General features: G+C 32.5%; 387 protein-coding genes, 6 tRNA genes and 1 riboswitch (1 of these 394 running past the window's edge). Of the genes, 206 read left to right on the forward strand and 187 right to left on the reverse strand.

Annotated elements, in window-relative coordinates; genetic code table 11:
• The 21 genes from mutS to BT107_RS08865 form a co-directional block, all read left to right on the forward strand.
• Window positions 1-511: the final stretch of a DNA mismatch repair protein MutS gene (gene mutS / locus BT107_RS08765; RefSeq protein ID WP_072303789.1), read on the forward strand. Its footprint begins 2,066 nt before the window's first position; 511 of the gene's 2,577 nt are visible here — the last part of the coding sequence; its start codon lies beyond the left edge, outside the window; the stop codon is at window positions 509-511.
• A gap of 150 nt (window positions 512-661) precedes the next feature.
• Window positions 662-733 (forward strand) — tRNA-Gly (locus tag BT107_RS08770).
• Between the two features lie 45 nt (window positions 734-778).
• A tRNA-Leu gene (locus BT107_RS08775) sits at window positions 779-862 on the forward strand.
• Between the two features lie 239 nt (window positions 863-1,101).
• Window positions 1,102-1,443, forward strand: a complete 342-nt coding sequence (locus tag BT107_RS08780) for a hypothetical protein (protein ID WP_072303410.1) — start codon at window positions 1,102-1,104, stop codon at window positions 1,441-1,443.
• Between the two features lie 82 nt (window positions 1,444-1,525).
• Window positions 1,526-2,266 (forward strand): YoaK family protein, encoded by a 741-nt coding sequence (locus tag BT107_RS08785; protein WP_072303411.1) that lies wholly within the window; start codon window positions 1,526-1,528, stop codon window positions 2,264-2,266.
• Between the two features lie 11 nt (window positions 2,267-2,277).
• Window positions 2,278-2,463, forward strand: a complete 186-nt coding sequence (locus tag BT107_RS08790; protein ID WP_072303412.1) for a hypothetical protein — start codon at window positions 2,278-2,280, stop codon at window positions 2,461-2,463.
• Between the two features lie 148 nt (window positions 2,464-2,611).
• Window positions 2,612-3,532, forward strand: a complete 921-nt coding sequence (locus BT107_RS08795; protein ID WP_139254299.1) for a hypothetical protein — start codon at window positions 2,612-2,614, stop codon at window positions 3,530-3,532.
• A gap of 11 nt (window positions 3,533-3,543) precedes the next feature.
• Entirely contained in the window at window positions 3,544-3,942 is a 399-nt protein-coding gene (locus BT107_RS08800; protein WP_072303414.1) for a hypothetical protein, read from the forward strand.
• A 16-nt stretch (window positions 3,943-3,958) separates the two neighbouring features.
• A complete protein-coding gene (locus BT107_RS08805; protein ID WP_072303415.1) occupies window positions 3,959-4,687 on the forward strand; it encodes a hypothetical protein in 729 nt (242 codons plus the stop codon).
• Between the two features lie 2 nt (window positions 4,688-4,689).
• Window positions 4,690-5,067 (forward strand): DUF5071 domain-containing protein, encoded by a 378-nt coding sequence (locus BT107_RS08810; RefSeq protein ID WP_072303416.1) that lies wholly within the window; start codon window positions 4,690-4,692, stop codon window positions 5,065-5,067.
• 10 nt (window positions 5,068-5,077) lie between these two features.
• The gene (locus BT107_RS08815) at window positions 5,078-5,767 is read left to right on the forward strand and encodes a hypothetical protein (protein WP_139254300.1); all 690 of its coding nucleotides are present in this window, start codon (window positions 5,078-5,080) and stop codon (window positions 5,765-5,767) included.
• A gap of 310 nt (window positions 5,768-6,077) precedes the next feature.
• Window positions 6,078-6,536 carry a hypothetical protein gene (locus BT107_RS08820; RefSeq protein WP_072303418.1) on the forward strand — a complete coding sequence of 153 codons (459 nt, stop codon included), beginning with the start codon at window positions 6,078-6,080 and terminating at the stop codon, window positions 6,534-6,536.
• Between the two features lie 39 nt (window positions 6,537-6,575).
• Window positions 6,576-7,223 (forward strand): suppressor of fused domain protein, encoded by a 648-nt coding sequence (locus BT107_RS08825; protein WP_072303419.1) that lies wholly within the window; start codon window positions 6,576-6,578, stop codon window positions 7,221-7,223.
• 99 nt (window positions 7,224-7,322) lie between these two features.
• A complete protein-coding gene (locus tag BT107_RS08830; protein WP_072303420.1) occupies window positions 7,323-7,805 on the forward strand; it encodes a SecDF P1 head subdomain-containing protein in 483 nt (160 codons plus the stop codon).
• Between the two features lie 103 nt (window positions 7,806-7,908).
• Window positions 7,909-8,733, forward strand: a complete 825-nt coding sequence (locus BT107_RS08835; RefSeq protein ID WP_072303421.1) for a class I SAM-dependent methyltransferase — start codon at window positions 7,909-7,911, stop codon at window positions 8,731-8,733.
• Between the two features lie 4 nt (window positions 8,734-8,737).
• Entirely contained in the window at window positions 8,738-9,643 is a 906-nt protein-coding gene (locus BT107_RS08840; protein WP_139254301.1) for a pepsin/retropepsin-like aspartic protease family protein, read from the forward strand.
• Between the two features lie 16 nt (window positions 9,644-9,659).
• Entirely contained in the window at window positions 9,660-9,977 is a 318-nt protein-coding gene (locus tag BT107_RS08845) for a helix-turn-helix domain-containing protein (protein ID WP_072303423.1), read from the forward strand.
• A 69-nt stretch (window positions 9,978-10,046) separates the two neighbouring features.
• Window positions 10,047-10,607, forward strand: a complete 561-nt coding sequence (locus BT107_RS08850; protein WP_072303424.1) for a carboxymuconolactone decarboxylase family protein — start codon at window positions 10,047-10,049, stop codon at window positions 10,605-10,607.
• A gap of 114 nt (window positions 10,608-10,721) precedes the next feature.
• Complete coding sequence (locus tag BT107_RS08855) at window positions 10,722-12,128, forward strand: pyridoxal phosphate-dependent decarboxylase family protein (RefSeq protein WP_072303425.1); 1,407 nt, start codon at window positions 10,722-10,724, stop codon at window positions 12,126-12,128.
• A 51-nt stretch (window positions 12,129-12,179) separates the two neighbouring features.
• A complete protein-coding gene (locus tag BT107_RS08860) occupies window positions 12,180-13,265 on the forward strand; it encodes an SGNH/GDSL hydrolase family protein (protein WP_072303426.1) in 1,086 nt (361 codons plus the stop codon).
• A gap of 165 nt (window positions 13,266-13,430) precedes the next feature.
• Window positions 13,431-14,249: a 3-keto-disaccharide hydrolase gene (locus tag BT107_RS08865; protein WP_072303427.1), complete on the forward strand. Its 819-nt coding sequence runs from the start codon at window positions 13,431-13,433 to the stop codon at window positions 14,247-14,249.
• Between the two features lie 62 nt (window positions 14,250-14,311).
• Here BT107_RS08865 and metE read toward each other — a convergent pair whose 3' ends face one another.
• Window positions 14,312-16,630, reverse strand: a complete 2,319-nt coding sequence (gene metE / locus BT107_RS08870; protein ID WP_072303428.1) for a 5-methyltetrahydropteroyltriglutamate--homocysteine S-methyltransferase — start codon at window positions 16,628-16,630, stop codon at window positions 14,312-14,314.
• A gap of 157 nt (window positions 16,631-16,787) precedes the next feature.
• Between metE and BT107_RS08875 the strand changes: the two genes are divergently transcribed.
• On the forward strand, window positions 16,788-17,249 hold the full coding sequence (locus BT107_RS08875) for an Lrp/AsnC family transcriptional regulator (RefSeq protein WP_072303429.1): 462 nt from the start codon (window positions 16,788-16,790) through the stop codon (window positions 17,247-17,249).
• 26 nt (window positions 17,250-17,275) lie between these two features.
• Here BT107_RS08875 and BT107_RS08880 read toward each other — a convergent pair whose 3' ends face one another.
• Together BT107_RS08880 and BT107_RS08885 are read right to left on the reverse strand one after the other, a co-directional pair.
• A complete protein-coding gene (locus tag BT107_RS08880; protein WP_072303430.1) occupies window positions 17,276-17,791 on the reverse strand; it encodes an outer membrane beta-barrel protein in 516 nt (171 codons plus the stop codon).
• A 116-nt stretch (window positions 17,792-17,907) separates the two neighbouring features.
• A complete protein-coding gene (locus BT107_RS08885) occupies window positions 17,908-19,500 on the reverse strand; it encodes a S41 family peptidase (protein ID WP_072303431.1) in 1,593 nt (530 codons plus the stop codon).
• Between the two features lie 158 nt (window positions 19,501-19,658).
• On the opposite strand from BT107_RS08885, the gene BT107_RS08890 reads away from it, so the two are divergent.
• Window positions 19,659-20,294, forward strand: coding sequence for a SanA/YdcF family protein (locus tag BT107_RS08890; RefSeq protein ID WP_072303432.1), 636 nt, complete (start codon window positions 19,659-19,661; stop codon window positions 20,292-20,294).
• A gap of 10 nt (window positions 20,295-20,304) precedes the next feature.
• Window positions 20,305-21,570 (forward strand): NRAMP family divalent metal transporter, encoded by a 1,266-nt coding sequence (locus BT107_RS08895; RefSeq protein WP_072303433.1) that lies wholly within the window; start codon window positions 20,305-20,307, stop codon window positions 21,568-21,570.
• Between the two features lie 59 nt (window positions 21,571-21,629).
• Here BT107_RS08895 and acs read toward each other — a convergent pair whose 3' ends face one another.
• The 8 genes from acs to BT107_RS08935 form a co-directional block, all read right to left on the reverse strand.
• Window positions 21,630-23,537, reverse strand: coding sequence for an acetate--CoA ligase (gene acs / locus BT107_RS08900; RefSeq protein ID WP_072303434.1), 1,908 nt, complete (start codon window positions 23,535-23,537; stop codon window positions 21,630-21,632).
• A 294-nt stretch (window positions 23,538-23,831) separates the two neighbouring features.
• Entirely contained in the window at window positions 23,832-25,757 is a 1,926-nt protein-coding gene (locus BT107_RS08905; protein WP_072303435.1) for an OmpA family protein, read from the reverse strand.
• 11 nt (window positions 25,758-25,768) lie between these two features.
• A complete protein-coding gene (locus BT107_RS08910; protein ID WP_342039454.1) occupies window positions 25,769-26,758 on the reverse strand; it encodes a PorP/SprF family type IX secretion system membrane protein in 990 nt (329 codons plus the stop codon).
• A complete protein-coding gene (locus BT107_RS08915) occupies window positions 26,755-29,010 on the reverse strand; it encodes a T9SS type B sorting domain-containing protein (protein WP_072303436.1) in 2,256 nt (751 codons plus the stop codon). Before BT107_RS08915 ends, BT107_RS08910 begins: the two co-directional genes overlap by 4 nt.
• Before the next feature lie 159 nt (window positions 29,011-29,169).
• Window positions 29,170-30,054: an ACP S-malonyltransferase gene (gene fabD, locus BT107_RS08920; protein ID WP_072303437.1), complete on the reverse strand. Its 885-nt coding sequence runs from the start codon at window positions 30,052-30,054 to the stop codon at window positions 29,170-29,172.
• A 72-nt stretch (window positions 30,055-30,126) separates the two neighbouring features.
• Window positions 30,127-30,645, reverse strand: coding sequence for a gamma carbonic anhydrase family protein (locus tag BT107_RS08925; RefSeq protein WP_072303438.1), 519 nt, complete (start codon window positions 30,643-30,645; stop codon window positions 30,127-30,129).
• Window positions 30,646-30,667: 22 nt separating this feature from the next.
• Complete coding sequence (locus BT107_RS08930; RefSeq protein ID WP_072303439.1) at window positions 30,668-31,399, reverse strand: LytR/AlgR family response regulator transcription factor; 732 nt, start codon at window positions 31,397-31,399, stop codon at window positions 30,668-30,670.
• A gap of 30 nt (window positions 31,400-31,429) precedes the next feature.
• The gene (locus BT107_RS08935; RefSeq protein WP_072303440.1) at window positions 31,430-33,616 is read right to left on the reverse strand and encodes a tetratricopeptide repeat-containing sensor histidine kinase; all 2,187 of its coding nucleotides are present in this window, start codon (window positions 33,614-33,616) and stop codon (window positions 31,430-31,432) included.
• Window positions 33,617-33,825: 209 nt separating this feature from the next.
• Between BT107_RS08935 and BT107_RS08940 the strand changes: the two genes are divergently transcribed.
• Window positions 33,826-35,019 carry a vWA domain-containing protein gene (locus tag BT107_RS08940; RefSeq protein WP_072303441.1) on the forward strand — a complete coding sequence of 398 codons (1,194 nt, stop codon included), beginning with the start codon at window positions 33,826-33,828 and terminating at the stop codon, window positions 35,017-35,019.
• A 67-nt stretch (window positions 35,020-35,086) separates the two neighbouring features.
• On the opposite strand, the gene BT107_RS08945 is transcribed toward BT107_RS08940, so the two are convergent.
• A complete protein-coding gene (locus BT107_RS08945) occupies window positions 35,087-36,112 on the reverse strand; it encodes a PorP/SprF family type IX secretion system membrane protein (RefSeq protein WP_072303442.1) in 1,026 nt (341 codons plus the stop codon).
• A 118-nt stretch (window positions 36,113-36,230) separates the two neighbouring features.
• Between BT107_RS08945 and BT107_RS08950 the strand changes: the two genes are divergently transcribed.
• The 3 genes from BT107_RS08950 (at window position 36,231) to BT107_RS08960 (ending at window position 38,540) form a co-directional block, all read left to right on the forward strand.
• Entirely contained in the window at window positions 36,231-37,133 is a 903-nt protein-coding gene (locus tag BT107_RS08950; RefSeq protein WP_072303443.1) for a NifU family protein, read from the forward strand.
• A 60-nt stretch (window positions 37,134-37,193) separates the two neighbouring features.
• Window positions 37,194-37,394: a dodecin family protein gene (locus tag BT107_RS08955; protein ID WP_072303444.1), complete on the forward strand. Its 201-nt coding sequence runs from the start codon at window positions 37,194-37,196 to the stop codon at window positions 37,392-37,394.
• 324 nt (window positions 37,395-37,718) lie between these two features.
• Complete coding sequence (locus BT107_RS08960; RefSeq protein ID WP_072303445.1) at window positions 37,719-38,540, forward strand: mechanosensitive ion channel family protein; 822 nt, start codon at window positions 37,719-37,721, stop codon at window positions 38,538-38,540.
• A 59-nt stretch (window positions 38,541-38,599) separates the two neighbouring features.
• Here the strand turns inward: BT107_RS08960 and tsaB are convergent, their stop codons facing one another.
• The 22 genes from tsaB to queG all read right to left on the reverse strand — a co-directional run bounded on the left by tsaB (window position 38,600) and on the right by queG (window position 64,528).
• Window positions 38,600-39,283, reverse strand: coding sequence for a tRNA (adenosine(37)-N6)-threonylcarbamoyltransferase complex dimerization subunit type 1 TsaB (gene tsaB / locus BT107_RS08965; protein ID WP_072303446.1), 684 nt, complete (start codon window positions 39,281-39,283; stop codon window positions 38,600-38,602).
• A 113-nt stretch (window positions 39,284-39,396) separates the two neighbouring features.
• Window positions 39,397-40,728 (reverse strand): TolC family protein, encoded by a 1,332-nt coding sequence (locus tag BT107_RS08970; protein WP_072303447.1) that lies wholly within the window; start codon window positions 40,726-40,728, stop codon window positions 39,397-39,399.
• A gap of 33 nt (window positions 40,729-40,761) precedes the next feature.
• On the reverse strand, window positions 40,762-41,895 hold the full coding sequence (locus tag BT107_RS08975) for an efflux RND transporter periplasmic adaptor subunit (protein ID WP_072303448.1): 1,134 nt from the start codon (window positions 41,893-41,895) through the stop codon (window positions 40,762-40,764).
• A gap of 36 nt (window positions 41,896-41,931) precedes the next feature.
• Window positions 41,932-43,194, reverse strand: coding sequence for an ABC transporter permease (locus BT107_RS08980; protein WP_072303449.1), 1,263 nt, complete (start codon window positions 43,192-43,194; stop codon window positions 41,932-41,934).
• A 1-nt stretch (window position 43,195) separates the two neighbouring features.
• Window positions 43,196-44,425, reverse strand: coding sequence for an ABC transporter permease (locus BT107_RS08985; protein ID WP_072303450.1), 1,230 nt, complete (start codon window positions 44,423-44,425; stop codon window positions 43,196-43,198).
• Window positions 44,418-45,119 carry an ABC transporter ATP-binding protein gene (locus tag BT107_RS08990; protein WP_072303791.1) on the reverse strand — a complete coding sequence of 234 codons (702 nt, stop codon included), beginning with the start codon at window positions 45,117-45,119 and terminating at the stop codon, window positions 44,418-44,420. Before BT107_RS08990 ends, BT107_RS08985 begins: the two co-directional genes overlap by 8 nt.
• Before the next feature lie 235 nt (window positions 45,120-45,354).
• Window positions 45,355-45,567, reverse strand: coding sequence for a hypothetical protein (locus BT107_RS08995; RefSeq protein ID WP_072303451.1), 213 nt, complete (start codon window positions 45,565-45,567; stop codon window positions 45,355-45,357).
• Window positions 45,568-45,578: 11 nt separating this feature from the next.
• Window positions 45,579-46,118 (reverse strand): DUF420 domain-containing protein, encoded by a 540-nt coding sequence (locus BT107_RS09000; RefSeq protein WP_072303452.1) that lies wholly within the window; start codon window positions 46,116-46,118, stop codon window positions 45,579-45,581.
• On the reverse strand, window positions 46,111-46,839 hold the full coding sequence (locus BT107_RS09005; RefSeq protein WP_072303453.1) for an SCO family protein: 729 nt from the start codon (window positions 46,837-46,839) through the stop codon (window positions 46,111-46,113). Before BT107_RS09005 ends, BT107_RS09000 begins: the two co-directional genes overlap by 8 nt.
• An 18-nt stretch (window positions 46,840-46,857) precedes the next feature.
• Window positions 46,858-47,487: a hypothetical protein gene (locus BT107_RS09010; RefSeq protein WP_072303454.1), complete on the reverse strand. Its 630-nt coding sequence runs from the start codon at window positions 47,485-47,487 to the stop codon at window positions 46,858-46,860.
• 66 nt (window positions 47,488-47,553) lie between these two features.
• Window positions 47,554-47,994 (reverse strand): cytochrome C oxidase subunit IV family protein, encoded by a 441-nt coding sequence (locus tag BT107_RS09015; protein ID WP_072303455.1) that lies wholly within the window; start codon window positions 47,992-47,994, stop codon window positions 47,554-47,556.
• A gap of 48 nt (window positions 47,995-48,042) precedes the next feature.
• A complete protein-coding gene (locus tag BT107_RS09020; protein ID WP_072303456.1) occupies window positions 48,043-49,023 on the reverse strand; it encodes a cytochrome c oxidase subunit 3 in 981 nt (326 codons plus the stop codon).
• A gap of 160 nt (window positions 49,024-49,183) precedes the next feature.
• On the reverse strand, window positions 49,184-49,765 hold the full coding sequence (locus BT107_RS09025; RefSeq protein ID WP_072303457.1) for a cytochrome c oxidase subunit 3: 582 nt from the start codon (window positions 49,763-49,765) through the stop codon (window positions 49,184-49,186).
• A gap of 55 nt (window positions 49,766-49,820) precedes the next feature.
• On the reverse strand, window positions 49,821-50,720 hold the full coding sequence (gene cyoE, locus BT107_RS09030; protein ID WP_072303458.1) for a heme o synthase: 900 nt from the start codon (window positions 50,718-50,720) through the stop codon (window positions 49,821-49,823).
• Window positions 50,721-50,877: 157 nt separating this feature from the next.
• Complete coding sequence (locus BT107_RS09035; RefSeq protein ID WP_084639195.1) at window positions 50,878-51,678, reverse strand: energy transducer TonB; 801 nt, start codon at window positions 51,676-51,678, stop codon at window positions 50,878-50,880.
• A gap of 155 nt (window positions 51,679-51,833) precedes the next feature.
• Window positions 51,834-52,556, reverse strand: a complete 723-nt coding sequence (locus BT107_RS09040) for an energy transducer TonB (protein ID WP_072303459.1) — start codon at window positions 52,554-52,556, stop codon at window positions 51,834-51,836.
• 61 nt (window positions 52,557-52,617) lie between these two features.
• Entirely contained in the window at window positions 52,618-52,977 is a 360-nt protein-coding gene (locus BT107_RS09045; protein WP_139254302.1) for a VanZ family protein, read from the reverse strand.
• 25 nt (window positions 52,978-53,002) lie between these two features.
• Window positions 53,003-53,383 carry a glycine cleavage system protein GcvH gene (gcvH, locus tag BT107_RS09050; protein ID WP_072303461.1) on the reverse strand — a complete coding sequence of 127 codons (381 nt, stop codon included), beginning with the start codon at window positions 53,381-53,383 and terminating at the stop codon, window positions 53,003-53,005.
• Window positions 53,384-53,504: 121 nt separating this feature from the next.
• A complete protein-coding gene (gene sov, locus BT107_RS09055; RefSeq protein WP_072303462.1) occupies window positions 53,505-60,632 on the reverse strand; it encodes a T9SS outer membrane translocon Sov/SprA in 7,128 nt (2,375 codons plus the stop codon).
• Between the two features lie 5 nt (window positions 60,633-60,637).
• A complete protein-coding gene (ruvA, locus tag BT107_RS09060) occupies window positions 60,638-61,219 on the reverse strand; it encodes a Holliday junction branch migration protein RuvA (protein WP_072303463.1) in 582 nt (193 codons plus the stop codon).
• A 26-nt stretch (window positions 61,220-61,245) separates the two neighbouring features.
• A complete protein-coding gene (locus tag BT107_RS09065) occupies window positions 61,246-63,543 on the reverse strand; it encodes an NADP-dependent malic enzyme (RefSeq protein ID WP_072303464.1) in 2,298 nt (765 codons plus the stop codon).
• 55 nt (window positions 63,544-63,598) lie between these two features.
• Window positions 63,599-64,528 (reverse strand): tRNA epoxyqueuosine(34) reductase QueG, encoded by a 930-nt coding sequence (queG, locus tag BT107_RS09070; RefSeq protein WP_072303465.1) that lies wholly within the window; start codon window positions 64,526-64,528, stop codon window positions 63,599-63,601.
• Window positions 64,529-64,615: 87 nt separating this feature from the next.
• Window positions 64,616-64,709: riboswitch (TPP riboswitch) on the forward strand.
• Between the two features lie 112 nt (window positions 64,710-64,821).
• Here queG and thiS point away from each other — a divergent pair.
• From thiS to thiH, 6 genes are all read left to right on the forward strand, one after another.
• On the forward strand, window positions 64,822-65,025 hold the full coding sequence (thiS, locus tag BT107_RS09075) for a sulfur carrier protein ThiS (protein WP_072303466.1): 204 nt from the start codon (window positions 64,822-64,824) through the stop codon (window positions 65,023-65,025).
• A gap of 24 nt (window positions 65,026-65,049) precedes the next feature.
• The gene (thiC, locus tag BT107_RS09080; RefSeq protein WP_072303467.1) at window positions 65,050-66,909 is read left to right on the forward strand and encodes a phosphomethylpyrimidine synthase ThiC; all 1,860 of its coding nucleotides are present in this window, start codon (window positions 65,050-65,052) and stop codon (window positions 66,907-66,909) included.
• A gap of 247 nt (window positions 66,910-67,156) precedes the next feature.
• Window positions 67,157-67,768 carry a thiamine phosphate synthase gene (locus BT107_RS09085; protein WP_072303793.1) on the forward strand — a complete coding sequence of 204 codons (612 nt, stop codon included), beginning with the start codon at window positions 67,157-67,159 and terminating at the stop codon, window positions 67,766-67,768.
• Window positions 67,765-68,424 carry a thiamine phosphate synthase gene (gene thiE / locus BT107_RS09090; protein ID WP_072303468.1) on the forward strand — a complete coding sequence of 220 codons (660 nt, stop codon included), beginning with the start codon at window positions 67,765-67,767 and terminating at the stop codon, window positions 68,422-68,424. The genes BT107_RS09085 and thiE overlap by 4 nt, the downstream gene beginning before the upstream one ends.
• The gene (locus tag BT107_RS09095) at window positions 68,417-69,190 is read left to right on the forward strand and encodes a thiazole synthase (protein WP_072303469.1); all 774 of its coding nucleotides are present in this window, start codon (window positions 68,417-68,419) and stop codon (window positions 69,188-69,190) included. Before thiE ends, BT107_RS09095 begins: the two co-directional genes overlap by 8 nt.
• Window positions 69,183-70,292, forward strand: coding sequence for a 2-iminoacetate synthase ThiH (thiH, locus tag BT107_RS09100; RefSeq protein ID WP_072303470.1), 1,110 nt, complete (start codon window positions 69,183-69,185; stop codon window positions 70,290-70,292). Before BT107_RS09095 ends, thiH begins: the two co-directional genes overlap by 8 nt.
• Here thiH and ruvB read toward each other — a convergent pair whose 3' ends face one another.
• From ruvB to BT107_RS09150, 10 genes are all read right to left on the reverse strand, one after another.
• On the reverse strand, window positions 70,293-71,315 hold the full coding sequence (gene ruvB, locus BT107_RS09105) for a Holliday junction branch migration DNA helicase RuvB (RefSeq protein ID WP_072303471.1): 1,023 nt from the start codon (window positions 71,313-71,315) through the stop codon (window positions 70,293-70,295). It lies immediately after the preceding gene.
• Between the two features lie 64 nt (window positions 71,316-71,379).
• Window positions 71,380-72,201, reverse strand: a complete 822-nt coding sequence (locus tag BT107_RS09110; protein WP_170854722.1) for a GIN domain-containing protein — start codon at window positions 72,199-72,201, stop codon at window positions 71,380-71,382.
• A gap of 143 nt (window positions 72,202-72,344) precedes the next feature.
• Complete coding sequence (locus tag BT107_RS09115) at window positions 72,345-74,150, reverse strand: cytochrome c oxidase subunit I (RefSeq protein ID WP_072303473.1); 1,806 nt, start codon at window positions 74,148-74,150, stop codon at window positions 72,345-72,347.
• 47 nt (window positions 74,151-74,197) lie between these two features.
• Window positions 74,198-75,265 (reverse strand): cytochrome c oxidase subunit II, encoded by a 1,068-nt coding sequence (locus BT107_RS09120; RefSeq protein ID WP_072303474.1) that lies wholly within the window; start codon window positions 75,263-75,265, stop codon window positions 74,198-74,200.
• A gap of 36 nt (window positions 75,266-75,301) precedes the next feature.
• Entirely contained in the window at window positions 75,302-76,624 is a 1,323-nt protein-coding gene (locus tag BT107_RS09125) for a quinol:cytochrome C oxidoreductase (protein ID WP_072303475.1), read from the reverse strand.
• 16 nt (window positions 76,625-76,640) lie between these two features.
• The gene (locus BT107_RS09130; RefSeq protein WP_072303476.1) at window positions 76,641-77,201 is read right to left on the reverse strand and encodes a c-type cytochrome; all 561 of its coding nucleotides are present in this window, start codon (window positions 77,199-77,201) and stop codon (window positions 76,641-76,643) included.
• A gap of 11 nt (window positions 77,202-77,212) precedes the next feature.
• Entirely contained in the window at window positions 77,213-77,734 is a 522-nt protein-coding gene (locus tag BT107_RS09135) for a DUF3341 domain-containing protein (RefSeq protein ID WP_072303477.1), read from the reverse strand.
• Window positions 77,735-77,736: 2 nt separating this feature from the next.
• A complete protein-coding gene (nrfD, locus tag BT107_RS09140; RefSeq protein WP_072303478.1) occupies window positions 77,737-79,479 on the reverse strand; it encodes an NrfD/PsrC family molybdoenzyme membrane anchor subunit in 1,743 nt (580 codons plus the stop codon).
• A 32-nt stretch (window positions 79,480-79,511) separates the two neighbouring features.
• Entirely contained in the window at window positions 79,512-82,634 is a 3,123-nt protein-coding gene (locus BT107_RS09145; protein WP_072303479.1) for a TAT-variant-translocated molybdopterin oxidoreductase, read from the reverse strand.
• Window positions 82,635-82,669: 35 nt separating this feature from the next.
• Window positions 82,670-83,998, reverse strand: coding sequence for a c-type cytochrome (locus BT107_RS09150; RefSeq protein ID WP_072303480.1), 1,329 nt, complete (start codon window positions 83,996-83,998; stop codon window positions 82,670-82,672).
• Window positions 83,999-84,228: 230 nt separating this feature from the next.
• Between BT107_RS09150 and BT107_RS09155 the strand changes: the two genes are divergently transcribed.
• Together BT107_RS09155 and BT107_RS09160 are read left to right on the forward strand one after the other, a co-directional pair.
• The gene (locus tag BT107_RS09155) at window positions 84,229-84,603 is read left to right on the forward strand and encodes an SPOR domain-containing protein (protein ID WP_072303481.1); all 375 of its coding nucleotides are present in this window, start codon (window positions 84,229-84,231) and stop codon (window positions 84,601-84,603) included.
• A gap of 133 nt (window positions 84,604-84,736) precedes the next feature.
• Window positions 84,737-85,102, forward strand: coding sequence for an SPOR domain-containing protein (locus BT107_RS09160; protein ID WP_072303482.1), 366 nt, complete (start codon window positions 84,737-84,739; stop codon window positions 85,100-85,102).
• A 72-nt stretch (window positions 85,103-85,174) separates the two neighbouring features.
• Here BT107_RS09160 and infB read toward each other — a convergent pair whose 3' ends face one another.
• From infB to rimP, 3 genes are read right to left on the reverse strand one after another with little or no spacing between them, the layout of a single operon-like run.
• Window positions 85,175-88,048: a translation initiation factor IF-2 gene (infB, locus tag BT107_RS09165; RefSeq protein ID WP_072303483.1), complete on the reverse strand. Its 2,874-nt coding sequence runs from the start codon at window positions 88,046-88,048 to the stop codon at window positions 85,175-85,177.
• A 41-nt stretch (window positions 88,049-88,089) separates the two neighbouring features.
• Window positions 88,090-89,322, reverse strand: coding sequence for a transcription termination factor NusA (gene nusA / locus BT107_RS09170; protein ID WP_072303484.1), 1,233 nt, complete (start codon window positions 89,320-89,322; stop codon window positions 88,090-88,092).
• A 13-nt stretch (window positions 89,323-89,335) separates the two neighbouring features.
• Window positions 89,336-89,800, reverse strand: a complete 465-nt coding sequence (rimP, locus tag BT107_RS09175) for a ribosome assembly cofactor RimP (RefSeq protein WP_072303485.1) — start codon at window positions 89,798-89,800, stop codon at window positions 89,336-89,338.
• 200 nt (window positions 89,801-90,000) lie between these two features.
• On the opposite strand from rimP, the gene BT107_RS09180 reads away from it, so the two are divergent.
• The gene (locus BT107_RS09180) at window positions 90,001-91,347 is read left to right on the forward strand and encodes a cation:proton antiporter domain-containing protein (protein WP_072303486.1); all 1,347 of its coding nucleotides are present in this window, start codon (window positions 90,001-90,003) and stop codon (window positions 91,345-91,347) included.
• A 49-nt stretch (window positions 91,348-91,396) separates the two neighbouring features.
• Here the strand turns inward: BT107_RS09180 and BT107_RS09185 are convergent.
• Window positions 91,397-91,468: transfer RNA gene (locus BT107_RS09185), tRNA-Gln, on the reverse strand.
• Window positions 91,469-91,623: 155 nt separating this feature from the next.
• Between BT107_RS09185 and BT107_RS09190 the strand changes: the two genes are divergently transcribed.
• Window positions 91,624-94,980 (forward strand): protein O-mannosyl-transferase family, encoded by a 3,357-nt coding sequence (locus BT107_RS09190; protein WP_072303487.1) that lies wholly within the window; start codon window positions 91,624-91,626, stop codon window positions 94,978-94,980.
• Between the two features lie 46 nt (window positions 94,981-95,026).
• Here the strand turns inward: BT107_RS09190 and BT107_RS09195 are convergent, their stop codons facing one another.
• From BT107_RS09195 to BT107_RS09205, 3 genes are all read right to left on the reverse strand, one after another.
• Complete coding sequence (locus BT107_RS09195) at window positions 95,027-95,323, reverse strand: thioredoxin family protein (protein WP_072303488.1); 297 nt, start codon at window positions 95,321-95,323, stop codon at window positions 95,027-95,029.
• Window positions 95,324-95,415: 92 nt separating this feature from the next.
• Entirely contained in the window at window positions 95,416-96,642 is a 1,227-nt protein-coding gene (locus BT107_RS09200) for a metallophosphoesterase (RefSeq protein ID WP_072303489.1), read from the reverse strand.
• Window positions 96,643-96,692: 50 nt separating this feature from the next.
• On the reverse strand, window positions 96,693-97,421 hold the full coding sequence (locus tag BT107_RS09205) for a copper homeostasis protein CutC (protein ID WP_072303490.1): 729 nt from the start codon (window positions 97,419-97,421) through the stop codon (window positions 96,693-96,695).
• 41 nt (window positions 97,422-97,462) lie between these two features.
• Between BT107_RS09205 and BT107_RS09210 the strand changes: the two genes are divergently transcribed.
• Entirely contained in the window at window positions 97,463-98,455 is a 993-nt protein-coding gene (locus tag BT107_RS09210; RefSeq protein WP_072303491.1) for an isoaspartyl peptidase/L-asparaginase family protein, read from the forward strand.
• A 48-nt stretch (window positions 98,456-98,503) separates the two neighbouring features.
• Window positions 98,504-101,347, forward strand: coding sequence for a DNA polymerase I (polA, locus tag BT107_RS09215; protein WP_072303492.1), 2,844 nt, complete (start codon window positions 98,504-98,506; stop codon window positions 101,345-101,347).
• A gap of 73 nt (window positions 101,348-101,420) precedes the next feature.
• On the opposite strand, the gene BT107_RS09220 is transcribed toward polA, so the two are convergent.
• Both BT107_RS09220 and BT107_RS09225 read right to left on the reverse strand, forming a co-directional pair.
• Window positions 101,421-101,906 (reverse strand): lipocalin family protein, encoded by a 486-nt coding sequence (locus tag BT107_RS09220; protein ID WP_072303493.1) that lies wholly within the window; start codon window positions 101,904-101,906, stop codon window positions 101,421-101,423.
• A gap of 70 nt (window positions 101,907-101,976) precedes the next feature.
• Window positions 101,977-104,601, reverse strand: a complete 2,625-nt coding sequence (locus tag BT107_RS09225; RefSeq protein ID WP_072303494.1) for a DUF5916 domain-containing protein — start codon at window positions 104,599-104,601, stop codon at window positions 101,977-101,979.
• A 241-nt stretch (window positions 104,602-104,842) separates the two neighbouring features.
• Between BT107_RS09225 and rplM the strand changes: the two genes are divergently transcribed.
• From rplM to BT107_RS09280, 10 genes are all read left to right on the forward strand, one after another.
• Window positions 104,843-105,295: a 50S ribosomal protein L13 gene (rplM, locus tag BT107_RS09230; RefSeq protein WP_072303495.1), complete on the forward strand. Its 453-nt coding sequence runs from the start codon at window positions 104,843-104,845 to the stop codon at window positions 105,293-105,295.
• The gene (rpsI, locus tag BT107_RS09235; protein ID WP_072303496.1) at window positions 105,295-105,681 is read left to right on the forward strand and encodes a 30S ribosomal protein S9; all 387 of its coding nucleotides are present in this window, start codon (window positions 105,295-105,297) and stop codon (window positions 105,679-105,681) included. The genes rplM and rpsI overlap by 1 nt, the downstream gene beginning before the upstream one ends.
• A 253-nt stretch (window positions 105,682-105,934) precedes the next feature.
• Window positions 105,935-106,975, forward strand: a complete 1,041-nt coding sequence (gene rpsB / locus BT107_RS09240) for a 30S ribosomal protein S2 (RefSeq protein ID WP_072303497.1) — start codon at window positions 105,935-105,937, stop codon at window positions 106,973-106,975.
• A gap of 98 nt (window positions 106,976-107,073) precedes the next feature.
• Window positions 107,074-108,039 (forward strand): translation elongation factor Ts, encoded by a 966-nt coding sequence (gene tsf, locus BT107_RS09245; RefSeq protein WP_072303498.1) that lies wholly within the window; start codon window positions 107,074-107,076, stop codon window positions 108,037-108,039.
• A 166-nt stretch (window positions 108,040-108,205) separates the two neighbouring features.
• Window positions 108,206-108,913 (forward strand): UMP kinase, encoded by a 708-nt coding sequence (pyrH, locus tag BT107_RS09250; RefSeq protein ID WP_072303499.1) that lies wholly within the window; start codon window positions 108,206-108,208, stop codon window positions 108,911-108,913.
• Window positions 108,914-108,953: 40 nt separating this feature from the next.
• Window positions 108,954-109,511 (forward strand): ribosome recycling factor, encoded by a 558-nt coding sequence (gene frr / locus BT107_RS09255; protein ID WP_072303500.1) that lies wholly within the window; start codon window positions 108,954-108,956, stop codon window positions 109,509-109,511.
• A 505-nt stretch (window positions 109,512-110,016) separates the two neighbouring features.
• Window positions 110,017-112,434 carry an efflux RND transporter permease subunit gene (locus BT107_RS09265; protein WP_072303502.1) on the forward strand — a complete coding sequence of 806 codons (2,418 nt, stop codon included), beginning with the start codon at window positions 110,017-110,019 and terminating at the stop codon, window positions 112,432-112,434.
• 71 nt (window positions 112,435-112,505) lie between these two features.
• Window positions 112,506-113,939, forward strand: coding sequence for an asparagine--tRNA ligase (gene asnS / locus BT107_RS09270; protein WP_072303503.1), 1,434 nt, complete (start codon window positions 112,506-112,508; stop codon window positions 113,937-113,939).
• A 42-nt stretch (window positions 113,940-113,981) separates the two neighbouring features.
• Complete coding sequence (rpoN, locus tag BT107_RS09275; protein WP_072303504.1) at window positions 113,982-115,433, forward strand: RNA polymerase factor sigma-54; 1,452 nt, start codon at window positions 113,982-113,984, stop codon at window positions 115,431-115,433.
• Window positions 115,433-116,038: a hypothetical protein gene (locus BT107_RS09280; protein ID WP_072303505.1), complete on the forward strand. Its 606-nt coding sequence runs from the start codon at window positions 115,433-115,435 to the stop codon at window positions 116,036-116,038. The genes rpoN and BT107_RS09280 overlap by 1 nt, the downstream gene beginning before the upstream one ends.
• Here BT107_RS09280 and BT107_RS09285 read toward each other — a convergent pair.
• The 8 genes from BT107_RS09285 to BT107_RS09320 all read right to left on the reverse strand — a co-directional run bounded on the left by BT107_RS09285 (window position 116,033) and on the right by BT107_RS09320 (window position 121,194).
• On the reverse strand, window positions 116,033-116,707 hold the full coding sequence (locus tag BT107_RS09285; protein ID WP_072303506.1) for a porin family protein: 675 nt from the start codon (window positions 116,705-116,707) through the stop codon (window positions 116,033-116,035). The genes BT107_RS09280 and BT107_RS09285 overlap by 6 nt on opposite strands.
• 86 nt (window positions 116,708-116,793) lie before the next feature.
• Window positions 116,794-117,276: an ExbD/TolR family protein gene (locus BT107_RS09290; protein ID WP_072303507.1), complete on the reverse strand. Its 483-nt coding sequence runs from the start codon at window positions 117,274-117,276 to the stop codon at window positions 116,794-116,796.
• A 21-nt stretch (window positions 117,277-117,297) separates the two neighbouring features.
• The gene (locus tag BT107_RS09295; protein WP_072303508.1) at window positions 117,298-117,924 is read right to left on the reverse strand and encodes an ExbD/TolR family protein; all 627 of its coding nucleotides are present in this window, start codon (window positions 117,922-117,924) and stop codon (window positions 117,298-117,300) included.
• 12 nt (window positions 117,925-117,936) lie between these two features.
• Window positions 117,937-118,386 carry a hypothetical protein gene (locus BT107_RS09300; protein WP_072303509.1) on the reverse strand — a complete coding sequence of 150 codons (450 nt, stop codon included), beginning with the start codon at window positions 118,384-118,386 and terminating at the stop codon, window positions 117,937-117,939.
• 24 nt (window positions 118,387-118,410) lie between these two features.
• Window positions 118,411-119,148 carry a MotA/TolQ/ExbB proton channel family protein gene (locus tag BT107_RS09305; protein WP_072303510.1) on the reverse strand — a complete coding sequence of 246 codons (738 nt, stop codon included), beginning with the start codon at window positions 119,146-119,148 and terminating at the stop codon, window positions 118,411-118,413.
• Window positions 119,149-119,228: 80 nt separating this feature from the next.
• A tRNA-Ser gene (locus BT107_RS09310) sits at window positions 119,229-119,316 on the reverse strand.
• A 67-nt stretch (window positions 119,317-119,383) separates the two neighbouring features.
• On the reverse strand, window positions 119,384-120,412 hold the full coding sequence (locus BT107_RS09315) for an asparaginase (protein ID WP_072303794.1): 1,029 nt from the start codon (window positions 120,410-120,412) through the stop codon (window positions 119,384-119,386).
• A gap of 14 nt (window positions 120,413-120,426) precedes the next feature.
• A complete protein-coding gene (locus tag BT107_RS09320; RefSeq protein WP_072303511.1) occupies window positions 120,427-121,194 on the reverse strand; it encodes a TatD family hydrolase in 768 nt (255 codons plus the stop codon).
• Between the two features lie 108 nt (window positions 121,195-121,302).
• Here BT107_RS09320 and BT107_RS09325 point away from each other — a divergent pair, with 108 nt between their 5' ends.
• From BT107_RS09325 to BT107_RS17685, 3 genes are all read left to right on the forward strand, one after another.
• Window positions 121,303-121,743 carry a retropepsin-like aspartic protease family protein gene (locus BT107_RS09325; RefSeq protein WP_072303512.1) on the forward strand — a complete coding sequence of 147 codons (441 nt, stop codon included), beginning with the start codon at window positions 121,303-121,305 and terminating at the stop codon, window positions 121,741-121,743.
• A 91-nt stretch (window positions 121,744-121,834) separates the two neighbouring features.
• Window positions 121,835-122,851 (forward strand): cytochrome-c peroxidase, encoded by a 1,017-nt coding sequence (locus BT107_RS09330; protein WP_244543110.1) that lies wholly within the window; start codon window positions 121,835-121,837, stop codon window positions 122,849-122,851.
• Window positions 122,805-123,179: a hypothetical protein gene (locus BT107_RS17685; RefSeq protein WP_244543111.1), complete on the forward strand. Its 375-nt coding sequence runs from the start codon at window positions 122,805-122,807 to the stop codon at window positions 123,177-123,179. Before BT107_RS09330 ends, BT107_RS17685 begins: the two co-directional genes overlap by 47 nt.
• A gap of 83 nt (window positions 123,180-123,262) precedes the next feature.
• On the opposite strand, the gene odhB is transcribed toward BT107_RS17685, so the two are convergent.
• Entirely contained in the window at window positions 123,263-124,480 is a 1,218-nt protein-coding gene (odhB, locus tag BT107_RS09335) for a 2-oxoglutarate dehydrogenase complex dihydrolipoyllysine-residue succinyltransferase (protein WP_072303513.1), read from the reverse strand.
• Between the two features lie 27 nt (window positions 124,481-124,507).
• Window positions 124,508-127,276, reverse strand: a complete 2,769-nt coding sequence (locus tag BT107_RS09340) for a 2-oxoglutarate dehydrogenase E1 component (RefSeq protein WP_072303514.1) — start codon at window positions 127,274-127,276, stop codon at window positions 124,508-124,510.
• Between the two features lie 102 nt (window positions 127,277-127,378).
• Here BT107_RS09340 and BT107_RS09345 point away from each other — a divergent pair, with 102 nt between their 5' ends.
• The gene (locus BT107_RS09345) at window positions 127,379-127,915 is read left to right on the forward strand and encodes an alpha-ketoglutarate decarboxylase (protein ID WP_072303515.1); all 537 of its coding nucleotides are present in this window, start codon (window positions 127,379-127,381) and stop codon (window positions 127,913-127,915) included.
• Here the strand turns inward: BT107_RS09345 and BT107_RS09350 are convergent.
• From BT107_RS09350 to BT107_RS09385, 8 genes are read right to left on the reverse strand one after another with little or no spacing between them, the layout of a single operon-like run.
• Window positions 127,912-129,684, reverse strand: a complete 1,773-nt coding sequence (locus BT107_RS09350; RefSeq protein ID WP_072303516.1) for a MutS-related protein — start codon at window positions 129,682-129,684, stop codon at window positions 127,912-127,914. The genes BT107_RS09345 and BT107_RS09350 overlap by 4 nt on opposite strands.
• A gap of 48 nt (window positions 129,685-129,732) precedes the next feature.
• Complete coding sequence (locus tag BT107_RS09355) at window positions 129,733-130,092, reverse strand: MmcQ/YjbR family DNA-binding protein (RefSeq protein WP_072303517.1); 360 nt, start codon at window positions 130,090-130,092, stop codon at window positions 129,733-129,735.
• 13 nt (window positions 130,093-130,105) lie between these two features.
• Window positions 130,106-130,441: a Dabb family protein gene (locus tag BT107_RS09360; RefSeq protein ID WP_072303518.1), complete on the reverse strand. Its 336-nt coding sequence runs from the start codon at window positions 130,439-130,441 to the stop codon at window positions 130,106-130,108.
• 9 nt (window positions 130,442-130,450) lie between these two features.
• On the reverse strand, window positions 130,451-131,089 hold the full coding sequence (locus BT107_RS09365) for a DUF4230 domain-containing protein (RefSeq protein ID WP_072303519.1): 639 nt from the start codon (window positions 131,087-131,089) through the stop codon (window positions 130,451-130,453).
• A gap of 38 nt (window positions 131,090-131,127) precedes the next feature.
• Window positions 131,128-131,877, reverse strand: coding sequence for a cyclase family protein (locus BT107_RS09370; protein WP_072303520.1), 750 nt, complete (start codon window positions 131,875-131,877; stop codon window positions 131,128-131,130).
• A 22-nt stretch (window positions 131,878-131,899) separates the two neighbouring features.
• Window positions 131,900-133,030 carry a radical SAM family heme chaperone HemW gene (hemW, locus tag BT107_RS09375; RefSeq protein ID WP_072303521.1) on the reverse strand — a complete coding sequence of 377 codons (1,131 nt, stop codon included), beginning with the start codon at window positions 133,028-133,030 and terminating at the stop codon, window positions 131,900-131,902.
• Between the two features lie 7 nt (window positions 133,031-133,037).
• Window positions 133,038-133,592, reverse strand: a complete 555-nt coding sequence (gene ruvC, locus BT107_RS09380; protein WP_072303522.1) for a crossover junction endodeoxyribonuclease RuvC — start codon at window positions 133,590-133,592, stop codon at window positions 133,038-133,040.
• Between the two features lie 6 nt (window positions 133,593-133,598).
• Window positions 133,599-134,051, reverse strand: a complete 453-nt coding sequence (locus BT107_RS09385) for a hypothetical protein (RefSeq protein WP_244543112.1) — start codon at window positions 134,049-134,051, stop codon at window positions 133,599-133,601.
• Between the two features lie 284 nt (window positions 134,052-134,335).
• Between BT107_RS09385 and BT107_RS09390 the strand changes: the two genes are divergently transcribed.
• From BT107_RS09390 to BT107_RS09440, 11 genes are all read left to right on the forward strand, one after another.
• A complete protein-coding gene (locus BT107_RS09390; protein WP_072303524.1) occupies window positions 134,336-135,220 on the forward strand; it encodes an AraC family transcriptional regulator in 885 nt (294 codons plus the stop codon).
• Window positions 135,221-135,343: 123 nt separating this feature from the next.
• Entirely contained in the window at window positions 135,344-136,648 is a 1,305-nt protein-coding gene (locus BT107_RS09395; RefSeq protein ID WP_072303525.1) for a GntP family permease, read from the forward strand.
• Window positions 136,649-136,811: 163 nt separating this feature from the next.
• Window positions 136,812-137,822 carry an L-rhamnose/proton symporter RhaT gene (locus tag BT107_RS09400; protein WP_072303526.1) on the forward strand — a complete coding sequence of 337 codons (1,011 nt, stop codon included), beginning with the start codon at window positions 136,812-136,814 and terminating at the stop codon, window positions 137,820-137,822.
• An 86-nt stretch (window positions 137,823-137,908) separates the two neighbouring features.
• The gene (locus BT107_RS09405; protein ID WP_072303527.1) at window positions 137,909-139,075 is read left to right on the forward strand and encodes a mandelate racemase/muconate lactonizing enzyme family protein; all 1,167 of its coding nucleotides are present in this window, start codon (window positions 137,909-137,911) and stop codon (window positions 139,073-139,075) included.
• Window positions 139,050-140,498, forward strand: coding sequence for an aldehyde dehydrogenase family protein (locus BT107_RS09410; RefSeq protein WP_072303528.1), 1,449 nt, complete (start codon window positions 139,050-139,052; stop codon window positions 140,496-140,498). Before BT107_RS09405 ends, BT107_RS09410 begins: the two co-directional genes overlap by 26 nt.
• Window positions 140,499-141,458 (forward strand): 2-dehydro-3-deoxygalactonokinase, encoded by a 960-nt coding sequence (locus BT107_RS09415; RefSeq protein WP_072303529.1) that lies wholly within the window; start codon window positions 140,499-140,501, stop codon window positions 141,456-141,458. It abuts the gene before it with no gap.
• Window positions 141,436-142,080, forward strand: a complete 645-nt coding sequence (locus BT107_RS09420) for a bifunctional 4-hydroxy-2-oxoglutarate aldolase/2-dehydro-3-deoxy-phosphogluconate aldolase (protein WP_072303530.1) — start codon at window positions 141,436-141,438, stop codon at window positions 142,078-142,080. The genes BT107_RS09415 and BT107_RS09420 overlap by 23 nt, the downstream gene beginning before the upstream one ends.
• A gap of 165 nt (window positions 142,081-142,245) precedes the next feature.
• Complete coding sequence (locus tag BT107_RS09425) at window positions 142,246-145,473, forward strand: glycoside hydrolase family 2 TIM barrel-domain containing protein (RefSeq protein WP_072303531.1); 3,228 nt, start codon at window positions 142,246-142,248, stop codon at window positions 145,471-145,473.
• 17 nt (window positions 145,474-145,490) lie between these two features.
• Window positions 145,491-145,820 carry a VOC family protein gene (locus tag BT107_RS09430; protein ID WP_072303532.1) on the forward strand — a complete coding sequence of 110 codons (330 nt, stop codon included), beginning with the start codon at window positions 145,491-145,493 and terminating at the stop codon, window positions 145,818-145,820.
• 143 nt (window positions 145,821-145,963) lie between these two features.
• On the forward strand, window positions 145,964-147,418 hold the full coding sequence (locus tag BT107_RS09435; protein ID WP_072303533.1) for a sulfatase: 1,455 nt from the start codon (window positions 145,964-145,966) through the stop codon (window positions 147,416-147,418).
• A 19-nt stretch (window positions 147,419-147,437) separates the two neighbouring features.
• Window positions 147,438-149,543, forward strand: coding sequence for a glycoside hydrolase family 127 protein (locus BT107_RS09440; protein ID WP_072303534.1), 2,106 nt, complete (start codon window positions 147,438-147,440; stop codon window positions 149,541-149,543).
• An 80-nt stretch (window positions 149,544-149,623) separates the two neighbouring features.
• On the opposite strand, the gene BT107_RS09445 is transcribed toward BT107_RS09440, so the two are convergent.
• Both BT107_RS09445 and BT107_RS09450 read right to left on the reverse strand, forming a co-directional pair.
• Window positions 149,624-151,804, reverse strand: a complete 2,181-nt coding sequence (locus BT107_RS09445) for a xanthine dehydrogenase family protein molybdopterin-binding subunit (protein WP_072303535.1) — start codon at window positions 151,802-151,804, stop codon at window positions 149,624-149,626.
• A 1-nt stretch (window position 151,805) separates the two neighbouring features.
• On the reverse strand, window positions 151,806-152,264 hold the full coding sequence (locus BT107_RS09450) for a (2Fe-2S)-binding protein (protein ID WP_072303536.1): 459 nt from the start codon (window positions 152,262-152,264) through the stop codon (window positions 151,806-151,808).
• 293 nt (window positions 152,265-152,557) lie between these two features.
• On the opposite strand from BT107_RS09450, the gene BT107_RS09455 reads away from it, so the two are divergent.
• The 20 genes from BT107_RS09455 (at window position 152,558) to BT107_RS09555 (ending at window position 176,268) form a co-directional block, all read left to right on the forward strand.
• Window positions 152,558-154,210, forward strand: a complete 1,653-nt coding sequence (locus BT107_RS09455; RefSeq protein ID WP_072303537.1) for a sulfatase — start codon at window positions 152,558-152,560, stop codon at window positions 154,208-154,210.
• A 12-nt stretch (window positions 154,211-154,222) separates the two neighbouring features.
• On the forward strand, window positions 154,223-155,707 hold the full coding sequence (locus BT107_RS09460) for a sulfatase-like hydrolase/transferase (RefSeq protein WP_072303538.1): 1,485 nt from the start codon (window positions 154,223-154,225) through the stop codon (window positions 155,705-155,707).
• Between the two features lie 401 nt (window positions 155,708-156,108).
• The gene (locus BT107_RS09465) at window positions 156,109-159,279 is read left to right on the forward strand and encodes a SusC/RagA family TonB-linked outer membrane protein (RefSeq protein ID WP_072303539.1); all 3,171 of its coding nucleotides are present in this window, start codon (window positions 156,109-156,111) and stop codon (window positions 159,277-159,279) included.
• 17 nt (window positions 159,280-159,296) lie between these two features.
• Window positions 159,297-161,033, forward strand: coding sequence for a RagB/SusD family nutrient uptake outer membrane protein (locus tag BT107_RS09470; protein ID WP_072303540.1), 1,737 nt, complete (start codon window positions 159,297-159,299; stop codon window positions 161,031-161,033).
• Window positions 161,034-161,175: 142 nt separating this feature from the next.
• The gene (locus BT107_RS09475; protein WP_072303541.1) at window positions 161,176-161,757 is read left to right on the forward strand and encodes a Crp/Fnr family transcriptional regulator; all 582 of its coding nucleotides are present in this window, start codon (window positions 161,176-161,178) and stop codon (window positions 161,755-161,757) included.
• Between the two features lie 91 nt (window positions 161,758-161,848).
• A complete protein-coding gene (locus BT107_RS09480; protein ID WP_072303542.1) occupies window positions 161,849-162,733 on the forward strand; it encodes an MBL fold metallo-hydrolase in 885 nt (294 codons plus the stop codon).
• Window positions 162,734-162,798: 65 nt separating this feature from the next.
• Complete coding sequence (locus BT107_RS09485) at window positions 162,799-163,191, forward strand: nuclear transport factor 2 family protein (RefSeq protein ID WP_072303795.1); 393 nt, start codon at window positions 162,799-162,801, stop codon at window positions 163,189-163,191.
• 379 nt (window positions 163,192-163,570) lie between these two features.
• Complete coding sequence (locus tag BT107_RS09490) at window positions 163,571-164,200, forward strand: tetratricopeptide repeat protein (protein ID WP_072303543.1); 630 nt, start codon at window positions 163,571-163,573, stop codon at window positions 164,198-164,200.
• 165 nt (window positions 164,201-164,365) lie between these two features.
• The gene (locus BT107_RS09495) at window positions 164,366-165,568 is read left to right on the forward strand and encodes a GAF domain-containing sensor histidine kinase (protein WP_072303544.1); all 1,203 of its coding nucleotides are present in this window, start codon (window positions 164,366-164,368) and stop codon (window positions 165,566-165,568) included.
• A 743-nt stretch (window positions 165,569-166,311) separates the two neighbouring features.
• Complete coding sequence (locus BT107_RS09500; protein ID WP_072303545.1) at window positions 166,312-167,100, forward strand: hypothetical protein; 789 nt, start codon at window positions 166,312-166,314, stop codon at window positions 167,098-167,100.
• A 181-nt stretch (window positions 167,101-167,281) separates the two neighbouring features.
• The gene (locus BT107_RS09505; RefSeq protein WP_072303546.1) at window positions 167,282-168,412 is read left to right on the forward strand and encodes a helix-turn-helix domain-containing protein; all 1,131 of its coding nucleotides are present in this window, start codon (window positions 167,282-167,284) and stop codon (window positions 168,410-168,412) included.
• 366 nt (window positions 168,413-168,778) lie between these two features.
• A complete protein-coding gene (locus tag BT107_RS09515; RefSeq protein WP_072303548.1) occupies window positions 168,779-169,543 on the forward strand; it encodes a hypothetical protein in 765 nt (254 codons plus the stop codon).
• A 187-nt stretch (window positions 169,544-169,730) separates the two neighbouring features.
• Window positions 169,731-170,303: a hypothetical protein gene (locus BT107_RS09520; RefSeq protein ID WP_139254303.1), complete on the forward strand. Its 573-nt coding sequence runs from the start codon at window positions 169,731-169,733 to the stop codon at window positions 170,301-170,303.
• 313 nt (window positions 170,304-170,616) lie between these two features.
• Window positions 170,617-171,492 (forward strand): alpha/beta fold hydrolase, encoded by an 876-nt coding sequence (locus BT107_RS09525; protein ID WP_072303550.1) that lies wholly within the window; start codon window positions 170,617-170,619, stop codon window positions 171,490-171,492.
• Window positions 171,482-171,976, forward strand: a complete 495-nt coding sequence (locus tag BT107_RS09530) for an RNA polymerase sigma factor (RefSeq protein ID WP_072303551.1) — start codon at window positions 171,482-171,484, stop codon at window positions 171,974-171,976. Before BT107_RS09525 ends, BT107_RS09530 begins: the two co-directional genes overlap by 11 nt.
• 2 nt (window positions 171,977-171,978) lie before the next feature.
• A complete protein-coding gene (locus BT107_RS09535) occupies window positions 171,979-172,557 on the forward strand; it encodes a hypothetical protein (protein WP_072303552.1) in 579 nt (192 codons plus the stop codon).
• Between the two features lie 167 nt (window positions 172,558-172,724).
• On the forward strand, window positions 172,725-173,381 hold the full coding sequence (locus BT107_RS09540) for a hypothetical protein (protein ID WP_072303553.1): 657 nt from the start codon (window positions 172,725-172,727) through the stop codon (window positions 173,379-173,381).
• Window positions 173,382-173,557: 176 nt separating this feature from the next.
• Complete coding sequence (locus BT107_RS09545; RefSeq protein ID WP_244543113.1) at window positions 173,558-174,061, forward strand: YdcF family protein; 504 nt, start codon at window positions 173,558-173,560, stop codon at window positions 174,059-174,061.
• A 217-nt stretch (window positions 174,062-174,278) separates the two neighbouring features.
• Complete coding sequence (locus BT107_RS09550; protein WP_072303554.1) at window positions 174,279-175,316, forward strand: dienelactone hydrolase family protein; 1,038 nt, start codon at window positions 174,279-174,281, stop codon at window positions 175,314-175,316.
• A 121-nt stretch (window positions 175,317-175,437) separates the two neighbouring features.
• Entirely contained in the window at window positions 175,438-176,268 is an 831-nt protein-coding gene (locus BT107_RS09555; RefSeq protein WP_139254304.1) for a hypothetical protein, read from the forward strand.
• Window positions 176,269-176,329: 61 nt separating this feature from the next.
• Here the strand turns inward: BT107_RS09555 and BT107_RS09560 are convergent, their stop codons facing one another.
• The 3 genes from BT107_RS09560 to BT107_RS09570 form a co-directional block, all read right to left on the reverse strand.
• Entirely contained in the window at window positions 176,330-176,821 is a 492-nt protein-coding gene (locus BT107_RS09560; protein ID WP_072303556.1) for a hypothetical protein, read from the reverse strand.
• A gap of 11 nt (window positions 176,822-176,832) precedes the next feature.
• Window positions 176,833-177,093: a YodC family protein gene (locus BT107_RS09565; protein ID WP_072303557.1), complete on the reverse strand. Its 261-nt coding sequence runs from the start codon at window positions 177,091-177,093 to the stop codon at window positions 176,833-176,835.
• A 106-nt stretch (window positions 177,094-177,199) separates the two neighbouring features.
• On the reverse strand, window positions 177,200-177,676 hold the full coding sequence (locus BT107_RS09570; RefSeq protein ID WP_084639201.1) for an Hsp20/alpha crystallin family protein: 477 nt from the start codon (window positions 177,674-177,676) through the stop codon (window positions 177,200-177,202).
• Between the two features lie 453 nt (window positions 177,677-178,129).
• Between BT107_RS09570 and BT107_RS09575 the strand changes: the two genes are divergently transcribed.
• The 11 genes from BT107_RS09575 (at window position 178,130) to BT107_RS09630 (ending at window position 187,497) form a co-directional block, all read left to right on the forward strand.
• Window positions 178,130-178,642: a hypothetical protein gene (locus BT107_RS09575; RefSeq protein ID WP_072303558.1), complete on the forward strand. Its 513-nt coding sequence runs from the start codon at window positions 178,130-178,132 to the stop codon at window positions 178,640-178,642.
• Window positions 178,643-178,691: 49 nt separating this feature from the next.
• The gene (locus tag BT107_RS09580; RefSeq protein WP_072303559.1) at window positions 178,692-179,219 is read left to right on the forward strand and encodes a hypothetical protein; all 528 of its coding nucleotides are present in this window, start codon (window positions 178,692-178,694) and stop codon (window positions 179,217-179,219) included.
• 76 nt (window positions 179,220-179,295) lie between these two features.
• Complete coding sequence (locus BT107_RS09585) at window positions 179,296-179,715, forward strand: OsmC family protein (protein WP_072303560.1); 420 nt, start codon at window positions 179,296-179,298, stop codon at window positions 179,713-179,715.
• Between the two features lie 90 nt (window positions 179,716-179,805).
• Window positions 179,806-180,477 carry a hypothetical protein gene (locus BT107_RS09590; RefSeq protein WP_072303561.1) on the forward strand — a complete coding sequence of 224 codons (672 nt, stop codon included), beginning with the start codon at window positions 179,806-179,808 and terminating at the stop codon, window positions 180,475-180,477.
• Window positions 180,478-180,686: 209 nt separating this feature from the next.
• Window positions 180,687-181,475 (forward strand): hypothetical protein, encoded by a 789-nt coding sequence (locus BT107_RS09595; RefSeq protein ID WP_072303562.1) that lies wholly within the window; start codon window positions 180,687-180,689, stop codon window positions 181,473-181,475.
• Window positions 181,472-182,050 carry a hypothetical protein gene (locus BT107_RS09600; protein ID WP_072303563.1) on the forward strand — a complete coding sequence of 193 codons (579 nt, stop codon included), beginning with the start codon at window positions 181,472-181,474 and terminating at the stop codon, window positions 182,048-182,050. Before BT107_RS09595 ends, BT107_RS09600 begins: the two co-directional genes overlap by 4 nt.
• A gap of 259 nt (window positions 182,051-182,309) precedes the next feature.
• Window positions 182,310-182,939, forward strand: a complete 630-nt coding sequence (locus tag BT107_RS09605) for a hypothetical protein (RefSeq protein ID WP_072303564.1) — start codon at window positions 182,310-182,312, stop codon at window positions 182,937-182,939.
• Window positions 182,940-183,750: 811 nt separating this feature from the next.
• Entirely contained in the window at window positions 183,751-184,224 is a 474-nt protein-coding gene (locus BT107_RS09615; RefSeq protein WP_139254305.1) for a hypothetical protein, read from the forward strand.
• A gap of 371 nt (window positions 184,225-184,595) precedes the next feature.
• Window positions 184,596-184,826 (forward strand): hypothetical protein, encoded by a 231-nt coding sequence (locus BT107_RS09620; protein ID WP_072303567.1) that lies wholly within the window; start codon window positions 184,596-184,598, stop codon window positions 184,824-184,826.
• A 465-nt stretch (window positions 184,827-185,291) separates the two neighbouring features.
• A complete protein-coding gene (locus BT107_RS09625) occupies window positions 185,292-186,944 on the forward strand; it encodes a DUF3137 domain-containing protein (protein ID WP_072303568.1) in 1,653 nt (550 codons plus the stop codon).
• Between the two features lies 1 nt (window position 186,945).
• Window positions 186,946-187,497, forward strand: a complete 552-nt coding sequence (locus tag BT107_RS09630) for a LemA family protein (protein ID WP_072303569.1) — start codon at window positions 186,946-186,948, stop codon at window positions 187,495-187,497.
• 104 nt (window positions 187,498-187,601) lie between these two features.
• Here BT107_RS09630 and BT107_RS09635 read toward each other — a convergent pair whose 3' ends face one another.
• Entirely contained in the window at window positions 187,602-188,057 is a 456-nt protein-coding gene (locus tag BT107_RS09635) for a ferritin-like domain-containing protein (RefSeq protein WP_072303798.1), read from the reverse strand.
• A gap of 274 nt (window positions 188,058-188,331) precedes the next feature.
• On the opposite strand from BT107_RS09635, the gene BT107_RS09640 reads away from it, so the two are divergent.
• The 10 genes from BT107_RS09640 to BT107_RS09680 all read left to right on the forward strand — a co-directional run bounded on the left by BT107_RS09640 (window position 188,332) and on the right by BT107_RS09680 (window position 196,951).
• On the forward strand, window positions 188,332-188,847 hold the full coding sequence (locus tag BT107_RS09640; RefSeq protein WP_072303570.1) for a 30S ribosomal protein S16: 516 nt from the start codon (window positions 188,332-188,334) through the stop codon (window positions 188,845-188,847).
• 18 nt (window positions 188,848-188,865) lie between these two features.
• Complete coding sequence (gene rimM, locus BT107_RS09645) at window positions 188,866-189,393, forward strand: ribosome maturation factor RimM (RefSeq protein WP_072303571.1); 528 nt, start codon at window positions 188,866-188,868, stop codon at window positions 189,391-189,393.
• Between the two features lie 3 nt (window positions 189,394-189,396).
• Complete coding sequence (locus BT107_RS09650) at window positions 189,397-189,726, forward strand: DMT family transporter (protein WP_072303572.1); 330 nt, start codon at window positions 189,397-189,399, stop codon at window positions 189,724-189,726.
• An 84-nt stretch (window positions 189,727-189,810) separates the two neighbouring features.
• Window positions 189,811-190,503, forward strand: coding sequence for an NUDIX hydrolase (locus BT107_RS09655; protein ID WP_072303573.1), 693 nt, complete (start codon window positions 189,811-189,813; stop codon window positions 190,501-190,503).
• Window positions 190,504-190,566: 63 nt separating this feature from the next.
• Window positions 190,567-191,409, forward strand: coding sequence for a ribose-phosphate diphosphokinase (gene prs / locus BT107_RS09660; protein WP_072303574.1), 843 nt, complete (start codon window positions 190,567-190,569; stop codon window positions 191,407-191,409).
• A 26-nt stretch (window positions 191,410-191,435) separates the two neighbouring features.
• A complete protein-coding gene (locus tag BT107_RS09665) occupies window positions 191,436-192,884 on the forward strand; it encodes a nicotinate phosphoribosyltransferase (protein ID WP_072303575.1) in 1,449 nt (482 codons plus the stop codon).
• A gap of 71 nt (window positions 192,885-192,955) precedes the next feature.
• Window positions 192,956-193,693, forward strand: coding sequence for a tRNA1(Val) (adenine(37)-N6)-methyltransferase (locus BT107_RS09670; protein ID WP_072303576.1), 738 nt, complete (start codon window positions 192,956-192,958; stop codon window positions 193,691-193,693).
• 64 nt (window positions 193,694-193,757) lie between these two features.
• Complete coding sequence (locus tag BT107_RS09675; protein ID WP_072303577.1) at window positions 193,758-194,936, forward strand: acyl-CoA dehydrogenase family protein; 1,179 nt, start codon at window positions 193,758-193,760, stop codon at window positions 194,934-194,936.
• Window positions 194,937-195,011: 75 nt separating this feature from the next.
• On the forward strand, window positions 195,012-195,158 hold the full coding sequence (locus tag BT107_RS17525) for a hypothetical protein (protein ID WP_170854723.1): 147 nt from the start codon (window positions 195,012-195,014) through the stop codon (window positions 195,156-195,158).
• 233 nt (window positions 195,159-195,391) lie between these two features.
• Complete coding sequence (locus BT107_RS09680; protein WP_244543114.1) at window positions 195,392-196,951, forward strand: carboxypeptidase-like regulatory domain-containing protein; 1,560 nt, start codon at window positions 195,392-195,394, stop codon at window positions 196,949-196,951.
• 9 nt (window positions 196,952-196,960) lie between these two features.
• Here the strand turns inward: BT107_RS09680 and BT107_RS09685 are convergent, their stop codons facing one another.
• Genes BT107_RS09685 through BT107_RS09715 form a run of 7 tightly spaced genes read right to left on the reverse strand, consistent with a single transcriptional unit; the run spans window position 196,961 to window position 202,484 of the window.
• Window positions 196,961-197,341: a DUF423 domain-containing protein gene (locus BT107_RS09685; RefSeq protein ID WP_072303578.1), complete on the reverse strand. Its 381-nt coding sequence runs from the start codon at window positions 197,339-197,341 to the stop codon at window positions 196,961-196,963.
• 24 nt (window positions 197,342-197,365) lie between these two features.
• Window positions 197,366-197,797 (reverse strand): hypothetical protein, encoded by a 432-nt coding sequence (locus tag BT107_RS09690; protein WP_072303579.1) that lies wholly within the window; start codon window positions 197,795-197,797, stop codon window positions 197,366-197,368.
• A gap of 53 nt (window positions 197,798-197,850) precedes the next feature.
• Window positions 197,851-199,011 (reverse strand): metal ABC transporter permease, encoded by a 1,161-nt coding sequence (locus tag BT107_RS09695; protein ID WP_072303580.1) that lies wholly within the window; start codon window positions 199,009-199,011, stop codon window positions 197,851-197,853.
• Window positions 199,004-200,128: a metal ABC transporter permease gene (locus tag BT107_RS09700; RefSeq protein WP_072303581.1), complete on the reverse strand. Its 1,125-nt coding sequence runs from the start codon at window positions 200,126-200,128 to the stop codon at window positions 199,004-199,006. Before BT107_RS09700 ends, BT107_RS09695 begins: the two co-directional genes overlap by 8 nt.
• A gap of 23 nt (window positions 200,129-200,151) precedes the next feature.
• Entirely contained in the window at window positions 200,152-200,889 is a 738-nt protein-coding gene (locus tag BT107_RS09705) for a metal ABC transporter ATP-binding protein (protein ID WP_072303582.1), read from the reverse strand.
• Window positions 200,890-200,895: 6 nt separating this feature from the next.
• A complete protein-coding gene (locus BT107_RS09710) occupies window positions 200,896-201,819 on the reverse strand; it encodes a metal ABC transporter solute-binding protein, Zn/Mn family (protein WP_072303583.1) in 924 nt (307 codons plus the stop codon).
• Window positions 201,820-201,827: 8 nt separating this feature from the next.
• Entirely contained in the window at window positions 201,828-202,484 is a 657-nt protein-coding gene (locus tag BT107_RS09715; protein ID WP_072303584.1) for a metal-dependent transcriptional regulator, read from the reverse strand.
• Window positions 202,485-202,563: 79 nt separating this feature from the next.
• Here BT107_RS09715 and BT107_RS09720 point away from each other — a divergent pair, with 79 nt between their 5' ends.
• The 3 genes from BT107_RS09720 to BT107_RS09730 are packed head-to-tail and all read left to right on the forward strand — an operon-like array spanning window position 202,564 to window position 206,393.
• The gene (locus BT107_RS09720; RefSeq protein ID WP_072303585.1) at window positions 202,564-204,861 is read left to right on the forward strand and encodes a TonB-dependent receptor; all 2,298 of its coding nucleotides are present in this window, start codon (window positions 202,564-202,566) and stop codon (window positions 204,859-204,861) included.
• Window positions 204,862-204,865: 4 nt separating this feature from the next.
• Window positions 204,866-205,345, forward strand: coding sequence for a thioredoxin family protein (locus BT107_RS09725; RefSeq protein ID WP_072303586.1), 480 nt, complete (start codon window positions 204,866-204,868; stop codon window positions 205,343-205,345).
• 52 nt (window positions 205,346-205,397) lie between these two features.
• Complete coding sequence (locus tag BT107_RS09730) at window positions 205,398-206,393, forward strand: hypothetical protein (protein ID WP_072303587.1); 996 nt, start codon at window positions 205,398-205,400, stop codon at window positions 206,391-206,393.
• A 5-nt stretch (window positions 206,394-206,398) separates the two neighbouring features.
• Here the strand turns inward: BT107_RS09730 and BT107_RS09735 are convergent, their stop codons facing one another.
• Window positions 206,399-207,373 carry a polyprenyl synthetase family protein gene (locus BT107_RS09735; RefSeq protein ID WP_072303588.1) on the reverse strand — a complete coding sequence of 325 codons (975 nt, stop codon included), beginning with the start codon at window positions 207,371-207,373 and terminating at the stop codon, window positions 206,399-206,401.
• Between the two features lie 144 nt (window positions 207,374-207,517).
• Here BT107_RS09735 and BT107_RS09740 point away from each other — a divergent pair, with 144 nt between their 5' ends.
• The 4 genes from BT107_RS09740 to BT107_RS09755 are packed head-to-tail and all read left to right on the forward strand — an operon-like array spanning window position 207,518 to window position 214,143.
• A complete protein-coding gene (locus BT107_RS09740; protein ID WP_072303589.1) occupies window positions 207,518-208,123 on the forward strand; it encodes a TetR/AcrR family transcriptional regulator in 606 nt (201 codons plus the stop codon).
• Window positions 208,124-209,458 (forward strand): TolC family protein, encoded by a 1,335-nt coding sequence (locus tag BT107_RS09745; protein WP_072303590.1) that lies wholly within the window; start codon window positions 208,124-208,126, stop codon window positions 209,456-209,458.
• 31 nt (window positions 209,459-209,489) lie between these two features.
• Complete coding sequence (locus BT107_RS09750; protein ID WP_072303591.1) at window positions 209,490-210,659, forward strand: efflux RND transporter periplasmic adaptor subunit; 1,170 nt, start codon at window positions 209,490-209,492, stop codon at window positions 210,657-210,659.
• A 4-nt stretch (window positions 210,660-210,663) separates the two neighbouring features.
• Complete coding sequence (locus BT107_RS09755; protein WP_072303592.1) at window positions 210,664-214,143, forward strand: efflux RND transporter permease subunit; 3,480 nt, start codon at window positions 210,664-210,666, stop codon at window positions 214,141-214,143.
• Window positions 214,144-214,217: 74 nt separating this feature from the next.
• Here the strand turns inward: BT107_RS09755 and BT107_RS09760 are convergent, their stop codons facing one another.
• Window positions 214,218-214,418 carry a hypothetical protein gene (locus BT107_RS09760; RefSeq protein ID WP_072303593.1) on the reverse strand — a complete coding sequence of 67 codons (201 nt, stop codon included), beginning with the start codon at window positions 214,416-214,418 and terminating at the stop codon, window positions 214,218-214,220.
• A 12-nt stretch (window positions 214,419-214,430) separates the two neighbouring features.
• Window positions 214,431-215,012 carry a MarC family protein gene (locus BT107_RS09765; RefSeq protein ID WP_072303594.1) on the reverse strand — a complete coding sequence of 194 codons (582 nt, stop codon included), beginning with the start codon at window positions 215,010-215,012 and terminating at the stop codon, window positions 214,431-214,433.
• Between the two features lie 123 nt (window positions 215,013-215,135).
• Between BT107_RS09765 and BT107_RS09770 the strand changes: the two genes are divergently transcribed.
• The gene (locus tag BT107_RS09770) at window positions 215,136-215,723 is read left to right on the forward strand and encodes a DUF3109 family protein (protein WP_072303595.1); all 588 of its coding nucleotides are present in this window, start codon (window positions 215,136-215,138) and stop codon (window positions 215,721-215,723) included.
• On the opposite strand, the gene BT107_RS09775 is transcribed toward BT107_RS09770, so the two are convergent.
• Window positions 215,703-217,559 carry a tetratricopeptide repeat-containing sensor histidine kinase gene (locus BT107_RS09775; protein ID WP_244543115.1) on the reverse strand — a complete coding sequence of 619 codons (1,857 nt, stop codon included), beginning with the start codon at window positions 217,557-217,559 and terminating at the stop codon, window positions 215,703-215,705. The genes BT107_RS09770 and BT107_RS09775 overlap by 21 nt on opposite strands.
• A gap of 118 nt (window positions 217,560-217,677) precedes the next feature.
• The gene (locus BT107_RS09780) at window positions 217,678-218,412 is read right to left on the reverse strand and encodes a LytR/AlgR family response regulator transcription factor (RefSeq protein ID WP_072303597.1); all 735 of its coding nucleotides are present in this window, start codon (window positions 218,410-218,412) and stop codon (window positions 217,678-217,680) included.
• A 236-nt stretch (window positions 218,413-218,648) separates the two neighbouring features.
• Between BT107_RS09780 and BT107_RS17530 the strand changes: the two genes are divergently transcribed.
• The 3 genes from BT107_RS17530 to BT107_RS09790 all read left to right on the forward strand — a co-directional run bounded on the left by BT107_RS17530 (window position 218,649) and on the right by BT107_RS09790 (window position 222,881).
• Window positions 218,649-218,801, forward strand: a complete 153-nt coding sequence (locus BT107_RS17530; RefSeq protein WP_170854724.1) for a hypothetical protein — start codon at window positions 218,649-218,651, stop codon at window positions 218,799-218,801.
• 499 nt (window positions 218,802-219,300) lie between these two features.
• A complete protein-coding gene (locus BT107_RS09785; protein ID WP_072303598.1) occupies window positions 219,301-220,287 on the forward strand; it encodes a ribonucleotide-diphosphate reductase subunit beta in 987 nt (328 codons plus the stop codon).
• A gap of 116 nt (window positions 220,288-220,403) precedes the next feature.
• Window positions 220,404-222,881: a ribonucleoside-diphosphate reductase subunit alpha gene (locus tag BT107_RS09790; protein ID WP_072303599.1), complete on the forward strand. Its 2,478-nt coding sequence runs from the start codon at window positions 220,404-220,406 to the stop codon at window positions 222,879-222,881.
• A gap of 529 nt (window positions 222,882-223,410) precedes the next feature.
• Here the strand turns inward: BT107_RS09790 and BT107_RS09795 are convergent.
• The 3 genes from BT107_RS09795 to BT107_RS09805 are packed head-to-tail and all read right to left on the reverse strand — an operon-like array spanning window position 223,411 to window position 226,709.
• The gene (locus BT107_RS09795) at window positions 223,411-224,328 is read right to left on the reverse strand and encodes a hydroxypyruvate isomerase family protein (RefSeq protein WP_072303600.1); all 918 of its coding nucleotides are present in this window, start codon (window positions 224,326-224,328) and stop codon (window positions 223,411-223,413) included.
• 15 nt (window positions 224,329-224,343) lie between these two features.
• Window positions 224,344-224,991 carry a gluconate 2-dehydrogenase subunit 3 family protein gene (locus BT107_RS09800; protein WP_072303601.1) on the reverse strand — a complete coding sequence of 216 codons (648 nt, stop codon included), beginning with the start codon at window positions 224,989-224,991 and terminating at the stop codon, window positions 224,344-224,346.
• Window positions 224,991-226,709 carry a GMC oxidoreductase gene (locus BT107_RS09805; RefSeq protein ID WP_072303602.1) on the reverse strand — a complete coding sequence of 573 codons (1,719 nt, stop codon included), beginning with the start codon at window positions 226,707-226,709 and terminating at the stop codon, window positions 224,991-224,993. Before BT107_RS09805 ends, BT107_RS09800 begins: the two co-directional genes overlap by 1 nt.
• A 133-nt stretch (window positions 226,710-226,842) precedes the next feature.
• On the opposite strand from BT107_RS09805, the gene BT107_RS09810 reads away from it, so the two are divergent.
• Both BT107_RS09810 and BT107_RS09815 read left to right on the forward strand, forming a co-directional pair.
• Complete coding sequence (locus tag BT107_RS09810; RefSeq protein WP_072303603.1) at window positions 226,843-227,832, forward strand: sugar phosphate isomerase/epimerase family protein; 990 nt, start codon at window positions 226,843-226,845, stop codon at window positions 227,830-227,832.
• Window positions 227,833-227,855: 23 nt separating this feature from the next.
• Window positions 227,856-228,992: a Gfo/Idh/MocA family protein gene (locus BT107_RS09815; protein ID WP_072303604.1), complete on the forward strand. Its 1,137-nt coding sequence runs from the start codon at window positions 227,856-227,858 to the stop codon at window positions 228,990-228,992.
• A gap of 73 nt (window positions 228,993-229,065) precedes the next feature.
• Here BT107_RS09815 and BT107_RS09820 read toward each other — a convergent pair whose 3' ends face one another.
• On the reverse strand, window positions 229,066-229,527 hold the full coding sequence (locus tag BT107_RS09820; RefSeq protein WP_072303605.1) for an ASCH domain-containing protein: 462 nt from the start codon (window positions 229,525-229,527) through the stop codon (window positions 229,066-229,068).
• A 191-nt stretch (window positions 229,528-229,718) separates the two neighbouring features.
• Between BT107_RS09820 and BT107_RS09825 the strand changes: the two genes are divergently transcribed.
• The 6 genes from BT107_RS09825 (at window position 229,719) to nadD (ending at window position 234,569) form a co-directional block, all read left to right on the forward strand.
• Window positions 229,719-230,771, forward strand: coding sequence for a sugar phosphate isomerase/epimerase family protein (locus BT107_RS09825; protein WP_072303606.1), 1,053 nt, complete (start codon window positions 229,719-229,721; stop codon window positions 230,769-230,771).
• 24 nt (window positions 230,772-230,795) lie between these two features.
• On the forward strand, window positions 230,796-231,554 hold the full coding sequence (locus BT107_RS09830) for a 3-keto-disaccharide hydrolase (RefSeq protein ID WP_072303607.1): 759 nt from the start codon (window positions 230,796-230,798) through the stop codon (window positions 231,552-231,554).
• 2 nt (window positions 231,555-231,556) lie between these two features.
• A complete protein-coding gene (locus BT107_RS09835; protein WP_072303608.1) occupies window positions 231,557-232,366 on the forward strand; it encodes a 3-keto-disaccharide hydrolase in 810 nt (269 codons plus the stop codon).
• Between the two features lie 163 nt (window positions 232,367-232,529).
• The gene (locus tag BT107_RS09840) at window positions 232,530-233,387 is read left to right on the forward strand and encodes a YicC/YloC family endoribonuclease (protein WP_072303609.1); all 858 of its coding nucleotides are present in this window, start codon (window positions 232,530-232,532) and stop codon (window positions 233,385-233,387) included.
• Window positions 233,387-233,980: a guanylate kinase gene (gene gmk, locus BT107_RS09845; protein WP_072303610.1), complete on the forward strand. Its 594-nt coding sequence runs from the start codon at window positions 233,387-233,389 to the stop codon at window positions 233,978-233,980. The genes BT107_RS09840 and gmk overlap by 1 nt, the downstream gene beginning before the upstream one ends.
• A 1-nt stretch (window position 233,981) precedes the next feature.
• Entirely contained in the window at window positions 233,982-234,569 is a 588-nt protein-coding gene (gene nadD / locus BT107_RS09850) for a nicotinate (nicotinamide) nucleotide adenylyltransferase (protein ID WP_072303611.1), read from the forward strand.
• A gap of 4 nt (window positions 234,570-234,573) precedes the next feature.
• Here nadD and BT107_RS09855 read toward each other — a convergent pair whose 3' ends face one another.
• Window positions 234,574-235,602 (reverse strand): DUF3829 domain-containing protein, encoded by a 1,029-nt coding sequence (locus tag BT107_RS09855; protein ID WP_072303612.1) that lies wholly within the window; start codon window positions 235,600-235,602, stop codon window positions 234,574-234,576.
• Between the two features lie 164 nt (window positions 235,603-235,766).
• Here BT107_RS09855 and BT107_RS09860 point away from each other — a divergent pair, with 164 nt between their 5' ends.
• Window positions 235,767-238,223, forward strand: a complete 2,457-nt coding sequence (locus tag BT107_RS09860; RefSeq protein WP_072303613.1) for a zinc-dependent metalloprotease — start codon at window positions 235,767-235,769, stop codon at window positions 238,221-238,223.
• Window positions 238,224-238,290: 67 nt separating this feature from the next.
• Here the strand turns inward: BT107_RS09860 and BT107_RS09865 are convergent, their stop codons facing one another.
• From BT107_RS09865 to BT107_RS09875, 3 genes are all read right to left on the reverse strand, one after another.
• On the reverse strand, window positions 238,291-239,004 hold the full coding sequence (locus BT107_RS09865; RefSeq protein WP_072303614.1) for a DUF6503 family protein: 714 nt from the start codon (window positions 239,002-239,004) through the stop codon (window positions 238,291-238,293).
• 121 nt (window positions 239,005-239,125) lie between these two features.
• The gene (locus BT107_RS09870; protein WP_072303615.1) at window positions 239,126-241,417 is read right to left on the reverse strand and encodes an inorganic phosphate transporter; all 2,292 of its coding nucleotides are present in this window, start codon (window positions 241,415-241,417) and stop codon (window positions 239,126-239,128) included.
• Window positions 241,418-241,492: 75 nt separating this feature from the next.
• A complete protein-coding gene (locus BT107_RS09875; protein ID WP_072303616.1) occupies window positions 241,493-242,698 on the reverse strand; it encodes a porin in 1,206 nt (401 codons plus the stop codon).
• A gap of 314 nt (window positions 242,699-243,012) precedes the next feature.
• Between BT107_RS09875 and BT107_RS09880 the strand changes: the two genes are divergently transcribed.
• Window positions 243,013-244,356: a deoxyguanosinetriphosphate triphosphohydrolase gene (locus BT107_RS09880; RefSeq protein WP_072303617.1), complete on the forward strand. Its 1,344-nt coding sequence runs from the start codon at window positions 243,013-243,015 to the stop codon at window positions 244,354-244,356.
• Here the strand turns inward: BT107_RS09880 and BT107_RS09885 are convergent.
• Together BT107_RS09885 and BT107_RS09890 are read right to left on the reverse strand one after the other, a co-directional pair.
• Window positions 244,353-245,453 carry a DUF3078 domain-containing protein gene (locus tag BT107_RS09885; protein WP_084639217.1) on the reverse strand — a complete coding sequence of 367 codons (1,101 nt, stop codon included), beginning with the start codon at window positions 245,451-245,453 and terminating at the stop codon, window positions 244,353-244,355. The two genes, BT107_RS09880 and BT107_RS09885, sit on opposite strands and share 4 nt — an antisense overlap.
• Before the next feature lie 4 nt (window positions 245,454-245,457).
• Window positions 245,458-247,227, reverse strand: a complete 1,770-nt coding sequence (locus tag BT107_RS09890) for a 1-deoxy-D-xylulose-5-phosphate synthase (RefSeq protein ID WP_072303619.1) — start codon at window positions 247,225-247,227, stop codon at window positions 245,458-245,460.
• Between the two features lie 168 nt (window positions 247,228-247,395).
• Between BT107_RS09890 and BT107_RS09895 the strand changes: the two genes are divergently transcribed.
• On the forward strand, window positions 247,396-247,845 hold the full coding sequence (locus BT107_RS09895; protein WP_072303620.1) for a nucleoside deaminase: 450 nt from the start codon (window positions 247,396-247,398) through the stop codon (window positions 247,843-247,845).
• 69 nt (window positions 247,846-247,914) lie between these two features.
• Here BT107_RS09895 and BT107_RS09900 read toward each other — a convergent pair whose 3' ends face one another.
• From BT107_RS09900 to aspS, 4 genes are all read right to left on the reverse strand, one after another.
• Window positions 247,915-248,106 carry a cold-shock protein gene (locus tag BT107_RS09900; RefSeq protein ID WP_072303621.1) on the reverse strand — a complete coding sequence of 64 codons (192 nt, stop codon included), beginning with the start codon at window positions 248,104-248,106 and terminating at the stop codon, window positions 247,915-247,917.
• Window positions 248,107-248,192: 86 nt separating this feature from the next.
• On the reverse strand, window positions 248,193-248,447 hold the full coding sequence (locus BT107_RS09905; RefSeq protein ID WP_342039455.1) for a hypothetical protein: 255 nt from the start codon (window positions 248,445-248,447) through the stop codon (window positions 248,193-248,195).
• A gap of 5 nt (window positions 248,448-248,452) precedes the next feature.
• The gene (locus BT107_RS09910) at window positions 248,453-250,240 is read right to left on the reverse strand and encodes a chloride channel protein (protein WP_072303622.1); all 1,788 of its coding nucleotides are present in this window, start codon (window positions 250,238-250,240) and stop codon (window positions 248,453-248,455) included.
• A 24-nt stretch (window positions 250,241-250,264) separates the two neighbouring features.
• Complete coding sequence (aspS, locus tag BT107_RS09915; protein WP_072303623.1) at window positions 250,265-252,016, reverse strand: aspartate--tRNA ligase; 1,752 nt, start codon at window positions 252,014-252,016, stop codon at window positions 250,265-250,267.
• Window positions 252,017-252,231: 215 nt separating this feature from the next.
• On the opposite strand from aspS, the gene BT107_RS09920 reads away from it, so the two are divergent.
• A complete protein-coding gene (locus BT107_RS09920; protein ID WP_072303624.1) occupies window positions 252,232-254,916 on the forward strand; it encodes a TonB-dependent receptor in 2,685 nt (894 codons plus the stop codon).
• A 209-nt stretch (window positions 254,917-255,125) separates the two neighbouring features.
• Entirely contained in the window at window positions 255,126-255,476 is a 351-nt protein-coding gene (locus tag BT107_RS09925; RefSeq protein WP_072303625.1) for a toxin-antitoxin system YwqK family antitoxin, read from the forward strand.
• Between the two features lie 80 nt (window positions 255,477-255,556).
• Here the strand turns inward: BT107_RS09925 and BT107_RS09930 are convergent, their stop codons facing one another.
• From BT107_RS09930 to BT107_RS09945, 4 genes are all read right to left on the reverse strand, one after another.
• Window positions 255,557-255,748, reverse strand: a complete 192-nt coding sequence (locus BT107_RS09930) for a hypothetical protein (protein WP_072303626.1) — start codon at window positions 255,746-255,748, stop codon at window positions 255,557-255,559.
• Window positions 255,749-255,974: 226 nt separating this feature from the next.
• Window positions 255,975-257,420, reverse strand: a complete 1,446-nt coding sequence (locus BT107_RS09935) for a SusD/RagB family nutrient-binding outer membrane lipoprotein (protein ID WP_072303627.1) — start codon at window positions 257,418-257,420, stop codon at window positions 255,975-255,977.
• A gap of 15 nt (window positions 257,421-257,435) precedes the next feature.
• Window positions 257,436-260,528 carry a SusC/RagA family TonB-linked outer membrane protein gene (locus BT107_RS09940; protein WP_072303628.1) on the reverse strand — a complete coding sequence of 1,031 codons (3,093 nt, stop codon included), beginning with the start codon at window positions 260,526-260,528 and terminating at the stop codon, window positions 257,436-257,438.
• Between the two features lie 28 nt (window positions 260,529-260,556).
• Window positions 260,557-261,813 carry an alkaline phosphatase family protein gene (locus tag BT107_RS09945; protein WP_084639205.1) on the reverse strand — a complete coding sequence of 419 codons (1,257 nt, stop codon included), beginning with the start codon at window positions 261,811-261,813 and terminating at the stop codon, window positions 260,557-260,559.
• Between the two features lie 170 nt (window positions 261,814-261,983).
• Between BT107_RS09945 and BT107_RS09950 the strand changes: the two genes are divergently transcribed.
• Complete coding sequence (locus BT107_RS09950) at window positions 261,984-262,586, forward strand: TetR family transcriptional regulator (protein ID WP_072303630.1); 603 nt, start codon at window positions 261,984-261,986, stop codon at window positions 262,584-262,586.
• Window positions 262,587-262,593: 7 nt separating this feature from the next.
• Here the strand turns inward: BT107_RS09950 and BT107_RS09955 are convergent, their stop codons facing one another.
• From BT107_RS09955 to rseP, 3 genes are all read right to left on the reverse strand, one after another.
• Entirely contained in the window at window positions 262,594-262,821 is a 228-nt protein-coding gene (locus BT107_RS09955) for a CBU_0592 family membrane protein (protein WP_072303631.1), read from the reverse strand.
• A gap of 116 nt (window positions 262,822-262,937) precedes the next feature.
• Window positions 262,938-263,011, reverse strand: a tRNA-Asn gene (locus BT107_RS09960).
• A gap of 78 nt (window positions 263,012-263,089) precedes the next feature.
• Window positions 263,090-264,406, reverse strand: coding sequence for an RIP metalloprotease RseP (gene rseP, locus BT107_RS09965; RefSeq protein ID WP_072303801.1), 1,317 nt, complete (start codon window positions 264,404-264,406; stop codon window positions 263,090-263,092).
• A 153-nt stretch (window positions 264,407-264,559) separates the two neighbouring features.
• Here rseP and BT107_RS09970 point away from each other — a divergent pair, with 153 nt between their 5' ends.
• The 3 genes from BT107_RS09970 (at window position 264,560) to feoB (ending at window position 267,800) form a co-directional block, all read left to right on the forward strand.
• Window positions 264,560-265,231, forward strand: a complete 672-nt coding sequence (locus BT107_RS09970; protein WP_072303632.1) for an SCO family protein — start codon at window positions 264,560-264,562, stop codon at window positions 265,229-265,231.
• A gap of 100 nt (window positions 265,232-265,331) precedes the next feature.
• Window positions 265,332-265,562 (forward strand): FeoA family protein, encoded by a 231-nt coding sequence (locus BT107_RS09975; RefSeq protein ID WP_072303633.1) that lies wholly within the window; start codon window positions 265,332-265,334, stop codon window positions 265,560-265,562.
• Between the two features lie 12 nt (window positions 265,563-265,574).
• On the forward strand, window positions 265,575-267,800 hold the full coding sequence (feoB, locus tag BT107_RS09980; RefSeq protein WP_072303634.1) for a ferrous iron transport protein B: 2,226 nt from the start codon (window positions 265,575-265,577) through the stop codon (window positions 267,798-267,800).
• A gap of 1 nt (window position 267,801) precedes the next feature.
• Here feoB and BT107_RS09985 read toward each other — a convergent pair whose 3' ends face one another.
• Genes BT107_RS09985 through BT107_RS10000 form a run of 4 tightly spaced genes read right to left on the reverse strand, consistent with a single transcriptional unit; the run spans window position 267,802 to window position 271,365 of the window.
• Window positions 267,802-268,455: a hypothetical protein gene (locus BT107_RS09985; RefSeq protein WP_072303635.1), complete on the reverse strand. Its 654-nt coding sequence runs from the start codon at window positions 268,453-268,455 to the stop codon at window positions 267,802-267,804.
• Between the two features lie 58 nt (window positions 268,456-268,513).
• Window positions 268,514-269,758: a DNA cytosine methyltransferase gene (locus BT107_RS09990; protein WP_072303636.1), complete on the reverse strand. Its 1,245-nt coding sequence runs from the start codon at window positions 269,756-269,758 to the stop codon at window positions 268,514-268,516.
• A gap of 8 nt (window positions 269,759-269,766) precedes the next feature.
• A complete protein-coding gene (locus tag BT107_RS09995) occupies window positions 269,767-270,414 on the reverse strand; it encodes a hypothetical protein (RefSeq protein ID WP_072303637.1) in 648 nt (215 codons plus the stop codon).
• Window positions 270,415-270,462: 48 nt separating this feature from the next.
• The gene (locus tag BT107_RS10000; protein ID WP_072303638.1) at window positions 270,463-271,365 is read right to left on the reverse strand and encodes a metallophosphoesterase; all 903 of its coding nucleotides are present in this window, start codon (window positions 271,363-271,365) and stop codon (window positions 270,463-270,465) included.
• A gap of 115 nt (window positions 271,366-271,480) precedes the next feature.
• Here BT107_RS10000 and BT107_RS10005 point away from each other — a divergent pair, with 115 nt between their 5' ends.
• On the forward strand, window positions 271,481-273,853 hold the full coding sequence (locus BT107_RS10005; protein ID WP_072303639.1) for a GAF domain-containing protein: 2,373 nt from the start codon (window positions 271,481-271,483) through the stop codon (window positions 273,851-273,853).
• 60 nt (window positions 273,854-273,913) lie between these two features.
• Here BT107_RS10005 and BT107_RS10010 read toward each other — a convergent pair whose 3' ends face one another.
• Window positions 273,914-275,122, reverse strand: a complete 1,209-nt coding sequence (locus tag BT107_RS10010; protein WP_072303640.1) for a Pycsar system effector family protein — start codon at window positions 275,120-275,122, stop codon at window positions 273,914-273,916.
• Window positions 275,123-275,166: 44 nt separating this feature from the next.
• On the opposite strand from BT107_RS10010, the gene BT107_RS10015 reads away from it, so the two are divergent.
• On the forward strand, window positions 275,167-278,883 hold the full coding sequence (locus BT107_RS10015) for a metallophosphoesterase (protein ID WP_072303641.1): 3,717 nt from the start codon (window positions 275,167-275,169) through the stop codon (window positions 278,881-278,883).
• Window positions 278,884-278,886: 3 nt separating this feature from the next.
• On the opposite strand, the gene BT107_RS10020 is transcribed toward BT107_RS10015, so the two are convergent.
• From BT107_RS10020 to BT107_RS10045, 6 genes are all read right to left on the reverse strand, one after another.
• Window positions 278,887-279,738 (reverse strand): hypothetical protein, encoded by an 852-nt coding sequence (locus BT107_RS10020; RefSeq protein ID WP_072303642.1) that lies wholly within the window; start codon window positions 279,736-279,738, stop codon window positions 278,887-278,889.
• 4 nt (window positions 279,739-279,742) lie between these two features.
• On the reverse strand, window positions 279,743-280,519 hold the full coding sequence (locus BT107_RS10025; RefSeq protein ID WP_072303643.1) for an enoyl-CoA hydratase/isomerase family protein: 777 nt from the start codon (window positions 280,517-280,519) through the stop codon (window positions 279,743-279,745).
• Window positions 280,520-280,530: 11 nt separating this feature from the next.
• Window positions 280,531-281,961, reverse strand: a complete 1,431-nt coding sequence (locus tag BT107_RS10030; protein ID WP_072303644.1) for a sensor histidine kinase — start codon at window positions 281,959-281,961, stop codon at window positions 280,531-280,533.
• Window positions 281,962-282,083: 122 nt separating this feature from the next.
• On the reverse strand, window positions 282,084-282,449 hold the full coding sequence (locus tag BT107_RS10035; protein WP_072303645.1) for a hypothetical protein: 366 nt from the start codon (window positions 282,447-282,449) through the stop codon (window positions 282,084-282,086).
• 66 nt (window positions 282,450-282,515) lie between these two features.
• Window positions 282,516-283,532 carry a UDP-glucose 4-epimerase GalE gene (galE, locus tag BT107_RS10040; RefSeq protein ID WP_072303646.1) on the reverse strand — a complete coding sequence of 339 codons (1,017 nt, stop codon included), beginning with the start codon at window positions 283,530-283,532 and terminating at the stop codon, window positions 282,516-282,518.
• Window positions 283,533-283,548: 16 nt separating this feature from the next.
• Window positions 283,549-284,703 carry a DegT/DnrJ/EryC1/StrS family aminotransferase gene (locus tag BT107_RS10045; protein WP_072303647.1) on the reverse strand — a complete coding sequence of 385 codons (1,155 nt, stop codon included), beginning with the start codon at window positions 284,701-284,703 and terminating at the stop codon, window positions 283,549-283,551.
• A gap of 92 nt (window positions 284,704-284,795) precedes the next feature.
• Here BT107_RS10045 and BT107_RS10050 point away from each other — a divergent pair, with 92 nt between their 5' ends.
• Window positions 284,796-286,037, forward strand: coding sequence for a 3-deoxy-D-manno-octulosonic acid transferase (locus BT107_RS10050; RefSeq protein ID WP_072303648.1), 1,242 nt, complete (start codon window positions 284,796-284,798; stop codon window positions 286,035-286,037).
• An 18-nt stretch (window positions 286,038-286,055) separates the two neighbouring features.
• Entirely contained in the window at window positions 286,056-286,280 is a 225-nt protein-coding gene (locus BT107_RS10055) for a hypothetical protein (RefSeq protein ID WP_072303649.1), read from the forward strand.
• Window positions 286,281-286,654: 374 nt separating this feature from the next.
• On the opposite strand, the gene BT107_RS10060 is transcribed toward BT107_RS10055, so the two are convergent.
• The 4 genes from BT107_RS10060 to BT107_RS10075 form a co-directional block, all read right to left on the reverse strand.
• Window positions 286,655-288,100 carry a TolC family protein gene (locus BT107_RS10060; RefSeq protein ID WP_072303650.1) on the reverse strand — a complete coding sequence of 482 codons (1,446 nt, stop codon included), beginning with the start codon at window positions 288,098-288,100 and terminating at the stop codon, window positions 286,655-286,657.
• Window positions 288,093-291,344 (reverse strand): efflux RND transporter permease subunit, encoded by a 3,252-nt coding sequence (locus BT107_RS10065; protein WP_072303651.1) that lies wholly within the window; start codon window positions 291,342-291,344, stop codon window positions 288,093-288,095. The genes BT107_RS10060 and BT107_RS10065 overlap by 8 nt, the downstream gene beginning before the upstream one ends.
• A 23-nt stretch (window positions 291,345-291,367) precedes the next feature.
• Window positions 291,368-292,450, reverse strand: coding sequence for an efflux RND transporter periplasmic adaptor subunit (locus tag BT107_RS10070; protein WP_072303652.1), 1,083 nt, complete (start codon window positions 292,448-292,450; stop codon window positions 291,368-291,370).
• Window positions 292,451-292,600: 150 nt separating this feature from the next.
• Window positions 292,601-293,092, reverse strand: a complete 492-nt coding sequence (locus BT107_RS10075; protein ID WP_072303653.1) for a hypothetical protein — start codon at window positions 293,090-293,092, stop codon at window positions 292,601-292,603.
• A gap of 71 nt (window positions 293,093-293,163) precedes the next feature.
• Here BT107_RS10075 and BT107_RS10080 point away from each other — a divergent pair, with 71 nt between their 5' ends.
• Entirely contained in the window at window positions 293,164-293,766 is a 603-nt protein-coding gene (locus BT107_RS10080) for an alpha-ketoglutarate-dependent dioxygenase AlkB family protein (RefSeq protein ID WP_072303654.1), read from the forward strand.
• 69 nt (window positions 293,767-293,835) lie between these two features.
• On the opposite strand, the gene BT107_RS10085 is transcribed toward BT107_RS10080, so the two are convergent.
• Together BT107_RS10085 and BT107_RS10090 are read right to left on the reverse strand one after the other, a co-directional pair.
• A complete protein-coding gene (locus BT107_RS10085) occupies window positions 293,836-295,041 on the reverse strand; it encodes a thioredoxin family protein (protein WP_072303655.1) in 1,206 nt (401 codons plus the stop codon).
• A gap of 215 nt (window positions 295,042-295,256) precedes the next feature.
• Window positions 295,257-295,338, reverse strand: a tRNA-Leu gene (locus BT107_RS10090).
• 118 nt (window positions 295,339-295,456) lie between these two features.
• Between BT107_RS10090 and BT107_RS10095 the strand changes: the two genes are divergently transcribed.
• From BT107_RS10095 to BT107_RS10115, 5 genes are all read left to right on the forward strand, one after another.
• On the forward strand, window positions 295,457-296,845 hold the full coding sequence (locus BT107_RS10095; RefSeq protein ID WP_072303656.1) for a dipeptidase: 1,389 nt from the start codon (window positions 295,457-295,459) through the stop codon (window positions 296,843-296,845).
• 214 nt (window positions 296,846-297,059) lie between these two features.
• On the forward strand, window positions 297,060-297,509 hold the full coding sequence (locus BT107_RS10100) for a hypothetical protein (RefSeq protein WP_072303657.1): 450 nt from the start codon (window positions 297,060-297,062) through the stop codon (window positions 297,507-297,509).
• Between the two features lie 213 nt (window positions 297,510-297,722).
• Entirely contained in the window at window positions 297,723-298,088 is a 366-nt protein-coding gene (locus BT107_RS10105; RefSeq protein ID WP_038505687.1) for a BlaI/MecI/CopY family transcriptional regulator, read from the forward strand.
• Window positions 298,089-298,090: 2 nt separating this feature from the next.
• Window positions 298,091-300,445, forward strand: a complete 2,355-nt coding sequence (locus tag BT107_RS10110) for a M56 family metallopeptidase (protein ID WP_072303658.1) — start codon at window positions 298,091-298,093, stop codon at window positions 300,443-300,445.
• Window positions 300,446-300,563: 118 nt separating this feature from the next.
• A complete protein-coding gene (locus BT107_RS10115) occupies window positions 300,564-301,664 on the forward strand; it encodes a DUF4407 domain-containing protein (RefSeq protein ID WP_072303659.1) in 1,101 nt (366 codons plus the stop codon).
• Window positions 301,665-301,720: 56 nt separating this feature from the next.
• On the opposite strand, the gene BT107_RS10120 is transcribed toward BT107_RS10115, so the two are convergent.
• Window positions 301,721-303,373, reverse strand: a complete 1,653-nt coding sequence (locus BT107_RS10120) for a solute:sodium symporter family transporter (RefSeq protein WP_072303802.1) — start codon at window positions 303,371-303,373, stop codon at window positions 301,721-301,723.
• Window positions 303,374-303,610: 237 nt separating this feature from the next.
• Between BT107_RS10120 and BT107_RS10125 the strand changes: the two genes are divergently transcribed.
• The 8 genes from BT107_RS10125 (at window position 303,611) to BT107_RS10160 (ending at window position 309,416) form a co-directional block, all read left to right on the forward strand.
• Window positions 303,611-305,155, forward strand: a complete 1,545-nt coding sequence (locus tag BT107_RS10125) for a hypothetical protein (RefSeq protein ID WP_072303660.1) — start codon at window positions 303,611-303,613, stop codon at window positions 305,153-305,155.
• A 181-nt stretch (window positions 305,156-305,336) separates the two neighbouring features.
• Window positions 305,337-305,828 carry a hypothetical protein gene (locus BT107_RS10130; RefSeq protein ID WP_072303661.1) on the forward strand — a complete coding sequence of 164 codons (492 nt, stop codon included), beginning with the start codon at window positions 305,337-305,339 and terminating at the stop codon, window positions 305,826-305,828.
• A gap of 147 nt (window positions 305,829-305,975) precedes the next feature.
• On the forward strand, window positions 305,976-306,320 hold the full coding sequence (locus BT107_RS10135) for a hypothetical protein (protein WP_072303662.1): 345 nt from the start codon (window positions 305,976-305,978) through the stop codon (window positions 306,318-306,320).
• Between the two features lie 11 nt (window positions 306,321-306,331).
• Window positions 306,332-306,988, forward strand: coding sequence for an imm11 family protein (locus BT107_RS10140; protein ID WP_072303663.1), 657 nt, complete (start codon window positions 306,332-306,334; stop codon window positions 306,986-306,988).
• A gap of 59 nt (window positions 306,989-307,047) precedes the next feature.
• On the forward strand, window positions 307,048-307,314 hold the full coding sequence (locus BT107_RS10145) for a hypothetical protein (protein WP_072303664.1): 267 nt from the start codon (window positions 307,048-307,050) through the stop codon (window positions 307,312-307,314).
• A gap of 85 nt (window positions 307,315-307,399) precedes the next feature.
• Window positions 307,400-307,741, forward strand: coding sequence for a hypothetical protein (locus tag BT107_RS10150; protein ID WP_072303665.1), 342 nt, complete (start codon window positions 307,400-307,402; stop codon window positions 307,739-307,741).
• 20 nt (window positions 307,742-307,761) lie between these two features.
• Window positions 307,762-308,643, forward strand: a complete 882-nt coding sequence (locus BT107_RS10155) for a hypothetical protein (protein WP_072303666.1) — start codon at window positions 307,762-307,764, stop codon at window positions 308,641-308,643.
• Window positions 308,644-308,711: 68 nt separating this feature from the next.
• Window positions 308,712-309,416, forward strand: a complete 705-nt coding sequence (locus BT107_RS10160; protein WP_072303667.1) for a DsbA family oxidoreductase — start codon at window positions 308,712-308,714, stop codon at window positions 309,414-309,416.
• A 72-nt stretch (window positions 309,417-309,488) separates the two neighbouring features.
• Here the strand turns inward: BT107_RS10160 and BT107_RS10165 are convergent, their stop codons facing one another.
• The 4 genes from BT107_RS10165 to BT107_RS10180 all read right to left on the reverse strand — a co-directional run bounded on the left by BT107_RS10165 (window position 309,489) and on the right by BT107_RS10180 (window position 312,903).
• Window positions 309,489-310,916: a Gfo/Idh/MocA family protein gene (locus BT107_RS10165; protein ID WP_072303668.1), complete on the reverse strand. Its 1,428-nt coding sequence runs from the start codon at window positions 310,914-310,916 to the stop codon at window positions 309,489-309,491.
• Window positions 310,917-311,020: 104 nt separating this feature from the next.
• Window positions 311,021-311,692, reverse strand: a complete 672-nt coding sequence (locus BT107_RS10170) for an HD domain-containing protein (RefSeq protein WP_072303669.1) — start codon at window positions 311,690-311,692, stop codon at window positions 311,021-311,023.
• The gene (locus BT107_RS10175; protein WP_072303670.1) at window positions 311,689-312,426 is read right to left on the reverse strand and encodes a lysophospholipid acyltransferase family protein; all 738 of its coding nucleotides are present in this window, start codon (window positions 312,424-312,426) and stop codon (window positions 311,689-311,691) included. Before BT107_RS10175 ends, BT107_RS10170 begins: the two co-directional genes overlap by 4 nt.
• Window positions 312,427-312,492: 66 nt before the next feature.
• Window positions 312,493-312,903, reverse strand: coding sequence for a BrxA/BrxB family bacilliredoxin (locus BT107_RS10180; RefSeq protein ID WP_072303671.1), 411 nt, complete (start codon window positions 312,901-312,903; stop codon window positions 312,493-312,495).
• 122 nt (window positions 312,904-313,025) lie between these two features.
• Here BT107_RS10180 and BT107_RS10185 point away from each other — a divergent pair, with 122 nt between their 5' ends.
• The 5 genes from BT107_RS10185 to BT107_RS10205 all read left to right on the forward strand — a co-directional run bounded on the left by BT107_RS10185 (window position 313,026) and on the right by BT107_RS10205 (window position 317,945).
• Window positions 313,026-313,769 (forward strand): TerB family tellurite resistance protein, encoded by a 744-nt coding sequence (locus tag BT107_RS10185; protein WP_072303672.1) that lies wholly within the window; start codon window positions 313,026-313,028, stop codon window positions 313,767-313,769.
• 43 nt (window positions 313,770-313,812) lie between these two features.
• Window positions 313,813-314,397 (forward strand): HupE/UreJ family protein, encoded by a 585-nt coding sequence (locus tag BT107_RS10190; protein WP_072303673.1) that lies wholly within the window; start codon window positions 313,813-313,815, stop codon window positions 314,395-314,397.
• Window positions 314,398-314,473: 76 nt separating this feature from the next.
• The gene (locus tag BT107_RS10195; RefSeq protein ID WP_072303674.1) at window positions 314,474-314,896 is read left to right on the forward strand and encodes a deoxycytidylate deaminase; all 423 of its coding nucleotides are present in this window, start codon (window positions 314,474-314,476) and stop codon (window positions 314,894-314,896) included.
• Between the two features lie 7 nt (window positions 314,897-314,903).
• Window positions 314,904-316,532, forward strand: coding sequence for a S41 family peptidase (locus BT107_RS10200; protein WP_072303675.1), 1,629 nt, complete (start codon window positions 314,904-314,906; stop codon window positions 316,530-316,532).
• Window positions 316,533-316,577: 45 nt separating this feature from the next.
• Entirely contained in the window at window positions 316,578-317,945 is a 1,368-nt protein-coding gene (locus BT107_RS10205; RefSeq protein WP_072303676.1) for an aldehyde dehydrogenase, read from the forward strand.
• A gap of 54 nt (window positions 317,946-317,999) precedes the next feature.
• On the opposite strand, the gene BT107_RS10210 is transcribed toward BT107_RS10205, so the two are convergent.
• The 3 genes from BT107_RS10210 to BT107_RS10220 all read right to left on the reverse strand — a co-directional run bounded on the left by BT107_RS10210 (window position 318,000) and on the right by BT107_RS10220 (window position 318,970).
• Entirely contained in the window at window positions 318,000-318,470 is a 471-nt protein-coding gene (locus BT107_RS10210) for a hypothetical protein (RefSeq protein ID WP_072303677.1), read from the reverse strand.
• A gap of 94 nt (window positions 318,471-318,564) precedes the next feature.
• Entirely contained in the window at window positions 318,565-318,750 is a 186-nt protein-coding gene (locus BT107_RS10215; RefSeq protein ID WP_072303678.1) for a hypothetical protein, read from the reverse strand.
• Between the two features lie 55 nt (window positions 318,751-318,805).
• Window positions 318,806-318,970 carry a DUF1328 family protein gene (locus tag BT107_RS10220; protein WP_072303679.1) on the reverse strand — a complete coding sequence of 55 codons (165 nt, stop codon included), beginning with the start codon at window positions 318,968-318,970 and terminating at the stop codon, window positions 318,806-318,808.
• Between the two features lie 300 nt (window positions 318,971-319,270).
• On the opposite strand from BT107_RS10220, the gene BT107_RS10225 reads away from it, so the two are divergent.
• From BT107_RS10225 to BT107_RS10270, 10 genes are all read left to right on the forward strand, one after another.
• Window positions 319,271-319,780, forward strand: coding sequence for a Dps family protein (locus BT107_RS10225; protein WP_072303803.1), 510 nt, complete (start codon window positions 319,271-319,273; stop codon window positions 319,778-319,780).
• Window positions 319,781-319,822: 42 nt separating this feature from the next.
• Complete coding sequence (locus BT107_RS10230) at window positions 319,823-320,722, forward strand: mechanosensitive ion channel family protein (RefSeq protein ID WP_072303680.1); 900 nt, start codon at window positions 319,823-319,825, stop codon at window positions 320,720-320,722.
• 251 nt (window positions 320,723-320,973) lie between these two features.
• Window positions 320,974-322,008 carry a helix-turn-helix transcriptional regulator gene (locus BT107_RS10235; protein ID WP_072303804.1) on the forward strand — a complete coding sequence of 345 codons (1,035 nt, stop codon included), beginning with the start codon at window positions 320,974-320,976 and terminating at the stop codon, window positions 322,006-322,008.
• Window positions 322,009-322,097: 89 nt separating this feature from the next.
• The gene (locus BT107_RS10240) at window positions 322,098-322,724 is read left to right on the forward strand and encodes an ABC transporter ATP-binding protein (protein WP_072303681.1); all 627 of its coding nucleotides are present in this window, start codon (window positions 322,098-322,100) and stop codon (window positions 322,722-322,724) included.
• Complete coding sequence (locus BT107_RS10245; protein ID WP_072303682.1) at window positions 322,721-323,911, forward strand: ABC transporter permease; 1,191 nt, start codon at window positions 322,721-322,723, stop codon at window positions 323,909-323,911. Before BT107_RS10240 ends, BT107_RS10245 begins: the two co-directional genes overlap by 4 nt.
• 52 nt (window positions 323,912-323,963) lie before the next feature.
• Window positions 323,964-324,410, forward strand: coding sequence for a hypothetical protein (locus BT107_RS10250; RefSeq protein WP_072303805.1), 447 nt, complete (start codon window positions 323,964-323,966; stop codon window positions 324,408-324,410).
• 161 nt (window positions 324,411-324,571) lie between these two features.
• Window positions 324,572-326,131: an AsmA family protein gene (locus tag BT107_RS10255; protein WP_072303683.1), complete on the forward strand. Its 1,560-nt coding sequence runs from the start codon at window positions 324,572-324,574 to the stop codon at window positions 326,129-326,131.
• A gap of 41 nt (window positions 326,132-326,172) precedes the next feature.
• The gene (locus tag BT107_RS10260) at window positions 326,173-326,574 is read left to right on the forward strand and encodes a hypothetical protein (protein WP_072303684.1); all 402 of its coding nucleotides are present in this window, start codon (window positions 326,173-326,175) and stop codon (window positions 326,572-326,574) included.
• Window positions 326,575-326,577: 3 nt separating this feature from the next.
• A complete protein-coding gene (locus BT107_RS10265; protein WP_072303685.1) occupies window positions 326,578-327,678 on the forward strand; it encodes an AsmA family protein in 1,101 nt (366 codons plus the stop codon).
• A 102-nt stretch (window positions 327,679-327,780) separates the two neighbouring features.
• Window positions 327,781-329,142 carry an NAD-dependent succinate-semialdehyde dehydrogenase gene (locus BT107_RS10270; RefSeq protein WP_072303686.1) on the forward strand — a complete coding sequence of 454 codons (1,362 nt, stop codon included), beginning with the start codon at window positions 327,781-327,783 and terminating at the stop codon, window positions 329,140-329,142.
• Window positions 329,143-329,219: 77 nt separating this feature from the next.
• On the opposite strand, the gene BT107_RS10275 is transcribed toward BT107_RS10270, so the two are convergent.
• From BT107_RS10275 to BT107_RS10295, 5 genes are all read right to left on the reverse strand, one after another.
• Window positions 329,220-330,050 carry a TlpA family protein disulfide reductase gene (locus BT107_RS10275; protein ID WP_072303687.1) on the reverse strand — a complete coding sequence of 277 codons (831 nt, stop codon included), beginning with the start codon at window positions 330,048-330,050 and terminating at the stop codon, window positions 329,220-329,222.
• A 3-nt stretch (window positions 330,051-330,053) separates the two neighbouring features.
• On the reverse strand, window positions 330,054-330,638 hold the full coding sequence (locus BT107_RS10280) for a TonB-dependent receptor plug domain-containing protein (protein WP_170854725.1): 585 nt from the start codon (window positions 330,636-330,638) through the stop codon (window positions 330,054-330,056).
• A 45-nt stretch (window positions 330,639-330,683) separates the two neighbouring features.
• Window positions 330,684-332,012 carry a M56 family metallopeptidase gene (locus BT107_RS10285; protein WP_072303689.1) on the reverse strand — a complete coding sequence of 443 codons (1,329 nt, stop codon included), beginning with the start codon at window positions 332,010-332,012 and terminating at the stop codon, window positions 330,684-330,686.
• Window positions 332,012-332,371, reverse strand: coding sequence for a BlaI/MecI/CopY family transcriptional regulator (locus BT107_RS10290; protein ID WP_072303690.1), 360 nt, complete (start codon window positions 332,369-332,371; stop codon window positions 332,012-332,014). Before BT107_RS10290 ends, BT107_RS10285 begins: the two co-directional genes overlap by 1 nt.
• A 180-nt stretch (window positions 332,372-332,551) precedes the next feature.
• Window positions 332,552-334,636 (reverse strand): M13 family metallopeptidase, encoded by a 2,085-nt coding sequence (locus tag BT107_RS10295; RefSeq protein ID WP_072303691.1) that lies wholly within the window; start codon window positions 334,634-334,636, stop codon window positions 332,552-332,554.
• 247 nt (window positions 334,637-334,883) lie between these two features.
• On the opposite strand from BT107_RS10295, the gene BT107_RS10300 reads away from it, so the two are divergent.
• From BT107_RS10300 to BT107_RS10310, 3 genes are all read left to right on the forward strand, one after another.
• Window positions 334,884-335,327: a molybdenum cofactor biosynthesis protein MoaE gene (locus BT107_RS10300; protein ID WP_072303692.1), complete on the forward strand. Its 444-nt coding sequence runs from the start codon at window positions 334,884-334,886 to the stop codon at window positions 335,325-335,327.
• A gap of 2 nt (window positions 335,328-335,329) precedes the next feature.
• Entirely contained in the window at window positions 335,330-335,758 is a 429-nt protein-coding gene (gene moaC, locus BT107_RS10305; protein ID WP_072303693.1) for a cyclic pyranopterin monophosphate synthase MoaC, read from the forward strand.
• A gap of 118 nt (window positions 335,759-335,876) precedes the next feature.
• On the forward strand, window positions 335,877-336,179 hold the full coding sequence (locus BT107_RS10310) for a hypothetical protein (RefSeq protein ID WP_072303694.1): 303 nt from the start codon (window positions 335,877-335,879) through the stop codon (window positions 336,177-336,179).
• A gap of 1 nt (window position 336,180) precedes the next feature.
• Here the strand turns inward: BT107_RS10310 and BT107_RS10315 are convergent, their stop codons facing one another.
• Window positions 336,181-337,122: an NAD-dependent epimerase/dehydratase family protein gene (locus tag BT107_RS10315; RefSeq protein ID WP_072303695.1), complete on the reverse strand. Its 942-nt coding sequence runs from the start codon at window positions 337,120-337,122 to the stop codon at window positions 336,181-336,183.
• A 152-nt stretch (window positions 337,123-337,274) separates the two neighbouring features.
• Between BT107_RS10315 and BT107_RS10320 the strand changes: the two genes are divergently transcribed.
• Both BT107_RS10320 and BT107_RS10325 read left to right on the forward strand, forming a co-directional pair.
• Entirely contained in the window at window positions 337,275-337,778 is a 504-nt protein-coding gene (locus BT107_RS10320; protein ID WP_139254307.1) for a hypothetical protein, read from the forward strand.
• Window positions 337,771-338,259: a nuclear transport factor 2 family protein gene (locus BT107_RS10325; protein ID WP_072303697.1), complete on the forward strand. Its 489-nt coding sequence runs from the start codon at window positions 337,771-337,773 to the stop codon at window positions 338,257-338,259. The genes BT107_RS10320 and BT107_RS10325 overlap by 8 nt, the downstream gene beginning before the upstream one ends.
• A gap of 47 nt (window positions 338,260-338,306) precedes the next feature.
• On the opposite strand, the gene BT107_RS10330 is transcribed toward BT107_RS10325, so the two are convergent.
• Both BT107_RS10330 and hflX read right to left on the reverse strand, forming a co-directional pair.
• Entirely contained in the window at window positions 338,307-339,005 is a 699-nt protein-coding gene (locus BT107_RS10330; protein ID WP_072303698.1) for a hypothetical protein, read from the reverse strand.
• 384 nt (window positions 339,006-339,389) lie between these two features.
• Complete coding sequence (gene hflX / locus BT107_RS10335; RefSeq protein WP_072303699.1) at window positions 339,390-340,601, reverse strand: GTPase HflX; 1,212 nt, start codon at window positions 340,599-340,601, stop codon at window positions 339,390-339,392.
• Between the two features lie 118 nt (window positions 340,602-340,719).
• On the opposite strand from hflX, the gene BT107_RS10340 reads away from it, so the two are divergent.
• Entirely contained in the window at window positions 340,720-341,655 is a 936-nt protein-coding gene (locus tag BT107_RS10340; protein ID WP_072303700.1) for an endonuclease/exonuclease/phosphatase family protein, read from the forward strand.
• An 8-nt stretch (window positions 341,656-341,663) separates the two neighbouring features.
• On the opposite strand, the gene BT107_RS10345 is transcribed toward BT107_RS10340, so the two are convergent.
• Window positions 341,664-342,377, reverse strand: a complete 714-nt coding sequence (locus tag BT107_RS10345; RefSeq protein WP_072303701.1) for a 3'-5' exonuclease — start codon at window positions 342,375-342,377, stop codon at window positions 341,664-341,666.
• Between the two features lie 122 nt (window positions 342,378-342,499).
• Here BT107_RS10345 and BT107_RS10350 point away from each other — a divergent pair, with 122 nt between their 5' ends.
• Complete coding sequence (locus tag BT107_RS10350) at window positions 342,500-343,240, forward strand: hypothetical protein (protein ID WP_072303702.1); 741 nt, start codon at window positions 342,500-342,502, stop codon at window positions 343,238-343,240.
• Window positions 343,241-343,299: 59 nt separating this feature from the next.
• On the opposite strand, the gene BT107_RS10355 is transcribed toward BT107_RS10350, so the two are convergent.
• The 10 genes from BT107_RS10355 to nfsB form a co-directional block, all read right to left on the reverse strand.
• Complete coding sequence (locus BT107_RS10355) at window positions 343,300-343,770, reverse strand: methylated-DNA--[protein]-cysteine S-methyltransferase (RefSeq protein ID WP_072303806.1); 471 nt, start codon at window positions 343,768-343,770, stop codon at window positions 343,300-343,302.
• Window positions 343,770-344,933, reverse strand: a complete 1,164-nt coding sequence (locus tag BT107_RS10360) for a CNNM domain-containing protein (protein ID WP_072303703.1) — start codon at window positions 344,931-344,933, stop codon at window positions 343,770-343,772. Before BT107_RS10360 ends, BT107_RS10355 begins: the two co-directional genes overlap by 1 nt.
• A gap of 195 nt (window positions 344,934-345,128) precedes the next feature.
• Entirely contained in the window at window positions 345,129-346,619 is a 1,491-nt protein-coding gene (locus tag BT107_RS10365; RefSeq protein WP_072303704.1) for an aldehyde dehydrogenase family protein, read from the reverse strand.
• Between the two features lie 25 nt (window positions 346,620-346,644).
• Window positions 346,645-347,586, reverse strand: coding sequence for an NADP-dependent oxidoreductase (locus BT107_RS10370; RefSeq protein WP_072303807.1), 942 nt, complete (start codon window positions 347,584-347,586; stop codon window positions 346,645-346,647).
• Window positions 347,587-347,605: 19 nt separating this feature from the next.
• On the reverse strand, window positions 347,606-349,168 hold the full coding sequence (locus BT107_RS10375) for a carboxymuconolactone decarboxylase family protein (RefSeq protein WP_084639209.1): 1,563 nt from the start codon (window positions 349,166-349,168) through the stop codon (window positions 347,606-347,608).
• 7 nt (window positions 349,169-349,175) lie between these two features.
• Window positions 349,176-350,033 carry an acetolactate decarboxylase gene (gene budA, locus BT107_RS10380; protein ID WP_072303706.1) on the reverse strand — a complete coding sequence of 286 codons (858 nt, stop codon included), beginning with the start codon at window positions 350,031-350,033 and terminating at the stop codon, window positions 349,176-349,178.
• Between the two features lie 32 nt (window positions 350,034-350,065).
• Entirely contained in the window at window positions 350,066-350,689 is a 624-nt protein-coding gene (locus tag BT107_RS10385) for a putative quinol monooxygenase (protein WP_072303707.1), read from the reverse strand.
• Between the two features lie 24 nt (window positions 350,690-350,713).
• A complete protein-coding gene (locus BT107_RS10390; RefSeq protein ID WP_072303708.1) occupies window positions 350,714-351,562 on the reverse strand; it encodes a hypothetical protein in 849 nt (282 codons plus the stop codon).
• Between the two features lie 3 nt (window positions 351,563-351,565).
• Complete coding sequence (locus tag BT107_RS10395) at window positions 351,566-352,450, reverse strand: alpha/beta fold hydrolase (RefSeq protein WP_170854726.1); 885 nt, start codon at window positions 352,448-352,450, stop codon at window positions 351,566-351,568.
• A 68-nt stretch (window positions 352,451-352,518) separates the two neighbouring features.
• Window positions 352,519-353,172, reverse strand: a complete 654-nt coding sequence (nfsB, locus tag BT107_RS10400; protein WP_072303710.1) for an oxygen-insensitive NAD(P)H nitroreductase — start codon at window positions 353,170-353,172, stop codon at window positions 352,519-352,521.
• A gap of 225 nt (window positions 353,173-353,397) precedes the next feature.
• Here nfsB and BT107_RS10405 point away from each other — a divergent pair, with 225 nt between their 5' ends.
• Entirely contained in the window at window positions 353,398-353,781 is a 384-nt protein-coding gene (locus BT107_RS10405; RefSeq protein ID WP_072303711.1) for a winged helix-turn-helix transcriptional regulator, read from the forward strand.
• 135 nt (window positions 353,782-353,916) lie between these two features.
• Here BT107_RS10405 and BT107_RS10410 read toward each other — a convergent pair whose 3' ends face one another.
• The 7 genes from BT107_RS10410 to hemB form a co-directional block, all read right to left on the reverse strand.
• Window positions 353,917-354,801: a nuclear transport factor 2 family protein gene (locus tag BT107_RS10410; protein WP_084639210.1), complete on the reverse strand. Its 885-nt coding sequence runs from the start codon at window positions 354,799-354,801 to the stop codon at window positions 353,917-353,919.
• Between the two features lie 127 nt (window positions 354,802-354,928).
• Window positions 354,929-355,198 carry a CBU_0592 family membrane protein gene (locus tag BT107_RS10415; RefSeq protein WP_072303712.1) on the reverse strand — a complete coding sequence of 90 codons (270 nt, stop codon included), beginning with the start codon at window positions 355,196-355,198 and terminating at the stop codon, window positions 354,929-354,931.
• A gap of 114 nt (window positions 355,199-355,312) precedes the next feature.
• A complete protein-coding gene (locus tag BT107_RS10420; protein WP_072303713.1) occupies window positions 355,313-356,182 on the reverse strand; it encodes a helix-turn-helix domain-containing protein in 870 nt (289 codons plus the stop codon).
• An 85-nt stretch (window positions 356,183-356,267) separates the two neighbouring features.
• Window positions 356,268-357,176, reverse strand: a complete 909-nt coding sequence (locus BT107_RS10425) for a sialate O-acetylesterase (RefSeq protein WP_072303714.1) — start codon at window positions 357,174-357,176, stop codon at window positions 356,268-356,270.
• Window positions 357,177-357,353: 177 nt separating this feature from the next.
• On the reverse strand, window positions 357,354-358,661 hold the full coding sequence (locus tag BT107_RS10430; RefSeq protein ID WP_072303715.1) for a short-chain dehydrogenase: 1,308 nt from the start codon (window positions 358,659-358,661) through the stop codon (window positions 357,354-357,356).
• An 81-nt stretch (window positions 358,662-358,742) separates the two neighbouring features.
• The gene (locus BT107_RS10435; protein ID WP_072303716.1) at window positions 358,743-359,501 is read right to left on the reverse strand and encodes a hypothetical protein; all 759 of its coding nucleotides are present in this window, start codon (window positions 359,499-359,501) and stop codon (window positions 358,743-358,745) included.
• 194 nt (window positions 359,502-359,695) lie between these two features.
• Window positions 359,696-360,685 carry a porphobilinogen synthase gene (gene hemB, locus BT107_RS10440; RefSeq protein ID WP_072303809.1) on the reverse strand — a complete coding sequence of 330 codons (990 nt, stop codon included), beginning with the start codon at window positions 360,683-360,685 and terminating at the stop codon, window positions 359,696-359,698.
• Window positions 360,686-360,755: 70 nt separating this feature from the next.
• Between hemB and BT107_RS10445 the strand changes: the two genes are divergently transcribed.
• From BT107_RS10445 to BT107_RS10460, 4 genes are all read left to right on the forward strand, one after another.
• The gene (locus BT107_RS10445) at window positions 360,756-363,401 is read left to right on the forward strand and encodes a DEAD/DEAH box helicase family protein (RefSeq protein WP_072303810.1); all 2,646 of its coding nucleotides are present in this window, start codon (window positions 360,756-360,758) and stop codon (window positions 363,399-363,401) included.
• Window positions 363,402-363,506: 105 nt separating this feature from the next.
• Window positions 363,507-364,388 (forward strand): ABC transporter ATP-binding protein, encoded by an 882-nt coding sequence (locus BT107_RS10450; protein WP_072303717.1) that lies wholly within the window; start codon window positions 363,507-363,509, stop codon window positions 364,386-364,388.
• 2 nt (window positions 364,389-364,390) lie between these two features.
• The gene (locus BT107_RS10455; protein ID WP_072303718.1) at window positions 364,391-367,996 is read left to right on the forward strand and encodes a M1 family aminopeptidase; all 3,606 of its coding nucleotides are present in this window, start codon (window positions 364,391-364,393) and stop codon (window positions 367,994-367,996) included.
• A 328-nt stretch (window positions 367,997-368,324) separates the two neighbouring features.
• Window positions 368,325-368,903: a fasciclin domain-containing protein gene (locus BT107_RS10460; RefSeq protein ID WP_072303719.1), complete on the forward strand. Its 579-nt coding sequence runs from the start codon at window positions 368,325-368,327 to the stop codon at window positions 368,901-368,903.
• Between the two features lie 82 nt (window positions 368,904-368,985).
• Here BT107_RS10460 and hemF read toward each other — a convergent pair whose 3' ends face one another.
• The 7 genes from hemF to hemA all read right to left on the reverse strand — a co-directional run bounded on the left by hemF (window position 368,986) and on the right by hemA (window position 376,431).
• On the reverse strand, window positions 368,986-369,888 hold the full coding sequence (gene hemF, locus BT107_RS10465) for an oxygen-dependent coproporphyrinogen oxidase (RefSeq protein ID WP_072303720.1): 903 nt from the start codon (window positions 369,886-369,888) through the stop codon (window positions 368,986-368,988).
• Between the two features lie 2 nt (window positions 369,889-369,890).
• On the reverse strand, window positions 369,891-371,180 hold the full coding sequence (gene nhaA, locus BT107_RS10470; protein ID WP_072303721.1) for a Na+/H+ antiporter NhaA: 1,290 nt from the start codon (window positions 371,178-371,180) through the stop codon (window positions 369,891-369,893).
• A gap of 3 nt (window positions 371,181-371,183) precedes the next feature.
• Window positions 371,184-371,939 (reverse strand): EI24 domain-containing protein, encoded by a 756-nt coding sequence (locus tag BT107_RS10475; RefSeq protein ID WP_072303722.1) that lies wholly within the window; start codon window positions 371,937-371,939, stop codon window positions 371,184-371,186.
• A 26-nt stretch (window positions 371,940-371,965) separates the two neighbouring features.
• On the reverse strand, window positions 371,966-372,454 hold the full coding sequence (locus tag BT107_RS10480) for a DUF6973 domain-containing protein (RefSeq protein WP_425291840.1): 489 nt from the start codon (window positions 372,452-372,454) through the stop codon (window positions 371,966-371,968).
• Window positions 372,454-373,482 carry a uroporphyrinogen decarboxylase gene (gene hemE, locus BT107_RS10485; RefSeq protein WP_072303724.1) on the reverse strand — a complete coding sequence of 343 codons (1,029 nt, stop codon included), beginning with the start codon at window positions 373,480-373,482 and terminating at the stop codon, window positions 372,454-372,456. Before hemE ends, BT107_RS10480 begins: the two co-directional genes overlap by 1 nt.
• Window positions 373,483-373,597: 115 nt before the next feature.
• Window positions 373,598-375,175, reverse strand: a complete 1,578-nt coding sequence (gene hemC, locus BT107_RS10490) for a hydroxymethylbilane synthase (protein ID WP_072303725.1) — start codon at window positions 375,173-375,175, stop codon at window positions 373,598-373,600.
• Entirely contained in the window at window positions 375,172-376,431 is a 1,260-nt protein-coding gene (gene hemA / locus BT107_RS10495; protein WP_072303726.1) for a glutamyl-tRNA reductase, read from the reverse strand. Before hemA ends, hemC begins: the two co-directional genes overlap by 4 nt.
• A 206-nt stretch (window positions 376,432-376,637) precedes the next feature.
• Between hemA and BT107_RS10500 the strand changes: the two genes are divergently transcribed.
• The gene (locus BT107_RS10500; RefSeq protein WP_072303727.1) at window positions 376,638-377,528 is read left to right on the forward strand and encodes an AraC family transcriptional regulator; all 891 of its coding nucleotides are present in this window, start codon (window positions 376,638-376,640) and stop codon (window positions 377,526-377,528) included.
• Between the two features lie 9 nt (window positions 377,529-377,537).
• Here BT107_RS10500 and BT107_RS10505 read toward each other — a convergent pair whose 3' ends face one another.
• Complete coding sequence (locus BT107_RS10505; protein WP_072303728.1) at window positions 377,538-378,380, reverse strand: N-acetylmuramoyl-L-alanine amidase-like domain-containing protein; 843 nt, start codon at window positions 378,378-378,380, stop codon at window positions 377,538-377,540.
• A gap of 22 nt (window positions 378,381-378,402) precedes the next feature.
• A complete protein-coding gene (locus BT107_RS10510) occupies window positions 378,403-381,918 on the reverse strand; it encodes a TraB/GumN family protein (protein ID WP_072303811.1) in 3,516 nt (1,171 codons plus the stop codon).
• A 207-nt stretch (window positions 381,919-382,125) separates the two neighbouring features.
• On the opposite strand from BT107_RS10510, the gene hemH reads away from it, so the two are divergent.
• The 15 genes from hemH (at window position 382,126) to BT107_RS10585 (ending at window position 397,924) form a co-directional block, all read left to right on the forward strand.
• A complete protein-coding gene (gene hemH, locus BT107_RS10515; protein WP_072303729.1) occupies window positions 382,126-383,157 on the forward strand; it encodes a ferrochelatase in 1,032 nt (343 codons plus the stop codon).
• A 20-nt stretch (window positions 383,158-383,177) separates the two neighbouring features.
• Window positions 383,178-383,729: a CopD family protein gene (locus tag BT107_RS10520; protein ID WP_072303730.1), complete on the forward strand. Its 552-nt coding sequence runs from the start codon at window positions 383,178-383,180 to the stop codon at window positions 383,727-383,729.
• 75 nt (window positions 383,730-383,804) lie between these two features.
• Window positions 383,805-386,939: a WD40/YVTN/BNR-like repeat-containing protein gene (locus tag BT107_RS10525; protein WP_072303731.1), complete on the forward strand. Its 3,135-nt coding sequence runs from the start codon at window positions 383,805-383,807 to the stop codon at window positions 386,937-386,939.
• A gap of 275 nt (window positions 386,940-387,214) precedes the next feature.
• Complete coding sequence (locus BT107_RS10530) at window positions 387,215-389,923, forward strand: TrlF family AAA-like ATPase (RefSeq protein WP_072303732.1); 2,709 nt, start codon at window positions 387,215-387,217, stop codon at window positions 389,921-389,923.
• A gap of 220 nt (window positions 389,924-390,143) precedes the next feature.
• Window positions 390,144-390,341 carry a hypothetical protein gene (locus tag BT107_RS10535; protein WP_072303733.1) on the forward strand — a complete coding sequence of 66 codons (198 nt, stop codon included), beginning with the start codon at window positions 390,144-390,146 and terminating at the stop codon, window positions 390,339-390,341.
• A gap of 465 nt (window positions 390,342-390,806) precedes the next feature.
• The gene (locus BT107_RS10540; protein WP_170854727.1) at window positions 390,807-391,292 is read left to right on the forward strand and encodes a hypothetical protein; all 486 of its coding nucleotides are present in this window, start codon (window positions 390,807-390,809) and stop codon (window positions 391,290-391,292) included.
• A 92-nt stretch (window positions 391,293-391,384) separates the two neighbouring features.
• Complete coding sequence (locus BT107_RS10545; RefSeq protein WP_072303735.1) at window positions 391,385-392,089, forward strand: hypothetical protein; 705 nt, start codon at window positions 391,385-391,387, stop codon at window positions 392,087-392,089.
• 396 nt (window positions 392,090-392,485) lie between these two features.
• Window positions 392,486-393,322 carry an SH3 domain-containing protein gene (locus BT107_RS10550; RefSeq protein ID WP_072303736.1) on the forward strand — a complete coding sequence of 279 codons (837 nt, stop codon included), beginning with the start codon at window positions 392,486-392,488 and terminating at the stop codon, window positions 393,320-393,322.
• A gap of 45 nt (window positions 393,323-393,367) precedes the next feature.
• Window positions 393,368-394,273: a hypothetical protein gene (locus BT107_RS10555; RefSeq protein ID WP_072303737.1), complete on the forward strand. Its 906-nt coding sequence runs from the start codon at window positions 393,368-393,370 to the stop codon at window positions 394,271-394,273.
• A gap of 104 nt (window positions 394,274-394,377) precedes the next feature.
• Window positions 394,378-395,271 (forward strand): carboxypeptidase-like regulatory domain-containing protein, encoded by an 894-nt coding sequence (locus BT107_RS10560; RefSeq protein ID WP_072303738.1) that lies wholly within the window; start codon window positions 394,378-394,380, stop codon window positions 395,269-395,271.
• 149 nt (window positions 395,272-395,420) lie between these two features.
• Window positions 395,421-395,675, forward strand: a complete 255-nt coding sequence (locus tag BT107_RS10565; protein ID WP_072303739.1) for a hypothetical protein — start codon at window positions 395,421-395,423, stop codon at window positions 395,673-395,675.
• 91 nt (window positions 395,676-395,766) lie between these two features.
• A complete protein-coding gene (locus tag BT107_RS10570) occupies window positions 395,767-396,324 on the forward strand; it encodes a hypothetical protein (RefSeq protein WP_072303740.1) in 558 nt (185 codons plus the stop codon).
• Complete coding sequence (locus tag BT107_RS10575) at window positions 396,317-396,862, forward strand: hypothetical protein (RefSeq protein WP_072303741.1); 546 nt, start codon at window positions 396,317-396,319, stop codon at window positions 396,860-396,862. Before BT107_RS10570 ends, BT107_RS10575 begins: the two co-directional genes overlap by 8 nt.
• Before the next feature lie 76 nt (window positions 396,863-396,938).
• Window positions 396,939-397,508 (forward strand): pentapeptide repeat-containing protein, encoded by a 570-nt coding sequence (locus BT107_RS10580; protein WP_072303742.1) that lies wholly within the window; start codon window positions 396,939-396,941, stop codon window positions 397,506-397,508.
• Between the two features lie 65 nt (window positions 397,509-397,573).
• Window positions 397,574-397,924, forward strand: coding sequence for a hypothetical protein (locus tag BT107_RS10585; protein WP_072303743.1), 351 nt, complete (start codon window positions 397,574-397,576; stop codon window positions 397,922-397,924).
• 2 nt (window positions 397,925-397,926) lie between these two features.
• On the opposite strand, the gene BT107_RS10590 is transcribed toward BT107_RS10585, so the two are convergent.
• The 6 genes from BT107_RS10590 to BT107_RS10615 form a co-directional block, all read right to left on the reverse strand.
• Complete coding sequence (locus BT107_RS10590) at window positions 397,927-399,780, reverse strand: DUF3413 domain-containing protein (protein WP_072303744.1); 1,854 nt, start codon at window positions 399,778-399,780, stop codon at window positions 397,927-397,929.
• Window positions 399,781-399,986: 206 nt separating this feature from the next.
• Complete coding sequence (locus BT107_RS10595; protein ID WP_072303745.1) at window positions 399,987-401,417, reverse strand: DUF3526 domain-containing protein; 1,431 nt, start codon at window positions 401,415-401,417, stop codon at window positions 399,987-399,989.
• A gap of 1 nt (window position 401,418) precedes the next feature.
• Window positions 401,419-402,822, reverse strand: a complete 1,404-nt coding sequence (locus BT107_RS10600) for a DUF3526 domain-containing protein (protein WP_072303746.1) — start codon at window positions 402,820-402,822, stop codon at window positions 401,419-401,421.
• Window positions 402,819-403,535: an ABC transporter ATP-binding protein gene (locus BT107_RS10605; RefSeq protein WP_072303747.1), complete on the reverse strand. Its 717-nt coding sequence runs from the start codon at window positions 403,533-403,535 to the stop codon at window positions 402,819-402,821. The genes BT107_RS10600 and BT107_RS10605 overlap by 4 nt, the downstream gene beginning before the upstream one ends.
• Before the next feature lie 198 nt (window positions 403,536-403,733).
• A complete protein-coding gene (locus BT107_RS10610) occupies window positions 403,734-404,105 on the reverse strand; it encodes a hypothetical protein (protein WP_139254309.1) in 372 nt (123 codons plus the stop codon).
• Between the two features lie 321 nt (window positions 404,106-404,426).
• Window positions 404,427-404,891, reverse strand: coding sequence for a CBS domain-containing protein (locus BT107_RS10615; RefSeq protein ID WP_072303749.1), 465 nt, complete (start codon window positions 404,889-404,891; stop codon window positions 404,427-404,429).
• Window positions 404,892-405,011: 120 nt separating this feature from the next.
• Here BT107_RS10615 and BT107_RS10620 point away from each other — a divergent pair, with 120 nt between their 5' ends.
• From BT107_RS10620 to BT107_RS10630, 3 genes are all read left to right on the forward strand, one after another.
• Window positions 405,012-407,291: a M28 family peptidase gene (locus tag BT107_RS10620; protein WP_072303750.1), complete on the forward strand. Its 2,280-nt coding sequence runs from the start codon at window positions 405,012-405,014 to the stop codon at window positions 407,289-407,291.
• Window positions 407,288-408,091 carry an SDR family oxidoreductase gene (locus BT107_RS10625; protein WP_072303751.1) on the forward strand — a complete coding sequence of 268 codons (804 nt, stop codon included), beginning with the start codon at window positions 407,288-407,290 and terminating at the stop codon, window positions 408,089-408,091. Before BT107_RS10620 ends, BT107_RS10625 begins: the two co-directional genes overlap by 4 nt.
• 130 nt (window positions 408,092-408,221) lie before the next feature.
• Window positions 408,222-408,602 carry a hypothetical protein gene (locus BT107_RS10630; protein WP_072303752.1) on the forward strand — a complete coding sequence of 127 codons (381 nt, stop codon included), beginning with the start codon at window positions 408,222-408,224 and terminating at the stop codon, window positions 408,600-408,602.
• Between the two features lie 60 nt (window positions 408,603-408,662).
• On the opposite strand, the gene BT107_RS10635 is transcribed toward BT107_RS10630, so the two are convergent.
• The 9 genes from BT107_RS10635 to BT107_RS10675 form a co-directional block, all read right to left on the reverse strand.
• Window positions 408,663-409,589: a DUF3078 domain-containing protein gene (locus BT107_RS10635; RefSeq protein WP_072303753.1), complete on the reverse strand. Its 927-nt coding sequence runs from the start codon at window positions 409,587-409,589 to the stop codon at window positions 408,663-408,665.
• A 69-nt stretch (window positions 409,590-409,658) separates the two neighbouring features.
• Window positions 409,659-410,171, reverse strand: a complete 513-nt coding sequence (locus BT107_RS10640; protein ID WP_072303754.1) for a DUF2480 family protein — start codon at window positions 410,169-410,171, stop codon at window positions 409,659-409,661.
• 37 nt (window positions 410,172-410,208) lie between these two features.
• Window positions 410,209-410,532, reverse strand: a complete 324-nt coding sequence (locus tag BT107_RS10645; RefSeq protein WP_072303755.1) for a DUF59 domain-containing protein — start codon at window positions 410,530-410,532, stop codon at window positions 410,209-410,211.
• 53 nt (window positions 410,533-410,585) lie between these two features.
• Window positions 410,586-411,008: a SufE family protein gene (locus BT107_RS10650; protein ID WP_072303756.1), complete on the reverse strand. Its 423-nt coding sequence runs from the start codon at window positions 411,006-411,008 to the stop codon at window positions 410,586-410,588.
• Window positions 411,009-411,102: 94 nt separating this feature from the next.
• On the reverse strand, window positions 411,103-412,329 hold the full coding sequence (locus BT107_RS10655; RefSeq protein ID WP_072303757.1) for an aminotransferase class V-fold PLP-dependent enzyme: 1,227 nt from the start codon (window positions 412,327-412,329) through the stop codon (window positions 411,103-411,105).
• Window positions 412,330-412,358: 29 nt separating this feature from the next.
• Window positions 412,359-413,675: a Fe-S cluster assembly protein SufD gene (gene sufD / locus BT107_RS10660; protein ID WP_072303758.1), complete on the reverse strand. Its 1,317-nt coding sequence runs from the start codon at window positions 413,673-413,675 to the stop codon at window positions 412,359-412,361.
• Window positions 413,676-413,752: 77 nt separating this feature from the next.
• On the reverse strand, window positions 413,753-414,505 hold the full coding sequence (sufC, locus tag BT107_RS10665) for a Fe-S cluster assembly ATPase SufC (RefSeq protein WP_072303812.1): 753 nt from the start codon (window positions 414,503-414,505) through the stop codon (window positions 413,753-413,755).
• A 101-nt stretch (window positions 414,506-414,606) separates the two neighbouring features.
• A complete protein-coding gene (gene sufB, locus BT107_RS10670) occupies window positions 414,607-416,052 on the reverse strand; it encodes a Fe-S cluster assembly protein SufB (protein ID WP_072303759.1) in 1,446 nt (481 codons plus the stop codon).
• Between the two features lie 74 nt (window positions 416,053-416,126).
• The gene (locus BT107_RS10675) at window positions 416,127-416,456 is read right to left on the reverse strand and encodes a HesB/IscA family protein (RefSeq protein WP_072303760.1); all 330 of its coding nucleotides are present in this window, start codon (window positions 416,454-416,456) and stop codon (window positions 416,127-416,129) included.
• A gap of 222 nt (window positions 416,457-416,678) precedes the next feature.
• On the opposite strand from BT107_RS10675, the gene thiL reads away from it, so the two are divergent.
• Window positions 416,679-417,734 (forward strand): thiamine-phosphate kinase, encoded by a 1,056-nt coding sequence (thiL, locus tag BT107_RS10680; protein WP_072303761.1) that lies wholly within the window; start codon window positions 416,679-416,681, stop codon window positions 417,732-417,734.
• Window positions 417,735-417,737: 3 nt separating this feature from the next.
• On the opposite strand, the gene BT107_RS10685 is transcribed toward thiL, so the two are convergent.
• Window positions 417,738-417,995 (reverse strand): hypothetical protein, encoded by a 258-nt coding sequence (locus BT107_RS10685; protein WP_072303762.1) that lies wholly within the window; start codon window positions 417,993-417,995, stop codon window positions 417,738-417,740.
• A gap of 253 nt (window positions 417,996-418,248) precedes the next feature.
• Here BT107_RS10685 and brnQ point away from each other — a divergent pair, with 253 nt between their 5' ends.
• From brnQ to BT107_RS10705, 4 genes are all read left to right on the forward strand, one after another.
• The gene (gene brnQ / locus BT107_RS10690; protein ID WP_072303763.1) at window positions 418,249-419,529 is read left to right on the forward strand and encodes a branched-chain amino acid transport system II carrier protein; all 1,281 of its coding nucleotides are present in this window, start codon (window positions 418,249-418,251) and stop codon (window positions 419,527-419,529) included.
• A gap of 100 nt (window positions 419,530-419,629) precedes the next feature.
• The gene (locus BT107_RS10695; protein ID WP_170854728.1) at window positions 419,630-420,577 is read left to right on the forward strand and encodes a tetratricopeptide repeat protein; all 948 of its coding nucleotides are present in this window, start codon (window positions 419,630-419,632) and stop codon (window positions 420,575-420,577) included.
• A 3-nt stretch (window positions 420,578-420,580) separates the two neighbouring features.
• Window positions 420,581-421,369 carry a lipoprotein insertase outer membrane protein LolB1 gene (gene lolB1, locus BT107_RS10700; protein WP_072303765.1) on the forward strand — a complete coding sequence of 263 codons (789 nt, stop codon included), beginning with the start codon at window positions 420,581-420,583 and terminating at the stop codon, window positions 421,367-421,369.
• 13 nt (window positions 421,370-421,382) lie between these two features.
• Window positions 421,383-422,612, forward strand: coding sequence for a murein hydrolase activator EnvC family protein (locus tag BT107_RS10705; protein ID WP_072303766.1), 1,230 nt, complete (start codon window positions 421,383-421,385; stop codon window positions 422,610-422,612).
• Between the two features lie 67 nt (window positions 422,613-422,679).
• Here BT107_RS10705 and BT107_RS10710 read toward each other — a convergent pair whose 3' ends face one another.
• A complete protein-coding gene (locus BT107_RS10710) occupies window positions 422,680-423,087 on the reverse strand; it encodes a hypothetical protein (RefSeq protein ID WP_139254310.1) in 408 nt (135 codons plus the stop codon).
• 82 nt (window positions 423,088-423,169) lie between these two features.
• On the opposite strand from BT107_RS10710, the gene BT107_RS10715 reads away from it, so the two are divergent.
• From BT107_RS10715 to BT107_RS10725, 3 genes are all read left to right on the forward strand, one after another.
• The gene (locus BT107_RS10715; protein WP_072303767.1) at window positions 423,170-424,063 is read left to right on the forward strand and encodes a tyrosine-type recombinase/integrase; all 894 of its coding nucleotides are present in this window, start codon (window positions 423,170-423,172) and stop codon (window positions 424,061-424,063) included.
• A gap of 71 nt (window positions 424,064-424,134) precedes the next feature.
• A complete protein-coding gene (locus BT107_RS10720) occupies window positions 424,135-424,704 on the forward strand; it encodes a Crp/Fnr family transcriptional regulator (protein ID WP_072303768.1) in 570 nt (189 codons plus the stop codon).
• A 61-nt stretch (window positions 424,705-424,765) separates the two neighbouring features.
• Window positions 424,766-425,779 (forward strand): NAD-dependent epimerase/dehydratase family protein, encoded by a 1,014-nt coding sequence (locus BT107_RS10725; RefSeq protein ID WP_170854729.1) that lies wholly within the window; start codon window positions 424,766-424,768, stop codon window positions 425,777-425,779.
• The last annotated feature ends 605 nt before the right edge of the window (window positions 425,780-426,384 follow it).

Below are 426,384 nucleotides of genomic sequence, written 5' to 3' on the forward strand. Positions count from 1 at the left end.
TGGTACAAGTACCTATGATGGTATTTCTATAGCTTGGGCAATATCTGAGTATTTACACCAACACCCAACACAGGCTAAAACTTTATTTGCTACGCACTACCACGAGTTAAATGAGATGACAGCAACTTTTAGCCGCATAAAGAACTACAACGTATCTGTAAAAGAACTAAAAGACAATGTGCTCTTTTTACGTAAACTTACTCCTGGCGGTAGCGAGCATAGTTTTGGTATACACGTAGCAAAAATGGCAGGTATGCCACAGCAAGTAATCTCCAAAGCAAATAAAATACTTAAAAAATTAGAGAAATCGCACTCTAGTGAAGAGCTTACCACAAAACTAACAGATGCCCAAAACGAAATGCAATTAAGCTTTTTTAATATGGACGATCCGTTATTAATAGAACTAAAAGAAGAGATAATAGACCTAGACATAAACACGCTAACACCCGTAGAGGCACTAATGAAGCTTAATGAAATAAAAAGATTACTATCTGCACAAAAAAAAGAGTAGCCGTAAACTGCTCATTTTATGACAATTGAAACGAGTAAAATAAAACACAAAAAAAATATTAATATTTTTTTTAAAAATGGCTTTGTGATTTAGAAAATTGTCTTAAATTTGCACCCGCATCTAACAAAGATGTAACGTTCATTAAAAATTGCGAAAGTAGCTCAGGGGTAGAGCATCACCTTGCCAAGGTGGAGGTCGAGGGTTCGAATCCCTTTTTTCGCTCAGAAAAAATTATACCAATTGCCTGTTAGTAATAACAGCTAATTTGCTCGAGTGGTGGAATTGGTAGACACGTTGGACTTAAAATCCAATGGACATTAGTCCGTATGGGTTCAAGTCCCATCTCGAGTACAAAACCCTTGTTAATCTAACGATTTTCAAGGGTTTTTGCTTTTTAATAACTTTTATCTTTCCCTCTCTCCTATTTAGTTACTCTTCTATAACTTTATTTTTTTTACATACAGATACTATTTATACGTACTATTTCACTTCCTTTGTTTTATTAAAAAAAAGACACATTACTACTAAACTAAAACAACTACACACTTAAGAAAACATTGTTTACTTTAGAGCTAGATAACACATTTTTTATGAGTGAATTAGTACCACGGAACCAAGAACAAAACCAACAACACAACCAAGAGCAACCAATACAAGCGCAACCAATTATTATAAACCAAAATAACAATAGCAACTCTAACGGTATGGGTGTAGCTGGGTTTATAATATCTATAATTGCTTACATATTATACTGCATTCCTATAATTGGACATTTAATCTGGATCTTAGGTCTTATTTTCTCTATAATAGGTCTTTTTAAACGTCCTCGTGGTTTTGCCATTGCTGGCGTAGTAATTTCTTTAATATGGATTGCTTTTTACGCTATGGTTTTGTTAGGCATTATATTTTTAGGTGCTGCTGCCGAACAATAAAAAAGCACAACAGTACTAGATCTAAAAATATCTTTAAAGGAAGACACACTCCATAGATTATCTATGACTAAATAAAGAGTATATGTTTAGACACCAAGGAAAAAACAGAACATTAAAACATAATTTACAAATTGCTACGGTATTATCATTTGTTGCCGGTATTGTAAATGTTACTGGTTTTTTATCTTTTAAACAATTAACCACCAATGTTACAGGGCATTTTGCATTATTTATGTACGATGTTACTAATTTTAAATTCTGGAAAGGAACCATATACTTTCTCTATATATTCTCTTTTCTGCTAGGTTCTTTTTTATCTAGTTTTTTAATTGAAAAGTACAGAGAAAACAAAAAACTAAATGTTTTTGTATTACCCACGGTATTAGAATCGGTAATTTTAATAGCCATTGCTATGCTTGGCAATTTTACCTCTATAAAGTATCCAGATTTAATTGCCTGCTTACTACTTTTGTCTATGGGACTACAGAATTCTTATGTAACAAAAATTTCTAATGCAGTCGTTAGAACAACACACTTAACAGGGCTTTTTACCGATTTAGGAATTGAAATTTCTCAACTATTTTTTCCAAAAGTCCACACTCAAAGAGACAAACTAAAATCGACTATTAAACTTAGAATTTATATTATACTATTCTTTTTTACTGGCGGATTAGTCGGAGGTCTACTCTACTCTAAAATAGATTTAAAACTAAACACCTTAATTGTTGCCGCTGTACTCTTATTAGTAAGTCTATTTTATGATGATTTTAGATACAAAGTGATAAAGACAAAAAGGAAATACAATCAAAGAAAAAATAAATAAAAGTAGCTATTATGAGAAAGACAATTTTAATTATTGGAGGTATACTTGCCTTAGCAAATGTTGCATACAGTTTTTTTAGAGATACAGAAACAGTGTTCTTTTTTGGAAAAGATGTAAATATTTGGCTGTATAGACTAATATGGCTATTTATGGCTGTTCTTATACTAAATGCTTATAGAAAAGAAGTAAAAAAATAACACATCTTATGTACACATTTAACGATTTCAAATTTATCTTTAACTAGCTACTATTTTACTACGATAATAAACCTACCTGCTACAAATAAACATTGAAGCTTTACAATCTTTATTGTATTTTATAATTTGTGCTTATAATTAAAGTAAGATGCGCAATAATTCAAAAAATACAACCGTAACAAGCAGATTCAATTTGCTGTACGTATTCTTGTTGTTTTTTTTAGTTGCTGTATTGTTTTTTCTTTATATCCTTTTAGTTACCAAAGAAGAGATTATACTATTTTTAATTGCTTTTATGGCTTTTGTATTGTACGGATTTTATATAATAGCAAAGAGCCTAGTTTTTTTTAGAGCTAATTCTAAAAATATTAGAGTAGGCCCATTTAAAACATATAACTACAATGATGTACTTAATCTAGATCTTTACAGTTCTGTACCTTCTAAATTTATGTTCTTTACTATTTATGAAAAAGGACTAACCATACACTTAAAAAACAACAAAAAAATACATCTAAAAGAAACATACTACTCCAACTTTTGGAAGATACGTTTGTTCCTTGATAATAAACTTGGTAAAAAACAAGTACAAGAAAGCAAACCAATAGAGAACAGCAGAATTAATATTACCAACAAAACTACACCCATACCATTTTATATTTTTGGCATTAGAATACTAATGGCAACGGCAGTAATAACTACTCTTATACTACTAATAGACCTATGTACCACCAACTATTTAGACCCAGGTTATTTTTTGTTTAGTATAGGTACATTTTTTTTTACGCTTCTTTTCACTTTTAATATGGGATATATAGAAAGTTCTAAAGATTATATTGTAATTAAAAAATTAATTAATCCGTTTATCAAAACTGTAATACCAATAGAAGATATAACATATGCCTCTAAAGAAATTATAAGAGGCGGAAGAAGCAGAACTACACTAATAATTATACATACTATCTACCACAAAGACTTTAAAATACCTATAGATTTTATAAGCCTTAAAAGAGAAAAAAATATAATTAAACAGCTTAAAAAACTAGACATTCCCTACAACGATTACTCCTAACAACATATAGAATGAAAACAATAAACATTAATTTAAAGTCAAAAATTAACCAGCCCATTACTCTTTTTTTAGACAATAAAGAACTGGGTATACTTACAAATAAAATGGAAGTAGAATTAACAGAGAACTCTAAAACCATTTATGTCAAATATGGAGATAAAAAAAGCAATGTTTTTCCAATAAAAATTCTAGGAAAAAATGATTTCAATATTGAAGTTATTAAAACATCAGATATGATTAGCTCATCAATGTGGCACGTACTACGCATTCTATTTTTTCTGTTTTTAACATCGTTCTGTATACACAAGGCAATAGGTATTGGTTATTATGTTTTTAGTCTTGGCTTAATTGGCATAACCGTTATGTTTGCCTTAAAGTGGAAAAACATAATTATTAGAAAAGCGAGCTAACAATAAAACAAAAGCAATGAAGCAACTTAAAATATTATTTTTTGCATTTGTAATATGCAATAGTACATTAGCACAAGAAGATTATAATTATTCTGATGAGCTGCTTACGTCTACTTTTAAAGCCTACCATCAAGTAGATTTTGAAATGTCTTATAGTATGATTCCTTTTGTAAAAAAGCGTTTTTTAGAACACCTTAAAGACTCTACAAGTTTTACAAATCCTTACGATAGCTTATCTAAACACATAAGCATACAATATTCTCTAGACAGTATTGTAAAAACATACACTTGGGAAGAAAGAGATACTGGATGCTGCCACACTTCTGTTATATATGCGCAATATAAAACCAATGACGAGTCTATTAAATACATAGACTTAAAAGATGTAGATGATGGCGGACAAAGTATTTTTATAGTTGGCGTACACAATATAGAAATTAACAACAAACCGCACTACTTAATATTAGGCTGGGGAACCTGTTGCGGTGGTCAACATTACAGCACAGCAAAAGTATATGAAATTGTAAACGGAGAATTACAAAAAAGCGATACTGCCTTTTTTGAGCAAGATGATATTTTTACTGGAGCAAATCGCGGACAAGAAATTAAAATAAAGTACGATACAGACAAAAAATTATTGTCTTATTTTAGTTACCCAGAAGATGAAGAAACTGGTTTTTACAAAAGCGAACAAACGCTTACCCAATGGAAACTAACCAAACAAGGATTTAAAAAAGAAAAATAATAGTGCAACCACAAGCACCAAAACATAAAGGAGACACAGAAGCCGTAACGCTTTTAAAAAATTACAGCTATAAAGAAATTAAGCCAATAGTACCAGAACTATTAACCTGGTTACAAGATTTAAACTGGCCAGTTGCAGGCCCAATGGCATTGTATTTACAAACTATTGCTGTACATATTACAGACGATATTATTACCGTTTTAAAAGGCAAAGACGAAGTCTGGAAATACTGGCTTGTTTTAGTTTTTGGCACAAATGCAACAACACCAATTGCACCAAAATTACTAACAGAATTTAAACGTATTGCCACACAGCCAACACCAGAAGAGGTTGCAGAAGAAATACAGGACTTAGCCCTAGAAATAATTAAAGGCACGTAAAAACTATAGTATGAAAACAAAACTGATTCTCTTTATTCTTTACATAGTTGCCATACAATTGCAAGCACAAAACAACACCTACCATTATTATAGCGGTAGTACAAGTGACGGTTTTTCGCAAGACGTACAACTAACATTAAATGCAGACCAAAGTTTTAGCTATAAATTTACAGACGACCAAGTTTGCTACGAGACTATTACACTTTCGTATGGCAACTACACCCAAAAAGGAGACAGTATATACTTACGCCCATCTAACCAAATAAAACCAAAAGTTAGCTTTAAAAAAGAGTCCCTAAAAAAAGGGATCCTAACAGTGTTTTTTAACAGAGCTAATGAAAAGACTTTCTTTAAAGAAGACGAATATTTTTACGATTCTGGAGAACAAGAATTTACAGCAGGCAGACAACTCTTTTTTTACGATGCAAAAAATAACAAAATAGAGGTAGATTACAATTATGGCGGCATACTAGAAATACCTAAGCGTTTGGGTGTTGTAAGAATAGAAATGTACATACCAAACACCAACCACAAAGACAACTACCTAGAAATAAACATACCACAAAACACAGAACAAGTAGTTATAGACAGACTATCTAGATATGCAATTATAGATTTTGCTAGGTATAGTTTTGCATTGCATAAAAACACCCTAAAAATGAAATATCCTTGGGGAGAATATAAGTTGAAAAAAGAATAGAAAATAACTTTTTAAGCATCTTGTTTTACACTAAAAAAGCAAACTATACTTTTTAAGTAACCAACTACACATAAAAACCTACCAATTACAGAATTCCGTAATAAAGTAACTGCAATAGTTTATACATTGTGGGGTAATTGTAAAGTCTAACCAACTAATCAATACCTTTTCACTAATTGAAAAAATAAAATTTACTCAATTTATGATTGAAAATTTTCTATCAAAAGCACAGAGTTAAATATTTCAGTTCATAAAAAGGCAATTAATATCTATTAGAATATTCTAACCAAAAGTTAAAACCAAACAAACTATGGGATATAAAATTTACGGCATACCATTAAAAAAATTATGCGATGAAAAAAGAAATGGGTCTATGCAATCTATTATTTCTGATTTAGATATAGATTGCTCCAAAGAAATAGACTGTAGGTACCCAACAGTTGAAGATCTTAAAAATTCTATTATTGCTGCCGACTTAGACATTGTTCTAGAACTTAATATAAATTTTAATGAGGAAGATGGTTGGTGTTGCACTATAGAAGAAGATAACGGCTCTTACACTATTATAAGCGCAGACAAAATTAAATCTAAGACCGAACCAATTACTGAAATGTTAAGTTTTTATAAGAGCAATTGGGAAACAATAACTAAGGTTCTTTTTGAACTAGAAAAAATAATTGGACCAATACTATTCTATTCGGATACAGGTTTAATGACTATGATTAACAAAGAAAAAACTCCTGAACAGGTTTTAAAAGAAATGGTATAAAATCTAGTATCTTTAGTACCTACATCAGAAATAAAAACAATGACCTTAGAAGAATACAAAAAGAAATATACAGAAGAAGATTCCGTTGGCTGGGATTGTATAGACACCGTAGTCGAAAAAATATATCCAGAGCAAAATCCGCAGCATTTTGCCCCTCAGTTGCCTTTTGCTTTAGGAGGTACAGAACCAATAGATGGCATTAGTGTTTACACTAGTAACGAACAAGAAACTCATTTTCATTACATTTCTTATGGGTTTTCGGAACTCTATTACAGTGAAGAATCGGTTAGCGAAGAATACAGCAACCTTGGTTTTGAGCTTACTTTTAGGCTTAAAAAATACAGTGATGAAGATAATATTAACTGGGCGTGTAATTTAATTCAGAATTTAGGAAAGTACGTTTTTAGTAAAGAAAAATGGTTCGAGGAATACCACTTAATACCTGCAAACGGTCCAATTAGAGCAGCTTACAATACAGATATTATAGCTTTAGCTTTTGTTATAGACAAAGAACTGGGTGTAATAAACACACCACACGGCGAGGTTCAGTTTTTACAAATGGTAGGTTTAACCACCAAAGAGTACCAAGAACTTAAAGAAAACCCTAGTACAAATAAAACAAAAGGTCTTTTAGACAAATTAAAAGAAAGCAACCCATTGTTAATTACAGATTTGGAACGTAAGTAAAAATACCTCCTAAAAAATATTTGTCTATTTTAGCCTTAACCAATAGTTGTTGCTGTTACAAAACAAGCACACAACCTATCTACCTAAAATTTTAAAACAATGCATATTTCTAAGGCTTTACTACTACTTTTTGTACTTGTAGGTTACACCAGCTGTTATGCACAAGACAATGAAATTACTACTACAGAAAAACGAGATAGAATTAATGGCATTTACGAGGTTGTAAATTACATAGAGAAAAAACAAAGCTATACAGAGTTTACAAAAACACTTCAGCTGAAAAAAGAGCCTGCTATACTTTTAACAAACCTAAAAAAGTTAAAGGTTGGCTTATCTTCAATTAACCACAGATATGTAATACATATGGTCTTTAACAAGGCAAATACAATTGCTTTTAAAGAGTTAACTTATAAGAATATTAAAAAACCATTAGCCATAGTCGTAGATGGTAAAATTATTATTGCACCCATTGTAAATAGTCCTATTGAGCAAGGTAAGCTAGAGATAACAGGCAATTTTTCTTTAGAGGAAGCCAATACTATTGTAGACAACATTAAAAAAGAAGGAGCGTTACAACACTAATAGACTATTTTTATAGCTAGAGTTCCTCATTCTATATCTGTTTTAAAAATTAACACCACCCATTATAGAGTCCGCTTTTCTTTTATGTATTTTAGTTCTATCAATGAAAAACCAGAACCAACACATAGAAAATAATTACCACAGAGAAGGCTTGTACCAGGAAATTCTTCAAAAACTAACTGAGCAACATTTAGATTTAAACACAATAACAAGAGCAAACTTAGCTGGCGTAGATGAGTTTCACGTGCGTGGCGCTGCAGTATCTAAAGAATTAGCCACAAGTATAAACCTAAACAACCAAACAGTTTTAGATGTAGGTTGTGGCTTAGGTGGCCCATGCCGTATGTTGGCAGATGTTCACAATTGCAAAACTACAGGCATAGACCTTAGTAAAGAATATATTAGAACCGCTACACTATTATCTAAATTAGTAGGTCTAGATAACAAAACAACTTTTATACAAGGAGACGCTACCGAATTACCTTTTAAAGATAATTCGTTTTCGGTAGTTTGGACGCAACACGTACAAATGAATATTCCGAACAAAGAAAAATTATACTCAGAAATAAATAGAGTTCTAAAACCAGGCGGACACTTTTTGTATTACGATATTTTTAAAAAAAATATAGAACCAATTAGTTACCCAATGCCGTGGGCTAGTACTGAAGATCTTAGCTTTCTTTTTACTAAAAATACAATGCAGCAAATTTTAAAGAACCTTGGACTAACAGAATTGCAGCAAACCAACCAAACACAAAACGGAATTTCTTTTTTTGAAACCCTTCTACCAAAAATAAAAGAATTTGGCGCACCTAAAATTAGCTTGCAAATGTTAATGGGCACTAGTACCATTTCTAAGCTAACAAACCTATTACAACATTTACAAGACAATAAATTAGAACTAATTAGTGGTGTATACAAAAAGTAAGTTTATGACAATTAAAAACTATTTATTTTTAGTAATTGCCTTATGCATAACATACGCTAGTATTGGACAGAACAGAGATAACGTTATTGGCAGTTTTCCTTTTACAATAACACCACAAAACAATATTGCGGTAAAAGCTATTCTAAATCAAAAAGACACTATAAATCTAATGCTACATACTGCAGCAGAGTCATTAACTTTAATAGAAAAAAGCACCGCAAGCATATCTAGTATAAACTGGAACAAAGAAGAAACTGTAGAAAGCTGGGGAGGAAAAAGCACTGCCAGATATAGTAAAAATAATACGCTACAAATAGGAAACTTTAAATGGAAAAACCTACCCATTTGGGAAAACAAAAACTCTGGACCAGGAACAGATGGTAAATTTGGACCAAACTTATTTAAAAATCAGGTTATAGAAATTAGTGTTACAAAAGGTCTAATTACAATTTATAATGAGCTTCCTAAAAAACGAAAAGGATATAAAAAAATTCCGTTAAGCTACAGAGATGGGTTTATGTTTATAAACGGCACAAGTACCATAGCATCTAAAAAATATAAAAATGAATTTTTAATACACTCCGGTTATGCTGGTTTTATTTTATATGATGATGCTTTTGCGAACAAAAACAAACTAGACACACAATTAAAAATAACAGACACCAAAGAATTAAAAGATTCTTATGGTAACATACTAAAAACGCAAAAAGCAAACTTACCTTTGTTTGCCATAGGCAAGGTTAATTTTATAAATGTCCCCGTTGGCTTTTTTAAAGGTTCTATTGCCAGACAAAATGTTAGTGTTATTGGCACAGATGTTTTAAAGCGTTTTGACTTTTTTATTGATAAAAACAGAACATTTATATACCTTAAACCAAATGCTAATTTTAATGCAACCTATAATAACTAACCAAATACACTAAAAAATGGACATTATAGAAAAACTCTCTAAACTTATAGATAAGCATTATATTACACAACATACGATCTCATTTTATGAAAAAGAGTTAGGTTTAAAACCAAAATATTTAAGCAAGCTCGCTAAAAAGAATAACACATTGCCGCCTTGCCAACTGTTACTAGAAAAGCAAATATGGCACGGTAAAACATTATTAAAAAACACAGATAAAACGGTCAAAGAAATTGCAAGTGAAATGAATTTTGAAGATCATTTTTACTTTAGCAAAGTATTTAAACGCAAAACAGGACAAACACCTACGGAATATAGAAGTTCTGTAAAGTGAACCTTTGTCCATTGCTATGCGTAATATTCGTTAATACCTTTGTTCTTCTTTAATTTAAAATAAAGTATAATGAAAAAATTTACAAAGCATAGCATAGAAAGTGCTCCTGAAGCATCTAAAGAGCTTTTAAAATATGGGGAAGAAAAATATGGTGCCGTACCAAACCTATTTAAATTTATGGCCGGTGCCCCTGCATCCCTAGAAGCGTACAACAGTTTATTTAAAATATTTTCTACAACTTCTTTTACAACAGGTGAGCAACATATAATATTACTTGCTGCCAGTATTGTTAACGACTGTGCATATTGCACAGCTGCACACACAAGAGCTGCTAAAGCAAACGGAATATCATCTAAAACGTTAAACGCAATTAGAAAACAAAAAACAATAGAAGACGCAAGGTTAGATGTATTGGTTAGCATAACCCAAAAAATTACAAATACTAGAGGCAACATATCTAATGAAGATTTAGAAGTTTTTTACAACGCTGGATTTTCACCTGAAAACGTACTAGAAATTATTGTGGGCGTATCGTTAAAAACACTTAGTAATTATATAAACCATATTACAGAAAATGTAATTAATGAGTCTCTAGAGCCTTTTGCTGTTGGTAAAGAAATTGAGGATTAACATTAATATTTACGTTTTATAATTTTATACAAACCACCATTTAGGTGGTTTTGTTTTTTTAACTTGTAAGCTAATTCAGTAACATTTTTTTATTTTTTAAACAGTACACTATTTATGAATCTATTATTAGAAAAAGATCTTACTAATTTTGAAGAGTTATTACAAAAAGTAGCAGAACAAGGAACTGCATATTTTAAAAATATTGACACAGAAAAGACAAGCCTGCCCGTAGTAAACAATATGAACAAAAGCTTAGATAATGAAGGCATTGGTGGCTTAAACACTCTAAAACTATTTAATAAGAAGTTTAAAGATACAATTGTTGCTTCTTCTGGCCCACGATATTTAGGCTATGTTGTTGGCGGTACAACACCTGCTGCTGTTATTGGCGATTGGCTAACAACCATTTACGATCAAAACCCACAAACCACTACCGCTCAAGGTGATGTATCTGTACAAATAGAACAAGAAACCATAAAATTACTACTAGACTTATTTCATCTTCCAAATAATTTTTTAGGCGGATTTGTCTCTGGCGCTACAATGTCTAATTTTACTTGTTTGGCCGTTGCTAGACAATGGGTAGGCAAACAGGAAGGAAAAGATTTTTCGAAAAATGGTATTTCTAGTACTATACATGTATTATCTGCAGTGCCACATTCTTCAGCTATAAAATCTTTATCTATGCTAGGTATGGGTAGTTCTAATGTTACGCAGATAAAAATTGAAGAAGGCAACAGAGAGTCTATAGATGTTAATGATTTAGAGCAGAAAATTAAAGCCCTAAACAATCAACCTTTTATACTTATTTCTAGCGCAGGAACTGTAAACTCTGCAGATTTCGATAATTTTGAAGCAATAAGCAAATTACATAAAAAGTTCAATTTCTGGTGGCATATAGACGGTGCCTTTGGTGCTTTTGCAGCCTGCTCACCAAAATACAAACACTTAGTTAAAGATTGGGAGAATGCAGATAGCATAACTATAGATTGTCACAAATGGTTAAATGTACCTTATGACAGTGCTGTTTTCTTTGTAAAAGAAAAACACAATTTATTACAACTAGAAACATTTCAAAATTCTAATGCACCTTATTTAGGAGACCCTTCTAAAAACTTTAATTATTTAAATTTTTTACCTGAAAATTCTAGAAGATTAAGAGCGCTACCAGCCTGGTTTTCCCTTGTTGCCTATGGTAAAGATGGCTACAAAGATATTGTAGAAAACTCAGTTAAAATGGCACAAACACTAGAGCAATTTATTATACAAAACAAAGAGTTAACACTACTAACTCCTACACGTCTAAATAATGTTTGCTTCTCTTTAAGCGATAAGGATAAACAAGGTAAAACACATATTTTTATTACAGAATTAAACAAAGAAGGCAAAGTGTATATGACGCCAACAGTGTATAAAAACACTAAAGGAATTAGAGCTTCTTTCGTAAATTGGCGCACCAATGAAAAAGATATTTCTATAATTATATCAGAAATTAAAAGAGCCCTTAAAACTATTTATTAAGCTACTTTTTAGCTCTAAAAACAATGTATTATCTCTATTATATTATTTAAAATGAAGTTTTCTTTTTACGTTTTCTTTTTATCAATTGTGTTATTTACCTCTTGCAAAAGCAATAAGGAAGTTATAATACCCAACACAGATGCAGCTATAGAATACTGGGGAAGAATAAACACCACCACTACAGATAGTACAGATTTACATTGGTCTGGAACATCTGTAAAATTAAATTTTGAAGGAACTCGTATTCAGGCTTTATTAAAAGATGAAAAAGGCAATAACTACTATAATATTCTTGTAGATAATGACAGTGCTAAATTATTACGATTAGATAACACTAAACGATATTACACCTTAGCAAACAATCTTAAACAAGGAAAACATACTGTAGAGTTGTTTAAAAGAACTGAATGGGACAAAGGCAAAACAAGTTTTTTTGGCTTTAAACTAAATAAAGAAGGTAAAACACTACCAAAAGATACTCCTAGAGCCAGAAAAATTGAATTTTATGGCAATTCTATAACTGCTGGTTATGCCGTAGAAGATTATACCGGAAAAGACAGACCAGATAGCACATACACTAACAACTATTTAAGTTATGCTGCAATTACTGCTAGGCATTTTAATGCCGAATATAGAGCCATTTGTAAAAGCGGAATTGGAATAACCGTAAGTTGGTTTCCGTTACTTATGCCAGAGTTATACAAGAGGCTAGATCCTAACGATGAAAATAGCATATGGGACTTTTCCTTATACCAACCAGATGTTGTAGTGGTCAATTTATTTCAGAACGATTCTTGGATTGTAAATATGCCAGAAAATGAAGAGTTTAAACACAGGTTTGGAGATCAAAAACCAAATGATACTTTTATAATTAATGCATACCAAAACTTTATAACCAGCTTAAGAAAAGAGTACCCTAATACAAAAATTATATGTGCTCTTGGCGCAATGGATGCAACAAAAGAAGGTTCTAAATGGATGGGGTTTATTACCACAGCTGTTGCAAATTGTAACGACAAAAATATGTATACGCATTTTATGCCTTACAAACAAACTCCGGGTCATCCATCTATTAAAGAACAACAAGAAATGGCCAACAGCTTAATTGCCTTTATCTCTAAAAATATTGATTGGTAATGTACTCTTGACAATGTAAAACTTGTGAGATAAAACACGATTTTACACAAGTGCAGAACTACAAAAGCTAATAGTGTAGGTTTTTTTCTACACATTTAACATCATATATATTACTACTCTCCTCTAAATTTATACTTTAGCACCTCCTAAATAATTTACCAACATATGAAAACCAAAACCTATAGCGCACTAGTTATTCTAAGTTGTGCACTTTTTCTAGCAAGTTGCAACAACAACAAACCAAAATGGAAACAGCTTTTTAATGGAAAAGACTTAAAAGACTGGCAAATAAAAATTAGAACTCATCCTTTAAACGATAATTACGCAAACACTTTTAGCGTAAAAGATGGCAACATACAAGTACGTTACAATAACTACGGAGATTTTAATCAGCAATACGGACATTTATTTTACAAAAAACCATATGCTGCTTACCTAATTGGAGTAGAATATAGATTTGTGGGCGAACAAGCAAAAGGTGGAGAAGGTTGGGCTATTAGAAATAGTGGACTTATGTTACACGGACAATCGCCTAATAGTATGACTATAGATCAAGATTTTCCTAATTCTATTGAGATGCAACTTTTAGGAGGTAACGGTAAAGACGAACGCACTACAGCAAACATTTGTACTCCAGGAACACAGTATGTTTTTAATGATGAAATTATACAACAACACTGTGCAAACTCATCTTCTAAAACTTTTCACGGAGACCAATGGGTACGTGCAGAAGCATTAGTTTTAAGAGATTCTTTAATAGTACATTATGTAAACGGCGAAGAAGTTTTACGTTATACAAAACCTCAGCTAGATCCAAAAAATGGAGCAAAAGAAGGAAAACTATTAACTAGCGGAAGCATTTCTTTGCAAAGTGAGAGTCACCCTGTAGATTTTAGAAAAGTAGAAATAGTAAACTTAGAAAAATTTGCGAACGACCCTACAAAGTTAAAAGAAGTAATAGAAGAGTTACTAGCTAAAAACTAACTACATAAAAATTAAGAAAAAGCCTTTAGAGTATATTCTAAAGGCTTTTTTATACTATTAACTTAATGTGCTGTTTCTAATTTAGAACGCATTGTTTTTGCTGCTTGTACTAGATTTTCTAAGGCAAGTTTAGTCTCTGGCCAATCTCTAGTTTTTAATCCGCAATCTGGATTTACCCAAATATTATCTACAGGTAACAACTTGCTTGCTTTTTGCAACAACTCTTCAATCTCTGACACTTCTGGTACACGTGGCGAGTGAATATCATAAACTCCAGGTCCAATTTCGTTTGGATACTTAAAATCTACAAATACATTTAATAAATCCATTTTAGATCTAGAGGTTTCTATAGTAATAACATCTGCATCTAAATTGGCAATGTGCTGTATAATATCATTAAACTCACAATAACACATATGGGTGTGTATTTGCGTTTTATCTGCTACACCAGATGTAGCTATTTTAAAACTTTCTACCGCCCAAGACAAATATGCCTCCCAATGCTCCTTACGTAAAGGCAAACCTTCTCTTATAGCAGGCTCATCTACCTGTATGGCTTGTAAACCTACTTCTTCTAAATCTTTAACCTCATCCCTAATTGCTAAAGCTATTTGCTTACAGGTTTCAGATCTTGACTGATCGTTACGTACAAAAGACCACTGTAAAATAGTCACTGGCCCAGTTAACATTCCCTTTACCACTTTTGAGCTTAAAGATTGTGCATAAGCAGACCAATTTACAGTCATTGGCACTGGTCTAGATACGTCTCCAAACAATATTGGCGGCTTTACTGCCCTACTCCCATAACTTTGCACCCAACCAAAATTAGAGATTGCAAAACCTTCTAATTTTTCTCCAAAATATTCTACCATATCATTACGCTCGCATTCTCCGTGTACAAGAACATCTAAGCCTATTTTTTCTTGAAAATGTATAGTCTCCTCAATTTCCTTTTTAATAAGCTCGTTGTATGCCTCTAGACTAAGTTCGTTTTTCTTAAACTTAGATCGCCAACTCCTTACCTCTTTTGTCTGCGGAAAAGAGCCAATAGTTGTTGTTGGATATATAGGTAATTTTAATTGATCTTTTTGTATTTTTTGGCGTGATGAAAATTCTGAATTTCGCTCACTATCATCTGTAGTTAACAAACCAACTCTTGCCTTTACAGCAGCATTATGTATAACTGAAGATTCTTTTTTGTTTTGATGCGCCCTCTTGTTTTCTTCTTGCTTTTTAGCTACATCTTTACTAGAACTCCCTATTGCTAACTCTTTTAACGTAACTAACTCATCAACTTTTTGTTTTGCAAAAGACAACCATTGTTTTACTGCAAAAGGCAATGTTTCTTCATTCTTTTCTAAATCTAGATCGTAAGGCGAATGTAGTAATGAACAAGAACTAGAAATCCATATTTTATCTAAACCAATTTGTGCTTCAACCTTTTGTATTGTTGCTAGTGTCTCTTCAAAATTATTCTTCCAAATATTACGCCCATCAACTAAACCTAAAGAAAGAATGGTATTATTATTAAAATAATCAGCATTTAAAATATCATCTAACTGTAAAGAACAACGAACCAGATCTAAATGTAAAGCGTGTACTGGTAACTGTAATACTGTTTCTAAATTATCGCCATAACAATCAAAATAGCTAGTTAAAATAACATGTAACTCCGGAAACTTATGTGCCAATTCTGTATATACTTTTCTTATGGCTTGCCTGTCTTTATCTGTTATATCTAAAGCAAGACAAGGCTCATCTATTTGTATGTATTTGGCTCCGGCATTTACCAATTGCTCTACCAAATTATAAAATACAGGTAATAAATTATGTAATAAATCTATTCTATTAAAGCCGGCTTCTTTTTCTTTACCTAATAACAAATACGTAACCGGACCTAGCAGAACTGGTTTCGTTGTAATATTATGCGCTAGTGCTTCTTTAAATTCTTCTACTGGTTTTAATGAAAATAGCTGAAAATCTTGATTTGCCTTAAACTCCGGAACTAAGTAGTGATAATTAGTGTCGAACCACTTGGTCATTTCCATTGCAGTAACATCGTGGTCTTTATTCTGTAACCCTCTTGCCATAGCAAAATACAGATCTAACTTAGATTCCTTTTCTTTAATTTCTTGATATCTTTTGGGAATACAACCATAGGTTAAGCTTGCATCTAAAACCTGATCGTAAAAAGAGAAATCGTTAGACGGAATTAGGTCTACTCCCGCCTCCTGCATTAATGTCCAATTAGAAAGTTTTAACTGTTTACCCATATCTACTAATTCGGTTTTAGTAGCGGTACCTTTCCAGTACTTTTCGCATACTTTTTTTAACTCCCTATTAGCTCCAATTCTTGGGTAACCTAACACATTAGTCTTCATATCACTATAAATTTATTATTCTATGCAAAGTTTACAATAATAAATATTTTAGCTAAATAATATGTTAAATTTAGAAATAAGAACTATTTAATATACTCTAAAAAGAATAATAATCTTTTATATATTTGTTTGCTACTAATTTTTAGACAAATTTTCTATGAAGAACTTAGACCAAATAGATGTGCAACTTTTAAGATTGCTACAATTAAACGCAAACCTAACATCTAAAGAATTGGCGAACAAAGTAAACTTATCTACTACGCCGGTTTTTGAAAGAATAAAAAGACTAGAAAGAAACGGTTATATAAAAAAGTATGTTGCCGTTTTAGATGCAGAGAAACTAGAAAAAGGATTAACTGTTTTTTGTAATATTAAATTAAAACAACATACTAAGGATATTGGACACAATTTTGTTCGTGAAATTATGTCTATAAAAGAAGTAACCGAATGTTATAATATTTCTGGCGATTTTGACTTTTTACTTAAAGTGCAAGTAAAAGATATGAAGCATTACCAGGATTTTGTATTAAACGGCTTAGGTTCTGTAAAAAGTGTTGGTAGCACACATAGCACGTTTGTAATGGGAGAAATAAAACACAATTACGCTATACCAATATAAGCATAGCGCAATTATATTATATGTATTTAAAATCTTTTTATAGTTTTTATAGTATACATAATACCTATAGATACTGTAGACCACTCTGTACTATCACCTAATTGTATACCTGTATAAGATAGGTTTAATTCTGTGCTTTCGCCCATTAAATATCCTAACTGAGGTCGGTAATAAAAGCCACCATCGTTATCATCGTTTAGACCAAAACCCTGACCGGCATCTACACCAAAAGAAAAGGAGTTAGATGTCCAAAAACGTACAGAAGCAGCTGCTTTTAAAAACTGAATACTAGGTAAATCGTTTGCAATTGTACCTGTATGGTATTTTTCTGCAAAACCGTGAATGTAACCTGCTGTTACACCTACATCTACAACTTCGCCCAAAGCCCACATATGGCCAACGTCTAGACCAAGCATTAAACTTACATCATCTGTAAAATCGTCTAAAGGAATACCACCTTGTATACCTATTTTTAATCCTTCTTGGGCAGACAAATTAGCTGCCATAATAGTACATACAATAAGTATTGCTATTTTTTTCATTTTGTTTGGGGTTTAGTTATCTACGGTAAAACTAAAGCCTTATACAAAACATCCATAATAAATGTTGCAAAACACTTGTTAACCGTTGTAGAACAAGTGTTTTGTTATTCTGTAGTCTAAAAAACTTGTTTTTTTACATTATTTAAGATCCACTCTAACTCTGGATCTCTATTATTTTCCCGGTCCTCTAAAGTAGGTATAATAGTCACGTCTGGAAGTACGCCATAACCATCAACTGCTGTTTTATACGGCGTCTCTAAAACCATTAGGCCAAAATGTAATTTTATTTTAGAATTTGGCAAAATAACCTCTTTTGTTTGCCCCGCTACTGTACTGTTATATGCACCCCCTGTTTCTTCACCAACTATTACCCCTCTCTTGTTTGCCTTTACAAAATTAGAGAATACAGAGCTAGCAGAAAAAGAACCCCCATTTACTAATACATATACATTACCCTTGTAATTATTCTCTTTTGGTTCCGTAATTTTAGATTGCTTAAACCTATATACCAACTTACCGTCATCTTTATGCGACTTAAATAAGTCTCTAAAAAATAGGGCAGGAACATATATGGATTTAAAAATTGTACCGCCAACAGAGCTTTTACGAGACATAAAAGATTTTACTGTTGGAAATCTTGTTTTTATTTCTCCCTCTTCAACAAACTTAAATTCCTCTTGAGCTAAATAAGAATACAAATCGTGAATTTCTACCAATCTACCACCTCCATTATTACGTAAGTCAATAATTAAATTTTTAGCCTTAACAGAATCAATTTTCTCAAAAGCTTCTTTGTAAAACGATTCATAATCACCATTACTAAAACCTCTAATTTTTATATAAGCAATAGTACTATCTTCGCCTATAAAGTCTAAATTTCTTGTGTTTTGTTTTTCAGACTTATTATATCCATACTTATAATTGTCGTTTAGTTTTTTCTTATAAGCTAGTTTAGCTAACTTCTTTTCTTCCTTAGTCTTTTTTAAAGGTTTTACATCTGGCAAAGTATCGGCTTCTACTTTTGCAAAACGTGTAGAGTCTTTAGGTATTCTTCTAAATACCTTATTGTATAAGCTATCGTTTTTAGAGAATGTTACCTCTATACTATCTAATCTTCCTTTTTCTTTATAATAAAAACTACTTAATTTACGCGCAGCTAATGTGTTATAAAAAGTAGTGTTAAATCCGTCTGACGAAAAATAAGTTTTATATTTTTTTAATAAATCATCAACCGAATCATCTCCCAACTTAACAACTTCACTGCCTACCATTGTACTATCTTCTCCAAGTGTATTTTTAACCAATACAGCACCTTCTACATACTCAAACCTTAAAGAAGTAAATTCATTTTTCTTTTCATTTAAAGCTTTCCTTTCTTTTTTATGATACCTTTTAGCTGGAATAGAAACGCCCGCATGACCTTGTTTTATTGCACCTATTACTGGTGTTAATTTTTCATAAAAAGCATAGGTAGTCATAGGTTCTACAATACTGTTTTTCAATTCTAAAAACGTAGCATCTAATTCCTCTTTAGGCGTATAATTGTATAGTCTAGGATGTAATCTTTTTAGCTTTCTGTATGCTAGATCTACATCTTTTTGCAATTCTTTTGGGCTATGTAATGTAGATATTTTTTGATTGTACTTGTCTACACTAGCACAAGAGGATAGTATAAAAAAAGCAAAAAGGTACAAGGATATTTTTTTCAAAGTGGTGGTTTTTTTGGTTTGTATGTCTTTTCTGTAATTGTAAGAAATACATCATATTTTATGCCAATAAAGTTAAATTATTATACACGCCTAAAATAATGTTTAACATTCTTTTATTTTCAGCAAATCTATAGGGCAATTTTGTACCTTTAACTAGTATGAAAAAAAAACTTATCATAATAATTTCTATACTAGTGCTATTGCCTTTCTTGGCAATTTTTTGCTCTAATGCTATTATTAAAAATGCAGCTAGCAAAAAAAACTATAATGATGTTACTATTATACCACACAATAAAGTTGGCTTAGTTTTAGGCACAACAAACAAATTGGTTAACGGTAGTCCTAATCCTTATTATGTGCACCGTATAAATGCTACTGTTGCTTTATACAATGCAAAAAAAATAGATTTTATTTTAGTTAGTGGTGATAATGGAAGTAAATATTACAATGAGCCAGACACCTTTAAAAGAGCACTCGTAAAAGAGGGTATCCCTGCTGATAAAATATTTTTAGATTACGCTGGTTTTAGAACCTTAGATTCTATGGTACGCGCACATTTAGTTTTTGGTTTAGATAAGGTTACCGTAATTTCTCAACAGTTTCATAACGAAAGAGCCATTTATCTTGCCGAAAAAAAAGGCCTAAAAGCAATTGGTTTTAACGCCATAGACTTAGAAGGTAAAGCCGGATTAAAAGTGCAAACAAGAGAATATTTAGCACGCGTAAAAGTTTTTGTAGATTTATTACTTAATACAGAACCAAAATTCTATGGTGATAAAATAATCATAGAATAAACCAATACCAATGCAAAAAATTAAATCCGTATTAAAAAACTTAGGTCCCGGGCTATTATTTGCCAGTATGGCGATAGGAACGTCTCACTTGGTACTTTCTACAAAAGCTGGCGCTCAATATGGTTGGTTAATGCTTATACCAATTATATTGGCTAACATTTTAAAATATCCTTTTTTTGAGTTTGGAATTAGGTACACTAACGTTACCAACAAAACATTAATAGAAGGTTATTTAAACCGAGGCAAAGGCTACTTATGGTTTTATGCTATAATAACACTAATATCTACATTTACTATACTAGCAGCTTTATATTTGGTTACATCTGGCTTGCTAATTAATTTATTTAACTTAACAAACACCTCTATAAGTCTAGTTGCTTTTCTTCTCTTTAGTTTTATTTCTGTTTTACTTATTATAGGTAGATATACATTTTTAGAAAAATCATTAAAAATTGTTGTTTCAATATTAGTCATAGCATTACTAGTTACTACCGCAGTTGTGGTTTTTAAAGGTAAGGTTGATGAAGTACCAAACTTTACACCAATGCCCTTTTTTGATAATGCGGGTATTTTATTTATCATTGGCTTAGTAGGATGGATGCCTACTGCTGTTGAAACATCTAGTTGGCTAAGTATGTGGACTATAGAAAAGCAAAAAGCGACCAACAAAAAACTAGATATAAAAGAAGCATTATCCGAATTTAATCTTGGGTACATTGTAACTGCCATCCTAGCTATTTTTTTTATGACTATTGGCTGTATGTCGCTTTACGGTACCAACACGCAAATAAGCGCAAATGCTGTTGGTTTTGCAGAACAGCTAATTAATTTATTTACAGTACATATTGGGGAGTGGACAACCATTTTTGTTGCTACTGCTGCATTTGCTACAATGTTTAGCTCTTGTATGACGGCACATGATGCTATTGCGCGAGTAAGCATAGATGTTATTGAAAAACTAACGGCTAAACCAGAAAAAACAAAACCAAAAAAGAACTCTTATTTTGCTTTAGCAGTACTAATTTTAGCCCTTATAAACTTAGGTGTAATTGTATTTTTTAACTCTAATATGGGTAAAGTTGTTGCTTTAGCTACGTTTGTTTCTTTTGTTGTTGCTCCTGTAGTTGGGTATATGAACCTTAAAAATGTAATGAGTAAAGATGTTCCCAAACAACATCAACCTAAAAAATGGTTGCAATTGCTTACTTATGCAGGCATATTATTCTTAAGTCTATTTGCTATTTATTATTGTTACATAGAAATTTTTAAAAACTAAAAAAGGAACACTAATAATTACAATTAGTATTCCTTCCATAATAAATATTTAGATAATTTCTAAAGTGAATTATCCATAATTTCTTGTACAATTTCCGGATTTAACAATGTACTTATATCACCTAAGTTGCTTGTATCATCAGAAGCTATTTTACGCAAAATACGCCTCATAATTTTACCACTACGCGTTTTAGGCAAACCAGTTACAAACTGTATTTTATCTAATTTAGCAATTGGTCCAATATGCTCTGTTATTTGCTGATTAATCTCTTTACGCAAGTTATCTCTATCTCTAGTCTCTCCAAACTCTTTTAGAATAACGTAACCATATAATGCATTTCCTTTAACATCATGCGGAAAACCTACAATAGCAGATTCTGCAACTGCCGGATGCTCATTTATAGAATCTTCTATTGGAGCTGTTCCTAAATTATGACCAGATACAATAATTACATCATCTACACGTCCTGTAATTCGGTAATAGCCAACACCATCTCTTAACGCACCATCGCCTGTAAAGTATTTATCTTTATATGCAGAAAAATAAGTATCTCTATACCTTTCGTGATTGCCCCAAATTGTTCTAGCAATAGAAGGCCAAGGATATTTAATACACAAACGTCCTTCTACCTGGTTTCCTTTTAACTCTTCTCCATTTTCATCCATTAATGCGGGTTGTATACCTATAAAAGGTAATGTTGCATATGTTGGCGTTGTTGGCGTTACATAAGGGATAGGAGAAATCATAATTCCGCCTGTTTCTGTTTGCCACCACGTATCTACAATAGGACTATTATTTTTACCAATGTTATTATTATACCAGTGCCAAGCTTCTTCGTTTATTGGCTCACCTACAGACCCCAATACTTTTAAAGAAGATAAATCGTGGTTTTCTACAAAATCTAAATTCTCTTTTGCTAAGGCTCTAATTGCTGTTGGAGCAGTATAAAACTGTGTTACTTTGTGTTTTTCTATTACTTCCCAAAAACGACCATAATCAGGATAAGACGGCACACCTTCGAACATTACAGTAGTTGCACCGTTTGCTAAAGGTCCGTATACAATATAAGAGTGCCCCGTAATCCATCCAATATCTGCAGTACACCAATACACATCATTTTCTTTATATTGAAAAATATTTTTAAACGTATACGCCGTGTATACCATATACCCTCCTGTAGTATGCACCATACCTTTAGGTGTACCAGTAGAACCAGATGTATACAAAATAAAAAGTGGATCCTCTGCATCCATAATTTCAGGGACACAATCTCCATAAGCATCATCTAATAATGGTTGTAACCATTTATCTCTACCTGCTTTCATTTCTATTTCTGCATTGGTACGTTTGGCAACCAAAACAGTTTTCACACCAGGACAATCGTCTAAAGCAACATCTACAATCCCCTTTAAATCGATAGATTTTTTACCACGAAAAGAGCCATCTGACGTAATTACAATTTTACAATCAGAATCGTTAATTCTTGTTGATAGAGCATTAGAAGAAAAACCTGCAAAAACAACAGAATGTATAGCTCCTATTCTAGCACAAGCGAGTAGTGAAACTGCTAATTCTGGAATCATAGGTAAATAAATACAAACTCTATCTCCTTTTTTAACTCCGTTTTCTTTTAACACATTTGCCATTTTACAAACTCTTTTATGTAGCTCGTTATAGGTTATATGTTGCGCTTCTTCTTTAGGATCATTAGGCTCAAAAAGAATAGCCGTTTTTTCTCCTCTAGTAGTTAAATGCCTATCTATACAATTTTCTGTAATATTTAGTTTTGCATTTTCAAACCACTTTACCTCTGGCTTAGAGAAATCCCAACTTAAAACATTATCCCACTTTTTTCTCCATAAAAAATGTTCTTCTGCAATTTCTTCCCAAAAAGCTTCGGGATTTCTAACAGACTTACGGTATACCTGAAAGTACTCTTCTAAATGTTTAATGTGATAATTACTCATGTGCTATTTCTTTTGGCCTATTTAATACTAATAATTTCTAATTTAAGTATGCTCTTAAAATTAGATTGTAAAATGCATCATCCTAAAAAAAACAAAAACACATGCACAACAAAATTGCTAAATATGTGAGTTTACTCTAGAAAAACTGCTATTTACAGATTGAATTACTATAAAATTATATGAATTATTAAATATAGGAAATCTAGAAAAGAAATTAATTAAATATGTATTAAAAAATATAGTAATACTCAATAAATTTGAAGAATCTTAATTGAGCATAAAAAAAGAGTTGTATTAGTACAGCTCTTTATAGTTTAAAATTACAATGTTGCATCTTCGATTTTCTGCATGAAAATAATCTATACAGTATACTCCATTTGCGCATTTATTAAGTATATGATCTTCACCATAACCAATAGTATACAATATCCTTCTAGACTGAACTCCATTATCTATCAAGTACTTTTTAATTGCATCTGCACGCCCTTGAGATACTCTAAAATTTGATGAACTACCACCTTTACTATCTGTATGAGATTCTATTTGAAGATTAAATTCTGGAAACTTTTTAATTACCTTAATGGCTTTATCTAATTCTGTTTTTATTGCAGAAGTTAACTTAGAACTCTTAGTATTAAATGTAAACTTATTTAATTTAAGCATTGCTTTTCCCTCTTTCTCCACTACAAAATCTGCTGCAGACTCTAAATAAATATCGGTTTGTCCCTTTTTCTTTAAGTCATCAGCTATAAAATATTGCCTATATAATGAATGTAATTTTTTAGAAGCAATAACCGTAACTTTTTCTTGCCAAGGCAACTCTATTTCATAACTACCATCTTCTGCAGATACTATTTCTTTAATAAGTGAATTTTCTTTTCCGTACACTTTAATAGTTACACCACCTATTCTAATATTAGTATTTGGATTTAGAGTTGCCCCTTGTAGTACAATTGTATTTAATTTAGGCTTTTCTGCTACCTTAAATCCGTAAATATCATCTTTACCTTTACCGCCTTCTCTATTAGATGAAAAATAGCCTTCTAAGCCACCCGTTGCATTGTTTTTTACAATAAAACCAAAATCATCTTCAGTTGAGTTTATTCCCTCTCCTAAATTAATAGGCACTCCTACAGCTCCGTCTGCCTTTAAGTTAGACTTGTAAATATCCATACCGCCATAACCATAAAAAACATCAGAAGAAAAATACAGTCCATTTTCAAAAACAAAAGGAGAAATTTCGTTACCTGGTGTATTGACTCTTGGTCCTAAATTAATAGGTGCAGACATAATTTGTCCTTGATTTGTATTTACATAATAAATATCTGTACCCCCATAGCCATCATCAAAATTAGCAACAAAGTATAAGCGCTGAGAAGCTTCGTCATAAAAAGGATAGAAAAAACTAGTGCTTAAATTTTTTAGAATAAAATTGAAGTTACTATTACGATCTACTTTAGCTATTGACAAGGCATTTTTACCTGTTTCATCAAACAACATTTCGTTATCTTTTTCATTAGATAACACATAAAATATTTTATCTAATTCTGATGAATAGTAAGGTGTTGCCTGATGAAATTTTGAAGAGGGAATAACTGTAGAGGGTATTACATTTGTAATATCTCCATCTTCCTCAATTTCACTTTCATATATATTTAAGTATACTCGCTCTGGTTTTTTTCTTTTCTTCTCTATGGTTACTCTTCTATCACTTGTAAACAACAATTTATCTTTGTAAAACGATGGAGAAAAATCTGCTGATATACTATTACCTTTTACATTAAAAATATTATAATTAGGTATTATAATATCATCCGTATTAGCTATATCAAAATTAAACTTGGCATTCTCTGCCCAGGCAGCTTCTTTTAAAATAGTATCATTCTCTAAAAACTTATTCATTTTTTGTTTCCCTGAAATGATATACAAACTACGAAGCATTTTATTGTAATGAAAAGGAGGCAACACGGCATCGCTCTCTTGTATCATCTTATATGTATCCCAAGCTTTTTGATGCTGATCTGTATTAAAGTAAGATTCAGCATAATTTAAAAATTGCTTTGTAGTTAATACTGTCTCTAGACTTTCTTTTGCATATTCTTCTGCTGCTTGCTCATATTTATACTGAAAGAAATAACGGTCTCCTTCAGATTTTAAATCTTGAGCATACAATGAAATTATAGATAAATTTAATAGTAAAAAGCTAAGCTTAAATTTCATATTATTTTATATTAAAAGAATCTTGGAGTATCTATTTGTTTAGGCTTCTTGCTATCTTTTTTTCCTTTTCTAGAACTTGATCCACCAGACCTGCCCAAATAAAACTTTAAAACAACCTCATGAGAACCATCGTTGTAATTTTTAAATGCATTAGTTGAGTAATCATAAGAATAACCAATAAACATAGAATTAGAAACTTGAAAACCAGCTAAACCACTCACTGCATTATCAAACCTATAAGATGCTCCTAATGTAAATTTATCATGGATTAAAAAATTGGTAGACAGGTTTACATTTACTGGAGAATCGGTAATATAATTTACTAAAAATGCTGGTTTAAACTTTAATTCATCACTTAAATCAAAGACCAATCCACCTATAAAATTAACTTGAGTTTTATCTTCTTCTATTACAGCAACCTCATCATTATATAACGTACTCGTTAATAAATTTGGCACAGAAAGTCCTAAATACCAATCTTCTGCATATACAAATGTACCAGCACCAATAATTGGATAAAATTCGTTGTATTGGTTGTCTATTATAGCGGGTTCATTTTCGAACTCAAAATCTCCTTTAGCAAAATCTACATCTAAAAAGGAACCTCCTGCATTAATACCAAAAGACCATTTTGCATTGTCTGATAGCTTAACTTGGTAAGAGTATGATATATTCACTAAAGTCTGACTCATTGGTCCTAACTTATCCGAATACGCATTAAATCCCAAACCTGTTTTTTCATTAGAAAACGGAATATTAGCTCCGATTCTTATAGTTGTTGGTGCTCCAGGAACATCTATCCATTGAGCTCTATACAAACTCATTATTTCAGGATCTTCTACACTACCAACATAAGCAGGGTTAAAACTCCCTATATTGTACATATACTGTGTATATTGAGGTTCTTTTTGAGCATACATACTTGTAGCTGCAAAAAATAACATAGCAACACTTAGGTACCTAAAAACCTTTATGGATTTTTTATTTTTTTGTTCTATCATCTTATGATTTGAATCCATCCTCTTTTAACTTCAGAACCATCTGCTAAATCTAACACATAAAAATAAGTTCCGTTAGGCAAGGCTCCTTTTTTCCAGGTACCGTCCCATTTATTATCGTAATTAACTACACTATAAACTTCGCTTCCTAATCTATTAAAGATAGTAAGCGTATTATTTGGATAATCTTCGATACAATTTATTCTTAGATAATCATTAATACCATCTCCGTTTGGAGAAAACTGATTAAACAAAAAGCCACATTCGTCAGATGTTCTTTCTGCTATAGATATAGTTACCTCTGCTCTATTATTCTCTACAAAAGTTACATCTAACGGAAAGGAATCTGTAATTTCTACGGAGTTAATATGTGTACCTTCTTCTATAACCCTTGTTGTAATTTCCAGTATTTGTTCTTCGTTTCCTAATATTTCAGACAATAACCAAATACCAGAAATAGGGTCGTAAGTACCTGTTGTTGTAGTATGTGATATATACTGAAAACCTATTGTATCTTCTATTAAATCGGTAATACTAATATCTGTTACTAAACCATCTGTCTCATTAGTTAACACAATAGTAAAAGTAACTTCTTCTCCTACTGCAGTTAACATTTTATCTGCTCTTTTTGTTACTGATAAATCTATTTGCTTAATAATAACCTCAGCAGAACTTTGGTTATTTTCTGTTGTTGTATCTAATGGATCGCTACTTGTAATAGTAGCTGTATTTATATGTGATCCACTGTCTAACACCAATGTAGTAATTGTAATTGTAGCAGCTTCACCTGCATCTAACTGAGGAATAGTCCAAACACCTGTTGTACTGTCAAAAGAACCAACAAGAGCATTATCAGATATATATTCAAAACCAGTAGAAGCATCTAAAACATCTGTAATTTCTATATCTGTTACGGGATCACCTGTTAGGTTTGTAGCCGTTATTGTAAAAGTTACCTCTTCTCCTGAAAAAACCTCATTTTTATCTACTGTTTTTACAATAGCTAAATCTGTTTCTGTAGGATTACAATCTATTACCGTAATTGTAATGGTTGTAGTTTCTGCTGTACAAGGTGCAACAAAACCTGTAGTTGTATATGTGAACTCATATCCTCCAAGTGGTTGACCAACAAAATCTACTGTGTTAGCATCAATAGTTATGTTACTACCTGCAGGCTGAGAAATTAATGTCCATTCTCCTGCATCTTGACCCGTTAATTGATCGTCTAAATTTACGATAGTTACCCTTCCATTTCCAGACAATGAGCAAGCGGTAATATCTGTACCTGTACCTGAAGATGGTTGTTCATTTATTGTAGCAATAACCTCTACTCTGTCTGATGTACACCCATTAGCTGTTGCCTCTACATAGTAAGATGTAGTTGTAGTTAGCCCCTCTATTAAAAAATTTACTCCTTCGTAAACAGGAGTATCAGCTGTTAGAGAACCATACCATTTTAGTGAACCGGCTGATGTTGCTGACAAAGTCAAATCTCCTGAACCGCATGTAGAGTCAGGAAAAGTTTCTGTTATTTCCGGAATTTCATTTTCAACAATTGTTATTTTCAACGGTGGGCTAGTACAGGCGCTAGATTCATTTAAGAAAAAGCCATAATAAACACCTCTAGAACCAATCTCAGAACTGCTTAAGTAAGAATCCTCATCTAACAGGTCTGTACTTCTGCTCCATCTTAAAATTGTACCTGCAGGAGGAGTATCTGTAACATACTCATCTAAATCTTGTATAAAACCCTCACAGAAAATGGTGGGCTCTGTTGTATTTAATTGTGGTGCATTAGGCGTATTACCACAAACAGGTTCGTTGTCTTCAATAACTATTCTTGCTTCTCCATCTCCACTATCTATAGTATATGACGCACTTCTTTCAATAGTAATAATTACAGTTTCATCTCCTTCTGTAAAAGAGTCATTTACTATTCCAGAAATATCAATCGTTATATTCTGATTACTACCTGTAAACGAAACTGATCTACTCAAAGTCCCATAGTCATCACCCTCAGTAGCTGTTCCTGAAACAATGTAATTTATTGTTGAGATCGATAATAAGGGAAAGTTTCTAGCTCTAATAACAAAACTTCCATTCTCTTGCCCCTCTTCTTTAGCATTTGAAATAGCGTTTATTGATACTTCTTGAGCGAAACCAGAAAAACCTAAACACAAAAACAACATTATTAAGCAAAATGCTTTGTGCTTTTTAAAAAAACGGGAACTATTGCCTAATTGTTTTATTTTCATTTTCTTTTACAGATAGTGTTACTCAACTATAATTTATAACAGATAGACTACAATATTAACCAAAATGCCATTCGTCGATAAACATAATCGACAAATAACATATTTTACCTCTCAGTTACAACTATAGCTATAAACTATAGTCATTTATTTTTCAAGGAATTAAGATAACACTGCCGATGTAGTTTCTGATTCTCTGTGTATTTTTTTCACCAATCCTTGTAAAACTTTACCTGGACCAACTTCTGTAAATAAAATTGCACCATCTGCAACCATATTTTGTACACTTTGCGTCCATTTTACAGGGGCCGTTAATTGTGATATTAAATTCTTTTTAATTTCATCTGCATTCTGTACCGCTGTAGTTGGTACGTTTTGATAAATAGGGCACGTTGGCTCGCTAAAAGTTGTATTCTCTATAGCTGATGCTAATTTCTCTCTTGCTGGTTCCATTAAAGGTGAATGAAACGCACCACCTACAGGTAACAACAAAGCTCTTCTTGCTCCCGCCTCTTTCATTTTTTCACAAGCAATAGTAATTGCTTCTACATCTCCAGAAATAACTAATTGACCAGGACAGTTATAGTTTGCCGCTACAACTACTCCTTCTGTCTCTTCGCATATTTTTTCTACAACTGCATCTTCTAACCCTAAAACAGCTGCCATTGTACTAGATTGCATTTCACAAGCTTCTTGCATTGCCATTGCCCTTTGAGACACTAATTTTAATCCGTCTTCAAAAGTTAATGTACCGTTTGCTACCAAGGCAGAAAATTCTCCTAAAGAGTGCCCAGCAACCATATCTGGTTTAAAAGCATCACCCATTACCTTGCTCATAATTACAGAGTGCAAGTAAATAGCTGGCTGTGTTACTTTAGTTTGTTTAAGGTCTTCTGGGGTACCCTCGAACATAATGTCTGTGATACGAAAACCTAATATATCGTTTGCTTTTTCAAATAATTCTTGTGCCAAAGGGTACTTTTCATACAAGTCTAACCCCATACCAACAAACTGCGCTCCTTGACCAGGAAATATATATGCATTCATTCTTTTAATTTTTAAATTGATTGACAAAAATAAGTAAAACTTATCTAGAGAACATATTGGTTACACTAAAGTTTACTCCTTGTCTTTAAACCAACTAGAATAAGTGACGTAATTATCTGCAATACGGTTTACTTCACCTTCACTTAATTCTACACTTATATCTTTAATCTTTTTGGCTGGCATACCTGCAAATACAGTCCCAGAAGGTATGTGTGTGCCTTTTGTGACAACAGCCCCTGCTGCAATAATACTGTTACTCTCTACAACACAATCATCCATAACAATACTACCCATACCTATTAACACATTGTCTTTTATGGTGCATCCATGCACTATTGCATTGTGCCCAATAGAAACATTATTACCAATAGTAGTTGGACTTTTTTTATACGTACAATGTATAACAGCACCATCTTGTACGTTTACTTTATTACCCATTTTTATATAATGCACATCGCCACGTAATACTGCATTATACCAAACACTACATTGACTCCCCATTACAACATCACCAACAATAGTTGCATTTTCTGCTATAAAACAATCTTCTCCTATCTGTGGTGTTTTTCCGTTTACTTCTTTTAGTATCATTCTAAAATTGTGTATATAAATTTTATTCAAAATAAGATAAAAAATCTTTCTTTTTAGAGGCAGAAACTAACAGCTCTTTGCCATTATGCAAAACAACACTGCCGCCTTTTCCTTTTTTATATTTTGCTACTGCATTTACATTTACCAAGTATGATTTATGTATGCGAGCAAACGGAAAATCTGCCATTGCTTCTTCAAAATACTTTAGTGTTTTACTTACTAAAATCTTCTTGTTTTCTAAATAAATCTCTGTATAGTTATCATCTGCCTTACAAAACAAAATATCAGCTACATTTAATACCTGAAATCCGTCTTGCTGTGGCAAGGTAATTTTACCATCTACCTTATTTGTCCTTGGTTGTAAGATACGATCCTCTAATGCATTTTCTTTACTTCTAATCTCTACTACATAATCTACCGCTTTAATTAACTCATCTATATTAATAGGTTTCATTAAATAATATGCAGCGTGACTATTTAAAGCATCCATAGCATATTGGTTATATGCCGTAACAAATACGGTTTCAAAAGTTCTGTCTGGCACTTGGTCTAGTAAATCAAAAGCATTACCAAAAGGCATTTCTACATCTAAAAAAATTAAATCTGGTTGGTGCTTTTCGATCAAGGCTAAACCCTCTTTTATAGATGGCGCCTCACCTAACAAATTTACTGCAGGACAATATTTTGTTAAATAGTTGGTTAAAATTTCCCTACTATTAGCTTCATCTTCAACTATAATTGCATTTAATTTCATTCTTTACTATTTAAAAATAAGCAAGTTGTATTAATCCTTCTTTAAGGTTAATGTTACTTTAGTTCCAGAACCATCTTCATTTAAATCTTGCACAAAAACAGTAACTTTATCTTTATACATACTATTTAAAATAGCGACTCTTTTTTTAATATTCCCCATTCCTTTAGAACGTTGTTTCTTTTGGTTTTGGGTTTTTAGCTCAGCCGATTTTAACCGACCTATACCATTATCTTCTATCATTATTTCTATAGCTTCTTTATCTTTTTGCTTTAAACTGATATTTAAAAAACCTAGATCTTCTTTATATCGTAGTCCGTGCCAAATAGCATTCTCTATATATGGCTGAAGCAGCATTGGTGGTATTTGAAAAGCAGCAACATCTATACTAGGATCTGTCTCTATTGTATAATTAAATTTATCTGGAAAACGAGAATGTTCTAGTTTTACATAAAGTTCTAATAACTCTAACTCTTTTGTAAGCGGAATAAAATCTTCTTCTGAATTTTCTAGAACAGCACGCATTAAAGTAGAAAATTCGCTTAAGAACCTATTTGCGCTACGCTCATCGCTCTTAGAAATATAATTATTTACAGAGTTTAATGCATTAAATATAAAATGCGGATTCATCTGTGATCGTAACGATTTTAAAGCCAATAGATTATTTGCTAATTTTTGCTGCTTATTACTTCTATAAAAAAAGAAAGCTGCAATACCAAACAGTAACATTCCTAAAATTAGAGAGTATATTAAAAGCTGTTGTTTTTTTGTGGTTGTTGTATATAAATCTTGTTTTGTTTTTGCTAAACTGTATTTACTCTCAGACAACTCCTTATCTTTCTCTAAACCAGTAATACGATTTTGCTTGGCTGCAATTTGCTTACTTAAGCGCTCTGCTCTAGAAATCTCTTGTTCCTTACGAGCATACAATGTATCTGCTACTGCGGCATATTTTTTATAGGTTTCTAAAGCTTTAGAATAGTCTCCTTTGTCATCATAAACCTCAGATAATTTACGCGTTGCATCTTTTTGCACCACCAAATCGTTTTCGCTAGCCGCCTCAGAAATACTTTCTTCTAAATACGGTATAGCTTCATCTAATTTATCTTGTACAATTAATGTATTTGCAATTTTGTAGTTTATACGCTGTCTGGTAATAGGTACTTCTATAGCCTCTGTTTTAAAAGTAGCCGACTTTCTTTTGTTATTGTTTAAAAGGTCTATTTCTTTTAGACTCTTTTTACGCAACTCCATTTCTTTATCGTATAAATTATTTTTACTGTAAAAATCTGCTGCTCTTTCTTTAATTTCTAAAGAGCGTTGTGGCGCTTCACTTTTTGCAGATTCTAAAGAACTATCAAAATAAGCCTCTGCCTCATCAGTTTGGTTTACATCATCATAAGTTTCGGCAATTTTGCTATTTAAATCTGTTATTTTAGGAGATACTAATTCCTTTTTAGCAACCTTTAAACCATTATTATAATTGGCTACCGCGTTTTTAGCATCTTGCATTGCTTTATATGCATCACCCAAACCCTCAAACACTTGTATTTTCTGGTAACTAGATAGTTTTTTATTGTCCTTTAACTCTAAAAATATCTTCTCGGCATTCTTATATTCCTTATTTAGTATATAAGCATTACCCAATAAAATCTTAGTTTTTAAGGTTTCGTAAGTGGTTATAGATTCGTTATAATTATCCACAGCAAGATCGTACTGTTTATGGTACTGATAAATTTCACCTAACAAAGAAAAAGAAGCTGCACGCTCTTTATTATTTCCTCTTTTACCTAACTGCTCTAAAGAAATTCTAATATAATCTATACTCTTACCTATATCTTCTTTTTTGTACTGTTTCGCAGAATCCAAATAAGCTCCGTGCAACTGACTTTTACTTATTCCTACATCATCACCATCTAAACCTTCTACTAAAACATCTACATCTTCATCATTAATAATTCTATATTCTACAGTTTCTATATCTCTACTTTTAAACAGTAGATAATCTCCTATTACTGCTTTAATTTTATAGGAACCAAAAACATCTGTATACACAATAGCACCACTAGAAGCAGAAACCTCTACCCCAGATATTGGGTTCCCTTTTACTTTTGTCTTAACTGTGCCTTTGATTGTTAATTCCTTGGCATTGTTAATCTGAGAAAAAGTTATTGCCGTAGTAAACAACAACAATAACATTATGTACTTTTTTAGCTTCATTCTTACAATTAGATATGGTAAACTTAGTTGTTTTATCTGATTCTAAAAAATGACAAAAATGAGTAATCGCTCTAAAAAACAAAGGTTTTACTTGCCTCACAAACTGCTTTGGTTTGTTTACTCATTCAAAACGGCAGTTTACTCATTGTCTATTTTTTATAAAAAACTTTAAAAATACTTTTACCCTGTAACAAATAAAAATAGATAAAATGAAAAACGTAAAACAGATAGCAAGTATAGGCTTAGTAGCCCTTTTTATAGGCAGCTCTTTTAGTTGTGAAGCAAAACCAAAATTAAAAACTACAATAGATCCTGAAACAACTATAATAGCACAAGCTATAACAGACGACAAAAAACCAGAAAAAAATGTAGTTAAAATTGCACTTTTATTAGATACTAGTAATAGTATGGATGGGTTAATTAACCAAGCAAAAGCACAATTATGGGACATTGTAAACAAGTTTAGCTATGTTAAGTGTGGCAACGAGACAAGACCAGAATTACAAATTGCATTATACGAATATGGCAACAGCAGTTTAGAAGCTAAAGACGGTTACATTAGACAAGTAATAAATTTTAGCGGCGATTTAGATGAGATTTCTGAAAAGTTGTTTTCTTTAACTACAAATGGCGGCGATGAGTATTGCGGTGAAGTTATTAATACCTCTATTAAAGATTTAGATTGGGGTAAAAACCCAGATAATCTTAAGTTAATTTTTATTGCTGGTAACGAGCCTTTTAACCAGGGTAAATTAGACTATAAAGATGCCACAGTAAATGCAAAAGAAAAAGGCATAGTAGTAAACACTATATTTTGTGGCAATTACAACCAAGGTGTAAATAGCTACTGGCAAAATGGAGCACAATTAACAAATGGCGAATATATTGCTATAGACCATAACAAAAGAGTAATACACATAGATACTCCTTATGACGAAGTTATTATTAAACTAAACAAAAAATTAAATACTACTTATGTATCTTATGGTAGCTTAGGCAACTCTAAAATGGAATTACAATCTGTACAAGATGAAAAAGCTTCAGAAATGGAAGAAGCCGTAATGGTAAAAAGAGCAGTAAGTAAGAGTTCTAGATTGTATAATAATGCCTCTTGGGATTTAGTTGACGCATCTAAAAACAAAAATTTTAGTGTTTCTAAGATTGATAAAAAACAACTACCTAAAGAGCTACAATCTAAATCTACAAAAGAGATCGAAGACTACATTAAAAGTAAAAAACAAGAAAGAGTAACAATACAACAACAAATAAAAGAAGCAAATACAAAGCGAGAAGCTTTTATTACTAAAAACCAAAAAGAAGGTTCTAAAGGAGAATTAGAAAATGCTATGCTATCTGCAATTGTAAAACAAGCGGCAACTAAAAATTATAGTTGGGATAAATAAAATTCTAATTTTAAACAAAAAAGCCTGTGATACTAATTATCACAGGCTTTTTATTGTTTTATATTGTTTAGTAATTTACAGCAGGACATTTACAGTCGTACCTTCTTTCAGACTGTTGTCCAAAATTATACCCTAATGTTAATTGATGAAAACCTCCGTTATCAAATCTAATATCTCCCATTTGATAAGAGTAATTGTAAGACACTAAAAAGTTTTTATAATTAGCTCCAACAATTGGTGTTACAAGTTGTAATCTTTGCTCTTTGGTATCTCCGCTAGTATTCTGGTACAAAGCACCATCAAAACTACGTCTGTAAGACACTCCACCCCAAAGCGTTCCAAAATCCATTTTTCGGTAAACTTTAGCATTCATATCTATAGTTTTCTCCTTTGTAAAATCTGTCATCTGTAACATTACAGATGGCTCTAATTGCCAATCTCCTTTTCCAAAAACATAACCAACAGATACCAAATATCTTCTTAAGTTATCTACAACTGCAACATTAGCAGCATCTGCTCTATCTTTATAATATACATTACGCTTACTGTTTAAAACATTTAAAATAGTAGCGTGTGCATAAAAGTCCATAAAATTATAAGAAGCCCCAATGTCCATATTATAGTAAGATGAACTTATGTTACCGCCTGTTATAATTGGATCGGGTATAACAGAATTAAATTCGCTTTCATCCAAGTTACTCTGCATCATACCTGCACTAATACCAAAAGAAAGCTGATTTAAGTTTCTTAAATCTCTAGAAAAACGCAAATGGTGCGCATACGTAAGTTTTAGACCTGTTTGCGAGTGGTAGCCGTTTGCATCATTAAAGATGATAGCTCCTACACCACTTTTCTCATTTAGTCTATAGTGCCCATTTATGGTTTGTAAATTTGGTGCTTCTTCAACATCAAACCACTGTTTTCTAATAGTTGCTCTAATTTTTCCTCCTTCGCCAATACCCGCCATAGATGGGTGTACTAAGTAGTAGTTATCCGATAAATAATCAAAATAGACAGGAATTCCTTCTTGTGCTGTTAAACTAGAAATACCAAGTAACAAGAAAGAAAACAAGGCCAAAAATGTGTTTTTCATAAATAGGTGCTAAAAATCCAAAAGTATTAAATTTATATTAAAACGTTTACAACCATACTATTATTATGTAGGTAGCATTGAATTTGTTTGTACTTTTGTAAAAATTATTTTTTTTAAGATGAAAGAGCACAATATTACTATATATACAACAACAAATCCTGCTATATTAAAGTTTGAAACTAATCACTTTATAACTAAAAATAACAGCTACGAATATAAAAATATAGATGATGCTAAAAACTCTCCTTTAGCACAACAATTATTCTATTTACCATTTATAAAAACAGTTTATATTTCTGGTAATTTTATAGCGCTAGAGCGTTTTGATATAGTTGCTTGGGACGATGTTAGAGATGAGGTTGCACAACAATTAGTAGAATATTTAAACAGTGGAGAAGTTATTGTTCATGAACAAGAAGATCCGCAAAGTGTACCTGCTACAGTTTACGCAGAAAACACGCCTAACCCTGCTGCTATGCGTTTTGTTGCTAATAAATTAATTGTACCAACAATTTTTGAATTTAAAAACAAAGAAGAAGCAAAAGAGTCAGAGTTAGCTACAGAGTTATTTACACATCCATACGTAAAAGAGGTTTTTTTAGATGAAAACTATGTTTCTGTTACCAAAACAGAAGCTGCAGATTGGAACGAGATTACATTAGAATTAAGAGAACATATTCAGCGATTCTTAACTGAAGGGAAAGAAATAGTTTCTGCCAACAGTATTAGCAAACAAAAGGAAGAAGCACCAGCGACACAGCTACAGGATGAAAACTTAGACGACGTATCTAAACAAATTATAGACATTTTAGAAGAGTACATAAAACCAGCTGTTGCTAGTGATGGTGGTAACATTATGTTTAAGTCTTATGACGAAAGCACAAAAACTGTAAACGTTGTCTTACAAGGTGCTTGTAGCGGTTGTCCTTCATCTACTTTTACCCTTAAAAACGGTATAGAAAACACGCTTAAAAATTTAATGGGCGATAAAATAAATGAAGTTGTAGCCTTAAATGGCTAAAAATGTTTTAATTACAAATAATTTTTGCTATTTTTAGAGAAACCTATAACACTAATAATTATGGCAATTTTAAAAGTAATTGAAGTATTAGCTAACTCTGATAAGAGTTGGGAAGACGCAACAAAAAAAGCTGTTGCGCAAGCTGCTAAGTCTGTTAAAAACATTAAATCTGTTTATGTACAAGAACAAAGCGCAATTGTAAAGGATGGCGAAGTATCAGAATTTAGAGTAAATGTTAAAATTACGTTTGAAATAAAATAACATTTAATCTACACAAATAACAGCATTAATTAGCGCCTTTTTTAAGGCGCTTTTTTTATATCCCAAAAGCTTATTTAAAAAACAGTTTAAAAAAACTAACAATAGACATCTAACACAAAGCCCATAAAGAGCTTTTCTCGTCTTAAAATTGGATTTACACACAAGTATAGCGCTGCAGACACCTAAATAAGCCTAATCAACATTAAAACAGCTACAGTAGAGCCTAAATATTAGCAAAGAAAGAATAGTCAATATAATGTTAAACCCTATTTGTTTCGCTATTTTTTTTCTTTGCTTTGCATAAAACAAAAAAGATATATGAAGATGGACATCTTAACAGATTACGAAGAGTACGCAGAAAAATTTATAGGTAAATTTTGGGATTTTTTACCAGACTTAATAGCCGCAGCACTAATATTAATTATTGGTCTTTGGGTTACAAAGTTTATTAATAAAATGGTTACAAAGTTCTTTCAAGTAAAAGAATACGATCCAACCTTAGAATCGTTTTTACAAAGCTTTATAAAAATAGCACTTAAAGTAGTTTTATTTGTTCTGGTTATTACACAACTTGGTGTACAATCATCATCATTAGTAGCAATAATTGGTGCCGCAGGTTTGGCTATTGGTTTAGCTTTACAAGGCTCGTTAGCAAATTTCGCTGGTGGTGTATTAATTTTATTATTTAAACCATTTAAAGTAGGTGATTTTATTACTGCACAAGGTGTAGATGGTACTGTAAAAGAAATATCAATATTTACAACCAAGTTAACGACTTTTGGGAACCAGGTTGCTATTATCCCTAACGGACAATTATCTAACAATAACATTGTAAACTACAATATAGAAAAAACAAGAAGAGATAAAATTACTGTTGGTATTGGATATGGCTCTAATATAAAAGTAGCTAAAGATATACTACTTCAAATTTGTAACGAAAAAGAGACTATACTTAAAGATCCTATGCCAGAAGTTTACGTTGGCGAACTTGGAGATAGCTCTGTAAACTTATCATTGCGTTTTTGGGCTAAAAACGAAGATTTTTGGGCAGCTCACTTTTACGTTTTAGAAGAATTAAAACTTAGGTTTGATGACAATGATATTGAAATACCATTTCCGCAACGTGTTATGCACAATACTAAATAGTATTTATATTAAAAATACAAAACTCTTAAAGCCTCATTTAATTGAAAAATTAGATGAGGTTATTTTTTGACTTTTGGTTTCTGAATCATAAAGTCTTTTAGATAATACGGCTCAAAATAAGCTACATCTTCAAAACTAGAATCTTCATATTTTTTATACGAAATAGCACACATTTCTTTTGCTGAAGGTACAGCATCTAAAATATATTCCGCTTTTGTACTAGCTAATGTTTCTTGTATTTTTGAAGCTCCTGATCCTACAAAATAAACTTTATTAAAACTTTGCAATACTTCTTGGTAAGATGCTTCATCTATAATTTTTGCTTCTGTTTCTATAGTCTGATCAAAATCTGAATTAAAAACAGCCGAATAAACCTCCATTCGCCTAGCATCTAAGACTGCTACAACAGCTTCTTCTTTATTTGGCAGTATTTGATGCGCTAAACTATTTAATGTAGCTACAGCTATTAATGGCACATCTAAAGAAAAACATAATCCTTTAGCTGCAGAAACACCAATTCTTAATCCAGTATAAGAACCTGGACCTTTACTTACAGCAATAGCATTAATATCTTTTAATGTTAAAGAAGCCATCTTTAAAGCTTCCTCTATAAAAATATGCAGTTGTTCTGCATGCGAAAAACTAGCACTATTGTACTCTTTTAAAGCCAACATTTCTCCGTCTTTAGCTAGACTTACCGAACAATTGGTTGTAGCTGTTTCTATATTTAAGATAATTGCCATAGCCTGCAAAGATACAAGTTATAACAATAAAGCAAACACTATTCTAATGTTACAAGCACAAAAAAAGCCCATTAAACATTTTGCTTAATGGGCTTTTTATCATTTACAATACGTTACTTTAAGGTAACTGGTATTCCAAAGTAAATTTCTAATATTTTAATTCTAAAAATATAATTGTATTTAGCATTTACTACGTCTACTGCTGCATTGTCTACTCTAGATTGTGACTGACTAAAGTCAAAAGCATTCATTAAACCAACATCAAAACGTTCTTTAGCAAAATCATACGCTTGCTTTCTAGCATCATATGTTTTTTGAGCTGCCTCGTATCTTTTTCCAAAAGACCTAACGTCTAGGTAAGCCTGATTTATACTTGACTCTAACGCCAACTTCTCTTGCTCTGCCTGAAGTTTTGTTTGCTCTAGATTTAATTTGGATCTTTTAATATTGTTACGTACACTAAAACCATTGAATACAGGCACACTTAAACTCATACCATAACCAATACCATCATTTTCTGATATCTGATCTGTAAAACTAGCGCTTGTAAGTTTTTTAACAAAACTAGAGTAACTTGTATTATACCCTATAGAAGCACTTAAACTTGGATATAGTGCACCCTTTGCTATTTTAACATCTTTCTCTGCAATATCAATATTAGTTTCCGCTAACTTAATATTACCTCTAATTGTAAGCGCTTTATCATACACCTCTTTAGCAGAATAGTTATATATTTCTGATGGTGGCACGTCGTAAGTATCTTCAGCTATATCAAAATTTTCGTAATCTGTTATTTGTAATAGTTGAGCTAAAAACAAACGTTTAAGTAATATGTTATTTTCACCATTTACAGTTTGTTGCTCGTAATCTGCTATTGTAGCCTCTAACTCTAACAAATCTCCTTTTGGCACAGTACCAGCTTCCACTAACATTTTAGTACGCTCGTAATCTTTGCTAGCTATCTCTGCTTGTAACTTTACAACTTTTAAAGACTCCTTATTTGCTAATATATCTAAATATGCATTTGCAACATTTAACACTATATTATCCTTAATACCATCTAATCTATATTGACTAGCAATAGTATTAAGTTTAGCTTTATTAAAGCGATGTATATTACGTAGGCCATCAAAAAGAGTAACACCTGAAGAAACTCCTCCATTTAAAGAGAAAAAAGTCCCAGAAACCCTTTGATTGGTAGTCTGGTCAAAACCAGAACCTTTACTCCATGAACCATTAGTAGAAGCATTTAAATTTGGCAAAAAATCTCCTAAAGCATCAGACTCACCTAATTTAGTACTTTCTAATTGTATTTCTAACTGCTCTACATCTATATTGTTCTCTAAAGCATAATTTATGCATTCCTCAATACTCCATCTTTTTTCTTGAGCTGTAGTTAACCCAACAACAAATAGAAGTAACACTATTGATATTTTAAATTTCATATGTATTATATTGATGATTTTAGTTTTTATATACTACTCTTCTGTAGTTTTTTCGTCATCATCACCTTTTTTAATAGGCTCTGTCTTATTCCAAATTTTAACAGCATCTTCTTCTGTAATACCTGAAAGAATTTCAACATTAACGCCATCAGAAATACCTATTTTTACTTCTCTACGCTCAAATTTCTGATCTCCTATTGCGACCTGTACATAAGGTTTATCCGTGCTTTTATCAAACTGCAATAAAGCTTCTGGTAAAACCAAAACATCATTTTTCTTTTCTAAAATAAAAGATGCATTTGCACTGTAACCAGCACGTATCATTACACTATCATCTATAACAACTTCGCCTTCAATTTTAAATTGCACAGCTCCAGTTTCTTCAACTCCCTTTGGTGCAATAAATCTAAGTTTAGCATCAAACTCTTTATCGTCCACAGCCCCTAAACTAACTTTTAGTGGCATACCAACCTTAAGTTTACCAACCTCACCTTCATCTACTTTACCTTCAAAAATCATTTTTTTAAGGTCTGCAATAGATGCTATAGTTGTACCATCGTTAAAGTTGTTACTTTCAATTACCTGATCTCCTTCTTCTACCGGAATTTCTAAAATTGTACCACTTACAGTTGCTCTAATGTTTGTATTTGCACTAGAAGAACCACCTGCAGAACCTTTTCTTATAATTTGATAATCGGCTTGGGCGTTAGATACATCTTGTCTCGCCTGGTCGTATCTTAATTTTATATTATCATAATCTTGTTTAGAAATTACGTCTTTTTCAAACAAAGATTTATTTCTTTCGAACTCTAACTTTACATTATTTAAACCTAACTGAGCAGTTTTTACTCTACCACTAGCTTGGTTTAAAGATTGCTCATTAGGCACAACTTTAATTACCGCAATTAAATCTCCAGATTTAACCTCTACGCCTTCTTCTAGGTATATTTTTTCTATAATACCAGAAATCTGAGGCTTAATCTCTACTTCCTCTTCTGGAACAACCTTACCGGTTGCAACAGATTTTTTTTCTATACTAGCAATAAATGGCTTTTGTGTTTCATAAGAAATTGAAGACTTACTATTTGTTTTAATAAAGAAGGCAGCCGCCCACAATACAGCCAATACAGCTACTGCTATTAGTATATATTTTAGCACTTTGTTCATTTTGATTGATTTAGTTATATTTAGTTTATGATTTTTTTACTCTTCTCTTAATGCGTCTATTGGTTTAATACTCACTGCTCTTTGCGCAGGTATTAATCCTATTAGTGTTCCTAAAAACACCATAATACCCAATGCCCCTAATACATAGGATATTGGCAAAGTTGGATTGGTGTATGGCATATCTGTATCTTGTGTGGCGGCATCTATACCATACAAAACTAGTGCTCCTAATACAATACCCATAATACCAGAAATAACTGTTAAAAAAACGGACTCTAATATAATTAAGTTACGTACTTCTTTTGGCGTTGCTCCCAATGCACGTCTAATTCCCAATTCTTTAGTACGCTCTTTAACTGATATTAGCAAGATGTTCCCAATACTAATTACACCAGCTAAAATTGTTGCAATACCTACTATAAGTGATAAAAATGTAAGTCCCTTTGCAAAACCAGTAATTCTATTAAATATTTCTCCTAAGTTAAAGGCTCCAATAGCTCTTTCATCTTCAGGATTAACATTATGTATGCTTTTTAAAACTGCCTTAACATCCTTTTCTGCTTGTATAACATCTGCATCATCATATGCAGCAATAGTTAGCCAATCTACATTTTCTCCTGTATTGTATAATTTTTTATAGGTTGAATATGGTATATACATATCTGTATCGCTTTCAAAACCACCACCAGGAACAAATTTATGCACTCCTACTATCTGAAAATAGATATTATCCACCCTAATAAATTCTCCAATTGGATTTTCATCTTCTTCAAAAATTTCTTTTTGTGTACGCTCTCCAATAACAACAACCTTTCTAGCCTGTTCTATATCTTCATCGTTTATAAAACGACCTCCATCATATATCTTTTTGGTTGCAATTTTAGTGTAGATAGGGAAATCTCCATACACTGGCGCATTACCAGTTTTTTGACCTCTTACTACAGCAGCTTGACTACCACCAAAAACACCTTTTGCATTTCTTGGTGCTATATATTGTATCTCAGGGATTCTATTTTTTAATGTATTTACATCTGACAATTTAAGTTGTAAAGAACGACCTGTCTTATACCCTTCATATGGCATACTTGTACTTTGAGCCCATACAAACATACTGTTCATTGCTGTACTCTCAAAAGCACGTTCAAATCCATTATCTAAGCCTTTTGCTGCACCCGCAAGGGCTATATAAATAAATATACCCCACAATACACCTATTACGGTTATTGCTGTTCTGGTTTTATTTTTTCCAATAGAACCAAAAATTTCTTGCCAAGTATTACTACTAAATATAAATTTCATACTATTCGTCTCTTAATGCTACAATTGGTTTAATCTTGGCAGCTTTTCTAGCTGGCACATATCCTGCAAGTGCTCCACATATAATTAATAGTATAGTTGCAAAAACTGCAATACCTGTATCAATATAAGGGTCGGTTATAAAATAATCTTCTAAAGTGTCTCCCATAGAATTTAACAATACCGTACCGAGCAACATTCCTATAAAACCAGAAATTGTGGTTATAAAAATAGACTCTAATAAAATAGTGCTTATTACAGATTTTGGAGTTGCTCCTAATGCTTTACGTATACCTAGTTCTTTGGTACGCTCTTTAACCACAAAAACCATTATATTACTAATACCAATAATTCCGGCTATAATAGTACCAAATGCTACAAAAGAAACTATTATTTGTAATACACTTGCTAATTGCTGATTCTGCTTTAACTGATCCGCAATGTTTCTTATAAAGATTCCGTTTTCATCATTAGGATTAATAAACTTTTTACTCTTTAGGTACTTTTCTAAACTACTCTCTAAAGACATTGCTCCAGAATAACCTATCTGCGGTTTAAAGCCTAAAACCATCTGATCTATTTTATCTGTATTCTTCTCTATAAGTTGTCTTGTAGTGTAGGGAATGTAAATTTTTCGTTCTTCATTATCTCCGCCATCATCCTGAAAAACGCCAATAACCTTAAAAGAACTACCTCCAATATCTATATATTTACCAAGACCATCCTCATCTTTAAACAAATCTCTTTCTACCAACCTACCAATAACAGCATACTTGGTCTTGTCTTTTACATCTTGGTTATTAATGTAACGTCCCTTCATCATTATAGTCTTCTCACTGTATTGATGAGAAGGGGCTACCCCCATATTACCATAATTGTTAGACTCGTTTTTATACTTTACAAGTCCACTTCTGCTAATTCTAGGTGTTATATAGTCTACAAACATTGCAAAGTTTTTTTCAATGTCTGCTAGATCTTCATTATCAAACTCTATTTGTCTGTTTGCCTTGTAACCAGAATATGGCACAGAGGTTCTACCAGGAAAAATAAAGAATACATTGGTAGCATCATCTCCAAAAAATTTAGCAAACGTATTTGTTAATCCGTTACCAAAACCATAAAGCACTACAAAAATGAAGATACCTATAGCTACAGTAAAACCAGATAAAAATGTCCTAAGCTTATTTTTTTGAATGGTTTCAAAAATTTCTTTCCAAGCGTCTCTACTAAACATATTGCGAAGCTCTTACTTGGTCTACTATTTTATCTTCTACTATTACACCATCTTTTAAGTGCACAATACGTTTACACATATCTGCAATATCTGGTTCATGAGTAACAATTAAGATAGTATTACCTGCGTCATTAATCTTTTGTATAAGATCCATAACCTCGTAAGACGTTTTACTATCTAAAGCACCCGTTGGCTCATCTGCCATTAAAACTTTTGGTTCTGCAGCCAAAGCTCTTGCAATTGCAACACGCTGTTTTTGTCCACCAGAAAGTTCACTAGGCAAGTGACCTGCCCATTGCTTTAAACCTACTTGTTCTAAATACTTAAGTGCTTTTTCTTGACGTTCTTTTCTTCCTACGCCTTGGTAATATAAAGGAAGTGCTACATTTTCTGCTGCACTTTTATAATTGATAAGATTGAATGATTGAAAAATAAATCCTAAAAATTTATTTCTATATTTTGCCGCTTTTGTTTCGTTAAGATCAACAATTGGCACACCATCTAGAGTGTAAGACCCTTCATCTAAAACATCTAACATTCCTAAAATATTTAGAAGTGTAGATTTTCCAGATCCTGAAGAACCCATAATGGCAACAAGTTCTCCCTCTTTTACATTAAAATTGATACCTTTTAAAACGTGTAACGAATTGTTACCCATTTTATAAGACTTATGAAGGTCTTTAATTTCTATCATTGGTGTTAGTTTTTTTGGCTTTGCACTTTTGTACAACTGTAAGACTACCCAAGTTATAATTAGTTACAATTAAAATGTGAAAAAAATGTTAAAATTAAGAAACAAACTTATCAAACATCTTAAATAATTACAAATAACAAGTAATTAAGCAGACAATAAAATACAGTAACATACTACTAATGAAATACTAAGAAACTAATTTTAATAGGACACCAATACTAAAACAATGTTAAAACTAAGCTTTCATTTTTTTGTAAACAAAGTAGAACAAAACCCCAACTAAAACATAAGGTACTGCCATTAGGTATTTTATACCATTATTTACTCCTTGCGCTACAGCAACATTACCCTCACTTTCTAAAACAGCTCTACACATTGCACATTGTGCCTCTGACACTTGTGGTATTAAGAGAGCAGCTACTAAGACTAAAAAAAATAGTTTTTTCATTACAATTAAAATTATACGTAATACGGAGATATCATTACATAAACCACAACACCTGTTACAGCCACATAAAGCCATATAGGGAATGTTATTTTAGCTAATTTTCTATGCGCATCATATTGCTTTAGATATGCTTTAGCATAGGTTTTCATAACTAATGGTATTATTATAATAGATAATATTATATGCGTTATTAGAATAAATAGATAGATGTACTTAACAACACCCTCACCACCAAAAGATGTAGATTCAGATGTCATATGATATGCAATATACATTACTAAAAAAGCCAATGAAAACACAATACAAGTAGTCATTAAATTTTGATGTAATTTTTGCTTACCGTTTTTTATAGCCACAACTGCTGCAATTAAAAAAACAGCAGTTAAACCATTAATAGATGCATAAATAGGAGGTAAAAAAGACAAAGGCTCTGCGTCTGGTATTTTAAATCCAAATAAAAGAGCTACAACTACAGGCACAATAATAGAGACAACTGTTATTATCTTATTAAACTTTTTCTCTCTAGAGTTTAAATTATCTACTTTACTCATTCAACAATTTTTTAATATCTTCTTTTAATATACCAATTTGTTCTTTTTCGCCTTCTTCATTGGCACCATCTTCCTCAGAGATTGTTCCTCTATAGTAAATAATAGGATTTCCAAACTCGTCTACTCTAGAGCGTATAAATCCTCTTTTGTCTACTAAAGCGAATAAGCCAGAATGCTCAAAACCTCCTGGAGCACTAGGATTTTGTTGTGCAAATATATTAAACCCTTTGTTTGCTAGTTCGTATATCTGCTCTCTATCTCCAGTCATTAAGTGCCAATCTAAATTGGTTATACCATACGTTTCTGTATATGTCTTTAATTTTGTTGGCGTATCATGTACAGGATCTATAGAAAAAGAGGCTATTCCAAAATTTTCTACATCTTTAAGATCGTTCTGAATTTGAACTAAGTTTTTTGTCATAACCGGACAAATAGTTGGGCAAGAAGTAAAAAAGAACTCTACAATATAAACTTTACCTAAATAATCTCTATTAGAAACCACTAAGCTATCTTGATTTATGAATGTAAAATTTGGAACTCTTTTCTTGCTTCCGTTAATTTCTACATAAGCCAAATCTCCGTTATTATCCTTGATATTCATACGATCATTTTCAACGACCGCACCATTACCAACTCTGTCTATAATTTTTGGTATAAATATTATTCCAAAAACTAATATTACAAACGAAATCCAGATGTAGTTATAATTATTTTTTTTCATAAAAAATAGAGTTTAGTTCTACTTACGCTCCGCGTTATTCTTTTTTAAAGCCATACGGTATTCTGCTAAGATAATTTTAACATCATCTTCCATCTTATTATTAAGTTCTGCTACAGAAATAGTATTAAAACCATATTTAGTACCCTCATCCTCATCATCTGTTCTACCACGAAGACTTAAGTCTTTATCTATTATAAACACATAAGGCGTACTTAAATCGTCTTTTAAGGTGATATCAGTTTTCAATTGACTGTAGAAAGATTGAATCTGGTCTTTATCACCATAAACAAACTTCCAATTTTTAATATCAGCCAAAACAGCTAGTTCTTTTTTTAAATTTTCTACAGCTTGCTCTTGCCCTTTACCAACAATCATTACAAACTGAAAATCTTTAAATTCAAAAAAGTGTTTGTATATTTTCTGATTTAAATTAAATGCTGTCCCTTTTTGTTGATCAACATTATTACCCAAAAAACCAAGAATAGTTATTTTATTTTTAAGCTGTGCATCTGTAGAAAAACTGGTTAGCTCTCCCACTTTAGGAGTAAGTACAGGAAGCCTACCAAAATTGTGAATTCCTGAAGCAAAAAATAGATAAGCAACAATTGGTAGTATAAATAAAACTACCATTACAAATGTTTTTTTCATAATAGTACAAAAATAAAAAAGACGGCTTAAAAACCGTCTTTATATATTGTTAAATGATGCATAATATTAGAAGTTCCACTTAACGAAACCACTGTGATAAATATCATAAATATAACTTCCTTCAGTTAATAATATAAATACTAAATAACTAATTAAAAATACTGGAGTCCAAACAATAGCTCTACGCAATCCTTTTTTCTCATCACGTAAGTGCATAAAATCCCATGCAATATAGTATGCTTTTACTATTGTAAGCACTATAAATATTAGGTTTAAAGGCTTTAAATAAATGAAAGGTGATAATAGAAAGTTCATTGTAGAACCTGCTAAACCAGGCTCAAAAGCAGATATTAATGGTTTCATTAAAATTGGTGGCTTATAAATACCTAAAACAACCTCTACTAAAGTTACTAATGATAAGAATATTAAAACACCCCAAATTTTTTGAATGTTATCCTTAAATTTTAATCTTCCTCTGAAAATCGCTAATTTATGTTCGTGTGCCATTTTATACTATATTATTATACGTAATGTAATTCTTTTTTTAAACTGCTATTATACCAAGTAGAAGAAGGTAAATACAAATACCCAAACTAAATCTACAAAGTGCCAATAAAGACCAACTTTCTCTACCATTTCATAATGTCCTCTACGCTCATAAGTACCTATGATAACATTAAAGAAAATTATAATATTTATTAAAACACCAGAGAATACGTGAAAACCGTGAAAACCTGTAATAAAGAAAAAGAAATCTGCAAACAACCTGCTTCCGTACTCATTGTGTATAAGGTTTGCACCTTCTACAACATATTTAGAACCAGCTAATCTTTTTAAAGATTCATCTCTAGTTAAAACTATTTTATGTCCGTCTTCATTTACGTTTTCTACTCTAACTAAAATATTAGAATCTGCTTTAAAACCTGTTACAACTTCATTAACAGAATATGTTGGTAATGTGCTTTCTCCAAAGAACCAAACACCTTTATTATTTGTATGGTCTACTCTTTCTTCATGTAAAGGGGTAGCAAAATCTCTAATTGCTGCTCTTTCACCAGTATCTGCTTTAACAAACTGCAGTATTCTACCACCTTTTGTTTCAATAGCTCCAAAATCTCCTTTAATAAAAGTAGCCCATTCCCAAGCTTGTGAGCTTAAGAAAATAATACCACCAATAACAGTAAAGAACATATACCAGATAACTCTGTTTTTTTGTAGTTTATGACCTGCATCTACAGCTAACACCATAGTTACGGAAGACATAATTAAGATAAATGTCATTATAGCAACATATATCATTGGATAATTACCATGAAACAGAGGTACGTGTGTAAAAACTTCATCTGCAATAGGCCAGCTATCTGCAAATTTAAATCTAGAAAATCCGTAAGCTGCTATAAAGCCTGAAAAAGTTAATGCATCAGAAACGATGAAAAACCACATCATCATTTTACCATAGCTAGCGCCTAAAGGTTTGTTTTTACTTCCTCCGCTCCAAACACTTTCTGCTGTACCTGTTGTTACCGTAGTATCCATATACAATTTAAAATTTATAAACTAAGAACGCTTAACTACGCTCTATTATTTTTTAAAACATCTAAATAAACCTATAAGTTTATATAGATTCCGCAAATTTACATTTTTTTCGGCTATACAAAAACCAAAATTTAACTGAAATTAACTTTATTTCTATTTATTATCGATATAAATAGAAGAATAGGATTAAATAAACCCATAACAAATCTAAGAAATGCCAAAAAGTAGCGCCTATTTCTAGTCCGTTTACTTCTGATGATGAGTATTTACCCTTCATTTGATTTACAATAACCACAATTAAAGAAACTAGTCCTGCTAATACGTGTGCAACGTGCACTACAGCAATTAAAAAGATATAAGACATTGTTATACTACTTGTTGGACCAGTAAAATAAAAACCGCTACCTATTAATTGAGAAAAACCAACAAATTGTAAAACTATAAAAGCAACACCTAAAGCCAATGTTACCCACAAATAAGTGCTTGCCGTTGATTTTTTATCTTTTTTAGTAGCTTGTACCGCTAAAAAGTAAGTAACACTACTTACAACAATAATTAAAGTACTCCAGAAAAACGCCGATGGCAAATCAAAATCTTTTAACCAATCTTCTCTAGAACTACTTACAATATATGCACTTGTCCAACCTGCAAATGCCATTATTAAACTAACGATACCAAACCAAAGCATCATTTTTTTAGCATTATCTGACTTTTCCTTTTCTGATCTATGAGTTATATCCATTTAGCAACACTTATTAATATTAAAAAAGCAATTTTAATTATTCCCTATCATTTAACTACACAAACTTATCTACAACATATACAATCTGCATTAGCGTAATATAAGTTACACTTGCTAACATTAATTTTCTTGCAGAGGCATTATCTCTATTATCAAACAAACGAAAAGCAAAAAACAACATTACACCTCCCATTAAAAAAACCAATACAGCTGCAATTACAGACAACTGTAGCGCTCCTGTAATACCAAATGCTGGTACAACAGAGACAACCATCATCCAAATTGTATACATAATAATTTGTACAATAGTCCCTTTATCTTTTTTACCAGTTGGCAGCATTTTAAATCCACCTTTTTTGTAGTCTTCATCTAACATCCAGCCTAAAGCCCAAAAATGAGGAAATTGCCAAAAAAACTGAATCATAAATAATGTTCCGGGTTCTATTCCAAATTCATTTGTTGCTGCAACCCACCCTAACATAAAAGGTATTGCTCCAGGAAAAGCACCAACAAAAACAGCTAATGGAGTCTTTGTTTTTAAAGGAGTATAAACACAAGTATATAAGAATATGGATATAGCCCCAAACATTGCTGTTTTTGGATTTATAACGTATAATGAGATTAAACCGGCTAAAGTCATAACCACTGCAACAATTGAAGCGGTAGTAACCGTCATTCTTCCTGCAGGTATTGGTCTATTTTTAGTACGATCCATTAAAGCGTCTAGATCTTTTTCTATTATTTGATTAAATGCATTTGATGCACCTACCATACAATACCCACCAAAAGCTAAAAGTAATAAAACAACAAAATCTATTTTATCTGCGCCTAAAAAATAACCGGCTATAGAAGAAAAAACTACACTAATAGCAAGTCTCGCCTTTGTTATTTCTTTAAAGTCTGTAAATGCCGAAACATCTGTAGCTTCTTTTACTGTACCAACCGCAGTTTTCATCCTCAATTTTTATGGACTGCAAAGATATAACCTAATTGATTTCTTTACAACCAATTAAGAAGGTTTATCTTCTTAATCAATAACCCTTATAAAAAACAAGAAAGAGCCTGTTAGTAAGCAGACTAACAAGCTCTTTTAAATTATTATTACACTTAAACTATTGCAACTTAAAATTGATTGGAATAGAATATGGCACCACAACATTACTATTACCTTGTTTACCAGGAGTCATTTGTGGAAGCTTAGCAATAATACGCTGCGCCTCTTTTTCTAGTATTTCAGACGGACCTCTCATTTGCACGTCTTTTACAATACCATCTGTACCTATTTTAAACATTACACTTACCTTACCCTGTTCTCGCATCTCTATAGCTGCATCTGGATATCTAAAGTACCGTTTAACGTGTTTTTGCATTTTTTCATTAAAACAATCTTTTCTTTTACTCTTAGCAACCTTCTCGCAACCTGGAAAAATTGGAACCTCCTCTACAACATCTAAAGGAATAACAGGCTCTTCTATTATTCTTGCATCTACAATACTACTTACATCTACTATTTCATCTGGACTAACCTCTGTGTCATTTATAATTTCTGAAATTATTAGTTTTGTATCATCTGGAGCAATTTTAATTTTATCCGGATTAATAATGGCTTTAGCCAAAACTTTTTCCTTTGGTTTATTTTCTTCAACCTTAAAATTATTTAGATCTGGATGATACTCAACCAACTCTACTTCTGTTTCTGCAGGAGTAAATAGCTCCTCTTCTACAAAAGCATAAGACGACTCCAATGCCAAGTACACAAGACCCATTGCAACAACCAAACCTATTTGAAAGTTTAAGAAGCTGTTTTTTCGTAGATTTGCATCGTGCTTGCTCTTTTTAGGACTAGCATTGGCTAGCGCTCTGTTATTTCCATTGCCGTGGAAATCAACAGAATTTTCTGTGTTTGTTTTCATAATACTATTTTTTATTTGTTATAGTTATGTTAAAACACAAGAAGCGTACCAAAAGCCCCAAGCAAATGCTTGGGGCTTATTTTTTTAAAAAAAATGATAAAAAAAATCCGAACCTAAATGGTTCGGATTTTTATATTCTTAAAAGCTAATATTGCTTATTGTAATCTAAATGTAATAGGTAAGCTAAATGGAACACGTACAGCTCTACCTCTTTGTTTACCTGGAGTCATCTTAGGAAGTTTGCCAATAATTCTAGCAGCTTCTTTTTCTAAGTTTTTATCCGGTCCACGCATTTGAACTTGACCAATAGAACCGTCTTTCTGAATTACAAAACGAACACTTACTCTACCTTGAATACCCATTTCTTGAGCAATTTCTGGGTATTGGAAGTTTTTTCTAATGTGTTTGTTCATTTTTTCATTAAAACAATCTCTTAAAGCCTTAGCTCCTTTACTTTTTTCTTTTTCACATCCTGGGAAAATTGGAACATCTTCAATTACAGAAAATGGTACATCTACATCTAGATCTACTTCTTCTTCTACAACATCATTTACTTCAATTACCTCAGTATCTTCATCAGATTCAGTATCATCTATAACAGACTCCTCTATCTCTACATCATCTTCTACAACAGCAATTTCTTCTGGAGCTGCTGGTGGCGGTGGTGGAGGCGGTGGAGTTTTAATTTGTTCTGTCATTGGAACTTCCTCATCTAACATATCATCTACATTTTGTGTAATATCATATGTATTGTCTTTGTCGTACTTCTTGTACTCTAATGCTTGCCAAACGAAGAACATAACAACTGCCAGTCCTATTGCAAAATAAAGACCGCTGTTTCTTGTTAAGTCAGCTTTTGGATTTTTCTTTGGTTCCATAGGTTTTAATTTAGTGTTCGCTAATTTAAATAAATATTATCTAAATAAACAATTAATTTTTTCATTTTAATTTTCTTTCTCTTAAAAAAAGCCATTTTGCAGTAAATAGACCCATAAAAACACCAATTGTGTTTGCTACAAAATCTAAAAACTCACCGCTTCTTGTAACAGTAAATCTATCTTGTAACACTTCAATAAGTATGCCATAAGCAATTAAAAAGAAAGCTAAATACCATAAAGCAAGAGTTTTACCTTTATTAATTACGAAAAACTCTTTTAAAGATAGAGTTCCAAGTACAGCTGCAACACTGTAAAAAGTAAAATGCACTAACTTATCTAGGTTTGGTATTTTAACAGAAGGAAGATCTGTATTACTAAAAGAAAATAAGCTGAGTAATGTTATAAACACTACCCAGCTCACAAATAATATGGTAAAAATTGGTTTCTTAACCACCAATTAACTCTTTATAATCAGCATCACTCATTAATTCTTCAACCTGAGCAGCGTCACTTATTTTAATTTTTATCATCCAACCATCTCCGTAAGGATCTGTATTCACCTTTTCTGGCTCATCTTCTAGAGACTCGTTAAACTCTATTATTTCTCCTGATAATGGTAAAAATAAATCTGAAACAGTTTTTACAGCTTCAACAGTACCAAAAACCTCATCTTTATCTAAGGTCTCATCTAATGTCTCTACTTCAACATAAACTATGTCTCCTAACTCTCCTTGAGCAAAATCAGTAATCCCAACAGTAGCAATATCGCCATCTATTTTAACCCACTCGTGATCTTTAGTATACTTTAATTCTGATGGTATGTTCATTTTAGTATTATTTTAATTAATGCAGCAAATGTAACTGATAAAATACGATTTGAAAATTATTTAATTTGAAAAATTACGTTATTCTCAACTTTTTTAAGAAACACTTAATCAAAACCGTCTTTTAGTTTCCAAAATTATACTTAACAGTAAAACCTGTATTTATTGTTGTTTGTGGAAATGCTGTAGAAACTGCAAACTTTGAAAAAGAATGATCATAGAAAAAAGCAACCTCTAATGCTTTACTAAGAGCATAATCTGCTCCAAACTTTAAAGAAAAAACATTTTGTCCGGATGTAATTTGATTGTTATTTAACTCTAGGTTTCTAATAATTGTCATATTATCTTTTAAAGTAGCGTCTAACTTTAAATTTAAATCTCCTTTAAACCTATGCTTATCTCCACCTATATTAGTTACAAAATTTACATCTTTAAATCTATAACCTAAACCTACTGTATAATCTTTACTATTAAGCTCTGTTAGCAAGTTGTTATCAAAACTCATTGTTAAAGCCCTCATTGTTTGCAACTCTGCCACAATACTCATAGAGTTCTTCATTTCAAAATCTAAACGCACTAACGGGTTAAATTGATCTGTAAGCACAACATTTGCCATTATATTCTCTGGCAAGAAGTCCTGAGTCTCTGGATCTATTGTTGTATTCTCTCTTTCTAAATTTGTTTGATATGAGTTTATATTATACGATGACCTATAACCGTGACTAATAGAAAAACGCTTAAACTTTTCCTTAAACCAAGAGTTACGCATTAGACCAGTATACTTTAAACGCCAGTTAGGAATTGGAATATTCCTGAAAGCCCCTAATTTTACCTTAGATGCATCTTGCCCCGTATATGCTGCAATAAATGCTGGCAACAATACATTCTGACTTGTTTTACCATAACGTTCTGGGTACCCTTCTGAATCTCTATTACCTGTATTACCTGCTAAACGGTTTGCTACAATTAATCTGTTTTCTTTAAACTGATCAAAAGCTGAAGACTCAAATTCATCACTCTTAGCAAAAGCAGTTTTTATCATTATAGTAGAAATACCAAAATTACCATAGTTATTTCCTAATAGGTTTTGATATTCATATTGCCCACTACCTAAATCTTCTACTTTAAAATTTTCTTGGTAACGCTCAGATATGTTTCTGTTTGCCGTAATATCAATAGTTAAATCTCTTATTGGTTCTGCTACAGCAGTAATATCTAATTGCCTATTTGTTTCTTGCACAAATTGCTCGTTAAAATCTGTAAAAGTTGTTAACCAACCTCTTTTAGCAGCATCGTAACGCACATCTTCCTGACTACCAAAAACAAATCCTAAACTTGGTTTTGTTGTCCCTATAAAACCAATAGACCTTGTATAACCTGGCAATTGCTTACCTCTAGTTTCTGTATAGTTAACATTTACACGCTTAACCATTGTTACTAAATCTTTAGCAAATTTGCCAACACCACCATTTTTAGCTTTTGGCGTATTGCCTGCCTTGTCTTTACGGTCTGTCTCTTTTGCTTTTCCTTTAGATTTTTTTAAGCCAACCATATCATACAATTTCTGCATTGTAAAATTAGCTGCTATTGTATGCGTACTTGCATTCTGAATTCGATTTATATCTTCACCGGCAACTTCTTTTAAAGCATCGCCTCCACGTTGCCAATCAAAATTACTAGTATAAACATATTGTGCATTTATAAAATCTAATGCAGGTATTTTATCAAAAGGTATTTCGTAATTCAGCTCAAATTGTTGTGCGTGTCTGTTTGGCTCTCCAATATCAAAAAAGCCATCCCAAATATTCATTTGGTCGTCTATTTCTAAAGTAGAAGCTGTTTCATCTTTATAATAATTACGAATAATATTATTGTTAGATGCAGATATATTAAAACGTAATGACTTTGTTAAACTATAATTAACATTATACTGCCAATTAAACATATAATTACGTTGTTGTAATTCTGGCAATTTTAACGCCTCTACACCAGGCTCTAAAACATCTCTAAAACGCTGCTGATTAAATTGACGATTAACATTAGAGTTAATAGCAATACTTGTTGGCAATAAATTTAAGTTAATATCTTTTAACCACTTTAAATATTTACCTGTAAACAATGAATCTTTTTTAGCAAAAGGAGCAACCTCTACTGGCTCAAAACTATGCGCATAAGATAAACCTGCTGTAACATTTTGATCTTTTAACTTCGCTATTTCAAAGTCTCTATGATTTATTTCGTTGTACGAATAGTTAAACGTAAAGTTTTCTACATCGTAAAAATTAGCCTCTGCTTCTTCACTTCTATTTTTACGAACTCCTATAAAATTAATACTTGTTCTTTTTGTATAATCTTCCGCTTGCTCTTCTATTGCTTTTGCATCTTCTGGCGTTTGCGCTGCTGCAATTCTGTCTTCTAATTTTAAATCGTCATAAACAGGATCAAACTCAGGAGTAACCAATTGCTCAGAAATACCATAATTAAACGGTAATTGTATTCCTAACTTTTTAGGTAATAACTGACCAAGGTTTACATTTGTTACAGCATCGTAAGACATTGCATCTTCTCTTGCACGCTCGTTAGGCATCTGATCTATACTACCAAAACCAGATGTACTTTTGTTACCCGTTACAGATATATCTGCAAAATCTGCAAAATTTAAATCTACAGCTGCTATAGCCGCCCAACCACCGTTATTATCTAAACCAGCCAAACGCAGCTCATTAAACCAAACCTCTCCACGAGCAGGAAAATCGCTAGTATTTTTAACACCAACCATCATACTACGTATACTTCCTAAAGAAGGGTTACCTCTTAAACCTATACGCATAACACCAGGTGTACGAGCATCAAATTCATTTACAGCAACAACTTCACCATCTATAATCTCATAATAATTTATCTGATTTAGTGTTTGTCCTGCAATACCAAAAGACTTTATTCTATTTAAATCTAATAAGTTAACCTCTAAATTGTTATTATCTGGCCATATTCTTTCTCTATCTCTTTCTCCGTGCGCAGTAAATTCTAAAGGCACTTCAATTTGATAAAAGTTCTGACTAAAATCTGTTCCTATTCTTAAGAAACCAACCAATGGCATATCGCCATCAGGAAAATCTGTTTCTATAATTTCTTCTGCGTGAATAAACATTTTAAGACGCTCGTATTGTCTTATATCAATATTTACGTTTTTAAACACACCTCTAGAATCTTTAGATTCTAAATTTTCTATCTTAAAAGAAAGCGATTGCTCGTTCTGCTGTACAATAGTATTGTTATTATTTAACTGCTCTCTACGCAAACCAGGAGGTAAATCGTATATAATAGGAGAACGCGTATTATTTTCTTCAATATTAACTGTTGCAACATCTACAAAAGTACCATCATCTGCAGGGTTATTATCTACATCTGGCTCAAGAGATTTTGTATAACTACGCCAATCTCCACGCACTAAATCTAAAGTTGCAAAACGCATTACAACATCATCAGAAAAACCAGTTAAATACATACGCATAAAACTAATAGATCTAAAATCTGTTATACCACCAATAGCATCTGTAAAATCGCTTAACGGAATTTTATATTGTATCCATCTTCTATTTAATACACTACCATTTGGCAATGTAGGTGTTTGGCCTTCTTTTATATCTGTTACATACTTATCGTTAATAGTAGTACCTGCTTTAATAGGTATTCTATACTCGTAATAACTATTTACTGTATTCATAGTTAAATCACGATCTATATCTTCTACATCTGGTAAAGTTGTAGAACCTCTATTTGAATTACTTACCTGTACAGGAGAATTTCCTTGTGGGTTATTGTAATTTAAGTATCGTTCTAAAATGCTTCCGTCTTTATTTAAATAATACTCATAATTATCTAAAGCAGGATCGTTTGCTGGGTTGTTTGTAAATATTGATGTCTCTTCAGCATCACTTAAACCATCATACCCTAAATCTTGTAATCCTCTATTTGTTTCATCTGCATCAAAAGCATATACTAAAGACTGTGTTGCTGGCACTTGCCCCCAAGATGTTTCAGAAATTAAATCATTACTAGTAACACCTGGCAATCCGTTCTCGTATTGTTTTTTTCCATCCTTTAATATATCTTCAGAAATATTACCAATATTAAAAACCAATTCTCCTGGACTTGTAGTTTCTCCGTCTACATAAGGGTCTAACACCCAAAACTGAACAAACTCAACATTTGCTTGCTCAAAATTAGTACTACTCATTGGACGCATAATACCACCCCATTTTTCATCTGAAGGTGTTGTATCAAAACCATCGTTGTTATTGTATGGTCCTTTTAGATTAGGATAATACGCTAAATCTAATGTTCCTTGAGTTGTAGTTTGTCCTTGAGCTATTTCTACTTTAGGAAAAACCTCATCTATAAAAACTCTTCTAGTTGCATTTAATGAAACATCATTATCATTAATTCCAGAAGGTCTTTGATTAGAATAAAAAAGACGATCTATAGAATACCAAGCCATTTTTGCTCTACCAAATCCGTTTCTAAGGTTTTCTGTATCATCTGGAGAACTACCATATAATTGTCCGCTTGGATCTGCAAACTCTAATGGCGTACTCGCTAAAGACCAACCTAAAGAAGATCTAATATCTATTAAAGACTGTGCGCCTTCAAAATCATCTACATATGTTGTAGTTTCTCCTTCAAAATTTGCATTTTTTGGAGAATTAGGGCGTAAGAAAGCAACCTCACCACGTACCGATAAATTAGATGGTACATCTGTGTCTATATTTGGTAATTTATTTACCAATCTAGTTAAATATGGAACCTCTGTAGAGAAGTTACCGTTTAAACCAAACATTGTATTATTAACTGGTTCTACACCGTAAGATGATTTCTGAGTTAAGGGACGCTCGTTTAAATTTAAAAAAGTACCTCCTAAAACAAACTTCTCATTAAATTGATGCTCAACATTAACCCCTGTAAAACGCCTTGTCTGCTGTCCAAAAACCGCATTGTTTTCTACAGAGATATTAATTGGAACATTACTAGCTTCTAAACTAGGATCTAGAATTTGCACCGTACCAGCCAGATAATTTACAGTATAATCTATACCTTCTTGTAATTGTCTACCACCAGCGGTTACACGTACAGATCCTCTTGGTACATTAAAAGCACCAATAGGAATACCATTTATTCCTTGTGACTTATACTTACCTTTTATTAAAAACTTATTTTTATCAGCATCTTCTAAAGCTGCTGACTTGGTACGAGAATACATATTTCTGTATACATACTTTTTCTGGTTGTCGTTATACCCTTGATCGTTATCTACATCGTAAGTACCACCACCTAATTCTTCAAAAATATATTCTCCAAAAGGTTCTACTTTGGTAAAAATTATATTTCCGTTTTGCGAATCTATTGTTAATCCTTCTACATAATCAAAAAATCCATCTCCACCAGACTGTATATCATTATAAGCATTTAATCTATCTAAATTAAACACGTCTAAAAGTATACGCTCTTGTAATGGTTTTGGAGTTGTTGGCCAACCAGTACCAGGACCTTCTGCTACAGGTGTAATATAATTTCTTGGGGTTGGATCTGTATATAATATATTAAGTTTAAAATCTTCTTGACTTAATTGATACGCTCCTGTATTATAGATGTTCTTCATCATTAAATCCCAAATAGGATCTTGTACCGCAGTAATATTACTTTTTAAAAGTTTTAATACCAACGTATTATTTTCTACCACTGGCGTAACACCTGCAGAAACAGAAGTTGCTTCTAATCCTCCATTTGCAAATTCACCTACCTGGTATACCTGTCCTTGGTATGTATACTGAAAAGCGACTGCTAAAACTTCATCATTACTTAAACGCTGACTTAAAGAAATATAACCTAATTGAGGATGAAATACATACTCACCCTTACTAACGTCTAATTTTCTAGCGTTTTCTAAAATTGTATAATCAAACCCTTGATTTACAGTATAACCCGGAACATTAAAACCAGCTTGTACCGTAGCAATATCTCTAATTTGACTTGTTAACGCGCCTCCATTACCAATTAAAGCAGGATCATAATCATTGGCGTTGTTTAAAGGTAAATTACCAGCTGCAGCACTTATGTTAAAAAATCCGGCAGGGGCAGCACCACTTTTTCCAATCCTTGTTTGGTCAGATTCAGATTCACCTAAATCCTGTAACGCTACAACGTTTCTTACGTTTAATGTTTCTTGCCTTCTATTAGTTACCCAAACCTCTAACCTTGTAATTTGTACTTGACTACGTATGTATGGATAGTTTTCTAAAGCAGCATCATAATTATCTCTAAAGTATTGTGCTAAAAAGAAATGTTTGTCTTCATCATAATCTAGGGCCGAAAAAGAAAATTCTTCTACCGTACCACCACCTTGTGCAACTACTGTATTATTTTGCGAACGTTGCTCAGACAATACTGCGGTTACTAATGTTTTACCAAATTGTAATTGTGTTTTTACACCAAATAAACTTTGAGCTCCTGTTATTAAAGAGCTATTTAACGGCATACTTACATTACCAATTTCTATTTTTTGTATTATATCATCTTCTGTAGGCGTATAATCTAATTTTACTAAGTTCTGAAAATCAAAAGTTGCCTCTGTGTTGTAATCTGCACTAACCTGTAGTCTTTCTCCAATTTTACCCAGCATACTTAATTGTATTTGCTGATCAAAGTCAAAAGACATATTTGTACGTTGTCTTGGGGATAAAGACGGATTATCATTTTTTTGCCAAATAACACCTAAATCCATTGCAACAGATCCTGTTGGAATAACTTCTATGGTATTACCTCCAAAAATAGATTGAAAAAAATTGCTGTTTACATAAAAGTTAGGTAATAAGTTTTTCCTAGCTTCTTCACTACCTGCTTTTTTTCCAGAAAATGCATCAGCTTTTTCTTTAAAGTAGGCTTTCATTCCTTCTTTACGGGCTAACTCAAAATATTCGTCTGGAGATAAGTAAATAGGATAGCTAACACTAAAACCACCAACTGTTTCTGTATACACATATTTATCCAAAGTAGAATCGTATGTATATTTAGAAATAATGCTATCAGGATTTGGCAATACTATTTTACCTAGTGCCACTCCTGTTTTTGTAGAATCTGTTTCTTGCTCACCAACCTCTTGCGCAAACGCAAACGGCGTTGCACCTAAGAAAAGCACACATAATATTACGAACCTAAATAGTGGTGAAAGATTTTTTTTTGCCCCTGTTTTCAAACTTATTACAAATTTTTCAGCGCCAACTTAATAATGTTTTCAACGCTTAATGTCGAGTCTTGACTAACAACCTTATCTACTGTTTTTTCTGCTTGCTTACGCGCAAAACCAAGAACCTCTAAAGCAGATAACGCTTCTTCTTTATTTGTATTGTTTGAAGAAGTAGAAACTTCATCAATATCGTATATTTTTAATACTTTATCTTTTAGATCTAAAATAACACGCTGTGCAGTCTTTGCTCCTATACCTTTTACAGATTGTATAGTTGCCACATCTCCGCTTGCAATTGCATCTCTCACTTGGGCAGGTGATAATGATGATAACATTGTGCGGGCAATACTAGAACCAATTCCAGAAACTGAAATTAAAAGCCTAAAAATTTCTCTTTCAGATTTCTCTGCAAAACCAAACAGTGTATGCGCATCTTCTTTAACTTGTAAATGCGTATACAACTGTATGTTTTCTGCATCTGACACCTTGGATAAGGTATGTAATGATATATTTACAAAATAGCCTACACCGTTACACTCTATTACTAAAAATGTTGGATTCTTCTCTACTAATTTTCCTCTTAAATGTGTAATCATATTGGTATAGGTTGATTGTTACTAATTTATTTAGTAGCTGATTTTGCTTTTTTTCTTTTTTCTCTTTCTTGTGCATCTATAACTGCTACTGCCGTCATATTCACCATTTCGTCTACATCTGCTCCTAATTGAAGAATATGTACAGATTTACTTAACCCTAACATTATAGGACCAATAGAATCTGCATTATTTAATTCTTTCATCAATTTATATGTAATGTTGGCCGACTCCAAGTTTGGAAATATAAATGTATTTACATTTTTCCCTGCTAGCTTAGAAAAAGGAAATTGACTTTGTAATAATTCTTTGTTTAAAGCAAAATCCATTTGGATTTCACCATCTACAACCATCTCTGGATGATTTTTATGAAGTATTTCTACTGCCTTTCTAACCTTTACAGCATTTGGAGCACTAGAAGATCCAAAGTTTGCATAAGATGTCATTGCTAGAACAGGGTCAAAACCAAAAGTTTTAGCAACATTAGCAGTCATTAAAGCTATTTCTGCCAATTCTTCCGCAGTAGGATTAATGTTTATAGAAGTATCTGCAACAAATAAAGGTCCTTTATCCGTAACCATTATATTTACTGTAGCAGCCTTTTGTACATTAGTTGCTCTACCAATTACTTCAAAAACTGGTTTTACAACCGTTGGGTATGCTCTAGAGTAACCAGAGATCATTCCGTCTGCATCTCCAGTTTCAACCATCATAGATCCAAAATAATTACGCTCTCTCATTTTTGCTTTAGCATAGTAAAACGTAACTCCTTTACGTTTTCTATTTTCCCAAAACTTAGTAGCATAAATAGTACGCTGACCTTTAGATTCTGTAGCCTTAGTATCTATAATTTCAACATCAGCATCAAATTCTAATTCTTTTTTAAGCTCTAGAATTGTTTCTTTTTTACCTAGTAAAATTGGCTCTGCAATACCTTCTTCATATGCTATTTGAGCCGCTTTTAACACATCTAAATGATCTGCCTCTGCAAAAACAATTCTTTTAGGACTTGCTTTTGCTCTGTTGTGCAATAAACGAACAACTTTATTATCGTTTCCAGAACGTCTAATTAATTCTTCTTTATACTTATCCCAATCCTCTATAGGTTGTTTTGCTATACCACTGTCCATAGCAGCTTTTGCTACAGCTAAAGGAATTTCAGCAATTAATCTAGGATCAAAAGGTTTTGGTATTATGTAATCTTCTCCAAAAGTTAACCTTGTTTCTCCATATGCAATATTTACTTGCTCTGGCACTGGTTCTTTAGCTAATTTTGCTATTGCCTTAACCGCTGCCATTTTCATAGCTTCATTAATACCAGTTGCTCTAACATCTAAAGCTCCTCTAAAAATAAAAGGAAAACCAAGAACATTATTTACTTGGTTAGGATGATCAGATCTTCCTGTAGCCATAATAATGTCTTTTCTAGCAGCTATTGCTATATCATATTCTATCTCTGGATTTGGATTTGCCATTGCAAAAACAATTGGCTTTTTAGCCATAGAAACTAGCATTTCTGGAGATACAATATTTGCAATAGAAAGACCAACAAACACATCTGCGTCTACCATTGCTTCGTCTAGTGTATCTATTTTTCTATCAGATGCAAACTCTAATTTTTCTTTAGACAAGTTTTCTCTATCAGATCTTATAACACCTTTACTATCTAGCATTACAATATTCTCGTCCTTAGCACCAAATGCTTTATATAATCTTGTACAAGAAACAGCAGCTGCACCTGCACCACTTATTACAATACGTACTTCGTCAATTTTTTTACCTGCAATCTCTAATGCATTTAATAATGCAGCTGCAGAAATAATTGCAGTACCGTGTTGATCATCATGCATTACAGGAATATCTAATTCCTCTTTTAATCTACGTTCTATTTCAAAAGCAGCAGGAGCACTAATATCTTCTAAATTAATACCACCAAAAGTAGGCGCTATCATTTTTACAGTCTCTACAAACTTATCTACATCTTTAGTATCAATCTCTATATCTACACCATCTATATCAGAAAAAATCTTAAACAACAATGCTTTTCCTTCCATTACTGGCTTAGATGCTTCTGGACCAATATCTCCCAATCCTAATACCGCAGTACCGTTGGTAATTATAGCTACTAAATTACCTTTAGAGGTATATTTGTAGGCATTTTCTTTGTCTTTAAATATCTCTAAACAAGGCTCTGCTACACCTGGAGAGTAAGCTAATGCCAAATCTCTTTGTGTTGCATAAGGCTTAGTAGGAACAATTTTAATTTTACCTGGTTGCGGTTTCGCATGATAAATTAAAGCCTCTCTTCTATTCTTCTCGTTGCTCATTGTTTCTAATTTTAAGGTGTAAATTTACGAGTATCCCGTCAATTAACTTATACTATTATTTTAAAAATTCTATGTTGCGCTGTAAGCCTGAGAACTTCGTACGTTTTACGGCAGATTTCTGAAAAACCTTTCTAAAAACATCTTCCGTTATTTCTTCCCAATCTTTCTTGGTCATAGATAACAAATCTGGATGCGGATTAAATAATGGTTCTTGGTGTGGTTTAGAAAATTTATTCCAAGGACAAACATCTTGGCAAACATCGCAGCCAAAAACCCAATCATCAAACTTATCCTTTACTTCTACTGGTATTTCATTTTTTAATTCTATTGTAAAATAAGAAATACACTTACTACCATCTACCACATAAGGATCTACAATTGCCTGTGTTGGACAAGCATCTATACAGGCTGTACACGTACCACAATGATCTGTTACAGCAGTATCATAAACCAAATCAATATCCACAATAAGCTCTGCTATAAAATAAAAAGAGCCTACTCTCTGGGTTATTAAATTGCTGTTTTTACCAATCCACCCTAAACCACTCTTTGCTGCCCAAGCTTTATCTAGAACTGGAGCCGAATCTACAAATGCTCTACCGCCAACTTCGCCAATAGTATCCGTCATAAATTCTTGTAACTCTCTTAACTTAGATTTTATTATATGGTGATAATCTTGCCCGTATGCATATTTAGATATTTTTAATACATCGTCGCCTTGTGTTTCTTCAGGATAGTAATTTAACAATAATGAAATCACAGATTTAGATCCTTCTACAAGCTTTGTAGGATCTAAACGTTTGTCAAAATGGTTTTCCATATAAGACATTTCACCATTCATATTCTTATTCAGCCAATTCTCTAATCTCGGTGCTTCCTCTTCTAAAAATTCGGCCTTAGACACACCACAAGATATAAATCCTAGGCGTTTAGCTTCTTCTTTTATTAAAGCTGTAACTTTTTCTTTATTTACAATAGGTAACATCACAAAGCAAAGTTAGTGGTTTACAGATAACCAAAAAATTATTTAGCATAGCTATTGCTAGTTAAAAAATAGGGCTTACATTTGGGGTGTAAACTTTAGGGGTGTTCTTTTTAAGAACTGAGAAATACCCTTTGAACCTGATGCTGTTAGTACAGCCGAAGGGAAAAGTTGAATTCTTTTTATGATTTCTATCTTTTGATGTTTTTCCGTTTCCGGAAAATGCATTTTCACACACAGTTTACGATTTAATTGGATTTTTTAACGCTATAAACTAGCACTTAAAATGTATCTCTATGATACCCATAAACGTAAATAACACGCAGCACCAGGTTCCCAAAGAAACCAACGTGTTACAATTAATACAGACTCTGGATTTAAATACTCCGGGTATTGCTATTGCTGTTAACAGCACTGTAATACCTAAAGCAATTTGGAGCTCTACATTTTTACAACCCAACGACAATGTATTATTAATACAACCTGCACAAGGAGGGTAACCTAAAAACATTAAAAGACTTATTATGAAAAAAAAAGACACCGCACCTAAACAAAACGGTATTACAAGACAACCATTTCCTAGTTCTAAAAAAGTTTATGTTTCTGGTAAATTATATCCAGAAATTAAGGTTGCTATGCGAGAAATTGCATTGAGTGACACGGTAGATTCTATGACCAAAAAGAAAACACCAAACGAACCAGTAACGGTTTATGACACTTCTGGCCCTTATACAGATCCTAATAAAGAAATAGATGTACATAGTGGAATTGAAAGAATTCGCGAACCTTGGATTAAAGACCGTGGAGATGTAGAGGAATTAGAAGGTTTTTCTTCAAAATATTGTAACGAACGTTTAAATGATAAAAGTTTAGATCATATGCGTTTTGATTTAAAGCATAAACCTAAACGCGCTAAAAAAGGGCAAAATGTAACACAGCTACATTACGCTAAAAAAGGTATCATTACCCCAGAGATGGAGTATATCGCAATTCGCGAAAACCAGCGAATAGATGAAATGACCGAGATTAGAAAACAACACAAAGGCGAACACTTTGGTGCTTCTATTCCAGATAAAATTACACCAGAATTTGTAAGATCAGAGGTTGCAAGAGGCCGTGCAATTATTCCATCAAACATAAATCACCCAGAAGCAGAACCTATGATTTTAGGTAGAAACTTCTTAGTAAAAATAAATGCAAATATTGGAAACTCTGCCGTTACCTCTTCTATTGAAGAAGAAGTAGAAAAGGCAGTATGGGCTTGTCGTTGGGGAGCAGATAATATTATGGATTTATCTACAGGAGAAAATATTCACGAAACTCGTGAATGGATTATCCGCAACTCACCAGTACCAGTAGGTACGGTACCAATTTACCAAGCTTTAGAAAAAGTAAATGGTGTTGCCGAAGATTTAACTTGGGAAATTTTCCGTGATACGCTAATAGAACAAGCAGAACAAGGTGTAGATTACTTTACCATTCACGCAGGCGTTTTATTGCGTTACGTACCAATGACTGCAAAACGTGTTACTGGCATTGTATCTCGTGGTGGCTCTATTATGGCAAAATGGTGTTTAGCTCACCATAAAGAAAGTTTTTTATATACTCATTTTGAAGATATCTGTGAGATTCTAAAACAATACGACGTTGCCTTTTCATTAGGTGATGGTTTACGTCCAGGTTCTGTAGCAGATGCAAATGACGAAGCACAATTTGCAGAGCTAGAAACTTTAGGAGAGTTAACACAAATAGCTCGTAAGCATGAAGTACAGTGTTTTATAGAAGGCCCTGGTCACGTGCCAATGCATATGATTAAAGAAAATATGGAGAAGCAAATAGAACTTTGTGACGAGGCTCCTTTTTACACCTTAGGACCTTTAACAACTGATATTGCACCAGGCTATGACCACATTACATCTGGTATTGGAGCAGCTATGATTGGCTGGTACGGTTGCGCAATGTTATGCTATGTAACACCAAAAGAGCATTTAGGATTACCAAATAAAGAAGACGTACGAGTAGGAGTAATTACTTATAAATTAGCAGCTCATGCAGCCGATTTAGCAAAAGGACATCCAGGTTCTCAGCATAGAGATAACGCTTTAAGTATGGCTCGTTTTGAGTTCCGTTGGGAAGATCAATTTAACTTAGGATTAGATCCAGAACGCGCTCGTGAATACCATGATGAAACGTTACCTGCTGCTGGTGCTAAAATTGCACACTTTTGCTCTATGTGCGGACCAAAATTCTGTTCTATGAAAATTTCTCAAGAAGTGCGCGATTTTGCCGCCGAAAACGACATTGTAGACAACGAGGTAATTGCAAAAGGAATGGAAGAAAAATCTAAAGAATTTAAAGAAAAAGGATCAGAAGTGTACTTGTAATATAATGCGGAAGTTCCTACGCCTTTTACTAAAGTAAAGGCGTAGGCGCGCTTTCCGTTTTATCTTTTGCCTGTTCTACTTTATAATTTATACTAGAATAAACAGCAAAAGGATATCACTACAATCCCTAACTCAATAAATTAAATGTCAATTCTAGTGTTTTTGTAAAACAGAAAACTATATTAAGAACTTCTTGATAATGCAATACATAATTGCACCAAGAACATCTTATCAAAAACAAATAATAATGATTGTACTTATAGCTCCAGAAAAAGATATACCTAATGAAATAGAAATACTTCATCAGTTATTTAAAACAGGCTTACAATATTATCATTTTAGAAAACCGTTCAAAAATTACAAAGAACACCTAACGTATTTAAACCAAATAGAACCGCAATACCACAACCGTATTGTTGTACATTATTTTCACGAACTAGTGAATAGTTTTAACCTAAAAGGCATTCATTTTCAAGAGCAAAAACGAATAGATGTTTTAGAAAACGGCAATGGGTATTTTAACACTTTACAAATGGCAGGCAAAACAATGAGTAGCTCTTTTCACGATCCAAAAGATGTAGAAAATTGCGAATTTGAGTTCGACTATCATTTATTAAGCCCCGTGTTTTCATCAATCTCTAAAAAAGGATACCAAGGAAAAGGTTTTAATGTTACTGGTACAGATAAATTTATAGTTGGTATGGGCGGTGTAACATCAGAAACCATAAAGGACACCTTAGACTTAGGCTACAAAGGTGTTGGTGTTTTAGGTGGAGTTTGGAACGCAGAACAACCAGTAGAGGCATTTAAACTAATAGATATAAAATTTAATTCTATTTCTAAAAAAGAGAAGTTATGATTAGCAAATTACATTATATAAGTCAAGGAGAAACTCCAGAAACACATTTAGCAAACATACAAAAGGCTTGTTCTTCTGGTGCAGATTGGGTACAACTTAGATTAAAAGATGTAGACCAAGAAACTCTTTTGCAAACAGCATTAAAGGCTAGAGAAATAACAGCTCATTTTCAGACTAGATTACTAATAAACGATCATTACAAAATTGCTAAAGAGGTAAAAGCAGATGGTGTACACTTAGGCAAAACCGATGCTTGCCCAACAGAAGCAAGAGAGTATTTAGGCAAGTGGCTTAGTATTGGTGGCACAGCAAATACATTAGAAGATTGCGAAAATTTAATAAAAAAGGGGGTAGATTATATTGGTCTTGGCCCATTTAAATTTACAACCACCAAAACAAACTTAAGTCCAACTTTAGCTCTAGAAGGTTACCAAGCCATTTTAGACGAGTTAAAAACAGATACTCCAATAATTGCCATTGGTGGCATAACAATACCAGATGTTGCAAGTTTATTAAAAACAGGAATTTACGGCATTGCTGTATCTGGAGAAATTACAAGCAACTTTAACAATATTGCTACTTTAAACAACATACTTAGCACACCTGCAACCCAAGAACAAGTGTACAAATTTGAAAAAAAGAAAAACGATGAATGATAATTTAAAAATAGGCGATAAGACGTTTACATCTCGTTTGTTTACTGGAACCGGAAAATTTAGCTCTTCAACAGTTATGAAAGACGCTTTATTAGCCTCAGAAAGTGAACTAGTTACTGTTGCGTTAAAACGTGTAGATGTTGCGAATGAGAATGATGATATTTTATCGCACTTAAATCATTCTAGAATACATTTATTACCAAATACTTCTGGCGTAAGAAATGCCAAGGAAGCTGTTTTTGCTGCGCAATTATCTAGAGAAGCATTAGAAACAAATTGGGTAAAATTAGAAATTCATCCAGATCCAAAATATTTATTACCAGACCCCATAGAAACTTTAAAAGCCGCTGAAGAATTGGTAAAACAAGGCTTTGTAGTTATGCCATACATACACGCAGATCCTGTTTTATGTAAACGCTTAGAAGATGTTGGCGTACAATGTGTAATGCCCTTGGGCGCACCAATTGGCAGTAATAAAGGCTTAAAGACTGTAGATTTTTTAGAAATAATTATAGCGCAAAGTAATGTTCCTGTAATTGTAGATGCGGGTATAGGTGCTCCTTCTCACGCTGCTTATGCAATGGAGTTAGGTGCAGATGCAGTTTTAGTTAATACCGCAATTGCAGTATCACAAAACCCTATTGCAATGGCAAATGCTTTTAGACTTGCAGTAGAAGCTGGCCGTATGGCTTACAATGCAAAATTAGCCCCAGTTAGACAAACAGCTGAAGCAAGTTCACCTTTAACCTCTTTTTTAAATGAGTAATTTCACTTCGCTTTTTAATAGTTACAATTGGGACGTCATTGTTTCAGACATTTACAGTAAAACTAGTGCAGACGTTGAAGCTGCTTTACAAAGCAATAAACGCAACCTAGAGGACTTTAAAGCCTTAATTTCTCCTGCTGCAAAGCCATACTTAGAGCAAATGGCACAACTGAGTAGTGTTTTAACTAAAAAACGTTTTGGCAATACTATGCAAATGTATGCACCTATGTACTTAAGTAATGAGTGCCAAAATATTTGTACGTATTGTGGTTTTAGTTTAACCAACAAAATACCAAGACGTACACTAACAGATTCTGAAATTTTAAAGGAAGCAGCCTTTTTAAAAAGCAAAGGGTATAACCATATTCTACTAGTTACTGGTGAAGCAAATAAAACCGTTGGTGTAGATTACATAAATAATGCCATTAAAATTCTAAAAAAAGAGTTTGCAAACATCACTATTGAAGTACAACCATTAGACCAAGACGAGTATGAATTGCTTGTAGAAAATGGCCTATACGCTGTTTTAGTGTACCAAGAAACATACCACAGAGACGAGTACAAAAAACACCATCCTAAGGGTAAAAAATCTAATTTTGATTACCGATTAGAAACACCTGACCGATTAGGCAAAGCTGGTGTGCATAAAATTGGAGTAGGCGCTTTATTTGGATTAGAAGATTGGCGAGCAGACAGTTTTTTTACGGCATTGCATTTACAGTATTTACAAAAAACATATTGGCAAACTAAATACTCTATCTCTTTTCCTAGGTTACGCCCACATACAGGTGGTTTAGAACCAAAAGTAGTTATGGAAGATGCAGATTTAGTACAATTAATATGCGCTTATCGTTTGCTAGACGAAGATGTAGAACTATCTATGTCTACCAGAGAAAGCGAAAAATTCAGGAATAATATTATCAATTTAGGAATTACATCTATAAGTGCAGAATCTAAAACAAACCCTGGTGGTTATGTTGTAGAACCACAATCTTTAGAACAATTTGAAATTTCTGATGAACGCAGCACAGAACTTATTGCCGAAATGCTACAAGAAAAGGGGTTTGAAGTAGTTTGGAAAGATTGGGAAAGTGCGTGGTAGTTAAAACAAACCACCTTGTACACTTCCCTTTATTCTACCCAAATGTTGGTATGCCAATTCTGTTACTTCTCTACCACGAGGAGTACGCATAATAAAACCTTGTTGTATTAAAAAAGGCTCGTACACTTCTTCTATGGTTTCTGCACTTTCAGACACTGCTGTTGCCAAAGTAGTTATACCAACAGGGCCACCTTTAAATTTATCAATTATAGTGGTTAATATTTTATTGTCCATTTCATCTAAACCGTGTGCATCTACATTCAACGCATTTAATCCAAATCTAGAAATTTCTACATCTATTTTTCCGTTTCCTTTAATTTGCGCAAAATCTCTTACTCGTCTTAACAATGCGTTACAAATTCTAGGTGTTCCCCTACTTCTACCTGCAATTTCTATTGCAGCCTCTAAATCTATAGGAACATTTAAAATTTCCGCACTACGTTCTGCTATTGTAGATAGTAATTCTGTTGTGTAGTATTGTAATCTACTCTGAATACCAAAACGAGCTCTCATAGGAGCCGTTAACAAGCCCGAACGCGTTGTTGCACCTATTAGAGTAAAAGGATTAAGATTTATCTGTACAGAACGTGCATTTGGCCCTGACTCAATCATAATATCAATTTTATAGTCCTCCATTGCAGAATACAAGTATTCTTCTACAATTGGACTAAGCCTATGTATTTCATCAATAAAAAGAACATCCCTTTCATCTAGATTTGTTAGCAAACCTGCTAAATCTCCTGGTTTATCCAAAACTGGACCAGAAGTTACCTTTATACCAACACCCAACTCGTTAGCCAAAATGTGAGCTAAAGTTGTTTTACCCAAACCTGGAGGTCCGTGAAATAATGTATGATCTAGTGCCTCACCTCTTTGGTTTGCAGCTTCAACAAATACTTTAAGGTTATCTAATACCTGATCTTGACCAGCAAAATCATCAAAACTCAAGGGTCTTAAAGCTCTTTCGATATCAACATCTTCAGAAGAAAAATTATTTGATGTAGGGTCTAGGTTTTCATTCATAGTCTAACAAAGATACTAGAATTAAGAAGTATTTAAATTGAAAATATATCAATCTAAAAAAAATCTATTCTTTTTTAATTAATTGAGAAGCACCTAAAAAGTCTGTAATGGTAATTAAAGGTGTTCCATATAGATAAGTTCTAGAGCCCGCTTTAGATGAAAGATCAAACCTTTCTGATGCATAAATTCTAGCATCTGGTGACTCATCTAAATTAGCAATAACAGCTGTGCCTTTTAATTCCTCTGCTCGTAATTGAGCATTACCAAAAAGATTGATACTAAAATTAGAAATTGCTCCTTGCATTTTAGCATCTGCACCACCGTGCATTGTTAAACTAGCATCTTGTGCAACAACGTAAATACTTAAATCACTTTTTTGATCTTGGTTAATTGTAACAGCATCACAATCAACATTTAGCTCTGCCGAACTATTACCAGTCATAGATATGTTTACATTGTCTGCCAATGTATTTAAAGCTAATCTAGAACCATCTTGTAAATTAAGTTCTAAATTATCTGTAGTAAGTATATCCTTCATTACTATGCGACCATTAACAATGGTAATAGCATTAAGGTTTATATAATTTACAGTTAATAACAATTTCTTTTTAGAAACAATTCTATAAAAAGAACTAATTTGTAACGTACTATCTACTACTTCAAACTTTAAAACATCCATAAGGTTATCGTCACCAATAAAATTGTAACTCTCCTCTCTGGCTTTTTTAACTTCTACTTGAATACCGTCTGAAACTGCAATTGCATTAAAGGGCGGTAATTCATTAGTAACTTCAATAACAGTTTTACTTCCTTTAATTTTAGGTTTTTTTTGCGCCACACTTACTACCGTAAACAGTAGCAATATGCCTAGAATAATTTTTTTCAAAATATAGTGTATTTAATGGTTTGTGTTTGTTGTTAAACAATATACTAAAATAGTACTTAACAATATAAGTTAGCCAAGAATGATGCCAAAAAAAAAGCCTTTTAAAATAAATTTTAAAAGGCTTTATATAATATAAATAACGTTTAGTGAGATAGTTCTTCTTCACCATCTTGTAACGGTACTGTCTGAGGAACAAAATCTTGTCCTGGAAGTACGTACTCTCCGTTTTCGTTTGTTTTACTGTAATCATAAGCCCATCTATGGACTTCTGGTATGGCACCTGGCCAGTTACCATGAATATGTTCTACTGGAGTTGTCCACTCTAAAGTAGTTGCTCTCCAAGGGTTTTGTTCTGCTTTTTTACCATAGAAAATGCTATAGATAAAGTTACCAACGAATACCAATTGTGTTGCACCTGCAATTAAAGCAAATACTGTAATTAAAATATTTACATCTGTAAGTTCATCAAACATTGGAAAAGCAGTGTTTTCATAATAACGTCTTGGTACACCAGCCATACCTACAAAGTGCATTGGAAAGAATACCCCGTAAGCACATATTGCAGTTATCCAGAAGTGAACATAACCTAAGTTCTTATTCATCATCTTACCAAACATTTTAGGGAACCAGTGGTATACACCAGCTAGTAAACCATATAATGCAGATATACCCATTACTAAGTGGAAGTGAGCTACAACGAAGTAAGTATCGTGTACGTTAATATCTAATGTGCTATCACCTAAAATAATACCAGTTAAACCACCAGTAATAAATGTAGATACAAAGCCTATAGAAAATAACATTGCAACGTTCATCTGTAAATTACCTTTCCAGATTGTAGTAATCCAGTTAAATGCTTTTACAGCAGAAGGTATTGCAATTAATAAAGTTGTAAACGTAAATACAGAACCTAAGAAAGGATTCATACCTGAAATAAACATATGGTGACCCCATACAATTGTAGATAAGAATGCAATTGCTATAATAGACATAATCATTGCTCTGTAACCAAATATTGGCTTACGAGCATTAGTTGCCATAACATCAGATACAATACCCATTGCTGGTAATATTACAATATATACCTCTGGGTGACCTAGGAACCAAAATAAGTGTTCATATAACACTGGAGATCCACCTTGGTAGTGTAAAACCTCTCCTTGTATAAAAATATCTGACAAAAAGAATGATGTTCCAAAGCTTCTATCCATTATTAACAACAATGCTGCTGAAAATAAAACAGGGAAAGAAACAACACCAATAATAGCTGTAACAAATAATGCCCAAGTAGTTAACGGAAGTCTAGTCATAGACATACCCTTAGTTCTTAAGTTAATTACTGTTACTATATAGTTTAATGATCCTAATAAAGACGATGCAATAAAGATAGCCATTGAAACCAACCATAACGTCATACCTAGACCAGATCCAGATTGCGCCATTGGCAATGCACTTAATGGAGGATAAACAGTCCAACCTGCTGCTGCTGGTCCCGATTCAATAAATAATGAAATAACCATTATAACTGCAGATGTAAAAAACAACCAATAAGAGATCATATTTAACAATCCTGAAGCCATATCTCTTGCTCCAATTTGCAATGGAATAAGTAAGTTACTAAAAGTACCACTTAGACCAGCTGTAAGCACAAAGAATACCATTATTGTACCGTGCATAGTTACTAATGCTAAGTATACATCGGCATCCATAACACCTCCTGGTGCCCACTTACCTAATAATGCTTCAAATACAGGGAAAGATTCACCTGGCCAAGCCAATTGCATTCTAAATAATAATGACATTGCAATACCAATGAAACCCATTATTAAACCAGTAATTAAATACTGTTTTGCAATCATCTTATGATCCATACTAAATATATATTTAGTAATGAATGTCTCCTTGTGATGATGTCCGTGATCGTCGTCGTGTTCGTGTGTTCCTGACATAATCAGATATTATAATTTTTGTTAGTTAACTTAGTTTCTTAAATCAATTATTGTACAGCAACTCCAGTAGCAGCATTACCACCAAATGTCTTTTGAGAAGCCATCCACTTATCGTATTCTTCTTGAGTTTCTACGATAATTTTCATTTGCATATTGTAGTGAGATTTACCACAAATTTTGTTACAAAGTAAAATATAGTCGTACTCCCAAGGATCACTGTTTGGCTCACCTGCAGCTGCTCTTTTAGCTCTTATCTTATTAGCTCTTTTTACTTTATCAATTACATCTGGATCTTGACGCATTTCTGCTGTAGTCTTAATCGGTGTAAAAGAGAATTGAGTAATCATACCAGGTACACAGTTCATTTGCGCTCTAAAGTGAGGCATATAAGCTGAGTGTAATACGTCTTGTGAACGCATATGGAAATTAACTTTTCTACCTACAGGTAAGTGTAATTCTTTAACAATAACATCATCTGCAGCATTAGGATCAGACTCATCTAAACCTAAAACATTAGCATTATCAATGTCAATCATTCTTACGTTAGCTTCACCTAAAACATTATCCTCACCACCATATCTAGCAGTCCAGTTAAATTGTTGCGCATAAAGCTCTACTATTAGTGGATCATCTTCATCATTAATATCCATAATATTTGTCCACGTATATAATCCCCAAAGGATTAAACCAGCTAAAACAATTACAGGAATAATAGTCCAAATAAATTCTAATTTATGATTGTCAGCATAAAACAATGCTTTTTTGTCTTTTTCACCACGGTATTTGTAAGCGAAATAGTGTAATAAAAACTGAGTAATAGTTTGTACAAAGAAGATGATAGCCATTGATAATAGCATTAAATCATCATACTCCGCACCGTGAGCAGAACCTGCCTCTGGTAATAAAACCTTAGTATACTTATAGAAACTAAAGATTGTAATACCATAAATAAATATTAGAAAGGCAAACATTAGATAACCGTTAACCTTGTTATCTTTATCTGTTGCTGTTTCATTTTTAGCCGCTCTTAATTGCGACAATTCAAAAATTTTGGTCATTTGCCAAATTGCTATGGCTATTAAGACTAAAACCGTTATAGTTAAAACTGTAATCATTGTATGATTTATTTTATGCTTTAGTAAACTTCCTTATTAATAATGAAAATGCTTGCTCTCTCCAATAAACGGGTTTCTTTTTGGTTGTAATGGAGCAGTTGTTAAAGCTCTAAATACTACAAAAATAAACAACCCAGCAAAGAATAACACAGAACTAATTTCTGATACTCCTATTGACCATTGATCACCTACTGTTGCAGGCATAATCATATTAAATATATCTAAATAATGACCCGCTAATATAACAACACCTGCCATAATAACAAACCAATTAACTCTTTTGTAATCACTGTTCATTAACAACAATAAAGGAAATATAAAGTTCATTGCTACCATTCCAAAGAAAGGTAAGTTGTAATCTTCTATTCTTGTTATAAAGTAAGTAACTTCTTCTGGTATATTAGCATACCATATAAGCATAAACTGTGCAAACCATAAGTATGTCCAGAAAATACTAATACCAAACATAAACTTAGCTAAATCATGAATATGACTATCGTTTACATCTTCTAAGTGACCTTTAGACTTTAAGTATATAGTTACCATTGCAATAACAGTTATACCAGATACAAACATGCTAGCAAAAACGTACCATCCAAACAAAGTACTAAACCAGTGAGGATCTACACTCATAATCCAATCCCAAGACATCATAGATTCTGTTACTAAATAGAATACTAAGAAACCAGCTGACCATCTAAAGTTTTTAACAAAGTTAGAATTGTCATCAGCTTCATCCTGAGCTAAAGATAATTTACGAGATATAGTTCTATAAGCAATCCATCCTCCTAAGAAAATAGCAGCTCTAATTAAAAAGAAAGTTCCGTTTAAGTAACCTGCTTTTCCTTGTAATAATTTATCATGCGCAACAACATCAGCATCCATCCAAACGAATAAATGATTCATATGTGCCACAGAAGCAACAAGTATAACAAATACAATAAGACCTCCTGGAGCCAAGTAAGCCGTTATACCTTCCATTACTCTAAACAATAAAGGAGACCAACCTGCTTGCGCAGCTCTTTGTATAGCATAAAATGCTAATACCCCTAAAGCTATCATAAAGAAAAAGAAAGCCGCAACATATAGTGCTGCCCAAGGTTTGTTTTGTAATTGGTGTAATAAATGCTCATCATGTTTACTATCATGACCTTCTACATGAGCAGCTTCACCGTGATTATCTTTAGCATGTTCCTCTGTAGTTGCATGCTCACCATGACCACCGTCATGGCTAGCCACTATAGCTTTAGCATCTTCTACCGTACTTGGCATAGAGATAAAGCCAGCAGCAATACCCAATAAGCCTACAGCCATTAATATAAATGAAGCTATTTTTAGTCTGTTTGAAAAAGTGTACATATTCTTAATCTATGTATTATTTAGTTAAGTCTTGTTTCAATTGCATTAAGTATTCTGCAACTTGCCAACGTTCTTCGTGATTCAATTGGTTTGCGTAAGAGCCCATAGTATTTATTCCGTAATAAATAGTAAAGTATGCATCACCTACAGAAATATTTCTTCCAGCATCCGCATAACTAGGAACACCTAGTATTTTTTCTCTCTTAACCAAGTTACCCTGACCATCACCTTTATTACCATGACATATAGCACAGTTAATATTGTATAGCTCTTTACCTTTAGCTAAATTTACTTCCGACTTTAGAGAATCTAAAGGACTAGATTGTAAACGCGCTAATTCTTTTCCTTCAATATCATTTGCAAACTCATATGGCATATGACCTCTTGAAATTGTGTTTTCAACAGGCAAACCTGCTTCCATACCAGTAGGTAAAAAATCTACTTCCTGGTAAGTCTCGTATCCTACTGCCTCATACATATTTGGCATATATTGGTAGTTGGGACTATTCTTATCTGCACATGATGCAGTAAGAATAACTAATCCTAGTACCAATCCTATATTTTTAAATATCTTCATAACTATTAAGACTACTTTTCTGAAATATTAATTTCTACTGCTCCCGTATCTGCTAACAAAGCTAATAACTCTTCTTCGTTATCATGTATCTCTATTTCCATTAAGAACAAATCATCTGTTGTTCTTACGTCTGGATTTTCAGCTTGTTTAAAAGGCCATAATTTACTTCTCATATAAAAAGTAATAACCATTAAGTGGGCTGCAAAAAATACCGTAAGCTCAAACATAATTGGAACAAACGCTGGCATATTTTCTAGATAACTAAAACTTGGTTTACCACCTATATCTTGAGGCCAATCTTGTATCATAATGAAGTTCATCATAACTGTAGCTACAGCTAAACCTATACAACCATAAATAAAAGCTGTAATGGCAATTCTAGTTGGAGCAAGACCCATAGCCTTATCTAGTCCGTGAACTGGAAAAGGACAATATACCTCTTCTATATGATGCTTAGCTGCTTTAACCTTCTTAACAGCAAGCATCAATATATCATCATCATTATATAATGCGTGAATAACTTTAGATGCCATAATTAATTCTTGTTATTTAAGTTCTTGGCTTGACCAGCCCAATCATCTCTTTGTGCTCTTCCTGGGAAAGATTCAGTAATTGAATCTAATAAATCATACTCTTTTTGAGTCATTTTACTCACTTGAGCAAAACTATAGATACCTATTTGATTTAATGTTTTTTCCATTTGAGGCCCAATACCCTTTACCTGTTTTAGATCATCAGGAGTATCTGTATTAACATCAAACTTACCTAAGGAACTTAACAAGTCTGACACCTTAGCATCATCCTTAACTTCTACCTGAACAACTTGTTCCTGTGCTACCGCAGAAGTGGTTGTGTTATTATAGATTGTTGTCTTTGGCATCTCATACATTGGCTTTCCAGAATCTCTTAAATTCTTGAATTTACTACCAGATGCTTTTAAGATTGATTTCACCTCTGCTTGTGCTATTACTGGGAATGTTCTTGCATATAATAAAAATAATACAAAGAAGAAACCTATTGTACCTATAAAGATACCAATATCTACAAACGTAGGAGAGAACATTGTCCATGAAGATGGTAAGTAATCTCTGTGTAATGACGTTACAATAATTACAAAACGCTCGAACCACATACCTATGTTTACCACAATAGATATAGCAAAAGAGAACATAATACTTGTACGCAATCTCTTAGACCACATAAACTGCGGAGAGAAAACGTTACAAGACATCATTGCCCAATATGCCCAAGCATAAGGTCCTGTTGCTCTGTTTAAGAAAGCATATTGCTCATATTCTACCCCAGAGTACCAAGCCATAAACAGCTCTGTAATATATGCACAACCCACTATAGAACCAGTAATCATAATTACAATGTTCATTAATTCTATATGTTGTACAGTAATATAATCTTCTAAGCTACACACTTTTCTCATTATAATAAGAAGCGTGTTTACCATTGCAAATCCAGAGAAAATTGCACCAGCAACAAAGTAAGGAGGGAATATAGTAGTATGCCATCCTGGTATTACCGACGTAGCAAAATCAAAAGATACAATTGTATGTACAGAAAGTACAAGTGGAGTTGCTAAACCTGCTAACACAAGAGAAACTTCCTCAAAACGCTGCCAATCTTTAGCTCTACCTGTCCAACCGAAACTTAATAAGCTGTATATTTTTTTCTGAAATGGCTTTACCGCCCTATCACGAATCATTGCAAAATCTGGTAAAAGACCTGTCCACCAGAAAACCAATGATACAGATAAGTACGTAGAAATTGCGAATACATCCCAAAGTAAAGGCGAATTGAAGTTAACCCACAACGAACCAAATTGGTTTGGTATAGGTAGTACCCAATATGCCAACCAAGGTCGACCCATGTGAATAATTGGGAATAAACCAGCCTGAACTACAGAGAAAATTGTCATTGCCTCTGCAGAACGGTTAATTGCCATTCTCCATTTTTGTCTAAAGAGCAGTAGTACTGCAGAAATCAATGTTCCTGCGTGCCCAATACCTACCCACCATACAAAATTGGTAATATCCCAGGCCCAGCCTACTGTTTTATTTAATCCCCAGGTTCCTATACCTGTAGATACTGTGTAAATTATACAACCAACTCCCCAAAGGAATGCTATCAATGCTATGGTAAAAACTATCCACCACTGCTTATTTGCTGTACCTTCAACAGGAGCAGCGATATCCACAGTTACATCGTGGTATCCTTTGTCTCCAATTACTAGGGGTTTTCGTATAGGTGCTTCGTAATGCGACGCCATAATTTATGTTATAGTTACGTTCCGTTAATTAATTATGATTCTTGTGTATTTCTCACTTTAACATGATAGAAAACATTTGGCTTTGTACCAACGTGCTCTAATAAATGATACATACGATTGCTGTCTTTTAATTCTGCAACCTCACTTTCCTTATCATTTATATCTCCAAATACCATTGCACCACTACTACATGCAGCAGAACAAGCTGTTTGAAACTCACTATCCTTAACTGTACGCCCGTCTCTCTTAGCATCTAAAATTGACTTTTGAGTCATTTGGATACACATAGAGCATTTTTCCATTACCCCACGAGAACGAACATTTACATCTGGATTAATTACCATTTTTCCTAAATCATTATTCATATGGTAATCAAACTCGTCATTGTTATTATACAAGAACCAGTTAAAACGACGCACCTTGTAAGGACAGTTGTTTGCACAATATCTTGTACCAACACATCTGTTATACGCCATATGGTTTTGACCTTGTCTACTATGAGATGTTGCAGCAACAGGACATACTGTTTCACACGGAGCGTGATTACAGTGCTGACACATTACCGGTTGAAAAGCAACTTGAGGATTAGCAGAAGGATCTTCTAACTCACCAAATCCACTTAAAGAACCTTTATCTCCAGTTAAACCATCAAACTCATCTTTCTTAATATTATCACCTTCAAAAGTCTCCTCAGAAGAATAATATCTATCTATACGCAACCAGTGCATATCTCTAGACTTACGAATTTCATCTTTACCAACTACAGGCACATTGTTTTCTGCGTGACATGCTATAACACAAGCCCCACAACCAGTACATGCATTTAAATCTATAGATAAGTTAAAGTGATGTCCAATAGAACGATCAAAATCATCCCACAAACTAACTGAAACAGCATCTACTTCCTCATGATTTAATGACACCTTAGGAGAAGGATTCCATTCTGCATGATCTTTAGTATTAAAAATCTCTAATGTAGTCTCCTTAATAATATCTCCCCTACCCATTAATGTTTTATGCAACTGAACACATGCAAACTCGTGCATACCATCAGCTTTAGAAACAGAAACAGATTGATTAGAAACACCACCTTGATACAATGCAAAAGCATTTACACCAGTTTGCATTTCTGACTGCAATCCTGATTTTCTACCATAACCAAACGAAAGACCAATAGATCCTGGCGCTTGACCTGGCTGAATAATAACAGGAACTCCTTTTAATTCTGAATCCCCAACCTTAACATTTACCTTACTACCATCTAAACCACCATTAGCAACATGATCATTAATAAGATCTAATTTCTCTGCATCCGCTTTAGAAATAGTAACATAATTATCCCAAGAAACCCTTGTAATTGGATCTGGAAATTCTTGCAACCATGGGTTATTAGCCTGTTGACCATCTCCCATACCCACTTTAGAATATAAAACCAACTCCATATCTGAAGAAGTTGATTTAGACAACTTAGAGGCTGCCATAGATAAATCTACTAAAGAAGAAACTACTGGCTCTTCAGAAATAACTGAAGCTACAGTTTCCTCAACAACATCCACAATTGTAGATGACGCCTTATAAACACCATCATGTAGTGCTTTATTCCACTCACCACCTCCTAATATAGAAGAGCTCCAAGTTTCTTTAATATAATCGTAATACGTTTTATCAGAACCCATCCACATTAATAATGAAGATTGGAATTGACGCGTATCAAAAATTTCTTTAATTGTAGGCTGCATTAACGCATAGTGCCCTTTCTTAATCTGAACATCTCCCCAAGACTCTAAGTAATTTGGAGCTGCAGCAGCATAAGTAGAAACCGCCACAGTTTCATTATTGTTCTGCGCAAATGTTACTGATAAATCTACCTTAGACAAAGCATCCGTAAACCCTGCCGAATTAGGCATAGTATAAACAGGATTAACACCATCCATAAGAAGTGCCCCAACTTTTCCAGACTTCATATCTGCCACTAACTTAGCAACAGCTTTTGCATCACCTTGCCTAACATATTTAGGAGCTTTTGCATCAAAAGCAAAACTAGAAAAAGACTCATTAATTGCTAAAACAATAGCCTGAGCATCTTTATCATCTAAACCTGTTACAAGAACCGCTTTTTTACCTGCTTTTTTAAATTCCTGAGCCGTAGCATCTACCACCTTAGAAATATTCTCTGGCAAATTACCACCTACAGAAACACCCATTAACTTACCATACAACTTAGCCAAAGCTATTTTTTGTTGTGATGGAGTTAACAAAACTCTCTTATCTGCATTAGCACCAGTTAAAGACATATTAGCCTCAAACTGTATATGCCTAGACATTTTTCCTTTCTTAGGAATACGACCTGCCGAATAAGCACTATCATATCCACCACCTTGCCAGTCACCTAAGAAATCCGCTCCAATAGAAACTATTAAATCAGCTTTACTAAAGTCATAATCTGCCAAAGCTCTTTCTCCATACTTCTCCTCAAAAGCACTTAAAGCAGCTTCTGCAGAAATAGCATCATAAGTAACATGCTTTACATTATCACCGTAAACCTCTTTAAATTCCGCAACCAACTTAGTTGTAGACGGACTAGCGTAAGTCTGAGTTAATAATGCAATTTGCTTACTAGACCCTTTTAATGAAGCCAATTTAGATTTAACTGCCGAATCTAAAACAGACCACTCTACAGCCTCACCTTTAGCCAAAGGACCTTGCAATCTTTTACTATCATACAAAGACAAAACAGAAGCCTGAACACGAGCATTTGCCGATCCATTAACTTTAGCATCTGTATTATTTTCTATTTTTATTGGCCTACCCTCACGAGTCTTAACCAATACACTTGCAAAATCAAAACCATCTGCTATTGTTGTTGCATAATAATTAGCAACACCAGGAATAATTTGATCTGGCTGAACCACATAAGGTATAGATTTTACAACAGGTCCTTCACAAGCAGCCATTGTTGCAGCAGCAGTACTAAAACCTACATACTTTAAAAAATCTCTCCTGTTAGTAGAACTAGCCGCTAAACCTTCCTTATTTCCTAAGAAATCTTCAACAGGAATCTCCTGAACAAATTCGTTTTGTTTTAGCGCCTCAACAATGGAATCGTTAGGATTTAACTCCGCTTCGCTTTTCCAATATTTTTTGTTTGATGACATACGATATATCTGAAATTATCTTCTTTTACAATCAATTAATAGTGACACTTACCACATTCTAAACCACCCTGCATAGCAGCCGTAAGCTTCTCTACACCATATTTTTTAGAAAGCTCTTTATGAATTTTATCATAATAAGCATTACCTTCCATCTTAACATTTGTTTCTCTATGACAGTTAATACACCAACCCATAGTTAATGGAGCATGCTGACTAACAACTTCCATTTCCTCAATTGGACCGTGACAAGTCTGACACTCTACACCAGCAACAGTTACGTGCTGAGAGTGATTAAAGTAAACAAAGTCTGGCAAATTATGAATTCTAACCCACTCTACAGGCTTAGACTCACCAGTATATTTTTGATTTTCCTCATCCCAACCAACGGCAGCATAAAGCTTTTTAATCTCTTTAGTATAAAATTCGTTTGTATACCCATTTTCTATATCTGACTGAGAAGGTCCTTCTGGATTTCCTTTGTACTCATAAATAGATTTATGACAATTCATACAAACATTTAATGAAGGTATACCCGAAGTCTTAGAAACTCTTGCAGAAGAGTGGCAATACTTACAATCTACCTTATTATCTCCAGCATGCACCTTATGAGAAAAATGAATAGGCTGAATTGGCTCATAACCTTGATCGATACCAACCTGCATAAAGAACCCATAAACAAAGTAAGCACTTGTTAATAACAAAAACACAACAGAAACCAACACTAAAAATTGATTCTTAACAAAAGCCTTCCAAATTGGAATTCTTTTCTCTGCCTTTTCACGTTCAACATCAATGCCATTTGCCTTAGCAATATTACGCAAAGTCATATTCACCATAAACAACATAGCAACCAACAAAGCAAAAACCAAAGCCAAAGCCCCTAATATAACTTCATTAGAAACACCACTAGAATCAGAAGAACCCTCACCAGTCGTCGGAACCACCGCAGAAGCAGCAGGCTTTTCTTCTTTCGCCGCAGTATAAGCCAAGATATTATCAATATCCTCATTACTTAACGTTGGAAACGGAGTCATTGCAGTATTGTTATATTCTGCAAAAACCTTATTCGCATAAGAATCTCCTGACTTAATAACACCCGCACTATTTTTCACCCATGCGTAAATCCACTCACGATCTAAACCTTCTTCATCAGCTAAGCGAGACTCCACATTCCTTAAAGCAGGACCAGTACCTTTTCTATCTAAAGAGTGACACGATGCACAATTCTGATTAAAGATCTGCTTCCCTTTCGCAGGATCAGCGTTTTCTGATTGAGAAAATAGGGATACTGAAAATAGCATTATAGCTATCAGATTGATACCCAAAAATTTAGAAAGTTGATTACGGTATAAAACCTTTTTCATATTTAAAATATTTCTATCGAAATCTTGGCACGATATTTACTATACAATGGACACACGCCATTTATCGCTTCTTAAATTGAAGGCAAAAATACGACATAGACTTAAATTTGGAAATGTTAAGGGATTGATAATTTATAATTTATAATTATTCTAAATAATATTTATGCCTTATGTTTGATTTATAATATTTTACATTTGTATTAGCATATTAACATTAACATATACTACCAATGAAAACACTTTACTGCAGCATACTATGCCTTACTTTAAGCGCTTTTAGCTTTGCTCAAGAAGGAGAAGTAACAATTAATCAAGATAAAAACATTGATAAACTTCTAAATCTATATACAGAAAGCAACAAAACATCTAAATATTACACAATACAAATACACTCTAGCCAAAGCCCTTCTAGAGCAAATAGCGAAAAATCTGAAGCTCAAGGAAATTTCCCAGATTGGTTTACAGAGATCAGCTTTGACCAGCCAAACTACAAAGTTAGAATTGGAAAATTCAACACTAAATTTGAAGCTCAACAAAAACTAATAGAAGCCCACAAAAAATACCCTAACGCCTTCTTAATTGCAGATCAAAGGGAGAAAAAATAAATACAACATTAAACTACAAAGGCGACTCAGAAATGAGTCGCCTTTTTTTATTTTGAATAAGCACACATTTAGACAAAATTTTAAAGTGTCACAATAAAATCCTAATTTTATAAAGAAACAAAACCCAATACATATGAAGACAAAAAAAATATACAGCTCAATACTTCTAATGACTTTGTGCACAATATGCATTGCTCAAGAAGGAGAAACAATCACCAAAAAAGAACAAAAAAACACACAAGAAATAAAAAGCAGCAAACTAATTACACCACCTTTCTCTATACAAATAGCCAACAACAAAAACCTTAAAGAAGCTAAAGAAATAAAAGCAAAAGCAACAAGAGAATTTCCCAGCATCACAGCACATATAAAACCCAATAACCAGAAATACAATGTTATACTAGGAGATTTTAAAACCTTAGAAGAAGCACAGAAAAAAATAGCATTAATTAAAAACAAACATCCAGAATCAGTCCTAATTTCAAATCAAAAAAACTGAGGCATAAATAGCAAAAACAAAAAAGCGACTCATTTCTGAGTCGCTTTTTTTTATATATAGATTAAAAAAGTATTACTTCAACTTTTTCTTTACTGCTACTTCTTGGAAAGCTTCAACTATATCACCCTCTTTAATATCATTGTAGTTCTTAACCTGAAGACCACAATCATACCCTTTAGCAACCTCCTTAGCATCATCTTTAAATCTCTTTAATGAAGACAACTCTCCTGTATAGATAACTACACCATCACGTATTAAACGTATTCCGGCACTTCTAACCAATTTACCAGTTAACACCATACAACCTGCAATTGTACCCACCTTAGATATTTTAAAGGTTTCACGAATCTCAGCAGTACCTAATATCTCTTCCTTCATCTCTGGAGAAAGCATACCTTCCATTGCATCTTTAAGATCGTTAATTGCAGCATAAATAATAGAATACATTCTAATATCTATTTCTTCTTTCTCTGCAATCATTCTTGCATTACCCATTGGCCTTACATTAAATCCTATAATAATTGCATCAGAAGCAGAAGCTAACAACACATCAGATTCCGTAATTGGACCAACAGCTTTATGTATAATATTTACTTGTATCTCCTCAGTAGAAAGTTTCTGGAAAGAATCTGTTAAAGCCTCAACAGAACCATCAACATCACCCTTAAGAATAATATTAAGCTCTTTAAAGTCTCCTAAAGCAATTCGTCTACCAATTTCATCTAAAGTAATATGACGTTGTGTACGTACAGATTGCTCTCTTTGCAATTGAGATCGCTTAGATGCTATTTGCTTAGCCTCGCGCTCATCCAATAAAACATTAAACTTATCACCTGCTTGCGGAGCACCATCCAAACCTAATATAGATATTGGAGTTGAAGGACCAACTTCTTGAACATTATTACCACGCTCATCTTGCATTGCCTTAATCTTACCACTACAAGTACCCGCTAAAACATAGTCACCTATTTTTAATGTACCTGACTGAACTAAGATTGTAGAAACATAACCCCTACCTTTATCTAAGAACGCCTCTACAACTGTACCAGAAGCTAACTTATCTGGATTAGCCTTAAGCTCTAACAGCTCAGCTTCTAACAATACTTTTTCTAAAAGCTCCTTAACTCCTGTACCTTTTTTAGCAGATATCTCTTGAGATTGTATTTTACCACCCCAATCTTCTACCAATAAATTCATTTGAGAAAGCCCCTCTTTAATCCTATCAGGATTAGCCGCAGGTCTATCTATCTTATTAATTGCAAAAACAATAGGAACTCCAGCAGCTTGCGCATGACTAATAGCTTCTTTTGTCTGTGGCATAATATCATCATCTGCCGCAATAACAATAATTGCAATATCTGTAACTTGAGCACCACGTGCACGCATTGCCGTAAAGGCTTCGTGACCCGGAGTATCTAGGAATGCAATTTTTTGCCCATTATCTAACTTAACACCATATGCACCAATATGCTGTGTAATACCACCACTTTCACCAGCAATTACATTTTCTTTACGAATGTAATCTAACAATGAAGTTTTACCGTGATCTACGTGACCCATAACAGTAACAATAGGAGCTCTTTCTTTTAAATCCTCTGGTGAATCAACCTCTTCAACAATAGACTCTTCAATCTCTGCAGCTATAAATTCTACTTCATAACCAAATTCTTCTGCCACTATAGATAATGTTTCAGCATCTAAACGCTGATTCATAGTTACCATAATACCTAAAGACATACAAGCAGAAATAATCTGAGTACTAGAAACCTCCATCATTGTAGCAACCTCTCCAACAGTAACAAACTCTGTTACTTTTAAGATTTTACTCTCTAACTCTTGCTTTTCTAGATCCTTCTCTGTCTGCTGACGGTGTTGATCTCTTTTATCTCTTCTATGCTTTGCCCCTTTACCTTTTTTAGATTTACCTTGAAGTTTCTCCAAAGTCTCTCTAACTTGCTTTTGAACTTCCTCTTCAGTAGGCTCAACTTTTACAACAGGAGCACTATTAAATCTTCCTCTAGCAGCAACAGGTTTTCTAGCACCGCCAGTTTGACCTCCCGATCTCTGATTACCACCAGGACCTTTATTATTGCTAACTATTCTTTTACGACGCTTTTTCTTATCTGCGCCAGCACCAGCACCTTTAGGAGCCTCCTTCTTTTTAGGCTTATTAAATTGAGACAAATCAATTTTAGCACCCGTAAGTTTTGGCCCTGAAAGTTTTTGATATTGCGTTGTAATTACGTCGTTTTCTTTTGTCTCAGTAGCTTCTTCAGCAGGTTTCTCTGCTGGTTTTTTATCCGCTTCAACCTTAACAGGCTCTTCCTTTTTAACAGGAGCAACCGGAGCAGGTTTCTTTTTTACTGGAGCAGTCTTCTTTTTAATTGCATCCAAATCTATTTTACCAACAGTTTTTGGACCAGGCAATTCTACCTTAGTACTTTTTACAGTAGAAGCTTCTTTAGCCACAGTTTTTTCAACCGGCTTAGACTCTTCCTTAACCACAGGCTTTTCTTGCTGCACAGGCTTTTCCTCTTTTGGAGCTACCTTTTCTTGCACAGGAGCAGGCTTCTTTTTGCCAGCGTCAAGATCTATTTTACCAACTGTCTTTGGACCAGACAATTCGGCTTTAGCCTTAACAACTTCTTGAGCAGCCGCTCTTTTTTCTCTAGCCAAGCGCTTTTCTTCTTGCTCTTGCTCTAATTGCAATCTAAGCGCTTCTTTTTCTTTACGTTTTTCCTCGCCAACTTCCTTAGAAGCAACTTTCTTGCTCATATCCGTTTGGAATTCATCCAAAAGAATTTGATACACCTCATTGGAAATCTTAGTAGTAGGCCTTGCCTCCACCTCACGCCCTTTGGACGAAAGATGATCTATAGCCCTATCTAAAGAAATATTTAATTCCCTGAGGACTTTATTGAGCCTTATTGTTGCATTCTCTGCCATAAACAAGTATTCGTATTCTTAAATTTTTGCTAATATATAGCTTAATCTTCTAATTCTTCTTTAAGTATGCGTACAACTTCTAAAATAGTTTCAACTTCTAAATCAGTACGCTTTGCTAAATCTTCAGAATCTTGCTCTAATACGCTTCTCGCAGTATCCAAACCAATCTTCTTAAATTCCTCTATAATCCAGCTATCAATTTCATCAGAGAACTCTGTTAACTCAACATCCTCTTCTACTCCTTCACGGAATACATCAATCTCATAACCAGTTAATTGCCCTGCAAGTCTAATATTGTGACCTCCTCTACCTATAGCCCTAGAAACTTCATCTGGCTTAAGATAAACTTGTGCTGTCATTTTCTCATCATTTAACTTAACTGATGATATTTTAGCAGGACTCAATGCTCTTGTAACTAATAATTGTGGATTACTAGTCCAGTTAACAACATCGATATTCTCATTACCCAACTCTCTTACAATACCATGTATTCTAGAACCCTTAACACCTACACAGGCACCAACAGGATCTATACGATCATCATAAGAATCTACAGCAACTTTTGCTTTTTCACCTGGGATACGCACTGCTTTTTTAATCGTAATTAAACCATCAAAAACCTCTGGTATCTCTTGAAAAAATAATTGCTCTAAGAATTTAGGCGATGTTCTAGACATTATAATAGAAGGTTTATTACCCTTAAGTTCTACACTTTCTATAATACCACGAACATTATCTCCTTTTCTAAAAAAGTCTGAAGGTATCTGCCTATCTTTTGGCATAACAATTTCATTACCTTCATCATCTACTAGAATTACAGCTCTATGTCTAATATGGTGAACTTCTGCTGTATATATTTCACCTTCTAACTCTTTAAATTGCTTATATATTGTTGTATTGTCATGCTCATGAATTTTAGCGATTAGGTTTTGACGTAATGCCAAAATAGCACGTCTACCTAAATCTATAAGCTTTACCTCTTCAGATACATCTTCACCAACTTCAAAATCCGGTTCAATCTTGCGCGCATCACGTAATGAAATCTCTTCATTAGGCTCCTCTACCTCACCATCTTCAACAACAATACGGTTTCTCCATATCTCTAAATCCCCTTTATCTGGATTTATAATGATATCAAAGTTATCATCAGAACCAAATTTCTTTTTCAAAGCATTACGAAATACTTCTTCCAAAATTGCCATTAACGTTACCCTATCAATGAATTTATCATCCTTAAATTCTGAGAAAGATTCTATTAGCGCAATATTTTCCATATTGATTTATTTATTAAAATTTTAATATAACTTTTGCTTCTTTAATCTCAGAAAAAGGAATCTCTTCTTTTTTCTGAACGGTAACTTTTCCTTTACCTACGGGCTTTGGCTCTCTTGCCTTCCACTCCAATGTAATAGTTTCTTCAGAAGCGGCAGTTAACAGCCCTTCAAAATTACGACCTTCTGTAGTTTTAACCTCTAAATTTCTTCCAATATTTTTGGTATACTGTCTAGGTAAAATTAATGGCGACGTAGCACCTGCAGAAGCAACCTCTAAAGAAAAGTCTTGCTCTTCTCTATCCAAATTGTTTTCTATAGCTCTATTAACAGCCATACATTCTTTAAGAGTAACCCCATTATCACCATCTAAAACAATATTTATTTTAAAATCTGGTGCTATAGTAAAATCTATTAAGAACAATGTTGGATTTTCTTCTAAAAACCCCTCTAATAGCGCTGTAACTTGTTTTTTAAACATAACTCTTTTTACAGAAATTTATTAAACCAAAAAAAGTATAGCTAATAAAAGAGGGGACTATTAAGTCCCCTCATGAATACAATATATTCTTTCAGTTCTGCAAATGTACGTATTTTTTTTCATAAAATAAAGTCATCCTAACTGTTGTTTAACTAATTATGTAGTATTTTTAAATTCTAAACACAAACTAATATCCTAAAATGGAAATATTATCTTCTTACAACCTTATTATTGCCGCATCAGTTATTATAATTATCTCTTTTCTATTTAATGGAATTTCAAAAAAAACAAACATACCTTCTGTATTAATGCTCATAATTTTAGGTGTTATACTTAAATATGTATTAGAATTTATTGGCGAAGGTGACATTGACTTTTTTCCATCATTAGAACTTCTTGGTATTGTTGGTCTAATTATGATTGTACTAGAAGCAGCGCTAGAACTAAAACTAAAACGAGAAAAACTTGTACCCATATTAAAATCTATGGCCATAGCCCTTATTGGTTTAATTGCCTCTGCATACGTAGCTGCATTAATTCTCCATGAATTTATAGAAGGCATGACAATGCAATCTGCCTGGCTATATGCAACACCACTATCTATATTATCTAGCGCCATTATTATCCCTAGCGTTAGTGGCTTATCTGAAAACAAAAAAGAATTTCACATATACGAAAGTACATTCTCTGACATTATGGGAATTATGATGTTTTACTTTTTAACAGGAAACCTAAACCCAACAGAAGGTGCAGGTAACGGAGCTGCCGGTTTCGCTGGCAACATTGGACTAACAATTGTTATCTCTATAATTGCGAGTTACGCAATTATCTTAGTTTTTCAACAAATAAAATCTCAAGCAAAACAGTTCTTATTAATAGCTGTTCTATTATTATTATACGCCTTAGGCAAAAAACTACACCTATCATCCTTAATCATAATTTTAATATTTGGTCTTATTATAGCTAATATGAATTTATTTTTTGGAGGTTTCCTCTCTAAATACCTAAACAAGGAGCGTGCAGAACAAATTTACCACGAATTACACATTATAACCTTAGAGACAGCTTTTGTTGTACGCACATTCTTCTTTGTTATTTTCGGTATAACTATAGTAATATCATCCTTATTTAGCATTAACGTAGCCATTACAAGTGTTTTAATTATTGCATCTATCTATATTATTAGATTTATAGTGTTGCGAGTTTTTATTGGCAGCGACATTTTACCTCAATTATTTATTGCTCCTAGAGGCTTAATTACAGTATTATTATTCTACGCTATACCCAAAGAAGCAGAAATAGAAGCATTTGATTCTGGTATTCTACTTTTTGTTATCATCGGAACAAGTTTAATTATGACAGCTGCAATGATCAAGGATAAGCGAAAAATGAACACCCTTTTAGATGAGATCGATGAAGATATAGATGAATTAGACAAGCTACATGACGAAAATAAAAACGAAGACTACAACGAAATAAGCAACAATACAGATCTAGAACTGCCTAAAGAAGAAAGCCTTGACGGTGAAGATCACATAAATCACTAAAAACAAAAAACCCGATATCAAATGATATCGGGTTTTTACTTAATTTTAGTTGGCCCACAAGGACTCGAACCTTGAATGTCGGTACCAAAAACCGGTGTGTTACCAATTACACCATGGGCCAATCTCTGTTAAGAGGATGCAAATTTATAATAAAGTTTCGTTTACACAAAACATTTTTGAAAAAATTTTCAAAACTTTGTTAAACCTTTATAAAATTTTATCTTTCGTATCTCAATTTATCACTAAATTCGCCTTAATTCATAAACAAAACACTGTATGTTCTCTAAGAATTTTAAAAAATGGGATACTACCCTAGGTTGGGCAGCTTTTTTAATCGCTTTAATTACTTATTTAATAACTGTAGAACCTACAGGCAGTTTTTGGGATGCTGGTGAATACATAGCAACATCTGCAAAACTGCAAGTTGGCCACCCACCAGGAGCACCACTACTACAAATGATAGGCGCTTTTTTTGCAATGTTTGCAACAGACGAGACTAAAGTTGCTAGTATGGTAAACTTTGTATCTGGAGCTTCTAGTGCATTTACAATATTATTTATGTTTTGGTCTATTACCAATTTAGCAAAAAAACTTATTCTTAAAGAAGCAAATAGCACACTAACAAACAGCAAGGCAATTGCAATTCTTGGCAGTGGCTTAGTTGGCTCTTTAGCTTTTGCTTTTTCTGATAGCTTTTGGTTTAATGCAGTAGAGACAGAAGTTTATGCAATGGCAAGTTTTGTTATGGCCTTATTACTTTGGCTAGGGCTTAAGTGGATTGATGAATTAGATGACCCTAGAGGAAACCGCTGGATAATTATGATCTCATTTGTTATAGGCCTTACTTTTGGAATACAGTTCATGGGCTTTTTAGCAATACCTACAATTGGACTATTATTTTATTTTAAAAAATACAAAGACACAACAGTAAAAAACTTTTTAATTGCTAACATAGCAGTAATAGCTATTTTAATGCTAGTCTATAAATTCTCCCTAACATATGTACTTATGTTATTTGGTTGGAGTGAAGTATTCTTTATAAACAGTATTGGACTACCTTTTAACTCTGGCTCTATAATTATGGGAGTTATTTTTATTGCTGTTTTTGCCTTTAGCTTAAATTATACCAGAAAAAATAATTTTAAAACAGTAAATACTATTGTTTTGTGTTTAATGTTTTTGTTTTTAGGTTTTTCTTCATGGCTTATGCTACCTATACGCGCTAATGCAGATGTAGTTATAAACGAAAACGACCCATCTGACGCAAGATCCCTACTAGCATACTATAACAGAGAACAATATCCTAGCGTAGACAGCCCTATTTTTGGAGCTTATTATTCTGATGCTTTCTCTTCTGGAGGAGAAAAAAAAGATGGCAAACCTAAGTATGAAAAAAATGAAGCCCTTGGAAAATATGAAATTGTAAACAACTACAAAAACGCAGAACAAGGAGCAGACAAAAAACACGTTGGCCTTTTACCTAGAATGTGGTCTAGGGAAAATGCCGAAAATTACATGACCTATTATGGCGCTCTTGACTTTAAAATAAAACCTAAACATTTAGGAAGTCAAGAATTAAGAGAAATAGCTTCAAGACTAAAAGAAGGCCATGCAAATGGAGACATTGGTACGGAACAATATATCGGTTTTATAAAAGAAGCTGTTAATGAAGATTACATAGAAGTACTACCCCCAAGCATTTGGGATAATGTTAGATATATGTTAGATTTTCAGTTTGGCTATATGTACTGGCGTTACTTTATGTGGAATTTTGTTGGCAAGCAAGACGATATACAAGGCAGATACAACAACCACGGAAATTGGATAAGCGGAATTAACTTTATAGATAGTAGCCTTGTTGGCAGTCAAGAAAACCTACCTAGCGACATACTAGAAAACAAAGGAAGAAACACCTATTTCTTTTTACCTTTAATACTAGGACTAATTGGTATTTTCTTTCAAATTAAAAAAGACCCTAAACAGTTTTGGGCATTATTAGTTTTCTTTTTATTTACTGGTCTAGCCATTCAATTCTACACTAACCCATCTATATTTCAACCCAGAGAAAGAGATTACTCATTAGTTGGCTCTTTTTATGTATTTGCACTTTGGATAGGACTTGGAGTTGCAGGTTTGTATGATGAATTAAGAAAACTAACTTCAGCTAAAATTATAGCTCCAATAATAACTGTTGTTTGCTTATTATCGGTACCAACACTAATGGCTTTTCAAAACTGGGACGACCACGATAGATCTGATAGATTTACCGCCAATAGTACAGCAAGATCTTATTTAGACTCTACAGATGAAAATGTAGGTGCTATTATATTTACTATTGGAGATAATGACACCTTCCCTTTATGGTACCTACAAGAGATTGAAGGCTACCGTACAGATGTACGTGTAATAAACACAAGTTTATTTGCCACGGATTGGTACATAGACCAAATGAAGAAAAAAGCATACACAAGTGACCCTATACCGTCCCAACTAACACACGACAAATACAAATATGGCTCACGTGATGTTATTTACGAGCAACCGCTACCTCAATTTAAAGATAAGAGGTTAGACATAAAAGATTTTATGAACTGGATTGGGAGCGATAAACCACAGAATAAACTAAGATATATTTACGCAAAACAAGGCGCAGATCTTAGTCAGTACCCTGACAATCTATTAGACCTAGTATATTACCCAACAAATAAAATACGCATACCAGTTAATAAAGAAAATGTTTTAGCTAGTGGTATTGTTAAACCAGAAGATGCAGATTTAATTGTAGACCATATAGATATAGACCTACCAGGATATTTAAGTAAGAACCGCTTACTAATGCTAGACTTACTTGCCAATAACGACTGGAAACGTCCTATATACTTCTCTGGAGGTAGTTTTGATAATGGTGAATACATTTGGATGAAAAACTATTTACAGTTAGATGGTTTAGCATACAAATTAGTACCTATTAAAACGACAAACCCAAGTCCTTATGATATGGGTCGCATAGATAGCGAGTTAATGTATAGCATTGTTAAAAAATGGAAATGGGGTAATTCAGGTAGCTCTAAAATATACCACGACCCACAAACAAGATCTCAATCTATTAGCTTTAGAGGTAATTTAGCTAGATTAACAGAACAGCTTCTAGAAGAAAACAAAATAGAGAAAGCTAAAGAGATTATAGACATAGCTATGACTAATATGCCTGTAGACTATTTTGGTTACTACGCATTTGTAGAACCTTTTGTAGATGGTTATTATAAAGTAGGCGAAACCAAAAAAGCAAAAGATTTATACACCCAACTTAAAACTAAGTACCAAGAAAATCTAGCGTATTACAAGACACTAGATTTAGATCTGCAATACAATAGAGAGAATGAAATACTTGGTGATCTAGAAAGCTACTTTAGATTGGTTAACATACTAAAAACAAACAATGACCCTGACGCAGAAAAAGAAGAATTAATTGCACAAGAACTCCTAAGAAAGTTTGAACACTTAAGAGGAGCTAAAAGAATACAATTAGAAGAAGAGAGACCTAGAGAAGAACCTTTAACTGATCCTGACTTGCAAGACTCTAATAAAATAATAGATACAAACAACACAGAACAAGAAGAAGCCGGCAACTAATTAGTGCCAGCTTCTTTTTATAATAAAATAAGTTTAAGATTGTTTTTTACAAATAATCATTAAGCAAAGTAATAAGTGTATTGGCGTCTTGCTCTCCGCTTTGGCGCCATACCATTTCTCCGTTTTTGTAAATCATTAATGTAGGCAACCCCTTAACACGTAGTGCCTGAGCCAATTCTTTATTCTTATCTACATCAATTTTAATAATTTTACCTTTATCACCTAAAGCAGCTGCTACATCCCTTAAAACAGGGTGCATTAACGATGACTGTTCATTCCATTCTGCATAAAAATCTAGCAAAACTGGCACGTTTAAATCTATAAGTTCTCCAAATTTAGACATAAATAAATCTTAGGGTTGTTAATCAAAAGTAAGAAAAATTGTTAAAACAAAAAGTTTAGCAACTATTATTACGCTTTTACAAGTTGCAAAAACTACGCCAACTCTTTCTTTTTTAGTGTTATTACAGTAATTTCTGGCCATATACCTACCCTACCCGGATATCCTAAATAACCAAAACCACGGTTTACATTTATATACTGCCCCATCTCTTTGTAAATACCCGCCCAATAGCGGTACCTCCATTTAATAGGACTCCATTTTATCCATCCAGGAATCTCAATTCCAAATTGCATACCATGTGTATGCCCACTTAAGGTTAAATGGTAGTGATAATCATCTTTAATAACCTCATGTTCCCAATGAGATGGATCATGACTCATTAGTATTTTAAAATCGTCCTTAGACACTTTAGAGCTAGCTTTTGTTAAATCTCCAGCCTTTTTAAAACCACCTACACCCCAGTTCTCTACACCAACTAAAGCTATTTTATCATCTCCTTTTTGCAAGAATCTACTATCATTCAAAAGCAAATCAAAACCAATTTCATTTTGAATACTTTTTAACTTATCTAGATTTCCTTCTTTTAATTCTTCAGTTTCCCAATCTACATAGTCACCATAATCATGATTACCCAAAACAGAAAATTTACCATCCTTAGCTTCTAACTTAGAAAACACATGCTTCCAAGGCTCCATTTCATCAGCAATATTATTTACCATATCACCAGTAAACAATAAAACATCACTCTTCTGATCATTAATTAAGTCTATTGCATATTTTATTTTCTCCTCATCATCAAAACTACCACTATGTATATCTGATATTTGTGTAATCTGATATCCATCAAAAGCATCGGGTAAATCATCAAAAGCCAATTCATACTTTAAAACCTTAAAGTTATACTTACCTTTTACCATACCATACAACAATGCACCAAAAGGCAAAGCAGCAAGACCCAAACCTATTAAACTTAAAAAACGTCTACGACTTGGCAATGTAAACTCTTTAGACACCCCAAAAAACTTAGAATAAACCCCCGCAAAAACTCGCACTATATCTTCAAAAAACAAAAATACAAGCAACACTAAGTTAAACGCCATAACACTTAACAAAAGGCCAAAAGCATAACTCATAGATAAGCTTATTACACGCCCTTTATTACCTACGCTAAACTGATATATAAAGTTACCTACAGCTAACAAAGAAACCACTATATATAAATAATGTAGCCAACTAATTTTAGTTGCTGTTTTTAAAGCTTGAAAAGCATAGAGCCCAAAAACAGCATAAATAATTACAAAAATAATCCAACGAAGCATAGTCTACTTTTTTTTGCAAAGGTATTTGTTTGATAAAGAGAATCTCCTATTTAAGACTTATTTAACAAAGCAACCACTTGCTCTATAGTATCTACACTAGAAATAGCCACTTGGTTTTCCTCTAAAAAAGAAACCGAATTCATTGACAAAGGAACACTAGAATTTAATGTTTTATAAAACTTTACCCCAGACATATGTAACGCTTTAAAACCTTCTTTTTTAAACTTATTTATAGCATTAAGTTTTACACCTCCTCCAGGCATAACTACACAAGTAGTAGACATTTTATGTAATTTATACAACAAAGAAAAACCTAGAGGCGCACTTACTTCTTGCCCCGAAGACAACACATAATCTACACCCATATCTTGCAAGTCCTTAAATGTACTAATAGGATCTACAACCCAGTCAAAAGCTCTATGAAATGTAAAATTTAACCCTTTAGATTCCTTAATTAACTCTTGAGTTCTTACAGTGTCTAACGTAAAATTTTTATGTAAAACACCAGAAACTACACCATTACAACCCAACTCTACACACATTCGAATATCCTGCAGCATAACATCAAACTCTGTTTTAGAATAAGTAAAATCACCACTTCTTGGTCTAATTAAAACATGTACAGGTATAGTTATTGCATCCAGAACAGCTTTTAACAAACCATAAGAAGGAGTTACACCACCAATGCCAAGCTCCATACACAACTCTATTCTATTAGCACCAGCTTTTTCTGCATTTAAGGCAGATTCCAACGAATTTGCGCACACTTCTACAATCATATTCATTATATTTAAAGCCTAAAATTAGTCAACCTACTATTATGAATCGAAGAAAGTTTTTAAAAAATTCATCTTTAAGCACAGCCGGAATTATATCTGCTCCAATTTTAGCTTCCTGTGAAAACAAAAAGCCAGTTGCAGCTATAGAGGAATCAAAAACAATTAAACCTATAGCTATTTGCACCTGGAATTTTAAAAATGCAAATGACAAAGCCTGGGATGTTCTTGCTAAAGGCGGAAATTCTTTAGACGCAGTAGAGCAAGGCGTAATGATTGAAGAGGCCGACATAAACAACAACACAGTAGGTATTGGCGGAAGACCAGATCGTGATGGAAATGTAACTTTAGATGCCTGCATTATGGACAAAGATGGGAATTGCGGAGCTGTAGTTTACCTACAGAATATTGTACACCCTGTTTCTGTTGCTCGTAAAGTAATGGAAAAAACACCACACATAATTTTAGCAGGTAAAGGCGCAGAACAGTTTGCATATGAGCAAGGGTTTAAAAAAGAAAACTTACTTACTGAGAAATCTAAAAACGATTGGCTAGAATGGAAAAAGACTTCTAGATACGAAACCATTATTAACATAGAGAACCACGACACTATTGGAATGCTAGCAATGGACAAAAATGGAGACATTTCTGGAGCTTGTACCACTAGCGGCATGGCATATAAAGTTGGCGGTCGGGTTGGCGACTCCCCTATTATTGGCGCTGGTTTATTTGTAGATAATGAGGTTGGTGGCGCAACAGCAACCGGTGTTGGCGAAGAAGTAATAAGAACGGTTGGCAGTTTTTTAATTGTAGAATTAATGCGCCAAGGAAAATCACCACAAGAAGCCTGCGAAGAGGGCGTTAAAAGAATTATGGCTAAAAACAAAAACCGAGAAGATTTTCAAATAGGCTTTTTAGCAATGAATAAAAAAGGAGAAACAGGCGGTTATTGTGTACATCCAGGTTTTACATACCGTAAGGCTACTATCGAAAATAACACCAACGAACAAGTAAATTCTTTTTACAAGAAAGACTAAATACAAAACAACAATTAGTAGTTTTGGCACTTAATTATAGAATATAAAATGGCAGATCAAAAAAGACTTTTTTTATTAGATGCATTCGCTTTAATCTTTAGAGGATATTACGCATTTATAAAAAATCCAAGAATAAACTCAAAAGGACTAGACACATCGGCAATATTAGGCTTTACAAACTCCTTATTAGATGTAATTAAAAGAGAAAGACCAGACCATTTAGCAGTTTGTTTTGATCGTGGCGGAAGCGTAGATCGTGTAGAAATGTTTGAAGCCTACAAAGCAAATCGCGATGCCACCCCAGAAGCAATAAAACTTGCCATACCTTATATAGAAGAAATATTAAGAGCAATGCACATACCCGTAATTGTAAAAGAAGGGTATGAAGCTGATGATATCATAGGTACACTTGCCAAAAAAGCAGAAAAAGAAAACTATAAAGTTTTTATGGTTACACCAGATAAAGATTTTGCTCAGCTAGTATCTGAAAACATTTTTATGTACAGACCTATGTTTGGTGGCGGGTACGAAACTTGGGGTATTCCTGAGGTTCAAAAAAAGTTCGAAATAGAAAGACCAGAACAAGTTATAGATTATCTAGGTATGATGGGAGATTCTGTAGATAACATTCCTGGCTTGCCTGGTGTTGGCGAAAAAACAGCAAAGAAATTTTTAGCAGCTTACGGCAGTATGGAAGGGCTACTAGAAAATACCCATGAACTAAAGGGCAAAATGAAAGAAAAGATAGAAGCCAACAAAGAGCTTGGACTACTTTCTAAAAAACTTGCTCGCATTATGCTAGATGTCCCAGTTGAATTTAATGAAAAGGAATACGAATTAGACCAACCAGATTTAGCAAAAGTTACTGCAATCTTTGAAGATCTAGAATTTAGAAGACTTGCAGACAATCTTATAAAAACATTTGCAACAGAAGCAACAACAAACACAACAGACAATACATCTGAAAAAGCATCTAAAAAACAAGACAAAACTAGTGCAGCAGGTGCTGGCCAGTTTTCTCTATTTGGCGGTGGAGATGCCCCATCTGCTACAGAAATACAACAAGAATTGTCTAGCAGAAAAACAAGTAAAGACATACCACACGTTTACCAAAGTGTAGCCCCTGGTATGGCTATGAAATTGTTTATTCAAAATTTAATGAAGCAAACTTCTGTTTGTTTTGACACAGAAACAACAGGCCTAAACCCACTTACTGCAGAACTTGTAGGCATTGCTTTTTCTTGGGAAGCTAGCAAAGGTTTTTACATTCCTTTTCCAGAAGACAGAGACCAAGCTCAAGAACTTATAGAACAATTACGTCCGTTTTTTGAAAACGAAACAATTGAAAAAATAGGTCAGAATTTAAAGTACGATATTAAAGTATTACGCAAATACAACCTTATTATTAAAGGAACATATTTTGACACTATGTTAGCACATTATCTTATTAACCCAGATATGAGGCACAATATGGAAGTCTTAGCCGAAACATATTTAAACTACAGCCCTATTTCTATAACAGAGTTAATTGGCAAAAAAGGCAAAAATCAATTGTCTATGCGTCAAGTTCCTTTAGAACAACAAACAGAATATGCGGTTGAAGATGCAGATATCACCCTACAATTAGCTAGTCAATTTAGGCCGGAACTTACAGAGGCTAAAACAGAAGACCTATTTAAAGATATTGAAATTCCGCTACTAAGTGTTTTAGCAGATATGGAACTAGAAGGCATAAACCTAGATGTAGCTTTTTTAAATTCTTTATCCGAGGAACTAAATTCTGATATCAAAAATTTGGAAACTAGCATTTACGAAGCCGCTGGCGAAGAATTTAACATAGCATCACCAAAGCAATTAGGAGAAATACTTTTTGGAAAATTAAAACTAGTAGACAAACCTAAAAAAACGAAGACAGGTCAATACTCTACAGCAGAAGACGTATTATCTTACTTAGCACAAGACCACGAAATAATTAAAAATATTATAGAGTACAGAGGTTTAGCCAAATTAAAAAGCACATACATAGATGCTTTACCAGACCAAGTAGAAGAAGTTACAGGACGTGTACACACAGACTATATGCAAACAGTTGCAGCCACAGGAAGATTAAGCAGCAACAACCCTAACCTACAAAATATACCTATACGTACAGAACGTGGCAGACAAGTAAGAAAAGCATTTATACCAAGAGATGAAAACTACACCTTATTAGCTGCAGATTATTCACAAATAGAACTACGTATTATTGCCGCCCTAAGTGATGAAACAACAATGATAGAAGCCTTTAAAAACGGAGAAGATATTCACGCTTCTACTGCTTCTAAAGTATTTAATGTACCTCTAGAAGAAGTTACAAGAGAACAACGTAGCAATGCCAAAACTGTAAACTTTGGTATTATTTATGGTGTATCTGCATTTGGACTTAGCAACCAAACAGACTTAAGCAGAGGCGAATCTAAAGAGCTTATAGAAGCATACTACGAAACCTACCCTAAGCTTAAAAAGTATATGGCTGAGCTAGTAGACTTTGCAAGAGATAATGGATATGTACAAACCGTACTAGGCAGACGTAGATATTTAAAAGATATTAATTCTAGAAACGCAGTTGTTCGTGGTGCTGCAGAACGTAACGCGGTTAATGCACCTATACAAGGTAGTGCTGCAGATATTATTAAAATTGCAATGATTAATATTCACAAGAAACTTACACAAGGTAATTTTAAAACAAAAATGCTTTTACAAGTACATGATGAATTGGTTTTTGACGCACACAAAACAGAACTAGAAGAAGTAACTCTGCTTATTAAAACCGAAATGGAAAACGCATACAAACTTGCCGTGCCATTAGACGTAGAAATAGGTATTGGAGAAAACTGGTTAGTTGCACACTAAACAATTTATACCAATAAAAAAAGGCTCGATAGAAATTTCTATCGAGCCTTTTTTATTACAAATTTAAACAGTGTTACTTTTTTGTAAAAACGACATTTAAACCTGCGTAATTATCTTCATCTATATCTTCTCCTGCAATAGTTAATGTATTGCCATCTAAAGCTATTTTTGTAACCGTTTTATCCCCATTAGGATCCGTAATAGTTAATTCATCTTCATTTAACTCCCAAAGACCTACTAAAGTATCAGTCTGCTCAGGACAATCTACCTCTAAGCCCGTTGCCGTAGCATTAACCTCAATGTGATTTAATTTACTTTTTCCAACAAAAGTATTATCAGCATTAAATGTATATGTAAATAAATTACACCCTTGACTTATTAAATCTTTTGCAATTTCTTGCGGCAAACTTACGTTTGAAGACTCCTCTCTAGTAACATCGGAAATCTCCCAAGTACCTACCAAACTATTCTCTGAAAACATTTCTTTTTCACTATCTGTAGAACAAGAAAAGTTCAAAAAACAAATAGCTGCGATAAATAATATACTTTTTTTAATCATTTTTTTTGAGTTATTAATTCTAAATAAAAAACGCAAATTACTGTTTTATAGTATAAAACAACAATCTAACTTATAAAATAAACCTATACGTAGCCTTTAATAATAGAGTATTATCCTTTTTACGATCTAATATTTGCTGATTTAAACTTCTACCTAAAGCATCAGACGGATTAGCATCCCCCGTAAGCCCTTGTGACCAAACTAAAAATATCTCTGACCCAGGAATATACTCCCATCGCAATACCAAATTAGACCTAAACTGCACAAAAGAAAAGTCAGGATCTTCAAACTCATAGTCAGATGTTGAATCTAAATCTTCATCAACAGAATACACATCGCCAGTCTTTGTTATTTGGCTATCACTATATAATGCAATCCTATTATCTATACTACTCGCTGTAGGATCTGCAACATAGTTAAATTTAGAATATCGACCTCTAGAAATAAAAGGTTGTCCATAATACTGTAAACTTAAATTTGGATTTAAATTATAATTTAAACGTATAGAACTACTAAATGTTTTCTGATCAATTTCTCCTAAAACATATCTAGTTGCAGCATTAATTGTACGCTGCGCTATATATTGTGTTTTGCTATTTTCTGTAGAAAACTCATTATCCATAGACAAACTAAAAGCATCTATAGGCTGATAAGTAAACCTAAACACATATCTATTATAAGTAAATGTATTTTCTGCTCCTCTATTACCCACAAAACCCACAGTGGAGTAAAACTTTTTTCTGTTATCAGAACCCGCAAACAATGCCAAGCCACCTTCCTTAGCAAAACGCCAACGAGGCCCACTACGCAAATGAGCATTACTATAAAAAACAGGATTATAGGTAGCCTCTACCTCTGTCCACCAATTATTTTTATAACTAATATTACCACTAAACTCATAAGCCATCCTATTATAATTACCATCAAAATCAAAAGTAGAATACTGTCCTAATTGTAAACGTATATTTCTATAAAAACTAGTTGGTTTTAAATACAAGCGTTGCACCTCTGCAAACTGAGTAATTTTATCTGCTTGGCGCAAAAAACCAATATCATTTAGCTCTAACTCCGGAGAATACCAAAGTACACCGCCCTCATAACGCCAATTACCACCACCAGCTTTACCAAACTCTAATTTACCACCAGTGCCCGTTAAAGAGGTCCTATTCTCATCGAGTTTTATATGCCCAGCATCTACTCTATTAAATAAATGTGTAATAGATTTTTGCGTTCTTGCTATAGATTCCTTAGAACCAGAAACAGTGCTTGCAACCACATTACCCTCTATATAATACTCTCTATTTTTCCAATTATGCTTAAAATCGACTCCAGCAGAAACCGCAGATTCCCGTAAAAAATCTAAATTATCTTCGAGCCTTCTGTTTGTAGAAGTAAAAATTGCACCCACATAGGAGTTTCTACTATTAAAATCTTTTTGAGCTCTTGCCACCAAATAATTAGTAAGCGGCTCCACAAGCTCGTCTCTTTTTTCTCCGTTACTATCTATTTCTGCATACATTTTACCCGTTACACTCTCTAACAAACCTAGAGACCAACCACTTTTAGTTTTACCAGAAAATTTTGCCGCTCCAAGAATTGTAGTGTTTTTAGGAACATCCATAAATTCCCCATCTTGTAATTGCGGTCTACCATGAGGATTACGACCTATACGCCTACTGTAAAACAAATTGTCTTGTCCGCTCGCAAATTCGTAATCAAAAATATTTTTATTTTCAACAAAAAACGGACGTTGCTCTTTAAAGAAAATCTGAAAACCATCTAAAGCAATTGCACCAGGATCAGCTTCAACCTGTCCAAAATCTGGATTTACGGTAAGATCTAAAGTTAAATCATTTGTAATACCAATTTTTGCATCTAACCCTCCATTTAAATCAAAATCCGAACCATCTCTATAAGGATTACCTGGCTCTTTTGGGTAACTGTCGTATTGATTAACAACAAAAGGCTGTATCTCTAATTGCTTCTGTGGTTTTATATTACGCAAGCCTCTTAGCTCGCCAAATTCACTTACATAACCAGATGATTCAAGAGGAATACGCTGCCAAATAGACCTCTCTTCTTCCCTAAAAATTCTTCTTTTAACCTGTAGACCCCAAATTTGTTCTGCAGCATCACCAAATTTTAATTGACTAAATGGTATTTTTAATTCTGCAGTCCACCCCTCTTCATCTAACTTAGAACTACCATACCAAATAGGGTTCCAACTGCTATCCCAACTGCTACCATTTTCAGATATAAACTCGTCTCCTTTTACACCTGCAACAGTAAATGTAAATGAAAAAGCAGTTCTTTTATCGTTGTAACTATCTATGTTAATTTCTACCCAATCACCCTGAAATCCGTCTCTTCTAGACAAACGTTTTTCAATTTTATCTAACTCACTATCATAACATTTAAATGCTATGTACAAGAATTTATCGTCGTAAATAATTTTAAATTTAGTTGGCTGTGTAGGGGTAGTATTTTCATCTGGTCTCCATTCAACAAAATCACCTTGCCACTCTGAATTTTGCCAAGCATCGTCTGCTAAATATCCGTCAATAATTGGAGATTTTTTATTTTCTACACTATTTGTAGTGTATACCCTTTTTGGAACTTGTATATTTGCACTTTCTTGTGAAAAAAGTGAAAAAGTAAAAAATACTATTACACTCGTTAGACTAAACTTTAACATTGGTGATTATGGTTATAATTTAATAGATGGTGTAAAAATAGCACTACTGTTGCATAATTATCTCTTTAAAACACTTTTTTTTATTAAAATCGAAAATTATAAAGCTTCGAGATTCAAGAAAATTACGGCTTTTAGAGCAAACAAAAAAAATAAACGGAAATAAGCATTTGTATTTCAAGTAAATAATTGTACATTTGCACCCCGTTTATCGGGATTAAGTAAATAATAAAAAAATATTAGTGTGGATACATTAAGCTACAAGACAATTTCAGCCAATAAAGCAACCGTTTCTAAGGAATGGTTATTGGTAGATGCTGAAGGAGAAACATTAGGTCGTTTCGCTTCTAAGGTTGCAAAAATCTTAAGAGGAAAGAACAAACCTAATTTTACACCACATGTGGACTGTGGGGATAACGTAATTGTTATCAATGCGGAAAAAGTTACCCTTAGCGGTAACAAATGGCAAACTAAGACTTATATAAGACACACAGGTTACCCTGGTGGTCAAAGGTCTCAGACAGCTATTGAAATGTTGGAGAAGAACCCAGCACGTGTAGTGGAAAAATCTATTAAAGGTATGTTACCTAAAAATAGATTGGGAGCAGAACTTTTTCGTAACCTTAAAGTTTACGTAGGTCCTGATCACAACCAAGAAGCGCAAAAACCAAGAGCAATAAACTTAAAGGACTTATAATGGAGGTAATTCATAAGATAGGCAGACGTAAAACTGCTGTTGCACGTATATACGTTTCTGAAGGAAGCGGTAATATCACAATCAACAAAAAGGATTTAAATGATTATTTCCCTACAGCTACTTTACAGTACAAAGTAAAACAACCATTTGCTTTAACTAGCAATGAAGAGAACTTTGACGTAAAAGTAAATGTTTTCGGAGGAGGTATCACTGGACAAGCAGAAGCTATTAGATTAGCAATATCTAGAGCAATGTGCGAGGTAGATGCAGAGAACAGATTAATACTTAAGCCAGAAGGTCTTTTAACAAGAGATCCAAGAATGGTAGAGCGTAAGAAATTCGGTCAGAAAAAAGCCCGTAAGAAATTTCAATTCTCTAAACGTTAAGAATATATTCCGGAACTTTGTTCCGGTTTTTTTACATCAGATTTTTTCTGATTTATATACCCGTTGGCTTTGCCAACATAACAAGTTCATTGATAGTCTTTAGAATATATCTAAAGCATAAAATTAAAACAAGTTGTCGTTGTTTTCTATTACCATAATAGAAAGCACTAGTTTAGCATCTAAATGTTAAAGACTGCATACGCACTACTTTAGCATTGCTAAGTAAAACGGAACGTAAACTATTACAAACAAAATGGCAAACAAAATTGAAGTAAAAGACTTATTAGAAGCAGGTGTACACTTTGGACACCTTACAAGAAAGTGGAACCCGAATATGGCACCATACATTTATATGGAGCGTAACGGTATACACGTTATTAACTTGTACAAAACAGCTGCAAAAATTGAAGAAGCTAATGAAGCTCTTAAAAAAATAGCAGCATCAGGTAGAAAAATACTTTTCGTAGCTACCAAAAAACAAGCAAAAGACATCGTTGCAGACAAAGCAGGAAAAGCAAATATGCCTTACATCACAGAAAGATGGCCAGGTGGTATGCTAACTAACTTTGTTACTATCCGTAAAGCCGTTAAGAAAATGGCTTCTATTGATAGAATGAAAAAAGATGGTACTTTTTTAACTTTATCTAAAAAAGAACGTTTACAAGTAGACCGTTTAAGAGCTAAATTGGAGAAAAACTTAGGTTCTATCTCTGATATGACTCGTTTACCAGGAGCTTTATTTATTGTTGATACAATGAGAGAGCACATTGCAGTTAAGGAAGCTTTAAAATTAAACATTCCTATTTTTGCTATGGTAGATACAAACTCTGACCCTAGACCTATCGATTACATAATCCCATCTAATGATGATGCTTCTAAATCTATTGAAGCTGTATTATCTCATGTTTCTGATGCTATTATAGAAGGTTTAGCAGATCGTAAGTCTGACAAACAAGCTGAAAAAGAAGGAAAAGAAACTGCGGCTCCTAAAGCAAAAGCAACTCCAAAAACAGAAGTTGCTCCTAAAGCAGAAGCTACATCTACAGATGATTTAACTAAAGTTGAAGGAATAGGTCCTAAAATTGGAGAGATTTTCCAAAAAGAAGGAATTAACACTTTTGCTGATTTAGCTGCTAAATCTGTTGAAGAATTAAGCGCAATTTTAACTGCTGCTGGTTCTAGTTTTGCATCTAAAAATCCTGGTTCTTGGCCAAAGCAAGCTAAAATGGCTGCTGAAGGTAAATGGGACGAGCTTAAAGTATGGCAAGACAATACTAAAGGAGGTATAGAGTAATCTAAACCAAACCTTTTATATATAAAAAACAAAATATTAATTTAACATCGCTCTAAGAAAATAGTATTTTCTTAGAGCAATCTTAAAACTTACATAAAATGGCAAAAATTACAGCTGCAGAAGTTAACAAGCTTAGAAAAGCTACTGGCGCAGGAATGATGGACTGCAAAAAAGCATTAGTTGAAGCTGAAGGTGATTTTGACAAAGCAATTGACGTATTACGTAAAAAAGGTCAAAAAGTAGCAGAAAAAAGAGCTGATCGTGACTCTAGTGAAGGAGCTGCAGTTGCTAAAGTTAACGCAGAAGAAAACAAAGGTGTTGCAATTGTATTAGGTTGTGAAACTGATTTTGTTGGAAAAAACGATAACTTTTTAGCACTTGCTAACCAATTAGGAGATTTAGCTTTAAATTACAATTCTAAGGAAGAGTTTTTAGCTGCTGATTTTGGTGGTATGACTGTTGCTGAGAAATTAGTTGAGCAAACTGGTGTTATTGGTGAAAAATTAGAAATCAATGCTTTTGAGACTGTAGAGGCTCCTTACGTTGGTTCTTACATACACATTAACAAAATTGCTGCTGTAGTAGGTTTTTCTGCTAAAGTAGATAACGTTGAAACTTTAGGTAAAGATGTTGCTATGCAAATTGCATCTATGGGTGCTAGCACTTTATCTTACAAAGATTTTGACCCTGCTTTTGTAGCATCTGAAACAGAAGCTAGAATTGCTGTTATAGAAAAAGATAATATTGAGTTAGGTCGTTTAGGAAAAACTCTTAAAAACGTACCTCAATACATCTCTATGGCTCAATTAACTCCAGAAGTTATGGCAACTGCAGAAGAAGATGCTAAGGCACAACTTAAAGCAGAAGGCAAGCCAGAACAAATATGGGATAAAATTTTACCAGGTAAAATGGAAAGATTTGTATCTGATAACACAACTCTTGATCAAGAGCAGTGTCTATTAGACCAAAACTTTATTAAAGATGAAAAAATTAACGTAGCATCTTACGTTTCTTCTTACGGTGATGTAACCGTAACATCTTTTAAAAGAGTTGCTCTTGGATAATAAGAACATAAGACATTAAGTCTATTTAAAGCCGTTTTCTTTTTTAAGAAAACGGCTTTTTTATTTTACATAACTAGCTACACCAACAAAATGTTAGAATTAAATATAACAGATACAATACCGTTGATTTTTTTGATTATTTTTGCTAACCATAAACAACGCCAACATGCATTATAAAAGAATACTTTTAAAACTTAGTGGAGAAGCCTTAATGGGCAGCAGACAATATGGGATAGACCCTATTAGACTTGCAGAATACGCTTCAGAGATTAAAGAAGTAGTAGACAAAGGTATTCAAGTAGCAATTGTTATTGGTGGAGGAAACATATTTAGAGGTGTTTCTGGAGCAAGTAACGGCATGGACCGCGTACAAGGAGATCATATGGGTATGCTAGCCACAGTAATAAATGGCTTAGCACTACAAAGTGCTCTTGAAGACGCAGGTATACAAACAAGATTACAAACAGCAATTAAAATTAACGAAGTAGCTGAACCTTTTATAAGAAGAAAAGCAATGAGACACTTAGAAAAAGGTCGTGTTGTAATTTTTGGCGGAGGAACAGGAAATCCGTATTTTACAACAGATTCTGCTGCAGTTTTACGTGCAATAGAAATTGAGGCTGACGTAATACTAAAGGGAACAAGAGTAGATGGTATTTACACATCTGACCCAGAAAAGGATGCTAATGCTACTAAATTTGACAAAATATCTTTTCAAGATGTACTAAACAAAGGTTTAAAAGTAATGGATACTACTGCTTTTACCCTAAGTCAAGAAAACGAATTACCTATTGTAGTTTTTGATATGAACACAAAAGGGAATTTACTTAAACTAGTATCAGGAGAAAACATAGGAACAGAAGTAAATTTATAGTGGTACAATTTGTGAAGTACCTAGACTAAAGACTAACACAATGAACGAAGAAATTAATTTTATAATAGACAGCACAAAAGAAAGTATGAATGGCACAATTAGCCATTTAGAAAAAGCTTTTATTAAAATTAGAGCAGGTAAAGCAAGTCCAGTTATGCTATCTAGCGTAATGGTAGATTATTATGGTTCTTCTACACCTCTAGCTCAGGTTGCCAATATAAATACACCAGACGCAAGAACAATATCTGTTCAGCCATGGGAAAAAAATATGCTTCACGAAATAGAAAAAGCTATTATGAATGCCAATCTTGGCTTTAACCCTATGAACAATGGAGACTTTGTTATTATCAATGTTCCACCATTAACAGAAGAAAGAAGAAAAGATTTAGCCAAACAAGCTAAAGGAGAAGCAGAAGATGCTAAAGTTGGCATAAGAAATGCTAGACAAGAAGCCAACAAAGAAATAAGATCTTTAGACGACGCATCTGAAGATTTAAAAAAGAACGCAGAAGCAGAAGTACAAGAACTTACAAACTCTTATACAAAAAAAATAGATACTTTACTTGCTACAAAAGAGGTTGAGATAATGAAAGTTTAATAAAAAATGACCTGTTAATGAAGGTACTATACAGAGAAGATTTAGGCAAAATACAGCTTATAGACGATATTAAAAGTCAACTAAGTAATGCTAAGATTTTCTCTGTACTTATAATACTAAGTTCTGCCTTAAACATCTTCAACAATCAAGGCAACATTCTTTTTTATGCGTCCCTAGTGTTAATTATTTGCGCAATTGGTTATGCGTATTATATGCTAACAAAAAAATCTTACAAGGAATTTTATTCAAAAAGAGAAATAAAGTGTTTTCAAATTACAAAAACACTAAACATAAAAAAATATAGACTACAACTTAAGAACGGTAAACACAGAGACCTAAACCTCCATAAACTCAACAAAACACTTAAAGAGTTTATAAAATTCTGCAAAGAACATAATATCAAAGTAGAAGATTAATGTTTCTTTACCTTTAATCCGTATTTAAACCCCATTTTTTGGGAACACTAACATACATTCTTTACCTTTGCGCACCTTAATTACTTATAATGGTTGCAAAGATTACGCAAGGTTTTTGGGCTAAAACCGCTCGGATAATTCTAAGAAATAGAATTCTCATTATATTACTTATTATAGCTTTCACTGTTTTCCTTGGGTTCCAATGGAAAAATATGAAGTTCTCTAGCTCAGAAGCTAACTTATTACCAGATCATCATCCGGTAAATGTTAAGTACCAATCATTTTTAAAACTATTTGGAGAAGAAGGCAATGTTATTGCTATAGCAGCAAAAGACAGCACCTTATATACTCCAGAAAAGTTTAATAGATGGAACAAACTTAGTAAACAATTAGATGCTTTTCCAGAGGTAGATTTTGTGTTATCTACGGACAATCTCAAAGAATTAGTAAAGTCTGAAGATGGACAAAAATTTCTACTTCAAAACTTTATAAAATCTAAACCTAGAACTAAAGCAGAAATAGATAGTTTAAAACAGCATCTTTTTGAAAATATGCCATTTTACGAAAACCTGCTTTACAATAAGGAAACAGGAACAATTAGAACATTAGTTTACCTAGACAAGGACATCGTAAATACATCTGTTAGAAAAGATTTTATCTTAAAAGATTTTCTGCATTTAACAGACAGATTTGAAGAAGAAACTAAGATGAATTTGCATATATCTGGAATGCCATATATACGCACAATGAACTCTAAGAACATAATAGACGAGATAAATAAATTTATACTAGCAGCGCTTGGTGTTACTTCATTAATTTTCTTTTTCTTTTTTAGGAGTTTTAGAGCCACATTTATATCTATGTGCGTTGTTATTATTGGTGTAATGTGGGCCTTTGGCATATTAGGATTGCTTCAATATGAAATTACAGTTTTAACAGCTTTAATACCACCGTTAATCATTGTAATAGGCATACCTAACTGTATATTTTTAATAAATAAATATCAGCAAGAGGTAAAAAAACACGGAAACAAAGCACTGTCTTTACAACGTGTTATCTCTAAAATAGGAAACGCAACCTTAATGACCAACATTACAACGGCGTCGGGTTTTGCAACATTCATAATTACAGACAGTCAGTTATTAAAAGAATTTGGTATTGTAGCCTCTATAAATATCATTGGTATTTTTATTCTTTCGCTATTAATTATTCCAATAGTTTACAGCTTTTTACCAATGCCAAAAGACAAGCATTTAAAGCATTTAAACACCAAATGGATTGATACATTTGTTAGTTGGATGGAAAACATTGTTAGAAATAAAAGAATCTCAGTATACATTGTATCTGTCCTTTTACTAACCATAAGTATTATTGGAATTTATCAGATAAAAATATCTGGTAGCCCTATAGAAGATATGCCAAAAAAAGCTGAATTCTTTAAAGATATTCGCTTTTTTGAAAAAGAATACAATGGCATAATGCCCGTAGAAATTGTAATAGATAGCAAAAGAAAGAATGGAGTTTTAAAGCCAGCAACATTAAAAAGAATGGACAAGCTTGGTGAGGTTATAGATGAAATTCCAGAACTATCTAAACCCATATCTATTGTAAATCTAGTAAAATACTCTAAACAAGCATTTTACAATGGTATTCCCAAATATTATCAGTTGCCAACCACGCAAGAGAACAACTTTATTATGGATGTTGTTCGTAACTCTAAGGGCGAGGGCAACTTATTAAAAAGCTTTGTGGACTCTACAGGACAAACAGCTCATATCACCACATTTATGAGAGATGTAGATACGGAGCGTATGCAAGACATAGAAAGTGAGCTACAAGAGAATTTAGACAAAATTTTTCCAAAAGAAAGATACAATACCTTCTTAACTGGCAAAGCTTTATTATTTTTAAAAGGGACAAAATACCTAGTTAACAACCTAGTATTATCATTAGCCCTAGCCATTGCACTTATAGCCTTATTTATGGCGTATTTATTTAGGTCTTTTAGAATGATTGTAATTTCTCTAATACCTAACCTATTACCTTTAATTATTACAGCTGGCGTAATGGGCTTTGTAGGTGTACCTATAAAACCATCTACTATATTAGTATTTAGTATTGCTTTTGGTATATCTGTAGATGATACCATTCACTTTTTAGCCAAATACAGGCAAGAACTAGTAGTAAACAAATGGGCAATTAAAAAATCTGTTTACGCCGCATTAAGAGAAACAGGAGTTAGTATGTTTTACACATCTATAGTGCTGTTCTTTGGCTTTTCGGTATTTATAATCTCAAACTTTGGTGGCACAGTAGCTCTAGGAGCATTAGTTTCTGCAACACTATTATTTGCAATGCTTGCAAATTTAATTTTACTACCATCACTACTACTATCCTTAGAGCGTAGTATAGCAAATAAACAAGTTCTTAAAAAACCACAAATAGATATTTTACCAAAAGACGAGGTAAAAATCAAGAAAAAAAATCAAATCAATAATCAAAACTAATTTGAGTATTTTAAAGACAACTCAAAAAAGCTATCTTTATCACTTAAAATAAGAAGTATATTTTACAGAAAATGAACACAAACAGCATAAAAGACTTATTGTCAGGGAAACAACTTTTACAAGAAGTAACCATTAATGGTTGGGTAAAAACATTTAGAAGCAATAGATTTATTGCTTTAAATGACGGCTCTACTATACAAAATATACAATGTGTTGTCGATTTTGAAAAGTTAGACGAAAACCTATTAAAGCAAATCTCTACAGGAGCCGCTATAAAAGTTAAAGGCACACTAGTAGAAAGCCAAGGAAAAGGCCAATCTTTAGAAGTACAAGTTTCTTCTTTAGAGGTTCATGGAACTGCAGATCCAGAAACGTATCCTATTCAACCTAAAAAACATACTTTAGAATTTTTAAGAGAAAAAGCACATTTACGCGTAAGAACAAATACTTTTTCTGCCGTAATGCGTATGCGCTCTGCCCTATCTTTTGCTGTACACCAATACTTTCAACAAAACGGATTTTTTCACGTTCACACTCCAATTGTAACTGGATCTGACGCTGAAGGAGCAGGAGAAATATTTAAAGTATCTACATTAGATAGCAAAAACCCTCCTTTAACTGAAGATGGAGATATTGATTACTCAAAAGACTTTTTTGGAAAAGAAACTAACCTAACTGTATCCGGACAACTAGAAGCAGAAACCTATGCAATGGGCCTTGGAAAAGTATATACTTTTGGACCAACTTTTAGAGCAGAAAACTCTAACACCTCTAGACACCTTGCAGAGTTCTGGATGATAGAACCAGAAATGGCTTTTTACGATTTAGATGCTAACATGGACTTAGCAGAAGACTTTATAAAAAGCGTATTATCTTATGTGCTAGAAAACTGTAAAGACGACTTAGAGTTTCTAGAAAAGCGTTTGTTAGACGAAGAAAAAACTAAACCTGTAGCCGAACGTAGTGAAATGCCTTTAATTGAAAAACTAAAGTTCATTACAGAAAACAACTTTAAAAGAGTTACTTACACAGAGGCTATAGACATACTAAAGAACAGCAAACCTAATAAGAAGAAAAAGTTTAAATTCCCTATAAATGAATGGGGTGCAGATTTACAAAGTGAACACGAACGTTTTCTTGTAGAAAAGCATTTTAAATGTCCTGTTATTTTGTTTGATTACCCAGCTAAAATAAAAGCATTTTATATGCGTTTAAATGAAGATGGCAAAACAGTAAGAGCAATGGATATTCTTTTTCCTGGTATAGGAGAAATAGTTGGTGGCTCGCAAAGAGAAGAACGTTTAGATGTTCTTTTAGAAAAAATGAAAGATCTTGACATAGACGAAAAAGAACTATGGTGGTATACAGACTTACGCAAATATGGTAGTGCTGTACACAGTGGTTTTGGTCTTGGTTTTGAGCGATTAGTGCTTTTTGCTACAGGAATGGGTAACATTAGAGACGTTATTCCTTTTCCAAGAACACCACAAAACGCAGAATTTTAGTAGTATTAACAACAAAAACAGTCATAAAAAGAATTAACATTAATGCTTAAACAACACCTACAATTTAAGTTATCTCAAAAGTTGTCTCCACAACAGATACAGCTTATGAAGTTAATTCAACTTCCTACTCAAGCTTTTGAACAACGTTTAAAACAAGAGTTAGAAGAAAATCCTGCTTTAGAAACTGGCAAAGATGAAGCCGATTCTATAGAGGATGAATATGATGATATATATGATAATGATACCGAAAAAATTGAAGCAGAAGATATAAACATAGACGAGTATCTTTCTGATGATGAAGTTCCTGACTATCGTACCCAAGCTAATAATTACAGTGCAGATGATGACGAAAAGAGCATACCATATGCTGCAGGAACATCTTTTCATCAATATTTAATGACACAATTAAACACTGTTTACTTAGACGATCAAGATTGGTCTATCGCAGAGTTTTTAATTGGTAGTGTAGATGAGAGCGGTTACATCCGTAGACCCATAGCGGATATTATGGATGACCTTGCTTTTACGCAAAATATATTTACTGAAGAAAAAGATATTCTAAAGGTCTTAAATCTAGTTCAAGACTTAGATCCGCCTGGTGTTGCTGCTAGATCTTTAGAAGAATGTTTAATTATACAATTATCTAGAAAAGAACAAACTCCAGAAATAGAGCTAGCTTCTTTAATTCTAGAAAAGTCTTTTGATCAGTTTACAAAAAAACATTATAAGAAGTTAATACAGAAACACAATATAACAGAAGAGGAACTTAAAGGTGCCATTTCTGAGATTGAAAAATTAAACCCAAAACCAGGCGGATCTTACGCAGGCAACACTAGAATAATAGAACACATTGTTCCTGATTTTTCTATAAAGATTGCTGATGGCGAATTAGAACTTACATTAAACGGAAGAAATGCTCCTGAGTTACACGTATCTAGACAGTATAACAATATGCTTGAAGGATATAAAAATTCTAAAACAAAATCTCAATCTCAAAAAGACACTGTATTTTTTATCAAACAAAAACTAGATGCAGCAAAGTGGTTTATAGACGCTATTAAACAAAGACAACAAACTCTTTTTATTACAATGAGCGCTATTATGAACTACCAAGAAGAGTACTTTTTAACAGGTGACGAGCGCAAGCTTAGACCAATGATTTTAAAAGATATTGCAGACACCATAGGTATGGATGTTTCTACCGTTTCCAGGGTAGCCAACAGTAAGTATGTAGACACGCCTTACGGCACTAAACTAATAAAGGAATACTTCTCTGAGTCTATGAAAAATGAGCAAGGAGAAGATGTATCTACAAAAGAAATAAAGAAAATACTTGAGACTGTTATTGGTGAAGAAGAAAAAAGAAAACCATTAACAGACGATAAACTGGCTGCCATATTAAAAGAAAAAGGTTATCCTATTGCCCGCCGTACAGTAGCCAAATACAGAGAACAACTAAACATTCCTGTAGCAAGGTTAAGAAAGCAGATTTAATGAAAGGACTTTCAAAACTAGCATCTTCTATTTTTCACCCTTTATTTACACCTGTAATTGGCACTTTGTGCTACTTTAAAATTACACCCCAATATTACACAGCAAATTTATTTATGGGCAACATATTACCCATACTTATATTAACAGTTATTGTTCCTTTAGTATGCTATATTATATTAAGAAGTGTAGGTGCAATATCTTCTTTTTCTGCCCCTTCATTAGAAGAACGAAAATATCCGCTATACATAAGCCTTGGCCTCTTATTACTTATTGTATATAAAGTAATACCCAACAACTACTCAAAAGAACTTTTCTTTTTCTTTTTAGGGTTAGTTGCCGCAACATTCAGCACCTTATTGCTGCTTTTTATGCGTTTTAAGAGCAGTATGCATTTAATGGGACTAGGAACATTAACTATGCTACTAATAAACCTTAGCGTCCATTTTGAAGTAAATATTATTTTTGCAATTGCTACCGCAATAATTTGCACAGGAATTGTAGCAACAAGTAGACTTTACCTTAAAGCAAATAGTAATTCAGAAATCATAGTAGGCTTTTTAATAGGCCTAGTTTCTCAATTTATTACAATAAAATATTGGTTATAAAATATAAAAGTTAAAACCAACTCTTATCGGTTTTAAGCTTAAGTCTTCACCGTTTACCGCAGCGCCATCTAACAAGCTATTTAGACCATAATAAACGTGTACATTCCACGTATTATAACCCATATTAAACTGCAGACCATACCTAATCTTATCTATATCGTCATTAGAAAAAGATTCCTTTAATTCATCTGAAACAAATTTTGATCTAGCTGAAAATGCATATCCTAATTTAACACCTCCATAAATTCTTAAAAACTTATAATCTGTTGGCGTAGATTTTCTCCAACGAAATTCAATTGGCAATTCAACTAAATGTGTCTCAATCTTACTACGTTTATAATCTGTATCATCATCAGCAAAAGAATATGCAATAACATTATTTTCTTTTGTTGCTATTAAATTAGAGTAATAGTTATTTACAGCATACCCTAAACCTAAACCTATAGACACAGTTCGATTTTTATTAATAGGCATATCTTTTATAAATCCAAATTGCAAACCAAAAGGAAGGTTTCTCTGCGTCATATCAGACGGTTTACTACCAAAAGTATTATAGGTTAAACCCAAATAAAACTGATCTTCTAAATAAAGACTATCTACAGTACTATTCTGTGCCGAAGCACCTAAAACAAACAAGAAAAAAATTATAAGAGAGCTATTGCGTAACATAAATAAACATTTAAAATGTTGGTACAAAAAAACGCTCCAAATAGTGTTACCTATCTGAAGCGCTTATAATAGTTTAACTATCTAAATTATTGTAAGTTTTTAAAGGCATCACCATCATATGTAGTGTAATTTACCTTTAAAGCATTTACTTTTCTTAACTCCTCTTTAATATCCATAATAATACCCATATTGGCATTCTTATCAACTTTTAAAGATGTAGTTATTGCATTTTGAACCTCTTGTGGTTTTTTAGCAATTTCTTCTAAAACGTAATCTCCTACCTCAGAAACATTAGCAAACTTATCGTTTAATTGTATCTTAGGCTCCTTACCAAATGCACTTTGGTATTTAGCTGTAGGTTCACCAACATAAATATAAACTACTCTATCTTTCTTTTCTAGTTTCTTAATTTCAGAAGCGTTAGGTAAATCATTTTCTACCAATGGCTCGCTATCTTTCATTACAGTAACCGTCATAAAGAAAAACAAAAGCATAAATACAATATCCGGAAGAGAAGCCGTAGAAACTGGAGGTAATTCTCCGTCTTTTTTCTTTTTAAATTTTGACATATTCCTTTGTATTAAATGTTATTAATTTGTGCTAGTTTCAGCTTCAGATAATTTCTGAGGATAAAGATCTTGAATTTTCTTAATTCTAACTTTCAATTTTTCCTTAGTTTCATCTGGAGTTTCTTGGTCTGCATATGCCGCTTCCATTTCTGTAAAAGACATATTATAACCTAACTTCTTAGCCGATCTATTACGCAATTCATTATACGCTGCAACTAACTCATTCTGTACTGTTATGTATACAGAATATTTAGTTTCACGATCATTCTTTAACGAAATAACTGCTTTAATTGGATTATCAGAAGACTCTGGACTTCTTTCTCCTTCACAGTAGTCACAATAATTAGGATCTCCCTTTATTGCTCCACCGTTATCTAAAAAAGCAACTGCTTTATCTTTTAGTTTCTTAATATCTAAAAGTTCTTCCTCTACAAGCAACTGACCATCTTTACCAATTTGAACAGTAAAAATATTTTTTTGCTTAAGAACTATTTGTTCGTCAGTAGGCGGCTCTTTAGGAGGCAACATACGATCTAATCCTGCATCTGTTTCTATAGTAGTAGTTACTAAGAAAAAGATAAGCAGTAAGAAAGCAATATCTGCCATAGAACCGGCACTTACTTCTGGTGCTCCACCTCTTCTTGCCATAATTATTATTTTTTATTTACCGATTAGTTTTTTTACACTTGGTACAATCATTAGAACAACAGCAACTATTGCTAATATTAAGAACGTGTAAATACCCGTTCCGATATTTTTAACTGTACTAGTTGTAGCATTCATATCTGTTAAAAACTGAGGATCTAAATCTTCTCCGTTTGATAAAAAGTACGAAATAATTACTACAAGTGCAAAACCAACTAAAGCAAATAAGGCTTTTTTAAGGTTCTCTGGAGTTGAAAACAAGTTTTTAAGTGTATAAACTAAGGCTACCACTACTGCTATACCTAATAAGATATATGTAATAATAAACATAAAGTTCATTGCACTACTGTTCGCCGCCTCTGCTGCTACCTCAGGAATAGTAAAATCCCCTGATGGTAAAAAATACCATAGCACAGCCGATATAAGGCCTATTACGATTAAGGCTATTTTAATTATTTTTTGCATAATGCTTTTGTATTAAGGTCCGACTTATTTTTTGTGATCTACCAACATATCAATCAAAGAGATTGAAGAATCTTCCATATCATTTACAATACTATCAATTTTAGCAATGATGTAATTATAAAAAATCTGAAGAATAATAGCTGTCACAAGACCAAATACAGTTGTTAATAATGCAACCTGAATATCACCTGCAATTAAAGATGCACTTAAGTTACCTACTGCTGCAATCTTCTGGAAGGCCTGGATCATACCAATTACCGTACCCATGAAACCAAGCATTGGCGCAATAGCAATAAATAAAGATAACCAAGAAACATTCTTCTCTAATTGACCCATTTGCACACCACCGTAAGCTACAACTGCTTTTTCTGCAGACTCTATGCTTTCACCAGCTCTATCTAATCCTTGGTAGAAAATAGACGCTACAGGTCCTTTTGTATTTCTACACACTTCTTTAGCTGCTTCTACACCACCAGATGCTAAAGCGTCTTCAACTTTTTGCTTTAATTTAGCAGTGTTTGTACTTGCCATGTTTAAATAAATAATTCTTTCTATTGCCACTGCAAGACCAAGAATTAAACATAAAAGTACAATACCCATAAATGCAGGTCCACCAGTAATAAATTGTTCTTTTAAAACTTGAACAAATCCTCTTGGAGCGTCTTTTTCCGCTGCTTCTTGTAATAAAGTAGCTGCATTTACTGTATTTGTACTAAAAACAAACAACCCAGCTACAGCTAGGATAGATGATAATCTTTTCATTTTCGAAACTTAATTTAGTTAGTTAATAGGGTTAAAGATAAAAAAAAAATGTTATAATAAAATTAAAATAAACTTATCTGCAGAGAGGAAGGGATTCGAACCCTCGATACACTTGTGATGTATACACACTTTCCAGGCGTGCGCCTTCGACCACTCGGCCACCTCTCTATTCATAAGTTTAACGGGGTCCAAATAACAAAAAAAATATTAGTTTAAGAAATTATATATGTTATTTTTATTGCAATTCTCCTCGCAAAGGTGTTTCAAAAAGTGTTTTAAATAGTTTTGGTGAGACACCAGTACCTAACAAATACATTAACTTAGTTACAGCTGCCTCTGTTGTAATATCCTTACCATTAATAATTTGCAAGCTCTGCAACTCCTCACTAGTTTCATACTGCCCCAGTAAAACACTACCTCCAGAACACTGTGTAACATTAACAATATGCAATCCTCTTTTTATTGCATTTTTTATATCATTTAGCAACCATTTATCTGTAGGTGCATTACCAGCACCATATGTTTCTAATATTACACCTTTTAAATCAGGAATATTTAACACACTTTTTAGTACATTCTTATTTAATCCTGGGAATAATTTGAGAATAACAACGTTATCATCCAGTTTTTTATGCACTTTTAATGGCTTCTGATGCTTCTTTTTTCTTAAATATTCGGTATTTACTTTTAAATGCACACCAGACTCTGCTAATTCAGGATAATTTAATGAAGCAAAAGCTTCAAAATGTTCCGCATTTATTTTTGTAGTACGGTTACCTCTATATAATTTATATTCAAAATACAAACACACTTCTTGTATTACAGCTCTATCACCTTCTCTTAAAGCCGCTATTTGAATAGAAGTAATTAAGTTTTCTTTTGCATCTGTACGCAAATCGCCTATTGGCAATTGAGACCCCGTTAAAATTACTGGCTTGCTCAAATGCTCTAACATATAACTTAAAGCAGAAGCAGTGTAACTCATAGTATCGCTACCGTGTAGAATTACAAAACCATCAAAAGCATCATAATTCTCCTCTATTAGAGTAGCAATAGACACCCAATGAGACGGATTCATATTAGATGAATCTATAGGCTCATCAAAAGAAACACTATCCACAGAACAATCTAACTGTTTTAATTCTGGTATACTTTTCATTAGATTATTAAAATTAAAAGCCTTTAAAGCTCCCGTTTTATAATCTTTTACCATACCAATTGTTCCTCCGGTATAGACAAGTAATATTTTTGTCTTATGTGCCATACTAATTTTCATTTTTACACTCCAAACACCGACTCAGAGTTCCTTGTTGTTATTTCTGCGATCTCTGCTATATCCTTATTATATATTTCGGCAAGTTTTTGCGCTACATTAACAATGTAGGCACTTTCATTTCTTTTACCTCTAAATGGTGTTGGCGCCAAATAAGGAGCATCTGTTTCTAAAACAATGTTTTCAATATCAATTTCGCTTAAAAATTTATCAATTTTACCATTCTTAAAAGTCACTACACCACCTATACCCAACTTCATATTGTAAGAAATAGCCAATTTTGCTTGTTCCAATGTGCCAGTAAAACAATGAAAAATACCGCGCAGATCATCACCTTTTTGTTCTTCTAAAATTTCAAAAACCTCGTCAAAGGCACCTCTACAGTGAATTACAATAGGTAATTTATATTTTTTAGCTAGCTGTATTTGATGTTTAAAAGCATGTTGTTGCTCTTTTAGAAATGTCTTATCCCAATACAAATCTATTCCAATTTCACCAACTGCATAAAATTTGCGTTGCGCTAACATTTCTTCAATATGCACCAATTCTACATGGTAATCCTCTTTTACATGCGTTGGATGAAGCCCCATCATTAAAAAAACATTATCTGGATAAGCCTCCTCCAAAGTCAACATAGAACTTGTGTAGGTCGAATCTATTGCAGGAATAAAAAAACGTTTTACCCCACTTTCCATTGCTTTTTGTATAGCCTCATCTCTATCTTGATCAAAAGCTTCACTATATAAATGTGTATGTGTATCTGTTAAAATCATACCGCAAAAATAGAATTATCTTATAGATTTTATTGTTTTTAAAACGATATAGTTTCATTTTCCTTTATCTCTTAAAGATTGATATATATTTGTACAAAAACTGAATACATGTCTAGCTTAAAAAAATTTCTACTTAAAAAAGGGTACACCAAAATTAAATTAACCCTTACTCCTACTAATCATTTTGAAATAAAAGCAAAAATTAATGATATTTCAGGTAGGTTTATTCTAGACACGGGAGCATCTAACACTTGCATAGGCATAGATAAAATTGAAAACTTTAAGCTAATTCCTGAAGATTCAGAAATAAAAGCTGCTGGTGCAGGCGCCACAGAAATGGACACCCAAATCTCTACTAAAAACACCATAAAAATTGGAGCCTGGAAATATCAGAAATTAAAAATTGTTTTATTTGATCTTATGCACGTTAACCAAGCTCTAATAAACCACAATGCACTACCCGTAGATGGTATTATTGGAGCTGACATATTAAAAAAGACAAAGGCTATTATAGATTACAATAAGAAATGTGTCTATTTTAAATTATAAGATAGTCTCATCCATTTTATAAGCATTGTGACGATTAATTAAAGCTGATTTTTGTTGAAATGTAGATTTTTACACGCAAAATACTACAACCATGACAATTCAGAAAATAACATTATACTGTTTAGCCTCAGTATTTATATTATTTACAACCAGCTGCTCTAATGACGATAACGATTACCAAAAGGCAGAAGAAGACATTTTACAGAAAAATATAACTTCGCTTTACGGTTCACTAGAAGCCTTACAATTACCCCTAGAAAACGACTTAAACAACATACCAAGCGACCCCAAAAACCCTTTAACACCAGAAAAGGTAGCTTTAGGTAAATTGTTATTTCACGAAACTGGACTTGCCCTTAACCCTATTAAAGAAATAGGCACAAATACGTATTCTTGTGCCAGCTGCCATCATTCTGCAGCAGGTTTCCAGAGCGGGAACCTACAAGGCATAGGCGAGGGTGGTTTTGGATACGGAACAAAAGGAGAAACAAGACATATGTCTATAGATTACCTTGAAACCGACTTAGACGTACAACCTATAAAATCTCCAAGTATTTTAAACACCGCCTATCAAAAAGTAATGCTTTGGAATGGCCAGTTTGGGGGAACAGCAGAAAACACAGGAACAGAAAGCAATTGGACACCAAACACACCGAAAGAAAGAAACAACCTTGGGTTTGAAGGCATAGAAATACAAGCTATTGCAGGACTAGGAGTTCATCGACTTTTAATAGACATAGACTTTCTAGAAAATAACGGGTACAAAATTATGTTTGACGCAGCCTTTCCTGACACCGAAGAAAGCAACAGATATTCTACCATTAACGCAGGCTTAGCCATTGCAGCTTACGAAAGAATTGTACTTGCAAGCAAAGCTCCTTTTCAAGAATGGTTAAGAGGAGATAAAAATGCACTATCATCTAACGAACTAAAAGGTGCTAATTTATTTTTTGGAAAAGCAGAATGCTACCAATGCCACTCTGGGCCTGGCTTAAACAAAACTGGTTTCTACGCAATAGGAATGAAAGACCTAGACCAAAATAGCTCTCATATACTTATAGATGAAGCAACAAAAAAAAGGAAGAGGCGGGTTTACAGGAAAAACTGAAGACAATTATAAATTTAAAATACCCACACTATACAACTTAAAAGACGCCACAAACTTTGGTCACGGAGGAAGCTTTACTAGCATAAAAAAAGTTATAGAATACAAAAACAAGGCTATTTCAGAAAACAGCGATGTACCAGAAAGCCAATTAGCAAATAGTTTTATTCCCCTACATTTAACAAATGAAGAAATAAACGACCTAACTTCTTTTGTTGAAAATGCCTTATACGACAACAACCTTAATAGATATACCCCAGAGAGCTTACCTTCTGGAAATTGTTTTCCTAATGCAGACAGTGAATCCAAAACGGATATGGACTGCAACTAAAGATAAAAACAACAAAAGGATACTAAAAAATAAAAGGGCTGAAGTTTTACTTCAGCCCTTTTTATATTCAAATGTTATTAAAATTACATTTCTAATGCTTTATTAACATCATTATTCATTAATAACTCTTCTGGATTTTCTAATGCTTCTTTTACAGCAACTAAGAAACCTACAGATTCTTTACCATCAATAATTCTGTGATCATAAGATAAAGCAACATACATAATAGGAGCAATTACAACCTCGCCATTTTTGGCTATTGGACGCTCTACAATATTATGCATTCCTAAAATAGCACTTTGTGGAGGATTTATAATTGGTGTAGACAACATAGAACCAAAAACACCACCATTAGTAATAGTAAATGTTCCACCTGTCATTTCATCTACAGTAATTTCTCCTTCACGAGCTCTAATAGCTAAACGCTTTACTTCTGCTTCTACTCCTCTAAAACTTAAGTTTTCTGCATTTCTAATTACAGGAACCATTAATCCTTTAGGTCCAGATACAGCAATACTAATATCTGCAAAATCGTAAGAAATCATCTCCTTACCATCTATCATTGCATTTACAGATGGATACATCTCTAATGCACGAACAACAGCCTTAGTAAAGAAAGACATAAACCCTAAACCAACACCATGCTTAGCCTTAAAAGCTTCTTTGTACTGGTTACGTAATGCAAAAATAGGAGACATATCTACCTCATTAAACGTAGTAAGCATTGCAGTTTCGTTTTTAGCTGAAACCAAACGTTCTGCTACTTTACGACGTAACATAGATAATTTAGAACGAGACTCTCCACGATTACCACCAGTAGTTGGCGTACCCATAGATGGCACTGCATTTACAGCATCATCCTTAGTAACTCTACCATCTTTACCTGTACCAGATACAGCAGATGCTTCTACTCCTTTTTCACTTAATATTTTCTTTGCAGCAGGAGACGCAGTCCCCGTTGCATATGTTTTTGCTGCTTCTGCAGGCTTAGGAGCGGCTGCTTTAGGCGCAGCTGCTTCTTTCTTCTCTTCTTTAGGAGCATCAGCAGAACCTTCAGGTTTTGCCGCAGACGTATCTATTAAACAAACAACGGCACCTACTGCAACAGCATCACCTTCTTCTGCTTTTAATGTAATAATTCCGCTTTCCTCTGCTGGAAGCTCTAAGGTAGCCTTATCTGAATCTACCTCTGCAATAGCTTGATCTTTCTCTACATAATCTCCGTCTTGCACTAGCCATTCCGCTATTTCTACTTCGGTTATCGATTCTCCCGGTGAAGGGACTTTCATTTCTAAAATCATCCTACTTTATTTGATGTGTTATTGTGTTTATCTTTTTGTCATATTGTCTTTGGTTTTATCAAAGACATAATCTATTACTTGTTGGTGTCTGCGTTTAGAACGCACTGCACTACCAGCTGCTGGCGATGCATAAAAACGTCTAGATGCAACCCTTAATTTATTAGCATCTGCAAAATGCATCATTATATGACTCCAAGCCCCCATATTTCTAGGTTCTTCCTGTGCCCATACAACATCATCTGCATCTGTATACTTTGCAATAATCTCATTCATTTTTTCAGCAGGTAACGGGAATAACTGCTCTACTCTTACCAAAGCAACATCATCTCTATTTTCCGCTTCCTTTACAGCCAATAAATCATAATAAAATTTACCAGTACAAAAAACCAGAGATTTAACCTTACTAGCATCAGCAGTAGTGTCATCTAAAACTTCTTGAAAAGATCCGTTTGCAAATTCCTCTACAGTAGAAACTGCTTTTGGATGCCTTAACAAACTCTTTGGTGTAAATATAACCAAAGGTTTTCTGTAATTAACTTTCATTTGTCTACGCAAAATATGGAACATTTGAGCTGGTGTAGATACATCTGCAATAAACATATTATCTCTAGCACACAACTGTAAATATCTTTCCATACGAGCAGATGAATGTTCTGCACCTTGACCTTCATAACCGTGAGGCAATAACATCACCAAACCGTTCTGTAATTTCCATTTATCTTCTGCTGCAGATATATATTGATCTAACATAATCTGCGCCCCATTGCTAAAGTCACCAAATTGCGCCTCCCAAATTGTAAGTGTTTTTGGACTAGCCATAGCGTAACCATAATCAAACCCAACTACACCATATTCAGATAAAAGTGAGTTATATATTTGAAACTTAGCTTGCTCTTTGGATAAGTGATTTAATAAGATAATCTCTTCTTCACTCTCTTCAACCTTCATAACTGCATGACGGTGAGAAAAAGTACCTCTCTCTACATCTTGCCCAGACATACGAACACCAAAACCTTCTTGCAACAATGTACCATAAGCTAAAAGCTCACCCATTGCCCAGTCTAATTTATTAGTATCAAAGAACATTTTTTTACGATCTTTTACTAACTTTTCAACCTTACGCAAGAATTTTTTATCACCAGGCAACTCTGTTATCACCTTAGCAATTTCTGTTAGTTTATCCTTATCAAAAGTAGTATCAACAGATTTCATCATCTCCCATTCTCTGACAGAATCAAAACCTTTCCATTCATCAGCCATAAAAGGCGTAATGATTGTTTTATCTTCTTTTCTAGAATCTTCTAATTCTTCTTCTAAAGAAGATTTATATTCATTCTCTAATTCTTTTACAAATCCTTTTTCAATAATTCCTTCTGATAATAAACGCTCTGCGTAAATATCTCTAGAGTTATCATGTTTAGATATTGCTTTGTATAATTTAGGCTGTGTAAAACGAGGTTCATCACCTTCATTATGCCCGTATTTTCTGTAGCCTAATAAATCTATAAATACATCTCTATTAAAACGCATTCTATATTCTAATGCAAATAAAGAAGCGTGCACTACAGCCTCAGCATCATCTGCATTAACGTGTAACACTGGACTTAAAGTTACTTTAGCAACATCTGTACAATATGTAGACGACCTAGCATCTAAATAGTTTGTTGTAAATCCAATTTGGTTATTTACAACTATATGTATTGTTCCGTTTGTTTTGTACCCATCTAGGTTTGCCATTTGCACAACCTCATACACTAAACCTTGACCTGCAATTGCAGCATCTCCGTGCACAACAATTGGTAATACTTTTGAAAAATCTTCTGGAAAATGAGCATCTTGTTTAGCCCTAGCAATACCTTCTACTACTGCACCTACAGTCTCTAAGTGAGATGGATTTGGTGCAATATTCATTTTTATTTTATTGCCATTACTTGCTTTGCGCTCAGACGTCCAACCTAAGTGATATTTAACATCACCATCAAAAATCTCTTGCTCGTAATCTTTACCATCAAACTCACTAAAGATATCTTTAGCCGCTTTACCAAAAATATTGGTAAGCACATTAAGTCTACCACGGTGAGCCATACCCATTACAAACTGCTCTACACCCATTTCTGCAGCACGCTCTACAACGGCATCTAAAGCAGGTATTAAAGACTCATTCCCTTCAATAGAAAAACGTTTTTGACCTACATATTTTGTATGCAAAAAGCTTTCAAAAGAAACAGCTTGATTTAATTTTTTAAGAATATGCTTTTTTCTATCAGCATTAAAACGCGGGTGATTATCATTGACATTTAGCCAATTCTGAATCCACTCCACTCTCTCTGGCTTACGAATGTACATATACTCCACGCCAATAGCCTCGCAGTATATGTTTTGTAAGTGCCTTATAATTTCTTTTAGAGATACTGCACCAATACCCAAGATTTCTCCTGCTGTAAAGACAGTTTCTAAATCAGCTTCGGATAAACCAAAGTTGTCTAATTCTAATGTTGGTGTGTATTTTCTTCTTTCGCGAACAGGATTTGTTTTTGTAAACAAATGCCCTCTACTTCTGTACCCATCTATTAGCTTAATTACTTTGAATTCTTTCTGAAGGGATTGTGGCATTGCAGCTTCTACTGCCGGTCCATTTTCAGAAAACTCTTCTAGTGCTGTCTCTTGACCAAAGTCAAAACCTTGAAAAAAAGCACGCCAACTTGGCTCTACACTATCAGGGCTAATTAAGTATTTATCATATAGGGTCGCAAAAAATGATGTATGCGCTGCGTTTAAAAACGAATATTTATCCATTGAAAATTCTTCTCTGTCTTTTAAACAAAATTTATTCAAAAATACAACTTTTAGCTTTTATAAGCATATCTTAGTACGTAATTATGAAAAAAATTAACAAGAATGATAAAAAACAACTACTTCTTCTCAAAAATACTCGTTTTTAGTATCTTAATAACTGCTTTTACCACGAATAAAGCAACATCTCAGCGAACAAATTCATCTTCTAACTTCTGGGATAATGTACATTTTGGAGGCGGCCTAGGAGTTGGTTTTGGCAACGACTCTTTTAATGCTGCAGTATCTCCAAGTGCCATATACCAAGTAAACCAAATGTTTGCTGTTGGTACGGGACTAAGTTTTAATTACTCTAAATATGGAGATTCTAAACTTATAGCCTATGGAGCAAGTGCATTAACATTATTTAATGTAATACCACAAATACAACTATCTGCAGAATTTGAAGAGCTTAGAATAAACAGAGAATTTGGGTTTAACGGCAGCACCATAGATGACGATTATTGGAACCCTGCTCTATATTTAGGATTAGGCTACAGCAACCAAAATGTTACAATTGGGTTACGTTATGACGTTTTACATGACGACGAAAAAAGTATAAATTTTGATGCCTTAATGCCTTTTGTTAGAGTCTATTTCTAATCTACTATTTCCATTTTTTTAAGCAAAAAGGAAGCATTCATGTTTTTACAAATACCATCTTTAAATTTATAGTCAAAATGTAGCTCATCACTAATAATCTCAGCATCAAAATAATGATTTTTAACACCTGGCAATTCATCTGCTGCTTTACATAAACTTAGATCATGTGTAGCAATTATTCCGGTTGATTTAGAGGCAACCAATTTCTCAACAAACTTGCGAGAACCAATAGCTTTATCAGTGCTATTTGTACCTTTTAAAATCTCATCTAAAACAATAAAATAACGATCGTTTTGTATTTCATCTACAATAAATTTTAGTCGTTTTAATTCTGAGAAAAAGTAAGACTCATCATCTGTTAACGAGTCTGTTGTACGCATACTTGTTATTAACTTAATAGGTGAATATTCTGCTGCCGTACCACAAACAGGCAATCCCATATTAGCCATTACAATTTGCAAAGACACCGTACGTAAAAAAGTACTTTTACCAGCCATATTAGCTCCTGTAACTATAAAAAACTCAGCATTATTTATATCTATATTATTCTTAACGCTTTTTGCAGGATCTAACAATGGATGCGCAGCATTTTCTACTTTAAGAACTTTTCCTTCTTTATGTATTATAGGATATACATAAGCTGGATTATTAAAAGCAAAATTACCTAAGCTATTGTATGCATCAAAAAAAGCAATTACATTAAACCACTCTTCTACAGAACTGCCGTGTTTAGCAATCCATTGCTCTATCTTATAAGACTGAAGAATATCCCACAGTAAAAAACCATTGCCAAGAAATCCAAAAATCATATTATTTCTTTGATCTAAAGCTCCCAAAATTCTTGAAAACTCATGAAGTACAACCGATGTTTTCTTGCTGTTATTTACAATAACATTTCTTTTTTCTTTTAATAGCTTAGAAGCAAACTCTACATTTTCTATTTCTACAATTAGCTTTTGATACTGCTGAAAAGTACTCTGTATTTTCCCCATATCGGCAGCAAGTTTACTCACTTTTTTAAAGAAGAACCCCGTAACAAGTATCCCTGTAAAAAACCAAATTGCAATAATAAACCCAGAAATTAAACCTAAAAAATACAGTACAAAAGTAGCTACAGAAACAACAGCAAATGCTGTTGGCACATATTGCATTACCTTAGGAATAAATGGATTGTGCTTCTCCATCCAGGAAACAATAGTTTTATAAGAAACCTCAGCTTTTACCAGTGTTGCTATGGCTGCAAATTGCTGTCTCCATTTAGGCTTAGAAGCCAACTCCTTAATAGCCTCTTGCTTTTGTTCTATATTATCTATGTTATTATCTGTAAACTGTTTTGCTAGAGCCCCACTACCCTGTTCCAAAGCAGTTCTATTACTAAATTGATAAAAAGAACCTTTACCAAACAGGTCTATATCTTGACTATAAAAATGCATTGGATCACTAAACTCTTCGCCATCTGGAAGGTTATGAAATTTACGATTTAGAACATCAATCTCTATTTCATTAATTTTAATTAGCGCTAAAAATTTATGATACACATACTGCAAATCTGAGTGCTTAGACACCAAATACACAAACAATATAATAGCACCTAATACAACTGCCATTACAATTTTAGCATTACCCATAAAAAAATAAATTCCAAAAGCAGCTAATAAAAAAACAGCCAACCTAAGCAAACTAGACCTTAACAACTTAGACTTAACCTTTTTAGACTCTTCTTTATATGTGACAATGTTATTTGTATAAAATGCAATCAGTTTTTCCATGTATTGTTACGTAAAATTGTGTAAACAAAAAAGTAAAGGTATTGGCTATTACTCCAAATTCTCTAATTCTGTTTTTAGTTTTTTAGTAAGACCAGACACCACTAAATTATAAGAATGGTCTATTAATTTTTTTGTTAATTGAGGAGAAATACGTTCTATTAAAATTGTATTCCAATGTTTTTTACTCATATGATACCCAGGGATAATATCACCATCATACGCCTCTTTTAATTCCTCCGCGTACTCAGGATCACATTTTAAGTTTACTTGTGTTGGCAGACGCTTTAAAGCCACCAAAGCAAACATTTTACCCATTACTTTAAAAACCAAAGTATACTCATCAAAAGGAAACTCTTCTGTTATTCCTTTTTTAGCAATACAATACTCTCTAAAGTCCTCTATATTCATTTTTAAACCGAGTTTACACTTCGTTAGAATCGTACACTACAACTTTATCCCACAAATGAGAAGCCTCATCTATAAATGTTAAATGAACATCTTCAGCCTGGTACTTATTTTGATTTTCTACAGACGTAAAAGACACCAATAAGCTAAAAGTAAAACTACCATCTACAACGTCTCTTGTAGCTTTTGGCGGTGTACCAATAAAATTAGTATGTGCATATTTTGACGCGTTTAAAAATTTACGAAGAGATACCACAAACGCCTCCCTATCTTCTGCTCTATCAGGGTTTTTTAGCCAAAAGAATACAGTGTGTACAAATACTGGCTCAAAATTATTATTATCAACCTTCATAAAAATATATTAACTATTAATTTCTTGTTCTATTTGCTTTACCTCTTTTTTATCTTCAATCCTTAAAGCAGAATAATCTAACTTCCAACCAATAGTCTCTACTATAGTTTCTACTAAAAGTATAGTTTCCATAGCTTCTTTACGAGCTGTCTCCATTAAGCCGCTTACAGGTATTTTATCTAAAATATGCTCTTTTGCCTCCTTATTTACATTGGTTAAATCTTCTGGCGAAAAAGAATTAAACAATCCGTTTTTAATATCGTAGAATTGTAATTCTGGAGAGATAGATAATACTTCAGGCTCAGGAAAATTAGTAAGTACAATTTTCTTATTTACATCATCTGCATTTAAAAGTATCTTTTTAAGGTCGTATCCTATTTGCACTTTAGCATTTATAATAACCAAAGCCTTCTTTTTACTACTAACCAAGCTCATAAAATGCTCCTTGGTATTATGGTACTGGTACACCTCTGCAAAATCTCCTTCTACAGATATTAGTTTGCACACTCTTTTTATTTTTTCTAGCAACACAGTTGATTGTTTGTGCGTTACCTCTTTTGTCTTTTTAGTTCTAAAAAAAGAATAGACCCAATACATTAATATTGCACCTAATATTAAACCCAAAAAAACTTCTATAATACCATCCATTTATAATCTCGTATTAAAAACAGCATTGTTTTACTGTTTTATTCTTCAATTTTATACAAAACCGGCCTACTAGGACTTGCATCATTCTCAAAAGGAGCTACTTGCAAATTTAAAAAATAAGAACCATCCTCTATAGTGTTTGCCACATATATAAATTCTGTAATAGTTGCATTCTCTCTTATTTTTCCTCCAAAGTTCCAAAAAGCCCTATGAGAAACCAACAAACCATCATCCTTTTCTTTGTCTACAGAAGGTAAATCTATTAATAAATGATCTACTCCTTTTTCCTTTAAAAAAGTAGCTCCGTCTTCTAATAAATAAGGTGGGTTTGTATTAGAGTACTGCATACTAATTTTATCGGACAAGTTAGGGATTGTACGTATAACCACTGCCTCTCTCTTTTTATTGCCTAATGCATATTGTAATTGCTTTTTAGAAATTACAAAGTCGTCTCCTATTTTTTCTGGCGCAATAGTTATTACTTCTGATAAAAAGAAAAACTGTTTTAGCTTTTTGTTTATAGACATAAACTCTTCCGTAATATGGCCAGCACATTCTGTATGCGTGCCGTGAGCATGCGGATTAAAACTAATATTATTAAAATTAACTGATGCTCCTTGCTTAACAGCACCAACAAAACCCTCTTCTGTATGCGGCTCTATCACAGGCGCATCTACATACCACGCATTTACATTAGACTCACTACCTTTTAACGGCATAGAAATATCTAAACCTTCGTTTAAATTAATAGTGTAATTCTTTGTTCTTACTTTAATAACTGCCTTCATCTATCTCTTTCTATATTAAACTTTACATATTAACAATAAATAAATCTGCTGCAATTCCGTCACTCAAAAACTTTCCTTTTTCAGTTACAAAAAGTGCATTATCACGAAACTCTAACAAACCTTTTTCAATTTTACTTGCTGCTTCCTTTTTTAAATAAGCAACATAATCTTTACCAAAGTCTTTTTCAACCTTACTAACAGAAACACCCCAAATGGTACGTAGACCTGTCATTACATATTCATTATATCTATCTACTACAGACAACTCTTCTATTTCTCTTGGAAACTCTCCTTTTGTTATAGCCTTAATATATTTAGGGTTATTATTTATATTCCAGCTTCTCTTTTCTCCATCAAAAGAATGTGCAGATGGCCCCACTCCAATATACTTTTTACCCAACCAATATGCAGTGTTATTTTTAGAGAAAAACTCGGGTTTTCCAAAATTAGAAAACTCATAATTTACAAACCCTTCTTTAGCCAATTCTTTTACCAAAATCTTATAATGCTCTTGCGCAACACTATCTTTTACTGGAGCAATTTCCCCTTTTTTAATAAACTTTTCTAATGCTGTTTTTGGCTCTACAGTAAGTGCATAGCTAGAAATATGTGGCAAACCAAAAGACAAAGCCCTTTGTATGTTTTGCAACCACTTTTTATTTGACATTCCAGGAATACCATAAATTAAATCTATAGATATATTAGAGAAATAAGTACTAGCCTCTGCTATACTACTTTCTGCTTCTGCTGCATTATGCGCCCTATTCATTAATTTTAAGTCGTCTTCAAAAAAAGATTGCACACCTATACTTAACCTATTCACCTTAGATGCCGCTAATTGGTTTATTTTTAAGATTGATAAGTCGTCAGGATTTGCCTCTAGGGTAATCTCTGGGTCTTTAGTTACAGCATAATGTGCATAAACTGTTTCTATAAGCTGATTAATTTCTTCAGTATCCAAAACAGATGGTGTTCCACCTCCAAAATAGATCGTTTCTACGTTGGTATTTGCAAACTCACTTTTACGTAAAACTAGCTCCATAGAAATAGCCTGAAGCATTTCTTCTTTTTTCCCCATTGTGGTAGAAAAATGAAAATCGCAATAATGACACGCTTGCTTACAAAACGGAATATGAATATAAATACCTGCCATTATATTTTTATTTTTTTACTCTGCTTTGGTTTTGCTTTACAAAAGAATCCCAACCAGAATAACTTTTACCCGTTTCTATTTTATTGCTATTATAATAATGACAAACTGCAGCTGCCAACCCATCTGTAGCATCTAAGTTTTTAGGCAATTCTTTTAAACCCAAAAGGTTTTGCAACATACCAGCCACCTGTTCCTTACTTGCATTACCACTACCCGTTATTGCCATTTTAATCTTCTTTGGCATATACTCAGTTACCGGTATTTCTCTTGATAAACCTGCAGCCATAGCCACACCTTGCGCACGCCCCAACTTTAACATAGACTGTACGTTTTTACCAAAAAAAGGAGCTTCTAACGCCATTTCATCAGGATGATATGTATCTATAAGTTCTATGGTACGCTCAAAAATTAATTTTAGCTTAGTGTATGGGTCTTTGTATTTCTGCAACAACAACTCGTTCATTTGCAAAAATTCCATCTTTTTACCTACAATTTTTATAAGTCCAAAACCCATAATTGTAGTTCCAGGATCTACCCCTAAAATTATTCTTTCTTTAGACACTAAATGTTATTTGGTATTTATGATTAACGGAATTCTAAATTTTGCCCTTACAGGTATTCCCCTTTTTAATGCAGGTCTCACTTTTGGCAAACTTCTAATGCCACGAGAAATAATACCATTAAATCCTGGTATCTGATTTGTAATTATAGAATCTTGCTCTATATCTAGGATAGATATTACACCTTTATCATTTATTAAGAAATCTATACGTATTGTATCTTTTATACTTCTATCTAATACAAATTCAAAATCTCCTAATATCTCTGAATAATGCAATAATAGCATTTCTTCAAAACACTTTTTTTGTTCTTCTTTTGACGCCAACTCATCGCACCCCTCAAACAACGGAAATTGATCTACGGCATTCCAATCTATACCTTTCATCTCTTGCTCTATTAACTTCTGAGTTCTAACAGCCCTAGAATCGAAAAAATCACAAGAAACACAAAGAAATATCATAAGAAATAAAGCTGCTCTTTGCATAAAAATTGAATTCTAGGCGAAATTTACAATTTTTTAACCAAGTGAACAGCATAGACGCAAAATTACCGTAAGAACTAAGGCTTTTAATTAAAGCTAAAAAATACTCTTTAAAAGGGCTGTGTGTTAATTTTGACTTACACAGTAGCACTATTTTATCTAAAAAAGTCAATCTGTATACATTTAAGGTTAATTTTTCTATATTTATAACCCGACTAAAAGGAAAAAGCCTATAATTTTTTATATTAAAAAACTAAGGAGCTATGAAACTAACATACAAACAAACAGAAAAAAGACCTGAAAATTCTTTTCTTGCGCGCCAAGACAGAATGCCTTGTATAGAACAAAATTGGCATTTTCATAAAGAGTTAGAACTTATATACTTTATAAAAAGCACAGGTACACGTTATGTTGGTAACTCCATAGGTAATTTTGCTCCTGGAGAACTTTATTTAATAGGCAGTAACGTTCCGCATTTATTCAAGAATCATAAAGAATACTATGCCGACAAGCTAGAGGATGAAGCTGTTGACCTAGTTGTAATTAAGTTTGAACACAATTTTTTAGGTGAAAACTTCCTGGATTTAGCCGAAGCAAAACGTTTGCAAACTCTTTTTCAGAAAGCAAACATGGGACTTCAATTTTCTAAAGCAGCAACCTATTTGGCTCACAACCACATACTAGGATTAGTAGGGAACCAAGGGCTTTCTAGAATAATTGGCTTATTAAAAATATTAGATATCTTATCTGTAAGTGAAAACTACAAACCTTTATGTTCTGAAGTTATAACAAACACTTATAACAAGAATGAAAAAGACCGTATGGCTAGGGTAATTTTATTCCTTACTGAAAATTTTGACAAAAAAATAGAATTAGAAGAAGTTGCATCTATTGCTTTTATGACTCCAAACGCATTTTGCAGATACTTTAAAAAAAGAACACATAAATCTTTTACGCAGTACCTAAACGAAATAAGATTAAGACATGCATGTAAACTATTAATAGAAGGCGAAATGCAAATTTCTACAGTTTGTTACCAATCCGGGTTTAACACATTAACCAACTTTAATAGACAATTTAAAACCTTAATGAAGGTAACTCCGTCTGAGTATATGGAAAAGTACAATCAAAAAATAGCAGCTATTTAATATAAAAAATATTTAATTAGAAGATGGTATAATAATGCTAACATGGGATAAAAACACTAGTACCAAAATTTAGTTTAAAAATTACATTTGATTAATTAAAACAAATAACAACCATACCACCTTATGCATGCCTTAATTATTTTAGTAATCTGTATTGTTTTATTAATTGTAACAGTTACTGTTTTTAAAGTACACCCAATACCTGCGCTGCTTATATTTGGCCTAATTTTAGGTCTAGCCTCTGGAGGCTCGGTTACAACAGTAACAGAAAGCTTACTAAACGGCTTTGGCAACACATTAAAATGGATTGGTTTAATTATACTTTTTGGCGCTTTATTAGGCGAGATACTATCTAATACTGGAGGATCAGACGTAATTGCAGATAGCATAATTACCCTTTTTGGCACTAAATACCTTCCATTAAGTATGGCCCTAATAGGCTTTTTAATTGGTATTCCTGTATTTATGGATGTTGCATACCTAACACTACTCCCTACTTTACATGTATTATCTAAAAAATCTGGGCACTCAATTTTAGTCCTTGGATTATCTTTAGCAATGAGTTTAACTGTTGCACACGCTTTAATACCACCCACACCTGGTCCATTAGCTGTAGCATCAACATTTAATATTAATGCAGGCGAAATTATACCTCTAAACGTTGCTGTTGCAATTGCAGCTATAATTGGAGGATTAGCGTGGTTAAAATTCAATAAAAAAAACCTACAAACTACTAACGAAATAGATAGCAGCAAAATAAATAAAACAGAACATAAAAAATTATCTGGCTACAAAAAGATATTACCATTTGCCGCTTTATTAGTTCCGCTTATTTTAATGTCTACAGGTGCAATTGTTAAAGGAGAAAGTGCTTTTATAGCATTTATTAAAAACCCTATATGGTCCTTGTTAATAGGAATTCTTTTTGCTTTACCACTCCTTGGCAAACAGAACTTCTCCACAAAATTAAATTCGCATTTTAATAACGCAGGTTCTAAAACAGCCATTGTTATTTTAATTACAGGAACAGGTGGTGCTTTTGGGCAAGTAATAAAAGACACTGGTATTGTTAGCTCTTTATTCTCTAATTCGGAGTCAATTTCTTCTATGGGTATAATTGTACCATTTCTACTTAGTATGCTATTTACAACTGTTACAGGCTCTATTACTGTTTCACTAATAACCACGGCCTCAATTGTTGCACCACTAATTAGTAACGGCACGCTAGACCCAACGTTTACAACAGCTGCAATTTGTGCCGGATCATTAGGAATTATTCACGTAAATAGTAGCTTCTTTTGGCTATTTAAAGAAATACACAATGTATCCGTACCAAAACTGCTAAAATCTTTTAGCTTACTTACCGCTGTAGTTTCTTTATCAGGCGGATTAATGGTTTTAATTGCCCACATACTCCTAAGCGACTAATACAATAGTCAATTTTGTGCTTATAGGGTAAAATAATGCTGATCTAAGGTAAAATTCTTCAATATGCACATTTAATATTAAGGTTTCTTTGTGATATAAGGATGACTAGCTAATTACGCACACGCTCGCCATACCAACAACTAACACAAAAAACCACATTAAAATGGATGCATACTCACTAGCAATTATACTCGTTGTATTTGCAAGTTTTTTTCAAGGAACTTTTGGACTAGGAATGAAATATATGGCTCCACTTAAATGGGAAGCTTGGTGGCTTGTACAGGCTTTTGTTGCTATGATTCTTATTCCTGTTATATGGGCATTAATTGTTATTCCAGATTTATTTAATATTATAGCCAGCACAGATTCTAGCACTTTTTGGACAGCCGCTTTATATGGCTTTTTATGGGGAATAGGAGGTATTCTTTTTGGTGTTAGCGTAGAAAAAACCGGAATATCTATTACTTACGGTATTGTTATGGGACTAGCAGCTTCAATGGGGTGTATTATTCCTTTATTTCAAATAGAAGGTGCTTTTTCTCAGCCATCATTTCCAATAATACTAGCAGGTGTTCTATTACTTCTAATTGGCGTAGGCATCACCGCAATTGCAGGTGTTAAAAGAGATAAACTCAAAAACAAAAACGAAGATTCTAATAACAAATCTATAAAAACAGGTGTATTAATCGCTGTTGCCTCTGGTGTATTGTCTGCCTTTTTAAATGTAGGCTTCTCTAATGCTGCTCCTGTAGCAAAAATAGCTGTAGACAATTATGGAACAAGTGCACAAAATGCAAGTTTAGCATCTTGGGTTGTTGTTTTAATTGGAGCATTTGCAATGAACGGCGGTTATGCTATTTACAGGTTAGCAAAAAATAACACATGGAGTTCTTTTAAAGTAAAAAATAGCAAAAAGGCATATCTATGGGCAATAGCTACTGGTGTTTTCTGGTTTGCAGCACTTGGCGTATACGGACAAGGAGCAGCTTTAATGGGAGATTTAGGACCTGTTATTGGGTGGCCAATTCTATTAGGCTTAGCACTAATAATAAGTAACATATGGGCATATAGAGCAGGAGAATGGAAAAACGCAAATGGTCCTTTTAAAATACTTATTGGCGGACTAGCAGTACTTATTACTGCAATATGTATTCTAGGCTATGCCAACTATTAAATAATAACACACAATAACCATAATTATAAAAATACAATCCTAATCGCTTATAAAACTTTTTAGGATCAAAAAAAATCCACTTTGGTATGAAGATAAAAAACATAGAGCCTTACGTAATTAGCCATGAGTTGGATACTCCCTTTTATTTTTCGCAATGGCAGTATAACACTAGAAAAATATGTCTTGTAAAAATTACACTAGAAGACGGCACATATGGCTGGGGAGAAGGCTATGGCCCAGCAGGTGTAATTAAAGCAGGTATAGAGTTTTTTAGACCCTTTTTAATAGGCAAAAAAGCAATTGAGAACGAGGTCTTATGGCAAGAAATGTACAGAAGATCTATGGATTATGCCAGAAGCGGAAGCTTACAAGCTGCCCTAAGCGCTATTGATGTTGCATTATGGGATCTTAAAGGAAAAATACTAAATATGTCCGTTGCTGTTCTTTTAGGCGGATTAAAAAACCCAACTATACAACCTTACGCTACCGGATTATATTTTACCCGCGTAGACGATTTAGAAAAAGTCCTAATAGAAGAAGCAAAGCTTTACAAATCACAAGGTTTTAAAGCCATAAAAATGAAAGTAGGCTTAAGCATTGAAGAAGATGTAAAGTATGTGGCTGCCATACGCAAAGCCATTGGAGATGATATTAGATTAATGATTGATGCCAACCACGCTTACAGCTACCAAGAGGCAATAGAACTTTGCAGAAAAGTAGAAAAATATAGTATTTCTTGGTTTGAAGAACCCGTATCTCCAGAAGATTATGAAGGTTACAGAAGATTAAGAGAAAACACAACAATACCAATTGCTGGTGGCGAGTGCGAGTATCTAAAATTCGGTTTTAAAAGATTATTAGAAAACGAGTGCGTAGACATAGCACAACCAGACATCTGTGCCTCTGGAGGTTTAACAGAGGCCAAAAGAATTGCGACACTTGCCCAAGCATTTAACAAAGATATTGTTCCGCATTCTTGGGGTACTTGGATTGCTATTAGCGCAGCCGCACATTTTGTTGGCAACCTAGATAAAAATCCAGGTAGAATGTATAATGACTTACCAACAATGGAATTAGACAGGTCTGAAAATGCGCTAAGAGACATTGTTACAAAATGCGATCTTACTATTAATAACGGACTATTATGCGTTCCTAATACTCCTGGTTTAGGTGTAGATGTAAATATGGACGAATTAGAAAAATACCTTGATAAAGAAACCCATTATAATGAAAAAAGATTTGAAATTCGGTAATAAAAAACTATATATAAATGGCGAATTAAAGGATGCTTCTAACGGGGCATCTTTTGATGTAATATGTCCTGCTGATGAAAAAGCTGTCGCAAACATAGCGTGGGCTAGTAAAGAAGATACTGAGCACGCTTTAAAAACGGCGAAAGAAGGCTTTAAATACTGGTCTAACCTACCCATAAAAGAACGCCTAAATTGGATAGATAAGCTTAGAAATAAAATAATAGAAAAGAGCGATTTGCTACGAAGTAGTATTATGCACGAAATGGGTAAAACTTGGGAAGGAAGCGAAGAAGACCTTACAAGCATTACAAATTCTCTAAAATACTATTCTGAAGAAATTGTAAAACGTACCAATATAGAAATAGAAGACAAGGAAGGTACACACCAACACCATATAGTCTCACAACCTTTAGGCGTTGCTGTCGCATTTTTGGCTTATAATTTTCCGCTTCTAAACTTAGGATTTAAGCTTGGTCCAGCGCTAGCAGCAGGCTGCAGCATTATTCTAAAACCGTCAGAGTTCTCACCCTTATCAGCATATATCATAGGAGAAATTTGTCATGAGATAAACTTTCCTAAAGGCGTGGTTACTGTTATTTGTGGCGATGTGTCTAACGTAGGTATTCCGTTATGCGAAAGTAAAATACCTAGACTAATTACAATGATTGGTTCTACAGAAACAGCTCAAAAATTAATAGAGCAAAGCAGTAAAACATCTATAAAAAGATATAGTATGGAATGTGGCGGCAATGCTCCTTTTATTGTTTTTGATGATGCAGATTTAGAGTTAGCTATAAACATAGGCGCAGCATTAAAGGTTGGTAATACCGGTCAAATTTGTGTTGCCCCAAATAGGTTTTACATTCACACTTCTGTACTTAAAGAATTTACAGAAGGTATGGTCCAAAAATTTAAAAACACAACCATTGGTTTTGGAAAAGATAACAAACCAGAAATGGGACCATTAACAAATAAACAATCTGTAGCAAAAGTACAACGCATATTAAAACAAGCTGTTTCGGAAGGCGGAAAAATAGAATTTGGTGGAAATACTTTAGAGCAACCTGGGTTTTATTTTGAACCTACAGTAATAAGCATTAACAATCCTGAAGCTCCAGTTTTACAAGAAGAAATTTTTGGACCAGTAGCTACTATTGTTCCTTTTTCTGCTAAAGAAGAAGTAATAGAATACGCAAACAATACAGATGCAGGTTTAGCCTCTTATGTGTTTTCTAAAAACGATGAAACCTTGCAATACTTTTCAGATAAACTAGAGTTTGGAGAAGTACAATTAAACGGAGTAAAATATGATATTTACTTACCTCATGGTGGTGTTAAAAATAGTGGTATTGGCGTAGACTGCTCTACTTATGCGTTAGATGATTACTTAATTAAAAAAAGAGTCACAAAAGCACTAAACTAAATGGCACTACCAAACTACTTTATTAGCTGCGATTGGGGAACTTCTAATTTTAGATTACGAGTTGTAGAAACAACTACATTAACAATTTTAGCAGAACACAAAACTGACTGTGGCATAAAATTGCTTTATGAAAAATTTTTAAAGCAAAGAGAAAAAGAACAAACTCAATTTTTTGCAGACTACTTAAAAAAACAGATGTCTAGTTTGCCTAAAGAGCACCAAAAACATATAATTGTTGCTGCAGGTATGGCATCTGCCAATATTGGTTTGTTTGAGCTTAGTTATGCCGATTTCCCTTTAAACGCATCAGGAAATAATTTAATTTGGAAACATTTAATTTTTAACAATAACCTTGAGGTACTTTTAGTTTCTGGCGCAAAAACTAGTTCTGGAATGATGCGCGGCGAAGAAATACAAGCCATTGGGCTAGCACAAGAATTAAAAGAATACAAAAAAGGGATTCTTTTACTACCCGGAACACACAGTAAACACATTACATACAACAAAGAGATTTATACTGAATTAAAGAACTTTATGACAGGTGAATTATTTGAGGTACTTTCTAAAAAAAGCATTTTAGTTAATTCGGTTAGCACTACCTCATCAACTGTTTTAGAAAAACCTTTTTTAGAGGGCGTTCAACTTGGGTTAGAAAGACAATTAAGTGTTAGTTTATTTTCAATTAGAGCTAAAGATTTACTTCAAACTAGAACAAAAGAACAAAACTATTACTTTTTAAGCGGACTTTTAATTGGAGATGAAATTAGCTACTTAGAACATACTACAGAAAACATATTTTTAGTTGCCCCAGATCCTGTTTTTAGCCTCTATAAAATCGCTTTAAAACAAATAATTAATCCAAAACAATTAATTCTCTTAGATGATAAAGTATTAGAGAATGCATTGTTATTAGGGCAAAAGAAAATTTTATTACAATATGAAAACGAACAACCCCTTTAACTGGAAACTACATAACAATGCACCAATTGTAGGTATTGTTAGAAACTTACCTTTAGAAACAATTATTGGTATTGCAAATGCCTACGTTACGGCAGGTTTATCTACTATAGAAATAACAATGAATACTGTTGACGCAGCAAAAATTATAACAGAAATACAATCTAAATTCCCAAATTTAAATGTTGGTGCTGGTACTGTTTGCTCAATGGAGGATTACAACGAAGCTATTTCTGCGGGGTCACAGTTTATTGTAACACCAATTATAAACGAAGATGTTATTAAAAAAGCGGTTGCAGGCGGAATTACTATTTTTCCTGGTGCTTTTACTCCTACAGAAGCTTACAAAGCTTGGTCTTTAGGCGCTTCTGCTGTTAAAATATTTCCTGCTACACAACTAGGTCCTACTTACATAAAAGATGTATTGGCACCACTTAACAAAATAAAGCTACTACCAACAGGCGGGGTAACAAAAGACAATATAGAATCTTTTTTTGCCGCTGGAGCTACTGGGGTTGGTATGGGTAGTTCTCTACTAGACAAACAGCTTATTAAAAATAACGATTTTAATGGTTTAGCAGATCATTTTAAAAGCATTAAAGACGAAATTAAAGCATATTTATGATCTTTATTTAGCAAAGAATGAAGATATAGATTAGCTACCAGAATTTATATATTTAGGTATCTACTGTGGATATTTTTACTATTTAAATAGGCTAAGTGTGGTTTTTACATAATTGGAGAAAACGGAGAAATTAACAAAGGAAGCTTAGCACAACAATAACATTTTATGAAAATTAAATTAACCCTATTTTTATTATCTATTTTGCTATGTAAATCTTTAGTTGCTCAAAATGATTGGGAGAACGAGCATATTTACGAGATTAACAAAATGGAAGCTCGTACTGCCAGCTATTCATACAAAAATACTACAGACGCTTTAGAAGGTAATAGAGATAAAGCAAGAGTAAAGTCTTTAAATGGCATTTGGAAATTTAAATACACCGCAAAGTCTACAAACAGACCAACAGATTTTGTTGCTGCTGATTACACAAGTGAAGATTTTGCGGATATCCCCGTACCATCAAACTGGGAATTACAAGGGTATGGGCAGCCTATATACACAAATATTACATATCCTTTTACACCCAACATACAAGGTCCAAATTTAAAGTATGATTGGAGAGGACCACAACCTCCCATTCCTCCTAAAATTTACAGAGATAACCCCGTCGGGAGTTACTATAGAGATTTTGAAGTACCTAAAGAGTGGGATAATCAATCTATAATTCTTCATTTTGGCGGTGTATCTTCTGCTTTTTACGTTTGGGTAAATGGTAAAAAAGTAGGTTACAGTCAGGGCAGTCGTTTAGCTGCTGAGTTTGATATATCTGCCTATATAAAACCCAATACTACAAATAGAGTTGCTGTACAAGTGTTTAGGTGGAGTGACGGCAGTTATTTAGAAGATCAAGACATGTGGCGTTTAAGTGGAATTCACCGTGAAGTACTATTATTGGCACAACCAAAAATAGCAATTAACGATTTCTATATTAAAACCAAGTTTGATGCGAACATAGAAGACGCAAAACTACAAATTAGACCTAAGGTTTGGGTAAAAGAGAATAAAGACAATTTAAAAGGCTGGACTATAACTGCAATGTTATTTAATGCTGATAAAAAACAGGTCTTAGACAAAGAAATTACTGTACCCGTTAGTACTATTTTTAATGAAAGATGGCCTGCCAGAGACATTACAAAATTTGGCTTATTAGAGGCAAATATTAGAATGCCAAACAAATGGTCTGCAGAAAACCCGTATTTGTATACTGTAGTATTAAACGTAAAAGATCCAAACGGAAAAATAGCAGAATCTAGGAGCCAGAAAATAGGTTTTAGAAAAGTTGAGTTTAGTAAAAAAAACGAACTATTAATTAACGGAAAAGTTGTAAAACTAATGGGTGTTAATAGGCACGACCACCACCCAACAAGAGGCAAAGCATTAACGCGTGAAGATTTACGTAAAGATGCTGCGTTAATTAAGCAATATAACTTTAATGCTGTACGTACCTCTCACTACCCTAACGACCCATATTTTATAGAGCTTTGTAATGAGTATGGCATCTATGTTATGAGTGAGGCCAATATAGAAACACACCACTTAGGTAGTTACATACCCCAAACACCGTCTTGGACAGCACCTATTTTAAGTAGGGTTTACCGTATGGTAGAACGCGATAAGAACAACCCAAGTATTATATCCTGGTCTTTAGGAAACGAGTCTGGTACTGGTCCCGCTTTTGCTGCAGCGTCTGCCTGGATAAAAGATTATGACAGCTCTAGATTTATACATTATGAAGGAGCACAAGGAGACCCAAATAACCCTAATTACGTAGAAAATGCTGGTTTTGCATCTAACAACTGGCCAACTATGGCCAACCCAACAGATCCTGGCTATGTAGATGTTATAAGTAGAATGTATCCAGATCACGAGCAATTAATAAGTTTAGCCAATAGCCCACATATTAACAGACCAATTGTAATGTGTGAGTATATGCACGCTATGGGAAACTCTATGGGTGGCTTAGGTGAATTTTGGGATGAGATTAGAGCTAAACCAAATTTAATTGGCGGTTTTATTTGGGATATGGTAGACCAAGGACTAACAAAAACCAATAAAGATGGCAGTACATATTATGCCTACGGTGGCGACTTTGGCGATATGCCCAACGATCACAATTTTTGCATAAACGGTGTATTTGCATCAGACCGTACACCTAACCCGCACGCTTGGGAAGCAAAATATGTTTTTCAGCCTGTGGTTTTTGAAACTGCAAATAAAGCAAGCAAGCAAGTGCGAATTACAAACAGATTTACGTTTACAAACTTAGATAAATACACCATTAAATGGAGTATTTATGAAAACGGAAAAGAGTTAGAATCTGAAGAACTTGCTAGTCAAGACATAGCTGCTGCTGCATCTGCCATAGTTACAATTCCTTATAAAAGTAATTTAAAAAACAATTCAGATTATTGGTTGCGCCTAACGTTACATGAAAAAAGAGATCGTTTATGGGCGAAAAAAGGATATCTAATTGCCAAAGAACAGTTATTACTTAAAGCTAAAAAGGCAACATCAGAACATACATCAACCTCTAAAAACAGTATTTCTATTTTAGAAAATGAAAATACAATTACAGTTAATGGGTCTAATTTCTCAGTAGAAATATCTAAGAAAAACGGTCAATTATTATCTTATAAAACTAAAGGGCAAGAACAAATTATTTCACCTTTAAAACCAAATTTCTACAGACCACCTATAGATAATGATATTAGAGGCGCAAGCAATAAACAGCTTAAAAAAGGTAGACAGTTTTGGAAAAACATTTTAGATAGCGTAAAAAGCACCAAAGTTGTTATTAGCGAAAAAAATGAGAAATTCATCAAAATCACAAGTGAGCAATACGCAAGCAACAAGCTAAGTTTTAGCACTAGATATACTGTCTATAATGATGCCACTGTCTTGGTCTCTTTTAAGTCTTCAGCTAGCGAATCTTTACCTGCTCCAATTAGAGTGGGCTTAACAATGGGTATTAGCAAGCAGCTAAAAAACACAAGTTATTATGGTAATGGTCCGTATGAAAATTATAGTGATCGTAAACGTAATTCTGAAATTGGAGAATACCACTTTAAAACAAATGATATGTTTACCAATTACGTTATGCCACAAGAAAACGGAAATAGAACAGAAACACGCTGGCTAAAACTAACGAGTGGTAAAAAAAGTGGCATTACAATAACAGGAGTACCAGAATTTAATTTTTCAGTTTGGCCATATTCTTCAGAAAATATAGAACAAGCAAAACATCCTTTTGATCTTGTTACTGAGGATTTTTATACCCTAAACATAGACTACGCACAGACTGGCTTAGGAGGTACATTGTCCAACTTATTACCACAATACACTTTAAAATCTGGCGAGTATAATTTTCAATTTCTTATTCAGCCATTACAGTAAAATTTAAACTTAAAATTATGGATTACAAATTTAGTCACATAGGTATACCAACTACAGAAGAAAAGAATTGGGATGGTTTTTACGAACCTGGAAAAATTCATTATACCGAATTTGACAAAGACCAATATAATATTGAGTGGTTAAAGTTTGATGCCGATAGTCCAATGCCAGAGTTAATGCGCACCATACCACACGTAGCTTATTTTGTAGACAATATGGAAGATGCCTTACAAGGCAAAGATATTTTAGTTGATACTTTTTCTCCTGGCGAAGGCGTGCGTGTAGCTTTTATAGAACACAACGGAGCTCCTGTAGAGTTTATGGAGATAAAACCACAACATACTTAGTTAAAATAACTCTATTTTAAACACTTTACCACATTTTAGAGTTAAAATAATGCTACATCTAGGTAATTTGCATTAATCATTTCACCTTATTTTTCTTTTAATTTGTTGTAATTCACTCATTTTTAACAGTGATATACAAAGAGATGAAAAGAAATTTAATTTTTATTTTACTACTAACAGTAGCAATCAACCTTAAAGCACAAGAAAAACCCAATATTATTTTTTTGTTTTCTGATGATGCTGGCTATGCAGATTTTGGTTTTCAAGGCAGTGAAGAAATGAAAACCCCTAACTTAGATAAACTGGCTAAATCTGGAGTAAAGTTTACACAGGGTTATGTAACAGATGCAACTTGCGGGCCATCTAGAGCTGGCTTAATTACTGGTAAATACCAACAACGTTTTGGGTACGAAGAAATAAATGTTCCTGGTTATATGAGTGCCAATTCTAAATTTTTAGCAGATGATATGGGCTTACCGTTAGACCAATTAACTATTGCAGATTATTTAAAAAAACTAGGGTACAAAACTGCTATGTACGGCAAATGGCATTTGGGTGATGCAGACCGCTACCACCCAACCAAGAGAGGTTTTGATGAATTTTATGGCTTTAGAGGTGGTGCTCGTAATTACTTTGGCTATGAAGATGTTTCTAAAGCAAACTTAGACAACAGAATGGAAAGAGGGTTTGGCGACTACAAAGAACCTACAGAATATGTTACAGATGCATTAGCAAAAGAAGCAGTTTCATTTATCGAAAAAAATAAAGACAATCCGTTTTTTATCTATTTAGCTTTTAATGCGGTACACACACCAATGCAAGCTAAAAAAGAGGACTTAGATAAATTTCCTAATTTAACCGGTAAACGAAAAGAACTAGCAGCAATGACTTTAGCTTTAGATAGAGCTTGTGGTAGCGTTTTAGAAAAATTAAAAGAACTAGGACTAGACAAAAATACAATTGTTGTTTTCTCTAATGACAATGGCGGACCAACAGATAAAAATGCATCGTTAAACTTACCATTAAGCGGTACAAAATCTAACCATTTAGAAGGCGGAATAAGAGTTCCTTTTTTAATAAGTTGGCCAAAACAAATAAAATCTAAATCTGAATATAATTTTCCGGTGAGTACACTAGATTTACTCCCTACTTTTTACGCTGCAGGTGGCGGAAATGTTGCAGATTTAAAAGATATAGATGGTGTTGACTTACTGCCGTATATTAACGGACAAAACAACAACAGACCACACAATACCTTATTCTGGAAAAAAGAAGTACGCTTAGCTTATAGAGAAGGCGACTATAAATTAATAAGATTTGCAGACAGACCTGCAGAATTATATGATTTATCTACAGACACTGCAGAACAAAACAATATTGCAGCAAACCACCCAGACAGAGTAAAGTCTATGTTTAAAAAAATGTTTGAATGGGAATCTACCCTTCAACGCCCATTATGGATGTTAAAAAGAAGTTTTGAAAACTATGACATAGACCGTATGGATCGCTACAGAACTCCAGAAATGGTAAAAAAAGAAATGGAACAATATACTACCCCTTTAAAAGAGAGCAACGGGTATAAAGAAATAGCAAACTAACAATAACTCAACTTAATATATGAAACACATAACAATTCTGGCATTTAGCGCACTTGTACTTGCCTCGTGCGGCCAAAAAGAAAAAACAAACGATACGTTTGTTACTGCAAATACAGAAAGTAAAGACTTAGCTTTAAACCTAGATCCAAACGCTGGCATTATAAATAATGCTAATAGTCCGCATGTTGCTTTTAAAAGTATAGATATGGGCGACTGTCAGTGGACAGAAGGTTTCTGGGCTGATAAGTTTAAAATTGCCGAAACAAAAATGGTTCCTTACATGCGTAGTTTATTAACCGGTGATACTGGTCACGCACTAAATAACTTTAAAATTGCAGCTGGCTTAAAAGAAGGCGAGCACAAAGGAATGCATTGGCATGATGGCGACTTTTATAAATTTATGGAAGCTACAATGTATGTCTACGCACAAAACAAAGACAAAGCATTATTAAAAGAGATAGATAGTTATATAGATATTATTGGAAAAGCACAAGAAAAAGATGGTTACCTACAAACGCAGATACAATTAAACAAAGATCGCTCTAGGTATGAAAACAGAAAGTTTCATGAAATGTACAATTCTGGTCACTTACTAACCAGTGCTTGCATTCACTACAGAATTACTGGTCAGACTAATTTTTTAGACATTGCTGTTAAACACGCAGACTTATTACACTCGTTATTTATGACAGATGATGAGCGCTATGGCCGTTTTGGATTTAACCAAACGCAAATTATGGGCTTGGTAGAGTTATACAGAACAACAAATGACAAACGCTATTTAGAGCTTGCTGAAAAGTTTATAAACAATAGAGGCGCTTACAAAGTTGCAGAAACTCCAGAAACTAAAGGATATCCTATTGGAGATATGGTACAAGAACGCACACCATTACGTAAGTCCGATGAAGCAGTTGGCCACGCCGTTTTAGCATTGTATTACTACGCAGGCGCAGCAGATGTATACGCAGAAACAGGAGAACAAGCTTTAATTGATGCCTTAGACAAACTATGGATGAATGTTGCCCTTAAAAAAATGTATGTAACTGGAGCAGTTGGCCAAACACACTACGGAGCATCTACCAATAGAGATAAGATAGAAGAAGGCTTTATAGACGAGTATATGATGCCTAATATGACAGCGTACAATGAAACTTGCGCTAATGTATGCAACTCTATGTTTAGCTATCGTATGTTAGGCGTACACGGAGAATCTAAATATGCAGACATTATGGAAACCGTATTGTACAACAGTGCTTTATCTGGCATTAATTTAGAAGGAGATAGATATTACTACGCTAACCCACTTAGAGTAATTCATGGCTCTAGAGATTACGACAAAATGAATACAGAGTTCCCAACAAGACAAGCTTATTTAGACTGTTTTTGCTGCCCTCCTAACCTTGTACGTACTATTGCAAAAGTATCTGGCTGGGCATATAGCAAATCTAAAAATGGTATTGCAGTTAATTTATACGGAGGCAACACTTTAAACACAACACTTACAGATGGTTCTAAAATAAAATTGAAGCAAGAAACTGCTTACCCTTGGAATGGAGATGTTAAAATAACAATGCAAGAATGTAAAAACACATCTTTTGATATGCTTGTTAGAATTCCTGATTGGGCAGAAGGCACAAAAGTTTCTGTAAACGGAAAAGATGCTGATGTTACTGTAAAAGCAGGTGAATTTGCAAAAATTAATCGTGAGTGGAAAAAAGATGATGTTATACGTATTGCAATGCCATTAAACATAAATTTTGTTGAAGGCCACGAACGTATTGAAGAAGTACGTAACCAAGTAGCAATAAAAAGAGGTCCGCTTGTATACTGTGTGGAGTCGGCAGATTTACCAAAAGACACTAGTATTTTAGATGTCTTTATTAAGGGGGATGCATCGCAACTTACATCTGAATACAGACCTGACTTTTTAGGCGGTGTTTCTGCTATTACAGGTAATGTTTTATTACGTAAGGACGCTACAAAAACAGATAAAATGTACCACAAAGTAGACAAGCCAGAGTGGGAAACGTACAACACTACATTTGTACCATACTATGCTTGGTCTAACAGAAATAATAAAAAAGAAAGTGAAATGACAGTATTTTTACCTGTTGTTTGGGAATAAGATAGTTAATTAGTTTTTATGAAAAAAGGGGATAAGTTTTACAACTTATCCCCTTTTTAATTTTTGTTAACTATAGTGTCTTAAACTAACTTATGATCTTTAAGCGGTAATGTTCTGTATCTATTGCCCGTTGCTTTAAAAATTGCATTTACAATTGCGGGTGCTATAACTGGTACACCTGGCTCACCAACACCGGTTGGTTTTTCGTTATTTTCTACAATCTCTACGTATATTTTTGGTGCTTGCGGCATACGTAACATTTGATAATCACCAAAGTTAGTTTGCTCTATAGCTCCATTTTTTGCTGTAATTTTTCCGTAAAAAGCTAGAGACATACCAAAAATAGCAGCGCCTTCCATTTGTGCCGTAATAGTATTTTTATTTACGGCCAAGCCACAATCTATAACAGAATGTATGTTGTGTACTTTTACTTTATTATTTATAACAGATACCTCAACCACAGATGCAACATAAGATAAAAAACTATAATGTACTGCAAGACCCATTGCATGTCCTTCTGGTAATTTTTTACCCCAATCTGCATTTTTAGCAGCTTGCTTTAGTACGTGTTTTAAACGAGCAGTATCATATTTGTATTCGTTTTTTGTTTCTTCAATACGGTCGCTACCAATAAGGTTTAGTCTAAACTCTAACGGGTCTACTCCTGCTTCATTCGCTAATTCATCAGCAAAAACATTTATAGCAAATCCATGTGGAATATTAATTACAGAACGCAACCAACCTATTCTAACATGTGCCGGCGCTTCTCCTGTTTCTACCTGCATATTAGGAATCTCAAAAGGGACGTTTGTAGCACTAGCAGATTCAAAAGGAGCAGGGTCTACAGTTCCAGGCGCAAAAGTAGATGCTATAGAAGGCAATGCAAAACGATGCAACCAACCAGTTACTTTTCCGTCTTTATCTAAACCGCCTTTCATATACTGCGCAGCTACCGTATGGTAATAACCATGTTGTATATCATCTTCTCTTGTCCAAACTACTTGCACAGGAGCTTTAATTGCTTTAGAAACTGCTGCTGCTTCTACAATATAATCTGGCTTAGATTTTCTTCCAAATCCACCACCTAAAAAGGTAACATTAACTGTTACATTTTCTTCCCCGGTTTCTAAAAAGGCGCTAACTTCTGTTCTTGTTCGTTGTGGTTCTTGCGTTGGTGCCCAAACTTCGCAAGTATTACCTTGCACCCATACAACTGCATTTGGAACTTCCATTGGCGCATGTACTAAATGTGGCAATTGGTATGTACTTTCTATAGTTTTAGATGCTTTTTTAAATGCTCCTTCTACATCACCAACAGTTTTTGCAACCTTTCCTTTTTTGTGTACGTTAGCTGTTAATTGCTTCATGTACTCTTCAGAATCATAGGCGTTATTATCGCCTAAATCCCACTCTACTTTTAATGCCTCTTTACCTTTAAAAGCAGCCCAAGTATTTGTTGCCACAACAGCAACACCACCTAAAGGGCCAAAAGGCTTACGCAACATAGGAATTTCTACAACATCTATAACACCTTTTACTTTTAAGGCCGCTGTTTTATCATAAGATTTTACAGTTCCAAAAGCAACAGGACAACGTTTTATTGCTGCAAATTTCATATTATCTACTCGCTTGTCTAAACCAAAAACAGCACTTCCGTTAGATAAATTTGCAACATCTTTACTTGGTAAATACTTACCTATATATTTAAAATCTTTAGGATCTTTTAACTGTACATCTTTAGGTACTTCTAATGTTTTGGCAATTTCTACTAAATCTCCAAATCCTATTTTTTTACCATTATTATCTATAACAAAATGGTTTTCTGCTCTTAATTCTGATGCAGGTACCTCCCATTTTTTAGCTGCAGCAGTAATTAATACTGCCTTTGTAGCTGCTCCTATTTTACGCATTTCTTCAAACAGAAGACGTACACTTTTAGAACCATCTGTGTTTTGATCACCATACTTAGCATCACCCACAGCTTGTTTTATACTTACTCTATCCCAATCTGCTTCCATCTCATCTGCAATAACAGACGTTAAAGAGGTACGCACACCTTGTCCCATTTCTGATCTTGACGCAACCAAAATTAGATTTCCATCAGAATTAAGCTGAACAAATAAATTAGGATTAAACTCTACTATATCTTTTGGTTCGCAAGCAACAAAAAGTGTTGTTCCTGAAGCAATTATTAATCCTCCTGAAGCCAAACCTAAACCTTTTAAAAAGCTTCTACGACTTACATTTTTTACATCTTTCATACTAGCCTTTGTTTTTTAATTCTACAGAATGGTTAATAGCCTTTTTTATACGAGGGTATGTACCACAACGGCAAATATTACGCACCATAGCATTATTAATATCTTCTTCTGACGGATTGCTATTACCGTTTAACAAAGCTGTTGCCGTTATTAATTGTCCCGACTGACAAAATCCACATTGTGGAACATTGTGCTCTTCCCAAGATTTTTGCAATAACTGAAGATTTTCTGTTTGTCCTTCTACTGTAATTAGTTCATTTTCTCCCACAGAAGAAACAGGAAGCTGACAAGAGTTTACAGCCTTGCCATCCATTAAAACCATACAAGCACCACAAAAACCTTTACCGCAACCAAATTTAGTTCCAGTAAAACCTATAATATCTCTTATTGCCCATAACAAAGGCATATCCGGATCTACATCTATAGTGTGTATTTCTCCATTAATTTTTAGTTTGGTCATAAATCTTATATTTAGTTTTATAAAGATGTCTAAGTTTTAAATTTACACAAAAATAAGAACAACAAACCGCTATATTTAACCTATTAACACTTTATTTTATCTAAAACACATTATACAAACTAGTTTTAAAAGAGCTTTTATTCGTTCTAAAACCAATTATTAAACTCTAAAATAGCTACCGAGTTTACAAATAAGGTAAAATAGTGTATGGTATGGATAAACTAAAAGAATGTTTAGTTGTTCATTTTAGGTTATTTTGATAGTAATTAATATTAACTTTTTTGAAATAGATAATGAGATACGCGCAATTAATAGTACTACTTTTCTTTATAAGTAGTTGCCAATCACAAAAAGAGAAAAAAAAGGAAACTAAACAAAAGCCAAATATTTTATTTATTGCTGTTGATGATTTACGTCCAGAGCTCGGCACTTATGGTTCTGAGATTGCCATTACACCAAATATAGATGCCTTAGCTAGTAATGGTTTACAATTTAATAATGCTTATTGCCAAGAAGCAATATGTAGTCCGTCTAGAGCTAGTTTAATGACAGGTGCAAGACCAGAAAGCATTAAGGTAATTGAAAACTTTACATACTTTAGAGAAGCCAATCCAAATATTGTAACCTTGCCACAGAACCTATGGGCCAATGGATATGAAACCGTACATACTGGCAAAATTTACCACGGAAAATACAACGATTTAGAATTGTCTTGGAGTAGAAAACCTGTACCACATAGTGCTATGAGCAGTTCTAAAAAACCATCTTTTGGTTTTAAGCTTCCTGAAAACATTAAAATGCAAAAAGAGAATAGCGCTGCTATGATAAAAAAATATGGCAAAAACGCTTTACGTAATGGCTTAGGAAAAGGACCTGCGTATGAGTTTGCAGATTATCCGGATAACGAATATGAAGATGGCTATAATACAGATTTAGCTATTGCTACCTTAAAAGATATGCTACGTAAAAATCCTGATAAACCATTTTTTTTAGGTTTAGGAATGAAAAAACCTCATCTAGACTGGCAAGCACCCAAAAAATACTGGGATATGTATAATGAGGACGATATAAAACTTGCTAGTCAACAAAAAGGTCCAAAAAATGGGGCTGCAATGGGGCTACACGCTTCTTTTGAACTAAGAGCCAGAGCAGATATTCCTAAAAAAGGAGATATAAGCAATGAGCAAGCTATAAAATTAAAACACGCGTATTTAGCTTGCGTAAGTTATATAGATGCACAAATAGGACGTATGCTAAAAGCATTAGATGAATCTGGACAAAGAGACAACACTATAGTTATATTATGGAGTGACCACGGTTGGCACTTAGGCGATATGGGTATTTGGGGTAAAGCAACAAATTACGAAATTGCAACTAGAGTACCTTTAATAATTACCTCTCCAGGTATGGCTAAAGAAATTAGAGGTAAAAAAACAGATGCCCTTGTAGAGTTGGTAGATATGTACCCAACATTATGCGACTTGGTTAATGTTAGTGTTCCCAACACAGCAGAAGGACAAAGCTTTAAACCGCTGTTAAGCAATCCTGATTTAGATTGGAAAAATGCAGTTTTTAGTCAGTTCCCAACACCAGCGTTAAGAGAATGGGCTGCAAACCCTTTATCTAAAGGAATGAAAGAAACTTCCTTTGGCCCCTTAATTGAAGAGGTTGAAGAAAAAATAAAACAACAACAAGGAGATAAATGGAACAGAGATTTGTTCGAGAACAAGTTAATGGGGTATTCTATGCGAACTAAAGAATATAGATTTATTGTTTGGAAAGATTACACAGATAAAAATGCTGACCCTATATTTATTGAACTTTACGACCATAAAAACGACCCTACTGAAACCGTTAATATCGCAAAAGAAAATCCAGAGATTGTAGCAAAACTGCTAACGCAATTTAACAAGGGTTGGAAAGGTAATTTAGCGCAACTTAACTAGGTATTAAAACATATGATTTTATATAAAAACACCAGAGCTATTTTTTTTGCAGTATCATTATTAATATTAAGCTGTACTAACAAACCTAAAAAAGTAGCACAGACAACACCAGAAATTACAACAGAAACAAAGCAACCTAATATTTTACTTGTTCTTTGTGATGATTTAGGGTATTCTGATGTTGGCTTTAATGGAAGTAAAGATATTAAAACACCAGAACTAGACAGACTAGCAAGTGCAGGTACAATGTTTACATCTGCCTATGTTGCGCATCCGTTTTGCGGACCAAGTAGAGCTGCATTATTAACCGGTAGATATCCGCATACCATAGGATCGCAATTTAACTTACCCGCCAATGGCGAGTCTCAAGGTAAAGGAATTTCTATTAACGAGCAATTTATTGCTAAAACACTACAAGAATCGGGTTATTACACTGGTGCAATTGGCAAGTGGCATTTAGGAGCCACACACAAATACCACCCTAATGAAAGAGGTTTTACAGATTTCTACGGTTTTTTAGCTGGTGGTCATAATTATTTTCCAGAGCAATACCAAGCACAATACGAACGCCAAAAGATAGCTAAGAAAAAGATAATTAGAGATTACATACTTCCGCTAGAACACAATGGTAAAGAAGTTAAAGAGACAGAATATTTAACCGATGCCTTTTCTAGAGAAGCATCTCGTTTTGTAAAAGAAGCAGCAACCAAAGACAAACCATTTTTTTTATACTTGGCATACAATGCTCCGCACGTACCTTTAGAAGCTAAGCAAGAAGATTTAGAAAAATTTTCAGATATAAAAGATAAAGACAGAAGAACTTATGCCGCTATGGTTTATGCTGTAGACAGAGGTGTAAAACAAATAGTACATACATTAAAAGAAACAAATCAATTAGAAAATACATTAATTATCTTTTTAAGTGATAATGGCGGAAACACAGATCACGGTGCAACTAACTATCCTTTAAACGGTAGAAAAGGAGATACCTGGGAAGGTGGTTACCGTGTTCCTATGTTTATGTACTGGCCAAAAAATATTGCGCAAGGGCAAAAAAATAATTTCCCTATTACAAGTTTAGACATTTACCCTACTCTAACACATATAGGACAAGCAAAGCTTCCTGATAACAAAATTTTAAATGGTAAAAACGTATGGAAATCTATTTTGGCAAATGAAGATCCACACGCAAAAGAAACATTATTTGCTATGCGCCACAGAGAAGGTTACACAGATGTATCTGCTAGAAAAGACGACTGGAAAGCATTAAAAGTTAGCAGACAACCTTGGAAACTTTTTAAAATTACAGAAGATATTAGTGAAGAAAATGACCTAAGCTCTACGCACCCAGAGATATTAAAACAACTTGTAGATACTGCAAAGCAATGGAGTAATAGCCACACAGAACCACTTTGGTTTGACCCTACCTATTTAGAGAGAATGTGGAAAGACAGCACAATGGCCACTTTTAATAATACTTTTGCATTACCTAAATAAATACAAACATATATTTTAATACAAACTCCTTATACTACCAAGGAGTTTTTTTGTGCTCTTCTTTAAGTGCTAGAGACAAAGCTTTTAAGGTTAAAAAAAACTACTTGTAAAGGCCACCTACCCCAAATTACACCTCATTACCTAGAATACGAGTCATTTTAACTAAAAAGGTTAAAATAATGTTATCGAAAGGTAAAATTGATAAATAGACACCCTGTTTTTTACACTTCTTTTGATATATGAAACTAATTTTTATGATATATACATTTTCTTCGTTACTATTTTTCTTAAAAACTAGATAAATGCTACGTATCTAAAATAACTAAAAATATTTAAGAATTAGAAGCTTAGCATAAAAACAATATGTCACTAAAAAACTCCTAACGTAACAACTCAGAATTATGAAAAAACCAAAAAGTAAAAAAAATGGGAATTATTTTTCCCTATTTAATAAGTTGCTCTTAATACAACTTATACTATGTAACCTATTGGCTATAACTTTACACGCAAGTGCAAAAGAGAACACTCCTCCTATAAATACACAACAAAGAACTATTACAGGGTCTGTTTCTGATGAAATGGGGCCAATGCTAGGTGTTAGTATTGTTGTAAAAGGAACAACTACGGGTACAACCACAGATTTTGATGGTAATTACAGTATTACCGTAGATAATGATGCCACTGTTTTAGTATTTACCTATATAGGCTATAAAGCACAAGAAATAACTGTTGGTAGCAAGTCTACTATTAATATAACATTAGAAACAGATGCAGAAAACCTTGAAGAGGTTGTAGTTTTAGGATATACAACTAGAAAAAAGGGAGAAGTTACAGGATCTGTTAGTTCTATTAAAAGTGAAGACATAGAAAAAACATCTAATAAAGATTTGGCAAAGTCTTTAGCTGGTAAAGTTTCTGGTTTAATTGTGAACGATAGAGGTGGTTATCCTGGATCTACAGGAGACGTATCTTTATTAATTAGAGGTAAATCTACCTTAAACAACAACTCGCCTTTAATATTAATAGATGGTGTAGTTTCTGGATCTTTTTCTCAACTATCTCCACAAGATGTAGCATCTATAACAATACTAAAAGATGGTGCAGCTGCAATTTATGGAGCTAGAGCAGCAAACGGTGTAATTTTAGTTACAACAAAAAGAGGTAAATCTGGGAAACCAAAAATTAACATCTCTTCATCATACAACTTATCTTCTTTTTCTGTTAAGCCAAGCCTTATGTCATCTGAGCAGTATGCTATTTATGAGAATGAGATCACTGACAGATTAGGACAGGCTCCACGTTTTACACAAGAGCAAATAGACAAATATGCATCAGGTACAGATCCGCTTAATTTTCCAAGTACAGATTGGAGCGATTTAACTTTTGCTAGAACATCTCCAGAATCTAGAAATACAATTTCTATTTCTGGTGGTAACGAAGATGTAAAATACTTTGTTAGTGGCGATTTTATTAAACAAGTAGGTTTGTTTAAATCTGGAGATTTAAAATTTAAACAAAACCAAGTACGTTCTAACTTAGATATTAAACTTACAGAAGACATTAAAATAGGTGTAGATATTTCTGGAAGATTTGGAAACACACAAGAACCAGGTGTAGACGCTGGTTTTATATACAAACATATTTACACCAATGAGCCAACGCAAGCCGGCATTTACCCTAACGGATTACCGGGATGGGGTGGAGAAAACGGAGCTAACCCTTACGTTATGTCTAGTAACCAATCTGGTTTTCTAAAAAGAATAGACAACACATTACGTGGTCGTTTTTCTTTTGATTGGGACTTAAATAAAATAACACCAGGTTTATCTTTCAAATCTTTTGTTGGTATACGCAGACAAAATAACGATCAGAAATCTTGGTACACACCATGGACGGTTTATACATATCAGCAAGATACTGGCGAGTATGTGCCTTCTACAGGTAAATCTCAAAGAGGTGGCGAAAGAATTCTTAGAGAAGGCTTTTGGAAGTTTGATGAAATACAGGCTAACGCTACATTATACTACAGCAAAAAACTAGGCGAAAATCATTCTATTAGCACTTTTGTTGGGTACGAGCAAGCACAATCAGAACAAAGACAGTTTTGGGCACAACGTCAAGGTTTTCCAACAAAAGAACATACAGAGTTATTTGCTGGTAGTGACGAAGGTCAACAATCATTTGGCACATCTCAAGAATGGGGAAGAGTTAACTACTTTGGATCTTTTTCTTACGATTACAAAAAGAAGTATTTTGTAGACGTTACTGTGCGACATGATGGCTCTAGTAACTTTGGTCCTGGAAAAAGATACGGTACCTTCCCAGGTATTGCTGCTTCATGGGCAATTAACAAAGAATCTTTCTTAGACAATGCAGATTGGTTAACAGATTTACGTTTAAGAGGGTCTTGGGCCAAAATGGGTAACGATCGTATTGGAGCTTTTCAATACCTAACTCGTTTTGATTATGGCGGAGCAACAGATGTTGCAAACCCAAATTACTATGTTTTTGGTTCTCCTGGTGTTAGTTACAATGGATATACACCAGATAACGTCCCTAACCCTAATATTACTTGGGAAACGGCCTATATGAAAAATATTGGTTTAGCTTTTTCTATGTTCGATAGTAAATTAACAGGAGATTTTAATTACTTCTATCAAAACAGAGAAGATATTCTTGTTACAAGAGCTGCTGCAATACCAGATGCTGCTGGTTTAACATTACCAGCAGAAAACATTGGTAAAGTAGACAACTTTGGTTGGGAATTAGAATTAGGTTGGAGCAAACAAGTAAATGATAATTTTAGCTATAACTTAGGTGGTAACATTACCAAGGCTAGAAATGAGGTAGTATTTTTAGCAGAAGCTGATGATGTTCCTGAATGGAGAAAAAGAGAGGGTTATTCTATAGATTCTTACATTACCTACCCAACTTCGGGTATTTTTAGAGACCAAGCACAAGTAGATGCTACACCCGTAAAACTAGCTGGTACTGTAGAAGGAGAACCAATTTATGTAGATACAGATGGTAACGGAAAAATAGATTCTAATGATAGAGTTCGTGACTTTGGCTCTAATATACCACAAATACAATTTGGCCTTTTTGGAGGGTTTAAATACAAGAATTTTGATATGAGTTTCTTGTTTCAAGGACAAGCTGAAGCAGAAATGCTAGTATTTTTTGATCAGTCAGGAGCTAAACCAGAATATGTATTCAACCAAAGGTGGACACCAACAAACAGAGACGCTAGTTACCCAAGAGCTTTTGCTCAAGATGATAAATATAGCGGTAACCAAAGTGGAGACCCTGCCAACTTTCAAGGAGCAGATTTATGGCTGCATGACGCATCATTCTTAAGATTAAAAGAACTAGAGATTGGTTATACCATACCTAAAGAAAAAATTAAGGCTTGCGATATTAAAGTATTTGCAAGAGGCTTAAACTTATTTACTATGTTTTCTGATGTATACAAGTTAGGTCTAGATCCAGAAGCTTCTGGCTACAATAACTTTAGAGATAGTACATACCCATCATTAAGAACATATACGCTAGGTGTAAACTTTAGTTTCTAATTTAAAAAAAAACAGATATGAAAAATATAAAATTAATATATGCACTTATAGCAATTGCCGTGTTTGGTTTTTCAAGCTGCAATGACGTGCTAGATGTACAAGCTACAGATGCCTTTGCAGAAGACCTTATTTACAATGAGACAGAACAATTAGAGAGACTGGTATATACCGTATATAATAGTACAGAAAGTTGGGGCGCAAACAAAAGACAATGGTGGGCGCGTAGATTTAATATGGAAGTTGGTTCTTATGAAGCTATTTTTAACTTTAAATTACTAGATCAATTTAGACTTAGAGCCGGAATGACTCCTGGTACTGTTGGTATGTTAAACGGAAAATGGGATAACTACTGGGATTATGTTAGACTTGCTAATGAGTTTTTAGACAAGGTAGACGATAGTCCTGCTATGGAAAAAGATCCTGAAAATGTTAAAATTTTAAAAGCAGAAATGCGTTTCTTGCGTGCTAATTTATATGCAAAATTAATACGTTTTTATGGTGGTGTACCAATATTAGAAAATGCATTAGGTTTAGATGACGATTTTGCTTTAGTTCGTAATAGTTATGAAGAGTGTGTAGATTTTATTGTAAAAGAATTAGATGCTGTTGCTGCCGTTTTACCAGAAACTAGACCTGGTAGCGAGTTTGGTAGAGCTACAAAATTAGCTGCTTTAGCTGTAAAATCTAGAACATTATTATATGCTGCTAGTCAATTACATGATCCTGCTTTTGCACCAAGTAACGATCCATTATATACGTATAGCAAACCAACAAAATGGCAAGACGCAGCAGATGCTGCTAAAGCTATAATAGATTTAGTTGGCGCTCGTGATTTAATTGCTGTTGCAGATGCTAAAGAATATCAAAACCTATTTTTATCTCCTAATGATGATATTCTTTTTGCTAGACCATACAGTAGTCTTTATTACGATTTTGGTACAGATGCAAATTCTTTACCAGACCAAACAATGTCTCCAAGCGGATACAGTGGTTGGGCTTTAGCTGCTCCTACACATAACTTTACATTACAGTTTAATATGGCAGATGGTACAACAACTAATGATGCTAGTTTTGATCCTGCAAATCCTAATGCGAATAGAGAAATGAGATATTATGCAGATCTTAACTACAACGGAGCTGAATTTAGAGGTCGTAAAGTTGAGTATTTTTTATCTGATGATACAAGTGTTAATCCTCACGGTTTAGATTCTGAACAAGGTTTAGGAAACCAACAACACTCGTCTAAAACAGGATACAACATTAGAAAATTCCAAGATGAAGGTATTGGAACTTTAAATGCAGAAGGTTTGGTAGATGGTTTAACAGGGATTTCACCAGAACGTCCATACATATTATATAGACTTGCTGAGGTTTACTTAAACTATGCAGAAGCACAATATCATTTAAATGACGAAGGTACTGCAAGAACATTTTTAAATAAAGTATCTAGTAGAGCCTTACAACCAGCAATAACTGCTTCTGGAACAGATTTATTAGAAGCAATTAAAAGAGAAAGACGTATAGAACTTTGTTTTGAAGGTCATAACTTTTTTGATGAGAGAAGATGGATGAACGAAAGTCATTTAGGTTTTGATGTAAAAGGACTTAGATGGACAAAAGCTTTAGATGGTACAGAAACAAGTGAAGAAGTATCTGTTGTAGAAAGACCTTGGATGACACAACATTACTATTTACCAATACCTGCTTCCGAAGTAGAAAAAGCGCCAACTATGTTACAAAACTTTGGATATTAATAAAACAAGTTAGTTTAGTTTACAATTGTTTTTAGTTGCAATTGTTTGAGTTAGTTTATTTCTATAAGCTAAAAAAGGGCCTTACATAAAGTAAGGCTCTTTTATTTTTTTATTTAGTATCTTAGTTACACAAAAGCCCTTAATGTCTCTAGATCTTTTAAAACAAAATATAACCAATAACTGCAAGCTCTCTGCAAAAGAGCTAGACCATTTTAGTGCTTCATTTTACTCCAAATCAATTGCTAAAAAAGAGTATTTATTACAACAAGGAGAAATATGTAAGTTTGAAGGCTATGTTACAAAAGGCTGTTTTAGAGTATTTACCATAGACCAGCAAGGCAAAGAACACGTCTTATATTTTGCAGTAAAAGATTGGTGGATTACAGATATAGATAGCTTTACCAACCAAAACACCTCTTTTTTATCTATACAAGCGTTAGAAGACAGTAAAGTATTACTTATAAACCATACAGATAAAGAACGTGTTTACAAAGAAATACCTGCCGTAGAAAAACTCTTTAGAATAATGACCCAAAAAACGTTGGTCTCTTTACAACGAAGAATGATACGCAACTTAAGCGAAACCGCAGATGAGCGTTACTTAAACTTTATAGACACCTATCCAGAAATAGCACAAAAACTTACCAACCTACAATTAGCTTCATACCTAGGTATATCGCATGAGTTTTTAAGTAAAATTAGAAACAAGATTGTTTTAAAATAATACTACACTTTTTCATTTATTGAACTTGTTCAATGTTTTTAAATATAGATGTACGCAACTTTGTATCATCAAATTAAAACAAAAACAGAAAATGAAAAATCTTATTTACACAATAGTAGTATCAACATTAATTTTATTTAAAATGGAAGCACAAAACACACAAACAGTAACAACAAGTAATTTTAAATTACAGGTATATAATGCATCAGAAAATAGCTTTGGCGTTGCCTCTGTAATAGTTTCTGGTAAAGAAGATGCCATTTTAATAGATGCACAGTTTACCTTAGAAGATGCAGAAAAAGTAGCATCAGAAATTAAAGCTAGTGGTAAAAACTTAAAAACCATATTTGTATCGCACGGAGATCCTGACTTTTACTTTGGATTACAAGTGTTTAAAAACCATTTTCCAGACGTTACGGTATATGCAGCACCAGCAACAGTAGAACACATAAAAGTAACCGCACAAAAAAAGTTAGATGTCTGGGGTGGTAAGTTAGGAGACTTAATTACTAGTAATGTAGTTTTACCACAAGTATTAAAAGGAAGCTCTTTAGAATTAGAAGGTGAAAAACTAGAAATTATTGGTTTAGAAGATTTTGCGACTAAGACATTTGTTTACATACCGTCTAGCAAAGCAGTAATTGGTGGTATTAATGTATTTTCAGATAGTTTTCATCCTTGGATGGCAGATGCACAAACTACAGAAGCACGTACTAATTGGATAAAAGTATTAGACAAGATTACAAGCTTACAACCAAGTGTAGTTATACCTGCGCACGGCAACGCTAGCACGCAGCTTAACTTAACATCTGTACAACACACCAAAGACTATATAAAGTTCTATGAGAATGCTTTAAAAGCTAAACCTAAGTCTGTAGAATTAATAAAAATATTAAAAAAACAATACCCTACTGCTACGTTTGAAACTGCTTTGCAAATTGGTGCAAAAGTAAATACAGGAGAAATGAAATGGTAAATATTACTAAAGTCGGCTGCTTAACACTACTCTTAGTGTTAAGTAGTTGTTTTAATACTTATGATATGACAAATTTAGAAATTGTTAAAAGCACTTATGAAGGTAAAACCTCTGAAGAAAACGGAGCTAATCTTGCCAAATATGTTGCTAAAGATATAAAATGGACAGAGGCTAAAGGTTTTCCTTACGCTGGCACTTACATTGGTCTAGAAGAAATTGCAAAAAATGTTTTTTACAGATTAGGATCTGAGTGGATAAACTACACATTTACTCCCGATACTTATGTTGCAGATGGCAATATAGTTGTTGCCATTGGCACATATACAGGAACTTACAAAAAAACCAACAAGGCTTTTAGTGCTCGTGTAGCACATTTTTGGACACTAGAAAAGAGAAAAATAGTCAGTTTTGAGCAAATAGTAGATAGTAAAACAGTAGCAGAAGCGCTAAATAACTAGAAATTAACTGGTTTATGTTAAAAATGCATTGTACTTTAGATAAAGTATGATGCATTTTTTTTAGTTTTTATTGTTATTTATTACAAAAAAACAAATAATTAGGAGTAATATGTTAAAACAACAAAACCTAACACCCTGTATCTTATTTAATTAGAAAGAATTCTTGGATTTGAAAGAATTACCTTATTTTTGCACTCTAAATAACTTACAGTTAACCTTTTAAATTTAACAACCATTAAAATAAAAGACTAAATGAAATAAAAAAATAAAGTTTCTTTTTAAAAGTATACGTCTTTACCCCAAGATGATATAACTGAACACTATATAGTACTTAAAAAGAAATTATTGAAATACAAACCTAAGAACATAACCTATGAAAATGAACAACTTACTAAAGGCTTCCGTCTTTGTATTTCTGTTAACTTGTTGTACCCCATCTAACGAGTCTAAAGCAGATACTTACAAAAAAAACGGAGACACAGAAAAAGCTATTGCACACTACAAACTAGCAATAGAAGAAGGCAGCGTAAAATCTATGAACAAATTGGCTTTACTATATGTAAACAATCATAAATTAGACGAAGCCAAAAAGTACTACCAAATGAGTTTTGAAAAAGGCAATGAATCTGCGGCTCAGATTTTAGCCTCTTTATGTGCCAGTAACAAAGATTACCAAGGCACAATTAAGTATGGCAAAAAACTAGCAGATAATGGTAATTTAGCCGTGATCTACAATTTAGGAAACGCCTATTTAAGTCTAGGAGAGTACGACCTGGCTATAAAGTACCTTAAAAAAGACGCCACTTCCATTTTTACAAAAAATTTGTTGGGTGAAGCGTACTACAAAAAAGGAGATTTAAAGAACGCAGAAAAAGTTTGGAAATCGGCCGTTGACAAGAACCACATTGCCTCTAAAGGATCTTTACAAAAATTATTGCGACTGTATTTAAAACAAGGCAGAACAGACGAGTACCAAGAGTACAAAAACAACTACTCATCTAACAGTTAACACAAAGAAAACCAAAAACAAAACAACTGTTTATCACCTAAAAAATAAGTGGTCCTTATGTGCAATTTATTTTAAATTCTGTCGTTAAAGTGTAAGTAAAATTCCGTGAAATACACAAATCTAATCTTTATTCTATTTTTAATAGAGTAATAAAAGCGTCTTATTATGATAGCACCTAAGGAACATATAAACGAAAAAGAACGTCTAGAATCTTTAAATTCTTTTTCTGTTTTAGATTCGCTACCAGAGTCGGACTATGATGATATTACCGCAATTGCTGCAGAAATATGCAATATGCCTATTGCTATGATTAGCTTAATAGATAAAGACAGACAATGGTTTAAATCTTCTATAGGTGTAGATGTTTCTGAGACCGAAAGGGCAGTCTCTTTCTGTGGCCACGCCATAAACAACAAAGACAAACCCTTTATGGTTAATGATACGCGTTTAGATGAACGTTTTTATGACAATCCTTTGGTTACAGGAGAAAGCAACATTGTATTTTATGCAGGTGTGCCTTTTGTTACAGAAGATGGTTTTCCGTTAGGTACTTTATGCGTTGCAGACCAAAAACCAAACACACTTACAGACCACCAAATTAAATCTTTAACAGCTTTGTCTAACCAAGTAATGAACTTGCTTAACCTTAGAAAAAGCAAAAAAAGACTTAAAGAAGAATTAGCTAAACAAGAAGATAAAAATTTAGACCTAGAGCGCTTTGCTTTTATAGCTGCACACGATTTAAAATCTCCCCTAAATAACGTATCTAGTTTAACATCTCTCTTTTTAGAAATGTACGATTCTAAAATAGATGAAGAAGGCAAACAAATACTAAAGATGATAGTAGACTCGTCTGACAAGTTAAAGGGGCTAATTGAAGGCTTATTAGACTACAGTAGAAGCGATACTATTTTAAGCAAAAGCAAAGTAGATATTAAGGTAGCAGATGTAAAAAATACCATCTCTAGTATGTTCTCTTTTGAAAAAAATATAGATTTTACTCTAAAAAGCACACTAACAGACTTAACTGTAAACCAAACAGCCTTAGACCAAATATTAATAAACCTTGTAACCAATGCCATTAAATACAGTGACAAGGAACAAATTAAAATAGAATTAGGTGTATCTAGTACAGATACGCATTACCAGTTCTACGTCTTAGACAATGGCCCAGGAATACCTTTAGAGAAACAAGACCAAATATTTAAAATTTTTGAAGTAAATGCCAACCAAGACAAATACGGTGTTCGTGGTAATGGCATAGGCTTAGCAACAGTAAAAAAGATTGTAGAAAAATCTGGTGGCACCATAAAAGTAACATCCGAAGTTCATGAAGGAGCTAAGTTTAGTTTTAGCCTTAAAAAATAAAAAAGAATGCTTGGTTTGGCCAAGCACTATTGTAGCCATACAACAAAAGAAGCCTTGACGTAAAACTCAGGGCTTTTTTAGTTTTAAAAAACAACCACACAGTTTTTTATACCAACGGTATAGAATTTAGGTACAATTACACAAATACGTAATTATAGTATAAAAATTAGTATTAAATTGTAAGAAAATTAAGCGACAAAAATAGAAATGTGCGTTTATTACACCTATATGGGTGAGTAAACGCAATAAATTGCGTTTACTAACTAGTTATCTATCACGAAAGTATTTTTGTAGGTTTCAGTTCAAAAATTACGGCGCATTAGTCCTAATGGTAGTCGGTGCTGGATCGCAGCTTTTAAAACTTGATGAATGACGGCAAATTCATAGTTTTTTGGATTGTTGATTTTAATTCCAATTTAGTTTTCTTTTTTTGAAGTTCTGGTTTGTTGTGTATAACGGCGCGGTTTGGGTGTGTTTGCTGGTGGCGAATAGTACAGTACTCTTCAATGGTTTGGGCTACTCGGATCGCGATAGATAACATTATGTATAAAAACATTTGTTTTCAGTTATTTGGGTAAAGCTCGAAGGGTGGGGTATAAAAACAGGCCTTTCTAAAGCCAATCGAAACTTTTATCTTAGCTTTATATTTAATACGGCCTTTGGGTTTGGGACTTGCCAAATGGTTTGGGGACTCACAAACGTTTTATACACACGGGCGTTAGGCAACATAAAGAGAAACGACATTGACAGAAAGAAAAACCAACTTCAAAACCATTTGGCAAAGAGCTAAAATCAGACCAATATTACTACTTTTTGCATTTCAAGGAATTGCATTTGCATTACTTCTTTTTCTTCCAATGGGCTTAATGATGAATTCATTAGGGAATAGTTTTCCTTTTATTGAAAACGCCGAAAAAATTCAATCTGATGGAATTACAGCTAATGCTACCCTAACTGGAATCAAAGGAATTGATAACATAACTGTCAATGGAAATAATCCACAAATTTTGACTTATGAATTTGACAACAACGGTCAGAAAACGGAATCAAAGTTTAGTGTGTTTGAACCAGAAAAAACTGATAATTTAAAAATTGGAGATATAATTCCAATTAAACATTTGAACGGAGAATCAATGCCAACCGAATTTGAACAATATTCGTTTAGTATGGATTTTATGTATTACATAGCTGGAGCCATTCTTTTGATTGGACTAATTCTTTCCTATCTACTATACTCACGAATAAATAAAGAAATTTCATTGTATAAAACAGGCAGAATTATGGACGGAAAAATAATTTCAATAAGCCATAATAAAGGGTTCACATTTTCGAAATTTGGTTCGTCAATGGATGTACATTATGAATACGGTAATAATGTCGCGAAATCAAGGACTAATAATTTTGCTTTGACAAATAACAAATCAATTAGAGATTCAATTAAAATTTTGGTTTCAAAAGACGGAAATTCATCTTGTCTATATCCTGAATTGATTGCTAAAACTAATGGTTGGAAAGAAAATTACGTTGCCTAACACCGTGTATAATTAATTGCTTGGTTCTTGCCTACTTGCGAAAATTCCTGCGGAATTTTCACGGGTTCGTAAAAGTTAGCTAAATTAGTTGCTGAACCACGCAACTAATCATACACAAACACGTTAGCAAACATTAGAATCAACATTATTCATTCCTAGAATTCTATTCATAATTACGTAAATGGAAATTAACTATAACATTGTCAGTTTAATCGATATACTCGGGTTAGTTCAAGGTGTGTTTTTAGGCTTGGTATTAATAATCGAAGGCAGACGCATAAAACCCAAGCTTTTTTTAGGCTTATTTTTAATTGCGTATTGCGCAGAACTCTTAAACTCAATCCTTCACGATTTAAACATTCTTGAATCTGAACCTTGGTTGCTGTTTTTACCATTTAACTTTTTTTATTTAATACTTCCTTTATTCTATATATATGTTAAAGAAATTTCTAATATTAATTTAACTAAAAAGAAAATTGTACTCATCCTTTTGCCTGGAATACTAGAATTTATAAGTTATACAGTATTTTTTATGCTAAGTGTGGGTACAAAAGCAAAATTGCATAATTCAGAAAGTTTTTCTAATGTATTGTCTCTGATTGAAATATTATCATTTGCTTATTCAATATATTATATCTTTCTAACTATTAAATTCATTAATAAGCAAAAAACAAAAGTTGAAGAATTTTACTCAAATACAGAAGGAAAATTACTCACTTGGGCAAAGGGTGTTCTTATGTTTCTGTTTACCTTTCTGATTATTATATTGTCTTCACTTTTTTTAGAAGGAATATTTTATGATGATTACATCTATCCAGCCATTTCAATAATTAATGTCGTTTTTATTTTCTGGATAGGGATTTCCGGTATAAAGCAGTCTAAGCTTTTTGTTACTAAAATCGCTAGTATTAAAAAGATAGACCATCAACAAAGTGATGTTAATGAAACCAATAATAGATTAAAAACTAATAATAAAGATCATTATGAAAAGTTAATTGCATTAATGGATGATGAAAAATTATTTTTAGAGCCCAATTTATCTTTAGCAGATGTGTCTTTAAAACTTAAAATAACGCAACGGAATTTATCGGAACTCATACGAGACGAGTCTGACAAAAACTTTAATCAATTTGTAAATCATTATCGAGTAGAAGAAGCAAAAAAGTTATTATTAGATACTTCAAACAATCATTTAAATATGTTAGGAATAGCTTTTGACTCAGGATTTAGCTCAAAAGCAACATTTTATAGTGTTTTTAAAAAACACACTTCCCTTACACCTACATTGTTTAAAAACAACACATTATCATAAAACTACACGAGTCTATAATTATGTAATAAGTCTAGAAAACGGTTTTCTAGACTCAACAAGCCTTTTTTAAGACTTAAAAAATAGTCCTTGGCCGTATCTTTGCACCAGCAAATCAAGAATTAGAATTATGAAGACTAATAAACTGACTTTGATGGTAATAATCTTTATCTGGATTCTTTTCATTTCTTGGGAATTACTTATAACAGAATGGAGTCTTATAAAAAACAAAGATGCATTTAGGGTAGACCTACTTATTATTTTTCCACTACTTCAGTTTATTACAATTTATACATTAATTAAAGTATTTAGTAAAACCAAAATAACAAAATAAATAATTGCGCAAAAGTGCGCTAAAAATTAAAAAAAATGAAAATTAAAAATTTATTTAAAACAGTAATTTGCTTATTAACTTTAAGCTTAACATTTAGTTGTTCTAGCGATGATGATTCTATGAATCCACCAACAGATAATAGTAGCTTTACAACTAATTCCAACACAGATTTTTTTATAAATTTTGATGGGACTGTAAATCTAATAGTTTCGGGAACTTTTCAAGAAGATAGTGGTTTTGGGACAGTAACAGACAGAGGTTTTGTTTATGGTACTTCATCTAACCCTGAAGTTGGTGCTAATAATACTTCAGGTATATCTGGTAGTAATTCTGATGCAACAGGTTATATAGAAAATTTAACAAGTGGTCAAACTTATTTTATAAGAGGTTATTTTGAATACAGTGATGGCACTCATTTCTATGGAAACGAGATACAAGCAAGTACTGATGTTGATGCGAGTACTAGTAGAAATGTTACTTTAGATATAGAATCAGACGCGTTTTTAATTCAGACAGACTTTATCACAGTAACATTAAATATTAATAATGTTGTTAAAGAAATGCCTATAGAATTTGGTGTTGAATATAGTGTAAATAGCGATTTCACTAGCAGTAGTATAAATGCAATTGAGAATTTTGATGGTATACATAACGAAGGTACTATTGTAATTACTAGTTATTCTGCTGTAGCAGAACCTCTAATGTCAGGAACTCAATACTATTTTAGGCCATACGTAAAATATGCTGACAATACAGTAACAAATGGCGGAACTAGTATAGCTAATTTCGCTACAAACTAAATAGAATAAAACGTTTGCTAACAACGTATATAAAAAATAGCTAATTAAGCGCAAATCATAATGGTTTGCGCTTTTTTAATATCTTTAGGCAAAGAGAAAAGTATTGAATACCTAAACGCTACTTTTCATATACAAGACCGTTATGCACAACCAAAAAAACATCGTGACTAAAATAAAAGACATCTATTTGAATAAAGATTTACGAGTTGGTGGATTTTACGAATTGACTATTCAAGTTTGTCGGAGCTCGAATATGGAACCAATAAAAAAATACACAGAATATATTAAATCGCTTAAAAATGTTGATGGACCATTTGAAAGAAACTTTGAGTTAACAAATATAGAAATTGAGACTTTTGAACACGAATGGGTTTTAAATTTAGAGAACGTATCAATTCCGTTTAAAACATTTAATATACACGAAGACGAACCAATTGAAACTGGATTTAATTGGTTTGATATATGCTTTTATACAGAGACAATCGAACAACTATTCGGAGAAGAATATAAAACTTGGGATGAAAACCCTAAATGTCCGCCCGCATTAAATGATTTTTTTAATCAAACAATAATGAATTTGAATAACATCCATAAATTTCAATTAGCAATGATAGACTTTGAAATTTCAGGTCAATATTATTTAGCAGATATGGGTAAAGATTTTAATAATTGGACTAACTCGAATTTCTTTGTGAATGAAAAAGATGCTCATCTGATTTCGGAACGAAATAAAACAGTTGTGGAAATAATAAGTGGATAAAGGCAGTGCATAACACTATATATAGCAAATTGGGCGATTAGTACTTAACCAAAAGTTTAGTGCCATTTACAAACACCGCCAAATTTTTAATTTGGCTTTTAAAAAAGAGAAAAATTAAAAGCAAAACATAAAAATTAGGCTCTGTGTTAATCCGAAAATCTAGTGTCTTTTTTCACGCTACGTTTCATACACTAACCGTTAGGCACAAGCACTCACTAAACCTTAAAAATAGACATACATAAAAAAATGTTTGAAAAAGTGTAATAAAATTACCTTTTGCTAATCTAAAGAGTAAATCGTAAAAACATTTACAATGAAAAAATTAGCAATTCTATTAGTCATCTTTTTTTATCAAACAGCAACTTACTCTCAATCTGAAAAATATTCTTTCAATATTGAAATTAAAGGGAAAGGAAAACCAATAATTCTAATTCCTGGGTTAGCATCTTCTGGTAAAGTATGGAAAGAAACAACAGATACATTAGAGAAGAATTTTGAATGTCATATTTTGACTTTAGCAGGATTTGCTAATCAAAGTACAATTTCACTAGAAAAAGGTTACTTACCTATTATTGAAAACGAAATTATAAAGTATGTACAGGATGAACTTAATGAAAAACCAATATTAATTGGACATAGTTTGGGTGGTTTTTTATCACTTTCTATAGCAAGTTCTAAACCTAAATTACTAGAAAAGATAATAATTGTAGACTCATATCCTTTTATGTCTTTGGCTTACAACCCAAATGCAACAGTAGAAAATATTCTTCCACAAGCAAAAATGATGAAAGAAATGATGCTAAAAACTTCTGATAGTCTATTTATTCAACAACAAAAAATGACGATGCCAACTATGATAGCTGATTCCACAAATATTCAGTTAGCGACTAAATGGTCTATACAATCAGACAGAAGTACAATGGCACAAGCAATTTATGAACTTATGACAACGGACTTAAGAAATGATATTGAAAAAGCAAAAATACCTATCCTTGTATTTGGAAGTTGGTATGGAGCAAAAGATTACGGAATAACAAAAGAAACAGTTCTAGCAAACTATAAAAATCAATTTTTGAAAGCAGATAATTGCGAAATAAAAGTTGCAGAAACAGCAAAGCACTTTATAATGTGGGACGAACCTAAATGGTTTATTAATTTAGTTGAGGCATTTATAAATTATGAAGAATAAAGAACAAAAATTTAAAAAAGTCTATGAGCAATCAAAGGATAAAGTCTATCGACTTTGTTTGGGATTTATGGGAAATAAAATTGATGCTGATGATTTATTTCAAGAAGTTCTTATAAAAGTTTGGAATAATTTAGACACGTTTAGAAATGAGAGTAATATAGATACTTGGATTTACCGAATCACAACAAACACAGCACTCTTAACTCTAAATAGAAAAACCAAATTAAAGAAAAAAGAGATAGATTATCAACCCAATATTCCTCATTACGAAAGTGATAATTTAAACTCAACGGATAAAGAACAAGAAGTAAAAAAACTCTATAAAGCCATTTCATCACTCAAAGAAATAGATAGAATAATTATAGGATTATTATTAGAGAATTGTAGTTATGACGACATTTCTAATATAACTGGATTAAAAACTTCGAATGTTGGAGTTAGGATAAATAGAATTAAAAAAACATTGAGTAAAAAACTCAAATAATTATGGAGAAAGATATTACAAACTGGCAAAACCTTTGGAAAGAAGAAAAGTCTACACCTTTAGACTTAAGTAAGTTGATTACCCATTTAAACAAAGTAGAAAAGAAAGGAAAATTAGAAAGAATTATTTTACTCGTTGCTGTTCCAGTTACGATAATAATTTTAGCAACGTTACTCCCTATACTCTCAAATATATATTATTTAATAGCTATAGTCATAATTAGTTTTGGTATGATAATGATACTAATACAATCTTATAAAAGTAAGTATAGCTTAATAAGCAATGATGCTGAATTAAATAATCATAAGTATATAAAAAACCTTATTCATAAACTAAAACAACGAATGTTAACTACATCAAAATATATGTGGTTCTATACATTTCTATTAGTTTTAGGAATAAATATAGGCTACATAGATGTTTTACAAAAATTCAATGTATCAATAACTGCAAGGATAATTATTCACGTTGTTTTCACAGTTTTAATGATTTGCGTGATGTATTTTTCAATAGAAAAAAGAAAAAAAGAAAATAACAAAGGAATTTTACCCTTAATTGACTTTTTAGAAAATTTGAACTGAAAAATTGCCAGTGACTAAAAATGCATATAATCCATTGCTAGTACTAGCCTATTTATAAAAATCCTTACAGACTTTATATCTGTGACTTATTTACTAACTTTAGTGGTTAACAACGCAACTAATCTTATACAAAACCGTTAGCAACATCCTAAAAAATAACTCTGAATATGAATTGGAAAATAATATTTATAATGCTAATTGGGTTAACTGCTTGTAAAAACAAAACCGAAAAGAGTCCAATTAAAGAAGTTGAGAAAATAATTAGTCTAGATAGTTTATACTCTGAAGTCAACAATAAACCAGTTTTGAATACAGAATCAACTACAAAAATCACGGACTGTAATTTTGATAAATTTATTTCTGATAATAGAATTTCAAAAATTGCTAAAGATATATACTTAGATAATAATTGGAAACTAGACAATGCTATGGGATTACTAGATAGCTTGACAACTAAAAATAAATATTCAAGACCATTCTATTTTAAAGTGGTAACTCTGACCTATCAAAAATCTGATGGAGCTTTTTCCGAAGGACTCGGATATGAAGGAAAAAAATATGTTAAAAATAATACTAAGGAATTTGTTTCATATTTTAATTCTGAAAAATGCTTTACAGAAGATGATTTAACGATTTGGGTAAATATTATTATGTTAGAATTTAGTTTAATTGCCAACAATGAATTTGACAAAAATCTTATTGAAAACTACATTGAAATCTTAAATAAGAATTGTTTAGACTGTACTGAAAATCAAAAAAAAACTCTGAAGAAATTCAATTCAATTTTAAGAGTTAAATGGAATGAATTGTTGAAACATATTTGATTTTAGAAAAAAGCCGAACCCCTATCCATATATAATTTATTGCAGGCTTCTTGCCTATTTACAAAATTAAGTACTTAAACCACGCAACAAACCATATTCAAGACGTTGTATACAATTTAATGAAAAATATAAAACAAAAATATAAATTGATTCTAGCTATATTATTAATATGGTTTTTGGGACATATAATTTATACCACTATTGACGGGTTAACCAAGAATGAAAACAAGGCAGATGTTGCTGTAATACTTGGGAATAAGGTAAATGAAGATGGCACTCTTTCGGAACGGCTTGAAAAACGTTTAGAATGCGGTCTAAAATTGTATCAAAACGGACAAGTAAAAAAAATAATTGTAAGTGGAGGTCTGGACAAAGAAGGTTTTTACGAAGGAGATAAAATGAAAGAGTATTTAATTAAAAATAATGTTCCTAGTTCTGCAGTTATTATTGACAATTTTGGAAACAATACCCTCGCAACCGTTAAAAACACCATAGCACTACAAGAAACCTTAAGTTTTAAAAGTATAATTGTTGTATCACAATACTTTCATTTAACAAGAATAAAAATGCTGTTTAAAAAGCAAGGCTTTAAAAATGTTAGTAGTGCAAGTCCTATGTATTTTGAGGTTAGAGATTTTTATTCTTTGTTTAGGGAATTTGTAGCTTACTACATTGGGTAAAAGCTGAGCATAACAATAGCTATAAGCAATAAAGGTTTTGGGCTAAACTAAAAGGTCTTGTATATTTAAAGTGTAGTTAAATCTGTTAGATTTAGCTTTAGAATAAAAAAGGAAATATTCCGTGACCACCTGCCCTATATCTCTTACATACAAGATTAACACGAATATGATGCAACATTTAAAAATTTAATGAGTCTTTATAAGAAATGAGAAATCGATGAAATCAATACTGTCTGTGTTACTGTTTTTAATGTTTTGCTATCAAAGTTTTAGTCAAAAAAAATATTTTGAAGATAAGTTTGAACACTTTACAATAATAAAAAATAATGATACAATACAATTTCATACATACTTAAATGGAGAATTAACTTCTAAAAAGGGCGCTCTATTATATCTTCAAGGCTCTGGGAATGATCCTTTTTACAAATTAATTAGACACACTGACACCATTAAATCTTCAAAAACTGAGAAACCAGAAATTAAGAAATATCTTGAGGTTCATAAAACCCTACCTTTTAATTTAAAAGAATTTACTCAAGACTATTTGTTAGTTGCAATTTCTAAAAAAAGCATTCCTTTTGAAATATTTGGTAATGATTTTAAAACTCCAAAATCATTTTATGAAAATGACAACTTAAATTATAGAGTATGGCAGGCTAATGAAGTTGTAAATTACCTGTTAGAAAACATTTTAGAAAAGAAAAGTAAAATTATTGCTCTTGGCCACTCAGAAGGTACAGAGGTAGTAGCAAAGCTTGGAACAATTAATCATAAAATTTCAGCTATTGGTTATTTTTCTGGAGGCGGAAATGCACAATACTACGATTTTATACTAGATATTAGAAAATATGTGCAAAGAGGAGAAATGACTGAGGAAGAATCTATTATAGAAACTGAAAAAATTTTTAACGAAATAAAAGACATATACAAACACCCTAACAGTTTAACAAAAAAATGGTTAGGGCATTCTTATAGAAAATGGAGTTCGTCTATAGAACCATCTATAGATAATTTATTAAAAATTAATATTCCAATATATGTTGCACACGGAGCAAAAGACAAAGCCGTTCCTATAGAGTCGGCATACTTAATACCTATTGAATTTATTAGAAATAAAAAAACTAATTTAACTTTTAAGGTGTATCCAAAATTAGATCATTCGTTTGCTATAATACCACAATCTGATAACGAAGAATATGTAGATAAATGGGATGAAGTGCTTAAAGATTTTTTAAACTGGTGCGAAATAAATTAAAAAAGCAATTTGTTAATACTATAAACATCACTAAACACATATTACGTACAAATACGCTACCTATGGTTTATTTGCTAAATTAGTTACATAACAACGTTGCGTGTTATCAAAAAAAAACGAGTTGAATAAAACAATAAAAGTAACCAACGGTACATCTTTCTTAGAGTTAAAACTAAACACACTAGGGAGTTACTTAAAATTTAAAAAACCACTAGCCATAAATTGGTCAGATTGTCAAGGATCAATTGCGCAGTTCTATGCCATATTCTCGTATTTACAAGAGTATAAAGAGTCTATACAAGAATCTTTAAGAGTAAAATTAAATGACGGAAGTTTTGACTTAAATTCTGAGATAGATGAAGTATCTAAACTTCTTTCTCTTTTTGAAAATGGCACATACAACATATCTTTTGAACCAGAGTACCAATATAAAATATCGGACAATTGGAATTGGAACTTAGCCAAAAACAACAAACTTTTTTCGTCTAATGCAGTAATTAGAGAAGAAACCCAAACGTTGTACTCTGATGAAAATAAGAACTTAGACTATCTAACAGAATCATATTATAACGGGTATAGTGAGTATTTTATATTTACGCAACCATCAGAAGTATTAAATAAAGAGAGAATTAAATTCTATCAAGAAAAAATAATACAAGGAGAAAAACCCACCGCTATAATTTATAACGGCTATTCTGAAACCAAAGGAACATATAAAGATGGCTCTAATTGGATTAGAACTTATTTAAGTGGAGATTTTATTATTGATGGTCACCATAAACTAATGGCTTATAAAAAATTAAATTGCGCACCTTCTTTATTAAGAATTTCAAAAATTTATAATTCAGATGATAAATTAAATTTTTCTATGAAAGATTTTAAGAGTGATCTAGCTAGTAGATTATTAAAATGTCAGTCTAAACATTTTACAGAAAACTATAAAGAAAAATAACTGTTCTAGTTAACAATTACACACTACATAAGAGTCTAATAAAAAAAAAAACGAAAACTTTTTAGTTTTCGTCTTTTTCAGGTTTATTAAACTCGGCCTTATATTTTTCTAAAAACTTCTTCTGTCTTGCAATCATTTGTTGCCTTATTTTATCAATATCCATAAAGTCATTTCCAAAATTACTTCCAAAAAAATCATCATTAAAAAAGTGTTTGATAAAAAGTGAATCTTCAGAAAAAACATCATGAAATCCATTATTCTCAAAACGTGAAAAACCTGTAAAGAATCTTGATTTAAAAGATTGCAACAAACTGTCTTTTTCTAACGCAGATAGGTTATCTACTTTACTACTAGATGACCAAGAATAGATACTATCGTATCTAATTAAGTTTCCATTATCATCAAACTCCTTATCAACTTTCCAAGAACCTTTAGGTTGTTTGGCTACGCTTGTTTTATTTTGTTTTTTTTCTGTATTTTTTATGTCATTCTTTTGACCATTGCAACTAACACATAGCAAGCTAACCATAGCTAATAAAATATATTTTTTCATTGCTCTAAATTTTAAGACAACCGCAATTTAGGACTTGTTAAAAATGTTTTGAACAAGCCACCAGTTTCTATTGTTTTAATTAATTTATTTTGGTGATACACTTCAGATTTTCGTTCACCATTTTTATACCAAACACATTCCAAATAACTGTTACCATCTACCAAACCAAGTATTGAATCTTTTTTTGAAACATATTTAAGAACTTGCATTTTTGGGGCACTAAGTTTACCTCTAACTTTTACCCAATCTCCAGATTTAAACTTCCTTGGCATAACATTAAAATTTTAAAGATTAAACATTTTAGCAGCATAGAGGAGACCAATTTCTTGGCCCCCTACTATATACTTCATTCTTCAATCAAAAAAATTAGTGATCTAATTAAGAGATCTCAATGTTTCTTGCTGGTTTTTGTTTTGCTTCTTCTTTTTTAGGTAATAGAATACTTAAAATACCTTCGTTATAGCTTGCATTAATTTTTTCGTCATTAACACTTTCTGGCAACGTAAAGGTTCTTTTAAAAGAAGAATAACCAAACTCTCTACGTGTATAGTTTTCTTCTTTTTGCTCACTTTCTTCTTTTGTTTCTGTAAAAATAGATAACAATAAATTATCTATCTCTATATGAAAATCTGATTTATTAAGGCCTGGAACTGCCATTTCTACCATAAAAGAATCTGCTGTCTCTTTTATGTTCACTTTTGGCAACGTAATTCCTGTATTAAAGTTTGATGTAAATACAGACGGTAAGTCTCGGTTAAAAATATCATCAAACCAATTTGACAACGTTGGGAAGTTTTGATTTAAATTGCTGTTCACTAAATTTCCGTTTTTAGGAACACTAACTAAATTGCTCATAATTACAAAATTTTAAATTAAACATTATTTTAAATTCGAAATCTAAATCGACCTCAATTCTAATAGACCAAAAAAAATACCAAAGTGCATAAATTCTATTTTCTTACAATTAGCATTGTACAACTATGTCTTTTGTTGACATTTTTTCAGAATTATTGTCAAATTTTCACTTAAATAAATGTCAGTTTGACATTTTGAATTTATCAAAATACACTATTTATTTTCCTAAAAACTCTATCTCTTGTTTACACAAATCTTCTACGCTTAACGAATATATGTTTTACTGCTACACTTATACGTTTTGCATTCTATTTTAAGAGCAATTAAAATACTTTTAACACACTAAACAAAAACAAGACACAATTAGCTCTTAATTAGCTTTAAAGCGCAATAGAACGTCTTAATTACATAGTTATTAATTGGCGTAGAGCTTTAAGTAAAAGCAATAATAAAATGACCACGAAAGAATATAATTTAAAAAACTGGCGCACTAACATTGCGGGTACAACCTTAATTTTCATAGGAGTTGTAATGGTTCTTATAGGGTATAGTAGTGGTTTAACCATCTGGGGAAACTTTCAGAGTATGTTTGTTAGTTTTAAAAGTATTCATTTTTTCATTGGCACATTACTTATGTTCTTAATTAAATTCGGTTTTATATTTCTAGGATATTATTTATTAAAAAACAATGATAAAATAACAAGGGCAAAAACGGATAATAAAGGCCTTTACTTTAAAGAAATGAGTAAATCTAGCAGTTTTACAAGAGGAGCTTTTGACCTTAAACCCTTTACTTTTTTACCCTACGCAAAAATTAAAAATATATACCTTATTAAAAGTATTTGGTTGGGTTATACCTTAGAGGTTGAAACAGAAAACGAACGTATTAAACTAGTTACCACGAATGCATTATCAGACGTAGATAAAAAAGAAATATACAGTATTGTTAAAACAAGAATAACATAAAATTTTAATTCACCACTAACAGGTACTCATTATAAAACATCACCCTAAAATGAAAAAATATATAATGCTTTTAATTATTATCTCTTTATGTAGCTGCAATAATAAAGAGAAGATTAACAAACCTAAGAGGTCTTTGCCTAAATTAGTAGTAGATTCTATTTCTAAGCAAAAAACATATAATGTTGATTTACAAAACAAAGAACGTTATGTATCTATGTATAACAACAACTATTTATTAAAAGTAATTCCTGATTCTACCACTTCTAAAGAAAATATGAACTACACTATATTAATGACATTAAAATCTGATACAATTATAAACTACACAATTAATATAGACTCAATTTCTAAAAATTATTACAAGTACAATAAAAGTGAACTAGAAAATGAAAAGCTAAATTTTAAACAAAATTATTACATAAGCGGCGTAAATATTGAACAAAGTTGGGCCAGAGCAGAGAACTTATACCTAAGCGCTAAAATAAACTCTAAAAGAGATACAACTGTGATGGGTATACCTTTAAAATTTAAATATATAGGAAAAAAAATGGGTGAAACATATTTAAATGTATTGTAAAAAATATTTACTCTAAAGAAAACTACAATTATCTTTACTAGAACAAAAATCTTAACTAAAGCTAAAACACAAGTCTATGAAGTATTCTAGCAAAGCAAAATCTTTTTCAAAAAATAATGCTTCAATAACAATTAAGAAAACAGATATTATTTTTGGCACCACTAAAGAATCTGCAGATGATTTACCAAACCCTGCCGAATTATTTTTAGGTTCGGTATCTGCTTGTATTCTTAAAAATGTTGAACGCTTTTCTACTCTAATGAATTTTAAATATTCTAATGCAGAAATAACAATAAAAGCTACGCGTCTAGAAAAGCCTCCAAGGATGGACGAAATAAATTACGACTTAAAAATTTATAGTCAGGATCCCAATTTAAATATTGATTTGCTTAAAAAAAATATTGAAAAGTTTGGAACAATATACAATACCGTTAAAACCTCTTGCTCTATTACAGGTGAAATTACTAAAATACCTTTAGAACTAAAAAAAGCTTAAAACTAACACCTATTACAATTAATCTCTATTTAAATAATTATCATCCTTTATCTAATCTGTATCAATATACTATAAACTTAAACAAGCATAATGTTCGGAATTTTTAAGAGAAAAAAGAATCAGGAAAAAATAAAAAATGATTTCACAGAAAAGCATACTGAATTTTACAAGAAAAAGTTCCCTAAACTGCCAGATACTACTATCCAAAAAATGGCATCAAGAAAAGCAGAATGGGAAATGGATACGGAAAGATTAAAAAAAGAAGATGTCTTGTCTTTACTAAAGAAAATAAAATCACCCACAATAATTAATGACTTGTTTGTAGAAAATGAGAAATCTAAAAAATTAGAATTAGATGATTTTTACAGGTGTCCTTCTGAATATTTTTTAATGACAAAAGATGAGCAAGATCATTATAATGTTGATGCTATAATTCCTTTTTTATCTGACCCAAGTTTTTATAAAATTTACGCTTACGACACTACAAGAAATGGCTTTTTAACTTTTGATATTGAGTCACCTGATGAAATTGAAAAAACAGAACGATTTACTTGGGACGGAATTTTTGTATCAGACATTCTTTTTTGGTGGGAGTGCGATGTTGAAAAAAACCGAATTTTAGAATATGGAAAAGCTTTAAACTTAAAATGGGTTGAGGAGATTTTAAATAGTATAGAAAACGACTTGGATAATAGCACCACAGCAAGTTGTACAGATTGGAAAAACGCTATATACACAAAGTACAATATGATAATTAAATAACCTTTAAAACTCTTACAAGTAAAGCCCTAAGCACTACTCTTTTGGTTTTTTGTCTTAAATTTTTTATTCAATTTACACAAGTCTACAAGTTCTAACGAATATAGATTTAACCACTACAGTTATAGGTTTAGTATTCTAAACTAGAATCAATTATTATAATTTTACCAGGTACAAAGACCAAGGAACATCTTTGTATTGATTGAAAAATTATGATTGAAAAAGAAGACGACACCAAAGACTTAAGATTTTATTCTCAAAAATCTATAGCAACTGCAACCTTTATTGGCGGACCATTAGCCGCAGGATATTTAATTAGAGAAAATTACCTAAGCCTAAATAAACCTGATGAAGGAAAAAAATCTCTATTAATAGGGTTTGTAGCTACTGTTCTTTTGTTTACAGGAATTTTTATGATTCCTGAGGCGATAATTGAAAAAGTACCAAGCTATGTTATACCTGCAATTTATACTGCAATAATATATTTAATTGTTGAAAAAATACACGGAAAAATATTAAATAAGCATAAAGAAAATGAGAACAATTTTTACTCTGGATGGAGAGCAGCAGGAGTTGGTTTTGTATCTCTAATTGTACTATTAATTGGAATCTTTGGATATGCATATCTTTCGGTAGGCGGAGATGAATTTGAAAAATATGATGCTGAAATTGCTAAGTTTTCTAAAAACGAAACTGAATCTTTAATCTTTTTTGAACACTATGATACAGAAACAGACAATTCGCTTCTTCAAGAATTAGAAAACAGTACAATTCCTAAATGGGAAGAAAATATTGAAATAATAAAAAATTCTAATACTATAGAAAACTTACCTTCTGAGTTATTAGAGCAAAATAAGATCTTACTTAAATACTCAGAATTAAGACTTAAAGCTTTTGAATTATATAAAAAAGCAATTAAAGAAGATACAACAATTTACGAGCAACAACTAGAGCAAATACATCTAAAAATTAATGAGCAAATTGAAAAATTAAACTCATGAATAAAAAAACAGCACTAATTATACTGTTTAGCTTATGTACCTTTTTATGCAAAGCACAAAAACTAGATGCTAAAATCGAGGCAGAAATACATACGTTTATAAAAAAGGAAGCTAAATCTTTACGCCAGCTTAAGCTCCAAAAATATTATGGAAGATTTTATAATGTAGATGAATTTGTAAATATGTTTGAAGATGAAAAAATTAACAGAAGTAGAAGGGTGTCTAGACGTTCTATGAGGTTAAGAAAAAAAGCCCTAAAATTAAAAAAAGAGGAAGACTATTTTAGTTTTGAACGAGTAATGGCTACTCCATTTAAACAATTTTACAAAGATTTTAACCTACTTATTTTTACTAAAGAAGATATTGAAAAAGGGTACAACAAAACCAATAATCATAAAAAAATGAGACAGGCTGTTATTGAAAAATGGAACCCAAAAATAGAATTAACTGAGAATAGATATTTTGTCTGTTTCATTCCAAAAGAAGACTCCCCTCGTAAATACGGAGATTTTATTATACTTCATATTCTTGAGAAAAAAGGAAATAAATGGGGCGTTTATTCTGCTTGGAACTAAAAAGCACACCCGCAAATAAAACAAAGACACTTTGCCTCTACTATATTAAATCTTATTTTTTTTGACGAATATATATTTTACTGCTACAGTTATACGTTCAGCATATTAGGACGGTCTCAATTGCTATACTTTTATCGCACACAAAGAGCTAAAACAAAAGAAAGGTTTTAGATGAATACAAAGCACTTTAAGAATTGAAAAGACAATAGTGCATCTTTTCAGAAATGTAAATCTTAATTAAATAACATAGTACGAGATTATGAATATCATTGAAAAATTAAAATACCATGAAGATAACCAACTAGACAATTGGTTAGATACCGATAATAAAACGACTCGTAAATTCCGAAGAGATATAGCAAGTTATGCTAAAAATAATTTTGATGAAATAAAACAATATTGTCTACATATACACCCTACAGATTTTTCAAGCTTAAGCATTGTATATGAGGCATTATCTGAGTTCTCCTTAGACCACAATGAGTTTTTATATGAGGAAATACAGAGAATAACTAACCTTGCCATAAATAACAAAATTGATTCTGAAAATTTAAATATACTTACAGATATTGATATGCAGGGTATCTATTTAAAATCTCTAGATATTTATATAAAAATAATGAATTTTTTAACTAAAAATCTTTCGTCTAACACAGACAGTAATTACAAAATTGAACTTTTATCTGTTATAGATTATTATTTAATAGAAGTACATAAAGATGATGACATTCTAGAGTTTAACAACTGGATTAATCCAATAAAAGACCTAGCTTCTAATGACGAGTTAAGTGTAAAGTCAGAGGCAACTAAAATTCTTAAAGATTTAGGTGTTTCAGATCTATCTGGATCAACTTCTTTTGTAGAAAAAGTACTAGGGATATTTGATTAAATTTAAACTCTTCTAAAAAATTCAATGTTCGCAAAAGCCACCTTAGGTGATTATAAATCCAACAGAAGATTTAATGCAGATCTATTTTTAGAATCAACTAATGATTGGGTGGTTAGAAAACAGTAGCCAATCGAAATATTTGGTTGTGGATAAAAGACGGTATCATTTAGTTAAAAAAATACGTTGGCAATTGTAAATGGCTCGCCTTATCTACAATTGAATATGACTGAAGATGTACACAAAGGGTTTATGTTTGCTACTATTGCAAAAACATCTAAGAACAAAGAATAGTCAAAATTATAATGATTAAAATAAAGAAGAATAGATTTTTAATCGAAAATAAAAAAATAACAATAGAAACAGGTTTGCAAATTAGAATACTAGTACTACTCTCATTTTCATTCCTCTTTTTATCTTTTTTTTTGTTTCCTACACTTTCTATTACTCTATTAGATGGGCTTATTCTGTTTAAAGTATACTTTATTTCTTTATTAATTTGTTTTATTCCGTGTTGGTTTCTAAGTGATATAAAAATAACTTTTAACGCTAATTCTAAAACTATTATTAAAAGAAGCTGGTTCATTAAATTATATACCATCGATTTTAAATCAATAGAGCGTGTACAACTTGTTTCCCTTAATAATCTAACCTATTTTGAAATGGTTTTAAAAAAAGACCCATTAGGAAAACATAAAATAATATCTCCTAAATATTCTAAAACTAGCTTTAATCAAAAACAATTAGAAGAGTTTAATCAAAAAATTTTAATTAGACTTAAAAGCTACATCAATACTAAAACAATATAGGATTTATGAAAAACCTCACCTATTTTAAAGCTACAGAAACTGGTTTTATATATTTCTCCTTGAAACAAAAAATACTTTCTGTGTTCTGTATTCTCCTTATGCTATTTGGCTCTGTGTTTAACTTTTATTACAATAATAATGCTTTAGGACAATATGCCATTATCTATAGAATAATGTCTATTGTAGTTCCTTTATTTTGGCTTTACGGTGCAAGCACTAAAATTGAAATTAATATAAAAAACAACCATTTAATTACATCTCACTATATGGGATTGCTTAAAAAAAAATTCAATTTAGATGTTTTTAAAGGTTTTTACGTTCTAAGACAAAGTTCATATTTTATATACACGAGCACGCAATTATCTATGGCTTTTAAAGTTAATGACAAATTAAATAATATACCAGTAGAAAATATGAGAAATACCGTTAAACTTAATAGCCTTAAATTAGAAATTACCGCTATACTAAACAACGGCTAACTGTAATGAAAAAAAAATCTACTTTAATTAAGTAGTACTACTTGTTACAAAATTTGGATTTTATTAATCTATAGAATAAAATTTAATTAGGCATTAAATTTCTATTCCTCGAAAACGGAAAACTAAAATCGTTTAGATATTAATCTCCTTGCTAAAGCAAACAGCAGCCTACAACAATCTATAATTAACTCCTTATTTAGATTCTTTATCTAAAACATTATTCGCTATTTACACAAGTCTTCAAATTTTTAACGAATATATATTTTACAGCTACACTTATACGTTTGGTAATTTACTTAAAGACTAACTTATTTACTTTTAACACAAATAAAACTAAAGAATGGTTTTATATCAACTTAAAAAAATAGAAGATGTTAGAGAGATTATTATTAAAACATTTAACAAAAAAAGGTAAAATAGCCTATTTCGTTGGCTTAGTAGCATCAATTGCTTTAGTTGCTTTTATTATATTAGGCGTTGCAGATTACTCCTTAGACTCGGGAAGAGATGTTTTCTTTGTTTCAATAGTAGCCGTTAACCTAATATGGGCTGGCGTATGTTATTTTGTTTGGAGAAAAAAAGAAGAAGAGAACCAAGAATAAATTTATAAAGATTTTTAATCGCTGTATCTATAAAAATAGAATTAAACTCACATAAAGTAGTTATGTATAGTCGAAATTATTTTCATGCACCTAGTTTCATGCACAGGATTACAGCACAATTAAATCAAGAATTAATTTATTAGAAACTAAGGCTATTTTTAAATTTAGATATTACAGGAATTTCAAAAATACAACTACCTACTTATTATTGTGGTTATTTTTCTAATCTAACTGAGGTAATCATCACTCATAGATCTGAATTAAGAAAGACTGGCTTTTTGTATTGTGTGAGGAGAGTAAAACTTATTCCGTTCTTGGCTAGGTAAAAAAATAACTTTAAAATACCCTACAGTAAAACCACGTACACAGAATACGTATTTACGTACAAGTTCGTTAATAATATATATTACAAAAAAAATAGAGCAACATACACCAACTATTAATTAAAAACTATCTATTAGACTAATGACAACAGCCGAACTAAAACAGCAATTGCTGAGTGCACACCAAAGAGATAAAAAGCTTTCCATACTAGGTTTTATTTTAATTATAATTTTTATAGCCATTGTATCAACTTTAATTTACGTTTATGCTTTTGAAGCTGTATCTAATTACATTAAAAATGCTTTTAGTGGAATTACCGGAATGTTAAACAGTGAAGAAACTCCTTTTTACTATAAGTTAATTTTTCCTGCAGTACTACTTTCAATGCTCTCAGTTCCGCTTCTAAAAATTATTAAATTAACAAAAAGACCAAAGTTAATAGACGAACTTATTTTAAAGATTGATAAAGGGTCTATAGCGTCTTCTATTGACCAAAGAACTGTATATAAAATTATTATTCCGCTTTTAAAAATTAACATAAGGTTAGCTCCTGTAGAATATGTTACTATAGTTTTAGATGAAGATACCAAATACAAACCGTATGACTTACCAATTGAGGCTTATGTAATTCCAGATCTAAAAAGAGTGTTAAGTGGCGCTAATACAGAACAGGTAAACAAAGCTTGGGATGAGCTATATAGTAGTTCTGATAGTAAAACCCAAGAAAAAGAGTACCCGTTAAAACCTAAAGAAGAGTTCAAGAAATTTATAGACACTACACTATTTAACGACATTAATAAGTTAGACCAAGAGAGAAGTGTTGGTAAAACCCAATATGTAAAATATCTTATATTTTCGGTATTAGTTATTCTTCTTTTTGTAGGCGGTTATTTATACTTACAATTCTCTGATATTGCGTTTAAATCAGAATATCTGATTTATGTTGTGTTTGGAGGTTTTGGACTTTTTTATACCCTTTTCTTTGCTTTTGGCAAGCATAAGGGGCAACCAGGAATTACAATGAACTCTGGAAATAGTTTTAAAACCAAAATTTTAAAACCTATGATTGCTTTTATAAATCCTAATTTTCATTTTGTACTTCACGGACACCTTAGTTTACCAGAAGTATTAGAAACTGGTTTATTAGAAAACAAACAATATATTATAACTGGTAATGACCAAATAATGGGGTCACACAAAGGAGTTCCTTTTCAAATGAGTGATCTAGACATAGAATATAAAAGAAATTTCTCTAGTGAAAAAGAGGGCCCAGATCAAGTATTTTTTGGACAAGCCTTTGTTGCTAAATTTAATAAAAGTTTTAGCTCTGAGTTATATTTAGTTCCTAAGAAAACTACCAAAAAGAAGGTAATGGATTCTGTATCCGAAACCCTAACTCTTGGGTTAGCTGGTACAAGAACCACAGACATAGATATGTATACAAGTAATGACTTTGGCCCTAAAGTAACACTAGAAGATCCTGAATTTTCTAAATTATTTAATGTGTATTGTTACGATCAAGTTGAAGCTAGGTATATTTTAACTCCAGCTTTAATGGAAAGAATAAAAACACTAGCAACAAGAACAAAAGGAGATTTATTTATGTCTTTTAAAAACAATAGAATTTCTATTTTAAACAATAGTGGTATTAACAATTTTGAACCAGGTTACTTTAACTCTATAACAAAAAACGACAATCAATTATTATTAGAGTTCTATACAGATTTACACAATCAATTATCAATTATAGATGATTTAAAATTAAACATTAACATCTGGAATAAAAATAACTAAAATGGGAACAGGAACAATAGTAACAATAGGAGTAGTTGTAGTTTTTATAATTTTATTTATTACAATTTTTAATAAAATGACAAGGGCTAAAAATCAAATTGAAAATTCAATTTCTTCATTAGATGCCTTATACATTAAACGTAGTGATCTTATACCTAATTTGGTTGCTACAGTAAAACAATACATGACGTATGAAGAAAGCACTCTTGAAAAAATAACAGCGCTAAGAACTTCTAAATCTAACTCTGACCCAGCAATGGAAAAAGAAGGTAGTCAGGCATTAAAAAATTTAATGATCCAGGTAGAAAATTACCCTGAACTTAAAGCTAATACCCAGTTTACGAACTTACAGTATAGTTGGAACGAGTCTGAAGAACAAATTGCAGCTGGCAGAAGGTATATTAGCTCTTCTATCACAAATTACAACAATTCTATTAGTACATTCCCTGCAAATACCGTAGCTAAGCTATTTGGATTTAAAAGCTACCAATGGCAATATGCAACAAAAGAACAGCAAGAGAATGTAAATGCTAATGAGTTGTTTAAATCTTAATTTTAGGTTTTAAAAGTAGTAATAATATTTTACCTTAATGGTTAAAATAAAAAAGCAGGGCAAATGCCCTGCTTCCTCAACAATTAACCAAACATACAAGATAATTATGAAACCATTTCCTGATACACCTTAGCGGTATTTAGTGACGACTGTACACTATTACGTTGTGCTATTAACAGGTTTTCTGTAGATGGCGCAAGCACCATATCTTTATCTTTTAAAATTTCGTCATACTCCTCCACAAAAGACTTTTCTCCACGTTCTACCTCATTTAATATAGTTTCATCTTCATTAGAAGATAAAGTAGCCGTTAGGTTCATCCAAGTTCTATGCAGATCTCCTTTTAAACTACCACCCTTTTCTGGTAATTCTCCGTACGCTAAAATTTCGGATTTAAGTTGGTGTCCAAAATTATAACGTTGTTCTATTTTATTTTCTAAAAACCTTTTTATCGAAGGATTCTCTACTTTTTCTGCTCCAAGTTTATATCCTTTTTCGGCATCGTACGTTTTCTCTAATAAATTGTTTAATCTGTTTGAAATTTTTTCTGAATACTTCATAATATCTCTTATCATTTAAATTAAGTAACGTTGCTGATTATCAACAATCTTGTTCCTCTAAATTATCAAGATAAAGAGGCAATAACAAGAAAATACATCGGTTTAGCCTAAGTTTAACGTCAACTCTTAATAAATGTTAAGACAAAAGAGTTAATTTTACTCTATAAAAGTATTGTCAATTAAACAGAAATTGTATATTTGCACCCGCTTTTAAGCCAAAAGCAAACGAAAGAATTAATAATAAGGGTCGGGCACCCTACAAATTTAATGTGATATGCCAGTTAAAATTAGATTACAAAGACACGGAAAAAAAGGAAAACCTTTCTATTGGGTAGTAGCAGCAGATTCTCGTGCTAAAAGAGATGGTAAATTCTTAGAAAAATTAGGAACTTACAATCCAAACACAAACCCAGCAACAATTACTTTAAACATTGATAATTCTGTAAAGTGGTTATCTAATGGTGCACAACCATCTGATACAGCTAAAAGAATTTTATCTTACAAAGGTGTTTTATTAAAGCATCATTTACAAGGTGGTGTACGTAAAGGTGCATTAACTGAAGAGCAAGCTGAAGAAAAATTCAATGCTTGGGTTGCTGATAAAGAAAAGAGTGTTGCAGGTAAAGTTGAAGGTTTAGATAAAGCTAAAGCTGATGAAGCAGCTAAGATTTTTGAAGCTGAAAAAGCAATTAACGAAAAACGTTCTGCAGATGCAGCAGCGGCAGCAGCTCCAGTAGCTGAAGAAGCTCCAGCAGTATCTGAAGAAGCAGCAGCTTCTGAAGAAGAATAAATTTATATAAAGAACGATATGCAAAAGGAAGATTGTTTCTACTTAGGTAAAATCGTTTCTAAATATAGCTTTAAGGGCGAAGTATTAATTAAAGTTGATGCTGACGAACCTGAAGTTTACGAAAATATGGAATCAGTGTTTATTTCTTTAGGAAATAACCTGGTTCCATTTTTTATTGATAAATGTAGATTACACAAGTCTAGTTTATTACGTATTAGGTTTGAAGATGTTTTAGACGAGTCTGATGCAGACCGCATAATGGGATCTAAACTCTACTTACCACTTACAATGTTACCTAAGTTATCTGGTAACAAATTTTACTTCCACGAAGTTATAGGCTTTACATTACAAGATGATGTACACGGAGATATTGGGCAAATTACCAGTGTTAACGATACCACATCACAAGCACTCTTTGAAGTTGAAAAAGGAGACAAGCAACTACTTATACCTATTAACGACGAAATTATTACAAAAGTAGATCGTGAAAACAAAACTATTTTTGTAACCACTCCAATAGGCTTAGTAGACTTATACTTAAGTTAATTAATGAAATATTTATTTTTAGCACTAGCAATTGTATTTGAAATTGTTGGATCTAGCTTTATGCAAACCTCCAACGGGTTTACAAAAACAATACCTACTATTGTAACAATAGTATCTTACGTTATTTCTTTTTTCTTTTTTTCACAGGCATTAAAATATATTCCGCTAGGAGTTGCATATGCAATTTGGGGAGGCTTAGGCATTGTTGTTACAGCAATAATTTCGGTTGTCTTTTTTAAGCAAACTTTAGATTTTCCTGCTATTTTAGGGATAAGCTTAATTGTAGCTGGTGTTATTATAATGAACTTTTTTTCAAATAGCACCGCACATTAATATCAACTCATTTTTAGACAAAGTATTCTTTATTTTTTTCTCACATAATAAAACCTGTATTTTTGCGTATATACTACACATATTATGCAGAACAATCAGAACATAAAAATAGCTGTAGATGCTGTTGTTTTTGGCTATCAAGATAACGCACTTTATATTTTATTGATACAACAAAAATATGGTCCTTATAAAGACCAATGGGTTTTACCTGGCGGCTTAGTACAAAATGGCGAAACGTTAACCACTGCTGTACATAGAGAACTACAAGAAGAAGCAGGTATTAAAGTAAACTACTTAGAGCAACTCTATACCTTTGGAGACGATATTAATCGCGACCAAAGAAACCAAGTAATATCCGTATCTTATTTTGCACTTGTTAATCCAGAGAACTTTAAATTAAGTGCCGCTACAGATGCACAAGATGTAAAGTGGCAAAACATAAGTAATACACCCACTTTACCGTTCGATCATAATTTAATTATAGACACCGCTTTTAAAAGACTAAAGGCGAAACTACACTACCAACCTATTGGTTTTGATTTGCTTCCAAAAAAGTTTCCGTTTTCAGATTTAGAACATTTATACACTACTATTTTGGAACAAGAAATTGATCGCAGAAACTTTAGAAAAAAGATATTAAGCTTCGATTTTATTAAAAAATCCAATGAAAAACAAAAGACAGGAAGTGGCAGACCTGCACAATTATTCACTTTTGACACTAACAAATACAAAGCTCTAGAGAAGAATGGAATTCATTTTGAAATTAAGTTTGCGTAATTTTAACACAAATAACTTTTCTAATTCCACTTGTTCGTTTAACTTTGTGTAAAAATAACGCAAATGATACTAAATTTAGATCCACAGTTTAATCCGTTTCCAAATCAGAAAAGCATCGAATATAAGTCGTTTTTATTTTCTGGAGGAGAACCACATATTAAAATAGATAACAATTTTAATACTGACGATACCATTACTGTTACACACAGACTTCAATCTTTTAATGATGTTGGACTTCTTTTACTTACAGTAGATGCATTACAACGTATGGGAGTTAAAAAAATTAAGGCATTTATTCCTTATTTTCCAGCTGCTAGACAAGACAGATTAATGGTTGCTGGAGAATCGTTATCTGTAAAAGTATATGCAGACCTTGTAAACACATTACAACTAGACCAAGTTTTAGTATACGATCCGCACTCAGAGGTTACTCCTGCTCTATTAAACAACTGCACTACCATTACAAATTATACGTTTATAGAAAAAGTAATATCAACCTTAAATAACAATGTGCTTTTAATATCACCAGATGGTGGAGCATTAAAAAAAATATATAAAGTATCAGAATTTCTAGGAGGTAAAGAAGTTGTAGAATGCTCAAAATCTAGAGACGTAAAGACAGGTAAACTATCTGGATTTAAAGTCTATGCAGACGATCTTGAAGGAAGAGATTGTTTGGTTGTAGATGATATTTGCGATGGTGGCGGAACTTTTAATGGTTTAGCGCAAGAGTTAAAAAACAAGAACGCAGGCAATTTATACCTCGCTGTTAGCCACGGTATTTTTAGTAAAGGATTAGAGAGTTTAAGCAGCTATTACAACGGCATTTTTACAACCGATTCTTTTAACACAATTACAAAACAACCTAAGGTTACACAAATACCACTTGCAACCTTGTTAGCTTAAGATAATAATTACAAAATATAGATATTATGAATCCACTACTATATACAGACGGTTACAAAGTAGACCACAGAAGACAATATCCAGAAGGTACAACCTTAGTATACTCTAACTGGACACCAAGAAAAAGTAGAATAAACGCTATAGATGAAGTTGTATTTTTTGGACTTCAATATTTTATAAAAAAATACATTATTGAAGAATTTAACACCAACTTTTTTAACAAACCTAAAAAGGAAATTGCAGAAAAGTACAGCAGAAGAATTAATAATTATTTAGGACCAAATGCTGTTGGTATTAAACACATAGAAGATTTACACGACCTTGGTTATTTACCAATGGTAATAAAAGCATTACCTGAAGGATCTAGTGTGCCTATACGTGTACCAATGATGACAATGTACAATACATTACCAGAATTTTTTTGGCTAACAAATTATTTTGAAACCATATTAAGTACTACTATTTGGATGCCTTGCACCTCTGCTACCATTGCTAAACAGTACAGGAAAATATTAGATAAGTATGCAGAAGAGACATCTACAGCTCTTGAATTTGTAGATTGGCAAGGGCACGATTTCTCTATGCGTGGTATTGCTGGTATGGAAGCAGCAGTAATGAGTGCTTCTGCACACTTACTTAGTTTTTCTGGTACAGATACAATTCCTGCTATAGACTTTTTAGAGGAGTATTACAACGCAAACTCCGACAAGGAATTAGTTGGTGGCTCTGTAGCAGCTACAGAACACTCTGTAATGTGTATGGGAACAAATACTGGAGAGCAAGAAACTTTTAAAAGACTAATTACAGAAGTTTACCCTAACGGTATTGTTTCTATTGTTTCTGACACTTGGGATTTATGGAAAGTACTTACCGAATACTTACCTAACTTAAAAGAAGATGTATTGGCAAGAGATGGTAAAGTTGTAATTAGACCAGATAGTGGAGATCCTGCAGATATTATTTGTGGTAATCCTAACGGAAAAACTGAAGATGAGAAAAAAGGTGTTATAGAATTGCTATGGGAAATATTTGGCGGACAAACTAACAGCAAAGGCTACAAAGAATTAGACCCACACATTGGTGCTATTTATGGCGATAGTATTACTACAGAACGCGCTACAGATATTTGTGAACGATTAAAACAAAAAGGGTTTGCGTCTACAAACGTAGTTTTAGGTATTGGCTCTTTTACCTATCAATACAATACTAGAGATACTTTTGGTTTTGCAATGAAAGCTACATATGGCGAAGTAAACGGTGAGGGAAGAGAAATTTTTAAAGATCCTATTACAGACGATGGAACTAAAAAGTCTGCCAAGGGTTTACTTAAAATTGAAAAAGAAAACGGTACTTATAAACTTGTAGACCAAGTAAATTGGGAGCAAGAAAAAACAGGAGAATTAAAAGAGGTATTTAAAGATGGTAAATTACTTGTTGATGATTCTTTACAAAATATTAGAAACAGAGTAAGATAAACTCCTTAATTTTGCAAACGTAAGAGGCAAGCTTTTTTACAAGCCTGCCTCTTATTTTTTAAATCTATACAATGAGTAAACCTTTTACATTTAAACAATTTACTATTGCCCAAGATCGTTGTGCTATGAAAATAGGCACAGATGGTGTTTTATTGGGCGCCTGGGCATCTGTAGACCACAACCCCTACTCTATTTTAGATATTGGTAGTGGCACTGGCATTATTTCTTTAATGTTAGCCCAACGTAGTATTGCAGACAACATAGAAGCTATTGAGTTAGATGATGCTGCTTATGAGCAATGCACAGAAAATTTTGAAGCATCTACCTGGGCAGATCGTTTGTTCTGTTTTCACGCTGGTTTTGATGAGTTTGTAGATGAATATGCTACAGACGAAACTGATGAAGATGAATTGTATGATTTAATTGTATCTAATCCTCCTTTTTACGCAGAAGATGTTACTAGTGGTAATGAAGCTAGAGATAATGCACGCCAAAACACATCTTTGCCATTTAATGAGCTACTTAGTGGAGCATCAAAATTACTATCAAAAAACGGCATATTTTCAACTATAATTCCGTTTAAAGAAGAAGAAGAGTTTGTTAAACTTGCTGCTACTTTTCAATTATTTACAAAACGAATTACAAGAGTTAAAGGTAACGCTAACGCCGAAGTAAAAAGAAGTCTGTTGGAGTTCACAAAAAAGCCTTCATCAAACTTAAAAACAGAAGAACTTGTTATAGAGAAAGGTAGGCACATATATACCGAAGATTACATCAACCTAACAAAAGATTTTTATTTAAAAATGTAACATTTACTCTTTGTATTGTTATATTTCTTTACCTATCTTTGGTTACATATCCTAATACATAGCTATGAAACCAGACTTATTTGAAGCACCCGATTATTACAATATAGACGACTTATTGTCTGAAGAACATAAATTGGTAAGAGATGCCGCCCGTCAATGGGTAAAAAGAGATGTGTCTCCAATAATTGAAGAATACGCTCAAAAAGCTGAGTTTCCTAAGCAAATAATTAGCGGATTAGCAGAAATAGGTGCTTTTGGCCCTTACATTCCTGAAGAATACGGTGGTGCAGGCTTAGATCAAATTAGTTATGGTTTAATTATGCAAGAGATAGAACGTGGCGATAGTGGTGTACGCTCTACCGCATCTGTACAATCTTCTTTAGTAATGTACCCAATATATACTTACGGTACAGAAGAACAACGTAAAAAATACCTACCTAAACTTGCTAGCGGCGAGTTTATGGGCAGTTTTGGTTTAACAGAACCAAACCACGGCTCTAACCCTGGCGGTATGGAAACCAAGTATAAAGATATGGGCGACCATTACCTTTTAAATGGTGCAAAATTATGGATCTCTAATTCTCCTTTTTGCGATGTAGCTGTTGTTTGGGCTAAGAATGAAGAAGGTAGAATTAACGGCCTTATTGTAGAACGTGGTATGGAAGGTTTTTCTACTCCAGAAACTCACAACAAATGGTCTTTAAGAGCATCTGCAACAGGTGAACTTATTTTTGATAATGTAAAGATTCCTAAAGAAAACTTATTACCAAATAAAAATGGACTAGGCGCTCCATTAGGATGTTTAGATTCGGCTCGTTACGGTATTGCTTGGGGAGCAATTGGCGCAGCTATGGATTGTTATGATACCGCTTTACGTTATGCAAAAGAGCGCATACAGTTTGGTAAGCCAATTGGCGCATACCAATTACAACAAAAGAAATTAGCAGAAATGATTACCGAAATTACAAAAGCACAGTTACTAGCGCTACGCTTAGGACAGCTTAAGAATGAAGGCAAAGCGACAACTGCACAAATATCTATGGCCAAACGTAATAATGTAGATATGGCTTTAAACATTGCCAGAGAAGCAAGACAGGTTTTAGGCGCTATGGGTATCACTGGCGAGTACAGTATTATGCGACATATGATGAATTTAGAAAGTGTTATTACGTATGAAGGTACGCATGATATACACTTACTTATTACAGGAATGGACATTACAGGTCTTAATGCCTTTAAATAATAATTAATTCTTTATCTTTACATAGTCTAAATAAGGGTTGTTTTAAAAGCGACCCTCTATAAAACTATTAAGATTATGGAAACGTTACAACACATCCTAGTATTTATTACTGCTGCCGTAGCATTTGGTTATGTAGCTAAGAAATTTTTTCTTCCTAAATCTCTTTTTGCAAATAACAAAAACAAGAAATCTTGCGGATCAGACGACTGTGGTTGCAGCTAGTTTACCCTCATAATTATACCCAGACTATCTTAAAGTATTCACAATTTCGTTAAAGAAATAAGAATACTATACTAAAGTTATCCAAAAAACCTTCTTTGTAGTCCTTAGATTACTTTAATTAGCCAACAGCTAAAAAGTAATCCAAAATAAACAATACGCAAAAACTTAATAATCAAAGTTTTACGTTTTATTTTTATTTTTTTTAGCATCAACAGGCAACAACAACCAAATTTATGTTGTCTATACTAATAAGAAACAAAAACCAAAAACTAATTATGCGTAAAACGACTCAGCTTGTAATTTTAATAATTACTTTAATTGCAAGTAATACAACCACAGCACAAGAACTTAATGCAAGTATAAAAGATGCTGCCAGCAAAGAAGCAATTCCCTATGTTTCTGTAGTACTTTCTAATAAGAAAGGAGTAATTACAAATGGTGAAGGTAAATTTTCATTAAGCACTACAAACACAACTGTAATAGATTCAATATTTATTTCTTGTATTGGCTACGAAACAATTGCACAACCTGTAACAACTTTTAAGGATAGTATTATTTATATGCAACCAAAGACCATAGAACTTAATGAGGTTTTGGTTTCTAACAAAAATTACACCGGAGAAGAGATTATAGATATGGTTAAAGATAGTTTAGACAAAAACTACAGCAAAGACCTAACTAAGAAAAAAATATTCCTTAGAGAATCTAATTATCAAGGATTAGATAAAACAAACTATACATTTATGAAATCTACTATAAAGGAACTAAACAAACCTTTTTTAGATAGCGTTATAACTGCTTTACCAAAAAGAGACAATAGTTATTCGGAGGTTTTATGTGATATCTATGGAAATTACGATAAAGAAACATTAAAAATAGATCCTATAAAAGGGTGTAGATTATATGATAAAAACTCTGAGTTAGATATTACTAAGCTTGAAGAAAAATTTAACGAGATTATTAAAAAGAATGTAAAACCAGATTCGTACTTCAAAATAAAATCGGGTCTTCTTGGCGTTAAAGTTGATGGCGCATTGGACAACCCTAATGACGTAAAAAAAGACAGCATAGCACTAAAAAAAGAACTAGAGGAAAAGAAAAAATTAGAAGAAGCACGCAGAGCTAGTTACGCAACGTATAAAAAAACTACCATAGGTAATCAATTTAGCAACTTGTTTTATATGGATGATGCCAAACTAAACGTGATAACAAAATCTGGACGTTACAACTTTACTATAAAAGACTACACGTACTGGGGAAACATACCTGTATACATATTAAATTTTGAACCTAAGAGAGGCGCAGATTATGAGGGTACCATATATGTAAACGCAGATGATTTTGCTGTAATACGTATAGATTATGACAATGTAAAAACACTAAAAAGTATTAAGCTATTCGGAATTTCTTACCAAGAACATTTATCTAGAGGTAAAATGATTTTTGCTAAAAATGAAAATAACACCTATGACCTACAATATTTAGAACGAGAAGCGGGAAATAAAGCAGGCATAAGAAGACCTTTAAAAATAATTGAAAAGAACAAAGTTGTAAAAGGAAGAAATAAACAAAACGAGCTTTATGTAAAGTTAGATATGGCAATTACTAGTGTAACCAAATACGAAATTGTTGTTTTTGATGCAGAAAATATTTCAAAATCTATTTACGATAACTTTAAAGAAGATAAGGTTATTAAACCAGAATACTTACGTAAATATGATCCTGAATTTTGGAAAGGCTATAACATTATAGAGCCTAACCAAGCTATAAGAGAGTTTACTGCAGAAGAGTAACTAACACAATTACGCTTGTAAAAAAGTAATTAGTAAAAGCGCCCAACCTAGGACTAACCCTAAACCTCCTAGGGGCGTTATTGGTCCAAGAAATTTCATTTTTTTTCCTTTAGCAGATGATATACACAGACCATAAATACTAAATGAGAACAAGAAAATCCCGATTATAAAAGCATAACCCATTACTATTTCTTGAGTAGTAGTAAAACTGAAATTAAAACCTAACACTAACAATACAATAGCATGATACATTTGATACTTTACACCAGTCTCAAAATTCTTGAGTTGGTCGTCTGTGAATATTTTTTTTAGTGCGTGAGCACCAAAAGCACCAAAAACAACTGCTAACATACCGTACAAGGCTGCAAATACTTTTATTGTAATAATCATTATAAGTGATTTTTGTAAAAAGAGTTATTTTAAACTAGATAAACTATCTAATTTACTAGAGAACAAAGTGTACATTTTTTCTGTTTCTAAAGAGTCTGATACATTAAAGAATAACTGAAGAGAATCGTTGTACGTAACTTTTATTTTTTGTCTAGATAATTTATCTACAAAAATATAAACCTCTGTATTATATATAGAATCTCTAAAAATACCTTTTTCTGTTTCTTTAACAGAAAAGCCATTCAAACGCTCTAAAGATGGTATCTTATCTACCATCTCTACTGCATTTACGTCTGTAAAATTAAGTTCCTTGTAATATATCCCGGATAATATTTTAAACTCATTATCTTCAACCTTAATCCAGTTTTTATAATGCGCTAAAAAAGCAATTACCACCAAAATTAGTGTCAATGCTATTACTATATTCCAAAGCCAATGTCTTGTTTTATTTTTCATCTTAAACACGAATGTACAACAGAATAGATTTCTAGAAAAATATTACTGACTTATCAACCTCTAAATAAAAAGAAATCTTCTTTCATCTCTTCTATAGCCACAGTACTGTTGGTTGTAATATAGTCTATAGCTTTTTCTGCAAATCCTTTTCCTTTTTCAGTTAATGAAATAATATTATCATCAATAACAATCATATTGTTCTTTAAGGCCAAATCTACAACGGTTTTAGATTGCATTTTACCCCAATTAATATGTTCTCCTAAGTGGTTTATATGTCGTTCTGACTCTTCAGTATGATTTTGCAAATGCAACATAAAAGTAAGCAAATACACTTCTACTTGTTGCCTTTTTTGCCTATACAACACAGAGATTAAACCCTTACTAGGTGCAAATAAATACACCAATAAAAATAAGAACCCTAATACTGTAGTCATAGAACCTGCAATAGAAGCATCTAAATAATGTGCTACCCAATACCCAATTAAGGCAGATGCAATACCCGCTAAAATTGCTATGATTAGCATCTTTTTTAAATTGTTCGTTAACAAATAAGCCATAGCTGCGGGAGCTATCATTAATGCAACCACCAATATAGCACCAACGGCATCAAAAGCACCTACCGTAGTTACAGAGGCTATAGACATTAAACCATAATGTATTACAAGAGGTGAAAATCCTAATGTTGCTGCCAATTGCTTATCAAATGTACTAACCTTTAATTCTTTAAAAAATGTAATTAATAGCGTTAGCGTTATAACAACAATGGTTCCTATAATCCAAATAGATTTAGCTCCCAAGTCAACACCATTTACAAACAACCTATCAAAAGGCGCAAAAGCAAGCTCACCTAGCAAAACAGCATCTACATCTAAATGTACATCATTGGCATTTTTTGCAATTAAAATAACGCCAATACTAAACAAAGCAGGAAAAACTAAGCCTATAGCTGTATCTTCTTTTACCAAGCCTGTTTTCTGTATAAATTCTACCATAATTACAGTAATTACCCCAGAAACTGCAGCTAATAAAATTAACCAAGGCGAGTTTAAGTCTTCTGTTATAAAGAAACCTATAACCAATCCTGGTAGTATAGAATGACTAATAGCATCGCTAATCATTGCCATTTTACGCAACACTAAAAAAGTACCTGGAATGGCGCAAGCAATAGCTACCAGACAAGCAATAAGTTGTATTTCTATTTGTGCGCTACTCATTTTCTTCTTGTTGATTATACAAATTTGCAGCCTTATCAAAACCTTTTTCGGTTAACGACCACATTGTTTTATTTACGGTTATATACTCTTTGCTTTCTAATTTCTGAAGTGATTTACGCGTGAACCCGTGAAAATTATTTAAAATCTTTATTGCATGCGGATGATCTATATTATCGTGTGTTTTTACAATATGATACATAAAAGCTAATGTTTTATGCAACTCCAAATCTTTACGATTGCTCTGATATCTAATTTCACGAAACAACAATCCTCTTTTAGGCGAAAAAATAAATGAAAACAATACAAAAACTGCCGCAATTAAAACTATTACTGGTCCTGTAGATAAATTGTTAGAACTGGCACTAATTGCTGTTCCTAACACTCCTGAAAAAGCACCAAAAATAGCCGCCAATAGCACCATTACACTTAAACTATTTGTCCATTGTCTTGCTGCAGCAGCAGGTGCCAATAACATAGCGCTCATTAAAACAACACCAACAGTCTGCAACCCTACTACTATAGATATTACAATAAAAAAAGTAATTAAAATGTCTAAGAACTTCACGTTAAAACCTAAAGACTTAGTATAGTCAGCATCAAAAAGAAGCAGTTTAAACTCTTTCCAAAACACTAACAAAATAAGCAAACTTAAGCCTGCAATAATACACATAGTCCAAACATCGCTACTAACTAAAGTAGCAGCTTGGCCAAATAAATATTTGTCTAACCCAGCCTGATTAGCATTGGGCATTTTCTGTATAAATGTGAGCAGCAACATTCCAAATCCAAAGAATAAGGACAAAATTAAACCTAAGGCCGTATCAGATTTTAAATGTGTTTTTTTAACTATGCCACGAATCCAAAAAGTACCAATTAACCCGCTAATTAAAGCACCTATCAGCAACGTATTACTATCCTTAGAACCTGTAATTAAAAAAGCTAAAGCAATACCAGGTAATGCCGCATGCGATATTGCATCTCCCAACAAACTCTGCTTGCGCAAAACAGCAAAACTACCTAACATACCACATAATGCACCTAAAACGGCTGTGCCCAATGTTATGGTTTGTAAGGTGTAATCTGTAAAAAGGAGATTAAAATATTCTGTTATTTCCACAATTTAATTGTTTTATCTAAAATTTACTCCTGTACACTTACTTTATAGTTTATGCCATAAGTCTTAGTTAGGTTGCCATCGTTAAAAATATCTTTAACTGGCCCAGTTGCTATCTTTTTTACATTTAAAAAGGTAACCCAATCAAAATACTCGGGTACAGTTTGTAAATCATGATGTACAACAATTAGCGTTTTACCAGCTTTACGTAATTCCTTTAAAATATTAATTATAGCTTTTTCCGTTGTAGCATCTACCCCCTGGAAAGGCTCATCCATTAAATAAATACTAGCATTTTGCACCAAAGCTCTTGCTAAAAAAATACGTTGTTGTTGGCCACCACTAAGCTGACTAATTTGTCTTGATTTAAAAGACAACATCCCTACTTTTTCCAAAGCCTCTAAAGCAGCTTTTTTCTCTTTTTGCCCAGGTCTTTTAATCCACCCCAAACTACCGTAAGTCCCCATCATAACCACATCTAATGCAGTGGTAGGAAAATCCCAATCTACACTGCCCTTTTGCGGAACATAAGCAACCTCTTTGTATTGTTTCTTGTATGGCTTACCAAATATTTTTACACTACCAGCAATAGGTTTTATAATACCTAAGATAGATTTTATTAAAGTCGATTTTCCTGCGCCATTAGGACCAACAATAGCCATAAGCACACCTTCTGGTATGGCTAAATCTATATCCCACAAAACTGGTTTATAGTTATATGCAACCGTAAGGTCGTCTACTGTAATAGCATATTTTGTTTCCATAAATTGTTATTTTAATGCAGCTACAATTGTTGTAACATTGTATCTAAACATTCCAATATAAGTACCTTCTACAGTACCTTTATCCCCTAAAGCATCAGAATACAACGTACCGCCAATAGTTACATTCTGGTTTTTAGATTGTACCGATGCTTGTAGTGCTTCTATTGTTCTTTTAGGAACCGAAGTCTCTACAAAAATAGCTTTTACCTTGTTATCAATTATAAATTTAGATAATTCTTGTACGTCTTGCACACCTGCTTCTGTTGCTGTAGAAATACCTTGCAAACCAACAACATTAAACCCATAAGATTTTCCAAAGTAATTAAATGCATCGTGCGCAGTAACCAAAACTCTTTTTTCTTCTGGCAGCTGACTAATTGTTTCTCTTAAATCTGAATCTAACTTGGCTAACTTTTCTAAATACATTTTACTATTCTCTTCGTAAATAGCAGTATTTTTAGGATCTAACTTTTTAAGCTCATTTGCTACGTAAGTAGTTATTCGTTTCCAAAATAAAACATTAAACCAAATATGCGGATCATAATTAGATGCAAAATATTCTGACCCAATAAGTTCTTTTTTATCTAAAGCATCAGAAACAGCAACCGTTTTTTTATTGGTCTTTTCCATTTTCTCAAAAACCTCTACAAGTTTACCTTCTAAATGCAAACCACCATAGAACACAACATCAGAATCTACCAATTTAGCAACATCTCCTTCACTAGCTTTGTACAAATGCGGATCTACACCACTCCCCATTAAACCAACAACATTAATAGCATCACCGCCAATATTATGTAGTAAATCCGTTATCATAGTAGTTGTTGTAACTACATTTAGTTTGCCGTTATCAGCTTTTTTAGCATCCGTTTTACACGCAGATAAACTAAGTATTACGGCTACTACAATTGTATATGTTATTTTTTTCATTTTAGTATTTATTCTGTTATCTGTACATACAAATTAGAAGCAATTTGACTAGACACGTTAAAACTGTTAGCATTAATTTTTAATTGAAAAGAACCATCAAAATCTTCTTTATCAATAACTTCTATAATATCTCCTAAAGCAATTTTATTCTTGTCTAAAAACTTTAAAAACTGACTTGAAGAATCTTTTACCCCAACACAAATACCTTTGTCATTTACAGAAAGTTCGCTTAACAACTTTTTATCTATCACTTTAAAATTACCATTCTTATCTGGTATGGGGTCTCCGTGCGGGTCATATTTAGGATAATCTAAAAGTTTATCTAGCTTATCTATTAACTTCTCGCTCTCTATATGCTCTAATTGTTCTGCAACGTCATGCACTTCATCCCAAGAAAAATCTAATTTTTCTACTAAGAAAACTTCCCACAATCTGTGCTTTCTAATAATAGACAACGCCATAGACTTACCTATAGACGTTAATGAAACACCTTTATATTTTTTATAATTTACCAGGTTTTTTTCTGATAGCTTTTTCATCATATCTGTTACAGAAGACGGTTTAGTTTCCATCTGTTCTGCAATAGCATTTGTAGAGATTTCGTTAGCCCCTCCTTTTCCAATATGAAAAATTGCTTTTAAATAATTTTCCTCAGAATGCGTCATCAATTTTAATTTTTATCAAAAATACATTTTTATTTCTAAAAATAAAGTTTTAGGTTTGTCTAAATTTAAATTTACACTAATGAAAATAATATTTTACTTAATTTACTTTTTGCCGGCACTCCTCTTTTCTCAAGACATATTGATTGAAGGAAAAGTGAGCACAGATGGTACCCCTCTAGAATATGCATCAATTCATATAAAAGGAAAATCAACCGGAACCGCATCTAAAAAAGATGGCTCTTACACATTGAAACTCTCTAAAGGCGAGTATGTGCTAGTATGCAAAAGCATAGGCTACAAAACAATTGAAAAAAAAATTACTGTAAGAAATGACAATCAAACACTTAACTTTAACTTAAAAGAAGATGTTTTAGGGCTAGAACAAATTGTAGTTACAGGTACTAAAACAGAAAAAAGAAGAATAGATTCTCCCGTAATAGTGAACCTAATAAATAGTAAAACACTAGACAATGTTGTGGCCACAAACTTATCTGAAGGTTTACGTTTTCAGCCAGGCTTAAGAGTAGAAACAGATTGCCAAACGTGTAATTATACCCAATTACGCATAAATGGTTTGCAGGGTGGCTATTCTCAAATATTAATAAACGGAAGACCTATATTTAGTCCGTTAACAGGTCTTTACGGTATGGAGCAAATTCCGGTAAATATGATAGAGCGCATTGAGGTTGTTAGAGGTGGCGTATCTGCACTCTACGGCTCTAGTGCTATTGGCGGTACAATTAACGTAATTACTAAAATACCTATTAAAAACGAATACAATTTAACCTATACGTACCAAAGCATAAACAACAACGCATCTGATAATATTTTACTTGGTAATGCTACGGTTGTAAATGACGATAGATCTGCCGGAGCTACATTTTTTATCAATAAAAGAGATAGAAATACGTATGATGACAACGGAGACAATTACTCTGAGTTACCTAGCTTAAAAAACAATTCTTTTGGCACTAATTTATTTTATTTACCTTCTGAAAATGAAAAAATAGAAGCTAGTATTAGTAGTATATATGAATATAGATATGGCGGCGAGCAAGTAGACAAAGCAGCGCATTTAGCAAAACAATCTGAAGAACGCACCCATAATATTATAATGGGAAGTTTAGATTATCAGCTTAATTTTAATGAAGACAAAAACAGTTTTATTGCCTACTATGGCGGACAAATTACAGACAGAGACCACTATACAGGTATACAACCTGATGATGGCAACGAACTAAACTCTTTTTTGATAAACTCCCCTTACGGGACCTCAAAAGTAGAGACTCACCAAGCTGGTGTACAATTAAACCATAAAGTAGATTCATTTATAGGCGGAGAAGCAATTTTTACTTTTGGCACCGAGTATGTGTATGATGATGTGTTAGATATAATAGATGCTTACAATTACAAAATAGACCAAACTACCCGAAATTGGGGTGCATTTTTACAAAACGATTGGGATATAACTCCTAAAATTAATTTTTTATCAGGAATAAGAATAGACAAACACAACCTACTAGACAATGTAATTGCTAGCCCTAGACTATCGTTATTGTATAAAATGAATAAAGAATCTCAGTTTAGATTAGGTTGGGGAACTGGCTTTAGAGCACCACAAGCTTTTGATACCGATTTACATATTGCCTTTGCAGGAGGAGGAATTTCTAGAATTTCTTTGTCTGATAATTTACTTGAAGAACGCTCTAACAGCTACACGGCTTCTTTTAATTATGACAAAGCTACAGAGCATTTAATTGCTGGTTTTACTGTAGAAGGTTTTTACACAAAACTGAATGATGCCTTTTATCTTTTTCCTTTAGGAGAAGATAATTTTGGAGAATTATTTGAGAAAAGAAATGGTGACGGAGCCCTTGTAAAGGGAATAACATTAGAAACAAGAGCAAATTTTGATTATGTTTTTCAGGTTGATGCAGGTATTACATTACAGTCTAGTAAATTTACAGAAGCAGTAGAAAACATTGAAGGTTTGCCAACCAAAAAAGAATTTTTAAGAACACCAAATACCTATGGTTTTGCAACCTTAACATATACCCCAACTAAAAAACTAAGTGCATCTACTAATTTGGTTTACACAGGCAGTATGGATATTGCACATTTTGGAGGTGAAAACACAGGTCAAACCATTGATGAATACATAAAAACTCCTTCTTTTTTAGAAACCAGCCTTAGATTAGGTTACACTTTTAAAAGTGAAAAATTAGAAACAGGATTGGAAATTTTTGGGGGCGTTAAAAATATAACAAATGCGTATCAAGATGATTTTGACATAGGCAAAAACAGAGATAGTAATTATGTTTATGGACCATCTTTACCAAGAACTATTTTTGTGGGATTAAGAATAAAAAGCTTGTAATAAAATGATCCCTTACTTTAAAAAAATAATATTTTGTGTTTTAACTGGCTGCTTATTTGGTAGCCAGTTAGCTGCCCAACAAGATGAATTAAATTGGCTAAGCTTTAATCAATTAGAAGATTCCTTAGCTATAAAACCCAAAAAAGTTCTCATACATTTTTACGCAGACTGGTGTGGTTTATGTCATAAAATGGACCGAAAAACATACAAAAACTCTAACGTAATTAACACATTAAGCAAAGACTACTATGTTGTAAAAATGAATATTGAAACAACAGAAAAAATAACTTTTGGTAGTACAACTTATAAAAATGAAAATGCGAAAAAAGTAAATTCTATTCATCAAATACCCTTACTAATGGCGAGCAGAAAAAACAAGCCATTTTCTTTACCTGCAATTGTTATACTAGATGAAAATTTCACTGCTACTTCAAGGTATTTTCAATATTTAAATGCTAAACAACTTTTAAAGACAATACAATAACAGTTTTTTTCGTTTAAAAAAAGTAACTTTTACTACATTTACCAAAAAAACTATGAAACAAATTGTCTGTTTTTTAACCCTACTGTTCTGCATTAACTCAATAAATGCACAACAAGAACAAGACACTACTATTGTAAGCACTAAAGACAAAGACTATTCTTTAGTATTTACCGCAAATAAAAATGACGAAATTCACCTTTACATTAAGTCAAAAGGGAAAGAAAATGTAGTTTACACTCTTGGCAAATACTATAACGACAAAGAGCCAATCTTTAAAAAACTAAAAAAGAAAGAGTCTTTATGGTTGGTAGCTCCTGAAAAAGATATTTACAAGTTAATTATAAAAAGCACTAGTGATAAAGAGAGTAAAATAAGTATAAAACTTAATGTAAATTCTTTTAACAAAGAAGCTCCGGTGATTGCCTATAAAGAAGTTGCAGATACTACATATGCTACTCCTGAAAAAACCGAAACAGAAATAAAAAAGCTAAAAACAGTTACGCTGCAACAAGATAATTTTTACTTAAATAGTAAGTCTAACGATTTATTAAAAGGAGGAAAAAGCAGAGTTCTAGTACCAATTGCGTTACCGGAAAATACGGTTTCTTGGTATTATGCATTTACTGCATCTAGAGAAGAGAAAGATATTAAAAACACTATAAAAAGTTTTGGACTGGCATCTACATTATCTAATTACATAGATACCGAAAACTCTTTTTCTGGTGCTGTAGAAAATTTGAATCCGCCTCCTGGAGCAAACATTTGTGACATTTACCTATTAGATGAGAAAAATGCATTGCTTTTTAAAAACAAAGAAGATTATAGTCCGTTTTTATTTGGCTCTAGAGAAAACTATAAATCTGGAATTGTAAATGTAAAAAACTCACCAAACAATATACTTTATCTTGGCTTAAACAACCCAGACAATATTTACGGTATACATATAGGTATAGAAATAATTTGCATTACAGAAACACAACAAACTATAGAACAGCTTTTAAGCAGACCTATAATTACAACAAAAAAACAACCTTATTTAGTAGAATAGAAAGACTAAACCTTTCTATTCATTAACCATAAACCAAACTGCTTTAAGGCTTCTTTTTTATCTATAGTTATAACTAACTTATCTAAAATAGCAAAAGCCTTATTGGTATACTCTTCTATTGCTTGTTTTGTAGCTAGATCTGCCTTAGATTCTACAAAAATAGCTTTTACAGTAGCTACTTTATCATCTGTATTTGTAGGCTGTATAGAAAATAGTTGATCTAATGAGTTTTGTTCCGCAGCAGAAGATTGTTCTAATGCCTTTAGATACAAGTATGTTTTTTTGTTTTCTATAATATCACCACCAACCTGTTTTCCAAAAGTTTCAGGGTTTCCAAAAGCATCTAAATAATCGTCTTGTAACTGAAAAGCAATCCCTAGATTTTTACCAAAGTCATAAATTAAATCTTCATTCTCTGTTGTAGTTTCTGCAATTACCGCACCCATTTTCATAGCTGCCGCAACCAAAACTGCAGTTTTATACTCAATCATTTTTAAGTATTCCGGAATAGAAACATCATCTCTAGTTTCAAAATCTACATCATATTGCTGCCCTTCACAAACCTGTAATGCAGTTGTACTAAAAAGAGACACTAACTTTTTAAACTGGTCACCGTTGTAAGACTCCAAAAACCTGTAAGCCTCTATTAACATGGCATCCCCAGATAGTATACCTGTGTTTAAATCCCATTTTTCATGCACGGTTGCTTTACCTCTACGCAATGGTGCATCGTCCATAATATCATCATGGACTAAAGAAAAATTATGAAAAACCTCAACAGCCATAGCAGCACTTAATCCCTTTTTATAATCTGCTCCAAAAATATCTGCAGACATTAATGTTAAAATAGGACGTAAACGTTTACCGCCTAAGTTTAAAATATAGGTAACAGGCTCGTATAAGTTTTTAGGCTCTTTATCTACTGTTATCTTATTAAGTTCTTCTAAAAAAGAATCTCTATACTGGTCAATGGAATGCATTTATAATTTTTTTTCAAAAATACATGAAATACTTTTTAAGCAATTACAAATGTAACATTCATTTTAAACTTAGGTTAAGTAATCCTAAAACTTTGGAAACTTTTTTTGTTTTCTAAGTTTCCTAACTTATCTTTGCCGCATATTATGAAAGAAAAAATTTTAGAAAAAGCTTCCGATTTATTTTTAACTCTAGGGTATAAAAGTGTTACAATGGACGATTTAGCCAACGAGTTGGGTATGTCTAAAAAAACCATTTACACCTACTTTGACAATAAAACAAAGTTAATTGAGGAAAGTACCTCTCACTTATTTTGCAATATAACTAAAGGCATAAATAACATATGTGCTTTAAACCACAACCCTATTGAAGAGATGTTTGAGATTAGAAAATATATTGTTTCTAACTTAAAAGACGAAAGTTCTTCGCCTATTTATCAATTACAAAAGTATTACCCTAAAATACATCAGTCCTTAAAAAAAGAGCAATTTGGTTTTATGCAAAAATGTGTGATTGCAAATTTAAAGGAAGGCATTGAACTAGGTTTATTTAGAAAAAACTTAGATACAGAATTCATTTCTAGAATATATTTTTCTGGAATGACTGCTATTAAGGATGATGATTTTTTTCCGCCTGAAAAATTTTCAAAAATAAAATTAATGGATAATTATTTAGAGTACCATTTAAGAGGAATAGTAACCATAAAAGGAGAAAAAGTATTAACTGATATTATCAAATCAAATCAATCATAAATGAAAAGAAGTTTAACACTACTAATTTTGCTTTTAGGCTTGCAGATGGGATTCTCGCAAGAAAAACCTTCGAGTTTTACATTAGAGGAAGCAATTAATTACGCCTTAGAGCACAACTACAGTGCTATAAATGCCGATCGTGATATTGAAGATGCACAAAAACAAAAATGGCAAACTATTGCTGGCGGATTACCACAAATAGACGGCGCAATAAGTTACCAAAACCAATTAAAACAACCTGTTTCTTTAATTCCAGGTGAGTTTGCAGGTGGTGCTCCAGGCACATTTATCCCTGTAGTTTTTGGGCAAAAACAAACGGCTACAGCAACAGCTACATTACGTCAGCAAATTTTTGACGGCTCTTACATTGTTGGTGTACAAGCCACTAAAACATTTATAGATTACAGCGCAAACAGCAAGGAAAAAACAGCTCTTGACGTTCGCAAATCTGTTGTAGAAGCCTACGGAAATGTTCTTTTAGCAAGAGAAAGCACATCAATCTTAGAGAAAAACAAGGCTGCATTAGAAAAGAACCTATATGAAACTCAAAAGATTTTTGAAAACGGTTTAACCGAAGAAGAAAGTGTTGAGCAGTTACAAATTACATTATCATCTATAGACAACCAGTTAAAAAATGCAGTTAGACTAAAAACAATAACGTTACAAATGTTAAACTTGGTAATGGGCTTAGAACTAGAGCACAAAACTATATTAACAGAAGATTTAGATGTATTAACTCAGAAGCAAATAGATTTAAATTTATTACAAACTGAATTAAACTTAGAGAAAAACGTAGACTACAAAATGGCGCTTAATTTAAACGAGCAAAGAGAACTAGAGCTAAAACTAGAAAAAAGTAAAGCACTACCTACTCTAAATGCTTTTGTAAATTTTGGCTATACAGGTTACAGCGAAAAGTTTGACTTTTTACAAAGAGAAACAGAATGGTTTAACTCTTCAATTTTAGGGTTCGATCTTAATATTCCAATATTTAGTTCTTTACGTAGAAGTGCATCTACGTCACGCGCTAGAATAGCATTAGACAAAGCTAAAACACAAAAAACGGAAGCAGAAGAGTCTCTACGTCTGCAATGGGAGAATGCCAAAAGTGAATACACACTTGCTATTGAAGAGTACCAAACAAACCAAAATAATTTAGGTTTAGCAGAACGTATAGAGAAAAAAAACCAAGTAAAGTATTTTGAAGGTTTAGCAACAAGTTTTGAGCTTAGACAAGCACAAACACAATTATATGCTGTACAGCAAGAGTATTTACAATCTATGGTAGATGTAATTAATAAGAAAACAGCTTTAGAATTAATTCTAAATAACTAACCCCAACACAACAATTTGTAATACAAACAATATGAAAAAAATATTATACATACTAACACTTACAGCGCTTGTAACTGCTTGCGGAGACAAAAACACATCTGTAGAGAGTATTATTGCTACAAAAGATATAGAGAAAATAAGAGAGAAAAAAACAACTATTTCTGAAGAACATAAAGCTTTAGAAATGCAAATGATACTACTAGATTCTGCCATTGCAGATATACAAGGAAACAAAAACCTACCATTAATTAGCACATTTACTACTAAAAACGAGGTTTTTAATCATTTTTTAGAATTACAAGGTAATGTACAAACAAAACAAAATGTTTTAATATATCCAGAAATGGCCGGCACATTGCAACGAGTATATGTAAAAGAAGGTCAAAAAGTAAGCAAAGGGCAAATACTTGCTACTATAGATGATGGAGGTATGAGCAGCCAACTTGCACAACTTAAAACTCAGGCAGAATTAGCTAAAACTACTTTTGAAAGACAACAAAGACTTTGGGAACAAAAAATAGGATCAGAAATACAATATTTACAAGCAAAGACAAATTATGAAGCTCAAGTAAATGCTATTAAACAAGGAGAAAGTCAGTTAGGAAAATCTACAATTAGAGCTCCTTTCTCTGGCATTATAGACGATGTAATTAAAGATCAAGGAACCGTTGTTGCTCCCGGTATGGGCGCAGAAGTTTTTAGAATTGTAAACCTGTCTAATATGTATATTGACGTAGAGGTTCCTGAAACATACATTAAAAGCATACAAAATGGTAAAGAAGCTGTTGTATACTTTCCTATATTAAATGATAGTATTACAACCAAAGTACGCCAAACTGGCAACTTTATTAATCCAAGTAATCGTTCTTTTTCTGTAGAAATTCCTGTTCCTAACAAAAACGGAAATGTAAAACCAAACTTAACTGCTAAAGTTAGACTTAATGATTACACTAGTAATGAAGCTATTCTTATACCGCAGAGTGTAATTTCTGAAAATGCAGATGGTGAACAATATGTTTATGTTGCAGAAAAAACGGATGAAGAAAACTACGCAATAGCCAAAAAGAAAATTATAACAACAGGTAAAAGTCAAGGACCGTTAACTGAGGTTACTTCTGGATTAACACCTAACGAGCACGTAATTAAAGAAGGAGCAAGAACCGTTAAAGACGGACAAAAAGTTGAAATTTTAAACCAATAGTTCCATGAGTAAAATTAAAAAAAACGCCGACAAGGAATTTAAAATATCCTCATGGGCTATAGATAACCCTTCGGTTATTTATGTACTAATTGGACTATTTCTATGGATAGGACTCTCTGCATACCTAGCTATGCCAAGAGAAGATTTTCCAGAGGTAATAGAGACCAAAATATACATTAGCACACCATACCCTGGTAATACTGCCGAGGATATAGAACGATTAATTACAGACCCTTTAGAAGATAAAATAAAGAACGTAAGTAACGTTGTAGAAGTCACCTCTACCTCTCAAGAAGATTATGCTATGATAGTAGTAGAGTTTGACGAGGGCATAAGTGTACAAGAAGCTAAACAAAAAATTAAGGACGAAGTAGATGCTGAAAAAGCTAGTGAAGACTGGCCAACTTTTAATGGCGCCAAAGTAGAACCTAACGTTTTTGACCTTAACTTATCTGAAGAAATGCCAATCATGAACATTAACTTTACAGGAGATTACCCTGTAGAAAAGTTAAAAGATTTTGCAGAGTATTTACAAGATGAAGTAGAAGATTTATCTGAAATTAAACAGGCGGACATACGTGGTGCCCAAGAAAAAGAAGTCGAAATAGCAGTGGACATTTATAAAATGATGGCTGCTAAAATTAGTTTTGATGATGTTTTAAATACAATAAGAGGCGGTAATGTTACTATGTCTGCTGGTAATTTAAAAACAAAAGAACAAAGAAGAACTATACGTATTTTAGGAGAAGTAAAGGACCCAAAATTACTAAACAATTTTGTGGTTAAATCAGAAAATGGCGCTACCTACCTTAGAGATATTGCTACCATTACTTTTTCTGAAGAAGATAAAACTACCTATGCCAGAGAATTTGGAGAAAGCGTAGTAATGTTAGATGTTAAAAAGAGAGCCGGACAAAACTCAATTTCTGCATCAGACCAAATAAAAGAAATTGTAAAAAAGGCCAAAAAAGAGTATTACCCGCCAGATTTAAAAATTTCTATTGCAAACGACTCATCAACAAAAACCTTAAACCAAGTAGACGATCTTGTAAACAACATCATCTTTGGTATTATACTAGTTGTAACCGTTTTAATGTTCTTTTTAGGATTTAGAAATGCACTATTTGTTGGTTTTGCCATTCCTATGTCTATGTTCATGTCTTTTATGATATTATCTTTACTAGGCTACACCCTAAACACAATGATTCTTTTTGGAATGATTATGGGACTTGGTATGCTTGTAGATAACGGTATTGTAGTTGTAGAAAACGTATACCGTTTAATGGATGAAGGTTTGTCTAAAGTTGAAGCTGCAAAAAAAGGTGTTGGTGAAATTGCGTTCCCTATTATTGTATCTACACTTACAACAGTTGCAGCCTTTGTACCTCTAGGTTTATGGCCTGGTGTAATGGGCCAGTTTATGAAGTTTTTCCCAATAACATTATCTGTTGTTTTAGGTTCTTCATTATTAGTAGCTATTTTAATGAACTCTATGCTAGTTTCTAGATTTATGGAACTAGGCGAAAAAGAACTTACCGTTAAACAACTTATACGTTTAAGCATTATTCTTGGTGGTTTTGGTATATTGATATTAATTTTTGGTGGCGTAATGAAAGGCTTAGGCTCTGTAATGATTATTACAGCAATTATGTTTTGGGCTTACAAGTATTTTATTAAAAAATGGGCTATTCGTTTTCAAAAAAACACAATGGTTAAGTTTGAAAACTGGTACGAGCGCAGATTAAAACACGCCTTAAAGGGTGGTAACGTTTACTGGTATGTAGCCATAACTTTTGTACTATTATTTGTTGTTTTTATGCTTTTTGGTATGTCTATTAGTAGTAAAAGAACCAAAATAGAGTTTTTCCCAGACAACATACCTAATGAGATATATGTTTATATAGAGTATCCAGAAGGCACTTCTATTGAGAAAACAAATGCCATTACAAAGGTTATAGAAAAAAGAGTTTATAAGCTTTTAGAAGAAGACGTTTACCAATATAATGGTGAAAACTTTATTGTAGATTCTGCTGTTTCACAAGTTGGTGAGGGTGCTGGTAACCCACAAACAGATGGTGGTTCTAGCGCAGAAATGCCTCATAAAGGTAAAATAACTGTAAGTTTTAGCGAGTTTAAATTTAGAAGAGGAATTAACACAGAGGAAATACGTGCAAAAGTGCAAAAAGCATTAAGTGGTATTTACCCAGGTGTAAATATATCTGTAGAAAAAGACTCTAATGGTCCGCCTGCTGGTTACCCAATTAACATTGAGTTAGAAGGTAAAGATTACAATGAACTTATTGCTACTGCAGAAAGCATTAAAAACTTTATAAATACCAAAAACATAGCTGGTATAGAAGAAATAAAGATTGACGTAAACAAGAGTAAGCCATCTATGGAGGTTGTGGTAGACCGTGAAAAGGCTGGTGAACTAGGAGTATCTGTTGCTCAAGTTGGCAATCAATTACGTAGAGCATTGTTTGGAGAAAAAGCAGGCGTTTATAAGGAAGATGGTGATGATTATGATATTAATGTTCGTTTTAATGAAGACCTACGTTACAATACAAATGCATTATTTAATCAGAATATAATTTTTAGAGACCCATCTAACGGACAAATAAAAGAAATTCCGGTTTCTGCTGTTGCCTCTATGAAAAACACTTCTGGTTTTAGTGCTATTAAGCATAGAGATAACGAGCGTGTTGTAACTATATACTCTGGTTTAGAACCAGGTTTTACAGATGCTGCTGCAATTGTAGAGGAGATACAAAAAGAAATGGAAGATTATAAAGGCAAGCCTTCTACCGTAAAAATAGATTATACTGGTCAAATTGAAGAGCAGAATAAACAAATGATATTTCTTGTTAGTGCATTCTTTTCTGGTCTAGGCTTAATTATGCTAATTCTAATATTCCAGTTTGGGGGTATTTCTAAACCAATAATTATAATGATCGCTATTTTCTTAAGCTTTATTGGTGTATTTGGCGGACTAATGATTACAGGTTGGTCTTTTGTTATTATGATGACAATGATGGGTATTATATCACTCGCAGGTATTGTTGTAAACAACGGCGTGGTACTGTTAGATTATACTCAGATTTTAATAGATCGTAAAAAAGTAAAGCTAGACTTAGACGAAGCAGATGTTTTAACTAGAGAACAAGCTACAGAAGCAATAGTAACTGGTGGAAAAGCCAGACTTAGACCTGTACTTTTAACAGCTATAACAACTGTATTAGGATTAATACCATTAGCAATTGGTTTAAATATTGACTTCTTTACTCTATTCTCAGAGTTTAATCCACATATTTACATTGGTGGTGATAACGTAATTTTCTGGGGGCCTTTAGCCTGGACAGTTATTTTTGGATTAATAGTGGCTACATTCCTTACACTTATAATAGTACCTGCATTGTTTAATATTACATACAGATTAAAAATAAGGTTTGCAAAAAAGCCCGCTACTACAGAAAGTGAAGCATAAAGCTAAACCGTATAAAAATAAAAGAGGCGCTATATAATATAGCGCCTCTTTTATTTTTTAAAACTTTATAAAAGTTATTCTTTTATTTTTTCTTGTATCTTTTTAGAGATCATAAAAATTACCAACAACACAATTGCACATAAAGCCGCTACTATACAAATTAGTGCTATTGTACTTTGTCCGTTTAGAGGATCATCAAAATCTATCTGAGTAACATTGTATCCAATTAGCAATCCTGCTATCAAAAATAAGATGATAAATATTATTTTATTCATTTTAACTACTTTTTAAAAGAGTTCATTAATATTTGCCGCAAATAATTTTACCGCTATTGCCAGCAAAATTACACCAAAAACTTTTCTAATTACACTTAATCCGCTTTTTCCTAGTACTTTCTCTATCTTTTTAGAAGACTTTAACACTACGTAAACAAATAAGATATTTATTAAAATTGCTACTATTATATTCTGCACTTGATATTCTGCGCGTAAAGACAATAAAGAAGTCATTGTACCCGCACCTGCAATTAACGGAAAAGCAATTGGTACAACAGATGCCGTTTCAGGAACATCATCCTTATACAAAGTTATACCCAAAATCATTTCTATTGCCATAAAGAAAATAATAAAAGAACCTGCCACAGCAAAAGAATTAACGTCTATCCCAATTAGGTTTAGAATTTCTTCTCCCACAAACAAAAAAGCTACCATAATTAAGGTTGCTACAAGAGATGCCTTTTCAGATTGTATGTGTCCAACCTTAGCTCTTAAACTTATTATTATAGGAATACTACCAATAATATCTATCACAGCAAAAAGAATCATACTTGCTGTTGCAATTTCTTTAAAATTAAAAAAACCTGAAAACATACTATACTACTTTTTAAAAATCGGTGCAAACTTACACTTTCTAAAACAGTTTTAAATTACTAAAATTAAAATTAATAGCTTATTAACGTTAAAGAAGTATCTTTGCAGCCTTATAATTCGCATATGTTTCAAATAGGAAAGACCATAGTATCTGAAGAAATTATTGAAAATGATTTTGTCTGCAATCTAAGTGCTTGTAAAGGCGCGTGCTGTATAGATGGCGATGCTGGTGCACCGTTAGAAGATAAAGAAACCGAAATACTGGTAGACATTTATCAAGATGTAAAACCTTTTTTAAGAGCAGAAGGCATTGCTGCTATAGAAGAACAAGGGGCTTTTGTTAAAGGTGAAGATGGCGAATGGGAAACTCCTTTAGTAAACGGTAGCGAATGTGCTTATGTTGTTTTTTCTGATAACGGAACTGCCAAATGTGGCTTAGAAGATGCTTATAACGAAGGCATTACAAGCTGGAAAAAACCAGTTTCTTGCCACTTATATCCTGTTAGAACTAGAGAATACTCAGAATTTACGGGTGTAAACTACCATAAATGGGAGATTTGCGATCCTGCTTGTTCTTTAGGAGAAGAGTTAAAGGTTCCTGTTTACAAATTTGTAAAAGAAGCTTTAATACGTAAGTTTGGAGAAGAGTGGTACAGTGAATTAGAAATAGTTGCGCAAGAGCATAACAAGTTAAATAATAGGAATAGTTAATACAACCTCTGTTCCTAGAGCAACACCTTTATCATCTTTTATATCTATAAATTCTACATTATAAGAATTTAAGTAATCTTTAGAGAAGTTTTTTAAACGTTCTTTGGTAATATCTACACCTAAAGATTTCCGTTTTAAAACTTTACTTTCTTTTATTTTTTCTGATGCAGCTCTACCAATACCATTATCCTTAATACTTATTTTAATAAACTCCTCATCTTCTTTAGTTATGTAGAGATTTATTTTTTTTATTCCTTCTTTAGAAGACAATCCGTGCCACAAAGCATTTTCTAAAAAAGGCTGAAGAATTAGTGATGGTATTTTTACATGATTAACATCTACCCTACGGTCTATATCTACTGCAAAGTGTATTTTATTAGAAAAACGTATGTTTTCTATATGCATATATAATGTTACAGTTTCTAACTCATCTGCTAACGATATTTCTTTTACCGATGATGCCTCAAGTATTTTACGTACTAATTTAGAGAACTTATTAAGGTAGTGTACCGCATTCTTTTTTTCGTTATTAATAATATATAACTTAATAGAATTAAGCGAATTAAACAAAAAATGAGGATTCATTTGACTACGCAACATCGTCTGTTCTAGCGTAAGTAATTTTTTATCACTAGTAAGCTGACTTTGACGATAAAAAACAAAAAGAACCACCGCCAACAACACTAAAGAAATACATATTATCAAAAGCGTAGCTCTATTTTTTTTCAGTTTAAGTTTTACAATTTCGTTATCTTTTCTTAAACTTTCTATTTCATTATTAATCTTTTCACTTTCGTACCTTAAAATAACATCATTAGCATAACGTAAATTACGCCTACTAGTAATTTTTCTTTCTAAATTTATAGCTTTCTTATAATAATCTAAAGCCTCTTTATGGTTTCCTTTTAGCAACTCCAAATCTGACATATGCCTTTGCCCCAAAGAAATTATTCTAGAAATATTCTGTTTTTTCCCTGTAATTAAGCTCTGCTCTATATGTTTTTCTGCTTCTTCAAGATTATTTAACTTCATATAAGCCCACCCAGTGTTTATTTCAATAAAAGCAGTTGTATAATCGTCTCCTAATTCTTTAGCTTTTTTAAGTGCTGGCAACAATAATTTTATTGCTTCTTTTGCCTTACCTTGCTTTAAGTAAATTTGAGCAATACTATTACTACAAATTACACGCCCTTTATCAGATCCTATCTCTTCATTATACCTAAGAGAAACCCTGTACCTATTTAAAGCTTCGTCTAGTTTTCCTTGTGCCTCTAAAGCTTCACCTATATTTTGATTATTAATAGCCAGACCAAGTGTATTTCCTAGTTCTTCTTCAATCTTTAAAGAAGCTTCAAACCTATTTATGGCTAAATTATACTGTTCTAAAGTATGATAAAGATTCCCTATACTATTTAAAGACACATACATACCACGCTTTAAACCAATTGTAGGCTCACTTACACTCTCTGCTAATTCTAATGCTCGCTGATTGTAATCTAAAGCTGTACGTACCGCATCTATTCTTCGGTAGGCAACTCCTAGCATATTTAAACTATATACCCTAAACTCTAAACTACCTACTTCATTAGCAACCTCTAAAGCTTTTTTATGTAATGATATAGCTTTATCGTATTCTGATAGGTTTCTGTACTTTGTTCCTAGTTGATTATAGGCAAAAGATAGACCGGTTAAATAGTTTTGTTTTTTTGCTTCTTCTACAAAATAATTTAAAAGCAAAGTATCTCTTTTTTTATCTCCTAAAATAGTAGAAATCTCATCGTAAGTCTTAGGCTGATCAACAACAAGGCTATCTACTTTAACTTTATATTCTTGCAATGTTACCTGCCCCAACAAAGACAAACAGCAAAAAAACATAAAGAAAAAAACAAGCCTTTGCGGTTTACAAAAAAAAGGAAACCTTAAACCGTGTATTAATTTAACAATCATAAAAAAATTAAATCAGATCTAAAAAATTAGATTTCTTTTGCCTAGAAACAGGTATTTGGTCGTCTGACTTTAGCACCAAATAACCATCTGTTTTTACATATTCTTTTATTTTATTAATGTTCACAATATAAGAATTATGAACTCTATAAAAGTTTTCTAATGGCAACAAACCATCAACCTCTTTTAATTTTTTGGTAATTACCACTTTCTTTCCTTCCTCTAAATATATTGTACTGTAGTTACCGTCAGACTCAGCATACAAAATCTCATCACTATCTAAAAACAATAATTTTCCATCTGTATTTAAGGTAATTCTTTTGTTTATGACATTAGAATTAAAGTCCAACAGCAAACGTTCTAGCCTATCTATTGTTCCATTCTTTTGGTTGTACTTTTTTATTTTGGCAATGGTATCATTTAAATCGTCTGTATCTATAGGTTTTAAAAGATAATCTATAGCCTCATTTTTAAGTGCTTTAATTGCATATTGGTTGTAAGCTGTGGTTATAACGACGGGGAAATCTCTCTCCTTTATTTTTTGCATAAACTGAAAACCATCCATAACAGGCATTTCAATATCTAAGAAAAGACAATCTGGACTACTAGTCTCTAAATAATTTAAGGCTTCATAAGGATCCGTAAAAGATGCAACAACTTTAATCTCATTACTAAAGTTAGTTAATTCCCATGTTAAACTTTGGATTGCTTTTATTTCGTCGTCAATAATAACAGCTTCAATCATATTCGTAGGATTTAATAAAAGTAAAAGTACAATCTATTCCCTAAAACAAATTTATTTATGTGTGTTTGGACAGATATAAAGTATCATTTGTATAAAAAAGTGTATAAAACATACAATTCATACATTTTTTCTAGCCATTTATACATTGTGAACATAAAGATTAACAAATGATTATAAATTAGCATTAAAATTAGACAATGGTCTTGTTTCTATCAAAAATTAATAATTAGAATGTTATGAAAAAGTGTGTTCTTATGTTTAGTCTATTAATAGTAACAATAGTTATTGCATCTATAACAGAGAAAAAAAACAAAGTACTAAAAGAAGAAACTGCATTTAAGACAACAAATAACAGTTTAGATTCTTTATTGGCAAATACTAACAAATAAAAAAAGTATGATACCACCAAACTAAGAGTTTACGATTCTATAGGAATTTATGTTAAAAAACAGAACATAAAACTGTGTAAAAGCAGCCTAACTCTAATTATAAGTGTTAAATGATTTTATTGCAAATGGTTTAAAGGTTTCGGGGGGAACTACCTGAATCATATTAATTCTCATTTTCATTATTAGAGCAGAATCGTAAAGTTTGGTGCGTCATAAATTGCTACTTCACTAACAAACAACACTTCTAGATAATATACTTTTTGGTTTATTTTTTTACTTCTTTTTTAAGTTTAAAAAACTAAAAAAACATATAATTTCTGCAAAGGCAACAAACATCACTAGCGAGCACACATGTCAACAATTTGTGTTAAAAACTTTGAACCTAAAACAACAAAAACACCTTTAATATGTGCCCACATTTTACAATCTTTGTAGTCCCCCAAGGTTAAGGAAATATTCTCCTTAAATTTTTAAAACAGTTATAATCCATATTTAAATTATGTCAACAGCAATAGAACCTATTTTAGAGAAAAACGAAGATAGATTTGTAATTTTCCCTATAAAGCATAACGATTTATGGGACTGGTACAAAAAATGTGAAGCAAGTTTCTGGACTGCTGAAGAAATAGATTTGCATGCAGATCTTAACGATTGGAATAATAAGCTTAATGACGATGAGCGTTATTTTGTAAAACATATTTTAGCTTTTTTTGCTGCTTCTGATGGTATTGTAAACGAAAACTTAGCAGAAAACTTTGTTAGCGAAGTACAGTATGCAGAGGCTAAATTCTTTTATGGTTTCCAAATTATGATGGAGAACATACATTCTGAAACATACTCTTTATTAATTGACACATATGTTAAGGATGAAAAAGAAAAAGATATCTTATTTCATGCATTAGAAAACTTCCCTGCTATTAGAAAAAAAGCAGATTGGGCTTTAAAATGGATAGAATCTCCTAGTTTTGCAGAGCGTTTAATTGCTTTTGCAGCTGTTGAAGGAATTTTCTTTTCAGGATCTTTCTGTTCTATTTTCTGGCTTAAGAAAAGAGGTTTAATGCCAGGACTTACATTCTCTAACGAATTAATTTCTAGAGACGAAGGTTTACATTGTGACTATGCAGTACACTTGCATAACCACCACTTAATAAACAAGGTGCCTAAAGCACGTATTACAGAAATACTTGTAGATGCTTTAGACATAGAGAGAGAATTTATTACAGAATCTCTACCTGCTAGTTTAATTGGTATGAACTCTAAATTAATGACACAATATTTAGAATTTGTAACAGACCGTTTACTAGTAGAATTAAACTGTGATAAAGTTTACAACTCTACAAATCCATTTGACTTTATGGATATGATATCTCTTCAAGGAAAAACAAATTTCTTTGAAAAAAGAGTAGCCGAATACCAAAAATCTGGTGTTGCCAATAACAGTGGTGATGAAGATTCTCAGAAAATTAGTTTCGACGCAGATTTTTAAAAATTAGAACCCAATATTTTTTAGAATTTACTTCTAAAAAAAGCATTATAAATAACCAAATTGTTGAGCCCCACACGACTCGACCTAACCAACGTATCACTAAAAACAATTGTAGCATGTATGTAGTAAAAAGAGACGGCAGAAAAGAATTAATAATGTTTGACAAGATTACGGCAAGGGTTCGTAAGCTTTGTTACGGACTTAACCCGCTAGTAGACCCACTAAAAGTGGCAATGCGTGTAATAGAAGGTTTATATGATGGTGTTACAACATCAGAACTAGACAATCTAGCTGCAGAAATTGCAGCAACAATGACTACGTCTCATCCAGATTATGCAAAACTGGCTGCACGTATTTCTGTATCTAACTTACACAAAAACACTAAAAAATCTTTCTCTGATGTAATGAAAGATTTATATGAGTATGTAAACCCTAGAACAGGAAAAAAAGCCCCTCTTTTATCTGATGAAGTCTTTAAAGTGATACAAGACAACGCAGAAAAATTAGATTCTACTATTATATACAACCGAGATTTTGGCTACGATTATTTTGGTTTTAAAACATTAGAACGCTCTTATTTATTAAAGTTAAGTGGAAAAATAGCAGAACGCCCACAACATATGTTAATGCGTGTTTCTATAGGTATACATTTAAATGATTTAGATGCTGCAATAGAAACGTACGAGTTAATGTCTAAAAAATATTTTACTCACGCTACTCCAACATTATTTAACTCAGGAACACCTAAACCACAAATGTCTTCTTGCTTTTTATTAGCAATGCAAGACGATAGTATAGATGGTATTTATGATACGTTAAAGCAAACCGCAAAAATATCTCAGTCTGCTGGTGGTATTGGTTTATCTATACACAACGTAAGAGCAACAGGTTCTTATATTGCAGGAACAAACGGTACATCTAACGGTGTTGTTCCAATGCTACGTGTTTACAATGACACAGCTCGTTACGTAGATCAAGGAGGAGGAAAACGTAAAGGTAGTTTTGCCGTTTATGTAGAACCATGGCATGCAGATATCTTTGAGTTCTTAGACCTTAAAAAGAACCACGGTAAAGAAGAAATGCGTGCGCGTGATCTTTTCTATGCAATGTGGATTCCAGATTTATTTATGCAAAGAGTAGAGGCTAATGCAGAATGGACACTTATGTGCCCTAACGAATGTCCTGACTTATACAAAAAACACGATAAAGAATTTGAAGAAGCCTACCTTGCTTTTGAAGCACAAGGAAAAGGAAGAAAAACAATAAAAGCTCGTGATCTTTGGGAAAAAATATTAGAATCTCAAATAGAGACTGGCACACCTTATATGTTGTACAAAGATGCAGCTAACCGTAAGAGCAACCAGAAAAACTTAGGAACAATACGTTCTTCTAACTTATGTACAGAAATTATGGAGTATACTGCTCCAGATGAAGTTGCTGTATGTAACCTAGCTTCTATTGCATTACCTATGTTTGTTAAAAATGGCGAGTTCGATCATAAAGAGCTTTTCCGTGTAACAAAACACGTAACTAGAAACTTAAACACAGTTATAGACCGTAATTACTACCCAGTAAAAGAAGCAGAAAACTCTAATATGCGTCACAGACCAATTGGTTTAGGCGTACAAGGTTTAGCAGATGCATTTATATTAATGCGTATGCCTTTTACAAGTGATGAAGCCAAGAAGTTGAATCAAGAAATTTTTGAAACTCTTTACTTTGCTGCACTTACCGCTTCTATGGAAATGGCTAAAGAACAGGGTACATATTCTAGTTATGAAGGTTCTCCAATTTCTAAAGGAGATTTTCAACATAACTTATGGGGTATTAAAGATGATGAATTATCTGGTCGTTGGGACTGGGATAAGCTACGCAAAAGTGTACTAAAAAATGGAGTTAGAAACTCTCTTTTAGTTGCACCTATGCCTACAGCTTCTACTTCTCAGATACTAGGTAACAACGAGTGTTTTGAACCTTATACATCTAACATATATACCCGTAGAGTATTATCAGGAGAGTTTATTGTTGTAAACAAGCATTTATTAGAAGACTTAGTACAGTTAGGTCTTTGGAACGAAGGCTTAAAACAGGAACTTATGCGTGCTAACGGATCTATACAGCATATAGATATTATACCGCAAGACATAAAAGAGCTTTACAAAACCGTTTGGGAACTAAGTATGAAAGACATTATTGACATGTCTAGACACCGTGGATATTTTATAGATCAAAGTCAGTCTTTAAACTTATTTATGGAGAACGCAAACTACTCTAAGTTAACTTCTATGCACTTTTACGCTTGGAAAAGCGGACTTAAAACTGGTATGTACTACTTAAGAACTAAAGCTGCTGTAGATGCTATTAAATTTACATTAGATAACAGCAAGAAAAAAGAGATGCCTATTAGCGTTGCTGAAGAAGCAGAAATAGCAGCTGTAACAGCAGCTCCTGCTGCTACCGAAGTTAAAGTTAGCCCAATAGCAACTGCAACAGACGTAGATGTAGCACCTATGAGCGCCGCAGAAATGAAAGCTCTTATAGAACAAGCTAAAGCGGGTGAAGCAGATGACGATTGTCTAATGTGTGGCTCTTAAGACATAAAAATCTATGAACACCTCTCGTTATGGACGAGAAAAAAATTACCTCAACTATGCTCTTCCCCCTATAAAGCATAGCTTGAGGTTTTTTATTTTTGTTTCTTAAATAATTAAACAGAAAACAAAAAGCGTCATTAAAAACCACTTAAACAGTAGTTCTTAATGACGCTTTTCTATATCTATATAAAAGCTAAGCTGTTGCTATCGCTATTCTTTTTTCAACCTAGGCCTAATAATTGTTGAATAAACCAAAGCTGATGTGTATACGATTAATAAAATAAAATAATTCTCCATAGTAGTAGGTCATTAATGCCGTTAATTCAGATATTGAGTTAACAACAGGTTAAATATTCGTTATGAAAATACAAAAAGATTACATACAACCAAACAAAACCACACTTAATCGATAAATTTTAGCACAATTTAACTTTTGTTCACTCTTTTCAACCCCTTTTCAAGTTTAATATAAAAGAAAAAGCTACACCGTATGGCATAGCTTTATACTCTTTACAATGTAAATAATAGTCTATAAAAACAAATCTACTTGTTTATAAGCATCTATAACAGCACGCTCTCCTTCCTTATTTGGTTTAGAATTACCGTGCTCCATACCTAAAATACCTGCAAATTTTTTCTCGTGAATAAATTTAAATACATTCTTATAATTTATCTCACCAGTAGTCGGTTCTTTTCTACCTGGATTATCACCTATTTGTATATATGCAATCTCATCCCAACTAGCTTCCATATTAGGAATTAAATTACCTTCTTGTATTTGCTGATGATAAATATCAAACAAAATTTTACAAGATGGAGAAGCTACAGCTTTGCAAATTTCGAATGCTTGTGGAGACTCTGTTAAAAACAATCCCGGATGATCCCTAAAGTTTAAGGGCTCTAACACCATAGTTATACCGTGCGGCTCTATAATGGCAGCAGCCTGCTTTAAAGACTCAATTACATTCGCTGTTTGATACCCCATAGAAAGCCTTAAATCTACGTGACCAGGCACTACAGTCATCCACTTAGCATTAACACGCTTAGCAACCTCTACAGAGCTTTTAATCTCAGCTAAAAACTTTTCTCTAATAGCTAAGTCTCCAGAAGCCAAACTTGGTTTTTTCCAAGAAATTTCATGCGCTACAAACACACCCATGTCTATACCCAAACGCTGCATTGTTTTAGCTAACTTTTCTTGAGTCGCTACATCGCGCTTGCGCATGTTATTATCTTCTAAAGCAGCAAAACCTTCGTCTGCCATAAAACGCAACTGATCTTCTAAACTATCTGCATGACTAGCAAACATTCCAAAATGTGGCGCATACTTTAAATTAAAACTATGCTTAGCTACACTATTTACAGAAGAAGCATAGCTATAAGCACTACCTAAAGCAATAGCACCAGTTATTAATGCAGATTTTTGCATAAAGCTTCTTCTCTTCATTTTAGCTATTTTAAATTATAAAGCCCAAGCCTTACCTCCTGTTAATTCTTCAACAGTACCACAAGCAACATATTTACCTGGTATTGGATCAAAATCTAAAAAGTTTTTGGCAATTTCTTCGGTAGTTTTATACCCGTGAATTGTCAATCCTCTAAGTTCTTGCGCAAATGCAATGGCAGCAGAATTATCATCTAACTTAGCAACTTCTCCATTCGCTATAGCTTTGTTATAATTTTTAAGCGCTAAATCTTTAGCTTCTATTTGTGCATCTGTAAGCTTTAAACAACTAGCCAAGGTCTTCTCAAGCTCCTCAGCTGTTAAGTCAGATGCAGTTTCTTTACCTGCACTTTTAGTAGCTAAGGCCATAAAACTAGCCATTTTAGCTTTAAAAAGATCTTTCTCTACCTGTGTATTAGAAACATTTATATATTGATCTACAAAAAGATGAACTTTTGCTTCTGATGCAGACGGAGAATCTGTTTTTGGAAGTATAATATCCATAAGGGTTACCACAACACTACCTTCTTCTTGCGAAAAAAATTCTGGAGTAAAAGCAATTCCTGTATCGTTTTTACAACTCTGTACTATACTAATTAGGGTTGGCACAGCTACAACATAGCCTAACGACAAACCTAGGTTTTTAAGTGCTAATCTTCTATCCATTATAATAATCCTTTTTTAAGTTGTTCTGCAGCATGATGTGCTGCCCTTGCAGTAAAAGCCATATATGTTAATGAAGGATTAACACATGAAGACGAGGTCATAAAAGAGCCATCTGTAACATATACATTTGGCACAGCATGTACTTGGTTATGTTTATTAAGCACAGATGTCTTTGGGTCGTTACCCATACGAGCTGTACCCATTTCATGAATACCTAAACCTAAAGCTCCTATATTATCATAAACACTTACATCTCTAAATCCAGCAGATTTTAACATTGCTGCTGCTTGCTCCTTAATATCTTCACGCATTTTAAGTTCATTTTCTTTAAACTCAGCATCAAAAGTTACTGTTGGCAACCCCCAGTCATCTAATTTATTATAATCTAGCGTAAATCTATTATCTTCATAAGGCAAAACTTCACCAAAGCCCATAATACCCATTGTCCATCCTCCAGGTTTTAACACAGCTTCTTTTAAATCTTTACCATAAGCAGTTTCAGCAATTAACTCTTCCCAATTACCTCTACTTGCGCCTCCTTGGTAACCAAAACCTCTTATATAATCTTTACGATCTGTATCTCCTCCTAAGTTTCTAAACCTTGGAATATAAACTCCGTTTGCTTTTCTACCAGAGTAATATTTATCTTCAAAATCATCTAACTTACCATTTGCACCACAACCTAAATGGTGATCCATAATGTTTCTACCTAATTGATCTGACTCATTACCCATTCCATTAGGAAAAGTATCAGATTTAGATTGCATTAATATAGATGTTGAAGCAATAGCAGAAGCACACAAGAAAACTACTTTGGCTTTAAATACTATTTCTTCTTTGGTTTCTTTATCTATAACTTTAACTCCAGTTGCTTTTTTAGTTTCAGGATCATAAACAACCTCACTAACAATAGAATCTGTTCTAAGCGTTAAATTACCTGTTGCCTCTGCAGTAGGTAATGTAGAAGAATTACTACTAAAGTATGCTCCAAATGGGCAACCTCTACTACAACGGTTACGATACTGACACTTAGATCTTCCGTCTCCTCCAAATTTCTTATCACTGGTAATGTGGGCAACTCTACCAGCAGTAATAACACGGCCGTTAAAATTTTCGGCAACACTTTCTTTTAATTTCTCTTCAACGCAATTAAGAGGCATCATTGGCTCAAACTTACTATCTGGCAGTTGTGGCAAGCCTAAGCTTTCTCCAGAAACACCAATAAAAGTTTCAACCCTATCATACCAAGGCTCTATATCTTTATAACGCACAGGCCAATCTACACCATGACCATCTTTTTTATTGGCTTCAAAATCTAAATCGCTCCAACGGTAACTATGCCTACCCCACATTATAGATCTACCACCAACATGGTAACCACGCATCCAATCAAAACGTTTAGTTTCATTATAAGGATGCTTTAAATCATTAACAAACCAATGCTTAGTATCTGCATTTGTAGTATAACCAGTTCTAGATTGCTTAAGCTGCTTGGCTTTTTCCTCTGGAGATATTGCCCCGTTGTTTGGTAAATCCCAAGATTCTTTAAACGCAGTAGGGTAATCATCTCTATGTTTTACCATTCTACCTCTTTCTAGAATTAAAGTCTTTAATCCCAACTCGCATAATTCTTTGGCAGCCCAACCACCACTTATACCAGTTCCTACAACTATAGCATCATAAGACTCCTGTTCTTCATTATAATAAAATTTGCCCATTCTTTGCGTTGTTTATTTCATAATTTTCTCAAATATAAAATAAATTTTCTACATTTAAACCCTGTAAATATTGAGGGTAACGTACTATAACGTTATAGTTGATGTAAATTCCTAAAAATTAAATAACTAAAAAATGAGAGTAAAAAACCTAGTTAATCAAAGTGTAAAATACCCATTAATTTTACTTGTTTTTTGTTTTGCGTCTTGTAAGGATGCTCCTAAAAAAACTGAAGAGGTAAAAGATGTAGTTGCCACAAATGCAGAAGCAGACAAAAAACCTTTCTTTAAATTATCTTTAGCACAATGGTCTTTACATAAAGATGTATTTGATAATGACGCAGATCCATATTCTTTTGCTGAAAAAGCTAAAGAACTAGGATTTTCTGGTTTAGAATATGTTAGTGCTCTTTATAGCGACGTAAAAGAAGCAAACTATTCTGATGAGGCAATGGCAAACTTTGTTGCTAAATCTAACGAAGAAGCTAAAAAACACGGAATGACAAACGTGTTAATAATGATAGACGGACAGGGAGATCTTGCTTTAGCAGATGCTGCTGAACGTAAAAAAGCTGTAGAAAGCCATTTTAAATGGGTAAAAGCAGCTGCAGAAATGGGATGTCACGCAATACGTGTAAATCTTGCCGGTGCATCTGAAGAGCAAGAATGGATTGCTAGTTCTGTAGACGGATTAAAACAACTTGGGACTTTTGCAAAAGAACACAACATAAATATAATTGTAGAAAACCACGGTGGTTTATCATCTAACGGTAAATTACTTTCTAACGTTATGAGTAAAGTCAATATGGACAATGTTGGTACATTACCAGACTTTGGAAACTTCTGTATTAAAAAATCTGAAACTGGTTGTGACGAGATGTATGACATTTACAAAGGTGTTACAGAATTAATGCCATACGCTAAAGCAGTAAGTGCTAAGTCTTATAATTTTGATGCTGACGGAAACGAAACTAAAATAGACTACGCTAAAATGCTACAGATTGTAAAAGACGCGGGTTATACTGGTTTTATTGGCGTTGAATATGAAGGTGATGAAAAAAGCGAACAAGATGGTATTATTGCAACTAGAGACTTACTAGTTAATGCAGCAAAAAACCTAAAATAAGAGACATACTAAAAGAAACTTTTATGAGCAAAAAAATTAGACTTGGTATACTAGGCGGCGGCGGAGATTCTTTAATTGGAATTTTACACAGGGTTGCTTCTTTTATTAACGACAACTACCAAATAGTTGGTGCTGTTTTTAATCCAGACTTTGAAACTAGTGTTAATTTCGCTAAAAAAATTGACATACCTACCAGTAGAATTTACAAAGATTTTGACACACTTATTGAAGAAGAATTAAAGCTTCCTAAAGAAGAAAGAATACAAGTTTGTTCTGTTCTAACTCCTAATTTTTTGCATTTCCCTATGGCAAAAAAGCTATTAGAAAATGGGTTTAACGTTATTTGCGAAAAGCCAATGACAACAACCTATGAAGAAGCTAAAATTTTACAGGCAACCCTAGAAAAAGCTGGGACTGTATTTGCTGTAACTCATACTTACACTGGCTACCCAATGGTACGCCAAATGAGAGAAATGATTAAAGCTGGCGCAATTGGAAACATACAAAAAGTAGATGCGCAATATTATCAAGGTTGGATTAACCCAATTATACATGAAAAAGACAAAAGATCTTCTACTTGGCGTTTAGATCCAGAAAAATCTGGGATCAGCTGTTGTATGGGTGATATAGGTGTACACGCATTTAATATGATAGAGTACACCACTGGTATGCAAATTAAATCTTTATTGGCAGATTTAAATTATTTGTATGATGATAATAAGATGGATATTGACGGTACAGCATTAGTACGTTTTAACACCAATGCAAAAGGCGTTATAAGAACAAGTCAAATTGCTACGGGTGAAGAAAACGGATTAGTTATAAAAGTATATGGTAATAAAGGTGGCTTAAAATGGGAACAAGAAAATCCTAATTATTTATACGTTTTAAGTGAAGACAAACCATTACAAGTATACAAACCAGGACACGCTTACAATTCTGATTTATCTCTAGACGGCACAAAATTACCTCCAGGACATCCAGAAGGTATTTTTGATGCAATGGCAAATATTTACTTAGGTGTATCTAGGGCTATTAGAGGAGAAAAATATAATGATGGTGAATTCCCAACTATGTTAGATGGTGTACGAAGTCTTAATTTTATAGAAAGTAGCGTAGCATCTCATAACCAAGGAAATATTTGGGTAGATCTAGATTAAAAATCTACTACATCCTAAAAAACAAAAGCCACACTTAATAAGTGTGGCTTTTGTTTTATGAAATAAAATTTATTTAGAAAACTTTCTCGAACTCTTCACAAACAACAATCATACTTTCTGTTGGTTCACGTTTAAATTCTGCTAATTCTCTTTTGTAATATCCTAAATGGGTAGTTTTCCAATATGTTAAACTTTTATCGCCCTCTCCTTCTTTTTGCGCATATGCTTCATCTACACTAAACAAAGGTTTAAATTTTACTGCCGTAGTACGAATTATGCATTTTGCTTGTCCGTCCCAATCGGTAACAACTCTAAAATCTCCTATTTTAGGCAAAGATTCTTTACGCAATTGCAAACCCAATAAAGAATGAGTAGTTGCTTTTTTTACGCCTTTTTCAACAAGAGCAACACATTCATTTGCGTCTTTTTCATTGTCACAAAAATGCTCCACTTTTGGGGCTTCTACAAAAGCATCTTCCAAATGCTTATCTAAATAATCTCCCCATAAACTTTTAGCCGATCTATTGTTTTCCACAGATATACATTTATATTTTTATTCTATTTAAGATTTTATGTTGTTCGTCGCACAAAACCACTCAATTCGTATAAAAAGATACACCAAATCGTTTACTAATTATTATATTTATGACTTGAGTTCTTCTTCTTAAGAATCTTAAAAACTAAACGTTAAATATAGCATTAAATTACCTAATATAAACACATTAAATGAAGACAATAAAAGGTCCAGCAATTTTTTTAGCGCAATTTGTAGATAGTAAAGCACCTTTTAATTCTTTAGAAGGACTCTGCAAATGGGCTGCGAACTTAGGTTACAAAGGAATACAAATACCAACATGGGAATCTTTTCTAATAGATTTAGACAAAGCTGCTGAAAGTCAAGAATATTGTGACAATCTTAAAGCAAAAGTAAATTCTTACGGTTTAGAAATTGCAGAATTATCTACACATTTACAAGGACAATTAGTTGCTGTACACCCTGCATACGACGTTATGTTTGATGGTTTTGCACCAGAACATTTACATGGCAATCCTAAAGCAAGAACAGAATGGGCTATAGAAACAGTTAAAAAAGCAGGTACCGCCAGTAGAAGATTAGGTATAAAAACACACGCTACTTTTTCTGGGTCTTTACTTTGGCACACAATGCACCCTTGGCCACAAAGACCACCAGGATTGGTAGAACTTGGCTTTGAAGAATTAGCTGCAAGATGGTTACCAATATTAGATCATTTTGACAAAGAAGATGTAGATGTTTGTTATGAAATTCACCCAGGAGAAGACCTGCATGACGGCGATACTTTTGAACGCTTTTTAAAAGCTACAGGCAACCATAAGCGCGTAAATATTTTATATGACCCTAGTCATTTTGTACTACAACAACTAGATTACATTGCCTTTATAGATCATTACCACCCATACATAAAATCGTTTCACGTAAAAGATTCTGAATTTAATCCGACAGGGAAAAAAGGAGCTTTTGGTGGGTATAATGACTGGATAGACAGAGCTGGGAGGTACCGTTCTTTGGGAGACGGACAAATAGATTTTAAAACTATTTTCTCTAAACTAACCCAATATGGTTGCGATGTTTGGGCTACTATGGAATGGGAATGCTGTATTAAAAGCCCTGAACAAGGAGCAACAGAAGGCGCTATATTTATTAAAGATCATATTATAGAAGCTACAGAAAAAACATTTGATGATTTTGCTGGTACTGAAACAGATAAAGAAATGCTTAAAAAAATGTTAGGCATTTAATATAAAAACAAACAATTACTACTTATGAAAAAATATCTTTTATTATTTTCTATTTCTGTGCTTGCATTTAGCTGTAAAGACAAAGAAGAAAATTCTTCTGAGAAAAAAGAAGAAACAGCTGAAGTTACCACAAAGCAAGAAACTAAAGATGACGAATGGACTGTACTTTTTGACGGTACCAACCTAGATAATTTACAATTATATGGAAATGATAATTCTATAGAAAATTGGAAAATAGAAGAAGACGCTTTGGTTTTTCATCCACCAGCAGAACGACCAAAAGACACACACTATAACTTGGTTACAAAAAAAGAGTATACCAGCTTTGTACTTTCTATAGATTGGAAAATATCTGAAGGCGGAAACAGTGGTATTTTCTGGGGAATTAAAGATGATGGCACTTACGGACAACCTTACGAAACAGGCCTAGAAGTACAAGTTCTTGACAACGAAAAACATCCTGACGCTAAAAATGGCACAGATCGCCAGGCTGGTGCTTTGTATGATATGGTTGCACCAAACAAAGATGTTACAAAACCAATTGGCGAGTGGAACACCGCTGTAATAACAATTAACCATAAAACCAACACTGGAAGCTCTGTGCTAAACGGAGTTACGGTTGCTGAGTTTCCTTTAAAAGGTAAAGAGTGGAATTCTTTATTAGAGAATTCTAAATTTAACGGTTGGGATGGTTTTGCTAAATACAAAACAGGAAAAATTGGTGTACAAGATCACGGAGATATAGTATCTTACAGAAATATAAAAATTAAAGAATTAAACTAAGGATGAAAAAAATTATCTGGTCTCTTTTAGGACTACTTATTATAAGTTGCCAAGAAAAAGCAGCAGTAGAAACTCCTGAAACCAAATCTGAGGTAGACTATATTACCTACGAAGAATACAGTGGCATAGAACCTACAAAACCTGAAGAAACAGAACTATACAAACCCGTACCGCCAACGGTTACACCAGCAAAAAATAACGCAGCACCTAGTGATGCTATTATCTTATTTAATGGTGACAATTTAGACCAATGGGTTAACGCAGATGGCAAACAAGCTCCTTGGAATGTTGATAAAGAAGGTGGTTTTTTTACAGTAAAAGACAAATCTGGAGACATTAAAACCAAAAAGGAATTTGGTAGCGTGCAACTACACATAGAGTGGAGATCTCCTGTAGAAGTATTAAGAGACGGACAAAACCGTGCAAATAGCGGTGTTTTTCTTCAAGATAGGTACGAGATTCAAGTACTAGACAATAATAACAACGATACGTATGTAAACGGACAAGTTGGCTCTATATACAAGCAACATATTCCGCTTGCAAAAGCATCTGTACCAACAGGAGAATGGAACACTTACGATGTTGTATACCACGCACCAGAATTTAATAAAGCTGGTAAAAAAATAAAATCTGGAACATTAACACTTTTACACAACGGAGTTCTTGTTTTAGACCACGTAGAAATTAAAGGAACAACACCTTACATTGGCTGGCCTAAAAACGAAGCTCACGGTAAAGCTCCTTTAAGGTTGCAAGATCACGGAGACAATAGCAGAGTTAGCTACAGAAATATTTGGATAAGAGAACTATAAGCACCTTAATATCTAGCATAAAAAATTATATAAAAATCTGTCTGTTACCACTAGACAGATTTTTTTTATGTTTTTTTTACAAATTAGTGAAATAGAGTTATTAAGATAAGCTCTTAGTCTCAACTAGTATAGTTTATTTATATTTGCATAAAATTTACAATATATGATTCAGTCCATGACCGGATTTGGAAAACACGTAGTGCAACTTCCATCAAAAAAGATTACCATTGAAATTAAGTCTTTAAACAGTAAAAGTTTAGACCTAAATGCACGTATGCCATCTGCATACAGAGAAAAAGAATTGGAGTTACGCAAAACTATTGCGAACGGTTTACAAAGAGGTAAAATAGACTTTAATCTTTATATTGAAAGTACTGGAGCAGACACTTCTTCCCAAATTAACGAAGTAGTTGTTAAACAGTATATGCAACAATTAAAAAACATTGCAGACGGTGATGATGTAAAGCTTTTAGAAATGGCTTTACGTTTACCAGATGCTATGAAAACCGAGCGCGAAGAGATTGACGCAAAAGAATACAAGGCAATACAAGACACACTTACTGAAGCTTTAAAAGAAATTAATACTTTTAGAACTGAAGAAGGTACTGTTTTAGAACAAGATTTTAAACAACGTATTTCTTCTTTAGAAAGTTTATTAGAACAAGTTCTTGCAATTGACCCAGACAGACAAGCTGCTTTACGCGAACGTTTACACAAAGCTGTAACCGACTTAAAAACAGAGGTAGACCAAAACAGGTTTGAGCAAGAGTTAATTTACTACTTAGAAAAGTATGATATTACTGAAGAAAAAGTACGTTTAGCAAACCACCTTACTTATTTTACTACAACTATAAACTCGGACGATTCTAATGGTAAAAAATTAGGATTTATTTCTCAAGAAATAGGACGAGAAATTAATACAATTGGCTCTAAGGCTAATTATGCACCAATGCAACAATTGGTTGTACAAATGAAAGATGAGCTAGAAAAAATTAAGGAACAAATGCTAAATGTTTTATAATGAAAGGCGGTAAACTTATTATATTTTCAGCGCCATCTGGTAGTGGCAAAACAACTATTGTAAGACATTTATTAGAAAAAAAAGAGTTAAACCTAGCTTTTTCTGTTTCTGCAACATCTAGACCAAAGAGAGGTAAAGAAAAACACGGAGAACATTACTATTTTCTATCTTTATCTCAGTTCAAAAATCATATTAAAAATGATGATTTTTTAGAATGGGAAGAAGTATACAGAGATAATTTTTATGGTACTTTAAAAACAGAAGTAGAACGTTTATGGGCAGAAGGCAAAAATGTTATTTTTGACATTGATGTTGTTGGAGGACTGCGTATTAAGAAAAAATTTCCTGAGCAAACTCTAGCCGTTTTTGTTAAACCACCAAGTATAGATGAGCTTAAAATAAGATTAAAGAAACGAAGCACAGAAAGCGATGACAAAATAAATATGCGCATTGCAAAAGCGTCTGTAGAATTAGCTACTGCACCACAGTTTGATACTGTTATTAAAAACTACGACTTAGACACAGCTTTAGCCGAAGCAGAAAAATTGGTTGCTGATTTTATTAGCAAGCCAAATCCTGAAAAAGAAGCATAATATGAAAAAAGTAGGGTTGTATTTTGGGACATTTAACCCAATACACATAGGACATTTAGTTATTGCAAACCACTTAGTAGAATTTACAGATTTAGACGAAGTTTGGTTTGTAATAACACCTCAAAGTCCGTTTAAAACAAAACAATCCTTACTAGACAACCATCATAGATACCAAATGGTTTTAGAAGCTACGGAAGAATACCCTAAGCTAAAACCGTCTACAATAGAATTTAATTTACCGCAACCCAATTACACAACACACACACTGGTTCATTTATTAGAAAAATATCCAAGTGGTTATGATTTTTCTTTAATTATGGGTGAGGACAACCTAAAGAGTTTTCATAAATGGAAAAACTATGAGGTTATTTTAAACAACCATAATATTTACGTTTACCCAAGAGTTTCAAGTGGCAATGTAGAGCATCAATTTAAAAATCATTCTAAAATAAAAACTGTAGAGGATGCTCCTATTATGGAAATTTCATCAACTTTTATTCGTAAAAACCATAAGCTAGGAAAAAACATTACACCGTTATTACCTAAGGCTGTTTACAAATATATGGATGAGATGAATTTTTACAGATAAAAGATTAATTAATACTTCTGTACTCATTAACCATTGCTATAAACTCTAACTCTAACTTAAGAGGAGACCCTTCTGCAGCAACTTCTGGATGTTCATCACCATAATCAAAATCGTTATTAGCAATACGTAATTTTAAACTAGTTAACCCTTTAAGTATATTACCAAGATGGTTACTAAACTTAGAGATAACAGGCATTGGCTTACCAAATTCTTTTACAATTAAATCTTGGTTACTTTTTAAATCTTCCAAAACAATATAAGCAGCTCTAAGTTCTTTAATTTTTTCATTTATAAGACCAAACTCCAAAGTCAATAATTGATCTACGTCTCTGCCTCCTATTTCGTTTAAAATAGCCTCTGTAGCGTTTATTGCTGTAAAAAGATTGTATTGCACAACAAGCTCTTGTTCTTTGTACTTATCCTTTTCATACTTTTCTACATTGTCTTGCAACCTATAAAATACAACAGACATAGTATCAAAAGCTACAAAGTAATTTCTATAAGCCTCTAACAAACTAACTTCAGCCTTTTGGCTAGAATTTAAATCTATTTCCTCCGACTTGTCTTTACTGTAATAAGCATCTAAATTATTAATTGCTTTATTTAAAATTTCTGATGTTCTATATACCATTAGCATATTAGCATCGACCTTTTTTATAGCTGGCTTTTGAACAATAGCAGATTTTAGAAAATTTAGTGGTTTTATAGGCAATCCTATTTTATCACTAAGCTTGCTATTTTTTTTAAGTTCATCACTAAGACTTTGCCAACTTAAGTAATTGGCATAAGATTTACGAACTTTATCATCATAGGTATTAAAGAAATCTATATATACATTGTATTTAGCAACAAAAGACGTGGAATTATAAAAGACTTCTTCATTTACAACCTCAATATCCTTTTTACCTGAGGAAAAAGGCTCCAAAGAACTTGTAAATGTATGCAACTCCTTGTCCTCCTCTTTTTGTTTTACATCTTTGCAGCTTACAAAAACAAAAGCAATTAAACAGGTCTGTACAAGGTAGTTCTTCATATCTTTTTTTTAGTGTCGTGCAAAAATAAACAAAGTTATTGCGTTAACTATCACGACTTACCGTGATAATTTCGGTTATTATAAACAATCCTGTTATTTATTAACTTTTCACTAACAAATTCACCATTATACATTTATTATCTTGTGAGCCTAACAAACCACTAATGAAAAAAATACTATTATTTAGCTTAGCAGCCACCTTTTTGTCTGCTCAAAGCATTTCTGCCCAAAAAAAGAAAAAATCTAAAAAAGGGAAAACAGAACAAGTAGCTCCTGCTCAGAAAACCAAAAAAGGAGATATTAAAAATTACAGTCAAGTAGTAACCAAAGATGCTATTACAGATGAAGGACTTTTTAAAGCACACAAAGTAGATAAAAAATTCTTGTACGAAATTCCTTTTGACAAGCTAGATAAAGATATGCTTTGGGTTACCAGAATTGCACAAATACCAACTGGTTTAGGCGGTGGTTATATGAATGCAGGTTCTAAGACCAACGAACAAATGGTGCACTGGGTTCGTTTTCAAGACAAGATATTATTAAAAGTAAAATCGTACAATAACATTGCAGATAGTACCAAAGCCATTAGCGCATCTGTACGCGTTAACAATTACGAGCCTACTTTATTTGCTTTTGACATTGAAGCTTTTAGCACCGATTCTACCAGTGTTGTTATAGATGTAACTAACCTGTTTAGCACAGACGTACCTGCAATAAGCGGATTATCTAGCAGACTAAGAAAAACATACAAAGTAAAAAGGTTAGATCCACAACGTAGTTTTATAAACAGCGTTAAGAGTTTTCCTGAAAACATAGAAGTAAAACAAGATTTTACCTACTCTGCATCTGAACCGTCGACTTTAAGATCTACAGAATCTATTAGCTTACAGATGAATCAGTCTATGATTTTACTTCCAGAACAACCAATGCAACCACGTATTTTTGATCCTAGAGTTGGATTCTTTACTGTTAGTCAGTTTGATTTTGGTAGCGATGAGTTAAAGGCAGACGAAAAAACATATATACGCCGTTGGAGATTAGAACCTAAAGACCCCGCTGCATATGCAAGAGGAGAATTAGTAGAACCTGTTAAACCTATAGTTTACTATTTAGACCCAGGCACACCTGAAAATTTAAAGGAATACATTAAGCAAGGTATTGAAGATTGGCAAAAACCATTTGAAACTGCAGGTTTTAAAAACGCAATTATTGCTCGCGATGCCCCTACTCCAGAAGAAGATCCAGAGTTTAGCCCAGAAGACATTAGGTATTCTATGATACGCTATGTTGCTAGCACAACTAGAAATGCTGTTGGACCAAGTGTATCTGACCCTAGAAGTGGAGAAATTATAGAGAGTGATATTATTTGGTACCACAACCACCTACGCAGTTACAGAAACAGATACTTATTAGAAACTGGAGCTGCTAACCCAAGCGCTAGAACTCTTAAAACAGAACCAAAAGAAATAGGAGATATGATGCGTATGGTAATTGCCCACGAGGTTGGCCACGCATTAGGTTTTCCTCACAATATGGCTGCTAGTTATGCCTACCCAGTAGATTCTTTACGAAATGGAGAGTTTACACAAAAAAATGGTATTGCTGCTAGTATTATGGATTATGCACGTTACAATTACATAGCACAACCAGGAGACAAAGGCATTCGTTTTATTAGGCAAATGGGACCATATGACCATTACGTTACCAATTGGGGTTACCGCTATTTAACAGCTAACTCTCCAGAAGCCGAAGTTGCTACATTAAATAAATGGGTTTTAGAAAAAGCGAATGATCCTATTTATAAATTTGGAAAGCAGTCTAGTAGCTTTGATCCTCAATCACAAACGGAAGGTCTAGGAGACGATCCAGTAAAAGCAAGTACATACGGAGTTAAAAACCTAAAGTATGTTGCAAAAAACCTTAGTAGCTGGACATCTGACCAAACTAATAACTATGATGATTTAGAAGAATTATACGGCGAATTATTAAGCGTATATAGCAGATATACAGGACACGTAGTAACTAATATTGGCGGTGTTTTTGAAAACTTAAAAACACCTGAGCAAAAAGGATCTGTTTACACACCTTTAAGCAAGGCAAAACAAAAAGAATCTATGCAATGGCTACAAGACAATGTATTTAGCACTCAGTCTTGGTTAGTAGATAATAACATTCTACAAAACATAGATTATGCTGGCTACCCAGAAAACTTAAGAAAAGTACAAGCTAGACATTTAGGAAGCCTTTTAAATGCAGATCGTATTGGAAGGTTATTAGATGCAGAAACTACTAGCAAAACGTACTACAGCGCATTAGAAATGCTAACAGATTTACGTAAAGGTATCTGGAAAGAAGCTTACACAGGTAGAAATGCAGATATTTATCGTAGAAACATACAACGCACATACATAGAACGTATGGAAGCCTTATTAACTGCTGAAAACGGTAGAAGATCTAGTTTTGATGTTGCAACATCTGATGTTAGTTCGCTAGTTCGCGGTGAATTAAAAACATTACGTTCTAAATTAAAACTTGCTAAAAACGGGAATGTAAACACAATAACTCGTTACCATTATGAAGATGCTATTGCAAAAATAGATCAAGCATTAGATCCTAAATAGGAGTCATTACAAAACACAAAAAAAAGCGCAATTTTACAAAAGATTGCGCTTTTTTATTAAGTCTTTTTTACTTAACAGTTAAAACATCTGTACCTAAAAGTTTATCTTCTTTATTAGTATACCAAGCTCTAACAGCAGGCATTCTTACGCCATCTATAATCTCTATATTAGACAATAAGATATATTCTCCATCATTTTTAGACTCGTCATGAAAAAATTGATACATTTCCATATCTAAAGATTTTGGATTAAAATAAAAGTACCAAGTGTCTTTCCCTACTTCCTTATCATATGTAACCTTTATAACCTTATACCACTTTCTATTAATCTTTTTAGAATAAAGCTTAGGATCCACTATAGTACCATTATCTTTTAGCTTCATTGGCAAACCATACAAGTACGTATAGTAGTTTCTCATAAAAAGGGCACGCTCCTTATTAAACCTAAGCGTTTTTTGCTCTTCTTTATCTATGATCTGATTGTCATCAACAAAAAAACTAACACTATCCTTTACAACCTTAGTTGTATGCTTCTTTCCCTTTACAACGTTAGACAAAATAAAGGTACTTGACGGCAAATCTATATGTAAGTCTGTAACCCTATCTTCTTTATTTGGTGTACTCATAGTAACTACTAAATCTCCTTTAAAAGACTCCCAATTATTATCTGGATCATGGCGTGCAATTACCGTATCTAAAAAATCTAAAGCACTAACATCTTGCGCTGATACAGCTACAAAAGAAAAAAAGCATAAAAACAAGAGTAAAAATCTATTTATCATTTAATTGTATTTTTCTTCAATTTACAATAAAAGCTTAAAATATAGAAAAATACTTTTTATTATAACCAGCAAAAAAAGCCCAGCACTAAGTGCTGGGCTTTTGTATATATCACGTAACTACTTATGATATTGTTGCTGGTGGCACACTACTATCGTGCTCATTGTAATACAACTCTAACATAGTCATTGTAGCTGTCATTAAATCTTTTGTCTCTAACAATAGAGAGAAATAAAGCGTAGTATTCTTTGGACTAGATTCTTCTGTTCTAGTACGCTCTACTTGCTTTTGTATTTTTTGCGACAACAATGTAAACAACTCATCTTTCTCACTTAAAATAGATCCAATTTTATCAAAAGAATGATTTTCAAAAGCAGCCTGAGTTTCGTTAAAAATGTGCTCTAGCTTGTAATCTATCTCTTTTAACTCTTTAATTTGATTGTATTTTAATTTCTTGTGATTATTGTTAATGTGCTTGTATGATATTTTAGTAATATACTCTAATGACTGAGTCATATCTTGTAATGAACCTAAAATATTAATATAAAAGTTACTAGCACCTACACTTGCGTCATCTAAATTTTTAATAAAGTAGAAAATATGATCTCTTAAATCGTCTACCTCATCTGTTAACTTTACAACACCTTTTTTATTCTTTTTAAGAATATCTAGATTTTGCTTAGCCAAACCATCTATAGCATTGGTATATATTTTATTTGTTCTTTTAACAACATTAGCTGTGTTTTTAGCACTTTCTACTATTACACCTTGTATAGAACTACTTTCTGCTCTTCTTAAACTATCTTCTGCTTTAATTTCTTTAGATTTTTTATTGTAAGAAATATAGTTTCTTGCCAATAATAATATTGCCACAAACAATAGTATAGCAATTGCAGCACCTGTTCCAAAATTAATTAAGGTTAATATAATACCCGAAGCAGTAAAAGCAATAATAGCAGTACCAAACCAGCCACCAATAACATTTAATACACCTGCAACTCTGTATACTGCACTTTCTGCTCCCCAAGCTCTATCTGCTAAAGAAGTACCCATTGCAACCATAAAGGTTACATATGTTGTAGACAAAGGCAATTTAAAAGATGTTGCTACAGATATTAAAATACCTGCAACCATTAAGTTAACAGCAGCTCTTACCATATCAAAAGCTGGCATCTCGTAAGTCTTATCTTTAGTTAATGCTATTTTAGGTTTCTGAAATCTAGCTTCTACTTTTGCAGAAAGAGATTTAGGCATTACTGAAGATGTGTATGTAGAAATTCCCATACCTATTCTAACAATTCCCCTAGATAAAAAGTTAGGCTCAAAACGTTCTTTACCTTCACCTTCTCTAGATAAATTTATTTCTGTTTCGGCAACATATCTTGCTTTTTTAGAGAACCATAATGTAGCAACCATTATCATCCCAGAAATAAACAATAATAATGTTGGCGTAGGTACTTTTTCTGATAAAATAGACATACTAAATTCTGATGCCAATTGTCCAGACATAGACCATTCCGTATAAGATTGGTATGCAGCTATTGGCACACCTATAAAGTTAACCAAGTCATTACCTGCAAACGCTAATGCTAATGCAAAAGTACCTACTCCTATAATTATCTTATAAATATTAAGTTTAGCAAAAACAGTTAATACGTAAGACATTAAAGACCAAAAAACAAAGTTTACAAGTACTATAGGTATCCATTTAGATTCTAAAAAGTCTTTTATTGTAATACCGCCAATAAGATCAAAACTCTGACCTGCATAAGCAGTACCTTTTATACCTTTCATAAAAATAAAATATGTTATTGCAGATAATGCAACACCACCAAAAACAGCACCTACCCATTTAGCTTTTCTTTCAAAATCGTAAGATAAAAGCAAACGAGACACCCATTGCACTAAAGCACCAATAGAGAATGCTATGACGACCGAGAGCAGTATTCCTACTATGATTTCTGTAGCCTTAGTTGTGTTTATATATTCTACAACGTCTGTTGCACTACCACCAGCTTCTAATACTTTTATTAACGCCATAGCAACCGCAGCTCCTAACAATTCAAAAACAATAGAAACCGTTGTAGATGTTGGCATACCAAGGGTATTAAAGAAATCTAGCAATAAAATATCGGTGATCATTACGGCCATAAAAATGAACATAATCTCATCAAAATAAAACTCACTTGGATTAAAAATTCCTTTTCTAGCAACCTCCATCATTCCACTAGAAAATATAGCTCCGCAGGCAATACCTACACTAGCAACAATCATTATAGTTTTAAAAGAAATAGCTTTAGACCCTATAGCTGAATTTAAAAAGTTGACGGCGTCATTACTAACACCAACCACAAGATCTGCAATAGCCAAAACAGCTAAAGCTATAATCATTATTAAATAAATATTACTCTCCATAATTTATAAAAATTCAATTTGCAAATATGCTTTGTTTTAAACTGTCTAACGTTATGTTAAGGTTATTTTTTTTGATTAAAAATGAACCTCTAATTGTAGCCTATATATAAGTCCTTCAGGACCATTAATTTCATTTAAATAAGTAGCATCTGTTTGCACCTTTAGCTTATGACCTACAATATACTTAGATACTCCTAATGTATATTGGGTTTCCTTATTTTTATTCGTAATATTTTTATCTAACTCAACTGATGTATACCTACCAGAGACTTCCCAATTGTTTTTAAATAAGTAGCCAGACATTAAGTTTAAACCTTTACCTACTTGTACAATATCTCCTGTAGCAGTACCATCTTCATTTCTTGCCACAGCATTACCAGCATTTCTGTCTGCATATTCTCCCATAAAAGAGAATCCGTTATATTTAAACATTGAGTTTATATATAGTGTTTTTATATCTGTCTCATAAAAACCAGTATTCGTAAACATATAACTTCCTTGATTACTTCTTGTTTTAACTGCATTATTATTAAAATCATAAGCAGCACCAATCATTAACTTTGGTTGTTCTTCTCTTTTTAAATCACTTCCAATAAATTGTGTATTTCCCGTAAAACCTCCAAAAGGTAAAAAATCTACTCTAGCAGTATATTGGTATCCGCCTAAATTACCTTTAGTTACATTACGCCCTTCTCCTTGCGATATAGCTAAAGCTTCTTTTACTATAAATTTTTCTGAAATATTGAACTTATGTCGTAGTTGCACACCCATATCCCTATCTATTGTAAACCTACTATTTAATAAAGATCTATCTACCATTTGAAGATTAGCTGAAGATACAACACGCTCTATATTACCAGGCAGCTTAGTTTGTCCAATCCATAATTCAAAATTCTTATGAAAATTCCACATTACAAAAGCATCTAAAATATAACGTGGTGCGTCGTGTGTAAATTCAGATGCTCCAGAAATATCTCTATTAGACAACCCTAACTCTATCTTATACTTAAACTTAGGTGAATAGGCAAAACCATTAAATTTTAACCTAGCTCTTCTTACTAAAAAATTAGAACCAACAGAAGCTAAATTTCCTTGATCATTTTCTCCCCACTGCCCTATTCCTAAAAATTGCATACGCGCAGCCACCTTCATAGTCCAAGTACTATCTTGCCCTACAAGGTTTAATATGCCCTTTCCAAATTTTGGTACACTTGTCTCTTGCGCAAACGAAGTCATAGAAACAGATAAGAATAACCCAAGGGCTATAAGCTTAACTTTCATAAGTATTGATTTTTGTCACTGCAAATAACCAATCTTAATGTTAAGTTAATGTTTCTATAATATTATCTTTGAAATAACTATAGTAAAAAGCCGCCCCTTAGTAGAGGCGGCCATTGGAAACATAATTTTGAAGATAAGTCGACAAAAACCAATATCTAATGATATGTAATCCAGTAAACGCAAATAAAGACCTTAAACTTAAAATTACTGTAACCCTATCTTTAAGTTATCATTAAGGATTGGTTTATTTTTTTTAACGCCCCACACTTTATTAAAAAGCTATTTAAGTATCTTGCAACTCTAAATTACGCAGCATGAACTGGGAGCAATTATTATCTTTAAAACGATTTGGAGACACCAATAAAAGATTACGCAAAGAACAAGACGAAACTCGTTTAGGCTTTGAGGTTGATTATGACCGTGTTATATTCTCCTCGTCTTTTAGAAGCTTGCAAGACAAAACCCAAGTTATACCGCTTTCTAAAACAGATTTTATACACACTAGACTTACTCATAGTTTAGAGGTTTCTGTTGTTGGTCGTAGTTTAGGTCGTATTGTTGGTAAACAAATATTAGAAAAGCACCCGCATTTAAAAGAAGTTCACGGTTACCATTACAATGACTTTGGTGCTATTGTAGCTGTTGCATCTCTTGCTCACGATATAGGCAATCCACCATTTGGCCATAGTGGAGAAAAAGCAATAGGAGAATATTTTAAAACAGGAAACGGGCAAAAATACAAGGATCAACTTTCTGCTAAAGAATACCAAGACATTATAGATTTTGAAGGTAATGCAAACGGATTTAAACTTTTAACCGAATCTAGAGTTGGTGCAGAAGGCGGTTTACGCCTAAGCTACGCTACATTAGGTACGTTTATGAAATACCCAAAAGAGTCATTACCAAAAAAGCCAACAAAACATATAGCAGATAAAAAATTTGGTTTTTTTCAGACCGAAAAGAAATTCTTTACAGAGGTAGCAGAAGAACTTGGCCTATTGCAAACTCGCGATGGTAAAGATATTTCTTTCTCTAGACACCCCCTTACCTATTTAGTTGAAGCAGCAGATGATATTTGTTACACAATTATAGATTTTGAAGATGGTATAAACCTTGGTTTAATATCCGAAGATTATGCTTTAGAATATCTAATTAAGCTGGTTAAAGATAAAATCAACACTAAAAAATACAACGAAATGCTATATATGCAAGATCGTCTTAGCTACCTAAGAGCTCTTGCTATAAACACATTAATAACAGATGCTGTTGCCATTTTCTTAGAAAACGAAGAAGCAATTTTAGAAGGTTCTTTTAGTGTTTCATTATTAGATAAAAGCAATTATATTGCCCAGATAAAAGATATCATCTCTTTAAGTATCTCTAAAGTATATAAGTCACAAGAGGTAATAGAAAAAGAAATAGCAGGTTATAAAATTATATCAGACATATTAGATGTCTACGCCAATGCATTAGTAAAAACCGCAGATGGCACAGCTTCTAATTACGATAAAATAATACTACAAACATTACCAGAAAGTTACCAAAAAATAAACGGATCTTTGTATTCTATATTATTAAATACATGTTGTTATGTAGCAAGTCTATCAGACAGTAGTGCTGTACACATACATAATAAAATTATGGGTAAACAACTTTAAAAATCATAAGATAAACCTACACCAAGCAATTGCTTAAATTGTATTTTAGGTCTACCGCGCGTAGTTACTACTCCGTCTGTTACAACTTCACCAAAAAGTATATCATCATCATATAGCAAGTTGGTACCAATGGTTGCTTTTATATACTCATTTACCGTCATACCAAGTCGTAACTCCCAATCTACATCTACATTACCAAAACTATTAAGGTAATCTGTATACAAAGACACCTCATGTTCTAAATTCATATTTTTAGCAACTTCAGTTTTCCACGTATTGGTAACCAAAAAACCAAATTCCATTAATGATTTTTCGCCCTTTTTGGTAATATTACCATCCGCATCTCTTTCTGCTTTTTTTACACCAAAAGCACCAGAATTTGCTAAATCATCATCTAAAACAAATGTTGCTTTTTGAGTTATAGGAGAAATATATAAATTAAACTTTTTTCCTTCCGGAATATAAGATGTACCAGCACCTAAGAATAAATAACCCGGCGCCATAAATTTAGAAATTATATTCTCTGTATCAGGGTATTTATAACCATCTGCAAATTGCGAATTAAAATTAGCCTTAACAGAATAATACCAATTACTAATAGTATCTCTTCTATACGCAAAAGTTGAACTAAAACGTATGGCATCATCTGCCTTTCTAAGTTTTTCGCCCTCAATAGCACTTAATCCAAATCTAAGATCCAAACTATTGTTCCACTGCACATATCTAAACTTATAATTTCTAACAAACTTAACATCGCCAATAGCAGAAATAGAATTATTACCACCGGCTTTCCAGTTAACAAAAGCAACTTCGTTAATCGCAACTCCAAAATGATTTTTATTATCCCAAAAAGAAGGTATTTTAAACCAATCGAACTTTTGTTTTCTTGGATTAGCTTCATAGGTAATGCGAGGGTTAGCCAACTTAACCCCTCTTGGAATTTGTTTTATTTTTTCTTGATTTCTTCTAACTACAATAGTACCAACAATAGTGGTATCTACTTTTACCGAATCTACCTCTAAAGGATTTCTAACTTGGGCATTAACACCTGAAAAACATAAGGCTAAGACCAAAAGCACAATCACTCTTTTAAACATATTCCTACTCATTAGTATACAATGATTCTATATAATTTCTAAAACTTTTTGCTCCTATATTATTTAACTCATATAATTGCTCTACACTCCCGTGCTGTACAAAAACATCTTCTACACCTAAAACTGTTACTTTATTAGTGAAATTATGCGTGTTAGCAAACTCTAAAATTGCACTTCCAAAACCTCCAATTTTACACCCATCTTCAATAGTAACAATTTTTGAATAATTGTCAAAAATAGACATTAATTTGCTAATATCTAAAGGTTTAACAAAACCCATGTTTACGTGACCAATAGCAACATTCTGCAAACCGTTTAAAACAGAGGCTACCATATTACCAATATGCCCAACCGACAAGACCACAATTTCTGTGCCTTTTTTTAATTCTTGCGCTTCTCCTATTTTAATTTCCTTAAAAGGTTGCTTCCAATCCTTTGTAACACCCCTTCCCCTAGGATATCTAATAGCTATTGGGTTTTGCAAACCTAATTGAGCTGTGTACATTATATTCCTTAGCTCCAACTCGTTCATAGGAGCATATATTATTAAATTTGGTATGCAACGCAAATACGCCAAATCATAAACTCCATGATGCGTAGCTCCATCTTCACCAACCAAACCAGCCCTATCTAAACAAAATATAACCGGTAAATTTTGCAAGGCTACATCATGTATTACTTGGTCATAAGCACGTTGTAAAAAAGTAGAGTATATATTACAATACGGTATTAAGCCTTCCGCAACCATACCAGCTGCTAATGTTACTGCGTGTTGCTCTGCTATACCAACATCAAAAGCTCTATCTGGAATTTCTTCCATCATAATTTTTAAAGAACTACCCGTTGGCATAGCTGGGGTAATACCCACAATATTTTTATTCGCTTTTGCCAGCTCAACAATAGTTAACCCAAAAACATCTTGATATTTAGGAATACCATTACCATTACTCTTTGGTAATAAATCTCCTGTAAGCTTATTAAACTTACCTGGAGCGTGGTATACAACTTGGTTTTCTTCTGCTTTTTTAAGTCCTTTTCCCTTTGTTGTTATTATGTGTAAAAACTTTGGTCCTTTTATTGTTTTTAATCGTTCTAACTCCGCAATAAGCAATGGCAAATTATGACCATCTATAGGACCCGAATAATTGAAATTTAAAGCTTCAAAAATATTATCCTGTTTTGCTTTACCCTTTTTTACATTGGTAAGATATTGTTTTAACGCTCCAACACTTGGGTCTATACCAATAGCGTTATCGTTTAAAATTATTAACACATTGGCATCTGTAACCCCAGCGTGATTTAAACCTTCAAAAGCCATACCACTAGCTATAGAAGCATCTCCAATTACTGCAATATGCTGTTTTGTAGCTTCTCCTTTTAACTTAGAGGCAATTGCCATACCCAAAATAGCAGAGATAGATGTAGAACTGTGTCCAGTTCCAAAATCATCATATATACTTTCTCCTCTTTTAGGAAAACCACTTATACCATTTAATCTTCTGTTGGTATCAAAAACAGCCTTTCTACCTGTTAATATTTTATGTCCATATGCCTGGTGACCAACATCCCAGATTAACTTATCTACAGGAGTATTAAAAACATAATGCAACGCAATGGTTAACTCTACAACACCCAAACTTGCACCTAAATGCCCTTCTTTGGCCGAAACTATATCAATAATAAATCCCCGTAACTCTTTTGCCAAAACAGGCAACTCTTGCGCAGGTATTTTGCGCAAATCTTCAGGAGTTGTTATGTTGTTTAAATATGCCATTTAGACAACAAATTTAAACGGTATTTACGAGTAAATAAAGAAATAAGTGAAGAGTTATACCTTTACAACCAATTGTTATACAAAAAGCTCTCATTTTATTTTTTAAAGCTGATAAAAACTAAGAACTAGGTAACAAATACTGTTGCTAATTTTTATACTTTTGATTTTATGATAAATCCTTTTGACGATAATTACTTTATGAAAAAAGCTTTAGAAGAAGCAGAAGCTGCTTTTGATAAAGGCGAAGTACCTGTTGGTGCTGTTATTGTAATTGACAACAGAATAATTGCTAGAGCACACAATTTAACAGAACAACTAAACGATGTTACTGCACATGCAGAAATGCAAGCTATTACATCTGCAGCTAATTTCTTGGGCGGAAAATACTTAGAAAACTGTACGCTATATGTAACCTTAGAACCTTGCCAAATGTGCGCAGGAGCTTTATATTGGAGTCAGATTTCTAAAATAGTGTATGCAGCAAACGATCCTAAAAGAGGCTGTGGAGCTATGGCCACAAAATTACACCCAAAAACAAAAATGACAGGTGGCTTGCTAGAAAAAGAAGCTTCCGAGTTATTAAAACGCTTTTTTATACAAAAACGAAACTTAAATTAAAAGAGCCTATAAAACAGAAAGCCTTGCAAATTGCAAGGCTTTTTTCTTAATCAAAATAAATATACTTTATTAGATTACTTGCACTTGGCCAGCAACCACTCCTTTTCTACCTTCTTCTTCTACGTATTCTACTTTGTCACCTTCGTTTAATTCAGTTCCGTTCAATGAAGTTGCATGAACAAAAATGTCTTTTCCTGTTTCGTCGTTTGTAATGAATCCATATCCTTTAGAGTCATTATAAAATTTTACTGTTCCAGTCATTAAAATAAGTTATAAAAAATGTTAATACTCAAATATAACATATTTTAACTAGAGCAATGTAAACAGAACTTAAAATCGACTCAAAATCACTGATCCTTAGTCTTTTCCAAGTGTTTACCTTGCATTTTTCTAATATTTTCCTCGTTTAACATATAGTCTTTAACCTTCTTTCCCTTACTTACTCTGATTAAAAAAAGAGGCATTGCTATAAAAAATATTCCAACCGTTCCAAAGCCTATACATTTATGCGCTACAAGCTCATTAGCCTCTAACAATGTAAAACCATAGATAATTAAACCAATAGATATAAGCGCCACTATACCACTACTATATTTCATCATACTTATTATTTTGTAAAATCTATTAATTTTTTTCTGTAGGCGGTTAACAATTTAGATTTAGACACAAACCCAATATACTTACCTTCTTTTATTATTGGCAAATTCCAAGCACCAGAAAGCTGAAATTTATTCATTACCGCTTGTACATTATCTTCCTCGTAAACTATTACATCTGGTACACTGCGCATAAAATCTGCTACTTTTAATGTCTTATAGAGTTCTTGCTTAAACATAACATCTCTTATATCATCTAAAAGCAAAATACCCTCTAGTGCGTGCCCTTTTTTATCTAGAACAGGGAAAATATTACGATTAGACTTAACAATAGCTTTATGCACAACATCTCCTAAAGTCATTTTTTTCTTTAATGGAATAAAGTTAGTCTCTATAACCGTATCTATATCCATTAATGTAAGTACCGCATGATCTTTATCATGAGTTAATAATTCTCCTTTACGTCCTAGCTCCATAGTATATACAGAATGCGGATAAAAGTACTTGGTTATACCAAAAGACAACGTTGAAGTAATCATTAAAGGCACAAAAAGCTCATAACCGCCCGTAACCTCAGCAATAAGAAATATTGCCGTTAGCGGCGCATGCAATACCCCTGCCATAAGTCCAGCCATACCAATAAGAGTAAAGTTACTTTCGGACACAGGGTCATTAACTAAACCGCTATTATTAATAATTTTAGCAAAGCAGTTCCCCATAATACTACCCATAAACAATGTTGGAGCAAAAATACCACCAACACCACCAGCTCCAAAAGTTAGTGAACCTGCAATAACTTTAAAAAAGACCAACCCAGCTAAAAGCGCAATTATAACCCAAACATTTTCTAAATCTAAATGGAGTGAATTGTTTGCCAATGCTTTTTCTGGATGACCTGCTATAAGGTGATTTATAACATCGAACCCTTCTCCATAAAGTGGTGGAATAAAATAAACCAAAACACCAATAGACACACCACCAATTAAAACGCGTTTTATGGGTGATTCTATTTTATCAAAAAATTGTTGAATACGATCATAAACTTCTGTGTAATACATAGAAACTAAAGCCGCTACAACACCTAGCGCCATATAGAAAGGCACATCAGCAATAATAAATTTATCTTCTATTTTAAACGGAAGCAACACATCATCACCAAAGAAAAAATAAGAAGTAATAATAGCTGATAAGGATGCCAATAATAATGGCAACATAGAAGCTATAGTAAGGTCCAAGCTAAAAACCTCAATAGCAAAAACAATTGCCGCAATAGGCGCTTTAAATATTGAAGAAAGAGCACCTGCAGCTGCACAACTAATAAGTAAATTACGTGTAGTCTGGTCTAAATGAAAAAACCGAGACAGGTTAGAACTTATTGCTGCTCCTGTTGCCACAGTTGGCCCTTCTAAACCAACAGAACCACCAAAACCAACAGTTATGGGTGCTGTAATTAAAGAACCAAACATTTGGTATCTCTTCATTAACCCCTTGCGCTTAGCAATAGCATACAAAGTAGATGGTATACCGTGACTAACCTTATTTCTAATAATATATTTTACACATAGGTACACTAAGAAAAAACCTAGTATTGGCGATAAAAAATAAAATGCATGGTGATAATTAGCCACCAACTTACCCTCTAAAGCGTGTTGTATAAAATGCGTAGCATTTTTTAACAACACTGCACCAATACCAGATGTTATACCTACAATAACACTAAGAATGTATATAAACTGCCTATTTGTAATGTGTTTTGCTCTCCAGACTAATATTCGTTTAAGCAATTTTTTATTAAACATTACGCGGTGTTTTATTATTCTTAGTTATTTAGTTTTTAGCTGTAATTTTAATTCATCTAGTTGCTCTTGACCTAGTTGAGCAGGAGCATCTATCATTACATCTCTACCACTATTATTTTTAGGGAATGCAATAAAATCTCTAATTGTTTCTTGTCCGCCTAAAATAGAAACTAACCTATCTAAACCAAAAGCTAAACCTCCGTGTGGTGGTGCTCCATATTGAAAAGCATCCATTAAAAATCCAAACTGTTCTTTTGCTTCTTCTGGTGTAAAGCCTAAATGCTTAAACATTGTAGCTTGTGTTTCTTTATCGTGTATACGTATAGATCCACCTCCTATTTCGTTTCCATTTAAAACTAAATCGTAAGCATTAGCTTTTACTGCTCCTGGATCTGTATCTAACAACTCTAACTGACCTGGTTTTGGAGACGTAAATGGATGATGCATTGCGTGGTAATGACCTGTTTCTTCGTCTAACTCTAATAATGGAAAATCTATAACCCATAATGGAGCAAATACTTTAGGGTCACGTAAACCTAAACGTGTTGCTAACTCCATACGCAAAGCACTTAATTGTGCACGTACTTTATTGGTAGGTCCAGATAATACACAAACTAAATCACCTGGTTTAGCTCCTGTTCTTTCTGCCCATTTAGCAAGATCGTCTTGATCGTAAAATTTATCTACAGAAGATTTAAAAGAACCATCATCATTACAACGAGAATAAATCATACCCAAAGCACCAACTTGCGGACGCTTTACCCAGTCTATTAATTTATCTATTTCTTTTCTTGTATAAGCATTACCTCCTGGAACTGCTATACCAACAACTAATTCCGCATCATTAAAGACTTTAAAATCTTTGTGTTGCGTTATATCGTTAAGTTCGCCAAATTCCATTCCAAATCTAATGTCTGGTTTGTCATTACCATATAAACGCATTGCATCGTCATACAACATACGAGGAAACTTATCAACCTCTACACCATTTACCTCTTTAAGTAAGTGACGTGTTAAGTCTTCAAAAATATTTAAAATATCTTCTTGCTCTACAAAAGCCATTTCACAGTCTATTTGCGTAAACTCTGGCTGGCGATCTGCACGTAAGTCTTCATCTCTAAAACATTTTACAATCTGAAAATATTTATCCATACCACCAACCATAAGCAATTGCTTAAATGTTTGTGGAGACTGTGGCAAAGCATAAAACTGTCCCTCGTTCATTCGACTAGGTACAACAAAATCTCTAGCTCCTTCTGGAGTAGACTTTATTAAGTAAGGAGTTTCAACTTCTATAAATCCGTTTGTAGATAAAAAGTTACGTACCTCCATAGAAACCTTACTTCTAAAAATAAGATTGTTTTTAACTGGGTTTCTACGAATATCTAAGTAACGATATTTCATACGTACATCTTCACCACCATCAGTTTCATCTTCAATTGTAAACGGTGGCACTAAAGCCTTATTTAATATAGTTAACTCAGAAACTAAAATTTCTATTTCACCGGTTGGCATATTAGGATTTTTAGAAGCCCTTTCAATTACCTTACCTTTAACTTGTATTACAAATTCGCGTCCTAATTTCTGTGCGCGTTCTAACATTTCTTTGCTTGTACGCTCCTCATCAAAAACCAACTGAGTAATTCCGTATCTATCACGTAAATCTACCCAAACAATAAACCCCTTATCTCTTGATTTTTGCACCCAACCAGAAAGAGTAACCTCTTTGTTAATATGGCCTGCATTTAATTCTCCACAATTATGACTTCTGTACATTTCTTTAGCTAAAGTTTAAAAAAGCAAAGGTATAAAAGTATCTCATTAACTTAAAAACTATATCACTATTAAAAATCAGAGAGTTTGGTAAGAAAAAGATTATAAAGGAAAACTTAATTTTTGTGTGTTAAAAACTAACGTTTGTTAATTTTTTATTTGCTTTTGTAGTTTAAATGTTATTATCTTGTGATATAACTAATAAAACACTTAATTAAATGAAAAATTATTTATCAAGAAAAGTACTTGGTTTAATTTTCCTTATAACACCACTGTTTGCTATGGCTCAGGGTGAAATAAGCGGAACAGTTACAGACCAAAACAATGACGTTTTACCGGGGGTAAACATTGTAATTAAAGGGACCACAACAGGAACTACAACAGATTTTGATGGTAATTACACCATAACTGCACAAAGTTTCCCTGCGACCTTAATATTTTCTTCAGTTGGTTTTAATACCAAAGAAATTACTGTAAATGCTGCAGGAAAAGTAAATATGTCTTTGCAAGAAGGCTTAGCTTTAGATGAAGTAGTACTAACAGGTAACAGGTCTAAACCTAGGACTATTTTAGATTCTCCTGTGCCAATAGACAATATAGGCGTAGCAGAACTTACAAGTAGTGGCAAACCTACTGTAGATCGTATGCTTACTTTTAAAGTACCTTCTTTTAACGCACAAACACAAGCAATTTCTGATGCTACTGCGCATTACGATCCGGCAGATTTACGTGGATTAGGCCCAAGTAGAACTTTAGTTTTAGTAAACGGTAAACGTAAAAACCAAAGTGCACAAGTATACCTTAACAGAACACCTGGTAAAGGTGAAGTTGGTGTAGATTTAAAAAGTATACCAACTGCTGCTATAGAAAGAGTAGAAGTTTTAAGAGATGGTGCATCTGCACAATACGGTTCTGATGCCATTGCTGGTGTAATTAATATGGTATTAAAAAAGAATGCAAAATACACAACTGTATCTGCAAGAACAGGTATTACCTCTGAAGGTGATGGTTTCAATTTTGCAGCAGATATGAATTCTTCTTTTAACTTTGGAGATGGTGGCTATATAAACCTAACATTAGGATACTACAACCAACAACTTACAAACAGAGCAGGATCACCAGGAATTGCAGATTTACCAGCAGACGCTAGACCAAATGAAATACAATGGGCTACTGAAAATCCTGAATTAGGAATGCACGTTGGACAACCAGATTTAGAAAAAGGAGATTTATTTGTTAACCTTGGACACCCATTAGGAGAAAACGCTGAATTGTATTCTTTTCACGGATATTCAACTAGAAAAGGACGTAGTTTTGCATATTACAGAGCTCCATACTGGAGAAGAGATATTGCAGATTCTGAATTTCTAACTAGATCTGAAGATTTTGCTGGGTACCAACCAAGTTTTGAGGCGCAAATTGATGATCATATTAATGCTTTAGGTGTTAAGTTTGATATTACTGACTCTTTCAATGGTGACGCTAGTGTTACTTACGGATCTAACAGCGTAGATTACACCGTAAATAACTCTGTAAACCGTGACTATTTAGCTGATAACGGAACTTCTCCTAGAACATTTAAACCAGGAGGATATACTTTGAGCAATATTGTAATGAACTTAGATTTCGCTAACGTATACTCTGACCAACTATCTTCTTCTTTTGGATTAGAATACAAGAAAGAATATTATGAAGCAATAGAAGGCAACCCATTATCATATTACAAAGGAGGATCTGATTCTTTTGCTGGTATTAAGCCAGACGAAGCGGGTAAATGGAACAGAGATAATATCGCTTTTTATGCCGGATTAGATTATGATATTACTGAAGATCTTTTATTAGGATTAGCTGGTAGATATGAAGACTTCTCAGATTTTGGAGATAACTTTTCTTGGAAAGTGTTTGGCCGTTATAAATTAGGAGACAAAGGTGCTATTAGAGGTTCATACAGTACTGGTTTTAGAGCCCCAACCTTACACCAACGTTACCTAACAAATAGCCAATACATTATTGTTGATGGTTCTCCAGAGCCAGTATTACAGGGAACACTTGCTAACGACAACCAAGCGGTAAAAGATTTAGGAGTTCCTAGCTTATTTGCTGAAACATCTAGAAACATTTCTGCTGGTTTTACGTATAAAATTAACCCTAAATTTTCTGCATCTATAGATTTTTACCAAATACACGTAGATGACAGAGTTCTATTCTCTTCTCAGCAAGGATACAAGCAAGATGCTGGCGATGTAGACACAGATAATGATGGTGATGTAGAAGGTGATGAATTGCTACAGGACATAAATCCTGTAGAACAAATTCTTATAGACAATAATGTGGTAGCTCTTCAATACTTTATAAATGCAGGTGACACAAAAACTACAGGGGTAGATTTTGTACTTAATTACAGAGGTATAGATTTGGGAGATGGTAAATTTAACGTGAGTTTAGCTGCCAATGTTAACGAAACTACAGTTGATGCTATTGAGACTCCTCAAGTTCTTGCAGATAATGGCTATAATATTTTCACAAGAGAAGAAAAAGGTTTAATTACAAATTCTAGACCTAGATCTAAATTTATTTTAGGTATGGATTATGACACTGATAAATTTAACATTGGTTTAAATAATACTCTTTTTGGTAAGGTAACTGTTACTGCTCCAGAAACTGGCGGTATAGATCAAGATTTATCTTCTATGTTGGTTACAGATTTAAACCTAAGCTACAAAGTAACAGACAAGCTTAGTTTTACTGGTACTATAAATAACTTATTTGATGTTTACCCTGACAAAACTTTAGCTAGCACAAATACTGCCGAAGCTGGCGGAAGATTTCAATACTCTTCTGAAGTACAACAAGGTGGACAATTTGGAATGAATTTTAGTTTAGGAATGAACTATCAATTCTAATAAAATTTCTTATTACTTTTTTTAAAAGCGGCCCTGGGGTCGCTTTTTTTATGCGATAATGTTATTGACTAAAATAATTAAACTACTGAAAATAAGATATTTACGATTTTAATGTAAATTTAATGTAAACTTAATGCGTATTTATCGTAAAATAAAACGTATATTTATGACGTTAATGTTAAGTAAATAATAATTAAAACCTACATATAATGAAAAAGACAGCTCTAATATTCGCATTTATATTCTCTATAGCACTAGTTAACGCACAAAATACAAAACCAGTTTTTGAAAAAGAAAACAACAAAGTAAAAGCTACATACTACCATACTAATGGAGAAGTATCGCAAGTTGGTTACTTTTTAGATGGTAAGTTAGATGGTGAATGGACAATGTTTAATATAGAAGGAAGAAAAGTTGCAAAAGGAAACTATGCTGAAGGAAAAAAAGTTGGAAAATGGTTTTTCTGGAATGACACAGCACTTAATGAAGTTGATTTTGAAGGCAGCAAAATTGCTAATGTAACAAAATGGAAAAGTGAAGGTACATTAGTAAAGAACTAATAACAAACCAAACTACTAGTTATAAAAAAATCCCAGTGTATTTAAAATACACTGGGATTTTTTATTTGTAACTGTTTTATTTAAACAAACAGATGACAATCTTTGCAATCTTTAATTTCACCATAATAAGTCTGTCTGTACTTATATAGTGTTTTTATAGGCACTCCAAAAACGTATTTCTTAACGTAAGTCACTTTAGCTGCAAGCTGTCCCATTCTCTTGGTGTACCTCTTTTCTACTTTGCTTTTTCTTTTGACTTGTATAATCTTCATATTGAAATTGTTTTGCTACAACATACATTATTAGCGCCCAATTCCAAGTTAAAAGTGTTAAAATTTTGTTATATCAACCTAAAACAAACACTATAACGATATAGTAATTAACTAAAAAACAAATAGTTGCACTTAAAAACTCAACACAAAGTATTTTAAACTGAAAAACTAGCGCCAAAGACGCTAGTTAAACAAACTAAAAAACGATATTTAAACTGTAAATACCTTATTTTAAAATCCACATTTGTGAATTTATATCGTCACCAGAAGAAAACTGCTTACTTATAGCCTCTTCTAGACTTGCTGCGTTATTTATAGCCTCGCTAGAAGGGTACAACCATCTTTTTGGTATTCTACCCTCATTTAAAGTTCCGCCACCATCTACATTAAATTCTGGGTAACCCGTTCTACGTTGGTCATAAAACATTTGCCAACCAGTATTTAAAAACAATGCTATGTGTTTTTGAGTTGCAATGCTCTCTATTGGGCTACTTGCATTTAACCGAACCTCTGACTTAGCTAAATAATCATCTGTATCTGTAATACCATAAAAATTCATTGAAGCCTGAATGCCTTCTTTATAATAAGTTGCTGCGTCTCCAGAAATCCAAGTTCTAACAACTGCTTCTGCTAAAATAAACTGCAGCTCAGAATACCCAATTAACAAGCTAGGCTCATTTATAGGGTCATTATAAAATCTTGGTGCAATTCTAGATGCATTACCCGCAACTGCTTTAGCTGCGTTATCACTAAAAATTGCACTACCATACAAACCGTCATAAGCAGTAAAATCATTATTTGCTAATGCTGATGCCGCAGGAGTTTTCTCTGCAAACACAAATAACCTAGGGTCTTCTAATGTTTTAAGTTTATCTACAAAAGACTCTTCCATATAATAAGCTGTTTGTAAACTATTATCATTAAATAACGGGTATCTATTATTTTGAATGTTTACATAAGCCAATGCTCCATTATCTGCATTAGAGCTAAAAATTGGATATTTAGTTGGGTTTTCTACAACCTCCTTAAACCTGCCTACAACATCTAATGACACAACATTTGCTTTATTAGATAGTAGCATCAACACCCTTAAGTAATACGAGTTAATTAATTTACGCCATTTTGTTTTATCACCATCATAAATTACATCCCCAAGAATAAGTTCATCATTAGCCGCAAGCTCATTAGAGGCCGATCTTAGATCTGTTAAAACTTTTAGAAAAATTTCTTCCTGAGAATCGTAAGCAGGAGTATAATTTTCCTTTTCTACAGAAACGGCTTCACTAAACGGAACATCCCCAAAAACCAATGTTAGTTCCGTTGCAAAATAAGCATTAAAGAATTTACCTAAAATTGCATAGACCTCTGTTTCTGCATTTTTACTTTCTTCTATCATTTTATGCACCTGCTTTATGTTGTCATAATTTGCAAATGATGCCTGTTGCCAGTTGTAGTATTGATTTTCATTAACACCATCTGTAAATGTTAAATACCTACTAGCTAATGCGCTATTTAAACTAACATTATTAAAAGCCTTTGTTTCTATATTTGTTAATAACAGATCTGGACTAACAGAGGTTGCTCTGTTAGGATCGTCTTGCAAATCCTCTATTTTAGTACAACTTACTGTAAAGACAAGGGCACATAGAAAATATAAACTATACTTTTTCATTTTTTGATTTTTGATTTAAAATTTTACATTTAAGTTAAGTCCAATATTCCTAGTAGATGGCGCCTGTAATGCATCTACTCCAGAATCTGGATCTACATTAGGCACATCTGAATTTAACCAAAGGTTACGACCAATTAAAGACAAGCTAAACTCGTGTATAGGCGTTTGCTTTAGTACTTTTTTTGGAAAATTATAGGTAAGCGTAACCTCTCTTAGCTTTACAAAAGACTCCTTGTAATAATGGTAGTTTTTATTGTGACCATTACTTGTTGTTTGCATAAAGTTGATATAATTTACAGCAACATCGTTTGGAGCATAAACTCTTGTATCACTAGTTATTGCACCATTAACATCATAAGCAACCGAACCACTTACTACTTTAACCCCGGGAGCTATATAAGAACTAACTCCATTATTAGCATCGTCTCTAAATTGATTAACAGTTTCTTTATGCTTACCACCCCACCACATTTTTTGGTTGGTTGTAGAATATAACAATCCGCCTATTCTACCATCAAATAAGAAAGACAAATTAAGGTTCTTATATTTTAGTGTATTTGTAATACCGTATGTCCAATCTGGATCGTCCTCTCCAATATATCTTTGGTAAGGATCGCTAACAGGAAAACCATTCTCAAAAATAACTTCTCCGTTTTCATTAGTTTGGTATACATCTGCATAAATTTTATCGGTACGATCTCCAACTTTTATAAAACCTTCAGTTTGCTCTCTATCGCCATAAATTTCTTCTTGGTATCTTCTAAACTTGCTAAAATTAACAAGCATATCCCAACTAAAATTTGCTGTTTCAACTGGCTTAGCATTTAAAACAAACTCTAATCCTTTACGCTTATACTCGTCTCCATTCAACAATATACTCTCGTATCCTGTACCATCAGAAATTGGACTATAAATTAAGTTATTGTGGTCTCTAGCTTCAAAATAAGCAACATCTAAACCTAAACGATTATTAAATAACCTTAGGTTTGCGCCAACTTCCCAAGTATCTGATGTTTCTGGTTCTAACCCAGGCGCCAACAAACTAGACCCAAAAGACGCAGATGTTTTTCCGTTCCAAGTAGTACCTTTATCATAAGCCTGTATGTAACTATATGGATCGCTACCTATTTTACCTTCAGAAACTCTAGACCAAGAGCCTCTTAGCTTAGCAAAGCTTATAGCACTTGGCATATCAAAAAGACTAGATAAAACCAAAGACCCAGATACAGACGGATAAAAGAAAGAATTATTTTCTTTTGGCAAGGTAGACACCTTATCGTTTCTACCAGTTATAGATAAATAAAATGCATTATAAAAAGACATATCTACAAAACCGTAAACACTTTTTATAGCCTCTTCTTCTTCTCTATTAGAAGCTATATAACTAGCTCCCGCATTATTTGCTAAATTGTAAAAGCCAGGAATATTTAAACCATCTGTTTGTGTACTTGCCGATTTAGAGTTACGATAGTAATTAGAGACTGCAACCTCACTTTTTAATGTAAAATCATCAGAAAAACTCTTTTCATACTTTAACCCTAAATCCGTAATAATATCAAAATACTTACTATCTGCATTTGTAAAATTACCCAAAGATTTATTACCATAACCAACATAACTTTTTGGTTCCTTATAAGTTCTATTTAGACTATTTACATTTATACCACTTGTGCTTTTAACACTAAGTTCTGGTGTAATATTATACTCAAATGCAATATTACCAAACACATTATCTTTATCGTACCCACGCTCGTACTCGTAAGCCTGAAAATAAGGATTGTTATAATAAGATACATTAAAATGTCTTTGTTGATAGCCTTCTTGATCTTCTCTCCAATAATTACGTAAATCTTTTACATCTACATCTACACCTGTCCATAAAACCAAGTTGTATAGGTAATTTGTTGGTCCGTAACCAACCTCTGGAAAGTTATCTGTGTATTGCTTATTGTAAGTTAAGTTAGAGCTTACTTTAAAATTATCAGACGGATTTAAAGTACCGCCAATTGTAAAGGAGGTATTTCCTAAATCTGTATTTGGCACTATACCTTTTTGATAAACGTTAGAAACAGACATTCTATAACTAGCCTTATCACTACCCCAATTTACACTTACGTTATTGGTTTGTATAGACCCTGTTTGAAAAAAATCTTTTATATTATTTTTTCCTCTTGATGTAAAGGGAATAGGAATTAAATTGCCCGCAGCATCTTTAGGACTATTGTATTGCGGAGTTTCAAAAAAACCACTTGCTGTACCTGGGTCTAACTGATCTACTTTAGGACCCCAGATCCAACCACCACCTTCAGAACCACTACCAAGACCATTAATGTACGCGTATTGTCCTTGATTACCATTACCGTAAACTGTTTGTACATCTGGAACCTTAATAAAAGAAGGTTGAAAAAGTACAGAACTATTAACCGTCACAGTTAGCCTTCCTTTTTCTCCTTTTTTACTTGTAATCATTATAGCACCGTTTCTACCAGCAGAACCATAGAGAGCAGACGCTGTAGCACCTTTAAGCACACTAATACTTTCTACATCATCAGAATTAATTTTCCAAATATCTGCAGAACGATCTGGTATACCATCTATAACCACAAGTGGCTTAGCACCTCTTAAACTAATTTCTGGACTCTGAAACAAGTCTGTAGAGTTCTTAATATTTAAACCAGCAACCTTACCCGTTAAAGAGTTTACTAAATTTGGTTCTTTTGCCTTTTCTAAAGACGAACCTTTTACCTCTTGCACTGCATAACCTAGCGCTTTTTTCTCTCTTTTTATACCTAATGCTGTTACCACAACTTCTTCTAATGCTGCAGCATCTTCTATAAGCGTAATGTTTATTATAGTAGCATCTGTAACAGTAAACTGTTTTGTTTTAAAGCCCATAGAAGAAAATGTTAATACATCCCCTTTTGCTACGTTAATAGTATAATTACCATCAAAATCTGTTGTTGTGCCATTAGTGGTATTTACAACAATAATACTTGCCCCCATTAAGGGTATATTATTCTCGTCTACAACCTTACCTTTTACAGGTTGTTGCCCATATCCTAAATAAGATATAAACAGTAATACAAACAAAGTAATTCTAAGATTCATTTCTTTTAATGTTAAGTTAAATTGGTTTTTAGTTATTGTTTATGTACCACGTATTAAGTACATTGTTTGGAGTTTCTAATACTATTTTTAACATCTTGCCTGTATGCTTTTTTAGCAATAGCGTAGTCTCTTCATTAGCCAAACTCACTTTAGCTTCACGCTTATAAATATCTTTTTCTCCTTCTTTAAATTGATTGGCAATAGAAGTGTAGATAATACCTTTTACAGTTTTATCTGAGTTATTTTTCCAACGGATAACAATTTTATCACCTTCTTTAACAGCAGATAAACCGTAAGCATCTACCTCACCTATAAACGGAGTTCCGTCTATTTCAAAGCGCACTTCTTTTGAAACATCTATATTTAAAAAGCGTAACATTGACGGATAGATATCTGTAATTGCCAGTGTTTCTTTAGCAAAGTAACTGTTGGTGTTTTTTTCATTAGTTACAATCCACGTAGCACGCTCACGATCTGTTTGTCCGCCATGATGACGACCATCTTTAGGGCTACGACCGTGGTCTGTAGTAACTACCAACAACCAGTCTTCATTAAAGTTTGCTTCGCGTTCTTTAACAGCATTCCATATTTTACCAACCAAAGCATCTTCATACGTAATTGCAGCATCTAATTGTGGGCTATCTCCTAAACCGTGACCAACATCATCAGAATATTCTAAATACACCCATGATAAGTCTGGAGCATCAGTTTTAATATATCTGGCAGCCTCCACAGCTACATCATTATCAATCTTTTTTATGTATTGCTTGTAAGCATCATGCGGGTAGCTAATGGTATCTAATTCAAAACCATCAAAAGCATAATCTAACTTTACATTTTTAGCATCTCCAAGACCTTCAATCAGCTTTGTTCTATTGTCTAACCAAGTAGAAAAAATAGCAGTAGTTTTTTTAGGGTATTGATCTTTAAAAACCTTAAAAATTGTTGGGTAATTATAATTAGGTTTCTTAATACTGTTACCGTAAACATTGTGTTTATTTACCCAAGTACCCGTAAGCAAGCTATTGTAACCTACTGCCGAAATTGTTGGAGTTTCTGAGTAACCATCTTTTTTACCACCTACGTAGGCTTTAGAATAACTACCACTAGCGGCTATACTATCTAAAAAAGGTGTTGGTGCCTTTTGTAGCATATCTGTAGAAATACCATCTACTATAATAAAAACTACTTTCTTTTCTTTTGTAGTATTTTCATTTTCTTGTGCAACACATAACTGAGCTGTTAAAAATGAAAAAAGTAAAACGTATTTTAATTGAAGTCGCATTTTTTTAATGTTGATGGGTTACTTTAAAATCTGCGTCAAAAGTATTTTTATAAATTATAAATTGAATGAATGTTCAATTAACAAAACTTTAAATAAACGTTAACTTGCAAAAGAAATAGCAAGGATGTAATTATCTTAAAATGTTACATTTGTCTAAATAAAAATCTTACATGGGAAGAAAAAGTGTATCTGTAGAAAGACGAAAAGAAATAATAAAAGCATTCTATAAAGTAGCAAAAGAAATTGGACTAGAAAACTCTTCTATAGCAAAGGTGGCGGAGCATTTAGGCATAAGTAACGGATTGATAATGCACTACTTTAAAACCAAAGACGAGTTGTTAATTGGACTAAATGAATTTATACTAGAACAACATTTAAACATTGTACAAAACAATGAAACCAATGTAATAGATTCTAAACAAAAACTTCACAATCTAATAACCTCACTTTTTTCTAGAAACTGGAATATCTATTTTGATGATGGCGTTTTCTACAGCTGTTACGCTTTAATTTACAGAAAAAAAGACTTTAAAGATAGCTTTAAGAGCTATTTACAGGCACTACACAGCGTTTTAAACACCAAACTAACAGAAGCAAAAGAAAATGATGTTATTGGCAATGCAGACATTAATGAGGTAACCGAAATAATTTTTGCACTAATAGATGGTGCTTACTATTATTTGGGACTTTTTAATGAAAAGACCGAAGATTACAAACAAAAAGAAGCTGTTTATATTAAGTATGCGTTAAATATATTAGAGTTTAAAAACTAAAAAACTATTACTTAACAATTTTTACAATAGCATAAACCCCAATACCGGCCCATACAGCATTAACTACAATATTAGGAAAGTCGTTTAAGGCAAACCCATTTGCTATTAAACAAACAGCTCCTAATATATTTAACATATGGTACAGCTTTGACTTAGAAGATAACCTTCCCATACTTAATAGTAAGTAAGACACTATAAATAGCAACGCGCCTAACCAACCAATAATTGCGAACATAGTTTTATTTTTAAGACCGAAAAGATAAAGGAAAAATTAAGGATAGAAGCTAATAGTTAGCTTGTTAACTATATAAAAGCAAAAACCTCAACTATTTCTAGTTGAGGTTTGTTTTGCTCCCCCTCTTGGGCTCGAACCAAGGACCCTCTGATTAACAGTCAGATGCTCTAACCAACTGAGCTAAGGAGGAATGTTAACAGACATAACATCTGTAAGCGGGTGCAAATATATAAGCTTTTTTAATATCTACAAAACAAAAAATAAAATTTTATATAAATTTCTTTATAATATTCCAGATGTCATTTCCAAAGACAATTGCCATAAGCCCCATAAGTATTACAAAACCAATTATTTGCCCTTTCTCTAGCACTTTTTCACTTGGTGGACGTCCAGAAATAATTTCGTACAATAAAAACATTACGTGTCCGCCATCTAATGCCGGAATAGGTAAAATATTAAGAAAAGCCAACCAAACAGAGAACATTGCCATAAAAGACCAAATAAAAGTCCAATCCCATTGTTTAGGCATCATTTCTACAATACCAATTGGCCCTTTAACTTGTTTATAAGCACCTGTCTTAGTATTAAAAATAACTTTAAATTGTCTAATCTGCATTGTTAATACAGCTATAGTTTTATTAAAACCTTCTGGTATAGCGCCAAAAAAACTATACTCATCTGTAACAAATAAATCCTTTTTACTTAACACTACACCTATAGCAGCTTCTTTAGGCACTGTAATATTTAAACTTTTAGTTTGTCCGTTACGTAGAACCTCAACTTCTATATCTTTTTCTGGAGACGATTGTATTACTCCAACAAACTCGTTCCAATAACTTGCTTTTTTCCCGTTTACGGCTACAATTTCATCTCCTTTAACTACTCCACCGTTATCGGCAGCAGAACCAGATAAAACACTATCTATAACAGCTTTTTGTCTGTATCCTAAAAAGTTTCTTCCTTGTGTGCTAAAAACAGCCTCTTTACCTTCTGGACTTAACGGCACAGTTATTTCTTTTCCATCACGATTTACAGTTACATCATCACCTAAGATAATATCTAAAACAGCATCTGTAAATTTCTTACTCTTTTTACCGTCAATAGCTAAAATCTTATCTCCTGTTTTTAAACCTAATTGTTCACCTATAGAATCTATCAAAATTCCGTGCTTTAAATTATCTGCAGGGATGTAAGTATCTCCATTGTTAAATAATAGCATTGTATAAATAAACCAAGCTAAAAAGAAGTTTACAGTTACACCACCTAACATAATAATTAAACGTTGCCAAGCTGGCTTGCTTCTAAACTCCCACGGTTGTGGCTCACTCTTCATTTGCTCGGTGTCCATACTTTCGTCTATCATACCAGCAATCTTAACATAACCACCCAAAGGCAACCATCCAATACCGTAAACAGTATCGCCTATCTTCTTTTTAAAAAGTGAAAATTTTACATCAAAAAACAAATAAAACTTCTCTACCTTAGTTTTAAAATACTTGGCAGGAATAAAATGCCCCAGCTCATGTAATATAACAAGCACTGATATAATTAATATGAACTGAACAATCTGAATAAATAATTCCATTAAATCTTTTTTAATTTTTAAAAACGTCCAAAAGTACACTTTTACGAGTTCTTACAAAAAGATATAGCTCTAACAGCATCATTTTTATGAATTATTTAATAACTTATTGTATTGATTATTACCCGTGTCTATTGTAAATTTGCATAAAAAAGCATGGGGTCGTTTTTTAGTAGATTTAAAGTTTTTGGCATTGTTCTTTTAATAATCTCTGCCATTATTATTACACTTTTTTATAGCGCGTTAAAACCTGAAGTAAAACTACCTATTTACCAACCCGCAGATTTTAATGCCGAATTAGTAGACGCCACATTGTTACACAAAAAAAAGTACCACACTGTAGCAGATTTTAAACTTACCAACCAAAACGGTGAAATTATTACTCAAGATAATTATGCTAATAAAATTTACGTCGCAGATTTCTTTTTTACTACGTGTCAAACTATTTGCCCAGTAATGACAAAAAATATGGCAAAAGTACAAGAGGTTATTAAGGATGATGAAGAGGTAATGCTTTTATCTCATTCTGTTACTCCAGAAATAGATTCTGTTGCACAGCTTAAAAAGTACGCCATAGAAAAAGGTGTTGTAGACCGTAAATGGAATTTAGTTACTGGCGATAGAAAAGAAATATACGACTTAGCTAGAAAATCGTATATGGCTGCAAAAACAGATTTAAACAATCCTTACAGTATGGTACATACAGAGAATTTTGTTTTGGTTGACAAAGAAAAACGCATCCGTGGCACTTACGACGGTACAGATCCTGTAGAGATTGAAAAATTACTAGAAGATATTAAAATTCTAAAAGCTTCATACGTAGAATAATTTCCCTGTGTTAAAGATTATAAAAAATTAATATAGAGTTCTATCCGTTTACTTTTTTTCCCGTACTTTTGCTCTTACTTAAAATCAATCTAAATAAAAATTGAGCATTACTGTAGCACAACTAAAACAAGGTCAGCGAGGAATTATAAAAAATTTCTCTGAGGATACTTTACCTATAAAACTCCTAGAAATGGGTTGCTTACCTGGCAATACTATAGAATTAGTACAGATTGCTCCTCTAAAAGACCCTATTTACATTAATGTAAATGGCTCACATATAGCGATAAGAAAATCTACAGCAAGCTTAATAGAAGTAGATTTAATTGAATGAATGTAATTGAGTATGAGCAAGAATATTAATGTAGCCTTAATTGGTAACCCAAACACCGGAAAAACATCTGTTTTTAATCAGCTTACAGGATTAAAACAAAAAGTAGGTAATTACCCAGGTATTACCGTAGAGAAAAAAGAAGGTATTTGTAAATTACCTCGTGGTGTTAAGGCGCATATAATAGATTTGCCCGGAACTTACAGCTTAAACACAACCTCTTTAGATGAGAGTGTGGTTGTAGAATTGCTTTTAAACAAAAACGATAAAGATTTTCCAGATGTTGCAGTTGTTGTTACAGATGTAGAAAACTTAAAACGTAACTTACTTTTATTTACACAAATAAAAGACCTTAAAATACCTGCTATTTTAGTTATTAATATGGCAGATCGTATGACCAGGAAAGGGATTACGTTAGATATTTCTTTACTTGAAGCCAAACTTAATACAAAGATTGCATTAGTTAGCACAAGAAAAGGAACTGGCATAGACACCTTAAAAGAGCTTATAGCAGATTATAAGAGCTTGTCTATTAAACCAAACATAGATACCACTACAATTGCCCCAGAATATTTTAATAAACTTAGAACTGCCTTCCCTAAAGAAGAAGTTTATAAGCTATGGCTAGTTATTACACAAGATGTAAACTTTATGCCTATAGAGAAGAAGAAAATAAAAGATGCCACTTCATTCTCTACAAAATCTAATACAGAACTTAAAAAGCTTCAGCACAGAGAAACTGTTTTAAGATATCAATTTATAAATAACATTTTAAAAGAAACCTACAAAGTAGATTTAGCTGTTGCAAGAGGGTTTAGAGCCACGCTCGACAAAATACTTACCCATAAAGTTTATGGTTACGTTATTTTCTTTTTAATTCTACTTACCATTTTTCAAGGCATATACGTTTGGAGTAGCTACCCAATGGATTTTATAGATGAAAGCTTTGCTCAAATGAGCGAGTGGACAAAGCATACATTACCTCCTGGTGCATTTACAAATTTACTAGCAGAAGGTATTATTGCTGGTATTGGAGGTATTGTAATTTTTATACCTCAAATTGCATTTTTATTTTTGTTTATATCACTTCTTGAAGAAAGTGGTTATATGAGTAGAGTTGTGTTTTTAATGGATAAACTAATGCGCCCCTTTGGATTAAGTGGTAAAAGTGTTGTTCCGTTAATTTCCGGTACCGCCTGTGCTATACCTGCGGTAATGGCAACCAGAACCATAGAGAACTGGAAAGAACGACTTATAACCATACTTGTAACACCTTTTACAACCTGTTCTGCACGCTTACCAGTATACTTAATTATTATTGCTCTTGTAATTCCAGAGGGCACCTTTTTAGGACTTAGTTACCAAGCCTTAACTTTAATGTTATTGTATTTACTTGGCTTTGGTATGTCTATTTTTTCTGCAATGGTTTTACATAAAATATTAAAAATTAATAGCAGAACATTCTTTGTTATAGAAATGCCAAGTTACAAACTACCGCTATTTAAAAACGTTGCTTATACTGTTTGGGAAAAAACAAAAAGTTTTGTTTACGGAGCTGGTAAAATTATATTGGCAATATCTATTATATTATGGGTCTTGGGATCTTATGGTCTTTCTAATAATTTTAAAAACGCAGAAGATATTGTTAAAACTAGAATTAAAACTATTGGTTTTTCTGAGTTTAACCAAAACCATATTGAAGAAGAAATTACAAGTTACACAGGAGAGTTAACTATAAACAACCCTACTTTACCAATTGCCAACGTAAAAGATTCTGTTGCAGTGCGTATTGCGGCATTACAACAAAAAGCAGAAAACGAAGAAATTGCAAGTTATAAACTAGAACACTCTTTTATTGGCTACGCTGGTAAAGCTATAGAACCCATTGTTAAACCATTAGGGTACGACTGGAAAATTGGAATTGCAGTAATTACATCTTTTGCTGCTCGTGAGGTTTTTGTGGGCACACTAGCTACTATTTATAGTGTTGGTAATGACGAAGAAGAAACTATTAAAAATCGTATGGCTGCAGAGGTAAACCCTTGGAACGGAAAACCTTTGTTTAACTTAGCTTCTGGTGTTTCTTTATTATTATTCTATGCTTTTGCAATGCAATGTATGAGTACCCTAGCCGTTGTAAAAAGAGAGACTAACAGCTGGAAATGGCCTGCTGCTCAACTAGTATTTATGAGTAGTTTTGCATACATAGTTGCCCTTATTGCCTATCAGATTTTAAAGTAAACTAGGCAATACTATAACAAAGCGATCCGTCTTGTTTTTCTACAATAAACACTACTATTGCAGACACATTTAAATAACTTATAAATTTTTTATTTGTTTTAAGTCGATGAATAAGCGCTCTGTAAACAATGCGTTTATAATCCCAAGCACATCGTAATTCCAAAGCTCTTTTAGCTTCTTTAAAAGAATGATGCACAATGAAGAGTCGGTTTTGCAAATGACTACGTTTACCTGCACTTTGTTTACTGTAATAAAAATTTACAATTTTTTCTGGGTGTTGCAAACTAAAGTTACTTCTAAGCTCTTTTGGCACTAAAGTACCTTTTACATCAAACCGTAAATCCAAATTATTATAAAATTCAATATCGTAATTCTGATCTTTACTATTGGGGTTTCTAGTGACCTCATCATTTATGTAAAAAAGATACTCATCGCATCTAGAGCATTGCCACAAAAACCATCTGCGTCTAAAATAATTTTTATCAGCATCACTTAATAAAGCAATTTTTACTTCTAAATCTTGTATTGTTTTACAACTAAAAAGATTAAACTTATTATCGGTGGTATTGTTTTGTATTTTACCCCAAGATAAAGGTATGCTTGGAGCTAAACCTATAAGTTCTTTGCTTAATGTATTAAATTCTAATGCGTTCATAGTAATATCTATTAAGATTAAAACGCAATGCTAGAATTTTGATTACTACACCAATAAACTACACTGCTAAGGTTTCTCTTACCGCCAAAGCAATTGCTTTAGCTAATAGTGGTGGTACCGCATTACCAATCTGCATCATCTGTTTTCCTTTAGCACCTTTAAAAATAAAATTGTCTGGAAAAGATTGTAATCTAGCCATTTCCCTAACCGTAATAACTCTTGGCTCTATAGGATGTATATTAACACCTCCGTGGTTTTCTTTTATAGTACAACTAGCTTCGTTCCAAGGACATTTTTTCCAAGAATCAGAATAATTATCGTACAAACTTTTACCTTCTTCTACTTTAGCTAAACGATTTTTCATATCATCACTATGCTTAGTACGCACGTGGTTAAAATTAGCATCGTCTTTGTGTTTTACTAAATCTTGTATTGCCTGCTTTGTGGTTACGTAATTCTTTGGTGTTAATAATGGTTTAGGATGGTAGTTCTTCTTTCCTATTCTATTTGCAACAAAAATAATACGTTCTCTTTTTTGAGGCACATAGTAATTAGCCGCATTTAAAACCGTAACATTTACATTATAACCAAGTTTTGCTATATCTTCTTTTATTTTATCCTCGACTTTACCTTTAAGCATAGAACGCAAGCCTTTTACATTCTCTGCAACTATAAACTCCGGTTGTAAGGCATCAATAATCTCTAACATATCTTTGTAAAGCGAGTTGCGCTCATCTTCTACAATACGACTACCAGACATACTAAAACCTTGACAAGGAAATCCTCCAGACAATACCGTTAAAGGCTTTCCTTTTAACGAGCTTTGCACGGTTTCTATAAATTTATCTTTTACTTCTTTTTCAGTAATATCTCCTAAAATATGTGGGTGATTAAAGTTTTCTCGGTAAGTCATACCAGCTTCTTTAAACCAGTCTAAACCGCCAACTTGTGTAAAACCTGCCATTTCAAAACCCTTTGCCATACCACCAGCACCACAAAACAAATCTGCAGAAGTTAACTCTGTTTTAGATGGGTTTTCCCAACTACCTGCAATATTTACCCAATTTACATCATCTGTTTTCACAGACTTTGTTCTTATATTTTTTACTGGTTTCTTTGGTGTTTTTGCAAGTACGTTACTTTTTACAAAAGCCTTTACATCTTTTGGATTTAAGTAATGCACACCAACTGTTTTTGTAGATTTTAACGCACCAGAATGTATATGTTTCCTGATAATTTTCTGAGAAACATTTAATTCTAACGCAACATCTTCAATACGTAACAATTGTTCTTTTACGGCCATAGTTTAGACTACTCTCCTAATTCTGTAATTTTCTTTTCGTATAATTTTTTACTCTCAACCACAGCAACATTTAACTCTTGCATAATGCCCTCTACACGACCTTCTATACTTTCCATTTGATTGTTTATATTATCAAAAGAATTTAATGCCGCAGCAACTTCTAATGCTTTTACAACTTCTACCGCATCTCCATGCAGCAAACGCAATTTCTCAATTGCTTTAGAGGTATTTGTTAAGGTTGCATTGTATTTGGTACGTGCTTTAGAAATAGCACTTAACAGCGTCTTTTTACTTTGAGCATCACTTAAACTATTGGTTTGGGTTTCCATTGCAGCAAACAAATTAGAGGCTTTTGTTTTTAAATCCTCATACTCTTTATTAAGATTTTCTACACGCTTATTTACTTTCTCCCAGTCTCCATAAACTTTAGCAAACTCTTTATCTTCGTTCTTAGCCTCTTCTAAAGCTCCTTTTAATGCACTTAAAGAAGATAAACCCTTTGTTACATTTTTATTGGCAGTAATCTTTTTCTTTTCAAAAGAAGATACTTGTGACTTAAACTTCTCTTTTAATCTAATTAAATCTTCAGGGCTTTTATTCTTCCAACAAGAAGACACGGTTATTAATAAAACCAATAGCGCAATACTCTTTTTCATATGTGTTTTTATAATTAATGGTGGTGTAAAAATATAAAAATTAAAACACTAGCTCTTTGCTCTCTGGTAATCTATTAATTTTTGAGGTCCTTCTAACAAAACTCGCACTACACGCAACGTACCATCTTCTGTTGTGGCAATTTGCCATTTTATTAACGAAATTTTGCCGTTTTCAATCTCTATTCCGGTTATACTTCTTGGGTGCACGCAACTACCATCGTTAAAAAAAGGAATATCTCCTGGCTCAGGAAATCTTGGCCTATGCGTATGCCCTACTATGGTGAGTTTTTCGTTGTTACGCAATATCCAACGCTTAATTCTTTTTTCAACCTTTATAAGCTCTTTATGGTTTTTAGCCGGACTAGTAGGATCTGCAATACCCCAAACCTGCAATGGCTTCCAAAGTACACGTACCAAAAACCGCCCTACTCTCCAAAAAGTATAGTTCCACCAGTCTGCCTGATGTCCGTGTGTTAAAAACAATTCTTGCTCTGTATTTTTATGCTTAAGCACTATACCTTCATGATAGGTAATGCCAACAAATAAATCTTTGTCTTTACCATCTATAGGCTCAAAATAACTAGATAGACATTTTTTTACATAACTAGGATCTTTGTACACCATATCATGGTTACCCCAAATCATATACAATCTATTCTGTAAATGATACTCTCTTAATAAACCATAAATATTTTTATGCGCTGTAAAAATAGACTCAAAAGAGGTGTTTTCCCATAGCTCATCACCATCTCCTAATTCAAAATAACTAAACCCTTCCTTAAAATAGTGTTGCAATGCGTGGTAATAAATATTCCTATTATTTGCAAAATCGTCTGCAAAACTATTATCACCCCTATGACAGTCGCTAAAAAGTATTAACTTAGAGGTGTCATCAAAAGGAACAACTTTGGCTTTATTATATGCTCTGGTTAACCTAGTAAAAGACGACATAAATTAGATTTTTTTCTAAAGGTCTAAAAAAGCTTTCAATTGTTAAAAGTTATGTTAACAAATTGTCACATTCTTTTTGTAATTTTGCAGGCTACAGTAAGACTAAGTAAAGGATATGAAATTAAATCATGAAATAGAATTACCTCTAAAAAGTCTTGTCAGTTTTGATAAGCTACTTAGACAGTACGATAAAATGGCTGTTGGTAATGACTTGTTTCTTGCTAAAAAGGCACAATTTATCCTTAACTATCAAAAACCTTATCCAGAATTACGCGATGGTTTTACAGATTTAAGCTTACTAGAGAAACATAAAGACGTTATTAATATAATTCTACAAGATACTTTTTCTGAAGTATTAACGAATAACGAAATAAAAGCTGCCTCTTTACCATATGCAAATGTGATTTTTAATTCTTCTGAAAGATTTAAAAAAATTATTGAAGATGCAGGTGAAGGATTTGAGCTTGAAATTAAAAATGTAGAAGAAAGATTAAATTATATTATGGCTAGCACCGTAATATTAAACTTTCACTATGGTTTTGATTTAGACTTTAGAAGACCAATGTTTTATGAAATTCCAGATAAAAATGGAGTAATGAGACATTACAGAATTCTTTACAATGCAGATTTTATTGACATTATACCAAATGAAAATGCTAAAGAATTAACACAAGAAGATGTAGATGATTTACTAGAGAATTTTGATGATTTAGAACTATGGAAACAAAAAATTCCGCCAAACAGTTTTACATCTAAAGGTTTTGTTATCTCTAATATGTTTGATGTTACTGCCGAGCATTCTATTTCTGAAATAAAATCTAGTCTGATCTCTAATGACAAAAGAGGGAGTGATTTTTTTATGGAAGATTTCCAAAATACATTTAAATCGTTATTTGGTCTTCCTAATTTAAAAGTTGGTTTTTCTGTTCATAATAGCAAAGAAGATACTTTTGAAAGAGTACATGGTGTAGGCATAGAAAGCTTTATACTTAACAATAGTGCAAAAGTAGATTGCAAAACTGCACTTTGTAAAAACTCTTACTTAACAATATTAAAAGAACATAATTACTATGTAATTTCTGATGTAGATAAGTACTTTAAACAAGCTCCAGATAATAGCTTGTACAAAACGCTTGCCAATCAAGAAATTAGAAGTGCTATTATTGCACCAATATCTAGTGGAAATGAGTTACTTGGCGTTTTAGAGTTAGCCTCTACAAAAGCAAATAACCTAAACAACGTAAACGCGCAAAAACTACAAGACGTAATGCCTTATATAGTTGCTGCTGTTTTACGTTCTAAGACAGAAGAAGAAAACCTAATAGAAGCGGTAATACAACAAGAATGTACAACAGTACACTCTTCTGTCCTTTGGAAATTTGAAAACGAAGCTATACGCTTTATTAGAGCCAATGCAGCTGGTTTAGAACCTACCTTTAAAGAAATTGTTTTTAATGACGTACACCCATTATATGGGCAAATAGACATTAAGGATTCTTCCATGTTTAGAAACAGGTCTATACAGAAAGATTTATTAATTCAGTTATCTGAAATAAATAAGATACTTACAAAGTCTTGGGAGATAAACAAACTACATATTTATGAAGAGTTATTGTTTAGAAGCAATAGCTATATAGATGATGTAAAAGAGATTTTAAACACCAACAGCGAACAAACAATTTTAGAGTTTATAAAAGAAGAGGTTTCTCCTATTTTTAAACATCTAAAAAATACAGAGCCTAAAGTTGCAGGTTTAATTTCTGTATACGAAGAAGCTATAGACCCCAACACAGGGTCTTACTACGACCATAGAAAAAACTATGATAGTAGTGTAATGAAGATTAATGAAAAGCTTGCTCAGGTTTTAGACAAAAAACAAGCGGAAGCACAAAATATGTTTCCTCATTATTTTGAGCGATACAAGACTGACGGTATAGAGCACAATATGTACATTGGCGAATCTATATCTCAAAGTAAAGAGTACAATCCTTTTTACTTAAAAAATCTTAGATTGTGGCAACTACAGGTAATGTACGATATGGAAAATGAGTACTACAACCTAAAACCAAAATTACCGGTACAATTAGATGTTGCTTCTCTTTTACTTGTATATAATACTTCTCTTTCTATTAGATTTAGAATGGATGAAAAACGTTTTGATGTAGATGGCACATACAACGCCAGATACGAGGTTATAAAAAAACGTATAGACAAGTCTTATATAAAAGGAACCAACGAGAGGTTAACACAAAAAGGAAAACTTTCTATTGTATATTCTCAGAAAAAAGATGAATTAGAGTATTTGCGCTACATACGCTTTTTACGTTCCAAAGGGTATTTCTCTAAAAATGTAGAAGTCCTAGAATTAGAAGGCCTACAAGGTGTCTCTGGCTTAAAAGCAATACGTGTAGAAATCCTATACAAAAAGGACAAAGAAGCAAAGGAAACATACACATACGACGATTTAATGCACGAATTAAAACGTTAATTATAAAGCACAAAAAAGGCGAATTTTAAAAATTCGCCTTTTTTGTGCTTTAATTTATCCTTATAGGAGTACAGCTTCTCTTGGTCCATAAAAATGTAAAGCCAAAAAGAATGACAATACAGAAACAATCATCCCAACCATAAAAATAGCGTAAGTTATCCTTAGTAGTTTATACTTTCTATCTAACACCAGACCTAAGAAATATAAATCTTTAGTTAGAGACGAGTAAACATAAGCCTGATCCTTAATAAGTTCTTGAATTGCCCATTCGTAATCTTCTAACTTCATTTTATGGAAGTTTCCAAAAAACAACAAGTTCACTTTTTTATTTTTTACATCCTCTTTCGTAAATTCTCCAGAGGTTATATTTGGTCTTGTAGCAATAATAGACAACACCATAGAAATTACACTAAAAAACATAAAAAGAGCCGTTGGCAATATTAAATATTTATTAGAAGGACTATCTAATTTAGGCATTAAATCTGCTAGCACCAAAGAAATTATAATTGCATTTACAGACAGTAAAATATTGGCTTTAGTGTCTGCAATATCACTTAATTTTAAATGGTTACGCATTGTAACCCTATACATAGTTTGCACACCCCTTTCCGGACTCTTATCCTTTATTTGTGCTTTATATTGCGCCTTTACTTTCTCTTTTTTCTCCAACTTCTTCATCTTTTTCCTAGCCTTAATAAGCTTAGATAAATTGTTGTCTTTATTCTCTTGCCATTTATTTATAGCAAAATCGGTGTAAAAACGATGTTCTGTCTGAAACATTTTTATGTTGGCATTTCGCCAATCTGCAGGAGAGTAATCTGCAATTCCTAACAAGGATAACTCCTCCCTAAGCATTTCAGTAGTTTCTAGATAACTTTCTTTTCCTAAATGAGAACAATCTGCATCAGCAATTATTTCCTCTTTTAAATTTTTAGGCTCGTATCCTTTCTCGGTTGCCATAATAAGATCGCAAACGTTTTTAATACGTTCTTCGCTAAAATTTTTGCTAGTTAAAAATTCACGAGCAATAATACAACTCTCTTTCTCATGACTTTTTGCACTTTTGGTATAACCAGCATCATGTAACCAAGCTGTTAAAAGTAAGTCCTCACTGTCTTTTACGTCTAAGTTGTAAAAATTTAATAATTCTTGCGTACTTTTGACAACGCGTTGGGTATGCCTAATGTTATGATATAAAAAATTAGAGTCTAACTCATTGGTTAGAAGACTAATTACATAATCTTCGGTTTCTTTTATAATATCTGCCATTGTTTTAGTAATAAGATGCACCACAAATTACAAATTTAATCTTTATGAATACTTCTGTTAGAAAATATTGTTTGTCGCTAAGTATCTTAATCCTTACGGGATGTGCTACTGTAAAAACTAAATATGCTAATAAAGAACAGAGCATAGATGTTACAACCAATAAAGAAATAGAACACACCTTTTATTTAATTGGTGATGCAGGGAAATCTCCAATTAATGGCATGAATCCTGTTTTAAAGTCCTTCAAAAAAAGAATAGAGAAAGCAGATAAAAATAGTTCTGTTTTGTTTTTGGGTGATAATATTTATCCTGCAGGAATGCCAGATCCTAAAGATTCTACAGAAGCTTATTTAAAAGCAAAAAGTCATTTAGACGCCCAACTAAATACATTAAAAAATTACAAAGGCAGTCCGCTCTTTATTCCAGGTAATCACGATTGGTATACAGAGGGCTTAGTGGGGCTAGAAAGAGAACAAAAATACATACAAAAAGTATTAGACAGTAAAGACGTTTTTTTACCGGAAGATGGTTGCCCATTAGAAACAATAGAAATTAGCGACAATCTTATAGTTATTGCAATAGATACAGAATGGTATTTAACCAACTGGAACAAACGCCCAGATATTAATGATAAGTGCGATATAAAAAGTAGAGAAAAATTTTTAATAGAACTAGAAAGTCTAATTTCTAAAAACAGACAAAAAACTACGGTAATTGCAATGCACCACCCTATGTTCAGCTACGGTTCTCACGGCGGACAATATTCATTTAAAAAGCATTTTTATCCAAAATCAGGCGTTGGTCCATTACCAGTCTTAGGCACTTTTTTAAATTTACTTAGAAAAACAGCAGGCCCTTCTTCTGAAGATTTGCAAGGCAAAAGATATAGAGAGTTAAGAAACCGAGTAGTAACCTTAGCTCAATACTCTAATAAAGTAGTTTTTGTTTCTGGGCACGAACACTCTTTGCAGTATATTGTTGAAGAAAACACGCCACAAATTGTTAGTGGTGCAGGAGCAAAAAGCGGAGAAACTAGATTAATAAACGGAAGTAAATTTTCTACAGGAGAAAAAGGTTATGCCACTCTAGAAGTTTACACAGATGGCTCTTCTAGAGTTCGTTATTTTGGTTTAGACAACAATAACGATGAAAAATTTCTATTTACATCAGAAGTCTTACCAGCAGACAAAAAACTATTTACCAAAGAACTACCAACATCTTTTCCTGCCACAACAACCGCATCTATATACAGGCAAGAAGAAATACAAAAAACAGGATTTCATAATTTTTTATGGGGAGACAGATACCGCAAATATTACGGAACACAAGTTACAGTTCCTAATGTTAGTTTAGATACTATTTTTGGCGGATTAACACCTGTTAGAGCGGGTGGCGGACACCAATCTAAATCGCTCCGTTTAGCAGACAAAGACGGCAAGGAATATGTAATGCGCTCTATGCGTAAAAGTGCAGAATTGTATTTGCAATCTATGGCCTTTAAAGACCAATACATTGTTGGTGAGTTTGAAGATACTGCAATAGAAAAATTACTAATGGATTTTTACACGGGCTCTCATCCATATGCTCCATTTGTTGTTTCTAAGTTGTCTGACGCTATAGATATATACCACACCAACCCCACACTATACTACATTCCTAAACAAAAAGCATTAGGGGATTTTAATGTAAATTTTGGCGATGAATTATATATGATAGAAGAGCACGCAGGTGACAACCACGGAGACCTTAAGAGCTTTGGCTACGCAAATGAGCTTAAAAGCACAGATAGTATGCTTGAAGATTTACGTGATGATGAAAAATACGCTGTAGATGATAAACTGTATTTAAGAGCTCGTCTTTTTGATATGATTCTAGGTGATTGGGACAGACATACAGACCAATGGCGCTGGGCAGAAACAAAGAAAAAGAAAAAAATTATATACAAACCAGTTCCTAGGGATAGAGACCAAGTGTTTTCTAATATGGGAGACGGCCCCTTAATGAGCTTAGCCACCAGAATTGTTCCTTCTTTACGTCTAATGGAAGGTTTTACTGAAGAAATAAGAAGCGTAAGAGGATTTAACTCTTCTCCTAAAACTTATGTCTTAGATATAGCCTTATTAAGCGAAAACGACTTAAACGACTGGCTAGAACAAGCAGAATATATTAAAGAAAACCTTACTAGCGATGTAATAGACAAAGCTTTTAAAGATTTCCCTGTAGAAATACAAGACGAGACTTTACCTAAGCTTAAAAAAATACTTTTAGCTCGTACTGCTAACATTGCAGAAACAGCAAAAGAATACCACAGAATACTAAATAAATTTGCTGTGGTTACTGGTACAGATAAAGATGATTGGTTCCAGATTAATCACCTTAACAAAAAAGAAGTTGAAATAAAAGTTTACCGTAATATTAAAGGCAAAAAAGACAAATTGTTTTTTAAGAAAACCTTTAGCTCTGATGTAACAAAAGAAATCTGGATTTATGGTTTAGATGATGATGATTATTTTGAAGATAGCGGTGTAAAAAGCAGCAATATTAGAATTAGAATTATTGGCGGACAAAACAACGATATATTCAATTTAACTAATGGTAAAAAAACAATTATTTACGATTATAAGTCTAAAAATAATACGTTTAAAGAAACAAATAAAGCAAGAATTAAGCTAACAGACGATTACAACACTAATGTATACAATCCATTAGCAATTAGAAACAGTGTTAATCAAATTATACCAACAGTTGGCTTTAATCCAGATGACGGATTAAAAATAGGTTTTACTAATACCTATACCTACAATGGCTTTAGATTAAACCCGTTTACAGAAAAACACACTTTTAACGCCTCTTTCTACTTTGCTACACAAGGATTTGATTTTGGCTATACTGGTGAATTTGCTAACATTTTTGGCAATTGGAATTTTGAAGTAGAAACTAGATTTACAAGCCCTAATTTTAGTGTCAACTTTTTTGGTTTAGGAAACAAAACAATAAATGACGATGATAATTTAGGGATGGATTACAATCGAGTAAAACTAGAGCAAATTAAAGTTGTTCCTTCTATTGTTTACAACGGGCAATTAGGTGGTAAATTTAAGGCTGGCATTGGTTTAGAAACAATAGAAGTAGAAGAAACTCAAGATCGTTTTATAAACACTTTTTATGTAGCTAACAATGAAGATGTACGCAATACTTTTTTAGGCGCAGAAGCTACCTATACATACAGAAATAAAGACAACGAGGCCTTCCCTACAATGGGTATGTCTACCGAAATTAAAACAGGATACAAAACATCTATAGACAATAAAGACCAAAGCTATGCGTATATTATTCCTAGTCTTGCTTTTGACTATAAATTAATACCTAGCGGAAGATTGGTTTTAGCTACTAAGTGGAAAGCTCACTTTAATATTGGAGACAATTATGAGTTTTACCAAGGCGCAACAGTTGGTGGCACAGATGGCTTAAGAGGATATAGAAACCAACGTTTTACAGGTAAAAAATCGTACTACCAAAATACAGATATACGTTTTAGTTTAAGAAAAATGAAAACCAATATTATTCCTTTATCTCTAGGAGTTTATTCTGGTTTCGATTATGGTCGTATTTGGTTACCTACAGAAGATTCTGATGAATGGAAAACATCTTACGGTGGTGGCATATTCTTAAACGGAGCAGATGTTATTTCTGCTAGAGTTGCTTTGTTTTACGCAGATGAAGGACCAAGATTTACATTTGGACTAGGGTTTGGTTTTTAAACCCTAGTTTAGTTTGTAAACATATAAGTTATTGCCAGTTTTATTGTTTTGTTCATCAGCTAAATACAAGGTCGTATTAGTTACAAAGCAAACAGATTCTAATTGTGTTCTTACTCCTAGGTCTACAGTTTTAATGTTTCCTTTAGTAAAATTATCTTCAGTAAAATCTGTAAACTCCCAAAGCATACCGTTTCCTATAAGTACTATTGTTTTTTCATCTGGAGATATTGCTGCAGATGTAATTCGGCAGGTATTCTCATCGCTGCCAGCCAAAAACGTACCAACTAATTCTGCCTTATGCTTGCCTTTAACAGCTGGCACTTTATAAATAAAAGCTTCTCCTGTAAATGGTGTTGCTCTATTTTTTGTAATAATATATAAACTGTTTTTCCAGTAAAAGAACGATTCCGCATCAAACAACAATCCTTTCTTTTTAGGAGAAAAATCGGTTTGCTCTGGATAACTAAATTCTATTTGCTCGGCTTCAATAGTATCACCAGATTCATTATCTGGATTAGGAATTTTCAATACTTTTAGATTATCTCTATCACTGTTATTATTTCCAAAATCACCGATATAAACATTATTGTCTTTGTCTTTGGTTAAATCTTCCCAATCGTGATTTTTACCATTTTTTACCTTTAATGTTTTCAACCAATTTCCTTTAGCATCAACCTTATAGATCTCGTCCTTATTCCCTTTGTCTTCAATTAACCAAATGCTATTCTCATCTAAAACAACCAAACCAGAAGTTTCCTTAAACTCATCAGGAATGTTAGCAACAACACTTAATTGCCCGTAATTACCACAACTAACAAGAAGTAATAAAAAACTTAATTTTAAATAATTTCGCATAGATTTAGGCTCCTGGAAAGTTTGCTTTTCTCTTTTCTAAAAACGCAGAAGTACCTTCTTTAAAATCTTCAGTTCCAAAACAAGCACCAAAAGCTTCAATTTCAACAGTATATCCTTCCGTAGAAAAACCTGCATTTACAGCTTTAATAGCTGCAGCAATAGCAACAGATGAGTTATTTGTAATTTTACCTACTAACTTATGACAAAGCGGTAGCAACTCTTCTTGTGTTACAACATAGTTAACCAAACCGTAGTTAAGTGCTTTATCTGCACTTATCATCCCAGCTGTCATTACCAATTCCATTGCTCTACCCTTACCAATTAATTGTGGCAAACGCTGTGTACCTCCATATCCAGGAATTACACCTAAAGATACTTCTGGCAATCCCATTTTTGCATTATCACTAGCCACTCTAAAATGACAAGCCATAGACAATTCTAATCCGCCACCAAGCGCAAAACCATTTACAGCAGCAATAACTGGCGTACTTAAATTTTCAACTAAATTAAAAAGTTCATCTTGACCTTTACGTGCCAATCTAGCACCCTCCTCTTCACTAAAATGCGCGAATTCAGATATATCTGCACCTGCAACAAAAGCCTTATCACCACTACCCGTTAAAATAATAGCTTTTACACTTTTATCTGCTTCTAAATTTGTAAAAGCTGTATGTAACTCTAAAATAGTAGCTTTATTTAAAGCGTTTAATTTTTTTGGTCTGTTAATAGTTACAATTGCTGTACTTTCTTGCTGTTCAACTAAAATAGTATCAAACTCCATATCCTTAATTTTTATTTATTTTCTTTTGGAAATCGAACCACAAACACCGTTCCCTTGTCTGGTTGAGATGTAAGTGTAATGTCTCCTTTATATGTTTCTACAATATTTTTTACCATTCCTAAACCTAAGCCCATACCACTTGTTTTAGTTGTAAACTTGGGTTCAAAAACTTTATCTTTAAATTCATCTGCAATACCAACACCATTATCTGCTACAGATATTTTTACAAAATCTCCGTCTGAAGCAACAGTCACCAAAACTCTTGGATTCTCGACTTCTGGCACCGCTTGCATTGCATTTTTCACCAAATTAGTTACTACTCTCACCAACTGTGTACGGTCTAATTTTGCAACAATATGCTCCTCTTCCGCTATAAAGTGAATATAACTTTCATTGAAGATATCTACAGCTAATTTAACAATTTTAACTACGTTTAACGTCTCGTTTTGTTGCGCTGGCATTTGTGCAAAATTAGAAAATGCAGACGCAATACTACTCATAGTATCTATTTGCTGTATAAGTGTTTTAGAGTATTCTGCCAGCTTCTGTTTAATCTCTGGGTCTTCTGGGTTAAACTTGCGCTCAAAACTCTGTACACTTAAACGCATTGGAGTAAGCGGATTTTTAATTTCGTGTGCTACCTGCTTAGCCATTTCTCGCCACGCTTGTTCTCTTTCGCTTTTTGCTAATTTTACAGCGCTTTGCTCTAGCTCATCAATCATCCTATTATAAGCATCTACTAAACGCCCAATTTCTTCACTAGGATTATCTATTAAAATTTTAGGATTTCTTATACTTAAATCCGTCTGATTAAGTTTATCAGAGATTGTTTTTAAAGATCTAGTTATATATTTTGATGTAAAATAAGCCAGCACAATAGCAATTACAAACATAAAAATATACACCAAGCCTAAACGCAATAAAAATTCTGGCAGCTCTTTATCTTCAAAAGAAGTATCCTCCACATATTCTAATTTTAGAATACCAATATCTCTAAATTTTAAATCTTTTATAAATGTATAAGATGATCTAAATACCTTTTCCTCGTTAGATGTTTTTTCTATATGATTAACCTCTTCTACATAACGTTGATTGTTACTAGTTTTTAGCTTTTGTAGTACCAAAGCATCTAAACACGTTACTATTGATGTTTTATTTAATAACGGATGAGAATCTATAATTAACTGCCCTTCTAAATCGTAGATACTAAAATTTACATTCTGAATTTCTGCAATTTCAAAAATCTCTTCTTTAAAAATAAGGTGAAGTTTTTCTGTAATACGCTCAAAAGATGTTTTTCTAATGGTAAGATTTACACTTTCTTTTATTTGTGCTTCCTTACGATCTAGTCTATCTCTGTTGTATTCTTTAGACTGTTCTCTATATTGATAAATAGTTACCCCTGCGATTAATACTGATGCCATAAGCACCAAAAACATCATAGTAATAAAGATACGCGACCTAAGTGATAATTTTTTAAACAAGAATCTAATATTTACCTTCAAATATAGCAATTATTACGCCAAATTTAACAGCTAAGATTACTTCTTAAAAGACAGGTTATTTAACTAGAGTATTCATTTTTATACCAAACTTTTTGCCACTCTCTTTTTAAAATTAAAAAAGCGACTTGGTCTGCAATATCTACTGCATCTGTTGCCTCTATTTTTCTAAAAATGTGCTCTGGAACGTCTATAATATATAACAGATTTAAGTATTCTGTAAAACGTTCTAAAAGTAATTGATAAATTTTTTCTCGTAAACCAGTCACTAAGTCTTGTGGTTCTACAGATGTATTACCATCTAACAAACTAAATTCTATATTAGCAAGACCAAAGTCTTTCTGTAGTTGCGCAACTAAATTAATATATAGTTTTTTGCTTTCTACAGATGCTAAAAGAGTTGTACTGTCTGGATAGTTAAAAGTCATCTCTCTTATTTACGAAAAAAAATAAAGTATGGTTTATCTCTAAACCACACTTTACTGTTTTTAACATTATTTTCTAATTTTCTGCTCCCAATCCCAGGCAGATTTCATAGCTTCATCTAAAGTAGATTCTGCTTTCCATCCTAAAACGGTATTTGCTTTTGTAGTATCTGCGTAAGCCGCTGTAATATCACCAGCTCTTCGATCTACAATTTTATAATTCAGTTTTTTACCAGATACACGTTCAAAACTTTGTATAGCTTCTAACACAGAACTTCCTGTACCCGTACCCACATTAAAAACTTCGTAGTTTTCACTGTTTTTACCAGACACCAATCGTTCTAAAGCAACAACATGTGCCTTTGCTAAATCTACAACGTGTATATAATCTCTAATACAAGTACCATCTTGAGTAGGGTAATCGCCTCCAAAAACAGATAACTGCTCTCTAATACCAGCACCCGTTTGCGTAATAAAAGGCACTAAATTTTGTGGCACTCCTATTGGCAACTCTCCTATTTCTGTACTTGGGTGCGCGCCCATTGGGTTAAAATAACGCAACGCAATAGCATTTAAAGCTGGTACAACTTTACAGGTATCTCTTATTATTTCTTCGCCCATTTGTTTGGTGTTACCATAAGGAGACTCTGCCTCTTTTACGGGAGCACTTTCTGTAATTGGCATTTTATCTGCTTGCCCATATACAGTACAAGAAGAACTAAAAATAAAGTTAGCCGTTTGCATAGCAGACAACTCTTGCAACATATACACAAGTGTACCTATGTTATTTTCATAATACAACAATGGTTTTTCTACACTTTCACCTACAGCTTTAGAAGCTGCAAAATGTATAACACCCGCTATATTAGAATGACGTTTAAAAAAATCTTGAACTTTCGTTTTTTCTTTAAGGTCGAACTTTTCAAATACTGGTTTTACCCCTGTTATAGCAACAATACCATCAATTACTTTTTCTGAAGAATTAGACAAATCATCTATAATTACAACCTCAAATCCTTTGCTTTGTAATTCTACTACAGTATGCGAACCAATAAAACCTAATCCGCCTGTTACTAATATTTTCATCTATTTCTTATTATGGTTAGTTATTTAAAAACTCTAAAACAGCGTCTGTAATGTATGTAATTTGCTCATCATCTAACTCAGTATGCATTGGTAAAGAAATAACCTCTTTTACCAATTGGTTTGTTACTGGAAAATCTGCTTCGTTATATCTGCTGTCTTTGTATGCTTTTTGTAAGTGTAACGGAATTGGATAATACACGCCACAAGGAATATCTTTAGACTGTAAATGTTTTACAAGTGCATCTCTATCTTTATTTTTTATTTGTAATGTATATTGATGAAAAACGTGACAATCGCATACACAAGTATCTGAAGAACAACATACAGCCATTTTTGGCGTAACAATATCTTTATGGTTTGCTAAAGCCATAGAATATTTTAATGCTGCTGCTCTTCTTTTTTGATTATACGTATCTAAATGCGGTAATTTAGCTCTTAAAACTGCCGCTTGTATAGAGTCTAACCTAGAATTTACACCCACAACATCATGGTGGTAACGCTCGTACATACCGTGATTTACAACACCTCTTAATGTATGTGCTAATTCATCATCATTTGTAAAAATAGCTCCACCATCACCATAAGCACCTAAGTTTTTAGAAGGAAAAAAAGAAGTTGCAGAAACGTGTCCCATTGTACCCGCTTTTTTCTTACTACAGTCTTTACCTATATAACTTGCACCAATAGCTTGGGCATTATCTTCTATTACGTATAAATTATGCTTTTCTGCTATTGCTAGAATAGCATCCATATTTGCACACTGTCCAAATAAATGTACCGGTACAATTGCTTTAGTTTTTGGCGTAATTGCCTTTTCTATAGCAATAGGATCTATATTAAATGTATCTGGCTCAACATCAACCAAAACAGGAGTTAATTGTAATAATGCAATAACTTCTACTGTAGCTGCAAAGGTAAAATCGGCCGTAATAACCTCATCACCTGGCTGTAAACCTAAGCCCATCATTGCAATTTGCAAAGCATCTGTACCATTGGCACAAGGTATCATATGTTTTACACCCAAATAGTCTTCCATTTCTTTTTGTAGTGCGTGTACTTCAGGACCGTTAATAAATGCTGATGTTTCTAATATGTGAGAGATAGAAGTATTTACCTGCTCTTTTATATCTTGGTATTGACCTTTAAGGTCTACCATCTGAATTTTTTTCATTGCCGTAATTTGAGTCGTAAATTTACAAAAATACCCTTGGACAACAATTAATTTAGGGAAAGAAACGTATTTTTACGACAAATAAACATTAGGTGCATCTTTTATATAACATTGTAGTACATATTGCCGCTATCTTGGTTAAAATTATAGCCAATTTTAGCCCCAAAATTAAACTCTTTGTACAAGGTCGTAAAGACATTTACACTAGGCTTAATAAAAGCATTTCTAAAAATAACAATGTTATTTGGATACATACCGCTTCTTTAGGCGAATACGAGCAAGGTTTACCTGTTATAGAAAAAGTAAAAGCTGAATACCCAGATTATAAGATTGTTGTTTCCTTTTTTTCTCCTTCTGGCTACGAGGTTAAAAAAAATGACCCTATTGCAGATGCTATTGTTTACTTGCCGTTAGACACACTAAAGAACGCTAAAAAGTTTATACAAACATTAAATCCTAAGCTTGCTATTTTTGTAAAATACGAGATTTGGCCTAATCACCTTAAGATTTTAAAAGAGAAACAAATACCTACACTTTTGGTTTCTGCTTTCTTTAAAAAAGAACAATCTTTTTTTAAATGGTATGGTGGCTTTATGAGAAATAGCTTAACAGCTTTTACCCATTTCTTTGTGCAAGATACCAACTCTAAAGAACTACTTAAAAGTATTGGTTATACCAATTGCACCATTGGGGGCGATACTAGGTTTGACCGTGTTTCTGAAATTTTAGAGCGTGATAATACACTAGACTTTATGTCTAATTTTACAAAAGGCAAAACCTGTGTTGTAGCTGGTAGCACCTGGCCACAAGGTCATTTATTTTTGTTGGACTTTATAAACAAAAATAGTCTCCAAAATACAAAATTTGTAATTGCACCACACAATATAAAACCAACACAAATACAAGAATTAAAAAAAAGTATAACAAAAAAAGTAGTTCTATTTTCTGAAATAAATAACAGAGATATTTCTTCTTTTGATGTCTTAATCATTGATACTATTGGCATTTTAACCAAAGTTTATAGCTATGCAAACATAGCATATGTTGGAGGCGGTTTTACTAAAGGAGGATTGCACAACACCTTAGAACCTGCAGTTTTTGGCGTACCCATTTTAATTGGCCCTATCTACAAAGGCTTTAAAGAGGCTGAAGATTTAGTACAATTAAAAGGAGTTTTAACAGCCGCAAACAAAGAAGAGTTTACAGAAAAGTTAAACCAACTACTTACGCAAAATACCTTTTACCAAACTACAGCAGAGATTAACAAAAGTTATGTTGCCAAGAACATAGGCGCAAGCATCCAAATAACGACATACATACGTACATTGTTGTAACCCTAAATTTGTTATAACATGAAATTTAACCCTAATGTACTGCTCATAGCAGTTGCTACTGCATTTGTACTTTCTTGCACAAATACATCTAAAACAAAGGTTAGCCCCGAAGAAAAAATTATCAATCGTAAAATAGATAGCTTAGAAAAGCAGCTTAAAAAGAACGACTCTATTCTAAACGCTGTACCTAAAAAGCCAACAAAAAAAGAAGAGTTAGATACAATGCGCTCCAGAATACTTTAAGATAAAGTCCTAATTATCTGATTTTCAATATATAAAAATTGTTAAAGTGAAAAATAATTTGTACTTTAATAGAAACTATTTGGATTATGAGAGAATTAACTTTAGGCACAAAGGTCTTAAATAGTTTCCTATCAGTAATGGTTGTTGTACTTGTTGCAATATTAATTGCCGTAGTAGGATGCTTAATTTTGACTGCCATTGGCGTCTTGTAAAAGACAGAAAGCACTTTCCCCACGTCTTGTTTTTGAACTTAGTTTTAAAAAGCTATAAATTATAATAAAAAAAGCCCTTCATTTCTGAAGGGCTTTTTCGTTGAAAAAGTAGAGAACTAAAAAACTTTAACAACTAACTTAAAAACAAAACAATTAAAAAAACTAATTCCAACCACCACCTAAAGTATGGTATATGTTTATATGCGCTAGCATTTGTTCCTTTTTGGTTTCTATAAGCTCAATTTTAGCTTCTAAAGCATCACGTTGAGTTAGCAATACTTCCATATAATCTGCTCTAGCAGACTTAAACAAACGTGTAGAAATATCTATAGATTCTGTTAACACATTAACCTCTTCTTGCTTCATATTAAAACTCTTTTTAAGGTTTTCTATATTAGATAACTCATTCGCAGTTTGTATGTATCCATTTAAAATAGCCTTCTCGTACTCGTAAACCGCCTTAATTTGCTTGTTACTTGCATTTTTATAAGCTGCTTTAATTGCATTACGGTTAATTAAAGGAGCTACAACATCGCCTACTAAATTATATGCAAGGGACTCTGGAGTTCTTGTTAAGAATCGAGGTTTAAAACCTTCAAAACCTACGCCTGCTTTTATTCCAATAGACGGATAAAAATTAGCTCTGGCTACTTTTACATTTAACTTATGTGCAGCCAACTCGTACTCGGCCTGTCTAACATCTGGTCTGTTTTGTAACAACTGACTAGGAATACCAGCATAAACAGGATCGTTAACTATATCTACAATAGCTGTTGTTGTTCTTTTTATATGCTTTGGATAAGAACCCATTAAAAAACAAATCTTGTTTTCGATTTCTGTAATTTGTTGGTGAATTTTATACTTACTACTTTGGTTTTTTAACACCTCAGCCTGAAACCTCTTTACACCTAACTCTGTAGCTCTAGCAGCTTGTTTTTGCAACTTAACAATACTTAGCACATTTTGCTGAATGGCTATATTTTGCTCTATTATTTTAAGTTGATTGTCTAATGCTAAAAGCTCATAGTATGAAGATGCAATTTCTGAAACCAAATTAGTAACCATAAAATTTTTACCCTCTTCTGATGCCAAATACTCTAAAACAGCTGCTTTTTTAGAATTTCGAAGCTTTTTCCAAACATCTAATTCCCAAGAAGCTACTGCTCCAAATGAATAATTTGGCAATGGCTCTGGAAACTCTTCACCATCTCTAATTTCCGTGTTAGCATCGTTAGCACCTTGACTAGTGTAACGCCCAACTTTCTCTACTTCTGCACCTGCCTGCAAGTTTACAAATGGTAAATACTCACCTTTACGAGCCCTAATTTCGTTCTTTGCCACCTGTACCTCTTGTAACATAATGTTTAGCTCTTGGTTATGAACCAAAGCAGTATCTATAATCGACTTTAAATTGGGATCAGAAAAATACTGATCCCATTTCATTGCCGCAGAATTTATAGTGTCTGCTGTTGCATTCTTATAATTTTCTGGTACTATTGTGTTTTCTTTTTTTAATTCTCTTGTTGGTACACAAGAGTATACTACTAAAAATGAAACCAACACAAATAAATGCTCAAACCTTATTTTTAATAATTTGATGTTACTCATTTTTATTGTTTTTTCTTAATTTATTTAGGATTCTTCTAAGCTTGTTAATGCTTTCTGTATTGGCTTTTGTTTGACTTTCTCCTTCAGACATTTCAATAAGCTCTTCAGATAATGGCTCAGTATCCTCATCTTTTATAAGACTACGACCATCTGCCATTTTCGCAAAAACATAGTATAAACCAGGAATTACAAGTACACCAAACACGGTACCTATAAGCATACCTCCTAAAGCAGAACCACCAATTGTTCTATTACCAATAGCACCAGCTCCATTTGCAATTACCAACGGAATTAAACCTGCAACAAAAGCAAAAGATGTCATTAAAATAGGTCTAAATCTCATTTTAGAACTTATAATAGCTGCGTCTAAAATAGATAACCCTTCTCTGCGTTTTTGCACAGCAAACTCTACAATAAGCACAGCATTTTTACCCAGTAACCCCACCAGCATTATCATACCAATTTGTGCGTAAACATCATTAGAAAGCCCCATCACTTTTAATAAAAAGAAAGAACCGAAAATACCCACTGGTAACGATAATATTACCGCTAATGGAAGTAAGAAACTCTCGTACTGTGCTGCTAATACTAAGTATACAAACACCAAAACAATAGCAAAAATGTAGATAGACTCGTTACCTCTACTAGCCTCATCATAAGAAAGTCCTTCCCAAGCAACATCATACCCACGTGGCAGAGATTCTTTAGCCACTTCTTTTATAGCATTAATAGCATCACCACTGGTATAGCCAGGAGCAGGAAGCCCTCTAATTGCAGCCGAATTGTACAAATTATATCTTGTAATTTCGTTAGGACCAAGACCTTTTTCAATCTTCATAAAAGCAGAATACGGTACCATTTTACCTTCTTCACTTTTTACAAAAAGCTTTTCTAGGTCAGACGGTAAACTTCTATACTCTGGAGCTGCTTGTGTATAAACTTTAAAAAATCGACCAAAACGAATAAATCCTTGCTCGTAGGTACTACCTATTAAAATATTTAGGTTTTCCATAGCAGCCCCAATAGACACTCCTTTTTGCATTGCTGCTTTATTATCTATATTAAGCTTATACTGCGGATAATTTGCTGCATAAAAAGTAAACAAACCACTTAACTCTTTACGTTTGCCTAGCGCCTCCATAAAGTTGTTGTTTATTTTCTCGAACTCGTGATAATCTGTACCGTTAGTTTTATCTAACAAACGCATAGAAAAACCACCAGAAGAACCAAAACCAGGAACAGCAGGTGGCTCAAAATACTCTATAACCGCGCCTAAATTTTTTGTTTCCTCTTCTAATTTCTCCATTACATCGTGCACAGAATTTTCTCTTTCTGACCACGGTTTAAGGTTAATTAAACACGTACCAGAGTTAGAGCCACGACCCTCTGTCATAATCTCGTAACCCGCTAAAGAAGAAACAGATGCTACACCTTCTACCTCCTCACAAATAGCTTGGAGTTTTTTAGCAACCTCATTGGTACGTTCTAATGTTGCGCCAGGAGGTGTTTGTATAATAGCGTAAATCATCCCCTGATCTTCATTAGGAATAAAACCAGCAGGTAATACTTTATTGGTTACAAAAATACCCACACAAAAGGCAATTAAAATTCCAAAAGTAACAACCCTTCTGTTTACAATGTATTTTAAAACTCCTACGTATTTACCCGTTAGTTTCTCAAAACCATTATTAAACCAATCTATAAATTTATCTACAGGAGATTTCTTTTTAGGTTTACCATGATTGTTCTTTAACATCATGGCACATAAAACCGGAGTTAATGTAAGCGCTACAATTGCAGAAATTACAATTGCACCAGCCATTGTTATAGAGAACTGTCTATAGAATACACCAACCGGACCACTCATAAATGAAATTGGAATAAAAACCGATGTCATTACCAGTGTAATAGCTACAATAGCACCACCAAGCTCACCAAGTACTGCATAAGATGCTTTAAACGGCGTTAGGTTTTCTTCTTCCATTTTAACGTGTACACCTTCTACCACCACAATAGCATTATCTACCACAATACCAATGGCGAGCACCAGAGCAAACAGAGTAATTAAGTTTATAGACAACCCAAACAATTGCATTACAAAGAAGGTACCTATTAAAGAAACTGGTACAGCTATAATTGGAATTAATGTTGATCTCCAATCTCCTAAAAATAAGAACACCACAATAGCAACAAGAATAAACGCATCTCTAAGCGTATGCAATACTTGCTCTATGGAAGCATCTAAGAAGTTAGATACATCATAACTAATTTTATAATCTATACCCGGAGGTAAATCTGCTTTAAGTTCTTTAAGCTTCTCTTTTACAGATGCTATTACATCACTACCATTACTACCAAAGGTTTGCTTTAATACAATAGATGCTGATGGTTTACCATCTAGATTAGAATAAATATCAAAAAACTCACTACCCAACTCTACATCTGCAATGTCTTTTAGTTGAAGCATTTCGCCTTCCTCATTGGCTTTAATGATAATGTCTTTATACTGATCTGGCTCACTATACCTATCTTGGTATACCAATGTATATTCTAAAGCTTGAGATTTTTTACCAGAACTTCTACCAATTCTACCTGGCCTTGCCAAAATACTTTGGTCTTCCATTGCCTTTAAAACCTCTTCGGCAGAGACATTGTATGCTCGCATACGATCTGGTTTAAGCCAAACACGCATAGCGTACTTACGGCTACCCAAAATTTTAGCACTTGCAATACCATCTATACGCTGTATTTCGGGCACCATTTTGGTGTAAGCATAATTGTATAAAAACTTTTCGTCTGTGTGCTTTTCATTACTGTATAAGTTAACATACATAAGCATACTTGGCTGTACTGGCGTAATAATTACACCTTCGCGCTGTACCAATTCTGGTAGCAAAGGCATTACTTGATCTACACGTGTTTTAATCTTCACCACAGCCTCACTTGGGTCTGTACCTGGTTCAAAAATTACACGTAAAGTTCCTTCACCAGCACTTGTAGCATCAGAAGCTATATAACGCATTCCTTGAACACCGTTTATAGATGTTTCTAAAGGAATTAAGGTCGATTTTACCAACACATCAGCACTTGCACCAGGATAAGCAATAAAAATATTTACCGTGGTGGGTGCAATTTGCGGAAACTGTGATATAGGCAGCTGGTTTATTGCTAACAAACCTGTAAAAATGATAATTACAGAAATTACAATAGCCAGTACCGGTCTTTTTATAAATTTACTAAACATATTTTTGTAGTTCTATTTTGTAATTATTCTGCATACAGATCTAATTTATTTAACACAGCATTTGGCTCTAAAAACTCTGTTTGTATTTTTTCATTGTTTTTTACCATACGCAAGCCTTCTAATAGAATTTTATCTTTTGTAGAAAGGCCTTTGCTAACTATAAATAAGTGAGGTAAACTAGCTTCTATTTCTATTTCTCTTTGTTTAACAACACCATTAGCATCTATTACATACACAAAGTTTTTATCTAGAATTTCAAAAGTTGCTTTTTGCGGAATTAACAAAGCATCATCATAAGGAACAGACATAAGTACGCTACCAGTTTCTCCGTGTCTTAATATTTTATCTGGATTAGGGAATGTTGCTCTAAAGGCAATGTTACCCGTTTGGTTGTTAAATTCACCTTCTATAGTTTCTACAACTCCAGGCTGATTAAACATTTTATTGTTTGCCATAATCAAGTCTACTTGCTTAGCCCTGGCTTTTCCTGTATTGGTAATGTAGTCTAGGTATTCTGCCTCTGGCACATTAAAATACACCCACATTTTACTGTTGTCCGATAAAGTGGTAAGTTTTTCACCTTCATCTAAAAGACTACCTTCTCTAACTTCTAGATGATCTATAATACCGTCAAAAGGAGCTCTAATATCTGTAAACCCCAAATGTGTTTGCGTTAAAGAAACTTCTGCTTTTGCCTTATCTAATTCTGCTTTAGACATTGCCAATTCGTTTGCAGAAACCACATTACTATCTGCTAATAGTTTTGTGTTTTTGTATTCAATTTCTGCAATTTCTGCCTCTGCATTAGCTTTAGACAAATCTGCCTGATATACATTTGGCATTATATTAAATAATCGTTGGCCTTTTTTTACAAACTGACCCTCATCTATAGAAATATGCTTTAAATATCCTTTTTCTAAAGCCCTTAGTTCTATATGGCGAATAGAATGAATTTGACACACATAATCTTTTTTAATAACAGTGTCTTTTTGAATAGGATTGGTAACAAGAAATGTAGATTCCTCTTTCTTTTCTTCTTTTTTAGACTCACAACTGGCAAAACAAAGCACAAGTAGTAAACCTATGAGTGTAGAAGTTCTCCTCATAATACGATTGATTTTTTAAATAATTGATTGTTAAAAAGTGTGGCGCAAACGCATAGAAATACTAAACGATCGCAGCCGTTGTCCTTAGACAAATAAATAAAGGTGTGGTATAAAAGCAGTGATTTTAGGTAGTACTGCCTCTCTAGTTTTCTATATTAGTAGTACTTGGTACCTTATATAGATTTTTGCTGCATTATCTAAAACATTATGTTTTAGTTGCAGTCTGTTTTTAGGTTCAGCAAAGAAAGAACCAAAATTTTGAGCATAAAAAAAGGCAATTTTAGAATCGCCATTATCTTTATTTATTTTTGTTGATGCAACATTCTCTGCAAATTCTTCTTCATTTGCTTCTTCTATCTCTGTTGCAAAATGTTTATCTCTAACAGAGACAGACAACCCTAAATTATAATTAGTATTAGAGTCTAAATTATTTTCAGCAGTAACAGTATATGATGCATTTAAGTCTATACTGTTTGTAGTAACATTAGCATATAAATTACCAAGCGTTGTAATACACAACACTAAAGCTAAAATAAAACTGTTTTTATATGTTACTCTCATACGATCTACAAAATAATGCGACGCAAATTTACTAGGCAACATTTTACTGTTAATAAAAGTTAAAAAGTGCTTTTTTATCACAACTAACAAAGTTGTATATTACAATTATAACAAATGGTTTTTCTTTTATTATTTCTAATTTTCGTTAAAAAATGGACTTATTTAATACAAATACCTGCAAAAATATACTGCCTTACGATGGTGAGGTATATTATTACGGTGCAATAATGTCAATTAATAAAGCTCAAGAATATTATAATGCACTTTTAAATACTATAGAATGGCAACATGATAAAGCCATTATTTTTGGAAAAACGATAACAACAAAACGCAAAGTTGCTTGGTACGCTACCAAACCATTTACATACACCTACTCTAAAACAACAAAAACTGCATTACCCTGGACCAAAGAGCTTGTAGCATTAAAAAAACTTGTAGAAGAAAAAACAGGAGAAACCTTTAACTCTTGTCTACTTAATTTATACCATAGTGGAGAAGAAGGAATGGCCTGGCATAGTGATGGTGAAAAAGATTTAAAAGAAAACGGAGCAATAGGTTCTTTAAGCTTTGGTGCAGAACGTAAATTTTCTTTTAAACATAAAGAAAACAAACAACGGCTAGACATTAATTTAGACCGAGGAAGCCTGTTGGTTATGACCGGAACTACACAAAAAAACTGGCTACACAGATTACCACCTACTAAAAAAGTAAACACACCAAGAATAAACTTAACGTTTAGGACAATAGAGAATTAGCATAAAAAAAGCCTTTTAGTTTCCTAAAAGACTTTCTTATCATCTATTTTTAAACCTAATATTTAAGCTCTATAAATTATCTATTCCGTTTTTAATACTCGTTACAGAAGGATGATCGTTTAAGCCGCCAGCCTTTTCATTTGTTTCAAAAAATATATTAAAATGTTTTAACGCCTTTTCTTTATTACCTGCCTTTAAATACAATTTAGAAAGTAACAAATTACCCATTATTAGACCATCATTATCAGCAATCATTGTATGTCCCAATTGCAATGCCCTGTCTAAAGGCTCTTTAAAACCATTAAATTTAGGGTTTGCATACACTTCATTTCCTATGTCATGTAATTTATACATATAACTAGGTTCTCCTTTTAACGTTTCTGCCTCTTCTAATTTTAAATCGAACCATTTATCAAATTCTTTTTGAGACAAGTAAAAAGAAGACACTAAACGTTTCTCTAAATCACTCTGATATTTAGATACATTGTCTTTTTTACATAGTTCTATTTCCGCATTTAATTCTTCTATACTAGTACAAGTACTAGCTGTTTTATTTAAATGTCTAGCTATAGCTCCGTTTAAAACAGAAAAATATTGAGTAGAATCTACCTTAGCTAAAAGTTGGTCTTTATGCTGTAAAACATATTTATAATCTTTAGATCCGTATGCTACATTAGCATTAGCTACAACATTAAACATTTCTTTGTTTGCAAACTTTTCAATTGGTAAACTAGCCAACAATTCTTTAGACACCTCTGCACTTTTTTCTCTATTGTACGCTTCATCTAAACTCTTAATATAACTTAATACAAAGTCCACATCTCTTTCTCCTTTATTGTATTTTTCAGCTATATTACTACTTCTTTTATTTGGGTCAACCGCATTTTTAGCGCCTTCTAATAAATCTGCAGCAGCTTTACCGCCTACCATTGTATGCAAAACGTCTCCGTTAGTATCTAAAAATAATAATGTGGGATATGCTTGAACACCATATTTTTTAGCAATAGCTATACCTTCTCCTTTTTCACAATCTAATTTTAAGTTTACAAATTGCTCATTAAAATAGTCTCCTACTTCTTTCTGCGGAAAAGTTTCTTTAGACATCCATTTGCAAGGGCCACACCAAGTTGTATAACAGTCTATAAACACTAATTTATTTTCTTTTTTTGCTTTATCTAAAGTTTCTTGTAAAGTACCGTGCTCAAAATCAATCCCTTGAGAAAACACTGTAAATGTTATCAAATTAAATAAAACTAGTATTGTTGTTTTTTTCATATTGTTAGGTAGTTATTTATTTAACTCTGCAAGAGCTAAGTGAGTTAGTCATTAATTGTATACGTATACAACCATGAAGCTTTTTAACTAGCTACCCCTTGTTAAAAAATGTTAATATTGACTAGCTAACAACAAACAATCAAAATTTAAACTACCAAAAGCGAATATTTTAAAACCAAAAAAGCCTCTCAGTTTCCTGAAAGGCTTTTTGTTTGTACAGGCGGAGAGACTCGAACTCTCACACCTCGCGGCACTAGATCCTAAGTCTAGCGTGTCTACCAATTCCACCACGCCTGCATTAGACAACTAACAATTTTGTTAATTGGGTTGCAAATATAATGCAAAAAATCAATTTTGAAATACTTAATTATAAAAACTTCTTTTTTTGTACATTTATACACTCTAAAAACATACTATGCAAGACGTAAAAAGCTTTATAAATAGCAATAAAGACAGATTATTAAACGAACTTATAGAACTATTAAAAATTCCGTCTGTTAGTGCAGATCCTGCTTATGCGCATGATGTACTTACAACTGCAGATGCAGTAAAACAAGCTTTAGAAAAAGCTGGTTGCGACACAGTAGAAATTTGTGAAACTCAAGGTTTTCCTATTGTTTACGGAGAAAAACTAGTAGATCCATCATTACCTACCATTTTGGTTTATGGTCATTATGACGTACAACCAGCAGATCCTATTAATTTATGGGACTCGCCACCATACGAGCCTGTAATTAAAAAAACAGAGTTACACCCAGAAGGCGCAATTTTTGCTCGTGGTGCTTGTGACGATAAAGGACAAATGTACATGCACGTAAAAGCATTAGAATTTATGGTAAGTACCAACCAATTGCCTTGTAATGTAAAATTTATGATTGAGGGCGAAGAAGAAGTTGGTAGTGTAAACCTTTCTATTTTTGTAAAAGAAAACAGAGAAAAACTTAAAAACGATGTTATTTTAATTAGTGACACGGGTATGATCTCTAAAGACGTACCATCTATAACAACAGGTTTAAGAGGCTTAAGCTATGTAGAAGTAGAAGTTACAGGTCCTAACAGAGATTTACACTCTGGTTTATACGGTGGTGCAGTTGCCAACCCAATAAACATACTAACAAAGATGATTGCCTCTTTACATGATAAAGACAACCATATAACCATTCCTGGTTTTTACGATAATGTAGAAGAATTATCTACAGAAGAGCGTGCAGAAATGGCAAAAGCTCCATTTAACTTAGAAGGTTACCAAAAATCTATAGGTATAAACTCTGTTTACGGAGAAAAAGGATACTCAACAAACGAGCGTAACTCTATACGCCCAACCTTAGATGTAAACGGTATTTGGGGCGGTTATACCGGAGAGGGTGCAAAAACCGTAATTGCAAGTAAAGCATACGCAAAAATATCCATGCGTTTGGTACCAAACCAAGACTGGGAAAACATAACAGAATTGTTCTCTAAACACTTTACAAGTATAGCACCAGAAGGCGTAACAGTAAAAGTAAATCCACATCATGGTGGCCAAGGTTATGTAACGCCAATAGACAGCGTTGGATACAGAGCAGCATCTAAAGCATACGAGACAACTTTTGGAAAAACACCAATACCACAACGTAGTGGCGGTAGTATACCAATAGTTGCTTTGTTCGAGAAAGAATTACAAAGTAAAACCATACTAATGGGCTTTGGTTTAGATAGCGATGCCATACACTCGCCAAACGAACATTTTGGTGTTTGGAACTACCTAAAAGGCATAGAAACTATTCCTTATTTTTATAAGAATTTTACAGAAATGAATTCTTAATACCCATAAAAACAATACTTAAAAAGTCCGTTTCTATTACAGAGACGGACTTTTTTTATACAAAAAACACTTAAGGCGTTCCTACGGGCAGGCTATGCGTTACAAGTCCTCGCTACGCTGTGGGCTTTTCACTACTATCCTTAACGCAAAAATCTAACGTAATTACTTTTAAATAAAATAGTACATTTACAAAACCAACCTTTAAAATTAAATTATGAGATTAAAAGTATTATCCCTTTTAACTATTTCTTTATTCGGAATAAGTAATCTTATCGGTAGAGGAATTCCAATACCTTACGGAGAAGAGCAAAAAATAGTTAAAATAGTAGACCTACCAGACACAGAAGATTTTCAGTTAGACGACGGTACTTATTTTGATATAGGTAAAATGTATACCATAAGTCATATTGTTTGGTTGCCTTACAGCAATACAGAGCCTATAATAACAGGTTATGTAGATGATGATACTTATGTAGAGTTATCACCAGAAAACTTAAAAGAAATAGCAGAAATGGCAAAGGTTGAAATTCCAGAAACCGCATCTGCATCGTTTTTTGACCGTTTAGGCGGAAAAATAATTTTAGGATTAATAGGCTTAGTTGTTCTTTACGGAATATATTCTAGCTACTTTGGTAAAGACGAAGACGAAAAAGAAACAGCATAAAATAACTGTTCACCATATTAAAAAGTCCGTTTCTGTATTAGAAACGGACTTTTTTTTATTCCTTAAAAAAAAACAGAAACCCTACCAACACACCATAACACACACGTTTTAAGACCCTAAACACAATCATTAAACAAAATAATTTAACTCTACACTTGTAGAATTCATTTTTTTATTCTACGTTTGTAGAGAACATTCTAACAACGTAGAGCTATGCAGTTATCAAAATCAGAAGAAGAATTAATGAACCACCTCTGGAAATTAGAGAAGGCATTTTTAAAAGATTTGCTAGACCAATATTCAGATCCTAAACCTGCAACCACTACTGTGGCTACAATGTTAAAACGTATGGCAGACAAGAATTTTGTAGCCTACAATCTATACGGTAAATCCAGAGAATATTATCCGCTCGTAAAAAAGAAAGCCTATTTCTCTAAACACGTAAACGGCTTAATAAAGAACTTTTTTAACGATAGCGCATCACAATTTGCATCGTTCTTTACTAAAGAAACCAACCTAACTAAAGAAGAGTTGGCACATTTAAGAGAATTAATAGACCAAGAACTTAAAAACAAATAGTTATGCTTATATACCTATTAAAATCCACAGCTTGTTTAGCCATATTATTCCTTTTTTACAAAGTATTTTTAGAAGGGCAAAATATGCACAAGTTTAAACGTTTTTATCTACTAGCTGCTTTAGCTTTAAGTTTTGGTATACCGCTAATAACGTTTACAACATACATACAAGTGCCAACAATAATTTATGAAACACCATTGGATTATGGCAACATAAATAGTATAGAAATTATTGCAGAACCCACTAATTACTGGCCATACATAATTTGGAGTATTTATGGTTTAGGCATTTTTATTTTTAGTATAAAATTCATTAAAAACAGTACTAACCTATTTTTAAAAATAAAGCAAAATCCTAAGCAAAGGTTACAAAACCATACCAATGTATTGTTGTCTGAAAAAACAACGCCACATACTTTTTTAAGTTATATATTTTTAAATAAAGAAGCCTATCAACATAAAAAAATACCAAAAGAAGTGTTGCTGCATGAAATTACACATGCAAAACAAAAACACTCTTTAGACGTATTACTTATAGAGGTTTTACAAGTTATATTCTGGTTTAATCCGCTTATCTATTTTATAAAGCACGCTATTAAATTAAATCACGAATTTTTAGCAGACCAAGCTGTGTTAAACCAAGGTGCAGACACTATTAATTACAGAAAAATTTTACTTGCATTTTCATCAAATGCAACAGAGCCACATATGGCAAATTCAATTAATTATTCATCAATCAAAAAACGATTTACAGTTATGAAAAAAAGAACCTCAAAACGGTCGGTTGTATTAAGAAGCTTACTGCTTATACCTTTGGCAGCATTGCTTTTTTACAGTTTTAGCAACCAAAAAACAGAAGAAGTATTAGTAGACACTCAAGCCTCACACACAAATAAAAATGTAGGGAAAGGTGCTTCAGAAAAAATGATGCAAGAGTATATTAATTACATTCAGAATTACCAAAACGCTAAGAAAAAGGTAATTAATATGCCAGATTATAATAGAGTAGTTGCCATTTATGATCTAATGACAGAACAACAACGTGCAACCGTTACAGACCATAAAACTATTCTTAAATTCCCTAGTATAGATTTAAAAAATACCACAAAAAAAACACCAACGCAATCGGAGTTTAATTCTTGGAAAAACAAAGAAAACTTTGCTATTTGGATAGACAATAAACACGTTCCTAATTCCGTATTAAATAAGTATTCGGCATCAGATATTGTTCATTTTAACAATAGCTTTGTGTACAAAAATGCACGTAGCGCAAAATTTCCTCAAGAGCACCAAGTAAATTTATTTACCAAACAAGGGTTTGCCAATATATACATTAAAGCTGATGTAAATAAGTATAATAGCATACTCCAAAATTATAATAGCGAGTTAAATGTATTTAAAAATAACAACGCAATCTCTAACGATGATTTAGACATAAAAAATGTTCAATTAAAAAAACTTTATGCTGAGTTTAGCAAAGAAGAAATAGAAAAATACAACATTGTTTTCCCAGAAAGTATCCCTGTTAAAAATTCTGAACAGGTAGGTTTAGTTATAAAAGAAGAAAAACAAGACCCTTTAGAAACCTATAAAAAAGAGTACAACACATATGTAACCTTAACTAAACAAGAACCACATTATATACATAGATCAGAAGCTGAGAAAAAGAAAATTGATGATCTTTTTACGCTTTTAGGTAGCCTATACTTTAGCTTAAGCAAAGAAGATAGAGCTAAGGTGAAAACGGCTAATCCACCTATTTTACCATACGTAATACTAATTAGAAATGGCAAAACAGAATACAAAAAAAGAAGCGAGTTAACGGCAGAAGATAAAAAATTATTGCCACCACCACCACCACCGCCTGCTGCAAATGCTAGTTTAAAACATAACTCTAAAGAGATAAAAAAAGCTTGGACAGATTGGACTAAGGATGCTACTGAATATGCTGCTGCTGTAAAAGCATACTCTAAAGGAGAAAAAATAACCAAGGAAGAGTTAACAAAATTGTATGACAAAACAATGAAGACTCTGGATATATACAATGCCGTAGCAAAAAAAGAAAAAATAGAGTCTAATATAGTCCCACCACCGCCACCGCCATTACCAGCATCAAATAACAAACAAGATTCTAAAGAACTTGCAAAAGCCAGAGCTACTTTTAAAAAAGATGCTAATGCATATGGTACTGCCGTTAGTGAATACAGAAAACAAGGAAAAGGAACCAAGGAAGAGTTAAATAAGTTGTATAAGAAAACAATGAAAAGCTATGAGAAATGTAGTGCGCTAATTAAAAAAGAAAAAGGAGCAGCTCCATTACCACCACCGCCACCTCCTGCTCCACCAATAAAGGACTAATTATTCATAATAATGTCTTAAAAAGTAATAAAAAGCCTCATTTAGAGGCTTTTTTTGTAACAAATCATTACAAAATGCGTTCTTATAGGTACATCAATCATCAAAAAAAAGAACACTTATGATTAAACGTTTTTTTATACTCTGCTCCGGAGCAGATACTGCTATACTAGAAACTTGCTCTAACGGTGAGCAAAACAAATATGCTGGTATTGGCGCAACTGTATTTTTTACTGCTCTTATGGCTTTTATTGCTAGTTCTTATGCACTTTATACTGTTTTTGATAATGTTTACTACGCCTCATTCTTTGGCCTTATCTGGGGCTTATTAATTTTTAATTTAGACCGCTTTATTGTTTCAACCATAAAAAAAAGAGACAATTTTAAAAGTGAATTGTTACAGGCCACACCACGTATTATTTTAGCTGTTATTATTGCCATTGTCATCTCTAAACCTTTAGAGATGAAGATTTTTCAAAAAGAAATCAATCAGGTTTTATTAGAGCAAAAGAATGACTTAACGCTTGCAAACAAGGATCAGTTAGCGTTGCAGTACAATCCTAAAAAGGAAAGCATTCATCAATCTATAGAAAAATTAAAACAAGAAATTACAGCTAAAGAAGCAGAAACCAACGCACTTTACAACACTTACATTGCCGAGGCAGAAGGAAGAGAAGGTACTAAATTACTAGGTAAAGGACCTGTTTATGAAGAAAAAAGGCAAAAACACGATGCTGCTTTGCAGGAGTTACAAACATTAAAAGAAAATAATAGTATAAAAATTACAGCATTAGAAAATGAGATTGCTACACTAGATACAGAATATGCCACAACGGTAAAAGAGTCGCAACCAATTATTGATGGTTTTGATGGTTTAATGGCGCGTATAACGGCTTTAAACAAGTTACCTTGGTTACCATCATTCTTTATCTTTTTACTGTTTTTAGCCATAGAAACGTCTCCTATAATAGCAAAATTACTTGCGCCAAAAGGAATGTACGATTATAAGCTTGAGGAGGAAGAAAGTGTTCTAAAAACTTGGGTTACACAAAAAGTAGAGCAACGCAATATGTTAATGCAAACAGATGCTGCTATTAACAAAAAAGTATATGATGATATTGAACAAGAAAACGAAATTTACAATTATAAAAAACAACAAGCAGAGAAGTTGCTAAAACAACAAACTGATGCTTTCCATAACATACAAGCAAAGAATTTATAATAAAAAAGAGGCTCGTTTTTATTAAACGAGCCTCTTTTGCTATTGTATGCTTTTACTTAATTTGCAAAATACACATAGATTGCTACTACAATTAAACAAACCATAATACCTATCTGGTTTACATATTTGTAAGGTTTAATTTCTACCTGCTCTGTGTATTTTTGTACAAATGCTGTTTCTCTTGGTTTAATTTTACCAATAGCCAACATTATTAAAGCGTTTACTACACACAAAATAGCCATTACATGTAAAAAGTGAGGATAAGCATCTGCTTCTATAATTGCTAATGCATCTACATCTGTAACACCAGCAGCTTTTGCTTTTTCAAAAGCAGAATCAACAAAATAAGGTTTCATTAAAAACTGACTAATAATATATAATAAAGAACCGGATATAATACCCACTTTAGCAGCTATTGCCGGAACTCTTTTAGTTAAGAAACCTATAATAATTACAGAGAAAATTGGAATACTATAAATACCATTTACTTCTTGTAAATAACCAAATAGACTCCCTGCGTTTGCTATAAAAGGTGCTATAAACATTGCTGCTAGAGCTAATATAATTCCAAATATTTTTCCGTTTTTAACCACTTTGGTTTCACTAGCCTCTGGGTTTATATGTTGCTTGTAAATATCCAAACCAAATAATGTAACAGAACTGTTTAAAACACTATTAAAAGAACTTAAAATTGCACCAAATAATACTGCTGCAAAAAAACCAACTAAGTAATCTGGTAAAACTTTACCGACCAATAATGGATAAGCGCTAGAAGAATCTATTTTACCTTCAAAAATATGAAAAGCTATAATACCTGGTAATACTAAAATTAACGGGCCTAATATTTTTATAAAAGAAGCCAGTAGTAACCCTTTTTGTCCTTCTGCTAAGTTTTTAGCTCCTAAGGCTCTTTGTATAATTTGTTGGTTTGTTCCCCAATAGAAAAGGTTTACCAACATCATCCCTGTAAAAATTGTAGAAAAAGGAACCGAGTCTGTTTTGGCTCCCATAGAATTAAATTTTTCAGGATTTTGTGTTGTTAAAATAGACAAACCATCCATAATACTACCATCTCCAATATACATTAATCCAAAAACAGGAATTAAAATACCACCTATTAACAAACCTATTGCATTTATAGAATCTGATACCACAACAGCTTTTAAACCGCCAAAGACAGCGTAAATACCTCCAATAATACCAATACCCCAAACACACAACCATATAGATGCTGTATGGCTAATACCTAAGTTTTCTGGCACATTAAACATTCCGCTTATTGCCACAGAACCAGAATATAAAATTACAGGTAATAACACAACTACATAGCCTGTTAAAAATAAACCAGATGTTATTGTTTTTGTTGTAACATCAAAACGTTCTGCTAAAAACTGAGGTACAGTTGTTAATCCACCTTTTAAATATCTTGGCAATAAAAAAATAGCAGTAATAACTATTGCTATTGCTGCTAACGTTTCCCAAGCCATAACAGACAAACCATCTGTATAAGCATCAGAGTTTAAACCTATTAATTGCTCTGTAGAAAGGTTTGTTAGTAAAAGAGATCCTGCAATAACACCTGCAGTTAAACTTCTTCCTCCTAAAAAATATCCATCAGAAGAGTTTTCATTAGTTTTTCTTGTAGCCAGGTAAGAAATTACGGCCACCAAAACTGTAAAGCCCACAAAGGACAGTAATGTTAATAACATAGTGCTAAATAAGTTTGGTTTAAGCTTATAAATATATTGGATTAATTTCTGTATAAAAAATAACACAGACATCATTTATATATCTTTTGTTATAAATTCAACCGAAAACGATGTAGTTCAACTTATACTTTAAAATATATCAACAACAATTGCTATTTTACAAATAATATATTTACTTAATAAATAACAATTACCAATACAAAGCGTTACTACTAGGTAAATCTTAAGGAACACATGATGAAAAAAATTACAATGTTACTCTTGTTGTTTATGGTCATAACAGCCACTGCACAGAAAATGCAAGTAACATACAAGTTTAGCGAAAAACATAACGACAGGTATAAATATTCTAATTTACTTACCATAGATAGTGATGGAGATAACGGTTCTATACTTGTACGCTCTTACTATACTGGTTTAATTTTAAAACCAAAAGGGTATTACATAGAACATTACAACAAGAATTTAGATTTGGTAAGCGAGTTTAATTACAAGCTTAAAGATAAAGATTTTGTAAACGGTTTTATTAGTAACGGACAGTTGTATCTTATTTTTTTAGAGTACAATTCTAGTAAAGAAACCTATGACTATATAGCACACCAAAGCCCTTTAGATAATTTTGCTTTTACACAAAAAACAATTTTATCTGTACCATCTAAACAAGTAGACAACCCATTAGATAAGAATTACTATAATCGTAATTTTGCTTCTGGCTTTACAACCTCTGTGTTATTTAACAAATCTAAAGATGCCTTTGTAATTAGTGCTCACTTTAAAAAAGCAAAAGACAATCAGCATTTTATTTATGTTTTTGATAATAATCTAGACTTGCTTATTACACACGATTTCTCTTCTGAAGTTGAAGAAAAAAATTATGCATTTGAAAGTGTAGAAATTACTAAAAACAAAAAAGAAGTTTTTCTTGTTGCCAAGGCTTACTTTAAAAAAAGACGTTTTTCTGCCTTAGAGCGTAGATATCAGTACGAGTTGCTTAAGGTTTCTGAAGAAGAAAGAGTTATGAAAACTTTTGATGAGCCAGGTAAATTTTTAGAAGCATTAAAACCAATACTTACAGATGAAAAATTTATTTGTGTTGGTTTTTATGCAAATAGAAAAGATAATAGATACAACGGACTTAGTTACTTTAAATTAGACGAAGGATCTTTAGACATTAAGGACAAAAAATTTATTCCTTTTTCTGCGCAGTTTATGGCAGATAAATTTGGCAAAGAAGAAGATAGTAAAGAAGTTAAAAACTTAGTTTTTAAAAACGCAGAAATTGCTGATGATGGCTCTATCGTTTTTAATGCCGAAGAATATTTTGTAACATCGGGTTACCAAAGTAATCCTGGAGGCGGATCTAGAGTTAAAATTAGCAGATACCATTACAATGATATGGTTGGCGCTAAATTAAGTGATGACGGTGACCTTATTTGGGTACGTAATATTAATAAGTCTGAGGTTACACAAGGTGATGCTGCTTATGCGTCTTACAGTACATTTACAAAAGGAGACAGTTCTTACTTTTTTATTAGTACCGCTGCAGAAAATCCGCAATTAATAAATAACGAACGTATTGTTTTTAGACAAGGTTTAAGCAGAAATAGAAACATATTTTTAATTAAGTTAGATGCTAAAGGCTTTATGACGTACGAGAAAATTATAGATAGTAAAACTGCCAGATTACCATTAATGATATCTAAACCATTAATAACAGAAAATAACATTTTGTTTTACGCAAAACGAGGTACAAAAAAGCAGTTAGTAGAAGTAGCTTTTTAAAAACACACTCCTTATAAATTATAATCCTCTTGCTAAAAAGTAAGAGGATTTTTTTTGTTTTATACATGCAATTAAAACCAAAACCTCACTTTTTTAAAGGTTTTTATAGTGTATTTTCTTGCTATTAATTACTATTTTTAAATTTTTAGTGTTCGTTATAGCATTTAACCATTCGTACCATATGAAGAGTCAACAATTAGAAAATTTACTTGGTGAAAATATTTTAAAATTGAGTCAGATTATTGGTGAGGAGTTTGAAAACAAACTATTTGACAGTAGTTTTTATTACATAAAAAATGAATCAATAAAAAAGAATTTATACGGAATGCAATATAATTCAGTAACTGTTTTAACTAATGAAAAAGATAACATTAAGTCAATAAGTATTCATTTTGATAAAACCATAAATAAATATTTTTATGAATCTTTTATTGAAGATTATAAGAAGCCAAATAATATTCTTGTAATTGAAGCTTCAGAAACTAAAAGTGAAGGATTTTTAGTAGGTAAGTCATTTAATCAAAAGCTAAGGACAAACAATATACAATTAAGGGAAGGAAAATTTGATGAAAACCCATTATTTATAGTTTGGACAAAAGAAGATTATGAAGTAAAGTTCTTTTTCAGATACAATAATAATTCAAGCGAAGTAACATATAGATTGCTACATTAACCAGCTAACTTATTTTTTTATTTTAATATGAATATGGTAATGAAAGGCTGAAAAAGTTTTAATGGGAATGGAATACCTATACTTATTAAGTAAATTTATCAATATAACTTAATCACAGTCGTTGACAACAAATTGAAGCCATAAAATATGAATTTTACTAGCCCCCAAGAAGCTCTAATAGTAATAGAAGAAAGTCATAAAAAAAGTAAAGAAGCAATGAAAGTTGGTGACTTTAGAACCAATAATAAAATAATATCACAAGAAATGATGCCAGCATTTTTATACTTAGAAAAAAATAATCTAACAAAACTACTCATTCCCTTTTTAAAAAATAAAGATGTTGATTTGAGCCTAATAGTCTCGAGAAAACTGCTACCGTATTATGAAGAAATAGCAATCAATAATTTAAATGATATTATTCAAAAAAAGATACCACATAAATGGGATGTAGCTGAAACTATTATTAAAGAGTGGAAAGGTTCGCCACTTTAATAAATTTCTATATGAAATATTTTTCAATAAGTCCAACAAATGATTTAGAAGTAATTGGCCATTATCCACAGACAAATTTTAGTGATAATTACAACCCTGCATTGCCCGAATCTCATTGGCAAATAAAATTCAATGAGTTCCCTGATTTCAAACCTAACTATAAATTAGATATACACCCAAAAGCAATTCCTACGAATTTAATAAGTGGTACTGGTGGGTACCATGGTTTATTAATCGATTTTGAATTAAAGCAATTATTAGAACAACATAATTTACCTCAATGTCATTTTTACCCTATTGATGTCCAACACAATAACAAACTACTTAATTATTATTGGTTACATTATGTTATGGATGATGTTTGGGAAAATATCGAATTAGAAAGTTCTGAAATTCGAATTCAGCACTTAAGTAATTTAAATAATTATGTAGTTCTACCAATGATAAATAAAGATTATATGACTCATTTGCATAATTACTTTCTCAAGAATCATGAATTTCATATCATCCCTGAAAAAATAATATTAAAGAATAAAATTAAAGAATTAGACATTATTGATTTAAGTTTTCTGCATAGTAAACCTCTAATAAGCTACAGACTAAAAAAAGCTATAGAAGAACAAGGTATGAACGGTTTTGGTCTAAAGTTATTTAAACCAATAAGATAACAGTATAGTATAAATTAAATGACACTGGTATTTACAAAAGTGAATTTGGCCATCATCCATTGGCAAAAATAGCATTTAAATCAGATAAGTTTTATAAATACAAAAATGCATTTAGTGTATCTAAGAATACTTTACAAAGGGTTTGGATAAATGCTAACCCTAATAAATTACCGATAGATGTTCACAGTAAAATTACTGGGCGACAAACTAGTTTGTACAAGAATTTTGCAAAATCAAGAGATCGATTATATTTGGATAAAATGGCGGAAATTGAAATTAAAGCAATGACAGAAGTAGGAATACCCAAAGCCATTGCACAAGGCTGAGTTATAAAAGCATTACAAGACTTAAAAGTCCAAGGTGTAAAAATAATCACTAATGTCCCTTGGGGTGGTAAAAATTAAATACAAAATGAAAACAAATCAGAAAATTTTAGAAGAATTTGGAAGAATTCTAATTACAAGTGTTTTTGATCTTAATTATAGGGTTCTAAAAAACAATCTTGATAAAAATTTGAAATCGGGGCAGTTAGACAAAAAAATTAATTCTCAATCTAAAGAAGCTTATGAAAATGCATTATTTTCATTTTTGAATTTTTTTGAAGAAAACGAGCAATTTAAAATTGTTTATGAAGAAGAAGGCAAACAGGTTAACCTTTTAGAGATTAGTGAAATGCTTAAAGCAGAAATTCACGGTAAAGATGGTTGGATAGAGCAATTTAGTGAAGAATTAAAAAAAGAAAATGACAATTAACAGTAAACTTATTTAGCAATATGAAAAAATTATATTACATATATGCTAATTGGAGAAAAAATGACGTTGATTTCATCAACAGTTTAGATATTAGTAAAAAAATAGATATTGGACCTTGTTCTTTTTCTTTAAAAGAAGGGGGAGATTTAGATAAAATCGTAAATCATTACTCAAAAAAAGATGGTCTATTTTCAAAAACTAAACCAAAAGATTTTGAAATAAAACAAGCAAGCTGTCTTTTTACTAAAGAAGAATTAAATAATTCTAAATATTACGCTATAGAACTATTGGGTAGTGAAACGTCCCCCAATAGATGGCCGCAACCAAACAAAAAACAAGAGTACCAAGAGCAAATATTTATTTTTGATAAATATAAAAATGGCCAAATTATAAGTATGGCTAATAAAAAACAAATTGCTCCTTTTAAAATTATGCCACCAAAATGGAAAAAAGCAGAAGTCTGTTTTAATTTAGGATTAGAATATGAATATATACTTTTTAAAAAAGAATTTTATATGGAAGTTCTTGCTCCACTAGGCTTAGAAGCTATGGAAGTTATAGACTATAAAACTAATAAAACATTAGATGATAGTGTTCAACTAATTATACCTAACGCTAAAAGTAAATTATTACTTAAAAATTCAGCTTATGATATTTATCCAAAAGAACAAACAGGAGGATTTAAGCAATATACAATGCAAACTTTAGATTTTTTCCCTGAATTTGAAACAGATTTTAATTTTCACACTTGTTATAGCCTAGAAGATTTTCTTGGAGGACATAAAAAAATTATAATATCACAAGAGTTTTCTAAACTATTAATTAATCATAATATAATTAGCAAAAATAAAGAGGGATTAACACCTGTAAAAACAGTAAATATAAATTTCACTAGCGTCTAATTCCTTCCTGAAAGTTTTCTGCCGTATTTTCGTCTAACAATACAATAATATTAAAAGATAAAATAGTTATGCAAATACATATATGGTCAGATATTAGATGCCCGTTTTGTTACATTGGTAAACGTAACTTTACAGCTGCATTAGATAAATTTCCGCACAAAGATAAAATTACTGTAGAGTGGAAAAGTTTTGAGTTAGATCCTAACTTAAAAACGCAAACAGATATTAATGCTATAGACCACTTTATGCAAAGTAAAGGTGTAGACGAGGTTAATGCTAAAGGTATGTTTAACAGAGTTACAGAAATGGCTAGTGGTGTTGGTCTTAACTTTAAAATTGAAGACATTGTTACCGCAAATTCTTTAAACGCACACCGTTTATTGCAATATGCAAAAACAGTAGGTTTTGCAGATACTACTAAAGAAGCATTGTTAAAAGCACATTTAGAAGATGGTAAAAATATAGATGATATAGCGTTTTTGGTAAATACAGCTATCTCTGTTGGTATGGAAAAAGCTGCTGTTGAAGAAATATACAAAACAGATGCTTTTACATACGAGGTAAGACAAGACGAAATGGAAGCTCGCAACATAGGCGTTAGCGGTGTACCTTTCTTTGTTTTAGATAACAAGTACGGAGTTTCTGGAGCACAACCAGTAGAGGCCTTTACTGAGGCTTTAGAACAAGCTTGGGAAAAACATCAAAAAGAGTCGTTAACTATTTTACCAACAACAGGCGGAGAATCTTGTGATGTAGACGGTAATTGTGATTAATTTGCAATTATAAATAAATAAAAAGGCGCTATTAGCAAATGTTAATAGCGCCTTTTGTACTTTACAATACTTTTATTTTAGTTCCCAACCTTTTCTATAGTCACGAGAAACCCACTCGTTAGCCATATCAAAATTTGTAACCTTCATATTTGCGGCGTCCCATTTTATGGTACGTCTACCAGGGTAGTTATAAGGGTCCCAATCTCCTACTTTTTTACCCGCTTTTAATGTTTTATATTGATATGCTTTAATGGCTAAATTACCCATAAGCACGCCCTCTGTTAATGGCCCGGCTTTAGTTACAAAATCTGATGATGCTGTAGTACCAGTTAAACAACCTTCTACCCAGTTATTTTGGTGTCCAGAAGAACCACCTACTATTCTTGGCAATGTTTCTTTTGGTTTATTAAACATACTATTAACATCTGCTGGTAATAATCTAGGATTAGCAGAATATACATCTGTTACAATAATCCCTTTTGTACCATGAAAAACTACACCACCATCTCCGTTTCCTAATTTTTCACCATCTGCCAATTCACTAGGAATATCTGGCATAATTCCGCCATCATACCAATTTAAGTCTATACTACCTTGGTTTGGTGCATCTACTTTTAAACGCACTACAGATGAAGGCGGACAAGAGCTAGAGTAATCTGCCTCTACAAAATCTCCAACCCAAGTAGTTGTACAACTAGCTTCGGCTTCTGTTGGTGATCCTAAACCTAAAACACTATACGGAGTTTCCATAATATGGCAACCCATATCGCCTAAAGCACCTGTTCCAAAATCCCACCAGCCACGCCATTTAAATGGCAAATAAGCAGGGTTATAATCTCTCATAGCTGCTGGGCCTAACCATAAATCCCAATCTAACCCCTTAGGGATTGGGTGTCCGCCTACTGGTGTTTTTACACCTTGTGGCCAAACAGGTCTGTTGGTCCAACAATCTACCTTGGTAACGTCACCAATTACTCCGGCATCTATCCATTCTTTAGCAGTTCTACTACCAGGGCTAGATGCTCCTTGGTTTCCCATTTGAGTAATAATTCCGTTTTCTTTAGCAACTTTGGTCATTAACCTTACCTCTTGTATATTGTGTGCCAAAGGTTTTTCTACATACGCGTGTTTTTTAGCTCGCATAAAAGGCAATGCAATAGTTGCGTGTGTATGGTCTGGTGTTGCCACCATAATAGCATCAATATCATTTAAATGATTATCGTATACTTGCCTAAAATCTTTATATCTTTTTGCTTTTGGGTGTAATTTATGACTCGCAGCAACACCTCTTTCATCTACATCACAAAGGGTTACAAATTTTACTTTACCGGTGTCTGTAAGTTCTTTAATAACAGAAGCTCCTCTTCCTCCTACTCCAAATGCTCCTATGTAAAGTGTATCACTAGGTGGCACGTGATTTTTACCAAGTACAAAACTTGGAACAATAGAAAATGCAGCAGATGATGCAGCTACATTTTTTATAAATTTTCTTCTTTCCATATTAAGGTTGCTTATAAATTACTGGCTGAAGATACACAAAAAATAAAAGCAACAATTTTAGCTAAAGTGTTAAAAGAAGTACTATAACGTTGTAGTTAAAAAGATTATTCTATTCCGTTCCACTCGTTATAAAACTGCTCTAAAAAAGTCTCCATATACGAATGTCTTTGTGCTGCTAGCTTTATCCCGGTTTTGGTATTCATTTTATCTTTTAGAAGTAATAATTTTTCATAAAAATGATTAATTGTTGGAGCAGTAGATTTTTTATATTCCTCTTTGGTCATATTTAAATTAGGAGCAATTTCAGGGTTATACATTTCCCTGTTTTTAAATCCGCCATAATTAAAAGCACGCGCAATACCAATTGCACCAATAGCATCTAACCTATCTGCATCTTGCACCACTTGTAGTTCTAAAGAGGTAAAAGGTTTTGCTGTAGTTGCATCATCAACCTTTAAACTACTTTTAAAAGAAATGTTTTCTATAATTTTTACAACGTGATCTATAATTTTTTCATCAACCTGTATAGATCTTAAAAAATCTGTTGCCATTTTAGGGCCAACAGTTTCATCGCCATTATAAAATTTAGCATCGGCTATATCATGTAGTAGTGCCCCAAGAGCAACTACCAATTGGTTTACAGCTTCATCCTTAGCCAAAAGCATTGTGTTGTTATACACACGTTCTATATGAAACCAATCATGGCCACCTTCTGCACCTTCTAAAGTTTTTTGTACAAAAGCTTTAGTTTTTGCAATAATATAAGAGTTTATCATTTAAAAGAAGTTACACCTTTAGTTACTGTTTGTTCTACTTGTGCTATAATATCGTCTGCATTACCAGTAATTTCTACAGGTGCATGTACGTCTATAGTAAAGTGACTGCCTAAGCCATATGGGTATTTCCCATATTTTAGAAGTTTCCAAGAGTTGTTAATACTTATAGGCACTATTAAGGCTGATGGTGCATTTTTCATTAGAATTTTAAGTCCCATTGGCTGAAACTTTTTAGGATGTCCTGTTCTACTTCTTGTTCCTTCTGGAAAAATGATAGCACAACGGTTATTCTTTTCTATATATTTACCCAACTTGGCAATTTCTGAAAGCGCTTGCCTAGCATCTTTACGGTCTATTAAGGCAGAACCTCCGTGTCTTAAATTATAAGATACACTTGGTATGCCTTTTCCTAATTCTTTTTTGCTTACAAATTTTGGGTGGTTCTTTCTAAAAAACCAAATAAGTGGCGGAATATCATTCATACTCTGGTGGTTTGCTACTAGAATAATTGGCCTATCTGTAGGTATTTCTGCTTTTTTTCTAAAAGCATAGTGCGTACCCAAAAAATGGGTGCTACGCATTAAAAACCAATTTAAAATACTAACACTTTTTTTGTGTGCGGTATAGCCAAAGACGTTAAAACAGATCCATTGTATAGGATGAAACACAATTAGTGACAACCCAAAAAAGAAAAAATACAACGCCGTTAACGGATATGATAAGATTTTTTGCATGCTACAAAAATAAAAAAACCACCCTATGTTTAGAGCGGTTTTTAAAGATAATTTAAATTCTATTAATTAACAGAATTCGTCATAAGCTTGCTTTAGGTTTTCAGCAATCATTTCTGCTGGTCTACCTTCAATATGGTGACGTTCTATCATGTGTACCAATTCTCCGTTTCTAAACAAAGCCATACTTGGCGATGAAGGAGGAAAAGGAACCATTAGTCCTCTTGCTGCGTTAACTGCATCTGTATCTACACCAGCAAAAACTGTAACAGTATTGTCTGGTTTTTTATCGTTTAATAAACTCATTTTTGCGCCAGGTCTTGCGTTAGCAGCTGCACAACCACATACTGAGTTAACAACTACCAAAGTAGTACCTTCTGCATTTACTATCTTTTCTACAGCTTCTGCTGTAAATAATTCCTCAAAACCTACAGAGGTTAAATCCTCTCTCATTGGTTTTACTAATTCTGCTGGGTACATATGTTCTAAATTTTTATGTTAATAAGCGTTTTACAAAAGTAACCAATTTGTCGCATTTTTCTGTAAACCTTAACTTTTCATTTAATCTTAACCTTTATCTTTGAAAAAATTTACAAAAAAGTATGTTAAAATGGATCGCTGCTATAATAGGCAGCATATTTTTTAAACTACCTGGAGGCATTGCTGGTTTTTTTATTGGTAGTCTTTTAGATAATCTTAGCGGAAGTAGTCGTAACAGAAGCGGAAATACTGTTTTTAGTGATATGACGCGCCAAAAAGTATCTCCTGCCGATTTTGAGATGCAATTAATATCGCTCTGCTCTATTGTTATTAAAGCAGATGGTAAAGTTAGCCAGTCAGAACTAGATTATGTACGCCAGTATTTTGTGCAGACATATGGTAAAGAAAAAGCAAATGCTATTTTTAGAACGTTTAACGACGTAAATAAAAAGCATGAGATTTCTGCTAAACGCATTTGCTATTATCTAAATCAACGTGTACGCTATGAGGTGCGTTTACAACTAGTGCATTTTTTATTTGGTATTGCACAAGCAGATGGCACTGTATCTGCATCAGAAGTAGAAGTTATTAGAGATATTGCTGCATACTTTAAACTAGGTAAAAAAGATTATGAGAGTGTAAAGGCAATGTTTGTAGAATCTGCAGATAACGCTTATAAAATTTTAGAGATTGCTAAAACTGCTACTGATGACGAGGTAAAAAAAGCATACAGAGCAATGGCTAAAAAATACCACCCAGACAAGGTAATTACACAAAATGAAGCCATAAAAAAGGGCGCAGAAGAAAAATTTAAAGAAGTACAAAAAGCTTATGAAACAATCCAAAAAGAAAGAGGAATAGGCTAAACTTACTTTAGAGTAGAATTATACATTAATTAAATTACAGCAAATGGAACAGTTTTTATTTTACGTTGGTTTAGGTTTAGATCATGTTTTAGATTTTAGTGCTTATGATCATATTTTGTTTTTAACAGCACTGGCAATTCCTTTTTCATTTAAAGACTGGTCAAAAATATTGTTATTAGCAACTGTTTTTACTGTAGCGCATTGTTTTTCTTTAGGTCTATCTAGTTATGGTTATGTAACACCAGACGTAGGTTTAATAGAGTTTTTAATACCTGTAACTATTTTTATAACTGCATTATTTAATATTTACGCTGCTAAAAACAAGCAAACTTTAGCCTCTATAAAACTACACCTTGTAGCAACTGCATTTTTTGGTTTGGTTCACGGTTTTGGTTTTTCTAACTACTTTAAAATGTTAATGGCAGAAGAAGAAAATAAATTTTTACCACTTCTTGGTTTTGCTACAGGCATAGAAATGTCTCAGATATTAATTTTAGTATTTGCTTTAGCACTAACTTTTATTATGGTGCATTTACTAAAACTAAAACAATGGTTATATGTAGTTATAGCTTCTGTAATTGTACTTGCCATTACAATACCAATGCTTATAGACACGTTTCCTTATTAAGACGCTGTGTTAAAATTATCCTTTATTGATTGTGTGCTTTAGCTAAAGCCTGTATCTTGTGGCCATTACATTAAAAATGAAAGACAGTAAACAAAAAAAATACGACGAAGCTTACTTACGAATGGCTCAGGAATGGGGCAAGTTATCGTATTGCAAACGTAAGCAAGTAGGCGCTATTGTTGTAAAAGACAGAATGATAATTTCTGATGGATACAATGGTACACCAACTGGTTTCGAAAATATTTGCGAAGACGAAGAAGGCTACACAAAATGGTATGTTTTACATGCTGAAGCCAATGCAATATCTAAAGTAGCATCTTCTACACAATCTTGTACAGGTGCAACTCTATACATTACATTATCTCCTTGTAAAGAATGTAGTAAGCTTATTCACCAATCTGGCATAGTACGTGTTGTATATCAAAATGCATACAAAGATGATTCCGGATTACGATTTTTAGAAAAAGCAGGCATTAAACTAACGTATTTGCCATTGTAAAGACAGTATGAAAAATAAAATGTATTACATATGGCCAATTGTAATTGCTCTTGCTTTAGCAATTGGAATTTTACTTGGTGGTAAATTAAATTTTAATGACTCTCCTGAACGTCTTTTTACAACCAATTCTAAAAAAGACAAACTTAACAGACTTATAGACTACATAGATTACGAGTATGTAGACGAGGTTAATACAGATAGTATTGTAGATGTTGCCGTAAATAACATCTTAGGTAAACTAGATCCACATTCTGTTTACATTCCTAAAAAGGAAATGGCAGAAGTATCTGAAAATATGAAAGGTGATTTTGTGGGTATTGGTGTAAACTTTTATATGTACCAAGATACAATTTCAGTTATAAAAACAGTAGAAAATGGTCCTAGTTATAACAAAGGCATAGAAGCTGGCGATCGTATTTTAAGCGCAGATGGCAACAAATTATTTGGTAAAGATTTAGCAAGTGGTAGTGTTGTAGATCAACTAAAAGGAAAAAGAGGCTCTACTGTAGACTTAGAAATCTATAGAAAAAAAGAAGACCGTACTTTTACTGTAACAGTAAAAAGAAATACCATACCATTAAAAAGTGTAGATAGCTATTATATGCTAACTAATGACATTGGTTACATAAAGGTTAATAGGTTTGCAGAGTCTACCTACAAAGAATTTAAAACAGCACTTAAAGCATTGCAAAAACAAGGTGCTACAAAGCTTACCTTAGATTTAAGAGATAACCCTGGTGGTTATTTAGGTATTGCAGAGCAAATGGCAGATGAGTTTTTAAAAGACGGAAAACTTATATTGTTTACAAAAAACAAAAAAGGAAAAGTAGAAAAAGCATTTGCTACAGATAAAGGTAGTTTTGAAGACAAACCTGTTTTTGTTCTTATAAATGAGCGTTCTGCTTCTGCTAGTGAAATTGTTGCTGGTGCACTACAAGATAACGATATAGGAACTATAGTTGGCAGACGTTCTTTTGGCAAAGGATTAGTACAAAGAGAAATGGATTTAGGTGATGGCTCTGCCGTACGCTTAACTATATCTAGGTATTATACACCAACAGGAAGGTCTATACAGCGAGATTACAAAAAAGGAAACGCAGATTACTATCAAGAATTAATGAAGCGTTACGCACGCGGAGAAATGAGAGAAGCAGATAGTATTAAAGTAGCAGACTCTTTAAAATACACAACACCTAAAGGTAAAATTGTATATGGCGGCGGAGGTATAATACCAGATGAGTTTGTGCCTATTGGAGACAACGAACAAGAAGCTATTTTAGACTTAGATAGCTACGGATTTATGTCGTACTTTATTTTTGAGCATTTAGACAAGGACAGATCTAAATACACTATGTTTACTCGCGAAGAATTTATAAACGATTTTAAGGTTGATGGCAACTTGTTTACAGACTTTATTTCTTACGCAAAGAAGAGTAATGTTAATTTAGACTTTTACAAATACGAGATTAGTATAAAAAGGTTTCTAAAAGCTACTTTAGCAGATCAGTTATTTGATGCTAATTCATATGCTAAAATTAAAAGTAAGTCGGACCCAATGCTAAGAAAAGTATTAGAGTTAACAAACGAAAACTTTACAGATAAGGATATAGAGAATACGCAAAACATAGACAACTAGTCTATTTAATACATACCTAAAACTCTTTTTGTTATATTGCATAATATGATGGAAATACTACAAAAGCAGCACGCTTTTTTTAAGTCTCAGCAGACTAAAGACGTTACCTACAGAAAAGAAGTTTTAAAAAAACTTAGACAAGAAATTATAAAAAGAGAAGCAGACATTTGTGATGCTATCTATGCCGATTTTAAAAAACCTAGGTTTGAGTCTATGGCTGCAGAGACACAATTTGTTTTAGCCGAACTTAACTATATTATTAAAAATATAAAGAAATGGGCTAGACCAGAAAAAGTATCTGGATCACTGTTAAATTTTCCTTCTTCAGACTGGTTGTACAAAGAGCCTTATGGAACCGTACTTATTGTTGCTCCTTGGAACTATCCTTTTCAACTAGCAATTGCTCCCTTAATTGGTGCTCTTGCTGCTGGCAATACTGCTGTTATAAAACCATCAGAAATAACACCCAACACATCAAAAATAATTGCAGAAATAATAACTGCTACTTTTAAAGAAGATTATGTTGCTGTTGTAGAAGGTGGCGTAGAAGTCTCTAAAAGTTTATTAGACCAAAAATGGGATTATATTTTCTTTACAGGAAGTACTAATGTTGGTAAAATATTTTACCAAAGTGCCGCTAAACATTTAACGCCAGTAACCTTAGAACTTGGTGGTAAAAACCCTGCTATAGTAGACAGTACAGCAAATATAAAACTAGCCGCAAAACGTATTGTTTGGGGTAAGTTTTTAAATGCAGGACAAACTTGTATAGCTACGGATTATATTTTAGTACATAAAGACGTTAGAGATAAATTGGTAACAGCTCTACAAAAAAGCATAGAAGATGCTTACGGCACAGATATAGAAGCTTCTAAAGATTACGCACGTACTGTTAGCGCAAATCATTTTAATAATTTAAAAGAGATGCTAGTTGGTCAAGATATTATTTTTGGAGGCCAAAGTAACAAAACTGATAATTACCTAGCTCCTACTCTAGTAAACGAGCCTAGTCTGGATAGCAAATTAATGCAAGGCGAAATTTTTGGACCTATTCTTCCTATTATAGTATACAACACAGAAGAAGATATAGAAAAATACATTATGCAATATGGCAAACCGTTAGCAACCTATGTATTCTCTACTAGCAGAAAATTTCAGCAAAAAATAATACATAAATACAGTTTTGGTGGTGGTGCAATTAATGATACGGTTATACATATAACCAATAAAAAGCTACCGTTCGGTGGTGTTGGTTCTAGTGGTATTGGTGCATATCACGGAAAAACATCTTTTGATATTTTTTCGCATCAAAAAGCAATTATAAAAAGAGCAAATTGGCTAGATGCACCTTTGCGTTATCCGCCCTATAATTTACCATTAAAACTTGTAGAAAAAGTAAAGCACTTATTCTAAATAAAAAAGGAGGCAATTAAATAATTGCCTCCTTTTTTATGTGTTATTATCAGTTTAGAACTGGTATCTAATACCCAATGCTATATCTAAGTCTAAGTCATCAGAATACTCGTCATTAAAACCTAATTCCGGTCTCATATCTAAAGATAGAATTAAAGGAAAATCAAAGTTATATTCTATACCTATATCACCTGCTACTAAAGCAAAAGTTCCATCATTTTCTCCAGTATCAAAAGATCCTAAACCAGCACCTGCTCCTACAAACCAGTTAAAATTACCATCTAAAGGCATTACCCATTGGTACAAACCAACTAATTTAAAAGCGTCAACATTGTTAGAGTCTCTCCATCCAAGATCAAACTCTAGTCTGTTGTTGTCAGATAAATGACGCTGATAAGAAATCTCACCACCAAAACCATCATTATCTCCTAAACGTAACCCAATTGCATTTTCAGAAATTGATTGCGCCTGCATACTACATACAGTTAGCGCTAAAATTGAAAATAAACCTAATATCTTTTTCATTGTTTGTTGTTTTAATTATTAAATATACGGTGTAATCACCAAAAAAAGACAACTATGCAGTTGTCTTTTTATACTAAAATTATGTTAATTTTAGTTATTCGTTATCATCAGTGGCATCATCAATCTCATCTCCAACTTCTTCAACTCCTTCTTCAATTCCGTCACCAACTTCTTCAATTCCGTCTTCAACTTTTTCTCCTGTTGTCCTAGTATCTCTACAACTTGTTAAGGCTACGCCCATTGCAAATATGTATAATCCTAAATATAATATCTTTTTCATATTGTTGTTTTTAATTTATTAATATTCTCGCTTAACTGTTTGTGGTAGGGTTATGCTAAATATTTTTTTTCTTTCCTGTTAATAATGATACTACAAAGAGTATTAAAAATAAAAAGAATAAAATTTTTGCGATACTGGCAGCTCCTGCTGCAATACCTCCAAATCCGAAGATTCCTGCAATTATTGCTAGAACCACAAATGTAACTGTCCATCTTAACATACTATTTAATTTAAAGGTTAATATTATTGTTTTTTGAATACTTAAATTCTACACTACAAAGATGTGACTTGTTTACGAGTAGCATTAACACAAATGCTGTAAACATTAACTCATTTAAAAACAAATAAATACAAGCCCATATATATATAATAGGTATAAATTTTTGTTTTTGGTATTTGAGTCAAGAATCGTACTAAATGAGCAAAGACCAACGCTAAAGCTTAAGTAATTTTGTGTAGAACAATAATAGAAAAGGAATAGATGGTCTATTCTATGAATAATTTAAAACCCACAAACATTATGAATTATTTAAATATTAGTGACAACAAATTAGTACCTGTAGTAGGAGAGTTAAATATGCTTTTAGCAGATTATAGTGTGTATTACCAAAAGTTAAGAAGTTTTCACTGGAACGTATTAGGACAAAACTTTTTTGATTTACACGAGAAATTTGAAGAACTATACACAGATGCAAGAGTAAAAGTAGATGATATTGCAGAAAGAGTATTAACTCTAAGATACCACCCAGTAAGTAACTTTAGTAAGTACTTAAAAATATCTTCTATAGAAGAAGTATCGCCTTTAATAGACGATAAAGAAATGGTTAGCGAAATACTAAGTGACCACCAGAAAATACTAAAGCAAATGAAAGTTACTATTGAAGCTGCAGAAGAAGCGGGTGATGAAGGTACTATAGATATGATGGGCTCTTATATTGCAGAACTAGAAAAATCTAGCTGGATGTTAGATGCCTGGAGAAAAAACACAGAAGATCAGTTAAAAATTAGATCCAAAGAGATGGTTTCTTAAGGTAAAATGTTTTAAACATTTATGAACCTTAAAAACTAAGTTATGAATAATAAAATACAAACCTCATTTGTCGATATTATAGACAAAATAGAAGGTTGGGTAAGTTCTTTTATAGAGAATTTACCCAATTTAATTGTAGCCATTATAGTAATGGTTATCTCTTATTACATTGCTCGTTTTGTAAACAAATGGGCTGTAAAACTTGCATCTAAGCGCATACCACAGAATAGTATATCTAATCTTATTGGGCGTATGTGTGCTGTAATTGTAGTTTCCGTTGGTTTATTTTTAGCCTTAGGCGCAATGGATTTAAGCAAAACCCTAGACACTTTACTTGCAGGTGCAGGTATATCTGGTCTAGTTATAGGTTTAGCGTTACAAGGCACATTATCTAACTTGTTATCTGGTGTTGTTTTATCTTTTAGAAAAAAGATAGAGATAGGAAACTGGATAGAAACAAATGGCTTTTCTGGAGAAGTTATAGATATTAATTTAAGCAGTTTAGTTCTTAAAGAATTCGATAACAATTTGGTAGTGATACCAAATAAAACAATAATAGAAAATCCTTTTAAAAACTACTCCTTAACCTCTAAAATGAGAATTGTAGTAGAATGCGGAGTTGGTTATGAGTCGGACTTAGAACAAGTAGAAAAATTAACACGCGAAGCTGTTGCTGGTCTTTATACATCTGATGATGATTCTGAAATAGAGTTTTATTACACAGAATTTGCAGACAGCTCTATAAATTTTATATGTAGATTTTGGGTCGATGCAGAAAACGCAAAAAATAAATTAGACGCTAAAAGTGTTGCTATAAAAGCAGTTAAAAAATCTTTTAACGCAAATGATATAAATATTCCGTTCCCTATTAGAACACTTGAGTTTAACAATAAACTTAATGTTAATAATACACAAAACGGAGAGTTTGCTTCTCAAAATTAACAAGCAAGCACAGACGCTACAAAACACAAAAAACAGACAATTTTTATTGTTGTTGAATAAGAAATTATTCAATATTTATTTGTTTGGTTTGTGGTGATGAAAAAGGCCTCTTTGATAAAAAGAGGTCTTTTTTTATGTCTTAAAAATTACTTAACCTTTTTACTTTCTATAAAAACTAAAAAATTATTAGCTATCTTTGATTGTTGACTGTCTTTTTTAAACACAATTTTATGGGTCAACCAAAAAAAAATATGATTAAAATTATTGTTGATGCCAAGAGTACGGAAGGTACTGTGAGGCAAATTCAAGAGGTAATTGGTGGCACTATAGAAGAACGATGGGGAGAATTTGTCTTAAACGTAGATTCTGAATTAGCCACAGGAAACATTCGTTTTATAACGTTTGATTGGGGTGTTAACTTATTAGAATACGACATTACTTTCCATGATGATATTACCATAGAAATGGATGCATCAGAATACAACCCTATACATTTTACATACTGCTTAGAGGGTCATTGCTATCATCGTTTTGGTTACGAAGAAGAAAGCGAAAAAAGAAAAATAGAACAATTTCAATCTGTAATAATTACCAGTAAAGATGGTGGTTATAACTATGGCTATTTCAAAAAAGGAGTTAAATTAGCAATAAACGTAATACAAATTACAAGAAAAAAATTCTTGAAAAAACGTCTTAATAATGTAGACGAACTTAATAGAAAATTATACGAGGTATTTTTAGATACTGATCATGAAAATACATTCCGTTATTTTGGAAATTATAATCTAAGATTAGCAGATAAAATTAGTGCTTTACGTAAATCCAAAACAAAAGGAATGATACGTATTATGCAAATAGAAGGTATGGTATACCAAATACTTTCTATGCACATTTTACAGTATGATAGAGCTGTAAAAAACAAAGCTCCAAAAACCACACTACTTAAAAGTGAGCTTAAAATAGTGAGAAATATCTCTAAAATGATTCTTAAAGATGTATCAAAAGACTATTCTTTAGATATGCTTAGTGCAGAATCTGGACTATCGCAAGCTAAACTACAAGAAGGTTTTAAACTATTATATACGCGTACTGTTACAGAATATATAAGACATGTACGTTTAGAAGAAGCTAGAGATTACATTAGAACCACAGAGATGAACATATCACAAATTGTGTATACTATTGGTTTTAGCAGTAGAAGTTATTTTTCTAAAATATTTAAAAACAAGTATAGTATTAGCCCAAGCGAGTTTAAGGAAAGTTTAGAGACTAGAGCTAGCGCATAAGTTTTAATATTTTACCTGTCTAGATTTCATAATAAATTCATAAATAAAATAAACGTACAACTGTACTTGTTATATTTGTGTGTAAGACTATGATTAAGACAAATAAACTTCAATTTTCTTATACCGAAGGAAGCAATTTTAGCTTCCCAGACATTTCTTTACCACAAGGAGAACATCTTTTAATATTAGGATCTTCTGGTGTTGGTAAAACAACCTTATTACATTTATTATCTGGCTTATTACCTGTTAATTCAGGATCTATAAATATTGGAGATACACAACTACAAAGTTTATCTAGAAAAAAACTAGATGCTTTTAGAGGTAGACAAATGGGAATAATTTTTCAGAACGATTATTTTATAAATGCACTTTCTGTAGGCGAAAATTTAGCTTTACGCTTATATTTTCCTGACAAGAAAAAAGATACTAGAAGAATAAAAGATTTAGCAAGCAGACTAGGCATTTTAGAATTGTTACCTAAAAAGGTTACTGCTTTAAGCGAAGGACAACGCCAACGCTTATCTATAGCTTTAGCCTTAATAAACAAGCCAAAAGTTATTTTTGCAGACGAACCAACAGCCAGTCTAGACGATGAAAACTGCGAAAAAGTTATTGTTCTTTTAAAAGAAGAAGCTAGCAACAGCAATGCTAATTTGCTTATAATTACGCACGATCAAAGAGTAAAAACAATGTTCAAAAACCATTTGTATTTATGAATCTTGTAAAGCTCAGTTTTAAAAATTTAATATCTAAACCCCTTAATGCAGTATTAAGCTTGTTACTTTTAGTTTTAAGTGTAGCCTTAGTTACATTTATGCTTCAATTAAGTTCGCAAGTAAAAGGGAACTTAGATAAGAACATAAAGCCTGTAGACTTAGTTGTTGGCGCAAAAGGAAGTCCGTTGCAATTAGTACTTTCATCAGTCTTACACATAGACGCACCTACAGGAAATATAAAACTAAAAGAAGCAGAAAAATTAAGAAAAAGTAGACTAGTAAAAGCTGCTGTACCTGTTTCTTATGGTGATAATTATAAAGGAGTTCGCATATTAGGAACAGAGACTAGCTATTTAAAACTATACAATGCAGAAATAGCAAACGGCACGTTGTTTAGCAAAAGTCATCAGGTTGTTTTAGGAAGCGCTACTGCAAAAAAATTAAACTTAAAATTAGAAGATACATTTTTAAGTTCTCACGGTCTAGCAGATCAAAGTTTAGAAGAACATCACGGTCACCCATTTAAAGTAGTTGGTATTTTAAAACCAACTGGCAGTGTAGTAGATAATTTAATTATCACAAGTTTAGAAAGTATTTGGGATGTTCATAGTCACCCTGGAGAAAAACACCATGATGATGATTTAGAAGTAACCTCCTTGCTTATACAATTTAGCAACCCAATGGCAATGATGCAATTGCCAAGATATATTAACGACAAAACCAATATGCAAGCGGCACTGCCCTCTTTAGAGATTAATCGTTTGGTTAAGTTATTAGGTGTTGGCGTACAAACCATACAACTTATAGCTGTTGCAATATTATTAGTTTCTGGTTTAAGTATATTTATTAGTCTTTTAAAAGCTATTAGAGAGCGTAGACAAGAGCTTGCTCTGTTACGTACTTATGGCGCAACATCTGGGCAGTTATTGTGGCTAGTTCTCTTAGAAGGTCTATTTCTAGGCTTTATAGGATATGTTTTAGGTTGGCTAATTGGTAGATTAGGACTATGGATAATATCTACCTACGCACAAAATAGTTATGGTTATATATTTAATTTAGCTACACCTACTAAATGGGAAGCTATTCTATTACTTGCAACTTTAGCTATTACTGTTTTAGCTTCTGTTTTGGCATCATTATCAGTTTTTAAACTGAATGTTTCTAAAATTTTATCGGCAGAAAAATAAAAACGTATTTGGAACAATTATTGGATTACTATCTTTGAAAAAAATTAATACTATGGTTAAAAAGTTAAGTCTCTTATTGTTTTTTGCGCTTTTTGCTCAGGTTACATCTGCACAAGCATTGTTAGACTGGGAAGACATGATCCAAGGCGTAACATATACAACTCCAGAAGGCGGAGCTGAGTTAGGTGAATTTTTAACACCAACTTACAAGAAAAAGATGTTAGATTTAGAAGGACAAGAAATATCTATTACTGGTTATTTTTTAGTTTTAGAAGGTCAGAAAGATTCTTTTATGCTATCTAACAATCCTATGGCTTCTTGCTTTTTTTGCGGTAATGGCGGACCAGAAACTATTATAGAATTGTATTTTGATTCTAGACCTAGCTTTTCTATGGACGATCTTATTTCTGTAAAAGGGACCTTAAAATTAAACAGAGATAATCCTGACCACACATACTACACTATTGAACACGCAAATGGTTTTACCATAAAAATGTAGTGTACATATGATAAAATAACAAAGCTCTTTAAATAATTTAAAGGGCTTTTTTTTGCTCTAAATCTTGAATAAGTCAAAGATTTAATCGCATGCGTTACATCTTTTTTAATTATTAACGGAATTTAGTAGTGGTAAAATAGTTGCCAATATCACTACAAATTATGGTTATAAAAAAAAGTAACATATTTAAAATTAGCATAGCCATAGTAGGCTTTTTTCTACTAGTACTAGTTGCCGCTCATTGGTTTGTAAAATCTAAAATAGAAAGCTTTTTAAAAAACGATTTACCAAATCATATAGAATTAGAATACAGCAATGTAGACTTAAATATTATATCTGGATCTATCATCATAGATACCATTACACTTACCCAATTTACAAAAGAAAACTACAAAATTAAAGGCATTTTAAAGGCAGATAAGCTTACCATTAAAAATGTTGCGTACACAAGTCTTTTAATACACAAAGAGATAGAGATAAATTATATTGACATTAAAAAGCCGTCAATTAAACATTTCACTGGGTTTAGCAAAAAAACAAAGGAAAATGATGACAAAAACAAAAGATTTTTTAATAACCCAATTACTATTAAAAAATTAAATAGTACTAATGGAAATGTACAGTTATTAGACTCCAATAAAGAAACTGTATTTAGCGCCAAGGATATTAATATAAGTCTAAAAAATTGTGTTTTTAAAATTGATGATGCAAAGAACAAAATTCCTTTTAGCTACGGTAACAGTGAAGTATCAGCGAGTACTATTTTTGCAGATTTAGGTCCGTTTGAAAATGCAACAATTAGCAAACTAATAGCTAAAAACAATGTGCTTACGGCTAAAAATCTTCAACTAAAAACAAAATATACTAAGGAAAAATTATCAAAAAACATAAAAACAGAAAGAGATTACATAGACTTAAACATTCCAGAACTAGAGCTTAAAAACATTTCTTACGGCTACAATAAAACTAAATTCTTTATAAATATATTTAAAACAGAAATACACAATCCAAAATTAGAGGTCTATAGAGATAAGTTGGTTACAGACGATTTAAGTCACAAATTTATGTACAGTAAAATGCTTAGAGACTTACCTATACATTTGGCTATGGATTCTATTTTAATTAACAAAGGACACATAGCTTACCAAGAAAAATTAGAACCTAAAATTAGTCCAGAAAAACTATATTTTTCGAACATAGATGCATCAATTGCAAACCTAAATAACACCTCTAAAAAGAACACTAGAGTAACGACCAAGTCTAAGCTTATGGGTAAAACTCCATTAGAGTTAAGCTGGGCTTTTTCAATCTCTAAAACAACAGATTTTTTTACTGCTTGGGGTAGCTTTAAGGATTTGAACATTAAAAGCATAAACCCATTTCTAAACTCAAACTTAAGAGCAACAGCAGAAGGAGATATGCAACGTATGTATTTTACAATAAGTGGTAATAGGCAAAATGCAGCTGGAGATTTAAAAATTAAATACAACAATTTTAAATTCAAAATACTAAAAAAAGACCGTTTAGGAGTTAATAAACTCTTAACCAAACTAGGCAACTTAATTATTAAAGAAGGCTCTAAAACAAATCCTAAGGATTTTAGATATGGTAAAATTAAAGTTGAACGAGACACCACAAAATCGTTCTTTAATTATCTATGGATAAGCGTTAAGGGCGGACTTTTAGACGCTTTAACTGGTAAAGGGGTTAAAGAAGAGTAGAACACCACAAAAATAAAGTTTAACACACAAAAACAAATAAAATGGGAGTAATTGCTACAGACAACAACAAAGTAACACTAATTTATAGTGCAGAGAATTCTATAGGCAAACAAACACTTGGCTATGTATCTTCTGCTACAGAAGATATTTTAACTATAAATTCTTCTAAAACAAAAATTACAGGTACTCAATGGGCAGAAATTGCCGATAAATTAAAAATGAACATACGTGACTTAGTAGATCAAAACCATCCAAATTTTGTAAAAGAATATGGCGATAAAGAGGTTAAAATATCTAACGAAGATTGTATTAAAGTGCTACAAAACAAGCCAGAAACATTGGCCTATGCAATTTTAATTAATGGTAATGATTTTGCCTTGATAAAAACACCATCAGATGTATTAAAATATTTAGACACAAAAACAAATAATAACAATCAGTAAAAAATGAAAAAGCGTAAAATATATAAAAAGAAAAGGTTTGCCATACCAATAGCAATACTAGTTGTTGTTTTTGTAGCACGCTTACTTTTACCTACGCTTGTAAAAAATTATGTAAACAACGTTTTAGCAGACATACCCGGATATTACGGACAAGTAAAAGATATAGACATTTCTTTAATTCGGGGTGCCTATGTTATTCATAGTTTGTATCTAAATAAACAAGAAGCTAAATCTCAAGTACCGTTTATTGCTATAAAAAAGACAGATATATCTATACAATGGAAAGCTCTTTTAAACGGTAAAATAGTTAGTGAGTTAGATTTGGAAGAACCTAGTTTTATCTATGTTTTTGAAGATCACAAAAAACAAGACAGTACAGATATAGACGATTGGTCTAAAGCCTTAACAAATCTAGTACCTATAGACATAAACCATTTAACTATTAAAAACGGAAAGGTTGGTTTTGTAGAAATAAACACAAACCCAAATGTAGACTTACATTTAAACTCCATTAATTTACAAGCAGCAAACTTAAAAAATGTAGCACAAAAGAGTAGAAATTTACCTTCTACACTAACGGCTACTGCTGTTTCTATAGGTAATGGAAAAGTACTATTAGATGGTAAAATGGATTTGGTAAAAGAAATTCCAGATATAGACATCTCTTTATCGTTAGAAAGCGCAGACGCAAAAGCCCTAAACAGTTTTACAAATCATTATGCAGGTATAGACTTTAGCGAAGGTAATTTTGGCTTGTACAGCGAAATTGCCATTGCAGACGGGTATTTAACAGGCTACTTTAAACCTATTTTAAAGGATGCAAAACTTATTAATAAAGAAGACGGTTTTTTTGAAACCATTTGGGAAGGCTTCGTTGGTTTTTTTAAGTTTATTCTTAAAAACCAAAAGCAAAACACGCTAGCTACTAAAATTCCTGTTCAAGGAGATTTAACAAATGTAAAGACCAAAATTTTCCCTACAGTAACCAACATCTTTAAAAATGCTTGGGTATCTGCTTTTAAAGACAAAGTAGATAATAATATTGAATTTGAAGATGCAGAAAAAGGTGCTGACAAAAACAAAAAGAAGCAGAAAAAAAAGTAACTTTATTACAGCTAATAATTTATTGGATTGCATTAAACCTCTATGATACCTTTGGGTATTTTTGAAAAACGAAAAATATAGTAATTTTTAAAAAATCACAATATGAGCACTACAATCACAACAGTAAATCCGTATACCGGAAAAGACATAAAAACATATAATTTACATACTAAAGAAGAAATAGACACAGTTCTAAAAACAGGAGAAAAAACCTTTAAAACCTGGAAAAAAACAGCAATAAAAGAACGTACTTCTTTACTAAAAAAATTAGCAAAACAGCTAGAGAAAAAAAGAGAAGATTTATCTGCTTTAATGACTGCAGAAATGGGCAAACCAATAGCACAAAGTAGAGCCGAGATAGATAAATGCATTTGGTTATGCGACTTCTATGCTAAAAATGCAGACAACTTTTTAAGCGATGCTATTATAGACACAGAAGCACAAGAAAGTTTTATTAGTTACGATCCTATTGGTGGCGTACTAGCTGTTATGCCCTGGAACTATCCTTTTTGGCAAGTATTTAGATTTGCAGTGCCAACAATAACTGCTGGTAACGTAGGTGTTTTAAAACATGCTGCAAATGTTACAGGCTGTGCCTTAGCTATACAAGATATTTTTGAAGCTGCTGGTTATCCTAAAGGTTGTTTTCAGACTATTATAGCAGACCATAAAGCAACAGAAAATGTTTTAGAAAGTAATTTTATACAGGCCGTTAGTGTTACCGGTAGCGAAAAAGCAGGTAAATCTATTGCTAGTATTGCTGGTAAAAACTTAAAGAAATCTGTATTAGAATTGGGTGGTAATAATGCTTGTATTGTTTGGGACAATGCAGATTTAGAAACCTATATCCCTACAATGGTAAAAGCAAGGTTCCAAAATACAGGACAAAGTTGTATTGCTGCAAAACGATTTATAGTTGAAGAAAACATATATGATGAGTTTTTAGAAAAATTTAAAAAAGAGGTTGAATCTTTAAAAATTGGAAATCCGGAAGAGGAAGATACTTTTATGGCCTCTATGGCACGTACAGACTTAGCTGAAGAATTAAAAAAACAAGTTGATGAGTCAGTGCAAAAAGGAGCAAAAATATTAATGGGCAATACCCTTACAAATGCCAATTACGCACCTACAATATTAACAAACATTACTGAAGACATGCCTGTTTTTAGTCAAGAAACGTTTGGACCTGTAGCAACAATAATAAAAGCTAAAAATAAGAAACACAGTTTGGAACTAGCTGCTAATTCTAGGTTTGGATTAGGCGCTATGTTATTTACAGAAGACATAGATGCTGCCAGAGAAGCAATAGACCATATAGAAGATGGTGCCTTTTTTGTAAACGAAATGGTGAAATCTGACCCAAGGTTACCTTTTGGCGGCACAAAAGCATCAGGTTATGGTAGAGAGTTATCCAAAGAAGGAATGTTAGAGTTTGTAAACAAAAAGACCGTTTACATTAAATAACAAAACTTATTAATCACAAAAAAGCTTCAAATTATAGGTTATAAACTTATAATTTGAAGCTTTATAATTCTATAGCACTACTCTATTAATTCTTCAATTTTAGTTGCTATTTTATTTAAATTATCCTCATTATAACCTACAGAAATATCTACAATTACTCCGTTTTTATCTATCAGGTAATTTAGTGGTATACCTTGTTTTCTGTATGCACTATAAAATTCGTTTTTAAGGTCTAAATACACATTAAAGTCTACTCCTTTTCCCTTTAACTCACCCATTTTTTTAAGTACTGTAGAACGTTTTTCTCCTACTGAAACAGGAATAAACAGAAAGTCTTTCCCTTTGTTGGGCTCCAAAATCACTGCAGGAACCTCATAAAATTCACGCAAACAGGGTACGCACCAAGTTGCCCAAAAATTAAGCAACACAACTTTCCCTTTTAAGTCAGCCTTTTTTAATAAGTTCCCGTGTATATCTTCTAATGCAAAAGCAGTAATAGTATCACCAACTTTAATTTTAGAAGCAGCTACCGCTTCTTTTTTTGCAACTTTTACTTCTTTACTTTTAGACTTACTTTTAGCTGGTTGCTTCTCTTTATTGACTAATATTTCTTCTTCAGAAAAGACTTCAATTTTCATTACAAAATTGTTATCCAATCGTTCTTTAAAGCGCTTTACAATAGTTTTTTTCTCTTTTTTAGAAACACCATTGTGCATTGCTTTTATTTTCTTTTCTTTTTGTAAAACCATAAGGTATTCTTCAGTAACCTCTTTACCGTCTACAATAAAAATCATTTTGGGTTTTGCTTCTTTTTTATCTTGTGCATAAGCATTAAAACTAGATGCAAAACATAAAAAAAGTACAGAAATACAAATGTATTTCTGTACTATATTACATATTATCTTCATTTTTTACTTTAAAGTTATTTCAATAACACCGTTTTCACCCTTATCTCCGTATTTAGCTGTTGCTTTTTCATTCTTTAAAACATGTATAGCCTCTATATCATCTGGATCAATCATACTTATATTAAACTGACTATCTATTTCCTGTCCGTCTACAACAAACAACACATTATCCATTCCTCCATTTTTCTTTAATTTAAAACCAATTTTCTCAATGGTTTTAGATTTTTCTGAGGTAGCTACATAAAAATAAAAAGGATCAATAACTATTTTATTTTCTGCCGTATGTATTTTTGTTTTATTTTCTTTTGTTTTATAAGCTGCAGATATGCTTGTTAAATTACCTTTTGCATTGCGTTTTATATTGCTAAAAGAAAGCAATACACCTTCTTTTTCGGCATCTGCAATGTAACTTGTTAACTGATTTTCTGTAGTCGCAGAATTAATATCTAACTTTAAAATTTTAAAATTTTCGTTGTTCTCTTTTTTAGAAAATGTAAAACTATTAGACTGTGCTTGTACATTTGCACTTAAAACACAAAGTAATAATGCAATAACTGGTGCACTAATTTTAATTTTTAATGATTTCATTTTTTGTAACATAACTGTTCGTTTTTTATTGATTAAAGATTGATTTTATTTTTTAGTAATAATTTCTACTACTCCGTTTTTCCCTCTGTCTCCATATAACTCAATTGCAGATTCGTTTTTAATAACATTTATTCGCTTAATATTTTCAGGAATTAAGAGATTCATATTAAATGAACTTGGCATTACCTCTCCATTTACTAGTATTAATGGTTTTTTACTAATAAAATTAGATCCATTAGTAGTAGTAGTAGTAGTAGTACCAATTGGTGTAGTCATAGACACAGGTTTAAGCATTAAAGTGTCATTAGTAACAATTTGAAAATTATATTTATTTTGAACTGTTTTAACAGAATCTCTTTGTGTTTTTGGTTTAATATTAGAGGTTACTCTCTTACTTACAGGTTGTTTAGAAATTATTTGCGTAGTTTTTTTAGCTATTTTTTTAGGTAAAATAGAATCTGCGGCTATATTTAGTAAAGGTTTGGTAGGCGTTTCCTTATTATCTATTGTAGGTTTTGTTTGTGCTACAACTTGTGTATTTAGTGTTAGTGTTGCCACTAATAAAACTGGCAATACCACACCCATTTTTAACATATTATACTTTTTAGACTTGCTCTTATTTAGCATTACAATTCGTTTTTTTACCAATGAACTAAAAAACGTATTAGTTAGTGATAAAGAAGCTACGCTATGTACAGATTGTTGTAATAGTAAATACTGGTATTCTTTTTTATTTTGATTAGAAACAATAGTGTTATCTACAAGATATTCCAGATTTACAGAAACTAACTTTTTGTACCACCAAGCAAAAGGATTTGCCCATTGCAACACGCATAATAGATGTGTAAATAGCATATCTACAGAGTGTTTTTGTATAGCGTGTAACTCTTCGTGCTTAATAATTGTTTTAAGCTCATTTGCTGTATGTAAATTAGGATTATATACAATGTAATTAAAAAATGAAAACGCACTGGTATCCGCAGTAACCTCAATCATTTTATATTTACCTACTCTTGTACTTGTTCCTTTATTAATTAAACTAAATAAAGATGCCAACTGTACTAAAAATTTACCTAAGAAAAATATACAACCCACAGCGTAAACTGTTAAAGTTACCAACCACCAATTTATGCTTTCTATTGATGACTGATTGACAACTGTATTGGTCAATTTATTAAAATCTACAACAGGAGTAGTTACAAAAACCACCTTAGTTATAATTAAAAAAGGAAATGCCATTGCTACAAATATACCCGCTAGCAAAAACCACCTTTTAGCTTTAAAAAATGTTTCGTTACGTAAAAACACCTGAAAACAAATAAAAAATAAGGCTATAACCAAACTACTTTTAGCAATAAAAATTAAATACTCCATTATTTATTGTTTTCTATATGATTAATAATCTCTTTTAGCTCATCTACGCTAATTTTATCTTCATTAACAAAGTTAGACACCAAACTCTTGTATGAGTTGCTGTAAAAGTCTGTAATTGCCCTGCTCATAAATCCTTTTCTGTACACTTCTTTCTCTACTATTGGGTAATATTGATGGGTATTGCCATATGCAGTATGACTAACATATCCCTTTTCTTCTAAATGCCTAATCATAGTAGATAGCGTATTGTAATGTGGCTTGTCTTCTTTAAATTCTGCCAAGACATCTTTTACAAAAGCTTTTTCTAGCTTCCACAAAATTTTAAGTACTTCTTCCTCTTTGTTTGTTAACTTTTTCATATTGTATGTATTACAACTCGAATTTATAAGAAATCAAACTTAAACCTATTTTTTTAGTTACACAACTATTTTTATAGTTAACAAACTAAATAAGTAGTTTTAAATTAATAAAAACAAGTAAAGGCTACTCTTTTAGGAGTAGCCTTTACTTTATAAAATTATGTATTTGTTAGTTTAAAACTACCAAATACGTACTCTATTTTCTGGAGCAACATACATTTTATCTCCTTCTACAATACCAAAAGCATCGTAGAAATAATCTATGTTAAGTAATGGTTGTACCGCTCTAATCATTCCTGGAGAGTGCGGATCTGTTTTTACCTGGTTACGTAAAGCCTCGTCTCTAGATTTTGTTCTCCAAACTGTAGCCCAAGACATAAAGAAACGTTGTTCTGCCGTAAAACCATCTATATCTTCTGGTCTTCCGTTCTCTGCATATAATAATTGTAAACCATCATAAGCACCTAAAACACCACCTAAATCACCAATGTTTTCACCTAAAGTAAATTTACCGTTTACATAAACACTATCTAATACTTCTAAATTACTGTATTGTGCAGCTAAAGCATCACCTCTTTCTGTAAAAGCAGCTAAATCTTCATCTGTCCACCAGTTTTTAAGGTTACCATCTGCATCAAAACGAGCACCACTATCATCAAAAGCATGAGATATTTCATGTCCTATTACAGCGCCAATACCACCATAGTTAACAGCATCATCTGCAGTATAGTTATAAAAAGGCGGCTGTAAAATAGCAGCAGGAAAAACAATCTCGTTATTCATTGGGTTAAAGTAAGCATTTACAGTCTGTGGAGACATTCCCCACTCGCTCTTGTCTACTGGCTCACCAATTTCTGAGTAGTTTTTATCTCTACCCCATTTACCAACAGCAGTCATATTATCAAAATAAGACTTATCTGCAGCAACTTCCATAGCAGAATAATCTTCCCAACTATCTGGGTATGCTATTTTAACAGTAAACTTATCTAACTTTTCAATTGCTTTTACTTTTGTATCCTCGCTCATCCAATCTAATTTCTTAATTCGGTTTTTATAAGCGGTAATAACGTTAGCAATCATTTTTTCTGCTTTTACTTTAGCTTCCGGCGGAAACTTAGCGTCTACATATAATTTACCTAAAGCTTCACCAACTGTACCATTTACAGTCGCTAATGCAAGTTCTTCTGCTGGACGTTGTTTTTTAGAACCTCTTAAATATTTACTATAAAATTCCCAGCTGGCAACTTCAGTAGCTGTAGTTAATCTACCAGCAGCACCATTAAAAGTATCCCACTTTACTAAAGTTTTTAAATCTTCAATAGGTGTATTCTTAAGTAGTTTATCTAGGGCAGCTGTATATTTTAATTGAGTAACTAAAATAGTATCAAACTTTTTAGTCATTCCTAAATCAGCAATCATCTTTTTAACATCTAAAGAAGAAAGCATAGCATCAGTTTCTGCTATAGTTTTAGGATTGTTCATATTTCTTGCATCACGACTTTCAACTTTGTCTAAACGAGGTTCCGCTAACTTTGTTTCTAAATCTAAGATAGTTACAGCTGCTTTGTTTGCATCTGCTTTTGTATCACCTAACATTTGTAACATTTTAGAGATGTATTTTTTATACTGCTCTCTAATTTCTTTAGACTTAGTATCTTGCTCTAGGTAATAATCACGGTCTGGCAAACCAAGACCTGCACCACCCATATAAACAGCGTTCATAGCAGAATTATTTAAATCTGCACGCACACTAAATCCAATAAAAGGAGAAGAAACAGCTGGATTTTTAGCCAAAACTGTTTGTAAATCTGCTAAATTTTTAACTTCTTCTATAGCTTTTAATGCTGGTTGAATTAATGCTAAACCAGCTTTATTTCTTGCCACTGTATCTAATTTAGTTTCAAAAATAGCCAATGCTTTAGCTTGGTCTGTTTCTGGACCATATTTACCACTCTCTTGTGCTTCTGCAATAATTTCTAAAACATCTGCATCTGTATCTTTACGCAATACAGAAAAACCACCCCAACTAGATCTGTCATCAGGAATTTCAGTGTTTTTCATCCAACTACCATTAACATAGTTATAAAAGTCTGTCTTAGGATCTACAGAAGTATCCATATTCTCTAGTGTAATACCAGGAATTTTTACTACTTCATTAGTTTCTGTTTCAGTTGTTGCCGCTTCTTTTTTACCTTCTTTACAAGAGGTAACCGCAAGAGCACCAACTAAACCTACCATAAGTAGTGATTTGTTAGTAATTTTCATTGTTCAGTTTTTAAATTGTTAAATTAGTCTTTGATCCTAATTGACTTAGTCTCTACACAAAAATAAGGAAAAGATAAAATAAAGCTTCATTTTGTATGTTAATTACATTAATAGCTCTAAAACATTATATTTTGCTAGGGTATTTTCAATATTTATTAGCAATAACAAAGCTTAAAGCAGTATTTACTATCATTAAAAAAATGGTATTTTTACTTTTTAAGCCAAGAATAGACGAAGTATAAGATTTATGAAGAACGATAAAGTAAAAAATGTGTTTAAAGAAGGTGCTATTTCTAGTGCTTTTATAGGTGAAGCAATTGCCAAACACCAGAGTAAAACACAAATAGGAGCACATAATATTTTTTTAGGTCAGGTTAGACAAGATAAAATAGACGATAAAGTTGTAATAGCTATAGATTATACTGCGTATGAAGAAATGGCAAACCTTAAGTTTCACGAAATAAAAGAAGCTACATTCTCTAAGTTCAATATTACTTGTATGCATATTTACCACAGCAAAGGAATTGTAAATGTTGGTGAAATTTGCTTGTTTGTTTTTGTTTCTGCACCACACAGACAAGTAGTTTTTGATGCTCTAAATTATGTGGTTGAAGAAATAAAGGCACAAGTACCTGTTTTTGGCAAAGAAGTTTTTGAAGACAGCTCTTATAAATGGAAAGTAAATAAATAACAATGGTAGATATTACACACAAAGCTATTACATTAAGAACAGCAATTGCACAAGCTGCTGTAAAAGTAAGCTCGCAAGCAACTATAGATGCTATAAACAATAAAACAGTACCTAAAGGAGATGTTTTTGCAATGAGCAAGGCTGCAGGTTTACTTGGTGTAAAAAAAACACCAGAGTTATTACCAGATTGCCACCCTTTACCTATAGAGTACACAGATATTAAATACCAAATTAACGACTTAGAAATTACGGTATTCATAACAGTAAAAACAAACTACAAAACTGGTGTAGAAGTAGAAGCTATGCACGGAGCAAGTGTTGTTGCCTTAAATATGTACGATATGCTTAAACCAATAGACAAAGGCATAGAGATACACCATATAAAGCTTTTAAAGAAAACTGGTGGTAAGTCTGATATTACTAATAAGTAAACTATTTTCTTAAATATTTTACGTACCGATAATCTTATAATTTTTGCTTTTACAATAGAATAAACTAACTTTAGTTTCACGCACTATTGCGGCATCACAATTCTATAAATGTGTAATTATGGACAACCTTAAACGGGTAATTGTAGATTTTAAAAAACTTACTCCAGAAGTCTTAAAGCTTTTAGTAGAAAGGTATCCTGGCGGGTATGGCGATAGGGATATTTTTACCTTTAAAAATGCCAAAAATGAAACTATTGAAGCTGTAGAAGTAATTACTGAAGACACAAAGTATCTTGTAAAAATTAGCGCTAAGTTAGAGTATACTATGGAAAATTATGACGAGGACGACTATGAGGATTTTAAAGATGATGACCCCACAGCCATCCCAGACATTAATTTAGATACAGATGATGATGATTAATTTAGTTCGCTAAATTCTTCAACATTGTTTCTGTAGTCTTTTCTAGATCAAATTCTGCTTTCCAACCCCAGTCCTTTTCCGCTGTAGAAGCATCTATACTTTGTGGCCAAGAATCTGCTATTTCTTGTCTAAAATCTACATTATAATCAATTTTAAACTCTGGTATTTGTTTTTGTATACTTGCTGCAATTTCTGTTGGCGTAAAGCTCATTGCTGCTAAGTTATAAGAAGATCGTTCTTTTATGTTCTCTGCACCAGTTTCCATAACTGCTATAGTTGCTCTAATAGCATCATCCATAAACATCATTGGTAACTTTGTGTTTTCAGATAAAAAACAAGTATAAGCCTTATTTTCTAATGCTTTGTGGTATATCTCTACTGCGTAATCTGTAGTTCCACCACCTGGCTGTGTTTTCCAACTAATTAAACCTGGGTAACGCAAACTACGCACATCTACACCATATTTATTAAAGTAGTAAGAACACCAACGTTCACCAGACTGCTTACTTATACCGTAAACTGTACTTGGTTCCATAATCGTATTTTGTGGCGTATCTTCTTTTGGTGTATTAGGACCAAAAACGGCTATACTAGATGGCCAAAATATTTTACTTATCTTTTTATCTTTTGCAAGATTTAAAACATTAAAAAGAGACCCCATATTTAAGTCCCAAGCACGCATAGGAAACTTTTCTGCAGTAGCACTTAACATTGCTGCCATAAGGTACACCTCTTCTATCTCATAATGCATTACTACATTTTCTATAGCCTTATAATCTGTAGCGTCTAAAAGCTCAAAAGGTCCACTGGCCATTAAGTCTTCTCCGCCTTCTCTTATATCACTAGCAACTACATTATCGTTACCGTGTTTTTCTCGCAAAGCTAATGTAAGCTCTGTTCCTATTTGCCCGCAGGCACCTATAATTAAGATAGATTTTTGCACAATAATTGGTGTTCTAAAATTAGACTGCAAAGATATATTTATTAAATTAACTTTAGACGCAATTACATATTTACTACTTATTTAACTAATTTTATAGATGAATACAAAGTGAACAAACTTCTTATCTTATTCTTTTTTTATACTTTCGTCTTATGAAAAGATTTTCCCTTTTTTTTATATTGATTTTTACCTTTATTTCTTGTAACCAAACAAAGAAAGAAGCCGTAAAAGAAGAGCTTGTAGCTGGTAAAATTACTTTTAATGCTAAAAAACTTCCTAAAAAGAATAAACTAGATCCAAAAGTGGTCACTGTTCTAGAAAACTGGCAAGAGTACAAAAACTTTAATACTGCTATAGATGGTATGTATAAGGCAGAAAACGATGAAGATCTGCGCTTAACACTAGACCAAATTATAGAGGCTCAGAAAAAGCTAGAAGCATCTACTTATCCTGAAGAATACAACAAGCCGCATATTAAAAGTAGGTTAACAGTTATAAAAACATATACTTTAAAAACTAAAGCAGCTATAGAATATAGTTTAGTTATTTTAGAACCTGCATCTGAGATGATAGATGCCTACAATAATTTTAGAAACCAATTTAATATTATTGCAAACAACACTTTAGACACTAACTTAATTTTACAAAATGAATAAGACCTTTGTTTTTCTTTTTATGCTTGTTACTACTTTACAACTAACAGCACAAAAAACAGAAATTAATACTGTTGTAGATGCTTGGCACAAGGCGGCATCAGATGCAGATTTTGATGCTTACTTTGGTTTAATGACAAAGGATGGTGTCTTTATAGGTACAGATGCAACAGAAAACTGGCAAAACAAAGATTTTAAAGCTTTTTCTAAACCTTATTTTGATAAAGGAAAAGCGTGGAGTTTTACAGCCTTAGAACGAAACATATACATAGACAAATCTAAAAAAATTGCTTGGTTTGATGAATTACTAGACACCCAAATGGAAATTTGCCGTGGCTCTGGAGTTCTTAAAAAAGTTAAAGGAGAATGGAAAATTGTACATTATGTGCTTTCTATTGCCATACCAAATGAAAATGTAGACAAGGTGGTTGACTTAAAAAAAGACAAAGACCAACTGCTAAAAGAAGAATTAAAACAAAACTAAAAAAGGAGCGCTTTTGCGCTCCTTTTTTATACTGTTGTAAATAGTAATTATTTTTTAGGTTCAGCAGCCTCTGCTTTTCTAGCCTCTATAGCTTGCTTGCTTAAACTTGCTAAATTAAAATTAGGTGCTATTGCCAATGCTTCATTAATAAGAACCAATGCAGCATCTGGATTTGTCTGATCGTTATTATACTGTACCAAAGCTTTTAAATGTAAAAATGCTGCTTTTAAAGACACCTCATAAGGTTGTTGTCTTTCATAAAAAGCATACTTCATATCATCCTTAGCATTTGTTAAACCATACTCAATATTAGTACCAGCTCCTGCTTTGTCTCCTGTTTGTATTTTTAAATCTGCCAACTCATACGCTAAAAAAGCATTAGGTGCTCTTTTGTTTAAAATCTCGAACTGAGCAATAGCTCTCTTTAAGTCGCCAAGATCTTTTAAAGCCAATGCTCTTACCTGCACAGCCATATCAGAATCTGTATCTTTAGTATCTAAACCAATAGTACGCAATGCTTGCATATTTTGCTTGCTGTTTACATATAAATAAGCAAGGGTATCTTTACGCGCTTCATTAGGCGCTAATACATTTAAGTGTGTTATTGCGTTAATTATTCCCTGAGTATCTCCTTGAGATTTCATTTGCTTGTAAAACGCTTCATAATGCGTTAGCAAGTCACTTTTTGTTTGTGCACTTATGCTTAATGCAAAAAGCAACACAACTGCAGTAATTATCTGTTTCATTCTCATAATTTTAGTGCTTCAAAACTATAAAAATATTTCTAGTAAACAGTAAAAAAAATTATTAGGAATAGCATAAAATAAAAAAAGCCCTCTAAAGAGGGCTCATAGGTCAAATTTGATAATAAGATTTGGGATCTTTTTATATCGTTTTTATGAAAATGCCAGATTTGGGAAAAAAGGCGTTTTAATATCGTTTGTGCAATTATTTAATTCGGATTTTATAATCGTTATTTCTTAATTACAGTGTAAAGATATGAGGAAGCCTAAAACTCTACCAATTTATGTTGTGAACCTGTCCTATTCTGTTGTATAAAAAATAAGTTGTCACTTTTCTTCGATAAAGTGCACTTTCATAGATAAATAGTAAACTATTTACGTTGTTCTCTAGTACTCGTCTAAGTGTTCTGGATAAAGAAAATTGTTATAAGGAAAACGGGTTACGTGAATATCTCTAACCTCATCATAAACTCTTTTTCTAAACGTATCTAGATTCTCATTATTTAGTGCAGAAATAAATAAAGCTCTATCTCCTACCTTTTGCATCCAAGATTTCTTCCACTCATCTAGCGTAAAATGTACTTTGGTTTTTTCCGTTACCAAATCATCTTCATCTATAGTCTCGTGTGTAAATTGATCTATTTTATTAAAAACAATAATTGTCTTTTTATCTTGCGCTTTAATTTCTTCAAGCGTATTGTGTACAGATGCTATATGATCTTCAAAATTGGGATGAGATATATCTACGATGTGTAGTAGTAAATCTGCCTCACGCACCTCATCTAATGTACTTTTAAAGCTTTCTACCAATTGCGTTGGTAGTTTTCTAATAAAACCTACAGTATCACTTAATAAAAACGGCAAGTTCCCTAAAACCACTTTACGTACAGTTGTATCTAGCGTTGCAAAAAGTTTGTCTTCTGCAAAGACTTCACTTTTACTAACAACATTCATTAAAGTAGATTTCCCTACATTGGTATAACCAACCAAAGCAACCCTAACCAAAGCTCCACGGTTACCACGTTGGGTTTCCATTTGCCTGTCTATTTTACCTAGCTTCTTTTTAAGTAGTGTAATACGGTCGCGTACAATACGCCTATCTGTTTCTATTTCCGTTTCTCCAGGTCCACGCATACCAATACCACCCTTTTGACGCTCTAAGTGAGTCCATAAACCTGTTAGTCTTGGCAGTAGATATTGGTATTGAGCCAATTCCACCTGCGTACGGGAGTAGCTTGTTTGTGCTCTCTGCGCAAAAATATCTAGAATTAGTGTTGTTCTATCTACTATTTTACATTTTAAATGACGTTCTATATTACGTTGTTGTCCTGGAGTAAGTTCATCATCAAAAATAACAGAACCTATTTCATTTTCTTCAACATAAAGTGCAACCTCATCCATTTTACCACTACCTATATATGTCTTAGGATTTGGTTTATCTATTTTTTGTACAAATCTCTTGTATACTTCGCCCCCAGCTGTATAGGTTAAAAACTCTAATTCATCTAAGTATTCTGTTACCTTTTGTTCTGTTTGTGTGCTACTTATAACTCCTATAAGCACAGCTTTTTCATATTCTACGACTATCTTCTCTAGCATATGTTTAATTTATAATGCAAATCTAATCAATACTTGCTAAGCTATTTTTGTATTTTAGCATCTAATATTAAAAAGAGAGCTCTTTTTTACTACTTTAAAATAATAAAATAAGATTAATTTGGTTACAATTGCCTTTTATAATTTAGAAAACCTATTTGATACTATTGATGACCCCACAACTTTAGATGATGATTTTACTCCTAAAGGTGTAAAAAGGTGGACAAATAATAGGTATAAGAAAAAGCTTTTTAAACTATCTAGCACTATGTCGCAGATAGGAACACATAATTCTGAAGATCCTCCTGTACTTGTAGGCATAGCAGAAGTAGAAAATGAAACCGTAGTAATAGACCTTCTTAATACTGCCAACACAGAAAACATAAATTACGCTTATGTACATTATGATTCTCCTGATGAGCGCGGTATAGACACTGGTTTAATTTACCATAAAGACCATTTTACGGTTATACACTCTGAGCCTATACACGTGCATATTATTAATACCAATGGCGAAAAAGATTATACTAGAGACATACTTTATGTACACGGAAAATTAAATGGCGAAGAAGTACACGTTTTTGTAAACCACTGGCCATCTAAAAGAGATGGTAAAATATCTACCGATTACAAAAGAATTGAAGCTGCTAAAGTACTAGTAAACTTTATAGAAAAGCTTGAAGAAAAGCACCCTAATCCTAACTACATTATTATGGGCGATTTTAATGATGGCCCAAAATCTGACAGTATAAAGGTATTAATGGATACCAATAAATTTTATAACCCTAGTGATCACTTATTAACCTTTGAAAAAGGTAGCGCTAGTTACAAAAGAAAATGGAGTTTGTTTGATCAAATAATTATATCCCATAGTTTTTTAAATTATGAAAAAGGAACCCACAGTTTTGTAGAGGCTAATATTTTTGATGAACATTTTTTAACTGAGTTCGATGGTAAGTTTAAAGGCACACCATTTAGAACGTATGTTGGTCGTAAATATGTTGGTGGTTATAGTGATCATTTTCCTGTTTTTTTACAATTTAAATATAACGAGTAGCAACAGAATTATACTCGCTTAATTTCATCAGCATCTAACAACTCTTCATTGCGTAGCCTAAGAAAAACTTGGGCTATTGCAATAACATCCAATTCGCAATACTTTACAATACGGTCTATATCGTTATCAATATAAAAAACATCTCTAACCATGCTACCGTCTATGTCTTCTTTAGGTGATGGTATACCAAGCACATTGGTCATTAGCTTTAATGAAGTGTAATGCTTAAAGTCTCCAAATTTCCAAAGTTCCATAGTGTCTATATGCGGCACCTCCCAAGGTTTTTTACCAAATAAATTAAGTTTTGGTGGTAAATCTATACGATTAATAACCATACGGCGAGCTATGTATGGAAAATCAAACTCTTTACCATTATGTGCACACAATACGTATTTAGGTGATGCAAAATGTGTGGTTAAAAGATTCTTAAACTCTTTTAATAATACATCTTCTTCTCCAAAAAAAGTAGTAACTCTAAAATTACGCGCGTCTCCTTTATTATTAAAATACCCTACAGAAATACAGACAATTTTACCAAACTCTGCCCAAATGCCAGCTCTGTCATAAAATTCTTCTGGCGTAAAATCTTCTTGCCTTTTATAGGCTGTTTTGCCTGCCCATAAATCTTTTTTTTCGTCGGACATTTGGCTATAATCCTCATACTCAGGCACAGTTTCAATATCTAAAAAAAGAATATGTTCTAGGTTAATTTTATGAAGCATAATAATGGTTTAGTATTTAAAAGAAAACTGAATATAAGTATAAATTACCTTTTATCGAAATACAGCATATCTAGCCAATAAAATCTTACAAATACAGTTAGTCTAAAAAACAAAACATACATATGAAATTAAAGTTATTGCCATTAGCATTAATTGCTGTTACATTATTTTCTTGTTCTAGTGATGATGATACAGATGCTGCAAACCCCGAAGATCAAGAAGAACAAAATACAAGCTGCGATAAAGTTGAAAATTTTGTCTTTACAGAAAAAGACGGATTAGTAAGCGTTGAGTTTGAAGATGCAGTTTTTACTGATTCTTGGAAGTTTAAAAAAGACGACAACAATGCATCTGGAAAAGGCTATATGGTTTGGGAAGGCGACCAATACTTAGGAAAACCTGGTGAGGGCTTAGCTACTTACAGTATTAAAATTAACAACCCTGGGACGTACAGATTTTTATGGAAATCTTCTGTAAAAACAGGCAACAGCGGGTCTGACCATAATGACACTTGGCTGCGTTTTGCAGATGCTGATGATTTTTACGGAGAAAAAGAAGGTAGTATAGTGTATCCAAAAGATACTGGAAAGACACCTAACCCCGAAGGAGCATCAAAAGATGGTTGGTTTAAAATTTACAGAAGCGGTAATGATTTAGATTTTAAATGGCAAGCAAATACATCTGATAATGATAGTCACCCTGTTTTTGTTACATTTAATAAAGCAGGCACCTATACTATGGAAATCTCTGCTCGTTCATCTGGACATGCAATAGATAAGTTTATTCTTTTTAATGATACTTACACGCAATCTGATGCTACTGCAGACGATGTTCAGTTAAGTGAAATTACGTGCAAAAACTAAATAGTACCTTATATAAATAATAAAAAACCGACTCATTCCTGAGTCGGTTTTTTTATGTTTTAAAATAAGGATGTCTGTTTAGCCGGACTCTCATGTTCTAATAGCCATTTTTTACGGTGTAAGCCACCTGCATAGCCTGTTAAAGACCCATTGCTACCAATTACTCTATGACAAGGAATAATAATCCACAAAGGGTTTTTACCATTTGCCGCTGCTACAGCCCTTATAGCTTTAGGATCACCTAAAACCTTAGAGAGTTCTAAATAAGAACACGTTTTACCGTAAGGAATTTCTAAAAGGCCATTCCATACCTTTTTCTGAAAATCTGTTCCTTCCGGATTTAACTCAATACTAAATGTTGTGCGTTCCCCGCTAAAATATTCTTGTAGTTGGTAAACAGCATCTTCAAGCACTTCCGGAATTACAGTAGTTACTTCGGCATCATCTAAAACAGAAATTACAGAAAGTCCGTCTTCATCGCCCTCTATTTTGGCTATACCCAACGGAGTCTTTATGTAAGCGGTTTCTATCATTTTATATCTTCAGCAGAACCTGGCTTTGTATCAGAACTATCAGTTTTACCATCTTCTTCACCAATTAACCCCATTTTTTTTGCTCTGGTCTCCCAGTTTTTACGGGCCAAAGATTGTAAATCGGCAATGTGATCGCTCTCATCCATAATCTCCATTCCTAACAAGGTTTCTATAACATCTTCCATAGTAACCAAGCCACTAACAGATCCGTACTCATCTACAACCAAAGCAACGTGCTCTCTTTTCTTTATAAAAGTCTCAAACAATTGCGGAATTGGTGTATTACGTTCTGTTGCTAAAATTTCTCTTTTTATGCTAGACAAAGGAGAATTCCCATTTTTATTAATAACCTCTTCTAAAATGTTATCTTTTAAAACAAAACCGGTAATATTATCTAAAGAACCGCTATACACTGGTATTCTAGAAAAACGCATTTTAGGATTAGCAGCATAGAACTCACCTATTGTTGCTGTTTCTGCCGCTGATTTTAAAACCGTACGTGGTGTCATTATATGTTTGGCTAAAATTTCATCGAACTCTAATAAATTACGTATAATTTTAGATTCAGATTCCTGAAAAACACCTTCTTCGTGTGCTATATCTGCCATAGTAGTAAAATCTTCTCTGCTTAATACGCTACCATGATGTTCTTTGCTACCTACCAATTTAGTAAACACTTGTAGGATCCATAGGAGTCCTGTCCACTTTAAAATTAAGACCATAATATTTAAAGCCTTAGTTGTAAAGTTTGCAAGTTGTTTCCAGTATGTTGCCCCAATAGTTTTAGGTATAATTTCTGATGCCACTAAAATTAAAATAGTCATTAAAGTAGATACAATACCAACCATTAAATCCTCTGTAAAAGTAACTCCCAACACACTTGTTGTTGTACTACCATACATTTCTGCATAGGCTACTTTTGCTTGTACCCCAACTAAAATTGCGCCAACAGTATGTGCAATAGTATTTAACGTTAAAATTGCAATTAGTGGTTTATCTACGTCTTTCTTTAACGCTTCTAAACCTAGAGCAAAGCTTTTACCTTCTTTCTTTTTAACATTTATAAATGTTGTAGTAACACTCAATAGTACTGCTTCTAAAATAGAACACAGAAAAGAAAAGAAAACAGAAATAAATGCATAAAATAATAATAGAGCCATAGTGTTTATTTAAAGTACGAAAATAGCAAAAAGTTAGCAGTTCTAAGTTATTAATAAATAGAAGCGTAACGCAACTACTCTTTAATTATTTTTTAAGTTTGATAAAACTTCTGAAAACAAAAAATCTGTGTGTAAAGGTTAATGTTAACATTAACCTTTACACACAGAAAAATAACAAATCAACTAAACTTATTTCTATTGAAAATCCGATGCTTTAAAAGGATATTTCCTAGGTGTTTTTTGAATGGTTATCCAATGTGCTACGGTAAACGATTTCACGCCCCATTGTCCATTAAAACGACCTAAACCTGAGTTTTTAACTCCACCGAATGGTGCATAGGCACTGTCATTTACAGGCTGATCATTAATATGCGTCATTCCAGCTTCAATGCCTTGTGCAAACGCCATTCCTTTTGCTTCGTCTTGTGTAAATACAGAACTAGATAAACCGTAGTCTGTAGCATTTGCTAATCGTAAAGCATCTTCCGTATCTTTTGCGCGAGCAATGGACACTGCTGGTCCAAAAATTTCATTTTGAAATAACGGACAGTTTTCATCTACATCTACAAAAACGTGTGGTGGCATATGTAAACCTTCTGCTTCACCACCTAAAGCCATTTTGTAACCTTGTTCTTTTGCATCGTCTATTAATCCTTTGACAGTATCAAACTGGTTTTGGTCAATAATAGGACCTACAAACGTATCCGGATCATTCATATCCAAACGTTTTAAGGTCTTTACTTTTGCTATAAACTTTTCTGTAAATTCATCATAGACTTTATCTTCTACGATAATTCTGTTGATAGCCATACAGATTTGACCTTGGTTCATAAATTTACCCCAAGCAGCAGCTTCAACCGCTTGGTCAATATCTGCATCTTCTAGTACCACGAACGGACTATTACCTCCTAATTCTAATTCGATATTTTTTATAATATCAGCACTCAACGCGTTAATTCCTACTTGACGACCAACTGGCGTTGAACCTGTAAACGAAATTAATTTTGAGATAGGATGTTTTGTAATTGCAGTACCAATAGTGCTTCCGCCACCAGGCAATACACTTAATAATCCTTTTGGGAAACCTGCTTCTTCTAAAAATGAAGCAAAAATTAATCCTCCTGTAACTATAGATGTTGATGCTGGTTTTAAAACCACTGCGTTACCTACTGCTAAGGCAGGACCTAAAGTACGTGCTGTTAATTGTCCTGGGAAATTCCAAGGAGAAATTAAACCAATAACCCCTAATGGTTTTCTAACTGCAATAGATTCTTTACCCTCTATATCTCGCGGTAAAATTTTACCTTCTACTAATAATGGTAAATGCACCGCGCTTTCAAAAACACTAGCTACTAACTCAGCTTCAAAATAGCCTTTTGCCAAAGTTGCACCTACTTCTTTTCGTGCCCATTCTGCAAACTCTTGTTTTCTGTTTCTTACCACTTCGGCAAGTTTAAGCATCATTCTACTTTTTTCTGGAGGAAGTACTGCCGCCCATTTTTTTTGAGCAATTGCAGCTGTCTCAAAAGCTTCATTTACATCATCTTCGGTAGCGCTATTTAAAGATAATAACTCCTCTTGGTTCCAAGGATTTATATCTTTTATTACTGGTCCTTTTCCTTCTTTCCATTCACCACCAACAAATATTTTTTTCGTGTAATTTGGTAATTCTTCTTGTGTTTTCATTTTTATAGTGTTTTAATAGTTGTTACTAAATTGTTACGATAATTTTACCCACTGTTCTTCCTTTTTCTACTTCGGTATGGGCAGGAGCCATATCTTCAAAAGCAAACGTTTTGTAAATGTTTGGTTTAATACTACCGTTTTCTAACATACCTTTTAAAGTATTCATATCCTCTGCGCTAGAATGCACTAGAATATTATTAATAGATAATTTTTTATCAGCTACAATGGCGTTAGCATCTTCTGGTAAATCTTTATCTAATGTGGTAAAAAGTGTACCACCTTCTTTTAAAACTTTTACTGAATTTTCTAAGACCTTACCACCAAGTGTGTCTAAAACAAAGTCGATATCTGTTAATACGTCTTCAAATTTTTGAGCGTGATAATCAATTGCGTTATCTGCTCCAATAGAGGTAACAAATGCAGTGTTTTTTGCCGAGGCAGTAGTATTCACAAAAGCTCCCATTGCTTTTGCAATTTGGATAGCAAAATGACCAACACCACCAGAACCTGCTTGTATTAGTACTTTATCACCTTTATTAATCCTTCCTTCTAAGATTTGCAGTGCAGTTAGAGCAGCTAAAGTTGTAGCTGCAGCCTCTTCAAAAGAGACGTTGTCTGGCATTGTAGCTAAATGTGCTTCTGGCGCAGCAACAAATTCCGCGTAAGCGTTACCAACACCAGGAAAATTCACCATACCAAAGACTTTGTCGCCTATTTTAAAATTGGTAACATCAGTACCAACTTCTGTTATGGTTCCTGCTATGTCCCAGCCTAAAATTACAGGTCGTTTTTCACCGTACATCATATTCAGCATCTTATCTTGATACTTTGGTTTTACATCTGCCGGGTTTAATGAAATAGCCTTTACCGCTACTAATACTTCGTTATCTTTTATGCTTGGTTTTGCTACTTCTGCTAAATGAAGGTTTTCTGGTCCTCCTGCTTTTTCTAATACTATTGCTTTCATAGTGTGAGTTTTTTTTAGATTATTTTTTATTGTAGACAACGGTCATTCCCTTGCCTTGCTTAAGTGTTAAGCGCATTTTGGTATCTGTTACTTCAATTACAAGTTCATCATACCCTAAATCCATATCTCCGATTTTGCTAGTTCTGGTGAAAAAATTATTCTTCCAATCCCAAGTTCCTGTCAAAACTTTACCTCCAAAAACTCCAAATATTTGACCGTCGTGAGTAGCAACAGATTGTCCGTCTTTGTCACCATAAAAATTATCGGCAGCTATCTTTAAATATTCTTCTTTTGTGTTTATTCGTTTCCAATTTTCTACACTAATATTAGAATCGGTAGATAAATTATAGACTTGTATCTTGTTACTGAAAATTAAAGGTGTGTAAAGTAAATTGTCCAGTATACTAATGTCTGCTAAACCTTTAGGGAAGTTTCCAATGAGCTTTTTTTCATTTGAATTAATAAAAAACAACTCGCCAGTAGTATTACTGCTTACCAAATACCCGTTATTAACAGAAGTAACACCATCTAAACCACCTAGTTTATACGCGCTTGTAATTATTTGGTAAGACTTATTGGTAATATTTACCGAATACATACTCCCGAAATTACTTGCAGTAATTGTCTGACTTAACTCTGCTCCATAATCGGCAATAACTAACTGATTATCTTGTATAAATAATCCGTTTGGATGCTTAATTTCCGGCGATTGAAACCAAACCTCTAATTTGTTATTTACTAATGTGAAAATTTTACCACTTGCTATATCAGAGATAAATACCTGTCCGTTTTTAGAAACTACAACGTCATTTAATGACACAACATCTGGAGAAGTAATGCTATTTACGACTTTACCATTTTTAACATTGATAATATGAAGCTCCTTACCATCGCCAACGTATAATTTGTCTTGATAAAATGCTAAACCTGCTGGCGAATTTAAACCAGTTACCCATTTATAATTATCAACTTTTCCGTCCTTTGAAATTCTACTTATATACCCTTTGTTATTTTGATTTACGTTAGAAACATATAACCAATTCTCTGTTGGTGATGCCACAATAGACTCAGGCATAGAAAAGCCATCTAACTCCCAGTTTTTAACTAATTGTTGTGTTGTATTTATGTGATTAGATGCTCTATAGTTTGTTTCTTCTAAAACTTCCTTTAAAGTAAATATGCCATTATTTGCAGCTGGAAAGCCCGTATACAAGCTTAACAAAATCATAGTTTCTGAAATCTCATTTGGCGTAACACCTAAATTTAAGGCAGCCTTTATATGTGATTTTAACTGCGATTTTGCATTAGCTTGTGTAGTAAGACTAGCTATGATTAATAATTCTTTGGTTTTAAAATCTATACCTTTTCTGTTATAAATTTCTCCAAAACCATAGCGAATAATATAATCTGCCATATCTGGAGAGACACTTTTAAAAGCTGCTTCTAATCCTTTTGAAGCTCCTTCGCCATTAACCTCGTTAACAATTTTAACGCCTGTTTTATAGTTGTCTTCTTTTGTATTTTGCGCATTACTTGCAAAAGAGAAAGACAATGCTAAAACCAAAATGATGTGCTTTTTCATAATCTTCTTATTTACCGTTTTGCTTTGCGGTTGCTTTTGGTGAGGCACCTTGCTTCAACGTTTTGTTTCTGAATTTTTCGGTTTGAGGAAGCTGTAGGTTTACTTGGTTTATTTCTTGAATTTCTACTTGAAGTTTGTCAAACTTGATATCTTCTAAATGCCCTCCTAGTGTTATATCTTCAGATAAAAAGTGAAAGTGCATTCCTGGTATCACTACGTTTCCAATATAATCTGGCGTAAATAAGCCTACTAAAGTTCCTTTGATATTTTCTCTAGTATACATTACTCTTGTATCTAAATATTCAAATAGAGAAACATCTTCATTTTCTACTTTATGTGCAGATGCCATTTTTAGATATCCAAACTCTCCTTTAATTCTGTAAGCATAAAAACTATTTTTAGAAGTAGAGTATTTTTGAAGCTCTTTATTTAGTTCTTCGTATGAAGTAATGTTTTCAACGGTTACCGTTTTTTTTGGTTGAAAATTTATCATCGTCATATTAGGCGATTCTAAATCTTCTGGTGCTTCTTTAATTCCGCCTTCCGCATCAATAGTATATACCACACCATCTACAGCAACCAGTTCACCTGCTAGGTGATTTACGGTACCAATACCAATATTACCTTGCTGTACCATTTGTTCTGGCGTAAAATCACCTTCATATATACTATTTAACAACGCAACCGTTGGCGCATATTGATGAATGGTGTTTTCCGTATGTGGTGCTAATCCGTTATCATCAACGTTGTGTGGATGCGGATGTTCGTGATCTTGCGTTTCTGTAGTTGAAACTGCTTCTTTTTTGTCCTGATTTCCGCAGCTTGCTAAAATTGCCAAGGAAACTAATAGAATTGCTTTTTTCATAAGAGTGCTTTTTAGTTGATTATTGATTTCTCTTAAATTTCTGTAACGAAATTCATATACTGCTTTAAATCACCAATGACAGCTTCTTCCATCAGTTTGCCTGTTTTTACTGCATAAGGTTGATTAAAGTGAATGTCCCAAACATCAGATTCTTTTCTCCAATGCTCATAAACTGCTAGGGTATCCTCTTGATTATCTACTGTATATAAATCAAAAAGGATGTTGCCTTCTTCCTCTTTTCTTGTGTGGGTAATGTGATTTTCAAACTGTTCAATAAGTGCTTTTCTAAATTCAGTTCTTATTTTAAAAATGAAGAAAATAATAAATACGTCATCTTCAGGATTTGCAGATTTAGAATGGTCTGGAAGCGGATTTGTATCGCCTAAAAAGTAGAAATCTGGAGCCGACTGTAGGGCGGTCTGTCCTACTTCCATTAACTTTTTGGTATGTGGTTCGTTATCGTGAGATGTAATAGCAGCCTTGTCTGCCCAACGTTCGTAAACAAAAAACACATTGTCTTCTGTTTTAGATACAAATACTCTAATCTCTTTATTACCAGCTTCTTTTTGTGTTGCCGCTTGTGCTTCTTTAAGCGTTGCTGCAAACGTGTCTTTATGTTCTGGTTTTGCTGTAAATTTTACTATTGTACTTTTCATAATAAATGTTTTTATAATTGAATTTTATTTTAATGGAGTAAGTGGCACTTTTTGAATGATTGTAACTTCTTTTATTTTTGCAAACCTGTCATTTGGATTATCCTTTACTATCCAATGGTGTGCGGTAGTTGCGGTTAATTTCTGACCCTCTTTTGTTATCCCTTTCCAAACAAAATCTACATTGACGTCATATTCATTTTCGGAAATTACTTTTACAGTAAAGTTCTCTGGGAAATGACTGCTTTCCTTCAATTTTTTTGGTGTACCATTTAACCATTCTTCTAATTGCTCTATGGTAACAATTGGTTCGCTATTTGTTGAAAAATTAAGTTTAAAGTCATCAGCTAATACCTCTTTAAAAGGCGCAACATTACCATCTAGTTGTTCCATATTTAAGAGCCAGTAGTGCATAAGAGATAACATTCTGTTTTCTGGATACGCATCCTCAAACGTTGGGTCTTTAATCTCGCCAGTAGGCTTAATATTGATTTCTGTAAATACAGGTAAAAGTGCACCAGGAACTTCTTTTAAAAATGTGCTATAATGCAAAGGATAGCTGTCATTAGAACCGTCTGACTTTAAATTTTGATATATAATATCAGCTTCTAAATTAGTAGTACCGTTCTCTAATTTATTAACTGCTATATTTTGAATATGATGCGCATTTTTCCATCCTTTATAAACTTTTAATCTGTCAAGATAATTCGCTTTGCCTTGCATTTCTCCAGCTGCAGATTTCATTTTTATATCATCTGCTAAAATTTCTAACTGATTTTCTAGTCGCTGTTTGTTTTCAAAATCACGTTCATAAAAAAGATACCAACGGTGATATTGTACAATAGCTGCGTGAACAATTTTTGTATCTGTTTCCATAATTTATTTAGTGTTAGAAATGAATTTTTTAATATCATTAGCCACCTCCTCTGGAACTTCTAATTGTGGAGAGTGCGATGCGTTTTCAATAACGACTAACTTCGCATTGGGGATATGATCTCTGTAGTACTCTGCCACATTAAACTTTACCACTTCATCGTGTCTACCTTGCAAGACTAATGTGGGTACTTTTATAGATTGTACATCATCTTTAAGATTGAAATATTTTCCATTTTTAATTGCAGGAATTAAAGAACCATCTACAAAATCTTTACTATTGTTTATGGTTTCTATCATGTAATCGGCTATAGGTCCAGGAAGGTCCGGCACTTTATAAAAGACGCGAGAAAGCACAGCATCCAATTCTTCTTTGTTTTTAATTTCTTTACCAAAACCACCATACACAACGTGGTCATCTATATTAATACCCGCAGCATCTAGTAAAATTAGGTTGTTAAGGTCATTGGGATATTTAATAGCAAATGCTGCAGCGGTATGTCCGCCCATTGAGTTACCAACAAGGTTAAATTGATTTACGCCCAATTCCTCTAAAAAAGATTTTAAAAAAGCTGCTTGTCCGTCTATGGAATAATCAAGTCCTTCTTTTCTTTCATTTTCACCGTGACCCGCTAAATCGGGTAGAATTAAATGATAGTCTTCTGATAAAAATTTAGCCGTTTGTAAAAAACTACTTTTATCATCTCCCATACCGTGAATAAGAACAAAGTCTGGCTTATCATCTTCCCCTTCACTTTCATAGAAATGAACAGTGTAGCCATTTATTTCAATCGTTTTTTTCTCAAGACCGGCAGCACGAGCATAGCTTGAATTGGTTTGGTCTACAAGAATTTTTGGAAAGAAGAAGTATATGACTGCTATAGCAATCACTAATACTCCAATAATTCCACCAATGATTTTTAAAAGCTTCTTCATAATTTCTAGAGTTTTAAATTTGATTATAACTGAGTAATAACTATTTCTTCAGAAAATCTAGATTTCGGCAATTTTGCATTAAAGTCACTGTCTTTTCTATAACCTAAAGACACTACAGCTAGAGCGGTGAAGCCTTTTTCGCGTAAGCTAAATTCTTCATCTAAGGCTTTTACATCTACACCTTCCATTGGGCAAGCATCAATACCTAAGGCAGCTGCACCTAATAAAAGTGCGCCCATATTTAAATACACTTGCTTTTCCATCCAGTGTGGTAAATCTTTAAGGTCGTAGCGGTGAATGTTTGCAAATAGCATACGACCACCGTGCATTTGATCTTTAAACTCCTGTGCTGCAAAGCGACCATCTTGGTCTTCTTGCTCCAAAATGCTATTCATATAATCATCGTCTGCATCTGTGCGAGCTGCGATAACAATTACGTGAGATGCGTCTAAGACTTTTGGTGTGTTGAATTTGAAAAATCCTTGTGTCCCTTTTGCAATTCGTTCTTTACCATCTTGAGTATCTGCTATTAAAAAATGCCAAGGTTGTAGGTTTACACTAGAAGGACTTAAACGCAGTACATCTTTTATTTGTTGAAAATCTGCATCTGATATTTTCTTAGTTGCATCAAATTCTTTTGCTGAGTAGCGGTTGTTTAATATTTCTGTTAAATTCATTTTTACTTTTTCTTAACTTGTTGATTACTAATACTATCAAAATTATAGTGCAAATATAGATATAGAGTTGATACGTGTCAATAACGGTCACAAAGTATAGTATAAAAATATAATTATAAAGCACTGTAATACAGTGCGATAAGTAATAATATTTTAACTATAAAAAGTATAGTTGCACACTATAGTAAAGCTTTATATCTTTGTCAGACATTTAATATTTAAGAAATGGACAGAAAAGAACTGTTTGAAAAGAAACCAAAAATTAAAATCAATGATAAAATATCATTCTGCCCAACAAGCGCAGCAATGGAATTGATTGGCGGTAAATGGAAGAGTGTTATACTAACCCACTTAATAGGCGATAAAAAACGCTATAATGAATTACGTAAAGAAATCCCTGGTATTACTGAGCGTACGTTGAGTTTACAGTTAAAACAATTAGAAGCCGATGGAATGGTAAACAGAAAAGTGTTTACTAAAAAACCGCCTTTAAAAGTAGAATATACGCTTACAGAGTTTGGGCAAACATTGGTTCCGATTTTAAACCTAATTGTTGATTGGGGATTACAGGCGGCAGAGACTAAAGGTGAGTTTTTGTTTGAAGAATAGAAATTAGATTTTTTAAAACGAAAAAAGGCAGCAAATGGCTGCCTTTTTATAAACTATAGTTTAAACGATACTAAATCTTCCTCATAAACCTTCTTCAACTTATAGTACAATTATAGTCACAGTTTAGACCTTAAATTACTTAGGGAAGTTGAATTTGCCGTTTTGGTTTTTCCAGTTTTCTTTAGGTGCTATTTTTTCAACAACATCCCAGTGTTCTGCTATTTTGCCGTTTTCTATTCTAAACAAATCATAAAAAGAGTTATGATCTTCACCAAAATGACCTTCACTAACTGCCAATACAAAATTACCTTCTCCTAATACTGTGTGTATTCTATCATACTTCATAAAAATACCTTGTTTAGCCAATGCTTCTAAGGTTGCCCCTAAACCAGAAAGCTGGTCAGGAATATTTGGATTATGTTGTATGTAATTGTCACCGTCAAAATACGCTGATATTTTGCTCATATCGCCGTTTACCAAAATATCGGTAACAAAATTCTTTACAACTTCTTTATTCGCTTTAGTTTTATCTAAGTCAGCAATTTTAGTTGCACCATCTATCATTGTATGTCCGCTTGGATTTGACTTTCCTGTATTTACTTGTAAATTATCCCAATGCTCTACAATTAGACCATCTTCAAATCTAAAAATATCAAAACCAATTTTAGGGCCAAAAAACTCATATTCTGTTTGTGTAAAAACAAAATCTCCATCTGTAAAAGCACGTACTGTATTTACTTTAGCAGAATTAGCAGGCAAAGCTTGTAATAAATCTCCAAAACCAGCCAAACCATCTGCAACACCTAAATTATGTTGTATATATTTAGTTGGGTTAATGTATGCTACTGGTTCTTGAGCACCTGTTTCAATGCTTTTTAAGACCGCTAAGGTTTTTTCTTGATTAGAGACATCCATCGTTTTTTTTCCTTTTTCAGATTCTGAATTAGTTGTTTTAGTTGTTTTACATGCTGTCGCTACAATTGCCAACACCATAGTTGCTGTAAGTATAGAATTTTTCATAATTATTTTTATTTTGATGCAAAGGTGTTACAACTAAAAAAATATATGATGATACAAAAAATCCATAGTATGGTAATTTTCAGCTAACAGTAATTAACTAACACACAGAGCACTAATCAAAAACAACTTACATCTTAAATTTAGGTTTAACAAAATAACGTTCTCGCTTTTTTGTTTTGTATATGGTTAAAGTTGCCATAACAGACCAAATTAAATTAGAAACAAAAGATGGAATTGCATTGTAATAATAACAGTTTATGGCTATTAAAAGTGCTCCAAAAAGGTTTAAGTACTTAGCATAGTTAACGTACTTATTATTTTCTATAAGGGTAATCCCGTAAGCAAGGATTAAAAAGCCAGAACCTGACCAACCTAATACATCTATTAACAATTTCATTTCTTCAAATTTGTTTCTTTTATTGGGGTTAAACTAAGAAGCAAATTTGCGCTAAGACAATTAATTTATTATGATAAAAAAGCAGCTTAAAATGGTACTTTTGCGCCCTAAAAACTAGTTGCCAAACTTATTTCTAAATTCTATTGGTGTAATTGCTTGATGTTTTTTAAAGTACTTCACAAAATTAGTAGGCTCCTCAAAACCAAGTGTATACCCTATTTCCTTTACACTATCTAGAGTATGTACCAATAAACGCTTAGCCTCTAAGATAACTCTAGCATCTATCATTTGTTTTGGAGTAATATCCATTACTTTTAATGTTGCAGCATTTAAACGTTTTTGGGTAACGCTTAATTGCTCTGTATATTTAGCTACAGATTTTTGCAAATGAAACTGTTTGTCTAAAAGATCTCTAAATTTAATTACGCAGTCTAAATCTGGTCCTTTATTTATAATAGCACTATTTTGAGTTTGTCTTTCTCTTTCTGATATTAGCAGTAAATTTTTGAGCTGATTTCTAAGAATATCTGACTGATAATTATCTACATCGTTCTCTAATTCTGTCTGCATCAATTTAAAAAAGTTATCAAAAATAGATTTCAATTCTTTAATTTCTATGGTAGATATAGAATACAGATCGTTAAAAAGCATACTACTTCTTAAAAACTTTGTGTCCTCTTCTGTTTTACAAAAAAAATTGTCGGTAAATAATAGTACTTCGCCATCTATAGGTTCATTCTGATCAAAACACTGAACACTATTTTTATCTACAAATAAAATTGAGTTTGGTTTAATGTCTATAGGGTTAAAATCTACCATATGCCTAGGCTTCCCCTTTTTAAACCATATAATTTGATAGAAATCTGTTCTATGTGGTACAATTAAATCGTCAAAGAAGTTAGTATACAATTCACCAAGGTTCACAAGCTCAAACTCGTGCGGCAAACCCTCTTTAAAACCGTATTTTTGTATGTCTGATGCCACCTACCCCTGTATTAATCTAAAAAACCAAAAGTATGTTATTTTTTTAGATTACCGTATTAGATAGAAAAAACAAAGGTTTTAAATTTTATTCTTCTTTTAATGAAAGCATTTTAAGTGCATATCTTTTCCCCAGCTCTCTTACTCCTGCAGAATTAAAATGCACACTATCTTTCCTTACTTCGCAGCCCTTAGAAGATACTACGTAAGCAGTTGCTATAGTCTCTGGTAATTTATCTACAATAGCATTCATACTTGCACACTTACCACCCTGCTCCTCATGTACCATTTCACCCGCAAGCAAAGGGACATTTTTAGCATCTAAAGAAAGTTCCGTTAACATATTAGTGTAGATCGCTTTTACATAAGTTGGCCAATTTTCATCACCCGTATTACTTTCTCCTTGATGCAGAAGAATACCTTTTATAACACCTCTTTTTTGGGCTTGTTTTGCTAGTTGTATTAAATGCTGGTAAGGATTGCCTCCGTAAGCCTTAATTTTATCTGCAAACCAAGCTTCCTTATAAATATCGTCATAATCTGCATAAATATCTTTATCAAACAATCTAATGTCAGACCCACCAACAGCTACATTTATCACCCCTACACTAATACTATCTGGCAAATTCTTAATCATTATTTTTCCAAAATAATCTGCAGGAGAAAGTCCTGTATAGCATTGCGTAAGTGGAGGTACAGCCGTAAACCATTCCCCTTTTTTTCTTTTAAGATTATCGCAATCTAAAGATTGCAATACTTTAAAACGGCTGTCTCCATTTAAATCTTGTGGTTCTATTGTTGCAGATCCTTCCATATTAGATTGTCCAAAACATAAATAAATATGAAAATTTGGATCAAAATCTGGAGCAGTATTTTCTTTTGTAAGTTCTTCTGTCTTTTCTGAATTTAAAGTACTTGTTTTAGCAGGTAATAATACTTTAGAAGATGTAAGTATAAATGCAGCTAAAGAAATGTATTTTAAAAATGTAAGTTTCATTCTTTCATTGTTTTAAATGCAGATAATCTCTATTACCAACCAACAACGAAAATAAAAATTTTAACATATAGAATATTGTTAAATTATGTCATATATTGGTACTTTCATGAAAAGAAATGTCCAAAACAGACTTACAAAGTTGTTTTGGACATTTTATATTAAAAACACTACTGTAACTTAATCTAACAAGCCCTTTGTTTTATCCCAAAGTCCTTCTCCTTGTTTCATTAGTTCATCTCCTGCTTTTTCTAAGTTTTCTGAGCTAGTATATTTATTGTAGTTTTCTATAAAGCTTTTAAAATTATCTACAGTAGCAAACATTTCTTTAGTATACGGCACGTTTTGCTCCTCCATTATTTTTTGCCAATCTATTTCTGCTAAAAGAGACAGCATATACTTTGTAGTTATTTTACCTAAAAAATATTTATCGTAAAAACCGTTTAACACTTTACCGGACTCTCTATTTTTTACATATTCTATAGATTCATCTATCCTTTCTTTTTCATCTGAAGAAAGTAAATCACTCGTTTTCAATTTTTTTAAAGCAGCAATTGCTTTATCGTTTTTCTCTTTTTTAAGATACAAATAAGACTCTACAGACCATATAACCTCGTTATCCAATCCTATCTTTTTAGAATCTTCTAAAAAGACTTCAAAATCTTCTAAAGCACGTTCCTCATCAATATCACGCTCCATCATTAACCTATTACAACCTCTAAATAGATAATTTAAAGAATGGAGTCCAGTATACGTTTCTTCATTACTTAAGTTACCCCATTGAAACATTAGCCTTGTTAATGGTAAGTCTATACCTTCATTAGCGTTTAGCCAATCTATATTTCTAGATATTTCATCTTCTGATAAATAATGTAATTTTTTTTCGAAAAACACAAAACCTCTAAAATACTGTAAAAGTGTTTTTATTTCTGAATCTGGAAGTAACTCTGGTTTAGTTTTAAAGCACTCATATAAAGACACGTCTTTACCAATATCTCTACTTAATACTACAATTGCACTTAAAACGGAATGTTCAATATTTTGCAGGTAATCTTTAGCTATTCCTTTTGGTACATTAATTTTATGTCCAGATGACGTAGCATCTGCAGCAATAAATACTTCTAACAAGGTTGGAAAATCATCTTCATCTGCCTCTTTTATAAAATCTTTCATTTTATTATAATCTCTGTAAATAGAAATATAATCCAATACAGACAAACCTTCTGACCCCTCTACATTATGTTCAGAAATTGTATTAAAGATCTTGGTTAAATCGGACTTAAACTCTGTAAATTCAGGAGAAATAGAATCTTCTGCAACAGAAGCCCTAATTATAATTTTAGCAAATTTATAAGACAAAACCTTATCAGATTCCATACTCTCGGCAAGTATTTCTTTGTCTATAGCCAACAACTCTTCATCTGTTTTTTCGCCGCCAAAGCAACTATTAAATAGTATTACAATTAATAGTAGTAATATTTTTTTCATAGATAAATAAATAAGATTGCTATTGTAAAGCGTAAAATTAAAATAATAGTTCATATAATTTCACCCTGTTAAACGGGATTTTTAAGAGTTACCTTTTCTAAGAATATCAGATAATTGTGTAATACCCATAATATTAGTGATCTCGCCTTCTTTTAAAACAAAAAGGTCTTCGCATAAAACTTCTTCTTGATATTTTTCAGACACTATAGCATATGCGTGAAGATTCATAAAGTGTTTAATATATTTTTTGTCAAGTAAATTAGAGCATACAAAAATGAGCCCTTTTCTTGGTATAGAAACCAGAAGTTCGGTAGAATTTAGCATTTTATGAGCTTCTAGCATGTGTTTTTTACTCAATATTTTTTCACTAGCAAGGACCGAAATAGGAGTCGAAAGAACATCATATTCTATTGTCTTATCTGAAAAGTCCCAAAACTCAAAAGGCAATTCTAAATTATCTAAATTCTTTAGGCCATGCTCTTCAAATTTTAGATAATCATCCTCATCTTTATTGCTAGTTTTTAAATGAAAAAGATCTACCTCATCTTTACCATCTATCTTATTTTTATCCATCATAATAAAAGCTTGGACTATTGGCGCGTAAATATCTTCTGTTTCATGAAATACAGCAGCAAGCTCATTTACCAAGTCTAATTCTTTTGTTCTTTTAGAAACCAAATAAGGGTAAATAGTAGTAAAATCCATTTCGTCTCCCTCAATAACCATTTCACCTACAATTGGTTTTACAACAGGTTTTACAGCATTCTCTACTGGTTTCTTGCTTAAATTTGTAGGCTCTGCAGGACCTAGACCTAAAATATTTCTTAAAAACTGTATCATATATATTATTAAATGAGAATATTAAACAGGACTAATATATATATTTTAATCAGAGTTATATAGTACGCATCTATTTCCGAAAGGTCTTAACCTTTTTTCGTTATAAAATTGGGTATTTTGATGTGTTAATAGAAAAAGCCTGCTAAAAAATGTATTATACTTTTTAGCAGGCTTTTATTATCTGTATCTAAATTTTATCCTAAAATACGAATTGCATCTTTAGCAAAGTAACTTGCAATAATATTTGCTCCTGCTCTTTTAATTGCAGTAAGTTGTTCCATAACCACTGCATCATGGTCTAACCATCCTTTTTCTGCTGCTGCTTTTACCATTGCATACTCGCCACTAACTTGGTAAACCGCCACTGGCACGTCTACTTCGTTTTTAATTTCGCGTACAATATCTAAGTAACAAAGTCCTGGTTTTATCATTACAATATCTGCACCTTCGTCTATATCCATTTCCGTTTCTCTAATTGCTTCAAAACGGTTTGCATAATCCATTTGGTATGTTCTTTTATCCTTAGGTATGTCTTTTACATCTACTGGTGCAGAATCTAAAGCATCTCTAAAAGGACCATAAAAAGCAGAGGCATATTTAGCACTGTAACTCATAATACCGGTGTTATGGAAACCATCATCTTCCAAAGCTTCACGTATGCTTAAAATACGGCCATCCATCATATCACTAGGCGCAACAAAATCTGCTCCAGCTTCTGCATGGGAAACACTCATTTCGGTAAGTACCTCAACAGATTCATCGTTTAAAACCAATCCGTTTTCTATAATACCATCGTGACCATAAGAAGAGTAAGGATCCAAAGCAACATCTGTCATAACCAACATTCCTGGACATGCATTTTTTACTGTTTTAACAGCGCGTTGCATTAATCCTTCTGGATTTAGAGCTTCTGTACCTTTATTATCTTTTAAATTATCTGGAACTTTTGCAAAAAGTAAAACAGACTTTAAGCCCATTTTCCAAAGTTCTTTTACTTCTTTCTCTAACAGGTCTAAACTGTACCTAAAGTAATTTGGCATAGACGGTATTTCGTCTTTTACACCTTTACCTTCTACCACAAAAAGTGGCACTAAAAAATCATCTGGAGATATAATGGTTTCACGAACCATAGAACGGATTACCTCATTACTACGTAATCTTCTGTTTCTAATAATTGGATACATAATTTTGTTTACTTTAGTAGAGTCAAAGTTACTTAATATCAACCAAAAATCAAGAAACCACAGCCTTCATTTGAGTACTATTAACAACATTTTACAATTTAAGTTTACTTGGCGTACTTATCAGAAAAAATTCTTAGATAATTTTGATACACACATAAGCGACAAACATTTGCATGTGGTTGCGCCTCCTGGTTCTGGAAAAACCATTTTAGGGTTAGAAATGATAAAACGGGTAAACCAAACTACATTGGTATTATCACCTTCTTTAACCATTAGAAATCAATGGAAAGACAGAATGCAAAGCTTTTTTCTTGAAGATAAATTATACACCAATTACTCTTTAAATATAAAAAAACCAAAGCAAATTACCTTTGCCACTTACCAAGCTTTACACGCTTTGCATAAAGGTTTTAAAAAAGAAGAAAACCAAGAAACCTTAGTAAATTTTATAAAGAAAAATAACATAAAAACTATTGTTTTAGATGAAGCCCATCACCTAAAAAACGAATGGTGGAAATGTTTGTTTGAAATTAAAAAGGCAGAAGATATTACGGTAATATCACTTACTGCCACACCACCTTATGATAGCGAACCTAGTGAGGTAAAAAAGTATTTTGATTTATGCGGACCAATAGATGATGAGATTGTGGTTCCGGATTTAGTTAAAAACGGAGATTTATGTCCACACCAAGATTATGTACATTTTTCTAAACCAGATGAAGATCAAATAAAATATATTCTTACCTATCGTGAAAACATTTTAAAATTTATAAATACACTTGTAGATGATACTGAGTTTGCCAACATTTTACAAGAGCACCCATATTACAAAAACACAGAAGAAGAGCTAGAGAATATTTACAGCAAACCACTGTATTACTCTTCTTTATTAATATTTTTAAATGCAACAAAAGTAGTTGTCCCAAAAGAAAAAATAGCTGTTTTAGGTTTTGATGATGACAAAATTGAATTCCCAAATTTAAACTACAACTGGTTACAAGTTTTATTACAAGGAGTACTTGTTGTGCAACGAGAATTGCTTTTACCTTTTGAAGAAAAGCTACACAACATTGAAAGAGATTTACGTAAAATTGGCGCTTTTAATAAAAAGCGTGTAGATTTTGTTGGTGCAGAAGATTTATATAGAACATTAGCAAATAGCCCTAGTAAATTAAAAAGTATAAATGCTATTATTACTGCTGAAAGTGATAATTTAAAAGACGATTTAAGAGCTGTTATTTTAACAGATTTTATACGAAAAGAGTTTCTTTATTTTGATGGTTCTAAACTTGAAGAATTAAACAAATTAGGTGTTGTATCTATTTTTCAGTACTTACGAACCCAAAGCACTCACAAAGAACAACTAGGTGTTTTAACAGGTTCTATTGTAATTCTACACAAGAATGCTATTATCAACCTAAAAAAAATAGTAAACGAAACAGAATTTACAGCAACACCTCTAGAGGTAGATACCGATTTTGTTATTATAACATCGTTTACAAAAGGTAAAAACACAGTGGTTTCTGCCGTAACAACACTTTTTGAAAATGGAGCAATTAAAGTGCTTATTGGTACAAAAGCATTACTTGGCGAGGGCTGGGATGCACCTGCAATTAACACCTTAGTATTGGCGTCTTATGTTGGCTCGTTTGTATCGTCTAACCAAATGAGAGGTAGAGCAATTAGAACTCAGCTTGGTAATACAAACAAAACAGGTAACATTTGGCACTTAGCGTGTATAGACCCAACAGACCCTGAAGGTGGTAAAGATCTAGAAAAACTAACCCGTAGATTTAATGCTTTTATAGGTGTTGCTTTAAAAGGAGAACCCTACATTGTTAATGGTTTAGACAGACTAGGTTTGCCTTTACAGTTTTCTGCAGAAATAGACTTAGACTCCATAAATAAGGATACTTTTTCTATTGCTACTCAAAGAAACTTAATTTCTAAAAGGTGGAAAAAAGCAATTGGCAAAGGAGCTGTCTACATTAGAGAATTAAAAATTTTATATCCTTATAAAGAACCATATACTAGGCAAAAAAAACTACGAAGTGTAAATGCTAGTAAATACCTTTTATTAGAAGTACTTGTTGGTACATTTGCCTTAATACCAGAGTTTATACTTAAAAACTTAGGAATTTTATTAAGTAAAGGAATAATACAGTTTGTATCGTTGTTTTTTGGAGCAGTATTTCTTGGTTTTGTACCTAGAGCATACAAAGCGCTAAAGCTTTACTTTTTGTTTGGAAACACAGAACGCAAGACAAAAAAAATTGCCGAGACTGTATTACACTCTTTAATTGCATTGCATAAAATTACAACACCTTTAGGCAAAGTTAAACTAGAAACAGAACAGTACTCAACTGGTGTTTTTGCCTGTTATATAACTGGTGCTACAACTAACGAAAGTTCTTTGTTTATTACTGCATTAGAAGAAATTATAGCACCAGTAGACAATCCTAAATATGTAATAGACGATAGCTCTTGGTTAAAAAGAAAATGGAATCTACGTACCTACTATGTTGTTCCTGCAATTTTTGCCAAACGTAAGACAGAGGCTGAAAAATTTCATTTCTATTGGAAAAAATTCGTTGGCAATTCTACCTTAGTATACACTAGAACCAAACACGGCAGAAAACAATTGGTTAAAGCTAGGCTAGCACATATTATCTACCAGTTTAAAGATGCATCTAAAAAAGCTACAACCTGGAGATGATTAAAAAATAGTAAGACATTTCTTAATTTAATTATTCTAAAGTGTAACAAATTAACAATTCTAGTTACTAACTAATCAATATCAATAAAACTTAAAAAAATACATATGCTATCTATTAAAGACCTTAACAAAACGTATCCTAACGGAACAAAAGCGTTAAACAATGTAAATTTAGAAATTAGCAAAGGTATGTTTGGTCTTTTAGGTCCAAATGGTGCTGGTAAATCTAGTTTAATGAGAACCATTGCTACTTTACAATTAGCAGATAGCGGTAGTATAGAATTTAATGGCACAGATGTATTTAGAGAACCTGAAGAGTTGCGTAAAGTATTAGGTTACTTACCACAAGATTTTGGTGTATACCCTAAGGTTTCTGCAGAAATGATGCTAAATCATATTGCAAAAATAAAAGGAATACAAAATAGTGGCGAGCGCAAAGCATATGTTGCCGACTTGTTAAACAAGGTAAACTTATACAAGTTTAGAAAAAGAAATTTAGGTGATTATTCTGGTGGTATGCGCCAACGTTTTGGTATTGCACAAGCACTAATTGGTAATCCAAAATTAATAATTGTAGATGAGCCAACAGCTGGTTTAGATCCGTTAGAGCGTAACCGTTTTCATAATTTACTAAGTGAATTAGGAGAAGATGCGGTAGTTATTTTATCTACACATATAGTAGACGATGTTATTAACCTATGTACAAATATGGCTGTTTTTAACGAGGGTCAGGTACTAGTACAAGGACACCCTATGGAGCTTACCAACTCTTTAAATGGCAAAGTTTTTAGAAAAAGTATTAAAAAAGAAGAAATTGCCGCTTTTGAGGCAAGTCACACTGTACTATCTTCTTATTTACGAGGCGGAAACCTAAACATAAATGTGTACGCAGATAGCAACCCTGGTGATGGTTTTGAAGTTATAAACAACACCCTTGAAGATTTTTACTTCTACAGTATTAACCAAAAGGCTAAACAAACTGTGTAATTATGAAAGAGATATTTTTATTTGAACTAAAATACAGGTTACGCAGACCCGTAACATACATTTACATTTTTCTGTTGTTTATAATTCCATTGCTAATTTCAGTTTTTCAGGATTCTGGAACAGCACAGTTTACCAATAGTCCTAACGCAATTGCCGGCGTACTGGGTAGCTTAAGTATATTAGGGTTGTTTTTCTACGCTGCAATAATGGGCGTACCTGTATACAGAGATGAAGAACACAAAACAGCACAAACCTACTTTACGTTTCCTATAACAGAGAAAAATTATATTTTAGGTCGTTTTTTAGGTAGTTTCACTATTGTAACCATAATGAACATTGGTGCTGTACTTGGTGCTATAATTGGTTTTACTATTGGCGCAATGCTAAACAGGCCAGATTATGGCACGTATACAGGTTTTGATTTTACAGCATACTTTCTTCCTTTTATATTTTACCTTACGCTTAATTCACTTTTTATTGGCGCATTATTCTTTAGTTTAATGACGTTTTTTAAAAGAATGTCTATTTTATATTTAGGAGGAATCTTAATATTCATCTTAAGCAACATAGCTGGCACTTTGTTGGGCGACTTAGATAGCCAATGGCTAAGTATTTATTTAGATCCGTTTGGTTCTCAGGCATATCAATTTATTAAAAAATATTGGTCTATAAACGAGGTTAATACCTTGTATTTACCAATGTATGGTGAGTTTTTACTAAACCGTGTTATGTGGTTTGCTATTAGCATTGGTATTTTTGTATTTACACTATTTAAATTTTCATACCCAAGTTTTTTAATTCCTAAAAAAGCTAAAAAATTAAAAGAAGATAGCATAGCACCACAAAGTGCAGTTGCAATAGAAAACATAAAACAAGTATTTACTAAAAAAGCCAATTGGGGTAACTTATGGTCTTTAAGTAAAATTGAATTTTTATCTATTGTTAAAGAGAATGCTTTTAGAATTCTTATTCTAGTTGGTATTATTTTCTCTGTATTTATAGCTACGCAATCTACCCAGACATATGGCACTCCATCTTTACCAATAACTCGTTTTATGGTACAAGAGCTAAGTTCTGGCTTATTGGTATTTTCTATAATTATACTTGTTATTTATGCAGGTGAAGCTGTACACAGAACAAGAAGTAATAAAACTTTTGAGTTTTATGATGCATTGCCAGTAACCAACGCAACCCTATACATTTCTAAAATTATATCTTTAGTTGGTGTAGCGGTACTACTTACAATAATTACCATAGTCGTAGGTATGTTATACCAAACATATAATGGGTATTTTAATTATGAGGTAGGAATGTATCTTACATTTAATTTCGCCAATATATTTCCTGCGTACATAACAACGGTACTACTTGCCTTTTTTATTCACGTACTAGCAAATAATAAATTCTTAGGTCACTTTTTAGTTATTGTAATTTCTTTAGGTTTACCTATTTTAATAACACTAGTTTTTAAAGTTAACAACCCATTATTTATATATGGCGGTGTACCTAGTAGTTTTTTAAGTGATTTAAATGGCTTTGGGCATTACTTAAATGGCGGATTTTGGTTAAATCTATATTGGGTTTTATTTAGCTGTATTTTAGCTATAGTCGGCTATGTTTTCTGGAGCAGAGGATTTTATTCTTCCTTTAAAGAAAGATTTCGCTTGGCTATTTCTCGTTTTAAAGGAAAAACAATAGTTGCTTTTTTAGTCTTTACTATTGCATTTATAGCAGTTGGCGCTTACAGTTATTATAACTTAAAAATCTTAAACAGCATAGAAAGCGCGGATTACAGCAATAAAAATGCTGCAGATGCAGAAAAAAAATACATAAAATATTTAAACAAACCACATATACAGATTGTAGATCTTAAGGCTAAAGTAGATATTTACCCAGAAGAAAGAGACGTTTATGCAGAAGGTAATTTTACTGCTGTCAATAACTTTGACACCGCAATAGACACACTTTTAATGGAGGTTAAATTTGGTGTTGCAGATACTAAAATAACAAAGGTTGTTTACAACGGTAAAGAACTACAACCATTTTTAAAAGACAGTATTTACAGGCTATTTATATACAAGTTGTCAGAGCCTTTACAACCAAAGGATACTGCTTCTTTAGTTATAAATACTAGAGCTATTACTAAGGGGTTTTCTAACGGATTAGAGACAAATGTATTAAATAACGGTACATTTTTTAGAGATGATATATTCCCTTCTTTTCATTATGAAATTGCTTTAAACGATAATGGTACTCGTAAAAAGTATGATTTAGAAGAAATGGATTATTTACTGTCGCCTAGAACAGATAGCATTGCTTTACGTAAAAACCTTTTTAATGAAGATGCAAACTACATGAACTTTGAGGCTACCGTAAGTACCTCTAAAGGGCAAATAGCCATTGCACCTGGTAAGCTTGTTAAAAAGTGGGATAAAGACAATAGAAGCTATTTTACTTATAAATTAGGAGAAAAAACAGATTATTTCTTCAATTTTGCTTCCGCTGCCTATGACGTTAAAAAAGACTCGTGGACTGCTCCAAGCGGTAAAAAAGTTGTTATAGAAGTTTATCATTCTCCTAAGCACAAAAGAAATTTAGAGCATTTTATAAATGGCATAAAAGTATCCTTAGATTACAACTCTAAAAACTTTTATGAGTATCCGTATTCTATTATTAGAATTGTAGAATTCCCTGCATACTCCACTTTTGCCCAATCTTTTGCTACAACAATACCTTATTCTGAAGATTTTGGTTTTGTGGCAGATTTTTCAAAAGCTGAAGATTTTAATTATGCCTTTAGAGTAACGTCTCATGAGGTTGCGCACCAATGGTGGGGACATATTGTAACACCAAGTAAAACATCTGGTGCTAATATTATTTCTGAAACCTTAGCAGAGTATGTATCATTAATGACAATGAAAAATGAGTACGGAGAAAACGGAATAAAATCGTTCTTAAAAAACTCATTAGATGAGTATTTAAGAAGCAGACAATTTAGTTTTAAACCAGAGCGCTCTTTACTTAATGTAGAGACTGGTCAGCATATTTGGTACCGTAAAGGTTCTATGGTTATGTACGAGCTGCAAGATGTTATTGGTGAAAACAAGATTAATAGTGCATTAAAACAATTTTTAAACGAGTACAAGTATTTTAACAAAGGTGTTTATGCAACATCAGAGAATTTATATGATGCTATTTACGCTGTTACGCCAGACTCTTTAAAGTATAAGGTTACAGATGGTTTTAAAGAAATTGTTTTATACGAAAACAAAGTAGTAGATGCTAAAACTAAAAAATTAGACAACGGAAAATGGGAAACTACTTTTACTGTAAACTCTTCTAAAATTTATTATGATGATAAAGGAAAAGAAAGAGAAACTGATACTAAAAAGAACTTAGTTGACATAGGACTTTTTGGACCTGATATTAAAAATGAAGAGAATGTAACCCTTAAAGATCCATACTATTTTGAATTAAAATGGTTAGCTCCTGGTGACAATACATTTACAATTGTTACAAATAAAAAACCTGAAAAAGCAGGTATAGATCCGTACAACAAATTAATAGACCGTAAGTCTAGTGACAACTTAAAAGAAGTGTTAGAATAAACAAAACACACACTTTCACAACTATTAAAACGCTCCTTTTGGGGCGTTTTTGTCTTTGCGAACTCTTTAAATCAACAAACCATTTGGTTTGTTACGTGCTAAACAATAGCTACAAACAGTATAAAATAGTCCCTTTTAGCCCTAAAACTGGGTAATATATCTACCAAAAAGTTTGAAGCACCATGAAAAGGATTAAATAAACTAAGTAGTCTGTTTTTCAATTTTAAGAACCATAAACATATCATTCTAAAAAAAAGTAACTTTTTTAAAACCCTCTTTTATTTTTTGCCGTAGGTAAGGTCGTAATCAAATATTAAAACACACAAAAATGAAATTATCTAAATTATTAAAATCGACTTCACTAGCTATTGTACTTTTAATTGGAGCAAATACATTTGCTCAAGATAAAATGATGAAAGCTGAAACTAAAATGGTTGGTGGCGCAGAAATGTACCCAACAAAAGATATTGTATCTAATGCGGTAAATTCTAAAGACCACACAACACTTGTTGCTGCTGTTAAAGCAGCAGATTTAGTAGAAACTTTACAAGGAGAAGGTCCTTTTACTGTTTTTGCACCAACAAATATGGCTTTTGAAAAATTACCAGAAGGTACTGTTGTCACTTTATTAAAACCAGAGAATAAAGCAACATTACAAAAGGTACTTACTTACCACGTTATTGCCGGTAAACATTCTGCTGCAGATATAATGAAAGCAATAAAAATGGGTAATGGAAAAGCAGAATTTACTACTGTTGCTGGTGAAAAATTAACTGCAATGGTTACGAAAGGAAAAGTACAATTAAAAGATGTTGCTGGTACTATCTCTACAGTTACCATTGAAGATGTAAACCAGTCTAACGGTGTTATACACGTAGTAGACACTGTAGTCTTACCAATGAAATAGTTTTTTATTAGATTGATTGTTTCCCAAATGTAAAAAGGTGTCTAAAATTATATTAGACACCTTTTTCTTTGTTATTCTTATTCTAAACCCACTCTTTAGGTGTTTTTAAAACCTGAAGTAATTTTTCTTCTTCACTACCTTCCTCTGGGGTATGATCATAAACCCATTGTACGTGCGGAGGCAAACTCATTAAAATACTCTCTATACGTCCGTTTGTTCTAAGTCCAAACAATGTTCCTTTATCGTGTACCAAGTTAAACTCAACATAACGACCACGTCTAATTTCTTGCCAATCTCTTTGCTCTTTAGTATACGGTAAATTTTTCCTCTTTTCTACAATAGGCACATAGCACTCTAAAAAGCTATTTCCTACCTCGGTTACATAATTGTACCAATCTTGCATAGACATAGCGTCAGTAGCCTTACAATAGTCAAAAAACAAACCACCAATACCACGCGCCTCATTTCTATGCGCATTCCAAAAGTATTCATCACAACGCGCTTTATATTTTGGATAGAAATCTGCGTTGTGTTTATCGCAAGCGGTTTTACATACATTATGAAAATGAGATGCATCTTCGTTAAACAAATAGTAAGGCGTTAAATCTTGTCCGCCACCAAACCATTGGTCTACAATGTTACCTTCTTTATCATACATTTCAAAATAACGCCAATTAGCGTGTACTGTTGGCACCATCGGATTTTTAGGATGCAGAACTAAACTTAATCCGCAGGCAAAAAAATTAGCATCTTTTACACCAAAGTATTTTTGCATACTTTCTGGTAATTCGCCATGTACACCAGAAATATTAACTCCTCCTTTTTCAAAAACAGCACCATTTTCAATAACTCTAGTTCTACCACCACCGCCTTCTGGACGCTCCCAAATATCTTCTTTAAATGTAGCCACCCCATCTACAGCCGCTAATTTATTAGATATGGTATCTTGTAATTCTTGTATGTATTTATAAAACTTATCTTTCATTATTACTTTTTAAATCTTAAAATAAGGTAGCCAATAATTGCCGCAATGATAGAACCTATTAAAATCCCAATTTTAGCTGAATCTATATACTTAGGACTGTCTGCAAAAGCTAAACTTGCAATAAAAATTGCCATTGTAAAACCTATACCAGCTAAAAACGATACTCCAATAATTTGTTGGTTACTAATATCTGAAGGAACATCTATCAATTTAATCTTTTTAGCAATAAAAATAATTAAACTTATCCCTATACTTTTACCCAACACTAAACAAATACCTATGTTTACTATTAATGCTGTTTCCAAGTCCAAGCCACTACTTAAAACAACCCCAGAGTTAGCAAAAGCAAACAAAGGTATTATAAGATAAGCGACCCAATTATGTAATTTATGCTCCAAATTTTGCAATGGAGATTGGTATTTGTCTGTCCATTCTCCCAAATCATCAATCTCACTTATCTGACCTTTTAATAAAATTGGCTTTTTAGAAACAGATGCTTTTTTAATATTGTTTGTAATCTCCACTAGGTTATCTACAAATTCTGGAGTAGTTATCTTTTGACGAATTGGAACCGAAAATGCCAATAAAATACCAGCCAATGTAGGGTGTATTCCAGATTTTAAGAATAATGTCCAAATAATTATACCTAAGAAAATTAAAATAAAATTAGAATAATAGCCTAAATAAGAAATTAGGTATAATGCTACTAAAAGCAAAAGCGCTATTCCCAATAACATTAGCTGTATGTTGCTACTATAAAATAATGCAATAACCAAAACAGCACCTAAATCATCTACAATTGCAAATGCAGTTAAAAATACTTTAAGGCTTAAAGGCACTCTGTTGCCTAGAACTTTTAAAAGCGCTAAAGAGAAAGCAATATCAGTTGCCATGGGAATTCCCCATCCCTTAGTGGTTTCTGGATTATCATTTAAAACAAAATAAAATAAAACAGGAATAATAATACCTCCTAATGCACCTAATAAAGGGAATGCTACTTTCTTTAAAGAATTTAGCTCACCAATAAGAAATTCTCGCTTAATTTCTAAACCAATTAATAAGAAAAAGATCGCCATTAAACCATCATTTATCCATAGTAAAAGAGGTTTGTTCAACTTAAAATCCTCAGTTACAAAACCAATTTTATAGTCCCAAAGAGACTGGTAGCTTTCTGAAAAAGGAGAGTTTGCCAAAACTAAGGCTAATATTGTTGCAAGCAGCAGTAATATACCACTAGAGCTTTCGATTTTTACAAATTTTTGAATAGGAGTTAGTATTATTTTTTTTACCATAAATTATTGTGATTTGTTTATTGTTTTCGGATTCAAAACTTCTACCGTTTTTACCGTAGCAGCGGTTACGGACAGTGGTAAAACTAGAATTATACCAAGTAACGGAATAAACAAAAATAACATAAAAATTATACCATTGCCAATTGCTAAGCCTCTATTTTGCTTAACAAAACGAATACTTTCTTTATATTTTAAATGACGCTCTAAAGTATAGTCCATATTACCAAAACCTGCGTAATATGCTTGCATTAAAAATAATAAGATTGTAGACACTACACCTACAACAGGGATAAAACCAAGAAGTATAATTGGGATGGTAAATAAAATTTCTTTAACTAAGTTTCTAACGTTTATACGTACACCACGCCATAATTGCTCACTAAAAGATGTGTCTGTATGACTATGAGCAGGAACGCCCGTTAAGTGTGCTTCTATTTTTTCTGAAACCGGACTCATAAATGGTGCAGAAAGTGCCATTACAATGTGTTTATACAACAGCAAACCTATTACAATAATTGCTGTTGCTCCTATAAAACTAGAAACTGTAGTAAACACCTCTTTTCCCCAGTCCCAAACCCAAATCTGAGCTATAAAAGCACCTATATTATCTGACAAACCATAAGCTAAAAAACCAATAATTGCTGCCGTTACAAGGCTAATTAAAATAGGAACAAAAAAATATTTCCAAAGTTTTAACTTAGAAATTAAAGCAAAGCTACCTCCATAGGCTTTAATTCCTTTTAGTATATTTTTTAACATATAGTATTCATTTTTAGTTTCTAAAACTAAGATACGATATACACCATATTTGCAGGGTAAATTTTAATGTCTTTTTCTGTACTAATTTTCTCTGCGACTTTACTTTTATTTAAAATAAAAGCTACTAATTCTTCTTCAGGTTTGTTGACATAATTAAAGAAGTATAATCTGCCTACAGCATTATTTTGTAGATCCATTTGCTCATCCAACTCATTGTTATTTGTAACCTTTTCATATAAATCGGTTACTTTTTGAGCCCAAAACACACTTTTTTGCTTGTTTTTAGTTCTTTTAAGGGTGTAACTACATAAAAGAGCATTCCATACTGCGTGTCTAAACGCATTACCTTTATTACTTTTACTATGCTCACCTGGATAGTAGGTATTGCAAAGCATAAATGTTTGTTTCGTTGCTTTTATACTAGGAAACAGCAATAATGGGTTTCTTAAAAACAGCAAAGACAGTTTAAAAAACTGTCTTATGCTTAAACTTTGTATTCTGGTCCAGACTTTCACTAGTTTGCTTTGTACTCTTTTACAGCATCTATAAATGCCTTAGCATTCTCTAGTGGTATGTTTGGTAAAATACCGTGACCAAGATTTACTATGTATTTATCTTTACCAAATTCGTTAATCATTTGGTGTACCATTTTTTTAATATCTGCTGGCGGAGACAATAACCTTGACGGATCAAAATTACCTTGTAATGTAATGTTACCTCCTGTTAAGTAGCGTGCGTTACGCGCAGAACACGTCCAATCTACTCCTAAAGCAGCAGCTCCAGATTTTGCCATTTCATCTAAAGCAAACCAACAACCTTTACCAAAAGCAATTACAGGAGCCTCATCTTTTAAAGCGTCTATAATTTGCTGCATATATTGCCAAGAAAATTCTTGATAATCTGTTGGTGATAACATACCTCCCCAAGAATCGAATACTTGAACAGCATTAACACCAGCCTTAACTTTCTCTTTTAAATAAGCAATTGTAGTATCTGTAATTTTTTGTAATAATTGGTGAGCGGCAACTGGGTTTGTAAAACAAAATTCTTTTGCTTTATCAAATGTTTTACTACCTTGACCTTGTACACAATAACATAATATTGTCCAAGGAGAACCCGCAAAACCAATTAAAGGAATATCATCATTTAACTTCTCTTTTGTCATTTTAATAGCATCCATAACATAGCCTAACGTGCTATTTATATCTGGTACTATAACCGATTCTAAATCTTTAGAAGTACGAATAGGATTTGGTAAATAAGGACCAAAGTTTGGTTTCATCTCTACCTCAATATTCATAGCCTGTGGAATAACTAAAATATCAGAAAATAAAATAGCAGCATCCATACCGTACCTACGTATAGGTTGTACTGTTATTTCTGATGCCAATTCTGGAGTCTGACAACGCGTAAAGAAATCGTATTTCTTCTTGATTTCCATAAACTCAGGTAAATATCTACCCGCCTGACGCATCATCCAAACTGGTGGTCTATCTACAGTTTCTCCTTTTAAAGCTCTTAAAAATAAATCGTTTTTTATCATAACTGGGTATTAGCTACTAGCGTTTGTCCTTAGACTTATGCTTTTTTAATCTTATATCTATTATAGTCTATATCATCTTACAACACCTAAAAGGCTAACTGTAAAGAGCTATAATCTATTTATAATGTTCGTTTACTAAATCTATAACACTTTCTACTGTTGGCAATTTTGCTACTCTAACATCTGAAAACTTTTTTCTAGCTTCAACTGCTGTAGTATCTCCTATACAAAATGCAATAACGTTTGGTTTATTCTCTAACAAGAAGCTTTCTACTCCAGACGGACTATAAAATAAAACAGACTCTATAGTATCGTCTAATTTTTTAGTATCAAATTTTGTTTGGTAGGCTTCAACCTCGTTTATTGTTATGTTATTTTTTTCTAGTATAGCTGGTAAATCATCTAATCTTAAATTACTAGCAAAATACGTTACTTCTTTAGTCTCTAAATTATCAACCAAATAATGAGCTAATTCCTTTGCTGTTTTTTCAAAATGAACAACCGGACCTATATTGTTTTTTATAAAACGTCTCGTTTTACGACCAACACAGTAAATATTCTTGAATTGTAATTCTGATCCAGGAAAATTTGTAACAATAGATTCTACTGCATTTTTGCTGGTGATAATTACATTTTCGATCTCCTTTTTAAAGATACGAGGTGGCAATCTATTAGGACTTACCTTAATAAAATCTTTACTTTCTACTGTAATACCTTTTGTAAATCTATCTTTTTGGTCGTTGGTAAGTAGTTTTGTAGAAAAAACAGAAGTTTTCTTTTCTTCACTATGCAAACCTTCCATAATGTATTTACCACCACGATCTAAAACAAACTCTGCAACAGTAGCAGCTAAATCTTGATGCTTCCCTAGTTTTACAACTCTATCCGTCTCAATCTTTTTAGATCCATCAGGACTTAAAAGTATTACTCTAAAAACTACTTGCTCACTTTTTATGTAAGCTAAAGCACCTATTGGAGCTGTACAACCACCTTCTAATTTATTTAAAAATGTACGTTCTATTGTTGTACAAATTTCTGTTTCTTCATGGTTAATTTCTGCACAAATAGCCAAAATATCTTCGTCTATTTCTCTAGCAGCAACCATTATTGCACCTTGCCCTGGAGCAGGTACCATCCAATCTAAATTTACAGCTTCTTCTGGCCTTAACTCTAAACGTCCAATACCAGCAGCAGCAAAAATAGCACCGTGCCAAGTTTCACTTTCTTCTAGTTTTTGTAAACGTGTGTTTATATTACCGCGTATATCCTCTACAGTGTGTGTTGGGTAACGGTTTAACCATTGTGCTTTACGGCGTAAACTACTAGTAGCAATAACACCATCACGAGCACCTAAAAATTCTTCGTTATTCTTATAAACTAAAGTATCTCTTACATTACCACGTTCTAAAACAGCAGCCTGTACAATACCTTTTGGCAAAACAGTTGGCACATCTTTTAAAGAATGCACAGCAATATCTACATCACCGTTTAACATAGCTATGTCTAAGGTTCTTGTAAAAATACCGGTAATTCCTAGTTCGTAAAGTGGTTTATCTAGTTCTAGATCTCCTGCAGATTTAACAGCAACTATTTTTGCTTTGTGACCTAATTTTTCTAGTTCAGATTTTACTCTGTTTGCCTGATACAATGCAAGTTCACTATCTCTGGTACCAATGCGTATTATTTTGCTCATTTTGTCGTATTCACTTCTAATTGAAAAACTTTCTGTATTAAGTCTAGACTATTGTTAGCGTCTGTGTTTTCATCTTTTAAATGATTTGCAAACTGCTTAGTAATTTTCTGAATAATACGATCCGTTATAATATCTGCCTCTTCTAAGTTAAAGTTAGCAGCCTTTTTGCTATGAAAATCTAGCTCTTCTTCTTTTATGGTATTTAGCTTTTGCTTTAATGCTTTTATTACGGGAGCAAATTTTCTGGTTTCTAACCATTTTATAAACTCGCCTTTAATTTCATCATTAATAGCCTCTGCTTGCGGAATAAACTGCTTTCTTTTTTCTAATGTTTCATCCGTCATTTGTGATAAATGATCTAAATGAATAAGCGATACATTATCTAACTCATCTACACTTTCTGCAACATTTTTAGGAATAGAAAGATCTAATATTAAAAGTGGCTTTTTGGTATAGATTAGCTCTTTAGAGATTGTAGGTTGCGCTGCACCTGTTGCAACAATTAACACATCTGTATTTCTAATCTCTGCTTGTAAATCTCCATAGTCCTTAACAACCAAATTAAACTTGCCAGCAACTTTCTCTGCCTTGTCTTTGGTTCTATTTATTAAGGTTATGTGTGAGTTTTGAGTATGTTTTATTAAGTTTTCGCAGGTATTACGACCTATTTTACCCGTTCCAAAAAGTAAAATATTTTTCTCAGAAATATTAGGTACATTTTTTATAATGTACTGCACAGATGCAAAAGCAACAGATGTTGCTCCGCTAGATATTTCTGTTTCGTTTTTTATACGCTTGCTTGCTTGTATAACAGCATTACATAAACGCTCTATAAAAGGGTTTGCTAAATTGTGCTTTTTAGAACGAACAAAACTTTGTTTAAGCTGACTTATAATTTCAAAATCGCCAAGAATTTGACTATCTAAACCTGTACCAACTTTAAACAAATGACTAATAGCATCGTTGTTTTTGTATACATAAGCTACGTCTTGAAATTCTTCTACGGTTCCCAATGCATTATCACACAACAATTTTATTAATTGAAATGGGTGTTTTGCAAAACCGTGTAATTCTGTTCTGTTACATGTAGAGGTAACCAACAAACCATCTATGCCTTCTTCAACTGCCTCTACTAGCAATGCATTCATTGCTTTTTCATCTAAACTAAATTTACCTCTTACAACTGCATCTGCCTTTTCGTAATTAAGACCTATGGTGTAAAAGGAGCTATGTTTAGAAATATGATAATTCTTCATCGGGAATTTTTCAAATCGGTTACAAAAATAATTCTAGCATTACAATAAAAGTAACGCTAGAAGAACAATAAGTATCGATTACCGCTTTTTAACCTCATATTCACACTAAAAAGAAGCTAATTACCTATATTTGTTGACTTAAGATTGATAATTGATTTTCTATTTAGAACCTTTCTAAATAGAAAGAAACTGTAACAACTTTTAAAATGGAAGCAAAAAATACCGCTAAAGGTTCTTTTGAAGAAGTACTTATTGAAGATGGTTTTTATGTACTTAAAATACAAAACGATAGTATTGAAAATCAAAAAGTTGAACGGGAAATAGACAGTTCATTTGTACAGTTTCATTACTGCCTAAAAGGCAACGGAAAGTTTATTTTTAATGACAGTAGCTATGCTCTAGAAGTATCTGAAGAAAATTCGCTTTTATTATACAATACACAAAAAGATTTACCACTAAATCTAGAGTTAAGTCCTAATTCTTGGATGGTATCTGTGGTAATGACTATACGTAAGTTTCATTCTTTGTTTTCTAAAGAAGCAGAGTATATTCCGTTTTTAAGCTCGGACTTTAAAGACAAAAAATACTACTCGCAAGAAAACGTAAATCCGGCTACTGCAATAGTTTTAAGTCAGATTATGAACTACAATCTACATTCTTCTATAAAAAATCTCTATATAAAAGCGAAAGTTTACGAGCTTATAGCCTTGTATTTTAATAAGAGTGAAGATGCAGACGTAGAACAATGTCCGTTTTTAGTTGATGAAGACAATGTAAAACGAATTAGAAAAGCAAAAGAAATTATTATTGCAAGAATGGCAGAACCACCAACTTTAACAGAACTATCTGAAGAAATTGGTTTATCCTTAAAAAAGCTAAAAGAAGGTTTTAAACAAATCTATGGCGATTCAGTCTACAGTTTTTTGTTTGAACATAAAATGGATTACGCACGTAAAATGCTAGAAACTGGCCAGCATAATGTAAACGAAGTTGGCTTAAAAGTAGGTTACAGCACCGCAAGTCATTTTATTGCCGCCTTTAAAAAGAAATACGGAACAACTCCTAAAAAGTACTTAATGTCTTTAACTAATGGGTAAGTAAGGTTATTACAACGGCCTAGCGACCATAATACCGATATTACTTTTTATCTTTTTAAGGTAATCTACTAATGGTAGTTTTGTAATCTCTACTTGCATAGATCCGGTAGAAGCATGTAACATATGTATACGCCCATCTTTGGCACGTATAGCAATACCCGTATGTGTAACGTCTAAACCTTTTATAGATGTTGCTAACGCAATAATATCTCCAGATTGTATTAAGTGCTCATTAGCTGCAATATCTTCTTGTGACAATACACAAAACTCATTTTCTTTAAGCGCTGTTTCTGTTTTTAGTATGGTATTGTAATTTGCATCATCTTTTAAAAACGGGTACAAATCTCTATGTGTACCCATAAAATTGATTTCCTTTTTTACAATTTTACCTCCAATTTCACCGGTCATATTTTTTACCAAACCTTTAGCTTGGTTATTAGAAATCCATTCTGTAAAATAATGCAATCTAGAGCCATAACCATTTAATTGTCCGTCTCTATACCTAATCTCTTCTAATGCATTTGCAAAAGAAGTAAAGTCTAAACTATCTGCTCTAGAAATTAAACCAAAAGCAAGTACATTTTCTACAAAAGTGGTACAGTCTAAACCATGTAAATTTACAACCAAGGATTCTTTTTCTCCTACTTCTAATGTTTTAGCAACGTAAGGAATTTTTAAAAAAGTTTTACCTATTGAAATTAAAGAATCTCCAAAATTAACCGATTGCGGCAACAAACTTATTTCTTTAGATTTTTTATGAAACGCAGTTGCATCTTCTGGAGAGCACGTAATGTTTTGTGCAAAAGTTATAGTAACAAATAAGAGGCTAAAAAGAAGGAAGAGTTGTTTCATCGTCATCAAAAATAATCAAAAATTAATTGTTGTAAAGCCTGTAGTTGCCGTGATACGCATTGGGTTTAAATACCGCAGCTCTTTTTCTATCTTTTAAAATAAACCCATCTATAGCCATATCTAACAATTCTTGTTCGGTATAAATATCTTCCATAGAAATTCCGTTGTTTTGATAAAATGGCTTACCGCCTATCTTGGCATCTTTTGGATATACTATTAGGTATAATTTAGAAGCGTTATCATAAATACTTTCCTGGATAAACTTATAAAAATAACCAACGTAGTTCTTGCCTCTGTACTCTATATCTTGTTTCTGTATATAGCTTACTTTATACTTATTGGTATTATTTATATTTCGCCAGTATACTATACTCTCTCCAAGACTTTCTTCTGTATAAAAGTCTTTAGGAAAAATCTGTAATTTCTTTGCCACTTTTAACTTTTCAAAAAGTAATTTTCTGGTTTTGGCATCAGCTGCCAAAGAATATAAAATACCGTTTGGTATGACTGAGTTTGATCTAGCCAACAGAGCAACATATGTAGTTTTTACTGCAGCATCCTTACTTAACAACAACTTTGTGTAAAACCATTGAACTTCTTTTTCTTTACGAAACGGGAATAGCAAAATAGTATAGTCTTCCAGTATATTATAAGTTACATTTCTATTAGAATAACTTCTATTGTTAGTTTTATTTTTATCTTTTCCTAAGTGTCTTTTAAGTTGAATTTTAGCATCATTTAAAATCTGTTTCTTATATTTTTTATAACTATTAGATTTTAAATATCCGTGCAATTGCAAACGTGCCAAGAGTGAAAAAATAGGCTCTTTATATTCTTCTATAGCGCTATATTCTAAAATCTCTGGAAACAGATGTTTTGCCAAAGACAAACTATCTACATAAGGTTTAAAAATACTGTTAATAGCAAAACTGTTACTAACCAAAGGCAAGTCTTTAGACATTAGACCTAGCAACTCATTTATAGAAGCTTCATTGGCCTTAGAGGAAACCGCTTGCAATATCGTTGTCTGTGCATTAGAGTTATTATAAGAATCTTCATAAAAGTTAGAAAAGAAAGGCACAACCTTTGGACTCCTTAATTTGCCCATTTGTTGTATTAAATGAGCCTGAACAAATTTTTGATCTTCTTTAAACTTAAAATTAGCAATATAATACTCAAGAGAATCTAAATGTTTATTTTCAAAATTTATATAGCTATAACCTTTTAAAACAATACTATCGCTATTACGTAAAGCAGCAAAAAAATCAGCTGTTTTATCATCTAAAAAAGACCTACCAATAACAGTGTCTTTAGGTTTAAAATTACTTAAAAACTCAGTTACAAACTTGCTTGGTTTTTCATCTGCATCAACAGCAGTTTTAATCTCATACAACAAACCGTCTTTAGAAACATTCCTTACCAAAATACCTCTTGTACTTGCCGTATCTGCTAAAACAAGTTGTAACTGATTGTAACCATCTGGAGTAACAGAACGTTCTTCATTTGTAATTATAAAACTATCATTTGCATATATTTTTTTTCGCAAAGTCCATAGAGAATCTATACTGGGTAACATTAAAAAATCGTGTGCTTTGTGCGCAGATACACGTATTACTTCACCATTACTATTTTCATAAAGATTGGTTTTCTTATATGCCTCATAACTTTTTGGCTTTTTACCTCCTACCCTATAATTGTAATTATTTATTGAAAAACTAGGTGGCTTAACTGTTGTTTTTGTTGTAAAATACAAGGCCGTATCTTTTACCGTAACAAACTCTTTTTTATAACTAGGAGGTGTTATTTTAAGCGAATTAAAATAGGTTTTTGCAGTAACAGAATCTTTACCTACCATTCCTAATAAGTAGTAATTAACACCATTAATAACCGATTTTAAATACACTTTTTTACCCGCAACAGAGTCTAATATAGCACTAGATGTAAGCGCTTTATTCTCTATAACATTATATTTTGGTTTTATTTTTAGGTCTTGATAAAAACGTTTTTGAATTTGGTTTAACTCAAACGTATCTTCTTCAATAAAACGTAAATCGTTCTGCGTTACTCTTCTTAGAAAAAAGTAATTATCTTTTTTTACATCTACACCTTGTACTAGCCTATTTCCTTTTCTATACTTATTTGTAAACGTATAATTAGATGGCATTTCAACTGAAAAATCTTTAAATCCAGAAATAACGTTTACCTTTTTAAAAAGGTCTTTTTTAAATGATATGGCATTAAATATAGTATCTGAATATTGCTGAACGTAAGTACCCTCACCTCCCATTTTAAAAATAATAATTTCTAAAGGAGTGATGTAAATTTGATATCGTTGATGATCTCCATTCTTAAGCAAATTCTTAATCTCTATAAAAGGAACACTATCCTTTTCTTTTTTACTTTTTTCTAAAATTTTACCTGGAATATTTTCAAACAATAGCTCATCAATCTTTTTAAAGTCAAAACTTCTATCTTTTTTTAAGTACGAAAAAGTAGGCACACGGGTAATCATTACATAACTACCATTTGCAAGATCTGGAACAATATAACTTGTTGTATTTCTATCTCCTACAGGATACAATTTATTTGGCAGTAAAGCCGTAAAAACAGCATCGTCAGGAGACTGCTCTATATATGTATTTGACTTAAATGTTTTTTCAATTTTCTCCTTTAGTTGCTTCCCTTTTACACCTGCTCTAGAAGTTAGTGGTTTTACAGTATACCCTTTGGAACGCAGTAAAGCAATAACACCATTTTTACCTGGTAAATGTGCAGCTCCTATACCAGTAAAAACTTTATTATTAGGTAATAGAGAATCTAGCTTTTTAACCATATTCTCGTTTCTAATGTAAAGCATATTTTTAAGATAATGGTCGGTATATATTCCAGAATCTAAAGAATCAATTAAGTTTATATTTCGCTGTCTGTATGCATCTTGCAATAGAAAACCCATACCTTTTTGCTGCATCTTTTTTAGCAACCAATCGTCTGGTTTTTCTTTCATAGAGTTAAGACCAGCTCTACCTACAAGCGTAGAAGATTCTTCTAAATCTTCTAAAGCAACAATCTGTTTATTAAATTTTTGTCCCGCTTGGTATATAAACATATCCAAATAAGTTTCTTCTTCAAAATCTTGGTTGCTAGAGTTAGTTCTATACAACAATCCATTAAGTACTCTATCTTCCAAAGACAAGAAAGCACCCAAATCTTCGGTTTGCGGATTATTCATTAAAAAAGACTTAGAATAAAAGCCATCTGGAACATAACTATATCTAGAGGTTTTATTTTCTTTTAAATCTTCTTCTAGCCAAGTTGCCGGATCAGATTCTAACGCCACAATATCACTCTTTAATAAAGACTCATAAAAAACATCGTCTAACCTAAAAGCAACCTTTTTACTTACGTGCATTGTTCCGTATACATAAGATGTTTGCTTTAATCCGTTACCAGAAATTTCCCAAAGCAAGCTATTTTCTTCTTGTGCCCTTGCAGATAAAAAAGAAAAAACCAGTAAAACAGAACAAATTAAAATGCGCATAAACATTTATTTTTTTATAAAATAACAACGTAAAATTCTTACGTAAGTTGCATTAAAATAATTTGCTACAAAAAAAATAGCTACTAATTAACGTTACATTAGCAGATAAGACATTTTTAAAACTATTCAAGAATAAGTATAAATTATAGTCAAAAGTGTTAAAGTTGAGTTACAAGCCTTATTTTTGCACTTCTAAAAGATACAGTTGTGAAAGGAGTTTTATTAGTAAATTTAGGATCACCAGATAGTCCAACAGCTAAAGATGTTAAACCATATTTAGATGAGTTTTTAATGGACGAAAGAGTTATTGATGTACCTAATTGGCTACGTAATATTATTGTACGTGGAATTATTTTACGCACAAGACCTAAAAAATCTGCCGAAGCTTATAAAAAAATCTGGTGGGAAGAAGGTTCTCCACTAGTTGTAATCTCTGAACGTTTTAGCAAAAAAGTACAAGAACAAACTACAATGCCTGTAGCTCTTGGTATGCGTTATGGTAGTATGACTATTAAAAATGCATTACAAGAATTAAAAGATAAAGGTGTAGACGAGGTACTTTTAGTTCCTCTTTACCCACAATATGCAATGTCTTCTTTTGAAACCGTTGTTGTAAAAACGATGGAAGAAAAAGAACAACATTTTCCTGAAATGAAGATTACCACACTGCAAGCTTTTTACAAGAATGATGACTATATAAAAGTACTATCTGAAAGTATTGCAGAAAACTTAAAAGGATTTAATTACGATCACATTTTATTCTCTTACCACGGTATTCCTGAGCGTCATATTAGAAAATCTGATCCAACTAAGTTTCATTGTAAAATAGATGGTTCTTGCTGTAGTACAAACTCTGTTGCCCACAACACATGTTACCGTCACCAATGTTACGAAACAACTAAAAGAGTAACCAAGTTTTTAGGTATTCCAGAAGATAAAATAAGTGTTTCTTTTCAATCTCGTTTACCAAACGATCCTTGGTTAAAACCATATACAGATTTTGAGTTTGAACGTTTCCCTAAAGAAGGCAAAAAGAATTTAGCTGTTATTACACCTGCTTTTGTTGCAGATTGTTTAGAGACGCTAGAAGAAATTGCAATGGAAGGAAAAGAGCAATTTACAGAAGCTGGCGGTGTAGAGTACAAACATATTCCTTGTTTAAATACAGATGAAAACTGGGTTGCTGTTATGGCAGACTGGGTTAACAACTGGGAAAAAGATGGTGTTTTACCAAGCTAAACCCAATATTTAAAGCTAAAATGGAAGATTATTACTTGTATATAAAATCTCTTCACCTAATTTTTGTAATTACGTGGTTTGCTGGTTTATTTTATATACCAAGGCTATTTATTTACCATATTGAAGCTAGTTTTAAACCATCACCAGAAAAAGAAATATTAACAACACAGTTTAAAATAATGACCAAGCGTTTGTGGTACATTATTACTTGGCCATCTGCCATATTAGCTGTATTATTTGCGGTATTATTACTTGTAATTAACCCATCATTTTTACAACTGCCTTGGATGCATGTAAAACTTGGGTTTGTTTTTTTACTGATTTTATACCACCTAAAAAATCACCAAATAGTAAACCAATTACAAAAAGACCAAATAAGGTACAGCTCTAAATTTATGCGTATTTGGAATGAAGCCTCTACGCTTATTCTATTTTCGGTAGTGTTTTTAGTTATTGTTAGAAATGCTATTAATTGGATCTACGGCGTACTTGGAATTTTTGTCTTAGCTATGCTTTTAATGTTAGGTATAAAATTATACAAACGTATTAGAAACAAAAACCCTAACGCATAACCTCCTATTTTTTTAATTTCTTTGGTGAGTAGTTTTTCCCTATTTTTAGAAAGACTAATTACAACCAAGAACATTATGAAACTCACTTACCTAAAAAACAGCACACTCTTGTTGCTGCTTTTCTGTATTACCCAAATTTCTTTTGCTCAAAAAAGAAAACAAAAATCTACAACAGACCAATATCCAGAAGCTTTATACAGCAGTATGGAATACCGCTTAATTGGCCCTTTTAGAGGTGGTAGATCTGCAGCTGTAACTGGCGTGCCAAATAAACCAAACTTATTTTATTTTGGTGCCACAGGTGGTGGTGTCTGGAAAACTGAAGATGGCGGCAGAAGCTGGGGAAATATTTCTGATGGTTTTTTTGGAGGAAGCATTGGCGCCATAGAAGTTGCACAAAGCGACCCAAATATTATTTATGCAGGTGGAGGAGAAAAAACACTACGAGGCAATGTATCTTCTGGTTACGGAATCTGGAAAACTGAAGATGCAGGTAAAACTTGGATACCTGCTGGTTTAAGTAAAAGCAGACACATACCACGTATAAAAATTGATCCTAAAAACCCTAACATTGTTTACGCTGCAGTTTTAGGTAACATATACAAGCCTACAGAAGAACGTGGTGTTTATAAAAGTACAGATGGCGGTAAAACGTGGCGCAAAACACTATTTGTTAATAGCAATGCAGGCGCTGTAGATTTAACATTAGACCCAAACAACCCTCGTGTTTTATATGCATCTACGTGGCGTGCAAAAAGAACTCCATACAGCTTAAGCAGTGGTGGTGATGGTTCTGCTTTGTGGAAAAGCACAGATAGCGGAGAAAGCTGGACAGAAATCTCTAAAAACGAAGGTTTTCCTAAAGATACATTGGGGATTATTGGCGTTACTGTTTCGCCTAAAAACTCAGAACGTGTATGGGCTATTGTAGAAAACAAAGAAAAAGGCGGCCTATACCGTAGTGATGATGGTGGTAAAAAATGGACCCAAGTAAACCAAGAACGTAAATTAAGACAACGTGCTTGGTATTATACACGTTTGTATGCAGATACAGAAGATATAAATACTGTTTATGTACTTAACGTACAGTACCACAAATCTACAGATGGTGGTAAAACATTTAGCACATTTAATGCTCCACACGGAGACCACCATGATTTATGGATAGCTCCAGAAAACCCTAAGCGAATGATTATTGGTGACGATGGTGGCGCACAAATTACGTATGATGGTGGTGATACTTGGAGTACGTACAGCAACCAACCTACAGCACAGTTTTACAGAGTTACTACAGACAATGCATTTCCGTACAGAATTTATGCTGCACAGCAAGACAATTCTACCATACGTATAAACCACAGAAGTGATGGACGTTCTATTAGTGCTAATGATTGGGAGGAAACCGCAGGTGGCGAGTCGGCACATATTGCTGTAGACCCAACAAATAACGATATTGTTTACGGTGGTAGTTATGGCGGATTTTTAACTAGAAAAAACCATAAAACAGGTACAACAAGAGCTATAAATGTATGGCCAGACAATCCTATGGGATATGGTGCAGATGGGATGAAATACCGTTTTCAATGGAACTTTCCTATACTATTTAGCAAACACAACCCTAAAAAACTATACACCTTCTCTAACCACGTACACGTTACAGAAAATGAAGGTCAGTCTTGGAAATTATTAAGTGATGATTTAACTCGTAATGATGCTGATAAGCTAGTTTCTAGTGGCGGACCAATTACTCAAGACAATACAAGTGTAGAGTACTATTGTACCATTTTTGCAGCTAATGAGAGTCCGCTTAAAGAAGGCTTACTTTGGGTTGGTAGTGATGATGGCTTGGTACACGTATCTAAAAACGGTGGCGAAACTTGGGAGAATGTTACACCTAAAAATATGCCCGAATGGTCTATGGTAAATAGCATAGAACCTTCTGCTTTTAATGAAGGTACTTGTTATGTAGCTGCTACAAAATACAAGTTGGGTGACTTTGCACCTTACCTATACAAGACTACAGATTACGGACAAACGTGGACAAAAATAACAAACGGTATAAACAACGAGCACTTTACACGTGTGGTGCGTGAAGATCCTAAACAAAAAGGATTGTTATACGCAGGTACAGAAACAGGAATGTATATTTCTTTTAACGATGGTGCTAGCTGGAAACCTTTTCAGTTAAACTTACCAATTGTACCCATAACAGATTTAACAATTAAAAACGATAATTTAATTGTTGCTACGCAAGGTAGAAGTTTATGGATTTTAGATGATTTGTCTGTATTGCATCAATTAGATGAAAATGCAAAAAACGCAACATCAATATTATACAAACCAAAAGATACTTATAGAACAAAAGGTGGCAGCAGTAGTAAGCCTTCAAAAACAGCCGGAAGCAATCATCCAAACGGAGTAATTACTCATTTTTACCTTAATCAGCTTAAAGAAAAAGACAGCGTTAAGCTTATCTACTTAAATAAAAAAGGAGATACTTTAGCTACGTTTAGCAACACTGCTAAAGAAAAAAACAAAAAACTAAAAGTTAAAGAAGGTGGCAATACGTTTGTTTGGGACACTCGCGGTAAAGGTGCAGAAAAACTAAAAGGAATGATTTTTTGGTGGGCTAGTTTTAACGGTCCAAAAGCAGTACCTGGAGATTACAACGTACAATTGGTAGTAAATGGCGCCACACAAAGCAAAGACTTTAGCATTGTACCAGACCCAAGAGCAGAAGCTAGCATTGCAGATATGCAAAAACAATACAATTTTATAACAGAGGTTAATGCTACGGTAAATAAAGCACATGCGTCTATTAAAAAAATGCGAAAAATTACAGCACAACTTGCTGCTTTTGAAAAACAATACAAGGATACTAAAGCAACAAAAGAATTGGTTAAAAAAGCCAAAACAATGCGAGAAAAGCTAGAGAATATAGAGAAAGAGCTGTACCAAACAAAAAACAGAAGTAATCAAGATCCGCTTAACTTTCCTATAAAATTAACCAACAAATTAGCGCATATAAACAGTTTAATTGGTTTGGACGATTTTCCGCCAACAGACCAAGATATTGCCGTTAAAAACGAGCTTACAGCTAAAATTAATAAGCAACTAACTTCTTTTAATAAGGTGTTAGATGATGAAATAACCGCTTTTAATACTGCCTTTAACAACCTAAAATTAAATTATTTGTTTGTTGAAAAGTAACGTGCTGCAACCGCAATGGAAAATAGAAAATAGAAAAAGTTAATTATGTATATAAAGAAGCCTCTTTTTAGAGGCTTTTTTGGTTATAGATTTGTATGATAAAAATTAGGAGTTAAACAATTACGCATTTCCGTAATTGTAGTACAAAAAATGTTTTTATATTGTAAGAAAAATAATAGCTAGAAGTGTAAAACGTACGTTTACACAATCCTATTGGCGAAATAAACGCAATAAATTGCGTTTATTAACTAGTTGTGTACCATACAAAAAAAACTATGTCAGAAACAAAATTATCAAGAGGTTCAGTTTGGGCAAAATGGGATTTACAAGTACAACCAGTATCTAACAATTGGCTTGGTAAAAATGATTCTGTAACATTAGAAAAAATACAAAAAAGCACACAAGAGTATCTAAAAATAGCAAAAGAAAACAATATTGAAGTAATTGGAATTACTGACCATAATTGTGGTTTAGCAATTGATTACGCTATTAACAATGACCAAAACATTAAAGTATTACCTGGAGTAGAATTAGACACAAGAGAAGGTTGGCATTTATTAGTTATTTTCAATGAAAACTATAAAGAAAAAATAGGTTTAGAGAAATGGAGTGAAGCTATTGAATATTTTCTTGCTAAAAACTGTAAAATAGATAGACCTTTTTTCAATTTAGATAATACACATAAAAAAATTGGATGCACTACAAAAGAGTTAATATCTGACATTTGGAACAATGATATTGGAATAGTTGTTTTTGCTCACAGTATGTCAAATGATGGTTTTTTTAAAAAATCTGATGTACAAGGAAGAAAAGAAATTATTGATTATTTAATAAATGGTAATATTTATTTTTCTTTCGAAATAAAAGAAAAATATGAACAAATTGAAGAAATCCAAAATAAAATTAAAGGTTGGTATCCAAAAAACCCACCCGAAATACCAATTTTAAGTTCATCAGATGCACACAAAGCGAGTGATGTAGGTTCTACATATTCTTTTATAAAAGCTAATAAAAATTATGAAGGATTAAAGCAGGTATTATTTGAACCTAAAGATAGATTATTCATTGGTGAAGAATTGAACGATAATAAAACTGATTATTCTGTTATAGAATCAGTAAAATTCATTGATGATAATTTTTTACCTCACGAAATTAAACTTAATCAAAATTTAGTTACTATTATTGGAGGAAAGTCAACAGGAAAATCACTTTTACTTAGAAGTATTGCTGAGACTATTGACCAAAAAGAAGTTATTGATAGACACAAGGAAGTTGGTTTAGATATTTATTCAAAAAAAATCAAAGGTTTTGAAGTAAAATGGCGTGATGGTCAAATAAGCAAACTAAACAATATTGAAAATCCTTCAAAAAAAATAATCTATATTCCTCAATCATATTTAAATAGGTTAGTTGAAAAAAATGAAGAACAAACTTCAATTGATGAAATAATTAAAAATGTACTGATTCAAGATGTTGATATTAAAAGTGCATTTGAAAATTTACAATCAAAAAACAATTCCTTAAATTCTAAGATTGCTAAAAACATTGAAGATTTAGAACAACAATACGATAATCTTATCGAACTCAATAAGTCTATTAAAAACATTGGAGATAAGAAAGGAATCGAAAGTGAAATCAAAAAAATTGAAAATTCTATTGCTGAAATCAAAACCAAATCTGGTTTAGACACAACAGAAATAGCTAATTACAATGATTTAATAAAAATTAAAGATGAACTTGTAAAAAGACAAGAACAAATTAATACTGATTTAGAATCTTTAAATTTATTAAAATCTGAGAATACCGAGATTATCAACAAACCCTCATTTAGTAGTGTTACTGAAAAAATAAAAGAGGAGTTAAACATAGAATTTGATAAAATTAAGACACTTTATATAAATGATTGGTTGTCTATTCTTAACAAGAAAATAATAGCACTAAATAAAGAAATAAATGAAATTACTATAAATCTATCTAAAACTGATAATGATTTAAAGCCATACTCTGGTAAACTAAATAACTCTAAAATTTTAAATAACTTAGAGCTAAATTTAGAAAAAGAGAAAAACAAATTAAACCGTATTTTAATTGAACAAAAAAAATTAGAAGACCTTAAAAAAGAAATTCTACTAATTATTGACAATCTTGCTGAATTTACAAAGAGTTTTTATAGTAACTTATTTGATGCTAAATCAATAATTATGAAACAAAACTTAATTAAAGATGAAATGGATTTTGAAATAGATATTCTTTTTAAAGAAAAAGCTTTTCATAATCAATTCGTTCAAGAAGTTTTTAATGGAACAAAATTATCAACTTACGTAAAGAGTAATAGTTTAAATATTGATAATTACAAATTTAAAAATATTGAACAATTTAAAACTGATGTTAAAAAACTAATATTAGACTTTTTAAATAAAAAAATAGAAACTGTCAAAAGGTATGATAGTCTTTCATCAACTTTAAAGGTGTTATTAAAAAATTGGTTCGTTTTTGATTTCAAATTGACAAGTGAAGGTGATAGATTTAATGAAATGTCAGCTGGAAAGAAAGCTTTCATATTATTGAAATTATTAATTGACTTAGATAAATCGAGTAAATACCCAATATTATTAGACCAACCAGAAGATGATTGGGATAATCGTTCTCTATATAGTCAATTACGAAAATTTATAAAAGAAAAAAAGAAAGAACGTCAAATTATTATAGTAACTCATAATCCAAATTTGGTTGTTGGTACTGATTCGGAACAAGTAATTATAGCTAATCAAAAAGGAAATTCTACACCAAATAATATATATCGTTTTGAGTATACATCTGGTGCTTTAGAAGAGACATCTATAAGACTTCAAGATAACAAAATACCGATATTAAATAGACAAGGAATAAAAGAACACGTTTGTGATATTTTAGAAGGTGGTGAAGTTGCTTTTAAGAAAAGAGAACAAAAATATGCAATAAGTACGGTACACAACAATGTATAAAAAACATAGGGCGTTTGTGCTAAACCGAATGGTCTGTGAGTATTAACAAAGTCCGCTAAATATAAAATTTGGCGTTTACAGTAGAAATGATAAAAGCAAAATATTTATATTTAGCTAAGTAATAAACCGAAACGAAAGTGCTTATCACCTGCCCTACGTTTCTTATACTTAACGTTGGCATTCATTGGCGGAACGAACTCAAAACAAAGAAATATTACTTATGAAATACAAAATTGGATTTAGATTAGATTGGTTTGAAATGGTATTTATTTTAATTATGGTATTTGTTGCTGGAGTTTTTGTTACCAGTCAAATGGATGATAAATTTATATATGTTGGTTTATTAATTATTGGAGCTGGTGGAATTTTAATTAAGAAAAGAGTGAAAATGCCTTTAAAGAATGGTAAACCTGAATAAAGAAGTGAATTGTGTGTTGGAGTAGCTCATTTAGCAGTTTAAAAATTTTAAAGGATGAATTTGAAGTTTAGATTATTTTTAGGAGTTATTGCTATGATTGTTTTTAGATATACCAATGGGAAGTATCTAAGAAATTGGATTTCTCGGAAGCAACACTTAAAAAAGAAAAAAATAACTGAATTTTTACCTTAATGCATAATTGCACACAACAATGGTAACCGTTGCACAAGTCTCTAATTTGGTAAAAAACGAATAGATATAAGCCTCTTTAAGAGGCTTTTTTATTACACTAGCACCAAAATATAAGTTTAGTAATACAACTATATATCACTTGGTTTGTACTACAAAAATAATTGCTATATTGTAAGAAAAATAACTAAACCATACTGCCATATGTACGTTTACATAACCCTATTGGCGAAATAAACGCAATAAATTGCGTTTATTAACTAGTTGTGTTTAATGTTGAAAAAACTGAAAATAAAAAATATAGTTCTAGAATCACTTTCTTTCATTCTTATACTATTTAGTATAGGAAAGTTTCAATATGCTTATCGCTCAAATGAGTATAATATATTGCTTAATACGAATATTGATAAAGTAGATAAACTAGATGTTGGAAATTTAAGTGACTTTTTGTTAGAGTCCTTTTGGTGGAAATTATTGTCTTTAGTAATTGTTTTCATTTCAATTGAAATTTTCAAATTATGGAGTAAAAATAAAACTGGGTTTTTAGAAACATTAATAGCATTTATACTAGTTTTTTTTCTATTTCCAATCGGATTTTTTGATTCTGGAAATACTAATGGTGTAATAAATCTAGTTGGAGATATTTTTAGCGATAACCTTAAAATAAAAATGTTAATCGCAGGTGTTTTTTGGCTTACAGTTGGAACAGTAATACTATGGAGAACTCTAAAAAACACTAAACACAACAATGCCTATAATTAATGTGGGGTTTCTGGTTTTACGCCAAGGTCTGTGTATATTTATGAGGTCGCCAAATCTTTTGATTTGGCTTTAGAACAAAAAAGATAAAACAAATGACAGATAACAATTTAAGTAAAAAGGTTAATTTTCTAATTTTCTATTCAATAATCAGTACAACATTCTTTTTATTATTTGTAGTGTATTTAAATATTCAAAAAAATAAAAATCTTGATGAGTTAACAGTTAAACGTATAAACATAGTGGATGAAACTGGAACGAATTTAAGAATGGTCATCAGCAATGAAGTTAGACAACACCCAGGAATCATTAATGGAGAAAAACTCAAACCACGAGAAAGACCGTCAGGAATGATTTTTTTTAATTCTGCTGGAGATGAATGCGGAGGATTAGTATATGACGGAAATAAGAATAACGCTGGGATGGTTTTATCAGTTGACAAATTTCGTGATGACCAAATTATGCAACTTCAGTATATGGAAAACACAAAAAACAATGCAAGAAAATATGGATTGCAATTATGGGATTACCCTAAAGAAAACACTAACCGAGAACGAAACAAAAGGTTTGAAAAATTAGACTCAATTAACGATAAACTTTTAAAGAAAAATGAATATCAAAAAATGAGACTTGACAGCTTATTAATGGAAGACAGACTATTTATAGGAAAAAATTTCAACAAAGATGTTGGACTATTCATTAATGATAAAACAGGAAATCCAAGAATCAAAATATACATTGATAATAATGATACGCCTAAAATTGAACTTTTAGATGTAAACGGAAAAACGATAGATTAACGTCACCTAACAAGACATATAATTGATGCGCTCCGGGACACTAATCATATACAAACACGTTGTAACACATTTGAAAAATAAAATCTACATACTATTAATTTTACTTGCATTTAGCTGTTCTGGGTCTAAAGAGAAAGAAACTGAACGGATTGAAATGCGGAATTTGACAGTTTTTGAACTAGACTATCAAAACAGTCCTGAAAAAATAAATACTGTTGCCAACACAACCTATAAACAATACTGACCTCAGAGCTTACTCCTATACTCCTATCCTCCTATCATTTAATTTTTTAATACCGAATATAAATTGAAAAACCACGAATATATATTGATCATTACTTTAGTATAAAATAATCTTAATATTTAGACTGTTAAAAATTTGAAAAGATTACAGTTATGATTAAGGGTACTCACATATTAAGTCTAGTGTTATTATTTGCTTTTTTTTCTTGTAAAAAACATATTAACCCACAAAAGAACCAGGCCAGTAATGAAAAAAAAATATTAGCAAACGATGAAGCTTCTATAATTAATGCGGCCAAAATAGCAACAAAAAACACAGTAGATTTAGACATAATATCTTCAAAAGGAGTATCTATTATGAGTAAGCATATAGTTACATTTGATTATGGTCATGATAATTTTTTAGATGCGCTAGTGTTTTGGGGGTTTAAAAACAACTCAGACAATTCATTTTATAAGTCAAAAATTTTATTCTTAAAAAATAACGGGAAAGAACTGATAGCTACAGACTCCTTAACTTATACAAGTAAATACATAATACCTTCCCAAAGCAAAAACTTTTACTCTAATAGAGGTGATGGTATTATAATTGAAAAATACTCTTCTGATGCTTACGGAAAACTATCGGATACTATTAGCAGCAGAGGAATAGTTATTTACCTTAGAAATTCATTATCCCTTGATCATATATCAACCAACGATATCAAGTTCAACTTTACAAGAACAAATCATTGGAAATACGTATCAGCAAAAAAAGGTCTTTATTGCAGAGATCAGCCTGGAAAAAAGGGAAAAGTAATTCATACATTAAATTACGGAGAAGCTGTAAACGTTATCCGAAGAACAAATAAAGAATTAACAATTTATAATGAGGATATAAATGAATACATTACTGGAGACTGGGTGTGTATAAAATTAAATACAAACAGTACATATGCTACTGAAGGTTATGTTTTTAATGGTTATTTAACAGACGATAATCCTAATTAAAACACAGTAATTAATTAAAGTTAGAACAATTTAAAAGCTAAAAATATGAATTTTAGAAAACACATATCAAAACTATATTTAATAGTTGTTTTATTTGCTTTATATTCTTGCAATAATAAAACTGAAGAACAACAACTTCAAATTAATAAGCTACAAAAACAATTAACAGCAAAAGACTCTATTATTAATGTTATATCTGGAGATTTAGACAAATCGAACCATAAAATTGAAAATAGTAGCGCTGAAATTTTAACTTTAGAAAACCAAATTAATGCAGAAACTCTAATTAGTTTTACTGATGAATCTGCTCCAATTATAAATACCAAAAACTTTATAAAATTTGCTTTTAAATCTCATGATATCGAGAATACAAATATTATGTCAAGTATATGGTGGAAAGGAGCATTTATAAACAGCAAACAATTTGAAAAACCAAGGTTAGCACTAGACGAGTTTTCTATTATAAATTACATCTGGAGTAGTATAGATAGGAGTCCAGAAAACTTAAAAAAACTTATAACACCTAAAGAAAAACAAGTACTTTATTTAATATTTAAAAACAACAATTTATACAAAGAATCAGGTGCGTCGTCAATAGTAAAGGCCTTATTAACCGCTTATACTGAAGTAGAAAATAATGAATCTATAAGGTATGAAAATGATTTAACTAGTAAAATGTACTCTCAAGTCCAATATGCAGATAATTATTGGGATGTATATGAAGAAATTGAGAATACAATTAATGATTTTGCTAGCGAAGAGGTTAAAGGTATTTTGTCTGATGAAAATTACTCTCCTAAAAAAGGCCAAGAGAGTAAATTAAGCAACAGAGTGTTTTTTGTTTATTCATTTTGGATAAGAAGGTATAAAGAAAAGAATCAAACACTAGTTTATGAATTACTAAAAGAGCTTCACCAAAACGTATCTAATGAAAGCCCTAATTCTTTTTAAAATTTTAGTTAAATCTAGTTTTTTTGAACTTTTTAATAATATTTATGTATTACATTAGGCGCTTAACCTCTCTACTAACCGCATAGAGAACCGTTACTCAAAATATGAAAAACATACTTGTAATAATAGTTTTCTTTGTTTCTAACTTCTGTTTTGGTCAAATAAAGGCAGTGATATTTGACAAGGAAACTAAAGAAAAAATATCCTATGTTAACATTTGGATTGAAAATGAAAATATAGGAACTACTTCAAACGAAAACGGAGCGTTTTTCATTGACAATTCTAAAGGAGAAATTTTAGTGCTTTCGAGTTTAGGATATGAGACTATGAAAATCAATCTAAAAGAAGTGCCTTCTAAAATATTCTTAATTCCAAAATCCTATGAATTGGATGAAGTAATTGTTTCAACAAAAAAAGAAAGTAAAGAAAAAATAATTGGAGCATTTCAAGATTCTGAAATTGGATTTTACTACGCTACAGAAAAAAACCCTGAAATAAAAGCTAGATTATTTAATTATGATACATCTTATTCAGAAACACCTTTTTTAAAAAGTATAAAATTTAGAATTTTTAGTGACATTAAAAATGCGAAATTCAATATTAGGTTTTATTCAGTTGGAGACAATGGGCAACCTGATAAACCTATTTACGAAAAAAATATAATTGGAATTTCTAAAAAGGGAACGAAAAATTTGGAAATTGATTTATCGGACTTAAATATTTACTTTCCTGATAACGGACTCTTTGTAAGTTACGAATGGTTAATAATTGAAGAAAATGAATTTAATAGTTCGTTTCCAACCCAAGATTCTAATAAAAAAATTGAGAAAACACTTTATGAACCAAAAGTTGGACTTTTACCGGTTACAAAAAACACAAATAGTTGGCTGTATAAAAATGGGAAATGGGAAAAAGTAGATAAATTTAAAGGAAATAGTCCAAAACCGTATTTAGATAATTATGGGATTTTAGCAATTGAATTAACACTTACGAATTAAAAAATATTGTGGTTAACAATGTTTATAATTTATTGTTAGTTCTCGGCTACTTACGAATCCCGAAGCGTATGGACTCGCTGACTTTCTGCATATTATTTATTTGTTAACTTTAGTGCTTAAACTACATAAACACATTAGCACACATAAATATGAGTGAAATACTTAACAAAATTAAACTAGAAATTGATAACTACGCAAAGGACTCTAATTTAACTGAATTACAAATAGTTGAAAAATTAGAAAAACACTACTTTAATAAAAAAGTAAACGATAATTTAAAACTGTATAAAAAAGGGAAGAAAAAGGTAAGTGACATTACAAAGGATCTGAAAATATCTCCACGCAAATTTTATGCAATTTTAGAAAAGAAGAAAATAGAACACAAAAAGTACAATAAAGGCTAAAAAACTGAGAAAATATAGGAACCTAAAAAAATGTTGATTTAGTATACTTGCGTATTCTCAAAGTTTCTAAAGTTTAGAATAACAATACATAATGCCAGAAAACAAAACTATTTTTTATCAATCTAAAAAAGAAAAAGTTATACAAATACTTGTGTTTACTATTCTTCTGCTCTTTTTTATAGGGTTATCAATACTCTCTTTAATAATGTTTATGAGTTTTTTTGATGGCAAAACTATAACTGATATAAAATCTATATTTTTCTTAATATTTATGTCTATTATATTGCTTTCTCCTGTAGTAATTTCAATTTATTTAGTAATTGGAATATACTCTCAATTTAAACGAACTAAGGTAATATGTGAAATTGATAATAATAATATATATTTTTCTGATTACTCCATCTGGATAAAAAAACCAAGAACCATCCTTAAAAAAACCACAATTCCGATCACCGATATAAAAAGTGTAGAAACTAAAAAAGTACTTTTTGAAACAGTTCTAAAATTAGAGTTTACTCTAAATAAATATAACACGCTTAAAGGAGGAATAAACTCGTCTTTAAATAGAATCTCTGCTAAAGACAAAGAGTCTTTAGTAAGTAAAATTGAAGCAATACATAGTAACAAAAAGGATAGATTAAATGAGTGATAATCACACATCAATTGTTTCGGAAAAAACCAACATTAATAACACCAAAGAATTAGGTGAAAAAGTTCTACAGTTTTTAATTGAGAGAAAAATCATTGAAGAAAAACTAACTGATTGTACTTTAGGTGTTCTTGGTTACAAACCTGGCTCAAATTTCTTATCCGTACTAGAAAAACAAAATGGAGATTTCCTAAACTTAGGGGTAAATGGCCTGGAAGTTATAACCAAAAGAACGGTTTTTCATAGTAACGGAGAAAATCTAGAAGGTATTTATTGTCCAAATTGCAAACAAAATCAAATAGAAAAAAACTGGAGCAATGCACTAGACAGTTGGTATAACAAATCAAATTCAGACTTAATAAAATGCTCTAATTGCTCTTACGAAAACTCAATAACTAAATTCATTTTTGAGCCAAATTGGGCTTTTGGAGATTTCGGACTCGTTTTTTGGAATTGGGGCAAATTTAAAAATCAATTTTTTACAGATTTAGAAAAGGTAATCGGAACAGAAATAAAAGTTATTTACGGAAAGGTTTAATAAAAAAGTAAATACTTCTTTTTAAAGCTCACCATATCCAAAATTAATCTCTTTACTTTTACAACAATCAATAGATATGAACGCGTTAATATTAGACAAAACATTCACCAAAGAAGACTACAAAATAAACAGGTTAGCAATAGCAGAATATGACAGCTGTACATTTAAAGAGTGTATTTTTACTGAGTCGTTCTTATCTAATGTAAATTTTATAGGGTGTACGTTTATAGAGTGCGATTTTACCAATGCAAAAACCAAAAACACTTCTTTTAACAACGCAACATTTAACAACTGTAAACTATTAGGACTGCTATTTAATGGCTGTAATCCTTTTTTGCTATCATTTACCTTTACAGATTGTAATTTGCAGCTAGCATCGTTCTATAAGCTTACAATTAAAAAGACAGTATTTAAAAATTGTAATTTAGAACAGGTAGATTTTTCGCAGTGCAACCTAACGCAGAGTACTTTTGACAATTGCAATCTTAAAAATGCCACCTTTGATGATTCTAACATAGAAAAGGCCGACTTTAGAACCGCTTACGACTTTACAATAGACCCAGAAAACAACAAGATAAAGAACGCTAAGTTTTCTACAAACGGACTGGCTGGTTTACTACGCAAACACAAGATTAGCATTAGCTAAATTTAACATAACGGTTTTATTTGTAACTTGTTAAAATAATAATCCTTAAAAAGTTACATACAAATTTGGAGACTACTTGTTTAGAATGCGGGAAAAAGCTTGTTGGTAGAGCTGATAAAAAATTTTGCGAAGATTATTGTAGAAATGCATACAATAACAAAATTAACAAAGACAGCAAAAACCTAATAAGAAACATAAACAACAGACTACGTAAAAACTATAGAATTCTAGATAGTTTTACACTTACGGAAGGCAAAACCAAAACTACACGTACTAGGCTTATAGACAAAGGGTTTGACTTTGAGTTTATAACAAACACCTACACTACCAAAAAAGGAACTACTTATTTTTTTGTATACGACCTAGGCTACTTGCCTTTAGATAATGATTATTATATGATTGTAAAAAGAGAATAATCTTATTCCTTTTTCTCGTAAAACATATTAATTTGTTTCAATGCTTCTTTAATTACATCGTAATGTAATTCGGCATCCATCATTTCATTTAGTTCTAAATCTGTTACATCAAACAAACCAGTAGAATACACTTTTGTAATTCGGTCTTCTTCAATAATAGCATAATTATTATTGTATCCGCTTACAAACCAATCTCTATGTTTTAAATTGTATAAATCTTGCCCCATACTGTAATCTTCTATAGGATTTGTAACACCCATATAGTTTTTCATTAATGTTGGTACAACATCATAATGTAAAGATGTAGTTGTGTAACTTTTTGCTGCTTTAGAAGCATCAAAAACAAACATAGGAACTTGTATTTGGTATTTGGTAAAGTTACCACCGTGAGACCAATATCCCTTTTTGTTATCATCTAATTCTTGACCATGATCACCTGTAACCACTATAATAGTAGACTCTAATAAGTTCTTTTCTTCTAATGCCTTTAGTACATCACCAACTAAATCATCTATATAATATACTGCATTTTTATACCTATTAAAAAACATTGTATACTTTTCTTTATCGTTAGAATCTAACCCTAAATAGTTTACTTCTTTAGACGATGGTTTAAACTTAATATCGTAATCTTTAGGGTAGTCATAACCGTGAGCAGCATCATAAAACAGAAAGTCAAAAAAAGGTGTTTGTCCTTCTTTTTTATCAAGATTAGCAATCCATTCTTCAGTTATTTCAGCATCTCTTGCAGATGGTGAGTCACCGTTAGAAGACAATCTTAAATTAGGAACAGCACTAAAAACATTTTTATCAAAAGGAGGGTTTTGCACGTTGGCGCTACCGTAAATTCCAAGATCATAACCTTGCTTTAAAAACTCATCTATAAAAACAGGAGAGCGCTCTAACTTGGTAAATTGTTCCCAATACAAGCCTGTAAAGCCATAAAATAGAGAAAAAATACCACCATCTGTACCATTAGACCCACTAAAGTGCTTTTGAAATACCTGCGACTTTTTAGATAAATTGTACATATTTGGACTAACAATACTATCCATACAGTCAAAACGCCAAGAGTCTAAGGTTATAAAAAGTATATTCTTTTTAACTTCAGGAGCAACAGATTCTATTTTATGTAAAGGATATACAATAGAATTACTTGTTGTAATATTATATAAATCTCTGTTTTTAATAGCCTTTTCTGGATCTACCACATTAATTTTTGCTAAAAAACGTTTTGCAGTTAAAGGGTGAAAAAGAGGGTACACACTAGCAATTTGAGTTACCGGCCTATAGTAACTAGCATCTGCCCACATATACACCAAATGTGTACAAACAAGTGATGTAAAAAACACCACGCACATAAGCTTAATCCTTAAATTAAATTCTTTATTCACAATTAGCTTTCCTAAAAACAAAAATAAAAACTGAATCCCTATTAAAGCCAATACAGCTAGAATAACACTAAAAAAAGTGGTGTGTGAAAACTCAAATATATCTGTAGCTTTTTTTCCAAAAACCAACCTAAAAACAAAGGGAGATAAATGATATCTAAACTGACTAAAAACAATACTATCTAACTTTAAACCCAATAAGAATAAAGTAGACAACAGCACAAAAAAACCTTTGGTTAGCATCTTTTTCTTTGTAATAAAAAAGACCAATGCACTTAACAAAAACACAGGAGTTGTTAATAGAATAAAATGACTAACAGTAGATAGTACAACATATACTTTTGAAACAAAATAATCTGCAATTTCTACATATTTTAAATATGTTCCAGCAATTATAAAAACAATAATTAAGTTAAATAAAAAGGCAATGAATAATTGTTTGTAAAACTGTTTGTTATTTTTCATTCTCTGTAAGGTAAAACGCTTCTTTAGTGTTGTAAGATGCAAACTTAACAAAAATATAATTTTAACCTATTTCTTTCTTTTTTTACACCTACACCAAAAGACCTGTGTTATTTAGTTACCAACAAGTTATAATATTAAAGTAAAAAAATAGGCATGCGTTATAAAACACACACCTATTTATAGTACTACAACTTACGTTTAACTTGTTAAGAAATTATGGTTCCTTTTTTAATCTTTTTAACAAACACCTGCTTACCTATAAAAATAAATATCACTGAAAAAATAAGTAATACAACTACTTTTAATAAAATCGAACTATTTGTTGGTGGCTCGTATGTAAAACTAGGAATTTTTTGATAATCGTTAGATGTAAAATTCTTGTTACCATACAATAAAGGCTTAAAAAAGTTGCGCCATTCTTTAGAAAACAAAGCAACCTGGTTTCTGTAACTTTGATAGTGACTTGTAGATGTATGTGCAAGATTATTAAAACTTTGCTGCATAAGTATTGCTGGTGAGCTATACTGCCACAATCTAACCCAGTCTTGTTGTTTTGTTAGCTGATCTTCATAAGAATTAATTAAAGGCTTTAATTCTTCTTCTACCAATTCTTGAGAAGCTATATACTTATGCCAAAAAGAATAATTACCATTACCTTCTTTTGACGCATACTCTGGATGATCTCTTAAAAAATTATCCAATATTTTGTCTTGCTTGCTAGATAATTCTTCTTTTAACTCTCTTACTTCGGTAATCATTTTAGTTCTGGATGGTATTGGGTAAAATGAGTTTGCCAATTGCCCAACTACTGCCGGAATAATTAAAATTACAAAAACCCAAATTGCCAATAGACTTACCGCATTTTTAGCCGAATTATTCACCACTAGGTTAACTAATAAAACAATAGTAAACCAAAAAAGTATGTAAGCAAAAACCAAAGATAGTAGCTGAAAAAATTGAAAAAAGTTAGCGCTAAAATCGAACCCAAAAAGCAACAACGTAATTGTAATAACTACAAGTGTAATTAAAGTTAACCAAAAGAATCTAAGCGCTGTCTTTTGCAATATCCATTGGTAAATAGATATTGGCTGTGAGGCCAATAGCTTTAAAGATCCGTATTCTTTTTCTTCTGATAATATATTGTAACTAAATGCAATTATAATTAGTGGCAGTATGTAAATAATTACAAAAGACAAATCAAAAGAACCAAAAAGCAATTGTATAGGATTTGCCAGTTCAGAATAGTCTAAAGTAAAGCTATCTCCATAAGCACTAGGTTTTATAAAGTGCGTAAAAAGATCACTTTGTCCTGTAGCTATAAAAGTTAATGGTTCTGCTGGTATTGCCGCAACTCTAGGGTAATTATAAGCAACATTCATAGGCATATTTGGCATCATTCTAGGACTTACACTTACCTGCAACCCTCTCTCTAAAGAGTCTAGCACTTTTACCATTGCTGCATCCTTATCATTTGCCTCCAGAACAACTTTTTCTAACTCTTGTATACGCTCACTTACCTTTTCTTTTCCATTATATCCTGCAAAAAGAACTACTACCAAAAGTATAAGTGACAAAAGTAAAAGCCATCTGCTGCGTAGCAAAGACTTTAATTCATATTTAAAATTATATCTAAACATTTTAATATTTTTTATTGGTGAAAAATAATAGTCCAGCTGTTAACACAACCCAAATTAAAAGCACAAAGAATACATTTGTATTTTGCTTGTAAACCTCTTCAAAAGTTGGACCTTCATACTCAAACTCTTTAAGCTTACTCCACGTATCTGCAGGAGCAACATAACGCTCGTTATATTTAGAGTTTTTTTCTGTTGTACCATTTAAAAATCGTTGCACATCTACTCTATACGCCTCAGCTGCTTCTGTAAACCTCCAATGAGATTGGTAATCTGTGTTGGCAATAGCCATTGATAAAAAGCGTGTTGGTAAAAACGGGGATATAGACGATACTGTTTTATAAACATCACCTTGGTTTTTGGCTTTTTCTTTTAAAATATTGTAATGTTTAGCGTATACTTGAGCCTGATACTCTTCACTTCTTTGCATTAAATAAGCACTAAAATTAAAAGGCAATTTATGTACACTATCTACTTTATGTTCTTTTAATACTTGCGCCTGTAGTTTTTGAGATTCTTCACTCCAAGGATTATGACCATCTAAACCTTGTTTGCTTTCATTTGCAATTTGCTCATTAAACTCTTGATGTGAAGGATACGGATATTTAGCATCTGCCAAATTACTTGCCACTTTAGGAGCAACAAAACAAGCTAAAACCCAAAACACTAAATTAATTACAAGTGCAATACCAGACTTTTTTACCTTAGATGATATAAATAATACCACATTGGTAAATATTAAATAGTACAGCAAATACACTATATACAATGCAAAAAACTCTTTCCACTCAAATAAGCCAAAATCGTTTAAACTAGTTAAGACTATAGCTGCCACAGTAAACAAAATAGTAGTTATTGCCATTATAGGTACTAAAGCTGCCAACCACTTACCTAAAAACAATTTCCAACCAACAACACCCTGACTTTTTAATATAAAAAAAGTACTACCCTCTATTTCTTTTGAAAAAATGTTATATCCAATTAAAATGATAATTAATGGTATAATATAGAGTAATATAAAATCTGGTGTTAATGCTCCAAACCTAGACAATGCCGTTTGGTCTGCAGCATCACTAAAAGCAGCTTCGTTTCTGTTGTGTGCTTCTAAAAAGACTGAAACTCCAGTGTATTTATCTACACCTTGATCTATTAAAGATAAAGGAGACTTAGGCTTAAAAACATAATTACCGTAATGCGCAGCAGAATGCGGATTTTTCTCTCCTTGAGATTCCCAAACTTTACGCTCATTTGCCTTAGCTTCATTATAAAGCGCTGTTGTATTTTTATACTGCTTAAAAGTGATAAAAAACGCCACTAAAGCCAATAAAAATACAATTGCCGAAGAAATTTTAAAACGCCCATCTCTTAAAATTTCTTTAAGTTCTTTTTTAACTATGTAACGTATCATATTGCTTCATTGTTTAGGGTCATTGTTTCTAAATACACTTTCTCTAAATCTTGCAATGTAATTTCATCATTAGAAAAATGATGCATTAAAACACCTTGCTTCATAATACCAATGTGCGTTCCTATTTCTTTAGCTCTAAAAATGTCGTGTGTTGCCATAAGTATAGCTACTTTAGCTTGTTTCATACGCTTTAGCAACTCACCAAACTCATTACTAGATTTTGGATCTAAACCAGAGGTTGGCTCATCTAACAACAATACTTTAGCGCCTTTTGCAATTGCTAATGCAATACCAACTTTTTGTCGCATTCCTTTAGAGAAAAACTGCACACGCTTATCAAATGCTTCTTGCTGCAAGCCTGCTTCTTCTAAAAAATCTTTAAGTTCTGTTTTAGAGAAACTTTTACCTCCAATGCCTAAAAAATAATCTAAATTCTCTATAGCTGTTAGTGTTGGGTAAAGCATTAAATTCTCTGGAATATATGTTAAATATGGCTTTGTTTTTTTAGGATTTTTAACCACATCTAACCCATTAATATAAGCCGTACCAGATGTTGGCGTTATAAAGTTTAGCAGTAAATTAATAGTGGTAGATTTACCTGCACCGTTTGCTCCAAGAAGACACAAAATCTCTCCTTCTTTTATTTCAATATTTAAATTATTTAGAGCGGTAAAATCGCCGTACTTCTTAGTTAAATTACTTGTTTTAATCATTTTGAATATTGTTCAGGTTTTGTATTTTTTAAAATTCTAAATTATCTAGAAAATGTAGGATAAATAGCGGTACATTAACTTTAGAAAACCCTAAAGCAATGAAAAAAATAAGATGTACAAACGCAGCACAAGTCTGCCTTACAAACATTTATTGTTCGTAAAAAAGCAATGTGTAAATTACGTTTTACTAAAAATAAGTTAAACCGCTAATACTGTAGCAGGAGGTGCTCTAAGAGAGCTATTACTCAGTAAGTATAAGAATGTGTAAGGCGCTACATATTCTGTGTTAGAGTAATGTGTTAGTGTAGGTTTTATTATTTGCAGCTTATTTTCATTAGCTACAACTACTTTAGTTAATTTAAATTGATGACAAAGCAAACAATCATACACCGCTGTAGTAAATTCGGTGTTTTCTATAACTAAAGGACTAATATCTTTATCCTTAGAATCTAAAGCTGCGTAATGATTATGATTGTGTGGTTCTGAAAAATTATGAAATACATAACTAGCCTGACTTACTAAAAATAGCAAGCAAAAGAAGATAGCAATATGTTTTCTAAAAAAATTCAACCTCTATTAATTATAAAATATCATCATAAATTTGCGTGGCAAATTAGACAATAAAACATAGCCCTATTTTTAAATTCTGTTAATTTTTTCTAAAATTTTAAGAAAACCATAGCAAAATACCTATTTCTATGCACAATACACAAACAAATAAGGTGTATATTGTAAAATAATGTTAAAACAAATCTGTTCTTTTTATGTTAACTAAGAAATCTTATTTCTAAAAGAATAATAAATGAGAGTTAAAAAGTGTAACACGTAGATACAAAAAATGGCTTCTGGGGACAGAAGCCATTCATAAATTAATAGAAATCATAAGGTGTACTATTTATAATTTTGTCCGTTTAGTTTTAATGCTGCCACAACCACATCTTTACGGCTTAGTTGCCCAACTAAAATATCATCTTTAAGTACAGGAAGCCTTCGTCTGTTGTGCTTTGCAAAAATACCTGCGGCATCAAAAATACTTATGTCCGGAGAAATAAACTCTACATCTATAGTCATAAAATTCTCAACACTTTTATTTAGAATAGGCTGATTAAAATAGCGGCTTTCCGAGATTTGTTTCATACAATCTGCTTCAGAAATAATACCTACTAAAAATCCGTTATCATCTAATACTGGTCCACCTGAAATATTGTGCTTGGTAAACAATTCCATTACTTCTAAAATAGATTGATTAGGCTTAAAGGTTACTAACTTTTTAGTCATATAATCAGCAACTAAAATTGGCGCCTCAAATTCCTTTTTTACAGTTTTCCGTACTCCCTGAAAGCTTTTAATTCCCATAATGTTTGGTTTTAGGTTAATCTTAAATCTAGTGATTATTAATGAATTATCTAAATAAATAGCGATAAAAACATCAAATTTCTATAATTTTATAACTTGAACACAGAAATACGCAAAAAAATGAGCAAAATAGCAAGAATATTAACTCTAGTTCTTTTAGTACTAGCAACTTACTGGAGTTTTAAAGCCATAATGCCAACATATACAGCAGATAGTAACGCTGCACCCACTTCTTTTTCTACCGACAGAGCCCTAAAACACGTTAAGGAAATTAGTAAAGAGCCACACGCATTAGGATTTGAAGCACACACAGATGTAAAAAATTATATTATAGCAGAACTAAACAAGTTAGGATTAAAAACTAGTTTACAAGAAGGCTATGCTGCTGACGATTGGGGAAACTTAGCTTATGCTACTAATATATTAACTCGTATTAAAGGCAAAAGCAATAAAAAAGCATTGTTATTGCTTTCTCATTACGATAGCAACCCACATTCTTCTCTTGGTGCTAGTGATGCTGGTAGTGGTGTTGCAACGATTTTAGAAAGTATACGTGCGTATGTATCAGAAAATAAAACACCCGAAAACGATATTATTATTTCATTTACAGATGCAGAAGAGCTAGGTTTAAATGGAGCCAAGCTATTTGTAAATAATCATGCTTGGGCAAAAGATGTGGGACTTGTTTTAAATTTTGAAGCTCGTGGATCTGGCGGTCCAAGTTATATGTTAATAGAAACTAACCAAGGAAACAGTAGGTTAATTGAAGAATTTACAGCAGCTAATCCAGAATATCCTGTTGCAAACTCATTGGCATATAGCATTTACAAAATGCTTCCTAACGATACAGATTTAACTGTTTTTAGAGAAGATGCAGATATACAAGGTTTCAATTTTGCTTTTATAGACGATCATTTTGACTATCACACAGCACAAGACACTCACGAGCGTTTAGATAAAAAAACACTAGCTCACCAAGGAAGTTACCTAATGCCGTTACTGCATTATTTTGCAGATGCAGACTTAACTGCATTAAAAAGTACAGAAGACAATATTTACTTTACTGTTCCTATTTTTAAAACAGTTTCTTATCCCTTTAGTTGGATATGGCCTTTGTTTGCAATTGCTGTACTATTATTTATAATTTTAATAGTCTACGGACTCAAAAACAAAACCCTAGATGCAAAAGAAATAGCTACCGGTTTTGCGCCACTTTTAATATCACTAGTACTAACCGGTATTGTTGGGTATTTTAGTTGGACAGTCCTAAATGCCATATACCCACAATACAGAGACATTTTACACGGCTTTACCTATAACGGCTACACATATATTGCTACGTTTACTCTATTTACACTTGCCATTTGCTTTTATATCTATCATAAATTCAAAAAAATAGAAACTGCCAACTTAGTAGTTGCTCCTATATTTATTTGGCTTCTGCTATCGGGACTATCTGCTAGTTTATTACCTGGCGCTAGTTACACTATTGTGCCTGTTTTTGCATTGCTTGCTTCTTTTATGATTGTTAGCAACCAAAAAAAACCTAATGCTTACTTATTGGTAATTCTTGCTTTACCAGCAATAACCATATTTGCTCCTTTTGTAAAAATGTTTCCCGTTGGCTTGGGCTTAAAAATGTTGGTTGCAACAACCGTATTAACTACATTATTGTTTGTTGCTGTTCTGCCTGTTTTTGGTTTTTATAAGCATAAAAATCGTTTAGCATTTTTATTATTTCTCCTAAGCATAGTTGGCTTTACAATGGCACATTTAAATTCAGGTTTTTCTAAAGACAATGCAAAACCAAGCAGTTTGTTATATATATTAGATGCTGATGCAAAAACTGCAAAATGGGCTACATACGACTCTTATCTAACAAATTGGACAGCACAATATATAGATGAGACCAAAACAACAACTAATAAAATTGCCAGCACCACAATTAGTAGCAAATACAACTCTAATTTTAATTATGTTGCTAATGCACCAATTAAAGATATAGCGGCTCCTAAAATTGAAAAAACGTTAGACACCATAATTAACAACAAAAGACATTTAAAAATTTGCGTTACACCACAACGTAATGTTAACCGTTTAAATGTTTATAAAAACAATGTAAATTTAATATCTGCAACAGTTAACGGAGTTCCGTTTTCTAATTATACATTACTAGATACAACTCGTAAACTTGCTACACATTATATTACGAATAACAATTACACAGAAATAAATCTGGTTCTAGAACCAAACACTCCTTTAGAGTTAACATTTTACGAAGCATCTAATGATTTACTTACAAATAAAAGTTTTAGTATTCCCGCTCGTCCTAAAGAAGAAATACCAATGCCCTTTGTATTAAACGATGCCATATTAATTATTAAAACAATTCAATTTTGAAAACTAAAATAGCAGTTTTTGGCTGCGGATGGCTTGGATTACCACTTGCCCAATCTTTACAACAAAAAGGATATACTATTAACGGCAGTACCACCTCTAAAGAAAAAATAAATCTTTTAAAAGATTCAGGTATACATCCTTTTTTAGTTGACTTAAATGATACCAATTTTATAACAAATTTAGATTTGTTTTTAAATGATGTAGAGATACTTATCATTAACATTCCGCCTAGAATGAAAACAGGTGATGCAACAAACTACTATCAAAAAATGAAACTTGTACACCAATGTGCCAAGGCCGCAGGTGTAGATAAAGTAATTTTTGTGAGTAGCACATCTGTATACGGAAACATAAATGGCGATGTTACAGAAAAAACAACTCCTAAGCCAGCTACAAACGCTGCAAAACAACTCTTAGATATAGAACAACTCTTTTTAAACGACAATAGCTTAAGAGCGACTATAATTCGTTTTGGAGGCCTAATTGGCAATGGCAGACATCCTATTCATCATTTAGTGAAGAAAGATGTGGTAGCAAACGGCAATCACCCTATAAATTTAATAGACATTACAGATTGCATATCGGTTATTACTCTAATAATTGAAAAAAACTACTGGAACGAAATTTTTAATGCAGTCTACCCATTTTATCCTACAAAAGAAGAATATTACACCCAAACAGCTAAAAATAAAGGACTTAAACCACCTCTTTTTACAAGCAATAAAAACGAGTCCGGAAAGAAAGTACTTTCTTACAACTTGGTTTCTGTTAAACTTTTCGATTTTAACACATCAGTATAACATAGTTTCACAACACTTTTTTAAAGTTTCACAACAAACCCATAGACCAAATGTTAATTACAGTCGTTGATTAACAGGTATTTGGCGATTAATTGGTAATTTAGGAGTATCAATTAATCAAAAAAAGAACATGAAAAATATAGAGTTAAAAATGAAGATAGAAAACGACATATACAGTTTAATTTCTTCTACTTGTTCTCAAAGAATAAATAGTAAAGCAAACGAACTGCATAAAGCTATTGTAAAAAAACACTACAATGCAACAGATGTCAGAATTGATTATTTTAGAAAGAGATTAGTTATGGATCTTGTTATAGACGATAGTACATATAACCCTAATACCATAAACACGTTTATACCTACCTTTAAAGCTAATTTTTACTATTTAGACCTTCAAGATTTTTTAAAGTCTTGTATAGCAAAAGACGATAGAAGTATTGCGTTTTACGCAAGTTTGTTACGGTCCTTAAATTTTTTGGACGAACATCATAAACTCCTCAAGAGTGCTTGAGTATAGAAAACAAAAAAGACCGCAAATTGCGGTCTTTTTTTATGCTGTATTTTAAACGTATTAAAATGCGTAGTTTAAACCTACCATCCAAAACGATTGTAATTTATTATCTACATCATCAAAAGAAGTTGCAGTAGCTGGAGTTTGAGCTAAAGAGTAGTTTAATGCCTCTTGCTTGTTACTTCTTAAACCAAAGTCAAAACCAACACCAATCATTTTCCAAAGTGTGTATCCAAAAGAGTTTGTCCAAGTTACGTTAGACAAATCTGAACTCTTGTAGCTTTGAAACATAGATAAGTTAGACTTAAAGTTTATTGCTCCTATTTTCTTAGTATAATCTGCTACAATTTTAGCACCTAAAGAAGACTCAAAAACAGCGTCGTTCTCTGCAAATACAAAGTTGTAGTTTAATGGGTGTATAACAACAATTAAATCTTCAATTGGAGTCCAAGTTGCACCAACACCTAAATCTAAGTAACCAGGATTGTTAAAGTTATTTAAGATTGTAGTTCTGTATTCTCCTAAACCAGAGATTGCAAACTTTTCAGATAATTTACGTCCGTATAGAGATGTAATCGTAAATACATCAGTAGTACCTTCAAACTTATCGCTATCTGCAGGATTATCTTTATCATCTAACTTTACCCAAGCAAGGTTTACGTTAGCAGAGTTTCTCCAGAAAAATTTCTCTTGCTTAAGGTTTGCGTAAGCATTTACTGTAAATCCTATGTTACCAGAGTTATTGTTAGGAGATCCTTGAGCATACCAGTTATCAAAACTAGAGATAGTACCACCAATAGTACCAAAAGCTCCTTTTTTCCAACCTGGCATAGCATCTAACTTAGCTTGTATAGCGCCTATTCTTCCCTGTATAGCTGCTACAGAATCTTTTTTAGCTGCTTGTTCCGTTTTTAATTCTTCTGCTGTTTGTGCAAAAGATACAGTTGCAACAAATAATAGTGCAGCTGTTAATACAATTTTCTTCATTTTATAGTATTTAATGGTTTAATGAAGCGCAAATGTAAGTATATTGTTCTTTAAAATAAAAATGTATTTTTATTTTCTCTTGTATAATGGTACAGACGAGCAAGCCTCACCGTACATTATACTCTTTGCATAAGGTTGCATTTTTGCCGTTGCCCATAAGTAAGCATTTGGCGGAACAGGCCTGTTGCTACACCCTTTAATTATTACGGGTTTATCTTTGTATATAGAAAAATCTAAACCAGATATAATCTCTTGATAAAGAGATGAATGCAACAACTCTAAATCTCCTTGCACTATATATTTTGCATACGGTTGAAGATTAGCAGCAACTAGCATATATGCCCATCCCGGAACTATAGCATCTGTAGAGCAATATACAGCTACATTAGCATCTTTATATTGCTCCCAATTGTGCTCTACAATGTAATTTCTAAAGTCTTTTTCTTTTAAAATAAAACCTTCAAAAAGCCAATCTTTTATATCTAAAAGCTCTTTTTTACCTTGCGGATAGTAATCTTCAAGGTCAAAAGTAACCAGTTTAGAACCCGCTACTCTATTTATTATTTCTTCAGATTGAGCCATAACTTAAGTTTTAAATACAAATGAAACCGTCTTCTACTTAAAGAAGCCCAAGTTCTAATTTAGCTTCTTCACTCATTAATTCTTGTGTCCAAGGCGGATCAAAAGTAATTTCTACCTCTGCTCCTTTTACTAAATCTAGTGACTTAACTTTCTCTTCTATCTCTACAGGTAAAGATTCTGCAACTGGGCAATTTGGCGACGTTAAAGTCATTAATATTTTAACATCGTTATCTTCATTTACAAAAACATCGTAAATTAAGCCTAACTCGTATATATCTACTGGTATCTCTGGATCGTAAATAGTTTTTAAAACCTTTACTATTTCTTCTCCTAAATCGTGTGTATCTACTGCTTCACTCATAACTTTTATAGCTATTACTTGTTGTTAGCCTAAGCTAAAACTATTTCTTTGTCTTACTTAATTTGCGTTTGGTATGCTATGGCGTACATTTTTATCTGCTTTATCATACTTACCAAACCATTTGCTCTTGTAGGAGACAAGTGTTCTTTTAAACCAATTTCATCTATAAAATTAGTATCTGCTTCTATAATATCTTTTGGGTGTTGACCACTAAAAACACGAATTAAAATGGCTATAATACCTTTGGTAATAATAGCATCGCTATCCGCTGTAAAAGAAAGTACGTCTTGTTCTAAATCTGCGTGTACCCAAACTCTACTTTGACAACCTTTGATTATATTATCATCAGTTTTGTATTGTTCATCTATTAAAGGCAATGACTTTCCCAGATCTATCATATACTCATAGCGCTGCATCCAGTCATCAAACATAGAAAACTCATCTACTATCTCTTCTTGTATTTCTTTAATTGTCATAATTACTTCTTAGTCTTCTAAATGAGAAGAATTTATTTAAAACAAAAATACGATAACAAAAGTGCTTATCAAATTAGCGCTTGGTAATTAACTTTTATTGAAGCATTGCTACAGCTCTTTTTACGCCAGCAACCAAAATATCTACTTCTTCTTTTGTATTGTAAAAACTAAAGCTAGCTCTTACTGTACCTGGAATACCATAAAAATCCATTATAGGTTGTGCGCAATGGTGACCTGTACGCACTGCAACACCTAATTTATCTAAAATAGAACCAATATCGTATGGGTGAATGCTACCTACATTAAAAGATATAACTGCTGTTTTATTTGCTGCTGTACCGTATATTTTTAATCCGTCTATAGCTAATAATTCTGCTGTTGCATATTCTAACAACTCGTGTTCATAACTAGCAATGGCATCAAAACCAATAGCGTTCATATAATCTAAAGCTGCACCAAAAGCAATACCTCCACAAATATTAGGCGTACCAGCCTCAAATTTATGCGGTAAACCTGCGTAGGTTGTTTTATCAAAAGAAACCTCAGCTATCATCTCTCCACCTCCTTGATAAGGCGGTAGTTTATTTAACCATTCTTCTTTACCATATAACATACCTGCACCAGTTGGACCGCACATTTTATGAGCAGATACAACATAGAAATCTACATCTAATGCCTGTACATCTGCTTTTATGTGCGGTGCCGCTTGCGCACCATCTATTAAAACAGCTGCACCAACATTGTGTGCAGCGTTTATAATTTCTTTTATTGGATTAACTGTACCTAATGCATTAGAAACGTGATTGCAAAAAACTAATTTAGTATTACTAGACAGTAATTTGTAATATGCCTCTAGCTCTAATTCCCCATTAAGGTTCATAGGTATTACCTTTAAAACAGCACCAGTACGCTCGCATAACATTTGCCAAGGCACAATATTAGAGTGGTGTTCTAAGGCAGAAACAATAATTTCATCTCCTTTTTTTAAGAGCGATGAAAAACCGTTTGCAACTAGGTTAATACTATGAGTTGTGCCAGCTGTAAAAATAATTTCGTGCGCCAATTTTGCATTAAAATGGTGCTGAATTTTTATTCTAGCTTGCTCATATTTATCTGTAGCTTCTTGAGAAAGTGTATGTACACCTCTATGAATATTTGCATTGTAACCACTGTAATAATCTACAATAGCATCTAACACTTGTTTTGGTGTTTGTGATGTTGCTGCATTATCTAAATACACTAAAGGCTGCCCATTTACAGTTCTACTTAAAATAGGGAAGTCTTTGCGTATTGCTTGTATATCTAGGGTTGTTTTCTGCATAATTTTATAAGCTAACAGATTGTATATTTCTACAAATCGAATCCTAAATTAACACCTAATTTATTAGCTATTAATTTATTAATTCTAACTTTTAATTCCGGTATACGTACGCTTTCTAAAACGTTGTTTGCAAATGCATACATTAGTAATGCTCTTGCTTCTTTTTTAGGTATACCTCTAGACTGTAAGTAAAACAAAGCTTCTTCATCTAATTGACCAATAGTACAACCGTGAGAACATTTTACATCATCTGCAAAAATCTCTAATTGTGGTTTTGTGTTAATCGTAGCTTTATCGCTTATTAATATGTTGTTGTTTTGCTGAAAAGCATTTGTTTTCTGTGCAATTTTATCAACTATAATTTTACCATTAAATACACCTGTAGAACTATCTGCATAAATACCTTTATAATCTTGGTGACTTTCGCAATTTGGTTCTATATGATGTACTAATGTATGGTGATCTACGTGTTGTTTATCCCCGATAATAGTAATACCTTTCATAGTAGAGTCTATACGCTCTCCATTTTGGTAAAAGTTAAGATTGTTACGCAATAACTTACCTCCAAAAGAGAAAGTGTGCACTTTTACGTGACTACCATCTTTTTGATCTACGTATGTATTATCTACTAAAGAAGCAGAGTCAACATCGTTCTGCACTTTGTAGTAATCTACAATTGCATTTTTAGCCGCAAAAATTTCTGTAACAGAGTTTGTTAACACCGCATTGCTTGTTAAACTCTGGTGACGCTCTATAATTTGCATTTCAGAATTTTCTTCTGCAATAATTAAATTACGTGGTTGCAACATTAAAGCAACATCATTACCAGTAGAGAAATGTATAATTTCTATTGGCTTTTTAGGTACTTTATTTTTAGGTATATATATGTATGCTCCCTCTCTACTAAATGCAGTATTTAAGGTTGTTAAAGACTCGTCTTTAGAAGCTACTTTATTAAAGTAAACATCTATAACCGCCTTGTACATAGGTTTTGTTAATGCAGAACTCATTAAACAAATATCTACGCCATCATGGGTAGTTTCAGACAAGTTAGAACTAAATACACCGTCTATAAATACAATTTTATAAGTATCTATTTGGTGAATAAAGTATTTTTTAACGTCTTTATATTCTAAAGAACTCTCCTTTTTAGGAAAGATGCTAAAGTCAATTTTTTGTAAGCCGTTTAACGAAGTGTATTTCCAGGCTTCCAATTTTTTAGAAGGAAAACCTTTAGTCTCAAAATTCTTTATAGCTTCTGTACGCACATCATGCACTGGGTTGTGCACATCTACATTATTTTCGAAAGCTAAAAATGAAGAAACTAATTTATCTTTTAAATCCATATTCTTTAGTATTGAGTAGTAAGTATTAAACAAAGAGGTACGTTGTGGTACCAATCAAATTTTAATCTTAGTACTTTTTAAACTGCCGCTTCTTGCTTAATCCAATCGTAACCTTTTTCTTCTAACTCCATAGCAAGCTCTTTAGTTCCAGATTTTACTATTTTACCGTTATATAAAACATGTACAAAATCTGGCACTATATACTCTAACAAACGTTGGTAGTGTGTAATAACAACAACAGCATTGTCTTTACTCTTAAGTTTGTTAACACCATTAGCTACAATACGCAAGGCATCAATATCTAAACCAGAATCAGTTTCATCTAAAATAGCTAGTTTAGGCTCTAACATTGCCATTTGAAAAATCTCGTTACGTTTTTTCTCTCCTCCAGAAAAACCTTCGTTTAAAGAACGAGATAAGAATTTACGATCTATTTCTAATAATTCAGATTTTTCACGAATAAGCTTTAGCATATCCTTAGCCGGCATATCTTCTAAACCTTTAGCTTTACGAGACTCGTTAATAGCTGTTTTCATAAAGTTAGTTACAGAAACACCTGGAATTTCTACTGGGTATTGAAATGATAAGAAAACACCGTTATGAGCTCTTTCTTCTGGAGAAAGGTCTTCAATATTTTCACCATTTAAAAAGATATCACCTGCAGTTACCTCGTAAGTCTCATTACCAGCTATAACAGAAGCCAATGTACTTTTACCAGAACCGTTTGGTCCCATGATAGCATGTACTTCGCCAGCACCAACTTCTAAGTTAATCCCTTTTAATATCCCTTTGCCTTCTACACTAGCGTGTAAATCTTTAATTTTAAGCATTTTATCGCTACTTTTATGTTCTTTATTATTCTTTTCTTTTTTTAGGGTAATTTTTATCAATCTAAAAACACCCAACATGTTTCTTTATTAGAGAAACAAGCTTAACCTACAGATCCTTCTAAACTAATTTCTAGTAGTTTCTGAGCTTCAACAGCAAATTCCATTGGCAATTTGTTTAGTACTTCTTTACTAAAACCATTTACTATTAATGCAATTGCTTTTTCTGTATCTATACCACGTTGGTTACAATAGAAAATTTGTTCTTCACCAATTTTACTTGTTGTAGCCTCATGTTCTATCATTGCCGATTTGTTTTTTACTTCTATGTAAGGGAATGTATGTGCACCACACTCATTACCCATTAAAAGAGAATCGCACTGAGAAAAGTTACGCGCATTATCTGCACGGCTACTTACTTGTACCAAACCACGATAACTGTTCTGAGATTTACCTGCAGATATACCTTTAGAAATAATAGTACTTCTAGTGTTTTTACCAAGGTGAATCATTTTTGTACCTGTATCTGCTTGCTGGTAGTTATTTGTAACAGCAATAGAGTAAAATTCTCCAATAGAATTATCTCCTTTTAAAATACAAGAAGGATATTTCCAAGTTACAGCAGAACCAGTTTCTACTTGTGTCCAAGATACTTTTGCGTTTTTCTCGCACAAAGCTCTTTTAGTCACAAAATTATAAACACCACCCTTACCTTCTTTGTTTCCTGGGAACCAGTTTTGTACGGTAGAGTATTTAATTTCTGCATCGTCCATTGCAATTAATTCTACAACAGCTGCGTGTAATTGGTTTTCATCTCTAGATGGCGCAGTACAACCTTCTAGGTAACTTACATAACTTTCTTCGTCTGCAACAACCAAAGTACGCTCAAACTGACCGGTACCTGCCTGGTTAATTCTAAAATAAGTAGAAAGTTCCATTGGGCAACGTACGCCTTTAGGAATGTAACAGAAAGAACCATCTGTAAATACTGCAGAGTTTAATGCTGCATAAAAGTTATCTGTAGTTGGCACTACAGTCCCCATATACTTACGTACTAATTCTGGATGTTCTTGTATAGCTTCAGAAATAGGCATAAAAATAATACCTTTTTCTGCTAATGTCTTTTTAAATGTAGTAGCAACAGAAACAGAATCTACTACTATGTCTACAGCAACATTTTGTAATTTCTTTTGCTCGTCTATAGAAATACCCAATTTCTTGTACATTTCTAACAACTCTGGATCTACATCCTCTAATTTTTTATTTGGATCTGCCTTTTTAGGAGCAGAATAATAACTTATTGCCTGAAAATCTGGTTTCTGATAATGAACATTTGCCCATTCTGGTTCTTCCATTTTTTCCCAAACACGGTAAGCTTCAACTCTCCAATCTGTCATCCATTTTGGTTCGTTTTTCTTTTTAGAAATAGCCCTAACAATATCTTCACTTAATCCTATAGGAAAAGTGTCAGATTCTATGTCTGTATAAAAACCGTATTCGTATTCTTTGGTTTCTAGCTCTTTCTTTAACTCTTCTTCTGTATATGCCATATCACCTTAATTTGCTAATTAAAAAATATTTCTATTAGCTAATTCTTAACTTATTATCTTTCTATTACAGCTAATTATAACGAAAAACTCTCGCCACAACCACATGTTCTTTGTGCATTTGGGTTATTAAACACAAAACCTTTTCCGTTTAATCCTCCAGAATACTCCAAAGTAGTTCCTACTAGATATAAAAAACTTTTTTTATCTACTACAATTCGTACTGCGTTATCTTCAAAAACTTTATCTGTTTCTACAATAGATTTATCAAAGTCTAACTCGTAAGACAAACCACTACATCCACCGCTTTTTACTCCAACACGTACAAAATCTTTTTCAGCATCAAAGCCGCCTTCCGTCATTAAATCAATGACTCTCTTCTTCGCTGTTTCTGAGACTTTTATCATACTATTTTTAGTTTAAATTAGACCTTAACTCAAATTTTATTTGGTTTAGTTCTAAACAATTTACAAATATAGTGTATAAGTAGGGTTTTACCATACATCCTAACATTAATATAACGAATGATATTATAAGAATTCTCTATTTCTCAAAAAAGTTAATCTATATTAAAATTCTTTTATACCCAAAAAGCATATTTTGTATAATATCCTTATTATTTTTGCAGTATGTTAGACGATAAAAACCCAAAGAGAACATCTCTTGAAGAATTAGGCGAGTTTGGTTTAATTAACCACCTTACTAAAGACTTTACTATTAAGCAAAAATCTACTCTAAAAGGTATTGGAGACGATGCTGCTGTTTTAGACATTACAGATAAAAAAATTGTAGTTTCTACAGATTTACTGATAGAAGGCGTACATTTTGATCTTAGTTATGTACCCCTAAAACACTTAGGCTACAAGGCTGTTATGGTAAATTTATCTGACATTTATGCAATGAACTCCGTTGCTACACAAATTACGGTTTCTATTGCTGTTTCTAACAGGTTTCCGTTAGAAGCATTAGAAGAATTATACAGTGGTATTGCACTTGCTGCAAAAACATATAATGTAGATTTAATTGGTGGCGACACCACTTCTTCTACCAAGGGAATGCTCATTAGCGTTACTGCTATTGGGCAAGCCAAAGAAGAAGATTTAGTTTACAGAAATGGCGCAAAACCAAACGATTTATTAGTAGTTACTGGTGATTTAGGTGCTGCCTATATGGGATTACAGGTTTTAGAACGCGAAAAAGAAGTTTTTAAAGTTAACCCAAATAGCAATCCGGATTTGTCTATGTACACTTACATCGTAGAAAGACAATTAAAGCCAGAAGCACGTAAAGATGTTGTGCCTTTGTTAGATGCCTTAGGTGTTAAACCAACATCTATGATAGATATTAGTGATGGTTTATCTTCTGAAATTTTGCATTTATGCGAAGAAAGCAATGTAGGTTGTAATTTATTTGAAGATAAAATACCGTTAGACCCAACTGTTATTAGCTCGTGTGAAGAGTTTAAAATTAACAGCACAACTGTTGCTTTAGGTGGCGGCGAGGACTACGAACTTTTGTTTACTATAGACCAAAAAGAATTCCCAAAAATAAAGGGGAACCCAAACCTAACTGTTATAGGGCATATGACAGATAAGAATGAAGGGGTACACTTAATTTCTAGGAATAATACTAAAATTCCGATCACCGCGCAGGGATGGAATGGACTTTCTAAAGATGAACAATAACAACTAAGCCGCGTGTTGCGGAGCAGTGTGTTGGTGTTTTTTCTTGTATACTTTTTGTAAGGTATTGTTAATGTCTTCTAACTCTGGTGTTAGTTCTGACAAATTACCGGTTACGTCTGTTGTTACTTGTTTTTTACAATGAATACACTCGTACTCGTTAATATGCGATGTTACTTTTTTAGTTACTGCGTAATAATGACCAAAAATGCCGCAACATAATGTATTAAACACTGAACCTGAAGTGGCTAAAACTTTTTTCATAGCTTGTAGGTTTTAAACAATGTTTGGGTGGGACCAGGCACTGTAAATATTAATTTTAAATTTGAGTAAAAACTACTTTTTATAGATAGTCTTTTTTATTAAACGCACACTTGTAAAGATTATTGAGTCCTTGTTAATTTTTTCTGTAAAAATTCATTTTTTTCGATGAAATGCACAAAAATTTATGAACATCAAGTAGTTTGATGGTTGTTTATAATGTTTTATCTTCCCCTAAAAATACAACATACTTGTAATGAATAATACCAAAGAAACTCTAGTAACTGCGTTTGCATTGTTTTCGCTCTTTTTTGGTGCCGGAAACCTTATTATTCCTCCTTTTATAGGACTTAACTCTGGTGAGTGGTGGTGGCTAGTTGCTATTGGTTTTTGTATTTCTGCCATAGTAATTCCTATTCTTGGCATATTTGCACACGCAAAATTACAGGGAACTATTTTTGATTTTGGAAAAAAAGTATCTCCTGCTTTTGCCCTTGTATACTCTTTACTTATATATGCCATAGCAATAATTTTTCCTGCTCCAAGAACAGCATCTGTAACACACGAAATTGCAATTGCTCCTTTTTTTGATATACCCTCTATATACACAAGCATTGTCTATTTTGCTTTGGTATTGGTTTTTGCACTTAATAGATCTAAGATACTAAACATACTAGGTAAATTTTTAACACCTGCTATTCTCTTTATATTACTTGCTATAATTGGAGTTACCGTTTTTACGTCAGACTTTACATTTGATGCAACAAACATTACCAATCCTTTTACCTCTAGCATTTTAGAAGGCTACCAAACGTTTGATGCCATTGGCGCCGTAGTAGTTGGTGGTGTACTAATAATCTCTATCAACCTAAAAAACAAAGACATATCTTATACAGATCGTAGAAGTTTAGTGCGCAAAGCTGGTTTATTTGCTGGCTTAGGGTTGTTATTAATTTATAGCGGATTAATACTTACCAGTGCATTATTACACAGTAATTTTGATGCAGATATTACCAGAACAGATCTTTTAAATGCAATTAGCCACACTACTCTAGGCAATGCAGGAAACAAGTTTTTAAGTATTTTGGTTGCATTAGCCTGTTTTACAACTGCAATTGGTATTGTAACTGGTACCGCAGATTTTATAAAAGACAGATTTAACAACTCTAACAAAGCGTATACCATAACTGCAGTATCTGGCTGTGTACTTGGTGTTTTAATGGGGCAATTTAATGTAGACTATATCATTGCAGTTGCCGTACCAGCACTTATGTTTATTTACCCAATAACTATTATTTTAATAGTACTAAACGTTTTGCCAGACACTTATACTACACCAAAAGTTTTTAAAGCTGTTGTTTTTGTAACCATCTTATTTAGTGTTCCAGATTTTTTAACTAGCATTGGTGTTACTAATATTGCTGAGTTTACTACTGCATATTTACCATTAAGCGCTTATAGTCTAGGCTGGGTACTGCCTGCTGCTATAGCTTTAGTGATCGGAAACTTAAGTCGTGAGAAAACCACCACGGTATAATATTTGCTCTTTATTTAAAATCCTGAGCCAATGGCAGTAATACCATTTGTTTTTTTAATAATTTTACAGACCTATGAGTCCTATTTATAAATCTTTTTTAATGGCATTTTTAGCAGCAACCTTTATGTTTGCTAAGACTGGCTATGCGCAAGAAATAGAAAATAGTGCAGATGTGTTTTTAGAAGAATACTCAGACGAGTTTCAAGAAGCTTTTTTTGAGGGTATTAAGCAAAAAAGTATAGAAAACCACGACAGAGCAGTAAATAGCTTTTTAGTTTGTCAAAAATTAGAACCAAACAACCCTGCTGTAGCTAATGAGTTAGCCAAAGCATACATAGAAAATAAACAGTACCCTTTAGCACAAGAGCAAGCGGAGTTGGCTTTAAAAGAAAATCCGGGTAATATGTGGTACTTACAGTCGCTCTATATTTCTTTAAAAAAACAATACAAAAATGTTGATGATTTAAAAGAGATTGTGCCTTATGACAATAACACGCTAAAAGAAAACTTAGCCCACATTTTATACTTAGAAAACAACTATAACGAAGCACAGAATATCGTAGATGATCTAAAAGACAGTCCGTTTAAAACCGATATTAACGCAAAATTGCAAGCTGCTAATGCCCAAAGAAGCACTAGAAGTTTTAGTTTTTCTACTTCTGGCAGCACAGCCAAACCAACAAAAACAACAACAAATAGCACGCAAGCCACAACAACAAGCAGAAATAGCAATTCTGCATACAATTACAAAAGTCGATTACAGTTTATTGTAAAACAAAAAAATTATGTTTTTTTAGAATCTACAGCTAAAGAAGCAATAGAAAGTTACCCATCTCAACCCTACTTTTATTATGCCTTAGGTGTAGCTTATAACGGAAAAAGAAAACACAGAGATGCCATAGAAACATTAAAAACAGCATTAGATTATCTGTTAGACGATATTAGGTTGGGTGATGATATTTACAGAGAAATAGCTGCTGCGTATACTGCAATGGGCAACCCTGCTAAGGCAAATATGTACTTGGCTAAAGTAAAATTTAAACGATAAAAAATGATTAAATATCTTCAGATACTTCCCAAAATAACAATAGCATTAGTTGTTGCCGTATTCTTTGTTTCGTGTAAGTCTAAAAAAATAATTTCGGATACATCATCCAACGGAAAAAAATTAAACACAAGAACATTAGTTAAAAACCATTACGCAAATACTTTAGATTTTAAAACGCTACGCGGCAGATTAAAAATAGATTACACAGATGGCAGCGACTCTCAAGGCTACACCGTTAGTTTTAGAATGGAGAAAGACAAAGCCATATGGCTTAGTGCAACGCTTGGTGTGGTAAAAGCATATATAACACCTACTAGAGTTAGTTTTTACAACAGATTACAGAACGAGTATTTTGATGGTGATTTTACGTACCTAAGTAACTTATTGGGAACAGATCTAGATTACCAAAAAGTACAAAACCTATTGCTTGGAGAATCTTTGTTTGATCTGCGAAAAGAAAAGTACAATACCGTAGAGCATAACAACCAGTACCAATTGTCTCCTAAAAAAGCAAATGAACTATTTATGACTCTATTGCAAATAGAACCAAACAATTACAAAGTAGCGGGTATGCAATTAACTCAACCACAAAAAAGTCGTGTTTTAGATGTACAGTACAAAGACTACCAACAAATAGATAAGAAATTGGTACCTAACGTTATAGACATCTATGTAAAAGACAAAGAAAAAGAGAATACTATAGAACTTACATTTAAAAACATAGAACTAAATAAAAGTTTTAAATTGCCATATAAAATACCAACTGGTTTTAAAGAAATAGTTCTAGAATAATTAAACATATAAAATGCGTTACCTTAAGTTAGCTACATTACTTTTAGTACTACTGTCTGGATCTTTTTTGTTTGCACAAACCAACGAACAAAAGGCTTTAGAGAAAAAACGTGCGCAATTACAAAGTGATATTAGAGCTATAAACAGACTATTGTTTGCAGAAACAAAAGAAAAAGGTACTGTACTGGACCAAATGGAAAGTTTGGAACAAAAGATTAACGCGCAACAGCAATTAATTAGAATTACCAATCAGCAATCTAACCTACTAAATCGTCAAATAAATGCCAATGTGCGTAATATTGGTACGCTTAAAAAAGATTTACTAGCCTTAAAGGACGATTATGCACAAATGATACAAAAATCGTATCAGAACAAATCCCAACAAAGCAGGTTAATGTTTCTACTATCGTCAGAGAATTTTTTACAAGCCTACAAACGTTTGCAGTATATAAAACAATATACACAATACCGCCAAGAACAAGGATTGTCTATTGTTGCTAAAACAGATACTTTAAAACTTAAAAACCAAGCTTTAATAGACCAACGAAAGTTAAAGGAGCAGTTGTTAAAAGAAAACGTAGTAACCAGAAAAGAATTAGAAAAGGAAAAGAACGCCAAAGACGCTCTTTTAAGCACTATTAAGAAGAACGAGAGCAAATACACCGCAACTATTAACAAAAAGAAATCTGAAGCACGTAGAATAGACCAGCAGATAGAAAAACTAATACGCTCTGCCATAGTTGCAACAAACAAAAAAACTACCGGAAAAACAGCTTCTAATACAAGTAGTACTAAATTTGTATTAACACCAGAAGCCAAAGTAGTAGCCAATAATTTTACTGCCAACAAGGGCAAACTTATATGGCCTGTTGCAAAAGGATTTAAAAGCAAAGGTTTTGGTGTGTATAAAGATGCTGTTTACCCTGGTATAAAACACCAAAACAACGGTGTAATAATTGCTGCGGATAAAGGCACAAAAGCACGCTCTATTTTTGAGGGTGAAGTTATTGCCGTACTAGCAGTACCAGGCGGTAACAAAGGCGTACAAATTAAGCACGGTAACTACATTACAACCTACTACAACCTATCTAGCACTTATGTAGAAAAAGGGGATAAGGTTACTGCAAAACAAGAAATAGGAGAAATAGCTACTAATAAATTTAATGGACAAACGTTATTAAAATTTTACCTCTACAAAGATGTTAGTAAGCTTAACCCAGAGGAGTGGATTTACCAATTGTAATTTATGGTATTTAAAAATTGGTTTATTTTTATAGACTCTTAAGCAAATACCGCTTCAACTTATATGCTTATTTTGTAATTTTAATACTCCAAGGATTGTACGTTAAGTTATTCATATATTCTTGTTGGTGAACAATTAGCATTTTATCTACTCCATTTTCTTTTATAGGCAAATACCCAAACTCATAACAAAAAAAATAGGCTCCTGTTTTAAAAGGATACATATGCGTAAACAAATCTATGCGGTAACCTTGCTTTATTAAAACCTCCTTTTTAACTGTACTCTTTCCGCTTGGGCAAAAATGAGCTAATAGACTTCTGTTTTTTCTTAACGCACTATTTATTTTCTGTATACTTATTTCATGCAGTGGTCTGTTTGTATTGTGATAGGTGCTTCTGCATTCTGTATCACAGAATTTCTTATCGGACCTACCCACAAGTTCTTTACTACAGGATAAACAAAATTTCATTTTCATAATTCGTATTATTAGACGTTTATATACGTATGTAAACGCTTAAATATAAGCTTTTTAACTACATTTAATTCATTTTTACAATATGAAGCCAAAAATAATAGCCACACAAGTACTTAATACTAAAGAAATTAAACCAGATTATGCACTGGCCATGTCATTAATGCATCAAAAACTAGTGCTAAAAAACTACAGCAAAAACACCACTAAGACCTATATACATATGTTTAAGCAGTTTTTAGCATATATGTATCCTATGCCTTTACACCAGGTTTCTACTGCACACATAATGTATTACCACCAAGAGCTTGTAACAAAACGGAATGTGTCTGCCTCTTACCAAAATCAAAGTATAAATGCCATAAAGTTTTATATTGAAAAGGTTTTAAAGTTACCTAAAGTACAGTATGATTTTTGCAGACCCAGAAAAGCCAAAACACTACCTAAGGTGCTGTCTTTACAAGAAGTAGCAGACATTATAGCTGCAACAAACAACATAAAACACAAAACTATTTTTAAGGTGATATACGGCTGCGGATTAAGAATATCTGAGTGTATAAATCTTAAGGTTGAAGACATAGACTCTAACAATATGCGCGTTTGGGTAAGAAATGCAAAGGGTAGCAAGGACAGAATTACTTTATTGTCTCCCACAATGCTAGAGCAATTGCGTGCATATTATATGCTATACAAACCAAAAGAGTGGTTATTTGAGGGGGCTGACGGCAAACAATACAGTGCCTCTAGCATACGACAGGTTTTTAACAGATCTAAAAAGAAAGCTAAGGTACATATGCCAGCCACAGTGCACACATTAAGACATTCTTTTGCAACACATTTACTAGATGCCGGCACTAATTTAAGGTATATACAACAATTATTGGGACATAATAGCTCTAAGACTACAGAGATTTACACACACGTTAGTACGACTAATCTTATAAATATTACAAGTCCTTTAGAAATGTTACCTAAATAATATATATTTGAATAGTAAATAAACGCAATAAACTGCGTTTACTAACTAGTTATATACCATTACAAAACAAAATGGAAAATCTAATTAATTACATACAATCCAGAGTTCCTTTAACTCAAAATTATATTGATTTAATCAAAAAGTACTTTGTTTCTGAAGAAGTACCAGCTCAAACTAATTTTTTAAAAGCAGGAAAAGTTGAGCGATATATTTATTTTTTAGATACTGGAATTGTAAAAGGATATCAAAATATTGACGGGAAGATTATCGTACAGCATCTTGTAGCAGAACAAGATTTCTTCACATCTTTAGATAGTTTTATGACAGAAACACCGTCATTAGATTATTACGAAACTGTAACAGAGTCAAGAGTTTTAAAAATATCAAAACCTGATTTTGACATTTTACAAAAGGAAACAGAATTTTGGGCAATATTTGTCAAAGAAGTAACCAATGAACATTTAAGTTGCAAACTAGAGCGTGTTAAAGATTTTCAAATTTTAACAGCAAAAGAACGTTATCTAAAATTTGTAAATCAGTATCCAAAATTAGCTTTGAATGTATCTATTGACAATATAGCTTCTTTCTTAGGAATGGAACCTCAATCTTTAAGTCGGATTAGAAAACAAATCGCTTTCTAACAAATGTTATTTCTAACCTCTTAAAAGGTATCGAAATTTGCTCAAACAAAATTTAATAATTATGAGCAAAGAAATTTCATTAGTAACAGGAGGAAATGGACATTTAGGAAATAATCTAATTAGGCTTTTACTTTCCAATAACCAAAAAGTAAGAACAACAGTAAGAAACATTCATAAGACTGAACCTTTTAAAGGGTTAGACTGTGAAGTTGTTCAAGCTGATATTACCGACAGAGAATCTCTTAAAAAGGCATTTCAAGGGGTCACAAATTTATATGCAGTAGCTGCTAATTTTAGTATGTGGGCTAAAAATCCTAAAACTGAAATTTATGATAATAATATGCAAGGAACACAAAATGTGTTTGACATTGCTAAAGAATGTGGCATCAAAAATATCGTTTATGTAAGTTCAGTAGCTAGTTTGGATTTTACTAAATTACCAGCAAATGTGGACAATGGATATAACAAAGACAGACGAAACTGGTATTACAATTCTAAAAATGATTCAGATAAACTAGCATTAGAATTGGGTGAAAAATACGGTATTAGAACTGTTCTTGTTTTACCTTCTGCTATGATTGGGGATAAAGCTTATAAATTAAGTTATTCTAACAACCTTGTATTACAAGTTTTAAATGGAGAAATACCTGTAGACACGAACGTAACTTTAAATTGGGTAGATGTAAAAGATGTAGCTTCTGGTCTATATAATGCTATGCAAAAAGGTAGAAATGGAGAACGTTATGTTTTATCAAACGAACAACACACTACGTTACAAAAAACAGTAAAAATAGCATCAGAATTATATCCTGAACTGAAATTAAAAATGCCTAAAAAAGTACCAAAATGTTTGTTGTACTCTGTTGCTGGTTTAATGGAATTTAGCAGTAAAATTACAGGTAAAGAACCTTTATTACAAAGACATTACTTGGATATGTTTTACGGTTTAAAGCAAGATTATGATATTAGTAAATCAAAAAAAGAATTAGATTTTAATCCTAAACCTTCAAAAAAAGCTTTGGAAGATGCTTTGAAATATTTGAAAACCGATTGGAAAAAAGAAAACGGTATATAACAAGGTATAAAAAACATAGGGCTTTTTTTGCTAAACCCAAAGGTCTGCGCATATTAACAAAGTCCGCCAAACCGAAACCTATCGCTTATCACCTGCCCTACGTTTCTTATACTGAACGTTGCCATTCATGGCTCACTCAGCTCTAAAAAATATATAAACGAGCTTAAAAGTGGTTTAAAAAAATCTCACTCAACTGACTTCTGACCATTCAAAGCGCAACTGTTACGTGCGACTGACTTTACTCTTGCGAAAAAACATCTGACTTTTGACAAACGTAACGCAAGGTTTACGCACGACTGACTTTGCTCGTGTTCTAAAATTCTAGGTTTTGAGAAAATAAACGTAACTATTTCGTAAAATAAGTCCGACAAAAAATACCACGCATGGCAACATTGTATAAAAATAATGCTTAGTTTAGTGCCTAACCAAGAGTTAATGCTCGTTTGCTTGCATCTGATTTTCCTTCGGAAAATCCTCGCACACAAACTACGCACTATTCTTATACGTAACCGTTGGCAATAATTAAAACCAAATGAGAAACTTTCTTATTCTATTGATGTTTTTTACTTTCAATAAGCTTATTTCACAAGAAATAATTGGAATGA

The sequence above is a fragment of the Cellulophaga fucicola genome (assembly GCF_900119145.1).
Lineage (GTDB): Bacteria > Bacteroidota > Bacteroidia > Flavobacteriales > Flavobacteriaceae > Cellulophaga > Cellulophaga fucicola.

Excerpts from the sequence above, each read along its gene's own strand:
- BT107_RS08780 (WP_072303410.1), top strand. The coding sequence starts at position 1,102 with ATGAGTGAATTAGTACCACGGAACCAAGAACAAAACCAACAACACAAC.
- BT107_RS08785 (WP_072303411.1), top strand. The coding sequence starts at position 1,526 with ATGTTTAGACACCAAGGAAAAAACAGAACATTAAAACATAATTTACAA.
- BT107_RS08790 (WP_072303412.1), top strand. The coding sequence starts at position 2,278 with ATGAGAAAGACAATTTTAATTATTGGAGGTATACTTGCCTTAGCAAAT.
- BT107_RS08795 (WP_139254299.1), top strand. The coding sequence starts at position 2,612 with ATGCGCAATAATTCAAAAAATACAACCGTAACAAGCAGATTCAATTTG.
- BT107_RS08800 (WP_072303414.1), top strand. The coding sequence starts at position 3,544 with ATGAAAACAATAAACATTAATTTAAAGTCAAAAATTAACCAGCCCATT.
- BT107_RS08805 (WP_072303415.1), top strand. The coding sequence starts at position 3,959 with ATGAAGCAACTTAAAATATTATTTTTTGCATTTGTAATATGCAATAGT.
- BT107_RS08815 (WP_139254300.1), top strand. The coding sequence starts at position 5,078 with ATGAAAACAAAACTGATTCTCTTTATTCTTTACATAGTTGCCATACAA.
- BT107_RS08820 (WP_072303418.1), top strand. The coding sequence starts at position 6,078 with ATGGGATATAAAATTTACGGCATACCATTAAAAAAATTATGCGATGAA.
- BT107_RS08825 (WP_072303419.1), top strand. The coding sequence starts at position 6,576 with ATGACCTTAGAAGAATACAAAAAGAAATATACAGAAGAAGATTCCGTT.
- BT107_RS08830 (WP_072303420.1), top strand. The coding sequence starts at position 7,323 with ATGCATATTTCTAAGGCTTTACTACTACTTTTTGTACTTGTAGGTTAC.
- BT107_RS08835 (WP_072303421.1), top strand. The coding sequence starts at position 7,909 with ATGAAAAACCAGAACCAACACATAGAAAATAATTACCACAGAGAAGGC.
- BT107_RS08840 (WP_139254301.1), top strand. The coding sequence starts at position 8,738 with ATGACAATTAAAAACTATTTATTTTTAGTAATTGCCTTATGCATAACA.
- BT107_RS08845 (WP_072303423.1), top strand. The coding sequence starts at position 9,660 with ATGGACATTATAGAAAAACTCTCTAAACTTATAGATAAGCATTATATT.
- BT107_RS08850 (WP_072303424.1), top strand. The coding sequence starts at position 10,047 with ATGAAAAAATTTACAAAGCATAGCATAGAAAGTGCTCCTGAAGCATCT.
- BT107_RS08855 (WP_072303425.1), top strand. The coding sequence starts at position 10,722 with ATGAATCTATTATTAGAAAAAGATCTTACTAATTTTGAAGAGTTATTA.
- BT107_RS08860 (WP_072303426.1), top strand. The coding sequence starts at position 12,180 with ATGAAGTTTTCTTTTTACGTTTTCTTTTTATCAATTGTGTTATTTACC.
- BT107_RS08865 (WP_072303427.1), top strand. The coding sequence starts at position 13,431 with ATGAAAACCAAAACCTATAGCGCACTAGTTATTCTAAGTTGTGCACTT.
- metE (WP_072303428.1), bottom strand. The coding sequence starts at position 16,630 with ATGAAGACTAATGTGTTAGGTTACCCAAGAATTGGAGCTAATAGGGAG.
- BT107_RS08875 (WP_072303429.1), top strand. The coding sequence starts at position 16,788 with ATGAAGAACTTAGACCAAATAGATGTGCAACTTTTAAGATTGCTACAA.
- BT107_RS08880 (WP_072303430.1), bottom strand. The coding sequence starts at position 17,791 with ATGAAAAAAATAGCAATACTTATTGTATGTACTATTATGGCAGCTAAT.
- BT107_RS08890 (WP_072303432.1), top strand. The coding sequence starts at position 19,659 with ATGAAAAAAAAACTTATCATAATAATTTCTATACTAGTGCTATTGCCT.
- BT107_RS08895 (WP_072303433.1), top strand. The coding sequence starts at position 20,305 with ATGCAAAAAATTAAATCCGTATTAAAAAACTTAGGTCCCGGGCTATTA.
- acs (WP_072303434.1), bottom strand. The coding sequence starts at position 23,537 with ATGAGTAATTATCACATTAAACATTTAGAAGAGTACTTTCAGGTATAC.
- BT107_RS08905 (WP_072303435.1), bottom strand. The coding sequence starts at position 25,757 with ATGAAATTTAAGCTTAGCTTTTTACTATTAAATTTATCTATAATTTCA.
- BT107_RS08910 (WP_342039454.1), bottom strand. The coding sequence starts at position 26,758 with ATGATAGAACAAAAAAATAAAAAATCCATAAAGGTTTTTAGGTACCTA.
- BT107_RS08915 (WP_072303436.1), bottom strand. The coding sequence starts at position 29,010 with ATGAAAATAAAACAATTAGGCAATAGTTCCCGTTTTTTTAAAAAGCAC.
- fabD (WP_072303437.1), bottom strand. The coding sequence starts at position 30,054 with ATGAATGCATATATATTTCCTGGTCAAGGAGCGCAGTTTGTTGGTATG.
- BT107_RS08925 (WP_072303438.1), bottom strand. The coding sequence starts at position 30,645 with ATGATACTAAAAGAAGTAAACGGAAAAACACCACAGATAGGAGAAGAT.
- BT107_RS08930 (WP_072303439.1), bottom strand. The coding sequence starts at position 31,399 with ATGAAATTAAATGCAATTATAGTTGAAGATGAAGCTAATAGTAGGGAA.
- BT107_RS08935 (WP_072303440.1), bottom strand. The coding sequence starts at position 33,616 with ATGAAGCTAAAAAAGTACATAATGTTATTGTTGTTGTTTACTACGGCA.
- BT107_RS08940 (WP_072303441.1), top strand. The coding sequence starts at position 33,826 with ATGAAAAACGTAAAACAGATAGCAAGTATAGGCTTAGTAGCCCTTTTT.
- BT107_RS08945 (WP_072303442.1), bottom strand. The coding sequence starts at position 36,112 with ATGAAAAACACATTTTTGGCCTTGTTTTCTTTCTTGTTACTTGGTATT.
- BT107_RS08950 (WP_072303443.1), top strand. The coding sequence starts at position 36,231 with ATGAAAGAGCACAATATTACTATATATACAACAACAAATCCTGCTATA.
- BT107_RS08955 (WP_072303444.1), top strand. The coding sequence starts at position 37,194 with ATGGCAATTTTAAAAGTAATTGAAGTATTAGCTAACTCTGATAAGAGT.
- BT107_RS08960 (WP_072303445.1), top strand. The coding sequence starts at position 37,719 with ATGGACATCTTAACAGATTACGAAGAGTACGCAGAAAAATTTATAGGT.
- tsaB (WP_072303446.1), bottom strand. The coding sequence starts at position 39,283 with ATGGCAATTATCTTAAATATAGAAACAGCTACAACCAATTGTTCGGTA.
- BT107_RS08970 (WP_072303447.1), bottom strand. The coding sequence starts at position 40,728 with ATGAAATTTAAAATATCAATAGTGTTACTTCTATTTGTTGTTGGGTTA.
- BT107_RS08975 (WP_072303448.1), bottom strand. The coding sequence starts at position 41,895 with ATGAACAAAGTGCTAAAATATATACTAATAGCAGTAGCTGTATTGGCT.
- BT107_RS08980 (WP_072303449.1), bottom strand. The coding sequence starts at position 43,194 with ATGAAATTTATATTTAGTAGTAATACTTGGCAAGAAATTTTTGGTTCT.
- BT107_RS08985 (WP_072303450.1), bottom strand. The coding sequence starts at position 44,425 with ATGTTTAGTAGAGACGCTTGGAAAGAAATTTTTGAAACCATTCAAAAA.
- BT107_RS08990 (WP_072303791.1), bottom strand. The coding sequence starts at position 45,119 with ATGATAGAAATTAAAGACCTTCATAAGTCTTATAAAATGGGTAACAAT.
- BT107_RS08995 (WP_072303451.1), bottom strand. The coding sequence starts at position 45,567 with ATGAAAAAACTATTTTTTTTAGTCTTAGTAGCTGCTCTCTTAATACCA.
- BT107_RS09000 (WP_072303452.1), bottom strand. The coding sequence starts at position 46,118 with ATGAGTAAAGTAGATAATTTAAACTCTAGAGAGAAAAAGTTTAATAAG.
- BT107_RS09005 (WP_072303453.1), bottom strand. The coding sequence starts at position 46,839 with ATGAAAAAAAATAATTATAACTACATCTGGATTTCGTTTGTAATATTA.
- BT107_RS09010 (WP_072303454.1), bottom strand. The coding sequence starts at position 47,487 with ATGAAAAAAACATTTGTAATGGTAGTTTTATTTATACTACCAATTGTT.
- BT107_RS09015 (WP_072303455.1), bottom strand. The coding sequence starts at position 47,994 with ATGGCACACGAACATAAATTAGCGATTTTCAGAGGAAGATTAAAATTT.
- BT107_RS09020 (WP_072303456.1), bottom strand. The coding sequence starts at position 49,023 with ATGGATACTACGGTAACAACAGGTACAGCAGAAAGTGTTTGGAGCGGA.
- BT107_RS09025 (WP_072303457.1), bottom strand. The coding sequence starts at position 49,765 with ATGGATATAACTCATAGATCAGAAAAGGAAAAGTCAGATAATGCTAAA.
- cyoE (WP_072303458.1), bottom strand. The coding sequence starts at position 50,720 with ATGAAAACTGCGGTTGGTACAGTAAAAGAAGCTACAGATGTTTCGGCA.
- BT107_RS09035 (WP_084639195.1), bottom strand. The coding sequence starts at position 51,678 with ATGAAAACAAACACAGAAAATTCTGTTGATTTCCACGGCAATGGAAAT.
- BT107_RS09040 (WP_072303459.1), bottom strand. The coding sequence starts at position 52,556 with ATGGAACCAAAGAAAAATCCAAAAGCTGACTTAACAAGAAACAGCGGT.
- gcvH (WP_072303461.1), bottom strand. The coding sequence starts at position 53,383 with ATGAACATACCATCAGAATTAAAGTATACTAAAGATCACGAGTGGGTT.
- ruvA (WP_072303463.1), bottom strand. The coding sequence starts at position 61,219 with ATGATTACACATTTAAGAGGAAAATTAGTAGAGAAGAATCCAACATTT.
- BT107_RS09065 (WP_072303464.1), bottom strand. The coding sequence starts at position 63,543 with ATGAGCAACGAGAAGAATAGAAGAGAGGCTTTAATTTATCATGCGAAA.
- queG (WP_072303465.1), bottom strand. The coding sequence starts at position 64,528 with ATGTTACCTATTGTAAATAAAGAAAAAGTTACAGCTTTAATAAAAGAA.
- thiS (WP_072303466.1), top strand. The coding sequence starts at position 64,822 with ATGATACCCATAAACGTAAATAACACGCAGCACCAGGTTCCCAAAGAA.
- thiC (WP_072303467.1), top strand. The coding sequence starts at position 65,050 with ATGAAAAAAAAAGACACCGCACCTAAACAAAACGGTATTACAAGACAA.
- BT107_RS09085 (WP_072303793.1), top strand. The coding sequence starts at position 67,157 with ATGATTGTACTTATAGCTCCAGAAAAAGATATACCTAATGAAATAGAA.
- thiE (WP_072303468.1), top strand. The coding sequence starts at position 67,765 with ATGATTAGCAAATTACATTATATAAGTCAAGGAGAAACTCCAGAAACA.
- BT107_RS09095 (WP_072303469.1), top strand. The coding sequence starts at position 68,417 with ATGAATGATAATTTAAAAATAGGCGATAAGACGTTTACATCTCGTTTG.
- thiH (WP_072303470.1), top strand. The coding sequence starts at position 69,183 with ATGAGTAATTTCACTTCGCTTTTTAATAGTTACAATTGGGACGTCATT.
- ruvB (WP_072303471.1), bottom strand. The coding sequence starts at position 71,315 with ATGAATGAAAACCTAGACCCTACATCAAATAATTTTTCTTCTGAAGAT.
- BT107_RS09115 (WP_072303473.1), bottom strand. The coding sequence starts at position 74,150 with ATGTCAGGAACACACGAACACGACGACGATCACGGACATCATCACAAG.
- BT107_RS09120 (WP_072303474.1), bottom strand. The coding sequence starts at position 75,265 with ATGATTACAGTTTTAACTATAACGGTTTTAGTCTTAATAGCCATAGCA.
- BT107_RS09125 (WP_072303475.1), bottom strand. The coding sequence starts at position 76,624 with ATGTACACTTTTTCAAACAGACTAAAAATAGCTTCATTTATATTAATG.
- BT107_RS09130 (WP_072303476.1), bottom strand. The coding sequence starts at position 77,201 with ATGAAGATATTTAAAAATATAGGATTGGTACTAGGATTAGTTATTCTT.
- BT107_RS09135 (WP_072303477.1), bottom strand. The coding sequence starts at position 77,734 with ATGGCATCTAAAGTTATTCACGCATTATATAATGATGATGATATATTG.
- nrfD (WP_072303478.1), bottom strand. The coding sequence starts at position 79,479 with ATGGCGTCGCATTACGAAGCACCTATACGAAAACCCCTAGTAATTGGA.
- BT107_RS09145 (WP_072303479.1), bottom strand. The coding sequence starts at position 82,634 with ATGTCATCAAACAAAAAATATTGGAAAAGCGAAGCGGAGTTAAATCCT.
- BT107_RS09150 (WP_072303480.1), bottom strand. The coding sequence starts at position 83,998 with ATGAAAAAGGTTTTATACCGTAATCAACTTTCTAAATTTTTGGGTATC.
- BT107_RS09155 (WP_072303481.1), top strand. The coding sequence starts at position 84,229 with ATGAAAACACTTTACTGCAGCATACTATGCCTTACTTTAAGCGCTTTT.
- BT107_RS09160 (WP_072303482.1), top strand. The coding sequence starts at position 84,737 with ATGAAGACAAAAAAAATATACAGCTCAATACTTCTAATGACTTTGTGC.
- infB (WP_072303483.1), bottom strand. The coding sequence starts at position 88,048 with ATGGCAGAGAATGCAACAATAAGGCTCAATAAAGTCCTCAGGGAATTA.
- nusA (WP_072303484.1), bottom strand. The coding sequence starts at position 89,322 with ATGGAAAATATTGCGCTAATAGAATCTTTCTCAGAATTTAAGGATGAT.
- rimP (WP_072303485.1), bottom strand. The coding sequence starts at position 89,800 with ATGTTTAAAAAACAAGTTACAGCGCTATTAGAGGGGTTTTTAGAAGAA.
- BT107_RS09180 (WP_072303486.1), top strand. The coding sequence starts at position 90,001 with ATGGAAATATTATCTTCTTACAACCTTATTATTGCCGCATCAGTTATT.
- BT107_RS09190 (WP_072303487.1), top strand. The coding sequence starts at position 91,624 with ATGTTCTCTAAGAATTTTAAAAAATGGGATACTACCCTAGGTTGGGCA.
- BT107_RS09195 (WP_072303488.1), bottom strand. The coding sequence starts at position 95,323 with ATGTCTAAATTTGGAGAACTTATAGATTTAAACGTGCCAGTTTTGCTA.
- BT107_RS09200 (WP_072303489.1), bottom strand. The coding sequence starts at position 96,642 with ATGCTTCGTTGGATTATTTTTGTAATTATTTATGCTGTTTTTGGGCTC.
- BT107_RS09205 (WP_072303490.1), bottom strand. The coding sequence starts at position 97,421 with ATGATTGTAGAAGTGTGCGCAAATTCGTTGGAATCTGCCTTAAATGCA.
- BT107_RS09210 (WP_072303491.1), top strand. The coding sequence starts at position 97,463 with ATGAATCGAAGAAAGTTTTTAAAAAATTCATCTTTAAGCACAGCCGGA.
- polA (WP_072303492.1), top strand. The coding sequence starts at position 98,504 with ATGGCAGATCAAAAAAGACTTTTTTTATTAGATGCATTCGCTTTAATC.
- BT107_RS09220 (WP_072303493.1), bottom strand. The coding sequence starts at position 101,906 with ATGATTAAAAAAAGTATATTATTTATCGCAGCTATTTGTTTTTTGAAC.
- BT107_RS09225 (WP_072303494.1), bottom strand. The coding sequence starts at position 104,601 with ATGTTAAAGTTTAGTCTAACGAGTGTAATAGTATTTTTTACTTTTTCA.
- rpsI (WP_072303496.1), top strand. The coding sequence starts at position 105,295 with ATGGAGGTAATTCATAAGATAGGCAGACGTAAAACTGCTGTTGCACGT.
- rpsB (WP_072303497.1), top strand. The coding sequence starts at position 105,935 with ATGGCAAACAAAATTGAAGTAAAAGACTTATTAGAAGCAGGTGTACAC.
- tsf (WP_072303498.1), top strand. The coding sequence starts at position 107,074 with ATGGCAAAAATTACAGCTGCAGAAGTTAACAAGCTTAGAAAAGCTACT.
- pyrH (WP_072303499.1), top strand. The coding sequence starts at position 108,206 with ATGCATTATAAAAGAATACTTTTAAAACTTAGTGGAGAAGCCTTAATG.
- frr (WP_072303500.1), top strand. The coding sequence starts at position 108,954 with ATGAACGAAGAAATTAATTTTATAATAGACAGCACAAAAGAAAGTATG.
- BT107_RS09265 (WP_072303502.1), top strand. The coding sequence starts at position 110,017 with ATGGTTGCAAAGATTACGCAAGGTTTTTGGGCTAAAACCGCTCGGATA.
- asnS (WP_072303503.1), top strand. The coding sequence starts at position 112,506 with ATGAACACAAACAGCATAAAAGACTTATTGTCAGGGAAACAACTTTTA.
- rpoN (WP_072303504.1), top strand. The coding sequence starts at position 113,982 with ATGCTTAAACAACACCTACAATTTAAGTTATCTCAAAAGTTGTCTCCA.
- BT107_RS09280 (WP_072303505.1), top strand. The coding sequence starts at position 115,433 with ATGAAAGGACTTTCAAAACTAGCATCTTCTATTTTTCACCCTTTATTT.
- BT107_RS09285 (WP_072303506.1), bottom strand. The coding sequence starts at position 116,707 with ATGTTACGCAATAGCTCTCTTATAATTTTTTTCTTGTTTGTTTTAGGT.
- BT107_RS09290 (WP_072303507.1), bottom strand. The coding sequence starts at position 117,276 with ATGTCAAAATTTAAAAAGAAAAAAGACGGAGAATTACCTCCAGTTTCT.
- BT107_RS09295 (WP_072303508.1), bottom strand. The coding sequence starts at position 117,924 with ATGGCAAGAAGAGGTGGAGCACCAGAAGTAAGTGCCGGTTCTATGGCA.
- BT107_RS09300 (WP_072303509.1), bottom strand. The coding sequence starts at position 118,386 with ATGCAAAAAATAATTAAAATAGCCTTAATCGTAATAGGCCTTATATCG.
- BT107_RS09305 (WP_072303510.1), bottom strand. The coding sequence starts at position 119,148 with ATGAAAAGATTATCATCTATCCTAGCTGTAGCTGGGTTGTTTGTTTTT.
- BT107_RS09315 (WP_072303794.1), bottom strand. The coding sequence starts at position 120,412 with ATGGCACATAAGACAAAAATATTACTTGTCTATACCGGAGGAACAATT.
- BT107_RS09320 (WP_072303511.1), bottom strand. The coding sequence starts at position 121,194 with ATGATTTTAACAGATACACATACACATTTATATAGTGAAGCTTTTGAT.
- BT107_RS09325 (WP_072303512.1), top strand. The coding sequence starts at position 121,303 with ATGTCTAGCTTAAAAAAATTTCTACTTAAAAAAGGGTACACCAAAATT.
- BT107_RS09330 (WP_244543110.1), top strand. The coding sequence starts at position 121,835 with ATGACAATTCAGAAAATAACATTATACTGTTTAGCCTCAGTATTTATA.
- BT107_RS17685 (WP_244543111.1), top strand. The coding sequence starts at position 122,805 with ATGAAGCAACAAAAAAAAGGAAGAGGCGGGTTTACAGGAAAAACTGAA.
- odhB (WP_072303513.1), bottom strand. The coding sequence starts at position 124,480 with ATGATTTTAGAAATGAAAGTCCCTTCACCGGGAGAATCGATAACCGAA.
- BT107_RS09340 (WP_072303514.1), bottom strand. The coding sequence starts at position 127,276 with ATGGATAAATATTCGTTTTTAAACGCAGCGCATACATCATTTTTTGCG.
- BT107_RS09345 (WP_072303515.1), top strand. The coding sequence starts at position 127,379 with ATGATAAAAAACAACTACTTCTTCTCAAAAATACTCGTTTTTAGTATC.
- BT107_RS09350 (WP_072303516.1), bottom strand. The coding sequence starts at position 129,684 with ATGGAAAAACTGATTGCATTTTATACAAATAACATTGTCACATATAAA.
- BT107_RS09355 (WP_072303517.1), bottom strand. The coding sequence starts at position 130,092 with ATGAATATAGAGGACTTTAGAGAGTATTGTATTGCTAAAAAAGGAATA.
- BT107_RS09360 (WP_072303518.1), bottom strand. The coding sequence starts at position 130,441 with ATGAAGGTTGATAATAATAATTTTGAGCCAGTATTTGTACACACTGTA.
- BT107_RS09365 (WP_072303519.1), bottom strand. The coding sequence starts at position 131,089 with ATGGATGGTATTATAGAAGTTTTTTTGGGTTTAATATTAGGTGCAATA.
- BT107_RS09370 (WP_072303520.1), bottom strand. The coding sequence starts at position 131,877 with ATGAAGGCAGTTATTAAAGTAAGAACAAAGAATTACACTATTAATTTA.
- hemW (WP_072303521.1), bottom strand. The coding sequence starts at position 133,030 with ATGGCAGGTATTTATATTCATATTCCGTTTTGTAAGCAAGCGTGTCAT.
- BT107_RS09385 (WP_244543112.1), bottom strand. The coding sequence starts at position 134,051 with ATGATATTTCTTTGTGTTTCTTGTGATTTTTTCGATTCTAGGGCTGTT.
- BT107_RS09390 (WP_072303524.1), top strand. The coding sequence starts at position 134,336 with ATGAAACTAACATACAAACAAACAGAAAAAAGACCTGAAAATTCTTTT.
- BT107_RS09395 (WP_072303525.1), top strand. The coding sequence starts at position 135,344 with ATGCATGCCTTAATTATTTTAGTAATCTGTATTGTTTTATTAATTGTA.
- BT107_RS09400 (WP_072303526.1), top strand. The coding sequence starts at position 136,812 with ATGGATGCATACTCACTAGCAATTATACTCGTTGTATTTGCAAGTTTT.
- BT107_RS09405 (WP_072303527.1), top strand. The coding sequence starts at position 137,909 with ATGAAGATAAAAAACATAGAGCCTTACGTAATTAGCCATGAGTTGGAT.
- BT107_RS09410 (WP_072303528.1), top strand. The coding sequence starts at position 139,050 with ATGAAAAAAGATTTGAAATTCGGTAATAAAAAACTATATATAAATGGC.
- BT107_RS09415 (WP_072303529.1), top strand. The coding sequence starts at position 140,499 with ATGGCACTACCAAACTACTTTATTAGCTGCGATTGGGGAACTTCTAAT.
- BT107_RS09420 (WP_072303530.1), top strand. The coding sequence starts at position 141,436 with ATGAAAACGAACAACCCCTTTAACTGGAAACTACATAACAATGCACCA.
- BT107_RS09425 (WP_072303531.1), top strand. The coding sequence starts at position 142,246 with ATGAAAATTAAATTAACCCTATTTTTATTATCTATTTTGCTATGTAAA.
- BT107_RS09430 (WP_072303532.1), top strand. The coding sequence starts at position 145,491 with ATGGATTACAAATTTAGTCACATAGGTATACCAACTACAGAAGAAAAG.
- BT107_RS09435 (WP_072303533.1), top strand. The coding sequence starts at position 145,964 with ATGAAAAGAAATTTAATTTTTATTTTACTACTAACAGTAGCAATCAAC.
- BT107_RS09440 (WP_072303534.1), top strand. The coding sequence starts at position 147,438 with ATGAAACACATAACAATTCTGGCATTTAGCGCACTTGTACTTGCCTCG.
- BT107_RS09445 (WP_072303535.1), bottom strand. The coding sequence starts at position 151,804 with ATGAAAGATGTAAAAAATGTAAGTCGTAGAAGCTTTTTAAAAGGTTTA.
- BT107_RS09450 (WP_072303536.1), bottom strand. The coding sequence starts at position 152,264 with ATGACCAAACTAAAAATTAATGGAGAAATACACACTATAGATGTAGAT.
- BT107_RS09455 (WP_072303537.1), top strand. The coding sequence starts at position 152,558 with ATGAGATACGCGCAATTAATAGTACTACTTTTCTTTATAAGTAGTTGC.
- BT107_RS09460 (WP_072303538.1), top strand. The coding sequence starts at position 154,223 with ATGATTTTATATAAAAACACCAGAGCTATTTTTTTTGCAGTATCATTA.
- BT107_RS09465 (WP_072303539.1), top strand. The coding sequence starts at position 156,109 with ATGAAAAAACCAAAAAGTAAAAAAAATGGGAATTATTTTTCCCTATTT.
- BT107_RS09470 (WP_072303540.1), top strand. The coding sequence starts at position 159,297 with ATGAAAAATATAAAATTAATATATGCACTTATAGCAATTGCCGTGTTT.
- BT107_RS09475 (WP_072303541.1), top strand. The coding sequence starts at position 161,176 with ATGTCTCTAGATCTTTTAAAACAAAATATAACCAATAACTGCAAGCTC.
- BT107_RS09480 (WP_072303542.1), top strand. The coding sequence starts at position 161,849 with ATGAAAAATCTTATTTACACAATAGTAGTATCAACATTAATTTTATTT.
- BT107_RS09485 (WP_072303795.1), top strand. The coding sequence starts at position 162,799 with ATGACAAATTTAGAAATTGTTAAAAGCACTTATGAAGGTAAAACCTCT.
- BT107_RS09490 (WP_072303543.1), top strand. The coding sequence starts at position 163,571 with ATGAACAACTTACTAAAGGCTTCCGTCTTTGTATTTCTGTTAACTTGT.
- BT107_RS09495 (WP_072303544.1), top strand. The coding sequence starts at position 164,366 with ATGATAGCACCTAAGGAACATATAAACGAAAAAGAACGTCTAGAATCT.
- BT107_RS09505 (WP_072303546.1), top strand. The coding sequence starts at position 167,282 with ATGGAAATTAACTATAACATTGTCAGTTTAATCGATATACTCGGGTTA.
- BT107_RS09515 (WP_072303548.1), top strand. The coding sequence starts at position 168,779 with ATGAAAATTAAAAATTTATTTAAAACAGTAATTTGCTTATTAACTTTA.
- BT107_RS09525 (WP_072303550.1), top strand. The coding sequence starts at position 170,617 with ATGAAAAAATTAGCAATTCTATTAGTCATCTTTTTTTATCAAACAGCA.
- BT107_RS09530 (WP_072303551.1), top strand. The coding sequence starts at position 171,482 with ATGAAGAATAAAGAACAAAAATTTAAAAAAGTCTATGAGCAATCAAAG.
- BT107_RS09535 (WP_072303552.1), top strand. The coding sequence starts at position 171,979 with ATGGAGAAAGATATTACAAACTGGCAAAACCTTTGGAAAGAAGAAAAG.
- BT107_RS09540 (WP_072303553.1), top strand. The coding sequence starts at position 172,725 with ATGAATTGGAAAATAATATTTATAATGCTAATTGGGTTAACTGCTTGT.
- BT107_RS09550 (WP_072303554.1), top strand. The coding sequence starts at position 174,279 with ATGAAATCAATACTGTCTGTGTTACTGTTTTTAATGTTTTGCTATCAA.
- BT107_RS09560 (WP_072303556.1), bottom strand. The coding sequence starts at position 176,821 with ATGAAAAAATATATTTTATTAGCTATGGTTAGCTTGCTATGTGTTAGT.
- BT107_RS09565 (WP_072303557.1), bottom strand. The coding sequence starts at position 177,093 with ATGCCAAGGAAGTTTAAATCTGGAGATTGGGTAAAAGTTAGAGGTAAA.
- BT107_RS09570 (WP_084639201.1), bottom strand. The coding sequence starts at position 177,676 with ATGAGCAATTTAGTTAGTGTTCCTAAAAACGGAAATTTAGTGAACAGC.
- BT107_RS09575 (WP_072303558.1), top strand. The coding sequence starts at position 178,130 with ATGACCACGAAAGAATATAATTTAAAAAACTGGCGCACTAACATTGCG.
- BT107_RS09580 (WP_072303559.1), top strand. The coding sequence starts at position 178,692 with ATGAAAAAATATATAATGCTTTTAATTATTATCTCTTTATGTAGCTGC.
- BT107_RS09585 (WP_072303560.1), top strand. The coding sequence starts at position 179,296 with ATGAAGTATTCTAGCAAAGCAAAATCTTTTTCAAAAAATAATGCTTCA.
- BT107_RS09590 (WP_072303561.1), top strand. The coding sequence starts at position 179,806 with ATGTTCGGAATTTTTAAGAGAAAAAAGAATCAGGAAAAAATAAAAAAT.
- BT107_RS09595 (WP_072303562.1), top strand. The coding sequence starts at position 180,687 with ATGATTGAAAAAGAAGACGACACCAAAGACTTAAGATTTTATTCTCAA.
- BT107_RS09600 (WP_072303563.1), top strand. The coding sequence starts at position 181,472 with ATGAATAAAAAAACAGCACTAATTATACTGTTTAGCTTATGTACCTTT.
- BT107_RS09605 (WP_072303564.1), top strand. The coding sequence starts at position 182,310 with ATGAATATCATTGAAAAATTAAAATACCATGAAGATAACCAACTAGAC.
- BT107_RS09615 (WP_139254305.1), top strand. The coding sequence starts at position 183,751 with ATGAAAAACCTCACCTATTTTAAAGCTACAGAAACTGGTTTTATATAT.
- BT107_RS09620 (WP_072303567.1), top strand. The coding sequence starts at position 184,596 with ATGTTAGAGAGATTATTATTAAAACATTTAACAAAAAAAGGTAAAATA.
- BT107_RS09625 (WP_072303568.1), top strand. The coding sequence starts at position 185,292 with ATGACAACAGCCGAACTAAAACAGCAATTGCTGAGTGCACACCAAAGA.
- BT107_RS09630 (WP_072303569.1), top strand. The coding sequence starts at position 186,946 with ATGGGAACAGGAACAATAGTAACAATAGGAGTAGTTGTAGTTTTTATA.
- BT107_RS09635 (WP_072303798.1), bottom strand. The coding sequence starts at position 188,057 with ATGAAGTATTCAGAAAAAATTTCAAACAGATTAAACAATTTATTAGAG.
- BT107_RS09640 (WP_072303570.1), top strand. The coding sequence starts at position 188,332 with ATGCCAGTTAAAATTAGATTACAAAGACACGGAAAAAAAGGAAAACCT.
- rimM (WP_072303571.1), top strand. The coding sequence starts at position 188,866 with ATGCAAAAGGAAGATTGTTTCTACTTAGGTAAAATCGTTTCTAAATAT.
- BT107_RS09650 (WP_072303572.1), top strand. The coding sequence starts at position 189,397 with ATGAAATATTTATTTTTAGCACTAGCAATTGTATTTGAAATTGTTGGA.
- BT107_RS09655 (WP_072303573.1), top strand. The coding sequence starts at position 189,811 with ATGCAGAACAATCAGAACATAAAAATAGCTGTAGATGCTGTTGTTTTT.
- prs (WP_072303574.1), top strand. The coding sequence starts at position 190,567 with ATGATACTAAATTTAGATCCACAGTTTAATCCGTTTCCAAATCAGAAA.
- BT107_RS09665 (WP_072303575.1), top strand. The coding sequence starts at position 191,436 with ATGAATCCACTACTATATACAGACGGTTACAAAGTAGACCACAGAAGA.
- BT107_RS09670 (WP_072303576.1), top strand. The coding sequence starts at position 192,956 with ATGAGTAAACCTTTTACATTTAAACAATTTACTATTGCCCAAGATCGT.
- BT107_RS09675 (WP_072303577.1), top strand. The coding sequence starts at position 193,758 with ATGAAACCAGACTTATTTGAAGCACCCGATTATTACAATATAGACGAC.
- BT107_RS17525 (WP_170854723.1), top strand. The coding sequence starts at position 195,012 with ATGGAAACGTTACAACACATCCTAGTATTTATTACTGCTGCCGTAGCA.
- BT107_RS09680 (WP_244543114.1), top strand. The coding sequence starts at position 195,392 with ATGTTGTCTATACTAATAAGAAACAAAAACCAAAAACTAATTATGCGT.
- BT107_RS09685 (WP_072303578.1), bottom strand. The coding sequence starts at position 197,341 with ATGATTATTACAATAAAAGTATTTGCAGCCTTGTACGGTATGTTAGCA.
- BT107_RS09690 (WP_072303579.1), bottom strand. The coding sequence starts at position 197,797 with ATGAAAAATAAAACAAGACATTGGCTTTGGAATATAGTAATAGCATTG.
- BT107_RS09695 (WP_072303580.1), bottom strand. The coding sequence starts at position 199,011 with ATGAGTAGCGCACAAATAGAAATACAACTTATTGCTTGTCTGGTAGCT.
- BT107_RS09705 (WP_072303582.1), bottom strand. The coding sequence starts at position 200,889 with ATGGAAACAAAATATGCTATTACAGTAGACGACCTTACGGTTGCATAT.
- BT107_RS09710 (WP_072303583.1), bottom strand. The coding sequence starts at position 201,819 with ATGAAAAAAATAACATATACAATTGTAGTAGCCGTAATACTTAGTTTA.
- BT107_RS09715 (WP_072303584.1), bottom strand. The coding sequence starts at position 202,484 with ATGACGCATTCTGAGGAAAATTATTTAAAAGCAATTTTTCATATTGGA.
- BT107_RS09720 (WP_072303585.1), top strand. The coding sequence starts at position 202,564 with ATGAAAATAATATTTTACTTAATTTACTTTTTGCCGGCACTCCTCTTT.
- BT107_RS09725 (WP_072303586.1), top strand. The coding sequence starts at position 204,866 with ATGATCCCTTACTTTAAAAAAATAATATTTTGTGTTTTAACTGGCTGC.
- BT107_RS09730 (WP_072303587.1), top strand. The coding sequence starts at position 205,398 with ATGAAACAAATTGTCTGTTTTTTAACCCTACTGTTCTGCATTAACTCA.
- BT107_RS09735 (WP_072303588.1), bottom strand. The coding sequence starts at position 207,373 with ATGCATTCCATTGACCAGTATAGAGATTCTTTTTTAGAAGAACTTAAT.
- BT107_RS09740 (WP_072303589.1), top strand. The coding sequence starts at position 207,518 with ATGAAAGAAAAAATTTTAGAAAAAGCTTCCGATTTATTTTTAACTCTA.
- BT107_RS09745 (WP_072303590.1), top strand. The coding sequence starts at position 208,124 with ATGAAAAGAAGTTTAACACTACTAATTTTGCTTTTAGGCTTGCAGATG.
- BT107_RS09750 (WP_072303591.1), top strand. The coding sequence starts at position 209,490 with ATGAAAAAAATATTATACATACTAACACTTACAGCGCTTGTAACTGCT.
- BT107_RS09755 (WP_072303592.1), top strand. The coding sequence starts at position 210,664 with ATGAGTAAAATTAAAAAAAACGCCGACAAGGAATTTAAAATATCCTCA.
- BT107_RS09760 (WP_072303593.1), bottom strand. The coding sequence starts at position 214,418 with ATGAATAAAATAATATTTATCATCTTATTTTTGATAGCAGGATTGCTA.
- BT107_RS09765 (WP_072303594.1), bottom strand. The coding sequence starts at position 215,012 with ATGTTTTCAGGTTTTTTTAATTTTAAAGAAATTGCAACAGCAAGTATG.
- BT107_RS09770 (WP_072303595.1), top strand. The coding sequence starts at position 215,136 with ATGTTTCAAATAGGAAAGACCATAGTATCTGAAGAAATTATTGAAAAT.
- BT107_RS09780 (WP_072303597.1), bottom strand. The coding sequence starts at position 218,412 with ATGATTGAAGCTGTTATTATTGACGACGAAATAAAAGCAATCCAAAGT.
- BT107_RS17530 (WP_170854724.1), top strand. The coding sequence starts at position 218,649 with ATGAAAAAGTGTGTTCTTATGTTTAGTCTATTAATAGTAACAATAGTT.
- BT107_RS09785 (WP_072303598.1), top strand. The coding sequence starts at position 219,301 with ATGTCAACAGCAATAGAACCTATTTTAGAGAAAAACGAAGATAGATTT.
- BT107_RS09790 (WP_072303599.1), top strand. The coding sequence starts at position 220,404 with ATGTATGTAGTAAAAAGAGACGGCAGAAAAGAATTAATAATGTTTGAC.
- BT107_RS09795 (WP_072303600.1), bottom strand. The coding sequence starts at position 224,328 with ATGAAGAGAAGAAGCTTTATGCAAAAATCTGCATTAATAACTGGTGCT.
- BT107_RS09800 (WP_072303601.1), bottom strand. The coding sequence starts at position 224,991 with ATGGATAGAAGATTAGCACTTAAAAACCTAGGTTTGTCGTTAGGCTAT.
- BT107_RS09805 (WP_072303602.1), bottom strand. The coding sequence starts at position 226,709 with ATGGGCAAATTTTATTATAATGAAGAACAGGAGTCTTATGATGCTATA.
- BT107_RS09810 (WP_072303603.1), top strand. The coding sequence starts at position 226,843 with ATGAGAGTAAAAAACCTAGTTAATCAAAGTGTAAAATACCCATTAATT.
- BT107_RS09815 (WP_072303604.1), top strand. The coding sequence starts at position 227,856 with ATGAGCAAAAAAATTAGACTTGGTATACTAGGCGGCGGCGGAGATTCT.
- BT107_RS09825 (WP_072303606.1), top strand. The coding sequence starts at position 229,719 with ATGAAGACAATAAAAGGTCCAGCAATTTTTTTAGCGCAATTTGTAGAT.
- BT107_RS09830 (WP_072303607.1), top strand. The coding sequence starts at position 230,796 with ATGAAAAAATATCTTTTATTATTTTCTATTTCTGTGCTTGCATTTAGC.
- BT107_RS09835 (WP_072303608.1), top strand. The coding sequence starts at position 231,557 with ATGAAAAAAATTATCTGGTCTCTTTTAGGACTACTTATTATAAGTTGC.
- BT107_RS09840 (WP_072303609.1), top strand. The coding sequence starts at position 232,530 with ATGATTCAGTCCATGACCGGATTTGGAAAACACGTAGTGCAACTTCCA.
- gmk (WP_072303610.1), top strand. The coding sequence starts at position 233,387 with ATGAAAGGCGGTAAACTTATTATATTTTCAGCGCCATCTGGTAGTGGC.
- nadD (WP_072303611.1), top strand. The coding sequence starts at position 233,982 with ATGAAAAAAGTAGGGTTGTATTTTGGGACATTTAACCCAATACACATA.
- BT107_RS09855 (WP_072303612.1), bottom strand. The coding sequence starts at position 235,602 with ATGAAGAACTACCTTGTACAGACCTGTTTAATTGCTTTTGTTTTTGTA.
- BT107_RS09860 (WP_072303613.1), top strand. The coding sequence starts at position 235,767 with ATGAAAAAAATACTATTATTTAGCTTAGCAGCCACCTTTTTGTCTGCT.
- BT107_RS09865 (WP_072303614.1), bottom strand. The coding sequence starts at position 239,004 with ATGATAAATAGATTTTTACTCTTGTTTTTATGCTTTTTTTCTTTTGTA.
- BT107_RS09870 (WP_072303615.1), bottom strand. The coding sequence starts at position 241,417 with ATGGAGAGTAATATTTATTTAATAATGATTATAGCTTTAGCTGTTTTG.
- BT107_RS09875 (WP_072303616.1), bottom strand. The coding sequence starts at position 242,698 with ATGAAAGTTAAGCTTATAGCCCTTGGGTTATTCTTATCTGTTTCTATG.
- BT107_RS09880 (WP_072303617.1), top strand. The coding sequence starts at position 243,013 with ATGAACTGGGAGCAATTATTATCTTTAAAACGATTTGGAGACACCAAT.
- BT107_RS09885 (WP_084639217.1), bottom strand. The coding sequence starts at position 245,453 with ATGTTTAAAAGAGTGATTGTGCTTTTGGTCTTAGCCTTATGTTTTTCA.
- BT107_RS09890 (WP_072303619.1), bottom strand. The coding sequence starts at position 247,227 with ATGGCATATTTAAACAACATAACAACTCCTGAAGATTTGCGCAAAATA.
- BT107_RS09895 (WP_072303620.1), top strand. The coding sequence starts at position 247,396 with ATGATAAATCCTTTTGACGATAATTACTTTATGAAAAAAGCTTTAGAA.
- BT107_RS09900 (WP_072303621.1), bottom strand. The coding sequence starts at position 248,106 with ATGACTGGAACAGTAAAATTTTATAATGACTCTAAAGGATATGGATTC.
- BT107_RS09905 (WP_342039455.1), bottom strand. The coding sequence starts at position 248,447 with ATGATGAAATATAGTAGTGGTATAGTGGCGCTTATATCTATTGGTTTA.
- BT107_RS09910 (WP_072303622.1), bottom strand. The coding sequence starts at position 250,240 with ATGTTTAATAAAAAATTGCTTAAACGAATATTAGTCTGGAGAGCAAAA.
- aspS (WP_072303623.1), bottom strand. The coding sequence starts at position 252,016 with ATGTACAGAAGTCATAATTGTGGAGAATTAAATGCAGGCCATATTAAC.
- BT107_RS09920 (WP_072303624.1), top strand. The coding sequence starts at position 252,232 with ATGAAAAATTATTTATCAAGAAAAGTACTTGGTTTAATTTTCCTTATA.
- BT107_RS09925 (WP_072303625.1), top strand. The coding sequence starts at position 255,126 with ATGAAAAAGACAGCTCTAATATTCGCATTTATATTCTCTATAGCACTA.
- BT107_RS09930 (WP_072303626.1), bottom strand. The coding sequence starts at position 255,748 with ATGAAGATTATACAAGTCAAAAGAAAAAGCAAAGTAGAAAAGAGGTAC.
- BT107_RS09935 (WP_072303627.1), bottom strand. The coding sequence starts at position 257,420 with ATGAAAAAGTATAGTTTATATTTTCTATGTGCCCTTGTCTTTACAGTA.
- BT107_RS09940 (WP_072303628.1), bottom strand. The coding sequence starts at position 260,528 with ATGAATCTTAGAATTACTTTGTTTGTATTACTGTTTATATCTTATTTA.
- BT107_RS09945 (WP_084639205.1), bottom strand. The coding sequence starts at position 261,813 with ATGCGACTTCAATTAAAATACGTTTTACTTTTTTCATTTTTAACAGCT.
- BT107_RS09950 (WP_072303630.1), top strand. The coding sequence starts at position 261,984 with ATGGGAAGAAAAAGTGTATCTGTAGAAAGACGAAAAGAAATAATAAAA.
- BT107_RS09955 (WP_072303631.1), bottom strand. The coding sequence starts at position 262,821 with ATGTTCGCAATTATTGGTTGGTTAGGCGCGTTGCTATTTATAGTGTCT.
- rseP (WP_072303801.1), bottom strand. The coding sequence starts at position 264,406 with ATGGAATTATTTATTCAGATTGTTCAGTTCATATTAATTATATCAGTG.
- BT107_RS09970 (WP_072303632.1), top strand. The coding sequence starts at position 264,560 with ATGGGGTCGTTTTTTAGTAGATTTAAAGTTTTTGGCATTGTTCTTTTA.
- feoB (WP_072303634.1), top strand. The coding sequence starts at position 265,575 with ATGAGCAAGAATATTAATGTAGCCTTAATTGGTAACCCAAACACCGGA.
- BT107_RS09985 (WP_072303635.1), bottom strand. The coding sequence starts at position 268,455 with ATGAACGCATTAGAATTTAATACATTAAGCAAAGAACTTATAGGTTTA.
- BT107_RS09990 (WP_072303636.1), bottom strand. The coding sequence starts at position 269,758 with ATGGCCGTAAAAGAACAATTGTTACGTATTGAAGATGTTGCGTTAGAA.
- BT107_RS09995 (WP_072303637.1), bottom strand. The coding sequence starts at position 270,414 with ATGAAAAAGAGTATTGCGCTATTGGTTTTATTAATAACCGTGTCTTCT.
- BT107_RS10000 (WP_072303638.1), bottom strand. The coding sequence starts at position 271,365 with ATGTCGTCTTTTACTAGGTTAACCAGAGCATATAATAAAGCCAAAGTT.
- BT107_RS10005 (WP_072303639.1), top strand. The coding sequence starts at position 271,481 with ATGAAATTAAATCATGAAATAGAATTACCTCTAAAAAGTCTTGTCAGT.
- BT107_RS10010 (WP_072303640.1), bottom strand. The coding sequence starts at position 275,122 with ATGGCAGATATTATAAAAGAAACCGAAGATTATGTAATTAGTCTTCTA.
- BT107_RS10015 (WP_072303641.1), top strand. The coding sequence starts at position 275,167 with ATGAATACTTCTGTTAGAAAATATTGTTTGTCGCTAAGTATCTTAATC.
- BT107_RS10020 (WP_072303642.1), bottom strand. The coding sequence starts at position 279,738 with ATGCGAAATTATTTAAAATTAAGTTTTTTATTACTTCTTGTTAGTTGT.
- BT107_RS10025 (WP_072303643.1), bottom strand. The coding sequence starts at position 280,519 with ATGGAGTTTGATACTATTTTAGTTGAACAGCAAGAAAGTACAGCAATT.
- BT107_RS10030 (WP_072303644.1), bottom strand. The coding sequence starts at position 281,961 with ATGATGTTTTTGGTGCTTATGGCATCAGTATTAATCGCAGGGGTAACT.
- BT107_RS10035 (WP_072303645.1), bottom strand. The coding sequence starts at position 282,449 with ATGACTTTTAACTATCCAGACAGTACAACTCTTTTAGCATCTGTAGAA.
- galE (WP_072303646.1), bottom strand. The coding sequence starts at position 283,532 with ATGAAAATATTAGTAACAGGCGGATTAGGTTTTATTGGTTCGCATACT.
- BT107_RS10045 (WP_072303647.1), bottom strand. The coding sequence starts at position 284,703 with ATGAAAAAAATTCAGATGGTAGACCTTAAAGGTCAATACCAAGATATA.
- BT107_RS10055 (WP_072303649.1), top strand. The coding sequence starts at position 286,056 with ATGAAATTTAACCCTAATGTACTGCTCATAGCAGTTGCTACTGCATTT.
- BT107_RS10060 (WP_072303650.1), bottom strand. The coding sequence starts at position 288,100 with ATGAGTAACATCAAATTATTAAAAATAAGGTTTGAGCATTTATTTGTG.
- BT107_RS10065 (WP_072303651.1), bottom strand. The coding sequence starts at position 291,344 with ATGTTTAGTAAATTTATAAAAAGACCGGTACTGGCTATTGTAATTTCT.
- BT107_RS10070 (WP_072303652.1), bottom strand. The coding sequence starts at position 292,450 with ATGAGGAGAACTTCTACACTCATAGGTTTACTACTTGTGCTTTGTTTT.
- BT107_RS10080 (WP_072303654.1), top strand. The coding sequence starts at position 293,164 with ATGGACTTATTTAATACAAATACCTGCAAAAATATACTGCCTTACGAT.
- BT107_RS10085 (WP_072303655.1), bottom strand. The coding sequence starts at position 295,041 with ATGAAAAAAACAACAATACTAGTTTTATTTAATTTGATAACATTTACA.
- BT107_RS10095 (WP_072303656.1), top strand. The coding sequence starts at position 295,457 with ATGCAAGACGTAAAAAGCTTTATAAATAGCAATAAAGACAGATTATTA.
- BT107_RS10100 (WP_072303657.1), top strand. The coding sequence starts at position 297,060 with ATGAGATTAAAAGTATTATCCCTTTTAACTATTTCTTTATTCGGAATA.
- BT107_RS10105 (WP_038505687.1), top strand. The coding sequence starts at position 297,723 with ATGCAGTTATCAAAATCAGAAGAAGAATTAATGAACCACCTCTGGAAA.
- BT107_RS10110 (WP_072303658.1), top strand. The coding sequence starts at position 298,091 with ATGCTTATATACCTATTAAAATCCACAGCTTGTTTAGCCATATTATTC.
- BT107_RS10115 (WP_072303659.1), top strand. The coding sequence starts at position 300,564 with ATGATTAAACGTTTTTTTATACTCTGCTCCGGAGCAGATACTGCTATA.
- BT107_RS10120 (WP_072303802.1), bottom strand. The coding sequence starts at position 303,373 with ATGTTATTAACATTACTGTCCTTTGTGGGCTTTACAGTTTTGGTGGCC.
- BT107_RS10125 (WP_072303660.1), top strand. The coding sequence starts at position 303,611 with ATGAAAAAAATTACAATGTTACTCTTGTTGTTTATGGTCATAACAGCC.
- BT107_RS10130 (WP_072303661.1), top strand. The coding sequence starts at position 305,337 with ATGAAGAGTCAACAATTAGAAAATTTACTTGGTGAAAATATTTTAAAA.
- BT107_RS10135 (WP_072303662.1), top strand. The coding sequence starts at position 305,976 with ATGAATTTTACTAGCCCCCAAGAAGCTCTAATAGTAATAGAAGAAAGT.
- BT107_RS10140 (WP_072303663.1), top strand. The coding sequence starts at position 306,332 with ATGAAATATTTTTCAATAAGTCCAACAAATGATTTAGAAGTAATTGGC.
- BT107_RS10150 (WP_072303665.1), top strand. The coding sequence starts at position 307,400 with ATGAAAACAAATCAGAAAATTTTAGAAGAATTTGGAAGAATTCTAATT.
- BT107_RS10155 (WP_072303666.1), top strand. The coding sequence starts at position 307,762 with ATGAAAAAATTATATTACATATATGCTAATTGGAGAAAAAATGACGTT.
- BT107_RS10160 (WP_072303667.1), top strand. The coding sequence starts at position 308,712 with ATGCAAATACATATATGGTCAGATATTAGATGCCCGTTTTGTTACATT.
- BT107_RS10165 (WP_072303668.1), bottom strand. The coding sequence starts at position 310,916 with ATGGAAAGAAGAAAATTTATAAAAAATGTAGCTGCATCATCTGCTGCA.
- BT107_RS10170 (WP_072303669.1), bottom strand. The coding sequence starts at position 311,692 with ATGATAAACTCTTATATTATTGCAAAAACTAAAGCTTTTGTACAAAAA.
- BT107_RS10175 (WP_072303670.1), bottom strand. The coding sequence starts at position 312,426 with ATGCAAAAAATCTTATCATATCCGTTAACGGCGTTGTATTTTTTCTTT.
- BT107_RS10180 (WP_072303671.1), bottom strand. The coding sequence starts at position 312,903 with ATGTACCCAGCAGAATTAGTAAAACCAATGAGAGAGGATTTAACCTCT.
- BT107_RS10185 (WP_072303672.1), top strand. The coding sequence starts at position 313,026 with ATGTTAAAATGGATCGCTGCTATAATAGGCAGCATATTTTTTAAACTA.
- BT107_RS10190 (WP_072303673.1), top strand. The coding sequence starts at position 313,813 with ATGGAACAGTTTTTATTTTACGTTGGTTTAGGTTTAGATCATGTTTTA.
- BT107_RS10195 (WP_072303674.1), top strand. The coding sequence starts at position 314,474 with ATGAAAGACAGTAAACAAAAAAAATACGACGAAGCTTACTTACGAATG.
- BT107_RS10200 (WP_072303675.1), top strand. The coding sequence starts at position 314,904 with ATGAAAAATAAAATGTATTACATATGGCCAATTGTAATTGCTCTTGCT.
- BT107_RS10205 (WP_072303676.1), top strand. The coding sequence starts at position 316,578 with ATGATGGAAATACTACAAAAGCAGCACGCTTTTTTTAAGTCTCAGCAG.
- BT107_RS10210 (WP_072303677.1), bottom strand. The coding sequence starts at position 318,470 with ATGAAAAAGATATTAGGTTTATTTTCAATTTTAGCGCTAACTGTATGT.
- BT107_RS10215 (WP_072303678.1), bottom strand. The coding sequence starts at position 318,750 with ATGAAAAAGATATTATATTTAGGATTATACATATTTGCAATGGGCGTA.
- BT107_RS10220 (WP_072303679.1), bottom strand. The coding sequence starts at position 318,970 with ATGTTAAGATGGACAGTTACATTTGTGGTTCTAGCAATAATTGCAGGA.
- BT107_RS10225 (WP_072303803.1), top strand. The coding sequence starts at position 319,271 with ATGAATTATTTAAATATTAGTGACAACAAATTAGTACCTGTAGTAGGA.
- BT107_RS10230 (WP_072303680.1), top strand. The coding sequence starts at position 319,823 with ATGAATAATAAAATACAAACCTCATTTGTCGATATTATAGACAAAATA.
- BT107_RS10235 (WP_072303804.1), top strand. The coding sequence starts at position 320,974 with ATGATTAAAATTATTGTTGATGCCAAGAGTACGGAAGGTACTGTGAGG.
- BT107_RS10240 (WP_072303681.1), top strand. The coding sequence starts at position 322,098 with ATGATTAAGACAAATAAACTTCAATTTTCTTATACCGAAGGAAGCAAT.
- BT107_RS10245 (WP_072303682.1), top strand. The coding sequence starts at position 322,721 with ATGAATCTTGTAAAGCTCAGTTTTAAAAATTTAATATCTAAACCCCTT.
- BT107_RS10250 (WP_072303805.1), top strand. The coding sequence starts at position 323,964 with ATGGTTAAAAAGTTAAGTCTCTTATTGTTTTTTGCGCTTTTTGCTCAG.
- BT107_RS10255 (WP_072303683.1), top strand. The coding sequence starts at position 324,572 with ATGGTTATAAAAAAAAGTAACATATTTAAAATTAGCATAGCCATAGTA.
- BT107_RS10260 (WP_072303684.1), top strand. The coding sequence starts at position 326,173 with ATGGGAGTAATTGCTACAGACAACAACAAAGTAACACTAATTTATAGT.
- BT107_RS10265 (WP_072303685.1), top strand. The coding sequence starts at position 326,578 with ATGAAAAAGCGTAAAATATATAAAAAGAAAAGGTTTGCCATACCAATA.
- BT107_RS10270 (WP_072303686.1), top strand. The coding sequence starts at position 327,781 with ATGAGCACTACAATCACAACAGTAAATCCGTATACCGGAAAAGACATA.
- BT107_RS10275 (WP_072303687.1), bottom strand. The coding sequence starts at position 330,050 with ATGAAGATAATATGTAATATAGTACAGAAATACATTTGTATTTCTGTA.
- BT107_RS10280 (WP_170854725.1), bottom strand. The coding sequence starts at position 330,638 with ATGAAATCATTAAAAATTAAAATTAGTGCACCAGTTATTGCATTATTA.
- BT107_RS10285 (WP_072303689.1), bottom strand. The coding sequence starts at position 332,012 with ATGGAGTATTTAATTTTTATTGCTAAAAGTAGTTTGGTTATAGCCTTA.
- BT107_RS10290 (WP_072303690.1), bottom strand. The coding sequence starts at position 332,371 with ATGAAAAAGTTAACAAACAAAGAGGAAGAAGTACTTAAAATTTTGTGG.
- BT107_RS10295 (WP_072303691.1), bottom strand. The coding sequence starts at position 334,636 with ATGAAAATTACTAACAAATCACTACTTATGGTAGGTTTAGTTGGTGCT.
- BT107_RS10300 (WP_072303692.1), top strand. The coding sequence starts at position 334,884 with ATGAAGAACGATAAAGTAAAAAATGTGTTTAAAGAAGGTGCTATTTCT.
- moaC (WP_072303693.1), top strand. The coding sequence starts at position 335,330 with ATGGTAGATATTACACACAAAGCTATTACATTAAGAACAGCAATTGCA.
- BT107_RS10310 (WP_072303694.1), top strand. The coding sequence starts at position 335,877 with ATGGACAACCTTAAACGGGTAATTGTAGATTTTAAAAAACTTACTCCA.
- BT107_RS10320 (WP_139254307.1), top strand. The coding sequence starts at position 337,275 with ATGAAAAGATTTTCCCTTTTTTTTATATTGATTTTTACCTTTATTTCT.
- BT107_RS10325 (WP_072303697.1), top strand. The coding sequence starts at position 337,771 with ATGAATAAGACCTTTGTTTTTCTTTTTATGCTTGTTACTACTTTACAA.
- BT107_RS10330 (WP_072303698.1), bottom strand. The coding sequence starts at position 339,005 with ATGAAACAGATAATTACTGCAGTTGTGTTGCTTTTTGCATTAAGCATA.
- hflX (WP_072303699.1), bottom strand. The coding sequence starts at position 340,601 with ATGCTAGAGAAGATAGTCGTAGAATATGAAAAAGCTGTGCTTATAGGA.
- BT107_RS10345 (WP_072303701.1), bottom strand. The coding sequence starts at position 342,377 with ATGCTTCATAAAATTAACCTAGAACATATTCTTTTTTTAGATATTGAA.
- BT107_RS10350 (WP_072303702.1), top strand. The coding sequence starts at position 342,500 with ATGAAATTAAAGTTATTGCCATTAGCATTAATTGCTGTTACATTATTT.
- BT107_RS10360 (WP_072303703.1), bottom strand. The coding sequence starts at position 344,933 with ATGGCTCTATTATTATTTTATGCATTTATTTCTGTTTTCTTTTCTTTT.
- BT107_RS10365 (WP_072303704.1), bottom strand. The coding sequence starts at position 346,619 with ATGAAAACACAAGAAGAATTACCAAATTACACGAAAAAAATATTTGTT.
- BT107_RS10370 (WP_072303807.1), bottom strand. The coding sequence starts at position 347,586 with ATGAAAGCAATAGTATTAGAAAAAGCAGGAGGACCAGAAAACCTTCAT.
- BT107_RS10375 (WP_084639209.1), bottom strand. The coding sequence starts at position 349,168 with ATGAAAAAGCACATCATTTTGGTTTTAGCATTGTCTTTCTCTTTTGCA.
- budA (WP_072303706.1), bottom strand. The coding sequence starts at position 350,033 with ATGAAAAAAGCAATTCTATTAGTTTCCTTGGCAATTTTAGCAAGCTGC.
- BT107_RS10385 (WP_072303707.1), bottom strand. The coding sequence starts at position 350,689 with ATGAAAAGTACAATAGTAAAATTTACAGCAAAACCAGAACATAAAGAC.
- BT107_RS10390 (WP_072303708.1), bottom strand. The coding sequence starts at position 351,562 with ATGGAAACAGATACAAAAATTGTTCACGCAGCTATTGTACAATATCAC.
- nfsB (WP_072303710.1), bottom strand. The coding sequence starts at position 353,172 with ATGAATTTAACAGAAATATTAAACAACCGCTACTCAGCAAAAGAATTT.
- BT107_RS10405 (WP_072303711.1), top strand. The coding sequence starts at position 353,398 with ATGGACAGAAAAGAACTGTTTGAAAAGAAACCAAAAATTAAAATCAAT.
- BT107_RS10410 (WP_084639210.1), bottom strand. The coding sequence starts at position 354,801 with ATGAAAAATTCTATACTTACAGCAACTATGGTGTTGGCAATTGTAGCG.
- BT107_RS10415 (WP_072303712.1), bottom strand. The coding sequence starts at position 355,198 with ATGAAATTGTTAATAGATGTATTAGGTTGGTCAGGTTCTGGCTTTTTA.
- BT107_RS10425 (WP_072303714.1), bottom strand. The coding sequence starts at position 357,176 with ATGAAACTTACATTTTTAAAATACATTTCTTTAGCTGCATTTATACTT.
- BT107_RS10430 (WP_072303715.1), bottom strand. The coding sequence starts at position 358,661 with ATGAAAAAAATATTACTACTATTAATTGTAATACTATTTAATAGTTGC.
- BT107_RS10435 (WP_072303716.1), bottom strand. The coding sequence starts at position 359,501 with ATGATACAGTTTTTAAGAAATATTTTAGGTCTAGGTCCTGCAGAGCCT.
- hemB (WP_072303809.1), bottom strand. The coding sequence starts at position 360,685 with ATGTATCCAATTATTAGAAACAGAAGATTACGTAGTAATGAGGTAATC.
- BT107_RS10450 (WP_072303717.1), top strand. The coding sequence starts at position 363,507 with ATGCTATCTATTAAAGACCTTAACAAAACGTATCCTAACGGAACAAAA.
- BT107_RS10455 (WP_072303718.1), top strand. The coding sequence starts at position 364,391 with ATGAAAGAGATATTTTTATTTGAACTAAAATACAGGTTACGCAGACCC.
- BT107_RS10460 (WP_072303719.1), top strand. The coding sequence starts at position 368,325 with ATGAAATTATCTAAATTATTAAAATCGACTTCACTAGCTATTGTACTT.
- hemF (WP_072303720.1), bottom strand. The coding sequence starts at position 369,888 with ATGAAAGATAAGTTTTATAAATACATACAAGAATTACAAGATACCATA.
- nhaA (WP_072303721.1), bottom strand. The coding sequence starts at position 371,180 with ATGGTAAAAAAAATAATACTAACTCCTATTCAAAAATTTGTAAAAATC.
- BT107_RS10475 (WP_072303722.1), bottom strand. The coding sequence starts at position 371,939 with ATGTTAAAAAATATACTAAAAGGAATTAAAGCCTATGGAGGTAGCTTT.
- hemE (WP_072303724.1), bottom strand. The coding sequence starts at position 373,482 with ATGATAAAAAACGATTTATTTTTAAGAGCTTTAAAAGGAGAAACTGTA.
- hemC (WP_072303725.1), bottom strand. The coding sequence starts at position 375,175 with ATGAGCAAAATAATACGCATTGGTACCAGAGATAGTGAACTTGCATTG.
- hemA (WP_072303726.1), bottom strand. The coding sequence starts at position 376,431 with ATGAAGAATTATCATATTTCTAAACATAGCTCCTTTTACACCATAGGT.
- BT107_RS10500 (WP_072303727.1), top strand. The coding sequence starts at position 376,638 with ATGGAAGCAAAAAATACCGCTAAAGGTTCTTTTGAAGAAGTACTTATT.
- BT107_RS10505 (WP_072303728.1), bottom strand. The coding sequence starts at position 378,380 with ATGAAACAACTCTTCCTTCTTTTTAGCCTCTTATTTGTTACTATAACT.
- BT107_RS10510 (WP_072303811.1), bottom strand. The coding sequence starts at position 381,918 with ATGCGCATTTTAATTTGTTCTGTTTTACTGGTTTTTTCTTTTTTATCT.
- BT107_RS10520 (WP_072303730.1), top strand. The coding sequence starts at position 383,178 with ATGGAAGATTATTACTTGTATATAAAATCTCTTCACCTAATTTTTGTA.
- BT107_RS10525 (WP_072303731.1), top strand. The coding sequence starts at position 383,805 with ATGAAACTCACTTACCTAAAAAACAGCACACTCTTGTTGCTGCTTTTC.
- BT107_RS10530 (WP_072303732.1), top strand. The coding sequence starts at position 387,215 with ATGTCAGAAACAAAATTATCAAGAGGTTCAGTTTGGGCAAAATGGGAT.
- BT107_RS10535 (WP_072303733.1), top strand. The coding sequence starts at position 390,144 with ATGAAATACAAAATTGGATTTAGATTAGATTGGTTTGAAATGGTATTT.
- BT107_RS10545 (WP_072303735.1), top strand. The coding sequence starts at position 391,385 with ATGACAGATAACAATTTAAGTAAAAAGGTTAATTTTCTAATTTTCTAT.
- BT107_RS10550 (WP_072303736.1), top strand. The coding sequence starts at position 392,486 with ATGATTAAGGGTACTCACATATTAAGTCTAGTGTTATTATTTGCTTTT.
- BT107_RS10555 (WP_072303737.1), top strand. The coding sequence starts at position 393,368 with ATGAATTTTAGAAAACACATATCAAAACTATATTTAATAGTTGTTTTA.
- BT107_RS10560 (WP_072303738.1), top strand. The coding sequence starts at position 394,378 with ATGAAAAACATACTTGTAATAATAGTTTTCTTTGTTTCTAACTTCTGT.
- BT107_RS10565 (WP_072303739.1), top strand. The coding sequence starts at position 395,421 with ATGAGTGAAATACTTAACAAAATTAAACTAGAAATTGATAACTACGCA.
- BT107_RS10570 (WP_072303740.1), top strand. The coding sequence starts at position 395,767 with ATGCCAGAAAACAAAACTATTTTTTATCAATCTAAAAAAGAAAAAGTT.
- BT107_RS10575 (WP_072303741.1), top strand. The coding sequence starts at position 396,317 with ATGAGTGATAATCACACATCAATTGTTTCGGAAAAAACCAACATTAAT.
- BT107_RS10580 (WP_072303742.1), top strand. The coding sequence starts at position 396,939 with ATGAACGCGTTAATATTAGACAAAACATTCACCAAAGAAGACTACAAA.
- BT107_RS10590 (WP_072303744.1), bottom strand. The coding sequence starts at position 399,780 with ATGAAAAATAACAAACAGTTTTACAAACAATTATTCATTGCCTTTTTA.
- BT107_RS10595 (WP_072303745.1), bottom strand. The coding sequence starts at position 401,417 with ATGTTTAGATATAATTTTAAATATGAATTAAAGTCTTTGCTACGCAGC.
- BT107_RS10600 (WP_072303746.1), bottom strand. The coding sequence starts at position 402,822 with ATGATACGTTACATAGTTAAAAAAGAACTTAAAGAAATTTTAAGAGAT.
- BT107_RS10605 (WP_072303747.1), bottom strand. The coding sequence starts at position 403,535 with ATGATTAAAACAAGTAATTTAACTAAGAAGTACGGCGATTTTACCGCT.
- BT107_RS10615 (WP_072303749.1), bottom strand. The coding sequence starts at position 404,891 with ATGGGAATTAAAAGCTTTCAGGGAGTACGGAAAACTGTAAAAAAGGAA.
- BT107_RS10620 (WP_072303750.1), top strand. The coding sequence starts at position 405,012 with ATGAGCAAAATAGCAAGAATATTAACTCTAGTTCTTTTAGTACTAGCA.
- BT107_RS10630 (WP_072303752.1), top strand. The coding sequence starts at position 408,222 with ATGAAAAATATAGAGTTAAAAATGAAGATAGAAAACGACATATACAGT.
- BT107_RS10635 (WP_072303753.1), bottom strand. The coding sequence starts at position 409,589 with ATGAAGAAAATTGTATTAACAGCTGCACTATTATTTGTTGCAACTGTA.
- BT107_RS10640 (WP_072303754.1), bottom strand. The coding sequence starts at position 410,171 with ATGGCTCAATCTGAAGAAATAATAAATAGAGTAGCGGGTTCTAAACTG.
- BT107_RS10645 (WP_072303755.1), bottom strand. The coding sequence starts at position 410,532 with ATGAGTGAAGCAGTAGATACACACGATTTAGGAGAAGAAATAGTAAAG.
- BT107_RS10650 (WP_072303756.1), bottom strand. The coding sequence starts at position 411,008 with ATGACAATTAAAGAAATACAAGAAGAGATAGTAGATGAGTTTTCTATG.
- BT107_RS10655 (WP_072303757.1), bottom strand. The coding sequence starts at position 412,329 with ATGCAGAAAACAACCCTAGATATACAAGCAATACGCAAAGACTTCCCT.
- sufD (WP_072303758.1), bottom strand. The coding sequence starts at position 413,675 with ATGGATTTAAAAGATAAATTAGTTTCTTCATTTTTAGCTTTCGAAAAT.
- sufC (WP_072303812.1), bottom strand. The coding sequence starts at position 414,505 with ATGCTTAAAATTAAAGATTTACACGCTAGTGTAGAAGGCAAAGGGATA.
- sufB (WP_072303759.1), bottom strand. The coding sequence starts at position 416,052 with ATGGCATATACAGAAGAAGAGTTAAAGAAAGAGCTAGAAACCAAAGAA.
- BT107_RS10675 (WP_072303760.1), bottom strand. The coding sequence starts at position 416,456 with ATGATAAAAGTCTCAGAAACAGCGAAGAAGAGAGTCATTGATTTAATG.
- thiL (WP_072303761.1), top strand. The coding sequence starts at position 416,679 with ATGTTAGACGATAAAAACCCAAAGAGAACATCTCTTGAAGAATTAGGC.
- BT107_RS10685 (WP_072303762.1), bottom strand. The coding sequence starts at position 417,995 with ATGAAAAAAGTTTTAGCCACTTCAGGTTCAGTGTTTAATACATTATGT.
- brnQ (WP_072303763.1), top strand. The coding sequence starts at position 418,249 with ATGAATAATACCAAAGAAACTCTAGTAACTGCGTTTGCATTGTTTTCG.
- BT107_RS10695 (WP_170854728.1), top strand. The coding sequence starts at position 419,630 with ATGGCATTTTTAGCAGCAACCTTTATGTTTGCTAAGACTGGCTATGCG.
- lolB1 (WP_072303765.1), top strand. The coding sequence starts at position 420,581 with ATGATTAAATATCTTCAGATACTTCCCAAAATAACAATAGCATTAGTT.
- BT107_RS10705 (WP_072303766.1), top strand. The coding sequence starts at position 421,383 with ATGCGTTACCTTAAGTTAGCTACATTACTTTTAGTACTACTGTCTGGA.
- BT107_RS10710 (WP_139254310.1), bottom strand. The coding sequence starts at position 423,087 with ATGAAAATGAAATTTTGTTTATCCTGTAGTAAAGAACTTGTGGGTAGG.
- BT107_RS10715 (WP_072303767.1), top strand. The coding sequence starts at position 423,170 with ATGAAGCCAAAAATAATAGCCACACAAGTACTTAATACTAAAGAAATT.
- BT107_RS10720 (WP_072303768.1), top strand. The coding sequence starts at position 424,135 with ATGGAAAATCTAATTAATTACATACAATCCAGAGTTCCTTTAACTCAA.
- BT107_RS10725 (WP_170854729.1), top strand. The coding sequence starts at position 424,766 with ATGAGCAAAGAAATTTCATTAGTAACAGGAGGAAATGGACATTTAGGA.